We start from the raw sequence: 461,373 nt of genomic DNA, 5'->3' as shown, positions 1-461,373 counted from the left end.
AGCAGGATGAACAAGAATGACATCACCAGCAACACAAGTCCCATTGACCACAGCGTATTATTTTCAACGCTTCCGTATGTGGTATGGCCCATATTCAGCGTAATAATGGTTGTCAATGTTCCTGCGGTGTCAAGCAGACTTTCAGGCAAAACTCTTGTATTTCCAATCACCATTTGAACAGCCAGAGCTTCACCAAACGCACGCGCCATACCTAGGACAACGGCAGTCATTAATGTCGGAAAAGCTGCAGGGATGAGTACTTTTCTAATGGTCTGCCATCTTGTCGCACCGAGAGCGTAAGAACCTTCTCTTAAGCTTTTCGGAAGTGATGCCATCGCATCAGCTGAGATAGATGTGATCGTCGGCAGAATCATAATGGAAAGCACAATCGTACCCGCCAATAAACTGTGTCCTGTTCCGCTCGTTTTGAACTGAGCAATAAAAGGCACCAATACTGTAAGACCTATGAATCCATAAACAACAGATGGGATGCCGACCAATAATTCGATCACCGGCTGCAGCACTTTCTTTCCCCAATTCGGCGCAATTTCCGTCATAAAGATCGCACCTGCTATGCCGAGCGGGGCAGCAATGAGAGCGGAGAGAATCGTTACTGCAAATGAGCCAAAGATAAATGGCAGCACTCCGTATTTCGGATCAGAATCTGTAGGGTTCCAATTCAGACTGGTTAAGAATTCAATTGGGCTTACACCATTTACTAGAAAAGATTGCAGCCCCTTAATGCCGAGGAAAATGGTGATTGCCACAGATGCCGCTATCATTATAAGCGCGCAGGCTGTCACGATCATTCTTCCCCGAACTTCATCCAATTGCCGGTTTTGCCTTGAGCTGATTAAACGTTCGCTCACAGACATATTTTCTCTATTGTTTATCATCGTTTTACACTCCTATGAATGTGTTAAGAGGAGAAACGGAAGTCTCCGCACTCCTCTTTTTATTTAGATCAGCTTTGCTTCCCTTTGGCATCGCGAGTCACTTTCATGTCAGTAACCGGAATGTACCCTTGGTCAGTTACAATGCTTTTTTGAATGTCTTCACTTTTTAGATAATCAAGAAATTCTTTCGCTAGATCTTTCGCTTCACCTTTTGTATAAGAATGCTGATAAGCCCAGATCGGATACTCGCCAGTTGTAACGTTTTTCGCTTCTGGCTTCACTCCGTCAATGGATAAAGCTGTTACTTTGTCATCTGTTAAATATGAGAATGCAAGATATCCAATTGCTCCCGGAGTGTCAGCAATGATTTTTTTCACAGTGTTGGAAGAATCCTCAGTAATGCCTTCTGCCGGTTCTTCTCCGTCAAGCGCGTATTTTACAAATGTCGCACGTGTACCTGAAGAATCAGGACGGTTTACAAGCGTAATTTTTTGGTCCTTGCCGCCAAGCTCTTTCCAGTTTTTGATTTTGCCAGTAAAGATTTTTTTCAATTCATCTTTTGAGATATCTTTTACACCTGTATCAGGGTTTACAGCCGCTGCCATACCGACTACTGCAACTTGATGATCGACAAGCGCTTTTGCGTCGATGCCTTCTTTTTCTTCAGCAAAAACATCTGAATTTCCGATTTGCACAGCCCCTTCAGAGACCTGAGAAAGCCCTGTTCCAGAACCCCCTGCTTGTACCTGTATATCAGCATCAGGGTTTTCTTCCATAAATTTTTCTGCAGCAGCAAGTACTAATGGCTGCATGGCCGATGAACCAGAAATGGTTAAAGAACCTGATGCCTTTTCTTCTCCTTTTGCAGAGCCGCTATTTGATTTTTCACTATCTCCTGCGTTTCCGCATGCAGCTGCAACCATCATAAAAGCAGCCATTAGAAGCATAAGCACCAATTTGTTTTTTTTCATTTCCTGAATTCCCCCTGCGTATAATGTGTAATTTGTCCTACACGTTTAGAGTAAAGGTTCTATGTAAAATAGGTTTAAATCGAATGTTAAGGTTTTGTAAATCCGTGCATTTTTTTGTATAAAAAAAACGCCCACATGATGTGGACGTTTCTGTTTAGTTAGCAGAAGACGAGGTGTTTTCTGCTTTTTCTTCGATTTTGTCTTTATTCTTTTGCTGAGTATCTTCTTTGTCCTGCTTCGATTTCAGCTCAAAATATTTATCCAATACTTCTCTGCCGATTTCGTTGGTAATGGTATATTTAGCGCTGTAATCTACATAAGCCCAAGGAACTACAACAGAGATGGCAACCTCAGGGTTATCAGCAGGCGCATAAGCAACAAGTGTTGTATTATAAGTACCTTCACCTGTTTTTGATTTATTTGGTCCGTCATAGAACGATTGCGCTGTTCCTGTTTTAGCAGCAGGTTTATAAGATGCTGAAGCAAATTGACTTGCCGCCGTTCCTTTAGTCGCGACTCGTCTAAACCCGGCTTGAACTTCTTTAATGTACTCGCCTTTCATATCAACTTTATTCAGCACTTCAGGCTGAACAGATTGTACAACTGCCCCGATTCCTTTTTCAGCGTCAGGTTCCCTTACTTCTTTTACAAGCTGAGGTTTCAAGCGATAACCACCATTTGCGATCGTTGATACATATTGTGCCAGTTCGAGCGGTGTATACGTATCATATTGGCCGATAGCGTAGTCTAGCAAGAATCCCGTCAATCTGCTTGTTCCTTTATAGCCTGTCATTTCATTTGGAAGGTCAATCCCAGTTTTGACACCAAGTCCAAATTGACTGAAATAATTCCGGAATGTATCAAAAGCCGTCGTATCAATTGGTAAAGCTTGATGCGGTTTATATTCACCTTTTCCAAGTGCAATTGCAGTTTTAAACATGAATACGTTTGAAGACTGCTCTAAGGCTCTTTGAATATTAACAGGTCCTAAAGTAGTCCACGATTTTTTGCCGTTTTTATCCTGACCAATATATAATGGTTCATCCTGAAAGACTGTATTCAGATTGATGGCACCGGTTTGAAGACCTGTCAGTACAGTTGCGCCTTTGACAGCTGACCCCATAGCATAAGATGACGTCATATTTCCCAGTGCGTAATCGTCAATTTTATATTTTCCATTTTCTGTTTTAATCTGCTTACCCGCCATCGTCAGCACTTCACCGTTTCTCGGATCCATCATGACGACAAATGCCCGGTCTAACAATTCAGTACTTGGTCTTGCTTTAGCAGATTTGAGATTTTTTTCGATAATTTTTTCAACTGATTTTTGCAAGTCAATGTCAATCGTAAGCACGAGATCTTTACCGGCTTTCCCTTCAGAAACGGTCTTCGTTCCCGTTACATTGCCGTTTGAATCTGTGATATTTTCCACCTTAGCTTTTTGGCCCTGCAAAAGGCTTTCGTATTGATATTCCAGATAACTTTTTCCAACCCTGTCGTTTCTGCTGTAGCCAAGCGATAAATAATGGTCGAGCAGATTTGACGGTAATCCTTCATCAGAGCTGGAAACACTTCCGAGCACTGAGCGGAGAAGATTTTTGTACGGATATTCACGTTCCCAGTCTGACGTGACGTCAACACCCGGCAGTTCATCTAAATGTTCACTTACAACTGCCATTTCTTTCGCTGATACATCTTCATTTTTGATGTATTGCGGTGTTAACGCATATCCAGAGTCCATCTGTCTTTTAATGGCGAGAATCTGCATGTCTTTATCAGTCAATTCATTCAGCTGTTTATCGGTAATCCGTTTCAGCTGTAGCTGATATAAATCATCATCTGATAATTTTTTATTTTCTACCTGCTGTCTTTCCTTAGAAGTAATCAGCTTTTTCGCTTCTTTTGGTCTTGTCAAAATCCAATAATCTTTTTTATCCCGTTCTGTTACTTTTTTTGTATCGACTTTAATCATGTCCGCCAGCTTCTTTGCGATTTTCAAACGCTGTTCTTGCGTTGTAGATTTAGATCTCGTGTATGTAATCGCATTTAAAGCCTTATTTGTCACAATGGCATTAAAATTTCGATCATAGATTTTCCCGCGCGGCACCGCCGAGCTGACTTCACTTTGTTCCTGCTGATTGGCTTGATTTTTGTAATCATCGCCTTGAACGATCTGTTTAATGCCAAGCTCCACAATAATCCAAGTGAAAATGACAAAAGCAGCCAAAAATAAAATATTCAGCCGGATCGGAAGCGACTTCTTTTTCTCTTTATGATTTTGCTTTTTTTGTTTATTTCTCCTCATAACATCACCTTTTCTATTTACAGAAAGAAAAGACACTCAAGTAAGAGTGCCATTTTTCATTTTAAAGGTTTTTTCGACTTTTTTCTACAGATAACCCCTTTTTGCCAAAAAATTATCTTTGGCCCTTTAAAAGGTTCGGTTCAGTCACCCGGCCCTGGCCGTCTTCTTCCATAGTTTCATTTTCCTCATCTTTCTCTTTAAAACGAATATCCTTGACAAAGTAATAAATCAGCGGATGTCCGATGCCCAAGATAGCAAGCGACAACGGTATACCTATATCTTCTTTTAAAAGGGCCACGATAAGAAGAAAGCATAAAATCGAAACAATTCTGCCGGCGTTTAGAAAAAGTTCTCTCAGCACGATATATTCAATTCTCGCTTTTCTGGCATGCCTGGCCCGGCCTATGACATCATATGTAAGCGATACATAAGGCACGAGCAGGAGAGGATAGCCGATCGCTATAAACACACCGTACGTCAATAATGTCGTAAAACTCATATGAAAGAGTATCAGAAACAACGCACCATACAGAATAAGACCGCCAAGCAAAATTGATTTTTTACGGGCCTTTTTCTTGATTAGCCTTGATGCAAAATAATAGGCAAAAAAGGAAACAGCTGAGTTGACGAGACCAAAGGTTCCGAGAGCCAGTTCGCTGTTTGTCTCAATAAACACAAAAACACTGATTAGAAAGACGAAAATCCCTTCTCTCAAGCCCTGAAAAAAATGCGCATTTGTAATCCGCCGCCAATTCATATTCGTGTGGCGTTCTCCAAATACCTTACTCAGCATAAAATGGCCCTTTGATTCTCTCCGTTTTAGGAAGAAGCTCATCACGACAGCCAGTGCAAATAAACTGAGGGAGAGACTGAAAATGACAGTGTAACCCGTATTATTTTCAAGTCTTGAGATGACAAATCCTGCAACAATCGGACCAATCATTCCTGCGGATGAGGACAGGATGCCCATAAAGCCGTTGAAAAAATCCCGCGTATCAGGCTCTGTTATTTCAAAGGTGAGCACATTAAACGCGAGCCAGTAAAATCCATAGCCTACTCCGAGCACCGCTCCGATGAGAACAAGACGTGATGCAGCCGTTTCCCCAGCCAGCAGCACACTTAAATAAAATGCTGCTAAAAAAATCACTCCGAATCTGAGAATGAAAACCCTGTCTATTTTTTTGGCTAACCGGCCAGCTAAATAAAATGTTATCGGCTGCATCGTCACAATCGATAAGTTGTATATCGCCAAGTCAATAAATTTCCCTGACTGCTTCCAGAGATACACATTCACAAATGTATTGGACAGCGCAATTCCTAACGAGTAAAGACCGCCAACGGTCAGCAGAAGGAGTAATCCTTTATTTACATCTACATCGCCAATTACCTTTTTTAGTTTGATCATTACTGACTCCCCTTTACTACCCCTTAGTCTGTCTCACTGAAACGGAGATATGTAAAGAGAAGACATAAAAAAACAAGGCCCTTTTATGAGGACCTTGTTTTGCGTTATTATTTTGCTTCGCTGTAAAGACGAGCAACTTCGTCCCAGTTTACCACATTCCAGAAAGCTGAAATGTAATCAGGACGGCGGTTTTGATAGTTCAGGTAGTAAGCATGCTCCCAAACATCAAGACCTAGGATAGGCGTTTTGCCTTCAGAAAGCGGAGAATCTTGGTTTGGCGTGCTTGTGATTTCAAGTTTGCCGTTGTTTACAACAAGCCATGCCCAGCCTGAACCGAAACGTCCAGCTGCTGCTGCAGCGAATTGTTCTTTGAATTTGTCAAAGCTTCCAAATACACTGTTGATCTCTTCAGCAAGCTCGCCAGTTGGCTCGCCACCGCCGTTTGGAGATAAAAGTGTCCAGAATAATTTGTGGTTCGCATGTCCGCCACCATTGTTGCGGACTGCTGTGCGGATGTTTTCAGGAACAGAATCTAAATCTGCAACAAGCTCTTCAACTGATTTGTTTGCAAGAGCAGTGTTTCCTTCAACCGCTTTGTTTAAATTTGTAACGTATGTGTTATGGTGCTTCGTATGGTGAATATTCATAGTTTCCTTGTCGATATGCGGTTCTAAAGCATCGTACGCATAAGGTAGTTCTGGAAGTTCGTAAGCCATGATAATTCCTCCTTAATATATATGTACTGAAATGCCGCTTTACAGCGAGCCTTTCTTCATTCAATGTAACAAAAGAACGCCATGTAATCAATGAAAAAGCTCACAATTTGGCTATTTCAGCAGACATATTTCACTTTAACCGTTACTTTGCCCCCATAAACCTCCTGTCTGGCATTATTACAGGACAGTCCATAAAAAATATCCGATCATTAGAAGCTGAATAATTCCCTTTGCAATGACCCCCGTTAAAAAGCCGATCAATGAGCCTAGCCCAATTTTAAACGCTGATTTTACATCTTTTTGATGTACGATAAGCTCTGCACAAACAGCCCCGATAAACGGCCCTAATATGATTCCTGCAACCGGAATCACAAATGGTCCGATTAACAAACCGATCGTACTCCCCCAAATAGCAGCTCTGCTTCCGCCGAACCTTTTTACACCAAGCAGGTTGGAAACATAATCTGCAGCGAATAATACTGCGGCGAATACAGCTTCAACCAGCCAGAACATATAGGAATACGGACTGAAAGAAAACAAAAATCCGTATAATACAAAACCGGCTACAATAAATACAACACTTGGAATAACAGGGTACACAAGCCCGATAAAAGCAATGATAAATAGTGCCGCGATCAACAGCCAATACAAAATATCCATAGTATCCATCCTCCTCAATATGCTTACATCTCTGATCTTACACTTCTGCCAATGCAGGTCTTCCTTGTATTCAAACGCAGGCAGCGATACAATAAGCAACATATATTGTATAGCTAGGAAGTGAAGACAGTGAATGTATTTCAGCTTTTCATCAAAAGTACATACTCTCCACGGGATATTGCAAAAACAAGATTTCAAGGAATCGGAAAAGCGATTCTTTATGTGTTTTTGCTCTCTGTCCTTTTTGCGATCCCCACTGCTTATTATGTAAGCTCAGGGACCGTCCAATCTATGAACGGCTTTAAATCCGTTTTAAACAAAGATTTCCCTGATTTCACAATTTCAAACGGCAAACTTCAAACAGATGAAAAAAAAGCCACAGAATCAAAGGCAAACGGCTTTGTCATTGTGTTTGATCCGACAGATGCATATGGCACAGAACAAATCGAAGCAAAGCAAAACGCAATAGGTATACTTCAGGATAAGTTTGTTTTGGCCATTGACGGACAGGCCCAAGAGATGGCTTACTCAATGATGCCGTCAGATTTAACAAAAAAAGATATCACTGCAGGGTTGAACCAAAATAAAGCGATGATTGTGACTGTTCTTTCAGTACTCATTTTTCTCGTGACAGCGGCGGGAAAATTTATTGAGGTATCTTTCTTGGCGCTTATCGGGCTAATCATAAAGAACGCTCAGCAAAAGCAGCTGTCCTACCAGCAGCTATGGAAGCTTTCTGCTTACTCCATCACCCTTTCAACGATATTTTTTACGATTATGCGTGCGTTAGAAATAACGGTGCCAAGTGAATTTTTAGTCAACTGGTTTGTTAACTTTGTCATCCTGTTTCTCGTTTTAAAAGAGCTCCCGTCCAAAAAAGCTGCTGCTTAATCCGGAGACTGCCTTTGCAGTCTCTTTACTTTTGTCATGAATCAACACGGACAAGCATACAATGTTATCAAAATGTTGTATGTGGGAGGCAAAGTCAATGAAACGTCTCACTTTTGTATTCGGCATTCTCTTTATCCTTTTTATCCTTTTTTATGATCTTAAAATTGGAACGATCCCCATTCAGAACCTCCCTGTCTATAAAGCATCGGCAAAAACAGCTGTACAGGAAACAGCATATAAAACGGTAACGGTAAAATCGGGTGACACGGTCATGTCAATTGTCGGAACTGCAAGTTCCCCTGACGATATTATAAAGGATTTTGAAGCGCTCAACCCAAATGTAAAAGCCAATACGATTCAGGCAGGAACAGCATACAAATTCCCGGTCTACCCATAATTAACGTTAATTTCTTGTCAGTTCGGCGAATACACTGTTACAATATAATTTGTAAAATACATTGACATACACCATACTAGGTTTATTCTATCTAGAAGCGGCAACTACAATTAAGGAGCGATTGACAAGTGAGTGAAATCACCCATCGTACAAAAACGCGTCCCGTTAAAGTGGGACCTTTAACAATAGGCGGTAACAATGAAGTCGTTATCCAAAGCATGACAACAACCAAAACACATGATGTAGAAGCAACGGTTGCGGAAATTAACCGGCTGGCTGAAGCCGGATGCCAAATCGTGCGGGTGGCTTGTCCGGATGAACGGGCGGCAAACGCCATTGCGGATATTAAAAAACGCATCTCCATTCCGCTCGTCGTTGACATTCATTTTGATTATAAGCTTGCGTTAAAAGCCATTGAAGGCGGCGCAGATAAAATACGAATCAACCCAGGCAACATCGGCCGCCGTGAAAAAGTCGAAGCGGTCGTTAAAGCGGCGAAAGAAAAAGGGATTCCAATCCGAATTGGTGTAAACGCAGGTTCATTGGAAAAACGGATTTTAGAAAAATACGGATATCCGACAGCAGACGGCATGGTAGAAAGTGCTCTTCATCACATTAAGATTCTTGAAGATCTAGATTTTCACGATATTATCGTCAGCATGAAGGCTTCTGACGTAAACCTTGCCATCGAGGCTTACGAAAAAGCGTCAAAAGCATTTGATTACCCGCTTCACCTCGGAATCACCGAGTCAGGAACGCTGTTTGCCGGTACAGTAAAAAGCGCAGCAGGACTTGGCGCGATTTTAAGCAAGGGCATCGGTAACACCCTGCGTATCTCATTAAGCGCAGACCCGGTTGAAGAGGTTAAAGTAGCGAGAGAGCTATTGAAATCCTTTGGTTTGGCCTCTAACGCTGCAACCCTCATCTCTTGCCCGACTTGCGGCCGTATCGAGATTGATTTGATCAGCATCGCCAACGAAGTGGAAGAATACATTTCTAAAGTGAAAGCGCCGATTAAAGTTGCCGTTCTCGGATGTGCGGTAAACGGCCCAGGTGAAGCAAGAGAAGCTGATATCGGCATCGCTGGAGCACGCGGCGAAGGCCTTCTGTTCCGAAAAGGTAAAATTGTCCGTAAGGTTCCAGAAGAAACAATGGTTGAAGAACTGAAAAAAGAAATCGACATCCTTGCTGAAGAACACTACGCTAAGCTTGAAGCTGAAAAAGCGAACTTAAATGAAGAAACACAAAAAGCTTGACGGGAACCCGTCAAGCTTTTTTGTATTAGAAAAATGGAATAATAAATATTCCAAGCACTAATGAGACAACACCAATCCCCATAGCCCATGCGCCCAGGCTTTGGGCTCCTCTTCTTCTTGCGATATAGCCGACAATAATACCGGCAGCTCCCAACAAAACAGGAAGAACAAACAATGAAATAATGGACAAGGCTAAAGCAATATACCCTATTCCCCGTCCTTCATTGACATTGCTGCCGCTGCGGTCATTCCCTTGGTCATCGCTTCGGTCAGAAGCACGGAAAGGCTCTGCAATTTCAGCAGCTGTTTCCTCAAAAAAACCATCATTGTCGCGGGTAATATTTGTTCCTTCAGAACCATGATCTACATAGTAACTGTTGTTATCACGTTTTTCGTAATCGTTTGCCACCTTCAATTCCCCCTTCTGTTTTATAAAGGAGCTTTTATAGTTTGATCCATTTTTCCCGATTCATGTTTGCTAAACTTTTCTGGTAATGCTAATTGTTTATGTTACACTTGAAAGGATGAAACTGAAGGAGTGTGGGCATGTTACGTTTAGGAATAGATATTGACGGCACAATCACGGCTCAGGATACATTCGTCCCTTATTTAAACCGCTCGTTTAATATTTCCATTTCATTAAACGATATGACGGATTATGATTTAACAAAACTGTTACGTATTACACAGGACGAATTTTGGGATTGGATGAATCAAAATGAAGCGACGATATATAAAGAAGCACTTCTTGCGCAGCATGCAAAACAGTCCCTTGACCTCCTCAAAGAGGAGCACCGGCTGATTTATATTACGGCGAGAAGGACTCATTTAAGCGATATTACGTACGAATGGTTTGACAGACAAAATCTCCATTATGACCACATAGAGCTTGTGGGCGGGCATCATAAAGTCGAAGCGGTCAAAAAACATGACATCGACTTGTTTTTTGAGGATCATCATGGAAACGCAATGATGATTGCAAAAGAAGCTGGTATACCGGTGATTTTATTCAATTCGCCTTATAACCAGCTTCCGATTGATTCAAACATCATTAGAGTTAACAACTGGCTCGAAGCGGTTCAATGGATAAATGAAAATAAACATTCTTTCATACGTGTGAAAAATTAAAAAAGGAGCCTGATCAGGCTCCTTTTTCTCTATCCTTTCACTCTCATGCAGAGGGTTGATCTTGCTTTTCCTGTTCACAGCTTGGGCATGTCCCGTAAATCTCAAATTTATGCCCGCTGATCTGATAGCCATCTAAGTCATCATAGAGCTTATCCATCGGACAAGACTCAATCTCCTTTGTTTTGCCGCAAGCCAGGCAAATAAAGTGATGGTGATGATGAGTAAATGAGCATTTAAATCGGAACAGCTTTTCACCGGAAAGTTCAGTCGTTTCCAAAATACCTAGCTCTTCATACAAAGATAGGTTTCTGTAAATCGTATCAAAGCTTAACCCGGGATAATCATCATTTAGTGCAGAAAGTACATTTTTAGCGGTCAGATACCTGTCCGAATCAGCAAAAAGCTGAAGCATATCTTCCCGTTTGCTTGTATATTTATATCCGTTTTCTTTCAGTAAGTTCAGCGCTTCTTGTACGTTCATGAAGGGCCCCCCTTTTCGCTTTGCTTAAGAACGAACGTATCTTAAATATCAAAAAGAAAATGGCAGCTGTCTGACCAGCAAGCCATTTTCTTAACTACTGATAAAATTATACCCATAAAATGAGTAAAAGTAAATGAAAGCCTAGTGGATTGCGGTTTTGAATTTGCCGCCTCTTGTTTCATGAGTATTCATAATGGTAATAAAGGCATTATCATCGACTTCAAACACAATGGATTTAAGCTTAGTCACTTCCAGCCTTGTGACAACTGCATAAATCACATCTTTTTCCTCGTCAGTATAGCCGCCTTTTCCCTTCAGCTTCGTTGTTCCGCGTCCGAGACGGTGTAATATTGCGTCGGAAATCTCATCATACTGGTCCGAGACAATAATCACAGCTTTTGTTTCATCAAGCCCTTGGATGACCGCATCAATGGTTTTCATGGCAATGTAGTAAGTCATGAAAGAATACATAGCTTGCTCGGGACCGAACACAAAACCGGCCCAAATAAAGATAAATACATTGATAAGCATCACAAATTCACCAACTGAAAACGGCAATTTTTTCGTTAACAGTATACCAAGAATTTCTGTGCCGTCCATTGAACCTCCGTTACGAATCACCAGACCCACACCAAAGCCGAGCAATAGACCTCCGAATACTGTAGCCAGAATAGGCTGTGTCGTAATGGCTTCTACGTGGTGAAGCGAGGATTCGATTAAGGCAAGGCCGACGATCCCGATAACAGTAGAAACGAGGAAGGTCTTACCGATATATTTATATCCGAAGATCATAAAAGGAATGTTTAAGATGACAACAAAAACAGCGAAATTCAGAAAGGGGTTTGACATAAAGAGGTGGTCTAAAATAAGTGATACACCGATAATGCCGCCATCAATAAAATCATTGGGGACTAAAAATAATTCAATACTCACCGCCGCAGACGCAGCTCCGATCAGAATCATGATGACCCTGAATATAAAGTGGGTAAATGATTCTCTTTTGTGTTGTTTTGTTGGGGTCATAAAATCTCCTTTCCTGCAATAACTATTTTAAATAGACTATGACTCTATTTTACCATGAAATGCTGACACATTTTATTGATTTGCCCATACATTATGTCTGAGAGGTGGAATGTTCGATGATATTATTTCAAAGAATTATTTTGCAGAGGCTCAATCAAGCCACTGCTGAAGATTTATTGAAGTACTCCAAGCAATACGGAATCAGTCTGACAAAACCGCAAGCAATTGAAGTAGCAAACCTGTTATACGGGAAAAATGTGAATATTTTTAATGAGCAGGAACGTACGCGGCTGCTGAAACAAGTAGAATCCATTACTTCAAAAGAAACAGCCCAAACCGTTCATGAACTTTTCAAGCAATTCTCAAGCTGAAAAAAAGCGGGGGATTGAATCCCCCGCTTTTTTATTGCTGTAAAATCTTTTCGAGTAATGTGTTGTCAAATTGCTTTTCTTTCAGCATTTGAATCTCAAAACGGTACGGCGGTTTTTTGTTCTTTTTATCTTCACCGACATACGGCGTTTCAAGGATTTTCGGAATGTCTTTTAACTGCTCATGATGAACGACATATTGCAATGCGTCAAACCCGATTTCCCCGAAGCCAATATTTTCATGACGGTCTTTTCTCGCGCCTTTAATATTTTTGCTGTCATTGATATGGAGCACTTTGATTCTGTCAATACCAACAATTTTATCGAACTCATTCAGCACTCCGTCAAAATCTTCGACAATATTGTAGCCGGCATCATGTGTATGGCATGTATCAAAGCATACAGACAAATGCTCATTGTGTGTAACGCCATCAATAATTTGCGCAAGCTCTTCAAAGCTTCTGCCGCATTCAGACCCTTTGCCAGCCATTGTTTCTAATGCAATCTGCACATTTTGATTCGGATCAATGACTTCATTTAAGCCTTCAATAATTTTCTTAATGCCTTCCTCGGCTCCCGCGCCAACATGAGCACCCGGGTGAAGGACGATTTGCTTCGCGCCGATAGCAGCTGTCCGCTCAATTTCAGAGCGGAGAAAATCAACACCAAGCTCAAAAGTAGCCGGATTGACCGTATTGCCAATATTAATAATATAAGGCGCGTGTACGATAATCTCGTCGATGCCGTTTTCCTGCATGTGAGCGCGGCCGGCTTCTATATTTAAGTCTTCAATTTTTTTTCGGCGCGTATTTTGCGGCGCGCCTGTATAAATCATAAATGTGTTCGCCCCGTAAGAGACTGCTTCCTGACTCGCAGCTAGAAGCATATGTTTTCCGCTCATAGAGACGTGTGAACCTATTCTCAACAACCGGTTCCCCTACTTTCTTTTTTTAGATTGATTTCTTCGCTGTTTTTTCTTAATTTTCTCCATCTCGTAGCTCATTTTCTTTTTATATCCGGGCTTAACCTTCTTCGGCTTTTTCACGAGACGATGGGCGATTTCATCTGCTTCGTTCGGCGTCTTTTTACGCTTTTGGCGGCGCTGACGGTCATCGCCTTTTTTCCATTCACCTTTTTCAATCTCCAGGTAATCAAACTCAATGCCCATTTTCTCAAGCTTCACCAATGCATCCTCATCAGAAAGCTCATAAATTGTCATGGCCTGTCCTGAATAACCCGCGCGCGCTGTTCTGCCCACACGGTGAACATAAAAATCAAGATCATCCGGCAGCTCATAGTTGATGACATGGCTGACACCTTTAATATCAATGCCTCTTGCGGCGAGGTCAGTTGCAATTACATAAGTGAATTCCAAATCATTAATCTGCTTCATGACTTTTTTACGCTCACGAGGCGTTAAGCCGCCGTGCAGAAGTCCGATTTTCATCCCTTTGTCCATCAAATATTTGGCGATATGGTCGGCATTGTTTTTCGTATTAGCAAACACAATACCTAAGTAAGGGGTCAGATTAGACATTATGTCAAAAAGAAGCTTGTCCTTATCACGGTGCTTTGAAGGAATAAGAATATGCTCAATTTTCGCAGCAGTGACCTGTTTAGGCTCCACGTGGGCGTATTTCGGGTTTTCCATGTATTTTTTCAAAAACGGTTTCAGCTTTTCCGGAATCGTTGCAGAGAACACAAGCATCTGCAGATCCTCTGGCATACGTGAACCAATGTAATCAACGTCTGCAAGGAACCCCATATCGAGCATTAAATCGGCTTCATCAATAACAAGAGACTCAGCTTTATGAACACTTAATGCCTGTTCTTTGATTAAATCTGCAATCCGTCTCGGCGTTCCGACGACTAGATGCGGCTGCGTTTTCAGTTTATCAATGGCTTTCTGCTTATCTGTGCCTCCGATAAAACATTTGGAACGGATCGAATCACCTTCAGCACCCTGAGTGATTTTCAGCGCTTCCTGATAAATCTGGTTGGCAAGCTCGCGCGTAGGAGCCGTGATGACAACCTGAACGACATCCTTAGCAGGATCAATTTTATTTAACAAAGGAAGTAAGTAAGCGTGAGTCTTTCCGGTTCCAGTCTGAGACTGTCCGATGACGCTTTCTTTTTTTAATACAGCAGGAATCAGCCTTTTTTGAATATCAGTCGGTTCATAAAAACCAAGGCGATGTACTGCATCTATAATAAACGGTTTCAATTCATACACATCAAATTTAGTTTCTTTCATTTTTCCCAGCTCCTTAAAGCGGCACATTATGTGTCCATCATCACATTATACCCGATTTCCCTTAAAAACACCACGTTTGGAAGGCGTTTGTTTTATTCAGATAAGGAAAGCAAATACCGAAACCCATGCATATTGTAATAGCAGAGAGAGCTGAAAGGAGGTACAAGTATGTTTTCACAGCAGCAGCCAATGAGAAACTATCCGCAGCCCGGTCCGCCCCGCCCTATGCAAAACCAGCGCATGATGGGAAAAACAGCGCCTGAAATGCGAAGACCTTCATTTGGTCCGCCGCAGCAAAGTTTTCAGCAATCAGGGCAGCAATTTCTTCCTCAGCCAAACGCCGGGGCAAGAAATGGGGCGGGCACAGGCTTAAAAGGGATGCTGTCCAAATTTTTACCCGGCACAGGAGGCACAGGGGCGCCCGGAGCAGCCGCAGGCGGAGGAGCAGGTCTGCAGGGCATTCAAAATCTCGCCAACCCGGCATCGTTATCCAGTATGCTCGGCAATGTGCAAAAAGTGCTCGGCATGGCGCAGCAAGTCACCCCTATGATTCAGCAGTACGGACCCTTAGTCCGCAACCTGCCGGCAATGATAAAGCTTTACAGTCAATTAAGCAAAAACGATGATACAGAGGGCACTGAAGAAGAAGAAACGAAGACAGAATCAGAAGATAATACAGAAACAGAAAAGAAAGCTGCGTCAAACGAATCTGGTGAAAAGGAAAAATCAAAAGCAAGCAGACCATCATCTGCAAAAAAAACAGCAGCACCGGACTTAAAGGAACAAAAATCAAAAACATCTGTCTCACAGAAAAAGGAAACACCCTCTCCTTCCTCGAAAAAAACATCCGGCAGTTCTAAGCCGAGATTATATATTTAACATTCTTTGATATCTGGAGTGAGATTGGCTATAATGGAGATCAGAAGATTGCAAGATTAGAGCCGTTTGATTACGGCTTTTTATATTGCCTTTACTCACTTCTGTATTGGAGGACAACCGAAAATGGACGTAATTAAAATTTCGCCGCGCGGCTATTGCTATGGTGTTGTTGACGCTATGGTAATCGCTAAAAACGCGGCACTGGATAAAAGCTTGCCAAGACCCATTTATATACTCGGGATGATTGTTCATAATAAACACGTCACTGATGCGTTTGAGGAAGATGGCATTTATACATTGGACGGCGCTAATCGACTGGACATCCTGAAGCAGGTTGAAAAAGGAACTGTCATTTTCACAGCGCACGGCGTTTCTCCCGAGGTTAGAAGAATCGCCGAAGAAAAAGGATTAGTCGCTATAGACGCTACATGCCCGGATGTAACGAAAACCCACAACTTAATCTTAGAAATGAAAGAAAAAGGATATCACGTGATCTATGTCGGCAAAAAAGGCCATCCGGAGCCGGAAGGAGCGGTTGGCGTTGCGCCTGATATCGTTCACTTGGTTGAAACACCGGAAGATGTCAAAAATCTCGATATCCAAGCTGAAAAATTGATTGTAACAAACCAAACGACAATGTCTCAATGGGATGTTCACGATATCATGGAGCTTGTGAAGGAAAAATATCCTCACGTTGAATATCACCAAGAGATTTGCCTGGCTACTCAGGTGCGGCAGGAGGCTGTATCGGAGCAGGCGAAAAAAGCGGACCTAACGATCGTTGTCGGCGACCCAAAAAGCAATAATTCAAACCGGCTCGCCCAAGTGTCTGAGGAAATAGCCGGGACAAAAGCGTACCGAATCGGCGATCTCAGCGAATTAAAACTGGAATGGCTTAAAGGCGTAAATACCGTCGCCGTTACTGCCGGAGCTTCAACACCGACGCCGATCACCAAAGAAGTGATTCGCTTTTTAGAACAGTTCGATCATGAAGACCCATCAACTTGGACAATCGAACACAATGTTCCGCTCAAAAAAATCCTTCCAAAAGTGAAAGCAAAAAACTGAGGCCCTCACAGCCTCAGTTTTTTTTATAGAAAAGTAAATGGATTTGTATCCGTTTCGGAAATAAAGATATTGACGTCTGCTTTTTTATCCTTACACATTGACGTCAGTTTTTTTACGACGCCTTCTTTCATGATTTTTTCAGCGTAATGGCCTGGATCAATAACATTCAGACCAAGCATCATCGCATCATGGGCAACATGGAAATATAGATCGCCCGTGACGTAAACATCTGCGCCTTTCCGTTTTGCCTGATGGATATACTTGTTCCCGTCTCCTCCGAGAACAGCTACTTTCTTCACCATGCTGTCAGCCTGTCCCACCATTCTGACGCCGTTCACTTGAAGCTTGTCTTTTACAAACAAAGCAAATTCCTGAAGCGTCATTTCATTTTTAAGTGTTCCGACACGGCCTAGCCCTTTTTCGGCTGGTGACTGCTCGACAGGATAAATATCATAAGCGACTTCTTCATACGGATGGCTTTTTATCATTGCGTTTATAACGGCTTTTTCTATGCTTTGAGGAAACACAGTCTCCAGTCTGACTTCATGTACGAGCTCAAGCTCTCCAACCTCTCCGATAAAAGGCTGTGCGCCGTCCAATGGCTTAAAGCTGCCAATGCCCTCAGATGAAAACGCACAATGGCTGTACTCACCGATATGGCCTGCCCCCGCATTTCCCAGAGCGCCTCTGACCTGTTCTTCATATTCTTTCGGCACGTATACGACGAGTTTTTTGAGAGGGTCAGTATAAGTAGGCACCAATACTTCAGTTCCACTCAGCTCCAAGGCCTCAGCAAGCAAATCGTTTACACCGCCGTCCGCAACATCTAGGTTAGTATGAGCCGCATACACGGCGATGTCATGCTTCAAACACTTTTCAATCAGCCTTCCGCCGGGCTGATCAGTTGAAATATGCTTTAGCGGCCGGAAAATAGGAGGATGGTGTGCAATGATTAAATCAACATCCTTTTCAATCGCTTCATCGACGACGCTTTCCAATACATCCAGCGTAACCATCACATTTTTAACTGGTTTATTTAAACTGCCGATTTGCAGACCGATTTTATCACCCTCAACTGCATAGGCTTTTGGAGAAAATTGTTCAAACAGCTGAATGACTTGCTGTCCGTTTACCTTTTTAGCCATGATCGATAACCTCCTTTAATAGCTCCATTCGATCGGTTAGTTCGTTCAATTTCTTTTTGTTATCTTCAGATGTCGCAGCACGGCTGATCTGTTCATATATGTTTTGAGTATGCTGGAGCTCTTGTGTCCATTTTTTCAAAAATACAGCATTCATTTCTTTTGCCAAAAATGGGCCTACGAGCATTCCTGCCGGCAAAGAAATTCCTGCATAAGCTGCATCTCTGTCTCCCGCTTCGGCGACAAGCACCTCATAGCACTTTCCGTCTTCCTCAAGAATCACTTCATCAATAAGTGCGTACCCTTCTTTATACAGCCATTCTCTAATATGAACGGCATGAATATTCGGCTGTAAAATAAGCCGTTCTTTACCTGTCAGTTTTTCTTTGCCTGCTTCTAAAATATGAGCGATCAGTGACCCGCCCATTCCGGCAATTGTTATGGCGTCAGCTTCACCTTTCTGAAGCACTTCAAGGCCGTCTCCTTGTCTTACCGTTATGTGTGCGCTTAAGCCCGATTTGTCGACCTGCCGTTTGGCAGACAAGAATGGACCGTCTGTTATTTCTCCAGCAATAGCTTTGCTCGCTTTATGATTCAGCACCGCATAACAAGGAAGGTAAGCATGGTCAGAACCAATATCCGCTACTACCGCTCCATCCGGTATGTACTCCGCTACTGTTTGTAATCGTTTTGATAATTTTAATTCGTTCACTTGTCATCACAACTTTTCTCAATCATTTTTTCCTTTTCTATCATATAAAAAATCAGCCCGGAATCCAAGCTGAGCGAATGATTTTCAGTTTATTTCTTTGCAGGAACAAAATCAGTATGGAATAGGACAAAAATAAAAGGCTGTCGAGAACATCTCGGCGGCCTGAGAACGTATAAGGAGAAAGATACATCCTTTATTTAATTTTAGACACCCATTCTGCCATGTCATCAAGCTTATCAGCCGGAACAAGACCGGAAGGCATTCCATTACCGCCCTTTTCAATCTTTGTTTTGATTTCAGCGACATCCTTCTTATCCCCTACACCTTTTAAACTCGGACCAGAAACTCCTTCATAATTTTCCCCGTGACACGTAATACAATTTGCCTTGTAAATGTCTTCCGGTGAAGCGTTTGCATCATCTTTTTCAGCAGACTTGCTTTCTCCTCCGCTCGCAATCTCGCGAGAGTCATCAAGCCCCTTTACTGATAAAAAGAAAGTCAGACCAATACCTAAAACAGCGATCAGTAAAAATGGAATAAGCGGATTCCATTTCATTTCCCTTCCCCCTTTATGATCCTTCCCCCTATGTAAACACTTCTAATTCTAACTTATTTTTACAAAAAGTAAATGGATTGGCATACAAAAGTTTTTTATTCACACTTTATACAAAATTAAATCAAAACATGCCTATTTCTCTAACATTCCTTTTATTCTATTGTATAATGTATTGTATACGCTTACAATAGAAAATATGGATTGGTATATTGAAATTTTTCATCGCAATGTTCATTTGCAAATGACATCATTTTTCAGTAAAATAAAGACATATTATCCATATATCTTTTTTAAAAAAGAAGAACGGATCTGCAAGACCCGTTCCATCTTATTCTAGAAAATCTTTCAAACGTTTACTTCTGCTAGGATGTCTTAGTTTCCGCAGCGCTTTCGCTTCGATTTGTCGAATACGCTCTCTCGTAACTCCAAATACCTTGCCGACCTCTTCCAATGTTCTTGTACGTCCGTCATCAAGACCAAATCGAAGCCGCAATACATTTTCTTCACGATCTGTTAACGTATCAAGCACGTCTTCAAGCTGCTCTTTCAATAACTCGTATGCCGCATGATCTGAAGGTGAAGTAGCCTCTTGATCTTCGATGAAATCACCAAGATGGGAATCATCCTCTTCACCGATCGGTGTTTCAAGAGACACTGGCTCTTGTGCTATTTTTAAGATTTCACGTACTTTTTCAGGTGTTAGATCCATGTCTTCCGCAATTTCTTCAGGTGTTGGCTCTCTGCCTAAGTCTTGCAATAGCTGACGCTGTACGCGGATTAATTTATTAATGGTTTCAACCATATGAACGGGGATCCGGATCGTTCTCGCCTGATCGGCAATGGCGCGTGTAATCGCCTGTCTGATCCACCACGTAGCATACGTACTGAATTTATAACCCTTACGATAATCAAATTTCTCAACGGCTTTCATCAGACCCATGTTACCTTCTTGGATCAGATCAAGGAACAGCATTCCGCGTCCGACGTACCGTTTGGCGATGCTGACAACAAGCCGCAGGTTCGCTTCAGCCAATCTGCGTTTGGATTCTTCATCACCTTCTTCAATTTTTTGCGCATAGGCGATTTCTTCCTTTGCAGAAAGAAGGTTAACCCGGCCGATTTCCTTTAAATACATACGTACTGGGTCGTTGATCTTGACACCAGGCGGTACACTTAGGTCATTAAGGTCAAATTCTTCTTCGGCTTTGGCAAGCTGCTGAATATTAGGATCTTCTGTTTCTTCATTCTCACTAATTAATTCAACACCTTGTTCACCTAAAAATTCATAATACTCATCCATTTGGTCTGACTCAATCTCAAAGCTGGACATACGCTCAGCAATTTCTTCATATGTCAAAACGCCACGTTTTTTACCAGACTCCGTTAATTGTTCTTTCACTTGGTCGAATGTTAATTCTGTTTCGTGGGTTTGTTTATCAGCCATTATGGATCCCTCCTTCCAAAGCTTGCAACGAATTCTAAAAGCGGTATGATTCTTATTCGGTCCATTCAGGCGTTTTCTATGTGAACTGCCTTTAACAATGTGCGAATAATGAAATGACAATTCATGATGAGGTCAAGCGATCTATTTGCTCCTCCGCAAGGAATCATTGCCAATGAAAGCTCCTCATCAGTTGTCCCTGTTATTTTAAAGATCGGTTCAATGTAACGATTTCTTGAGCCAGAGATGCGGCTCTCAAAAAATCTTTTTGCCTTTCGGCTTCGGCTCTTTCCGCCTCTTTTTCTTTTATCATTGACCATTTTCTGTGATTCAACACTTTTTTCACATAATCTGATAACTCGGCCTCGCTGAGTTCTTGATTAATCTGAAGCATTAAAATATCAGACAATACCTGACTTATATGATCATCCGTCACCCTGGCCATAAGATGCTGAGGCGTCAGCTCGGCACCCTCTTCATATAAAGCGTACAGATAGGCGGCCAAAGCGCGGTGTTCATCAATATTAAATTCAAACCCGACCCGGTCAATGACTTTTTTTATGACGCCCCTGTCACGAAGCATATGCGCCAGTAAAAGCCTTTCTGCATTTTCATACGCCGGGCGCAGCCGTTTTTGCCTTGCCTTAGTTGTCAAATGCGCTCTTCTTGTTTTCGTTTCACCGCTGCTGTCAACAGGTTTGTTTTGCCTGCCAAATACAGTCAGCTGCTCAGTTAATGACTCCTGGGAAATCGAAAATTCGGAAGCAAGCTGTTTCACGTAGACTTCCTGTTCAAGTGATCCTGACAGCGCGCTGATTTCTTTAAGCACTTCTTTAATGTAGGCTAATCGATCGCCTTCATCGGACAGGTTCTTTCCTTTCCGGAAATATTGCATTTTAAACGCCATCACCGTAACGCTTGCATCGACAATGTCGTTTTTGAATTTTTCTCCGCCGTACTGTTTAATGTAATCGTCAGGGTCCAATCCGTCAGGGATCATAGCGACTCTGACTTTACAATCTTTTTTCTGAAGAAGCTCTGCAGCTTTCAAGGTGGCTTCATATCCGGCTTTATCAGAGTCATAGCAAAGAATGATCTCCTCCACGTTTCTTCTCAGAATCTTTACATGATCATCTGTCAGAGACGTACCCATCGTCGCTACACTCTCTTTTACGCCTGAGTTTACCGCTGATATGACATCGGCGAACCCCTCGAATAAGACAGCTCTTTCCTGCTTTCTGATATGAAGGCGGGCCTTGTGAAAATGATAAAGCAGCTTGCTTTTATGAAAAAGCGGCGTTTCCGGGCTGTTCATATATTTTGGCTGCTGGCTGCCAAGCGCTCGGCCTGAGAAAGCCACAACAGCTCCATGATGGTCATGGATCGGAAACATGATCCGGTTTCTGAAACGGTCAAAATATCCGCTTCCGTCTTCGCGTCTAATGAGCAGCCCCGCTTTTTCCATTTGAGTTTCACTGAAGCCTCTCTTGGCGAGAAATTTCGTTATGAAGTCCCAAGAATCAAGTGCATAGCCAATCTGAAATTCATCAATCAGCTCTTTCGTAAACCCTCTTGCAAGCAAATAATCCAGCGCATCCTGGCCTTCTTTTGTATTTATTAACAAATGATGGTAAAATTTCTTCAGAAGCTCATGAGCCTCCGCCATTTTTTGTTCTCCGGTGGATTCTGGCCGGACTGCGGTGTGAACCGTTATATCATCTGGAAAATCAATGTGGTATTTGTCCGCAAGGTGGGAAACCGATTCAGCAAACGAATAACCCTCCATCTGCCTCAAAAAGGAGAAGACATTGCCACCCGCTCCGCAGCCGAAGCAATGAAAAATCTGTTTGTCTGGCGATACGGAAAACGAAGGTGTGCTTTCTCCATGAAAAGGACAGAGTCCAAAGTAGTTTCGGCCTTGCTTCTTTAATTGAACATAATCACCTATGACTTCAACGATATCTGCCGACTTTTGCACCTTGTCTACAATTTCATCTGGTATCCGATTTCCCATCTTATAACACTCCGTCGTACATTATTCGATGTTTTAGTGCAAAATCCCTTCATCGTTCGACAGGATTTTTTGCAGCAGCGTAACAAATCGTTCTCGATCTTCATGATTCAATTTTTTAGGCCCTTTGGCATAAATGCCTTTTCTCCTTTGTTTGCCGGAAACATGACGGCCTTCAAGGGCAAAATCAATCGTATCTTCCTTGTAAAGACGTCCTCTCTCCGACATGACAGTGACGTTCCTGTTCAGAAGCAGGGACGCTAAACCAATATCCTGCGTCACCACGACATCTCCCGGTTTTACATGATTTGCGATATATAAATCAGCAGCTTCTTTATGAGGATCAACATACTTCCATTTTTCTTCCTGACTTCTGGAAAGCTGGTAATGTTCAAATGAAGCGACAAAAAGAACTTGAACTTCATAATCGGATGCTGTTTGTAAAATTTCGTCTTTTACGGGACAAGCATCAGCATCGACAAAAATCGTCTTTTCTTTTTCATTAAGAAGAGTAATTCTCCATCCCTCCATTAAACTCCTGCATAAAAGCAAGCAAAATCGCACACCCTGCAAAAATGCGGGTGTATTTGAATTTGTCGAAAAATTTCCGGGAGAAATTCTTGACATCTTACCCATAATAGTTTATTCGTATCACACGAACCTTAAACCTAAAATTAATCATTTTATCACAATTTTTTATTATAATACAAACTTCACAAAGATGCTATTGTTTTTCATTATTCCCTTTTGGCAAAGTCAAAAACCCAGGATAGAGCGTCCTGAGTTACATGTTTTTCGTTTTGAGATGATGGATAATATTTGCTGTTTCTTCTACTGCTTTATTTGAAACATCTACAACCTGGCAGCCGATTCGATCCACGATCTTTTCGAAATATTCCAATTCCTCTTTAATTCTGTTGATATTTGCATAAATGGCCTTGTCATTGAGGCCAAGTGATTTTAACCGTTCTTTTCTGATATGATTTAGTTTATCCGGACTGATCTTCAGGCCGATGCATTTTTTCGGGTCAACATTAAAGAGCTCTTCCGGCGGGTCAACCTCCGGAACAATCGGGACATTCGCAACCTTCAGCCGCTTGTGGGCAAGATATTGAGATAACGGTGTTTTAGAGGTTCTCGATACACCGATCAAAACGATATCAGCTTTTAAAATGCCTCGTGGGTCACGCCCATCATCATATTTAACAGCAAACTCAATCGCTTCGACCTTTTTGAAATAATCTTCATCAAGCTGGCGGACCCGTCCCGGTTCATACTTCGCCGTTAAACCGTAGGCTGTTTCCATTTTATCAATTAACGGGCCGATAATATCATAATATAAGACATTTGCTTTTTCCGCTTCGGCAATCAAATATTCTCTTATTTCCGGCACCACAAGTGTAAAACAGATAATGCCTCCATCTGCTTTTGCAAGCGAAATCACTTCATTGATAGTGCCAATGTCTTCAACATAAGGAATTCTTCTTACATGTGTATCGTCTGCTGATCCGTTAAATTGGCTTAATGCAGCTTTGACTACCAATTCAGCCGTTTCACCGACGGAATCCGATACGACATAGATGATGCGGTTATTCATATTATCCCCCCGTTAGTCTGCGCTCTTATAGGATTTCATTTTCTGATAAACTGACAAGTATTTTGGTCATATTCGTTTTCGTCACTCTGCCGATCACTTCATATCCTTTATCGGTATCTTTGATGACAGGCAGCGCATCAATTTGTTTTTCAATTAAGTGCTTTGCAATGTCCATCACATAATCCTCGCGTCTGCACACGGTAATATTCGGCATTCTAGTCATTATAATGTGCACAGGGACAGAAGTAAGCTCCTGCTGGCCGATGCTGGCTCGTAGTAAATCCTTTCGTGAAAGCACTCCGACTAAAACAGCATCACGGTCCACTACAAACAGAGTACCTACATCTTCTAAAAACATGGTGCAAATCGCATCATATACAGAAACGTTTTCGTGAATAACGACGGGGATAGATTGAAAGTCTTTCACCTGAAGCTTTTTCAGTTTATCTGCCAGCAGCTGCGTACCGGTTTTTCCAGTATAGAAATAACCGACTCTCGGGCGCGCCTCAAGGAAACCTGACATGGTGAGTATGGCTAAATCAGGACGCAGTGTTGCTCTCGTTAAATTCAGCTGTTCGGCAATATGCTCCCCTGTAATCGGTCCGTTTTCTTTTACAATCTGCAAAATATGTTCTTGCCGTTTATTTAGTTCGATCGTACTCACCACCTTTTCACTTCATATCTATGTAAAGAGAATAATAAACCATATTATAACGTAAATGCTCTGTAATCAAACAAAAAAACGTTCAAATGGGGAAAAGACGATTACCGATCACACAGCAACCGCCTTTTCTCTCTTTATTTTACAATAAGGGCATTCATATTAGCAAAGGACTTGATCTGATCCGCCAAGTTTACCATTTGCGCTAATCGGTTTGCCTTTAATGCCTCGTTATCAGCAATAACCATCGTATGGTCGAAATAAGCATCGATCGGTTCCTTCAAGGCTGCAAGTGAAGAAAGTGCCGCCTCATAATCTTTTTTGCTGAAGCTTTCCTGCAGATTTTGTTTAGCAGTTTGATAAGCTTCGTACAGCTTCGCTTCGTATTCATTTTCGAACAATTCAGGCTGAATATCCCCGCGAACTCCTTTTTTGCTGATAGAGATCACTCGGCCTAAAGCTTCAGCTGTTTCTTTAAAGCCCGGGGCACCCAGTTTTTGCTCCAGCACTTGCGCTTTGTGGAGTGCTGAATACGGTTCAAGCTCAGAGCTTTCCAGCACGGCATCTATTACATCATGTCTGATCTGCTCCGCATTTAAGACGTATTTTAGACGCTGAGTGAAGAAATCTAACAGTTCGGTTTCTTTTTCCGTTTGTACGAAAGTCAGCAGCTCTTCAAACGAAATGCCCCAGTTCCGGTCAAGCAGAATCGCAACAATACCGCTCGCTTGGCGGCGCAAGCCGTAAGGATCCTGTGAACCAGTCGGAATGACGCCAATAGAGAAGAAGGATGCGATTGTATCCAGCTTATCCGCCATTGCCACGACTGCCCCAGTGAAAGTGGATGGTGTTTCTCCGCCTGCGGATCTAGGCATATAGTGTTCGTTGACAGCCACAGCTACAGCATCATGTTCGCCAAGCATTCTCGCATACTTTTCACCCATAATTCCTTGAAGCTCAGGGAACTCATATATCATATGTGTCACAAGGTCGAACTTAGAAATTTCAGCAGCACGTTTCACGTGTTTTAATGTATCTTCATCACCTTGAAGACGGACAGCAAGCTTCTCTGCGATCGCTGTTACTCTTCTTACCTTATCAGCGAGAGAGCCAAGCTCTTCATGGAACACAATGTTTTCAAGCTTCTTCACATTTTCATCAATGTTCAGCTTCTGATCTTCCTTGTAGAAGAAGGAAGCATCGGATAAACGTGCACGCAGCACTTTCTCATTGCCTCGCGCGACATTTTCGATTGCGTGGCTGTTTCCGTTACGGACTGTGATAAAGTAAGGAAGCAAATCTCCGTTCTTGTCTTTAACAGGGAAATAGCGCTGATGCTCTTTCATTGTCGTTACAAGCACTTCCTCAGGAATGGACAGGAACTCAGATTCAAATGAGCCGTAAAGAGCCGTCGGATACTCTACTAAATGATTGACTTCATCAAGGAGGTCCTCGTCAACCGGAATACTCCATTTGTTTTCTTCGGCCATTGCTTCCAGCTGCGATTGAATCATCTGTTTGCGAACATTTGGATCAGCAATCACATGCTGCTCTTTCAGCTGTTCTTCATAACTTGAAGGCGATTCAATAGACACTTCATGACCCAGGAAACGGTGCCCCTGTGTCGTCCGGCCTGACTCAACATTTGTGATTGCAAACGGAATGACATCCTGGCCAAATAAAGCGACAATCCATTTAATCGGACGGATATAACGCAGATCTTCATTTCCCCATCTCATGTTTTTCGGGAAATGAAGGCTTGTAATTAAGCTGTTCAGTTCAGGCAGAAGTGTTTTGGTTTCTTGGCCTGCTTGGAATTTTTGCACAAAAACATATTCTGTGCCTTTTATTTCTTTCATGTACAAGTCTTCCACGCTGGCACCTTGCCCTTTTGAAAACCCAATCGCCGCTTTTGTCCAGTTGCCGTCAGCATCAAGGGCGATTTTTTTTGCAGGCCCTTTTGCTTCTTCTTTTATATCATCCTGCTTTTCTGCTACACCCTTTACGAAAACAGCAAGGCGTCTCGGTGTATTAAAAAGCTTCACTTCACCGTGTGCGATATTTTTTTCTGCAAGCCAGCCTGTCAGCTTTTCGCCAAGCTGAACCATGCTTTCATTCAAAAAGCGCGCCGGCATTTCCTCTAATCCGATCTCTAAAAGTAAATCCTGTTTACTCATGAGAAGAACCCTCCCCTTTAAGCATTGGGAACCCTAGTTTTTCTCGTTCCTCATAATAGGTTTTTGCGACTTTTCTTGCTAAATTCCGCACTCTTCCGATATAGCCTGTCCGCTCTGTAACAGAGATTGCCCCTTTGGCATCAAGAAGGTTGAATGTGTGCGAGCATTTAAGCACGTAGTCATATGCAGGATGCACAAGACCGTTATCCATTTGCTTGATCGCTTCTTTTTCATACGTGCTGAATAATTGGAACAGCATATCAACATCAGATGTTTCAAATGTATAAACGGAATGCTCGTACTCAGCCATCATAAATAAATCTTTCACGGTAAACCCTGACGTCCACTCAAGATCAAATACATTTTCTTTATCTTGAATATAAGAGGCCAGACGCTCAATTCCGTATGTAATTTCAACGGAAACAGGTTTACACTCGAGTCCTCCAACCTGCTGGAAATACGTGAATTGTGTAATTTCCATTCCGTCAAGCCACACTTCCCAGCCAAGACCCGCACAGCCTAAAGACGGATTTTCCCAGTTGTCTTCTACGAAACGGATGTCATGCTCAAGCGGATCAATTCCGAGAGCGCGCAAAGAGTCTAAATACAGCTCTTGAATGTTATCAGGTGACGGTTTAATGATGACCTGGAATTGATGATGCTGATAAAGTCTGTTCGGGTTTTCTCCATATCGGCCGTCAGCTGGGCGTCTTGACGGCTCAACGTAAGCCACTTTCCACGGCTCAGGACCGATACTGCGCAAAAATGTATACGGGCTCATCGTGCCGGCCCCTTTTTCTACATCGTATGCCTGCATGAGCACACAGCCTTCATTGGACCAATGCTTCTGCAGGGTTAGAATCATGTCTTGAATATTCATTTCAAGCACCTCCACTTTTCTTTCATAAAATTGCTGCGGCAGCAACCAAAAAACTCCCGTCTCTATGCTTGCCAGCCGCAAACATAGGGACGAGAGTTCTCCCGCGGTTCCACCCTAGTTGCTGAGAACAAAATCCCAGCCTCTTTTTTAAAATTGCTCAAGAATGCCTTTCGTTGCGTGCTCATCCTTAGCTTACACCGTCCTAAGGTCGCTTTTATGAGGTATACGCAAGTACTTCTTTCTCTCACTGCAACATATTTTATAATAAATGATCATATAAAAAGATGGGCCAGATGTCAACTTTTGTTTTCACCCATAAGATGTTTCATGCTTTCCATTTGATCTAAAAAGCGCTTCGATTTCAGATAAACTCCTGAATATTCTTCGTAGTACAAGTCAATAACTTGCTTTACTTCATCTTTCGTTTCCTGCTTTAAGGACACATTGCCAATCCTTGAAAGATCAAAGTAATAAAACAATCTCAATAGCCTTGCCGTTTGCGGTTTAATCGGCACCTTGTAAGGGTCTTTGTCAAAGCAACGGTGGCAAATAAAACCGTTATCGCGAACAGAAAAATGGAAGGTCCCATCCTGGCTTTTACAATGCACACAGTGATTAAGCTCAGGATACAGTCCCATCACAGCAAGCATCTTCATTTGAACAATGAAGGTGATAACATCCGGGTCAGTTCCTTCATCAAGCTGTTTAAAGGATTCTAAAATAAATTCAAACAAATAGGGATTTGGTTTTTTTTCTTCTGTGCCTTTGTCAACAAGCTCGGCAATAAAAGCTGCATATGCAGTTAAAAACAAATCCTCTCTGATGCCTCTCATGCTGAGAATCATTTCACCCTGCTGAAGGGTTCCGAGGCCTGTTGTTTTCTGCATTAAGAATGAACCATACAAAAAGGGCTGGCTGACTGCTGATAAACGGCTGTTCGGTTTTTTGGCTCCTCTGGCCATAACACCTATTTTTCCGTGCTCTCTTGTCAGTAAAGTAACTATTTTATTCGTCTCTCCGTAATCATTGGTACGAAGAACGATTCCTTCACATTTTGTCAGCATTTCCGCACCTTCCTAAAACAGGAGCGGTCAAGAGGTCTATAAAATTGGAAAATCAAATCGGGCTAGCTCATCTTCTAGTTCTTCGGGTCTTTCCATGTTCTCTTTTTCCAGTTCTTTAAAAAGAAGATACGTATCAACATTTCCTGTTTGAGAAAATACGTTCCAGGTAAAATTCAACACAAGAAACCCACCTTTCTGTAGTTAAACTAGCTTACCTAAACTCCAAATTCTTACCTTTATCTTGACCAGATGTCCTCCATTTCATGTTAAACAAAATTTGCTAAGTTATCCCTGTTCATGTGAGATAATGACACAGCAAGAGATTAATATTCATCCTCTTTAAAGCCGAAGTCGCGAAGCTGGGACATTTTGTTACGCCAGTCTTTCTGCACCTTTACCCATAATTCAAGATAGACGCGAGAACCTAAGAGGGCCTCAATATCCGCTCTCGCTCTTTTTCCGACTTCTTTCAGCAGGCTTCCTTTTTTACCGATGACAATGCCTTTTTGAGAATCCCGTTCGACTACAATTGTTGCCGCCACGTGCACGGATCCGTTGTCCTGTCCTTTAATCGATTCGATGCTTACCGCAATGCTGTGCGGGATTTCTTCCCTTGTCAGATGCAGCACCTTTTCCCTGATCAACTCAGAAATAATAAAGCGCTCCGGATGATCGGTCACCTGATCACTTGGATAAAACTGCGGTCCTTCAGGCAAATAGGCTTCAATCTGCGCCAGCAAGGTTTCAATATTATTTCCCTCTAATGCAGAGATCGGAACAATTTCCTTAAAAGGATATCGCCCGCGGTATTCGTCAATTAGCAGAAGCAATTGATCAGGATGGATTTTGTCAATTTTGTTTACGATTAAGAAAACAGGTGTCGAGGTATTCTGCAATTTCTCAATAATGAACTCGTCGCCCTTGCCGTAACCTTCCTCAGCATTGATCATAAATAAGATCAAATCGACTTCTTTCAATGTATTTTGCGCCACTTTCATCATAAAGTCCCCAAGCTTATGCTTAGGCTTATGAATTCCTGGTGTGTCAATAAAAATTGTTTGTGATGTGCCTGTCGTTAAAACCCCTTGCACCTTATTTCTCGTTGTTTGGGGTTTATCACTCATGATGGCGATTTTTTGGCCGATCACTCTGTTCAAAAAAGTAGACTTACCTACATTTGGTCTTCCGATAATGGATACAAATCCTGATTTAAAGCTTTCGTTCGTCATGTAAATCCTCCGATGAAAATGCGCCTGGCAATAATTCTTCTGCAGTCATTTCTTTTATTTGTCCTTGTAAATTGGTCAGCACGACAACAACGTCCTTTGTGCAGAGCTCAGAAATCACCTGTCTGCAGGCTCCGCACGGTGATACTGGTCCCGGGGTGTCAGCAGCTACTGCCAGCATCTGAAACTCAGTATCGCCTTCAGAAACAGCTTTAAACAAAGCGGTACGCTCAGCGCAGTTGCACATGCTGTATGCCGCATTCTCTATATTGCAGCCTCTGTACACTTTTCCATCTTTGGTAAGAAGAGCGGCTCCTACTTTAAACTTGGAATACGGTGCATATGCCATGTCACGCGCTTTTAAAGCTTCTGTTATCAATTCCTGTCTGTTCATGTGTACATGTTCCTCTCTTACCTATAATGGTACCGCTATCACTTTATATTTTACATAATAGCGCTCCTTTTTTCACGCCCATTTCTAAAAATGTAAAATAAATGTAAGAATTTTCAGCCATTACAGCTTTGGCAAAAAAATAAGTAAACCAATAATACACGAAATCACGGCAAAAACGCAAACAGCCCCGGCAGCAGCGTCCTTAGCCGCCTTCGCAAGCGGGTGATGTTTATCTGTTACTAAATCAACCGTGTGTTCAATAGCTGTATTTAAAAGCTCTAGCGAAAGCATTCCGCCGATCAAAAGAAAAATAATAGCCCACTCTGTCAAGCTGAGATTAACGAGAAAACCGCAAATGATAACGGCGCAGGCAGCCGCGGCATGAAATTGAAAATTCCGCTCCGTCCGCGCCGTTTTCCATATGCCCCGTCCTGCGTGCACGAAGCTCATTAGGAATCGCTTCAGCTCATTTCTATGATCTCTTGAGTCCATAGGCGTCCAGCAAATCCTTTTGCTTAGTAAACATCTCCTCTTCTTCCTCTTTCGTCATATGGTCATATCCTAAAAGATGCAGGAATCCATGTACCGCTAGAAAGCCAAGCTCTCTCTTGAAAGAATGGTTATATTCTTCAGCCTGCTCTCTTGTACGATCTGCACTGATGATAATGTCACCTAAAACCGGCGGCATTTCAGCACCGACAATTTCAACTTCATCTTCTCCCTCTTCTTCAAGAGCAAATGAAATGACGTCTGTCGGCGTATCCTTTCCCCGATACTCTTTATTGATCTGCTGAATGTCTTCATTGGTAACGATCGTGACAGAAACCTCAGCCTGATCCTGAACTCCTTCGCGCTCAGCAGCAAATTGAAGCAGATTTTCTACTTCTTTAAGCATCTCTTCAGAGACACTTCCGGTTTCATCTATGATATCAATCAGTAAACTCATCTATTTCACCTTCTTAGTAGCCTCCGGATATTCAATCCGGGAGTGGAAAATTCCTTTTAATGTTGCACAAAGCGTTTTTGCAATTGTATCAAGCTCTTTAAATGTCAAATCGCATTCACTAAACTGTCCGTCCTGAAGCTTATCGGATATGATGCCCCGGACAAGCTTTTCAATTCGCTCAGGATTTGGATTATGCATCGATCTGACAGCCGCTTCGACACTGTCTGCCACTGAGATAATCGCGGCTTCTTTTGACTGCGGCTTCGGCCCCGGGTAACGGAATTCTTCCTCTGTAATCTGATCGCCTTTTTCCTTCGCTTTATAATAAAAGAATTTCAAAAGAGAAGTCCCGTGGTGCTGCTCAGCAATATCCACAAGCTCCTTTGGAAATTTATAGCTCCTCAGCATATTCGCCCCGTCAGTGGTATGCGAAATAATGATATTTTTACTGAGCTGCGGAGAAAGCTTATCATGCGGATTGTCAATATTCATTTGATTTTCGATAAAATACTGCGGCCGCTTTGTTTTCCCAAGGTCGTGGTAATACGCACCGACTCTTGCAAGCAAACCATTTGCCCCTACCGCCTCGCAGGCGGCCTCTGACAAATTAGCGACCATGACGCTGTGGTGATATGTACCTGGTGTTTCTGTCAGTATTTTTCGAAGCAGCGGATGGTTAGGGTTGGACAGCTCAATCAGCCTCATTGTGGACAAAATGCCGAAACCTGTCTCAAAAAACGGCATAAGCCCGATAATTAATACAGAGGAAGCAAAGCCCGACACAACTCCCATCAGCATGAGCGTCCCGATTTCCAGACCTGACAGCGCGGTGTTTTGAATCAATAATAGAGATAGAACCACAATCATATTGATAAACGCCACAAAAAGTCCGGTCTGCAATATTTTTGATCTGCCATTGTGTTTTCCTAAAAACAATACACCAGAAATACCGCTGATCAAATAATAAATACCAATGACATAATTAAATGTTCCGGTCACACCTTGATTAAACATCATACTTCCGCAAATCGCAAGAATGATACTTCCTAAAATGGCGATTCGCTCATTCATCAGCAGCTTAATTAAGATCGCGCCGGCCGCAATGGGGACAAGATAGCCAATATTGTTATATTCAATCTTTTGAAATAAACTGACAACCTCCATAATAACAAGTAAAAGCGTTGTAATAATGGAGAATAATAAGATCGACTTTTGTTTGAATTTCAGATTTTGATTCTGTTTTTCGAAATAGTAAACAAGTGTAGCTATGAAAAGCCCAATCATAATCAATAGACCGCTGATCGGCTTGAACAAATTGGAGTTATTTAATAATCCGGTCAGCTCGAGTTTTCTGTATACTTCCCGATCAATGAGGTCATTTTCTTCCACGAGCACCTGCCCCTGTTTGATCTGAACCTGCTGAACATTGTCTGACGCTTCCTGGCGCTTTGCCTCTGTTGCTTTCGGATCAAAGACGTAATTCGGAATGATGGCGTAACGCCCGATTTCCGTGGCGGCTCCCAAATATTTGGACGGAATAGAATTACTCTTCAGTTCTTTTTCCACTTTATCTTTTGCTTCAGATAATTTATCCGACGGGATTTCACTGCTCATCACTGAGTTTACTGCTGTTATGACAGTATCTCTGACAAATGAAAAATCTTCATGGTCCGCCTTCAGCAAAGTCTTGATGGCTTCCTCTGATATAGAATCATTCACATCTGACGTCAGCTTATTCTTCACCGACTTAATCATTGATTTTTCTGATGGTGAACTGCTGTCTTCTTCTGCTGAATTTTTCACTTCACTAATACTGTCAAATATCGATGACACAAGATCAATTCGATTGTCTGTATAATCCTTCTTTAAGGTATATTGATCTTCGACCGCATCCTCAGCAGCTTGCTTTTTTTCCTCTGTCGCTTTTTGATCTTCCACGGTTGCCGGAGCATAAATGGTCTTGTCGCTGACTGAAAACAGGTCTAAATCAAGCGATTCCGGCTTCACATGTACAAAAAGCAATGCGAACATAATCGCAGCCAGCAGAAGATACAGCAGTACATGCATGGAGCGTGCATTTTTAAAGCCGCGCCACTTTGTTGAGCCGCTTTTGGTCTTCCCCTTCTTTTTCAACACAAGAACCTCCTCTAGAAAATCAAGCTGATAAGCAAAAATGACCCGATAACGCGCGATCGGGTCATTCAGGATTAATTTTGCTTATCGTATGCTTCAATAATTTTCGCAACAAGCGGATGTCTGACCACGTCTGTCTGGTCCAGTTCAATCACAGAAATGCCGTCGATTTCTTTCAGCATCTCTCTCGCTACTGCAAGTCCCGATTTGACGCCTTTCGGCAGATCAATTTGGCTAACGTCACCTGTAATGATCATTTTAGAGCCAAAACCCAGTCTCGTCAAAAACATTTTCATTTGGGCAGGCGTAGTGTTCTGTGCTTCATCAAGTATAACATAGGCATCATCAAGCGTCCGGCCTCTCATATAAGCGAGCGGAGCGATTTCAATAACTCCTCTTTCCAGCAGACGTTCTGTATGATCTGTTCCAAGCACATCATGAAGAGCGTCATACAGCGGGCGCAAATAAGGATCTACTTTCTCTTTCAGGTCACCTGGTAAAAAACCGAGGCTTTCACCGGCTTCTACGGCAGGTCTTGTTAAAATGATTTTTTTAATATGTCCGTTTTTCAATGCGTGGACTGCTTTTACGACAGCAAGATACGTTTTTCCGGTTCCAGCCGGGCCAATACCGAATACAAGATCATTTCGTTTCATGGCTGCTACGTATTCCCGCTGTCCCATGGTTTTCACACGGATCGATTTGCCTTTTGCGTTTTTTGTAATTTCTTCTTCATACATGCTTTCAAAATATTCAAGCTCATTCTTTTTTGCCATTTTGATGGCGTAAATCACATCACGTTCAGAGATCTCTATCCCCTTGCGAATTAATGCGAGAAGTGATTCCAGCAGCCTGTCGGCAATCTGAAACGATTCTTCACCGCCTGAAATATAAATCGTTTCGCCTCGCGTAATGATATTTACATCCAGATCTTTCTCCATCAGTGTCAAAAAAGAATCTTGATTCCCGAACAGTGAAAGCGCCTCGTCCGGGCTTTTCAGTTTTTGATTAATCGCAAGTAAATGTTCTGTCATTCTTCAGTCTCCCTGACAATAGGTGTGGTTTGAACGATATCTTCTATAACTTGGTAGAGAATAATCAACTTTACTTTACCATTCTCGACTGTCTGGTGCAAAACTTTTTCACTTTTCACCTCGCCGTCCTCGCCTATTTTATTCTCTACATCCTGTTTACCCATTTTGATTCCTTCTTGAACTGCTTCTTCTTCCGTATATTTTCGCAAAGCCTCTTCACTTTCTCTCGTTTGCTCTCTGATATAAGAAACAGGGAGCTCCAAACCGAGAAAATGAAGCGAATGCTTCTCTTGTTCTGTTTTTGGATGTTTTAATTCCTCTTTTTTAAACGTCATTCCCCAGATCGGGAAAGCCCATGAGCCAAAAGAAAGCTTGTGCTTTGTCCTTACTTTGCCCGTATAGACGTTAAATAATGTTTCAAGTGGCACTGTTACTTCAGATCTGTACCAGGTCTCACCGTAAATTTCAGCTTTAGAGGCGACTTCCTGCTGCTCATCTTCGCTTCCGATTAAGCCGGAGACAAGCATTTGTCCCTTTTCCACATGATCATGAATTGCGGCCATGGGCTGTCCTTTCTGCACAAACATTCTTGTAATGGTTGCTTTCTTTTTGGCGACAATGTGGCGCGGACTGGCATACTTTTCTTTTTCCGGCTCATTTTTCTCCACAACTTTCATATGGATGGTCGTGCCTTTCAAATCGACTCCGACCCAAGTGATATTGTCTATTCCGTTGGTTAACGATTTTTGTATTTTTTCGGGAGACTGCATTAAAAACTGCAATCGCCCTTTTTGGACGCCTATTCCCTTCAGATGCTGCATCATTTGGTGCTCCGTTTCAGGCTTTGCGCCAGTCACTTCAATTTTCCACACCATATTGGAGAGCAAAAATAAAAGGATAAAAAAAAGCGCAAAACCAATGGTAAATCCTAAATTCAGCTTGGATTTCAGCAATAAGAACGGGAATCCTTTTCGATTGATAAAACGGGCTTTACAGTCAAATTCTCTCCTGACACGCCGAAAGGCATGTACATCCTGAAGCTGTATATATAACAAGACGGCTTCTTTCTTTTTTTTCAGATGAAAGATCGGAATCCCTCTTCTTGTGCATTCATTAAGGAGCCGTTCAATGCCTCGTCCCGTCACTTCAAGCTGGACCTTACCCTCAAAAAAAGACAGCCATTTATTTTTCACAACATTTCCCCCTCGGCTTTATGACTCAACATATCGAACGACATCAATCGTACCCTCCAAAAGTATTTCTTCCGGAAGAATCGCTTTGATCACAAAGTTTTCTCCTGATATGATGCACTGGCCCTGCTTCAGCATCAGCCTCACTTCATTCTCACTGAACAGCAGAAGGCCTCTGTGGTTTTCTATGTAGATATGAAGTCTGCCGACCATTGTTATCCGCGGCAGATCCATCATAACGTCCGGGGGAATTTCCAATGCTCTTGTCAGCCAAGCTTTTAAACGATTCTTTCTATGCCCCATACAAAAAGAACCCCCTTTCATCTCATATGTATGATTTGAAAGAGGGTTCTAACACTTAATTTTTGCGGGCTGCACGCATTGTGTGATGAGGTTTTTTTGCCCTTGGCGGACCGAATACTTCGCCTAAGACAATGCCTTGCACCACAGTGTCTTTATTGACCTGTAGCAGTTTTTGCTTGGTGTACACCGCTTTATTTTTGGCGGCAGTAAGATCCCGCTCAAGCCCTTTCAGGTTTCTTTCTGTTTCCTTTCGTCTTTCTTCAGCTTCTTGTCTCATCTGTTCCAAGCGGTTTGGAATAGGAGCAGGCGTTTCTTTAGCTGATTGTTTATTCTGAACAGAAGCAGGTTTCATGGTCTGCGGCTTTTTTCTTTTTTGATTTTGATTGTTTTTTTCTTCTTCTTTTTTCACTTTGCCGAAAATCGTGGAAATAATTCCGATAATCACTGCAATAACAAGCGGATTCGTCAGTATATCTTCCATCAATATTCTCCCTTCTGCATAGAGAGATTATGATTTGCGGTCTTCATCCGATTGGTCTTTCGTTAATTTACCGAATGAATCACGCATATCTGTGTCTGCATCAATGTTTTTAATATTCATGTAGTCCATGACGCCGATATTTCCTTCGCGAAGCGCTTCGGCCATCGCAAGCGGCACTTCCGCTTCGGCTTCAACCACTTTAGCTCGCATTTCTTCTACACGTGCGCGCATTTCCTGTTCTTGAGCAACAGCCATTGCACGACGTTCTTCGGCTTTGGCCTGAGCAATATTTTTATCGGCCTCTGCCTGATCCGTCTGCAAGATCGCCCCGATGTTTTTACCAATGTCAACATCAGCAATATCAATCGAAAGAATTTCAAAGGCTGTGCCTGAATCCAGGCCTTTACCGAGAACTGTTTGAGAAATCATATCAGGGTTCTCCAGCACTTTTTTGTGGTTTTCGGATGAACCGATTGTAGAGACGATCCCTTCGCCTACACGGGCTACAATCGTTTCCTCACCAGCACCCCCGACGAGGCGGTCAATATTGGCTCTTACTGTAATTCTCGCTTTCGCCTTCACTTCAATTCCGTCCATGGCAACACCCGCAATAAATGGTGTTTCAATGACCTTCGGATTAACGCTCATTTGCACGGCTTCCAATACATCACGGCCGGCAAGGTCGATGGCAGCACAGCGTTCAAATGTAAGCTCAATATTGGCGCGCTGAGCTGCAATAAGTGCGTTAACGACTCTATCTACATTCCCTCCGGCAAGATAGTGGCTTTCAAGCTGGTTTGTTCCAACGTCGAGTCCCGCTTTATGCGCTTTAATTAACGGATTAACTACCCGGTTCGGTATGACGCGGCGAAGCCTCATCCCTACTAAAGTGAAAATGCTGATTTTAACTCCGGCTGCTAAAGCTGAAATCCAGAGCATAACTGGTACAAATGTAAAAAATACAGCTAAAACAATGATCCCTACTACAACAATAGCCAGTATCATTAATGTTGATGGGTCCATGCTACTTCTCCTCGTTTCTGTTTAAATTTCTCTCACGACAATGCGCGAGCCTTCCACTTTGATTACTTTTACTTTTTTATCTTTCGCTGTAAATGATCCTTCTGATACCACATCAAGACGTTCGTCATCAATAATGACGGTTCCCGCGGGACGCAACGGCGTAAAGGTCACGCCCTCCTTGCCAATTAAGTCCGTGCGCGTTTGATTTGATACATAACCGCTCTCTGTATTTGTAGAATCATTTAATATAAGTTTCTTAAAGAATTTCATACGCTTTCCCAACACCCTTGTCAGTAAAATGAAAGCTGTAATGGAAACAGCTGAGGCGATCAAGAGAGAAACCGCCATGACTGTGAAGCTTCCCGCGGCCAAAAATAAGCTCGCAACAATTGCTCCCAAGCCAAGTAAACCAATAATTCCTCCGGGGAGGAATATCTCCATCAGGATCAGAATCACCCCTGCTATAAAGAGGAGAACCGTTTCATATCCGGCAAGACCCGCTGCAAGATGTCCGTAAAAAAACAGGATCAAAGCAATAAATCCGGCTGTTCCAGGCAGACCGACACCTGGAGAAAAAAGCTCAACAGTAAGGCCTAAGAAGGCAATTGTCAATAAAATAGGAACAACAATCGGACTGGTCAGCCACCTCACTGCCTTCTCTGCAAAGCTTTCCTCGGCATAGCTGATATGTGCATTTTCGTATCCAAGCTTCTTCACAAGCGCGGAAAGATTGTTAACGGTTCCTTCCGAATAGCCTACGTCAACAGCTTTTTCTGCATTCAGCGTAAGCAGATCTCCCTTCGGCGCGCCCGCTTCTTTTGCATCTACATCAGGGTCTGCCATGGCACGCGCATATTTTGGATCACGGTTGTTTTTTGCTGCGGCATCTTCCAGCTCCGCAAGCCAAAATGATTCAGCTTTTTTGTCAGCAGCATTACCTTTACCGTCAATGATCGCCGCGGCTCCCATTTTTCCTCCTGGTGCCATATAAATGGCGTCAGCCTGTAACGCGATATATGCACCAGCAGACAATGCCCGTTTGTTTACATAAGCAGTTATCGGAATATCCGTTTCGTTGATCGTGTCCGCTATATCAATAGCTGATTTCACCAGTCCTCCCGGCGTGTTAATATCAAGAATAATATGGTTTGCATGCGCAGCCTCTGCATCTTGTAGCGAACGCGACAAAAAGGAGGCGAGACCCTGTTCGACATTTTTTTCAACGGGAATGACGTAGACGGTTTGTTTTTCTGCTTTTGTGTGCAGCTGAACTCCTAATAATGATAGTAGAAATATGCTCAAAAGAGCCGCTCGGAATCCTTTTGTTTGAAGCAAGGGCGATGTATCCCTCCTTCCTCGTATAATAAGTGCCTTCTCTTCATACGTAACAAATGTATCAAAGGTTTCATTTTTTTATGTATAAAAAAAGACATCTCTCTTAGAAAGATGTCCTTTTCTTCGCCATTTAAGACAGTTGACTGCTAACAAGTTTATTAATTAAACTTCCGTCAGCTTTACCTTTTACTTTAGGCATAATTGCCCCCATCACTTTGCCCATGTCCGCTTTTGAGCTCGCACCGACCTCAGCGATGGTTTCATTTACGATTGTACGCAGCTCTTCTTCTGATAGCTGCTGTGGTAAATAAACTTCTAAAATGTCCAGCTCTTTTTGAACTTTATCTACTAAATCTAAACGATTAGCGTTTGAAAATTCCTGGAGGGAGTCTTTACGTTGCTTAAGTTCACGAGAAAGGACAGTGAGTTCCTCATCCTCGGTCAAACTGTCTTTCTTAAGCTTAATTGCTTCGTTTTGAAGTGAAGCCTTAACCATTCGAACGACAGTCAGTTTGTCTTTCTCACGGCTTTTCATATATAGCTTCATATCTTGGTTAAGTCGCTCAAGAAGACTCATAAATCCACCCTCTTTTAGAATTTGCGTTTTCTAGCAGCTTCAGACTTTTTCTTGCGCTTTACGCTAGGTTTTTCATAAAATTCACGCTTTCTTGCTTCTTGCAAAGTACCTGTCTTTGATACACTGCGTTTGAAGCGACGAAGAGCATCTTCAAGCGATTCGTTTTTTCTAACGACCGTTTTTGACATTCTCTTTCCCTCCCTCCGAATACACCAATCGACTACCTTTAAGTTACACATATAAACATGTACTTTGACATTATAATATAAGCCTTCAGTCAGGTCAACTAAGTGCGTTCACTTTTCCGTCATGAGCGGGACTGCCTGTCTATATAATGATAGAAAGGGGTTGGTGAATAAAATGTTGCTTCTGATTAGTTTTACTGCTCTTATCTTATTCTTTCTCGCAGGGATGAACATGCTTCGGAAAGGTTTAATTTCGCTGACGTATTCAAAAATTGAAGAGCAGCTGCTGATTTTTACGGATCATCCGTTAAAGGCATTTCTTATCAGTATTGTTTTTACAGGATTTCTCCAAAGCAGCTCCGCCTTTATGGTAATTGTCATCGGATTTGTGAGTGCGGGCGCCCTTTCTTTCAAACGGACAATACCGATGATTCTTGGAACAAATATCGGGTCTACCTTTACAACCGAATTTCTTGCAATCAAAATGGATGTGTTGATTTGGATTCTTTTGATTGTCGGTTTGCTGTTTTTTCTGACTGGCAGGTATCCGTTCAAACAGCTGGGGACAAGCTTCCTCGGACTGGGGATTATCTTTTTTTGCATCACAGGCTTCAGCCGCCTTGCAGAACCGCTTACTCAGCTGAAAACGGGAGCAGGCATACTTCATCATGTGAACGACTCAAACTGGGCTGCTTTGTTTATCGGCATGGTGTTAACTGCTATCATCCACTCAAGTTCTGTCTGCATCGGCATTTTAATGAGCTTTATGAATGAAGGCGTTATCGGACTGACACAGGCAATGAGCGTTGTGCTTGGGTCAAACATCGGGACATGCATTACAGCTGTCATGGCTGCTGTATCCGGCGGATATGCGGCAAAACAGACAGCGTGCGCCCATGTTTTGTTTAACGTGATCGGCGTAGCAATTGTATACCCGTTTTTGGCGGCAGCGACCGGCTTTGTTGAACAGCTCTCGGCTGACCCTGCCCAAAGAATTGCCCATTTCAGTCTGCTATTTAATGTTGTATCAGCTCTCTTATTTTTGCCGCTTACCAACTTGTTTTACAGCCTTATCAAATGGCTTATCCCAGTTAAAAACTGAACATAAAAAACCGGCACATTTAGATGCACCGGTTTTTTTAGGTTAAGAAGACATACGCATTTGTTCTGTTATGTCATCCTCAACAACACGGACAAACTGTCCTTCGTTGTATGGATAGCCTGCTTTTAGTATTTTTACTTTCACGATTTTGCCGATCATGTCTTCCGTGCCCTTGAAAACAACTTTCATGTAGTTGTCTGTGTAGCCGACATACATGTTTTCTTCATCTGATTCTTTAAATGCTTCCTCAGGGATAATTTCGAGGACTTCATTTTCATAATCAGAGGCATATTCCTTCGCAAGCTGGTCAGAAAGTGCAATCAAGCGGTGTACACGTTCATTTTTGACGTTTTCATCCACTTGGTCTTCCATCCGCGCAGCTGGCGTTCCCGTACGTTTGCTGTAAGGAAACACATGAAGTTCAGAGAATCTGTTTTCTTTAATAAAGTTATAGGTTTCCATAAATTCTTCTTCTGTTTCGCCAGGGAAGCCTACAATGACATCGGAGGTTACGGCTAAGCCCGGAAGTGCTTTTTTCAGTTTATTTAAACGGTCAGCGAAAAATTCCATCGTGTATTTGCGTCTCATCCGTTTAAGCACTGTGTTTGACCCGGATTGAATCGGAATGTGCAAATGGCGCACAATCTTATCTGAACGGTCTAAAACTTCAATTACTTCGTCTGTGATCTGGCTTGCCTCGATGGACGAAATTCTGATCCGTTTCACGCCTTGAACACGGGCGTCAAGTTCTCTCAAAAGCTTGGCAAAGTTGTAATCTTTCATATCTTCACCGTAGCCGCCTGTATGAATACCAGTAAGTACGATTTCTTTATAACCCGCATCAACAAGCTGCTGTGCTTGTTTAATGACTTCCTCCGGGTCACGTGAACGGAGAAGTCCGCGCGCCCACGGAATGATACAGAACGTGCAGAAGTTATTGCAGCCTTCCTGTATTTTTAATGACGCTCTTGTCCGGTCTGTGAAAGCAGGTACATCAAGCTCTTCATATACTCTAGCTTTCATAATGTTGCTGACGCCATTGATCGGCTGACGCTCTTCACGATATTGATCGATGTAGCCGAGCATTTTTTCACGATCCTGAGTTCCGACTACAATGTCAACGCCCGGGATTGCCATAATCTCCGCTGGCGAGGTTTGCGCATAACAGCCTGTGACGCAGATGACGCCGTCAGGATTTTGACGAATGGCGCGTCTGATCACTTGGCGGCTTTTTTTATCTCCCGTATTTGTTACTGTACATGTATTAATGACATATACGTCAGCTGTTTGTTCAAAGTCTCTTCTTTCATAGCCCGCATCTTTGAAAAGCTGCCAGATTGCTTCTGTTTCATAATGATTGACTTTGCAGCCAAGCGTATGGAACGCAACAGTTGCCATTATTAATCACCTCTTAATAACTCTGTATGATAAGAAATCGCGCTCAGCGCGTATAGCGGAGCGGTTTCTGTTCTTAAAATTCTCGGTCCGAGGCCGCACGGAACAGCGTTTTTCGCCGTGAGCCGCTCAACCTCCGCTTCTGTTAAACCGCCTTCGGGACCGAATACGATCAAAAGGGATGATCCTTTCGGAAGGCTGCTTACAACTGCGCTGAACGAGCTTGTTTCTCCTTGCTTCGATGACTCTTCGTATGCAACGACACATTTATCGAAATTGTGCACCTTGTCAAGAAGCTGCTGAAAGGAATGGATATCCAGCACTTGCGGCACTTCGTTTCGGTACGATTGCTCCGCCGCTTCCTTCGCAATTTTTGTCCATCTTTCCCGCTTTTTCTTCGCTTTCTTGTCATCCAGCTTGACAACAGAACGTGCGGCTTGCAGAGGAATAAAGGCATGAGCTCCCAGCTCAGTCCCCTTTTGGATAATCCATTCCAGTTTATCCCCTTTCGGGAGGCCGCTTGCAATATAAACCTTTATCGGAAGCTCTCTGTTTTCATTCGTCCATTCTATCATAAGACAGGACACTTTTTCTTTGGAAACAGATTGAAGTTCACATTTTGCTTCGAAGCCATCCTGAGAGCAGCAGATAATTTGGTCTCCCTCGTTCATTCTCATGACATTGACAATATGATGAACATCTTCTCCGGTAATTGAAATAGCCGGCGCTTCCTCCATTTGCTGCTTCGTGAGCTCGATAAAATATCGTTGCATACGCTGTGACACCTACTAACTGTTATTTTTTCGCAATAATGCTGACCCAATCTTCCATTGAGAGGATTTCCACAATGGTAAAACCAGCCTGTTCCAATGCTTCTTTTACCTCTTGCTTTTTTTGGCCGATAATTCCTGAAGTAATAAAGTGCCCGCCGTCTTTCAGCAGATGATAGGCCTGTGAAGTAAAACGAAGGATAACTTCAGCCAAAATGTTGGCAACGATCACATCATGTTCTCCTGAAATCCCGTCTAACAAATTATTTTGTTTGACTTGAGCTATATCGCTAACCTTGTTTAACTTCAAATTGAGACGTGCGCTTTCTACAGCAACGGGATCAAGATCATAGGCATGAACCGATTCAGCCTCAAGCATTGCAGCCGCAATACTTAAAATTCCGGAGCCTGTGCCTACATCAATCACTTTATCACCCTTTTGCACAAAGCGTTCAAGCGCCTGAATACAAAGTACGGTTGTCGGGTGTGTGCCTGTTCCGAATGCCATTCCCGGGTCCATTTCAATAATCAGCTCATCCGTATGTACCGGCGTATATTCCTCCCACGTTGGTACAATCGTAAACTTTTCAGAAATTTTCACAGGATGGTAATACTTTTTCCAGGCAGTCGCCCATTCCTCTTCGTTCACTTCGGAAATGGTGATATGGTTTCTGCCCAAATCAATATCATAAAGAAGCAGATTATTAATTGTTTCTTTAATGCCATCTACCGTTTCTCCAAGAAAGCTGTTGACCGGCAGATACGCTTTGACAATGACACCCTCGTTCGGATAATCATTGGGGTCGAGCTGGTAGATTTCCCCGTATACATTCTCACGTTCTTTAATTAAATCAAGCGGGTCCTCTATCACAACCCCACTCGCACCAGCTTCATGCAAAATATTTGAGATAGGTTCGACCGCTTCATGTGTTGTGTGAATGCTTAATTCGGACCATTTCAAAACTACCAACTCCTCATCCAATAATTAATCGCCTTTAAACGCGCGTTTTACCTTATCAAAGAAACTCATTTCCTGTTCATCAGGCAGGTTTCCGCTGACTTCGGCAAATTCACGGATAATATCTTTTTGTTTATCTGTCAAGTTTGTCGGCGTGACAACGCGGACGACGATATGCTGGTCACCCTGTCCATAGCCTCTGACATTTTGAACGCCTTTGCCTCTTAATCTGAACTTTGTTCCTGTTTGTGTACCGGCAGGGATTTTCAATTTCACTTTCCCGTGAAGCGTCGGAACTTCCACTTCATCTCCAAGAGCGGCTTGAGCAAACGTTAACGGCATTTCACAGTAAATATCATCTCCGTCGCGCTCAAAGAATTCGTGGGCGCGCACGTGGAATACGACAAATAAATCCCCTGCAGGGCCGCCGTTTACGCCTGGTTCACCCTGTCCTGAGAGACGCAGCTGCTGCCCGTCATCTACACCGGCAGGAATTGTGACGTTGATTTTTTTGCGTTTTTTGATTTTTCCTTTGCCGCCGCAATCCGCACATTTGTTTTTAATGATTTTACCCGTACCTTCGCAGTGGTGGCACACTCGTCTGTTGACAACTTTTCCAAACGGCGTGTTTTGCTCCACATTTAGCTGGCCGGAGCCTCCGCAGTGCGAGCACGTTTCCGGTTTTGTACCAGGTTTTGCCCCTGAGCCTTTACATGTATCGCACGTTTCCTCACGCGGAATCTCGATGGTCGTTTCTTTTCCGAAAACGGCGTCCTCAAATGACAGAGTCATCGTATATTGCAAATCCGCCCCTTGACGCGGTGCATTTGGATCTCTTCGTCTAGTGCCGCCGCCGAAAATACTTGAGAAAATATCATCGAAACCAAAACCGCCGAAGTCGCCGCCGCCAAAACCGCCGCCGCCGAAGCCTTGGTTAGGATCAGTATGGCCAAATTGGTCGTAATGAGACCGTTTTTGATCATCAGACAGCGTTTCGTATGCTTCTTTGACTTCTTTAAACTTTTCATCTGATCCGGCTTCTTTGTTAATGTCAGGATGATATTTTTTCGACAGCTTTCGATAAGCCTTTTTTATTTCATCCTTTGAAGCGCTCTTACTTACACCCAGCACTTCATAGTAATCACGCTTACTCATCTACTTCACTCTCCCGAATTTCTCACATAAATTAGATTGTATCATTTTGAATTATGATTTTTCAATTCCTTTTATCCCGGGCAAGAAAAAAAGTCAAAGCCAAGAGATGCCTGACTTTGACTTTCTAACCATTGAATCAGATTATGAAATGTGTTCTTTTTGCCAGTCCCAGAAGCGGGACTGACCCTAAAAAGAACTTATTTTTTGTTTTGATCGTCGTTTACTTCTTCGTATTCAGCGTCGACAACGTTGTCATCCGCTTTGCCTTCAGCGTTTTCTCCGCCTTGAGCTTGCTGTGCCTTAGCAGCTTCTTCATAAAGCTTCATAGAAAGCTCTTGAACGATTGTTTGAAGCTCATCTTTTTTCGCTTTGATCTCTTCAAATTCGTTTTTCTCAATTGCTGCTTTTAAAGCATCTTTGGCATCGTTGGCTTTTTTCACTTGTTCTTCGTCCACTTTGCCTTCTAGATCTTTTAATGTTTTCTCAGTTTGGAAAACAAGCTGATCTGCTTCGTTGCGGACTTCGATTTCTTCTTTTTTCTTCGCATCAGCGTCAGCATTTTCTTCCGCCTCTTTTACCATGCGTTCGATCTCATCATCAGAAAGACCTGAAGAAGATTTGATTGTGATATTTTGTTCTTTTCCTGTGCCTAAGTCTTTTGCTCTTACGTTTACGATACCGTTTTTGTCAATATCGAAGGAAACTTCGATTTGAGGCACGCCGCGCGGTGCTGGCGGGATATCAGTAAGCTGGAAGCGGCCGAGTGTTTTGTTGTCGGCAGACATTGGGCGCTCACCTTGAAGAACATGGATATCAACAGCTGTTTGGTTATCAGCAGCAGTTGAGAACACTTGTGATTTGCTTGTCGGAATTGTTGTGTTGCGGTCGATCAGTTTTGTGAATACGCCGCCCATTGTTTCAATACCGAGAGAAAGCGGTGTAACGTCAAGAAGAACTACGTCTTTTACATCACCAGTGATAACGCCGCCCTGAATTGCAGCACCAAGCGCTACAACTTCATCCGGGTTTACGCCTTTATGTGCTTCTTTTCCAGTTTCTTTTTTGATTGCTTCTTGTACGGCAGGGATACGAGTTGATCCGCCGACAAGGATGACTTTGTCGATTTCGCTTGCAGAAAGTCCTGCATCTTGAAGCGCTTGACGGACAGGGCCCATTGTGCGCTCTACTAAATGAGAAGAAAGCTCTTCGAATTTAGCGCGAGTTAATGTCAGTTCAAGGTGAAGCGGTCCTGCTTCTCCAGCTGTGATAAACGGTAAAGAAATTTGCGTAGAAGATACGCCGGAAAGATCTTTTTTCGCTTTTTCAGCTGCGTCTTTCAAACGCTGTAGCGCCATTTTATCTTTAGACAGATCAATGCCGTTTTCTTTTTTGAATTCAGATACAAGGTGATCGATGATGACTTGGTCAAAATCGTCCCCGCCTAGACGATTGTCGCCGGCAGTTGAACGAACTTCAAACACACCGTCGCCCAGCTCAAGGATGGAAACGTCGAATGTACCGCCGCCAAGGTCGTATACTAGGATCGTTTGATCTTCATCTGTTTTATCAAGTCCGTATGCAAGCGCTGCTGCAGTCGGCTCGTTGATGATACGTTCTACTTCAAGACCTGCGATTTTACCAGCGTCTTTTGTCGCTTGACGCTCAGCATCGTTAAAGTATGCAGGAACTGTGATAACTGCTTTTGATACTGTTTCGCCAAGATAGCTTTCAGCGTATGATTTAAGGTGTTGAAGGATGATAGCAGACACTTCTTGAGGAGTGTAATCTTTTCCTTCAATCTCAACTTTATAATCTGTACCCATATGGCGTTTAACAGACATAATGGTGTTAGGGTTTGTAATAGATTGGCGTTTAGCCACTTCCCCTACTTGGCGTTCGCCGTTTTTGAACGCAACAACAGATGGAGTTGTGCGGTTCCCTTCAGCGTTAGCAATGACTTTAGGCTCGCCGCCTTCAAGCACTGCCACACATGAGTTTGTTGTACCTAAGTCGATTCCGATAACTTTACTCACTTGAATAACCTCCTGCTATGTAATTATTGATTCACTTTTACCATGGAAGGGCGAATGACGCGATCCTTCAGCTTGTAGCCTTTTTGCATTTCCTCAACGACAATGTTGGAGCCGTAGTTTTCATCCTCAGCCTGCATAACGGCTTGGTGAAGGTTCGGATCAAATTCCTGTCCTACAGCTTCGATTGCTTCTACACCTTCTTTTTTCAAGGCTTCAACGAGCTGGCGGTGGACCATTTCCATTCCTTGGAGCAAACTTTTCGTCTGTTCATTGTCGGCTTCAACATGAAGCGCTCTTTCAAAGCTGTCAAGAGCTGGCAGCAATTCAGTAACGATGTTTTGAGAACGGTATTTCTGGGACGCTTCCATTTCTAAACGGCTGCGTCGTTTATAGTTTTCAAAGTCTGCTTGAACACGCAAAAGTTTGTTTTCCTTTTCCTCAAGCAAACCTTGCAATTCGTTAATTTGATTTTGAAGAAGTTCGCTTTCGTTTGTTTCTTCCTGCTGTTCTTCAGCGGCAGCTTGTTCTTCGATTACTTCTTGTTCTTCTGTTTCGTTTTGTTCCGCGGTTTGTTTTTCTTCTGACATTGTGTTCACCTCCCTCAAAAGTGTAAGGAGAAGGGCGGGTGATGCCCTTCGATAAAATTTGCCAATTTTCCCTTATTCATCATACAAACTTGTTAATGCTTTTGACAAGTCTGAAGTCACATGCTGAAGCAGACTGACGACCCTTGAATAATTCATGCGGGTTGGTCCAATGATCGCAATTGAGCCTATTTGCTTCTTATCTACTGAATATGAGGCAGTAATCAGGCTGCAGTTTTCCATCTCTTCATAGTCGTTTTCTTTTCCGATCTTAATCGAAATGCCCGTATCTGAAGATTGGACAAGCTTCAACACGTCCTGCTCCTTTTCAATCAGAGAAAGCAACGACCGCACTCTCCCGATATCATGGAACTCCGGCTGGTTCAGCATATTGATTTTCCCGCCGAAAAACAATTTTTCAACGTGACTTGTCGAATGAAATGTTGAACGCAGCGCTTCAAGTATGTTGTCATAGTTCTTAATGTGCTGCCTTAAGTACATGACAACTTCTTTAAAAATGCGTTCATTCAGTTCATCCATCGGAACACCGGTTAAACGGTCGTTCAGTATATTTACCAGCTTTTCAATATCAGACAGATCCATTTTGGTTGGAAAATTAATCGTTTTGTTTTCCACATGCCCCGTATTGGTAACGAGAATGGCTACCGCTTTATCGGGCTGAATCGGTATGATTTGAATCTGTTTAAGATAATTCTCGCTCAGGGTCGGCCCGAGCACGATAGACGTATAATTCGTAAGATCGGACAAAATTTGTGCTGATTTTTGAACTGTCTTTTCCAGCTCGAATATTTTTTCTTTGAAGATCGAGTGGATTTGGTCTAGGTCGGTTTTTGTCAGTTTGACGGGCGACAGCAAATGATCAACATAGTACCGGTACCCTTTTTCCGACGGAACACGTCCTGAGGAAGAGTGGGTTTTCTCAATGAAGCCCAGTTCTTCCAAGTCAGCCATCTCGTTTCTTATTGTTGCAGAGCTAAATGTGATTTCATCTTTTTTCGAAAGAGTTCTTGATCCGACGGGCTGCGCCGATTTAATAAAATCGTTGATTATGACCTGAAGGATCAGCAGCTGACGATTGGTTAACATCATCATCACCTCTGTTAGCACTCTCAACAAGCGAGTGCTAAATCTATAACAAAAGTATCAAACCACAAGAAAAATGTCAATTATAACTCACCCAAAAAAGCGCCAAAAACTTCATTACCCAATAATTTTCCCTGATGAGACAAACAAACGGCTGACTCCGTGTTGAGAATCAGTCCCTTTTCAGAAAGCTCTTTTAAAATGCCGGGAAAAAGTTTATCAAGAGAACGGCCGTATTTCTCCGCAAACCGTTTTTTGCTGACTCCGGATGTTTTTCTTAACCCTAAAAACATCTCTTCTTCAATTTGTTCTTCCATCGTCACTTCATGTGTATCCCGATAAGGAAAACCTTTTTCAGCTATCAGGTCAATGTAATGTTTGACAGGTCCGACGTTTACTGTTCGAATTCCCCCGATATACCCGTGGGCTCCTGCTCCGAAGCCGAAATATTCCTCGTTGCTCCAGTACGTCAGGTTGTGCTTAGATTCCATGCCTTGTTTCGCAAAATTGCTGATTTCATATTGGTGAATACCGGCCTTTTCCATCCGGCTCATCACCGTTTCGTACATCTCGGCTTCCTGTTCCTGCGCCGGCAGATGAAGCCGCCCTTTTTGCATCAAATTATAAAATACCGTTTTCGGTTCTACAATGAGAGAGTAAACGGAATAATGCTCTGCGTTCAGGGATAAAGCAGTTTTTAAAGAGTGGTCAAGGTGTTTAAGCGTTTGTCCGGGAAGACCGAACATCAAATCGAGACTGATATTTTCAAAACCAATTTCCCTTGCACGTTCAAAAGAGGCAAATACGTCTTTTTGTTTATGCACCCGTCCGATTTTTTCTAGAAGGTCGTCTTCGAATGTTTGCACACCGAAGCTTAAACGATTAACGCCCGCTTCCTTGAGTATTTTCAGTTTTTCTGCCGATAGGTCGTCCGGGTTCGCTTCAACAGCGAACTCTATTAAGGCGCCTGAAGGCTTCAGCACACGGCTGACCATGTCCATTAATTTTTCGAGCTGGTCTTCAGAGAGGGATGTCGGCGTGCCTCCTCCGATAAAAATCGTATGCAGATCAGGCTGCCCCGTTTTTTCTATCGTATTTATCATTTCCTTCTCGAGTGCGTTTAAATACTCGCCGACAGGCTGGCTTTGAATAAAATATTTATTGAAATCGCAGTAGTGGCAAATATGCTCACAAAATGGAATATGGATATAAGCTGATTTCAATGTATTCACCTTCTTTAAAGAAAGAAGCCGCAGTACAGGACTGCGGCGGCTTCTATTATTTTTTCGGATTGTCATCCATTTTCAGGACCGCCATAAATGCTTCTTGCGGCACTTCAACTGAGCCGACCTGCTTCATTCGGCGTTTTCCTTCTTTTTGTTTTTCAAGAAGCTTCCGTTTCCGCGAGATGTCTCCGCCGTAACATTTAGCCAATACGTTTTTACGCATCGCTTTAATGGTAGAGCGGGCCACGATTTTCTGGCCGATCGCCGCTTGAATCGGTACTTCAAAGTGCTGGCGCGGAATGAGCTCTTTCAGTTTTTCTACAATTACTTTTCCGCGTTCGTACGCGTAATCGCGATGCACGATAAATGAAAGGGCGTCGATTTTTTCTCCGTTCAGCATAATGTCCATCTTGACAAGTTTAGACGGTTTGTAGCCGATCAGTTCGTAATCAAAGGAAGCGTAGCCTTTTGTGCTTGATTTCAGCTGATCAAAAAACTCATAGACGATTTCCGCTAACGGCATGTCATAGACAATGCTGACGCGATTTGCATCTAAATATTGCATGTCGATAAAATTGCCGCGTTTTCCTTGGCAAAGCTCCATCACCGCACCGACATAATCGTTCGGCACCATCATTGTCGCTTTAACATACGGCTCCTCGATCCTTTCGATCTTTTGTGGGTCAGGCATATTGGACGGGTTGTCGACAACAACCTTTTCCCCGTCTGTCATATACACATCATATATAACACTCGGCGCTGTAGTGATCAGGTCAATTTTAAACTCCCGCTCAATCCGCTCCTGAATGATTTCCATGTGAAGCATACCTAAAAATCCGCAGCGGAAACCGAATCCGAGCGCTTGGGATGTCTCTGCTTCATATTGAAGCGATGAGTCATTCAGCTCAAGCTTTTCAAGAGCTTCCCTTAAATCGTTGTATTTGGCCGTATCGATCGGATATAAACCGCAGTACACCATCGGGTTCAGCTTGCGATATCCAGGCAATGCTTCGGCAGCTTGATTGGACGCGCTTGTGATCGTGTCACCGACGCGTGTGTCACCGACATTTTTGATCGCAGCAGTTAAAAAGCCTACATCGCCGACCGTCAGTTCATCTGTCGGAGTTGCTTTCGGCGTGAACACACCGACTTCTGTCACTTCAAACTCTTTGCCGGTTGCCATCATTTTGATTTTTTGCCCCGGCTTTACCGTTCCTTCTACGACTCTGATATAAGCCACGACACCGCGGTAAGCGTCATAAAGCGAGTCAAAGATCAGCGCTTTAAGCGGCGCCTCTGGATCTCCGGTCGGAGCAGGCACCTTTTCCACGATCTGCTCTAAAATCTCCTCAATCCCGATCCCGGCTTTTGCTGAAGCGAGCACAGCTTCCGATGCGTCAAGGCCGATGACGTCCTCCACCTCTTGGCGAACACGTTCCGGCTCTGCGCTTGGCAGATCGATTTTATTAATGACTGGAAGAATTTCAAGGTCATTATCAAGCGCCAGGTAAACGTTCGCAAGCGTCTGCGCTTCAATTCCTTGCGCCGCGTCCACGACAAGTATCGCTCCTTCGCAGGCAGCAAGACTTCGGGATACTTCATATGTGAAATCGACGTGTCCCGGTGTGTCAATCAGGTGGAAAATATATTCCTCTCCGTCTTTTGCTTTGTATTTAAGCTGAACAGAGTTTAATTTAATGGTAATGCCCCGTTCGCGTTCAAGATCCATAGAATCAAGCAATTGTTCTTTCATTTCTCGTTGAGTGATTGCCGACGTTTTTTCTAAAATACGATCCGCTAAGGTCGATTTTCCGTGGTCAATATGGGCGATGATGGAGAAATTCCGAATTCTCGACTGCCTCTCTAAACGCTTTTCTTTATCTGTCACAATCTATCACTCCTACTATTAAACGCAAAATACACTAGCTTAGATTATATCAATAGGATTGTAAAGATTCAATGTAAAACAAGAAAGAGAAAAGTTCCCTCTCATACTGGGGCTGCTTTTCTCTTTCAAGCATTTATTTTCTCATATCCCGTATCCATTCATACATCGATTGAGCTGTGTTGGTCACTGTGTCAGAAAGCGTTTTTCCTGCTTTAGAGAAAAGGTTAAACGTTTCCACCTGTTCAAGCTCTTTTTGTTTCTCTTCTAAATCTTTCGAGGTTACTGTTTCCCCTAAAACGGTTGCTTCTTTTTCATTATTTTCTCCGTCTGTGAGCGTAAACGCGCCTTTCAGTGAAGGATCATGATAGCCTTTCATGCTCAGCATGCCGTTATTTGCCTGCTGCATGCCGAACAGGACGCCTATAAACATCATCGTCACAAGAAGCAAGCATTTGCCAAGATATGCAATCAACTCGACCACCTATTTCTATTGTTTTTTCGTCTCGCCGCTTTCGGCGTTAACTTTTTCAGCATCCCAGTACATTTCGCTGAATACGTCAGCAGTTGCGTTAGCCGCCCGCTGCAGCTCTTCGAGATTGTTATCCACTCCGCCAAATTCAAGCAAAAGCGCTCTGTCGTTTAAGTCTTGGTTGTAAACTCCGTTATCTCCTGGTGAGCCTTTAGAGAAGACCCCTGTGCTGAGTCCCGGGTATTTTTTCTCCATCAGCTTGTGAAGCTCGCTTGCAATTTTGTAGTTTTCTTCGAAATTCTTGCTTTTTTTGCCGACCACAAATGCGACCCGGGCATAGCTTTTCCCTTTAATGGTTGCCGTCGTATTTTTCTTGCGCCTGGAGTCTCTATGGATGTCAATGATATATTGCAGATTTTTGTTTGAAGCAAGGGCTTCTTGTACGACCGGCCTTGATTCATCGTAAGATCTGGCATAATTCAACCCTTTTTTGCTCAGTTTTGCCTGTATATCCGTTTTATTAACTGTGGCTCCGATACCTTGAGATTCCAGCGCTTTCCCGAACATGTCTCCCACGAGGGTGACGTTTGCTTTAGAATGACGCGCCATATCGGGATCGGTCTCACCTTTTAATAGCGGGAGATAAGATTCCGTATTATGCGTGTGATAGATAAAGACAACCTTCTTATCGCCGGTTGTTTGTTTTGGCGGGTCTTTTTGCGTATTGTCTGTTTGCGTCTGCTGTTTTTCAATCTCCGCCAAATTCGCTTCTCTTTCTTCCTGCATCACCTTTGAAGGCGGCGGGGATTCCGACGGCATGTTTGTATAATCGGTTCCTTGTCCCGCTAAAAGAATCTCTGTGTCAAATTGCGCAAACCCAGGCAGCTCGCGTCCAAGAAAACTTCGCGGATCCTCGAGATTAATACTTGTCGCCAGCTTTAAAGAAAGACGTGATAGATGAAATGAGCTGTCGGTTTGAGAAAGGTCAGAAGCGAAATAATGGTTTTCCATCCGCAGCAAGTGTGCAAATACGTCACCCGGCAGTTCGTCGGCAATCCCGTAAAAAGAGTTAGACGATGGCCTGAGTTCCGGCCGGAGAGACGTCAGCACACCGGATAAAACAAAAATCACTAATAGGCTTGCGATAAATAGAAAGATCGCCTTTATCGCTTTCCCGCCATTCACCGCAACAACAATTTGTCTGTTTCTGCGTTTATTTCTCATTGAATCCCTCCAGCGCTTGTCTAGTAATTACTCTATGAACAAGCTAGAGGAAGTAGAACCGTTTAGTGATTATAGGAGCCTTTGTTTTCCTGAGACACCTTTTCATGAAGCGCTGTATTTAATCCGTTTGCCAGCACATTTGCCATATCGTCAATAAATGAATCGACTTCCTTCGGCGTGACCATCAAATTATGGCCCAGAGGTGCCAGCACCTCATGAATGAGCTGCCGCTTTTCGTTGTCTTCAAGAGTCCCCACTATGCCGAGAAACGATTGACGCTGTTTTGGGTCGGGAAGGTCCTCTTCAGTAAGCACTTTCTTTTTCCCAAACGTCATCCCCGCCGGAACAAGCGATCTCGACGGACTGTTATCTCTCATTTCTCTGCCAAAATGCTTTAATATGTAGTCAACCGTGTCGCTGGCAATTGTTACCGCGTCAACGACCGTCGGTACACCAATTGCAATGACAGGTACGCCTAGGGTGTCCTTGCTCAAGTCTTTACGTTTATTTCCGACGCCTGATCCCGGGTGTATTCCTGTATCTGATATTTGAATGGTTGTGTTGACCCTTTCTACCGCCCGCGCCGCAAGTGCATCAATGGCAATCACGAAATCGGGTTTCGACTGCTCGATGACCCCTTTAATAATATCGCTTGTTTCGATGCCTGTAATTCCCATGACACCAGGAGCAAATGCGCTGACAGGCCTGTAGCCCTCCTGCACATTTTCAGGCTGGAGTTTAAATAAATGTCTTGTCACTAATAGATTTTCTACAGCCATCGGACCGAGCGCATCAGGTGTCACGTTCCAGTTGCCGAGGCCGACAATTAAACAGCTCGCATCCTTTGAGATCTTAAGGCTTTCCAGAAAGGCTGAGAATTCTTCCGCAAATACAGCAGAAACTTTCTCTTGCATTTCCGAATCATTTTCTCTGATCCCCTGGGCCTCAATCGTTAAATAACGTCCTTCTTTTTTTCCGGAAAGCTCTGCGCCTTCCTTCGTGATATCAACAGTGCGGATTTTTATTCCGCCATGATCGCGTTCTTTTTCAATAAAACCTTTTATCTCTTTTGCAGGCACAGCCTGACGATTAGCCATGGCTTCCTTCGTTTCAACCGCTAAATCCGTACGTATCAAATACTGATTTACATCCAGCTCACTCTTTTTCATACAGGGCCTCCTTCGAATATTCACTAACCATATTGTTTCCATTTATAAAATGAATCATGCTTAAAAGCATTCCTTCAATGAAAAATACTTTACATTTATATTGCAATCTAAAGGTGTGTTTGATAGAATACAATTTGTTCTATTGTGAAGAAGATTTAACCTTAAGACACTGTGCTACAGGTTGTATCTTAGGAGGTGAAACACATGCCAAACATTAAATCAGCGATTAAACGTACAAAAACTAATAACGAACGCCGCGCTCATAACGCGACAATCAAATCTGCTATGCGTACTGCAATCAAACAAGTTGAAGCTTCTGTTGCAAACAACGAAGCTGACAAAGCGAAAACTGCTCTTACTGAAGCAGCTAAACGTATTGATAAAGCAGTGAAAACAGGTCTTGTACACAAAAATGCCGCAGCTCGATACAAATCAAGACTAGCGAAAAAAGTGAACGGACTTTCTGCATAAAACAAAAACGATCCTCATAATTGAGGATCGTTTTTTTCATTTCTTTTTAACAGCTGCAAGAGAAAAAGCTCTAGTAAAAGCTGCTTGTCCTTTTTCCCGGTTTTCATCTCATAGTCCATCACGGCAAGCTGTTCAATAATAGACCGGAGCTCAGCTTCTGAAAAAAGCCTCGCTTGATCCATTGCCAGCTTTACCCGGAATGGATGCACCTTTAAGTTAGAAGCAATCTGTTTTTGGCCGTACCCTTGTTCCGCGAAATATTTCGTCTGCAGGATCAGCCGGAACTGGTTCGATATGAGAGCCATAATTTTGATCGGCTCTTCATTTTGTTTGAGCAAATCATAAAAAATTTGCAGACTCTCAGTCCGTTTTCGGTTGACGATTTTATTAATCAGTTCAAAGATATTTTGTTCCAGACTTCTCGCCACAAGCGTCTTTACATCATCCAGCGTGATTTCTTCACGGTCTCCAATAAACGTGCAGAGTTTCTGAATCTCCTGAAAAAGTGATGACAGATGCCCGTTTACAAGCAAAACCAAATGCTCTGCCGCCTCAGTGCTGATTGTTTTCTGCTCGGTTCTCGCCAGATTGATCGTAAAGTCTGTCGTTTCCTTCGCGTTTAATTCCTTTGCCTCCATCATGAACGCCTGCTTTTTTAGTGCTTTGGTCAGTTTTTTCCGTTCATCCAGTTTTTCATAAGGCGCAAGCAGAACAAAGACCGTGTATGGCGCCGGTGATTGTATATAAGATTCAAGCGCGCTGATGTTGTGCTCAACTTTTTCTTTCTTTTTTTCACCCGTTAAAAAATATGGATTTTTCACAATGACAAGGCGCCGCTCCCCCATAAATGGGAACGTTTCAGCGTCGGCAATCGCCTGTTCCAGCGGGTCTTCCTCCAAATCAAAAACAGACAGGTTGAAATCTTTCGTCTCTTGATCAATCACCGTCTGTCTGATCCTGCTGACAGTTTCTTGGAGCAGATACGTCTCTTTTCCGTATAAACAATAAACCGGATGGACATCGCCTTTTTTCAGGCTTTTCCACACATCAAATACCATTGTTGTACGACTTCCTCTCTTTCATCATCCTCTTCTATCCTAAATTGAGTTTGCAAAATAGTAAAGAGGAAGCCTGACAGCGGCTTCCCCATTTATATTAAACGCCTGTTCGCAAGCCCCCGGGACAGCTTGTAAAAAGGCGATAATCACCAGAACAGAAAACGTTACCTTAGCTTCTAGATTTTTCAAATCGATTCCATTATACTTAAGTCAGTCAGGGGGGATGAAATTGAATGATTTTGAAAAAAACGTTCAAAGCAAACGAAATGATGCTGTAGATTCAGCGGTTGGTTTTGTTGTGTCCTTCGGATTTTTCGCCTTATTGTTTGTCATGGCAACGGTTATTCACCTGGTTGGTTCATAACACGACTGCCCGGGCTGCTGATTTCTCGGCAGTCTTTTTTAATTCTCCTCTGTCATATCTGATGTATCATATGGAGGATAGACAGAAAAGGTTCCTGATCCGTTTTTGTACGTGTATTGGATCGTGCCGCTTTGATCAGTGCGCAGCACACGGATGGGTCGGCTCTTTAACAATTGAAGAACTTCTTGATGCGGATGATGGTACCTATTGTTTTCTCCCGCTGAGATGATCGCCGTTTTCGGCTGAAGCTGTTTGATGAATTCTTCACCGGTAGAGCCCTTGCTTCCATGATGCCCCACCTTTAACACATCCGCTCTTATATTTGGGAAGACACTAATAATCTCCTGTTCCCCCTCTTTTTCCAGATCACCCGTCAGGAGCCAGCTGAGACTGCCTGTTTTCATCCATAGAACGAGAGAAGAATTATTTTTACTTGCCGGATCAGGCGTTTCCGGTGACAGCACATGAAACTGCAAGTCCTTTATTTGCAATACATCACCCCGTTTCACCTCTTCAATTGCCACACCCTCCTGTTTGGCAGTCCGCAGCACTTTCTCATCATGAGGTTCAGAAACAAACCCTTTCGGAATGACGAGACGCTTTACTTTATGATGCTTTAGCAAAACCTCTGCCTCTCCGATATGATCTTGATCTGCGTGCGTCAGTATCAGCGCATCAAGCTGCTTGATGCCCTTTGCCGTTAAAAAAGGGATCAGCACCTTTTCCCCCAGTGAAAAAGGATGCTGTTTTTCCCGCCAAGGCTCTGACGAATAAGACAAAGTGCCTCCTGTATCAATTAAAACACGGCCTTTCTGATAGGGTGCACTGACAAACATACTGTCACCTTGTCCGATATCAATCATATCTACTTCTCCATCGGAACTAACATAAGGGAAAATAAAGAGCAGGGTAAGCGTTGCACAAAAAAGGCCTGCGGATACGGTCAGCCGGAGATATGAGCGTTTCTCGGTACTCATAAGCAATATGATGACAGTGAGCGTGAATAAGAGAAGAAGTGCGGGTGCAGGACGTGAGATGATGATTGTGAATATTTCTATATCTGCGATTTTAGTGATCAGTCTGTTGGTCCAGGTCATCATTACATCAAACCAATAGAACAGAAATTGACCGACGGATGCTGAAAAAAATAATAGAATCACTCCTATAACAGCAGCCGGTAAAATACAGAATGTATAAAAAGGCACCAACACCATATTCATCGGAATGCTCATAATAGAAAACTGCTGAAAATGATACAGAAGAATGGGTAGTGAGCCTAGCTGGGCAATAACAGATACCATCGTCAGCTGTCCCAGACCCGTTTTGCTATGCTGAAAAATAGATGATGAGAGAATTAAAGAAAAACTGACCGCAAATGAAAGCTGAAATCCAGCTTCAAAAAGGTAGTAGGGATTAAAAAGCAAGAGGAGGATATAAGAAAGACAGATTACCCCTGCAGAATTCACTCGCTGCTGAAAAAGGCTTCCCGCTAAGTAGATGCCCGACATCAGAGCGGCTCGGAGAACAGAAGGCGCTGCGCCTGTCAAAATAACATAGATCGGCAGAAACAAAAGGAGTAGGATTGACGCATTTTCTCTTGTTATACCCAAACGGATCATTGCGTAAAATAGGCCAGCTGTCAAAATTCCGACATGGAGGCCTGAGATGGCTAATAGATGGACAACACCTAGATTTTGGTAAGCGTTAAGCACATCGTCATCCAAATAAGACCTCTCACCTACTGTAAGCGCCTGTACGATTCCTGCTGAATCTGACGGAAGCTTGGTGTTCGTGAATGATACGATGTATTTTCTCAAACTGAGAAGCTTATACCGGACACCTGAAGACTGACTGCAATTTCTAATAGATGTGACAGAGTAGCTCCAATGAATATGCTGCCGGTAAAGATACTGGTGATAATCAAATGTTCCCGGCACTGTTGCTTGTTTGGGCTTCTCCAAAGTACCAGTCAATTCGCATGCCATACCCGGCTCTAGATGTGACAGTTTGTCTTTCTCAGCTAAAGACTGAATCCGATAAGAGGCAGCCCATTTTTCGCCATCAGGCGTCTTGATCAGCAAAGACATCCGATCTCCGTCAATTTTAGGAATACTATGAACGACCGCCTTGAAGTGATAGCTGCCCTGCTTGTACGAAGAAGTATTTTGAAAATCTGTAATCTTAAACAGGGCAAAATTGAGCACAAAAGAGAATAAACATACAAAAATGAGTGGAGCTTGTCTTGTTTTGACTGACACAATAAGAAGAAAGAGGAAGAAGAGAAAGACAGCGGAGAAATAAGAGGCGGCAGCAATTCCAGCCGTTGCTGAAGCTGCCGCCAAAGGCAATAGTAGACGCGAATGTCGCATCAATCACACATAACTCGTAAAAAGTTTATTAGCCTGTTCATGTATTTTCTTCAAATCTTCCTCTGCGAGACCGGCATCCGCTAATTTCTCTAAAAGTCCCGCTACAAATGAAAGCTTTTCTCTGTTTTTCAGATCAACGATCATCTCATCAAGTTCAACCTGTTCAACCGTAACGCCAGACTGCTCAAATAGCTCCTGGGCATACGGATGTGTTTTATAATCCTCAGCGTAATATACTGTTTTGATACCGGCTTGAATGATAGACTTACAGCACTGAATACACGGATAGTGCGTAACATATATCTCCGCTCCATCTGTCGGCACTCCAAATTTAGAGCATTGAAGAATCGCATTCATTTCCGCGTGAATCGTTCTCGCGCAATGATCGTCTATCATTAAGCATCCTTCGTCCGCGCAATGTACGCCGCCTGCGATTGATCCGTTATATCCTCCTGCAATCATACGTTTATCTCTGACAATGGTAGCGCCGACAGACAATCTCGGGCAGGTGCTGCGCAGTGCCAGTAAATGGCTTTGCGCCATAAAATATTGATTCCATGAAATTCGTTCCACGTTGTTCCCTCCAAATGTTGTGTTGCCTGTTCTTTAGTTTACCTATCATCATACATGACCGTCAATTCACTTTACTGTAATGGAAGACTTTATTTTTTCAAATGATTTTTCGCCAATTCCCGAAACCTTTGTGATATCTTCAATTGCCTGGAAACGCCCGTTCTCTTCCCGATATGCAATAATCGCTTCGGCTTTTGAAGGCCCTACTCCTGAAATGTTTTGTAAATCCTCTAATGTTGCTGTATTGATATTGACCAAGGCCTCTTTCCCCGTGCTGCTTTGTACAGCACCTCCGGCCGCTTGCTGCGGCTCCTCTTCTCCCTCACTCGGTATATACACCACTGTACCGTCCTGCAAAAGTTCCGCCAAATTCACTTGCGTTTCATCTGCTTTTTCGCCGATGCCGCCTGCTTTCTCAATAGCCTGCGACACTCTGTCCCCTGCATGCATTTCATAAACGCCGGGATGCTTAACAGCACCTTTTATGTCAATTACAATATTTTCTTCCGCTTTGTCTTTTGTCACTTCCTGCTTGACCTCAGCATTATCCTTTTCACTAGATATCACTTGTTTTACAGGCTCTTTGTTATGCCCGATGAAAAAAAAGAGACAAAGAACCGCAATGAGAACAGCAGCAAAGGCCACTGACATGATGATCATTTTATGTTGATTCAACCAATTCAACTGGCATGCGCCCCGCTTTCGTCATATTTTGTTTCTTTATCACATATGGTTTAGAGGATAATAGCTCAAAGGAGGGGAAATCATTGAAGATTGGCTTTATCGGCACTGGAAATATGGGTACGATCCTTATAGAATCATTTATTGAATCACAAGCAGCCGATCCCTCAAGCATCACAATCACAAACCGCACAATTGAAAAAGCGTTGAAGATAAAAAACCGCTACAACAGCTTAAACGTAACAGAGAGCCTTGAAAATCTTGTTGCAGAAAATGAGATGATTTTCATCTGTGTAAAGCCGCTTGATATATATCCATTATTGTCAAGGGCAGTTCCTTATCTAAGAAAGGATCACATTCTCATTTCCATTACAAGCCCGCTTCAGACTGATCAGCTGGAACAGTATGTGCCATGTCAGGTGGCACGAGTAATCCCGAGTATTACAAACCGGGCGCTTGCTGGCGTTTCTCTCGTCACCTTTGGCAAAAGCTGCGGGGAGGCAGCAAAAACAAAATTAAACGAGCTGATGAAGCACATTTCGAATCCGCTGCAAATTGAAAGTGACATCACAAGAGTAGCGTCAGATATCGTAAGCTGCGGACCCGCTTTTATGAGCTATCTGGTACAGCGGTTTATAGATGCAGCCGTTACGGAAACGTCAGTGTCTAAACAGGACGCTATTCACATGTGTAAAGAGATGCTTGTCGGGCTGGGAAAGCTGTTAGAAACCGAATTGTATACTCTTCCTGCATTACAGGAAAAGGTTTGCGTAAAAGGCGGTGTGACAGGAGAAGGCATAAAAGCCCTCGAAAGCGGTGTACAGGATATGTTTCATCGGGTGTTTCAAAATACGCATTTGAAGTATGAAGAGGATATTTCCGCGGTGAAGAAGCAGTTTCATGTGTAAACGAGTATGCCATAGTCTTTTGTTGTATGCAAAATGGTAAAAAAGCATTTTAAAAACCATCGTCTTAGTAAACGATGGTTTTTGATTTCTGTGCTTTAAAGAACAGGCGTTCAGAGTGTGGTGACGGGGCTGAATCGGTAAAATCAGCGGTGACCTTATGAAACTGAAAACCGCAGCCTGCCAGCATTTCTTCGTATTCATCCACTCGGAACGTTCTTTGCTCATGTGTCTCGTCGAAGCGGTCGTACGCCTCTCCGTTCCAAACAAAAAACGTCATATCATGAATGGCGGAAAGCTCTTCACTACCGGCAAAGCTTTGCCAAATATAGCTGATATCTTCGTCCTGATCAGCAAACGTGCTGCCAGGAAAAACCTCGGTTATTTTATACGGTGAATGAACATCAAACAGCAATATGCCGTCCGGCTTCAGCACCTGAAATACACTTTTAAAGGTATTCATCACGTCATTTTTCGTTTTTAAATAATTCAAGGAGTCACAGCAGATCGCAACCGCATCAAACTGGCCTTCAAAGCCGGTAATCTCTCTCATGTCCTGCTGAAGGAAAAGAATCGGCTGTTTAGCTGGTACTTTTTGCTGGGCGTATGAGAGCATTTCCTCACTGAGATCAATCCCAGTGACTTCAAAGCCTTTTTCGGCAAGCCGGATTGAAATTTCTCCGGTGCCGCATGCCAAATCGAGAATACGGCCTTTTTCCGGCAGAGATGCTTCAATCCACTCTGTCCATTTGTCGTAAGGTGCGTGAGACATTAACTCGTCATACACGCTTGCAAAGCCTTGGTAAATCATTGGTTCATTCCAAGTTCCAGGTCTGCGAGCGGAGCATCTCCCCACAGTTTTTCTAGGTTGTAATAGCTTCTTTCGTCCTTGTGAAACACATGGGCAATCACATCCCCAAGGTCAACTAATACCCATCTTGCCTCATCGAAGCCTTCCATCTTTTTGACTTCAATGCCGTTTTCTTCTGCCTGGTCCTTGATTTCACGCGCAATGGCCTGAACTTGTTTGTCTGAATTACCGTGGCAGATCAGAAAATAATCAGCAACCAGAGAAATTCCTTCCATATCCAGTGCTAAAATATCCTCTGCCCGCTTATCGTCGCAAGCCGCAGCTGCAATATTTAAAATGGACTTTTGATTCATTCACATATTCCTCCTGTTCATTTGCCAGACACAAGCCAGTTATAAGTTAAACATGTATCTGGAAAAACCTGTTGATTTTTTTTCATTAGAAAAATCATTGTATTTTTGATCGACTGAATCAACGCTTGATTCAAATCCGTTTCGGCTAGTTCGCGCACCTCATCAACACCGGGAAATTTACGGCCTGGTTCAATATAATCGGCAACGTAAATGACTTTTTCTAAAAGCGTCATGCCCGGACGCCCAGAGGTATGGTATCTGATCGCGTCAAGAACATCTTCGTCATGAATTCCCGCTTCCCTCTGGACTAGGTAAGCGCCGACCGGAGCATGCCACAGCTCCGGGTTGTGATCTAACAGATGCGCGGGCATGTTTTCTCTGGCAATAATTTGTTTCATTTCTTCTTTTGGACGGAATTTGGCGTAATCATGAAAGATAGCCGCCGTTTCCGCTTTTTTGGAGTCGGCGCCAAAGCGCTCCGCAAGTTCAATCGCCGTGTTCATTACGCCAATTGTATGGATATATCGATGCTCGGTCAATTGCTGCTTGACGCAGGCAAGTGCCTCCTCACGATTCATATAAACCATTCTCCTCTACATACTTCTTCACTTTATCAGGGATTAAGTAGTCAGTGGGCTTCTTGCTTTTAAACCGTTCCCTTATCATAGTCGATGATACCTCAAACTCCGGAACGTCTGCAAAGAGAAGCGGATAAGGGGTTTCAACATGAAAACCGGGGCGCTTTACTCCGATAAATTGAATAAGGTTCAGCAGCTCGTCCAGCTTATACCATTTCGGCAGGTATTCAATCATGTCAGCACCGATGATAAAGAATAGCTGATCATTCGGATATCGCTGCTTTAGTAGAGAAACGGTATCAAAGGTATATGACGGGCCTTCTCTTTCCATTTCAGCCAGCTGCAGCTTAAAGGATGGATTAGACTGAATAGCAAGCTTCAGCATTTCCACCCGATGAGTGCTGTCTGTATAGTCTTCATCCTGTTTATGGGGAGGAATTTGATTGGGCATAAACCAAATTTCGTCGAGCTCCGCCTGATACAGCACCTCATTCGCCATTAAAAGGTGACCGTTATGCGGAGGATCAAACGTGCCTCCGAAAATTCCGATTTTCTTCATTTCAACCACCTTAAGGAAGCTCGATCTGTTTATTTTCCTTTGATTCCTTATATAAAACAATCGTATTGCCAATCGTCTGAACCAACTGTGCGCGGCTTCCATTAACAAGAGTTTCCGCAACATCATTTTTATCGTCTTCGCAGTTTTGAAGAACGCTGATTTTAATCAGCTCTCTCGCTTCAAGCGCTTCAGAAATTTGTTTAATCATGTTGTCATTGACTCCGCCCTTTCCTACTTGAAAAATCGGGCTTAAATGGTGCGCTTTTGAACGCAAAAAACGTTTTTGTTTTCCTGTTAGCATTATTTTCCTCCTAATTTCCCTACTACAATAGATCTCATTTTTTCAACATCAGGTTCATGTCCCGTCCACAAGCGGAAAGACAATGCCGCCTGCTCAACAAACATGCCGACTCCATCCAGTGTTTTCAGACCTTTTTGCTTTGCTTCTTTTAATAGTGAAGTCTGAATCGGATTATACACGATATCGCAAACAACCGCACTGCTTGCAGCACGCTGCAGCGAAAGCGGAATATCTTCCACGTTTGGATACATACCTACAGATGTTGTATGGATAATTACATCATACTGCTCAAGCCGTTCTTCTGCTTCTTTTATGCTTAACACTTCTACATTGCGGAACGAGGGAGCAGATTCTGTGAGCTGTTTGGCTTTTTGTATCGTTCGATTGCAAATATCAAACTTTTCCGGATTGTCACGGACGATCGTCGTAAAAATCGCTCTCGCTGCCCCGCCCGCGCCGATCATTAAGAAAGACAGCTCGGAGATTGGTTTGTCCAAAATTCTCATTAAAGATTTCACAAAGCCTTCTCCGTCTGTATTATATCCGACAAGCTTGTCTCCTTCTCTTCTGACAGTGTTAACGGCACCAAGCACTTTTGCGCTCTCATCAATATGATCGAGATGATCCATGATGGAAACCTTGTGCGGAACAGTCACATTGATGCCTTGTACGCCAAGAGCTCTTATTCCTTTTACCGCATCTTCAAGACTATCCTCTTCCACCTTAAATGCATGGTAGTGTCCGTCCAAGCCAAGATCCTTCAAAGCCGCGTTATGGATATCCGGCGACATGGAATGCGCAATCGGATTTCCGATAACCCCGTACAGCTTCTTCATACCCCTCTCCCCTTTTTGTTAAATTAATGAGCGCCGAACAAATACGTGAACGCCTTTTGGCGCATAAGCCGTTATCTTTTTATCCGCGTCATGCACCGTTACCCAGCCTAACCCAGAAAAAACGATATCTGTCTTTTGCTCTTTCATCGTAAACGTATGGGCAACCAGTTCTGGAAACTCATCCATATCATCTTTTCCCGGCGGTGTGAGCAATTCTCCTGCGTGCTTTTCATAAAGCGCGTCAGCATTTTCCAGTTTCGTTCTGTGAATCATTAATTCATTCGGCATATAGCAGACAAAGGCAGCTCTTTCACCTGAAACATAATCAAACCTTGCCAGTCCCCCGAAATACAGCGTTTGCTGATCGTTTAGCTGGAATGTGCGCGGCTTCAGTTCCTTTTTGGGCGAAAGTACTTTTAAATCCCTTTTGTTTACATAGTGCGCCATTTGATGGTGATTGATGATTCCAGGTGTATCATAAAGCGCTGAGCCGTCATCTAACGGAATTTCAATCGCATCAAGAGTTGTGCCCGGGAATTGCGATGTTGTGATGATGTTGTCTTCACCGGACACTTCTTTGATAATCCGGTTAATGAACGTTGATTTCCCTACATTGGTACAGCCGACAACGTAAACATCCTTGCCGTTACGGTAATGCTCAATCGCATCAATGACTTCTCTGATTCCCTGGCCGCGTCCCGCACTGACCAAAAATACGTCAATCGGTTTTAAGCCAAGCTCTTTCGCTTCGCGCTTCATCCACTGGATCAGCCGTTCTCTTTTGAGCGATTTAGGCAGAATATCCGCCTTGTTTCCGACTAACAATATAGGATTTCCTCCGACTAAGCGCTGCAATCCATTAATCCAGCTGCCGTTAAAATCGAAAATATCAACAATTTTAACGACGAGAGAATCGGTTTCTCCAATTCCATGAAGGATGTTTAAAAAGTCATCATCCGTTAAGGAAACGTCTTGTATTTCATTGTAGTTTTTCAGTCTGAAGCAGCGCTGGCAAATTACACTTTCTTTAGAAAGCGAAGCCGGCGGCGCGTATCCCAGACCGTTTTTGTCCTCGGTTTGAATTGAGACTCCGCAACCGATACAAACAACCTTTTCCATTCTTATTCCTCCCACTGAATGTGCCCTTTTCGTTTGAGAGCACTCAGTATTCTGCGTTCGACCTGGCGGTTAAAACGCGTAATAAAGCCGTCTGAGGAAGCCACAGGCACGACCAGGATCGTATGGTAGCCGTTACGGTTCCCGCCGAGTACATCAGTCAGCAGCTGATCTCCGATGACAACACAGTCCTCTTTTTTCAGCTCCATATTGCGCACTGCTCTATTAAAGGCTTTGCCCATCGGTTTTCTTGCTTTATAGATGAATGGTATACCGAGCGGTTCCGAGAAAAGTTTTACTCTTCGCTCATTATTATTAGAGACAATCGTCACTTTAATGCCGTGCTCTTTCATTTCTTCAAACCACTCGATCAATCGCGGCGTCGCGTTTGGTCTGTCCCATTCAACAAGCGTATTATCCAGATCAGTGATAATTCCTTTTACATTTCGTTCTTTTAATTTTTCAGGTGTAATATGAAAAATATTTTTTACAAACTCGTCAGGTAAAAAAAACTTTTTTAACAAAACCCGCACCCTTCCCTTTTCTTTCTCTTAAAATTAATGTCGAAAAAAATCGAACTTGCGCTTAAAGAAAAACTGAGCAAAAAAATTTCGACAAAAATTGGGTTTCTTCACCAGGTGTGGATAAATTTACACACACTATCCACTCTTATTACATCACTCTTTAGACAAATTATAAACATGATACTCACAAGTTATCCACTTTTTGGTGTGGATAACAGAACGATTGTTCTTATATGCAATTCATGGTAGATTAAAGATAATCTTCAGCTTCAGATGAACGCAACCTATAAATGTATGTCACAAAGTCATGAATGATTCCAACTATGAAGGAGGTGTCTCTCCCATTAATTGGGTTCCTAGCATGAGAAAATTGTCTGATGAACTATTAATAGAATCCTATTTCAAAGCCACCGAAATGAATTTAAACCGCGACTTTATCGAGTTAATCGAAAACGAAATAAAAAGAAGATCGCTCGGACATATTATTTCCGTATCTTCTTAATAGGAATTTGTCTATTTTTTCCGGGCGTATTTCCTTTTTTTACTCAGATGACTGATATTATATCACTTCAGTTACGCGCTTTACTACTGTTTTCAGCAAAAAACACCCCTAAAAAGAGGTGTTTTCAGGGCTGGATTTTATGTGAACTAATACACTCCGCCCACAATCAGGAGAACAACAATCAAAACAACGATAAAAGCGTATCCGTATGCTCTGCTTGTCCATATGGCCAGCCGCCGAATGGATACGTGTATAAATACCCGCTGTACATGTGAAGCGCGCCTCCTTAAAAATGTTTCTATAACAGCCTATGTAGGAGAAATAAAACGGCTTAGGCCTTTGTCCGGATCAGCGCTTCAGGACCTGCCCATCTTGTATCCCTTCATAAACAACCCTTGCCCCTTTTGGTGTCATATGATTGCCTGAAGGATCTATCAAGCCGGATTGGATAAGCGCTTCATCAGTAGCTTCTCCGCCGTCTGCTTCAATAAAATGCTTCCAATTGTCTACGAGAGGCACATTCATATGTTTCGCGACATCTCTTGTAATATCATTGTATGAGTTATGCCACTTTCTCGCCCCGCCTTTTGATTCAAAAGCAGCCGCTTTATATCTGGAATAGTAAAAGAGGTGATGCTTTCCGTTTCCTTCAATAATAGGAATACACGTCATTAAAACAGGCTTGATGCCGTGTTTTCTGCTTTCTTTTATAAAGTAAACCAGATTCTCTCTGAAACGCAGCTTTGACACTCTCGGCTTTCCTTCAGCCAGAATCGCGGCGTCATTAGTGCCAAACATAATAAAAAGATGCTTAGGTTTTTGATCGAGTACATCTGTTTGAAACCGTAAACGGGCATCTTCTGTCGTTTGTCCTCCAATTCCTGCATTGAGGATATCAAGATTCCCGCGTTCAGCCGTTTTTAATATATTGACCCACTGCTGCGCTTTTGGATAGTCACGATAATCCCAATTAGAGCCGCGTGTATTGCTGTCACCAAATGCTACCACGTCTTCGTATCCCCTTCCTTCGCATCCTGCTGTAACGAACAGCACTAGGAAAAGGATGAACATATACTTCATCTTTACACCCCCAAAAGCTTCACCTTTATGTTATACCTCTGCTCTGTTTCATTCAACGCAGAGTTTTTTCGTTATAGCGTTCTCTCTATTGTTAACGTGTCCCTCTCGACTAAAATCATTCTGTTTCCATTAAGGGGTGAGATATCTATTTCAGTTCCCGTCTTTTTCTGCGAAAAAACACTTCAGAGAGTTGATTGCAATAACCTGCTTCAGAGGAAACAGGCTACTGATTACCTCTGCATTTATTTTAATTTCGCTTTAAGCTTGGCCTTTGTTTTCGGTCCGTAGATACCATCAGCTTTTAATCCATTCATCAGCTGAAAACGTTTCACGGCATTTGCTGTCTTCGGTCCATAAATGCCGTCAATACCATTATTCTTCGCCCCTTTATCGGGGTAAAAATGAAGTGCTGCTAAAGCCTTTTGCAGCTGAAGAACTTTTGTGCCTTTTCTATAAGGCGCAGTAAGTTTTATTACTCCTGAAGGCAGAGGATAAGATTTGGGTGATTCTTTAGATGGCGTATCAGAGGAAGAAATTCCGTTTTTGAATGCACTCCATTGATTTAAGAGTTTGCGGGGACATTCTTTTCCGGACCATTTTTTGTGGGGAACAACACGATCCAGCGAAATATTGTGATCCTTCATCAATTTTTTGATCAGCCACTGCGCATTAGCTACTGCTTTGTCAAAATCGCCGTCTGCATTTTCGCAGATTTCAATCCCGATTGATTTGCGATTCCCTGTACCATCGGTGCCGTCGCCAGCATGCCACCCGTTTTCAGTAAGAGGCAGATGCTGATAGATGTCTGAATCGTCTACTGTAAAATGCCAGCTGACAGATGTACTTGGGTTTTTTACATAATCAGCGTGCATTTTTGCATCGGCACCTTTGGCGGTATTTGCTGTATTGTGCACCGTAATGTAGGCAGGTGTCATCGCATAGCCGGGACGGTTATCGTTTGATTTTGGTATAAAATCTTTTTTTATCGCTACCATTTCTATCCCTCCCTACTATTAAAGAATGCAGCAACGAGTGAAATGGACAGCCTATTTTACTAGCTAAAAAAGATTTGTATTTCCCCCCACTCGTATGACAGTTGAACCTCCGAAATGGTACAAGTTATACTAACGTAGATGCCGGAGATTCTGCCTCCTGACATCGCCACAAGTGTTGGGAGTGGATAATTGATATGTTAAAAAAGACTTTAGGTATAATCTTGATCATCGCCGTTATTGCAGTCGGGTTTTATCAGAAAGAGGCTTGGCTTGATGCTATAAAAGCAGGCGGCTTGATTTCCGTTTTATGTAGTATGCTTCTGATTGCAGCCGACGTCTTTTTCCCGATTGTGCCGTTTGCAATTATTGCAGCTTTAAATGGCGCTGTGTTCGGAATTGCAAATGGCGTTTGGATTACTCTGGCCGGTTCAATGCTCGGTACAATATTGCTATTTTTTCTCGCGAGGTACAGCTTTCGTGATTGGGCTAGGAAAAAAATAAAAGCTTACCCTGCTATAAAAGGATACGAGGCTTCCTTCGATAAAAATGCGTTTACCGCTGTTTTATTGGGAAGACTTATCCCTGTTATTCCTTCTCTTGTCATGAATGTTGTATGCGGACTAAGCAGTGTTCGTTGGCATGTTTTTTTCGTCGCCTCTTTAATAGGAAAAATCCCAAATATTTTAGTTGTTACAATTGCCGGCGCCAATTTCTCCAGCAACAAATTACTATCCTTCAGTATTTACGGGGCCTACGTTCTGATCCTGATGCTGATCATATATAAAAAGTTTCCTCATCTTGTGAAAGTGTCAAAAAAATAAGGGCGGCCCGCTTTGCCCCCTTACTTTTTTTCTGTTGCATGTCCTCCAAATTCATTACGGAGCGCAGCAACGACCTTTCCTGTAAACGTATCGTCTGTTAACGAACGGTATCTCATCAAGAGCGACATCGCGATCACCGGGGTGGCTGTCTGCAAATCTAGTGCCGTTTCCACTGTCCATTTCCCTTCCCCTGAGGAATGCATGACGCCTTTGATCTGTTCCAGCTTCGCGTCTTTAGAAAAAGCTCGCTCAGTCAGCCTCATAAGCCACGACCTTATGACAGATCCATGATTCCATACCCTTGCAACTTTCTCGTAGTCAAACTCAAACGGGCTTTTTTCCAGCACTTCAAATCCTTCGCCAATAGCAGCCATCATTCCGTACTCAATGCCATTATGAATCATTTTCAAAAAGTGCCCGCTGCCCGCTTCTCCGGCATATAAATATCCATTTTCAACAGCAGTATCCCGAAACAGCGGCTCGGCAATTTCCCATGCTTCCGGGTCTCCCCCCACCATAAAACAGGCTCCGTGCCGTGCACCTTCCATTCCGCCCGACGTCCCCGCATCGAGATAATAGATACCCGCTTCTTTCATTTGATTATAGCGACGAATCGATTCTTTATAATGAGAATTTCCGGCTTCGATGATAATATCACCTGTGCTTAATAAAGGTGTCACATCACGCAAAACAGTATCGACCACGCCATGGGGCACCATAACCCATAGTATTCGCGGCATGTCTAATGAAGAAATCAACTCTTTTATACTCGTTGTCCCCTCAGCCCCATAAGATATCAGTTCATCAACAGCGGCTTGGTTCACGTCATAACCGATTGCTTGATGATTGCGGTCGATCAATTGCTTTCCTATGTTGATGCCCATTTTCCCTAAGCCGATCAATCCTATTTTCATGTGAGTTCCTCCTGGTTGTCTAAACTCTAAAGCCCTTACTCTTTATGTTCCCTGTGAACTGCTTTGTGATACGTCATGTTTTCTCAAACAAAAAAACAAAAGCGGTCCGTGATCAACCAGAGTGATTTCTTTTCCCGTGTCATATCGTTTCTGTATGATCTTTATCAGAAAGAGGGTGTGATAATCATTTGGCGCCTTCATGAATTACAGCAGAAATCGTGGAAACATCCTTGATTTCCTCTCTATTTAAGTTAAAATATGGGAAGAGAATTCAATTTATTTCTAGCTAAGAAGGTGACAACTTGCAGGATCAAACACAAACAATCATTGGAATTAAGAAAACCGCGAAATGTTTATTATACGTTACACTTGCAATGATCGGTCTTCTCATTGGTTATTTCTTTCATCAGCTTGCGAAATGGGCATTATCCCTGCCGTGGATTCCATTAGAAGGCCCTCTTCGGCTTGTTGCCTCTTTTCACGGATCACCGGTGAAGTTTATCACCGCGCTGCTTGGCCTGATTGCCGGTATATGGTTCGCTCATTCAATCATCAAAATGCTATTAACTGTACACATTACAGACGACTCCGTGAAATTAATGAAAGGCAAGCATGTTCAAACGATCAACTCGGAAGACATTGCTCTGGTATTTATTGATCATAAACGGCTTGTCCTCTTAGGAACAGACGGATATGAACTGGCACGTGAAGAAATAGATGAAAAACCTAAAATCATTGAGCAGGCCTTTAAAAAACACCATTACATATGGTCGGCAGAAGGTGACCCGTTTAAAGATAAATTTCGACGATGGGTACCTGAATCACCCGATCTCTCTCCAAGCGCTCATGCTATATTGAAGGCTCGTCAGAAAGCACTGAAAAAAGAGGAAACAGACGACATTGAAGATTTTCGTCTTGAACTTGCAAAGATCGGGATCGTTGTACGTGAAGAAGGCCCACGCCAGTATTGGCGAGAAGCAGAAACGTATCCTCCTCAGGAAAATCAGCCTAGCGGCAACATAGGATCATAGCAAAAGAGGCTCAATTCTGAGCCTCTTCTTTTATTACTGAACAATAAACAACACTTTGGTGCCATCTGGATAACCGCTCATTTGATTTCCTACCCATGAACCGGCGCCGCGATTATCAGAAGGCGTTACATAGCGGACATCGGCTCCGGCGCCTCCTTCTTCACAAACTGCCATCGGCCATTCATCCCGATCGTAGCCAGGCTTCGTCGGAATTCCTTTTAATGATTCCTCCCGCCTTTTGTCCGCTCCATCACGATCAATTGTACAAATATCAGAATGTCCTTCGGCAATCGCATCTCTTATATGATCCCCGGTTTCCGGATAACGAGACAACGGAAAATATAAAACTTTGTCATATAAAGCAGCCCCCTTGACCTGTTGCGGAGCCGTCATATCCTTTCCCAATAAACAAAGAAAAACTGCTGCCGCCAGAAGAAGCATTGCCAGCCATTTTTTCATCCTCATCCCCCCATACAGTTTCGTTCATTTAAATGTATGGGGGCAGCCTAAAGATTATTTTAAAAAACAAAACCTAAGCTCCCCATTGAGAAATTTCCCGGTACAGACACAGACAGCCTTCCGATCACATACATTGACATATAGGCTTTTGCCTACATAATCATGTGGAGGTGACGATGGTGACAGGTGTTTTCGCAGCGCTCGGTTTTGTAGTTAAAGAGCTTGTCTTTTTAGTATCTTACGTGAAAAACAATGCCTTTCCACAACCGCTCTCAAGCAGCGACGAAAAAAAATACTTAGAGCTCATGGCTAAAGGGGATGAACATGCCAGAAACATGCTGATTGAGCATAATCTTCGCTTGGTCGCCCATATTGTAAAAAAGTTTGAAAATACAGGTGAAGACGCAGAGGACTTAATCTCCATCGGAACAATCGGGCTGATCAAAGGGATTGAAAGCTATTCCGCCGGAAAAGGGACAAAACTGGCGACGTATGCTGCGCGATGTATTGAAAATGAAATCCTCATGCATTTACGCGCATTGAAAAAAACAAAAAAAGACGTGTCCCTTCATGATCCGATCGGGCAGGATAAAGAAGGGAATGAAATAAGCCTGATCGATGTCCTGAAATCAGAAAATGAAGACGTGATTGATACAATCCAGCTCAATATGGAGCTTGAAAAAGTGAAGCAATACATTGACATTTTAGATGACCGTGAAAAGGAAGTAATTGTCGGGCGGTTTGGGCTTGATTTGAAGAAGGAAAAAACGCAGCGTGAAATTGCCAAAGAACTCGGTATTTCGCGCAGCTATGTATCGCGGATTGAAAAGCGGGCGCTGATGAAGATGTTCCATGAGTTCTATCGGGCGGAGAAGGAAAAGCGGAAGAAAGCGAAGGGGAAATAATGCAGAAGAAGCCGGATCTAATATGCCGGCTTCTCTCATTCATGTACATGCTTCTTTTAAAACTCTCGAAACTAATGGAGACAGAATATACGATAGAGGTATGAAAATGCTTCCAACTAACCGCTTGTCTCACTCTCTCAACTCGTCAGCACTGATAAGCTCAATGATCATTTCCGTAAAGACGATGAGGATCGTAGCAGATGACTTGACTTTTAAGTCCTTTGCTTGCATCCTCTCTCAAGCGATTCAAAGCCATAGTTTGAAACCATCGGATCTGTTCTAGGATGAGTAGACTGGATCAATTTTCAACAGAGGATTTTATAAACTTCATGAAAATTGCTTCTGTAGTAAACGACCATATGAAAGACTCAACTCGAAAAAGTTTCCGTTAATTTCATATACCTTACAAAATCAATCACTAAAAGATAAGTAATAGTGTTATGGGAACTTTATCTGAAAGCAACTAAAAAGAACCCATTTTGAAAAAAATCAATCAAAATGGGTTCTTTATTATTTTTTAAGCTCTGTTTAATATAATGTTTCAATTGCCTCACGCGTAAACGGAATTAATTCTTCTGTTCGTCCATCTCGGATTTTGTTTGCCCAGTCAGGGTCAGCCAATAATGCGCGACCCACAGCTATCAGATCAAATTCTTCACGTTCTAACCTCTCGATCAAATTGCCCATTTTGTTGGCTTTACCAGTGGCCTCTTCTCCAGTAGCGAAGAAATCCAAGAAATCAGCGCCATCAAGACCGACAGATCCAACTGTAATTGTTGGTTTTCCTGTTAACTTTTTAATCCATCCTGATAGATTCAGTTCAGATCCTTCAAATGCAGGTTCCCAAAAACGACGAATAGATGCATGAAAGATGTCAACGCCTGCATCAACTAATGTCGTTAAGAAACGTTTTAGTTCTTCTGGAGTTTCTACTAATTTTGCTGTATAGAAATCATACTTCCACTGTGAGATTCGCAAAGAGATTGGAAAATCTGGTCCAACAACACGTCGGCAAGCTGCGATGACCTCACTCGCAAAGCGTGTGCGCTTAACTATGTCGCCACCATATTCATCAGTACGTGTGTTTGTTTTTTCCCAAAAGAACTGATCAATTAAAAATCCATGGGCTGCCATAATCTCAATGCCATCAAAACCAACCTTTTTAGCATTGGCTGCTGCCTGTGCAAAAGCTTCAACTAATTCCAAAATTTCTTGTTTTGAGTAATCATTAGCGTTGCCTCGTGCACCCATGTGCCACAATTGAGAGAAAATGATTCCACCGGCCTCGTGTACCCCATCAACTACTTTTGACCAACCGTTTAGCGCCTCTTCTCCGTATAAGTGTGGTACGTCCTCCTGCCATGCTGGCACCTCTGATGCAACATCAGGATGGTTGATAAACGTACCCTCTGTCACAATAAGTCCAACACCATTTTCAGCTCTACGACGATAATACGCAGCGACATCCACCCCTGGTACTCCATTTGGAGAAAAGTTTCGCGTCATAGGTGCCATCAAAATACGATTAGATAGTTTCAGATTTCCCATTTCGAATGGTTTAAAAAGAACTTCAACTGACTGAAAATTATTCATAAAAACCTCCAAGTTTTATACTTTAAGACTTATTCATTATGCATTAACTCCATGATCAAGAGCAGATCCGACTTTCAAGGCAGTTGCTACTATAATTGATTCAGCAACTTCTTCTTTGGAATCTATGTTTTTTAACTTGTTTAACATCGTCTTGACTAATAATTCTTCCCTCTAATTCCTTTTATCCGTACCTACCGTTTGGTACAATTTTATGTTAGCAGATTAGGCGGACAAGCTGTTAAGAAATGTTTCAATTTCTTCTTGTGTTTTCCGAGCCTTGCTAACAAACCGCCCTGCTTCTTCTCCGTTATGATAAGCGATAAAACTCGGAATACCAAATACATTCAGTTCGATGCACAAATCAATAAAGTCATCCCGGTCTACATAAATAAACTGATATTCAGAATAATTTGCTTCAATGTCCGGCAAAATTGGCTCGATCACCCGACAGTCTGGGCACCAGTCCGCTGAAAACATAAAGACAACGCGCTCTGTTTTTTTTAACTTCTCAAATTGATCAATTGATTCTAATTTTTTCATCATGATTCCCTCCATTTTTTCATATACATAATCTTTGAATTCTTTAGCACCTATAGGATGCTTGATATCATCTATATTATCCATTTGAACTTCTCGCATCCATCCTTAATCATAAGGGGATTCATTTACATATTCAGGACTATCCTCTAATACGGTGTTTACTTTTAGAATTTAAAGGATGAGATAAGGAGTAGTTTTAATGGACTCCACAACACCACAGCTATTGTTTATCGTTAATGAATTCCCTTCCTCGGGGGATCTAAGAATACAATTTCATCAAATTGTTGTTTGAGCATTATATCTGTAATCCCTAAACGTACTCGATCTTCAATTGCCCATATAGGGTCCTTGGAATAATACAGTTCTGTTGGTGTAATCACTTAACCTCCTTCTATCAATAACTAAACTCCTGTACCTACCAGTCGGTACAATATTATATTAGCATGCTTTTTTAGCTTTTTGCAACCCTGTATCTTTTTATAATATTCACCATTTTCATTCACAAAACACAATAGATGTACAGATTCGTTGTTACTACCAACCATCAATTATCTATCTTATTTAAAATAGAGTACAACAGAGTAGCTTAAGAAAAAAATCACTGTATTTCAGTGATTAATAAATGCATCATTCCAGAAGGGGCCATGACTATTACATCATCATTTAATTTGTGACCAATTAGACTTTTTCCGATTGGAGACTCATCGGATATATAGTTTTCAGATAAATGTGATTCTGCGGGACTAACAAGTTTAAGATGCATCTCATATTTTCCTGTCTTTTCTTTAACAGTGACAATGGATCCGATCCCTACTTCTCGTATATTTGCATTTTTAATTATTTTTGCTTGCTTTATAATGTATTCCAAATCATTTATTTTCTTTTTAAGTGTAGCAAATTCATCTACTGAAATTTGATACTCAGGATCTTCATTAAAATCACAAAAATTTCTGCTCTCTTGAACTTTTTCACTAACTTCTTTCCATCTTTTTTCCTTTAAATAAAGTAATTCTTTCTTCAACGCATTATAACCAGCTTCCGTAAGTAACTTCTTGTCCATCAATCATTCACCCTCCTTTACCGAAACTACTTTTCTCAGCTTTGTTGGTTCTGTTACATCTTGCATAAAGAATGCACCAAACACTAATGTGATAATCAGTAACGGCAGGGAAACCCGGAAAATCCATTGCCATGTTAAAGTTTTTAAGATTAAGCCTGATACTGTTAGTCCAACAGCTGGTTTGACCTTAATTACAAGCTTCATAATTCCCATGGAACTTCCGCACTTATGCAGTGGAATAATAACAAGAATGGTGTTAAAAATAAGGGATGAAGGCAAAGCTGTTCCTATTCAACTAAAGGATTGCTTTAATTAAAGAACAAAGATTAAACAGGTAAAAATGGAAAGAGAATCCGTCAAGTTCTCTTAAAAACGAAAAATACATGCCATTACTGTGTTAAAAAACAAAATGAGTACATCGGTTTAATGTTTATAACGGATAAGAGAAATCATTGCCAAAACTCCTATAACAGGACCGATCGCAAGGATTGAGAATGCCCATTTCCACCCTACAATAACTTCAAAGACCGGAATCAAATAAATAGAAAAGACTGTCATAAGAAAACCTATAGCCATTTGAAATGTCAAGGCAGTTCCTACACATTCTGATTTTGTGAAATCTGCAACCATTGCTGAAAATTGTGCCGAATCTGCAACAACTGATATCCCCCAAATGATTGCTACAATAACGGTAATCCATATAGAAAGACCAAAGGTAAGTCCGATACATATAGAAGATACAGCACTAACAATCATGGCAATCATAGAAAGTCGTGCTTTTCCAATTTTATCAGCATATAATCCACCTATTATTGAACCTATAGCCCCCGAAATTCCAATTGTTAAAAATGCGAACAGTGTACTGGCCTCTTGTGAAGCTGTCCCCTCTAAGGATGCTTTAAAACTGGCTGTTAAGAAATAGGGAAGCCATGTCCACATAGCATACAATTCCCACATATGACCGAAATAGCCATAGTTAGCTAACATTACAGGTCGATCTTTTAAGATATATTTGAGTGTATGCATCGACACAGTAGCCACTTCTTCTTTAGACTCCGGAGCATCCGGAAGACCCCAATGCATAATACCAGCTGCGACCAATGCTAATAAAGAGCTGACCAGCATTAATATCTTCCAGCTGACATTCGGAATAAATAAATTAAAAAGATGTGGCAATGAAGAACCTAATGTCAGAGCTGCAATTAGAATTCCAATACCAAATCCTCGTCTATCTTGAAACCAAGTAGAGAGTAGTTTCACGGCAGTAGGATAAACACCTGCCATAGTAATTCCTGTTAGAAAACGTAAACTTAATCCCACTACCATTCCAGTGCTTAAAGTAAATAAACTATTGATGACAGCTCCGAATATGCAGGCAATAGCAAATATTTTTCTTGGGTTATAACGGTCTGCCAAACCTAGAATAGCAAAACAAATGGCTCCAATAATGAACCCAACCTGTACGGATGTGGTCATCCATGACCCTTCTGTTGCACTCATTCCCCATTGACGTTCTAATTGGGGAAGAACGGCTGAAGCGCTAAACCATAAACTGAGGGCAAATAGTTCAGCCAATGCAATCAAAAATAGAGCTCTCCATCTATTAATACTGTTCACTTCAGACATAATGGGGTTTTTTCCTCCTCTCGCGTTTCCAATTCCACCTGCAACGTATGAGAACGTAGACATTACGCATGGAATATGTCGCGTATATCTACGTTCTTTTTAAAATTGGTTATACAAAGTAAAGTAAGATCGACCCTGTCATAAAGCTTTTTACTTATTACGTTTAAAAGTTGAATTTACTTGAACATTTCTTTCTAATGAATTTTTCACAGGCGAAATTTCCATTGCTTTTGAAACTAATTCTTCAAGTTGTTTATCGTCTGCATCACTATCTATTGTGAATTGAACATCAATTTCGTTAAAACCTGGATTCCCTTCTTTTAAGCCCAAAAATACATTTAAATCTAATTGTCCTGAAGCGTTAACTTCTAGTGAATTTACCTTAATCCCCATTAAACTAGCTGTTGCAATAAATCCAATTGATAAACAACCACCCAATCCACTTAATAAAAGTTCAACTGGATTTGGACCCTTATTAGATCCTGATAACCAATCTGGCTCATCAATCAGAACGGGTTTGTGATCACCTACTTGCGCTTCAGCGTAAAATCCATCTTTCCATTTTACCGAAGAAGACCATCCTGCCATTCCTTCCTCAGGATTTTTCTTGTAATTTTCTACTAAGTTTTCAATAACTTTTGTATCGACTCCATTAATTTTTGTCATTTTTATATCTCCTTCATTTTGTTTTTTTATAAGGATTATCTCTTTCCACTTTCGTTATCTAATAAAAGTTTTTAGGGGGAATGACACAGCTGCCATCAGTACATCCCCCTCCATAAGACTTATTCATCATAAGCAACTAATGCATTAACTCCATGAGAAAGAGCAGATCCTGCTTTCAAGGCAGTTGCTACCATAATTGATTCAGCAACTTCTTCTCTCGTTGCTTTCACTTTTTTGGCTGCTTTAGTGTGGATATCAATACAGTAAGGACACCCTGTTGTATGCGCCACTGCTATAGCAATCAACTCTTTTTCCTTCACACTAAGTAATCCCGCCTTCATCGCTTGTTGGTCAAATGTCATAAACGCTTTAAAGGCATCTCCATCTAACTGAGAAAACTCTTTTAGCCGGTTGATATAAGGAGCTCTATATAATTCATCATCAGCTGTTCCATCATAAGCGTTTAAAGCATTGACCCATGAGCAAGAGCAGACCCTGCTTTCAATGCTGTTGCTACCATAATTGATTCAGCCATTTCCTCCCTGGAAGCTCTATGTTTTTTAACTTGTTTAACATGAAAATCAATACAATGGGGACATCCAGTCGTATGAGCAACAGCAACTGCAATTAATTCCTTTAATTTAGCTGTTAACTTTCCTTCAGATAACGCTTTTCTGTCAAAAGCTACAAATGTTTTAAAGCTTTCAGGTGAAAGTGTACTAAATTCACCTAAACGGTTAAAATGTGATTTTTTGTATAAACTATCGTTCTGATTCATAATTTTCCCCTCTAACTTTTTTATCTCACACCTGACTGTACCTACTATTCGGTACAGTTAGGTGTGATGATATATTACCAAAATAGATCAGTGCTGTTTCTTATGAATCCTCAAGGTTTTCAATATAATGTTGGACGCTTTGAGCTGCTATTGATCCGTCACCCGTAGCTGTGACAATTTGGCGCAGGGTTTTATCACGGATATCTCCAGCTGCATAAATACCAGGAATCTTTGTAGCCATTGCTTCATCCGTCACTACATAACCTTCTTCATTAGTTATGTCTAAGTTTTTGAATGCACCATTTAATGGAAGTGTCCCCACGTAAATAAATACACCATTTGCAGGGAATTGAGATTGTTCCCCTGTTTTTGTATCTTTTAACGTTACTGTATTCACTGTTCCATTTCCTGCATTTATACTTGTAACTTCTTTATTCCAAATGAATTCAATCTTTTCATTGCTAAATGCTCTTTCTTGGAGTATTTTTTGCGCACGCAACTGATCTCGACGGTGAATAATGGTGACTTTTGAAGCGAAACGTGTAAGATACACAGCTTCTTCTACAGCTGAGTCTCCTCCACCCACAACAACAAGTTCACGTCCTTTAAAGAAGGCTCCATCACACACGGCACAATATGAAACTCCTAGACCACCAAGCTCATTCTCCCCTGGAACTCCAAGCTTTTTATGGTCTGCCCCAGTAGCGATGATAACAGATTTTGCATAAAATTCTTTCTTTGTAGTTACTACTTTTTTTAAACGGCCTTCATCTATAATTTCTTTTATATCTCCATATTCATACAAAGCACCAAACTTTTTAGCGTGCTCAAACATTTTATTAGAGAGGTCTGGACCTAAAATATGATCAAAACCAGGATAATTCTCTACATCCTGCGTATTAGCCATTTGTCCACCAGGTATTCCACGTTCAATAAGCAATGTGTTCAAATTAGCACGTGAAGTGTAAACTGCTGCTGTCATTCCCGCGGGACCTGCCCCAACTATGATGACATCATAAATTTCCATTTCCTCCAATATGATCTCCCTCCTTTAAAAGAATACATTAATGCACATTTGATTAAAGGGACTTAATTTTTGAAACTTCTTCTTTTAATTGCGCAATACCAACAATACCAGCAAAAGGTTTTTCGAATTTATTATTAGAATAGAAGCGTGTATTAGGGATACTCATTACACCAAATTCTGCAGCAAGCTCCGGATTCTCATCCACATCAACTTTAACAACTTGTACTTTATCACCAAACTCTTTGTCAAACTCCTCTAATGTCTCAGCAAAAACCCGGCATGGTCCACACCAAGATGCTGAGAAGTTTAGTAAAACCACTTTATCTGTATTTAAGTTCTTTTCTAAATTACCATCTGTTACTTTGATTATAGTCATTTTGTTTTCCCTCCTAAGTTGTAAAAAGCTTTTTTAATAATTAATTGAATCGATTAAAGAGTAGACACTTTACCTTTGACTTCTATTTCTACGCCTGCTTTTTTGACCATGTTACCTACTATACATGCTCTATCAGCTGCTTCATTCACTCTTTCCATTGACTGTACTTCTTTTTCTGTTGCATCAGCAGATAAAACAACACGAGGATAATGGATAATATCAAAACTACTGTCAGAAGCAACCATCTCAGAATCAACCTCAATACTCACTACTGGCAGTTTTCTTGATTCAACCATCGACACTAATGTTGCTACATAACAAGCTTGTACTGATGACACAAGGATTTCTTTAGGCGATGCTCCTTCCCCATTACCTCCATACTCTGTTCCTATAGCAATGAGTGTATCAATATATTGAGATTTGATGATGCCGTTTCCTTCTACTCCTCCTTTCCAAACAGCATTCAGTTTTACATTCACATTAGACATATGAAACACTCCTCTAGTTTTTGGTTGCCATACTTTTTTAACATTGTTAAAACATCATGTTGTATATATTTTACTTACTCTTTCTAGTCTTTTTTCTAATTGTTCAAAATGAACAAAGCGTGCTTCTCTCAAATATTCAGTTCCTTCAATGAATAAAAGGAGTGCAGGAACCGTAAGAATTGAAAACCTTGAGGCTATCTCCTCTACGTTGTAAGCATTGATATACCCTAATTTGATATGTGGAAATTTATCAAGTAATTCTCTGAGTTGAGGCAAGACTGCATGGCATACTCCACAATCCGGCCTTGAAATATACAAAAAACTAAATTTATTTTGATGGATAAAGTTATCTATTGAATCTAAAGATGTTAATTCAACTGTTTCTACCATTAGTTCTCTCCCTCCTAATACTAGTCTTTAATAGGATTAAACTTAAAATTGCCATTACTAAAGAGATCAGATCAGTTTTAGAAGAGAAGTTAGAGTTTAAAAACAAACTCATCTAAGAGAAATTTGTTGCTCCCACTTATTTTTTACTTGTAGGAATTCCGCAGCTTCCATCAGTACAAAGTGTGTCATCCTCACTATTCACTGATAGATTCTTAAGTTTCAGTAACGGATTTTCTTCTTCCCATACCTTGTTGAGTGCCTCTAAGAAAGCCTCTGCTGGTTGTGCCCCAGAAACGGCGTATTTCTGATTTATAATTAAAAAGGGAACTCCAGAGATACCATAACGCTTAGCTTCTATTTGATCTGATCTTACCTCATCTGCATAAAGAGACTTGTCATTTAGGACCTTCAGAGCCTCTTGTCTATCTAAACCAGAAGCTTCTGCTAAATCTGCAAGCGTTTCATGATCACCTACATCCTTAGAATCAGTAAAGTGTGCATAAAGCAGAGTTTCCGAGATATCAGCTTCTTTTCCTTTTGTTTTTGCCCATTTTGTTAAGCGATGGGAATCAAACGTATTAGTTGGTTTCAAACCTTCTAAATTAAATGTTAATCCAACCTTTTTTGCACTTTGAGTTAAGTTTTCAAGGAACTGTTTTGTTTGTTCGGAATCCCCAAATTTAGGGAGTAATTTTTCATAATAACTTTGCCCGTTATATACTGGCGCACTAGGATCTAATTCAAAGCTTTTATATTCAACTTTAACTTCATCTCTAAAAGGGAATTGTTTCAATGCTTTTTCTAAATTTTGTTTACCTATATAACAAAAGGGACATGCTACATCAGACCAAACTTCAATTTTCATATGAACACTCCTTTAATTAAATTATTTAAATTTGACTTACGTAATTATCGTATTCCTCCGCATTTAGAAGTTCTTTTATCTCCTCTGTGTTAGAAGCTTTTACTTTCAGTAACCACCCTTTATCATAAGGTGATTCATTCACAAATTCTGGACTATCTTCTAATTCTGTATTCACTTCTATAATCTGTCCGTTAATCGGAGAAAAAAGCTCCGATGTAGTTTTAACTGATTCAATACTCCCAAAGCTAGTATCTTTCACTGTTAAAGTTCCCATTTCTGGGAGTTATAGGAACACAATTTCTCCAAGCGTTGATTGAGCATAATCAGTAATTCCTAAGGTAACAATATTGTTGTCAACCTTTCCCCATAAATGTTCTTTAGAATAAAACATATCTGTTGTACTCCTTCAGTCAGTTATAAGCAAGTTACTGTACCTACTATTCGGTACAGTAACTTGCGAAAAATACTCTTATAATTATTCTTTTTTCTTATTGTGACTTAAAGATGCCTGAACATGAACATTTCTTTGGATTGTATTTTTTACAGGTGAAAGTTTCATGGCCTGTGCAACAAGTTCTTCAATCTGATGTTCATCCGCATCACTATCGACATTAAAATGCGCATTGATTTCATCAAAACCAGGATTTCCTTCCTTTAATCCTAAAAAGACATTCAAATCTAGTTGTCCTGAAACCTCTACTTCTAACGAGTTTATCTTGATTCCCATTCCACTAGCATTTGCAATAAACCCCACTGACAGGCAAGAACCTAGTGCGCTTAATAAATATTCCACTGGGTTTGCTCCCTTATTGGAACCTGCTAACCATTTTGGCTCATCAACATGAATAGGAGCATGATCACCTACTTTTGCCTCCACATGGAAACCGTTATCCCATTTTACAGAAGATGACCAACTTCCAGTACCTTCAGCAGGATTTTTTTTGTATTGCTCCACTAAACCTTCAATAATACTCATATCAACACCATTTAATTTTGCCATTGTTTATCTCTCCTTCGTACAGGATTGTACCTACCAGTCGGTACAAAAAGAGCTTAACATAAGAAAGACAATATTGCAAGAAAAAAAACAGTTGACTATTCTAGATTAAATTGTTTTCGAATTACTTCTATAATGTCACTTAAAAAGTTGACGTTTTGTTGGTTTTTCATTAGCAAAATTCCTCCTTCAATCATAGCTACAATTGCTTGAGCATCTTTTTTTGTATCAAAGGAATCTAACAGGCCTTGTTCAACCATTTCATTTAATGTAATCTCTATAGCCCCTATCCAACATTCAAATAAATGTTGAATTTTTACACGAAACGTTTCATCATGCTCACTCATTTCAATGGCTAAGTTTCCTATCGGACAACCTGATTTATTCTTCACTTCAGTATGAAAAGTAAGTGTTCTGTCCAGCATCATATTTAACTTATTTACTGGAGTATTATCTGACTGAAGAATATCTGATATTAACTCTGTTTGCCATTCATGGACTATAGATTCCACTACTGCTAATCCTAAATCATATTTAGAAGAGAAGTAATGATAAAATTGGCCTTTTCCAATCTCTGCAGCCATAAGAATATCATTTATAGAGGTTGCTTGATATCCCTTAGAATAAATAATCTCTCTTGCAGCTGATATTATTTCATGCTTTTTAGACAAATTTCTCACACCTTAATCGCAAAGTTTAGTTTATATATTATATGATTCCATTAGGTTTTGCCAAGTAATTTATGAATGGTTCATATTTCTATTATCCAGTATAATCATCAGAACATTGCTTTCAAGTAACGAACAGTTAAGAAATAACTTAAATTATAAATGCGCAGAACAAGCAGGAAAAGTTTTAACGGCTCCCTTTTCCTTTTGACTCAATTGTCAATGTTGAACCAATCCAATACATAAAGAAAAAACTCAATTGAGAGGGTTTAATAATTCTTATGTTTGATTCCGGTCAGAAAGTTGATGATATGCTGCACTTTCTTCTATAGTAAAAGTTGCAACGAAACCTAAGCTTAAAGTAACTGCAGTAAGAATAATGATTACGCCTTTTTTAAAATTCATACAGGCATTCTCCCCTCTGAATTTGTTTTTGCGTTTCAAGCATTTTTTGATGATAAATATAGGATGTTTCAAACTCCTTTGATTTTGCAAAAACTTCAGCCGTATCAATTGCGATATCTTCCACATACGCATAATTCTTATTTCTTTCTAAGTAATCAATCGTTTTTTTGATTCCCGCTTGATCTACTGCATTAATATAAAGTGCTTCCAAGTACTTTTGCAGGGACACAAAAAGTTTGTCACCTTGGGATATTGCAGCGGATAAACCCTTTTTACTCATTTTTATTGCTTCACTTGTTTTCCCTTGCTTAAAAAGAAATTTAGCGTATGTAAACAGTGAATGTGGTAAATTGCTCAACTTAGCACTTTCTGATACCTTGGCAGCCTCATTTAAGAAATGATCTGCTTTATCATTTATTCCTAAATCTGCGTAATTCTTTCCGAGATTGTAGTAAGCCGAGCTAAGTAGCCTTTCATTGCGCTCTAATTGTTTGGACAACTCTAAGGCTTTTTCAAGGTGCGGCAAGCTTTTCTCGAAATGTTTAAAATCAACGTAATTTCCAGATATCACGAAATGACATTGTATTTTTTGCACTTTATCAAGTTCATATTGATTATAATGGAGAAATAACTGATGAAATATTACAGGCTGCTTTGGAGATTATAACGGAGCAATTAAAAGAAAGACGGAAATCAGATAAATAAACGCAGTTTGTTTATTATTATTTATTTCTGTTTATTATGTTTAATTCTGTTTACTAATAAGATTTAGATCCTCATTTATAAAGTGATTTTTGAATCCCTTACAAACCCTTACGTGGCAAGGGTTTTTGTTGTTTTTCTCATTTATATTTTCATTTATGTTTCTTTTACATTTTCATATATAAAAAAGAGCGTTTGTTGTGAAAAAAACTGCTAAGTATCGAATTGGAAAAAGAGGGCTTCTTGTTAAAAACCTTGCAAGGTTGTAAATGAAAAAAATACGGTTTTCTCGTCAACGCCAACGCTTTCTGCGACCTCTACAAAAGTCTTAGACATGGATTGCTCTTGGATGGATTTTAAAAGCCTTTTGGTCATCTACGTTTTTCATCAATGGATATTAAGCGTTCCCAGATTCACGACACTTGTATCGTCTGCGGTTCAATTGTAAGCCCACTCGCTTTAAACGAATGGGCAAATCAATAATTGGTTTCTTTCTTGAACTGTGTTTGTACAACTTGTCAAAACCACATTCAGGACAACGTTCAGGTGGATCGACTGCTTCAACTTTAAACATCATATCTGTGTTATTTTCTTGTGGTGATTCAATTGGAATTAGATCTGAAATACATAGTAGGCCTCTCATGTTTTTATCCTTTAAACAGAGGGTAGGAAATATCCCTGCTTCGTTACTGTATAGGAACTAATATTTCACACAAATGATTATCAATCATTTGTGAAGTATATCTTTCTATAATTGGTTGTTCTCTTATTGATAGATTATTTCTTTCTATCTCAGTAAAAATACTGCCCCAAAATTCACTGACTGCCTCTTTTATATGGTCAAGCAAGAAAACAGCGTATTTCCCACCAGAAAATTCACCAACATGAGCTGGTTTTTCCACATTAAGATCTTTATTTATAACAACGCAAACATCATAACGACATTCTTCTTTAGGAGTAATCTCTGGGTTATCTTGTGGTATGCCTAAAATTGTAGAATGATCAAATACACCATTCGATTTTGCCCACTTTTTAAAATTCTCCATTAATTCTTTGTTTTGCTTTTCACCATACTCCCCAACATTTCGGAAGTAAGCAATCCTTGATTCAGGTAATTCTTCAATAGTTATTTTCATATTTTAATCCTCCTTTCTTAGATAAGGTAATTCGATTTAAAATGTTTTTCAAGTTATTTTTTAGAATATTCTGATTATTGCAGTTTAATTAATCCATTATTCCACTTTACTATATTTTAAGCACATCTGTTAAATAAAAGTAAGCTACATAAACTTTACTCAATGATTTATACAGTCATTAGGCGTAAAGATGCGACTTACTGTCGGGAAGCTGGTACAGGAACCCAGTGACTAACCGCTACCCGTTTTTTCCCCGTATGTGTATCGTAGATATGACGCTCTATTTTTCCAATATTGCCGCCGTACACATGAATTCCTACACACGGATCATTGGAGGCACACTCCACTTTGTGAAGGTCTTGGTCAGTGGAGCAACAGACGACAACCTCCCCTTGCAGAATATAACGGTCATTACATGCTATCAGTTCCTCATGCTTATTAGAAGGCGGTGCATACTGTATTTCGTGTTCTGTTCCTTGCACTACTCCAATTACGCCCCACGTTCCATGATCATGGACAGGAGTGGATTGCCCAACATCCCAAACCGCAACCGCGATAGAAAAACTCTCATCGTCAGCAATATACAACGGATACAGAGCGTATTTTGGGTTCGGTTGCCGATACTGTGAAGGGAGAATATTATCAGCCTGTAACAGATGTCTCATCCTCTCCGCAATCTTGCCAGTCAAAACCTCTTCAGTCCCGCCGTCATGAACAATTCGATCCACATCCTTAATAAAAGACTCAATTTCAGGATTTTTCATTAACAAACACCACCTAAACTAAATTTTATATACCCTACCCCTGTATTGTATATGAATTTCATGCTGAGTTTCAAGGATAAATTCCCTTCCTTATCCAATTCAAGGTAATAGATTTTATTCGAAAAAGTACTTTTGTTAAATGCGTATATAAAGATGTGCTTCTGGTCTTCAACAATTAAGATAGGAGATTGATTATTAAGATTCTGTTTAAACACTTTTCATTATCAATTATTGTCATTAATTACTTAGCAGCTCTTCAATAAACACCACACTTATCTTAGATGCATTTTCCCGTGAAAAAAGTCTTAGTTTCCCCTATAATATTTAATAAATCCAATTTTTAGATTGTCGTCTTTAAGGAGGTTTTCATCTTGAGGTATACAAACAGTCATTTAGAGGATGGATTGAAAACTTATACAGGAAGATTGATATGACAGAGCCTGAACAAATTAATTTTGAACGGATTGCCGAGGCTTTAGATATCAGGCTTTAAACCTGTTACAAGCTTCGCGCTTAAACACAGTGGAATTTATAATACATGCTTAGACAGCCGAAAAAGCCGAGTTGAACAATGGTATGATTTCGCTCATGAATTTTGCCATATATATAGACATGAAGGCGATAAAAAAACAATGCCTGCAACTTGGACTGATTATTTAGAGTGGCAGTCCAATTATTTTACATATCACTTTTGCATTCCAACTTTCATGTTGCGTAATATTAATCTTTCGTACATACAATCACATGCAATTGAAAATGGGCTTGGCTTTTTAGTTTGAACATATATTACAGGAAGCTGACCCAACATTTATTTAATCAATCAGTGACGGAAAATCTGTGCACCCCCCTTTTGAATAAGGAGAAACTAGTTACTGATTAGTAACTAGTTTTTATCTTAAAAGATTTAAATGTTTGGTTTCACCATATCTTCTGGCTTAACCATTTCATCAAATTGTTCTTCCGTTAATAGTTCGAGTTGGACAGCAGCCTCTTTTAACGTTAAGCCTTCTTTATGAGCAAACTTAGCAATTTTCGCAGCTTTTTCATATCCGATATAAGGATTCAATGCTGTGACAAGCATCAAAGATCCGGAAAGATTTTCTTTAATGGTTTTCGTATTAGGTTCAATACCAACCGCACAATGATCATGGAAAGATTTTATTCCATCACTCAGTAATTGCACGGATTGGAGGAAGTTATAGATAATAACTGGTTTAAATACATTTAGTTCAAAGTTGCCCTGACTTGAAGCAAATCCAATAGTTGCGTCATTCCCCATAATTTGAGCCGCAATCATGGTAAGGGCTTCACATTGAGTAGGGTTAACTTTACCGGGCATAATGGAGCTGCCAGGCTCATTTTCCGGGATTGAAATTTCCCCGATACCACAGCGAGGACCGCTTGCAAGCCATCTAACATCGTTCGCAATTTTCATTAAGTCAGCAGCTAATGCCTTCATAGCACCATGTACATACGTTATTTCATCATGACTGGTTAAGGCATGAAACTTATTAGGTGAACTTTTAAACTGTTGGCCTGTAAACTTCGAGATTTCCTCTGAGACAACTTCTCCAAACTGTGGATGTGCATTAATACCTGTCCCCACTGCCGTACCCCCGATAGCAAGTTCACGCATTTTTTCAGTTGCTTCCAATATCATTTCTTTCGAACGATCAATCATATACACCCAACCGCTAATTTCTTGTCCAAGGGTTAAAGGTGTAGCATCTTGAAGATGTGTACGACCTATTTTAACAATGTCATTGAATTTTTTTGCTTTTTCATCTAATGTGTTCCGAAGTTGATCAAGTGCAGGAACTAATTGTTCATAGATGGCTAATACACCTGCAACATGCATCGCTGTTGGGAAAGTGTCATTCGAACTTTGACTGCGGTTGACATCATCATTTGGATGTATGGTTTGTATAGAGCCTTTTTCTTTTAATAAAGCTGTTGAAAGGTTTGCTATAACTTCATTAACATTCATATTGCTTTGTGTACCGCTCCCCGTCTGCCAAACAACGAGTGGAAAATTGTCATCATATTTGCCTTCAAGAATTTCATCACAAACTGCTGTAATAACCTCTGTTTTTTCACTATCCAAATTACCTAGACGATTATTAGCAATAGCTGTACTGCGCTTCAATATAGCAAAAGCTTTAACAATACGGATAGGCATTTTTTCAGAACCTATCTTGAAGTTCTCTTTACTACGTTGTGTTTGCGCTCCCCAAAACTTATCAGCAGGCACCTTTATTTCTCCAAAAGTATCTTTTTCAATTCGATAGTTCATTAAAATAATCCTCCTTCTGAATACACAATTAGTTTAAAATTCATATAAAAATTCATATATTTTTTCGATAAATTTATCATAACACTAATAAATTATGATGTATAATGCATAATAAATATGATTTTAATTCATTTATGTAATGATTTATAAAAAGGTGGATGTTTTAATGGAATGGGAACAATTAGAGTACTTTCAAACTCTTGCTCGTATACAGCATGTAACTAAAGCTGCTGAAACGTTATCAATAACACAGCCAGCACTTTCTCGGTCTATTGTTAGATTAGAAAATTACTTAGGGGTTCCGCTTTTTGATAGACAAGGCCGGTCCATTACATTAAATAAATATGGGGAAAGATTCCTCAAGAGGGTCGATTCCATCATGAAAGAATTTACTGAAGGAAGGGAAGAAATTCAATCCCTTTTACAACCAGATCAAGGTGAAGTGTCTTTAGGCTTTTTACACACACTGGGTACAACCATCGTTCCAAATTTAATTGGAGCATTTAAAGATCAATACCCAAATGTTCATTTCCAACTAAACCAGTCTCACTCTAATCAGCTTTTAGATAAACTAAAATCAGGTGAACTAGATCTCTGCCTGCTTGCTTCTTTTCCAGTCGAATCAAATATAATGTGGAAACCCTTATGGAAGGAGGAGCTCTTTTTATTCTTGCCCAAACATCATGTGTTAGCTACTCGTCAGGAGATTACTTTAAACGAAATTGCTACTGAGCCTTTTGTTTTAATGAAAGAAGGTTTTGCTCTTCGAGTAACTATAGATCATATATTTGAACAGGTTAATATTACCCCAAACATTGTATTTGAAGGCGAAGAAGCTGCTACAATCGCAGGTTTTGTTGCAGCAGGTCTGGGCGTTTCAATTCTTCCTGATTTTAAAGGCTTAGACCAAACAAATATCGCAAAGGTTCGCATTAGTTGGCCAAGGTTCGAGCGCGCAGTTGGTATTTCCTGGATTGGAGGGAAGTATCTATCACCTGTCGCTGAAAACTTCAAGCAATATATCATCAATCAGTTTCCTCAAATAGATTCGATATAGTATTAAGTTACTGTTGCTGATGCCAAGTCATGATGCTCCTAGATGGATTTAATAGCTCTAAAAAAACACAAAGAAGATACCAAAATGGCTTTTTGGTATCTCTTTATTAGTTCGTTGCCCTCAATAAAGTGGAAGTATATTGTCAGTTACAGAAGCTTTCAAGCATCTGAAGTTATCCAATACATACTCATTGCATCATTTTATATTTATTTTGGGCACAAAATGGGCACGATTTTTTCCTTCCTTTAGTCCCTAACTTGATCTCCAACTATTATGAAACCAATATTTGAAGCTCTGTCTGTATCTACAAAGTGAGTAAATATTTAAGATGCTATTTTAATCCATACTGCCAATGAAAAGTTCAGTCATTGCAGGTTATTTACTTATTTGTTTTCACCCACCATTAAGATTTAGCCAGACGTTCAAGCAGCATCATCCCTTAGGTAATGCTATGTAATAACTGATTATCCTAATGAGGAGATTTTCAGGGAGTATGAAAAAAACACTGAAAAAACCGATAGTTTAAAAACCATGAATTTTATATAACCAGTAGCCCTCAACATAGTAAATCCATATCATTGGTTATAGAAGCTTGTTTTCATTACACTCTTTATACTCATTTGCCATTAATTCTATACGTTTATATCAATTATGGTTAAAAAATGGTGAGCAAAAAACACCCTCTAGTGTTTGAACTCGCCAAATAGTCCGAGTTATAAGTAAATGTTTCAACTATTGAAAAGTGAATTCCACAAAATATTCCGAAGACCCTAATATTTAATTAAAGTCTTGCATTAACGTATCAACCACTTCTTTTACAGTTCTGATTTCTTTAATTGGCGTAATTCCAGTACCTATAGAAATATAGCCATCGTCTGTATTGCCTTCTAGCATGCCGATACGCATTCCAATTGATCCACGCATCATTTTTGCTATTTCTTCACGACTAACACCTTGTTTATCCATTTCTACTAGTTTATTCGCAAATTTAGTAGGTAAAGAACGATAGTATGCTGGTAAAGTACGGAACATTAGTAAATCTTCTGCTGTAGCATCTACAATCATTTGTTTTACGTTTTCTGCTGCTGGATTTTCTTTTGTTGGAATAAAGACACTACCAGCAAACACACCTTCAGCGCCTAAAGCAAATGCAGCACGCACTCCTCTAACATCTCCAATACCACCAGCTGCCATTACAGGGGTATTTATAGCATCTACAATCATTGGAACAATCGAAAATGTTCCAATAACTCGTTCAGGAACCGTACCACCTTCATCAAATCCAGTCGCTACATAAACATCTATTCCAAATTCTTCTGCAGCTTTTGCATTTTCAATAGTAGGAGTAAGTGGTCTATAAACAATTTTAATATCGTTTTCTTTTAATGGTTTAAAGATTCTTTCATCCAGTATATCGTTCACAAGAACCACAGGAACTTTCTCGTCAATAATCGTTTCTAAAATTGGCCATGTGTAAGCTAAATCACGATTTACGATTACAGGTACTCCAAATGGCTTATTCGTTAATGATTTTGTTTTTTGTATTTCAGTTCTCATTCTTTCCGCACTTATTTCGGGTGAACGAGTTATCTCAACCTGACCGGCATTTGGACCTAGAAATCCTAATCCACCAGCATTGCTTACCGCCGCAACAAATTCGGCATTAGTAACCCAAGACATCGGGCCCTGTATAATCGGCTTTTCTATATTTAATATTTTGCATATTCTATTATTCATTATTGAATCCTCCTGCTCAGATTATTTTCAACCTTCAGTTGGTTTAAAGAAATACTTAGTCTGCTAAATAATTTCAGTTTGGCTTACTTATTAGTACAATATTTTGGGTAGAGTATCTTACAGGTTACTGAATATTTGTTTAGGGTGCTAAATATATATTTGAGAGAAAACTTAGGATAAGTTTTTCTCCATACGCTTTATTAAATCCCTTAATATTAAGCGTTCTTCGGCTGAAATTGACTGTAGTAATTTTTCTTGATGTTCATTCCATTTCATTCTAACAGGTTCTTCTAAATCTTTGCCTTTGTCCGTTAGATAAATTCGCATAACCCTTGCATCTTCTTTATCACGTTTACGGTATATGAAACCATTCTGCTCTAGCGATTTAACCATATTTGTTACTGTAGGCGGTTCGCATTTTAAATGTTCACATAGCTGCATTTGTGTTATTCCATCACCCAACCACAAACGCGAGAGTAAATTATCTTGGCCGACATAAAGATTGAGTTCTCTAAGGCTTTCACTATAATTCCGACGCATTTGGGAAGAAACTTTATCCAAGGACATACGAATATCACAGTCCACACTAACCTTCAAAGATGAACCTCCTCTGCCGAAAAATATTTAGCGGGCTAAATATATCATGGTTGTGTTTTAGTTGTCAACGTTTCTACATTGATTGCTCTTCTTCAGCTAACCTGCTCCGTTTGTGACATAAGAACGGTATATCTTTCTTTTAGATTTAAAACAATGCGATTGTTGAACAAAAAATATAAGGAGTGAAACATATTATTCATGTATAACATGTTTCACTCCTTATTTTATATGACTTTTTACAATTTAGGTCTTGATAAACAAAGAGACGAATAATGATAAGGCAAAAATTAAAAGATTTCAATATGGTTTTGTACCTTCATTAAATCGAGTCCCTCAACATAGTAAATCCATATCATTGGTTATGGAAGCTTATTTTCATTACATTCCTTATATTCATTTGCCCTTATTTCCATACGTTTATATGAATTAGGGTTAAAAAGTGGTGAGCACAAACAATAAACGTCCGTCTACCCTTTTATGACCGGCAGGAATTTTCTACTTGCCGTCGAAAGTAATTGTCGAAAAGTAATCTAGGAGGATAGGGGGGTTCTGAGGGGACTCAAATATTCTGATGATGGAAACCAATTTAATGGAGCAACTCCACATGTTAAAAAGATTACAAAAAAGTTTTTTCCTTTTCCGATTTCATTAAGTCGTATTTCTTGTATTCGTAGAAAGACAAATAAAAATGGATCCCCAGCTTATGGGTAGCATAAGTGAGCGGCTTTAACTCATAAATGGTATTCTCACAACGATCAGAGCAAATGATCTTCTTGAACCGTTTGACCTTCTTAGTGTATTGGAGGCGTGATCCTTGGTATTTACGGGCGCCCACCATATTAAAACCTTGCTGTTGAAAGTATCGGATTGTCTTTGGCTCTGCTGAATCCGCCTTTATTAATTCCTTAGTCTCTGCAAATTCCTTGAGTTCTTCGGCCGTTTTATCTTCCGTTAGTTCATTTTTGTATACTCCCAGTAGATATAGAGATATTTCTTTTCATGTTCCACAGCAACCCTAACGACGGCGTTATACGACTCAACAAAACCAAAGTCCATGCCAACCCGTTTAAGAGGGCGGTTAATATCAGCGCTAACCTTCAAAACCTCTTCATTCGGTCGCTCTTCGAATTGTGGCAGTACCCGAATTCCATTCATGCCAAAATGACCTTTCCGCGCAATTCGGTAAAGGTCTGGATCGTATGTCTTCAATTCTTCAAGTTGCTGGACATAGCTTTCTGGCAGGAAAAGATTATCATCTGCCGTTGAGTGATGATAATAGGTGTCGTTGCTAACGATTATCCGATTTCCATAAAGTTCCTTTTCATCCAGTACAAAGCGCTTCTCCCCCTATCATCCTTGAAGAAATGCTTAAAAGTCCAATTGTCCTCTCCAACTGGATTTGTTGATAGTATCAAGTAGAGCGGCAAAGTCGGGTGACGAAGACGTCCTAGAAGCTCCTTGAATCCCTCATATTTCACTTCTGAACATTCCTCAATCCAGATGAGTGAAATATTATTTATAGATTTCAGTTTGGCTGGCTTATCCATCCCTTTAAAGATAATCCGGCTACCATTTGAAAACCGAATCTGCATCGGAGAAGATACACACCTAACGATATGATCTAATTTCAGATCACTTACAATTACATTAAAAAGAGAAAATGTTGAGTCCCTATGTGTGTCGTACACTTCTCTGATAACAAGTGCAGTACGCTTTTCTTTGAGCAATTTCAGAACAATCTTGAGCGCCACATGATAGCTTTTGGATGATCCATAACCTCCTACTAAGAATTGAAACTTTTGATTCCAGTCAAAAAGAAATTCTTTAAAATGAGGATTTACTTGTTTATTCACTGTCATCACCTTTGTTTACAATGGTGATCTCAAAAGGTTTATCTTCTTCTGTATGTTCTTCAATCTCTAATTTCTTCTTGTCTATACTTAAACGCATATGCTCCAATTTAAGGCGTCGTTCGTCTTCCGAATGAGCTAACTCATCAAACTGTTTTATTAGGTTCCTGAGCTCTGCCATGGCCCGAGATTGGGCATTCAAGAACGTAGCATGACGATCCCAAGAAAATTGGAATTCGTATTCTTCCTCTTCGGCTTCATTTGTCTCAGATAGGACTGACTTTTTCTTTTTCAGTTCCTTAATCATTTCTGCCTTATCAGAAACAAACATGATTTTTTGTGCCCTTATAATTGCAGCATATTGGATCTGTATCTGATCCCATATCATATCGACAGGCGAGCGCTCCTGAATCTCTTCCATGATAGAGAGTGTGTCTTTAGGTAAGAATTTAGAGAAGAAACCATGAGTCACAGCGTTTTGATTTCTTAGTGGAGCGGCACCGCCTCTGTTTCCTAACGCATTTTTGTTGCCGGGCTGTCCACCCTTTTTTGAGTCCACACTTTTTTCAGAGGGTGCACCCTTTTTTCTTTCCCAACCATGCCTCTGCTTCCACGATTTAATAGTGTTCACTGACACCCCGTATTTTTCGGCAAGGTCCTTATATTTCAAGCCTTTGACGTAATCCTTATACGCCTGAATGTGCTTTTCAGCCATCTACATTCACCACCGCCCCCTTCTGATTCGTGTTTGTTTTGGAGATATTCCCTCTAAACCAACACCGTACTTAAGCCGTTAACCGCCAATTGTCTATTCTGAGACTTACCGGAAGCAGTTTACAGAGAATATAAAAAAGCATCATACGTGTTAATTTTGTATGATGCATGAATGCGACCGTGTTGTGCCCTCATTTCGGGGTGCAGGCATTCGAGATGCTCTATATTTAAACTAAATTCACAAAATATTAACAAAAAATACCTTGGATATTTTTGTATATCGTGTGATAATACACTTGTATTAAAAAAACAAAGGGAGTGTTTAAAATGAAATTGAAAAAAGTTTTAACTGGTACTGCATTGTCACTTGCTTTGCTTGTTTCTGCCGCTCCTGCCTTTGCCGCAAGCCCTACTGATACTCATTCTGAAGAAAGTCAAACAAAGGAAGTATCTGCATTAGGTACCCTAGTTGTTCGTGGACTTCCTTCTGATCCAGACCCTGGACAAACAATCACTATCAACGGAACAACATATTATTTAGACAGTGTTACTTTTTATCCTGATGGATCTTATATCGCCTACTATTCAAGTTAACTATGAGGAGGTTTATAGCCTCCTTTTTCTTATAGTTCTACTACCTGTTTGATAGTCATTGACTTGACGACACATTAGAAGTTCAACTTGTAATGGCACCCACCATAAAACTCCCTTTCATTGCTTACCTGACTTTGTAACCTATTTCATGATCAACCCGCGCAAAGCTACCCTTTACAGTTTGAATCACCGTTTTACCGTGCTCAGGAACATCTAAGACATGTGCTGTACCCTGATTCCCATCTAAAACAATAATTTTAACCTTCCCTGGGTTAATCTTCTGCTGAATAGTGAAGTCTTTTTTTATGTTTATTTCTCTTGGATTGTACACTCAAAGCACCCCCTGTGTATGATAGAAGTACCAGTTCATATCAAGAACACTGAGGCTAAGCGCTTCGGTGTTTTTTATTTTTAGGCAGAAACCTCTTTTATCATGACTTCCACTCTCGGCTCTTCGCTATAAAACTTGCTGACTTTCAAATCCACCACCTGACTATCATCTTTGTATATCAGATGATTCAAAGCATCTTTCACGCCCTTTACATAATTATCAACGTCGGGCTTTGTAGTCGGCCGCAGAAGACCCTTTTCAGCTTTTTCTTTCTTCTTTGATGAGTTTGAAACTGATTTTGGCATTGGTCTATACACTTTGACATCCATTGAGACAGGACCAGTAATAATTGTTTCTGGGCGATGCTGAGATGCAACTAATGCTACATACTGTTTAAAATACTTTGATTTCGCTGGATCTCGCATATGCACCTTCCCATTTCGTATTGATCCACGCGGCCGTCCTTGTGCGACTGGCTCACCATAAACAGTGAACTTAATGCAATCCAACTGTTCTTTACCTCCTGTCAAGCTGTTCCCATAGCTGAATTTCTTTTTCTATTCTCGGTGCGGAGAGTAAAATTGCCAGCAGAGACACGACTGCTTTAAGCACTCAGCATCCGCTCCATTTGCTTTATTTTTTCCTCAAGTAAACGGATTGTTGGTGTAAGATCTTTACCTTCAGTTGGATTTGAAGATCCAAATATATAAAGTCCGCCAGTTGCTTTTATATTCATTTTCTCCTTCATGCCCAATCACCTAACCTATGATTTAATTGCATTCGATCGCCTTTAATAATCACTATGTAATCACGACACATCTGGTGAATTCGTTAACCAAGAGCCTCGTCAATGTCCAAAAGCCCATCGATTGTTAACTCCGAAGAAATCAGCAAAGGCATATGATTCAAGTATCGATAATTTAAGACTGATTGGATTTGTTCAACCTGCCAATCGGTTGCCCTTGGTTGACCGTTTATTGGTTTGAATAAGTCATCAATGAATAGAACTTCGACCTTTCTCATGGCATCGAGTTTCGCTTCTAAGTTATCAAAGTTAGCTTTCAAATCACCCATGCCCTCTACGTAAGGGAAATACATGCAGTGTACTGATTTTTTCTTGATCAGATTATTCATAATCGCCGTGAGCAAATGAGTTTTACCGCTACCTGGCTGTCCAAGTAATGCGATACTGTTTTGCCGTTCTCCTTTGATTTTTTGAAAATCTTTATAGTATTCCACTGCACATTCATAAGCATCTTTGATCATGTCTGGCTTACCGCCTGTAATGAAGTTACCAAAGAGAAGCTTTTCAAATTCTTCTGTAATGCCACTAGCTGCCATGAGTCTGGCAATTTTCTTTCGTCTCACATATTCACACTGTTTTGAATAAGTATCTTTCCATTCACTAGCTTTGTCCGGCGTGCAAACCTTACCTAACAGACAATCATCTTCCGTTACCATGTCGTCTGGAACCGTAAGGTCTAACTGATCATCCAAATGCCAAGGAGTGTCCTTATGTACCCGATAAACGACGATTCCACGATCCTTACAATAAGGACAATCAAATTCAGCCTTTTCTCCGGATGCGGCCTGTTTTGTTCCCGAAAAGCGGGCTGACTTTTCCCGAAGTTCCTGCATGATCGTTTGAAATGCGGTGTCTATACTGACTGCTTTGTTTATAGCCATATTGTTTCTCCTTTCTCTTTTGAGTGAATGGATTTGATAAGATGGCTTGAACATATGACAAACTTGCTGATTTCCCCTTTAGCTGAAACGCTGTCTTGATAGCCTCCATCACTTTTTCTTCACCATAATCGTCGACCATGTAGCTGATCCGCTGTGCCTCAATCGGGCCGACTGACCGAGCAATTTTGTTTTCATATAGCTCAAAGGCATTTTTCATTTCGTCATCGAGTTCCTGTGTTCAATCTCAGCTGCAATATAATCACTGACGATGCAAAAAAAGTATTAAACGAGCCTGAAACATTCCTTGCAGCTAAAGACGGTGAAGTAACTGATGAAATTTCACAGGCTGCTTTAGAGATTATAACGGAGCAATTAAAGGAAAGACGGAAATCAGATAAATAAACGCCGTTAGTTTATTTTTATTTATTTCTGTTTATTATGTTGAATTCTGTTTATTAATAAGATTTAGATTCCCATTTATATTTCAATCATATCCTCATTTATAATGTAATTTTCGAACCCCTTGGAAACCCTTACAAGACAAGGGTTTTTGTTGTTTTTCTCATTCTTATTTTCATTATTTATCAAGACCTAAATCAAAAAAAGTCATAAAAAATAAAGAGTGATACATATTTTACATGACTACTTTGCATCACTCCTTTAGTTCAATAATCATGCCCGATTGTGAAGAACGTTATTGAACTAAAACCCCCGATAGTTGGATGAGAAAAAGCAAAAGAACTTGCTATTCCTCAAATACATCCACAAAATTTTCAATGTTAGTTTGTTTTTCATACACACTAATAATAAAAGTAAAACCTTATTAAAACTTTACAAGACAAACTGAATCGACTATAGTCTAATTAGACTAAAATATTGATGTAAAGAAGTGAAAAATGAGATGATAAAGTCTTTTTTAATGTTGGGGCAGTCGAATATGGCAGGCCGTGGATTTTTGAATGAAGTAGATCCTATCTATAATGAAAAAATAAAAATGCTGCGCAATGGACAGTGGCAGATGATGACAGAGCCGATTAATTACGACCGTCCGGTTTCCGGCGTTGGCCTGGCGGCATCTTTTGCAGATGCATGGTCAAAAGCTCATCCCGATGAAGAAATTGGCTTGATCCCTTGTGCGGAAGGTGGCAGTTCATTGAATGACTGGCATCCGGAAGGCGTCCTTTTTCAGCATGCTTTGTCCGAAGCCCGCTTCGCCCTCCGGTCCAGTCAAATTTGTGGAATCCTTTGGCACCAGGGTGAGAGTGACAGTTATCGTTCGCTACATGAAACATATTACGAGAAATTAACCCTTATCATCGAGACGCTAAGAAACGAGTTGAAACTTGATGAGGTACCGTTGATTATTGGAGGGCTCGGTGACTTTCTTGGGAAGACCGGTTTTGGGCAGCACGCGACTGAGTTTCGACAGGTTAATAAACAATTGCTGCGTTTCGCTAATGAACAACAGAATTGTTATTTTGTTACTGCAGCAGGTTTGACTGCGAATCCTGATGGCATTCATTTAGACGCAGCTTCACAACGCAAATTCGGTTACCGCTATTTCGAGGCTTTTTCGAAAAAGTACCATATCCTGAAACCCCTTTCGGGAGAGGAGCAATCACTGAAAGTGAATGGTGACTATTCTAAAACAGAACAGATTTACCTTCATAGTATGGATTTGGCTTCGGGTAAAATCACGTACGCGGAATTTGAGGCGCGGATGGCAGAGGTGATGAAACCATAATTCCCTTACTTATCCTTGGCTTGCTTATCCAAAATCCCGGAGCTCACGGATATGAACTTCTGGCCTTAATGGAAAAACGTCATTACAAATACATTGTTAACTTCACGAAAGGTTCATTTTATTACAATCTGCAGCAGCTTGAAGAAAAGTGTTTTATTGAACAGATTCAGCAGAAACCCTCAACCAGTGGGCGTGAAATCCGTAACTTTAAAGTCACAGAATCAGGAAGGGCAGAATTCGAAAAATTAATGATCAAATACGGCACCAAATCGGAATATGTGAACCTGCAATTTTATGGGGCGTTACTCTTTGCCGATGAATTCGACAAAAATAAATTACTGGATCTGATCCAATCACAAATCGATCAGACTAAAACTCGAATCGAGCTCCTTGATGAATACCTGTCCATCACTCAAGAAATTCCCGGCACAATCAATTACTTTCGCCGTATGAACGAAAATTCCCGTTCACATCACTTGGTTAATTTAGAGTGGTTCGAAAAATTGAAAGCAGAAATAGAGTGAACGATTGCATAATAAAAAAATGCAATGTTAAATTTAGTTACCTAAATATAAAACCTGTGTCGTAGATATCTAGTAACATCATTGATACAGGTTTTATACTCCTTCTTTAATTAAACCAGTAATAGGATTGTCAACACTTGCCCCCCAACAAGAGCAAGTGAATCTGCTGCGTGTTCTTCTTTTTCAATCCTTCGTATTAATAACCACTTTTTACACCTATTTAGTATTCAAGTATCAACTGATTTTTCTCCTTCTTCCGCTAAACTGCTGCTTTAGTCGAATAAGTAAAAGTGATCTCCCTTAAGGAAGAATCACTTCCTCTAATTGAACAAGCAGTGAAGGTGAACATCGTTCTCGACATAAACTAAAATTTTTTATATACCTCTGCGTAAGCAAATTTCAATTGATCCCTAAGTTGCTTGTTATTATCTTCTAATTTCTTAATCTTACGTTTCAGTGGTCCATCATCAGTATTTGTATCCCAACCAAGTAACATCTATATCTCTGCCCACATTCTCAAAAATGAGAAATGTATGAAAATTACATATACCCCAAAAATTAAAAACTGAGCGGCAGTTCTTCAAGTACTCTCATCAAAAAAATCCCTTTCCATTTAATTTGTTCCTTTTCACCTTTTATCTGTATATTTGGACAGCGGCGTAATAAAGTGGAAATAGCAATCTTTGATTCTAAGCGGGCAAGCTGTGCACCAAGACAAAAGTGGCTGCCATGGCCAAAAGCAATATGGCGGTTGTTCTTTCTTTCTATATCAAATATGTCGGCATTTGGAAATATCTTTTCATCACGGTTTGCTGATGCTAAGGAAATGATGATCACATCTTTCCGTTTAATCTCCTGCCCATGCAGTTTAAACGGTTCAGCTGTCCAGCGAATAGTCGTTAACTCAACAGGGCTGTGGAACCGCAATGCTTCTTCTATCGCTGAATTCATCAAGTCCCGCTGCTGCCGAAGCTTTTCTAGTTGATCATCGTGACACATCAGAGCATATGTCATATTGGTGATTAAGTTTACGGTTGTTTCATGACCTGCAACGATAAGCAGCATAATCATCGAGTACAGTTCTTCTGTACTTAATTGTGTGCCTTCACTTTCCACTTGAATTAAGGCACTGATTAAATCTCCTGCCGGTTCGTTCCTTTTTTTACGAACTAAGTATTCCAGATATTCAACAAATTCCCCTACCCTTTGGTCATTCTCCTGAAGTTTTTTAGGGGCATCTGAAAAATCAATAATTGCTTGCGACCAAACTCTGAATTTTTGACGATCTTCTAGGGGAATGCCCAACATTTCACTTATCACGATAATCGGCAAAGGAAACGCATAATCATCTACTAGATTTATGAATTTGTTGGGCTGTACTTTATCTAATAAAGAGTCTGCTATATGTTGGATTTTGTCTTCCAACTGCAAAATCATCCGATGAGTAAATGCCTTCTGAACAAGAGTTCGCAAGCGATTGTGATCGGGGGGATCTGAATTAAGCATATGCTTTGTTAAAGGTTCTTCATTCTTCAATAGAATAGGACGTGTTTCTTCTTTTGCAGTAATTACATTCTCATAGTTTTTCTTTAATTTTTCATTCTTTAATAAATGCACTGCATCATCATATCTTGTTATGAGCCAGCCATCCCCCAGAGTTCCTAAAGCTAATGGGTAGAGAGGGTGTGATTCTCGCAATTCTTTGTAAAAATCATACGCTTCATCTTTAAATGCCCTGGAAGACAATTGACTTTCCGTCAAAATAGTTACATTCTTTTTATGTTTTGAAGACATTCATTCAACCTCCATCTTCATTAAAGGTTATGATATCTCTAAATATAAAATCAGTACGATTTGTAAAACTTTCTATTGATCTGAATGCCTTCATTTCATGAAGGCTTCGATCAATCAATCTCATCCATAATTAAAAAATAGAAATACTTAAGTCATTATCTACCATAAAAAAGATTCCTAATTATATGTTTTAAAAAGGTTTTCTTTTAAATCCCCAATTACAAATTTCATAATCAAAACGCCTGATACGGGATTCACTAAATTCTTCAAAGCCGTTCTCTTTGTAAAATGATCTGTTTAGATCAGTATTGGTGAATTCTGTTTGCTAAAAAACAGAAATGCTTATTAAAATATGCTTTTGTTAGTACTTTATGCATTTCAAAAATAAATGAACGACCTTTTTTCTCCACGTTTTACGAGTAGATAAAAGGATATTGATTGAAAGAATCATGGAATAGCTTTGCCACTTTGCTTCATTCATCAGCTCTTGCTTGCCGATAAAGAAACATTGATACACCTCCTTTCCCAATAAACATGTTTTGACTCATGAACACATGTTCATTATAATGAGAAGAAAATTTGAGTATCAATCTGCAATTTAGCTGTATATGTTCATTAATGAACACTACATGATGAATTGTATATTAACGGAGGACGCTATGGGGGACAGACGATCAATCAAGACAAAAAGTGCTATAAAACATGCCTTTTTAAAGTTGCTTCAGGAAAAAGAAATCAACAAAATAACTGTTTCCGATTTATCTAAAAAAGCCGATATAGGCCGAGGCACCTTTTATCTTCACTACAAAGATGTGTTTGACTTGTATGAGCAGATCGAAGACGAGATATTTGAACAGCTAGGAAGCTTTTATGATTCATCATTTCCAAGTGAGGATCCACTAAGCATGCTGACCTTTATAGAAAAAACTACAGAATACATATATCAAAACGTCGAAATTTTTACATTGTTAACAAAACCAAAAATGAATGTCCTTTCAACCAACAAACTGAAAGAGTTTTTTAAAAGGAAAGTAATTGAGGAATTGAGCATGATACGACAATCAGCAAATTCAATTACGGAAACTGAGAAATTCGAAACAACATTTATCGTTTCAGGTGTAGTAGGAATTATAGAGGAATGGATTAACAATGGGATGATAAAAACACCTACTTGTATCTCTAATATCATTCATCAATTGTTATTAAAATTTGAAGATTAATATGAAAAGAAGGAGACTTCTTGTAAATCCAATAGATTTTTCACGGAGAAGCCTGTTTTATTCCACATGCATATAACCTTATGAATTTGGTCTCCTGGGGGAAGAAGAATTGTTTGCTGAAATGCTCGAGTACCTGCGGATATGCTGGTGTACCGAATGTGCATGACCTGTTTCTTTCAACTGCTGTATAACATAAAACGTCCTCCTTTTTAAACACATAAAAAACGGACACCAAACAACGTATTCTGTAAGTTAAGTATCCGCAGGCTTTCCGTCTTTGACTCTGATTAGATAGAAAATAACCTCAATGTAATATGGTTCGCAAAACTATGAATATTATACAATTCAATTAATCACTTTTTATAAAAAAGCATATCTCTCCCAAATTCCTTTATCATTTTTTTCAATCAATTGAAAATTTATGATAAAAATACTTTTTTTTCTTGTCGGTTACGTTATAATACTTGAGTAACAGATAAAAGGGAGGAAAAAACATGAAGAAAGTTTTATTGACAATACTTACTTTCAGTCTACTTATTTCTTTATTTGCTATTGGTGGGGGTAATGAAGTCAAAGCAAAAGGAGTAGAAAGTGCGCATCTCCAAAAATCATCAATTAACGGCTTAAATAAAATTGTTGATAAAAATGGCAAAAAGCTTATAACTGAGGAAGAGTTATTAGAATTATTCAGTTCAAGCGATTTTAGTCCAAATTCCACGAACCAAGTAAGTTATTTCTATACTAATATTGATAACAAAACCACTATTCTAAAGTTAAATTTAGTTGTACATAACAACAAATTAACCTCAGTTTCTTTAACAGATACAGAAGAAAAATCATCATCAATTACAACAGCAGTAACCAATCAAGAAAAGGCCTCACCTCAGTTTCAAATCCTTAAAAAGCTGCCAAAACCTAAACCGAAGCCTAAACCGAAAAAACCTAAAATCACTAAAGATGTTCCTTATAAAAAGAATGGTGGCACGATTAAAAAAGATTTTATAAGTGAACATGCGTATAAAAGACACAAGTATGACGCAAGTCGAAAATCTACAAGTAATAGAACTCAATATGGAAAAGATGTAGATGTTGCTGAACTGAGAAGATTAACAATGACACAGCCTGATCAAGCTTGGTCATCTCGTGATAAAGGCGGTCCATGGCGGACTTTCTATAAAAAGCAATTTAATAAAAATATCAGCACAAAAGATACCTCTACGACTCATCATCGTGTCATTATCAATACAGCTGACAGTAGTAAAAATACACAATTTCCGTTATCCTTTAAGAACTAATACATTTTTTGCAGGGAGCTAGCCATGATTGAAAAATACACAACTGAAGTTTCTTTAGACTTTTTTAATGGTGATGAAACAGATTTAAAGGATACAATTGAAGAGATTAGACTTTTTGCAAAGACATATGAGAACGATAAAGTAACCGTCCTAAGTGTTACTGAAAACGAATCTTCAAAGGGAAAAAACTACAAAGTTCTTTTACAGCACGAAAGAGATACAGATAATCTAGGACGTAAATATGAATATGATGAAGAAAAACTATTCGGTTTTTTTGAAGATGAAGAATAGTTATTACCCCGTTAGCTGATACAAAGAACCCACATTTTAGTGGGTTTTTTCAAATCTATCTGATGATTAATCCGCGCAAAGCTGCCCTTTACAGTTTGGTTCACTGTTCTGCCATGCTCAGGAGCTTCTAAGACATGCGCAGTACACCGTTTGAACATATATTACAGGAAGCTGACCCAGCATTTATTTAATCAATCAGTGAGAGAAAATCTATGCTCCCCCCTTTTGTAATTAATAATGAAATCCTCATCATGCATTTACGCGAAATGAAAAAATGATTTAAGATACCGTTCCTTTTGCAACATATGAGAGTAGGGATGATTAAACCAATCAGTAAAAATCTCTTTCTGTAGAATTCTACACCCTTCCTTTAAAATACTTTATTTTTATAAATACGTATCGATAGAAGCCAAGAACAAACATATAAAATCATAACCGAAAACAGAATTAAGAAATAAACATTAAGATTTTGTAATGATAATAATATTCGAACACATTCTCTGATTATATCATTCAAATTTCGGAACAAGGTATTAACTAATACCATATAAATACCAAGTAAGATAAGTGAGCCTTTGAACAAATATTGGCTGTTAAACTGATAACTAAATGGAAAGATAAATGAAGCAGATACCATCACAAGGCATACGATAAACATTAGATCTATCCATGTTGTTAGTTCTCCATGAATGATCAAGTTCCCTATGAAAATTGTAAAAACTATAATCAAAGTAAAAATAAGTACCCCAATGTACTTTGAACTAACAATTTCCCTTCGTGTATAAGGCAATGAATTCAGCAGAGTATTTATTCGGGCTTTTTCATCCATTGAAAAAGCGGTCATTATTATGACAATACTAAATAAAAAACCTGACCAGATATATGATATATTTAACGTTAAATAAACAAATAAAGCAGGCAGTAATATCATAAGAGATTTCTTTTGTAAAATGATATCTTTTCTTATTAAGTGAAACACCTTACTTAGCCCCTTTCTTTGTATAGAACATCAGCTCTTCAATCGTTGGTTTTTCGATCAAAACTAAGTCACCAAACACATCTTCTATACGTGCTTTATTGGCTGCTAATGCCTCAAAACCAGCATTAGATTTCCGAATGGAGATGAACTCCTGTTCTGTATCTCGATCTAATAGCTCCATGCCTCCTTTTACAATGGCGTACTCTTCTTGAATTTGATACGATTTCTTTGTGAAAATATGCTCGCCATTATGAATAAAAGTAATATAATCTGCAATACGGTCTAAATCTGTTGTTATATGAGTAGAAAAGAAGATCGTTTTCTTTCCATCTTGCATTATATTATGTAGTATATCTAGAAACTCCCTGCGAAATATTGGGTCTAACCCCGATGTAGGTTCATCCATAATAATTAACTCTGCATGATGTGATAAGGCTATTGATAAAGAAGCTTTCATCATCATTCCTTTAGAAAATGATTTGATTTTTTTATTTAACGGCAGTTCAAATTTTTCAACATAGTAATTAAAAAGGCTATCATCCCAATTCATATAGCAGGGCCTTATCATCTTCTTCATTTCTGCAAATGTTAAGTGTGAGTAGAACATATTTTCATCAAAGACAAAGCCAATCCGTCGCTTTATCTCTTTTTCATGTTTTTTATGATCTAGCCCAAATATTGATATCGACCCGCTATCTGGTTGCAATAAGTTCATCATAAGTTTAATCGTTGTAGATTTTCCAACACCATTACCACCAATAAACCCAGTTATAAATCCTTTTTTAACTGTCATTGAAATATCTTTTAGTTGAAAATCACCAAATGATTTATACACATGTTTTAATTCAATAACATTTTCCACTATTCTTCCTCCCTATATAATAGTGTAAGTATGTCCTTTAATTCTGTAAGTGAGATGCCAATTTCTTTACTGTTTTGAATTGCCGTCAACAATTGCTCTTCAATTACCTTCATTTTTCTCTCTTTCATCATCTCACTATCCTGCTCCGATACAAAAGAACCTTTCCCAACAACCGAATATATGAATCCGTTCTTCTCCAGTTCCTCATAGGCACGTTTTGTTGTAATAACACTTATATCCAAATCCTTCGCTAACTGTCGCATTGAAGGTAAGGATTGCCCTGCATGTAATTCATTGGTCAAAATATGTTTTTTAATTTGAGTATAAATTTGCTCATAAATAGGTTCTTTTGAATGATTGGAAATGATAATTTGCATATAAAACCCCACTGTCATATTGTATATATACTTTATATACAATATACCTAAATTAATATCAGATTACAACTCTTTTTTAATCCAATCTTTCAAGTTTATCGTTTGGTTAAGTATAGGGCTATAATGCTTCATCACTTGTAAGGTGCAGGAATCATTGCCAAGACAACAGAGGGATAGTTGAGAAGGTTTATTTCTTCACAATTTATAATTAAATTGCTAATTATGTATACACTCCAAATCAGAAAGAAACACATATTACATAAGAATTAGGATAAAATTTTTAATAATGTACAACATTAATGTAGTTCCCATGAGCAAAAGTTTTCTTTAAGGAGTGTAACAGCCTGAGATATAAACAAAAATAAGCCCCCTACCTAGAACATAATATCCAAGTAGAGGTGCATATAAAAATGAGCAGGTATATAATTGTGTGCCGACGTATTATCTCCAGGTTATTTCAAGAGAGACTCAAATCCCGATTTCGTTTTCGTTCCATAAATGCCGTCTATATCGGTATTGTTCGCTCCTTTATCTTGTTTGCTGCTTGGGCTTAATGGTCTTTTTTCTTGGCCGCACTTGTTTGGCTTGAGCCTGATTTCCCGTCCGACGCCTTCCATTCTGCTTCTATGGCAGCCTTAACTCTGGCAAGATCCGATGTGGACAATACTTGCCTAATAATGATCTCTATTTCAATTTAGACTAAAGTATCATTTTAAAATTCATTTCAACTAGCATCCCTTTCAAAGGAACTCGACCCGCATATCATGTACTATCCTTTTTTACTGGAGGTGGACATATGGGATACTCAAATGGTTGTGGTAGCTCCTTCGCATTAATCGTGGTGCTATTCATCTTACTAATCATTGTTGGAGCAGCTTTCTTCGGAGGCTATCCAGAAGGCGTTCCTATTTAACCGATATGCAGGAAGTACCACCCTGTTCTGTTTGACGCCATAAGAAACTTTTATGGCGTTTAAATTTGTTTTTTAGACAAAAAATTCATTTTTTCTTATTTAGACGTAAATCTATGTCGAAAACTATCGTTTGGCATATCTTATACTATCCTCACTAAAGGAGGTGGCAATATGTCTAATGGTTACGGTAGTTCCTTCGCGTTAATCGTGGTGTTATTCATCTTGTTAATCATTGTCGGAGCAGCTTTCTTTAGATATTAAGTTAAATCTAGACTAACTCCTCCGTAGCAGCACCTCCCTGTTCGGCTAAACGCCATAAGAAATCTTTATGGCGTTTTGTAATGTGATTAACTCCTTATCCTGATGTTTTTGTACCAGGGAAATATAAATTACAAATCTTCATCTTTCTGAAACTCTATGAGCTTTTTTAAAACGTCCACAGTTTTACCTTACATCATTCATATTGATCCAGAGCCATTTTATACGCTCAGCTGAAGTTATATAGTGCAGCAATATAAAACAAGAACATCGGGTTCCAAAACAATACCTATATTCTTACATTGACAAGGGTATGCTGCCTCCTTAAAATGAAAATGATTATCAACGTCAATTAGGGGGAAATACAGATGCTTAGCGGGAAGATTCGTTTGAAAATTAAATTTACTTTCGTATCGATACTCATCTTTTCTATTTTATTAGCAGGATGTACAAATGCAGGACCAACAGAGAAGAAAGCTCCTCACAATATGGTCACAATTGCTTGGCCTAGAGATATAGGAGAAATAAACCCACATGTCTATAATCCTTCCCAATTGTTTACGCAGTCAATGGTGTACGAGCCTTTGGTCTCTTATGAAGCGGGCGGAAAGCTTAAACCGCATTTGGCTGAGTCTTGGGATATATCTCATGACGGCAAAGTGTATACGTTTCATTTGCGTAAGAATGTAACATTTTCTGATGGGACAACATTTAATGCAAAAATCGTGAAAAAGAATTTTGACTCCATTTTAAAACATCCTGAGTTACATAGCTGGTTAGGATTTATTACAAAAATAGCTCAAACAAAAGTGATCGATAATCATACATTTCAATTGACACTGAATGAATCATATTATCCAACCATTCAGGAGCTTGCAGTTGTACGGCCTGTTCGGTTTTTAGGAGAGGCTGGGTTCCCTAAGGATGGCGATACATCAAAAGGTGTAGCAAAACCGGTCGGGACGGGCCCATGGGTATTGGAAGAGCATAAAACCGATGAATATGCGATTTTTAAACGCAATGAAAATTATTGGGGTGAAAAGCCTAAAGTCGAGAAAATCAAGGTGAAAGTCATCCCAGATGCAGAAACAAGAGTACTTGCATTTGAAAAAGGTGAACTGGACTTAATTTACGGTGAAGGCGTCATCAGTTTGGATGCATATAAGCAGCTGCAATCGACAGGTCAATATGAAACAAGCCTTTCCGAACCGGTGGCGACGAGACAGCTTGTCATGAATACAAAAAAAGAACAGCTTTCTGATGAACGTGTTCGCCAAGCCCTGCACTATGGTTTTAATAAAGACGCCATGGTGGAAGGCATTACCTCCGGATTAGAAGAAAAAGCAGATTATATTTTGCCGACAACCTTACCATACACGTCTGATATTGATGTAAAGCCAGTGAAATATGATGCGGAAAAAGCGGGAGCGTTATTAGATGCAGCAGGTTGGAAGCTTCCGAATGGCAAGACGGTGCGAGAGAAAGACGGAAAGCCTCTTGAATTTAGTTTAATGTATGATTCAGCGGAATCCATTCAAAAAGCAATGGCAGAAACGCTGCAAGCAGAGTGGGCAGCGATCGGGGTGAAGTTGAATCTTGAAGGAGTAGAATTGGCGACTCAGGTTAAACGATTCAAAGCGAATGAATTTGATATGAACTTCTTTAGCAACTATGGCGCACCTTATGACCCGCATACATTTGTAAACATTGTCGCGTCAAAAGGATTTGGATTTAATGAAGCGATTTCGGCATATCCAAACAAGGATGAGCTATTGAAGCAGATGGCAAAAGTTCCTGAAACAACTGATAAAAAAGAGCGTCAACATCTTTACTCATCTATTTTAACATCCCTTCAAGATCAGGGAGCCATCGTTCCGATCTCTTATATAAAAAAGACAGCGATCTACCAAAAGAATATTACAGACTTTACTTTCCCTGCCAACCGTGATGAACATCCATTTACAGGTATTCGCATTAAGCAGTAGGAGGCTTTTATGGGCATCTATATATTGAAACGAATCATGTCCATCATACCAGTGTTTCTTTTAGCTACACTTCTGACAACTGGAATGATTCAACTCTCACCGGTTGATCCGGCTGAAGCGTATGTAGCCGCAGCGCATATCCAGCCAACCGATGACATACTAGAGCAAAAAAGACATGAGTTTGGCATAGATCAACCATTCTTTATTCAATATGTAAACTCTATTTTGAAGAAATGCCAATTCGATTTCGGCATTTCTTATGTTACGAATAAGCCGGTTTGGGACGAGGTTACACTCCGAATGCCAGCAACGATCGAACTTGCGCTTGGTAGTTTATTGATCGCGGTGGTTGTCAGTGTGCCTCTCGGCTTCTTTGCGGGAATGAAAAGAAATCGCGCAATTGATCATATCAGTCGCTTCATTTCCTTTTTCGGGGCATCCATTCCGACTTTTTGGTTAGGGTATATGTTGGTTTTTTTCTTTTCAGTTCAATTAGATCTTTTTCCAGTAGAAGGAATTGGGACATGGCAGCACCTCGTACTGCCGTCATTGACGCTGGCGCTTCCTTTAATTGCAATGTATACAAGGCTTTTGCGCGCCAGTGTTATCGAAAACCTGCAAGAACCATATGTACAATACGCAAAAATCAGAGGCTTGAAGAATAAAAGCATTATGGCTAAGCATGTATTGAAAATGGCCATTTCTCCGATGATTACAGGCCTAGGAATGAATCTTGGCAAACTTCTCACCGGAACCATTATTGTTGAAGTGGTTTTTTCTTGGCCTGGCTTTGGCCGTTATTTTATTGAGGCCATTTTCAATCGTGACATCCCTGTCATTCAATGCTATGTGTTCATAGCCGCCACATTTTTTATATTGAGTAGCTTAATCGTTGATCTCATTCAAATGTTTATTGATCCGCGCATTTCCAGGAAAGAAGGGCAGTATCGATGATCACAAGCATACGCATGATATGTAAAAGTCAAAAAGTGATAACGGCATGTATCATCATATTATCAATTCTATTTCTCATCGCTGTATTCGCCCCTTGGATTGCGCCGAATAACCCTGTTGCTGTTCATTTGGCATATAAGCTGCACCCTCCATCCTTGGAGTTTCCTTTAGGAACTGATCATTTAGGAAGATGCAACTTATCCCGCCTTTTGTACGGAACACGAATTTCTTTGGGATTTGCAGTGCTCATTTTTATTTCCTCACTTGTGATCGGTCTCATCGTCGGTACGATTTCGGGATATAAAGGCGGATGGATTGATCATCTGTTAATGAGATGTTGTGATGGTGTGATGGCCTTTCCGAACTTAATTTTAGTTCTTGGTCTAGTGGGCATATTCGGACCTGGACTTCCTCAAGTCATTCTTGCCCTCATGCTTGTGCAATGGGTCTATTATGCGAGAATCTTTAGAGGAATGGTGCTTAGTCTGAAAGAGGAGAACTTTATAAAAGCCGCACAAATCAATGGGTCATCACAATGGAAGATTCTGAAAAAACATATCATACCTAATGTGCTCCCTCCCCTCGTTGTCATGGGTACATTGGAAATGGGCTGGGCCATTATGGACATATCCGCTATGTCGTTTCTTGGTTTAGGCGTCCAGCCACCGGCTGCGGAATGGGGAGCGATGATTCATGAAGGTAAATCGTATATCCGGACGAACCCTGAGTTGATGATTTATCCAGGGATGATGATCATGATTGTGGTTATAACGTTCAATTTATTGGGCGAGAGCTTATCAGAAAGATACGGAGTCAAACGTCGATGATAAAAAGGAATGAGGAAGTTGGGAACAGAACAATCACCGGTGCTGCAAGTTAGAGATTTGCATGTACAGGCCAAAACGCACAAAGGAGTTTCTACTCTTGTGCAAGACGTCAATTTCGAACTGAAGCGCGGTCAAGTCCTTGGCCTGATTGGTGAGAGCGGATGTGGAAAAACAGTAACAGGCATGTCCATTCTTCAGATGCTTGATCAGAAAACAACCAAGGTGAAAGGAAGCATTTCACTCCTAGGCCGAGAATTAAACGGATTGGCAGATAAAGAAATGTGCAAAATACGCGGCAAAGAAATTGCCTATATTATGCAAAATCCGATGAACGCTTTTACCCCCGTTTTTACGATTGGTCATCAAATGATTGAAACGATTCGCTCTCATACGTCTTTTAACAAAAAGCAGGCAAAGGAGCTTGCAATCGAAGCGTTGCATAATGTGAGCTTATCCAATCCTATTAAACTTTTAAAATCTTACCCTTTTCAATTAAGTGGCGGAATGCTTCAACGGGTGATGATTGCAACCGCTGTATGCTTACATCCAAGCATTCTCATTGCGGATGAGCCCACAACCGCACTAGACGTAAATAATCAGATGACCGTGCTGAAACATTTAGACGCCATGCGCTCTGAATGTGGAACGGCGATTTTGCTTATATCTCATGATATGGGCGTCATTGCTGAAATGGCGGATGAAGTCGCTGTGATGCAGAAAGGAAGAATCGCAGAAAAAGCAGATGTGTTTCAGCTGTTTGATGCACCAAAGCATGAATATACAAAGAAGCTATTAGGGGCACGTTTGACATTGCCAATTGATGAACGTGCCATTGGGTCAATTTGACGAAAGAGCGGCATTTTAATGAGGTGAACAAGTGAGTTTATTACAAGTGAAAGAAGTCTCTCATCGTTATGCGGAGCGTTCATTATTCAAATGGAAATTTCAATCTAAACAAGTCCTATCCGATGTCAGCTTTTCGATTGAGAAGGGTACATGCTTAGGCTTGATTGGGCCAAGTGGAGCCGGTAAGAGTACATTGGGAAAAGTGTTGCTTGGTTTAGAACGGCCGCAATCAGGTCAAATCCTTTTTCAAGGCCATGATATGTATAGCGTAAATAAATCGATCCGGCGAAAAATCCGCCGTGACCTTCAAGCTGTCTTTCAAGATTCATACTCGTCCGTCAACCCGCGAATGACGGCGGAACAGATTATTGCAGAACCATTAGAAAACTATGAAACCCTCACTGCGGCGGAACAAAGACGAACCATTATCGAGTTGTTGGAAAGAGTAGGCCTAAGTGAAAATGATTTAACAAAATATCCGCACCAATTCAGCGGCGGGCAATTGCAGCGGATCAATATCGCCAGAGCAATTTCGCTCAAACCGAAACTGATCGTTTTAGACGAATCAGTCAGCAGTCTGGACATGGTTACCCAAACACTTATACTCGATTTGTTAAAAGAGCTCAAAGAAGAATTTGGGTTATCGTATTTTTTTATTACGCATGATTTGAAAGCCGCTTATCAATTGAGTGACACATTAGGTGTACTAGATAACGGAAAATTAGTTGAGCTATACGAGTCCAAACTTCAGTTCTTTACATCAGACCATCCAGCAGTAAAAGAAATGAGAAGCTCCATACTTGCAGAACATCCGCGCTTTCGTTCGATAGGAAGAGGAATGACGCTACAATAAGAAAATCGCGTGTAGATATATAGCATTCCCGGTTACATCGTTCATGATATTTGCTTTAACAAGTACGGCATGTCTCTTGTTGTTCAAAGCATGGAGTGCTGATTTCAATAGAACGGTCGCACCGTTAACTGCTTTCAACTCACGGCTACACATGCCATATTTTAACGAATGTTCCTGCTTTAAATAGGACATTGAAAAAGAACCGTTGTCTTTAAACCATTGGTTCTTTTTCTCTAACTGTTTTTGCTTTCGTTATTGTGTTCGCATAACATACACTCACAGAACTTTGAAATAATACCAGAGAAAATAAAGCCACTACCAAGTGCTTCTTCATCTTTAGTCATTTCATTTTTTCCTCATACTCTCCCTTACTCTTCACCCTATCTCCAAAAAGCTTTTACCCAACCGTCAAGTTAATATTGATCGTATCTTAACTTTGTTAATGAGCCGTCAATCCCCGTTGCGAAGAGAAAGAAACGGATAAAAACGAAAGAGGGCAAAAAAGCTGCTGACGAGGAGTCAGCAGCTAAAAGTATTTAAACATTCAATCTCCATAAGGGACTAAGCTTGTTTTTCCCCATTCTCCACAGTGAAAAAATAACCGTTTGTGTAATAGAAATGCATGGTATGTTCCTCTTCATTTAATGCGCCATCATATCATGAGCAATATCGTGTCCGTCCATTTCTGACGGGTAGTAGGTAGGCCAGTTTTTCACTTCATCAAGTAAAGCTTCACGGTCCTCACCCCAATACAGATGGTAATGGCTAGCTTTAGTCGGGTAGATACTATGATCGCTAAACTGAATATACTGAGGAAGTCCTTCAGCTTTTTTAGCTAGTTTGAATATGTATCTTACCCCTCTATTGCCCGCATCATATGTTAGAATTTCGTACCCGTCATACGTATACTTACCTGAATATTCTTTTCCATTTTTGAAGAACGTTACAGTATCTTTTTGGATTACAATACGGTCAACATCTGTTTTATACCCTTTTTTATAATACTCTTTATATTCTTCAGCTGTCTTGTCACCTTCATGTTTTGATTTATATGAAAATACTTCGTCCAGAGTGCCATCTTGCAGATATGGATATACAGATTGCCAGTCTCCTTCCCAATCAGAAAGTGAACGATCCTTTACTTGGCTGTTTTTAAAATAGCCGTCATGAATTTTTTCTGTCTCTTCATCATGTGCATGACTATGGCTATGATCGTGATCATGATCATGAGATTCTGATGTTTGCTCTTGCGTGTTAGAAGAGTTTTCTTCAACTGCTGAGGATGATGTTGTTGTTTTATTAGACTCACCTTTAGATGAACCTGAAGTCTGACATCCTGCCAATATTAGTAATAAACCAATCATAAATATCCCTAATCTCTTTGCAAATAAAATTTTCATTACAACACTCCTTTTCCCAAACCGAAATAATTACGATTTGTATTATACAATTATCTTGTTCAAAAATCAAAGGGAAAATGCTCCTAATCTCGCTTGAATGTTGCCGGGAGCAGATGGCGATTTCATTAGAATCCTACTTCGTTAATCAGATATTCTTTTAAAATACGAAAATCTATGAGAGTCCATGAGGAGAGATTTGTTGTGAAGTATACCTTTTTAGGAAGAACAGGATTGCGGGTCAGCCGTTTATGTTTAGGTGGGTCGATACAGATGAAAAGACCGCGTTCCGTATTATGGATGAAGCGCTCGATAGCGGCATTCCACTAATGCAGGTGCGGAAGACATAATAATAGCAAAAACCATACCAATATTGTTGGTATGGTTTCTCTTGAAGAGACTCTATTGTACGAATTATATAGCTAGTTGCATTTGTAACCGACAGGGCCGTCTGAGCCTGTGTAGACATATGTGTCAGAAACATATCCAATGTTCACGACACCACGTGAATCTTTCCACTGGATTTGATCCCAAATATTACTCGTTCCATACTTTCCGGTAACAGTCGTCCCATAAGCGTAACAATAGTAAGGAACACGTGAACCGCTAGGAATGGAAAGCATAATAGGATAGTTTGTACCTGGACCGCTGCGCATATTTACAGGCGCACCGCTGCTTGTTGAGACAGTAAAGTACTGAACGGCAAGTGCTTGACTGGAAAAAATGAATAATGATGCGATCATCACGGTTAACATACTCAGCATTTTCAGTTTAGTCAATGTCATCCCTCTTTCTTCAATTTCTTCATTTTAAGAACGATACATATGCTACCAGCTGCATTTAGGAACTACCGGGCCGTCTGATCCTGTATACATATATGTATCAGAGACAAATCCAGGAACGATCTCCCCGCTGGCAAGCGTCCGTTCTGTGTAGTTCCAAATATTACTCGTTCCATACTTTCCAGTTACAGTTGTACCGGTTTTGTAGCAGTAGATCGGGATGCGGGTTCCGCTCGGAATAGTCGTTACAATCCCCCAACTTGTACCTGGGCCGCTGCGCATATTTACGGGAGCACCGCTGCTTGTTGAGACAGTGTAATACTGAACTGCTTGTGCATGACTAGAAAAAATGAAGAATGACGCCATCATAACGGTTAATAAACTTGCCATTTTTAACTTTCTCAACTTATACTCCTCCTCATAATAAATGTCCTGCGTCTGGTTTTCTTACATTCAGTTCAGGAATGATTCGGCAGACCATCTTCGCTCCTTTCGTTTACATATATTGATCATATTACCATCAAACAGGTATATGAGAAGTGCCATTATTACTGAATTTTCCGACAGAAGAGAGGATAAAATTTGGGAATATAGGGATGACAATGCAAGCAAAAATAATGCATGAAAGATATGTCACACACCAATTAAAAGCTTGATTACTCATCAAAATTTTTGATGATCCCTCGGTCAGTTTCAATCATAAGTGGTGCATCTATACTGTATTTATCCGAGAATATCCACCTTCTTCCGACAGGACCTAATAAAATATAGACTCCTTCTTTATACTCCCCCATGAAATGTAAATGGTTTTTTGAGAAAGGTTCATCATTTCTTTGCCGGATTCCCAACTTTAAAAGGTAGTCAAAACATTCTTTAATATGATTCGTAGATAAACCAATCTCGCTTATCCCTATTACATTGTCGGGCGTGAATTCTTTTGACCTCGTTTCCGGAGAGGTTTCTAATCGAGAAATAAACTCAACAATATTACCTGCTGGATCTTCAAAATATATGGATCTTGCCTTTGCATTTGCAAAATATACTTCATCATCACCATTTTCTTCAAGTAAATTAACCTTCTTTTTCAGCCATTCTTTTGCTTCTGCGAAAATATTCGAATGGATATTAAACGCAAAATGATAGTAATATTGATTCACTTCGTCTTGATGCAAGGTTAAAATGCTTTCTCCCACTTGAAATATGGCTAATGTATCAGTTAACGCCAGCCTTTTAAATTGAAGGATATCTTTATAAAAGCTTACAGTTTGATTAAAATGAGAAACAAATATTTCAAGATTTTTTATTTTCATTATTCACACCCCCTCTCTTAATATATCTAAAATGAGAAACAAATTCTTTCTACATTTAGCTTATTTAATCTACATCATTAGACCGAAAAATAAAAAACTACATAAATTTGTTTTTCATTATTATTCATTAGCTTTAAGGATGGATGAAATGAATCACCTTGGTTTTTCATTTCAAAAATCTGTAACAGCTGAAGTAAGGTCATCATCAATCTATGCCTAGGCATAGGCTTCAGGATTGTCATCTGATTCCTGAACTCGTCACCCGTGTCATGTCTAAAACTGGATAGGTATACCGTTTAGTATATAAGAACAGATATACTCACCTCACTACGCAATTGTTTTCAAAGTCTATCTATTGTGTTAGTGAGACCTTGCTGCCGTCTTCAATATCTTCAAACACAATTTTCAGTGGAAAGGATCATAATATTATCACCCCTATAAAGAGCCTCCTATTTTATGACTTCTATAAACATAATAAAAAAACCGCTCTTAAAAAACGGTTTTAGAGTATAGGAAGGAACTGATTCTAAGATGAAATCGAAAGAGATTTATTCACTGCTTCTCGAGCATGGATTAAGGTTGTATCAAATATTGGCACTTTGAAATCTTCAGCTTTTACTAGTAATCCAATTTCAGTACATCCGAGAATTATTCCCTCCGCTCCTCTATTCATCAAATTATTTATGATGGTGTGATAAATGTTTTTCGATGACTGTTTAATTTCACCCAAACATAGTTCTTGATAGATAATATTATTTATTAATTCTCTTTCATTATCATTAGGCACAATAATATTAATGCCATGAGTCTCAATACGAGTTTTATAAAAATTTTGCTCCATTGTATATTTGGTACCTAGTAATCCTGCTGAACGAATATCTTGTCTGTTCATTTGATCAGCAGTTGCATCGGCAATATGTAAAATAGGTATTGTGATCATTGCTTGGATATAACTAATTACTTTGTGCATAGTGTTTGTGCATATTACAATAAAATCTGCTCCGGCTTTTTCTAATGATCTTGCTGCTTCCCCCAAGGTTTTACCAGCTTTATTCCAAGCTCCTTCTGATTGAAAGTGTTCAATCTCTTTAAAATTAACACTGTACAAAAGACACTTTGCCGAATGTAACCCCCCTAACTTCTTTTTTATTTCCTCATTGATAATTCGATAGTACTCAGCCGACGACTCCCAACTCATTCCGCCAATAAGACCAATCGTTTTCATAGCCCACCTCGATTTAAAATTCGAAATATTATTAGTATTTTAATATATAAGTCATTTTAATACCAGGACTGCTATTATCAAGTATAAAATGATTGATTGGTCTTCCAGGCCCGTAGCTACGGTGGAAATATAATTAAAATGATAGAAAACTATGCCCCTTTCTTGTCATGTGTATCGAAATCCTAAAATAATAGCGGATTTTTTATAATATGAGTTTCTTGTCTAGGACAACCTTTTTTCTTCATCATAACTTATATTGTAAGACAAGATTTTTTGAGAGGGTGATTTTGATGAGCTGCAACAACGGTGGGTTTAGAAGTGTGGACGAATTCATGTTCGGCTCTCGTCGCGGGAACAACGGTACCAATAGCTTCAATGGCTTCAATGGTTTTAATGGGGGTAACGGAAGTAACGGAGGTAATGGAGGTAACGGAGGCAACAATGTAGAAACAATTGTTTCTCCCACAAGAAATGTTGTAAATACGACAACCAATGAACGTACTGTTAGACGTGTTCAGCCTACTCATATTGTTAATGTTAATAGAAATGTTACAAGAGTAGAAAATTATTATCCAGTGACACAATCTGTAGAGAATGAAAATATCGTTGAGGAATATGATTGTGGAAGTGACTTAAGAAATCCATGCTGTAAACCAGTAAAAAGATGCAATAGGTAATCATTCAGTAAAGATTCATTTTAGGCATCCTTATGGATGCCTTTTTTATTACCCTATCCTTTCCAATTATAAGATTTCGGCTTTAAAATAAGAGAAATGAGTTGTTTCTTTAAAGATAGACATTTAACAAAACGCTCCTATAAAAAATAGGGACTTGGAGCGAGTCCCTGAAAATGATAAAAAAAGAGAGGTTTTCTACCTCATTTCTTTGTGAACTTGTTTTTTTGCAAATGATCTTCTATCACTTGTAAAGCCTGTTTCTCGTCAAAGCCATTAGCTCTTATCCTAATGTGGGTATTAGGTTTAATTCCTAGTGACATCACATCAATGAGGGACTTGGGTGTATTTTTCAGATCGACAGCTTGCCCTTGATATTCAAGATATATACTGGAGCTAAATTGACAAGCCGCACGTACTAACAAGGCCGCTGCACGTGCGAAGCCTGTACTCGCGATCATTGTATACTGTTTTTCTATCATTCTCCCTGCTCCTTAGGCCTGAGAATTCCTTGAAGAATTGGAATAGGCCAGTTTTTATCATAAGCCCTCTATCCTTTCTCTCAATCCGAAACATAGTATCTTGTTGATTGATTTCCAGCAATATCGTTTTCGAGCACAATTAATGATGACCAACTATTCGGTGAGGTACATATGGTTTTCTAGAAACCTAACTTCTTGAGGCGTCAATTTAACTGCAAGAGCATCTACGGCATCTTGGAGTTGTGACATTTTCGTAGCACCGATAATAGGAGCTGTTACAGGCTCTTTCTGCAGCAGCCAGGCAAACGCGATATGAATACGGGGAACACCGCGTTTTTCCGCGATTTCCCCTGCTCTTTTATGATAAATGTTAACAAAGAAGGAATTGTTTCATTCATTCTAGCCTTACTTGCACTTATCCATGAAAACTTTCCATTTTGGGTCTGCTTTTGAGTTTGTCCTCATTTTCGCGCAGTTTCCCATCATAATCCTCAATTTTTTTATTTAATCTTTTTATTGTTTCATCAATTTCTCTCCGCTTTTCTATCAATCGCTGTCTTTCGTCCGCCAGGATATTTTTGCGGGCTTCTACTGTTCGGTCTCCTTCAGTAAATAACGTTGTATATTCAATTAACGCGTCTATCGTTAGTCCAGCATTTCGCATGCATTTGATGAATTCAACCCATTTGATATCTTCTTCACCATAATCGCGGATGCCGCTTTCTTTTCGTTTTACCGGCGGGATCAATCCAACACGTTCATAATAGCGGAGCGTTGCGGCTGTTAGGCCAAACTGCTTTGCCACTTGCGTAATATTCATATTTTTCACCTCTTTATCCTGTTGTTTTTGAAGATAACACTTAAAGTTCACTTTAAGTCAAGAAGAAACAAATTGAAACTGCTGACGTATTTCTCAATCTCATTCTTCAGGAGATGTCGAGAATATTCCGCCGCACGTAAAACATTGGCATGGTGTAACTAAAGACAGTGGGTGTGTGCATATAGCCATTACTTCTGGAGAGGCGGACCTGTTCATGATGAATGGTATGATACATGATAAAACGAACACATCGAGTCAATTGATTCGATGCGTTCGTTTTATATGATCGATCATACAGAATTTAATACTTAATTGTTTACTCTTATACTTTTATAAAAATATGTTTCTTAAAAAACTCTTGCCTTAAAGTGGACTTCAAGGTTTAAAGTGATGTTGAACACACCTGACAAACATCAAGTGACATGTTCTTATCTGGAAACTGACTATATGAAAGGAAGGTCTGTATGTGTAATCATCATAAAACTCGTGTATTAAGCGTACCAAATGCTAAAGCGAAATTTGAACAGACTACAATTGAAAGAAGAGAATTACGGGCGCACGACGTCTTAATCGACATTAAATTCAGCGGTATTTGCCATTCCGATATCCACAGTGCGTTCGATGAATGGGGCGGAGGAATTTTTCCGATGGTTCCCGGTCACGAAATCGCCGGAGTTGTGGAGGCTGTCGGAGCAGAAGTCACAAAATTCGCTGTCGGAGATCGCGTTGGCGTCGGCTGTTTTGTTGACTCCTGCGGAGAATGCGAATACTGCCTCAGTGGTGAGGAACAGTTCTGCACGAAAGGTGTTGTCCAAACTTATAATTCACTGGACTATGATGGAAATCCGACGTATGGCGGGTACAGCCAAAAAATCGTTGTCACTGACAGGTTCGTTGTTCGGATACCGGACAGTTTGGAGCTGGATGTTGCCAGCCCTCTACTGTGTGCAGGGATTACAACATACTCCCCTCTAAAACACTGGAACGTCGGCCCAGGCAAAAAGGTTGCGATTGTAGGAGTCGGCGGGCTTGGTCATTTGGCGATTCAATTTGCGCATGCTTTGGGTGCAGAGGTAACCGTCCTGAGCCGCTCTATGAATAAGAAAGAGGAAGCCCTTGAACTAGGGGCTGACCATTACTATGCAACCAGTAATCAAGCTACATTTACTGAATTGGCCGGGCGTTTTGACGTAATCTTAAATACAGTATCCGCGAACCTTGATGTAGATGCCTATTTATCAATGCTTCGGATAGACGGAACCCTTGTGAATGTAGGGGCACCGGCCGAGCCGGACAAATATAGTGTATTCTCTTTAATCATGGGCCGCCGCAGCCTAGCGGGTTCTCTTGTCGGCGGAATTCCAGAAACACAAGAGATGCTTGATTTCGCTGCTCAGCATGGCATTGCACCTAAAATTGAGGTGATTCGTGCCGATCAAGTGGATGAAGCATATGAGCGTGTTCTTCGCAGTGATGTACGCTACCGATTCGTTATTGATATGTCTACATTATAAATCGGAATAGTTGTAAAAGGTGGGGGTAGCCATACTATTTTTTGTTTATTGCACTCCGCTCCACAGGACGTGAAAGTCATACCAAAAAGTCTACTTATAAAAAAAGAAACAGGTTGAGAAGATGCTTTCCTTCTGCTTCGTTTTGGCGGCAATTTTACCAAATTGTGATAAATGATATAAAACCATAAAACCTATAAAGCAACGCCTTCGCAGGACTTCTGCGAAGAACATCTGACAAGCAAATATTTTGAAGGAAGATGTACCTGCCTGTTATTCTATGGTATATAAGATTTTATAGGAGGTATAAATATGAGCAAAAAAATCGCTGTTCTCGTTACAGACCAATTCGAAGATATTGAATATACAAGTCCGGTAAAGGCATACGAAGAAGCTGGGCATAGCGTCGTAGCCATTGATTTGGAAGCGGGCAAGGAAGTTACCGGTAAACATGGCGAGAGAGTGAAGATCGACAAAGCGATCTCCGATGTAGATGCTAGTGAATTCGATGCCCTATTGATTCCTGGAGGATTTTCCCCAGATTTGCTTCGCGGAGATGACCGCCCAGGTGAGTTTGCGAAAGCATTCGTAGAAAATGAGAAACCTGTTTTCGCTATTTGCCACGGCCCGCAGGTACTCATTGATACGGATCTTCTGAAAGGCAAAGACATCACTGGCTACCGCAGCATCCGCAAAGACTTGATCAATGCTGGTGCAAACTACAAAGACCAAGAAGTAGTCGTTAGCCACAACATTGTAACAAGCAGAACACCTGATGATTTGGAAGCATTTAACCGCGAATCATTGAAACTGTTGAAATAACACAAAGGCACAGACGGTTTGAGTCTGTGCCTTTTTTATAGAGAAGATGTATTAGGTCTTCTCTAATCACAAGTCCTTTGATTCAAGTATCATCTTTTCAATTCTTTATCTTCTGACATCCAAGCTTCCCGCGTTGACATTCTGGAAGGCTGCTGTTGCATCCCAAACGTTCAAGCCAAATTGGCCTTCTGAGAATGCAGAATCCTCAGCATCTATCACCAGACGGTCATCCAAATATATTTTAAAGTGAGTGCCTTGAGCCACAGTTTTCAGATGATACTTTTTATTTATATCTATCGGTGTTTTGTATTCAGCAATAACAGTGGCAATACCGTCCTCAAATTTAAAAAATTTCACAAGATCATGTTTCGCATCCACATTGGCTAGATAACCATTTTGTGCATCTTTGTCTGAACGAAACACAAGAGCTCCTGCCCCTTTTCCGTTCCCATCTTTAATTGTAATGTCAGATTCATAGGTGGAATCTGCTCCGGATGCTGAAGACATAATGAAGGAATCGCCGTCTGATCGTCCTTGTTTTCCATCAATTGTGTCAGCCCACGTACCGTTTACAGTTGTCCAGCCAGTCAAATTAGATATAAACGGTGACGCTCCCCATACTTTATTTAAAGGATGAATCGTTAGGGAGTTTACCTTAACACGGCCATTAACAGCATATAATTCAAGACCTTTGCTTGATCGATCCGGAAGAATGATGTCAGTCAACACCTGCTGCCCGTCATTGCCAAATACTTCGACTGAAGAGCGGTCAACAAAAATACGCATTTTTATCTTTCCATTTACCGGCTTCAGCGGAGCTGCTTGTTTCCCAGTGTTAAAGGTTGGATTGAAGGTGACGTTTCCGGATTGGCTTCGGTCAACGAACAGTTTGCCGCTCTTTTGATGGTAGCCGACTTTTGTATATTGATGTCTCCCTGTTCGAACCTTAAAACCAAATTCAGAAGCCGAACCTGGATTCACTTGAAACTCTGCATTCATTTCATAAGCATCTCCAGATAGGCCCGCCAATACATTACTGCTCTCTGGCGATATGCTCTTATTTTTCCACTCATGTGAGGCCCCGCGGATGGATTGCAGCTCTGTTACTGGTGTTTGAATGACTCTGACCCCTTTAGAGAACGCTTTCAATTTTACTTCTCTTGGAATAGTCATTGCACTTCTCCATGGAGATGTAGGAACATCGTTGGCATATTGCCAATTGCTCATCCACCCTAGCCAAAGCCGCCGTCCGTCTGAAGATGGTGTATCAGACCAAGAAACAGCTGCATAAAAGTCTTTACCGTAGTCGGTCCATAATATTTTGTCTGGGGGGTTTTCGTTCTTAAAAGTTGTTCCATCGAAACTCCCTACAAAATATTGCATGCCTGATCCTCCTGAAACCGCACCGTTTCCGACACTGACTTGCATCACCCATTTCTTTTGTTTCGGATTGCCGTCTACAGGAAGCTCAAATAGATCCGGGCATTCCCATACGCCTCCATGACTACCTTGTCCTTGCCCAAACTCACTTGCATATGTCCACTGCTTCAAGTTTTTCGATGTATAAATGAGAATTCGGTCACCAGCTGCCAGCACCATCACCCACTTTTTATCTTTTTCGTACCAAAACACTTTCGGATCGCGAAAGTCTTTTTTTCCCGGGTTAGGAATGACCGGATTACCTGAGTATTTCGTCCACGTTCTTCCTTTATCATTACTATAGGCAATGCTTTGCACTTGGCCATCTTCGTGATCCTGCGTATATATAGAGACAAGCGGCTTCTCCTTTCCGGTTTGAAAACCGCTTGTATTATTCCAATCGACCACTGCGCTCCCGGAAAAAATCGTGCCTTTTTCATCTGGTGACAGCGCTATAGGGAGATGCTTCCAATGAACTAAATCCTTGCTTACTGCATGGCCCCAATGCATCGGCCCCCATTGCAGACCATATGGATGATGCTGATAAAACAAATGATACTCCCCTGCATAATAAACCATTCCGTTTGGATCATTCATCCAGTTTGCCTCTGGTGTAAAGTGATATTGAGGACGGTAATCCTCATCATAGTAGCTTGAATCGGCTGCACTTACTGGTAGTGCCATAGTAAACAGCATGGTGAACAGGATCACGACTTGAATAAGCTTCTTTTTCATTCTGATTCTCTCCTCTCTAACATTTGAACACATTCAAGAGAGACAACTGCACGAGTGGATCCGTGATAAAAGCTGTATTGAATGATGAAGAGGTTATGAGAAAGACTGCTGCAGGTTCTCCCCTTTTTACCTGTTAAGCGCTTATGCCAGAAATCCAGCCCAATAGCCAAGAATACCGATCACAAATATGCCAACTATAATAAGGAGCGGATTTACTCCTTTTCGCAGCATCCATGCCACTAATAAAGTCAATCCTAAAGGCAGCACCCCCGGCATAATGCTGTCTAAAATATTTTGCACAGTTTGAACGTCAACTTTTCCGTTATCATCTTTAATTCTTGAAACAACGATTGGGATGTTGATGGTGGTCCACTTGGAGACCAAAGCTCCCATCACAAATAACCCGAGGATGGATGCACCTTCTGTCAGTTTTTGAATACGATTCCCTGCTAAATCCTGCAAAATCTCCATCCCTTTTACATAGCCGTACTTTAAACCGTAATATTTTGTGGTTAATCTGATGGCATTCAACAGGAAAAAGAACAGCAGAGGACCGGCAATGTTTCCGCCTAAAGCAAGAGAAGCCCCTAAAGCAGCCAATACGGGACGTACGGTTCCCCAGAAAATAGGGTCACCCACACCCGCTATCGGACCCATTAAACCGATTTTCATCCCGCTTATTGCTTTCCCGTCAATTCCTTTATTGTTCGCCATTTCTTCTTCCATGGCAGCTGTCACCCCAAATATGGGTGCGGACAGCCACGGATGTGTATTAAACCATTCCAAGTGCCGCTGCAATGCTGCGTTTCTTTTCGCTCCCGGACCGTACAATTTTTTGATCGCCGGTATCATCACATAGCAATATCCCATTGCCTGCACACGTTCAAAGTTAAATGAGCCGAGCAAGAAATTCGAACGGATAAACATACTGAAAATGTCTTTTTTCGTTAATCTTTTTTCTTTCTCCATTTTTCATCCCCCCTCGTTCTTTATGCATCTAGATCATCATCATCATAGACAGCGGCATTGCTGCCGTCTGTGGCTGCGGCGACTGCTCCGTGTGCGCTATGTTTTTGCATAACCTGCTGATATAAAAGCGCCAGACAAAGGCCGAGAGCGCCAAACCCTACTAAATTGAAATCGGTAAACGCTGCCAACAAAAAACCAATATAGAAAAACGGCTTCAGATAAGGGATATTCATCATATTGATCACCATGGCATACCCCACAACAACAATGATGCCTCCGCCTATTTGCAACCCTTTGGTAATGACTTCCGGAATATTTCCCAAGAACGCCTGAACAGCGCTCACACTGATTAAGGCCACAATCAAAGTCGGTATCATGACACGCAGCGCTTGAAACACCATAGCGGTAATATGCATAATTTCAATTCCTTTGATATTTCCCTCCCTCGCATATTTATCAGCACGGTGAATGAAAAAGACAGTAATTGTTCGGACAAAAATAGTAAGCGCTTGACCTGCAGCTGCCAAAGCAACAGCGACGGCAATGCCTTCACCAATGCCTTGATCAGCGGTAATCACCAAAATGGTTGAAATCACAGAGGCAATAGCTGTATCCGGTGCCATGGCAAGGCCGACATTCATCCAGCCCAGCGCCATCAGCTCCAGCGTTCCTCCTAAGATAATTCCTGTTTTCAGATCACCCAGCACCAGGCCAACCAACGTGCAGGCAATCAGCGGACGGTGTGTTTGTCCTTCATCCAATACACTTGCTATACCTGTAATGGCTGCAATGATTAACAACAAAATAATTTGTATTGACGTCATCATCTCATCCCCTTGATGATTTTGTTACATTTCTTAAAATCTCCAAAAAGTCTTCGCTGGCATCAGAAGGCACCTGCCTCAATTCCAGTGTGACGCCTAATTCATTTAATAATTCAAACGCCTCTATATCCTTTTCCGTTACGCTGACTGATTTGGTGATTTGCCGGCGATTATTCTCAAAACGCATACCTCCGACATTTACGGTTTTGATAGGGACGCCTGCTTCTATGAGAGATACAACATCGGATGGGTTTTCAAACAAGAGCATCGCCGTTACCCCTTCGTAGCGCGGACTATGAAACGCCTTTGCCATTTTAGAAACTGATACGGCACTCGCCTTTACATTGGAAGGAGCAACCGAAAGGATCAGGGTTTTTCTCATTTCATCCTGCGCAACGTCATCTGACACCACGATGATTCGGTCTGCTGCATGGACTTTAATCCATCTTGTCAGGATTTGTCCGTGAATAAAGCGGTCATCAATTCTTGCCAATGTAATGTTCATCATAGTTCATCCTCTCTTTTTTCTTCGCTGACTGTTTTCACTTTTTCTAAATGTTCACTGCAAACTTGGAAGCTTTGCTGGCTCATTTTTTTTAAGTGATTCAGCAATTCTTTGAGTTTCATGTGTTCTCTTAGGCTTAATACCTCCAGTACGATCGGCAGGTTTATGCCGGCAGCCATATCCATCCTTTGATCCTTAGCGATAAAGGAAGCCGCTGCGTTATACGGTGTACCTCCAAAAATATCAACTAAAAACAGCACCTCATTTTCTTTCGGAATATCCTGAAGCGTCTGATGATATTTTTCTTGCAGCGTTTGGATGCCCTCTCCTTTAAAAAACGGCACCGCTATCAAATGATTTTCTTCCCCGAATATCATGCCTGAAGACTCTTTTAATGCTATGGGAAAGTCCCCATGTCCGCTAATAATGACTGAAATCATAACTCGTTTGCTCCTTTCCTTTTTCCTACACCCATTTATAATGCAAGTATCGTGCCAAAGAAGCTGTGTTAAGCGTTTTCATTTGTTTTACAGCACATAAAGAAAGCTGATTGAAACACTTGTGGATACAAAAATAAACCTGTATTAAAATGGCGTTCCATTTAATACAGGTTTACGTAAAAAAATCGCTTTTAACACATATGGCCATGTACTTCTTCAGCAAAAATGGCGGCTATATATAATTTTTCATCATCGCTTATGTTCAGCCCTAATTTTTCTTCATAAGGGATTAATGTTCGCTCTGTTACCTCAAAAATCTCTTTCAGCTGATCGGTTATTTCGTCTTCTTCGGAAAAGGCAATCGGATTCTGTTTAATCACCCTTTCAAAGGCAAAAGCCGTATGCATAATCACTTTAATCATCACTGTGTTATTAAAAATGATGCCTAGCTCGTCTTGAATGGTTTGAAGCCACTCTAATAAGATATCTATAATGTGATGGGGGTTCAAAAAAACCAGATACTTTTTCAAACTATCCTCGCAAAGCTCCCGTACAATGATGTTTGTTCCCGATAATCCATTACTCATCGGGATGGTGCCTTTTGTGATCGCCTGTTGGATCATCTTCTCTCCTTCACCTTCAATTAAGACCTCCAAGGATACATGCGGAGCATTGATTTTAGGATCTTTTGTTCCTACTGTCGCAAGGATCTCATACTCTTTTTCGATTTCTTTAATGCTGTTTGCCAATTTAATCGATGATACGGTCAATATGTGGATAGGTGCATCAGAGGCCTTGTTTACGATTGTTGTTAAGATGTCTTCCAGCTTTTTCGCCGTTCCGCTGCCTGTTGTGCAGATCGAAACCAACGCCCTCTTTTTGCCTGGTGAGGCGGCAGGCTGCCGATCCCATAACTCAATAAAATCCTTTGTGACCGAATCATATATGGCATGTAAATGTAAATTCAGATAGTTCACCTTTCTGACGGCGTCCAGCACCATTGAGGTCGTGACATTGCTGATTGTTTTAATTTTGATGCCTGTTTTTTCTTCAAGCTTGCTTTCCAGCATTGCAAGTGACCCCATGTCAACAAGCATTAAAACACCTTCACCTTCATCTACCTGCTTCATTTTCTCCGCTAAGCGTTCCATGATTTCCGCAGGTGAAACAGAAAGAGGCATATCGACGGCCGCAATTGGGGTGCTCCCTAAAAGCTCCGTCGCTACTTCAACCATTGAACTCGCCATGCTATTTCCATGTGCGGCAACCACTATTCCCACTCTTTTGTTTTCTTTTAACGTTTTGATGGAATGAATCAGCATCGTTAAGTAGATGACTTCTATTTCCGGGACGGTTACTCTGAAGTGTTCCTGAATTTTGTCTTTAAATATGAGCGCCACCTCATACTCTTTCACATGTGTATCACGGATTTCATCTGTTTCCTGCGCATTTAAAACATCAATTTGCTTACCGCGTTTTAAAAATGAATCGATATGCATACTTAAGAAATAAATAAATTTACGGTCAAATGTGCAATGCAATTCATCTTCAGCTACTTCTTTTAATTGCTTCGTCATTTGAATCACGTCGTCCTCAACAAATGTCAGCAGATTGTCATTTCGAAAAGCCCTTTGGTTAAAAAAGCTTCTGACATGCAAATGAATATCCGTTAAAATATATTGGTTTATTTCCTTTTTGGACAAACCTTCTTTGTTTAACACTTCGACCTTTTTTTCTATCAAATGATACAAATTAAATGATAGATCATCATCAATTTTTGTTGTTTCATCTTCTACTATCGGGGATATGATGGTAGTGATATTGACATATTCAGAAATCGTTCTGCTTCTTTTCATGTTTTTGCTGCTTGACATCCAATCTTGCTTGATTTCATCCGGGAGATCCCGGACGGTCAGTTCAACAACTTCATCTCTGTCAAGATTATGTAAAAATCCATGTGCACAAACTAATTGTACATTTGATTTCAGCTGTCCCACATTCCCAAATTTCGCAGAATGAATCAATGCATTATATACATCGATATGCACACTTAGATTCTTCTTAATACGCTCTGCTTCTTTTCCCAATAAAAACGTTGTCAGATCAACTCTTTCTTTAAGAGATCGTTCTTCCAGCGATGGAATATGAATCGTCATTGGAATTCTTCGCAAAAATGTTTTTAATAAGGCAGAATTAGGATTTTCGGTAGTTGCACAAATAAATAATACTTTCGATGTTCGTTTATGCTCAGTTTCTCCAAGGCGGTTATAAGAACCGCTGTCAATGAAATAAAACAGCATTTCTTGTCCCTCAGGCGGAAGACGATGGATTTCATCCATAAACAGAATGCCCCCGTCGGCCTGCTCAACTAAACCGGCTTTATCTTCGCTGGCGCCAGTATATGCTCCTTTCTTATGACCAAATAATTGAGAGAGTAATAATTGAGGGTTGTTATAGTAATCTGCACAATTAAATGTGATGAACGGAGAACCCGGCTTCAAAATGTCAGAATAAGTCGCAAACTGATAAATTCGGTTCGCAAAAAGGGATTTACCGGAGCCTGTTGGCCCTAAGAGGAGCATGTGCAGACCGTGTGGAGGATAAAAGACAGCTGCTTTTGCTTGAGAAATTGCTTTCTTCAAACTCCCTTTTGCTCCAATCATAAGTTCTAAAGGATTCATAGAAATGTTTTGATGTATCTTTTTTGGGTTTTCAGAAAACTGCTTCAGCTCTTTAACTTCCATTATCTCTGTATCCCATTTTTTGTTGAATGCTTTTTCCACTACTTCCACCGGGATGTAGCGCACGGGAAACGTTTTAATCTTTATCACCTTTTTGGACCGCACGAGATTGTTTAATTCAAAACTGACATTGGACCGGTCTATCTTTAATTGCTGCGCAATTTCCTTTGCTGAATTTCCCTGCACGTTTAGAAGATGATGTACGTCAGTCTTATGAAAATTTTGCAGCAGCTGGCGGTATATTTTATCAATCCTTTTCATCTATATCATCCTTTGTCCTTATTAGTCAAAATGGAAAAAACGGACATCAGTTTTTATGCCTTGTACTGAGGGAATCTTATCTCATTTAAGACCTTGCATTCACATGGATCCTTTCTTTTTGAATATTCCGTTAAATGTTTTTATATGCAGGAAACAATCAGCATCCTGTCTCACCAGATTGCACCAATTAAAAATAATTACGAACAGACGCCCTTTCTATTTTTGGTGTTTTTGATCTATGATTTACTCAGGTTGTCCCCCTTCAAAAGTAATAATTCGTAAACAGTTTATCACTCTTCAGGAACATATCGATGACAAAATTCCGATACTGCGGAAAATGCATCTTATAGATCAGGACAAACAACCCAAGAACTCAATCTCTTATCATGTCTGAATGTTAACTAGTTATCTTCTTCTCACATTATTATTTTAATAAAAATAGTGGAATATATATGAGAGCGGTAGAAGAGCGATAGAAAAGAAACCCTTTACACCTCCTGATGGATATGACACCTTATAAAAATAGAGAGAAAGATAATAAATTAGTTACATTTAATTAAAAAAATCAATAAAATTTAATATAATTTAAGTTTTCCTGTTATAATGATAGATAAAAAATTTAGGAAGCTATGTACCTAAACAACCAAGATAACTTATATTTTTTATTGGAGGAAAACATAAAGTGACGGACGATTCCACTATGGACCATTCTCTGCACAAACGAAAATTGTCCAGAGGCCTTAAAAACAGGCACATACAACTCATAGCGATTGGGGGGGCAATCGGAACTGGTTTATTCCTAGGATCAGGGAAATCAATACATTTTTCAGGCCCCTCTATTTTATTTGCTTACATGATTACGGGTGTATTTCTCTTTTTCATTATGCGTTCACTGGGAGAGCTGCTCCTATCTAACGCGGGATATCACTCTTTTGTTGATTTTGTAAGAGATTATTTAGGAAATATGGCAGCATTTATTACTGGCTGGACATACTGGTTTTGCTGGATCTCACTTGCTATGGCTGATTTAACAGCTGTCGGACTTTATACCCAATATTGGTTTCCTGATGTACCCCAATGGATGCCAGGGTTCATTGCGCTTGTGATGTTGCTCATTATGAATCTCGCGACTGTCAAACTTTTTGGAGAATTGGAGTTCTGGTTTGCGTTAATCAAAATCATCGCAATACTGGCACTGATTGTTATCGGTATTGTCTTGATCATAAAAGGATTTTCCACACAGTCAAGCACAGCCGCCTTCACGAATCTTTGGAGTCACGGCGGCATGTTTCCAAATGGTTTACATGGATTTATTCTCTCATTCCAGATGGTCGTGTTTGCGTTTACGGGCATTGAACTTGTGGGGCTTACTGCAGGCGAAGCAGAAAACCCAGAAAAAGTAATTCCTAAAGCCATTAACAATATACCTATTCGGATTTTACTTTTTTATATTGGCGCTCTTCTTGTGATTATGAGTATTTATCCATGGAATATCATCAATCCTGCTGAAAGCCCATTTGTTCAAGTATTCTCAGCGGTCGGTATCATAGCAGCCGCCAGCATCATTAATTTTGTTGTACTGACATCTGCTGCTTCAGCTGGCAATAGTGCTCTATTTAGTACAAGCCGGATGGTATACTCGCTTGCCAAGGATCATCATGCACCTGAACCATTGCAAAAGCTGACTGCCTCAAATGTACCAAGCAATGCCTTATTCTTTTCAGCCATTGCCATTCTGATTGGTGTTATTCTGAACTATATAATGCCAGAGCAAGTCTTTACGCTTATCACAAGTGTTTCTACTATCTGCTTCATCTTTATTTGGGGCATTATTGTGATTTGCCATTTGAAATATCGGAAAACAAGACCAGATGTCGCAAAGGTGAATACATTTAAAATGCCGCTTTTTCCATTATCCAATTACGTAACACTGGCTTTTCTAGTGTTCATACTGGTGGTGCTGGCACTCGCGAAAGATACGCGTGTTTCTCTATTTGTCACTCCTGTTTGGTTTCTCTTATTGATGATTGCGTATAAAGTTCGTAATACTAAGTGAAAATCACAAAAAAAGACAAGGGAGTTATGATCCCTTGTCTTTTTTGTGTGCTGCGAGGCACTAATAAAGCTTATTGTCCTTATAGAAATCAATGTATCAGGTAAACTGCAGAAACTAAAGGGCCTTCTATATATTTTCTGCTAACAATAAGATATTGCTTGTTTTATGATCCCGCTCAGTTAGTGACATGATGTTTTTCCATACGGATATCTACCAATACACTTTTGAGGAACATAAAATACTTACCTTCATCATTTAATCCTTATTTATTCATAGACTCCGTATAAATGGCCGCTCATCAACTCAAACCAGTTTTGATACCGAAACCCACTAGCATGATCCCCGTTATTTTTTGAAAAGCTTTCTGGAACTTGGGATTTTTCATCCATTTTTTTGCGTAATCAATTATATAAACGAGAAAGAGGAACCATAACACCGCTAATAGGGTGAGAATCGAAGCTAATATAATAAGCTGCTGGTTTACATTTCCCTTCAGATTGATGAACTGGGGCATGATCGTGACATAGACCAAAACCGTTTTGGGATTGAGAATGTTGCTAAGAGACCCTTGCATAAAGGAAGATTTATAGTATCGTTTCGGAGAAATTGCTGCGGTTTTTGCTTGGGCTTGCATGTCGTCTAAAGAGAACATATTCTTTGCAAAAAAACTTTTTATCCCTAAATAAATTAAGTATGCTGCTCCCAAATATTTGATCGTTGTGAAAAGAATCACCGACTTGGCTATAACCATTGATAAACCTAGAATGGCAATAACCGTCCAAAAAGAAAGTCCCGTTGCCAATCCAAGAATATTATAACGGCCAGCCTTTGCGCCATACCTAAGGGTATTTTTCATAACAAGCATCGTATCTGCTCCTGGAATGATAACCATCATAGCAGCTATTGGTATGTATGCGAGTAAGCTGTGCATGTTCTTTCCCCCTTTAAATGAATCCCCCCATATATAGTGACTACAAAAGTAACTCCTTATAAAAAGTGTATCAATACGTTTGGAAAAAATCAATATGGTTTGTTAAAATAGCGATTACAAAGGCAGCGACTGCTTTTTATATTGGAGGATGTATGAAGGAGAATATATTAGACATTTTAAAAAACCTCAATTTTACCGAATATGAATCAAAAGCTTATCTGGCCTTATTGCAAGAATCGCCTTTAACAGGCTATGCGGTAGCCAAAAATTCGGGCGTGCCTCGTTCAAAAATATATGAAGTCTTGGAAAGCCTTGTCTTAAGGGGAGATATTTTTGTAAGTCACGGAAATACGCCCCAGTATGTCCCCGTGCCCGCTAAAGAACTGGTTAAAAACCGCCGGCTTAAAGCGGAAGAGAATTTTGACCAGGCTGAAAAATACTTTGAAAAATTTGAGCAGACCGCAAATGACCGGGAGAATATCTGGAATATCACCGGCCGCAATGAAATTCTTGAAAAGGTGAAGGCCTGTATATCATCAGCAAAAAAAAGAATCCTCTTAGAAATATGGAAAGAGGATTTTAAAGAAGTGGAATCAGAACTTAAACAGGCGGCAAATAAAGGTGTCATCGTCACCATTATTGCGTACGGAGAGATCGCATCTGATTTTGCTAATGTTTATCTTCATGATATGAGCAGTGAAATTACAGAAGAGTATGACGGACGGTGGCTTGTATATAGCGGAGATGATTCAGAAGTTGTAGCAGGTATTGTCTCTCTGGGGAACGATAGCCGCGCTGCATGGACAATGCATGTAGGGTTAGTCATGCCTATTACAGAAGTAATCATTCATGATCTGTATCTCATGGAAATTATGAAGAAGCATAGAGGGCTTTTAGAAGATAGTTTTGGAAAAAACCTCATCCAGTTACGCCGCAAATTTTCAATCCACTCAGATTTTAAAAAACATTACTTGGAATAGAACACATGATGCTTCCTGTATATTATGTAACCAAAAAACATGGCTCGTCTCCACAAGCCATGTTTTTTTATGCACTCACCAATTAAAAGGATCTTTTCCGTTTATTTTTAAGCAATTGATCCTCCCCTCCCGCTCCTGATCATTTTTTTAAAAAATGATATCTGCGCAAACTATTTTTTAAACTGCCTCGTCTATCCTAGGTAACATCCAACGATATACGTATATTCAAAAAGGAGCCCTTTATTGCAATGAAGAAAAAACAAACAATAAAAGCGTTGCTTGTCACGTGTATAACTGACCATAAGCAGGATTTCTACAGGTTAGCCTTCAGTTATGTGAAAAATCAAGATGACGCGTTAGATATTATTCAGGAATCTATAAAAAAAGCGCTCAGCTCAGTTGAAACGGTCAGAAACCCTGAGACGATAAAAAGCTGGTTTTATAAAATTTTAGTTCGTACAGCTATTGATTTTTTGCGAAAACAAAAAAAGGTAAAGGTGATGGATGACGAAACGATAGAGTTTTTAAGCTCCGGAAAGGAAGATCACTATAAGGACACTGATCTTCATGAAGCGCTCGACGAATTGCCATCCCACTATAAGACAATTATTATTTTGCGTTTTTTTGAAGACCTCAAACTAGAAGAAATTGCGGAAATTACAGGGGAAAACTTGAATACCGTCAAAACGCGCCTTTACAGAGCATTGAAGCTGATGCGCATTCAGTTGACGAAGGAGGATCTTTCTTAATGGATAAGAGATTACAGCAATTAAAAGAAGAATATAAAAATGTTCAGATTCCTAAAGAACTGGATATCATTGTCGAAAAAGCCCTTCAGCAAAAACCAAAAAAGAAAAGAATCGTCATGTGGCCGACATCAGCAGCTGTCGCGGCAGCTATTTTATTCACTGCACTTGTCAACATCAACCCAGATGCAGCTCAAGCTATGTCAAAAATCCCTGTCATCGGCAAGATCGTCAAAGCCATCACTTTTATTGAGATCAAAGAAGAGAAAGATCAATCAAGCATCGATGTCAAAACGCCTGCTCTCTCGGGACTTTCTAATAAAGAGCTTGAAAACAGCATCAACCAGAAATATTTGAAAGAAAGCAAGAAGCTATACAAAGAATTTATACAGTCCACATCCAAAAACAAAAAAGGACATCTCAGCATCTATAGTGATTACGAGACAGTAACAGATACGCCAGATTTAATTTCTATTCGGCGTGATATTGAAAAAACACAAGCATCATCTTACACACAAAGCCGTTATATCACAATTGACAAAAAGAACGATATCTTACTTACCTTAAAAAGCTTATTTAAAGATGACCGCTATATCAAAGTCATCAGCCAAAACATCAAAGAACAAATGAAACAGCAAATGAAGGAAGATCCAAATAAAATCTATTGGGTCACTGACGAGATTGCAGAACCATTCAAACACATTCAGCCTGATCAAACGTTTTATATTACAGAAGACCATAAACTTGTGATTTCATTTGATGAATATGAAGTTGCACCCGGCTATATGGGCGTTACAGAGTTTAAAATTCCGACCAGTGTCATCTCAAATCTGCTCATGGGAGAACGTTATGTTCGATAACAGAAAAACATCCATGTCATCCTCTGGCATGGGAGTTTTCCCTTTCGCAAAGGGACCTGACAACTATCAAGAAGGCGTAATCTCGCAGCCAAAGCAACAAGAATATCTGCACATTATTGGAGGAATACCATGTATCACAAGACACAACATCACCGCTACATCACTGGACTCGATGGCCTTCGGGCCTTTGCCGTCCTGGCAGTTATCGCTTATCATCTAAACTTTAAATGGGGCAACGGAGGCTTCATTGGAGTTGATATCTTTTTTGTATTATCAGGCTATTTAATTACTTCTATCATATTACCGGCACATGGAAATGATATCAGCCTTGATTTTCGGGACTTTTGGGTGCGCCGAATGCGGCGGCTTCTGCCAGCGGCATATTTTATGATCATTTCTGCTGTTATTTGGGTCGTCGTGTGCAACCGGGAACTATTGCACACTGTACGCGGAGATGCCATCTCTTCTCTCTTTTACATGAGTAATTGGTGGTTTATTTTTCATAAACTCTCGTATTTTGATAGCTTCGGCTCCCCGTCACCGCTTAAAAATCTTTGGTCGTTGGCCATTGAAGAGCAATTTTATATGATATGGCCGATGTTCTTGGTTGCTGGGATGTACATATTTAAAAACCGTGCTAAACTGGCGGCGGCGGTGTCATTGCTTGCGCTCTGTTCAGCCGTGATGATGAGCGTATTGTATGAACCCGGCGGAGATCCGAGTCGTGTGTACTACGGCACAGATACTCGTTCGTTTGAACTTCTCATAGGGTGTGCTATGGCTCTAATATGGCCGATGAAAAGACTGTCTTCAAACAGGCTGTCAAACAAACTGAAGCGCCTTTTGCATGTCACTGAACTTTCGGCGTTTTGTGTTTTAGTATTGTGTGTCTATTTTACAGATGAATACGAACCTTTTCTTTACAGAGGCGGAATGTTTTTAATAAGCACTACCGCAGCAGTCCTTATTGCATGTGTATCCCACCCGAGCAGCTTTTTGGGCATTCTGCTTTCATGGAGGCCTCTTCGTTGGCTTGGAACAAGGTCTTACGGTATTTACCTTTGGCACTACCCTGTTATTGTGTTAAGCACGCCAGTTCAAGAAATCGGAAACCCTGTTTTATGGCATATCGTGCTAAAGATCATCGCTACATTTATACTCGCCGAGCTTTCCTATCATTTTATCGAGAAGCCTATACGGACACAGGGATTTAGATCATTTTTTCGCCGTATTTTTATCCATAGAATCAGAGAATGGAAAACGACATCTGTCGTCAGCAAAATGTCAATTGGTCTCATCATTCTCGCTACACTTATTTTTGCGGGAGGGCTGTCTGGGCTAGCTGGGGAGCAAAAGCACCCCACCAAATGGACGTATAGCTCACAAGAAACAAACGGTGATACCAGCCAGGCTTCTGAGGATAGAAAGAAAGCTGAAGCCAATGAAGACAGTGAAAACAATCCCGAACAAAAGACAACAGACTCCAATCAAGATCAAAAGCAAAACAAAGATAATGAACAAGAGACTAGTAAAAATAAACACAAGCAATCTCAGCAGCAGAAAGAGCCGGCAGCTACTGATAAAGAAGTATTAGCTATAGGGGATTCCGTCATGCTTGATATCGCCTCCAGCCTTCGCCAGTCACTTTCACATGTCACAATTGATGGGAAGGTGGGAAGACAAATGTCTCAGGCTTTAGAATTGACACGGGAATACAAGTCTTTTAATCAGCCGAAGAAAGCTGTCATCATTGAGCTGGGAACCAACGGCTACTTTACAAACAGCCAAATCGATCAATTGCTTACATCTTTCTCAAAAGCTCATATCTATCTTGTCAATACACGTGTGCCCCGGCAATGGGAAAGCAAAGTGAATGAATCTTTACGGCAGCAGGCTGACGCGCGTGACAATATTACGTTGGTTGACTGGCATGCAGAAGCTCTCCAGCATCCGGAGTATTTCACCCCTGACGGCGTACACTTGGTTCCTCAGGGGGCTAAAGCTTTAACCGCTCTTATCGTTCAGGCAATTAAATAGATTAGCAAAAAAGAGGTCCTGCTGAGGACCTCTTTTTTGCTATAGATCAATTCCAGTTACAGGCCCATCGCATGCACAAATTGCTTTTAAAAAAGGATTGCCTGTCACATTGATGACATGGACCAGGCATAAAACCTAATCTATTGGAAATTTATATTCTGCATTCTAAAATTATTCCTTCCGTTTCGTTCTCAATTTCACTTAATATGATAATAATATTCGATCCGTTAGTCATACTGTCACCCCTTTCGTTTATGATTCATTAATATTACAATATATTTCACTTTATGTAAATAATTAGGTTTAAAAACCTCGCAATCTCTCTTCCTAACTTGAGAAATGGCTGGCTTATATATGGTTCTAATAATCTTTAATTCTAGCTGTGAAGACCTTATGTTTACCTATCGTTTCCGTGAGGGTAAGCAAATATAGAATGGAGGGGGGATCATAGTGTCAGCTAATGCAGAAAATGAAATGAAAAAGCAAATAAATCGGTATGAGCCATTTTTCAAAAAACGATATAAAGTTCTCTATACAGTAAACGATTTTATCATTGGCGCTTTATTTTTCATCGGTAGCTTTTTCTTCTTTTACGATGAATTAATGTCTGCAGGAATATGGCTGTTTGCAGTTGGCAGCTTCCTGCTTTTAATCAGACCGACGATTCGACTGGTTCATGATTTTCATTACAGAAAGCATCTCGAGCGTCAATATCAACAAGGAGTGTCCTCTGACTAGTTTGAAGAAGCGAACAGTCTGAAACCTGTGGGGCATTCAAGTGCCGGGTCTCAATCGGACAGTCTAACTCAAACGGCAGGATGATGGCAAAACGCTTGATTAAGTCAATAAAAAATCAAAGTCCAATACACAAATATATAACTTTATAACTATTTATATATAAAATAATACAAAAAAACCTAAAGTTTTATATCTTTCGGACGATAATAATAATAAGGCCGGCGCGATACTCCCTATAACATCCTTTTCAGTAGATTTCAATATCGTGCCGGTTTTTTTTCACATGCTAAAGTAATCCCGCCATCTCTGGCGGGATTTATTTTTACCTACATTCCTGTCCATACATCTTTTACATATCGTTTTTGATCTTGCAGCGTCTTCAGCCATTCTGCTGACGCTTCCTGACTTGCTCCTTTGTCACCTTCATAAGCCGCACGCAGAGTGTTCTCTACTTCAGGAGCCATATGCGCACCATCGCCGCATACATAAACGTGCGCACCTTTTTCGATCAGTGAAATTAATTTCTTTGCATCTTGTTTTAGCAAGTGCTGAACATATACTTTTGGCTCGTCTTCCATTCGTGAATAGCATCGATGGACTGTTACCAAACCGTCGTTTTCCGCCTGGTCAAGCTCTTCTTTATAAAGATCGTCATGATCAGGACGGCGGCACCCAAAGTATAAATGAGCTTCGCCAAGCGCACTTCCTTCCTTCTTCAGAACGGACCTGGCCTGGATGAAACCTCTGAATGGCGCAATTCCTGTGCCCGGTCCCACCATAATAAGAGGGGTTTCGGGATCATCAGGCAGCTGGAATCCAGATTGCGGCGTCCGAATGAAACAGGCAATCGTATCACCTTGACGGAGTCCGGCTAAATAATTGGATGCAACGCCTTTGTATTCTCCGCGTCCACTCCAAGCTGTCGCCTTTACAACTCCTACCGTCATACTGACCTTATTTGCTTTGACCTTCGGTGAGCTTGAAATTGAATAATATCTCGGCTTTAGTGATGGCAAAAGCTCTAAAAACCGTTCAAACGGCATTTCACAGGCCGGATAGTCCTCTAACAGATCCAGCATGGTCACACGTTTGGTCAGAACCTGTTCCTTGTACATTTCATCACTTGATATAAGCAATTCCAGCTCTTTTTTATGAGGCGGGCATACTGTATATGAAGCCAGCTCACGAAGCTGAAGCCTTGAAGCAGAATCCTGCAGCTCTACGTAGGATGATAATAACTCCGTCACTCTGATTGGCCGATCCAGCGGAAGGTGAGCCATATGCGGGCTTCCGTTCATTTTTATCACAGCGTGCGGCTGCAAATCGAATCGATTGAGAACCCGTTGAACCAGCTCTTGGCTGTTTTTCGGCAATATTCCGATGTGATCGCCTTCTTTATACGTTTTTGAGTCAGGGAGCTCCAATTCTATATGACGAGTTGAACGCAAACTACTTTCTGCCTGAAGCTCACGGTTTTCAAGAACGATACCTTCAAACGCGCCATACGCTTTAGCAAGCGGTGTCTCTGTTGCTTCACTGAGAAACGTAATGGATAGTGAAGGCTTCGCTTCTTTCTCGGTTATTTCGTTCACATGAAAGGCTTCCATTGTTTCCTTCCAAAAGCGGTTCTCCCAAGACTCGCGATGGCTTTCAAAGTCGTCAGCCGCATCTCCTTCCCCAATGGATGTCAAACGTGATGCTCCTTTTGATGCCATCATGTCATCGATAAGGCGAGGAATTCGCTGATACGTGCTGGCCCAGCTTCGGTTTCCGCAGCCGAATACCGCATAGGAAACATCCTTTAATTGACCTTCCTCCAACTCTCCCAGCCACTCGACAAAGCCAGCAGCATTATCAGGCGGCGCTCCATTATATGAGGCAGTCACAATGATAACAGCACCTTGGTCAGGGAGTTTTCCGATGTAATCATCAAGAGGTGCCGTTTCCGCTGTAAAGCCGAGCCGGCGCCCGTAAGCAGCCAGTTCACCTGCCATGCCTTCTGCTGTGCCGAGATTTGAACCGTAAAGAACGAGTAAAGGTGTGCCGTGTTTAGGTTTTGTCTCGTTTTCCTTCGTTTCGTGCGCGGTGCCAGTCTGTTCTTTTTTCTGAACATTCATTTGGACCGTTTTCCTTGGTTTCACTGTAATTTTAAAATCATCCGGTTTAATTGTTAATGCCTCTTTGATTTTGAGCTCATAACCGGTGTGATTTATCAATTCAAAGTGCTTTAACACAAGGCCGAGAACCATTGTCGCTTCTTGAAGCGCAAACTGCATCCCGATGCACGCGCGCTGGCCGTTTCCAAACGGTTTATACGCATGGTGAGGAATATTCTCAGGCTTCTCAAACCGTTCCGGACGAAAATCTTCTGCATCTTCACCCCAAGCGTTTTGGTCTCTGTGAAGTTTTGGGATCAAGACGGAGACGGGCTGTCCTTTACTGATAGGATATTCACCGCCTAAAACTGTATCCTCCTTGGCATAAAGAGAAAATGCGGGCGCTGTCGGATACAGCCTAAGCGTTTCATTGAGTACCATCCGGACATATTTCAGCTGCTGAATGTGTTTATATTCAGGCGTGTCTTCCGTTAACACGCGATCGGCTTCCTCTTGAGCTTTTTTAAGTTTTTCCGGATGTTTAAGCAGACAGTAAATCGCAAAGGAAAGCAAGCCGCTCGTTGTTTCATGGCCTGCGATTAAAAACGTGATGATTTGATATCTGATGTTTTCATCATCCAGTGTCTCACCCGTTACAGGATCTTTCGCATAAAGCATGAGCGATAACAGATCCCTAATATTTTGATCCGGATATGCTTTTCGCTCTGCTATTATTCTGTCGACCAGCGAATTCATCACTTCGATATCCTTTTGGAACTGCTGTCTCGTTTTGACCATCATCTTATCCTGCAGGCCCAGTCTTTTTGTTTGGTTCATTCCCTCTTTTAAAGCCCGGAGCATGCTGGTGATAAACGGATGCTGCGTATCACGGTAAAAGCTGTTAAACCGATAGTTAAATCCGCATAACCCGATGGTATCAAGCGTCAGGCGGGTCATATCGTCCGCCACGTCAATTTCTTCATTCGGATTCAGCCGGCTCCATTTTTGAATCAGCTGTGTCGCGATATCCAGCATCATAGAATGATAGCCTTTCATTGCTTTTTGACTGAAGCTCGGCAGTAGAATACGATGGGCTTTCTGCCAATTCGGCTCGTGCGTCCAGCTTGTAAACAATCCGTCTCCTCCGAACTCACGCACTTTCAGCAAGCCTTTTCCAAGGTTTTTGTCAAAGCGGCTCTCGTCACACACTTCAGCAACGAGTTCATGGCCTGATACGAAAACGCCGGATACACCTGGAAAATCAAAACGGAAAATCGGCCCTAACTCATCAGCAATCCGCCATAAGGATTGAGAAAGCTGTTCCTTTTCCAAATGCGGGAGATTTTTTAAAGGTCCGTATGTTTTCGGCTGAGGTATTGCACTTGCCTGTTTCATAAACATCTTCCTTTCTTTATTCTTCTGAAGTCAATGAATGAAGTTTAATCGCGTCCCAGCAGCACTGCTCCAATTCAGAAATCAAATCAGCATTCATCTCTATATCACCTTGTTGCATTAGCTGGTACAGCTTGAGAAATGCGCCTAATACAATCGCAATTAATACATTGGAGGGCAAGGAGCGGATCACTCCTTCTGTTTTTCCCTTGTTAAAGAAATCGTCAAGCATTTGAGTCAGGTTTTCTATCATTTTTTTGCTTGTTTCATTCAAATAGTGAGCATCCTTTTTCGTCTCAAGGAAAAAAAGCGCGTAGTCGCTCTCCTTCGTAAATTGAACGAGACAGCAAAATATGTGGCGAAAGCCCTCTCTGACAGGCATTTCTGAATAATTCCGCTTTACCTTTTCTGAAAAGCGCTGAATGCTTTCTTGAAACAAAACATTGACGAGTGTTTCTTTGCTGTCAAAGTAGCGGTAAATCGTGCCTGTACCAACTTCAGCTCTTTTTGCTATCATGGGGATGGTGGTGGCATCAAATCCTCTTTCCGTAAAAAGCGATAGCGATGCCTTCATGATCAAATCGTATTTACTGATAAGTGCGGATGCCATGTAAACTTAAAACCTCCGTTTCTTTTAGGAATGAATATTCATTCCGCTTGTTCATAAATGATATCCACTCTGCTACGAATCACCTCTTACCCATACTTATGTTTATAGTTTATATGAAAAAAACTTTTTTTAATATAAATGCTATGCAAAATATATAAAATTAAGAAAATATACCCAATTCCCTAGATGTCAGAAGTCTGGATATATTTCCCGAGAAATTTTTTATTTAACAGCAATTATACAAAGACACGAATCACGTTCGATGACAGAAATGTCTCTAAAATGCTGATCTTGCAGCAATTGAATATATTTTTTCTCGCTTTTTTCTGCATTGTTATCAATACTGATGTAAAATCGGCCGTCAATTTGAAGCACTCGATAAATCTCTCTTAATGCGAGCCTGACATCAGTACAAGTCTGAACCGTATGTAACGAAAACACTTTATTGAAGGTACGGTCTTCAAAGGGGATCCTTTCCGGATGGCCATAGAGAATGTCCCCCTGATCTGTTTTCGTTTGCTTTCGGATTGCACGGGACATCTGTCTTACTTTTCGCTTAGAAGAGTCGATGCTTTTGATGCTTCCCTTTTCAAGTTTTTCCGTTATTTTCTTAAAGGCAGAGCCGTTTCCGGTTCCAATTTCTAAAATTCTGTCATTTTCTTGTATGTCTATAGAATCAATCATCATATGCTCAATTGTTTTCGTTTGCTTATATTTCCTAGAAAATAATTTCAATAGGTTGGATCGTTTATAAAGTTTGTTTTCTAGCATCTTAAACACCTGCTTTTGGTTTCCTATGTTTATTTATTATATTGAAAAAATAAACATCGCTTCATTTCTTATACAGAATGAAGATATCAACTAGACGGCAATGTGTTTAGAAATGTTTCAACAGAACTGAACATTTTCATTTTTTCCCGCAAAAAAGGCAGAAAACAAAATGTTTTCTGCCCGCTTTTTAATGCCAATGATATGGGAACATATACAGCCTTTGCTGCTGGGTCGCAGCCAGTCTCTGCTGACGGAATGGATTGCCATAGCCGTGTTTGAAGGAATGCGGCATGGATGCATAACCATGGCCTATCGACGGCAGCCTTTTTTGTTGAAAGTTCATCATGCCATCACCTGCCCTTACATAAAGTGCTCTGCTTTTTTATGATATGCAGGACAGCATTTCCTTGACAGCTTCATTCGCTACACTTGGTCCTTCTCCATCGTATAATGCATCAATAGTTCCATTTTAAGCATATGTCATCTCTCCCTTCCTGTTTTTTATTTGCTCTTAGCGCCAGTTTGTCAAATAAAGATGTTTCAGCTGAGATTCTTTCATTTCATCATAAATCTGCTCGATCTGCTGTTCTCGTTCGAACTCTTCCGGGCTTTTAAACCGTTTGTTGATCGTTAAAGTCAAAAAGAATAGGTTAATCGTCATATCGCTCACCCCCTTTCAAAGTCCGCTCCAAGCGAAATAACCCGCGGCATCTCCCTGCTGCGGGCACATAAAAAACCGCAGACAAAAGAAGACACCCATCCTCTACTGCCTGCGGGGAGTTGCGTATGTCCGACGATTCCGATTTTAATGCGTGCGATAAGCATCGGTTAAGGAAGGACACGAACTCTTCCACAGGCTGAATAAACCATTATACATTCCTTGTACATTACGTGAGCCACTAACTGGTCTGCGTCGTTGTCGCATTGTCATTTTGATTCAGCCTCCTTTGCTTTTTTTCTTACTTTGTAAGTATATCCACCAAATTCCATTTTGTAAACATCTTTTTCTAAAAATGGACGTAAATTGTGTGATTTATCGATTGTCTTTGTCCCTTGTTTATGAGACCTGCTTCATTTCTTTGCTTAAGCGGTCTTTCTTGTGAAATGCAATAAAATAGATGAATCCGACAAACACGGCTCCTCCAATAACATTGCCGATAAAAGCCGGTATGAGGTTACCGATAAACTGCCCCCACGTAAACGAGCCTGCAAAAATGGCAGCCGGAATCACAAACATGTTGGCGACAACGTGCTGAAATCCGATTGCAACAAAGGCCATGACAGGGAACCAGATGCCAAAAATTTTCCCTGCCCCATCTTGAGCACCGAAGGAAAGCCAAACTGCAAGACAGACCAGCCAGTTACAGCCGATGCCGGAAACGAGAACCTTGCCAAAGCTCATATCAAGCTTTCCTTGCGCGACAGCAATCGTCTTTTCCAAATATGGCCCCGTTTCGGTTAAGCCGACAAGATGACCGAAAAAGTAAGCAACAAACAAAGCGCCGATTAAATTCATAATGGTGACGATCACCCAATTAACCGCCAAATCCTTTAGTGATATTTTTCTGGAAAATAACGCCATTGCCACTGACATCATATTACCTGTAATCAGTTCAGCCCCTGCAAGAACCACAAGTATCAGTCCTACAGGAAATACCGCAGCACCGATAAAACTGGACAGGCTTCCCCATTCTTTTGGAAGATCGCCGATCACCCTGATATCAAGCAAATAGCCGAATGCGATAAAGGCACCGCCTAAAAACCCTAGCACCAAGAGAGACAGCAGCGGAAGCTTTACCTTTTTCATCCCTGCTTCAATTGCTGCTTCTGCTATTTCATCCGGTTTCCGAAAACCCATACTACATACGCCTCCATTGTTTCTTCATTTTTACAGTTATAAAAGAAAAGCAACAAAAAAGGCAGCACTCAAATAACCTGTATCACTCAGGTGTTTGAATGCTGCCTAACTTGTTGCATACCCATACAACAACATCAAGCAGAATTAAGATGTTGGTAGAGAATATATACAGTTCGTGCATATATTCCATTGCTTTTGTCCTTCTATAACTGCAGTAAATCCATCATAACAAATGTGACAATTTTGTGTCAACGGCAAATATGCTAGTTATAAAGGACTTCTTTTTGGTCATCAATTTTTCGATCAAAGACAAATACAGATACGGCGATATTTTCTTCAATTTTGATGTCAGAAAACAAATGAACAAGCTTAGCCCCGATCAGTTCCTCCATTCCTTCCGGCGTTTTTTTAGAGTAAAGGTCTTGAATCAGGCTTGTCCGGGCCGCATGCACCATCTCTCTTCCCTCAGGCGTGCGGGCGATAAACTGCTCGCTCGCGCTTAAATTGCCGTAGAGCGTTGACACAGCCATATTATCTACAAATACCGTGTGAATCCGTTCAGGCCCTTTTCCGAACAATTCTTTGCGAAGTTTTCGAATAATATCATTGAACTCATGAATTTTCTTTGACATGCTCATTACCCCTTCCGATTTTGCCTTCATAAAAGGCCGTTCCCGGTTCCCCTCAGGACATTTCACTTGGTTAAAATTTTCCTGTCATATTGTATTATAATAAATATCACTTTATAATAAAAGCAGTGTTGATGGATTTGTAATAGGATCTTGTTATGAGTCTATCGGTTTATAAAAATCAAGGATTGGTCTGTTAGTAAGACTTGCTAGTGAACTATTCCGCCATGTGTGTTTACACCTTCTGTGAATGAAAGACAGGTGTATCTATACATGGCTTTTTTTGACTTCTTGATAGAAAGATGGAGGGGAATATGAATATGATGGACGATAAGTCGATCAGTGTCCGCGTTGACGGAACAGAAATTCAAGCACGAGCAGGGGCTACAATTTTAGATATTTTAAATGAAAATGGGATTGAGTATCCGCAAATCTGCCATGTCCCAGAGGTTGACCCGATTCAAACATGCGATACATGCATTGTAGAGGCAGACGGCAAGCTGGTTCGTTCATGCTCTACGGCCGCTGAAAACGGTATGTCAATTGATCTTTCGGGAAATCGCGTGAAAGAGGCGCAAACCGAAGCAATGGACCGGCTGCTTGAAAACCATTTGCTGTATTGTACGGTATGCGATAATAACAATGGGAACTGCACGCTGCATAATACAGCGGAAATGATGGGGATCGAGCATCAAAAATACCCTTATACGCCAAAAGAAGATCCGTCTTGCGCGGTTGATATGTCTCACCCGTTTTACCGCTATGATCCAAACCAATGCATCGCCTGCGGCCAGTGTGTTGAGGTGTGTCAGAACCTTCAAGTCAATGAAACGCTCTCTATCGACTGGGAACGCGATCGTCCGCGGGTTATTTGGGATGAAGGAGTTCCCATCAATGAATCATCTTGTGTCAGCTGCGGCCAATGTGTCACGGTTTGTCCGTGTAATGCACTGATGGAAAAATCAATGCTTGGCCAGGCTGGCTTTATGACAGGTATCAAACAGGATGTCATGGAACCAATGATTGACCTTGTCAAAAATGTTGAACCGGGGTACGGCAGCATTTTCGCTATTTCTGAAGTTGAAGCGGCTATGCGTGAAACAAGAACGAAAAAAACGAAAACGGTATGTACATTCTGCGGCGTCGGCTGCTCCTTTGAAGTATGGACAAAAGGACGGGATATCTTAAAGGTCCAGCCTGTTTCCGACGCTCCGGTTAACGCGATTTCTACATGTGTCAAAGGAAAATTCGGCTGGGATTTCGTCAATTCTGAAGAGCGGATTACAAAGCCTTTAATCCGTAAAAACGGGGCTTTTGTTGAATCATCTTGGGAAGAAGCCCTCGATCTAGTCGCAAGCAGATTAGGTGCAATTAAAGAGACATACGGCAAAGGCTCTGTCGGATTCATTTCTTCTTCTAAAATTACGAATGAAGAAAACTATGTCATCCAAAAATTAGCGCGTCAGGTATTTGAAACAAATAACGTCGATAACTGCTCTCGCTACTGTCAGTCTCCTGCAACAGACGGGTTGTTCCGTACTGTCGGCATGGGCGGTGACGCAGGCACGATTAAAGACATTGCCAAGGCCGGTCTCGTCATCATTGTCGGCGCCAATCCGGCTGAAGGACATCCGGTGCTTGCTACACGAGTAAAACGTGCACACAAACTTCACGGACAAAAATTGATCGTTGCCGACCTGCGGAAAAATGAGATGGCTGAGCGGTCTGATCTGTTCATTAGCCCTAAACAAGGTACAGACCAAGTATGGCTGATGGCCGTTACAAAATATATGATCGACCAAGGCTGGCATGATCAAGCGTTTATTGATGAGAACGTGAACTACTTTGAAGACTATAAAGAAACACTTAAAACCTATACCCTTGATTATGCAGAACGCATCACAGGCCTCTCAAAAGAGTACATCATTCAAATTGCCGAGATGATTCGTGATGCTGACGGCACTTGTGTTCTTTGGGGAATGGGTGTTACTCAAAATACAGGCGGCTCCGATACGTCAGCAGCGATTTCGAACTTGCTTCTGGCAACAGGCAACTACCGCCGTCCGGGTGCCGGCGCTTATCCTCTGCGCGGCCACAATAATGTTCAAGGCGCTTGCGACATGGGAACATTGCCAGGCTGGCTTCCGGGATATCAGCATATTACGGATGACGAAGCACGTGCCAAATTTGAGAACGCTTATGGTGTGGCGATTGACGGAAAACCAGGTTTAGACAATATCCAAATGCTTCATTCCATTGAAGAAGGTAAGATGAAGGCCATGTACCTTGTTGGGGAAGATATGGCACTGGTCGATTCGAATGCGAACCATGTGCATGATATTTTATCAAGCCTTGATTTCTTCGTGGTTCAGGATATTTTCCTGTCGAGAACGGCGCAATATGCCGATGTCGTCTTGCCTGCCGCTCCATCTCTTGAGAAGGATGGAACGTTTACCAATACAGAGCGCCGTGTGCAGCGATTGTATCAAGCACTTCCGACACTTGGAGACGCGAAACCGGACTGGTGGATTATTCAAGAAGTGGCAAACCGCTTAGGAGCCGGCTGGAACTACAGCCATCCAAGCGACATTTTCTCTGAAATGGCCAGCCTTTCTCCTCTGTTTGGAAAAGCCAGCTATGAGGTGCTTGAAGGCTGGAACAGCTTCCTATGGGGCAGCTTCAAAGGTGAAAGCACGCCGCTTCTGTATGAAGACGGATTTAATTTCCCAGACAAAAAAGCCCGTTTTGCACTGTCTGATTGGACTGAACCTGCCGCTTTCCCTGAAGAATATGATCTTCACATCAATAACGGCCGGATGCTTGAGCATTTCCATGAAGGAAATATGACAAATAAATCGAAAGGCATTCAATCCAAAGTGCCGAATGTATTCGTCGAAATATCGCCAGAGCTTGCACAGGAGCGCGGCATTTGTGACGGTTCACTGGTTCGCCTCGTTTCTCCGTTCGGAGCTGTTAAATTAAATGCGCTCATTACTGACCGTGTGCGAAAAAATGAACTCTACCTGCCGATGAACTCGACAGACAAGGATTCAGCGATTAACTTCCTGACTGGGCCTGCGGCAGATAAACGCACGAACACGCCTGCTTACAAACAGACGAAGGTTCGCATGGAGGTGCTTGGAGGCTGTGAAAGCGCACCGCTCCCTAAAACAAACCCGCGTAACAAGAAACGGAATCCGCAAAACGGCGTCGAGGCAGAAAGAAAATGGAATCGTCCTGGTTATGTCCATTTGACTGATTAATTGAAAGGGGGAAACGAAAATGGCCACTCCGATTACAACAATCAAAAAAGAAACAAAAACAGCGGAGCAAATCAAGCTTGAGAAAATTGAGGAGCTGAAGGAGCTGTTGACGGAAAATGAGGATGCCGTCTCGAAAACGATGACGTTAATGAGTGAACTTAATGAGCTTGGTATCTTTGATGCAGCGGCAAGCATGCTGAGGGCGAAAGAAGACATCGCCAAAATCGCGCTTGGCCAGGTATCTCGCGAGCCGGTCACAAACCTCATCAACACGATGATGGCGGCTGGAGGCGCTTTGACAAAGGCTGATCCTGCGTTTACAGGCAAGCTATTAGAAAGCGTGATGGCGGGAACCGAACAGGCGCAAAGCTTTTTAAAAGAAGACAAGAAGGTCGGCATTCTCGATCTCTTAAAAGCGATGAACGACCCTGATATCAACAGAGCAGTCGGCTTCGGTCTTCAGTTTTTAAAAGGCATGGGAAAAGAGCTGCGGGAAGAATAACAAAAAACAGCCATCAGTTGATGGCTGTTTTTTTACTCGTCGGCTTCTTCCAAGCGCTTCTTATATACGAGTGAACGGTCGGCGCAAAAGAAAGCGCCGGCTAAAAACACGCAATCCGTCATAAACATAACCGATTTCTGGCCTAACGTTAAGCCCTGATCAGGAAGAACCGCGCCTATATATAAAAAAGTGCTGACTGCAAGCAAGGTAAAAGCGAAATGCTTGTAGTCTTCTTTTAATGATTTCATTCTATTCTTCTTCATAAAAGAATCACCTGCCAGATTCATAGTATACGACTATTATAATATAATCTGGCAGCTTACAGAGAAAGTAAATCTATCCATTTGTTATAAAAATGTTAAGAGCCTGCTCGATATCTTCCAGCAAATCCTCTCCATCTTCTATTCCCACAGAGATTCTGATCAAGCCGTCCGTAATGCCGAGTTCAAGCCGGCGCTCTCTCGGAATAGAGGCATGTGTCATCCTAGCCGGAACAGAAATTAAGCTTTCTACAGCGCCCAGACTTTCCGCAATTGTAAACAGCTTAAGTTTGCCTAAAAAGGCATCCACTCGCTCTTCACTGCCAATATCAAAGGAGATCATGCCTCCAAAGCCTGATCCTTGAGATGTCGCAAGCTCATGCCCCGGATGGTTTGGAGATCCAGGGTAATATAACGTTTGAACAGCAGGATGTTGCTCAAGAAAGCTTGCAATTTTCCGGGCGTTTTGATCAATTGCTTCCATTCTGAGCCCCAGTGTTTTGATTCCTCTCATTAACAGCCAAGAATCCTGAGGGCCAAGCACGCCGCCTGTTGAATTTTGCACAAAATGCAGCTCTTCTCCTAGCTCTTTCGAAGCTGTAATAACTAAACCGCCGACAACATCACTGTGTCCGCCGAGGTATTTAGTCGCACTGTGAAGCACGATATCAGCGCCTAAAGTAAGCGGCTGCTGAAAATACGGGGTGTTAAAGGTGTTGTCTACGATTAGAAGAACACCCGCTTTTTTCGCAATATCTGCCATCAGTGATAAATCGGTGATTTTGAGAAGCGGATTTGTCGGTGTCTCAATATAAATGGCCTTTGTGTTGGGACGAATCGCTTTTTCCACTTCTTCTCTGCTGCTTGTATCCACAAAAGTTGATTCAATGCCGAGACGGTTAAGCACCTTTGTCATTACACGATATGTGCCGCCGTACACGTCATCAGTCAATACAACATGGTCTCCGCTGTTAAACAGCATCATAACAGCTGTGATTGCAGCCATTCCTGAGCTGAACGCATAACCTGCTTCCCCGGCTTCGAGCTCTGTCACAAGCGTTTCCAGTGCAGTTCTTGTCGGGTTGGCCGTTCTTGAATATTCATAGCCCGTATGCTGGCCTGCTTTCGGCTGCTTGTACGTGCTCACTTGATATATCGGTACGGAAACAGCTCCTGTTTTCTCATCACCTGTAATCCCGCCATGTACCATCATTGTTTTTTTCTTCATATCAGATGCCTCCTTCGTATATATGTTTGCTGATATACCGATCACTGCTGTCTGGGAATACTGTGACAATATTTGTTCCGGCAGACGATTTTTTCGCTTCCTCCAATGCCGCATAAAGCGCTGCACCTGAAGAGCTTCCAATCAGCAGGCCTTCTTTTTCAGCCGCTTCTTTTACAAGCCTAAAGGCATTCTTATCTGTTACCGTATATATTGCATCAAAATGGCTTTCATCCATATAGTCAGGAATAAACTCCATGCCGATCCCTTCTGTTTTATGAGCATGAGGCTCTCCGCCGTTTAATATGGAGCCTTCCGGTTCGACAATCACTGTTTTGACTGCGGGATGTTTTTCTTTTAAGAAGGATGCTGTTCCCGCGAATGTGCCTCCTGATCCTGCACCTGCGACAAACGTATGAATATTGCCGTCAAGCGCTTTCCATATTTCAGGACCAAGCGTCTTATAGTAAGTCGATGGATTTACTTGGTTTTTAAATTGCAAAACACAATAGGAATTTTCAATTTCTGTCTCCAGCTGTATCGCTTTTTGAATTGCTCCCTGCATTCCGTCTTTACGCGGCGTATGGACGATTGACGCTCCCAGCGCCTGCATAATCTGCTGCTTTTCTTTGCTGAAATGTTCTGGGACACAGAAAATGGCCTTTAAGCCATGTTTTCTGGCGTTAAGGGCAAGTCCGATACCTGTATTGCCGGCCGTTGCCTCTATAATAACTCCCCCGGGCTTTACTCTGCCTGATTCCAGGGCGTCACGGATCAGCATGTCTCCCAGTCTGTCTTTTATGCTTCCGCCAGGGTTCATCATTTCCAGCTTGGCATATACAGCCACTCCTTCAGGAATATCAAAATTCTTCAAGCGGAGAAGCGGTGTATTCCCAATCAGCTCAGTAATGTCCGTAATAACTGTCATATATGTCCTCCTCCTTGATAGAGGTTGTTTTAGAGAAAACGGAGGAGAACACTCCCCCCGTTTTAATGAATTCGTTTGATCACTTTTAACACAAGCTCTGTTGAGTTAACAGCGGCCTGCTCTAAAAATTGGTCAAATGAAACATGTGATTCTTTTCCTGCGATATCAGATAATGCTCTGATCACAACAAACGGCGTTTTAAACTGGTGGCACACTTGAGCGACTGCCGCTGCCTCCATTTCAACCGCATACAGATCAGAAAATCTCGCACGCACCTCTTCGACCCGCTTCGGATCATTCATAAAGGAATCGCCTGTTGCGATTGTTCCCTTTGCAACTTGAATGCCATCAAGCTCAGAAATCGCTTCTTCAGTAATGCTGATCAGCTTTTCATCTGCGGCGTAAGCAGCCGGAAGGCCTGGCACCTGTCCGTATTCATAGTCAAAGGCCGTTACATCTACATCATGATGGCGAACGTCAGTAGAAATGACGACGTCTCCCACATTCAGTGTATGATGAAATCCGCCAGCTGAGCCTGTGTTAATCACATAATCAGGCTTGTAGCGATCAAGCAGAAGTGTCGTGCTAATCGCAGCATTCACTTTTCCGATTCCTGATTTTAAAAGAATGACTTCAGTTCCTTCATATTGGCCTGTTGTAAATTCACAGTGCGCGATCGTTTCTGTTTTGACATTTTCCAGTTTGTTTCTTAGGATGGTTACTTCTTCTTCCATTGCTCCGATGACTGCTAGTTTCATCTATACACATTCCCTTCACTTTACCGTTTGATCGCCTCCATTATCCACACGAAATCGTTTTGCTGAATGAATTGGACTGCAAAACCTTCAGCTGTAAACATCTCTTTCATCGTTTCCAATGTGGGATAATGCTCCGTCTTTAAATCATTCGCCAGCTGATAAAAGCCCTGAGAACGCGCTTTATCAATAGCTTGATTATACGCTTCCTCATGTTCAAAGACAGTATCGGCAAACACTATTTTATCATGCATATGAAGGTATTTGCCATATTGCTTTATTGCGGCTCGTTTTTCTTCGTCAGTTAAATGATGAAAAGCATATGAACTGACAATCGTGTCAGCCTGAAATGGCGGTTCAGGGAATGTCAGGAAGTCTCCGTCGACAATTTCTGCCCTGCTGCGGAGCTTGTCAGATGCTAACTTGCGCATCGCTGGAGATGGCTCGACACCAAATACAGATTTTTCCGCTTCAAGCAGTTTCGCTGTCAAGTTGCCGGTCCCTGGTCCAAATTCTAACACACGCATTCCTGACCGGCTGACAATGGCATCCAAAATGTCATTATAGCCTCTGAACGCCTCTTTATACTGAATATCTAAACCTTGAACTGTTTGATCATAAGTTGCGGCCCAATCCTCAAAGAGAGGGATAAATTCACGCCCCATAGTTGTCACACTCCATATTTTATAATTCCTATAAGTATACTATGAATTAATGATGGAACAGTTCCTATCTTACCACATCTTTTTGAAAGTAGGTACTAAAACACTTTGTGTTTTTTATCCAGTCATATATTGCGTGTATAGCATAAAAAGGCTTATACTTCATATGACTTGTAAAGGCGGAGGGGTCAAAAGATGAATTTTCAATTGGAACTGATTAAAGACAAAGTAGAATTTTTCGAAGCGGCATCACTGCAAGAGCTTGAAAAGAAAATCAACACACAAATTGAAAACAATAAAGCAATCATGCTGCGTGTGAAATCTGTCTCGCATCAAACTGCTGTGGCAGACGGAAAATTTTTTTACAGCGCCGTTGTTCATTTCGCAGCTGAGGTGTAAAACAAAAGCAGCCGAAAGATTCGGCTGCTTTTGTTTATTTTAATTTTTCTACTTTCGTGGGCTTCCAGCCTTTTCCGTCAACCCATGTAATCGTTACCTGGTATTTCTCTCCGCTCGTTTTATCTAAAATCTTACCTTTGGCATCCTGAGGGCTGCCGTTATTTCCGAGCCAGAGTACGGTCATGTTATCTGTTGAAACACCGGTTGCATATGATATGGCTTTCAGCATTTCGGCCCAGTCTTGTGAGCTTGAATCATAAGTGGCGGCATGCTCACCCTTTTGCTCAGTTCCGACTGCTTTCCAGTCAGGATTTTCATACGTTTTTTCCACATCACTTGATGAGCCGCCTTCTGTGACTTTTGCGTCTTTAAGCGGGTCATCTGAATCTGAGCTTGAGTCTGAATCTGAATCAGAGTCATCACTTTTAGAAGAATCATCTTTTTTGGAATCTGAATCAGAGTCAGAAGATTTCTCAGAATCCTTTTCGCTTTTGTCAGATGTATCTTTCTTACTGTCTTTTATATCCTCATCCGATTTCTTTTCCGTCTTTCCTGAAGCCGGAGATTCCTGTTTTTGCGCCGTTTCAGAATCCTTGCTGACATCTTTGCTAGAAGGACTGTTAATGAACAGATTGGCTGCTACTACAACAATTAGAATAGATACGATTGCGATTAAGATGTTAAGCACTAAATTAGCTTTCCTGCGCTTATCACGGTTTTCATAACGAGATTGATTATTGCTCAATAATTCTGCACTCCTTTATCCCTCTTGGCTCAGCATATATTTTATCATGTGCTGAGAAGTTGTTCTATTTCTGATTGATTTCAATTTCGTGTACTTTTTTAACAATATCATAAAACACCGAATTTGTCAGAGCCTTATCCCCCGGCGTATCCATGTGTAAAACGACAAGCGCGTATTTCGGCTTATCCGCGGGAAAATACCCGGCAAACCATTTTTCATAAAGCGTTTCTTTATCTTTAGAAAGCTTTCCTGTCTGGGCGGTGCCTGACTTCCCTGCTACAGTATACGAAAGATCCTGAAACCTTCTGCCCGTTCCGGCAGGAGATTCCACCACCCGCCGCAGCATTTTTTGAAGCTGCTGCGCCGTATATTTGTCTATCGTTTCTCCTTTGAGCTTCTGATCTTTAAACTTCACAAGCGTCGTACCATTTTTGTATTCAATCTGCTCTGCGATTTTGATCTGCCGCTTTTCTCCGCCGCGGGCGATTGTCGCCATCATATTAGCTACCTCGAGCGGCGTTACCTTTACATTTTTCTGCCCGATCGCTGTTTGCGCAATTGCTTTTTTGACTGATTTGTCTTTTTCATCCCCCCAAATCACGCCGCTTTTTTCATTATAGAATTGGCGGAAATCTGACTCGTGGTACAGTTTCCCTTCCCAGCCTGCCCGATCTGTAAGGGACAGCTTTTCTGACATGTCTTCAATGACGGAATGGTCTTTCTTCATTAATTGTTCGGCAAGACTTGTAAACGTGTAATTGCAGCTTTGCGCGAAACTTTCTTCAAAGGACAGGGTTCCTTTATCGTCCCCCGGTTCGCCGTACAGGTTTAAATTGCAATTAAAGGTTTGACTCGGCTTTACCGCGTTTTGCTCAATCGCAGCTGCCGCTATCACAGTTTTAAAAACGGAGCCGGGATAGATTGGCGTCAGCATGTAATTTTGAAGCGTGTTTTGCCTGGACACATCGGCATCCGGTTTGCTTACGATGCCCAATACACTGCTCTTTTCGATGTCCAGCAGCACCGCTCCTCCTTTTTTCAGCCCCTGATCATCTAGTATGCCTTCTATCGCTTTTTGAATGCTGTGATCAATTGTTGTTTTGACTTGCAGCGGATAAAATGAGTTGGCCTCAGCAGTATATTTGACGTCCATGCCGAACAAAGGGTTTCCTTTTCCGTCCACATGATACAAAAGCTTCGTGTCCTGTTCCGGAAGCAAAAACTCATCAAATGTCCGCTCTAAACCAGTTGTGCCGATTTTCGTTTTAATCGGCAGGTTTTCCTTATCAGGATACTTACTGCGGAGAAGCGCCGGATCTTGATTGGTTGTGCCTATCGTATGCGAGGCAAGACTGGGCTTGTCTTCATTCTCCATATATACGCCGTAAATGCCAGGATATTTCAAAGAATTGATTTTTGTAATAGATTCCTTCGAAAGTGTTTTGATTTTCTTTTGATGTAAAATGACTGGTTTTTTCGATTTTGCAAGAGTCTGATGCAAATCACCTTCAGACATGCCGAGAATCTCTGCGACTTTTTTAATCGGCCAATCCTGTGTTAACAGAAAAGGGAACAAGACAACCGCAGGCTCGCTTGTGCCAGTCAGTGCCTGGCCGTTTCGATCTAAAAACGATCCTCTGCCGTCAGAAATGAGTACTTCCTCCGTTCGCTGATTAACACTTTCCTGTATTAAATTAATTTTCTTTTTAGAAAATGATTCTGTGAAAAACAGCTGAATTTCCGCCAGCCTCAGCAGAAGCAGAAAAAACACGATTAAAAAAGCCAGAACAGCCAGCTTCATTCGTTTCGATATCTTCATAAAAAAACACCTCACCCACATTGTGGACGAGGTGTTTCTTTGTTAAACGGATATTATGAAATTTTCACAATTTTCACGAGCATTTCTCCGCCCGGTGTCTGAACTGTGACTTCATCATCTACTTTTTTGCCAAGCAGGCTTTTAGCAATCGGCGAATCGTTTGAAATTTTTCCTTCAAACGGATCAGCTTCTGCGCTTCCGACGATTGTATAAGATTCTTCATCGCCATCAGGCAGTTCGACGAAAGTGACGGTTTTCCCTAAACCGACAACGTTAGAGCCGCCGTCATCTTCAATGATTTTCGCATTGCGGATCATATTCTCAAGAGTCGTTACACGGCCCTCTACGAATGCCTGCTCTTCTTTCGCTGAGTCGTATTCAGAGTTTTCGGAAAGATCCCCGAAACTTCTCGCGATTTTGATGCGCTCTACTACTTCTTTTCGTTTAACCGTTTTCAAATATTCTAATTCTTGTTCAAGTTTTTGTTTTCCTTCTACAGTCATAGGAAAAACTTTCTCTTGTGCCATGTCCCTTCACTCCTTCTGGTTGTCCCTCAACATCTTCGATTATGTATGAGAGCATAAACTAAAAATACAAGAATGAGAACACAGGGCAGTCCTCGTTCTTCTCTCCCATATTGGTACTGTTTATCTTAAACTGAATCTTGTGGTTCTGCAAATATTTCGCGTTTATAAACAGGGAAAGAAGGGAATTTTACATCCCCTTCCTGCCTATACATAATATGGTCAGAGTTATTTATGTCTATGCTATGGTATTACAAAATCGCGTTTTGTTCAAGAATGGTTTGAATTTTTGTGACCATCAGATCAATTGCAACGTGATTTTGTCCGCCTTCCGGGATAATAATATCAGCGTACCGCTTTGTCGGCTCAACGAATTGATTGTGCATCGGGCGGACAACAGACACATATTGTTCAATGACAGAATCAATAGAGCGCCCGCGCTCATTAATATCTCTCATAATCCGTCTGATGATGCGCAAGTCAGCGTCTGTGTCTACATAAAGCTTGATATCCATCAGGTCGCGCAGCCTTTTATCTTCAAGAACAAGAATGCCTTCAAGAATAATCACGTCTTTCGGCTCTACGTGAACCGTTTCTTCCGACCGTGTGTGGAGCTTATAATCGTAAATCGGCTTTTCAATCGGACGGTAATTCAATAGATCTTGAATATGCTCGATTAAATAGTCATTATCAAACGCAAGCGGATGATCATAGTTTGTATTCAGCCTTTCTTCAAATGGAAGATGGCTTTGGTCTTTATAATAGAGGTCTTGCTGGATCATTAAAATCGAGTGTCCTTTGAATTGTTCATAAATTGAACGTGTGACACTCGTTTTTCCTGAACCGGAACCTCCTGCGATTCCAATGACTACTGGACTCTTACCCATGGGTGATTACTTCCCCTTTCTCATCATGTTGCTCGGATAAATCTTTTTGTCTAATTTGAATTTGACAATTTGCAGGGGATGGCGGGCAGCGTCTAGCTCATTTCCGTCTTCGTCCCAAATGGTTTCAATCGTATGTGTAAAGTTTTCGATTTCCGGACCGAAAAATTCCACTTCGTCACCTTTTTTGAAGAAATTGCGCTGCTGAAGAGTGACCATTTGTGTATCCTCATCATAATTCAGCACTAAGCCGACAAAATCAAATGTTGTTTTTTTGCCGTGCTCGCCGAACATTTGCTCTTCATAGCCTGGCGTTCCTTCGAAGAAGGCTGTCGCAGTGTCACGGTTGGCGCATTTATCAAGCTCTTCCAGCCATTCTTTTTGAATCACAAAGTTATCGGGATCAGCGCAATAAGCGTCAATTACTTTACGATATACGCTGACAACTGTCGCTACGTAGTGAATGGATTTCATCCGTCCTTCAATCTTTAAGCTGTCGATGCCCATTTCAATCATTTTCGGAATCGACTCAATCAGCTTCAAGTCTTTCGGACTCATTGCAAACGGAGCATCTTCTTCACTGTATAAAGCAACGGCATTGGCCCCGTCGGTTTGATATAAATCATAATCCCAGCGGCATGACTGGCAGCAGCCTCCGCGGTTGGAATCGCGGGCTGTCATGTGATTGCTCAGGACACAGCGGCCGGAGTATGCAATACACATCGCACCGTGGATAAAGGATTCAATTTCGATATCTACTTTTTCTTTCATTTCTCTGATTTCGAGCGCGCTTGTCTCACGGGCCAGCACCACACGGTCAAGCCCTTCTTCCTTCCAGAACTGAACAGCCTTCCAGTTGGAGAGAGATTGCTGCGTGCTCAAATGAACCTCAACGTGAGGCGCTACTCTGCGGCAGGTTTCGATAATAAGCGGATCGGCCACAATGATGCCGGCAACGTTGGCGTCGCCGAGAGCTTTTAAATATTCTTCAAGCCCATCAATATTCTCGTTATGAGCAAAAATATTTGTTGTGACGTAAATTTTCGCGCCGTATTTTTTCGCAAATTCCACGCCCTCTGCGATTTCTTCAATCGTAAAGTTATCCGCATTCGAACGAAGCCCGTATTCCTGCCCTCCGATAAAGACGGCGTCCGCTCCGTAATGTACAGCAATTTTCAGTTTTTCAAGATTCCCCGCAGGCGCGAGAAGCTCTGGCTTTTTCGTAATCACACGCTTACCATCAACTATTTTAGAAATCTTATCATTTACGGCAGTCATAGCGTAACCTCCTTTTCATTAATAAACCGTTTCTTTAAAGAAGAAGCCGGTATCTATTTTTCTGTTTACTGGCTGAATGTTTTCAATGCGTTCGATCCAGTCTTCTTTTTTCGCTTCATATTCGTCACGGTTTTCCGCACACAGATCAATCGCTTCTTTGTACATGCTGGTGACTTCCACTAAGTATTCAGATGATTTCAGAACACCGTCGATTTTGAACGAATCGACTCCCGCATCTATTAGATCTTCAAGTTCATCAATGATACACACATCGTTCGGGCTCATGATATGTGTGCCGTTCTCATCTTCGAAAATCGGATATTTGTTATGGCGCTCCTTATCATGCAGGAACATGCCGGATTCTTTTTTCTTTCTTTCAATGTCCATGACTTTGCCCTGGTATTCGAAATAGTTTCCGATCAAGGAACGTTTCGATTGGAACATGCAGGTCATTCCATGCACCTGAACTTCAATTTCAACTTCTGCGTTTTCTTTGATCTCGACAATGCTGTCCATATTTAATTCTCTGGCAAGCACAGATCGAGCCGCGCCTTTACGTCCCCAGTAGTTGCATGTGTAATAGTTGGTTCCTGTCGTTTCTGTGCTCCAATGAAGCTTCAGATCCGGCGCTGATTCACGCGCAGCCATAAGAACGGCAGGGTCGCCGAATACAGCTGCATCAACGCCCGTTTCCGCTAAGAAAGCAAGATAATCGCCAAGTTCTCCCACTTTATCGTTATGAAAAATTCCGTTTACGGCAACGTATACTTTTGCTCCTTCGTTATGGGCAATGTCTACAGCTTTCCTTACCTCTTCACGAGAAAATTCCCCCGCTAATCTCAGACCGTATCTCTGTTCCCCAACTAAAAACGCAGTTGCCCCCGCCTGAATCAACGGCAAAATGTCTGCCGTACTTGTCGGTGTGACTAAGAGCTCTGGTTTTTTCATGACGTTCACCTCTTCTTTTTACTAATCGCAAGCCCGTCCCCAACAGGGATAATCGCAGTTTGATAATCCGGATGATTCATCAGCCAATGATTATACTCATCGATTTTCGATACCAGCCTGCGCCTTCTTTTTGATTCTATTTTGCTGTAATCCTCTGCCACCAGACCTTTAAACAGCACATTGTCTGTTAAAATCACCCCGTCTGGCGAAAGCATCGGTTCATATAAGTGAAAAAAGTTTTGATATTGACCTTTAGCAGCATCAATGAAAATCACATCATATGGCGCTGTGACATGAACGGCTTCTGCTAATTCAAGCGCGTCCCCGTAAAACACATGGATTCGGTCATCAAGCTGAAAATCCTTTATGTTGTGAACAGCTTCCTCATGGCGTGTCTCATTGCGTTCAATCGTATATATTTCTGCAGACGGCAGTGCCAGCGCCATTCGAATGGCCGAGTAACCGATAGCCGTTCCGATCTCCAGTATTTTCTTCGCCTGTTTGACTGACAAGATTTGGAGCAGCACTTCTATACCCGCTTTTTCCATAATCGGAACATGATGTTCTTCCGCATATGCTTCCAGCTTCCTCACGTTATCCGGCTGAGGCTTCAATAATGCTTCTATATAGTCATTTATTTGTTCATAGCGGTCTGTCACAACAAACAGCCTCCCGTTCTAAAAAGGAGTGCCCCAGTCTTTGACACAGGACACTCTCTGAGCACAACTTGTATACGTTAGTAAACAACCCGATATATTTTATCATAAAACCTTACGAAATGCGAATAAAAGGAGAGCTTTTGCTCTCCTTTTATTTCTGATTTTTTGCCGAAATATATTTTTCTTTTGCTTTATTATGTTCTTTTAATGTTTTCGTAAATACGACCTCACCGTTTGATTTTGCTAAAAAGTACAGATAGTCCGTTTTATCCGGATGAAGCGCCGCTTCCCAAGAAGACATTCCGGCATTGGCAATCGGACCTGGCGGCAGACCGGTGTTTTTGTACGTATTGTACGGCGAATCGATTTCAAGGTCCTTATAAAGCACCCGGTCTTTATGTTTGCCAGCCGCATACAAGACGGTCGGATCTGTCTGAAGCGGCATTTTCTTTTTCAGCCTGTTATAAAAGACGCTGGATATTTTATGGCGATCGGCTTTTTCAGTCGCTTCCTCTTCGATCAAAGAAGCCATCGTCAGCAGCTTATGCACAGAAAGCTTTTCTTTCTTCATTTCTGTTTTGTATGTCTTCACATAAGAATCTGTCTGTTTCATCATCTCAGTTATGATGTCCTCAAGCGACGTATCCGGATCGTGGAATGGATATGTAGCCGGGAATAGGTATCCTTCCAGCGGATGCTTTATATTTTTCTGAAAAACATCGTTTGTAACGGTGCCCGGAAATTCCTTTTTCAGCTGATTGATAAACGTTCTATCGTCCAGCTTTGCCATGACCTGTTTTGTTGAGTATTTCGTTTCCTCAGCAATGGCTGTGGCGATTTGTGTCAGCTGTTTCCCCTCAGGCACTGTAATTTGAAAGGCGTAGCTTGTAGCCCCGTTTGTCAGCTTCTTGATAATGGCATCCAGATCCATTCCTTTGTTCAGATGATAGTACCCGGCTTGGAATCCCGAAGCTTTTTTATATTTCACATAGTACTGAAATGCCTTTTCACTTTTTATGACATTGTTTTCCTTCAAAATCGATGCGATCGCAGATACAGATGATCCGCTCGGAATGTTAATATTAACTGTCGTTTTATTGTTTTTTTCAACAGGTTCCAGAAGTGATTTCCCATATAAAAATGCTCCGCCTATGATGAGAAGCAGCACAATAACGGAAGACAGTACAATTCTTTTTTTATTTAGAAATGATTTTTTTTGCTGATTAATATACATAAGGTCTCCTCCCATCAGCTTTTATACTACATGATTCATGCTGTTTCGGCAATTTATTACAAAAAAACGTCTCTTGATAAGCAGAAAAAAAGCCGGAGCAGTATAGGCTCCGGCTTTTGCGCGGTTTTACTCTTCGTCTTCTTCCGCTAAAAACGTGTTTAATGTCTCTTCGATCATATCCCATTCTTCATCGGTTTCGATCGGGAATAGTTCGCCGTCTTCACCATCTTCGTTTGGCGTAAAGCTGGAAGCAAGAATTTCTACTTCTTCGTCATTCTTTGTTTCAATTGGGTAGTACAAAACATAAGATTTGCCAAACTCTTCGTTTTCAAATGTAAACAGCACTTCGCAAAGCTGTTCATTTCCTTGATCGTCAACAATTGTAATATTTTTTTCGCCGTGTTCCATTATATTCACCTCTGGCTTTAATTTAAACTGTCAAGATATCCTTGCAGAATCATAACAGCCGCCATTTTATCAATGACTTTTTTTCGTTTCTGCCTGCTGACATCAGCGGCAATCAGCATTTTTTCAGCCGCCATTGTGGTAAGACGCTCGTCCCACAGCACAACAGGTACATTGTACGTGGTTTCAAGCACTTTCGCAAATGCTTGGCTGGCTTCGCCTCTCGGGCCGACAGTTCCATTCATGTTTTTAGGAAAGCCGAGCACGATCTTATCTATAGTATAGTCTTTTGTCAGTTCAGATAAACGAGTTAATCCGTAATCGCCCTCTGCTTCATTTATCTTTATGGTCTCAATGCCTTGAGCAGTCCAGCCCATTTCGTCGCTCAGAGCAACACCGAGTGTTTTGGTTCCTAAATCGAGCCCTAATATTCTCATTGTTTATTTACGCCTCTTTATGCTGTTCTAAATAAGACTTCACCAATTCCTCGATTAATTCGTCTCTTTCAAGTTTGCGAATTAAATTGCGAGCGTCACGATGCCTAGGAATATAAGCGGGATCACCTGACAGCAAGTATCCGACAATCTGATTGATTGGATTGTAGCCCTTTTCCTGAAGCGCGTCATACACTGTAATCAGCACCTCATTTACGTTAGTTTCGGCAGAATCATCGGAGAAATTAAATTTCATCGTTTTATCAAACGAGCTCACCGTTTTGCACCTCTTTCCCAAATTCGCAGGCAAAGTTCAGCCTGGGGTCCTTATCTTACCATCATTCTACACTACATGGGCAAATTATAAAACGGATTTCACCCAATCTTCTACAGAAGCCAAGGCCTCTTCTAATTTTTCCGGCTGCTTTCCGCCTGCCTGTGCCATGTCCGGACGGCCTCCGCCGCCTCCGCCGCAAACTTCCGCGGCTTGTTTAACAAGCTTGCCGGCATGAAGGCCTTTTTCAATCAGATCCTTAGTAACACCGGCAGAAATATTGACTTTATCATTTTGCACAGCGCCAAGCACGATGACCGCAGAGCCGATTTTTGCTTTCAGTTCATCAACCATTGTACGGAGATGGTTCATATCTTTGGCGTTTACCTTTTCCGCAAGCACGCTGACACCATCAACTTCTTTTACTTTTGATAGTATGGCGCCTGCTTCAACGTTGCCGAGTTTCGCCAGAAGAGATTCATTTTCTCTTTGCGCTTCCTTCAGCTCAGCCTGCAGCGCAGCAACGCGTTTCGGCACTTCTTTGATATTTGTTTTCAGTTCGTCGGCAGTCTGCTTCAAAACGGAGATCTGGCTGTTCATTTCTACGTAAGCGCCTTGTCCTGTTACAGCTTCAATCCGTCTAGTGCCAGCTCCGATTCCAGACTCAGATACGATTTTAAATAAGCCGATTTCCGCTGTGTTGCTGACATGGCATCCGCCGCAAAGCTCAAGGCTGTAATCTCCGACTTGAACAACCCTTACAATATCACCGTATTTTTCTCCGAACAGAGCCATAGCTCCCATTTCTTTTGCTTCAGCGATCGGTTTCAAATCTATGCTGACCGGAATGCTTGCCCAAATCTTTTCGTTTACAATAACTTCAATTCGTTCGAGCTCTTCTTTTGTCACTTGCCCGAAGTGTGAGAAGTCGAAACGAAGGCGGTTTTCAGTTACAAGAGAGCCTGCCTGATTGACATGCGTTCCGAGAACATCTTTCAATGCCTGGTGCAATAAGTGCGTTGCCGTATGGTTTTTAATGACGCCGCTTCTCATATGATCTTCAACCTCAGCTGTTACATGCATGCCTTTTTGAACGATTCCGCTCTCGACAACACCTTCATGCACATGCTGGCCGTTCGGCGCTTTTTGCACATCTTTCACTTTTACCACTGCCTGCTCGCTGCGTAAAAAGCCTTTGTCGCCGATTTGACCGCCGCTTTCCGCATAGAAAGGTGTTTCGTCAAGAATGATCTGTACAGTTTCGCCTTCATGTGCTTCTTCAATTAACTGGCCGTCCCGCAGAAGCACAATCACATTGGCATCAGCCTTTGTTTGGGAGTAGCCGACAAATGTGCTTTCTTCTGTTACGTCGCGTAATGCGCCGCCCTGCACCTGCATGCTGCCGACATCCTGACGTGCATTTCTGGCCCGCTCGCGCTGCTGGTTCATTTCTTCTTCAAAACCTTTATGGTCAACTGTCATGTTCTCGTCTTCCGCATATTCTTCAGTCAGTTCAACTGGGAATCCGTACGTGTCGTAAAGTTTAAACACATCCGCACCTGAAATGACGCTGCTGCCCTTATCTTTTTCCTTTTTGATCATTTCTGACAAGATGGCAAGCCCTTCATTCAGTGTTTCGTGGAAGCGTTCTTCCTCTGTTTTAATGACTTTTGAGATGAATTCTTCCTTCTCTTTGACTTCAGGGTAGAAAGCAGCCATGATCTCAGCAACAACCGGAACAAGATCGTACATGAACGGACGGTTGATATTGATCGTTTTGGCATAACGCACAGCGCGGCGCAATAAACGTCTTAATACATAGCCGCGTCCTTCATTAGACGGAAGCGCCCCGTCACTGACAGCAAAAGCAACCGTTCTGATGTGGTCGGCGATGACTTTAAATGCAGTGTCTTTTACATTGTCTTGGCCGTATGCTTCACCAGAAATCGTTTCTGTCGCTTTGATGATTGGGACAAACAAATCAGTATCGAAGTTTGTCGGGACATTCTGGATGACAGATACCATTCTTTCAAGTCCCATGCCTGTATCAATGTTTTTCTTTGGAAGCGGCGTATAGGTGCCGTCCGGGTTATGGTTGAACTCAGAGAATACAAGGTTCCATACTTCAAGGTAACGGTCATTTTCTCCCCCAGGATAAAGCTCTGGATCATCTGGATCGTTGCCGTACGCTTCACCGCGGTCGTAGAAAATTTCTGTGTTCGGTCCGCTCGGCCCTTCGCCGATGTCCCAGAAGTTCCCTTCCAGGCGAATAATTCTTTCTTCCGGGATACCGATTTTTTTCGCCCAAAATTCATATGCTTCTTCATCTTCCGGATGAACCGTCACAGAAAGAAGCTCTTCATCAAAACCAATCCACTTGTCACTCGTTAAAAACTCCCAAGCCCATGTGATCGCTTCTTCTTTAAAGTAATCGCCGATGGAAAAGTTTCCAAGCATTTCAAAGAATGTGTGATGGCGCGCGGTTTTACCCACATTTTCAATATCGTTTGTTCTGATTGCTTTTTGAGCGTTTACGATTCTCGGATTTTCCGGCACAACGCGGCCGTCAAAATATTTTTTCAGCGTCGCAACACCGCTGTTGATCCAAAGCAGTGAAGGATCTTCATGCGGCACTAATGACGCGCTCGGCTCTACAGCATGTCCTTTTTCTTTAAAGAAATCCAAAAACATTTGACGCACTTCAGCAGAAGTTAAGTGTTTCATTGTATTTCCTCCTCTATAAAAATCGAAATTCTCTTCAGTGACAGCAAAAAAGCCCTCCCCCTATGCAAACCACACGTTTACACAGGGACGAGAGCTGTCTCGCGGTACCACCCTGATTACGGGCCTTATGATTCGCCCGTCACCTTTCATCCCATAACGCAGGATGTGCGGCAGCGATTAACTGCACTCAGGATTAGCTTCCTCCGATCTTCTGATAAAGCTCCTTTCAGCTTACGGAGCTTCTCTCTTTAACAGGGCTTCGGCGTACTCAGATCCGTCACTCGAGATTCGTATGTATTCTACGAGAAATTATAGACAAGCGGCACGCCAATGTCAATGCTCCGTCCGCATCCGCAGAAAATGGATCATCATCACCTTTAAAACAGCCGTAGCAGGCACTGCCAGAATCATGCCGACAATCCCCGCCAGCTCTCCTCCGGCAAGAAGCGCAAGCATAATCACTACAGGGTGCATCTTGAGGCTTCTGCCGACAATGAACGGACTGAGGACATTCCCTTCCAAAAATTGAAGCACGAACACCGTAATGACAACGACAAGGACGGCCTTCACAGAAATCGTCATCGCAATTAAAAGCGCAGGAACAGCGCCGATAAAGGGCCCGAAGTACGGGATGACATTCGTAATACCCGAGATAAGACCCAGTATCAGCGGATATGGAAGGCCAAATATCCAAAATGTGATACCGGCTACGGCTCCGAGAATCAAGCAGACGAGCAGCTGGCCGCGAATGTAATCACCGAGAGAATCATCTACATCTAGCAAAAAAGCGCTGCCCCGCTTCCTCCACGACTTCGGCGTCAAATACCACACCGTTTTTTTCATCAATTCGATGTCCTTGACCATATAAAACACGAGAAAAGGAATCGTTGCCGCAATTAAGAAATAGTCGAGCACTTTACGGATTCCGCTGATTGCCCCTTCGATTGTGCCGGCGAAAAACGCCTCTGTCTGCCTAATCATTTTGTCTATGCGCTGATGCATGCCGTCCGGCCAGTCATCTGTATGGTTATGCACATGGAGAAGGAGCCCATTGTACGTCTCGGCAAACATAGGTATATTTTCTGACAGATCCGTCAGCTGCACGATTAGAACAGGCACACCTTTATATAATGCCCAGCCCAGTCCGCCAAAAAAAAGGACGTAAATCACCAAAATGCTTAAAGTCCTTGGCAGACCTTTGTCATGAAGCCACTCAGTGACCGGCAGTAATAAATAAGAAATAAAAATAGAAATGATCAAGGGAATAAAGATTGATTTTATGACGAGCCACAGGGGAGACCATAACATATCAAGCATACAAAAGACATAGACTGTTAACAGGACCAATAAACAAATGGCCACCCATAACAAAAGCTGCACCGGTTTCTGGAGCATCTGCTTTCACCTCTCCTATATCTTTTGAGGATTATAAGGAATTATTCTTTTATGTTTCCCCTTCACGACGGCTTACATAAAAAGGATACTCTAAAGAGAGTATCCTTCATTCCTTAAAACATTTTCATCATTTTTTTTCTCATCCGCTTCATGCTTCGATTATTATTCAGCATGTCAGATTGAGTCGCCATTCGGTACACGAGAGCCCCAGCTCCCATCGCCAAAAGAGAAGTCATTGTCCGATTCATCCTGCGCATCTCCTTTCGATATTAAAAATTGATGCTGCGTTCATCCTCAGAAAACAAATCATCCAGGCTGCTTAGCGTTCCGTCTTCTTCCACTTGATGAGTTTCAATCTTCCCTTTGACCACTGTCAGCTCAATGAAACAGCCCCAGCAATAATATTGGTTCACGCCGATTTTCCCGATGTCCTTACTTTTGCAGTTCGGGCATATAAGCATACTCACACCTCTATCCGTTCAGAACGATCTCGTCTTTCCGCACCTCTACAAGCGAATCTGCTCTTTGGATGTGGCGTTTACATCCCGCCAAGTCAGAAAAGAAACCGTCCGAGAGTTCATATGCTACGATTATGCCCCTGTCCAAACAAAAGTATACATCTTCCAGCATCCCCAAAATATCACCCTCTTGCGATTTCACGAGCTTCATTTTCATCTGCTCATATGTGAAGCATGATTTCGGAAGAGGCAGAAGCTGCTCTGCATTGACTGCAGCCAATATCCGGTCATGAAGAATGCAACTGATATCACATGCACGTAAAAGCGCATGATGGTTATGAAAAAGACGTTTTTGTTCAAGAATAAATCCGAGACAATTTCCTTCAAGAGAAAAACAAATATCAGAAATCGTCCCAAGATAAACAGAAGTTTGTTCTGAATATACAGGAAATCCTTCTACCTCATGGCATGTTCTCAAAGTGTGATCAACCACCTTTTGTTGAACAGGCTTAGGTTTTGCTTTTCACCTTTGACACATACGATGAAATCACTTCCACCCCCAATGAAAAAAGCCCCCGCAAACACGGGAGCCCCTTTTACAGCTGTTCTTCTTTCATAAAATCGAATGGCGTAATGCCTTCCATTCCGATATTTGCGTCGTGCACGCTGAACGGGAGCTCTTTTTGCAAAGCTGCAAGCTTAGCATCCATTTCAGCCACCTGCGCTGACAGCCTGTTTTTTAGTGAGGTCTGTCTGACAGTCGCGTCATTATTTTTCACGCCCCACTCCAGCGCTTCCTCTTCCCCGCATAAAATGAGAAATTTCTTCGCCCTCGTGATAGCGGTATATAGAAGGTTTCTTCTGAGCATTCTATAGTAGCCCTTCACTACAGGAAGAACCACGATCGGAAATTCACTGCCCTGCGATTTATGAATAGAGCAGCAATACGCATGAGTAAACTGACTGAAGTCTTTTTTCGTAAACGTCATTTCATTGCCGTCAAAAGAGACAACAGCCATGTCTTCTTTTTCTGTGTTTTCCTTCGCATAGAAAATGGAAGTGATTTCTCCAATGTCGCCGTTAAACACATTGTTTTCCGGCTGATTGACAAGCTGCAAAATTTTATCCCCGGTTCTATAGACAACGTCGCCGAACTTAATTTCCCTCCGCTTTTCTTTTGGAGGGTTTAAAATATCCTGCAGCATCACATTCAGTTCATTGATTCCAGCTTTCCCTCTGTACATCGGGGCGAGGACCTGAATATCTTTTGCCGTATATCCTTTTTTCAATGCATTCGCGACAACCTTCTCAACCACTTCTTTAATTTGCGAACCACCGCAGCGAATAAAGGAACGATCCTTTGTCGGAGCAGTCAGGTTATTTGGAAGCAGCCCGTTTTTCATCTCGTGGGCAAGCTCGACAATGGACGATCCTTCCGCTTGTCGATAGATGTCTGTCAGTCTTACAGTCGGAATCACCTGGGATGCCAAAAGGTCTCTGAGCACTTGACCTGGTCCGACGGAAGGCAGCTGGTCTTCGTCTCCGACAATGATAATTTGAATATGGTCAGGGATCGCTTTAAACAAATGATTCGCAAGCCATATATCGAGCATACTCGCTTCATCGATAATCAAAAGCTTCCCCTCAATTGGCTGGTCCTCTGTATGAGTAAATCCTTCCGCACCGTTCCAGCCGAGCAGCCGATGTATCGTAACAGCCGGAAGACCAGTTGACTCACTCATTCGTTTCGCCGCTCTGCCTGTAGGCGCGGCCAGCACAATCGGAAAGGCTTCATCTTTTTTATAATCCGACGGATCAAGTGAAACACCGTGAAGTTCTCCATACAATTCCACAATGCCTCTGATTACCGTTGTTTTTCCTGTACCCGGTCCTCCCGTTAAAAGAAGCATCGGTGACGACAGCGCTTTTTGTATCGCTTCCTTCTGACTCGGCGCGTACTGAACATTCATACGCTCTTCCAATTCTCCCAAAGCCATCAGAAATTCTGATTCTGGAAACTGGTCGTCATATTCAGTTTGGCTTGCGATCTGTTTCACACGCTTTGCCACATTTTGTTCAGCGAAAAACAGCGACGGAAAGTAACATCGTTCATCTTCTATAACAATATCCTTATTTTCTCCAAGCGCAATAATCGCGTTAGCGGCATCCATTTCTGCAATGCGCTGCCCATCTGCCGCTGACTGGTTTAACAGCGTTTGGGTTTCAATAATCAGCTGTTTCGTTTCTATGTACGTATGCCCTTCTGACAGGCATGTCGTTTCTAGCGTGTATAAAATAGCCGCTTTTACCCGCTCAGGATGATTCCCTGAGAGCCCCATTCTTCCGCCGAGCTCATCTGCTTTTCCAAACCCGATGCCTTCCACGTCTCTCACAAGCTGATAAGGGTTCTCCTGAATTTTTTCCAGCGTCTCGGATTCATAGGCCTGGTAGATTTTCATAGACAGCTGAGGGCCGAAGCCAAATTGATTCAGCGAAATCATAATTTGCTCCAGTCCCTGATGCCGCTGCAGGGCACCGGCAAGGGTGTCAGCTTTCTTTTTTGACAGTCTCGGAACATCATAAAGGACTGAAGAATCAGCCAAAATTTTATTAATCGCTCTGTCACCCAGCTTTTTCACAATCTCTTCAGCGGTTTTTTTACCGATTCCTTCAAACAAATCGCTCGACAAATACTGAATGACGCCTTCTTTTGTTGTTGGGATCTCCTTTTTGAAGTGCTCAGCTTGAAATTGCAGTCCGAACTTTGGGTGAGTAACGGTTTTTCCGTAAAACGTGTAGGTCTCTTCTTCTTGAAGCGCAGGGAAGTAGCCCGTCACGGATACGACTTTATCTTCAATAGCTTCGGAGGTCTCTGTGACTTTCACTTTCAGAACCGTATATAAATTGGCGTCATTATGATAAATGACGGTGTTTACTGTCCCTTTTAAAAAGGGCTCCTCCTCCATTTTCAGCTGATCCGGGTGCTGCTGCACGAGCCGTCCCTCCTCCTGAGCTTTTTATGATGGGTCGATTAGGTTTTTTGCATGAAGCGCCAGCATATGATCCGGCTGGATTTCGATTGCCTTGTCCAGCATTTCAAGCGCTTTTTCACGATTTTCTTTATAAGCATAAGCGACACCGGAATTATAAAACGCATCCGCGTGCCCCGGGTCTTGCTCTGTTACAGCTTCGAACTGGCTGAGTGCTTCGTCCAGCATGCCTTCGTTCGCCAAGCACATCCCGAATTGGAAACGCGCTTCTGTATCGTCTTCATTCAGCTCGACCGCTCTTTGTAAATATGGCAGAGCGAGCTTAGGCTGCTCAAGCTTTACGAGAACCGTTCCGAGCATGTAGAAAAGATCACCGTTCTCCATTCCGGCACGCAGCGCTTTTTCAAACATGTCTTTTGCTTCTTTGTACATTTCTTTTACCACATAGACATTTCCTGCTCCATAATAAGCAGTGGCGGCGCTGCTGTCTAATTCAAGCGCTTTATCATAAAACGCTAAAGCCCGTTCCAGTTCATTTACGGATGAAAGCAGGTTCGCAAAGTTAATATACGGAATTGCGTCTTCTTTGTTTTCTTCAATCGCTTTTGTAAAAGCCTCTGCCGCTTTTTCGTAATCGCCTTCCTGCATTGCCGCTATACCGGCTTCATTGTAATCCACAGTCATCTTCCTTTCATTAAAAAACCCCAACTCGCTGTTGAGGTTTTTTTCATTTTATACATACCACAATTTTGTGCCATCTTTATATACGTCATCAATGGTTCCGCCGCCAAGGCATTCTTCGCCACCATAGAAGACAACGGCTTGTCCCGGTGTGACAGCACGAACCTGCTCATCGAAAATAACCTCCGCTTCGCCTTCTCCAGTCATTCGAACTGTAACTTTATGGTCTTCTTGACGGTAACGGAATTTGGCTGTGCAGGAAATTTCTTTGCCATCCATTATATCCGAACGAACCCAGCTGATATTAGTCGCTGTGATTTTATCGGAGTAGAGGAGCGGGTTATGGAACCCTTGGTCGACGTAAAGGATGTTCTTTTCAAGATCTTTACCGACCGCAAACCAAGGCTCGCCGCTTCCGCCGATTCCAAGGCCGTGACGCTGACCGATCGTGTAGTACATTAATCCGTCGTGGCGTCCTTTTACTTCACCGTCCATCGTCATCATATCACCCGGCTGCGCAGGGAGATATTGACTGAGGAATGTTTTGAAATTGCGTTCGCCGATAAAACAGATGCCCGTACTGTCTTTTTTCGCCGCCGTTGCCAGATCTGCTTCTTTGGCAATTTCACGCACACGGCTCTTTTGAAGCTCGCCGATCGGGAACATCACTTTGCTTAGCGTATCTTCTGTCAGCTGATTCAAGAAGTACGTTTGATCTTTGTTTTCATCAATGCCGCGCAGCATTCTGACTTTGCCGCCGCTTCTGTCGACCCTTGCATAGTGGCCAGTCGCTAAATAGTCGGCGCCAAGTGACAGTGCATGCTCCAAAAATGCCTTGAATTTAATTTCTTTGTTGCACAGCACATCCGGGTTTGGTGTTCTGCCTGCTTTATATTCATCGAGGAAGTATTGAAATACCTTCTCGTAATATTGCTTTTCAAAATTAACGGCATAGTACGGAATTCCGATTTGATTGCAGACGCGGATCACATCTTCATAATCCTCTGTCGCCGTGCAGAAACCATTTTCGTCCGTATCATCCCAGTTTTTCATAAAGATTCCGATCACGTCATAGCCCTGTTCTTTTAACAGCAGAGCCGCCACAGATGAGTCTACTCCGCCGGACATGCCGACAACGACTCTTGTATCCTCCGGCCGTTTTTCCATTTCATTCACTCCAATAATTAAGTCCGCCTTATTGTGTTAGCCGCTTTACAACAGCAGCCACATGTTTGGCAGCGGTTTTCACTTGCTCAGCCGTATTGCCGAGACCGAAGCTGATTCGAATTGAGGACGTCAGCCGGTCGCTCTCTTCACCGAACATGGCAGTCAGAACATGTGACGGCAGGACTGAACCAGCAGTGCACGCTGATCCGCTGGAGACCGCGACTCCCGCCATATCAAGATTTACCAGCAGTGCCTCCACAGATACACCGGGAAAATAAAGGTTCATGACATGCGGAAGGCTATGCTCTTGATCTCCATTGATCTCGAATGCCACACCGGCATCCTTAAGCGTGCCGGCTATGATTGTTTTAAACGATTGATACTTCTCGTTTTTTTCGTCCCGATCTTCGCCCGACAGCTTGACCGCTTCTTTCAGCCCGACAATTCCCGGAACATTTTCTGTTCCGGCACGGCGTTTTCTTTCTTGCTCTCCTCCGAATAACAGCGGAGAAAGCTTTACATCCTTACTTGCATATAAAAAGCCTGTCCCTTTTGGCCCGTTGAGCTTGTGCCCAGAAACAGACAGAAGGTCAATATGGCTGCTTTTCACATCAATTGAAAAAAACCCGAATGCCTGAACAGCATCGGTATGAAAATAAGCCGTGTGTTCCTTCAGCATCTGGCCGATTTCATCGATCGGCTGCACAGTTCCGACTTCGTTATTTCCATACATCACCGTCACAAGGATTGTATCATCACGGAGTGCTTCTTTCACCTGATTTGCACTGACTCTGCCGTTTTCATCAACATCCAGATACGTCACTTCAAATCCGTCTTCCTCCAGTTTTTCACATGTGTGAAGCACGGCGTGATGCTCAATTTTTGTCGTGATGATATGTTTTCCCTGATTTTTTCTGGCAAGCGCAGTTCCCATTATCGCTAAGTTGTCAGCTTCCGTTCCCCCGCTAGTGAAAATAATTTCCTGTTCTGCCGCACCAATTTCAGCTGCAATGTGCGCTCTTGCTTCGTCCACCCATTTCCGTGATTCCCTTCCAAATGAATGAATGCTGGATGGATTGCCGAAATTTCCGGAGAAATGCGGTATCATTTTCTCCAACACGCGATCATCCATCGGAGACGTTGCGGCGTGATCCAAATAAATCCGTTCCATTTTGTTTTACACCTCTGATCTAAATATAGAACATATAAGCTTCTTGCTCTCCATCTGTGTAGCTGGCAAGGTCCTCTAATGTTGTGCTGTCTAACACTTCTTTGACAGCGTCCCGTATGCGGATCCACAGCTCCCGCTTGGCAGGCTCCTCGTCTTCGAGCACTTCCACAGGGCTGATCGGGCCTTCAAGCACGCGGATGATGTCTCCAGCTGTAATGGCATCCGGCTCACTTCCTAATACGTATCCGCCATAAGCGCCTCTGATGCTTTTGACTAAGCCAGCATTTCGGAGCGGTGATACCAGCTGCTCTAAGTAATGCTCTGACAGATTATTCGTCTGTGCGATGCTTTTTAATGAAGTCGGGCCTTCGCCATGCTTTTTCGCGAGCTCGATCATAATGGTGAGACCGTATCTTCCTTTAGTTGATATTTTCAACATGAACACCTCTGTTATTTCATGATTTTCCACATATATAATGGTAATTTCTATATAATTCGTCCGTTTATTAAATAATAGACCAACTGCTATTATAGCATACCTTGTTCGAATTTTCATGGAAGCCGGCGGAACGCGGCTTCCCCCTTTTCTAATTTCCGGTTTTCCGTTACCCTGTAATTAAGTAAGGAGAGATGATGATGAAGCCATTGGCATATCGGATGCGTCCGACGAAAATAGAGGATGTTATCGGCCAGCAGCATCTGGTGGCTGAAGATAAAATTATCGGCAGAATGGTTCAGGCAAAACATTTGTCATCGATGATTTTGTACGGGCCGCCCGGAATTGGAAAAACCTCAATCGCAACCGCAATCGCCGGTTCAACAAGTATTGCTTTCCGCAAGCTGAATGCCGTTATTAACAATAAAAAGGATATGGAGATCGTAGCTCAAGAAGCCAAAATGTCTGGCCAGGTCATTTTGATTTTGGATGAAGTCCACAGACTTGATAAAGGAAAACAGGATTTTCTATTGCCTTATTTAGAAAATGGCATGATTATTTTAATCGGCGCCACTACAGCTAACCCATATCACGCCATAAATCCGGCCATCAGAAGCCGCACGCAGATTTTTGAGCTTGAGCCATTAACACCCGAATTGATTAAACAGGCTTTGGATCGGGCTCTTCATGATGAGCACCGGGGGCTTGGCACATACTCCGTTTCTATTGATGATCAGGCGATGGAGCATTTTGCCCAAGGATGCGGGGGCGATGTCCGTTCCGCTTTAAATGCGCTTGAGCTTGCTGTATTGTCAACAAAGGAGTCTGCGGACGGCGTGATTCACATTACATTAGAGACTGCGGAAGAATGCCTGCAGAAAAAGAGTTTTTCTCACGATAAAGACGGTGATGCACATTATGACGTATTGTCCGCCTTTCAAAAATCGATCCGAGGCTCTGATGCCAACGCCGCTCTTCATTATTTGGCTAGATTAATTGAAGCGGGAGACTTGGAAAGCATCGCGAGAAGACTGTTGGTTATCGCCTATGAAGATATCGGCTTAGCCAGCCCGCAAGCAGGGCCGAGGGTGCTGCACGCAGTTCAGACCGCCGAACGGATTGGGTTCCCTGAAGCGCGCATACCGCTGGCCAATGCGGTCATTGAGCTCTGCCTCTCGCCGAAATCCAATTCAGCTATTTTAGCTATCGATGAAGCGCTCGCGGACATCAGAGCAGGAAAAATCGGCGATGTCCCAAAACATTTAAAAGACGCGCATTATAAAGGGGCACAGGAACTAGGAAGAGGCATCGACTATAAATACCCTCATAATTATGAAAATGGATGGGTTGAACAGCAGTACCTCCCTGATCCTTTAAAGAACAAGCAATATTACAAACCGAAGCAGACTGGTAAATTTGAATCTGCGTTAAAGCAGGTGTACGATAAATTAGTAAAAAGAAAATAAAAAAAAACAGCCTTGAATATGCTTCAAGGCTGTTTTTCATTCCATTATTTATCCTTCACGCGTTTGATTTCAATCTCTTTCAAAAGATCCATGACAACATGTCCGCCCATAATCAATCCCGCAACAGACGGCACAAAAGCATTAGAGGACGGCGGCATTTTGGCTTTGCGAATTTTCGCATCGTCATTTCCGACTTCTTTTCTGACATCTTCCCGGATCACAATCGGGCTTTCATCAGAGAAAATGACTTGAACGCCCTTTTTGATGCCTTCTTTACGGAGTCTCGTACGAACAACCTTTGCGATCGGGTCCGTATGCGTTTTAGAAATATCAGCGATTTGGAAACGTGTCGGGTCTGTCTTGTTCGCAGCACCCATGCTGGAGATCAGCGGAATATCACGTTTCAGACATTCTTTCATTAAATGGATTTTGTAATGAATGGTGTCTGACGCATCAATCACATAGTCAAGGTTATACTCAAAGAATTGCTCATACGTTTCTTCCGTATAGAACATTTTTAATGAAATCACTTCACACTCAGGGTTAATGTCCGCAATCCGCGCTTTCATTAAATCCACTTTCGGCTGACCGACAGTAGAAAGAAGAGCATGAAGCTGACGGTTTACGTTTGTAATGTCCACATCATCCTTATCAACAAGCAGGATGCGCCCGACGCCTGAACGTGCAAGCGCCTCCGCTGCGAACGATCCGACGCCCCCAACTCCGAGCACAGCAACTGTGCTGTTTTTCAGCGTTTCAAGGCCTTCTTTTCCAATAGCTAATTCATTGCGTGAAAACTGGTGTAACAAGAACCTCACTCCACATTCGTAATCTGGTTTCATATGATAAATGGCTGTTACACAAACAGCCGTTTTTTCTGCGCATAAAAAATAAAGTCCCAATTGTGCCGTTGCAGCTTTCCTTTGTTTTGAACCCGCTCTCAGCAGGTGGGTGCCCTCTTTTAAATCTTGTAAGTCCTCTTTACCGAATGAAAAGAGGCATGTACGCCATTTAAAAATGCGGGCTCCCAAATCAAAAAAATGTTCGGTCAAAACTAGGTGTACAACTAACACATCAGGACTTTATTTAACTTGTCAAAATCATATCACAGACGATTTTGATTTTCAAGAATCGAACTGCACATTCAGTTCTTTACTTTTGATTTGATAGAAAGATGAAGCTCATCAAGCTGTGCGTCGCTTACCTCTCCCGGCGCATCTGTCATCAGACAGCTTGCACTTGCCGTTTTCGGGAAGGCGATGGTATCTCTCAAATTCGTCCGGCCGGCAAGAAGCATAACGAGACGGTCTAAGCCAAGCGCAATTCCGCCGTGCGGAGGAGCGCCGTATTCAAATGCCTCAAGAAGGAATCCAAACTGTTCGGCTGCTTCTTCTTTTGTGAAGCCAAGCAGTGTAAACATTTTTTCCTGAATATCCTTTTCAAAAATACGGATCGATCCTCCGCCAAGCTCATAGCCGTTTAAGACGAGGTCATAGGCTTGCGCTTTCATGTCCTCAGGCGCTGTTTCAATCAGCTCAAGGTCTTCACGGACAGGCATTGTAAACGGATGGTGCGCTGCGTAAAAACGGCCTTCCTCGGCATCATGCTCTAAAAGCGGCCAGTCAATCACCCATAAGAAATTAAAGAGGTTTTCGTCAATGAGTCCGCGTTCTTTCCCAAGCTTTAAGCGCAGGGCGCCGAGTGATGCGGCAACAACTTCGAATTTATCCGCTCCGAATAGCAGCAAGTCACCCTCAGCGGCTTCAAGCGCTTCAATTAGCTTAGACTGCTTTTCATCATCAAAGAATTTGGCGATTGGGCCTTTCACTCCGTCCGCTTCGACCTTCACCCAAGCAAGTCCTTTCGCTCCGTAATTTGCGGCAAACGCACCTAGAGCATCAATGTCTTTTCTTGAGTAATCGCCGGCTCCGCCTTTTACGTTGATGGCTTTGACTACACCGCCGTTTGCCACAGCTGATGAGAACACCTTAAATTCAGTATCTTTTACAATGTCAGACACATCTGTTAAAAGCATGTCAAAGCGAGTATCCGGTTTATCAGAACCGTATTTGTTCATCGCCTCGTCATACGTCATTCGAGGAAGAGGAAGCTTGAGTTCCACACCTTTCGTTTCCCGCATAATCTTTGCCATCATATCCTCAGCCAATGACATGATGTCTTCCTGGCTCATAAAGGACATTTCAATATCGATTTGCGTAAACTCAGGCTGGCGGTCCGCACGCAGGTCCTCATCGCGGAAGCAGCGGGCAATTTGATAATAGCGTTCCACACCTGAGACCATCAGAAGCTGTTTAAATAGCTGCGGAGATTGAGGCAGCGCATAGAACTCACCTTCATGTACACGGCTCGGCACCAAATAATCACGTGCGCCCTCAGGTGTGCTTTTGGTTAAAATAGGTGTTTCAATATCAAGAAACCCATTTTCATCTAAAAAGCTCCGAGCAGCCCTTGTCACGTTATGGCGCATCTGCATTGTTTGAAACATAGCCGGTCTGCGCAAATCTAAGTAACGGTGTTTTAAACGAACATCCTCTGATACGTCTTCCGCTTGATCAGAAATAGCAAACGGAGGTGTCTTCGCCGCACTCAAAACAGTCACTGCATCAGCGTGAATTTCAATCGCGCCTGTTTTCAAATTCTGATTCACTGTGCCTTCTTCGCGCGCAACCACTTTTCCTTGAATATCTAGAACGTATTCGTTTCTGATGCCTTCCGCAATAGCAAGTGCTTCTTTTGATACATCGGGGTTAAAAACGACTTGAACAATTCCCGTACGGTCACGCAAGTCAATAAAAATCAATCCGCCGAGGTCCCGTCTTTTTTGGACCCAGCCTTTCAGCGTTACAGATTCGCCAATTGCTTTTTCAGTCATTTCGCCGCAATAATATGTTCTTCCAAACAATGCGTTCCACTCCTTATCCCTTTTGGTTTGCTTTCATCACATGTATAAATTCATCAAGAGCCACTTCAATCTGTTCGCCTATTTTTGCATCCTTTACATTGATTTTGTTTTGAGCAAGCTCATCCTCTCCCAAAATCGCAATAAATCTGGCGTTGAGGCGGTCAGCTGTTTTAAACTGGCCTTTCATTTTTTTATTTTCGTAATCAATCTCACTGGAAATGCCGGCTTCTCTCAGTTTGTATACCAGCGAAACGGAATAATCCTTCGCTTTTTCGCCAAGCGTCACGATATAGCAGTCAATTCCCTGGTCAACCGGCAGTTCTCTTTTTTCAGCATCAATTGCGGCAAGCAGGCGTTCAATGCTCATCGCAAATCCGATGCCGGGCGCCTCTGGTCCGCCGATTTGTTCGACCAATCCGTCATAGCGTCCGCCGCCGGCAAGCGTTGTAATCGCGCCAAAGCCCTCCGCATTGCTCATGATTTCAAATGCGGTATGGTTATAATAATCCAGCCCTCTCACAAGGTTAGGATCAATTTCATAAGAAATGCCGAGATCGTTTAAATATTGCTTCACTTTTTCAAAATAAGCGGCTGATTCTTCATTTAAGTAAGTAAGAATAGAAGGTGCCGATTTCATCAGCTCATGATCCCGGTCCTTTTTGCAATCCAAAATTCTGAGCGGGTTGGTGTGCAGGCGTGACTGACAGTCTGAACAAAATTCCTCGATGCGCGGCTCAAAGTGTTTCACGAGCGCTTCTCTGTAGCTTTTGCGGCTGTCCCGATCGCCAAGACTGTTTATCACAAGCTTGACGTTTTTCAAGCCGGCCTTCTGGTAAATACCCATCGCCAGCGCCATTACTTCAGCATCTATTGCAGGGTCTTTCGAACCGATCGCTTCGATGCCAAACTGATAAAACTGGCGGTAACGGCCCGTCTGCGGACGTTCGTAACGGAACATCGGCCCGACATAATACAGCTTTGTCGGCTGAACAGGATTTGCAAATAATTTATTTTCATTAAAAGCGCGAACTGTTGCAGCAGTTCCCTCGGGGCGAAGCGTCAGGCTTCTGCCTTTGCGGTCCTGGAAGGTGTACATTTCTTTTTGCACAATATCCGTAGACTCCCCGACGCCTCTGGCGAACAGTTCTGTATGCTCAAAAATCGGCGTGCGGATTTCTTTATATTGATAAGTTCGGCAAGTGTCTCTCATGATTTGTTCAACATACTGCCAGCGCTCTGATTCTCCAGGCAGAATATCTTGTGTTCCTCTTGGAATGTTATATCCCATGTGTAGACCTCCTATGTATTCCTTATAAAATATACATTTATCGTCAATGATGAAAATGAAAAAAACTCCCGCCCCTACTATACACTTATAGTAGGGACGAGAGTTATACCCGTGGTGCCACCCTAGTTGGAATATTTTCGTATTCCCGCTCGATCCTTTAACGCAGGTTCACGTTCACTGCCTAATGACGGTATCACGCGTTCAGCAGGAAACCTCCGGAGTGTTGTTTCGAGAAAGACGCAATGGGAGCCGCTTTCAGCCTGGGGCGGTTCCTCTCTAGCCATGCAATCTGACCTACTCTTCTCCATTATTGGTTCAACAATTTAATTTATTATGTACTCGATTTCTATTATAATAATGGCATTGCTGTACTCTGTCAAGCTTTATTCCGGTTGTTTTTCTGCTGTGATGCTTCTTTGGACATAAGACCAAATTCAGTTGCCGTTTCAGTGAGATAACCAATTGTATCTGGATCGGCATGATCACTGAAATGCAGGTTTCCTTCGCCGTCGTGAAATGCACGCCCCATTTTTGGATGATATTTCATGATTTGCACACCTTTTTCATTGTATTTATGCCTAGTATAAACAAATCATTTTATTTTTATTTAAAAATCAGAAAGGACTTTACGATATTAAAAAAGAATGCTTTTTTTTAGATCATTAGAAAGGAGGACACAATGAGCAAGAAACACTTTGTTCTTATTGTATGTATTATCGTCGCCGGGGCGCTTTTCCCGCCTTTTTCTGCCGTTACAGCCGCTCAGGGAGAAGCGGTCATCGCAACAGATGAAATGAACGTCAGAAGCGGCCCTGGACTTAGCTACGGCATCATGGCGGAGGTGAAAAAAGGGGAACGCTACCCCATCTTGAAGGAAGACGGAGACTGGGTGCAAATACAGCTTGGTTCCGGAGAAAAAGGGTGGGTTGTCTCCTGGCTTATTACTAAGGAAAAACAGGCAGGCACAAGCTCCACTGACAGCAGTAAAACTGTTACATCAACAGATCCCGATTTACGGATGAGAACAGGCCCTGGCACTTCATACGAAGTCATCGGCAAATTCCCGCAGGGCAGCCAAGCCTCAGTGATTGAAAAGGATTCCGGCTGGGTCAAGATTTCATATCGAAATTCCACCGGATGGGTATCATCCGAATACGTCACATCAGGCAGCGGCAGTTCAGCGTCTGAGGAAAGTGATCAGACAGAATCATCTGGTTCAACAACGGGAACGGTTGGCGTTTCTTCACTGAATGTCAGAGGCTCCGATTCACATGATGCAGCGATTATAACAAAACTATCACGAGGAACGAAACTTACAATCCTCGAAGAGAAAAACGGCTGGCTCCATATTGAAGTGAATGGGCTAAAAGGCTGGGTCGCAAGCCATTACATTGTGACCAGTTCTCACCCGGATGAAAATTCAGCTGATATCAGCAGTTCAGACAGTACCAAAAAAGCCTATATCGTATACGAAGGTACGAATTTAAGAAGCGATGCCTCAACGTCAGCTTCTATCGTTAAACGCACAGCCAAAGGCGATGCGTACACCATTACCGGATCAAAGGGCAGCTGGTATGAAGTAAGACTTGACAATGGGCAGACCGCTTATGTCGCCAACTGGGTTGTGCAGACGTCTAAGAGCGCTGAAGAATCCGGGGAGCCGCCTGTCGCTGATTCCGCTTCCGGAAGCGGGTCGCTGAAAAATAAAGCGATTGTTGTCGATCCGGGGCATGGAGGAAAAGACAGCGGAACAATCGGCTATTCAGGCCAATTCGAGAAAAAACTGACGATCAAAACGGCGCAATTGCTGGCCAGCAAACTTAGATCAGCAGGAGCAGACGTGTATGTGACACGGCAGGATGATACATTTGTCAGCTTACAGTCACGAGTCTCGACGTCTCATTACCGCAACGCAGACGCCTTCATCAGCATTCATTACGACAGCTTTGCGGATACTTCTACAAGGGGCAGCACAGCTTATTACTACAGTCCTGCAAAGGATCAAAAACTGGCAGCAGATGTACACTCTGAAGTGGTTAAGCGATCTTCAATTCCTGACCGCGGGGTACTATTCGGAGATTATTATGTGCTCCGCGAAAACAAACAGCCCGCTATGTTGTACGAGCTAGGATATGTAAGCCATCCGCAGGAAGAAGCCATTGTACATAGCAATTCATACCAAGAAAAAGTAACAGACGGAATTGAGAGCGGATTAGAGAAATATTTTCAATAAAAAAAGCTGCCTTTTGGCAGCTTTTTTTATTTTGAATCCATAATCAATGTAACCGGTCCGGAGTTTGTGAGCTTTACATCCATCATAGCGCCGAATTTTCCGGTTTCTACTTTGATTCCTTTTTCACGAAGCAAGTCATTCCATTTTTCATAAAGGCCCAAAGCCTTATCAGGTTTTGCGGCGTTCATGTAGTTCGGGCGCCGTCCTTTTCTCGTATCTCCGTAAAGCGTAAACTGTGAAACAGACAAAACCTCTCCGCCTGTATCCAGAAGCGACAAATTCATTTTTCCATCATTGTCATCGAAAATGCGAAGATTCACCATTTTTTCCGCTAAGTAAGCGGCATCCTCTTCTGTATCATCGTGAGTAATGCCAACCAGGACCATAATGCCTTGTCCAATTTGGCCGATCACATCTCCATCAACGGTTACGCTTGCTTCTGTTACTCGCTGAACGACTAATTTCATTTTCTGACTCCTTTAATTCATGACGCGGCGCACAGAATAGATATCCCTTATTTGCTTAATGCGCTCGACGACTTTATGCAGATGATTGATGTTCTGGATAAAAATAGCCATATGAATGGTTGCCACTTTGTTACGGTCCGATTTGCCAGAGACAGAAGAAATATTTGTTTTCGTCTCATTCACTGCCTGAAGCACCTCGTTAAGCAATCCGCGGCGATCATACCCAAGAATCTCGATCTCAACATTGTATTCCTTACGTTTTTGCACCTGTGACTCATGTTCCCACTCTACGGGGATCAGCCGCTCCTGCGCTTCATTCGTTTTGACATTCGGGCAGTCGTCGCGATGGACGGAAACCCCTCTGCCTTTTGTAATAAAACCGACAATATGGTCACCAGGCACAGGATTGCAGCATTTCGATAAACGCACAAGAAGATTGTCGATCCCCTTGACGCGAACGCCAGCTTCACGCTTTCTTCCTTGCGGATACGGTTTAGGCTCAGCAGTGACATCCTGAACAATTTTTTCTTGTTCTTCCTGATCACGCTGTTTTCTTTCTTTTTCCGTCAGCCGGTTCGCCACCTGCAGGGCTGTGATGCCATTGTAGCCGACCGCTGCGTACATGTCTTCTTCATTTGAGAAGTTAAATTTATCTGCAACTTTTTGGATGTTCTCCGGTGTCAGGACGTCCTTCACTTCAAAGTCCAGATTTTTAATTTCTTTTTCAACCAATTCACGGCCTTTTTCGACATTTTCTTCGCGCCGCTGTTTCTTAAAGAATTGACGGATCTTATGCTTCGCCTGTGAGGTTTGAGCAAGCTTCACCCAATCCTGACTCGGACCATAGGAATGCTTGGAGGTGAGAATTTCAACGATATCACCTGTCCGGAGCTTATGGTCAAGGGTCACCATTTTTCCGTTGACCTTCGCACCGATTGTTTTATTGCCGATTTCAGAGTGAATCCGGTAAGAGAAATCAATTGGGACAGAACCGGACGGAAGCTCGATGACATCTCCTTTTGGCGTAAAGACGTACACCATATCCGAGAACAAATCGATTTTGAGCGATTCCATAAATTCTTCGGCATCTGTTGATTCATTTTGGAATTCCAAGATTTCGCGGAACCATGAAAGCTTTTTCTCAAATGTCGCGCTTTCACTCGCTGCTTTTCCTTCTTTATAAGCCCAGTGAGCCGCAACCCCGTATTCCGCGATTTCATGCATTTCAAAGGTGCGGATCTGCACTTCCAGCGGGTCGCCTTTAGGCCCTATAACTGTTGTATGAAGCGATTGATACATGTTCGGCTTCGGCATTGCGATATAATCTTTGAACCTGCCGGGCATCGGCTTCCAGCATGTATGAATAATGCCGAGCACCGCGTAGCAGTCCTTTATGCTGTTCACGAGAATCCGGACAGCAAGCAGATCATAAATTTCGTTGAATTGCTTATTTTGCAGCACCATTTTTCTATAGATACTGTAAATATGCTTCGGCCGACCTGAGAAGTCAGCCTTAATGTTGACTTCTTCGACACGTTTTTTCACCTCATTGACAACCTCGTCGACATAAAGCTCGCGTTCTGCGCGTTTTTTCTTCATGAGGTTGACAATTCTGTAATATTGCTGAGGATTCAAATAACGGAGCGCCGTATCTTCCAGTTCCCATTTAATCTTTGAAATCCCGAGGCGATGAGCCAAAGGAGCAAAGATTTCCAGCGTTTCATTAGAAATTCTCCGCTGTTTTTCTTGGGGAAGATGTTTCAGTGTCCGCATATTGTGAAGACGATCCGCCAGCTTGATCAGTATGACCCGGATATCTTGAGCCATAGCGACAAACATTTTGCGATGATTTTCCGCCTGCTGTTCCTCTTGAGATTTATATTTAATTTTACCGAGCTTCGTTACACCGTCCACAAGCATTGCCACTTCCTCGGAGAATGCTTCCTTCAGGTCATCAAGCGTCACATCAGTATCCTCCACTACATCATGCAGAAATCCGCCCGCGATTGTGGATGGATCCATTTCAAGGTCGACGAGAATTCCCGCAACCTGAATCGGATGTATAATGTAAGGCTCACCTGATTTGCGGTATTGCTCGCGGTGAGCATCTTCAGCGTACAGGTATGCTTTTTCGACAAATGCGATATGCTCATCGGATAGATAACTGCGCGCTTTATCAATAACTTGCTCGGCAGTCAATACTTGTTCGTTCGCCATGGAATCACCTTTTTTAAAATGTAAACTGTATTGTAGTTTATTATCAAGAAAAAAACGATAGATGTAAAGAGCAGAAGTTCAAATCACCAAATAATATATCAAATAAATGCAAAACAATAGGAAAAAAGCACCCTGTATCGAGTGCTTTTTCCTTTATGAGGTTATCTTTAGTATTTCATTAATGTTAAGATGTCATAATTATCAAGCTTATTTCTGCCATCAAGGTAAGAAAGCTCGATTAAGAAAGCGATACCAGCTACAATGCCGCCAAGCTCCTCGACAAGTTTGATTGTTGCTTCAATTGTGCCGCCTGTTGCAAGCAGGTCATCTGTAATAAGCACACGCTGGCCCGGTAAAATCGCATCTTTGTGGATCGTTAATACGTCTTTGCCATACTCCAAACCGTAATCCACTTTGATGACCTCACGCGGCAATTTGCCTTCTTTGCGCACCGGTGCGAAACCGACGCCAAGCGCGTAGGCAACCGGACAGCCGATAATAAAGCCGCGTGCCTCTGGACCGACAACCAAATCAATTTGTTTTTCTTTCGCATATTCAACAATTTGATCTGTTGCATAGCGATAGACATCGCCTTTATCCATCAGTGTCGTAATATCTTTAAATTGCACGCCCTCTTTCGGGTAATCCGGTACAATTGTTACGTATTGTTTTAAATCCATCTGTTTTATGTCCTCCTCGTACTTTCATAAGCCTCTGAATCTTGTTTCATCAGCTTATTCAGCCATTCCTTCAGCTCTTCAGCCGCAGAATAATTCAGCTTTTGATCCAGCTCCATCAGCTGCTGTTTTGCTTGATATGTTTGCGAGTCTGTTAAATCGCGTTTTTTCGCTCCACTTATTACAGACAGCACACCATTCTCTATTTTAACAAAACCGAGATCAAAAAACACCTTTGTCATGAAATTGATTGTTTCAACGGACCAGCCTTTATGCCTCGCAAGCTCTGAGCCGTGTTTATTCAAGTCAAAAGTGCCTCTTTTCAGCAAGAATGCATAATACCATTTAAAGTGGTCTCTTGCCGGAAAAGATGATAAAAAGTGTTCCTCATGATTGAGAAAGATGAAGTAAATCCGCTCAGGCGCTTTGCCTTCCAGCAAACGTGCGAGCATGTCCAGCGAAGGCGGAGAATCCAGTAATACAATATATGCATTGTCAAGTTCACATGCCTTCGCTTGGTCTTCAGAACTGATAACGTGCACGTCATGGCGAAAATCTTCAGACTGAAGAAGCGCTTTGGTTTCTTCTTTGAAGGAGACAATGACTCGTTTATCAGACGGAAGGGCGAAAACCGTATTTTTCCACGTGCGTTTTCCTCTTAAGTCAAACAGCTGCCATTCAGCAACAGCCGCATCCTTGATCATCAGCTGCGGTTTTTTTCTGTTATTCCATTCGTTGATCGACATTTCGCCAACAATCGAAATTTTTGAACCGGGCACAATATTTTCCTCAAGCTCGCCTTTATTGAAACCGACGCAGTCAAGCTGGGAGGAATCGTTTCTAATCGTCATTTTGACATGATTTTTATTTGCCCCGATTTTGCGGACATCTTCCAGCACTGCGTTTTCTACCATCACATGCGGTTTCGGGTTCAGCATGCCGAAGGGAGAAAGCAGATTCATCTCTGTGATGCTTTCAACCGTAATGTCCTCCACGCTGCATACGAGGTCTACTTCCTGTACAGGAATAAAATCTTCTTCCGTAAGCGTATGGTCAGCTATCTCATTCAGCCTGTTCCGCAATTCCGGCACATCCTCGGCATTCAGCGTCATGCCAGCCGCCATTGGATGGCCTCCAAAGTGCGGAAGAATATCTCTGCATTCAGAAAGGCTTTCAAACAAATTAAATCCCCTAATGCTTCGTGCCGAACCTTTGGCGATCCCTTTTTCTTCATCAATTCCAAGGACAATGGCCGGGCGGTAAAAACGGTCTACAAGCTTTGAAGCTACAATTCCGACGACTCCGGGATTCCACCCTGCTTTTGCCACGACAATTGCAGTTTGATTAAGCCCTTCTTGTTCAACCATTTCAATCGCTTCATCCGTCATTTTACTGACCATCTTTTGCCGTTCTTTATTAAGCTGATCGATTTCAGCGGCAAGCTCTTCCGCTTCAAACAGATCCTCTGACATCAACAGATGAACAGCAGGATCGGCCTGTTCAATTCTTCCGACTGCATTCAGTCTCGGTGCGAGCTGAAATCCGACGGTTTCTTCGTTCGCTTCTCCGATGTCTCCGCCTGAGAGCTTAATCAGCTCTTTTAAGCCAAGCCGGTTCGTCCGCCGGAGCTTTTCGAGACCTAATGTTGCAATTAATCTGTTTTCATCATGCAGCGGAACTAGATCGGCAATGGTGCCAATTGCCGCCAGGTCAAGAAGTTCATCTGGCCATTCGCCCAATAATGCGTGGGCAAGCTTAAACGCCACTCCCACTCCTGCAAGCTCCTTAAAAGGATAGGTGCAGCCAGGCTGCTTAGGGTGAACGATCGCATGAACATCCGGAAGCTCTGGTCCAGGCTCATGGTGGTCGGTAATGATGACATCTAAGCCAAGTTCCTTTGCTACCTTCGCTTCATGGACAGCGGCAATCCCCGTATCAACCGTAATAATGAGTGAGAAGCCTCGTTCTTTAATCGAACGAAACGCCTGTTCATTGGGGCCGTAGCCTTCTTTAAACCGGTCAGGTATATAAAAATCAACTTGCGCTGACAGCTTTTGCAAAGTGTGCAGCATCACTGACGTACTGGTAACTCCATCGGCATCATAATCGCCATATATCATAATCTGTTCTTGTTGTGAAATCGCCTGTTTTATTCGTTCAACCGCTTCTTTCATCCCCTTCATCTCATAGGGATCATAGAATTCGGCATCCTTTGTATGTAAAAACAGCCTCGCGCTTTCTGCCGTATCAAAGCCTCTTTTTACAAGCAGCGACGCAACAAGAGGTGTTATGTCCAATTGTTCTGTGAGTGATTTGACCTTTTCCTGATCTGGTCTCTGGATTTCCCATCGCATTTTTGACGCTAACATAAATTCACCCCTCAACCACCCTATTATACTAGAGCAGGCTGAGGGGTTTCAAATATAATTCGAAAACTAGTCTTTTTTCTCAATAATGGCGGATGCATCCTGTGTGTCGGCTTGGACATCATTCAAATGAGCATCCTCTTTGTTATGTATCACGTCCTGTGCGGTTTTGTTTTCTTTCCGCAGCGCTTTTATTTCTCTCTTTAATTTCATGACTTGAAAAATCCCGGCAGAAAAAACGATCAGCGCCCCCATCAGTACTGAACCTAAAATGACGAGAATAAGCGGCCACTCTGATCTGCCAAACAGGTAATCAACTTCTACGGATCTTACATTAATGACTGCGAAAACAGCGACAAGCAATGTAAAAATAAGTGCAAATATAATCGTCCATTGTTTGTTCATTCGATTACCCCCAAACTTCACTTATTGAGGTTAGTTTCCCTATTCACCTTGGTTTTAAACATGGCTTGACGTGGGGTCAAGCCCCCAATGCGGTTAATTTTTCACGAATCAGCCTCTTCAGTCCTTCTCTCTCTCCAGAGATGACGAGTGTATCTCCTTCTTCTATCACTGTTTCAGACCCTGGATTCAATTGCTTTTTCTGATTCTTCTTTAATATAGCAATGACAGTCGCTTGATATTCCTGCCGCACGTCCAAATCACCGATGGTCTTGTGAACGGCTGGTGCTCCAGCTTCTGCTTTAAACCATTCTATGATCAAATCGTCAAGAGCTACTTCCACGGTTTCTAACGCTTTCGGTTTATATGCCATCCCGCCCAGAATCGCAGAAATCTGCCTCGCTTCCGCATCATCAAACTGTACGGATGTCACACATTCTTCATGGTCATTTTCGTCAAAATAATACAGCTCTCTTCTGCCGTCGTCATGAATAATAATTGATATTTTATCTTGGTTTCTGGTGACAATCTCAACTTTTTGCCCGATACCCGGCAGCTCCGACTCGCGAACCTTCATAGCCAAACCCTCCCACCATATATGAAAACCTGTCACAAATCCTCTTCACACCATTTATATGTTTAATTGTAAGCGTATGTCATTATAGCAAATGTCTATTTTAAGATCAATCAAACGCCAAAAAATCAGGCTGCCCATAAAGGACAGCCTGACCATTTACACTATTGTTCTGTACCTTTTTTTAATTCTTTCCCTTTCCAAACAAGCCAAATTTGCGCGGCAATGTAGAGGGATGAATAAACACCTGTTAACAGCCCAACCAATAGAGCGATTGAGAAGTTTGTAATAGAAGATGCCCCAAAGATCAGCAGTGTTATGACTACAATTACTACAGTTAATACAGTATTAACTGATCTTGTAAAGGTTTGCTGCAAGCTGAGGTTTACGATATGGCTCAAATCGGCAAACGTTTTCGGCTTGCGCTTTTTCATATGCTCGCGAACCCTGTCAAATGTAACGATTGTATCGTTTATCGAATAACCGACAATTGTCAGGACAGCCGCAATAAAGGTAACATCTACCTCCAGCCTTGAAATGCTGAAAAATGTGACGATAAAGAAAGCATCATAAAGCAGTGAAACAATTGCAGCAATTGCCATTTTGTACTCGAATCGGATGGAAACGTAAATAATGATTCCGATTGAAGCAATGGCTACTGCGTACAATGCATTTCTCGCCAGCTCTTTACCAACAGTAGGTGACACCGTGCTGACATTCGGCTCGGCTCCGTACTTGTCTTTAAAGTAATCTTTTATTTTTGCAATGGTTTCTTTATCAGGCACCCCTACAAAGCGGGCAACACCAATATTGCTTTTTTCCCCTGACAAGACAACCGTGTCAGGTTCCATGCCAAGTGATGCAAAGTCCTTCTCCACCTGCTCTGTCGTCAGCTTATGGTCACTTTGCACTTCAATCCGTGCGCCGCTCGCAAAGTCAATGCCCAAATTCAGCTTAAATACAAGCAGAATAATAATCCCGGCAACGGTAACTGCACTTGAGAAAATAAAGAAAATTTTTCGCTTGCTCGTAAAATCCCATTTTTGGAACGGCGTATACGGTTCTGTATTTTCATCTGTGTCCTGGATGTCCACAATATGTTTCTTTTTGACGCCAAACCAGCCTTTTTTGCGGTCTAACCATCTGCTTTCCACAAGAAGCGAGAGCAGAAATCTTGATAAGAAGACTGCGGTAATAAAGCTTGTCAGTATCGACAGAATCAGCATTGTCGCAAACCCTTTAACAGAGCTTGTCCCAAAGACAAAGAGCACAACCGCTGCAATAATGGTTGTAATATTCGCGTCAAAAATCGTCGCAAATGACCGTCTGTTTCCTGAGCGGAAGGCAGAACGGACTGACTTTCCTAGTTTGAGCTCTTCCTTAATCCGCTCATAGGTGATGATGTTGGCATCTACAGCCATCCCGACGCCTAAAATGAGTGCGGCTATTCCCGGAAGAGTGAGAACAGCGTTCATCCAGTCAAAAATCTGGAGTGTAATGTATACATAAACTGATAGCGTAACCACCGCAATCAATCCTGGCAGGCGGTAATAGAAAAGCATAAATAGGAAAATAATAGCGATCCCGATAATACCTGCAAATACCGTATCATGCAGCGCCTGCTGTCCGAATTGTGCGCCTACTGATGTTGAGTATTTTTCAGTCAGTTTCACAGGCAGCGCCCCGGCATTTAAAATGCTGGCTAAATCTTTCGCTTCCTGGACTTTAAAATGTCCTTCGATTTTTACATCTTTTGTGTTTAATTCCTGGCTTACATTCGGAGCGGAAACATATTTAGGGTTCTCTTTCTGAACTTCTTTTTTAAAGGAGTCGCCTTTTTCGTAATCCAGCCAAATAACAAGCTGGTTGTTCGGCGCCATATTCATGACCTTTTTCGTCACTTCTCCGAATTTATCAGCATCTTTCAATTTGATAGTGACAATCGGTTCATTTGTTGTACTATCATAAGTTTGTTGTGCGCCGTTTTCGACGAGATCCGCACCATTCAGCAATTCTTTATCATTTGCATCTCTGAAAGAAAGCTGAGCCTCAGTCGCCAGAATTTCCCGCGCTCTGTTTTGGTTTGTCACACCAGCGAGCTGAACACGAATCCGGTTATTTCCTTCAATTTGGATGTTCGGTTCACTGACACCGAGGACATTCGCCCTGCGGTTCAAAGCCTCTACTGTGCTGACCAGAACGTCTTTTGTGATTTTGTCACCTTTTTTTACAGGCTGTACGTCATACAGCACCTCAAATCCGCCTTGCAAATCCAATCCTAACGTAATATTGTTTGCGGCAGGCTTTGTAAAGTAGCCCAGACCCGTGCCAATCAATAGAACGAAAAGGAAAAACGCAATCAAGCGTCCTTTTTTCATTATGTATATCCTCCCTTAAACCTATGCAGATCAACTGCTACCTCAGTAGTTCTTCTAATGCTTCCTGACCTTCTTCACTGCCCAGCCAATTAGACGTTTTAAAAGACTCAACAGTTGCATAGTTCATAAATTCTCCAATTTTTACTGATAAAATATCCCTTGTCAGCTCATAGATGTGCAATTCCGATTTCTTTTTCCACTTCTTGTTTTTTAAGTATGACCACAAACTATCGAGTTCAACATCATCATATCCCAGAATCTTAAACTCTTCCAGTTTGCTGTAAAGAAACGGCCTTACGTGGTCTTTATATAGATCGGCTGGATGCTTATCCACGAATTCCACGCTCCTTTTTTATTGTTTTTCAAGAAGACTTGTCATGCTTGGACGATATATACGCATATCTTTATTGTATATGATTCCAGGTAGTTTGAGAAGGCAGGGGGTAAAAATGGCGAAACAGACGTTTTTAAAGGGCACTCTTATCCTTATCGCAGCAGGGATGGTCACAAGAATGCTCGGCTTTGTCAACCGGGTGGTCATCGCCCGTTTCATAGGCGAAGAAGGGGTCGGGCTCTATATGATGGCAGCTCCTACCTTTTTCTTAGCCACTACATTAACTCAATTCGGTCTTCCCGTCGCAATCAGTAAGCTAGTCGCTGAAGCCAGCGCACGCGGAGATCATCAAAAAACGAAAAATATTTTAGTCATGTCTCTTACCATCACTGGGATTCTCAGCCTGATTTTCACACCGTTGTTTTTATTTTTCGCCCCGGTCATGGCGGAAACCATGCTGACAGATCAGAGGACGCTGTATCCCCTCTTGGCCATTACTCCGGTCGTGCCGATTATCGCCATATCCAGTGTGCTGAGAGGGTATTTTCAAGGAAAACAAAATATGAATCCGCTTGCCGTTTCACAAGTCCTAGAACAAGTCATCCGCATTTCTCTCGTGGCTGTATGCACGACGATTTTTCTCCCTTACGGAATTGAATATGCCGCAGCGGGAGCCATGCTTTCTTCAGTTGCTGGAGAGCTGGCGTCACTCGTTTATTTATTCATTTGTTTTAAATTCAAAAAGACAATTAAAATCAGAAAACATTTTTTTCAATCGATTAAAAATGGAAAAGAAACTTTTTCCCAATTAATGAGTGTCTCCCTTCCTACAACCGGCAGCCGTTTTATCGGCAACCTTTCATGGTTTTTTGAACCCATTGTTGTAGCACAAAGCCTTGCAATTGCCGGAGTGGCGACAGTTGCGGCAACAAAGCAATACGGGGAACTGACCGGCTTTGCCATGACGCTGCTGACTCTGCCCAGCTTTATTACATATTCTTTGTCGACCGCGCTTGTTCCTGCGATAAGTGAAGGAATGGAACAGAAAAAACTTCAGGTGGTTGAATATCGATTGGAGCAGGCCATGCGGCTGTGCCTGCTTAGCGGGGGCATTTCAGTTGTGATTTTATATGTGTTTGCGGATGAGCTGATGAGCGTGATGTATGGGTCCTCAGGCGCAGCCGTGTTTATAAAAGTCATGGCTCCGTTTTTTCTGCTTTATTATTTTCAGGGTCCGCTTCAGGCTGTGCTGCAGGCGCTCAATTTAGCAGGGGCTGCAATGATGAACAGCTTGATCGGAGCTCTTGTGAAAACAGGCCTCATTTTCGTCCTTGCCACGAGACCGTCTCTCGGCATCATGGGTGCTGCATTAGCGATTGTATCGGGCATGGTGCTCGTCACCCTTTTGCATGCAGCGACAGTGAGCAAGGTGCTGCCAATCAGCATCAAAATAAAAGAGTACGTGCTCTGCTTCGCGGTTATTTTTATATGCGGGTTCCTCAGCACTGCTGTCAAACAATATGTGCGCTTCGGAGAGTCGGAGGCTGTGAATGTTGCCGGATGGATTGCGATCAGTGCTGTTTTCTATATCATCTTGCTGCTCGTTTTCCGTTTAATCAAAAAAGATGAGCTTCGCCGCATCCCTATTATCGGACGCCTGATCGTCCGATGAAGTCAGGGGCGGTGCCCATCTTTTTCATCAATAAAAAATTCACCGTCAGTAAACGAACAAAATGATATACCTGAAGGACTCGTGTATCCCTGTTTCAATAAATTCTCCTCAAGCCACTTGCTATCTTTGCCGATCCTAGCCAGGTTCTCAGTTTGAATGTCACCGTCAATGATAAGCGGCATCTCCAGCTGTCTATGTTCATCATCTTTCTGTTTTTTTACGACAGTCAATTTGCCTGACGGCTCTAATATAGCAAATGATACATCAGCTACTCTTTCAACATTATTTTCTCTAAGCTGAACCATCAAATCATCAAAATTATAACGCTGTGATTTCATAGCGTCTTCGTCAATTTTTCCGTATTTAATGATGATGGTCGGCTTGCCGTCAAGCAGCTGACGAATACGCCGGTTTTTTAAGGATAGGTATGCAAACGTCACTTGGATCATCATTAGCACAAGCATTGGCAAAATGGTATGAAACAGATGGTCATCTACGTTTTCTATGGCCAGGACGGCAATTTCAGCCATCATGATAAAGACAACAAGATCTAATATACTAAGCTCTCCGATTTCCCGCTTGCCCATGAGACGAAAAATAATCAGGATCACAAAATATAATATGACTGTGCGAAACGTTATAGTAAGAAGCTCTTCCATGATGCACCTCCAACTCATCATAGCATGCAACAAAACAAACGATTTATGTAAGAAAAAGTGATCGTATTTCATAAAGCTTTTACGTCTAATTCACGGATCTAGGGAATACATTTTTACAAAGACGAGCCATCAGCATGTCTGAAGCTTTGTTTAATAAGAACAGAAGCCTTTATAGATAGGCAGGGAGGAGAAATTCATGGAGGAAACGAAACAAGTTGGAAAAGGCATACTCTACGGCTTAATCGCCATATTTTCAGCCATGCTCCTAACGAGTTTAGCCGTTTCACTTTTACTGACAGCAACCTCGCTTGAAGAATCATCATTCAACTGGCTGATCACCGCCGTATCATTCCTTTCTTTGTTTATCGGCGGATTCATATCTGGCGGGAAAGGGAAGGAAAGAGGCTGGCTGATTGGGGCATTGACTGCTTTGAGCTTTTCCTTGATTATTTTACTGTTTCAATATTTAGGATTCGGAAAAACATTTACAGTAGAACAATTGCTCTTCCATCTTGGCTTTTTAGGCGTATGTATGCTTGGCGGCATTTTCGGAGTGAATTTGAGAGGAAGCAGATCTTCCTCATAAAAAAAGAGCGGGAGTTACCCGCTCTTTTTTGTTTGCTATGTATGAACTCCTGCTGTTATTCAGCAGCAGAAGTTTCTCTGATCGCGCGGCGGTCGAAAGTAAGACGTGTGTTATCACCAGTCTTAATGACGACTTTGCTTTCGTCGATAGAGTCAACTGTACCGTGCAATCCACCGATTGTCACGACTGAATCGCCTTTTTTCAGTTCCTCCTGCATTTGACGCACAGCTTTCTGCTGCTTCTGCTGTGGACGGATCAGCAAGAAATAAAGAACCGCAAACATTAAAATAATAGGAACGATTGTACCTAAAGTACCTGTCATCTTTTTCCCCCCTTTCTGAAACAAACTTGCCATTATGGCTTTTTATATTAGAAGCTTTTCGCATTTGGCTTATTATAGCCGTAACGCTCAAAGAACTCTTCTCTGAAATCACCCAGACGATCCTCGCGAATAGCCTGTCTTACCTGCTCCATTAAGTGTAACAGAAAATGAAGGTTATGGTAAGTTGTTAATCGGAGTCCAAACGTTTCATTGCAGCGAATCAAGTGTCTGATATACGCCCGTGTGTAATTTTTGCATGTGTAGCAATCACACTCTTCATCAATCGGACGGAAGTCTCGCTCAAATTTTGCGTTTTTCATATTGAGCCGGCCTTCAGCAGTAAACACCGTGCCGTTCCGTGCAATACGGGTAGGCAGCACACAGTCAAACATGTCTACTCCGCGGATCGCTCCGTCAATCAGAGCATCTGGAGAACCAACTCCCATCAGATACCTCGGCTTATCCTTCGGTAAAAGCGGAGTCGTAAATTCAAGCACCCGGTTCATAACGTCTTTCGGTTCACCCACGGACAATCCACCTATAGCATATCCCGGAAAATCAAGGGAAATCAAGTCTTTCGCGCTTTGTGTACGCAAATCTTCGTATTCTCCCCCTTGAACAATACCAAACAGGCCTTGCTCGTCCTGACGGGCATGGGCATTCAGACAACGTTCGGCCCAGCGGCTTGTCCGCTCAACTGACCGTTTCATGTAATCGTATTCTGCCGGATATGGAGGGCATTCATCAAATGCCATCATAATATCAGAGCCGAGTGCGTTTTGGATCTCCATCGCTTTTTCCGGGGATAAAAACAGCTTATCTCCATTTAGGTGATTGCGAAAGTGAACGCCCTCTTCCTCTATATTACGAAACTTGCTTAATGAAAAGACCTGAAAACCGCCTGAATCTGTTAAAATTGCGCGGTCCCAGTTCATAAATTTATGGAGTCCGCCAGCTTCTTTTACAATATCGTGCCCCGGGCGGAGCCATAAGTGATATGTGTTGCTTAAAATGATGCCAGCGTCCATTGCCTTTAGCTCTTCAGGCGCCATTGTTTTAACTGTCGCCAGTGTGCCGACCGGCATAAAAACAGGCGTTTCAAAGGAGCCGTGGGGAGTATGCACTCTGCCCAGACGCGCCCCTGTTTGTTTGCATTCTTTTATAAATTCATAGCGTATTGGTTGTTCAGCCACTTTTTATGAGGCCTCCTGTTCTCAAGTTATATAATCAGCATTGCGTCGCCGAAGCTGAAGAAACGGTATTCTTCTTCAACCGCATGGTTATACGCACGCAGGACGTTTTCTCTGCCTGCAAGCGCACTGACCAGCATAATCAATGACGATTTCGGCAGATGGAAGTTTGTAATCATTCCGTCAATGCCTTTGAATTCATAGCCTGGATAAATAAAAATAGATGTCCATCCGCTTGATGCTTTAAATCGCCCATCATGTTCACCGGCAATCGTTTCAAGCGTGCGGGTTGAGGTCGTGCCGACAGAAATAATCCGTCCGCCCTTTTCCCTTACGCTGTTTAAAGCCGCGGCCGTTTCTTCTGACATTTGATAGAACTCTGCATGCATATTATGCTCTTCCACTTCATCGGCACTGACCGGACGAAACGTTCCGAGTCCGACATGCAGTGTGATGAACTCAATTTGAACGCCTTTGTCCTTTAGCTGCTGTAAAATGTCTTCCGTGAAATGAAGGCCGGCTGTAGGAGCAGCGGCAGATCCAATTTCTTTTGAAAACACCGTTTGGTAGCGTTCTCTGTCATCAAGCTGTTCCTTAATATATGGCGGAAGCGGCATTTCTCCGAGTGATTCCAGCACCTCATAAAAAATACCGTCATAATGGAACTCAACTTTTCTGCCGCCATGCTCCAGCTCTTCCGTGCAGACAGCTTTTAATCTGCCGTCTCCAAATGTTACAACGGTTCCTTTTTTTACCCTTTTTGCCGGTTTGACGAGTGTTTCCCACCTGTCACCGGCTTCCTGTTTCAGCAAAAGCAGTTCTACTTTTGCCCCTGTATCCTCTTTTGTTCCGAATAACCGGGCAGGCAAAACGCGGGTATTGTTCAGGACGAGACAATCCCCTTCTTTAAAGAAACTGATAATCTGTTTAAACGAGCTGTCTGTCAGCTCTCCTGTATGTTTATCAAGCACCATCAGCCTTGAAGCGTCACGCTGTTCCAATGGCACCTGTGCAATTAAACGTTCCGGAAGTTCAAAATCAAATAAATCAACTTTCATAATTTCACCTTTATTCTAGTCTTTTGTTATTTCATTCTGCCGAAAAAATTAAGCAAGATTGATAATACCACACTTATGATAATACAAGTGACAACCGGGAAGAAAAACGTGACATTTCCTTTTTTCACAAAAATATCTCCCGGCATCTTGCCAACAAAATGCAAAATTGCTCCGATGATAAGCAAAACAGCACCAAGAATCATAATGATCTTAGGAAATTCAGTCATATCGGGGGGCCTCCATTTGAAAATGATGATAAACGGCAGGTGTGACGATCCTCCCCCGCGGCGTTCTCTGGATAAAACCGATTTGCAGAAGATACGGTTCGTACACATCTTCAATCGTATGCGGTTCTTCGCCAATCGTGGCTGAAATCGTATCTAGCCCTACTGGACCGCCGTTAAATTTTTCGATCATTCCCATCAGCAGCTTGTGATCAATGTGATCCAAGCCGAGACGGTCAACTTGAAGCCGCTCCAAAGCGTCCTGAGAAATCTCTTCTGTAATCCGGCTGTCGCCTAACACCTGTGCAAAATCCCGGACCCTTCTCAGCAGGCGGTTCGCCACCCGCGGCGTTCCTCTTGATCTTCTGGCAATCTCAAGCGCTGACGGCTGATCAATTTCAACCTCAAACACATCAGCCGTTCTCGTAACAATATCAGCCAGCTCTTCTTGTGTATAATACTCAAGCCGCGACATAACGCCGAATCGATCTCTTAACGGCGCCGTCAAAAGCCCTACTCTTGTCGTGGCGCCGATCAATGTAAAAGGCGGAAGATCAAGACGGACTGAACGGGCAGAAGGCCCTTTTCCAATGACAATATCAAGACAAAAATCTTCCATTGCCGGATAAAGCACTTCTTCAATCGATCTGTGCAGCCTATGTATCTCATCGATAAATAATACATCCCCCGGCTCGAGCGCCGTTAATATCGCAGCCAAATCACCCGGTCTTTCAATCGCAGGGCCTGAAGTGGTCCGCAACTCCACTCCCATTTCGTTGGCAACGATGGAAGCAAGCGTCGTTTTTCCGAGCCCAGGCGGACCGTACAAAAGAACATGATCAAGCGTTTCCTGTCTCATTTTTGCGGCATCTATAAAAACACGCAAATTCTCTTTTACCTTATGCTGCCCGATATATTGAACCAGGCGCTGAGGCCTCAGGCTTTGCTCTATCACTGATTCATGGTTGTCTGCTTCACTTGAGACGAGCCGTTCATCCATGAACATCACCTTACTTCAATAGTTTTTGTAATGCTTTTTTTACGTATTGGTCTGTTGTCAGACCAATATCCTCTTTTAAGTGAGGAAGTATCTTTTTGATTTCTTTTTCGGCATAACCGAGTACCCTGAGGGCCTCGAGTGCTTCTTCAAGCGCCGTTTCTGCCGTTTGTTTATCAAGTCTTTCTTCATGATTGAACAGGTTCTCAATCATTTCAGGCACGACGTCAGCCAGCTTTCCTTTTAAATCAAGGATAATCTGGCGCGCAGTTTTTTTGCCGACGCCTGGGAACTTGACTAAAAAGGCTTCATCTTCATTTTCAATTGCTTGAATGACCGCTCCCGGGTCACCTGAGCCCAGAATGGCGAGTGCCCCTTTTGGACCGATACCGGTCACATTTAACAGCTTTGTAAAGAGCGCTTTTTCCTCCCTTGTTGAAAAGCCGTATAGTAAAAACGCATCCTCTCTTACATGATGGTACGTAAAAATGGTTTCTTGACTTCTCTCCTTATATATAAACGGATTTGGCGTAAAAATCTGATAGCCGATGCCGCCGTTTTCTATCACGATATATTGGGGAGAAACATAATCAATCGTCCCTTTAACAAATTCGATCACGAACATTCACCTCTTTGACTGTTCTTCATTGTACCATAAAAACAGCCAAAGGCTTAATGAAAAGTTAACATATGTTCGCTTGTCTTTCATTGTTCCACGAAAAAAAAGACATGAGCACATGTCTTCAATCAGCAGTGGTCACCCGCTGTACGTCTTGATATGTTCTATGACATCTTGAAACTCCGCTTTCGTCCGAAACGGAATGCCTTTTTCGAGATTTTTTTGCATATGGCTCTCCAGTCTTTCTAAGTCAATTTGAAAAAAAGATTGAATGGGTTCAGCATCCGACTCCGGCCGTCCATGAAAGGTGGAAATCACTCCGCTGTCAGAAACGCCGATATACCCATTCACCTTGCTGAGCGGAGAAATATCGTCCACCTGCTTCCGAAATAGAACGTACCCATTTTTATGTTCGACAAGCGTCCATCCCGCATAATCCGCCCAAAAGTCATCCATGGAGAGCACCTTTTCACGCTTATGCTCGATGCTGACCTCTCCATCCAAATACACTTTTTCAAGCTGCACATGTACCTGCAGCGGTTCATAGTGCTCCACTTCTGCCCCTAACGCGCTGGGAGCACCCATTACAAAAGCTGCGGCTGAGCAAAATAAACCCAGCAACAGATACGCAGTGCTAAACCGTTTCACCTTTTACACCTCTTTGCACACGTTTATGACTAGTCTGACCAAAGAGGCTACTGCTTAACCGTTTTCTCAAAATTTGTTTGCACATTTTTCCTGACAAGCCGTTCTTCTGGATACATATCGGCGTTTCGTTCCGAAATCGTCAGAAACTGTGTCAGGAAAGCACTGAGAAAATATAATGCCGCAAAAATCCATATCACGCCGCCTGCGCCGAGCGGACCGATAAAAAGGCTCACGATGCCGGGAGCAATAAAGGCGCATAGACCCGATCCCAGATTTAACACGGACATGGCAGCACCTTTGTTATCAGGCGCAAGCGTCGGCAAAAGCGCGCTTAACGGAACATATCCGGCCAGTGCCGCACCGTAGCAGCAGGCAATGATCATCAGCACCCAGTACTGATGGCCGATCAATTGCGGCGTGTAATAAAGCGCCAGTGTAAAAATACCGCAGCCGACACCGCCGAACCACATGACTGTATTTCGCCAGCCCAGTTTGTCTCCGACTGCGCCGAAAATGATGTTAAATACAATGTTGACAAAAAACAGCGTTCCCCAAATTTGCAGCCACTCTGAAACAGAATAGCCGTAACGCGCTAAATATGTCGGAAGAAATATCGCAAATCCGAATTGTCCGAGAGCATTAATTGTCTTGACCACGCCGCCGATGCCGACTTTAGGATTTTCATACATAATTGTAAATGCCTTCGACAGCTCTTTCCATTTCGGCTGATCTTGTTTCTGTACAGGCATAAATTTATCTTTATTAAAAAACAATGCGAGAACTCCGCCTGCTGCCACAAATAAGAGAGCGCTCCAAAGCGTATTGATTTCTCCAATCGCCGGAACCGCATAGCTCGAATAAAACGGCCCAAGCACGTTCAGGCCGCACGTGAACATAAACCAAAACCATCCGACGGCTTTACCAAGGATTTGCTGAGAGGTGCTGTATGATACCCATACTAGAAACGAGTATGCAAACAGCGGGTATCCCAAGCCCCTAAGCGCGTAGCTGCCCAAGAGAGCCGGATAGTACATATGAGGAATCGCCCAGCCGATAAAAGCAACTGAACCGAGGATAAAAGCTAGTAAACCGACCGTCATCGTTTTCCTTGGCCCCCAAGTCTGGACAAAGGTTCCTGATAGCCAAGCCGAAATCGTGACCGCAATGCCATACACCGTAAATAGAGAAGCAGATTGCTGCATACTGAGACCGTGATCAACAAGAAAAGGAGACAGCCATCCTTGCTCAAGTCCGTCTCCAACCATAAAGATGACCACACCAATATAACCCCAAATCATGTGAGAAGGAATCCCAATTTTGTTCAGAGCATTTCCTTTAGCATGTGCTGTATTCATGATTTCCACCGCCTACTTTTTCTAAAGTATCAATGGAATGTATATACCCAAGCTTGCTGTATTGTAATCCTTTCTTTCTGAATATTAAAAAACAATTTTTTCAGCATGTTCAATGGTGACAGGCATGCCTAAAGCGAGCGACTGCTGAGCCGCCCTTGCTATTCGTTCCGCCTGAAAGCCGTCATCGCCAGTGCAGGCAGTCTCTCGATTTGTTTGGATGGCTTCTGCAAACTGAAGAATCTCCTCTACATAGGCTTCTTTATAGCGTTCTGGGAAAAAGTAATGCGGTTTATCCTTCATGACAACGTCAGCGGTCGACACTTCTACCGTCGTCGGCCTGCTATTGTCCGCTGCTGCCGAGCCTTTCGTGCCGAAAACCTCGACACGCTGGTCATATCCGTACACAGCTTGACGGCTGTTGTCTATCACACCCATGGCATCGTTTGCAAATGTCAGGGTAATGACAGCCGTATCAATGTCCCCCAGCTCTGCAAAGGACGGATTCACCAAAGCCGCTCCTTTTGCATATACTTCCGTCACTTCACTTCCCATGATGTATCTGGCCATATCAAAATCATGAATCGACATATCGATAAAGAAGCCGCCTGATGTGCGGACATAATCAACATTCGGCGGTTCAGGGTCCCGTGACGTAATTTTTAATAAATGAGGCGTGCCAATTTCGCCATTTGAGACAATGGTTTTTATTTTCCTAAAATGAGGGTCGAAACGGCGGTTAAACCCGACTTGCAGCTTAACCCCATGTTTCCGGACGGCCGCAAGTGCCTCCTTCGTTTCATCGGGAGAAAAACTGATTGGTTTTTCACAAAAAATATGTTTTTTCGCCTCAGCTGCTTCTCTGATGATTTGCGTATGTGTGTTTGTTGGCGAACAGATAAAAACAGCGTCAATATCAGGATCAAGTAATAAATCTCTATAGTCAGCGGTTATGTATTCAATGTGGTGACTGGCGGCCCAATCCTGTAAACAGCTTGCAGAAATATCAGAAACCGCTTTTATTTTCATATGAGGAATCCGATGTATATTTTGAACATGAAGTTTGCCGATGCGCCCTGCACCGATAATTCCTGTCACCATCTGTTTCGTCATAGCGTGTTCCCCCTTGAAAGTTTACGAAAGCGCTTTATTTCAAATTAATAGTATCCCATTTGTAAGCGCTTTTCAAGGAGTGGAATAAACGTTTTCATGTCTCTTTTATCACAATCAAAGCTTATAGGTAGCCTTCTTTCCCAAGACCAGATACACTATATTTAGGCTCTTTTTCCTGAACAGTTTTGGATTTTCCTATAAACAACTGCATAAAATAGAGCAAAGAAGGTGAATGAAATGCTGACAAAAGCAGAGGCACTGGCCCATTCAGTCATATACCGCCAAAACAGCAGATTTGATAAAGTCAAAGAGAAACCCGAGGAATTGACATTAATCGGCAAGGGACGAAGCGCCTATGTGTTTGCCATAACAGAAGGTGACCGAAAAATGGCGCTGAAGGTATTCTTTCCAGAGTATCAAGCGACAGCCGTCAAAGAAGCAGCGATTTATGAAAAATTAGCCGGATCCGCATTCTACCCTGACATTTATGAAACTGGTGATTCATTTATTTTAATGGAATATATTAAAGGCGATACTTTTTACAACTGCCTGAAAAAAGGCATCGCGATCAGCGACGATATGATTCAGCAGGTAGAGGACGCACTTTCTGACGCCCGTGCAGCCGGTCTCAACCCGTCAGACATTCATTTGCGCAATCTGATTCTGACAGAATCCGGAGCAGTGCGGGTCATTGATGTCGCGAGATTTGAACAGACAAAAACGTGCACACAGTGGGACGATTTAAAAACGGCGTATCATATGCTTTATAAAAAGCCAATTTTCCCGAAAAAAATCCCGGGCTTTTGGCTTGAGCTTATCGCTTTTTTATATAAAAAAGATTGGTTTCAGAAGCACGTAGCACAACGGAAAAGAAAATATTCTTCATAGAAAAGGCAGCCGCTTATGCGGCTGCCTTTATCACTTTATTTTTACTTTCTGAGAGCAGAAATCAATTTCATTTGTTCAGGCGACAGCTTGATGCGATATCCTCTCACACTCAAATAAACCGCTTCTGAGTTCTTTTCGCTGGAATGACAATATGTGTTTTCCATTTCTGTCTCCCCCACCCTTTATCTATTTTCCTTTATCATACCTGCACTTTATTGAGGAAATTTTAAAGAAATGTAAAGATCGTATAAAATCCTTGATATGGGAAAATGAGAGAAAAAAAGGGAGAGAGTCACTTCAAAACACGCAGTAAAGTCCCTCTTGTTATATTCTCATGTCTTCTGTTCTTCGGCGGTGCCGTTTATTGGATGTTTTTTTCACTCAAAAACGTTCCGAAAGGCAGCCTTGTACAATCAGTGGAATCTCCGGACGGAAGCTATACGCTAAACACTTATGTATCCAATAATACCTTAGGCTTAGATGCCGCCAGAGGCGAACTCGTGAATGAAAAAACACTTGTCAAAAAAACAATCTACTGGAATTATCCTGACAGCAGACCAGCTGTTAAGTGGTTGAACAACAATACAGTAAAAATCGGCGGCCAGACTTTACATCTTGATATCGATGAAACTTATGATTGGCGAAAGGATGATCATTGGATTCGTGAGGAGCCGCCGCAAGCATCAGTGAGGTAAGATGATGAATGATCCTTATCGCCTTGCCTTTTATATGCGCAACGGCAGAGCTTGGCTATTTATTTCTCTAGGACTGTTTACAATTGGTGACATGCCTTTTTAAACAGAAGCGCGGCATACTTCATACGGTGCGCTTTTTTTCACCCCATTCTCCCCTCTTATGATCATTACACGTTATATAATGTGACAGATTGATTGTAAAAATAGTTCAATTAACCCAAAATTTTCTTTATAAAATGAAATCGAAACGACATGAGGAGGAAGCTTGATGGCAGATTTTGTTGCTAGTTTAAACGCGGTCTTATGGAGTACACCCGTCATTTATACTTTATTAGGAATTGGTTTGATCTTTTCTATTGTGACCCGTTTTTTACAAGTCAGACACATCAAAGAAATGATTGTGCTGATGTTTCAAGGAAAGAGCTCAGAGGCAGGGGTATCTTCTTTTCAAGCATTATCAATCGCGCTGTCCGGCAGGGTGGGAACCGGAAACATTGCAGGTGTGGCAACAGCAATTGCCTTCGGCGGACCCGGCGCGGTGTTCTGGATGTGGGCCATTGCTTTTATCGGTGCTTCGAGCGCCTTTGTTGAATCTACTCTTGCCCAAATTTATAAAGTGAAACAAGGCGGCCAATATCGAGGCGGACCCGCTTATTATATAGAAAAAGGATTAGGCATTAAGTGGTTTGCTGTTTTATTTGCGGCTGCGGCACTGATTGCAATGGCTCTCCTTATGCCAGGGGTCCAGTCCAACTCCATTGCAGCGGGCGTCCAAAATGCATTCGGCATATCTCCTGCCATTACTGGCTGTTTTCTTGTTCTCTTATTAGGTTTTATCATTTTCGGAGGTGTAAAACGTATTGCCAGTGCAGCACAAATGATTGTCCCGTTTATGGCAGTCGGATACATTCTGCTCTCCCTGATCATCATTGTGATGAATATTTCTGAACTGCCTGCTGTGATTTCTTTGATTTTCAGAAGTGCATTTGCGTTAGATTCCGCATTCGGCGGCCTCATCGGCATGGCCATTTCATGGGGCGTCAAACGAGGCGTTTATTCAAACGAAGCCGGCCAAGGAACAGGCCCTCATCCCGCTGCCGCTGCAGAGGTATCCCATCCAGTAAAGCAGGGATTGGTTCAGGCATTTTCTGTTTATATCGACACTTTATTTGTATGTTCCGCTACAGCATTCATGATTTTATTTACCGGTATGTACAATACACAGGCTGCCGACGGATCATTTATTGTCAATCACCTGAAAGGCGTAGAAGCTGGACCGGGCTTCACTCAGGCCGCCATTGACAGTGTGCTGCCCGGCTTTGGTGCAGGCTTTGTCGCTATTGCTTTGTTCTTCTTCGCTTTTACAACCATTATGGCTTATTACTACATCGCTGAAACAAATATCGCGTATTTAGCGAGAGGCAGAGAAAGCAAGTGGGCTATGCTTGGCTTAAAACTGATCATTTTAGCCGCGACATTCTACGGTGCTGTCAAAACCGCTACACTTGCTTGGGCATTAGGTGACGCGGGACTTGGCATTATGGTTTGGCTGAACGTCATTGCCATTGTTTTGCTCGCCAAGCCGGCGCTTATTGCGTTAAAGGATTATGAGCAACAGAAGAAACAAGGCTTAGACCCAGTCTTTGATCCTAAAGCTCTCGGCATCAAAAACGCTGATTTCTGGGAGAAAGAATACATACACGAAAATGAGCGCGTCTCTTAAGATGAAAAAAGACCGGCCTGAGATCACTTCGCGCCGGTCATTTTTATATTACTGGTAATTTGTATACACTGCCTGAACATCATCATCGTCTTCAAGCGCATCGATCAATTTTTCCAGTTTTTCAACAGCCTCATCATCAGCCTCTGCATATGTTTTCGGAATCATGGTTACTTCAGCTGAATCAACTGGATAATTTGCTTCAAGTGCTGTTTTTACCTCTTCAAAACGTTCAGGCGCTGTTAATACCTCAAAGAATTCATCCTCTGTCTGCAGCTCTTCGCCGCCCGCTTCTATGACATCAAGCATCAAGTCATCCTCTTCTATTTGCCGATGTGTGCGGTCAATTGCAATGTACCCCTTCCGTTCAAACAAAAATGCTACACATCCGCTTTCTCCGAGACTTCCGCCGTTTTTATTGAAAGCTGTCCGCACATTTGTCGCCGTACGGTTTTTATTATCAGTTAAGCACTCCACCATGACGGCAACCCCTAATGGGCCGTAGCCTTCATAGGTGATTTCCTCATAGCTGCTATCGTCCTGGCTTCCTGCGGCTTTTTTAAGGGCACGGTCTATATTATCATTTGGCATATTGGCGCCTTTTGCTTTTTCAATTACAAGCCGCAATGCTGAATTTGCTTCAGGATCGGCTCCGCCTTGCTTCGCAGCCACATAGATTTCTTTAGCAAGCTTCATAAATATTTTACCGCGCTTTGCATCTTGCGCATTTTTTCTTTTTTGTATGTTTTTCCATTTAGAATGGCCAGCCATGCTTTCACCTTCCTTGATATTTCTATGTACACTTTAATGGGTATTGCAATCCGTTGTAAAGAAAAAGACCGCCGGGAATCACTCTCCGGCAGCCTTCTTAGTCCTAGCGTCTGTTCATTTTATGAAGTCTTGTGAACAGTCCTTTATCTGTAGATACTTGAATGTCACGGCCATCCGCATAGTTTCGTGCGGCTTTTGTGACATTTTGCCTGTCAGACTTTGTGAAATCAGCGTGGCTTCTGACTGCGATGACGACTTTGTCATCCGTAACCATGACTTGTGTGTCATTGACGTTTTTGACTTGTTTCACACGATTGGCGATTTTTGCGGCAAGTCTTCTGTTCTCTTGGTTGTCATACCCGTTGTTGTTCGTCCCATTTCGGTTCATGTTTCTGTTATTAGTGTTGTTATATGTTCCGTCTGTTGTCAATGGGACGCGATCATCGGCAGTAACACGGTCGTTTACATTGGTTGTGTTTCGGTCACGGCCGTTCTGGCCGTTCTGGTCTTCCATCAATTCAGAGACCGGGCCGTCGTGATCCATCCCGTCTCCCTGTCTGTCAGCGTCGTTCTCATTTGTATAATATCCGATTGGACGGGTATTACCGTTATTACCGTTATTACGCGTATCATTAAGGGCATCATTATTTGCGCCGCATGCTGTTAATCCGGCTGTCATCAAAATGAGGCCTGCAATTGTTAACTTTCTACCCAATGGAAAAACCCCCCGAGGACTGATTGAGCATGTTGTGCTCGTTTTTATCATGCGCATCAGGGGGATATGTTAAGCGTGTCAGTTATGACCATTCGTCTTGTACAAAACAATAACTAAAAAAAGGAACGATTTACATCGTCCCGAGCAATCATTCACTTTCTTCTTCCGGCCGTCCAAACATCTGATTTGTTGAAGGCTGATTCGGCATGGATGTTCCGGCTCCATACGGATTCGGATTTGCTCCTCCGTAAGGCATATAAGGCGTTCCATATGCGCCTCCCTGATAACCAGGTGCTGAGAAGTATGGCTGCTGATCATCGTCACACCCGCAATCATCATGATCCTTAAATGGCGGCATATAACCATGCGCCATATTTGGCTGATAAGCACCCATCACTTGAGGAGCGCCATAATAAGGACCATATGGCATATGCCCATAAGGAGATCCATAAGCCGGCGATGCATATTGAGGCGCGCCGTGCGAAGGCTGATATCCGTAATGCCCGTGATGGCTGTTTTCATGATGCTGGTTATCATATTTACCCGGATCATATTGCGAAGGTGAAGCAAAACCTGGCTGATAGCCATAAGGCTGATGCATCGGAAATGCATGTGCAGGATAGTATGGGTAGCACAGGCCGGAACCAGGCAGAACCGGTGAGACAGGAACCGGACATGGTACAAAATGGGTTGGATACGGGTAATATGGCTGAACTGCCGGCATATTCGGAACAGTGTGGTGGATGTTTTCTTCTTCCAGACCGCCTACATCTGGCGCTTTAGGCGTATTAGGCATATTCGGATAATTTGCATTTTCCATATTACTCATTGCCTCCTGTTGTGGAAATTGATCTTGCATATGATACATATGATCTATATTTCCGTCATGATGCTTTTTAGGCTCCTCCGGTTTAGGAGGTGACCAAGGCTGAAAAAGCTGATTCATATCATAATAATCGTTTACATCAGCTTCAGGATACACATTATCATGCAAATTCGGCATCGGCGGGACAAAAGGAACTGACTGCTTTTCTTTCGGTTTTGTGTCTTCTACGTCGACAACGGATTTAGGCTTCTCCTTGGAATATGGGTGTTCTTTCTTCTCATTCCCGGATGCCGCCGGACTTTTGCCAGCTTTTATCTCTTTTCTGACCGGAACACCTCCAGACGGCACTTTTATTTTCATCCCAGGCATGATTAAATCTGGATTGCTGAGCTGCGTATTGAGTTTTTTCACTTCCTCAACATCAACTCCGTATTTTTCAGCTATTTTCCAGAGTGAATCGCCTTTTTGAACGATATGGATTTTCAACGTTTTCCCCTCCTATGCAAAACGTGAACAGTTCAGTTGTGTGATTACAATATGTTTCTTCACAACATATGCCTGCTCAAAAGAAGTTATGAGTACAGGAGGGGAAATATTTCTGATTTACGTAGTGGAAAGCATTCGATTCAGTGCAAGAAGGGCATCGTCCTGAATGACTTTCGGCACTTTGATCACGCCTGCTGGTTCTCCTTTTTCGATTTGTTCTAAAGACCAGAGCAAATGCGGGAGGTCAATTCGATTCATCGTCAGACACGGACACATATCCGGATTCAATGATTCGATCTGTTTGTCGGGATACTCTTGAATCAGTCGCTGAACAAGATTCATTTCTGTACCGATTGCCCACTTGCTTCCCGGCTGAGCGTGGCTGATGGTATCAATAATATATTTCGTTGACCCGCTGTCGTCACTTTGCATTACAACTTCATGAGAGCATTCGGGATGAACAATGATCCGGATGTCAGAATCTCGTTCTCTCAAATCATTTATATTTTTCACAGTGAATTTTTCATGAACAGAGCAGTGGCCTTTCCAAAGAATAACCTTGATATCGTTATGTTCTGCTTCGTTCTCCAATTGATCTTGAATCGGGTCCCAGACAGCCATGTCTTCAAGCGGGATACCCAGTTCATAAGCGGTGTTTCTCCCTAAGTGCTGATCAGGCAGAAATAAAATGCGTTTTTTCTGTGTAAACGCCCATTCAAGCACTTTTTTTGCATTCGATGAGGTTACAGTCGCTCCGCCGTGCTTTCCGACAAATGCCTTGATCTCTGCTGTGGAATTCACATAAGTTAATGGTATGATCGTGTCGCCGAATATATGCTGAAGTTTCTCCCACGCCCTGTTCGTCTGCTGCATATCAGCCATATCAGCCATGGAACAGCCCGCTCTCATATCTGGCAGGATGAGCGTTTGGTCCGCACCCGTCAGCATATCAGCGGTCTCTGCCATAAAATGTACGCCGCAAAATACAATATATTCCGCATCCTTATTTTTTTCCGCCATTTGGGCAAGCTGGAGAGAATCGCCCGTTTGGTCAGCAAATTGAATCACTTCATCCTTTTGATAATGATGGCCTGGAATAAGCAACCTGCTCCCGAACTTTTCTTTGATGGCGGCAACACGTCTCTCCATCTCCCCCATTGACAGACCTTTATAATGATCAGGCATCATTTCAAATTGCTTCATTGCATCAAGAATTGACATAATCGCACTCCTCCACTGGCTGATTTGTTAACCCCACATCCATGCTGATATCTAAGCTTTTGACCGAATGAGTCAGAAACCCTAAAGAAATATAATTCACACCCGTTCCTCTAAAAGCGGGCAGAGATTCTAATGTAATGCCTCCGGAAGCTTCGGTTTTAATGTGATCCGGTGTGATATTTGCAAAATGGCGGACAGTATCAGGCGGACAATTGTCAAACATAATGACATCAGCTTCAGCAAGAATGGCTTCTCTGAGCTGCTCCTCAGATTCAATTTCCACTTCAATATTCACCATGTGCCCTGCCGCCTGTCGCGCTTTTTCACACGCCTTTACAATGGAACCGCAAGCTGCAATGTGATTATCTTTGATCATGATTCCGTCGTATAGGCCGAATCGATGGTTATATCCCCCTCCGACCCTGACCGCATATTTTTCAAGCATTCTTAACCCCGGCGTCGTTTTCCTTGTGTCACAAATCTTAATCTGATCATCATCAAGCCGTGCAACAGCCTGTCTTGTCATCGCGGCAATACCCGACAGCCTTTGAATAAGATTTAATACTACCCTCTCTCCAGTAAGAAGAGCAGCCGCCGGCCCGCGTAAGACGGCAATCACATCACCCTTTTGCAAATGATCTCCATCTTTTTTGTGCAAACACGTCTGAACCTTTTCATCTAATAAAGCAAATCCTTCTTTGATCACCGCAGCTCCGGCCAAAATGCCGTCTGACTTTGCAACAATTGAGGCCTCACAGTTCTGTCCTTCAAAGATGGACTGTGATGTAAGATCTCCCGTCCCTATATCCTCATGAAAAAAGTGATTCAGCAATTTTTTCAGCTGTAAAAGATTCATTTTTCCAAATCCCTTCGTTTTTTCGCATTCTTGTTCCCTTTTTTGTATGAACAATTTGGAGTCCTTGCCAGCCTGCATCAGCCTGAGGGATATCAATTCGAAAATGCGCCCCCCTGCTTTCTTCCCGCAATAGAGCAGACGAGGTCATCAGCTTTGCAACCTGCCACAAGTGAGAAAGCTCCAGCTGCGGAATTGTGATATCCTTCACATTTAACGTCTGAGAAGGGAGCCCATATAGCCAATTGCTCATCTCAATCAGTCTGTCTTTTTCTCTTATTATGGACATATCGCTTGTCATTCTGTTTTGCAGTTCAGAAAGCTCAATATTCGGCACCTCATAAACTCCTCTGGCTTCACTGGTGAATTGACTATACCTGTTATCAACCGGTTTTCTCATGATGTGTTCTGCTGCTCGTTTCCCAAACACAAGTGCCTCCAGCAAGGAATTGCTCGCAAGACGATTGGCTCCGTGTAAGCCGGTGCATGCTGTTTCCCCTATCGCGTAAAGCCCGGGCACAGTTGTTTCTCCCCACCGATTGACTGAAACGCCACCCATTAAAAAATGCATTCCCGGCGCAACAGGTATTTTTCTTTTACGAATATCGACTCCTGCCTTTTCGCAAATAGAGGTAATTGTGGGAAAACGTACTTCGAAGTCAGAAATAGCACTGCAATCGATATACACACGTTTTCCTTTTGCTATTTCTTCATGAATGATCCGCGAGACGACGTCCCGTGGTGCTAAATCCTCCAGCGGGTGCCGTCCGGCCATAATGCGGCGGCCGTTTTGGTCTGTTAAAAAACCGCCCTCACCTCTGACTGCCTCAGAAACAAGTCCACACGAGACGCCATTTTTGACAAGCAGTGTAGGGTGAAACTGGGCAAACTCTAAATCAGTTAATTCCGCTCCGGCCCGATAAGCAAGGGAAAGACCGTCACCAGTGACAGATGGATCGTTCGTATGGTGCTGAAACAAGCTTCCGCATCCGCCAGCTGCCAGCACAACCTCATCTGCATGCCGCAAATTGATCCGACCGCGGCTGTCTTTCGTCACGACACCAACACAGCGCCCATTCTTCATCAGCATATCAACCGCTGTTTCATTCTCGATTACTTCGATTTGGCTTTTGATTTGTTTCAGCAAATACTCAATGAGCATGCTGCCTGTAGCGTCTCCGCCTGCATGAAAAATGCGGTTGTTCGTATGGGCTCCTTCCCTGCCGAGGCTGACGTGGCCTTGTTCATTCCGGTCAAATGGAAAGTCATTCTCCAGAAAGTTCTCGATAATGGTTTTTCCTTCAAGTAAAACGTCTGATACGATGTTTAGATCGTTATGTCCGCAGCCTGCATATAGCGTATCCTCCATATGAGACGCAATCGAGTCATCTTTTGCATAAGCCGCAGCAATTCCTCCCTGTGCATGTCTTGAATTGCTGTTTTTTACGCCTTTTTTCGTGATGACAGTCACCTGGTATGATGGCGGAAGTGCAGAAGCCAGGGCAAGTGCTGCCGCTCCTGAACCAATGACCGCAATCGTCTTTATAGACATATGCCACCTCCTGTTGTTTACACCTGTCTTGACACCTATATTTACACAAGGATAAAATAAACTCAAGAGTTTTTTTATGAAGAACATATGGAGGAAAGACCGGATGATTTATTTAGATTATGCAGCAACCACGCCAATTTGCGAGGAAGCTCTGGACGTATTTCAGAAGCTCAGCATTGAAATGTACGGAAATGCCAGCAGTTTGCATGATGCTGGGGGAAAAGCAAAGCATATACTGGAGTACTGCCGGGGGAAAATAGCTGCCATAATCGGCGGAGAAACAGATGGGATATATTTTACAAGCGGCGGTACTGAATCCAATTTTCTTGGCATTCAATCATTGTTAAACGGCCTGCCAAAAACAAAAAGACATTTTATTACGACGGCCATGGAACATCAATCAATCCATAACTGTGCTGCTTTTCTGCATAATCATGGCTTTGACGTGACAATCATTAAGCCTAATGAGTATGGGCTTATTACCGAGGAAATATTGGCAGCCCATATTCGACAGGACACAGGCCTGGTTTCTATTCAGCATGCCAATTCAGAAACAGGAATCATTCAGCCCATTAAAAACCTTTCATCGTTTCTTCACAACAGGAAAATTCTTCTTCATTGTGATGCGGTTCAAACATTCGGCAAACTGCCCATCAATACTGAGGAAATGGGGGTTGATGCTCTCTCTGTCTCCAGTCACAAAATCCACGGCCCTAAAGGAGTCGGAGCCGTCTATATTCGACCGGACGTTAATTGGAAGCCGGTATACCCTGACACCGCTCACGAGAATGGGTTTCGAGCAGGCACGGTAAACGTACCGGGTATCGGAGCCTTTACAGCGGCAGCGGAGCTGATCGCAAGTGAAATGGAAAAACAGATATCCCACAATCAAATGCTGAGACAATACTTTTTAGAACAAATCCGTATTCGGTCTCTGCCTGTAACCCTTGCGGCAGATGGTGCAAACACAGAATGTCTGCCCCATATTATCGGGTGTTTTTTTGGCTCATTTGAAGGACAATATGTTATGTTAGAATGTAATCGGAATAATATTTGCATTTCAACGGGCAGCGCTTGTTCTGCAGGTTATCACGGGCCGTCTGAAACGATGAAAGCGTTAAGAAAAACAGAACAGGAAGCCTTGCAATTTATCCGGATCTCTTTCGGAAGAAACACAACCACTGAACAGCTGGATATGTTATTACATACGTTTACAGCGCTTTTGGAAAAAAGGAAAGGAGAATATCATATTGACCGAAGAATTAAAGCTCATGGGCGCCAATAGGCGTGAGCAGCTTCTTTTGTGGCTGAAGGAATCCCAATTGCCACTGACAGGAGGAGAGCTCGCCAAAAAAGCAAATGTTTCAAGACAGGTGATCGTTCAGGATATCTCGCTTTTAAAAGCGAAAAATGAGCCGATTATCGCCACAAGCCAAGGGTATGTCTATCTGGACGCCGCCGCTCAAAAGCATCAGCAGGCAGAAAGAATCATAGCGTGTTTGCACGGACCTGAACGGACAGAAGAAGAATTGCAGCTCATCGTGGATGAAGGGGTAACTGTAAAAGACGTAAAAATTGAGCACCCTGTATACGGCGATTTAACTGCAGCGATCCAAGTCGGCACGCGAAAAGAAGTCAAACATTTCATCAAAAAGATCAATTCCACAAATGCCGCCTACTTATCACAGCTGACAGATGGTGTGCATCTCCATACACTGACAGCGCCGGATGAACATCGCATCGATCAAGCCTGTCAAGCGCTCGAGGAAGCCGGCATTTTGATTGAAGACTAAAAAAAGCCCTATTAGGGCTTTTTATAATTGATAAGATTGATATGTACCAAGCAGCTTTACTTTGCACCCGAGCGCTTCAAGCTCCTGCATAGCTCCAGGGATTAATACTTCATCAAACGCCTGTTCAATATCAATAATAAAGAAATAATTCCCTAACCCGGTTTTGGTCGGACGGGATTCGATTTTTGACAGGTTTAAGTTTCTCCAAGAAAAAGCAGACAGCACTCTATGCAGCGCTCCGGATTGATCATCCTGGGGAAGCATCACCATCAGTGTTGTTTTTGGTCTTGAATTCAATTTTGAATTCACTTCAAAGGTTATATTTTCATCAGGAGACAGAATGACAAATCGCGTATGATTGTCTCTATAGTCCTGGATATCCCGTTTTACGATTTTTAATCCGTATGTAGAAGCCGCCATTTCATTGGCAATCACCCCGATATTCAGCTCGGGATGGTCACTGACAAACTTTGCCGCCGCTCCAGTTGAATTGGCGTATTCATACGGGACGGAAGAAAAATGCCGATGGAGAAACTTATGGCACTGCGCAATCGCATGTGAGTGCGAATAAATTTTGTTCAGGTCTTTCCACGCATTCTCTCTGGAAGGATGAACGAGTAAGTGCTGATGTATCGGCAATGTCATTTCACCTACGATAGGCAGAGGCTGTTCATGTATTAAATAGTCTATTGTTAAGTTTACTGATCCTTCTAATGCGTTCTCTAAAGGTACAAAAGCGAAATCAACCTCACCTGCAACTGCCGCATCTATACATTCCGGTATTGTGCGGTAAGCAACATGCTCGGCGCCATTTAGAAAACAAGAACTGACTGCTAGATGTGTGAATGTAGCTGCTGGACCTAAGTAACCGACTTTCATGACGATATTCTCTCCCCTTACGCTCCTGAACCTAATATTTCAACCTTTTCTACAAAGTCAAACTTTCTCATCTTGTTCATTAATGTATGAATGTCCTCTTCCATTGCGGATGTACTGATAGACAGCGTTACGTTTGCTCTCCCTTGAAGCGGAATGGTCTGGTGAATGGAAAGAACGTTGCTTCCAGAGTCAGCCACCGCCTGAAGGAGCTGAGATAACGCGCCTGAGCGATCCTCTAAATGAAAGAAAAGTGTGATAATTTGTTCTTTAACCATTGTATAAAAAGGAAAAACGGCATCTCTGTATTTATAAAATGCGCTTCTGCTTAAATCTACCTTTTGAACGGCGTCTGCCACTGATTCTGCTTTTTTTCGATCCAGCAGTTTTTTGACTTCCAATGTTTTTCTCATCGCATCAGGCAACACATCTTCACGGACAAGATAAAACGTCTCCTCTTTCACTTGCATCCCCCCTTTTGAAAATAGAGAGCCTGATATCCAGGCTCTCACCCATTATTAATCAATAAATTCAAATTCAAATTCAAGAAGTCTGATAATGTCTCCGTCTTTGGCCCCGCGTTCTCTGAGTGCTTCATCAACACCCATCCCCCGCATCTGTCTTGCAAATCGTTTAACAGATTCATCACGTGAGAAATCAGTCATCTTGAATAACCGCTCAAGACTGTCTCCTGAAAGCACAAAGACTCCGTCAGGTTCTCGCGTAATGTTGAATGGCACTTCTTCATTCTCCATCGTGTACATGACACGGTTTTGCGTAAGCTCTTCCTCGTCATACAGCGGGAATTCCGGAGTGTTTTCCAGCTGATTGGCGACTTCGTACAAAAGCTCGCGAAGACCTTCTCTTGTCACTGCACTGACTGGGAACACCGGATAATCATCCTTCAGCTTTTCTTTGAAGCCTTCAAGATTTTCCGCCGCCTGCGGCATGTCCATTTTATTCGCGACAATAATTTGCGGGCGCTCCGTGAGACGCAAATTGTACTCGCTCAATTCCTGATTAATCGTCACATAATCCTCATACGGATCGCGGCCTTCCAAACCGGACATATCAATGACATGAACGATAACGCGGGTCCGCTCAATATGGCGCAAAAATTGGTGGCCGAGCCCGACGCCTTGATGAGCCCCTTCAATCAGGCCAGGCAAATCGGCCATAACGAAGCTCCGTCCGTCATCTGTTTCGACCATGCCAAGATTCGGAACAAGTGTCGTAAAGTGATAATCCGCAATTTTCGGTTTGGCAGATGAAACGACGGACAATAAAGTCGATTTCCCTACACTTGGGAATCCGACAAGCCCGACATCTGCAAGTACTTTTAATTCAAGAACAACATAGCGTTCTTTTCCCGGTTCACCGTTTTCTGAGAGCTGAGGTGCAGGGTTTGCCGGTGTGGCAAAGCGTGAGTTTCCTCTTCCGCCTCTTCCGCCCATTGCGATGACTGCCTGCTGTCCATGCTCGGTTAAATCGGCAATGACCTGCTTTGTATCATCGTCTGTCACAACTGTGCCGGGCGGAACTTTAATGACCATATTCTCCGCATTTCGTCCATGCTGGTTTTTTGACATGCCATGCTCGCCGCGAATCGCTTTAAAGTGTTTTTTATATCTAAAATCCATAAGAGTACGGAGACCTTCGTCCACTTCAAAAACGACGTCTCCTCCCTTTCCGCCGTCTCCGCCGGCAGGGCCGCCTTTCGGCACATATTTTTCACGGCGAAACGCAACCATCCCGTTGCCTCCGTCGCCGCCTTTTACATACACTTTCACCTGATCTACAAACATAATGTCCTCCGTTCTAAACCGTTAAAAAACACCGCTAGTTCAACCCAATTTCAATTAGACATTCGTGGCTTGTGATCCCAAAACGCATGATATCAAAGTCCTCATATCCATTTTGCCGAAAATCATCAAAGGCAGATATATTGGCAAAAGTGCCGTGAAAATCAAGGTACAGTATCAGCTGTCTGTCAGGATGATCGGTTTGAAGCGAAACGGTTAAATGATTTTCACTGCCTCTAGTAACTGCTTGTTCAAACAGATGAAACAGCTTTCTCATCAGTTTCGCCAATTTTTGATCATAAGCTGACAAATCCTTAATTTCCCCGAGAACTTCATATTCAAGCGTCATACATTGGGCTTTCCAATTAAACGTAAGAAAATCAAACGCTAAATGCGGTGTTTTCAGGTTTGAGAGCTTTGATTCGTGTTTAGCGTCTATCACCATTTCTTCAATGATTTCAAAGACGCGGTCATACTTCTGCAAGCTTAAGTTTCCTTTAATAAGCTGCAGCTTATTCATCCAATCATGCCGGGAATGGCTGAGAAGATGAATCAGTTCATTTGTTAAAGCTGTATCGCTTATATTTTCTTCTTGATTTTTTGAAACATCCTTCATTTTCGCACTCCCAATCATTTGATTTCTTATTTAGGAGTCTGTATAAGTGTGTATTATGAATTATAACAGAGAAGGCTTTGATAGAAAAACAATTGTTTTTCCCAGAAATATCATGTTCCTTTTTTCTGGCTTCGGTTGATTTTCAGCCAGGCAGAACATTTTATGTATTACTGCTTGGGGAACATATCCAGTGGGTTTGAGACATTCGTTCTCATTCTTGGCGGGGTCTGCTCGCACATACTCTGCATAACATTCTTGATGCTTACTCCGCATATTGCAAAAAAAACTCCAGTCATTATCGACCGGAGTTTTTGAATCATTATTGAGCTACAGGATATACGCTCACTTTTTTGCGGTCACGTCCGAAACGTTCGAATTTAACAGTTCCGTCGATTTTCGCAAAAAGAGTGTCATCTCCGCCGCGGCCCACGTTTTCACCTGGGTAAATTTTTGTTCCGCGTTGACGGTAAAGGATAGAACCGCCTGTTACGAATTGACCGTCAGCACGTTTAGCACCTAAACGTTTAGCCTCAGAGTCACGTCCGTTCTTTGTAGAACCTACTCCTTTTTTAGAAGCGAAAAACTGAAGATCTAATCTAAGCATGTAGCTCACCTCCTATATTATGTTTGTGGTCACACGCAAGTGATCTTTGTAATCCCGTTCGATTGTCTCTAACGAAACAATCATGCCTTCAATCAGCAGCTGAGCTTTTTGGCGCGCCTCCGGATCGAGAGATTCAGGGAATTCAAAGTAAAAATAACCCCCATCTTCTCCTATATCAAGAAGCGGCTCGAAGCCCGCCAACGCGATGACCGCGTTAACGGATCCAAACACAACAGCTGTCACTCCGGCACAGACGAGATCTTGTCCATGTTCAGCAAAATTCGCGTGGCCCGTCATTTCAAAAGACAATACGCTTTTGTCAGCACGGGACCTTCTGATTGTTGCCTGGATCATGGCTTACGCGTTGATTTTTTCGATCGTCACTTTAGTGTAAGGCTGACGATGACCTTGTTTTTTATGAACGTTTTTCTTTGCTTTGTATCTGAAAACAGTGATTTTTTTCGCGCGGCCTTGTTTTTCAACTTTAGCCGTTACTGTTGCGCCTTCAACTGTAGGGTTGCCGACTTTCACATTGTCTCCGCCAACAAACAAAACGTCTTCAAAAGTAACTGTTTCACCTGCTTCAGCAGCAAGTTTCTCGATGTAAACAGTTTGGCCTTCTTCAACTTTAATTTGTTTACCGCCTGTTTTAATGATTGCGTACATTCTCTGCACCTCCTATTAGACTAAGACTCGCCAGATACCAGGGGGCTGTAAAACAACTCTTAACACCTGTACTGAGCGGTTGTAGCATTGGTGCTACATCCATAACATTAAAAAATATATCAAAATACAAGGCGTTTGTCAATCGATTTTAATAAGGCAGCAGCAGTTCCTCCATGGAGGAATTTGTCCGTTTATCAGCAAAGTAGGCATGCAGCACTTCATTCTCATCCAGCTGGCTTAACTTCTCTCCTGACTTTTCTATAATAATGGGATGCTTACAGCCTCGTTTGAATTCCGCCATGACATGATAGACTTTATCCTCAGCATTAACGGTAAGCGGAAGCAATTTTTCAAGCTCACGGTTTTTCCCATAGTATCTTTCCAAGAGAAACCTCACATGGATGTAGTGTCTTTGCCTGTACTCCTCAAACAAAGAAACAGCCAGAAAGACAAACAAAACCCATGCGCTGATTTGCAGAGGAACCGCAAATAAAACCCAGCATGCGAGAAGCAGGCAGCACACAAGTGAAGTCTTTAGATTCAGCCGGTGCGCTTTTTGAAAAGCCAGATGCTTTGAAAAAAATAAAAATAACAGCTTGCCGCCGTCAAGCGGCCAAATCGGCAGCAGATTCACAAATAAAATAGATAGATTATAAAATGTAAACAGTTCAAAGGTCTGCTGATCAATTATTGAGAGGCCTGCAATCATCCAAGCTGCAAGCTGAAGCCAAATGTGCTGAAGAGGTCCGGCAATAATAACCGCAAACTCTTCCTTTAACGGCCGATTTCCGTGCTCTTCCACTTCAACTGTTCCTCCAAATGGCAGCAAAAAAACACGCTTGATTCTCCAAGAAAAAAACACGGCCAGAGCGGCATGCCCCAGCTCATGGATCAGAACAATCACAAGCAAACACAGCAATGCTTTCATATGCCCTGTAATCAGCCCCAGCGCCATGATAATCCAAAGAAAAGGATGAACATGAATTTTCAAGATGAGGTCAAGCCATTTATTCAAATGAGATCACCTGAATCGGATCAATAAATTTGTCGCCGTCTTTCATGGCAAAATAATAGAGCCCTTTGTTATGATCATCGAGTTTAATCGAACCGAGCTTTTTGCCTTTATCTACAAAATCATATAAAGCGACATCCACGTCTTTCAGTTCACCATAAATGCTGTAGGTATTGTCAGCATGCTGCACTTTCACTGTCAGCCCCGTCTCACCGTCTTTACTGACTTCAACAACATAGCCTTCTTTTATACAATCGATTGTATCGCTGCTTGTTTCGACTTTAATGCCTTCCCCGTTGTCCTGAAAATCCTGCTGAACTTTACCAGATGCGGGTGCGACGAGATCCTGACCCACTTCAACCTGCTGTTCCTTATTTTTCTTTTCAGGAGCGAGAAATGCAAGCGGGCTGCCAAATTTCGTTTCAAACCAATGGCTTGCTGAAGCAAATTGAAATTCTGTTTCGAAGGTTTGTGCAACGACCGGCTTGATCTGGCTGACGGGTCCACTATTTGTTTTATAGGCTATGGCAGAAACAAGAACAAGGCAGGCCGATAGAAGACATTTCAGAATCATTGAGTCTGTTTTCACCAAAGGGTGTCTTCCGCTGAAATTCGAATTGCCATCTTCATATACCGGGATAGCCCCATGTTTTTCCTGATCAGATACCATGACCCAAGACGGCGGTTTTTGCTTTTCGGAACCTGTCTGAGTAGGGAAACGTTTTGAGCCGGAAACCTGTTTCCTTCTTTTCTCTAATCGTTTTCTGATTTCATCTGCTCTGTGACTCATTGCCATCATCCTTTGCATTCGTTGGGTTTGTACATCATATGTCTTGTCCACGGCAATTATTCGATTTACCTTCATCACAGAGCAGTCAGAAACAAAAAAACCTGACACAGCATTTGCTTTGTCAGATTCTTCTCTTTTATTCTATGAAATTAAGATCTTACTCCGAAAAATGACTTAATCTTAGCCATCATTCCCTTGTTTTGCTCTTCAAGCACCTGCAAAGGAACAGATTCGCCTAAAATGCGGCGGGCAATATTTCGATATGCGATGGAAGCGCGGTTTTTCGGATCCATTGCAATTGGTTCGCCATGGTTCGATGCCTTAATCACTTCATCATCATCGGCAACGATACCGAGCAAATCAATCGACAAATGCTGAACGATTTCATCGATATCCATCGTGTCACCGTTTTTCATTAGGTGATTTCTGATTCTGTTTACAACGAGCCGCGGCGGTTCAATATTTTCTTCTTTTTCCAATAGCCCTATAATGCGATCAGCATCTCGCACAGCTGAAATTTCAGGCGTTGTGACCACTATCGCCTTGTCAGCCCCGGAAACGGCGTTTTTGTATCCTTGCTCAATTCCTGCGGGGCAGTCTATGATGACATAATCAAATTCTTGCTTGAGCTCTTGGACCATAGTTTTGATTTGTTCAGGAGCAACAGCCGTTTTATCGCTCGTTTGAGCAGCGGGCATTAAATAGAGCAAATCATCAAAACGTTTATCCTTTACGAGCGCCTGATGCATTTTACATCTGCCCTCTACAACGTCTACGAGATCATAAATAATTCTATTTTCAAGACCCATTACTACATCCAGGTTGCGCAGTCCTATATCAGTATCTACTAAACATACACGCTTCCCTAAAATGGCTAAGGCGGTACCGAGGTTAGCAGATGTTGTTGTTTTACCTACTCCGCCTTTTCCCGAAGTTATTACGATAGCCTCACCCAATTCACATTCCTCCCTCAAGCCTTGTTAGATCAGGTCTTAAATGAGCCAAATGTTGAAGGCGTTCAATGACCATATTTCCGTCTGTATCTAAATAAGCACATTCCATTTCGTTCCCTTTTTGAATGTGGTCTGGGGAGCGATTTAACACGTGATTGATTCTTAACTGTGTCGGCAGCATTTCAGAGGCAGCAATAACCGCATGATTATTTCCGTTAAATCCGGCGTGGGCAATCCCTTTCAGCGAACCCAGAACAAAAATGTTTCCGCCGGCTCTGACTGTCCCGCCCGGATTCACATCTCCGATCAGAAGCAAATCGCCCTTCACCTCGAGCACTTGGCCTGAACGGACAATTTTTGAGACAGAAATAATTTCCGCTTCCTCTTTCATACGCTGTGCTTCTTTTTTAGTAATGACTTCACTCTCAATAGAATGAACAAACAAATCTTTTTTTGACGCAATTATTTCGGTCAGCTGTTCCTCTTGCTCCTGATATAAGCATCGATTGCCCAGCTTAATGTGAACGCTGATTTTCTGGCCTTTTCCATCTGTATATTGTTCAATTGACAGCATATTCTGAAGACCATCGAGAAGCTCATCAAAAGAACATGCATCGTCAAGATGCAATGTCAAACCATTCTTTGTTCCTTTTATCGTTACATATTGCTGCTTTTTGGTCTTCACAATATTCACCTCAACAACATACTCATTTCGTCAAAAAAAGATAAAATCCTTTTTACTCATCTCTCAATTCTTTCTTTAGACTCATAAAAAATAATCTAAATGGGAGAACCAGGATGAGTGCGCTTATCATATTTAATAAAACTGTCGGTATAAACCGGTCTAGCACAAAGCCATTAAACGTCATAATGTCTTTGTGAATCAGCGACTGAATACCGAACACATAAAATTCTAGCAGACAAACAGCGAGAACAGCAATCAGGATGACGACAAATGCGTTTGTGTGCAGCACTTTAAACGCTTTTGACGCCAAATAGCTTAGCCCCGCAAAGCCAAACATATAAACACCTAATAGACTTGTATAATTCATATCATATAGAAAGCCGAAAATAAAACCGTAGATCACCGCGTGTTTTTGATTGATAAAAGCCGACATAAAAATCAGCACAAGCATCAGAAAACGCGGGACCAGCACCTGGTCATCCGTAACAAACGGGAAATGCACCAGATCAGTAAAAATGCTTTCCGCCGAAAAAACCAACATCATAACGAAAGGGAGAAGGAAACGTTTCACGATCCTTCCTCCTCTGTATCGACAGTCGGCACATCACGATTAACAACGATCACATTATTTAAATCTGAAAGATCAGCCGCAGGTTTTACATAGGCAACTTTCGTTAATCCATAAGAGTCAGACTCGATCTCAGTCACTTCACCGATTGTCAGCCCTTCCGGAAATACGCCTCCTGTGCCTGACGTTTCAATCAGATCGCCTTTTTTCACGTCTTGTTTATCCTTGCGTTCGATTATGGTCATCTTAAGCCGTTTTTTGTCTTTATCATAGCCTTCGATTAAACCGTAGCCTTTGCTGCCTTTTTTCCCGGAAATGGTTGTTGCGACTCTGTTATTACGGTCAGTATCGCTTAAAAGCTGGACCGTAGACGTAAAGTTATTAAGGCCTGAGCTTTTAATCTTCCCGATTAATGCGCCTTTTTCGTTCGTTACCGCCATATCTTTCGCTACGTTTTGCTGTGTCCCTTTGTTAATGGTCACTTGTTTCGCCCAGTTATCAGGGCTTCTGGCAATGACTGTCGCCAAAATCGGCTTGTAATCTTTTATTGATTTCACATGGCCGAGTTCGTCACGCAGGGATTTGTTTTCGTCTTCAAGTTCTTGGAGCTTGGCTTCATATTTTGTCTGTCCGTCAAGCTTTTCTCTCAGACGCTCGTTTTCTTCGTATGTGTTTTTTAAATCACTAATGTTCTCAAATATCCCTGCAAAAAATTCGGCAGGCGTATGAAAAATGTTTTGAAATACTCCCGTCGTATCACCGATCAGTTTCTCAGGCCAGGTGGTATTACGGCCGTCCTTCAGCGAAAATCCAATCATAGCCACCAATATGATAATACACAGAAGTAATAGCATTAACCGTTTATTCGGCATCGTGTTACACCTCTTCTATTGAACTCCCGATTATCTTGTTTTTCCTTTGAAAAGATGGATGTGCTCCAGTGCTTTTCCTGTCCCGATCGCTACACAATCAAGCGGATCTTCAGCGATAAGGACCGGCATTTTTGTTTCTTCGCTGATGACTTTGTCCAAATTACGAAGAAGCGCTCCGCCACCGGTTAACACAATACCTCTGTCCATGATATCTGCGGCAAGCTCAGGCGGTGTTTTTTCAAGTGTGCTTTTCACTGCCTCTACAATGGTTGACACCGTGTCACGCAAAGCATTAGAAATTTCTTTCCCGGTAATTTCGATCGTTTTCGGCAGACCTGTCAGCAAGTCACGTCCGCGGATTTCCATTTTATCGGATTCTTCTGCGGATTCAGCAGAGCCGATATCCATTTTAATCGCTTCAGCTGTGCGGTCCCCGATCATCAGGTTGTATGTTTTTCTGATGTAGTTGATAATCGCATCGTCCATTTCATCACCGGCAACGCGGATGGATTGAGATGTTACAATACCTCCGAGGGAAATAATTGCAACTTCTGTCGTTCCGCCCCCGATATCAACAACCATGCTTCCAGTCGGTTCCCAAACCGGGAGATTGGCGCCGATAGCCGCAGCAAACGGCTCTTCGATCGGATACGCGTCACGCGCTCCGGCTTGTCTTGTCGCATCGATAACAGCACGCTCTTCAACCGCAGTAATGCCGGATGGCACACAAACCATCACATAAGGTTTTCTGGCAAACATGCCTTTATTTTTAATGGCCTGATTGATGTAATATTTCATCATGGTAGCCGTTGTTTCATAATCAGCGATAACGCCGTCTTTCATCGGGCGAAGAGCCACTACGTTTCCAGGCGTCCGTCCGATCATATTTTTCGCATCATTACCGACAGCAACAATCGATTTCGTATCCGTTTGCAACGCGACGACTGACGGCTCCCTCACAACAATTCCTTTACCTTTTACAAAAACAAGCGTATTCGCAGTTCCAAGATCTATACCAAGGTCTCTTGTACCAATTCCAAACATATGTATGTATCTTCCTTTCTTAAAGCAAAAATACCCTAAAGGGAAAAACTCATAAACTCTATTATAGCTTAATTCGATGAAAAAAAAAGTGTTACAAATATCCTTTTTCCTTTAAACTCACAAATTTTTTGTCGCCAATCACCAAATGGTCAAGCAGCTCGATGCCAATCAGGTTTCCGCATTCAAACAGCCGTCTTGTCACTTCAATATCTTCCCTGCTCGGCGTCGGATCCCCCGAAGGATGATTATGGATACAAATAAAGGAAGCGGCAGATCGTTTGAACGCTTCTTTAAATACCTCCCGGGGGTGGACAATGGATGAATTCAGACTTCCGATAAAAACAGTGCGTTTATGGATGACTTGGTTTTTTGTATTTAAATATAAACAGACAAAATGCTCCTGGGTTAAAAAGCGCATATCCTCCATGACCAGATTTGCGCCGTCTTCCGGGGAGCGGATTACAAAATGTTCTTCATTGGCTAATTTATGAATACGGCTTCCCAGTTCAACTGCTGCCAGTATTTGCACAGCCTTCACAAGACCGATTCCCGGGATGCTGGACAGTTCTTCAACTGAAGCTTCTTTCAGCAGGCGCAGCCCGTCAAACGAACGCAGAAGCCGGTTTGAAAGGTTCATAACAGATTCGTTCTTTGTGCCTGTCCGCAATAAAATAGCCAAAAGTTCGTTGTTTGCTAAGTTCTCGGCTCCGACTTTCAGCAGCCGTTCTCTAGGCTTTTCTTTCTTTGGGAAATCTTTGAGTTTAAATGGCAGATCGTGTATGATCAAGCCCTCCTTTTCTTTCCCTTCCCGTTTATAAAAATCGTCAGGCTTCTACATCAAAATCCTTCAGAACTCTCATTGTTTTTGATATAGGGAGCCCTACGACTGAATAATAATCTCCGTCTATTTTCTTTACAAAAAGTGCGCCTTTTCCTTGGATGCCGTAAGCACCTGCTTTATCCATCGGCTCTTTCGTTTCAATATAAGTCCAAATATCTTCTTCACTGAGGGGCCAAAACACAACTTCTGTCTTATCATAGAACGTTTCGCTGTGATTTGCGGTTTGAATACTGACACCGGTTATCACTGAATGACTACGGCCGGAAAGCCTGCGAAGCATGGCAGCGGCTTCTTCTTGATCTTGCGGTTTGCCGAGGCACACACCGTCAAGACATACCATTGTATCAGCACCGATTACGATTGCGCCCGGATTGAGATCGGCCACAGCCTTAGCTTTTTGTTTTGCCAACCATTGGACGTTTTCTTCAGGTGAAAAGTTTCGATTTAATTTTTCCTCTACTTCACTGACAATAATGGTGTAGGGAATCTGAAGCAGATCGAGGAGTTCTTTTCTTCGCGGAGATTGTGATGCAAGTATAAGCGGCTTAGCCATGTTCGTCATCCTTTCAGGGTTTGCTTAAGAAAAAAAGATACTCATTTATCCTACCAAATCACGAGGCTCGCCACAATTTCAGAAAAATAACTTTTTCATGACAAAATAAAAAAAGCCTGTCACTAAGGACGAAGGCTCAGGCACTTTCTATTATTTAATTACGGCTAAAAGCTGCTGCTGAGCCTTCCATCCGGCTTCAGCACTTGGGTCCTCTAATTCCTTTAACGCCTGCAAAATTGCTTTTTTCTCTCCCGTTTCAGCTGCTTCTGTTTTACCGAGCGAATTTTTTATTTTTTCAACACTCGCTTTTGTAATATCTTCTCCGAGGATCGCCTTCGCTGAGAGCTCCGCTGTTTTCTTGAAAGGACCTGTCATATCGGACTCTATTGATAAGGATAGTTCCTTGCCCCCCCAGGCTTCAAAATCGCTGTCGATTAAAATCTGCCCTACCTGCTGTGATACAGCCTTATCACTTGCCAGGCCCGCGATGACATACGTGTACCCGTCATCCTTTGACAGGGAAACGGCGGAATATCCTTTTTCAGTCAGCTGTTCAGTTAACGTCTCTGCACCCTTTTCATTTGAAAACTTTCCTGCTTGCACTGCATATGTTTTATATGTACCTTCCGTTTGTGCCGCTTGTTTTTCTCCGGCGGTGCTTTGTTTCTCCGCAGCTGTATCTCCTGCTTTTGCCGTCTGGCTGCCTAAAGAGGCATCTAAAGAGGCTGGCGCCGACGCTTCTTTATTGCCTGATATATTTAATGCAAATAACCCTAAGCCGGTGCCTAAAACCGCAGCAAAGGCAATCGTTGCCGCCACTCTTTTTACCGGCTTGGCCGCCCCTGTCTTTCCTTTTGAATAGAGCTTCGATTTTTTCTTTTGATAGGGCGGAACAACTTTGGGATCATCTTTAAACACCTTATCCTCCTCTGAATCCCAGTTAAATTCATCTTCATCAGGATGTTCATGGGATGCTGCAACCTCCTGCTCCGCCTTTCTCTTTTCCTCCCAATTTGAAAATGTCATGTTTTTTTCTTGCTCTGTCTTCGGTGTCTCCTGCTCGTAAACTGTTTCTTCTTTTCCATTAATCGTCACCTTAAGGGCTTTTTCTTCCGCTTTACTGATTTTTTTTTGCTTCCTTTTTTTCAATTCTGCTTCCTCCCTTCATTTGTGTGACCGTTCTTGTGGCTTTTCATGCTACACACTTTAGCACAGGCGAAAAAAAAAAGAACAAGACTTTTGTCGTCTTGTCCAAAAAACGTTCGTCAAATTTTTCATCAGTCACCCTAACGCCATTTTGACATAAAAGGAAATGATAGAGTCACCGTATAAATAAGCGAAAATGCTTCCTGCGGCAATTGCCGGTGCAAAGGGAATCGGCTGTTTTCTGCCCAGCCTTCCGAACAGTACAGCGGCAGTTCCGTACAATGCTCCTATAAGTACGGAAAAGAAAAACGCGGCAGCAAGCATTTTCACACCAAGCACAAGGCCGATGACGGCAAGTAATTTAATATCCCCTCCCCCTATTCCTCCATGAGTGGTGACGGCAATAAAAGCCAGCAAAAGAAAACCGGCAGCCGCACCTATGAAGCCTTCATACCATGAATAAAGCGGAGAAATGATTCTGCCAGCCGCCAGAAAGGGAAGAAAGAATAGCAATATGCGATTTGGAATCAGCATAAAGTGAATATCTGTCACAGAAACAATGATAAGAAGAGAAAGAAACAGCAACGCAACAATCAGTTCCCAAGACAAACCAAAACGAAATCCCGCGGCTGCAAATAAACACGCTGTCGAGAGCTCTGCCGCTGGATACATAAGAGAGAGCTTTTGGCCGCAGCTTTTGCATTTGCCTTTTAGCAGAGCAAAAGATAAAACAGGGATTAATTCTGCCGGGGTTAAGGTTCTCCGGCAAAAAGAACATGCCGAACGAGGGTTTATGATGGACATGTGTAAGGGGATACGGCATCCTGCCGTGTAATAAAATGAACCGAGGATAAGGCCGAGGACAAAAAGAATCGGAATCATAGACAACACACCTTTACTCTCATTAGATTATGCTATGGATTGTAGCACGGTTAGCATATTGAACTATAATAAGCAATTTTAGATTTTGACAGAAAAAATCCCGGCAGAATATCATTATTGATTCTGCCGGGACAAAGTCATTACAGCATTCTTTTTCGAATGTCAGAAATAAAATATAGTGATCCCGTAATGAGCACGATATCATTTGAGCCTTTTTTGTTTTCTATTAATTTGATCACTTGCTCCGGATCTTCACTCCAGCTTTTGCTGCCGATTTCACTAGCTTCATACAGGTCTTTCGCAAGTGAAGCACGCGGAAAATCAAAAGAAGCAAAATGAATCGAGTGCGCGATGGTTTCCAGTTTCTTAATCATGTCATGATACGGCTTGTCCTTTAACGCGCTGAACACCACACAAATGTCGGAATCCGGGAAACGCTGCTTCATTGTTTCAGTCAGCTTATCGATCCCTTCTTCATTATGGGCGCCGTCTAAGTATACCGGCGGATGTTCCTGAACCAACTCTAATCTGCCCGGCCAAGCAGCCTTAACGAGCCCGGTTCTAATAGCAGCATCACTAATTTCAGCAATGTTTTCCCTGTTAAGCCACTCGGCAGCCAAAATGGACAAAGCCGCATTTTGTCTTTGATGCGTGCCGATGAGAGATGTTCGAATATCTTCATAACACTTTTCTCCTGTTTTAAAAGAAAATTGTTCTCCCGCTGGAAGAGCCTCTTCATTATAAATCCTGCATGTATCATGCAATGATTGAAAAGGAGCAGATTTTCGTTCAGCTTCATGTCGGATTACCTGTAAGGCTTCCGGCTGGGTAACGGCTGTCACCATCGGAATGCCATCTTTAATAATCCCGGCTTTTTCTCCTGCGATTTCTGCAATGGTGTTTCCTAAAATGTTCATATGGTCGTGACCGATGCTTGTGATGACAGTTAAAAGCGGTTCGACAACATTAGTAGAATCGTACCTTCCGCCGAGACCTGTTTCAAAAATAACAAAATCTACCTGATGATACGAAGCAAAATATAAAAATGCACAAGCCGTCATAATTTCAAATTCTGTCGGCTGACCGTGTTCAGTTTGGTCAAGCTCTTCAACGATCGGTTTCACCTGATTGACGAGTGTGACCCACTCCTCGTCTGTAATAGGTGTGCCGTTTACGCTGATGCGCTCATTAAATGTAATGATATAAGGCGACGTAAACGTACCGACAGTGTATCCCGCTTCTTGCAGCATAGAACGGATAAAAGCAACAGTTGATCCTTTGCCGTTTGTTCCCGCCACGTGGAGCGCGCGGATTTTCTTTTCAGGATGGTCCAATCGCTCCATCAGCTGCTTCATTCGATCAAGACCGGGCTTCACTCCGAATTTTAGACGGCTGTGAATCCAGCTGCGCGCTTCTTCATATGCAGTAAACAATGATAATCCCCTCTTTTATAGGCCGAGGCGGTTTCTCAAGAAACCGCCTCGGCTTTTCATTAGCCCTTAAGCTCAGCCATTCGTTTTTGAACAGCGTCACGCTTCGCCACGTAATCTTTTTCTTTCTCACGCTCTTCATCAATTACGTGCGCAGGCGCTTTTTTTATAAATCCTTCGTTTCCAAGTTTCTTTTGAACACGTTCGACTTCTTTCGTCAGCTTATCGAATTCTTTTTGCAGTCGGGCGATTTCTTCATCGATATTAATTAAACCTTCAAGCGGAAGTATAACCTCTGCGCCTGTGACAACTGCCGTCATTGCTTTATCAACAGCCTCGATATCTGTACCGATTTTCAGCACGCTCGGATTTGTAAAGCGTTCAACATATGAACGGTTTGCTTCGAGACGGGCTGCGACCTCGTCCGTGCTCGCTTTAATGTACAGTTCAACTTGCTTGCTCATCGGTGTGTTTACTTCGCTGCGGATATTACGCACAGAACGAATCAGTTCAACGAGAAGCTTCATGTCAGCAGCAGCTTCAGTGTCTGTATGCTCAGGCACAACAACAGGCCATGTGCTCACAGTAATGGATTCTCCTTGGTGAGGCAGGTGCTGCCAAATTTCCTCCGTTAAGAATGGCATAAACGGATGAAGCAGGCGCATCGTTTGATCCAGAACATAAGCAAGGATGGAACGGGTTGTTTTCTTAGCCGCTTCATCTTCTCCGTATAGAGGAAGCTTCGCCATTTCAATATACCAATCACAGAAATCGTCCCAAATAAAGTTATATAAATGGCGGCCGACTTCACCAAATTCATATTTATCAGCTAGCTGTGTCACACTTTCGATCGTTTCATTTAAACGCGTTAAAATCCACTTGTCAGCTACTGATTTCTCACCTGAAAGATCAAGCTCATCATATGTCATGCCGTCCATGTTCATTAACGCAAATCGAGAAGCGTTCCAAATTTTATTGGCGAAATTCCAAGTTGATTCCACTTTTTCATAGCTGAAGCGAAGATCTTGACCAGGAGAGCTTCCAGTCGCCAGGAAATAGCGAAGGGAATCGGCTCCGTACTTGTCAATCACGTCCATCGGATCGACACCGTTGCCAAGAGATTTACTCATTTTTCTGCCCTGCTCATCACGGATTAAACCATGGATTAAAACATCTTTAAACGGACGTTCTCCAGTAAATTCAATTCCTTGGAAAATCATGCGTGACACCCAGAAGAAAATGATGTCGTAGCCTGTAACGAGAACGTCAGTCGGATAATAGCGTTTAAAATCTTCAGCTGTCAGATCAGGCCAGCCCATAGTGGAGAACGGCCAGAGCGCAGAACTGAACCAAGTATCCAGCACGTCTGTATCCTGCTCCCAATTTTCGCTGTCATCTGGCGCTTCAAGACCGACATATAACTCGCCGGTTTCTTTATGATACCAGGCAGGAATGCGGTGGCCCCACCATAATTGACGGGAAATACACCAGTCGCGGATATTTTCCATCCAATGCAAATACGTTTTTTCGAAGCGGTCAGGAACAAAGTTGACTTTTTCTTCTTTCTCTTGCAATTCTATTGCTGCATCAGCAAGCGGCTGCATGCGCACAAACCATTGGGTAGAAAGGTAAGGTTCAACAACTGCTCCGCTTCGTTCACTATGCCCGACAGAGTGCAGATGGTCCTCGATTTTGAAGAGAACGCCTGCCTCCTGTAAATCTTTGACGAGCTTTTTGCGGCATTCGAAGCGATCCATGCCTTGATATTGCAGCGCATTTTCATTCATCGTGCCGTCTTCATTCATGACAAGAATGCGCTCTAAGTTATGACGGTTGCCAAGCTCGAAGTCGTTCGGATCATGGGCAGGCGTAATTTTCACTGCACCTGAACCAAATTCCATATCAACGTAGTCATCGCCGACAATCGGTATTTCACGATTTGTGATAGGCAGAATAACCGTTTTCCCGATCAGGTGCTTGTAGCGCTCATCCTCAGGGTGTACCGCAACGGCTGAATCACCAAGCATCGTTTCTGGACGTGTCGTCGCGATTTCAATTGAACCTGATCCGTCAGCAAGCGGATAGCTCATGTGATAGAATGCGCCTTGAACGTCCTTGTAAATGACCTCAATGTCGGATAAAGCTGTTTTTGTTGCAGGGTCCCAGTTTATAATGTATTCGCCTCTGTAGATCAAGCCTTTTTCATAAAGTTTAACGAATACTTCGCGAACCGCTCGGTTTAACCCTTCATCAAGCGTAAAGCGCTCACGGGAATAATCTAGGCCTAGCCCTAATTTCGCCCACTGGCTGCGAATGAAGTCGGCATATTCTTCCTTCCACTTCCACGTTTCTTCAAGGAATTTCTCACGGCCTAAATCGTAGCGGCTTGTGCCTTCTTCACGAAGTTTCGCTTCAACTTTAGCCTGTGTCGCAATACCGGCGTGGTCCATACCCGGAAGCCACAGCACATCATAGCCTTGCATGCGTTTCATTCTTGTTACAATGTCTTGCAGCGTTGTGTCCCACGCGTGGCCAAGGTGAAGCCTTCCTGTTACATTTGGCGGCGGAATAACAACAGAGTACGGCTCTTTCGTCTGGTCACTGCCCGCTTCAAAAAACTTACCTTTTAGCCAAAAATCATATCGGTCTTTTTCAACCGCAGCCGGATCGTATTTTGTCGGCATTGTTTGTTCATTCGTTTCCATCATAACCCTCCAGCATGTGTAAAATGGCTGAGAACGAAAAAAGAGCCCTTCATCCTTGGGAAAAGGACGAAAAGCTCTTTCGCGGTACCACCTTTTTTCATGAACCTTTTCAGTTCATGCGCTTCAACGGATAACGGGGGTCTCCCGAATCTCTCTACTCTTCTTTCAAGAAATTGTGCTCCCGGGCGACCTTCCAATCAAACAACATAAGAAGCCTTTCAGCAAGCGGCTTCTCTCTCTGCATGCGTCTTTCTTGTACTCTTCCCGTTCTAAGCAGGTGTATCTATCAGCTCATTATATTCTTTATTTATGTTCTTTATTATAGTAAAAGTGTTTTTGATTCGTCAATCATCTTTTCCAAAAATACTGCTTCTTATACAAGATGGGCAGGCACCTATTGACTAAGTATACATATGATGCTTGTAAATGCGTAGAGGAGGATGCACCGTGAAGAAACGTTTCAGCTCTTATTCCCTGCCGCCGTGGGTCAGGCAAATTCGGCTTGTATCCGCGCAAGTGATTATTCCGATAACGATTTTCCAGGGTATCAGAACCATTTTCTTTCCGACAACCTTTGATGTCTTGCTGCTCGCACTATTGATTTTTTTAGCCTGTGCGCTTCATTTGGAATGGATATAAACAAACAAGTCCGCGCCAATTAAGACGTGGACTCGTTTTCCGCCTGAAATTTTTTCTCTTGTTCAATTTGATGAATTTTCATCACAAACGGCTCTATATTTTTCATTTGCCAGTATGCCTTTAATAAGTGTGTACATTCATCTTTTTCACGGCACCTTTTCCCGGTCTGATAGCGGTTCAGCACTTTGTACACCGCTGCCGGATAAGCCATGTAACTGAGAAAAAGACTGATTTCAGCCTCATGCAGAGGAAATGCTTTCGTATATGCATAAAACCAATCGACACACTCAGGACAAGCTTTTGGAAAACCGCTGAACATTCGTGTATAAAAGCCGAGCAAGTCGTTTTGCGGCGGCCCCACAGACGCTCTCTCAAAATTCGTAAAATATCCAGTTCCTGCATCATTGTACAGAAAATGGTGAATAGACAGGCTGCCGTGGTTAATGACAACCCTTGAGGTGCCTTTTTCTTTTGCCGCTTCATACCAGTCCTTAATCCGCTCAAGCGCAAAGTTTACAGCGGAAATGGTTTCTGAAAAATAGGTTACAGCCTGCAGTTCAAAGGGAGAAAGGTACCATTCTTTCTCCGCTCTGTCTACAAACTGTTCATAAATGAACTTTTCATTTTCCCACTTTTTTCTCGTTTGTTCATAGTGGCGTTCAATGTCTTCACGCCTGACCTTGATTTCTTGCGCAGTTCTTTCGTGGAGGCGGGCTGTTTCTCTAAATAGATATCCATGTTTCTGATCCCGCTCTTCCTCTTGGTCAAATTGGAGCCAAGGCATTAAGTAATAGGAGTCTCCCGTTTGTATGCCCCCGGAGAAAAACTCCCCCCCATTTGTTCTGTAAATAGGAACAAAGGAATGAAAGCCTTTTTCCTCAATTGCCACCATTTGATCTGTAAAATGTCTGCCGCGAACCGATTTCATTTTTTTCAGCGCAAATACCCCATAATCTGAATACACTTTCCACACACGAGGACTGACCGGCTCAATAAATTGAGCCGTCAGTCCGTATTCCTGAAGAACCGATTGGACATCTTCCATTCCATTCACCACATTTTCCGATCGCTTACGGCTTACGCATGGCTGCTTTTGTATTGAGGGATATAAAGAATCTGCCCTGCTTTCAATTCATCATCCAGCGCCAAAGAATTCATCCTGATCAGCTGCTGGGAGGTAATGTCGTACCGTTCGCATAAACGTTCAATGGTATCTTCCTGCTGAACAATACATATTTTCATTCTAGAAAACTCATCCTCTTCTCTCGTAAAGAGTTTTGTTAAATAAAGAGAATTATGATTTTCCTTTGTTTCAAGTTCCTTCGTTTGAGCAGCAGGAACATCCCTAGCAACAGCATCTGTTTCCTTCCTTTCAGGGTCGGAAGTGTCAGGCAGCTGGTAAGAATGAAAAGACGTCTCTTCCTCAGGTTCTTCAGGTGAAGGTGTTTTTCTCACTTCAATTTCAAAGCTTTCTTCCTTCTGCTCTTCTTCCTCCAGCAGCTTAGGCGCTGAATAGAAGGAATGCTCTTCTGAATCTTGTTCCGGCAGGAAGGTACGATAGGCCAGCGTGAGCTCTTCTTCCTGAGATTCCTCTTCAGCACTTATCTTTTGATTAAAATGCAGGGTTGGAGCTGCTGCTGCTTCCTTTAAAGGTGCAGATGGCACTTTCTCCTGCTCTCTGCTTTCTTCTTCTAAAGAAACAACGTTTTCAGGTACAGTTTCCCGGACTTCCTCCAGTTGTTCTGCATCCTGTCGGAGTGCAGGCTCTATGTGATCCGATAGCTCCGATTCTGTTTCTTGGGATTCTTGACGCCGAGCATGCTCAAGAATAGGAGAATCTGACTTTTCTATTTTTTCTTCTCCACGCTCAGCTTCTGCAGCAGGTGATTTTTCCGTCTCTAAAACAAGCGGATCTGACAGTTCAGCCTGCTCTTCTTCCGTCTCTGCTTTTTCACGGATCTCTCTTCCTGAAGCAGCCTTTGCTGCTTCTATTGTCTCCACTTCCTCACGAAGCCCTGCCTCTGAAAGAATGAGCTCCGGCTGCTTCGCTTCTGCCGCATTTATATCTTCGCTGCCCTCTGGTTCTAAAGGTGATTCTGATCGTACAGTTTCTTTCTCTTGACTCGCATGCTCTTCACGAAGCCCCGCTTTCGAGACAAGGAGCTCTGGCGCCTCGGCTGGCGCTTCATTCGCTTTTATTTCTTCGCTGTCCTTCAAAGCAAATGGCTCTGACCGCTCAGCTTCTTCCTCTTCATTTTCCTGCTCTTCACGAAGCCCCGCTTCCGAGACATGAAGCTCTGGCGCCCCGGCTGGCGCTTCATTCGCTTTTATTTCTTCGCTGTCCTCCAAAGCAAATGGCTCTGACCGCTCAGCTTCTTCCTCTTCATGTTCCTGCTCTTCACGAAGCCTCGCTTCCGAGACATGAAGCTCTGGCACCCCGGCTGGCGCTTCATTCGCTTTTATTTCTTCGCTGTCCTCCAAAGCAGATGGCTTTGATTGCTCAGCTTCTTCCTCTTCATTTTCCTGCTCTTCACGAAACCCCGCTTCCGAGACATGAAGCTCTGGCGCCCCGGCTGGCGCTTCTTCCGTCTTACTATCTTCGCTGTTCTCTGCTTCTAAAGCAAATGGCTCCGCTTCTGAGACTAGAAACTCTGGCGGCTCAGAAAAACCTTCACTAGGAGCTTCGTAGAGAGGAATGTCCTGCTCCCTGTCCGCTGTGTCATCAAGAAGGCCTTCTATTGCTAGATCAGCTTGGATCGTAAGGATGCGCGAGTCTGTTAGTTGATAGTCAAATGCATCAATAAACACAAAAACTTCATGTAAATGACTGACTTTGTTTTTCGGGATGGTAATATCGACAGGGAAACAATGAGTCAGTTCCGCTGTTCCATCCTCTCTCGTTCTGACCTCCTCGACAAACCGCTTATCAGTATAAAACTCCTCAGCATTTTTGCTTTGATCTATGTTGTACTCACCTGTAAGTTCAAGCGATCCTCTGATTGAAACGTAATCATTCACTTCCTGAACCCTAATATCAGGATCTAATGAAATGGAAAGCAGTTCAGAAACTTCCTGTCCTTTTTGGAAACAGATCGTTTCTTCTACAGAAAATTGCAATCGATGATTTTGCGGCAAGTTCATATCCTCCTTTCATCTAATCCTTAAAATTAGATGTCACTAAAGGTGTATGTATGAATTGGAGAAAATATGAATGAGGATGCACAGAAAAAACCGGTACAAGGAAATCCTTGATACCGGTTTTGATAGTACTTATCCGCGGCTGATCTCAGCGAATACGTTCTCAGCTGCCTGAATTGTTTTTTCAATATCCTCATCAGTATGCGCCGTCGAGAGGAAGAGTCCTTCGAATTGAGATGGCGGAAGGAACACACCTTCATTTGCCATTCCTTTATAATACTTGGCAAACAGCTTCAAATCTGATGCTTTGGCTGTTTCATAATTGATGACAGGTTCATTTGTAAAGAAGAAACCAATCATTGAACCTGCGCGGTTAAAGGTATGCGGAATACCGTGCGCCTCTGCCGCTTTTGAAATGCCTTCTTCCAGTCTGTCGCCTTTTTTCATAAAGGTCTTGTATGATTCAGGCGTGAGCTGCTTTAATGTTTCGAGTCCAGCCGTCATTGCAAGCGGGTTGCCTGACAGCGTACCAGCCTGGTAAATCGGACCGCTTGGAGCAATTTGCTCCATAATTTCGGCTTTACCGCCATAAGCGCCGACAGGAAGTCCGCCCCCGATCACTTTCCCTAAGCAAGTCAGATCAGGCGTTACACCGAAATAACCTTGTGCGCAGCTGTAATCGACCCGGAAGCCAGTCATGACTTCATCAAAAATCAGCAGCGTGCCGTACTGTTCAGTAATATCACGCAGCCCTTGCAGGAAGCCTTCTTGCGGCGGAACCACACCCATGTTTCCGGCAACCGGTTCTACGATGACGCCTGCAATATCTTCACCAAACTGTTGGAATGCAAGCTTTACACTTTCTAAATCATTGTACGGAACAGTGATGGTGTTTTTCGCAATGCCTTCAGGTACGCCCGGGCTGTCAGGCAGACCGAGTGTTGCCACTCCTGAACCCGCTTTAATCAGCAGAGAATCTCCGTGTCCATGGTAGCAGCCCTCAAATTTCAAAATCTTATTGCGGCCTGTATATCCTCTTGCCAAACGAAGCGCGCTCATGGTCGCCTCGGTTCCCGAGCTGACCATCCTTACAATTTCTATTGACGGCACTCGGTCAATGACGAGCTTCGCCAATTCATTTTCCGCCTCAGTCGGAGCCCCGAAGCTTGTCCCGTATTCAGCCACTTTTTTAAGGCTCTCTACAACACGGTCATTTGTGTGTCCTAAAATTAAAGGCCCCCATGACAAGACGTAATCAATATACTCATTTCCATCAATATCATAGATTTTAGAGCCTTTTCCGCGCTCCATAAAAATCGGGTCCATATCTACCGATTTAAAGGCGCGAACGGGACTGTTTACACCGCCCGGCATGAGTTTTTGCGCTTCTTTAAAAGCCGTTTTTGATTTTTCATAGCTTCTCATCTGCCTCAACTCCTGTCAACTGAATAAGATTACTCCGCAAGCCATTTTGCTGCGTCTTTTGCATGATACGTGATAATCAGGTCGGCACCCGCACGCTTCATACTTGTCAAAATTTCTAAGACAATCTCTTTTTCCTTGATCCAGCCGTTCTGAGCTGCAGCCTTCACCATAGAGTACTCTCCGCTTACATTATAAGCCACAAGCGGCAATGTGAACTCATTTTTTACATCCCGCATGATATCCATATAAGAAAGTGAAGGTTTCACAATCAGGAAGTCCGCACCTTCCTCAACATCTGATTGTGCTTCACGGAGTGCTTCCAGACGGTTGGCAGGATCCATTTGATACGTTTTGCGGTCGCCAAATTGAGGCGTGCTGTTTGCTGCATCACGGAACGGACCGTAAAACTCACTTGAATATTTCACAGCGTAAGACATGATCGGAATATTGATGAATCCTTCTTTATCTAACGCTTCTCTGATAACCGTCACAAATCCGTCCATCATGTTAGAAGGCGCAATGATATCCGCTCCGGCTTTTGCTTGGCTGACAGCTGTCTGCGCCAATAGCTCCAAGGATTCATCATTCAAGATCTGTCCGTCTTTGACGAGACCGCAATGTCCGTGATCTGTATATTCACAAAGGCATGTATCAGCGACGACAACCAGCTCAGGGAAATGCTTTTTAATTTCCGCAATTGCTTCTTGCACAATCCCATGATCATGGTAGGCTTGCGTTCCGCAATCATCTTTTTCTTCAGGTATGCCGAAAACAATGACGGATTGAATTCCGAGACTGACCAGCTCAGCCACTTCATCCTTTAATAGATCTAAAGATACATGATAAACATCAGGCATTGAGGGAACAGCTTTTTTTCCTTCTAAACCTTCAACGACAAAGATCGGGTAAATAAAATCAGATGGATGCAGACGAGTTTCTTTTACCATCTCTCTCATTGCTTTTGATGACCGCAAACGGCGGTGTCTGTTAAATGATTGACTCATATTCTATCTTCCTTTCTAGACATGCGGCACATTAAATCAAGCATACCGTCAATTGTAAATGTATCAGGCATATACGACGTGATTCCGTACGACAGCAGAGCGTCCCTCGTTAATGGTCCGATGCTGATGCAGGCCGTTTGGTGCGCCGGCCATTTTTTTAATCCTTCTCCCAGAACATGCATAAATGTATGTACAGTTGATGAGCTTGTAAATGTCACAAAATCAAATGAATGCTGATTCGCGGCATTCTTTAATTCCTTGATGCCATCTTCATCAGGAACGGTTTCATATACGACCCATTCCTTCACAACAAAGCCAAGAGGCGTAAGCTCTTTTTTTATCACATCGCGAGATAAATTGCCTTTTATGACCGTAATCCGTTCTGACGGTTCGGCATGCTGCTTAAGAGCGTCCGCCAATCGTTCTGCAATATAGTCATGAGGCATTACATCAACCGATACGTCATACGATTCCAAACGGCGTGCGGTTTTTTCACCAACAGCCGCAATTTTTTTATGACCGGGAACAATTAGCTGATTTTCTTTTAGATAAGAAAAAAAGAAATCCGCTCCATTAACACTCGTAAACACAAGCCAGCCGGGTACGGCAAGATCAATTCGCACCTGTTCCGCCAGATCATTCGTCAGAGCTCGGCGAAACGTGATCAACGAGGTCAGTACCGCTTTTCCGCCAAGCTTCTCCACTTTCTGCTGAAACGATTTTGCCTGCGTCTTATTGCGGGTGACAAGCACTGTTTTCCCTTTCAAAGGAACATCAATTACCATCCTCATCAAGCTCCCGTTTTACGCGATCAATTAAAGCTTTAGCGCCTTTATCAGTCATGAGAGCCGCACAGCGCTTACCGACTTCCACCGGGTCGTTTCCGGTGACGGTTTCTTTGAAAGTCATTTTTCCATCTGGTGAAGCCACAAGCCCTGTCAGTTCAATTTCATCCTGGCCGTTTATCACCGAGTAGCCGGCGATCGGCACCTGACAGCCGCCCTCCATCGCGTTTAAGTAGGCACGCTCTGCCAGTACAGTCCGTTTTGTGTACTCATCCGTAAACTGAGAAAATAACGCTAACAGCTCTTGATCTGATTCTCGGCACTCAATTGCAAGAGCGCCCTGGCCAACAGCTGGAAGACAGCGCTCAGGCTCAAGAAATTCAGTTACGACATCCTGCTTCCAGCCCATTCTGGAAAGCCCTGCCGCAGCTAAAATAATTGCATCGTAATCTTCGTTTTCCAGCTTTTGAAGTCTCGTATCTATATTACCTCTAATCCATTTAATTGTAATGTCAGGGCGCTCAATCAAAAGCTGTGCGCTTCTTCTTAAACTGCTTGTGCCGATAACAGCACCTTCCTTCAATTCAGAAAGCTTTACACGATTCTTTGAAATAAGAGCGTCACGAGGATCTTCCCGTTCAGGAATACAGCCGATCACAAGGCCTTCAGGCAAAACGGCAGGCATATCCTTCATGCTGTGAACCGCCATATCAATGTCTTCGTTTAAAAGCGCTTGTTCGATTTCTTTAACAAACAGCCCTTTTCCTCCCACTTTTGACAGGGTAACATCGACAATCCGGTCACCCTTTGTGACGATTTCTTTTATGTCAAAAGCAAAAGAAGGATTGATTTCCTTCAGTTTGCGGATGACCCATTTTGTTTGGGTCATAGCGAGTTTGCTCCGTCTGGAACCTACTTTTATCGTTCTCATTTTTTCTTTCCTCCCGAATCTGCTTGGGCACATTATTTAACTGAACCAATGGAATTGAGACAGGCTTCCGAGCAGGAAATAATTGATCATCAGCACGAGAAAACAAGCCGTATTCCACAGTGCGGCGACCTTCCCCTGGAGCTCTTTAATCAGCCTGATATAGAGATAGTAGCTGTACAGAAGCAGGACGACAAACGAACCAAGCACTTTGGCGTCGAACCAATACAGCGTTTCAAGTGACACATACGCCCAAATGACGCCGAGAATCAAACTCAGCAAGAGCATCGGGACGCCAATGACATTCAGTACGTACGCCATATAATCAAGCTTAGACAAATCTTCTATTCTCAACAGCCACTTTCCCCATTTTTTCTTTTTTAACAAATGATATTGAAACAAATAGAGCACAGAAAATACAAAGGAAAGGGAAAAAGCGCCGTAAGAAAGAATTGCCATTGTAATATGAATCACTAATAGCTCTGATACGAGCTGACCCGAAAAAGCCGCTGACTGCTGCTCCGTCGGTGAAAATGTATGAATGGCGATCATAGCAAACCCTATTACATTTGTAAAAAACACAATAAAATCAACACGCAGCAGCTTTGTCAGCACAAGTGACAGTGTGACAAGCACCCAAGCATAAAAATAAAGCGCCTCCGTCACATTTAATACCGGAAACCTCCCCGTCACCCACATAAAATAGGCTAAATACACGGTTTGCAGAGTCCAGACAATAGAAAGCAACCAGAAGGCCATTTTCCCAGCCTTCCGGTTGTGTTGAAGAAAATCTATAAAATAAAAGAGTACACTTAATGCGTAAATGACGATTGTCCCTTCATTAAGCCTTGCCATTGCAGTATCAATCATTCAGCTTTCACTCACTTACAAGTGGGGCAAACCCCGCTCTTGATTCAGCCTTCTTATAAGAATGGACCTCTTGGCTGCCTTCAATGCTTTTGATCATTTGCCGGCCCGCAGCTTCTTCAATATCAAAAATCTGCATAAATAAAGCCAGCTTTTCTTCAGAATCAGCCTCTGCCGCAAGTTCTTTCACCTTTAATATTGGGTCGCGCAGCATTTGGTTAATGATACTTTTCGTATGTTTATTCAAAAGTTTTTTCTCTCTTGTCGTCAAATGTGGCAGCTTCCGTTCGATGCTGTCCATCGTTTCAGACTGGATTGCCAGCGCCTTTTCACGCAATGCTGAAATCACAGGCACTACACCGAGTGTGTTCAGCCATTGTTTAAATTCCACAATGGTTTCTTCGATTAACAGTTCAACCTTCTCAGCGGTTTCTCTCCGCTCTTTCAGGTTCGCTTCTACAATCCCTTCAAGATCGTCTATATCATAAAGGAAGACGCCCTCAAGATCGTTCAAAGCGGGATCCAAGTCTCTTGGCACGGCGATGTCCACCATAAATAAAGGACGGCCCTTGCGAAGCTTATTCGCGTTTTCCATCATATCTTTAGACACAACAAAATCACTCGCACCGGTAGAGCTGATTAAAATATCGGCTTCTGCAAGCGCGCTTTCAAGCTGATTTAAGCTTCGCGCTTCACCGGAGAAACGGTCTGCAAGTTCTTTCGCTTTCAAGTATGTTCTGTTAATGACGGTCACTTTTCCGATCCCCTGTCCGTGCAGATTTTCGGCTGCAAGCTCGCCCATCTTTCCCGCACCGAGGATTAATATATGCTTACTTGAAAGGTTTCCGAAGATTTTTTTCGCAAGCTCAACGGCCGCATAGCTAACAGACACTGCATTAGAGCCAATGTCTGTTTCGGCGTGAGTCCGTTTACCCACTGTAACTGCCTGCTTAAACAACTCATTAAAAATCGTGCCAATCGTTTTTTCTTGCTGAGCTGTTTTGAAGCTATCGCGCACCTGGCCGAGAATTTGCGTTTCACCGATCACCATAGAATCCAATCCGCAGGCTACACGGAACAAATGCTCAACAGCCGCATCGCTTTCATAAAATCTTAAAAACGGAGACAGGTCTTCTTTGCTTAAGTGAAACCAGTCAGCTAAAAATTTCTTTATATAATAACGGCCGGTATGGAGCTGGTCGACTACCGCATAAATTTCGGTGCGGTTGCAGGTTGATACGATGATATTTTCGAGAATGCTTTTCTCTGCTTTTAGCTGCACCATCGCTTCTGCAAGCTCATTCGGCTGAAAACTTACTTTTTCACGTATCTCAATAGGGGCGGATTTATAATCTACTCCCACAACAAGTATATGCATAGCTTTTATTACACCCCCAACACCCAAACTTTATTTATAATCATTCTAACATAGAATTCATTATTTATAATAATTATAACATAGTTTCTTTCGCAAAATGTGAACAGATTTCAAAAATCTTGTGCTATATTAGAAAAAGCTTCACGAACAAAATATGTTCCTATTGACAATAACAAAAACAGCAGAAATTTACTAAAAATCAGCTCTAGATAACAAGAAGGTGATATGCATGAAACAAAAATCAATTTTATTTCCTTGTCTGCTGCTCGCCGCTTCCGTATACGCATGGCTTGAAAGCGGCCAAGCCGAACTGTTTTCAGGACAGGATCAATGGCCTGTTCTTCTTATGCTGTTAGGCGCAGCCTTTATATACCAAGGAAAAAAAGAAGCAGTTTCCCCGCATTTCTTTATCGGCTTGCTTCTCTTCGGAATCGGTTTGCACTTTTTCGTTAAGCCAAAGTGGACATGGTGGCCGGATGATTTTGAAATGCTTCTCTTCATGGTCGGCTTCTCGCTGCTCGTTTCAACCGTTCAGAAAACAGAATATGTATATGAAGCTGTTTCGATGATTTGTTTTTCCCTGTTTCTTTACTTTTTCAAACAGATTATGGCTTGGCTTGAGTCTGCGCATATTCCCACGGCCCTGCTGAAAGAGTATTGGCCGTTTGTGTTTATCGGAATCAGTTTATTGTTATTATTGATAAAACGAAAAAAATCTATACGATAAATAAAAAACCGGCAGAGATCAATCTCTACCGGTTTATCATTTTTTTGATCACTCCCCAAGCTTCGTCTTTCCCCTTTTTCGTTTCTGAGGAGTAGAGAATCAGCTCGTCTTCCGGATCAATATTTAATGTCTGTCGGACAACCTTCGCGTGTTTGTCCCATTTTCCTTTCGGAATCTTGTCCGCTTTTGTAGCGATAATAATAACAGGAATGCCGTAATACTTTAAGAATTCATACATTTGCACATCATCATTAGACGGTGCATGCCGCAAATCAACAATCTGCACAACTGCTTTCAATTCCTCGCGTGTCGTGATGTAGGTTTCAATCATTCTGCCCCAAGCTTCACGCTCGGATTTTGACACTTTGGCAAAACCGTAACCCGGTACATCAACAAAATGCAATTCGTCATTAATAATGTAGAAATTTAATGTTTGTGTTTTTCCCGGTTTTGATGATGTTCTCGCAAGATTTTTACGATTAATCAATGAATTGATAAAAGATGACTTTCCTACGTTCGATCTTCCGGCCAATGCAATCTCCGGAAGCCCCCCTTCAGGGTACTGTTCAGGTTTAACTGCACTGATTACGATTTCTGACTTTGTGACTTTCATTTCTTCTCTCCTACTAGGGCATGTTCCAGAACTTCGTCTAAGTGGGATGCCAATATAAATGTGAGCCCCTCTCTGACGCTTTCTGGAATATCCTCTATATCTTTTTCATTATCTTTTGGTGCAATAATCGTCGTCAATCCCGCTCTATGTGCCCCGAGCGCTTTTTCTTTCAGTCCGCCGATCGGCAGCACGCGCCCGCGAAGTGTAATTTCGCCAGTCATTCCGACTTTACGCGATACCGCCCGTCCTGTTAAAGCAGAAACAAGCGCAGTCGCCATTGTTATACCGGCAGACGGACCATCTTTAGGCACCGCACCCTCAGGAACATGTATATGAATATCATACTTCTCATGAAAGTCAGGTTCAATGCCAAGTTCTTCTGTTTTTGAACGCACGTAGCTGAAAGCCGCCTGAGCAGACTCTCTCATGACATCGCCAAGCTTACCCGTCAGGATCAGTTTGCCTTTCCCTGGAGAAAGCGATACTTCGATCGACAGTGTATCTCCGCCGACAGTTGTATAAGCCAGCCCCGTGACTACGCCCACCTGATCTTCCGTTTCTGCTTGTCCGTATCTGAACATTCGTTTTCCGATAAAGTCATGAAGATTTTTCTCCGTAACTGTAATTCGTTTTCTATCTTCAGAAACAATGGCTTTTGCAGCCTTGCGGCAGATGGCAGCAAGCTGGCGCTCGAGATTTCTCACACCTGCTTCTCTCGTATAATAACGGATAATATCAAGAATGGCCTGATCACGCAGCTGCAGGTTGCTCTTTTTGAGCCCATGCTCCTTGATCTGCTTCGGAAGAAGGTGATCTTTTACAATTTCAAGTTTTTCCACTTCCGTGTAGCCCGCAATATTAATGATTTCCATTCTGTCTCTAAGCGGTCCCGGGATTGTCGCCAAATTGTTAGCCGTAGCGATAAAGAGCACTTTTGACAGATCAAAGGTCTCCTCAATGTAGTGGTCGCTGAAGGTGCTGTTTTGCTCTGGATCAAGCACTTCAAGCATTGCGGATGACGGATCGCCTCTGAAATCAGAAGACATTTTATCAATTTCATCCAGTAAGAATACCGGATTCAGCTTGCCGGCTTTTTTCATGCCTTGAATAATACGTCCCGGCATTGCCCCGACATATGTCCGTCTGTGCCCGCGAATTTCTGATTCGTCGCGCACCCCGCCAAGTGAAATTCTGACAAATTTCCGATCCATACTTTTAGCAATCGATTTGGCTAAGGACGTTTTTCCGACCCCCGGAGGTCCTGCCAAACAGAGAATCGGGCCTTTTAAGGATTTTGTCAGCTTTTGAACCGCCAAATACTCTAAAATACGCTCTTTCACTTTTTCAAGTCCATGATGTTCTTTGTCCAAAAGATGTTCAGCCTCTTTTAAATCAAGCTTATCTTCTGTCTCATCCGTCCATGGGAGAGCGACCAGCCAGTCAATATAATTGCGGATAACAGAACTTTCGGCAGAACTGGACGGAATTTTTTCATATCTGTTTAATTCCTTAAGAGCCGTTTCCTTCACATGGTCAGGCATACCCGCTTCTTCGATTTTTTCGGTCAGCGATTGAACTTCACCTGTTTTGCCTTCTTTATCGCCTAGCTCTTTTTGGATCGCCTTCATCTGTTCGCGCAAATAATATTCCTTTTGCGTACGCTCCATTGAACGTTTGACACGCTGGCCGATTTTTTTCTCGATCTCAAGCACTTCTTTTTCATTGTTGATAAAATCAATGACCTTATTCAGTCTGTCTTTGACATCGGCCGTTTCTAAAATATCCTGCTTATCCTTTAGTTTAAGAGGCAGGTGAGAAGCAACAATGTCTGCCATTCTGCCCGGCTCTTCGATATCAGTAACCGCGGCGTACGTTTCGGCTGAGATTTTTTTCGAAATTTTTATGTACTGATCAAAGTGGTCCAACAAAGTCCGCATCAGCGCTTCGTCTTCTGTATCTTTTGAATCATCTTCTTGGATCAGCTGAATGTCTACCGACGTATAATCCTCATGCTCATTGTAATCAATGATCTGGGCGCGCTGTATACCTTCCACCAGCACACGGATTGTACCGTTTGGAAGCTTCAGCATTTGTTTAATTTTCGTATAGGTGCCGACAGTAAAAATTTCGTCTTCACCCGGTTCGTCTATCGAAATATCCTGCTGAGTGGCTAAAAATATCATATGATCATGCATCATTGCCTGTTCAAGGGCCTGAACCGACTTGTCACGTCCTACATCTAAGTGCAAAACCATTGTCGGGTACACTAATAAACCTCTTAAAGGGAGGAGCGGGATGCTGCGTTTTAATTCTTCTGCCATGTGACTGACACCTCCGTGACTTTAGTATGAACCATTATAATACAACTTTTTCATCCTTGTACAATAAACGGCATGGTTCAGCTTTTCTATAACACAGTCTCCTCGTAGTATACCCTTTCTTTCTCATCTGAAAAAGGAAAAGATGTCCTTCATAAAAAAAACCCTATTTTAAAAATAGGGTCAGACTGATTCTTTATTCATTTGCATGTTTAACGGTTTTTGTTCAGTAGGCGGATTCACTAAAATTTCATCAAGCACTTCCTGGAACGTTTTCACCGCCACAATTTTGATTCCTTCAATCTGTTTTAAAATTGATTGCTGATTTTCATACGGGATAATGACTTTTTTGGCACCGGATTGTTTTGCGGCTTTAATTTTCGGGATCACGCCTCCAATCGGTTTTACAAGTCCGTTTAGACTGATCTCGCCTGTCATAGCTACCTTGTTGTCAATCGGAATTTTATGAACGGCTGAAAAAATTCCTGCAGCCATGGCAATACCTGCTGACGGCCCGTCAATCGGAATGCCGCCCGGAAAATTAATGTGGATATCGTAGTCAGAAGGCTTCATTCCCATTGTACGCAATACGGTTAGCACATTTTCAACCGAGCCCTTTGCCATGCTTTTCCGACGAATTGATTTTGATTGGCTGCCGATGCTTTCTTCTTCTGCTATTCCGGTAATGTTAATTGACCCTTTATCCTGAGCCGGTGTTACGTTCACTTCGATTTCCAGCAGCGAACCGCTGTTAGGGCCATACACTGCGAGTCCATTTACAATGCCGATTTGCGGTGCAGAGCCAATTTTCTGCTCGTGCTTAGGGGTAAGCTGACTGGAATGAATCACCCATTCTATATCCTCAATGGTGATGTCCTTCCGGTCCTCGGTCACCGCCATTCCCGCCGCGATTTGAATCATATTAACGGCTTCCCGGCCGTTCCGTGTATAGCTGGTCAACAAATCAAGTCCCTCTTCAGAAATATTCTTTTCAATCTTATCCACGGCTGTTTTGGCAACTGATTTCAGCTCATCTTTCTCAAGCTCGCGGAAAAACACTTCTAGACAGCGGGATCGAATTGCCGGAGGGATTTCATTTGGCATTCTAGTTGTCGCACCGATCAAACGAAAATCAGCTGGAAGCCCATTTTGAAAAATATCGTGAATATGGTTCGGTATTTGTGTATTTTCTTCGCTGTAATAAGCACTGTCTAAAAAGACTTTCCGGTCCTCAAGCACCTTCAGCATTTTATTCATTTGAATAGGGTGCAGCTCCCCAATTTCATCAATAAACAATACACCGCCGTGGGCATGCGTGACAGCCCCCTGCTTCGGCTGCGGAATACCCGCCTGTCCCATCGCTCCGGCCCCTTGGTATATCGGATCATGTACAGATCCAATAAGCGGATCCGCAATTCCTCTTTCATCAAATCGAGCCGTTGTCGCATCGAGTTCCACAAAAACAGCCTGCTCTTTAAAAGGTGATTGCTTATGTTTTTTGGCTTCCTCTAACACAAGCCGTGCAGCAGCTGTTTTTCCGACTCCCGGCGGTCCATAGACAATGACGTGCTGGGGGTTCGGTCCGCACAACGCCGCTTTTAACGCTTTAATCCCGTCTTCCTGGCCGACGATATCTTGAAAGCTTTTGGGGCGCACCTTTTCAGATAACGGTTCGGACAAGCTGATAGCCCTCATTTTGCGAAGCTGCTCCATTTCCTTCTTTGATTCCTTATCTATCGTGACTTTTTGTGTCCTCTGATTTTTAAGCAAATTCCAAAAATACAAACCAATGATGATCCCAAAAAACAGCTGAATAAATAATGCGATCCCTGTCCAACTCATGGTGGTCCCTCCTGAAAAACAATTTATGTATCCAATTCATTCCTCTGATTGCTAGTATCTCCCACAGAAGAGGGGAATAAACGTTTTCCGGAAGAGTTTACACAACAAAAAAACCTCCTGAATGTTACCACTCAGGAGGTTTTTTTTCATTTTTAAGCAGACGTTTTATCTTGGCTAACCTCAGTACCGTCCTTTAACAAAAGGCGAGGCGGCTCTCCATGCGTTACAGTCGCTCCAGTAATCACACATTTTTCAATGTCATCACGGGAAGGCAGGTCAAACATCACATCAAGCATAATGCCTTCAATGATAGAACGGAGTCCACGTGCTCCAGTCTTACGCTCAATTGCTTTTTTGGCAATTTCAGACAGCGCTTCTTCTTCAAACTCAAGCTCAACATTATCCAGCTCAAGCATTTTCTTAAACTGCTTCACAAGAGCGTTTTTCGGTTTTGTTAAGATCGCAACCAATGCTTCTTCATCAAGCTTTTCAAGGCTTGCAATAACAGGAAGACGTCCAATGAACTCCGGAATTAATCCGAAACGGAGCAAGTCTTCTGGAAGCACTTTTGAAAGAAGGTCTTCTTTCTCCAGATCTGCAACCTTATTATCAGAACCAAAGCCAATCACTTTTTGTCCTAAACGGCGTTTGATGATTTGTTCGATACCATCGAAGGCACCGCCGCAAATGAACAAAATGTTTGTTGTGTCAATTTGAATAAACTCTTGATGAGGGTGCTTACGTCCGCCTTGAGGCGGGACACTCGCCACAGTTCCTTCAAGAATTTTCAGCAACGCCTGCTGCACACCTTCACCTGACACATCACGTGTGATAGACGGGTTTTCAGACTTTCTTGCCACTTTATCGATTTCATCAATATAAATAATGCCTTTTTCCGCTTTTTCCACGTCGTAGTCAGCAGCTTGGATGAGTTTCAAGAGAATATTCTCTACATCTTCACCCACATATCCAGCTTCTGTCAGGGACGTAGCGTCAGCAATCGCAAACGGCACATTTAAAATACGGGCTAACGTTTGCGCAAGAAGGGTTTTACCGCTTCCTGTCGGGCCGATTAATGAAATGTTACTTTTCGAAAGCTCGACATCGTCCACTTTGCTGTTGGAGTTAATACGCTTATAGTGGTTATACACAGCAACAGCTAGTGATTTCTTCGCTTGATCCTGGCCGATGACATATTCATTCAGAATTTCACGGATTTCCTGCGGCTTCGGCACATCTTTAAATTCTACTTCTTCTTCTGTTCCGAGTTCTTCCTCCACAATTTCAGTGCAGAGTTCGATACATTCGTCACATATATATACACCAGGTCCAGCTACAAGCTTACGAACCTGATCTTGTGTTTTTCCACAGAACGAGCATTTTAATTGTCCTTTTTCCTCGTTGAATTTAAACATTCTTTCACCCCTTAATCTTGTCTCACTTTTTCTTTTACCGGCAGAGCAAAAGAAAATGATTCTTGAAACGAACGAGTATGTATTGCATTTTACCATACTTTCCAAAAAGACGGTAACATTGTGTTTCTGACTTGCACATTCTATATGTATGACAAAAAACAGCCCTGCATTAACTATCTTGCCCCAAGAAAAAGAGATATATCATAATTGTACAAAACAAGGCACGAATGATTCGCGCCCTGTTTTATTATTACTATTATTATGCACCATATTAACGGTTTTCTACAAGAAAATCAATTGCTTTGCGAACTTTTAAATCTTCTTTCATCGCGTCAGTAGAACCGATGGCTTGTTTGATATTTTCAACAGGCATGTTGTATGCTTCAGCCATTTTAGAAAGCTCAGCATCAACTTCCTCATCTGTTACTTCAAGGTTTTCCGCTTTCGCAATTGCCTCAAGAGTCAGGTTAGATTTAACGCGTTTTGCAGCATCTTCTTTCATTTGCTCTTTTAACGCAGCTTCATCTTGGCCTGAGAATTGAGTGTAAAGCTCAAGGTTCATGCCTTGCATTTGAAGACGCTGTTCGAATTCTTTCAGCATGCGGTCAAGCTCAGTATCGATCATCGCTTGAGGAACATCGATTTCAGCGTTTTCAGAAGCTTTCAGAACAAGTTCTTCACGCAATTTAGCGTCAGCTTCGTTTTCTTTTGCTTCTTCTAAACTTTTCTTCGTTTTTTCAGTCAATTCAGCAAGTGTTTCCACTTCTTCATCGATATCTTTTGCGAATTCATCGTCAAGCTCAGGAAGCTCTTTCGCTTTGATTTCGTGAATTTTCACTTTGAAGACAGCTGGTTTGCCGGCAAGATCTTCAGCGTGGTACTCTTCAGGGAATGTTACTTCAACATCCTTCTCAGCACCTGCTTCAAGGCCAACTAACTGATCTTCGAAGCCAGGAATGAATGAACCAGAACCCACTTCAAGTGAATAGTTTTCAGCTTTTCCGCCTTCGAATGCTTCGCCGTCAACGAATCCTTCGAAGTCAAGAACAACAGTGTTTCCTTCTTCAACAGCGCCTTCTTCTTTTACAACAAGCTCAGCTTGACGCTCTTGAAGCGCTTTTAGTTCGTTTTGAACATCTTCGTCCGTTACAGCTGTGTCGTCTTTTTCGATGCCTAAGCCTTTGTATTCGCCAAGCTTCACTTCAGGTTTCACTGTTACTTTTGCAGTGAAGATTAAGCTTTCGCCTTTTTCGATCTTTTCAACATCGATTTCAGGACGGTCTACAGGCTCGATTCCAGCTTCTTCAACCGCTTTAGGGTATTCTACAGGAAGAAGAATATCCAAAGCATCTTGGTAAAGAGCTTCTACGCCAAAGCGCTGTTCGAATAAACCGCGAGGAATTTTCCCTTTACGGAATCCAGGAATTGAAACTTGCTTAACTACTTTTTTAAATGCATCATCAAGTGCCGTTTTAAATGTTTCAGCATCAACTTCAACAGTTAAAACGCCTTCGTTGCCTTCTTGTTTTTCCCATTTTACAGACATGTGTTTCCCTCCAAAAATCTATTCAGGTTGTGTCGGTCTTCCATTCTAAAGCAATCATTCGGCTTCGTCCAACAAAAACGAAGCTGCCAAAGATCAGAATCATTATGTATCCATTTTAATAATGAACTGTAAAGCCTGTCCAACCGTATTTCTAATAACCCGTTATACACAAATACAACCATTATATTATAACATAACACATACCGCTTTCAACTATATGGCGTGATTTACAAATAAGAAATTTCTTCAATATCTTTAATCATTGTGCACGCTTCATCAAGTTCTCTGTCGGTAAACTCATACATCATATGCAGCTCTTCGCTTTCAATCTCAATCCCATGCATTTCATAGCCGACTTTATGCAGGGCTGCCGCCCAAAGATCAGCAGACAGCAATTTAGGCTGAAATGGATATAAAACGTACAAATGTCTTCTCCACAGTTCTTCTACCGCTGCATACAGGGTTGGATTTTCATTCCCAAGCGTTTCATCCAGCACCCGGAGAACGCGGTGCAAAATCGGGGAGGCATCAGGCGGGACAGTCTCGCTCGGCTCGATTGTCATAGAGTCTCCGAATTTTGTAATGTGGACCGGTTTGCTGTAGTCGTGTTCCGCCATTAACATCACGATCATCGTCTTGATAATCGGGTGGGCAGCGGGATCTTCAAGGATTGTTTTTAACAGCCCCGTATACTTCGCTACATTGCGGTCTTTCAATGAATGGATCAAATTCATTTGTTCCTCTGGGCTGGCTAACACTTTGTCCGTGTCGATCACATCTTCATACTCTTCGGCCCAAGCCTCGTCCTCTCGCTCTGGATCGGTCATTTTACGGCTGAAATCAAGCAGTTTATAAAATTGCTCGGCGCTTTCCGCAGGCAGCTGATTTTCCTCAAGGACGGCTTCAATCGTGCGTTTTACTTCTTCGTATTTCTTAAGCTGTATTAAGATCGTCATGTACACTTGTAAGACCGTAAAATACTGGCCATATCCTTCTTTCAGCATCTTTTCGCATACACGTTTTGCCTCTTCCAATTCGCCCAGCTCCAAAAAGCAAATGGCCATGCCCAAGTGAAGATCTGATTCAGTATCATCATATTTCATTGCTTCTGAAAACAGTTCCAGCGCCTCTTGATACTTTTTCTCCTTCAGCGAGGACATTCCTTTTTCCACCAGACGGTCTTTCAGATGAGGAAAAGGAATAATTTTTGCGTTTTTCTTGTCATGCGTCATACCTATATTCCTTTCAGGCATTTATTTTGTTCAAGTGTATCAACACCCGTACACAAAAACAAGAAAGGAAAGGTTCTGCCAGGCAAAAAAAAACTGCCGGACAAATTGCCGGGCAGCTTTTTTAAGCTTGAAGCCAAGAGCTTCTCTGCGACTCAAATTGCTTGATTTCATCTTCAAGTAAGAGCGTTAATGAAATTTCATCATAGCCGTTGATCAGCATTTCTTTCCAATGCGGATCGACTTCGAATGAGATCTGGTTGCCTTCACTGTCGTGAATAAGCTGATTCTCAAGATCGACTGTCATTTGCAGTGACTGATTTTCGTATTGTCCGACAAGCTTTTTCCAATTGTCATACGGCATGCGAATCGGCAGCATACCGTTTTTAAAGCAGTTTTGGTGGAAAATATCAGCAAATGACGGTGCAATAATGATTTTAAAGCCATAATCATCAAGCGCCCACGGAGCGTGTTCACGCGATGACCCGCAGCCGAAGTTTTCTCCCGCTATTAAAATGGATGCCCCTTCATAAGCCGGCTGGTTTAGTTCAAATTCCGGGTTCGGTTCACCATTCGCATCGTATCTCCAGTCAAAGAATGCAAAACGGCCGTAGCCCGTTCTTTCAATTCTCTTCAGAAATTGTTTCGGTATGATCTGATCTGTATCAACATTAATACGATTCAATACGGCCGCTTTTCCCGTATGTGTTTTCAAAGGTTCCATCTCGTGCACTCCTTACACAACTGTTTTTTCCTGATAAAACTTCCTGACATCCACGAAATGGCCGTGAATGGCTGCCATCGCAGCCATCGCAGGGCTGACGAGATGTGTTTTCGCGCCTTTTCCTTGTCTGCCCTCAAAGTTGCGGTTAGAGGTTGACGCACAGCGCTCTCCTTCAGGAACAACATCATTATTCATGCTCAAACACATGCTGCAGCCTGATTCTCTCCATTCAAATCCAGCGTCTAAGAAGATCTGATGAAGCCCTTCCTTTTCAGCCTGAAGTTTTATGCTCTGAGATCCAGGCACGACGATTGCTCTAACACTTTCAGCTACCTTTTTTCCTTTGATCATATCGGCAGCCTGGCGGAGGTCAGTCATGCGTGAATTAGTACAGGAACCGATAAATACGTGCTCCACTTTGATATCTTCAATTTTCTGATGAGGTGTCAGCCCCATATATTCATAAGCGCGAATCGCTTCTTTTTTGTCATCTTCCGCTGAAAAGCTTTCCGGTGCCGGAACTTCAGAATCGACAGGAAGAACCATTCCCGGGTTGATACCCCATGTCACCATAGGAGAAATGTCATTGCCGTCAAGCACTATTGATTTATCGTAAACAGCGCCTGGATCAGTGCGCAGCGCTTTCCATTCTTCTACGGCTTTATCAAATTCTTCTCCTTTTGGCGTATACTTGCGATTTTTGCAATATTCAAATGTCACTTCGTCAGGCGCAATCAAACCTGCTCTTGCTCCGGCTTCAATTGACATGTTGCAAACGGTCATCCGCTCATCCATCGTCATGTTTCTGAATACTTCCCCAGTGTATTCAATGACGTAACCGGTGCCGAATTTCACGCCGTATTTACCGATAACAGCAAGAATGACATCCTTTGCGGTTACCCCTTTTTGCAGTGTCCCGTCTACACGCACCTCAAGCGTTTTCGGACGCTGCTGCCACAGTGTCTGTGTAGAAAGAACATGTTCAACCTCACTCGTTCCGATTCCAAATGCCAGGGCGCCGAATGCACCGTGAGTCGAAGTATGACTGTCGCCGCATACGATCGTTTTTCCCGGAAGCGTTAAGCCAAGCTCAGGCCCGACTACATGGACAATCCCCTGATCTACACTGTGAAGATCGGCAAGGCGTACGCCAAACTCTTCGCAGTTCCGCTCAAGCGCTGTCACTTGTCGTTTCGCAACTTCATCCGTTATCTCAAAGCGATTGACGGTTGGAATGTTGTGGTCCATCGTCGCGAAAGTATTTTGCGGTTTTCTGACCTTTCTTCCCTTTTGTCTCAACCCTTCAAATGCCTGAGGGGATGTCACCTCATGGATGAGATGCAAATCAATATAGAGAAGATCCGGTTTTCCCTCACCATGTTTTACAATATGCTGATCCCAAATCTTTTCGATGATCGTTCGAGGCATCATCTTTATTTCCTCCCTCTACCTATGAACTAAGACCGCTTACACCATAAGCTGTCACACGTTAGAAATTGTATTTTCACTCATCAATGCTGTCTTAACTTCCTCTGTAATGGCCTGAGTACTGCTGTATTCTTCACCTCTTGCCAAGTCTCTTGTTCTTTTTCCAGAGGTAAGAACCTGGTTGACCGCATCTTCTACATCTTTCGCTTCTTCTTCAAGCCCGAAAGATGTTCTCAAAAGCATTGCCGCTGACAATATAGCCGCAAATGGATTTGCCATTCCTTTCCCTGCTATGTCAGGTGCAGAGCCATGTACAGGCTCGAACAAATGGAGTCCTGAGCTTGATAGGCTCGCTGACGGAAGCATTCCGAGAGAACCTGTTAGCATGGACGCTTCGTCACTTAAAATGTCACCAAACATATTTTCAGTCACCACGACATCAAATTGATTCGGTGCATAAATCAGCTGCATTGCCGCGTTATCAACGAGCATATGCTCAAGTTTCACATCAGGATAGTCTTTTGCGACGTCTTCAGCCACTTCGCGCCACAGCCTGCTTGATTCAAGAACGTTCGCTTTATCAACAGAGGTAACCTTGCCTTTTCTGGCAGCCGCCATTTTAAAGCCCTCTCTAATCACGCGTTCAATTTCTTCCCTCTTATAAAACAGTGTGTCTACCGCTTCTTGCTCACCTTCACTGTTTACATAGCGTTTGCTCGGCTGGCCGAAATACAAACCGCCTGTCAGTTCACGAACGATAACGAAATCAACGTTATCAATATATTCTTTTTTCAAAGGCGAAGCGTCAGAAAGGCTTTCAAACACTTTCACAGGCCGCAAATTCGCAAACAGGTCAAGCTGTTTTCTAATGCCGAGCAGCCCTTTTTCTGGCCTCAGTTCCGAAGGGTTTTGATCCCATTTCGGGCCGCCGACAGCACCGAGCAAAATAGCATCAGCCTTTTTACAAATCGCAATGGTTTCCTCTGGGAGAGGGTTGTTGTGTTCGTCAATTGCCGCTCCTCCAATAAGGCCGTATTCAAATTCAAATTCATGGCTGAAGCGTTCGGCAACACTTTTCAGCACGTCTGTCGCTGATTCTAATACTTCAGGGCCGATCCCGTCTCCGGGCAATAGAGCAATCCGTTTCTTCAAGTTAACCGTTCTCCTTTCTATTATGATCCGACAGCTGTATGGTTTTGCAGTCCGTTCATATTAGACTGGAAAACCAATTGACGGTTGACTGCGTTCAGATAGGCTTTCGCCGAAGCTTCTAATACGTCTTGCGCTATGCCCCGCCCTGCGGATTCTTTTCCGTTTACTACTACTCTTACATAAACCTGGGCAAATGCGTCTTCGCCCTTTCTATTAGACTGAATGCGGTAGTCTAAGAGCTCCACATCTTTATCGATACAGCGTTCAAGGGTATTGTATATCGCTTCCACGCTACCGGCTCCTGTAGCCGCTTCCTGAATAAGCTGGGCGTTTTCTTGATTTTTCAAAGAAACCGTAGCTGTAGGGACCTGAGATGTTCCATAATGGACTTGCAGAGAAAGAAATTCATACCCAATCTTGCGGTCTGTTACTTTTTCTTCTAAAATAAGAGAGACAAGATCCTCATCCGTGATTTCTTTTTTCTTCTCAGTCAACTCTTTAAACATCGTAAAGAACTTATTAATCTCTTCACTATCAAATTGGAATCCCAATGCTGTCAGCCGGTCTTTAAATGCATGGCGTCCTGAATGCTTGCCTAGGACAAGCGCATCTGCCGTTACACCGACAAGCTCTGGTGAAATAATTTCGTATGTTGATTTTTCTTTTAAGAAGCCGTCCTGGTGGATGCCTGATTCATGAGCAAATGCATTGTCGCCCACTACCGCTTTATTTCGCGGAACAACCATACCTGTGAACTTACTTACTAAATCACTAGTGCGTTTTATTTCATTTAGCGTAATGCCTGTTTCGACTTGATAGAAATCTTTTCTGGTATGAAGGGCAACTGCGATTTCCTCTAATGCAGCGTTTCCGGCTCTTTCACCAATTCCGTTAATCGCACATTCAATTTGATCAGCGCCATTTTCGATCGCTGAGAGAGAATTGGCGACTGCCATTCCCAAATCATCGTGGCAGTGAGCTGACAGCTTTGCTTGATGTATGTTTGGAACGTTCTCTTTCATATATTTAAAGATATTCCCGTATTCAGCCGGAGCCAAATAGCCGACTGTATCCGGAAGGTTGATGACAGTAGCCCCTGCGTCAATCACTTTTTCTACGATTTCTGCTAAAAACGGCAGTTCAGTTCGGCAGGCATCCTCAGCAGACCATTGAACAATCGGGAAACGCTCTTTTGCGTATTTCACCATTTCAACCGCTCTTTCAATGACCTGTTCACGCGTCATTTTCAGCTTGTGTTTTAAATGAATGTCCGATGTGGCAATGAAGACGTGAATTCTTGGCTGAGCACCGTCTTTTAACGCTTCCCATGCAGCATCAATATCACCTTTTACACAGCGGGCAAGACCTGTCACAGAACAATTTTTAATGGTTTTTGCGATTTCCTGCACAGCTAAAAAGTCACCTCGGGACGAAGCGGGAAATCCCGCTTCAATGATATCTGCCCCGAGTCTTTCGAGCTGCTTTGCTATGGCAAGTTTCTCCTGTGTATTTAAGTTCACACCAGGGGACTGTTCACCATCACGAAGCGTCGTATCGAAAAAATTAATTTTGCGCAACGGAGACCACCGCTTCCTTCTTCTTGCCTTGTTTGACAAACGGCATCATTTCACGAAGCTTTCTTCCCACCACTTCGATTTGATGTTCGTTTTCGCTCGTATTGATTGCGTTGAAACGAGGACGGTTTACTTGGTTTTCTACGATCCACTCTTTTGCAAATGTTCCGTCTTGGATGTCTTTTAAGACTTCTTTCATTGATTCTTTTACTTTTGCGTCTACAACACGCGGCCCGGATACGAAGTCTCCCCATTGAGCAGTATCAGAAATAGAGTATCTCATGCCTGCCAATCCTTCTTCATACATCAGGTCAACGATTAATTTCAGCTCATGAAGACATTCAAAATATGCGAGTTCCGGCTGATAACCAGCTTCAGTTAATGTTTCAAAACCAGCTTTTACCAGGGACGTTAATCCTCCGCAAAGTACAGCTTGCTCACCGAACAGATCCGTTTCTGTTTCTTCTTTAAATGTCGTTTCCAAAACGCCTGCTCTTGCTCCGCCAATTCCTTTTGCATATGCCAAAGCTTTATCTTTCGCTTCACCTGTCACATCCTGATAGATCGCGAACAACGCCGGTACGCCTGCTCCCTGCTCATATGTTCTTCTAACCAAATGTCCAGGACCTTTAGGCGCTACCAAGAATACGTCAACATCTGCCGGAGGAACAATTTGGTGGAAATGAACGTTAAATCCGTGAGCGAAGACCAATGATTTGCCTGCAGTCAGCTCATCTTTGATTTCATCTTCATATACTTTTTGCTGCTGTTCATCCGGAAGAAGAACCATAATGATTTCAGCTTGAGCCGCAGCTTCTTTTACTGTAAATACTCGATGTCCGTCTTCTTGCGCCTGAGTGAAAGATTTTCCTTGTCTGACACCGACAATCACGTCAATTCCGCTTTCTTTCAGGTTCAGCGCATGTGCATGCCCTTGTGAGCCATAGCCGATAATCGCTACTGTTTTCCCAGCCAATACGTTCTCTTTGATATCACCGTTATAATATACTTTTACCATTTCAATCTCTCCCTTGTTATGTTTTATACAATAGATATTGTTTTATTGGATGACGCCTTTTGCTGAGTGCCCCTCGCAAAAGCCGTTGTACCTGTTCTCGCAATTTCTTTGATTCCATAAGGCTTTAGTAATTCAATCAGCGCTTCAATTTTGTTCGATTCGCCAGTCACCTGTACAACGATGCTGTCTCTGCTGACGTCAACGACAGAAGCTCTGAACGGCTCTATCATTCCGTTAATCTCTGTCCTCGTTGACGGTGCGGAAACGACCTTGATTAAGGCCAGCTCCCTTTGGACAATTGATTGATTTGTGATGTCAGTGACTTTCAGCACATCAATTTGTTTGTTAAGCTGTTTTGTCAGTTGTTCAACATCATTTTCTCCTTCAACGTGAACGACAAAGGTGATTCTGGAAACGCCAGTTGTTTCTGTGTGTCCAACTGTAATGCTTTCAATGTTGTAGTGTCTTTTTGTAAATAGACCGGTGATCCGGTTTAACACGCCGGAGCGGTTCACCACAGTCAATGTGATAATTCTTTTCAAGGTTTCACCCCCACCATTTCATGCAGCCCTTTCCCCGGAGCCACCATCGGGAATACTTTTTCTTCACTGGCAACCCGAACGTCAATGACAACCGGTTCTTTTGATGTTAATGCCTCTTCCAGCTTTTCCTTCGCTTCTGCATCAGAGGAGATTCTGATGCCTTTAATGCCGTATGCTTCTGACAATTTGACAAAGTCAGGCTGTGAAGCGAATTTAGATTCTGAATAACGCTCTTCATAGAAAATTTCCTGCCACTGTCTTACCATTCCGAGACAAGCGTTATTCAAGATCACAACTTTAACCGGCAGATTCAATTCGCGAATAACATCAAGTTCCTGAAGCGTCATTTGAAAACCGCCGTCTCCAAGCACCGCCACCACGGTTGCATCTTTATCGGCCAGCTGTGCGCCAATCGCTGCCGGAAGGCCGAAACCCATCGTTCCAAGACCGCCTGATGTCACCCATTTATCTGCCTTTTTGAACGGATAAAATTGTGCTGACCACATTTGATGCTGGCCGACATCCGTTGCGACAATGGCTTCGCCCTTTGTAAATTGATGAATGTACTTAATCAGTTTCTGAGGTTTAAAGCCTTCTTCTTCGTTGTCTACATACCAGAGCGGATACTCTTCTTTCCACTCGGCAAGCTGTTTTTTCCATTCGCTTGAATCGCCTTGTTTGCCGTTTTGTTTGATCAGCTCTTGCAGGACAACTTTGCTGTCGCCGACAACCGGAATCTGTGTTTTCATGATTTTTCCGATTTCAGCCGGATCAATATCAATGTGGGCAATCTTTGCGTTTCTCGCAAAATGCTTCAGGTTTCCGGTGACGCGGTCATCAAAACGGGCGCCGATACTGATTAATAGATCACAGTCATGAAGGGCCATGTTCGCTGTATAAGTGCCGTGCATACCCGCCATTCCTAAGAAAAGCGGATGGTCTGCCGGGAACCCCCCGAGCCCTAAAAGCGTGTGTACGACCGGAATTTGCTGCTGCTCGGCATAATTTTTTAATTCTTCTGACGCTTTTCCGTGCAATACGCCCGCGCCCGCTAGGATAACCGGTTTCTTTGCGCTGCTTACGGCTTCCACAAGCTTGCGGATCTGCAAATAATTCGGCTCCGTTGTCGGCTGATATCCCGGGAGATTCATCTCGTGATCATAGCTGAATTCCCCTTCAATTGTTGCAACATCTTTCGGAATATCGATTAGTACAGGCCCCGGTCTTCCCGTTGTCGCAATATGGAATGCTTCTTTAATGATGCGCGGCAGATCTTCCGGATGGCGGACCTGATAGCTGTGTTTTGTAACCGGCATTGTAATTCCTAAAATGTCCGCTTCCTGAAAAGCGTCGGTGCCGATAACGGAGGTTGCCACCTGTCCTGTAAAGACGACTAAAGGCAGTGAATCAATCATAGCATCCGCAAGTCCAGTAACAAGGTTTGTCGCTCCCGGACCTGATGTCGCAATAACGACTCCTGGTTTTCCAGAAACTCTCGCGTATCCTTCCGCTGCATGAATAGCGCCTTGCTCGTGTCGGGGAAGGATATGTACCATTCCCGAATTGTACAGCTTATCGTAGATCGGAAGTACAGCTCCGCCCGGATAACCGAATATCATTTCTACTTTTTCTTTCTTTAATGATTCAATCAGCATTAACGCTCCGCTCATCGTCTGTGTACATTTGGCAGATGCTGAATCCACCTGTACATTAGTCCCCATTTTTAGTTCCTCCTTTTGGATTTTCATCCTCTAAAGATCATCAATTATTAGCTTTATAGCTGATTATTCAATAAAAAAAGCCCTTCCGCCCACAATCAGCCGCGCAGTGAATGCGATAGCCAAAAGGGGCGAAAAGGCTCTTCTTTCCGCGGTACCACCCTTGTTTACGGCCTTTGATACGGCCGTCTCATGGATATTCCTATCCGTTTTAATAACGAGTAAACATCATCGTTCACCCGGCCAAGTCCTACTGTGATTTCAGACTGGCACTCTGAGGCGAGTTCACCTTGTAAAGCTTCGCCGGTTCTCAGCTAATCCGGTTCTCTGTGGAAAGCTTTTTCAAGGCTACTTATCCTCATCTGCGCTTTTCATATTCAGTCTCTTGAACATCTATTCTGCCGTCCAATAAGATCATTTTTTTAGTATCCTATTGCAATCATTTGTGCTTGTGAAACTTGCGTTTATCTTTTGTTGAACTCATATTACGCCGCTTTGGACGCAGTGTCAACAGCATTTTTTAAAATTATTAGACAATTTAGATTAATCAAACTATACTGTATACGCTTTCATTATTGGTATATAAGGAATTTCAAAAGATAAAAGTTTTTGTAATTTTTTTATTAATCTATCAAGTTTACACTCGAATTTTTCAATTTCATATAAACATGTCACATAATATGACGTGTTTTTGTTTCGAGGAGACGTATATACGGAAGATCTTCTGGCAAAAAACAATTTCAGTTCGGATAGGCTCTTTCATTATTTTTCGTCATACACTGGTGTTATCTTGCAAAGAAAAGGTGATACGATGAATAAATCATTTGCAGACATCCAAGGATTTCCCGGGGGTTTTCCAAGCTTTCCCCAGCCATTTTATCCGGCAGCCCCTGGCTTTTATCAGCAAGGCCACCAGCCATATGGAGGCTTTGGATACGGACAGCCGTTCAGCCAGGCATACAGCCCGCTTAGCACCCCCTCTGCTATGTACTCTTCATTTCCATATGCTTCAGGATTTTACGGGCAGCAATTTTCAGGTGCCGGCTATAGCGGCCATGGCGGCGGTTTTAGTATCCCGGCGACGCACGCCGGAGGGTTCAGCGGAGCATCTGGTGTACACGGAGGATTTCGATATTAAATATCATCAGGTGCCGAACATCTATGTTCGGCACTTATTAATTTATTCATCTTTAAATAAAGCTAATAGAATGTGAGGTTTCCTATCTTACTATTTGGAAGCAAAAAGGATATATTTTAAGATAAAGGATAAGTATGTTCACAGTGACGGTTTTTGAGGAGGAATTCATTTTGCATATTAAAGTAGATGATTTGACCGGACATCAAGTGATCGAATTAGTAAGTGAGCATTTACATAGCATGACTCTCATGTCTCCGGCTGAAAGTATTCATGCCCTGGACATAGAAAAGCTGAAAAAACCTGAGATTACATTTTGGAGCGCATGGGACGACAATAAATTAGCCGGCTGCGGAGCACTAAAAGAACTGGACCGCCGGCACGGAGAAATTAAGTCGATGCGAACCTCTTCTTCCCATTTAAGAAAGGGCGTCGCCAGCAAAGTTCTTCAGCACATTATAGAAGAAGCCAAGCGGCGCGGCTATCAGCGCTTGAGTTTAGAAACGGGGTCGATGACTTCTTTCGAGCCGGCAAGAAAACTTTATGAAAGCTTCGGATTCCGGTATTGCCAGCCGTTTGCAGACTATACGGAAGATCCGAGCAGCGTGTTTATGACAAAGGAATTATGAAATATAGAGGATAGATAAGTGCAGGACTATGTTTCTGTCTTATCTGTCTTTTTTTGTGGTTACAATTCATCTTCTGCTATCTAGGCAGCATCTTACATTTATAGACAACTTTCTCGATTGCTTATCACACAAAAAAACCATCCAGCATTGTACTGGATGATTGAATTATTATTTATATTTATTCACTTCATACATCAAAATATTTTTAAACACAACATAATCCTTTTTACTTTCAAAAGGCCCTTTGTTGTTGTCATGCTCATCAATTTCATAAAAGCCCGGTCCCTCTCCAGCATCACGCTGCTTATACCATTTGAGGAAACCGTTCACTTCTTTCATGGACAGCTGATATTCTTTTTGCAAACCGTTTACCATTGTAATAACAAGGAGGGCGTCTCCGTCTTCTGCTGAATTATCCTCAGAAGGTGTTGTTGATTCTTTATCCTTATCTCCCGGAGTTTCCTCTGAATCGGATGGTATATTTAAATCTTTTAACGAAATAGATATAACCGATTTAATTTTAGAATTTGCATATCCACCAAAACTGGAATTTTCTTCTCTTCCACCAATTACGTAAAGTGTATCATCAATAATGACAGAAGAATGCACCATTCTGTATAAAGCTTTCGGATTTGTCACGGCTGTAACTGATTGACTTTTAGGATCGTACACCTTAATTCGGTTTACACCTCCAGTCATCAGAATTTTTCCTTTGTAAGCAAGAGCAGAATAATACCCTGCTGTGAATCCGGTACCATTTTTTACCCACGTATCTTTTTCTGGATCATAAACATAAACGATTTGGGGATTATAATGCGTTCCGCCAAGTAAATATAGTTTATTATCAATTACTGCTGTAGAAGCTCCAGTTACCTCATAATTTTTCAATATCTGTTTTTTCTCCCATTTCTTCGTTTCGAGATCATAACTGTAAGTGGTTCCATCAAACCTATTTTCGAAGCCTACCACGTAAATTTTCTTTCCTATAACTTCAGCGTATATTTGATAGGCTGGAACCTTTCTTTCAAAAGGAAGATCATCTAATTTTTCCCACGTGTCTTTTTTTGGATCATATACTTCTATTGTGTTGACAGCTCCATCGTTTGACATTCCGCCCAAGACATAAATTTTCCCATCTACAGTAACTGATGCAGCTCCCCCCCTCGCTGTGGGCATGTCGGCTTTTCTTGTCCATTCATTTGTTTTAGGATCATAGACAAACGTTTGATTCCCATAAGTACCTGGTTTTACAGTTCCGCCACCTATCACATATATCTTTCCATCAACTACACCGCTGCTTGCGCCGACACGCGGCTCAGGCAAATCTGCTCTTTCTTTCCATTCAACTGTTTCCGCGCGAACGGTTTGGAGCGATTGAAACAGCGTAATCACGAATAAGAAAAAAACAATGAACCATTTTTTCAAAAGAAAACACTCCTTTATTTAATTGTTTCACATAACAAATATCGGCAAGACTACGATTTTTTTATATCTTTTCCTGTATATTCATTTTTCAGGAAATTATAATACGAGTTTTCTCTAAAAAAACTCGGATGTTTTCAATCTTGTTTATTTTTAAGAACAGCGGGAATTACAAACGACATGAACGATATAATGCAAATTCATAAAGGAGGAGATTAATATGACAAAAAGTGTAGTTGGTGTATACGAAACTCCACAAGAGACCATTGCAGTGATTGAAGGCTTACTAACAAAGGGGTATGATTCTGACGATATTTCTGTTGTCACAAATCGCCGGGATACCGATTATCTCGAATCTCGTACAGGGACAGAAGTAAATCAAGCCCTTGAAGCAAATGATAGTGATTCTGAATCCTTTTTCGATAAACTGAAAGATTATTTCACAATGGATGATACAGGCGCACACAGCAAAGCATTATCAGATCTGGATATCTCAAATGATGAAATAGACAAGTATCAAGAGGATCTGGATGACGGAAAGCTTCTCGTAGCCGTTGATACAGACGCAGACTTAGATACGCCTATTGATAATGGCAATGCCCTTTCAGGCGGCTTTGCAAATGCAAATGAGACAGTGGATTATACAACAAAAGAAGAAAAGACCCTGCCGCTTCGAGAAGAACAGCTGAAAGTGGATAAAGAAGATATCCAAATCGGTGAAGTGGAAATCGGAAAAGAAGTCAAAACAGAACAAAGAGATATAGACATTCCGGTAAGACATGATGAAATTTACGTTGAACGCCGTCCGGTGGATGAAAACACGGCAGACGCTTCTCCCGTAAATGACTCAGAAACGGTCAGAGTTCCTATCGTTGAGGAAAAGCTTGAAGTGACCAAAAAACCCGTTGTTACGGATGAAGTGGTTATCGGGAAACGGACTGTCGAAGAAAATGAGCATATTTCTGAAACTGTAAAAAAAGAAGAACCTCGTCTGAATAAAGAAGGAAATGTCCGCGACCTGGATGATGATACGTTAAATAACAAATAAGCATCATAAACAAAAACCTCAAATCCTTAAAGGATTTGAGGTTTTTTCTTGGTACGTCCCAGGAGAGATTCGAACTCCCGACCGACGGCTTAGAAGGCCGTTGCTCTATCCAGCTGAGCTACTGGGACACGTTTTGTTTTTTTGTTTTCGCTTTAACTATCAGCGACAAGATTTATTATATATGGGTTGCAATGATAAGTCAACGGTTTTTTAGAATTTTTTTCATGAGGAAGAAAATTTTCTTCCTCATGTGATATTTCATAGGGTTACACGGTGTTGCAAATCAATGATTTCATCGCCTGCTTGGTTATAAAAACGCACTGTTGCTGTATCATTTTCTAAAGACAGTATAGCATAGCTTTCTGTGCTGCGCACCCTTGGAAGGCGGATGCTGCCTGGATTAATCATCAGTTTTCCGCGCAGCATTTCGCTTCCTGCGATGTGTGAATGCCCGAAGCAAATGATTTCCGCTCCAAGCTCCTCTGCACGATAGTATACGTTTAGCAAGGTCTGTTTAATACCATGAAGGTGTCCATGCGTAACCAATATTTTTTTAGAACCGGCCGTCAGCAGGAGCTCGTCCTTAAAATCGCCGATAAAATCACAATTGCCTTTTACAACGGAATAAGGCTCTAACGCCGGATGGCCGGTTTCAAGCTCAGAGTCTCCGCAATGAATCATGAGATCAACATCCGCTTCATGACGTTTCGCGATGGTTTGGAGTTCTTCTTCAAGTCCATGGCTGTCACTGATAATCAGCACGTTCATATATACGCTCCCCCTTATGCCTCCAAGAGCTTCGACAGCTTTTTAAGTGCGTCAGCCCTGTGGCTGATTTTATTTTTTTCATCACTTGTCAGCTCTGCCATTGTCTTATCTTTATCTTTGACGATAAAGATGGGGTCATAGCCAAAGCCGTATTCTCCTTTCGGCTCCTCGGCAATATACCCTTCAACATGCCCCTCAACAGTTTTTGTTTCCTCTCCCGGAATACTCACGGCAAGCGCGCAGCGAAAACGGGCCGTACGCTGCTCTTTTTCGATGCCTTTCAGCTCGCTCAGCACTTTATCGATATTCGCCTGGTCATCTTTCTGTTCCCCTGCATAGCGTGCTGAATAGACGCCGGGGCGGCCTCCTAAATTATCAACGGACAAACCCGAGTCGTCTGCAATGACCATTTTGTTCACTGCTTTTGCCACCGCTTCCGCTTTTAGAATCGCATTTTCTTCAAACGTATGGCCTGTTTCTTCTATCTCTTCTGCAAATCCGATTTCAGCTAATGATTTTACCTCGTACCCTCTCGGCTCAAGGATTTCTTTAAACTCCTTCACTTTTCCCGGATTGTGAGTCGCAATAATTGCTTCTTTCATGATGATCAAGCCTTTCTGTCATTATTTCAGTTCTGGAAGAGAATCGCCCAGTACTTCTTTTTGCTTGTCAATCAGTTCCTGAATGCCTTTTTCTGCAAGACTGAGAAGGCCATTCAGATCCTCACGTGAAAAGGTTGCCTCTTCCCCTGTTCCCTGAAGCTCCACAAAGCGGCCGCTGCCTGTCATGATGACATTCATATCAACTTCAGCAGCAGAATCTTCTTCATAATTTAAATCTAACAAAATTCCCTGCTCTTTATCAATTCCGACAGAAATCGCTGCCAGGAAATCAGTGAGCGGGTTTGTTTTAATCGTTCCCGCTTTGAGCAGCTTGCCAATTGCAATCGCCATGGCAAGATATGCTCCGGTAATGGAAGCCGTTCTTGTTCCTCCGTCCGCCTGAATGACGTCACAGTCAATCCAAATCGTACGTTCACCCAGTTTCTCTAAATCAACGACTGCCCGAAGCGCGCGGCCGATCAAACGCTGAATTTCCATCGTTCTGCCGGAAATTTTCCCTTTGGAAGATTCTCTGATCGTTCTTTGATTTGTAGCCCGCGGCAGCATGCTGTACTCAGCTGTAATCCACCCTTTGCCTCCGCCCCGCAAAAACGGTGGTACGCGGTCCTCTACAGATGCGTTGCAGATTACTTTTGTATTTCCCGCTGTTATTAGAACAGACCCTTCCGGATGGCTGATAAAGTCCAAATCAAATGTAATTGGACGCAGCTCATCATGTTGTCTTCCGTCATGTCTCATGTTTTACCTCCGATTGTATGTACATAAACCATTTTTGTCCCGGAATTGAATAAAGAAAGAGGCAGCCGGAACGCTAACCTCTTTCTTTCTAGTATATCAAAAATCCCAATTTAAAAACTACCCGTATTCACTTGAGACGGTCTGGATACCGCTTCTGAAAGTTTTTCGCCTTTTTCGTTCACGAGTTCGGCTTTCCCGTTCACTTTAACGGATACGCTTTTTACATCCGGCTGCTCTGTTAAAGTCAGCACAATGCTGTTGAGCACTTCTGAAGAAATCATTTTCGTCTTTTCATCGGCGCTTCCGAAAATGGATTGATTAAAATCTAGCGTTACACGTCCATCTTTGATTTTCGGCTTACTGACCAGCTTCACATCTTCGCTGAAATCCGTCAACAGGCCGCTCGCCTTGCTCGGGCCCTCAGCCAGTTCATTAATAGCCGCTGTAATGTCGTCTGTTTTAGAATTGTCAATTCGTTTTGTTACCGGCACGTAATATTCACTGTCATCGTTTTCCGCTAAATAATAGACTGTCAGCGGATGTGTAGCTGTGAGATCATTGACGCCGGCAGTTTCCAAATTAATCCCGTCCTTACGGCTTAAATCGTCTGAGATCGGCGTGCCGCCTACAGGCATCTCCTTCAGTTCATGGCCGTTGATTCTCAGCTTCACTTTATCAATTGAACTGAATTGAGTCAGCGTCCACGTCACCGATTGGACGATTTTCTGTTCATCTTCCTTCTTATAGTTTTTAAATTCTTTCGAGAAGTCCGCTATAGCAGTGCCATCTTTTTTGATGTCTACGTTAACAGTTGTGTCAGCCGGCAAAACGGCTCTGAAGCCATTCGGCAGAATCTCTGACACAGGCCCGCCCTGCACAAGGTATTCAAGCGCCTGCTTAGCCGTTCCTTCACTTTTCGGAAGAGGCATCGTTTGCGCAACGACATAACCGTTTTTATCAATGAGATAAAGCTCCCTCATCACTGTAGAAGAGTCCTGATTCGCTTTTTCGGTATCACTTTTTTCATTTTTTGTTTTTTCGGCTGCTGTTGTATTTGAATCGGTCCCCGCTTCATCATTTACGTATGTAACGTCTTGAGGCGGATCGATTTCCTCGGCTGTCTTATCGGATTGAAATAAACCGCACCCGGATAAAAGCAAGGCAGAGGTGAGACAAGTGGCACCAATGACTGCAGGTCCTTTTTTCAGCATACTTTTCCCTCCTAAGGCTGTTTGTACTACTATGTATACGAGCCTCAGCGGGAAATAGACCGATGAATTCCATTAAAAACACAAAAAACCCGCAACACGCCGTTGCGGGGCAAAACTATCTTCTGATTGGTTCTCGCAAAGAGATGCATTCTACGTGACCTACTTCATGGCCAAACCAGTCATCTGCTATTTTCGCAAACTGATCCCGTTCTCCTGTAGTCAGGAATTGATGATTCGGGGTAAACGAAGATTGATTCAGCAGTCCTTTATACGATAGAATCGTACTTACTTCCCGGGCTGTTTCATCGCCTGACGAAATAATATTTACATGCTCTCCCATATATCTTTGAATCGCGTCTTTTAAAATAGGGTAATGGGTGCAGCCTAAAATCAGCGAGTCAATCGATGTATCTTTTAACGGAGATAGTGATGTTTTGACAATCTCGTCTGCTGTTTTGTCCAGAAACTTTCCGCTTTCCACAAACGGCACAAGCAGCGGACAGGCAAGATTTTCAACCTTCAGTTCAGCATTTAATGCCAGAAGGGCTTCTTCATAAGCATTGCTCTTAATGGTATTTTCTGTGCCGATCACACCGATATGCTGATTTCCCGTCACTTTTATCGCTGCCCGCGCACCAGGCTGGATCACCCCGACCACCGGAATATCGACGTCGCGCTGGATGTCTTCCAGTGCAATTGCTGTCGCGGTGTTGCAGGCGATCACCAGCATCTTAATGTGGTGGTTTTTCAACAAATAATTTGTCAGCTCCCACGTGTATTGAAGCACTTCTTCTTCAGGACGCGGCCCGTACGGACACCGTTTCGTATCCCCTACGTAGATTATATTTTCTTTTGGTAGCTGTCTCATGATTTCCTTTGCAACGGTTAACCCGCCAACCCCGGAATCAATGACTCCTATTGGTTGTTCCAACAAAATCGCCTCATTTTCTCTTCATTTCTTGCTGCAGTTTCATCAATGATTTTTCGAAGATGGCTATTTCTTCATCTGTAAACGTTTCGAACATATCACGCAGGTATTCCTGCCTTTTTGTAATGACTTCTTGGATAATGCGTTCTCCTTCTGGCAGAAGGTGTATCCTGACGACACGTCTGTCCGCCGGGTCCTTTACCCGCTCGACAAGCTCATTTTTTTGCATACGGTCGATGAGATCCGTCGTCGTGCTGCATGCCAGATACATTTTCCCCGATAGTTCGCCGATTGTCATGTCTCCTAATTCATAAAGCCATTGCAGACCGACAAATTGCGGCGGCGTAATTGCGTATTGGTTTAGGATTTCTCTTCCTTTTTGTTTAATGATCGCGGCAATGTGGCGGAGCGACTTTTCAATGTCCGCAACATGCTCCAAAGGTTTTGATGTCATTTGTCCATCCCTCACTCAAGGATCTCTTACGCACAAAAGCGTTCCGTGTCTATTTTCCTTCTTTTCTATAGAAAATGCAAGACTCGCGGGACGAGAAATAGAGGGACATTAGGCAAATGAAAGCAAATTGAAATCTCGTTTTATATCGTATCATCCTGGTTTAAAATAGGAATTCGGAACTTTTCAGACAAACAGCAATAACCGGCTCCCTCCTGAAAAGAAGGAATACCGGCAAGGATTAAAGCTCTAGCTCACCCATTCTAAGAAGCTCAACAACGGCTTGCGAACGCCCTTTCACACCCAATTTCTGCATGGCATTTGAAATATGGTTTCGAACGGTTTTCTCACTGATAAATAGCTCGCTTGCAATCTCCTTTGTTGTCTTATCTTGAACGAGCAATTCGAACACTTCTCTTTCTCTTTTCGTTAGCAGCGGCTTCGATTGAAATTCTTTCTCCTTCAAGTATTGTAACCCTCCTTGCTAAGGTGAGAGCGAATCTGAAACGAATGGGTTTTGATATAGTCAAGATATCATATGTCAGGAGGGCTCAGGAGGTGACGTTTACAGAAGAATTAGTTTATGGTGTATGGAGAAGCTTTTCTTTCTCCTCATTCGTCCAGCTGACAGCCTTTCCGCTTTCCTTTGACACTTGAACCATGACAACAGCTCCGGTGAAGCAGGGCTCCCCTACGCTATTTTCTCCGAGGTAATGCAAAGTGAGGGATGAACTGCCTACAGCGCTTGTTTTCACATAAATACGCAAGTCTTCATAAGGCATGACTTGGCGCAGATAATCACATTGCTGACTGGCGACGACGGTCATGGTTTGCTTATTTTGTTTCATCATATTCAAATGTTTAAAATAAGATATCCTCGCTTCTTCAAAATAGATGAAAGGGATTACATTATTCATATGTCCAAACATATCTGTCTCAGAAAATCGTACAGAAACTTCATTAAAAAAAGAAAAGGATTCTTTCCATTTTTGAAACGGCATGTCAATATAAGCAGGAAGCTTCATTTCACTCATCTCCTTATTGTTAAAAAAACCTCTCCCATGCGGAAGAGGTTTTTTCTTCTTATACTCTGTCGCTTCCGAAGAAATTGCGGAATGCTTGTAAGTTTGTATCCCTGTTTAAGGCAGCGATAGAAGTGGTCAGCGGAATGCCTTTCGGGCAGGATTGAACGCAGTTTTGCGAGTTACCGCAATCTGCAAGGCCCCCTTCTTCCATCAGTGCTTCCAGCCGGTCAGATTTGTTCATGGCACCTGTCGGATGGGCGTTAAACAAACGGACCTGAGACATCGGAGCAGGCCCCATGAATTTCGATTTGCTGTTTACATTCGGGCAGGCTTCCAGGCAGACACCGCACGTCATGCATTTTGATAATTCATATGCCCACTGGCGGCGTTTTTCCGGCATTCTCGGTCCCGGTCCTAAATCGTACGTGCCGTCGATCGGTATCCACGCTTTTACTTTTTTCAGCGAATTAAACATTCTGCTGCGGTCAACCTGCAAATCACGCACGACCGGGAATGTTTTCATCGGTTTTAAGCGGATCGGCTGTTCAAGCTGGTCAACAAGCGCCGTACACGACTGGCGGGGCTTTCCGTTTATGACCATTGAACATGCGCCGCATACTTCTTCAAGACAGTTCATATCCCAAGTAACAGGAGTCGTCTTTTCACCTTTCACGTTAACCGGATTCCGGCGGATTTCCATTAGAGCGGAAATAACGTTCAGATTCGGGCGGTATGGAATCTCAAATTCTTCATCGTAAGGCGTGCTGTCGGGTGTATCTTGACGTGTGATAATAAATCGTATGGTCTTTTTCTCACTCATGATTATTTCGCCACCTTCTTCTTCGAGTAATCCCGTTTCCGAGGCGTTATCAGTGATACATCGACATCCTGATACTCAAACTCCGGCGCTTCATACGGGCTTACATGTTTAGCCATTGTTGTTTTGAGCCATTCATCGTCATTACGCTCAGGGAAATCCGGTTTATAATGGGCGCCCCTGCTTTCATTACGGTTGTAAGCACCCAGTGTAATTACCCTGGCAAGCTGAAGCATGTTTGAAAGCTGGCGTGTAAACATAGCTCCCTGGTTGCTCCATTTTGTCGTGTCATTGATGTTAATCTTTTTAAACCGCTCCATTAGCTCCTGAATTTTGTCATCTGTTTTCAACAGCTTGTCATTATGGCGGACAACCGTCACATTCGCCGTCATCCATTCCCCGAGCTCTCTATGGAGGACGTACGCATTTTCGTTTCCGTCCATATTCATAATCTCAGCCCATTTATCTTCTTCTTTTTTCACGTGGGCATCGAATATCGCTGAAGACATATCCTCTGCGGAAGATTCTAAGCCGTTTACATATTTAACAGCATTCGGTCCGGCTACCATTCCTCCGTAAATCGCGGAGAGCAGGGAGTTTGCTCCCAAGCGGTTGCCGCCGTGCATGGAGTAATCACATTCTCCAGCGGCAAACAGTCCCGGAATATTTGTCATTTGATCGTAGTCCACCCATAAGCCGCCCATTGAATAATGAACCGCAGGGAAGATTTTCATCGGAAGTTTGCGCGGGTCGTCTCCCATAAACTTCTCATAAATTTCAATGATGCCGCCGAGCTTAATGTCAAGCTCTTTTGGATCTTTATGAGACAGATCGAGATATACCATATTCTCGCCGTTGATGCCGAGTTTCTGATTCACACACACATCAAATATTTCGCGTGTCGCAATATCACGCGGCACCAAGTTTCCATACGCAGGATATTTCTCCTCAAGGAAATACCACGGTTTACCGTCTTTGTATGTCCATACACGTCCGCCTTCACCGCGTGCAGATTCACTCATCAGCCTTAATTTATCATCCCCCGGTATGGCTGTCGGGTGGATCTGAATGAATTCTCCATTTGCATAATACGCTCCCTGCTGATAAACGATCGATGCAGCAGACCCTGTATTAATCATGGAGTTTGTGGATTTACCGAAAATGATTCCCGGTCCGCCCGTCGCCATAATCACAGCGTCTGAACGGAAGGATTCAATTTGCATGTTTGTCAGGTTTTGCGCGACAATTCCGCGGCATGTTCTGTCATCATCTAATACAGCGCCAAGGAATTCCCAGCCTTCGTATTTTGTGACCAGACCTGCAACCTCGTATCTGCGCACTTGCTCGTCCAGAGCATAAAGCAGCTGCTGGCCAGTCGTCGCACCTGCATAAGCTGTTCTGTGGTGCTGTGTACCCCCAAATCGGCGGAAATCAAGCAGCCCCTCAGGCGTCCGGTTAAACATGACGCCCATCCGGTCTAATAAGTGGATGATTGACGGCGCCGCTTCACACATCGCCTTAACCGGCGGCTGATTGGCAAGAAAGTCTCCCCCGTATACAGTATCGTCAAAATGTTCCCACGGAGAGTCACCTTCCCCTTTTGTATTGACCGCTCCGTTGATGCCGCCTTGGGCACAAACCGAATGAGAACGTTTCACAGGAACGATGGAAAACAGCTTAACCGCCATTCCTGATTCCGCTGCTTTAATTGTCGCCATGAGGCCGGCAAGACCCCCGCCGACTACGATAATGCTTGATTGACTCATGATAGCCCCTCTCCCTCTAGTAATCTAGTACTCTCTTATACAAATGCAAAAATCGCTTTTAAGCCTACGTAAGACAGTGCAACAAAAATAATCAGCGTAACGTATGTCGAAATTCTTTGAGAACGAGGCGTTACCGTGATGCCCCATGTAACAGCGAAAGACCATAAACCGTTCGAGAAGTGGAAAATGGTTGATAGTACACCTACAATGTAAAAGCCCAGCATAGCCGGTGAGCTCAAGATATTCGCCATCATGTCGAAATTAACCTCAGCGCCCATCTGTGCAGCAATGCGTGTTTCCCACACATGCCAGCTCACAAAAATGAGGGTGATGATACCCGTTACACGCTGCAGGACAAAGAGCCAGTTTCGCATATAGCTATATTGGCCTGCGTTATTTTTCGCAGTAAACGCTATGTACACACCATAAACTGCATGATAAATTAAAGGTAAGAAGATAATAAAGATTTCCAGAGCATACCTGAAAGGCAGACTATCCATAAAATGAGCAGCATTATTGAATGCTTCCGCGCCCCTTGCGGCAAACTGGTTGACGACCAAATGCTGAATCAAAAAGATGCCGACCGGTATGACGCCAAGCAAGGAATGCAATCTTCGAAAATAAAACTCTCTGTTCCCAGACATTACTTTACCCCCTGTTTGATAAGTGCGAAATGTGCTAAATCTCTTCCCCCACTTCTTTCAATTGTAAGCACTTTATTAAGATTTATTGACAATTTCATTTTACTCCTACCACAAAAGGGCGTCAAGAAAACGCGTACATAAATTCTAATTTTCCGAATTGATTAGTTGATTCAAAAATTTTATTTTATCAATATATAATTCTTTCTTAATTTTTCATGATAAATACAGGATCATTCTGTAATCCTCCCCCCTGTTTGGGCTATAATATACGGAGGAGAGAGGGGAGACAGATATGAAGTCTAAATATGAAGCATCAATACATAATCTAAAAGAAATTGAAATGAACGCCTATGCCTATGAACTGATACGAGAGATTGTTCTCCCAGACATGCTTGGCCAAGATTACTCTTCCATGATGTATTGGGCAGGGAAACATCTCGCCCGAAAGTTTCCTCTTGAATCATGGGAGGAATTTCCGGCTTTCTTTGAAGAAGCAGGCTGGGGAACCCTCACAAACGTTAGCGCAAAGAAACAGGAGCTAGAATTCGAGCTTGAAGGACAGATCATTTCCAATCGGCTCAAATATCAGAAAGAACCTTGCTTTCAGCTGGAAGCTGGCTTCATCGCCGAGCAAATTCAATTGATGAATGATCAGATTGCCGAATCATACGAACAAGTAAAAAAGAGAGCCGATAAAGTGGTTCTGACTGTTAAATGGGATATGAAAGACCCTGTTTAATGAAAAAGGCGGTGACTGCATGAGTCCCGCCTTTTTGGTTGTCATGACACAGCTGAAGGGTGTTTCGAGAGTTCAAACGCATCGTGCAGTGCTTCCACCGCTTTTACCATGTCATTTTCGCTCACTACTGTTGAAACTTTGATTTCAGATGTGCTGACCATTTTGATTAATATGTTTTTTTCCGCCAGTACAGCAAACATTTCAGCCGCTACACCGGGATTTGATACCATGCCTGATCCAACAATGGATACTTTGGCCAATTTGCTTTCTGTCTCAATTTTTTCGAATTCAAGCGCGTCTTTGTACTCTTCAAGTACGGCAACAGCCTGATCCGCGTCTTCTGATTTAACAGAGAAGGAAATACCGGTCTCATGGTCTCCCGCCTGCGTTTGGATAATGATATCCACATTAATGTTTCGTTTTGCAAGAGTTGTAAAAATGGTAGACAAAGTGGTCAGGCCGCTTGTCAGCCCGTAGATGGTTACCCTTGTGATTTGATCTTCGAACGCGATGCCTCTGACGATAAGGTTCTGCTCCATGGATGATTCCTCCTCAATTAATGTTCCCGCTTCTGTTTCTGTACTTGAACGCACTTCTAACGGCACTTGGTAATTTTTCGCGAATTCAACAGCTCTTGGATGAAGAACACCAGCGCCTAAATTGGCAAGCTCCAGCATTTCATCGTAAGAGATGCCGGCAAGCTTTCTCGCTGATTTCACGTAGCGCGGATCGGTTGTAAACACGCCGGGCACGTCCGTATAAATATCACATTTGTCCGCTTTTAATGCGGCAGCCAAAGCCACTGCTGTTGTGTCTGAACCGCCCCTGCCCAATGTCGTGATTTCACTGTCGTCTGTCATGCCTTGAAATCCTGCCACAACAACTACTTTTCCCTTTTGAAGCTGGCTTTCTAAGGCAGACGTGTTTATATCCGTAATTCTGGCATTGCCATGGACGTCCTCGGTGCGGATTCCCGCCTGCCATCCTGTATAGGAAACGGCGTCATAGCCTTTTTCCTGCAGCGCCATGGAAAGCAGGGAAATGGTGACCTGCTCGCCTGTTGCCAGCAGCATATCCATTTCACGTTTGCTCGGCTGATCAGTGATGTCTTTTGCAAGGCTGACCAATGCGTCAGTGGATTTCCCCATAGCTGATACGACAACGACGACTTGATGGCCTTTCTGTTTTTCCGCAATGACGCGATTTGCTGCATTTTGAATTTTTTCGACTGAGCCGACGGAAGTACCTCCGAATTTTTGTACAATGAGACCCATGTTAACCACCCTTTACATTTTGGTTCGTGCGGGTGAGGAGAAAGAGCGCTTTGTCCACAATAAAAAAAGCAATGAGAGGAATTGCTCTCATTGCTTATCAATTAATCATCAAGATGATTATGAACAACGAGATAGCCCTCCAAGAAAATGATTTCTTGACAGCCTTACATTTATTCAATGCACGGCCAGCAAATAATACCGATGGGGTTTTATTTGCTTCGGCGACGCTCCCCTTTCAGCCTTTTTCTCAGAATCCATCTTTCTCCAAAGGCTTACTCTTGAAGTTCGCACCTCTATCTTCACCATATTACACGATCTAATTATGAAATTAGTTCACATTTTATCAGAACTTTTTCAAAAGGACAACATTATTTTTGCAATTTGTCATAAAGCAGCTGTGCCGGCGCTTCGGGAACCCCTGCTTTTTTGATGTCCTCAAGGCTTGCTTCCTTCATTTTTTTGACGGAACCGAAATGCTTTAACAGCATTTTCTTTCTTTTTTCTCCGATACCCGGTATGTCGTCCAAAACAGATTGAAATGCGCTTTTCCCGCGGATCTGTCTGTGGAAGCTGATCGCAAATCGGTGCACCTCATCCTGAATGCGCTGAAGCAGGTAAAATTCCTGGCTGTTTCGTTCAAGGTAAACCGCCTCAAGCGGATCACCGATTAATAAGTTGGAGGTTCTGTGTTTATCATCCTTTGCCAAGCCGGCAATCGGGATGTCCAGGCCGAGTTCGTTTTCAACGACGTCACGGGCCGCGTTGATCTGGCCTTTCCCTCCGTCTATAATGATCAGATCAGGCAGCGGCAGGTTTTCACGAAGCACTCTCGTATATCTTCGTCTGACAACCTCTCTCATTGAGCCGTAATCATCTGGCCCTGTGACAGTTTTGATTTTGTACTTGCGGTATTCCTTTTTGTATGGTTTGCCATCGATGAACACAATCATCGCCGAAACCGGGTTAGTCCCTTGTATATTCGAGTTATCGAACGCTTCGATTCTGTGCGGGGTATAAATATTTAAGGCGTCTCCGAGTTTCTGCACAGCACCGAATGAACGCTCCTCGTCACGTTCGATTAAAGAGAATTTTTCTTTAAGCGCGATTTTTGCGTTTTTATGTGCCAGCATAAGCAATTCTTTCTTCGCCCCTTTTTTCGGCTGATGGACGTTTGTTTCCAACAGCTGCTCAATCATCGATTGATCAACGCTGTCCGGCACTAAAATTTCCTTCGGCAGAAAATGGTTGTTTTTTGAATAGAACTGCCCGATGAAGGTAAGGAACTCTTCATCTGCTTCCTGATAAAGCGGAAACATGCTGACGTCACGTTCAATAAGCTTTCCTTGCCGTACGAAAAAGACCTGTACGCACATCCAGCCTTTATCATAAGCGTAAGCGAATACGTCACGGTCGACTAAGTCGTTCATGGTCATTTTTTGTTTTTCCATCGTTGAATCGATATGAGCGATTTGGTCACGAAGTTCCTTTGCCCGTTCAAACTCAAGGTTCTCAGCCGCCTCAAGCATTTTCTCTTCAAGCTCTTTTTTGACGTCGTTATAGCCGCCCCTTAAGAAACGGGTTATGCTCTCTACCAGTTCTCTGTTTGTCTCTTCTGAAATGTCCTTTACACACGGAGCGAGACATTGTCCGAGGTGATAATAAAGGCACACTCTGTCCGGGAGCTTGGAGCATTTTCTGAGAGGGTAGAGACGGTCGAGCAGCTTTTTTGTCTCCCTTGCGGCCTGCACATTCGGATACGGTCCGAAATAGCGCCCTTTGTCTTTTTTGACGTTGCGGGTGACAATCAGCCTTGGGTGGCGTTCATGGGTGAGTTTTATAAAAGGATAGGTTTTATCGTCTTTCAGCATGACGTTATATTTCGGATCATGCTTTTTAATCAAGTTCATTTCTAAAATAAGCGCTTCAAGATTGGAGGACGTCACGATATATTCAAAATCCTCAATTTCCGTCACAAGCCTCTGTGTTTTTGCGTCATGAGAGCCGGTAAAGTAGGAGCGCACTCTGTTTTTCAGCACTTTTGCTTTTCCTACGTAGATCACTGTCTGCTGACGGTCCTTCATTAAGTAACACCCTGGCTGATCGGGAAGGAGGGCGAGTTTTTCTTTCAGTTGTTTGTTCATATGTTACCCTTCCTTATATTTAGTCCTTTGCTTCCAGTTTAACACGAACAGGTGTTTTTCTCCATGATTCACAATTGGCGAATAAAAAAAGCGATCCCTCAATTGGAATCGCTCTGGCATGTAAGCAGCCGAAAATTAAAGATGTTTGTTTACAAGCTCTTGAAGCGCTTCTTTCGGTTTGAAGCCGACAGATGTTTCAACAACTTCTCCGTCTTTTAAGACAAGAAGTGTCGGGATGCTCATAACGCCGTATTTGCCGGCTGTCTCTTGGTTCTCATCTACATCGATTTTCACGATTTTTAGTTTGTCGCCCATTTCTTGATCCAATTCTTCAAGAACAGGTGCAATCATTTTACAAGGTCCGCACCAAGGGGCCCAGAAATCAGCCAGTACGACGCCTTCGCTTGTTTCAGCTGAGAAAGATTGATCAGTTGCTTTTACGATAGCCATTATTGAATTCCTCCAATTGTGAAATGATGATTTTTAGTATAGCATCTCCCATTCGTTCACGCTATTTAAATGCTTATAAATTATTTTTTCCTGATCACAATCGGTTTACTCATAGAATGGGGCATTTCGAAATTAAAACACGAATCTGATAATCGCTCCGATCACCACAATTGCGCCGATGATCATTAAAATTGTACGAAGCATAGGACAACATCCCTTCTATAACTGTCATATACTTTACCATGCCCTTTCGGAGCTATTTCAAAACAAAAAAGAGCTCCGTCCTCTAATGGATCGGCGCTCCTTTTTTTGGTTAAGAATCAGTCCGTAATGTGAGTAAGACAACTGCCATTGGCGGCAGCTTTGCTTTCAATTTGTTTTTATTTACAGAATAACGGCTGAACGATTCAGGTTTTACGTGCTCCGGGTCATCAAACGTGTTATGGGCGTTCATCTTCTCCGCATTCAGGATAACGCCGGAATGATCCACAGTCTTGTGAAGACCTCTCAGCTCAATCTCCACCTCTGCTTTATTTTGATGATCAATGTTACAGATGCTGACGTTTATATCGCCTTCCGCATTTCTTGATGCCGACACACTGATTTGAGGCAGCGTTTCTCCCTTCCATTCATAGTCAGCGGACGTTGTTTCAGTATCTAAAAGAGAGGCATCCTGATGTACCTTAAACATATCAAACACATGGTATGTCGGCGTTAATAGCATTCGTTCCCCCTCAGTCAGAATCATAGCTTGAAGAACATTTACCGTCTGCGCGATGTTGGTCATTTGCACCCGGCGGCAATGCTGATGGAAAATGTGAAAGTGAGAAGCTGCGACCAGCGCGTCACGAATCGTGTTTTGCTGATATAAAAAGCCTGGGTTCGTGCCTGGCTCAGGATCAAACCATGTGCCCCATTCGTCAATAATCAGTCCGACCCGCTGCTCCGGATCGTACCGATCCATAATTGTGCCGTGTTTTTGAATCAACTCATCAATGTATTTGGCCTTTTTCATTGTAATGAACCATTCGTCCTCTGTAAATTCTGTGGCCGATCCTTTGCCCTTCCAGAAATCTCCCGGAATCGTGTAGTAGTGGAGACTTAGCCCGTCCATCAGGCCAGCGGCTTTTTTCATGAGTACGTCCGTCCAATTAAAATCATCAACGTTTGCACCGCCGGCAATTTTATAAATTTCATTGCCGCTGTAATTGCGGACATACGTTTGAAAACGGCGGTATAGATCGGCATAGTACTCTGGGTGCATGTTGCCGCCGCAGCCCCAATTTTCATTGCCCACTCCAAAATATTTCAACTTCCAAGGCTCTTCTTTTCCGTTTTGTTTTCTCCAATCTGACATTGGCGTGCCTTCTTTAAAGGTCATATATTCGATCCATTCCGCCATTTCCTGAACTGTTCCGCTCCCTACATTGCCGCAAATGTAAGGTTCGCATTCAAGCAGCTCGCACAGCATCATAAATTCATGTGTCCCGAATTCATTTGATTCAACTGTGCCGCCCCAGTGAGTGTTGAGCATCGTCTTCCGGTCACCCACACCGTTGGCCCAATGATATTCATCCGCAAAGCAGCCGCCCGGCCATCGGAGGACAGGAATACGCAGCTGTTTCAGCGCTTCTAACACATCTTTTCTTATACCGTTTATATGAGGAATGCTTGATTCCGTTCCGACCCAAATCCCTTCATAAATCCCTCTTCCTAAATGCTCAGCAAAATGACCGTATATATTTTTGTTGATCGTTCCTTTTACAATATCCGTTTGAATCACTGCTGTATGTTCAGACATGCTTGATCATTCCTTTCATACAAATATGAAAAGCACCACAGTCAAATATAGGATTTGTGTTTGGACTGAGGAGTCAGCATGAATGTAAGCGCTTTTAAAGTAACCTTATTATATATGTCCGTACATGTCAATGACTTTTTTTATTAATAACGATTTGTACGTATGTATTCAAAAACCCCGAACTTCTGCAGTCCGGGGCTTCCCTTTATGAGTGAATATTCAGCTGTTTGAATTCTTCCGTCAGTAATGGGACGACTTCAAATAAATCGCCTACGATACCGTAATCAGCTATTTTAAAAATATCGGCTTCTGGATCTTTATTGATGGCGACAATCACCTTGCTGTTGGACATACCCGCCAAATGCTGGATAGCGCCTGAAATTCCGCAGGCGATATACAAATCGGGAGTGACAACTTTTCCGGTCTGTCCGATTTGGAGAGCATAGTCACAATAATCAGCGTCACACGCCCCGCGTGAAGCGCCGACTGCTGCGCCCAGCACCTCGGCAAGCTCCTGCAACGGCTGAAAGCCTTCCTTGCTTTTTACTCCGCGGCCGCCCGCCACAATGATTTTCGCTTCAGAGAGATCAACGCCGTCCGCTGTTTTTTTGACGATCTCTTGTATGACGGTACGGAGATCTGTAAGGGAAACTTCGATGCTTTCCATGCTGCCTACCCGGCTGGTGTCTTTTTCTAACGCTTGAATGTTGTTGGGGCGAATCGTCACAAGCGTCATCAGATCCGTTGAAATGACGCGTTCAAATGCCTTCCCTGAGTAAACCGGTCTTGTAAAAACGACGTTTTCTCCGGTAACGCTTACATCTGTAGCGTCAGAAATCAATCCTGTTTGGAGCCGGGCTGCAAGCTTCGGCGACAGATCCTTCCCCATTGCAGTGTGTCCGCATACGACCGCATCAGGTGTTTCTTTTTCAATAATGGTTCGCATCACTTGGCTGTATCCGTCTGCCGTATATGCCTTAAGCTTTGGGTCCTCAGCTGTGAGAACTTTGTCTGCACCGTAGTGGATAAGCTCCTCTGCATGCTGTGATACGTTTTCTCCTATAAGAACACCGATTACTTCTCCATCATCTGAAATGGTTCTTCCAGCGGAGATTGCTTCAAAGGTGACATTTCGCAGTTCTCCGTCACGTATTTCTCCGAGTACGATCACTTTTTTTCCCATTCTAACATCCCCCTGTTTCTTTGAATGTGCAAGCGCTAAATGACTTTCGCCTCGCTGCGGAGCAATGATACGAGCTCTTTTGCCTGTTCGGCAGGCTCACCCTGCAGAAGCTTCCCGGCTTCTTTTTTCGGCGGCAGAAAACGTTCAATTGTTTTCATTTTTGGTTCAGCATCTTCTTCATCCAAGTCCAGATCATCCAGCTCAAGCTCTTCAAGCGGTTTTTTCTTGGCTTTCATAATTCCCGGAAGCGATGGGTAGCGAGGTTCATTTAAGCCTTGCTGAGCTGTGACAAGCAAAGGGAGAGTCGTTTTGATTTTTTCAACATCCCCTTCAACGTCCCTTTCTGCTTCTACGTCACTTCCATTGATATCGAGTTTAGTAATCGTCGTGATGCACGGAATGTCTAGAAGCTCAGCCAGACGTGGCGCCACTTGTCCTGAGCCTCCATCGATCGCGACATTTCCGCCGAGAATGAGGTCAAACTCCTGATCCTTCATATAGTGGTATAAAACTTGAGAGATGGAATACTGGTCGGGTTCTTCGAGATCATCTTCTATGTTGATTAAAACGGCTTGGTCACATCCCATGGCAAGCGCTGTACGCAGCTCCTTTTCCGCTTCTTCGCCGCCGACAGTAACAACAGTGATGGTGCCGCCGTGTTTTTCCTTCAGCTGAATAGCTTCTTCAATCGCGTACTCATCGTACGGATTGATAATCCATTCAGCCCCGTCATCCTGAATCTTTCCCGCGTCAATGACGATTTTTTCTTCTGTGTCAAACGTCCGTTTCATCAGTACAAATAGATTCATGATCATATCCCCTTTTATTCGCCTTTGAACTGAGGCTTTCTTTTTTCGAGAAATGCCTGAATGCCTTCCTTGGCGTCCTCCGACTCAAACGCTTCTCCAAACCGCTTTGCTTCAAGCTTTAAGCTGCCTTCATAGGAATACACCTTGTTTGTATAGAGAAGCTCAAGCAGAGACGCCATCGTTTGCGGGCTTTTTTCTGCAAATTTGGCGGCAAGCGTTTTCGCTTTTTCAAGCACTTCTGCTTCATCTTTTGCTCCAATTGTCACAAGTCCGAGGTCAAGCGCTTCTTTTCCCGATATCGGTTCTCCTGATCCAATGAGTTCCAATGCTTTTGCTGTACCAATGTATCGCGGGAGCCGCTGTGTTCCGGCAAAACCGGGAATAATGCCGAGGTTAAGCTCCGGAAGCCCCAGCTTGGCATCTTCTGCCGCGATTCTGATATGGCAGGACATTGCAAGTTCCAGCCCGCCGCCGAGGGCAGCTCCGTGAATCGCCGCGATAATTGGTTTGGGAAAGCTCTCAACCCTCTCCATCAGCTGCTGCCCTCGTTCAGCCAGCAGTGAGGAATCCTCACTGTTTCTCAGTGATGTAAATTCTTTGATATCAGCGCCGGCGGAGAAAAACCTTCCTTCCCCGTGTATAATAATGCACCGCACGCCGGCATCTGTCTCACACTGATCAAGACAGGAGGACAGCTCTTCTAATATCCGGCTGGAAAGCGCGTTTGCCGGCGGATTGTGAATCGTCATAACTGCAACAAATTGATCAACTGCGAGTGATATTGCATTCATAGGACAGAACTCCTTTACTTATTGTGAATTCCGGATACCAGTAATTCTAAAACACTGTCTGACAAAGCAGCCAGATCATACTTTTGATCATTCATCACCCAGGTCGTCACGGTTTCGTCAATCGTTCCAAAAATCATCTGCCGGGCGAGACGGACATCAAGGCCTTCTTTTAACTCGCCTGATTTTATTCCTTCCTTCAGAATGCTGTCTAAAATATTTAAGTAGCCTTTTAATATTTCATTAATTTTCTGCCGGAGCTCCAAATTGGATTGGCGGAGCTCAAGCTGAGTGACAATAGCGAGGTTATGGTCGCCCGCCAAAAGTGAGAAGTGTTTTGAAATCACGAGCGCCAATTTCTCTTTTGCTGTTGCCTTTTCTTTTATGTCCTCTTCCATCCGCTCAATGAATTGGCCCATTTTTTCTTTAAACAGAGAAATTAAAATGTCTTCTTTATTTTTAAAATAAAGATAGATGGTGCCGTCCGCTACTCCGGCTTGTTTGGCGATTTTAGATACCTGTGACTGGTGGTAGCCGTTTTCCGCAATGACTTCAACTGCTGCATCAATGATCTGCATATACTTTGGCCGTTTTTGCTTCAATTTTCATCGTTCCTTCCTATATAAATGAATGACTATTCATTCATAATTTTATGATAAGAAGGATTTTCCGCTTTGTCAAGTTTATTCATTAATGTTCTCTTTTTCATGGCTCTATTTATTACTTGATATGATGATTTTCGGTTTCTTCTTCAAGTAAACGCCTTCTTAAAATTTTCCCAACCGCTGTTTTCGGGAGCTCTTTTCTGAATTCATAGGCTTTCGGCACTTTATAGGGTGCAAGACGGGCTCTGGCGAAAGCGTCCAGCTCTGCTGCATCGGCTTGTGCGCCTTTCTTTAACACGACAAACGCTTTTACCGTTTCCCCTCTGTACGAATCAGGCACGCCTGCAACGACAATTTCCTGAATCGCTTCATGTTCGTACAGCGCTTCTTCTACTTCACGCGGGTAAATATTGTAGCCGCCTGCGATAATAATGTCCTTCTTCCGGTCGGCTATATAGAAAAATCCTTCTTCATCCATATAGCCCATGTCCCCAGTGAAGAGCCATCCGTCCCTTAAGACTGCAGCCGTTTCCTCCGGCTTGTTCCAGTATCCCTTCATGACCTGCGGGCCTTTTACGATGATCTCACCATGCTCATACGGAGCGGCAAAATGGCCAGTCTCCTCAGAGTAAATGGCTGCGTCTGTATTCGGCCAGGGACAGCCGATACTGCCGGGTTTGTTTTTCCCCCAGATAAAATTAGCGTGTGTCACCGGAGATGCCTCGGATAAACCATATCCCTCCACAAGATTTCCGCCAGTCACCTTTTCAAATTGCTGCTTCACCTCAACAGGGAGAGCGGCTGATCCGCTGAGGCAGCTTTTAATAGATGACAGATCGTATTGCTGTAATTGAGGATGATGCAAGAGGCCAATATAAATCGTCGGCGCGCCTGGGAACAGTGTCGGTTTTTGTTTATCGATAATTTTGAGCGTGTGCAGCGGATCAAACTTGGGAAGCAGGATCATTTCAAATCCTTGTTTAATCGAATAATTCATCACGGCTGTCAGCCCATAGACATGAAAAAACGGGACTATGCCAAGCACTTTTTCATCGCCTTCCTTTACGTTGTACATCCATGCCGCACACATTTCGGTATTGGCTAAAATATTTCTGTGCGTAAGCATGACTCCTTTTGGCGCTCCCGTCGTTCCTCCGGTGTATTGCAGAACAGCGATATCATGCTCGGGGTCAATGTCCGGAATTGTGATTAGCTCTGTTTTTTCCCGCTTCATGCTCGAAGCAAAGGTATGAATATTGTCGTTTTCATCAAAGTCAATGTGCACTTTTTGTTTTTGCGTAAGCGGATAGAGAATATTTTTTGGAAACGGCAAATAGTCTTTTATACTCGTCACCAAAATCTGATCTACAATTGATAACGTTTTCATTTTTATTGCCTTCGGGAAGAGCAAATCTAAGGTGATGATCACGCTGGCCTCTGCGTCTCTCAGCTGATATTCGAGCTCATGCTCGGTGTAGAGCGGGTTTGTCTGCACTACGATACCGCCGGCAAACAGCACCCCATAATAGGAAATGATGGATTGCGGACAGTTGGGCAGCATGACAGCCACTCTGTCTCCTTTTTGCAGGCCATTTTGCTGCAGAAAAGCTGCGAGTTTAAGAGCATCCGTCAAAATGTCATGAAAGGTGAGTTTTTTTCCGAAAAAAGATACGGCTGTTTTGTCAGGAAATCGTGCGGCGGAGTCTGTCAGGATGGATTGCAGGGTTTGGGTCGGCAACGGAAGCTCATGCGGGATATCTTCGGGATACTCGGCTAGCCACGGCTTTTGAGACTGCATAAAACCTCCCCTTTCGGTTTTAGAGTTCACCCTATTATTATAGCAGATGGACGGCAAAAAAAAGAAAAAGAAAGGAAAATCTTTCTTTTTCTCAAAATATGAACAGATATATAAGACCAATCAACAAAAAGATTCCCGCCGCGGCGAGCAGTATTTTTGCAAGCTTTTCCATCTATTCTCCGTCCCCTTATATTCCGGCTGCCACAACAAATGAAAGCCCGACAGAAATGACAAATGAGATAAAGCCGACAGCCCGGTTATCGTTTTCAATTTCTTGATCAATTTTAAACCGCGGTGTCAAAAACTCAAAAATGAAGTAGCTGATCAAAAGCATAACAAACCCGTATACACCCCAGCCGATCATTTGCAGCAGAGAATTGTGCTGAGAGATAGAGTGCTGGAACACATTTGCTATCCCTAAAATTTTCCCGCCGGTCGCCATTGCCACAGCGAGATTACCATTTTGAATCTCTTCCCAGTTTTTATAAGCTGTCACCAGCTCAAACACAGTCAAAAAGAGGACGAGGCAGAGAACCGCGACACTGTAATACGCCGCGATTTCCACAAGCTCGTTTTCCCAAAAATCACTCATGGCCATACTCCCTTTTATTTTAGTTCAACAATTGTAACGCCTGATCCTCCCTCACCAGCTTCACCGAAACGGGAGCTTTTAACGCTGCGATGATTTTTCAGGAGATCCTGCACGCCTTTTCTTAAAGCACCGGTACCTTTGCCATGGATAATGGACACTCTTGGATATCCCGCTAACACCGCGTCATCCAAGTATTTTTCAACACGGCTGAGGGCATTTTCATAGCGCTCGCCGCGAAGATCAAGTTCAAGCGATACGTGGTAATCTTTGCCCTTAACCGCTGTAATGTGTTTTTCTTTTTTTGGTTCCGGAGCCGATTTGATAAACTCCAGGTCTTTTTCTTTCACTTTCATTTTCAAAATGCCGATTTGAACATTCCATTCATTGCCGCCGGTTTTTTCAAGCAATGTACCTTTCTGCCCGAACGTAAGGACTTTTACTTCATCCCCAGGCTTCAAGACGCGTTTCTGCGTTTTCGGTTTTTCCGGTTTTTTGGACTTTTCAAAGGTCGGCATAGCGTCTTCTAATCGTTTCTTCGCGTTGATTAGTTCGTGATCCTTGAAGGATTTGTGTTCTTCTTTAATCGAGCGTAATTCGTGAATGATGTCTTCAGCTTCTTTTGTGGCCGCTTTAACTTTTTCAGCCGCTTGAAGTTCGGCCTCTTCCATCAATTTGTCTTTTTTGCTGTTGAGTTCGATGATTTGCTGCTGCAGCTCTTTATGCAGCTTTTCGGCCTCTTTTCTGATCGACTCTGTTTCAGAAAGCTCTTCTTCCGCCCGTTTTTTGCTTTGTTCAAGAGACGCAATCATCGTATCGACCTCATTATGCTCGGCCGTCATTTCTGATTTCGCCTGCCCGATAATATGGTCCGGAAGCCCGAGCCGTTTAGAAATTTCAAAGGCGTTGCTTCGTCCCGGTACACCGATTAAGAGCTTGTAGGTTGGTGAAAGAGTCTCAATGTCAAATTCGACACTGGCGTTCATGACGCCTTCTCTGTTATAGCCATACGCCTTTAGCTCCGGATAATGCGTCGTCGCTAACACTCTGGCATTGGTGCGGTGGACTTCATCTAAGATGCTCATGGCGAGTGCCGCGCCTTCTTGCGGATCTGTACCCGCGCCCAGTTCATCAAAGAGCACAAGGCTGTTTTCGTTGACTTGCTTTAAAATGCCGACAATGTTCACCATATGGGAAGAAAATGTACTTAAGCTTTGCTCGATCGACTGTTCATCGCCGATATCAGCGAACACATGCTCAAATACAGCGGCTTCCGATCCTTCATCTGCCGGAATATGAAGGCCCGATTGCGCCATTAAGGTCAACAGCCCCAGTGTTTTTAAGGTTACTGTTTTCCCCCCGGTATTCGGCCCTGTAATCACGATCGTTGAAAAATCGCCGCCCAGCTCGATATCATTGGCGACCACTTGATCAGGCGGAAGCAACGGATGGCGCGCTTTTTTCAGACGGATAAAGCCGCTGTCATTCATGGTCGGTTTTGTTGCTTTGACCGCTTTTGCGTACCTCGCTTTTGCAAAAATGAAGTCTAGCGTCTGCAGGACTTGCAAATCTTGAAAAAGCTCCTCTGTGTGCTCTGCCGTATGCTCTGTCAGCACGCGTAAAATCCGTTCAATTTCTTGTTTTTCTTTCACTTTCGCCTGCTGAAGCGAGTTGTTCATATCTACAATCGCCTGCGGTTCAATGAACAGGGTAGCGCCAGAAGAGGAGGTGTCATGCACAATGCCTCCGTAGCTTGATCTGTACTCTTGTTTGACTGGGATAACAAAACGGTCATTTCGGATGGTAACAATCGTATCAGACAGCATTTTCGAAGCGGAAGAGGAGCGCAGAATGGATTCTAAACGGTCTCTGATTCTCGATTCGAGCGTTCTGAGCTGCGTGCGGATACCTCTTAACGTTTCTGACGCGTGGTCAAGCACTTCGCCGTGATCATCTATGCAGGAATTGATTTCTCGTTCTAAATCGGGCAGTGTAATGAGCTGTTCAGTATATTGCTGCATCAGCGGAATGTCGACTCCGTCTTCAGCCATTTGTCCGAGAAAATGTTTCATTTGTTTGACTGCGTAAAGCAGCCCTGATATTTCAGTGAATTCCGAGGGACTGAGAACGCTGCCGATTTCTGCCCGTCTTAATGCCCCTCTGATATCGGTAAGGCCGCCAAACGGCGCCTGGCCTCGCAGCCGGATGATCGCAGAGGCTTCATCTACCTCATCCAGCTGTTTTTTGATTTCGTCAATCGAAGCAGAAGGCTTTAGCTGGAGAAGCATTTCTTTTCCGAGCGAAGAAGCGGCGTGCTCGATTACCTGTTCTTTCACTTTATGGAATTCAAGAGATGATAATACTTTTTGCTGCACGGTTGTGTGAGCCTCCTTACTTAATCGTTGCGCTTCAGGAATGCCTGTACGTCTTCAAGCGACCGGGCATTCAGGACGTTTTTCGTTTCCGTCCAGCCTTTGCGCGCGGCAGTGACGCCGGTTTTCATATCGTTTAACATCTCGATGTTATGGGCATCGGTATTAATGACCAATGTAACCCCTTGTTCATTTGCTTTGATTAAATGCTCTGTCCGCAGGTCAAGACGCGCAGGGTTAGAGTTGAGTTCAAGCGCCGTATTTGTTTTCTTCGCGAGCTCAATCAGTTTGTCGATATCGATTTCGTAACCGGCACGTCTGCCGATGAGGCGCCCGGTCGGATGGGCGATAATGTCGACATGCTTGTTGGTCAGTGCCGTCTCAAGCCGCTTCATAATGACGTGCTCCGGCTGATTAAAGCTTGAATGGATTGATGCAATGACAAGATCCATTTCCGCCAACACATCGTCATCATAATCAAGTGTGCCGTCAGGAAGAATATCCATCTCAACGCCTTTAAAAATACGGAAGTTCTCAAACTCAGCATTCAGCGCGTCAATTTCTTTCGCCTGCTGCTTGAGCCTTTCAGCAGTCAGCCCGTTGGCGACCTTTAAATATTGGGAGTGATCAGTGATGGCCATGTACTGATAGCCTTTTTTTATGCATGCTTCAGCCATTTCCCTGATCGAAAAGGCACCATCGCTCCATGTGGAGTGCATGTGGAGATCGCCTTTGATTTGCTCGTGCTCTATGAGTTCAATGCTGTCATTGTAGGATTCCACCTCTTGTCCGCTTTCACGGAGTTCCGGCGGAATCAGGGGCAAGCCGAAGTGTGCGTAAAATTCCCGTTCGTTCGGGAAGGTTTTGATTTCTCCTGTTTCAACCGTCTCGACACCGTACTCACTGATCCGTTCGCCGCGTTCTTTTGCTATTTGCCGCAATTTGATATTGTGGTCCTTCGATCCCGTAAAATGATGAAGAGTTGTCGGGAATTGTTCTTCCGTCACGAGACGGAAATCGACACTGGTTTCATATTCAAAGGAAAGAATGACGGATACCTTCGTGTCCCCGCTGGCAATGACGCTTTTGATGTTTGGCAGCGCAAGCAGCTGCTCTCTTACTTCAGCGGGATGATCCGTCGCAATAATATAATCCAGATCTTTGACGGTTTCGCGTGCTCTTCGGAGACTTCCGGCACGGGAATATTTGATGATGTCTGTCAATCGAGAAAGATGCTCTTCAATTTCCCGCGCGACCCGGAGCGCATAGCCAATCGGAAAACGTTCAGGCTGTTTTCCGGCTTCCCCGAGCGCCTGCAATATTTTTTCTTCTGATTTCTTGCCGAATCCCGCAAGCCCTTGGACTTTCTGCTGTTCGCAGGCTTCCTTCAATGATTCTGCATCATGTACGCCGAGCTCTTTATACAGCTTTGCGATTTTTTTGCCGCCGAGCCCCGGCAGCTTCAATAAAGGCACCAGTCCTTCCGGCACATCCTGCTGCAGAGATTCAAGCGTACTTGACTTTCCTTCATCTATATATTCTTTTATGACGCTGTACGTGCCTTTCCCGATACCGGACAGCGACATCATGTCGTCCATTTCTGATAAACTGCGGTCGTCCTGTTCCAGGGCTGCCGCTGCTTTTCGGAATGCCGAAACTTTAAACGGGTTGTCCCCTTTCAGTTCCATGTAGACTGCAATGGTTTCCAGCAGCCGGATAATATCTTTTTTATGCATAGAATAACCCCCAGACCTTCACATATGTTTCCATCATACTTGAAAAAAACTTCTCCGGACAAGAGAAGTTTTTTATCCTCCGTATTGCGTCCAGAGCTCCTGTAAAAGCCCTGACAAATACGGTGTATGGTTAATCATGACATTTGCGAGAGACGATTGCCCCATCATTTGCTGTAAGCCGTCTATCGGAAGTACGGAAGCAACATACAGCAGCACAAATGTAAATAAATAGACTTCCAGAAAACCGAGAACAGCGCCGAGCATTTGGTTGATTTGTTTAATCACAGGAATGCTCGCTACAATACTTAGGAATGAGCCGATGATTCTCAGTAAGATTTTAGCGATCATAAACAGAACGACAAATGCAATCGCATTATAATAGGCTGCTTCCAAATTTCCCGAGAAAAAAGAAAACGCCGGCTGTCCCGCTGAAAAATCGGGCGCGGGAATCCACTTCAAATGCGGCGCTACATTCTTATAGAATAAAGACGCAAACGCGATCGAAAGAATAAAGCTCGTCAAGCGGATAAACTGGAGGATAAAACCGCGTTTTAATCCCAGTAAAGTCCCCATCAGGAGCAAGATTAAGATGATGATATCTAGCATAGTTGTTCAATCCTTTTCTTTAAGCTGACGCTCCAGTTTTTCATATTCCTCTTTTAATTTCACATAGTCATGCACCACATTTACCGCTGTCAGCACTGCAAGTTTATTTATATCAAGATATGGATTTTTTTGATTGATTTCTCTCATTTTATCATCAACAATTCCGGCCACATATCTCATATGGGCTCTGCTTTCTTCACCGATAATAGTAAAGTGCTGGCCGTAAATGTCAACGGTTGTTTTCGTTTTTTCGCCGTCAGACAACGTTTCTCCTCCATTCCGTGAGAATCCTAGTTCCTATCATAACACGTTTATTAAATGAATGGAAAGACGAGCCTCCCGCTGTTATGATACACTGGTAGATACAGCGAAACGTGTAAAAAAAGGAGATTATTACGTGTCCCATTCTGTGATAAAAGTACCAATGTCTGCTATTGACCAAATGAAAACAGCGTATAACAGTTCACTTACTGCATCTGTGCCGCAGGGTGCCATTTTTCAGGCAAAACCGGCAGGCTGTACCATTACAGCTTATAAGTCAGGTAAGGTATTGTTTCAGGGAAAAAACGCAGAGACAGAATCTGCCCGCTGGGGAACTGCTGAGCCGCAGGAAAAGATGAAAACAGCAAAAAAGCCGGCTGATTCACGCTACGCCCCTCCCACAGACATCGCAGGAATGTCTGTCATCGGTTCTGACGAGGTCGGAACCGGAGATTACTTTGGACCAATGACGGTTGTGTGCGCATACGTTGACAAAACAAAGCTTCCTTTAATGAAGGAACTCGGTGTAAAGGATTCTAAACACTTAAAGGATCCGCAAATCATTGAGATCGCCCGAAGCCTGATCAAAACCATTCCGTACAGCCTGCTCGTTTTAAAAAACGAAAAGTACAACAGCATGCAGGAAAGAGGCATGAGTCAGGGAAAAATGAAAGCTCTCTTGCATAATCAAGCCATAACCCATCTTTTACGAAAAATGGACGGAGTAAAGCCTGAGGCGATCCTGATCGACCAATTCGCCGAGCCCGGCGTCTACTACAACCATTTAAAGGGAAGAGATATTGTACAGGAGCGCACCTATTTCAGCACAAAAGCTGAAGGCATTCACCTGTCAGTCGCTGCTGCATCGATTATTGCGAGATATTCCTTTTTAATGGAAATGGATAAGCTTTCGCGCGAGGCGGGGATGACACTGCCGAAAGGGGCCGGCCCTCATGTAGATGAAGCGGCCGCCAAACTGATCATCAAAAAAGGGGCACCCGCTCTCCGAACCTTTACAAAGCTTCATTTTGCCAATACCCAGAAAGCGCAGCGCCTGGCAGATAAAAAACGTTCATAGAAAAAAGCTTGCAGATGTTCTCTGCAAGCTTTTTTATTAGCCTCTCAATACGGCCTGATAAGTGTTTTCCAACGCTTTCAGGACTTTGTCGTGCGCTTTTGTCACTTCTTCTTCAGTCAGCGTTTGCTCTGGATTTACATATTGGAGTGAGAAAGCGACTGACTTTTTGCCTTCCTCCATATGCTCGCCTTCGTAGACGTCAAAGACGGTTACTTCTTTCAGAAGCTTCCCGCCCGCCTCTTTGATGACGCTCTCGAGCTGGCCGCTTGTCACTGATTGATCTGTCACAAGCGCGATATCACGTGTCACAGACGGATATTTCGGAATCGCCGTGTACACGAGCGGCGCCGTGTCTGCTGTAAGCAGCGTGTGAAGATCAAGTTCGAAAACGTACGTTTCTTTAATATCCAGTTCTTTTTCCAGTGAAGGATGGACTTGGCCAATAAAGCCGATAAGAGAACCGTTTAAAAGAATATTCGCAGTTCTGCCCGGGTGCAGCTGTTTTCTTTCTGATTGCACAAATTCAATGCTGTCCAGAACGTTCAGTTTATCTAACAGCCCTTCTACAATTCCTTTTGCGACAAAGAAATCGACTGGTTTTTTCTCGCCCTGCCACAGATGCTTGCGCCATAAACCGGTTACCGCACCTGCCACGCGCTCCGTTTCAACAGGTTTCGTATCCTCTTCCTTCGTCAGGAAAACGGAACCGACTTCGTACAATGCAACCGAATCAGTTTGTCTTGCCAGGTTGTAAGAAACGGATTCAAGCAGATTCGGAACAAGGCTGTGTCTGAGAATGCTTCTTTCTTCACTCATTGGAAGCGCAAGGACAGTGTTAAACGATTTTTCAATCGCAAATGCCGCCGCTTTTTTCTCGTTTGTTAATGAGTAGGTAATCGCTTGTGATAAGCCGGCCCCTTCTAGGAAACGTCTAACTTTACGGCGTTTTACCTGGTAAGGCGTCAATCCGCCTGTAGTTCCCGCTGTTTCAGGAAGTGTGGACGGAATGTTGTCGTAGCCGTACAATCTTGCCGCTTCTTCAACCAAATCCTCTTCGATTCGAATGTCACCTCGGCGTGATGGAACAGTCACAACGAGCAAGTCATTTGCTTCTCCGACAGTAAAGCCAAGACGCTTATAAATGCTGATCAGTTCTTCTTTGCTGATCGTCATGCCGAGAACGCTGTTCACCTTGTCAGCCGATACATGAATGTTGTTTGCTTCGATTGTGAGATGGTCTTCTTCAACGGTTCCGGCAAGCACTTCACCGCCGGCATACAGGTGGATCAGCTGTGCCGCGCGTTCTGCCGCAAGACGCACACGCGCAGGATCAATGCCTTTTTCGAATCTTGCACTCGATTCACTTCTCAAACCAAGATCTTTTGAAGCCTTGCGAACCGTCTGCCCGTTAAAGAACGCAGCTTCAAGCAAAATCGTTGTTGTGTCTTCCCGAACTTCTGATTCTGCTCCTCCCATGACACCAGCAACAGCTTGTGCTTTAGACCCGTTTGTAATGACAAGGTGATCGGCAGACAGTTTTCGTTCTTGATCGTCAAGTGTTAAAATCGTTTCATTTTCAACAGCTTTTCTGACGACGACTTCCTTAGAGCCGAATCTGTCATAATCAAACGCGTGAAGCGGCTGTCCATACTCCAATAAAACAAAATTTGTGATATCAACGACGTTGTTATGCGGGCGAATGCCTGCATTCATCAGCTTTGTCTGCATCCAAAGCGGTGACGGAGCAATTTTTACGTTTTTAATGATTTTTGCTGCATACAGCGGATTTGCTTCCCGGTCTTCAACTTTGACAGAAATGTAGTCTGACGCTTGTTCTGAAGCGACTGGGTAATCCGTTTGCGGAAGCTTTACCTCTGTGTCTAAAATCGCCGCAACCTCATAAGCAACTCCAAGCATGTTCATCGCATCGGCGCGGTTCGGTGTTAAACCGAGCTCTAAGACAGCATCATCAAGCTGTAAAGCCGCTAACGCATCACTTCCTGTTTCAACATCATTTGGGAAAACGAATATGCCTTCCGCATATTCCTTCGCCACAAGCTTGCTCTCAATACCGAGCTCTTGTAAGGAACAGATCATGCCGTTTGATTCTTCGCCGCGAAGCTTGGCTTTTTTGATTTTGAAATTGCCCGGAAGCACCGCTCCGACTGTAGCGACTGCAACTTTTTGCCCTTTATCCACGTTTGGCGCGCCGCAAATGATCTGTACGGGTGCCTCCGCTCCGATATCTACAAGGCACTTATTCAGCTTATCGGCGTTTGGATGCTGCTCTCGCTCCAGCACATGGCCGATGACAACGCCTTTAATGCCTTCCCCTTTATACTCAATTCCTTCAACTTCAATACCGGCTCTTGTTATTTTCTCAGCAAGAACAGCCGGATCCATGCCTTTTAAATCAACATAATCCTCTAACCATTTATAAGAAACAAACATTCTAGCATCCTCCTCTTACGCCTGTTTAAACTGCGAAATAAATCTGACATCGTTTGTGTAGAAGTGGCGGATATCATCGATGCCGTATTTCAGCATCGCGATGCGCTCAACACCCATTCCGAACGCAAAGCCCTGATATTCCTTCGGATCAAAGCCGGCCATTTCCAGCACATTCGGGTGAACCATGCCGGCACCGAGGATTTCAATCCAGCCTGTTCCTTTACATACAGAGCAGCCGTTTCCTCCGCACTTAAAGCACGTTACGTCTACTTCTACTGAAGGCTCGGTAAATGGGAAGAAGCTTGGGCGCAGTCTGATTTCACGGTCTTGCCCGAACATTTTTTTCGCAACGAGTTCAAGGGTTCCTTTTAAATCACTCATGCTGATGTTTTTATCAACAACAAGCCCTTCAATCTGCATAAATTGGTGAGAGTGCGTCGCGTCATCATTATCGCGGCGGTATACTTTTCCAGGGCAAATGATTTTAACAGGCCCCTTGCCTTTGTGCTTTTCCATCGTCCGTGTCTGAACAGGAGAGGTTTGCGTTCTCATCAGCATTTCCTCTGTGATGTAAAAGCTGTCCTGCATATCGCGGGCAGGGTGTTCTTTCGGCAGGTTAAGCGCTTCGAAGTTGTAGTAATCCGTCTCGACCTCAGGGCCTTCTTCAACGGTATAGCCCATGCCGATAAATAGATCTTCAATTTCTTCAATGACAACAGTGAGCGGATGGCGTCCGCCGATTGCGACAGGATTACCCGGGAGTGTGACGTCAATTGTCTGTCCCGCTAGCTTCTGTTTCATTTCTTCTTCCTCAAGCTTTTCGTTTTTAGCTGCAATCGCATTGGCGATTCGTTCTCTTACCTCATTGGCAAGAGCGCCCATTTTCGGACGCTCCTCCGCAGAAAGCTTGCCCATTCCGCGCAGCACTTCTGTGATCGGTCCTTTTTTTCCGAGATATTGAACCCGAATATCATTGACAACCTTCAATGAGCTTGCCGCTTCTACTTGATCTAAAGCTTCTTGTTCCAGCTGTTTTAGCTTTTCTTCCATTTTGCATCCTCCTTTTATGTAAACAAACCGTTATATGTCTTTGGAAAACAAAAAAACCCGCCCCTTGTAGGACAAGGGACGAGTTGTGGCCGCGGTACCACCCTTATTTCAGACAGACTGATGCTGTCGTCAGCTTCATTGACATAACGGAATCAGATTCCGGTTCACCTTTACGCGCAAGGTGCGCGGTCCCGGTGACAACTCGAGAGGCGAAACCAATTTCCGGCTGCATTAAAAATGCTCTCAGTCTGCGGCATTTTCTCCCTGGAAGGCAGTTGATCAGAAATCGAGATCCTCTGTCACGGTTTTTCAAATATTATGTTCTATTATAGTGAAATACTCCGCTCGGCGCAACACTATCCTCGCAAGTGGTACACCAGGATAGCCGCCGCAATTGCAACGTTCAGTGATTCAGCCTGCCCGTACAGCGGGACGTACAGGTTCAAATCTGTTTTTTCCAGCAATCCTGCATCCACCCCCGCCCCTTCATTGCCGACGATTAAAGCAAATGAACCGGATGGTGAAATGTCCTGGTAAGGCGCCCCGTTTTGCAGTGCTGTGCCGTACACTTTTACGCCCTCTTCTTTTAATTCATCCACGTATGATTGTATATTTCTTCTCACAACAGGAATGTGAAAATGGGAGCCTTGCGCGGACCGCAGCGTTTTTCCGTTAAACGCATCCGCCGTGCCGTCACCGAGCACGACCGCATCCAAACCGGCTGCGTCCGCCGTGCGAATCATCGTGCCGAGATTCCCCGGATCTTGAACAGCGTCAATCAGCAGCACCCGGTTAGGCGACGCGAGCTTTTCTTCCGGCATATGGCAAACAGCGGCGATCCGCTGCGGTGTTTCCGTTTCTGTTACAGCTGAAAACGCGTCTTCGCTCAGCACGTAGCACTGAATGCCTATATCCAGGTTCGGCGGGATGTCCGCTTCATCCTTGACAAGGATTTCTTTCACCGCACCCGGGCTCTTTAAGGCTTCTTCAACAAGGTGTTCTCCTTCAATCAAATAGGTATTCGTTTTTGTTCGTTCTTTTTTTGTATGAAGTTTTTTCCAATCCTTCACTTTTTGGTTTTTTGCCGATTCTATTTGTTTCACTGTCTGTGTGGCTCTCCTTTTTTTAACATGATGTTATTATATCGCAAGAACAGCACATAATAAACCGGGTGCGGGGTTAGAATATACGTATTACATTTTAGAAAAAAAGGAGCGCTTCATATGGATCTTAATTTACGTCATGCCGTCATTGCCAATGTAACGGGCAATGATCAGGAGCAGCTTGAGCACACAATAGTGGACGCGATTCAAAGTGGTGAAGAAAAAATGCTTCCGGGACTCGGCGTTTTGTTTGAAGTCATTTGGCAGCACGCATCCGAGAGTGAGAAACAAGAAATGTTAAAGACGCTGGAAGGCGGATTAAAACCTGCCCAATAGCCATCAAAACCGGGTGACAGCGCCCGGTTTTTTTCTTATATAATAAAAACATGAGGGGGATCGCCGCCATGTTTTTACAACCGCTGTTAGCGAAAAAAATCATTGCCGAAGTGAAAAAAATGTACAAACGTGAAGTCATTATTGTCAGCACAGACGGCCTCATTATGGCAAGCACAAATGATGAGCGAGTCGGGCTATTTCATGAAGGAGCGCTCATCTGCGCGAAAGAGAAACGCAATGTGATCATTACAAAAGAAGATGAAAAGAGACTCAAAGGGGTAAAGGCGGGGTTGAACCTCCCCGTATTTTCTGAGCGTGATGTCATCGCCGTGTTCGGACTGACGGGAGAGCCTGCTGAGATTCAGCCGTATGGAGAGCTGCTCAGGAAAATGACAGAGCTGTTCATTAAAGAATCGTGGCATTTGGAGCAGACCCAGTGGCGCGAGAGAATGCTGGAATCCTTTATGATCGACTGGCTGCAATTAAAAGAATGGTCTCCGGGTTTTCTCGAAAAGGCGCAGATTCTTGGCGTTGACCTTACCTCCCTCCGCCAGGTGATCCTCATTCAAGGGCACGAATGGTCTCCCGGCGATATTGGTCAAATGGCACGCGCTTGGAAGTCAGTGTTTCCATCCGATCTATTCATCAGATGGGGAAATGAACGTATTCTGATTAATCACGAAGTGCCGAACCATGAACAAAAGGAGCAGCTTTTGCGGCAAATTCAGCTTATTTGTTCATTGGCTGAACGCCTCGGAAACAGCCGAGCAGCTGCCGGCGTTGGGAGGGCTGTCAGCGGCTCCGGCCTGCCGCAGTCATATGAACAGGCTGAAAAAGCGCTGGCCGTCAGCCTTAAACGCAAAACCGCAGTATGTGAGGAAGATCTTAAGCTTGACATGTGCCTGACTGAGATCAGCCCGGGCACACGACACGAATTTCCGCAAAGAGTGCTCCAGGAAGCGCTCCGAAACGAAGAGCTTATGAATACGATACGAACTCTCTTCCATCACGATTTGTCCCTGAAAAAAACGGCTGAAGAGATGCATATACATATCAACACGCTCCGCTATCGCATGTCAAAGGCTGAACAGCTGACGGGTTTAAGCTTTCAGCGTACAGAGGACATCGTCACGATGTACGTCGCGCTTTATTTTTTAGATCAAGATACAAAATAGAGAGAGTTTTAGTTTCATATTTTGTATATTTCCCCATAGAAGGCTTCTCTTTTTTTCTTTTACAATAGATTGAAAGCGTTTTTTGACAGGGGGATGGGTGAACATGATCACCAAAGACGTAAAAGAACAGCTGATCCAAATCGTCGGACCGGAAAACTACGATGACTCGAAAGCCGGCCGTCTCGTGTATTCATATGATGCGACACCGCAATTTCAGTCTATGCCGGATGCTGTGATTGCGCCGAGAGATACACATGAAGTATCACGTATTTTGAACATTTGCAGTGAGCATCGTGTACCGATTGTTCCAAGAGGATCGGGGACAAACCTGTGCGGGGGCACGTGCCCCACTGAAGGCGGGCTTGTTCTTCTCTTTAAGCATATGAATCAGATTCTTGAGATTGATGAAGAAAATTTGACGGCCACAGTCCAGCCTGGCGTGATTACCTTGGATATGATCCGTGCGGTTGAAAGCAAGGGATTGTTCTATCCGCCTGATCCGAGCTCTATGAAAATATCAACCATCGGAGGAAATATCAATGAAAATTCCGGCGGTCTTCGCGGCTTAAAATACGGCGTCACCCGCGACTACGTCATGGGGCTGGAGGTTGTTTTGGCAAACGGAGATATGATCCGCACCGGGGGAAAGCTTGCAAAGGATGTAGCCGGGTATGATCTCACGCGCCTTTTTGTCGGCTCAGAAGGGACACTCGGCATTGTGACAGAAGCGATTCTCAAACTCGTGCCAAAGCCAGAAACAAAGAAGACGCTGCTCGCCCTTTATGAAAATATTGATGCCGCTGCTCAAACGGTGTCAGCCATTATTGCCGAAAAAATCATACCGGCTACGCTTGAGTTTCTCGATCAGCCTACCCTTTTGGTGATTGAGGATTATGCCAAGATCGGCCTGCCGACAAATGCGAAGGCGGTTCTTTTGATCGAACAAGACGGGACAGCTGAAACCGTGGCTCGTGACATGGAAAACATCGAGGCAATTTGCAAAAAAGGCGCTGCCGTCTCCGTTCAAACTGCACAAACAGATGAGGAAGCATTCGCCCTCACTGAAGCCCGGCGTTCAGCGCTTTCTGCACTTGCCCGCTTAAAGCCGACCACCATTTTGGAGGATGCGACTGTACCGCGGTCAGAAATCGCGAATATGGTAAAAGCCATTAATGACATTGCCGCAAAATACGATATTTCGATCTGCACGTTTGGCCATGCCGGGGATGGAAACCTTCATCCGACATGCACGACAGATATAAGAAATAAGGATGAAATGGAGCGAGTCGAACAGGCTTTTGCCGAGATTTTTGAAAAAGCGATTGAGCTTGGCGGCACGATTACCGGAGAGCACGGAGTCGGGGCCATGAAAGCGCCTTACTTGGAAATGAAGCTGAAAAAAGAAGGCATCGCCGCGATGAAAGCAATAAAAGCGGCATTTGACCCCAAAAATATCTTAAATCCGGGCAAAGTGTTTGCGAAAGATGCCAGAAAACGTGTGGTGACGGAAAGATGACAACAGAAAAAGAGATGAAACAGATCCAACATGAGTTTAAAGAGCGTATGGATGAAAGCGAACTTTTGAATTGTATGCGCTGCGGTTTCTGTCTGCCTTCTTGCCCGACCTATATCGAATCCGGTTTTCAGGAATCTCACTCGCCGCGCGGGCGAATCGCCTTAATGAAAGCAGTCGCCGACGGTGTGATTGAACCCGATGAAGATGTCGAGCGTTCACTGTCTCTTTGCCTCGGCTGCCGCGCATGTGAACCGGTATGCCCATCAGGCGTTAAATACGGACAGCTGCTGGAGGAAGCAAGAGATATTATCCACCAAAATAAAAAACACTCGCTCAGCACACGTTTTATGAGAAAAGCGGCTTTTCAGGAGCTCTTTCCGCATCAAAACCGGATGCGTTCGGCTGTGAGCCTCATCGGTTTATACCAGCGGTCAGGGCTGCAGACAGCTGTGCGAAAAACCGGCATGCTCCGCATTCTGCCTGAGCATTTGCGCACGATGGAAGCCGTTCTTCCGGATGTGCCTAAACGTGAAGAAATGAAGCAACGGCCGCGTTTATTGCCGGCGGCCGGCCCAGCTAAAAAAAGGGTTGCCTTTTTTTCAGGCTGTTTAATGGATACGATGTTTTTGCCGACAAACAATGCCACGCTGAAACTGCTGCAGCTGGCAGGCTGTGAAATTGTCATCCCGCCTGAGCAGGCATGCTGCGGCGCACTGCATGGACACAGCGGTGAAAAAAATGCAGGACAGGAGCTTGCGAAACAAAACATAGCCGCGTTTGAAGCGCTAGACGTAGATGCTGTCATTACAAACGCGGGCGGTTGCGGAGCCTTTCTCACTGAATACGGCCATTTGCTGAAGGATGACCCCGAATGGGCGGAGCGGGCTGTTTCATTTGTGCAGAAGCTAAAAGATTTTTCATCCGTTTTGATTGAGCTTGATTTTCACCAAAAAGACTTGCGGCTTGATACACCGAAGCTGATTACCTATCAAGATTCGTGCCACTTGAGAAATGTAATGCATACATCTTTGGAGCCCCGAAAGCTTCTTCAAAGCATCAAGGGAGCTGAATTCAGAGAAATGGATAAAGCGGACAGCTGCTGCGGATCAGCGGGAATTTACAATATTGTCGAAGCAGACATGTCAATGAAAATACTGGATAGTAAAATGGCTGCTGTCAAAGCAACTGAAGCAGCGGTCATTGTAACCGCCAATCCAGGCTGTCTTTTACAGATGAAGCTCGGCATTGAACGAGAGGGATTAAGCGGCAGGGTTCGAGCTGTTCACCTTGCTGATTTGCTATTGGAAGCCGCCGGGCCGCTAACATCATAAGAAAGCCCAAAACAGTGTCTGTTTTGGGCTTTGTGCTTTATTCCATCGGACTGCAAATTTCAATATAATGTCCGTCGGGATCGGCGATATAAGCGACCGTCTGTCCCCATGGCTTCACTTTAGGCTCCCCGATAATGGTTACACCGTGTTCTCTTACTTTTTTGATGACCGCTTCTACATTTTCAGTGACAAACCCGATTTCAAATGTTTGTGAAGAAACGGGTGTTTCCGGTATCTCTAACGGCGTAATTTCCTTGACACTTTCTCGTGTATTGAGCGCCAAAATGGTCGAGCCGGTATCAAACTCTACATATGTGCCGTGTTCTGCGCGGATCGGCAGCCCCAAAATATGCTGATAAAAATGAATCGAGCGCTGGCTGTCCGATACATACAGGATGATATACTTCATTGATAAATTCATATCTTTTCCCCCTTAAGGTTTCCATTTTTCCTTCTATCCCGGTATAGAGGCTTCCATTCTTAAGCTAGGATCTCTCCACATCTGCGCCCATTTTTTCACTGCCGCCACGATAATGATGAAGCCTAACAGCGTCATGATGATAGATAAAACGCCATTCAGGACACTGTACCCCGCAGCGTCTGGATTAAGATACACATAGCGCACCATCCAATAGCCAGCGTAATTCACAGTCACATATAAATAGGCGAGCGGAATGAGGCAGGTTAGGATATAACGGCGTTTGTCGGCGATTTTCAGCACAATGGTTGCACCGATAATCAGACCCACTGAAGCCATCAGCTGATTGGAGACGCCAAACAGCGCCCAAATGGATCCGATATCTCCTGAGTAAAGCAAATAGCCCCACATAAAGCAGGCAAGCGCACTGGCAAATACAGCTCCGGGAATCCAGTCCGTTTTCTTCAGCGGCTTATACACCACTCCGAAGAAGTCCTGAATCAAATAGCGTGCCACACGCGTGCCGGCGTCGATCGCCGTTAAAATAAACACTGCTTCAAACATAATGACAAATTGGAAAAAGTATGAGGCCAGATGACTGAAAAACGGAATTCCGGTAAAAATATAAGTCATTCCCACAGCAAGCGTGACGGCGCCTCCTGTTCTGCCTTCTAAGTCCAAACCGATGTCCCTGCTCAATTCAGGCAAATGCACAACATCCATGCCGAGCGTACGGAAAACCTCAGGCGTGCTGTTGATCGCAAAGTAATCTGCAGGCTGCAATGCAGTCGCCGCAATCAGCGCCATAATGCCGACAAGGCACTCAACAAGCATTGCACCGAAAGCAACCGGCTTCATATCACTCCATTTATTAAGCATTTTCGGCGTGGTGCCGGAACCGACAAAGGCATGAAACCCCGAGATCGCGCCGCAGGCTATCGTAATCGAGATGAACGGCCAGACAGGACCCGCAAGCACCGGCCCGCCTCCTTTTACAAATTCCGTAAAAGCCGGAAAAGGAATGGACGGATTCACAACAAACACACCCGCAATTAAAGCGATAAACACACCGATTTTCATAAAACTGCTTAAATAATCGCGCGGTGCGAGCAACAGCCAGACCGGCAGCGCCGCTGCAAAAAATGCGTAAATCGGCAACGCAATTGCGAGCGTTTTCGTATCAAGGGTTAACAGATCACCAAATGCGGTAGTCTGCACCCAAGGGCCGATAAACACTCCAGCCATTAAAAATATAAAACCAATAGAAGACGCCAGCTTTAAATTCCCTGTTTTCTTATACAACAAGCCGACGCCCATCGCAATCGGTATCGTAATCCCTACAGCAAAAGTCCCCCACGGATTCCGTTCAAGCGCATGCAGCACAACCATCGACAGGCCCGCCATCGTAATGGTAATAATAAACAGCATAGACAGGCCCGTACAAAAACCGGCAACAGGACCAAGCTCATCCTTCGCCACTTCTGACAGTGACTTTCCGTTTTTACGCATTGACGCGAACAGCACAACAATATCATGAACGGCTCCCCCTATCACCGCCCCGATTAACAGCCATAATAATCCCGGCAAATAACCGAACTGCGCCGCGAGAATCGGTCCGACCAGCGGCCCGGCCGCCGCAATGGCCGCAAAATGGTGACCGAATGAAACCCATTTATTCGTAGGCACATAGTCTTTTCCATCCTCAAGCGCATGTGCAGGCGTTGGCTTTTCATCATTCACTTTGAGAACCTTCACCATCATAAATGTTCCGTATAAACGATAGGCGATAGCCAATATACACATTGACGCTATCACAATTGTAACCGCATTCATTTCTCCCCAACCCCTTTGCTGTTTTTCATAAATATATCATAATTTCATGGTGAAAAGCGGTCATTTTTTCCTATTCAAAAAAGCCGGCTGATCATATGCCGGCTTACAAGTCAATTCAGTTCAAAATTACTGGATGTGGTGCGAACTTTTAGTTGGTTAGAGGTTCTGCTATCGCCTTTATATCCGGTTACCGATGGTTTGATTTTTCTTGATACATCACTTGATCTAAATGGACTGACGCATCACCTGGGAAGGTACTGAATCATATTTACTAACAAAAATAAAAGACCGGAGACAGACCTCCGGCTAATGTTGCCCATTAAGATTGTTTTTGCAGACGGATCACATTCCATGAAAGCGGCGTGAAATGTGCAGTTAAGCCGTTCTCGCTGACGGAAGACGTTCCGTTGGAATGCGGGGTGACATTTTTTCTGTTATGCAGGTTTGTCGCTTTGATATCCTGATGCTCGAGTACGATGTGCTCTGCGATTTGATACGATTCAAAGCCTCTGAGGGAAATCTCAGTTTCCATCTGATCTTCAGCTTTGTTTACTGCAAAAATGGTGAGTGTTTCTTCCTCTTCGGAGTACACAACAGCAGCGTCAACATACGGCACATCAGTAAAATCAGCGCAGTCATACTTCGGTGAAGAAATAAGCGGTTTCAGTGACTCTCCTCGGCCGTAGACAGAAGCATGCATGTACGGATAAAAAATCGGCTGTCTCCATGCTTCTCCGCCTTTTTCCGTCATGATCGGCGCGATGACATTCACAAGCTGTGCAAGACACGCGATTTTCACACGGTCTGCGTGCTGCAGCATCGTAATGAGCAATGAGCCCACCAATAAGGCATCTTCAAAATTATAAATGTCCTCTAAAATCGGACGCGCAGTAATCCACGGCTCGACTTTTTTATCAGCTTCATTTGAGTGATACCATACGTTCCATTCGTCCAGAGAGAGATTGATTGTTTTCTTGCTGCGTGTTTTTGCTTTTACATAGTCACAGGTTGCAGCGACAGATTTAATAAAATGATCAAGATCCATAGAACGGGCCAGATAGTTTGGCAGATTGTTATCCCGGTTTCCATAATACGTATGGAGAGAGATATAGTCTACATGCTCATACGTATGCTCCAGCACCTTCGCTTCCCAATCGATAAACGTCGGCATGCCGCTGTTTGAGCTGCCGCAGGCAACGAGTTCAATTGACGGGTCAACCCATTTCATGACCTTGGCAGTCTCCGCCGCTAGCCGTCCGTATTCGTCAGCGGTTTTATGCCCGATCTGCCACGGGCCGTCCATTTCGTTGCCTAAGCACCACGTTTTGATGCCGTACGGCTGTTCATAGCCATGCGATCTTCTCAAATCACTCCAGTAAGAGCCTTTCGGATGGTTGCAGTATTCTACGAGATTGCGGGCAGCATCTATCCCTCGCGTGCCGAGGTTAACAGCCATATTGACTTCTGTGTTCACCTTTTTTGCCCAAGTTAAAAATTCATTCGTTCCCACTTCATTGGTTTCTGTCGTTTGCCATGCCAAGTCAAGGCGTCTCGGGCGGTTCTCAACAGGTCCGACGCCATCCTCCCAATTATACCCTGATAAAAAGTTTCCGCCCGGATAGCGGATGATCGGAACCTGCAATTCCTTGATCAACGCCTGAACATCCTTACGAAACCCGTTTTCATCAGCCTGAGGATGATCAGGTTCATATATACCTTCGTATACAGCACGCCCCATGTGCTCGATGAAAGACCCATAAATCCGTTTGTCGACTTCACCAATTTTATATTCTTTGTCCACAATCACTTTCGCTTTTTTCATTGCACGTTTCCTCCTTCATTATCCTTTGACTCCGCCTACTGTCAGGCCGGAGATAAAGTACTTTTGGAAAAACAAGAAAATGATAATCACCGGCAAAATGGCAAATACTGAGCCGGATATGAGCATGTCGTAGTTGTTTCCGTAAGGGCTAAGCAAGCTGGAAAGCCCGATTGGAAGCGTAAACATTTCTTTCGACCGAAGCACAATCAAAGGCCATAAGAAGTTGTTCCAGCTGTTTAAAGACTGGAGAATGATCATCGCTCCGAATGCCGGTTTCATCAGAGGCGCCATAATCCTGAAAAAGATGCCAAATTCCGTGCATCCGTCCATCCTTGCTGAATCCAGCAGGTCTTTTGGAAGACCGAGTGCATATTGCCGGAAAAAGAAAACAGCTACCGGCGAAACGATAAACGGCAAAATGACACCCGTATACGAATCGATCAAATGCAGCCCGACTGTAAGCTTAAACAACGGGAGCATCATCACCTCCAGCGGGACCATCATAATAATCAGCACAAGAACAAAAATAATATTTCTTCCTTTAAATTCATAAACCGCCAGTCCGTACCCGATCATCGAAGAGAAAAACAAGGTTAGCACTGTCGTTAATAGACCAAGCACAAGGCTGTTAAAAAACCATTTAAAATAAATGCTGCCGCCGTTAAACAAAAATGTATAGTTATCAAGACTCATCACTTTTGGATCAATGTCAACATTCAGCCCCACCCGTAAAAGCTCAGATGATGGCTTTAATGATCCTAAAAGCAGACAGAAAATCGGGAAAATATACAACAGGCTCAGCATGATAAAAAATAGAGTAAGCGCGATTCTGTACACCCGAAACTGAGGACTGTGCCGCAACATTTACCCCTCCCCCTTAAACGAGCCTGACAGTTTTAATGAAATCAGGCTGACAACAAGTATGACAATCAAAAGCACAATGCCAATGGCCGCCCCGTATCCCATTTCATTGTAAGCAAGGCCCTGCTGATACAAATATCCGACAAGCGTCAGGCCGATATTACCCGGGGAATTATTTTGCCAAAGGACGTAGCTTTCCTCAAACATCCTGAACCCGCCAATGATACTGATGGTTAAAACATAGACGGATACAGGCTTCAGAAACGGCAGCGTAATGTGCATAAATTTTTTCATCGTATTTGCTCCGTCAATATCAGCGGCTTCGTACAGCTCTTTCGGCACATTTTGCAGTCCGGCCAAAAAGTAAAGGATGTTGATCCCCATCCATCTCCACGAAGCAAGCAGCACCATCAAAAACATGCCGGTATGTTCATTGTTCATCCAGTTCTGCGGTGAAAAGCCGAGTTTGAGTAAGATGGAATTGGCCAGAGACGTTTCCATTTCTCCGAAGATCAGACGAAAAATAATCCCTGCCACAATGGTGGAAGTCAATGCCGGAATGAATAGTGCTGATTTGAATATATTTCTAAACTTGACCAGCTTTGAATTCAGGAATATGGCCAGAAGCAATGGAACTGGAATCAGCACAATCAGCGTCCAAAATGTATACTCCAGCGTATTAAAAAGGGCGGTATAAAACGTCGGGTTGTTAAGCGCGGTGTAATTGGATAACCCGACAAACGTCACCTCTCCAGGCAATATTCTTTGAAAGCTCATGATGAAGACACTAATGATGGGGTATAGAAAAAAAACAAGAAAGGATAATACAAATGGCGCTGTAAACAGATATGGCGCCGCTTTTTTCGAATAAAAAATACCTCGCCAGCCTGATTCTTTCGCAGCCGAAGGAACGGGATGAGCCGTTCCCGTTTTCACAGGTTTCATGAGAACCTCCCCGCTTTCACTTTTTGAATGGGATTCTATTTCTGTTTCAGTTCACCTGCCGCTCTGTCCAAGGCTTGTTTTGGCGTCTTTTGCTGAGATTTGAGCGCGTCGAATAATACGCTTCTGTTGACAAGGTCTGAAGCCTTGGCAAAATCCTCATGTAAATAAATCGGATTGATTTCATCCTTGATATCGAGCAGCACAGAAAAAATGCCTGTTCCGTTTTGGAAGTAATCCGTGTATTTGTTTTTCTCTTTTAATTCCTTGGAGCTCCAGACATCCCAGCGCAGCGGATCGAACCCGAGCACACTCCAAAGCTTTTTGTTTCCTTCTTCAGAACCCTTCGCAAAGGCGAGAAACTCTTTCGCTAATTCGACATGTTTGGCCTGCTTTGGCACAACGGTGGCTGTGCCGCCCAAACCTGCTGAACGATCGCCTCCTTCTTCCCATGCCGGAAGCGGCCGAATGGCAATCTTCCCTTTCAGATCAGGCATATAATCTATGAATCTTCCCATATACCAAATCGGCATCAGAACAGAAGCCGCTCCGCCTTGGTTCATAAAACCATAATATTCTTCACTGTGATGCCCGCCGCCCGGTGCGGCGATCATTGTTTTATCATTAATCATGTCTTTTAAATACTGAAGCGTTTTTACATTGGTGTCATTATTCAGGATCAGCTTTCCGTTTTTATCAAAATACCCTGAGTTTTGCTGTGAAATCATTGATAAAAACGTTGCTGAATCATTTGTTTCCACCGTTCCCATCGGCTTTCCGGTCGCTTTGCGCACTTTCTGTCCGGCTTTGCGGTAATCATCCCATGTTTTAATATCATCCGGGTTGATGCCGGCCTTTTTCATAATATCCATGTTATAGAACATCACCGTCGTTCCTACATGAGTATCCAGCCCGTATAGCTTGCCGTTTTTGCTGTACAGCGTAAGACGCGCCTCTACGAATTTATCCCTGTCCTTTTCAATAAGCGGGGACAAATCGGCAAGCGGGACATCGGAGCCCTTCAGAAAGTTTGAAAACCGGGCCAATTCGACATCTGCAATGTCAGGCACGCCTTCCCCGGCGATTAAGGAAATCGACAGATTATCGTGCATTTGGCCATACGGATAAACGACCGTATTCAGTTTAATTTGACGGTCAGGATATTTCTTATTCCACTCTTTCACCATTTCCACATAAAACTGCTCATGAAGTCCGTTAAATGTCCAAAAAGTCAGCTCCGTTTCACCCGGTTTACCGGATGACCGTTCCGCTGAACACCCAGCGATGAATAATGTCAAAACCATCATGAGCGCAAGAAAACAGGCAGTCATCTTTTTCATCTACGTTACCCCTTCCATTCGAGGTGCGGGCTATTCATAAAGACCATGATTGACAAGCGTTTTGTTTTCATTGATGAGTCTTAATCCGGTGCAGCGGTCTCTTAAGGTGTGCGCGTGTCTGAAGGCATTCTTGACGGAATCCTGCCCGACACCGATTTCGTCAAAATACGCAGGACCTCCTGCAGATTTCAGCCAGCCGGCCAGCTTTTTTCCTTCCGGCAGCGTTTCATAAGCCGATTGAATGACTTCCCTTTGACGTGGAGAAAATTCATTCAGCCCTTCAGCCTGGATCAGCTTTCTGTACGTGTCAGTCAATAAAACGGCCGCACAGCCCACTTTTGCCCCATGGAGAATCTGAGGCCGTTTTTTCTCCATTAATTCCATCTCAATCCAATGGGAAATATGATGCTCCCCTCCAGATGCAGGACGGGAATGGTCCAAAGCCAGCATGACAAGTCCCGATACAATTAAGGACTCCATCAGAACCCGAATGCCCGTTTCCGTTTTCATTGCAATGTCTTCAGCGTGTTCGATACAGGCATCAAGTGCTTCTTGTACGAGCTTTGCGCCTATTGGTGAATAAGGCTCACCAGCGAGCTGATGAGAAATGTTCCAATCAGCCAAAGACGTCATTTTGCCTAGCATATCCCCAAATCCGGCCGCCACCATAGGTTGCGGCGCCGCTTTTAAGATATCAAGATCAGCGAACAGCGCGGACGGGGCCTTCGTTTGAATGGTTCTTTTCGTACCGTATAAAATAATGGGCGCACCAGCTGATGTAAATCCGTCAACGGATGGGGCGGTTGGATAAGAAATAAACGGCAGCCCCCTCTGGAAGGCGGCAAAACGCACGATATCATGGATAGTCCCCGAACCGACTGCAATCATGATATCTGTTGATTTTTTCGTGTGGACCAGCACATGAATGAGTGATCGTTCATCTGCCGCCACATCTCCTGCTTCATTTTCCGGAATAATCAGGCACTCCGCCTGAAGCCCTTCCTTTATCAAGCGGTCTTCTAACTCGATCCCCGCTATGCGGTGCGTATTCCGATCACAGACAAGGACGATATGCTGATCATTCCTTCTTTTTACATAATCCAACAACCGATCGGCTGCTTGTTTTTCAAGAACAATTTCTTCTACTCCTAGAGGACATGTCATCTCCCCCGCGTGTTCAAAAGCACGCTGAACGTCAGCTGCGATATGATTCATAACAGAATCCCCTCCTCAGCCAGTTTGGTTATATCCTTAATGGACTCCAGTACATAATCCGGCGTATATAAACGCTGTTCTCCCGGTTTCGCAGAACCAGTCAGCACTAAAGCGCTCTTCATGCCATACAGCTTTCCCATTGCGATATCAGATTCAATGCTGTCTCCTATAATCATACATTCATGCGCGGAAAGCCCCAGCGCAGTACAGGCAGCCTCTGCCATCAGCCATGATGGCTTTCCGACGACAAGCTCCGTCTTCGCCTGAGCAGAAGCTTCTATCGCCCCGATCATTCCGGCAACGTCGATGGCATTTCCGTCCTCATTTGGAAAATAGCGATCTTTGTTCGTGGCAATTATACGAGCGCCTGCGGTGGCCGCTTTAAAGGCTTGATTCAAGTCTTCGTAGGTGAGTGTTTCATGAAGTGAGATGACAAGCCAATCTGCCTCCTTCGGTTCATCCGCTGTCTGGACACCCGCCAGCCTCAGTTCGTCTATCAAGCCTTGTTCTCCAAGCACCCATACCTTTGAAAAACGATAGTTTCTTTTTAAAAAGGCTGCTGTCACACTTGATGACAAGACAATTTCGCTTATATCTGCATCTATACCGGCACCAAGCAGTTGTTTTCTGCACATGGCACGGGAGATATTTCCCCGGTTGCTCAAAAAGACAATTTTCTTTCCCATATTTCGAAGTGTACTGATGGCTTCTCTTGCTCCATCGATCAGTTCGTTTCCTCTGAATACGGTACCGTCCAAGTCAATCAGAAAACCGGCCGGTGACAATGCGGGATTATGACTGGCCATAATACGCATTTGCTCCGTGTTTTCGATAGAAGTGCTTTTCGTGGAGAACAGTATTGATCGGGCTGAGATTCTTGTTCAGCATCATAGAGTGATATGCCATTTCCGCAACCGTTTCTAACACCACCGCGTTGTGAATGGCGTTTAAGGCGTCTGTGCCCCAGCAGAACGGGCCGTGGTTATTAACGAGAACGCCCGGCACCTGCTCGTATTTATGATGCTGAAAGGTCTCCGCGATCACTTTGCCTGTATTCAGTTCGTAGTCATGGATAATTTCTTCATCGTACATTTCTCTTGTACACGGAATCGCACTGTCGAAATAATCGGCATGTGTCGTGCCTAAAGGGGGTATGTCCCTTCCGGCTTGCGCCCAGCTTGTCGCCCATTGAGAATGGGTATGAACAATCCCGCCGATATTCGGAAACGCGTGATACAAATAAACATGAGTGGGTGTATCAGAAGAAGGTTTGAGCGAGCCTTCTACGACCTCACCTTCCAAATTCAAAACAACCAAGTCATCAGCTGTCAGCTCGCTGTATTCGACTCCGCTCGGTTTAATGACGATTAACTCTTTTTCACGGTCAATACCGCTTACATTTCCCCACGTAAAGGTCACCAGCTGATGCTCTTGAAGCTTCAGGTTGGCAGCCAGCACCTCTTTTTTTAACGTTTCAAGCATGCTCATCACCCTTTATGAATTCTTTTGTGCGGCAGATGAAAATTGAAGATTTTTTATCGTTTTCAGACGCTTCATGACATGATTCTCTTTTCCGAAATATTGAACCAGCTCTTTATATTCAGCGTATAGCTTTTCATATACGGCGGCATGTTCAGCATTTGGCGTATAGGATATATCTTTCAGTTTCCCCATGTGCGCCGCTGCCTCTGTGACATCATCATAGCCGCCGTTTTCTTTACCGGCCGCAAGCGCGCCGAAAATGGCAGAGCCTAAGGCTGGGGCTTGCGGTGAACCTGAGATTTTAATATCCATGTTTGTGACATCCGCATAAATCTGCATGACAAACGGGTTTTTCTCAGCAATACCGCCAGCTGCGTACAGCTCTTCAATTGGCACACCGCTTTCTCTAAATGTTTCAATAATCATCCTTGTGCCGTATGCTGTTCCTTCAACTAACGCTCGGTAAAGCTCTTCAGGTTTTGTCAGCAGCGTCATGCCAAGCAGCATCCCTGTTAGATCAACATCAACTAGAGTTGAACGGTTTCCATTCCACCAATCCAGGGCAAGCAGGCCGCTTTCACCCGGCGCTTGCAGATTTGCTTTCTCGCTCAGCAGCTCGTGAATACTGATGTTTTTTTTCTCAGCTTCGTCTTTATATGCTTGCGGGACACACGTTTTTATAAACCAGTCAAAATGATCGCCCACACAGGACTGTCCGGCTTCATACCCCGCAAATCCCGGCAGAATGCCGTTGTCCACGACCCCGCACATGCCGGGCACAATGTTTACCTCGTCTCCTAAGAGAACGTGGCATGTTGAGGTTCCCATAATCATCAGCATTTTTCCTGGTTCTGTGATACCGACAGCAGGAACAGACACATGAGCGTCAACATTCGCAACAGCAACCGCTGTTCCCGGAAGAAGACCAGTCAGCTGTGCCATTTTTTCCGTCAGCCCGCCTGCTTTTTCCCCTACTGAGTGAATCGATCCCGCTAACTTGTCTTTTGTAATCGTTTTCATTGCAGGGTGAAGTTTTTCAAAGAAATCCTCTGAAGGATATCCCGCTTCTTCACTCCAAATCGCTTTATAACCGGCTGTGCAGTTGCTTCGCTTCAGCGAGCCGCACAGCTGATACACGATCCAGTCAGCTGCTTCGATCATCCGATCAGCTGCTTCATAAATGTGCGGCGCTTCTTCGGCAATCTGCATCACCTTCGGAATCATCCATTCTGATGAAATCTTTCCTCCGTAGCGCTGTAAAAAAGCTTCTCCTTCTTCTTCGGCGATTTGGTTGAGCCGATCAGCATGCTTTTGGGCGGCATGATGCTTCCAAAGCTTCACATAGCTGTGCGGCTCCTCTTCAAATTCCGGCAGCATACATAATGGCTGCCCTTCACTGTCGACAGGCAAGATCGTACATGCCGTAAAATCAATTCCGACCCCGATGATCTCTTGTGGATCAACACCAGTCTGTTCAAGTAATGACGGAATCGTTGTTTCCAAGACTTCCAGGTAATCTGCCGGATGCTGAAGCGCCCAGTCCCGCGGCAGCTTTTGACCCGTTTTGGGAAGTACGGTATCAATGACAGCGTGTGGATATTCTTTGACAGCAGCGGCCAGCTCTTCTCCAGTTTTGACGTGAACGAGAACCGCTCTTCCTGATAATGTTCCGAAATCAACACCTATTGTGTAAGCCAAGTGACATCCCCCTCTCTACTTTTGAAGCCTGTAAAGCGCCTCATTCCATTTCAATTCATGTTTCAGCTTGTGAATCGATGTATCACGAGAAATCAAGATACTTTCGACCCCCGCCATTTCCGCCCAATCCATCAATTGCTCCGCTGTCAATTCGTAAGACAAGCAGGTATGGTGTGCGCCGCCGGCTAAAATCCATGCCTCCGCCGCTGTTTTTAATGAAGGCTCAGGCTTCCAGAGAACGCGGGCGACAGGCAGATTCGGCATATCTTTCTCAATTTCCTGTCCGTTTACCTCATTGAGCACGAGACGGAAACGCCCTCCGATATCAACCAGACTCGCTTGAATGGCTGATCCGCTGATGCCATTGAATACAAACCGCGCCGGGTCATCCTTGCCTCCGATAGACAGCGGATGAACTTCAATTTTCGGCTGATCCAAAGCAACTGTCGGGCACACCTCCAGCATGTGTGAGCCAAGAATCATTTCATTTCCAGGTTCAAAATGGTACGTATAGTCCTCCATGAAGGACGTTCTTTTACCTTCAGCCATGATTTTCATCATCCGGACGAGTGCAGCCGTCTTCCAATCACCTTCTCCGGCGAATCCGTAGCCTTTTTCCATAAGCCTCTGAACAGCCAGCCCAGGCAGCTGTTTCATTCCGTGCAGCACTTCAAATGAAGTCGTAAAAGCCGTGTATCCGCCTTGTTCAAGAAAAGCGGTTAGGCCAAGTTCAATTTTCGCCTGTTCTTTAATGGACGCTACCTTTGCTTCGTCTCGTTTCGTTTCCTCGCTGATGACATAAAGCTTGTCATACTCTGCATAGAGTGTTTCGACCTCATCGTCCGTAATTCCATTCATCACTTCGACAAGATCCCCGATGCCATAGCCGTCAACCTGCCAGCCGAATTGAATATGCGCTCCCACCTTGTCGCCGTCCGTTACTGCAACGTGACGCATGTTATCTCCGAATCTGGCAACCTTGATATGTCTGCTTTCATTTAGCGCAGCCGCCGTATTCATCCACTGAGAAATTTCTTTCTTCACCTCTTCATCATCCCAATAGCCTGCGACAACTTTACGGCTCAGTCCCATACGAGAATTGATGTACCCGTACTCGCGATCGCCATGTGCGGATTGGTTGCTGTTCATAAAATCCATGTCAATCGTATTCCACGGAATATCCCGATTGTATTGAGTGTGCAGATGCATAAGCGGTTTTTGGTAAGAGGAAAGGCCTTCTATCCACATTTTTGCGGGAGAAAATGTGTGCATCCATGTAATGATTCCGGCGCATGTTTCACTGTACTCCGCTTCTCTTAACAGCTGTCTGATGGTTTCCGAGGAAGTGACAACAAATTTATGCTTAATTTTATATCTGGAAGAAATGCCGCTAAGCCCCTCACAAATGCTTTTTGCATGCTGGTCGACCAGCTGCAGCGTTTCTTCTCCATATAGATGCTGACTTCCTGTTACAAACCAGAATTCATAATCTCTTGTCTGAAGCATGTTAACTGCCCCTTTCTTATAAAATAAAACGCTTCCAATTCTAAATTGATATAGATACGTACTAATAAACAAAAACTAGTGGATTATCATTAATTTGTACGAACAACTTCATTATAGTAATTCAGTAGGATACTGTCAATCTTTTCTTTTAAAAAAAGCCAGGTGTTCACCCGGCTTATCAGTTTAATAGGATGGCCAGCCCGAACTCCAATTCAAATCATTGATTAGTAGCTTGGGAACTCCGTTATCTTTCGCGTCATAGGCATGGCGCACAAGTATGTTTCCATTTACAATATCCTGACCTCCAGGCCCTTTCCATTGATCATTGCCGGAATCTAAGATGGTGCCCCCTCCTTCGAGCATACTTTTTCCGCTTTTATCAAGATAAGGCCCTGTTATGCTTTTAGATCTCCCATAAGCAATTTTGTACGTACTATTTACCCCGTCACAGCATTTATCAAATGAAACCATTAAATAGTAGTAACCATTTTGATACGTGAGGGTAGGAGCCTCCAGCGCTCCGTTATTACTCGGTCTCGAAGCAATGGAATAAAGCGATCCGGTAGGCTTCATCGTGTTTTTATCCAGCTTGGTCAGCTTGATTCCGCTCCAAAATGAGCCGAACGCAAGCCACGGGTTGCCATCCTTATCAAAGGTGAGCTCCGGGTCGATGGCGTTATAATTATTGGAGCTCGTCGACCGGATCACCAGGCCTTCGTCTTTCCAGCTTCCCGAGCTGATGCTTGTTGAAGAAGCAAGGCCTATGGCAGAGATATTTTTTCCGAAAGAAGAAACTGAATAATACAGCCAGTACTTTCCGTTATAATATTGAATGTCCGGCGCCCACTGGTTTTGGCCGTAATTCGGCACATAAGCGGACCACCATGATAAAGGTGTGCTGAAAATCGATTTTTGCACGGTCCAGTTTTTAGCATCCGAAGATTTGAGAACCCGCAGCCCTCTTTCTTCCGTAAGACCTGTTCCAAACGCGTACCACGAGCTTCCCTCTTTGATCATCGTTGGATCATGAAGCAGTTCATTAGACGCTCCCCAGAATGCAGCGGATGCCGGAGAAGCGGAAGTCAATAACAAACCCGCTGTTAGAGCAGCACTCGAAAAGTGAAAGAACCGTTTCCATGCTTTTTTCTTTTTCAATTTTGTCAAACCTCCTTTATTTTAGAAAGCGCTTACAAAGCCTGAAATTGAATCCTCCTTTCCTTACAAATGGGCGGCATATCGTACGTGATCAGATCCAGGAAATTTTCGGTATCTTCTTTCATTTTAGTCACTCCGTCATAATTTGTACAGACAAAAAAATAGAATCCGCCTCACAAGGCGGATTCTTCCGTATCTTTATTGGTACGTAATATCGTCAACCGTTTGCCGGTCTAACTTCTTAATGACTTCGGTGATTAATTTTACCGCGTTTTCATAATCGTCACGATGTAGCATGGCAGCGTGCGTATGAATGTATCGTGTTGCAATGGTAATGGACAGCGCAGGAACACCGTTTGCCGTCAAATGAATGGACCCGGAATCAGTTCCTCCGCCGGCGATCGCATCAAATTGATATGGAATGCCTGCTTCTTCTGCTGTATTGACAACTAAGTCACGAAGTCCTTTGTGGGAGACCATAGATGCATCGTACAGAATAATCTGTGGTCCTTCTCCCATTTTGCTTTGCGCTTCCTTCTCAGAAATCCCTGGCGTATCTCCGGCTATCCCTACATCAACACCGAAAGCAATATCAGGCTGTATCGTGTGCGCAGAGGTCTTCGCTCCTCTTAGGCCAACTTCTTCCTGTACAGTTCCAACGCCATACACAACATTTGGATGATCTGTGTTTTTTAAATTTCTCAAAACATCAATGGCGATCGCACAGCCGATACGGTTGTCCCATGCCTTTGCTAAAAGAAATTTTTCATTGTTCATAACCGTAAATTCAAAATGCGGAACGATCATATCGCCTGGGAGTACGCCCCATTCCAATGCTTCCTCACGGCTTGAAGCCCCGATATCAACGAACATCTCTTTGATGTCTACCGGTTTTTTTCTCGCTTCAGCAGATAAAATGTGCGGAGGCTTAGATCCGATAACACCTGTGACCTCTCCCTTTTTCGTCACGATGGTGACACGCTGAGCCAGCATGACTTGAGACCACCAGCCGCCGACAGTTTGAAAACGGATAAAGCCTTTATCGGTGATTTGTGTCACCATAAAACCGACTTCATCCAAATGCCCGGCAATCATAATTTTCGGACCGTTTTCCACGCCTGTTTTTTTCGCAATTAAACTGCCAAGCCGGTCAGTTGTCACTTCATCAGCAAATGGTTCTATGTATGATTTCATCACTTGCCTTACTTCTCTTTCATTTCCCGGAATACCTTTTGCATCAGTTAATTCCTTCAGCATGGTTAATGTTTCATCCAATTTAGCCACGATTCCAAAAACCTCCCTCATATGTCCTGCATTATTATTATACAAAACCTTACGGTAACCATACGACTATTTCACTTAAAAAGCGGGTATATCTTTTTTAACAAACTTCTTTTAGAAAAAGTGAAACCTTTTTCTATGCACTTCGTATTACATCAGATCATCACAATGAGGGAGGTGCCTTCACACAATGTTTATCATGGTTCTCCGGATACTATTGCTTGCTTTATTTGCTTATTGTATTTATGCCTTGGTCAAATATGTCGCCAATCCAAAGAGAAGACTGAAGCTGGCCCAATCAAAAGAACTTTTTTATATTATCGATGAACAGAACAATACCCGAAAGAACTTTCAATTGACGTATAAAGGCGTGCTTTTTGAAGGAGAAAAGCATATTCCTTCCAAGGATCATCCGCTGTTCATCCACACCATCTTCGTATGGACAGAGTCTCCTGAAAAGCTGAAAAACTTTTCTGCAAAAGATTTTGAGAACATTGAAGAAAAAGTACTGGAACGATATCCGGATTGCAAAATTGACTGGGATCAGCCCATAAAACTTGCAAAAAAAGCAGAAGAGCGCTAAACGCTTTTCTGCTTTTTTATAAATCAAACGGACTGTAATAGATACCGATCAACACCGCTTCAATTACCAAAAGAAACGGCACACCGTATTGAAATGATGTGTGCTTCGTTTTATGTCTGAAGGTCTGCATGCCGAGCCAGACACCAAGCGCTCCAAACACAATGGCAATCAGCCACAGCCGATCTTCAGAAATTCTCCATTTGTGGTGCTGCGCTCTTCGTTTATCTGCGCCCATCACCCAAAAACCGCACAGATTGATCAGAACTAGATATACAGCAATTATCATGTTGCCTCATCCTTTATATAAAAAAGCCGCTCTTAGAGAGCGGCTCTATATCATTATTTGTTTAATTGAGCTTTAGCAGCATCAGCAAGCTGATTGAATGCAGTAAGATCGTTTACAGCAAGATCAGCAAGCATTTTACGGTTTACTTCGATACCAGAAAGCTTAAGACCGTGCATTAAACGGCTGTAAGAAAGACCGTTCATGCGAGCAGCTGCGTTGATACGAGTGATCCAAAGCTTACGGAAATCACGTTTTTTCTGACGACGGTCACGGAAAGCATAGTTTCCAGATTTCATGACCTGCTGGTTAGCTACTTTGTATAATGTATGTTTTGAACCGAAATAACCTTTTGCTAATTTAAGAACCTTTTTACGACGCTTACGTGTAACAGTTCCGCCTTTTACTCTTGGCATTAAATTTCCCTCCTAATTGTTCCTTGTCCGATTACTTGATGTTAGCAAGCATTTGTTTGATACGTTTGAAGTCTCCTGCGCTTACAACAGCACTCTTGCGAAGCTTACGCTTTTGCTTTTGAGATTTGTTGGCGAATAAGTGACTTGTGTATGCATGAGAACGTTTTAACTTCCCAGAACCTGTCTTTTTAAAACGTTTAGCAGATCCGCGGTGAGTTTTCATTTTTGGCATGGGATTTCCTCCTTATTGCTTTTCGTTTTTCGGCGCGAGCATGAGGAACATGCTGCGGCCGTCCATTTTTGGTTTTGTTTCGACTGTCGCAACCTCAGCACATGCTTCAGAAAAACGGTCTAATACACGCTGGCCGATTTCTTTATGTGTAATTGCGCGTCCTTTAAAGCGGATAGAAGCTTTCACTTTATCGCCTTTTTCAAGGAATTTAATCGCATTGCGCAACTTCGTGTTAAAGTCGTGCTCATCGATTGTAGGACTTAATCTAACTTCTTTTAAGTTAATGATTTTTTGATTTTTGCGTGCTTCTTTGTCCTTTTTCTGCTGCTCGAATCTGAACTTTCCGTAGTCCATGATACGGCAGACAGGCGGTTTTGCATTTGCTGCAACTAACACAAGGTCAAGATTTGCGCGGCCGGCTATTTCAAGTGCTTCCTGACGGGACTTGATTCCAAGCTGGTCGCCATTTTGTCCGATTAAGCGGACCTCACGTGCACGGATACCCTCATTAACCAATTGATCTTTGCTAATAATGAGCCACCTCCATAGTTTCTTCGAATTGATTCACACTCTTTTGACTGCATTCTGCAGGCAAACAAAAAGTGCGGGCATTATAAAACACCCACACTACGAACATCTGTATCAATAAAAATGTACGGTCAACCTGCCAACTACATGAATGTGTCAATCAGGTGAGAAGCGGGTGCTTCTGCTTGTGATTTATATTCAATTCAATAACTATTCTACACAATGCCGGATGTTTAGTCAAGGATGACTTACCCGGAACAACTTCCTCATTGTAACACGGGTTATTTATGAGTGCAAGAGAGAAAAAGAAAATCTTTTATTCTTATCCAGCATGCATGTGTTCTGAACCCTCCAGACAATCATGAAGGATTTTGTTAAACAGCATTGGCTGAGCCATACGAAGATCCAATATACTCCCCCCATCCTTCTCCTTATTGCACAGTTTATCAAAAACCACATATAGGAAAAAATGCTAAACAAAGTGAACCTCATACTAAAAAAGCCGATATAAGAACCAGAAGGGAGTCCGACACATGAACAAACCGATTCAGCTTACTCTATTTTTGACATTGATAGTAACCGGCTGCTCCAATAGCAACAGCATATCTTCAGAGCCAAAAGAAGAGACTGTTATCACAGCCGCAGCGTTTCATGAAAACAAGCTGGAGAAAGAGCTGAAAAACCTAAAACCCGTTTCATTGAAAATGGTGAATCCGCTCGCAACTGAATTAGGAAAGCTGAAGGCGAAGCAAGAAGCCGAGAAACAAAGACAAATCACTGCAGCGAAAAAACGAGAAAAAGAGCAGCGAGCGAAACGAAAAAAACAACAGGAGGAAGAAGCGGAAAGGCAACGATTGGCACAGGCAGCAGCAGAAAGACAAGCTGAGCTTGAAAGGCAGCGTCAGGCAGCAATCCAAAAACAGCAGGAAGCAAATGCCGAAAAAGAACGGCAAGCGCAGGAACAGCGTCAGCAGAATGAGGCATCCTCATCTAACAGCCAAAATGCGCCATCTTCCCCGAGCCAGACAGATGATGCCATTCAACAGCCGGCTTCTGAGCTCCCTGATGACGACGGCTATGGTTATGAAGAACGAAAAAAGTGGCATGACGATCAAGTGGAATGGGGCATTAAACAAGGATATATCGATCCGGAAGACGCACCATAAAATAGAAAAAGCCAAGGCTGTCAGCCTTGGCTTAACCTCCAATCAGCTGTATAAACACAGGAATGACCAGAACCGTTACGACCCCGACAACGACAACAGCAATACTTGCCATCGCGGCTTCGACTTCACCCATCTCGATCCCGACGGCTACACCGAGTGCGTGTCCGGACGTTCCGAGAGCCAACCCTTTTGAAATGGGATTCTTCACTTTAAATACCTTTAAAAACAAAGCGCCGAGCGCATACACAATGACGGCGTTAAAGATGACCGCAAAAGCTGTGATATCGCTGATGCCGCCAATATCTTTTGATAAAGGAAGCGCAATCGCCGTTGTTGCCGCCTGCGGAAGCATACTTTTCATAACAGCCTCATCAAGGTGAATCCCTTTTGCAAGCAAATAGACAATCGTGACAGAGCAGATAGAGCCTGCGATAATGGAGGACATAATTTGCCACCAGTATTTTTTCAGTTTATCTCTTTGTTTGTACAATGGAATGGCAAAGGCAATCGTCGCAGGTTCCAGGAAAAACTTAATGATTTCTCCCCCGTTATTATAGTCAGCGTAAGAGAAACCGCCGATTTTCAAGAATGCAATTCCAAGCACCATCGCAACAAACACTGGAGTGAAAAGGAAGAACCCTTTTGTTTTTTTAAATAAAAAGGTGCCGATGCCGAAAGCGGCCAGTGATACGACAATTCCGAAATAAGGACTCATTGTGCTTTCCATTTCATGAACCTCCTGTTTCTTTTAATGATGAACAAGTTCGTTTTTCTTCTGCGGCGGCTGCACTGTTTTTGCTTTTATGTCATCGGCAGTCTTGCGTTTTCCGCTCAATGTAAGAATAAGCTGAGAAAACAATCCTGTTGCCCCCAATAAAATAATCGTTGCGAGAAGAATGACAAGGACGATTTGCAGGCCGTATTGCTGCATCACACCAAGAGAATTCATAACAGATATACCTGATGGAACAAATAAAAATCCGATCAATGAGGTTAAAGACGTTCCGAGCGTTTCTACTTGTTCCAGTTTAATTACTTTCAAACATAATAGGAGAAATAATAAGACCAATCCTACAACTGACGCCGGTATAGGAATTGGGACAAAAGCGGCAATCATATTGGAAACCATCATAATGACGGCAAAAATAAATGCTTGTGTTAAAAATCCGTACACTTTTTTAGCACTCATTTTCTTCACCTCTTTCTCTTTTGTACCCTCATTATAAATAAGAATTTCTATCTATTAAGCGCTTACATGATAACTTGCCGAATATTTAAGGTGAGTTGCAGCATAAAAAGGATGAAATACAAAAAGCCGCCCCGTCAAATATGGAGCAGCTTTTTTAATTCCTTGGCATATGTCCGGCTGACCGGTATTTTCGATCCGTCTTTCATGATCAGGTTATAGGTGGAATTAAACCAAGGCTGTATCTCTTTGATGTACTCAGTATTAACGACAAAGCTTCGATGGACGCGGAGAAAATCAGGTTCCGGAAGCTTTTTTTCAATGACAACGAGCGTATCATTGACTGAATAAGAAGCATCAAAGGTTTTTACATTGACATGGCCATCTTCGGTTCCCGCAAAGATTATATCCTTCGTATCCACAATCACAATCGATTCACCGACAGATAAGGCTAATTTATGCTGGCTGGCATGGCCGGTCTGTTCTGGTTCAGCAATCTCCCGCTTTACCTTTTTATACTTTTTCATTGTTTGCCGAACCCTTTCTTCATCGAAAGGTTTGGTTAAGTAATCGAGAGCGTCCACTTCAAAAGCTTTAAGTGCATACTGGTCATAGGCCGTCGCGAACACAACCGCCGGAGGATGCTTCATATTCTTCAATCGTTTTGCGATATCAAAGCCATTCTCACCGGATAAATCAACGTCTAAAAACAGCAAATCAGGCTTTTGATCCATCATTTGGTCAAACGCTGATTCAATATTTTCTGCTTCATTGATTTCTAATTCCTCATTTGTCCTTTTGAGTAAATAGGCCAGTTCATCTCTTGCCAGAATCTCATCATCAACTATTAACACCCTGAGCATGTTCTTCTCCCTCTTTCATTTGTTGCATAGGCACTTGAAAGGAAACCTCTGTCCCTTTATGTACCTCACTCTTGATATGTAATGCAGCCTGCTGGCCGAATAAACCAATCAGCCGCTGATTCAGATTATAAAGCGCAGTCCCTGTTCCTTCCTTAGAAGGCAGCGGTTTATTCCCCAGTTCCGGCAAGACGTCCGGCGGAATTCCACGACCATTATCCGTGACCTTCATATAGACGGATGACTCATCAGATAAGACACAAACCGTTACCTTGCACATGTCTTGTTTTTTGGGAAATGCATGCCGCAATGCGTTTTCAACAAGCACCTGTAAGACAAACGGAGGAATCTCAATTGGCTCCAGTCTGCTGTCAATATCAAGCTCAATCTCATATTTCCCGGGAAAACGCGCCTGTTCTAATGACAGATAGGCTTGAAGATGATTCAGCTCCTTTGAAAGCGGGATCAGCAGCTGTCTTGCTCCTTGGAGATTAGAACGAAAGTACACACTAAGCTGCAGCAAAAGCTTACGGGTTTTTTCAACATCTGTCCGGCATAAAGCAGAAATCGTATTGATGGCATTAAATAAAAAATGCGGGTTAACCTGTGCTTGAAGCGCTTTGATTTCCGCATCCTTCAGAAGCTTGCTTTGCAGCTCAGCCTCACCGAGCTCAAGCTGTGTCGAAAACAGCATGGCAAGCCCCTCGGCAAGCTCCTCCTCTACCTGACTGAGACCGGCCGGGCTTTTAAAATACATTTTTAACGTTCCGATTGTGTTCCCGTTTGATGTCAAAGGCAGTACAATCGCCGCGTGCAAAGGGCATTCCGGATGGGTGCATTCAATCTCTTCCTGTGAAGTAGCCTTCATGATGCGCCCTGTTTTAATTACCTTTTTAGACAGACCTGTGATCAAGCTTTTAGATGGGATATGATGGTCCATTCCCGCTCCGACATGCGCAAGTATTTTCTCATTATCCGTCAGAGATACCGCATCCGTTCCGGTCATCTTATGGATGATGGACGCTACACTTTTACAAGAGCTTTCATTTAACCCTTGACGGAAAAAAGGAAGCGTCTGATCGGCAATGGTCAGCACCCTGTGCGTTTCAAGCGCTCTTGCCTGTTCTTCCTTGCGAATAATGGCTTGAATAATCGACAGGAAAATAAAGCTGCCTGTTCCGTTAATGAGGATCATCGGAATCCCGATCATGCTGACAAGCTCCCAAGCGTCATTGAACGGCTTTGCCATCAGCAAAATAATGACCATTTGCAAGGACTCCATACCGATTCCGACGAGAGCTGCGATACGCGGTGTCGGCATTCGATAACGCTTCGTAAAATACCGGCCGATCCATCCCGCTAGAATTCCGGCTAAAACAGATGAGACCGCACAGCTTAAAGCCGTGCTGCCGCCGAGCGAAAACCGATGAAGGCCTGCTAATAAACCGATTCCCGCTCCAACAAACGGCCCGCCCAAAAGCCCTCCTATTTCAACGCCTAAAATACGGGTATTCGCAATAGAGCCAGACGGATCTATTGTAAACACCCAATCATTGTTCACAATCATATGCTTTTGAATTTCGATGCCGGTGTAATTGCTGATGATGCTGAAAAGAGAAAAAATAGAAATCAGTGCAGCCTTTCCTTTGTAGCCCTCCGGATTTTGAAGAGCCTGTCTGAAAAGTTTAGTGTGAGCCAGAATAAATCCCAATATAACAATAATTCCTACCCTTTCCAGCATCATAATCATTAATTGAATCATTTATGTCACCTGTTCTTTCCCATTTCATTTTATCATTTTTCGGCAAATCGTTTCATGGCTGACTGTTTTTTTAAAATCGTCTGAAAACATATTTCACAAGGCTTTTATCTATTGTAGAATAAACATGAGCATTTTGGCAGAAAGAATTGAATCTGAAGCAGAGGAGAAGATCATGAAAGCCGTATTTTTTGATTTAGATGATACACTACTTTGGGATGAGAAAAGCGTCAGAACAACATTTGCAGAAACATGTTTACAGGCCGAGAAAAAATATGGTCTTGACCCGCAGGAATTTGAAGAAGCTGTTCGGGAAGCGGCGAGAGAATTGTACATGTCTTACAAGACATATCCTTATACGGTGATGATCGGCATTAACCCATTTGAAGGGCTCTGGTCGAATTTCTCTGAGCCAATCAGTGAAGGGTTTCAGAAGCTGAATAAGATTGTGCCGGAGTACAGACGAAACGCATGGACAAACGGCCTGAAAGCGCTGGGTGTCGACGATCCGGCATATGGTGAATATTTGGGAGAGTTTTTTGCAGCGGAGCGCCGAAAACGCCCGTTTGTATACGATGAAACTTTCGATGTGCTTGATCAATTAAAAGGAAAATATGAGTTGCTGCTTTTGACTAACGGCGATCCGAGTCTGCAAAAGGAGAAGCTCGCCGGCGTGCCTGAGCTCGCCCCTTATTTCAATGAAATTGTCATCTCAGGCGCCTTTGGCAAAGGGAAACCCGACGCTTCTATTTTCGAGCATTGCCTTCAGCTGATGAATATCCAAAAGGAGGATGCCGTCATGGTCGGCGATAACCTGAATACAGACATTTTAGGCGCTTCCAGAGCCGGTATCAAAACCGTATGGATCAATCGGACGGATAAGAAAAATGAAACAGAAGTGACGCCTGATTACATCATCAGGAGCCTTCATGATTTGTTTCCTATTTTAGAACATAAATAAAAAAGCATGATCTCTTTCATGAGATCATGCTTTTTTTATTATTTCTTCGCTTCAGCTACAGCCTTTTTCACAAAATCATCAAGTGAAATGGTTTCAGACTTCTGCTCTCCGTATTTACGGACGTTTACCGCTCCGTTTTCTGCTTCTTGGTCACCGACCACCAGCATGTACGGTATTTTTTGCATTTGCGCTTCGCGGATTTTGTAGCCGATTTTTTCATCACGGCTGTCGACTTCTACACGCAGGCCTTCACGCTGCAGGCGCTCTTGTACTTGCTTCGCATAATCCAAATGCACAGCCGGAGAAACCGGGATGACCTGGAACTGAACCGGTGCAAGCCATGTTGGAAGTGCGCCTTTATGCTCTTCGATAAGGAATGCAACAAAGCGTTCCATTGTTGATACTACACCTCTGTGAATAACAACCGGTCGATGCTGCTTGCCGTCTTCTCCGATATATGTCAGATCGAAGCGTTCAGGCAGCAAGAAGTCCAACTGAACAGTAGACAATGTTTCTTCCTTGCCGATCGCTGTTTTCACCTGAACATCAAGTTTAGGGCCGTAGAATGCAGCTTCGCCTTCTGCTTCGTAATAGTCATGGCCAATTTCGTCCATTGCCGCTTTCAGCATAGATTGCGCTTTGTTCCACATTTCATCGTCATCAAAATATTTTTCTGTGTCTTCCGGGTCACGATAAGACAGACGGAAAGTGTAATCGTGCAAGCCGAAATCTTCATATACGTCCTGAATCAAACGAACAGTTCGGATAAACTCATCCTTAATCTGATCCGGACGGACAAAGATGTGAGCATCATTCAGTGTCATGCCGCGCACCCGCTGAAGACCTGACAGCGCACCTGACATTTCGTAGCGGTGCATTGTGCCAAGTTCAGCGATACGAATCGGAAGCTCACGGTAGCTGTGAATATCGTTTTTATAAATCATCATATGGTGCGGGCAGTTCATCGGACGGAGCACAAGTGTTTCATTGTCCATTTCCATCGGAGGGAACATGCCTTCTTGATAATGATCCCAGTGTCCTGATGTTTCATACAGCTCTTTGCTTCCAAGCACTGGGGTATAAACGTGTTCATAGCCGAGGCTGATTTCTTTATCGACAATATAGCGCTCGATCGTGCGGCGGATTGTCGCGCCTTTTGGCAGCCAAAGCGGCAGGCCTTGTCCGACTTTTTGAGAATTCGCAAACAGCTTTAATTCTTTGCCAAGCTTTCTGTGGTCTCGCTCTTTTGCTTCTTCAAGCATGCGAAGATGCTCGTCAAGATCAGCTTTTTTGAAGAAAGCTGTTCCGTATACACGCTGAAGCATTTGATTATTGCTGTCACCGCGCCAATATGCACCTGCAAGGCTTAACAGCTTAAATTCTTTGATTTTTCCTGTTGACGGAACGTGTACGCCGCGGCACAGGTCAAAGAATTCGCCCTGCTCATAAATCGATACGGTTTCTCCCTCAGGAATCGCATCCAGCAGTTCAAGCTTCAGATCATCGCCGATTTCCGCAAAGCGGGCTTTCGCTTCTTCACGGCTGACTTCTTTTCGAACGATCGGAAGGTTCGCATTGACGATTTTTTTCATTTCTTTCTCGATTTTCGGCAGATCCTCCGGTGTAATCGCTTCTTCCATTTCTACATCATAGTAAAAACCGTTTTCGATAACAGGACCGACACCGAATTTCACATCTTTGTAAATGCGTTTAATCGCTTGCGCCAGTAAGTGAGCCGTACTGTGGCGCATAATCTCAAGACCCTCTTCTGATCCTTCAGTAATGATTTCCACAGTGCCGTCTTCGTTGATCGGCGTTTTCAAATCGATTTCTTTTCCGTTCAGTTTTCCGGCTAATGATTTCTTTTTTAATCCCGGACTGATGGATGCCGCGATATCTTCTGTTGTTGTTCCTTTCGCAAACTCCTTGACTGCTCCATCAGGAAATGTGATTTTTACCATATCTGACATCTTTGTCACTCCTTTTTTTGCATATAAAAACCCCGCCCCCTATGAAAGGGACGAGGTTGAATAAACGGAATCGTGGTTCCACCCTTTTTTCCGCACCCCATACATCGGCACCTGCGGCTCTAAACTCTGTAACGGGAGTTCCCGTCAGCCATTACTGTTCCTGCTAAAGGTGTTCACAGCTGAGGTTCAAAGGCGGTAAAGCGAATGGTCCTTAGCTGGGAAGCTTGCAGCCGTGACTTCCCTCTCTTCAAGCCGGTATCATTCCTTCATGTCCTTATCAGTACGTGTGTCAATCTTAATCTCCTATGTATTATAAATTGTTCGTTCTAAAAAATCAACACGATTGTATTTCCTTTTGTATTTCCTTTTTTTAAGCGGCAGCCTTATGATTACAGGCTGCCGGCACTTATCCCTCCGAGTGCTTGACCGGTGTTTCAGCGTTTGAAAACGCCTGAAGCGGAAGCATTTGCACACGCTCTTGAAATACGTTTTGAATCGTCCTTACCATCATATGCTCCGGCTGGTCTGTATAGAGAACCACCTCATCAGGTGCGATGGAGATCAGCGGCGCAAGCAAATGGGAGTCAATGTACATGGGGTGATCCCGGACAAATCGCCTGTCTATGTATTTCATTTTTTCCCGTTCCGGCACATAGCGCATCTCCCACAGTGTAAACGAACCGTCATGGACAATGTGCACCTTTTTGATTCGCGGAGGCTTAGCCATTACGTAGTCTCTGAGTGTCTGAATAAAGTTTTGGTACTCCTGCTCCATCTTATATTCGTCTATTGCCGCTTCCACAGTTTCTCTAAGCTGTTCGTAGTACTTTCCGAGGCGAAAGATTTGAAAGGAACGAATTGAAAATACTTCGTCCTCTAAACAAATCGTTCGGAGCTCATCTAAAATATACTGCTTGCGCGGCGGCTTCATCGGTTCAAACGGAAGAACATCAGCTTCCCCCTCTATAATACTGTGTGCGAGCTGAAGGATTTGCTGCTGCTCATCCTGGTCCGTGAAACAATACGTCTCTTCAATTAACGACAGCATATGCTCGTCTTCTTTGCATTCTAAAAAAAACTTGACCAGAATCGGCTCCATAAAACGCTGAATAGAGAAAGCCGGCTCAGCTTTTTCAATCTCGATTTTTCGTATACTTTCACGGACAATGATGTTTTCCCGATCGTCCGAATGCTGAATGAGATGTAAAAAAGCGGCTGTATCATGGTCATCTTCAAAGATTATTTCAAGCATGTTTGTCCCCCCTTACGGCATCTGTTACAAGTATATGGGGGATGTTTTTAAAATAGACGTAAAGGTCACAGGCAAATCTTAATTTGATTCTTGAAACAAGTTTTGCATTTTCTTTCTGAAGATAAGTGGCAGCGCCATAAAAATGATATAAAATCCGAGGACGAGAAAGAAGGCGGGCAAATTGCCCGTGAAAAAGCTTGCTCCCAGCACGTTCAGCGCAACGGTCCCAGGGATGATTCCCGCAGCGGTCGCCGCAAAATAGGGCAGCGCCTTGACATTAGAAAGCCCTGCCGCATAGCTGACGAAGTCAAAATTAATCGGAAGGATCCGCAGAAGAAAGATATAGAAAAAACCGTTTTCCTCCATCTGTTTCTGGATATTTTCCAGCCTTTCATGATGGCTGTTAGTTTTTGCAGCAAACAGGCCCGCTGCAAAAAATGAGACAGCCGAAGCGCACATCGACCCGAATAGTGTGTAAAGCGTGCCGAGAATCGGGCCAAAGGCGAGACCGCCCGCAATAGAAATAACTGATACCGGAAATAATACAAGCGGCCTGACGATCGATATCCCGATAAAGATAAGCGGCGCAAAGATGCCAAACGATAAAACCCATATTCGGATTTCCTTCGGAGATAGATTTAAATACCTTTTATTGGCCCAAAAAATCAAGCCTGCTCCCGCAAGCACTGCCAGCCATTTAACAGCCGTTTTACGTTTCATACCCTCTCAGTTCCTTCCCCTTTGAACCGCAGCGGTTATTAATGGCGGCGGTTTTCTCCGTCAAGACGGATCGGAGCAGCCAGATATAAAATCCGCTCCATTAATCTTGCAGCTTTCACTTCTTCTTTTTCTCCCCTTTGCGAATACGTAAAATGATGTTTCAGCTCATCAGGCGAGAAATTAGAAGAGAAGAAAGTCGGCAGCTGCTGAGACATTCTGTGCTGAAGCACTGTCCCGATGACTTCATCCCTGACCCAGCTCGTCATCGATTCCGCTCCGATGTCGTCGAGCATCAGTACAGGCGTTGTTTTTACCATGTTCAGCTTTTCTTCCAATGAATGATCTTGAAGCGAGTTTTTCAGCTCTCTGACAAATTCGGGCACATAGACGATCATGGAGGAATACTCTTTTTCCGCCAGCTCATTGGCAATAGCGGCGAGCATAAAGGTTTTTCCTACGCCAAACTTGCCGTACAAATACAATCCTTTCCCTTTTCCCGTCTCATTATAGCTTTTCAGAAAATCCGTGACATGCTGGAACATTGCAAGCCTGCTCGGGTCATTAATATCGACCTGCTGGAACGTCGCTCCGAGAAGATCCTGCTGAATATACATGCTTTTCATGAGAGACTTCTGTTTTTTCTGCTGATCGAGCTTTCGTTTGACTGGACATTCGTAATACTCGATATCAATAGAGCGGCCGGTCATCACAAGCTTCGGATGGTAGCCCTCCAACAGATTATTGCTGTTTTCGTCTTCTGAACAGTAAGAGCAGTGCTTGCTCTGTCCAATATATTCATAAAGCTTATTTAAGCTTCTTTCAATCATTTTTTGATCGATGACGTCTTCATTTTCCTTCAAAAATGCCTGAACATCTTGATCCTTCATCACTTTTTCCTTCATTTGTTCAAGACGCTTTTGGAAATCCGGTCTGCCGGTTACGCCCTGCAGGGAACGGCTGATTGGTTCCATATATTACTTCACCCCGCATCTCTGCTCTTAATAGGCAGAGTATTTTTTCAGTTTTTTCATTTCTTCCATCATCTTTTTCTTCTGTTCTTCCAAGTCCTGTTCATGTAGCATCTGCTGTCCGGTTTCAGAATCGGACGCCGATTTCTTTTCTTTCATCCAGTCAGGAAGTTTTTCTTCGCGAATCACTTTTTGATTTCGTTTAGAAGCTTGGCTCGTTTTACCTTCAGCCCATTCAAGATACTGGCGGTTTTCTTCTATGGCAAGCTTCATCGCTTCTCTGACCGTTTTGACTTTTTTGCGCGCCCAATGGGAGGCAATTTTTTGTATATAGTTTTTCGACAGCTTCATGTCGGTTTTCAGCATGACATAATAAATTAACACATTTGTGACGCCTGGCTCCAGCTTCTGTTCAAACATAATCTCTTCTATAATTTTCAAATCTGCTTTTGACGGTTCGGTTCCGTCCGCGATATCCTGAAGAAGCTTTTTCGGTGAGATGACCTCGAGCAATGCGATCAGCTCACTATCCAGCGAATCCTCTTCTGCCGGTTTTGCGCCTTCACGCAGATGTACCGGCTGTGTTTTCTCCACTAAATCCGGCAGCTGTCCGTTCCTCTCGATTTGGTACCAGTCGCTTGCCGCTTTTCTTAAAGCTTCGGTGGTAATCACTTCATGCTCATCGATCGCGCTCATGACGACGTTTTGCATCTGCAAAGGATCAATGCCGTACAAATAAGAAAGCTTTTTAATCGTTTCCCGCACCTGCTGTGTCATTGCTTTTCTCGGAATCATCGTCTCCGAAAGCCCCGCTAAAAACAAATCAAAATCGAACACATCCTCTGTAACGGTATAGGACGGAGCCTGTCCGACAGTTGTATACTCTCTTCCCGTCGCCAGTCTCACCGTTTCCTCCATGTCGGATGTAAGCTTCCATTCACTCGGCTGCAGCGATTCAAACGCATGGTTAAACGGCCTTGTAATTTCTTTGGCGTCTTCTGAAATCGCCGGATGCGTAAAAAATTGTTTTAACTGCTGATATTTTGTTTTTCCGACTCTGTTATATAAAAAAACGTTCAGCATGCCGTCTTCGAAAAATTCATTCGGCCGCAGCGGCGGCAGCAGTTCATATATAAAGAGGCGCTCCTGCCGCTCGGATTCTTTCATATATACTTTCAGCAATCCGATGCCCTCGAGCTTTCCCTGTTCCTGATGGATCGTTTTCAAATTGGACTGAGTCATTCCCATCAGCTGTCTATGTGTGGATTCTCCGCCCCACAGTCGGTTTTGTTCAAGTTCTCCCCACAATGTCATATAAAGAGAGAATGCAACAGGGCCGATTAAGGGCTGGTACAGTTGTGTAATAATTTGTCTGTCAATATCCTGCAGCATTGATTTGCTTTTCACCACATAAGGGTCTACAGGCAGTACATCTTTCCAATAGTCAGCCATACATTCTCAAACCTTCCGCTTATGTTTCTACCCTCATTTTACACCGTTTCGAATATCTATCAAATGCCAATTTTGCACATGAGAAAAGAGCTAGAAGAATCCTTTTAGCTCTTTAACGCTCTTTCTTTATTAAATCTTTTAATTCATCGATAAAGACATTAATATCTTTAAACTGCCGATAGACGGACGCGAACCGCACGTATGCGACTTCATCAACCTTAGCCAGGCGGTCCATGACCATCTCTCCGACGAACTCGCTTTTCACTTCGGAACAGCCTTGATTGCGCAGTTCTTTTTCAATGTCAAAACACATATCTTCCAGCGTCTTGAGTGAAACAGGCCTTTTTTCACATGCTTTAATAAGGCCGCGCAGCATTTTTTCCCTGCTGAATTCCTCTCGCACGCCTTCTTTTTTTACAACGATGAGCGGGGTTTCCTCCACTTTCTCAAAGGTAGTAAAGCGGTAATGGCAGGCTTCGCATTCACGTCTTCTGCGAATGGATTTTCCGTCATCCACAGGCCGTGAATCGAGGACTCGTGTTCCGTTATGCTGGCATGAAGGACATTTCAATAAAATCAGCTCCCAACTATTTCGTTCCCTGCAATGTATATTCGGCAGCCTCCGGCTATAAAAAGTGATGTGACAGGCATCTGTCGGGAGAGCCGTTGTTTAGGCTGTATCTAACAGCATCAGGCGGTTTATGACATATCTCTTTCTTATTTTACAAAAAAAACGGAAAAAGAAAAAGCTGGCCGCCCCTGTTTGTTCATAAAAATAAAAGGAGCATAAGCTAAAAAGCGCGTAACGGCTTTCTAGCTCCAGCTCCCTTTGTGTTCGTGTTTACTTTATAGTACTTTCGCTTGCGCCTGTTTAATCTGCACAGGCCCCATTCCTCTTGGTATTTCAATGTTTTCTCTTGTATCAGCATGTAATGCCTCTGCAATGTAGTCAGCAGCGACATTAGGATCTAAGTCTCCACAAGTATAAACATCAATGCTTGCATATCCGTGCTCAGGAAAACTGTGAATCGTTAAATGTGATTCAGAAATGATAACGACTCCGCTTACGCCTTGCGGTGCAAATTTGTGAAATGCAACCTCGCGCACCTCAGCTCCTGATTTTAAAGCAGCATTTACAAACGTTTTTTCAATAAAATCCATGTCATTCAGCTTATCAAAATCGCATCCCCATAGCTCGGAGATAACGTGACGCCCCATTGTTTCCATAGTCATGGACCCCCCTTAACAAGAATTAAAAAGTGAAGTTCCAACAACTGGGTCGGCTATTTACCACGGGGGAAAGTTAGTCCGGAGAGGTCCTAACCCTTTAAGTAATCCCGAAACAGTCTCAAGCAAGAAGTTCACGAAAAATAGTATACTGTGTTTAAGTCTAATTTGCAAGAAGCGTTTTTTCAGAAATTTGCTGTTAAGGGTTTTTTCTTAAATTGTGTCCATGACCTTATTCTATACAACAGATGGATGTTTCATTCGTGCCGCCACATGGCGGATGAGATCAACTACTCTGCATGAGTAGCCCCATTCATTGTCATACCATGCGAGAACCTTTACTTTCCTGTCTTCCATCACCATTGTCGTAAGCCCGTCAATAACCGCCGAATGCGGATTCGTATTATAATCTGTCGACACGAGCGGTTCATCCGAATAATCAAGCACTCCGTACATTGACGTTTTGGCAGCCTTCCTGAATGCTTCGTTTACCTTTTCTGCCGTTACATCCGTTTTCAAGTCGACAACAAGATCAACTAATGAAACGTTCGGAACAGGCACACGCAAAGCGAGACCGTGAAGCTTTCCTTTCAGATGAGGCAGCACAAGCGAAAGCGCCTTTGCCGCGCCTGTTGTCGTCGGGATGATGGATTCACCGCATGCCCGGGCGCGGCGCAAATCTTTGTGCGGATTATCAATATTTTTTTGATCGTTCGTATAAGCGTGTACTGTCGTCATTAGACCGCTCTCAATGCCAAATTCATCATCAAGCACTTTCACAACCGGTGCAAGGCAATTTGTCGTGCATGACGCGTTTGAAATAATCACGTGGCGTTCAGCATCGAATTGGTCTTCATTAACACCCATCACAATGGTAACGTCTTCATTTTTCCCCGGAGCGGTCAGAATGACTTTTTTCGCGCCTGCGTCAATATGTCCCATCGCTTTTTCTTTTGAATTAAACTTCCCTGTTGCTTCAACGACAATGTCAATATCATATTCCCGCCAAGGCAGCTGTTTAGGATCACGGCTGTTTAACAAGAGTACTTTTTTTCCATTCACAATCAGACTGTCTTCTCCAGCCTCAACTTCTTTTTCGTACCGTCCGTGATTTGTGTCATACTTTATTAAATGAGCCAGCGTTTCAGCTGAATAGCTGGCGTTAATAGCCACTACTTGAATTTGATCGTCTAACATTGCTTTTCTAAAGACCATTCTTCCGATTCTTCCAAACCCGTTTATCGCTACTTTTACCTTCATGTTGGTCACCCCTCATCAATTATGCCACTCTAATTTGTTGTCATCTAAAATTAGTATAACACATTAAAAAGAATTCGCCAGTACATATTGATAAAAATCAACGATTATAACGCTAATTTATGATGTATCGTACGTTTTCTTGCACAAAATATGAGGATGAAGAATAAAAAAAGCAGCCAGCGCTGCGCACTGCCTGCTTTATTTTCTTATGATTCCTGTTTCAATTTATCATTGAGCACACTTTCTTCTAATACCGAGAAAGTATCGCCGTATACCTTGTTTATATGATTCGCTCCCCAAGCACAGAGCATATCTAATATGCCTTCTAAGCTGCGGCCGTATTCGCTAAGTTCGTATTCCACCTTAGGAGGAACCTGATTGTACACGATCCGGTTAATGACACCGTCCGCTTCCAGCTCACGCAGCTGCTGGGTCAGCATTTTTTGAGTAATATTCGGCATTAACCGTTTTAACTCACTTGTTCGTTTTTTTCCGTGCGTCAGGTGGCATAAAATCACGCATTTCCATTTCCCGCCGATTACTTCAAGAGTCGCTTCAACTGAAATGTTATATTTTTTCCTCTCCATGCGGTTCACTCTCCTTACAGGCACCAAAAAGTGACTATAGCACTTAAAAGTACGTACTTTTCTTTTTTGATGATATCTTTCATACTCACATTTGCCGGCTGATTTGAATCTGCTCTTTATATTTATATAGCTTGCTCGGCAGAATTTCAATCATACAACACATAACAGCAAAGGAGGAACATGAATGACTTCAGCCAATAAAAGCAGCATTCCTGCACTTCTGGCTCTCGCCATTAGTGCATTCGCGATAGGGACAACCGAATTTATCAGCGTCGGCCTTTTGCCGTTAATTTCTGATGATTTACACATTCCTGTAACAACAGCAGGATTGACCGTCTCCCTATACGCACTTGGCGTTACGTTCGGCGCGCCTATTTTAACTTCATTGACCTCAAGCATGTCACGAAAGACGCTATTGCTTTGGATCATGATCATATTTATCGCCGGAAATACGATGGCCGCGTCAGCCTCCAGCATCGGGGTTCTATTAGCAGCACGTGTAATATCCGCTTTTTCACACGGTGTGTTTATGTCGATCGGCTCGACAATCGCAGCCGATCTTGTCCCTGAAAATAAAAGGGCGAGTGCGATCTCCATTATGTTTACGGGACTTACCGTCGCAACCGTAACCGGCGTTCCTTTCGGCACGTTTATCGGCCAGCAGCTCGGCTGGCGGTTTGCCTTTATGGTTATTATTGCCGTCGGCATTATCGCTGTCATTGCAAATGGCATTCTTGTCCCTTCCAATTTACGAAAAGGGACGAAAACAACGATGCGGGATCAATTCAAGCTTGTGACAAATGGCCGTTTACTGCTTTTATTTGTCATAACAGCATTAGGATACGGAGGGACATTTGTTGTGTTCACTTATCTGTCTCCCCTGCTTCAGGAAGTGACAGGCTTTAAGGCCGGCACTGTAGCCATTATCCTGCTCGTATACGGAATTGCCATTGCCATCGGCAATATGATTGGCGGAAAGCTGTCCAATCGAAATCCGATCGGCGCGCTGTTTTATATGTTTATCATTCAGGCGCTCGTCCTGTTTACGTTAACATTTACGGCTCCTTATAAAATCGCTGGCCTCATTACGATTCTCTTTATGGGCTTATTGGCCTTTATGAATGTGCCCGGCCTTCAAGTATATGTCGTCATGCTGGCTGAACGTTTTGTACCGAGCGCAGTAGAAGTGGCATCCGCGATTAATATTGCAGCATTTAACGCAGGAATTGCCCTAGGATCATTTTTGGGAGGCTTGATTACTGATTCCATCGGACTGATTCATACCGCATGGATTGGAGCTTTAATGGTAGCAGGAGCCGTTATCTTAACAGGCTGGAGCCGCCTTCTGGAAAAACAGGATCGGCAGGCAGCCTAACATTTCAATAAGGAGGAAACAAACATGACAACACATTTACAAGCAACAGCAACACTTCATAACGGGGTGAAAATGCCGTGGTTCGGCCTCGGTGTATTCCAAGTGGAAGAAGGGTCAGAACTCGTCAATGCCGTGAAAACCGCCGTTGTTCACGGTTACCGCAGTATTGATACTGCCGCTATCTATGGAAATGAAGCGGGAGTCGGGGAAGGTCTCCGTCAAGGAATTGAAGCAGCCGGCATCACCAGAGAGGATTTATTTGTCACATCAAAAGTGTGGAATGCAGATTTAGGGTATGAGGAAACATTGGCTGCATTTGAAACAAGCCTGTCCAAACTCGGTTTGGACTATTTAGATCTATACCTCATTCACTGGCCTGTGGAAGGCAAATACAAAGAAGCTTGGAGAGCGCTTGAAACCTTGTATAAAGAAGGCCGTGTCAAAGCGATCGGTGTGAGCAATTTCCAAATCCATCACCTGGAGGATCTGCTGAAGGATGCTGAAATGAAGCCTATGATCAACCAAGTGGAATTCCACCCGCGTCTCACGCAAAAAGAGCTGATGGCTTATTGCAAAAAGCAAGGCATACAAATGGAAGCATGGTCACCTTTAATGCAGGGGCAATTGCTTGATCATCCCGAACTGACAGACATCGCGCAAGCTTATAACAAATCCGTCGCGCAAATCATTTTACGCTGGGATTTACAGCACGGCGTCATCACCATTCCTAAATCAACAAAGGAACATCGAATTAAAGCGAACGCGAACATATTTGATTTTGAATTATCACAGGAAGACATGAACCGAATTGATGCGTTGAATGAAAATCTGCGCGTCGGTCCTGATCCGGACAATTTCGATTTTTAATCACAAAAACACCGTTCATCAATGAACGGTGTTTTGTTATGCCCAGCAGCTGAGAATTTCCTCAAGTTGCTGTTTTGTCTCTTCGAGTGTGCCGCTGTTGTCTATTACGTTATCCGCTCTTGACACTTTTTCCTCTAATGGCATTTGGGAGCGGATCCGGCTAAGCGCTTCTTCTTCCGTCAATTGGTTGCGCTTGATCAGACGCTCAAGCTGAAGCTCTTTTGTCACACTGACCACAATAATTTTATCAACTAAAGACTCCAATTTGCTTTCGAACAATAGCGGGATATCTAATACCACAAATGTCTCCTGATTTGCGATGGACTCATCACGCCGCTTGAGCATTTCCTCTCTGACCGCAGGATGAACAATTGAATTCAAAGCAAGACGCTTCTGTTCATTTGTAAAGACCAGCGCTCCAAGCTTTCTTCTGTCTATATCACCATTTTCGAGCAGAATGTCTTCACCAAATTCGTCAATGATCTGCAGGTAGGCCGGCATCCCTTTTTCTACCGCTTGTTTTGCAATAATATCCGCATCTATGACAGTGATTCCTTTATCTATCAGCATATTGGCAACCGTACTTTTGCCGCTTGCTATTCCTCCCGTTAAACCAATGACTAAGGTCAAGAGATCCACTCCTTTTTACAATTTCCAGAGCCCGATCGTGATCAGCAAAAGGCCCGGCAAAAATGCCATTTTATCAATCCATCTCCATTTAGACAGAATATGTCCGGCATTAATGCCGACTGTCACAAACAGCGAACTCATAATCGCGACGGTTATGCTCATCGCAATGGGAGAAAAACCGAGAATGGCCGCTCCCATTCCTGCTCCGAAGGCATCAATCGACAGGGCGAATCCCAATAACACCGCTTCAATTCCGGTAATCACACCAGATTTGTCGATATCCGCACTCATCGGTTTTCTCAAAATATGGATCACAATGCCCAATGACCGAACCTCTAAATTAAGCAGTGTTTTTTCATGCAATAGGTAGTCTTTGTCTTTTGCCGGCCTGAAAAATTGGTATAAAACCCATACGCCGATTCCAACCAATATTAACCCGCCAAGCTTCTCAGTCACATATACGGGAAAAAACTTGGTGAGAAAGCTTCCGATCAGCATGGAAATAAACATAACAGTGCCGGAACAGAAGGCAATGACGATAATGGCCTTTAGCGGTATCTTCATTTTTCGCAATCCATACGTAAATCCGACTGAAAAACTGTCCAAGCTGACAGCTAACGCCAGCAGCAGTATAGAAACCATTTGCATATTCGTTTCTTCCTTTCTGTTGGTGCTCTTGTATCAGATGTTAAATGCCCGGAGATTCATCACAATCATGTATATGGAAAAGTGATAAATCCGTGTTTCCGAAAAACGGCACTTCCTCTATAACAGAGCTACTGATATATGCACCGACAGCTTGGACGATGAAGCATTATTCTATTTTTTCTGGCACTTGGCGCAAAAATGCGTGCCTCTGCCTCCGACGACAATTTTTGTAATCATTGTTCCGCAATTTTTGCAGGGCTCATCTTTTTTTCCGTACACAAAATGCTGCAGCTGAAACATTCCGATTTCTCCTTGGGAATTGATATACGACCGGACAGTGCTTCCGCCGGCATCAATCGCTTCCTGAAGGGTATTTTTAATTTCAGCATGAAGTTTTTTGATTTTTTGATCTGACAGCTGATTTGCTTTTGTCTCGGGATGAACGCCCGCTCTGAACAGAGCCTCGTCCACATAAATGTTTCCGAGTCCGACGACCGTTTTCTGATCCAGAAGAGCGGTTTTGACAGCTCGGTTTGTTTTCTCCAGCCGCGCTTTCAAATACGCACTCGTAAATTCTTCTGCATCCGGTTCGGGTCCGAGCTGAGAAAGCGGCAGCTCCCCTGCTTCCTCTCCCGGTTTAAATAAATGCATGGTTCCGAATTTCCGAACATCCCTGTAACGCAGCTGGGTTCCGTCCGTCATCGTAAAAATGACATGCACGTGTTTATCGTCCGGCTCCTCCTCTTGGTGAAGGCCGTACTTTCCTTCCATACGAAGGTGGGAGACCATGACATAATGATCCAAGTTAAACAGTAAAAACTTTCCCCGTCTTCCGATGGACTGGATGGTTTCTCCTGCTAAGTTTCGCGCAAATTCCTCCGGTTCGGCAGGCCGTTTGATGATATTCGGCCATCTGATCTCTACCGATTTAATTGTTTTTCCTCTTACAAGCCCGGTCAGAGTGCGCCGGACGGTTTCAACCTCTGGTAATTCCGGCACATCCATCACTTCCTTTATCTCTGTTTATTTCGCATCGTACCAGGATGGGCCTGAAGCAAAGTCCACCTTTAACGGCACATCTAATGCAAGCGCATGCTCCATCACTTCTGGAACAAGCTTTTCAAGTATTTCAATTTCTTCCTTCGGCGCTTCAAAAATCAGTTCATCGTGCACTTGAAGCAGCAACCTTGTCTTCAGCTGCTTTTCTTTCAGCTTGGCTGCCATATCAATCATGGCTTTTTTAATAATATCCGCGGCACTTCCTTGAATTGGTGTATTCATTGCCGTCCGCTCCGTAAAGCTGCGGATATTAAAGTTTCGGCTCGTCAGTTCAGGGATATAGCGGCGGCGATGCAGCAGCGTGGTTACGTAGCCTTTTTGCTTCGCGTCCTGCACTGAGTCCTCCATATACGCTTTGACACCCTTGAAGCTTTCCAAATATCGGTCGATGAATGCCCCGGCTTCTTTCCTCGTAATGCCGAGATTCTGTGAAAGCCCGTAATCACTGATGCCGTATACGATCCCGAAGTTGACCGCTTTCGCCTGGCGTCTCATCGCCGATGTCACTTCATCCTTAGCGACATGGAATACATCCATTGCTGTTTTTGTGTGAATATCCATATCGTTTGTAAAGGCTTCGATCAAATTTTCATCCTTTGAAATGTGGGCAAGCACCCGCAGCTCGATTTGCGAGTAATCAGCCGCAAAAATGAGCCAGTCTTTTTCAGACGGAACAAAGGCCTGGCGGATCTTGCGCCCTTCCTCAAGCCTGATCGGTATGTTTTGCAGGTTTGGATCAGTCGAGCTGAGGCGCCCTGTTTGCGTTAAGGCTTGGTTAAAGCGTGTATGCACCTTGTGTGTATCTTTTTTTGTCACCTTTAAAAGCCCTTCGATGTATGTCGATTGCAGCTTGCCGATTTGTCTGTACTGCAAAATATAGGCGACAATATCATGTTTGTCAGCCAGCTTTTCAAGCACATCAGCAGATGTTGAATAGCCTGTTTTCGTTTTCTTCACAACTGGCAGGCCGATCTTTTCAAACAATATGACACCGAGCTGTTTAGGAGAATTGATATTAAACGGTTCGCCCGCAATCTCATGAATTTTTTCTTCATATTCCTTCAGCTTGGCGCTCAGTTCTTCTCCCATTCGTTTTAAGCGGTCAACATCAACCTTAACGCCTGTTGATTCCATTTCTCCGAGAATAAGCGCCAGCGGCATTTCCAGCTCCTCAAACAGCTCAAGCTGATCGTTGTTCTCCAGCTCCTGAACGAGCTTTTCCCGGAGGCTTTGAATGGCTAAAGCCTTTCTGACGAGATGCTCAGACAGTTCGCCTTCTGCCGGCACGGCGCGTTTTGCTCCCTTGCCGTAAACTGATTCATCACTTGAAACGATATGCAAACCGTAATCCTTAGCCACACTGGCAACGTCGTCATACGAATTGCCCGGATTAATGATATAAGCGGCAAGAACCGTATCAAACTCCGCACCTTTCAGCTCAATGCCCTGCCAGCGCAAAGCCACGACAGCCCGCTTGCTGTCAAAGACCCATTTTTTCTGATCGTCATTTTCCACCCATTCTTTAAACACATCAGACTCGACAGCAACGTCTTTTGGAATAAAGTAGGCTCCCGTTTCGTTCACTATCGAAAATCCGAGAATTGGCGCTTCATGATAATTATCGCCAATCTGTTCAACGACAAATGAAGATGGAGAAACCAATATATCGCTAGTCACGTCGGTGACTGTTTTAACATCAATTTCTTCTAAGGACTGATCCTGCTCCGCCTCTACACCGTCTTCCCCGAGCCGTTCAAGAAGCGTATTGAACCCAAGGTCCTTAAAGATGGCAATCACCTGTTCACGATTAAAGCCTTGATATTCCAGGCCCGAAACGGATACCTCAATCGGCGCATCGGTCATAATCGTCGCCAATTCCTTGCTCATCAAGGCCTGATCCTTAAATTCTTCAAGCTTTTCCTTGAGTTTTTTTCCGCTTACCTCATCAATTGATTCGAGCAGCTTTTCAACAGAATAGAATTGCTTTAACAGCTTAATCGCGGTTTTCTCCCCGACACCCGGCACACCCGGGATGTTGTCAGAGGAATCCCCCATTAAACCCTTCATATCAATAATTTGGTCAGGCGTGAGTCCGTATTTCTCCTGGACGTGCTCTGGTGTGTAAAACTCAACATCGGTAATTCCTTTTCTCGTAATGGCAACTGTCGTCTGATCTGTTGCCAGCTGTGTTAAATCCTTATCTCCCGAGAAAACCTTTACCTCAAAGCCTTCCTTTTCAGCCGATTTCGCGAGTGTGCCGATTATGTCGTCAGCTTCGTATTGTTCCAGTTCGTAGCGGCTGATTTGATAGGCATCAAGCAGCTCGCGGATAAACGGCATTTGTTCTGAAAGCTCAGGCGGGGTTTTCTGTCTTCCGCCTTTATACTCTTTAAATGTGCCGTGGCGAAACGTCGTTTTCCCGGCATCAAACGCAACCAGCATATGCGTCGGCTTTTCATCCTCAAGCATTTTCATCAAAATCATCGCAAAACCGTAAACCGCATTTGTATGAATTCCTTTATCATTGCTTAACAGCGGCAATGCAAAAAACGCCCGGTAAGCCAGACTGTTTCCGTCTACAAGCACTAATTTTTTTCGTTCCGTCATTCAATATCCTCCTAAGAAGCAACAGCTCCTGCTTCCATTCATCTCATAATAATAGTCTATAGCTTCTCTTATTTTAACAAAGTTCAATTTGAAAGGAAAATACACGAACCGATGAGAACACACAAAAAAGGACGGGAACACAAAAAGGTTCCCGCCGTCAAAATTGGCTCCTTGGATGAAGGGGTTCTACTACATCCTACCAGCATAGGTTTAACAGTGCATAAAGATATTGTTAAAGCTTTGTAAACATTAGACAGGCTTTTCAGCAGCCCGCTTCAGCGTCACAGTAAACACAGTACCGCGGCCCGGCTCGCTAGTCACATCGATTTTCCCTTCATGAGCCTCTATTAAATGCTTTACAATCGCAAGACCGAGACCGGTCCCTCCTGAGTTTCTGCTTCTGTCTTTATCAACGCGGTAAAACCGTTCAAAGATGCGGGGGATTTCTTCTTTCTGGATGCCGATCCCGGTATCGGAAACTTCAATCTGAATCTCTGTTTCACCCGGCTTGACATTGATAGCTACCGATCCCTTCTCCGGTGTATAGGTTAATGCATTGTTTACGAGATTCAAAAACACTTGTTTTAGCCGGTACGGGTCGCCCGCTACATAGAGAGGGTCTTTCGGAACGTTCAGCTGTAAAGAGATACCTTTCTCCGTCGCTTTATGCTTAAGCAGCGTCTCAATATCAGCCAGCATTTTCGCTGCATCGAACGTTTCGATGCTGAGCGTAAAGTTTTGCTGCTCAATCTTAGAAAGATCTAGCAAATCCTGCACCAATGATTGAAGCCTTTTGCTTTCCTTTAAAATAATCGAGAGAAATTCTGAAAGCGCCTCTTTATCCTCCATCGCCCCGTCTAATAGCGTTTCCGTAAACCCTTTGATCGATGTAATCGGTGTTTTCAGCTCATGAGAAACGTTGGCCACAAAATCTTTTCTCATCTGCTCTAATTTTTTCGTTTCCGTCATGTCATGAAAAACGAGCACGATCCCTTTCCATTCATCATCCGGCCCCATAATAGGAACGCCGTCCACTTCAAAATAACGCCTTTCAATTTTGATCGGAAGTCTTAATAGCTTGCATTTCTTCGTCTCAGTCATAAAAATGTCTTCGACAAGCTGGATCACTTCTTCATGTTCAAATGCATCATGATAAAGACGGCGCAGCATCTGATTCGGATTGACATGAAACTGCTTCGCGTAAGACCTGTTGACGAGATTGATAAAACCTCTTCCATCAATCATAATCAGCCCGGAGCCGATGTTTTCAATCACAGTCAGCAGACGGTCGCGCTGCATTTCCTGCGTCCTCGTCATTTCCATCAGATCAACGGCAAGGCTGTTCATGGCACGGCCAAGCTTGTCGGAACGCCTGATATAACCGCCGTATGTACGGGCATCGTAATTCCCCTTGGACAGCTCTGTTGCCATGTTTGTGGCTGCTTCAATAGATCTTTTGTAGCGAGAGGTCATATTAGAATAAAAGAAAACAATAATTATAAAAGCGGTACAAAGACTGGCTGTCAGCATGCCCCACATCTCGCCATTCAGACCTGAGCTTTCTTCACGGGAAGTAAGCAGCACATACCCCGTTTTTTCGCCTTTGCTCCTAAGCGAAAGCCCATAATAAAGCATATTCTCCTCTTTCGCGAGAACTCCCTCATGACCGGAGACAAGCGCCTGCACCTGCGAAGAATCCGCCGCGCTGCCGTCAGACCCGTACAGCACCTTTCCTTCTGTATCGATAACGGAGGCTTCTACATCAAGCGCACTGCCTGCATCTTTAATGACTTTCTCATTTGCCTGGTCATTCAGATTGCCGGCATCAAGCAGCGAAGCCATGTATTTGGCTTCCTTTTCAATGTGTTCCTCCGATTTTTTTTGATCAGAAGATTCAAAGAGCTGCTGTAAAAACAGCCCGAGTACACTAAACACCACAATCATACAGACAACGAGCACAGAAAAAAGGCGCACACGATATTTAATCATTCATTTTTGGCTCCTCCAATTTATACCCCAATCCCCTAATGGTTTTAATATAGATCGGTTTTTTTGTATTCGTTTCAATTTTGTCTCGAAGATGGCTGATATGCACATCAACAATTCTCGTATCTCCGGCAAAATCGTAATTCCAGACAGCGCTCAGAAGCAAATCTCTCGTCAGCACTCTGCCTTTATGTCTGCCTAAATACAAAAGCAGCTCAAATTCTTTCGGTGTCAGCTCAAGCTGATTTTCTTTAAAATAAGCTTCATAGTGATCGGGCAGGATCTTCAAATCGCCGATAACAATCTGCCCTTCGGTTTCCTCGTTTTTCATGTCATTAGAGGGTGCAGCCATTTCAGAACGCCTTAAAATAGCTTTTACTCTTGCATTGACTTCTCGAGGACTGAAAGGCTTGGTCATATAATCATCAGCACCAAGCTCAAGCCCTAGTACTTTGTCAAATTCTTCATCCTTCGCAGTCAGCATTAAAATAGGAAACATGAGTTTTTGCTGTCTCAGCTGCTTGCATACTTCAATTCCATCCAGCTTTGGAAGCATCACATCAAGCACAATCAAATCAGGATTTTCTGTTTCCGCCCTTTTGAGTGCTTCTTCTCCATCCGAAGCAGTAATAACCTCATAGCCTGATCGCTCCAAATTGTACTGCAAAAGTGTAACGATAGATTCTTCATCATCCACAACTAAAATTTTCTTGTTCATGCTGTGCCTCCAGTATCTTAATTCCCCGACATCCTATTTCTCTATTTTATGTCATCTTACCATGTTTCATGATTTTATTTTATCGAAAGCCGGACATTCCGACAATTCGCCTTTTACATCATTTTAAAAGAAAAATACAAGAGGCAGCTGAGGAATAAAGGGAAGCGCTTTCATTTGTAATAAAAAGAGAAAGGCTTCGATTAAACCAGCCTTTCTCTTTTTATTTTAGGATAATACTTTCATTACATTTTTGACAGATTCAACTGATTTATTCAGCTGTTCTTTTTCGTACTCTGTCAATTCAAGCTCAATGATTTGTTCAAGTCCGTTTCCGCCGACAATTGTCGGAACACCAAGGTAGATGCCTTCATAGCCGTATTCCCCTTCAAGATAAGCAATTGTAGGAAGGACGCGGCGCTGATCTTTTAAGATCGCTTCGATCATTTCTGTCAGAGAAGCCGCAGGCGCATAGTACGCGCTTCCGTTTCCTAAAAGATTCACGATCTCGCCGCCGCCTTTTCTTGTGCGCTCCACAATGGCGTCAATCCGGTCTTTTGGAATAAGGGTTTCAAGCGGGATACCGCCAGCATAAGAATAACGTACAAGCGGCACCATATCGTCACCGTGTCCGCCGAGAACAAAACCGGTCACATCTTTCACTGACAAGTTTAATTCCTCCGCCACAAACGTTCTGAATCTTGCCGTATCAAGCACACCTGATTGGCCGATTACGCGCTCTTTCGGGAAGCCAGACTCTTTATATACTGCGTATGTCATTGCATCAACAGGGTTTGTCAAAACCACAATGATAGAGTCAGGAGAATATTTCACGATTTCTCGTGTAACGCTTCTCATAATTTTTTCGTTTGTAGAGACTAGATCATCCCTGCTCATTCCAGGTTTTCTTGCGATACCGGCTGTAATGACAACAATGTCAGAACCCGCGGTATCCTCATAATTAGATGTACCCGTAATTTTCGCGTCAAAGCCTTGAACCGGGCTGGCTTCCAGCATATCAAGGGCTTTTCCTTTCGTTGGGTTCTCCAATTGCGGGATATCAACGAGAACAACGTCCGCCAGCTCTTTTTGAGCGGTTAAGAAAGCTGTTGTCGCTCCGGTAAAACCTGCTCCGATAACAGAAACTTTTTTACGAGTATTTCCCATGTCTCTCTTCTCCTTTATGGCTAATTTTAGGCTTTTTCCTAGCTTAGTCCATGTTTTTAATTAATTCTTCTCCGAACTCTGAACATTTAACTTCAGTCGCGCCGTCCATTAATCTGGCAAAATCGTAAGTTACGACTTTAGAAGCGATTGTTTTTTCCATAGATGTAATGATTAAATCAGCCGCTTCATTCCATCCTAAATGCTCAAGAAGCAGCACACCTGAAAGAATAACTGAAGATGGGTTTACCTTATCAAGTCCGGCGTATTTAGGAGCCGTTCCATGTGTCGCCTCGAAAATCGCATGTCCTGTTTCGTAGTTGATGTTCGCACCAGGAGCAATACCGATTCCGCCTACTTGCGCCGCAAGAGCGTCAGAAATATAGTCTCCGTTAAGATTCATTGTTGCAACAACATCAAATTCGCTTGGACGTGTCAGGATCTGCTGAAGGAAAATATCAGCAATGCTGTCTTTGATAATGATTTTGCCTGCTGCTTCTGCTTCACTTTGCGCTTTATTAGCGGCGTCTTTTCCGTCTTTTTCAGCAATGCGGTCATATTCAGCCCATGTGAAGACTTTTTCGCCGTATTCTCTCTCTGCAAGCTCATAGCCCCAGTTTTTGAAGGCGCCTTCCGTGAACTTCATGATGTTTCCTTTGTGTACAAGCGTTACAGACTTGCGGCCGTGCTCAATCGCATAATCAATTGCCGCTCTGACCAGACGGCTTGTTCCTTCTTCAGAAACAGGCTTAATACCGATACCTGACGTTTCAGGGAAACGAATTTTGTTGACATTCAATTCATTTTGCAGGAAACTGATGAGCTTTTGCACTTCTTCAGAGCCTTTTGCGTACTCGATGCCTGCGTAAATATCTTCTGTATTTTCACGGAAGATGACCATGTCAGTATCTTCAGGGCGTTTTACCGGGGACGGGACTCCAGTAAAATATCTTACAGGTCTCAGGCAAACGAATAGGTCAAGCTCTTGTCTTAGCGCTACGTTCAATGAACGGATACCGCCGCCGACAGGTGTCGTTAACGGGCCTTTAATCGCGATGAAATATTCGCGGATGACATCTAATGTTTCAGCAGGAAGCCACTCACCTGTTTTATTATAAGCCTTTTCTCCGGCATAAACTTCTTTCCACGTGATTTTCTTTTCACCTTTATATGCTTTTTCTACTGCGGCTTCCAAAACTTTTGAAGCCGCATTCCAAATATCAGGACCGGTTCCGTCTCCTTCAATAAACGGGATAATCGGGTTGTTTGGTACGTTTAATACTCCATTAGAGACTGTAATTTTTTCACCTTGTGCCACAATAAAAACCTCCCAGTATGTAATTCATATTTAGAAAACATTTTATTTTTCTTATATAGAAAACAAAATGATTTTTCTTAACATTCTAAAGTGTAAACCATCTTTGATGTTCTGAACAAGAGGCTAACTTCATTACCATAAGCCAGCCTCCCATGGTTCTTTAGGCTCTTTCTTCAATCGGAACAAAAGTTTGTTTGTCAGGGCCTGTGTAATCTGCACGCGGGCGGATCAGGCGGTTATTGTCATATTGCTCAAGGATATGAGCGAGCCAGCCGGACATTCTGCTCACAGCAAAAATCGGTGTAAACAGGTCATGGTCAATTCCGAGGCTGTGATAAACAGAAGCGGAATAAAAATCAACGTTAGGCGGAAGCTTTTTTTCTGATGTCACGATTTCTTCGATGCGAATCGACATGTCATACCATTTGCTTTCGCCAGTCAGGTTGGTCAGGCGTTTACTCATTTCTTTTAAATGTTTGGCGCGTGGATCGCCATGCTTATAAACGCGATGTCCGAAGCCCATTATTTTTTCTTTCTTTTCCATCTTGGCGCGAACGAAAGGCTCGACATTCTCCACTTCGCCAATCTCTGTCAGCATTTTCATGACGCCTTCGTTTGCTCCGCCGTGAAGCGGGCCCTTCAGTGCGCCGATTGCGGCAGTAATGCCTGAATAGATATCAGAAAGTGTTGCGACGCAGACCCTTGCTGTGAACGTTGACGCGTTCAGCTCGTGATCGGCATGTAAAATCAGCGCTTTGTTGAAAGCCTCAACCTCAATTGGCGAAGGCTCTTCACCGTTTAATGTGTAGAGAAAATTCTCGGCAATGCCGTAGTCTTCTCTTGGTTCAACAGGCTCAAGACCTTTGCGGATTCTGGAAAACGCTGCAACCAAACCAGGCACCTTTGCCTGAAGGCGGATCGCCTTTCTGTAGTTGGCTTCCGGGTTCATGGTATCAGCCTCGCTGTCAAGCAGGCCTAGTAAAGAAATCGCTGTCCGAAGAGCAGCCATGGGATGAACATTTTCGAGGGAATAAGATTTGAAGTGCTCAATAATTTCTTGCGGAACGGCAGCTTCTTTTGCTAACTGCTGTTTTAACTCATCAAGCTCTTTTTTGTTTGGCAGCCTTAAGTGCCAAAGTAAGTAAATGATTTCTTCAAAACTCGCATTCTCTGTCAAATCATCGATATCATACCCCACATATGTAAGGGTATCATCAATAATCGAACTAACAGATGATGTTGTTGCTACAACCCCTTCAAGACCGCGTGTCGCTGTCATATATAACATCTCCTTTTCAATAAATTTCCCCTTTAAGAGTGTTGTAAAAACATGAGGCTAACTTAAAAAGCATGTTGTAAGTATTTCTCCCCCCAAAAGAAAATGCTTACATTTTACAGCCTGCTGGTGCTGAAACCCTTTGCTTATGAAAGAACATAACAAATTCTTATAAGCTTTTTTAAGTTTGTGCCTATTCCTATTATAAACAATAATCAGACATTTGTTAAATGTTTACCTATAATTTTTTTTTTCATTTTATGATTTTCCCGAAAAAACGCCTTTATTTGCGGGTTTTCGGCATAAAAAAAAGCGGCAGCAAGCCGCTTTTTTCATGAAGTGAACAGTTTTACGAGCTGCATCGCAATATAAGCAATCCCCGCTCCGATCAGCGGACCCACTGCGACTCCGCCAAAAAGCGCGACTGCAAGTATGGTTCCGATGACAAGAGCAGTGGTGATGTGAGGGTCATTTTCCAGCAGGGTCAAGCCATTTTTGGCAATCAGCGCAACGGCAATTCCCGCCCCCAATGCAATCCATGCATAAGAAGAACGCATTGCCTCACCAAGCTGTTTAAATCCAATCTCTCCTGTGGCGATTGGTACAAGAACAGCTATTGTGATAACGGTCACGCCCCAGTTGATGCCTTTTGACTGGATAGTCGGAAAAAATTTTTGGTCAAGTCCCACGATTTTGATGATCAAAAGGACGGATACAGCAAAAAGCAGCGATTGATTTTTTGCGATAAGTGCAATAGCCAAGAGTAATATTAAAAATAAATTCGCTTGTGTAAACATGCGTCATCCCTCCTTTAAAATGAATGTATTCATATTCAGCCGGACCGTGAATAAACATAACAATAGGACATGCTGACGAGAGGAGGATCGTTTTTGTGAATCAATCCTATATCACTATTTTTTTCAGAACCCTCTTTGTCGTGTCGCTTACCGCCGGATCGGCAGCTGCTGTTTATTATTCATTTCCGTTAACATATCCGTTCCTCATTGCCCTTATTCTTTCAACAGCCATTCACCCTGTTGTAGACTACTTGGACAAGGTGACCGGATTCCCGCGAACATTAAATGTCATCGGCGTGCTTGCCTTTTTTCTGCTGGCAGCGTTCGGTGTGCTGACCATTGTGGTAGCAGAAATTGTTACAGGAACCGCGTATCTTGCAAAAACCCTTCCGCCTCATATCAGCACGTTTATCTCTTATTGTGAAAAGCTGTTTACCGCTCATATCCAGCCGCTCTATCACGAACTGACAGTTTTATTTCATGAATTGGAGACCAACCAGCAGGCTTCCATCGTCACGCACATTCAGGCACTTGGAGACTCCGCTGCCAAAAATGCTGGACTTCTGCTGTCTCACATTCTGGAAATGATTCCGAAATTTTTCGCGCTGCTTCCGAATACCGCGGCTGTTTTGATATTTTCACTTCTTGCTACATTTTTCATGACAAAGGATTGGCACAAACTGAAAGCGAAGCTCGTATCAGTGCTGCCCGATCGAATAACAGAAAACGGAAAGGCGATCAGCAGCGAGTTAAAAAAAGCAATGACCGGTTTTATTAAAGCGCAGGCTGTTCTTGTACTCCTTACAATGATTATTGTATTCTTTGGTCTTTCTCTCTTAAAGGTTGAACATGCAGCAACGATTGCTTTTTTAATCGGACTAGTCGATCTTCTCCCGTATTTAGGAGCAGGATCCGTTTTTGTGCCGTGGATTTTGTATTTATCAATTACAGGCCAGCTTCCCCAAGCAATTGGAATTGGTGTTCTGTACCTTGTTGTACTTGTTCAGCGTCAGCTGACAGAGCCGAAAATATTAAGCAAATCAATCGGAATAGACCCGTTGGCAACACTCATTGCCCTCTTCGCCGGATTTAAATTGTTCGGATTTTTAGGGCTGATTGCCGGTCCTGCTGTTCTCGTTGTCATCCAGGCTTTTATTACAACAGGTGCCTTAAAAGAAATATGGTCCTACATCACGATCCAGCAAAAATAAAACAGCAGCCCATGATGCAGGCTGCCGTTTTTCATTTTATAATGATCCGCTTATTCTTCGACATGCCTCTCAGCCATTTGAACAGGATCGGCTTACACCAGCTGCGGGTGAACGGGATAAGCAGGCATGCGCCGGCCAGGTCTGATAAAAAGCCTGGAAGCATCAGCAAAAGGCCGCCAATAAAGATGCACAGGCCGTCAGCAATCGCTTCACCAGGCATCTTGCCATATTGAAGGTCACGCTGAACCTTGAAGTAAACTTCAGTTCCTTGTTTTTTGGCAGCTGCTGCCCCAATGATCCCGGTCAGAATCATCAAAAGGACCGTCGGAAGAATGCCAATCAGCTTGCCCGAAAATAGAAATATGCCGATTTCAATTGCCGGAAACACAATAAAAAGCAAAAATAAAAACCTCATCTCCAGCCCCCCACATGTGTAAAACGCCTTCATTCAAAAATAGTGCCAAATAGAGAAAAAGGAAGGGAATACGCTCCCTTCCCTTTTCAGATGTGATTAAAGTACACTCGCACGGCCTTGGTAGACTGCTCCTCTAGAAGCGTCAACCGTAATATCCTGGCCTTCTGTCAAAATGGATGTCGCATTTTCCAAACCAACAATAACCGGAATGCCGAGGCTTAATCCGACTACTGCAGCATGGCTTGTCAAGCCGCCCTCTTCTGTAATTAGAGCAGACGCTTTTTCAAGAGACGCGATCATGTCACGGTCAGTGCTAGTTGTAACCAAAACCGCGCCGTCAGTCATTTTTTGTTCGGCTTCTTTCGCGTTTTGCGCAATGACAACCGGACCATAAGCTGATTTGCGTCCGATACCTTGGCCTTTAGCGATGATATTGCCGACAGTATGAACTTTCATCAAATTCGTTGTTCCTGACTCACCGACAGTGCCTGCTGTAATGACGATCAGATCACCATTTTTCACAATTCCGCTGTGTAATGATTTTTGCACAGCATCTTCCAGCATCTCATCAGTTGAGCTTGCATTTTGACCGCTTTCTGCGAAAACGCCGGATACAAGAGCGAGCTTTCTGGAAACAGACTCATTTACAGTCACAGCGACAATCGGTGCCTGCGGGCGGTATTTAGCAATCATACGCGCTGTATGGCCGCTTTCAGTCGGAGTCACAATCGCAGTAGCATTCAAGTTAATGGCTGTATGTGCAACAGATTGGCCAATTGCATCAGTAATCGTCATGCCTACTTGGTCTCTGCGTTTTGAAAGAATCTCTTTGTAATTCAGCGCCTCTTCAGAACGTGATGCGATATTGTGCATCGTTTGAACCGCTTCAACCGGATAGTTTCCGGCAGCTGTTTCACCAGAAAGCATGATTGCATCTGTGCCGTCGAAAATTGCGTTTGCGACGTCACTCGCTTCCGCACGAGTCGGACGCGGGTTGCGCTGCATGCTATCAAGCATTTGTGTGGCTGTAATAACCGGTTTGCCCAGTGCGTTGCATTTTTTGATCAGTTCTTTTTGCACGAGCGGCACTTCTTCAGCAGGAATCTCCACACCTAAGTCTCCGCGCGCAACCATTAAGCCGTCAGACACTTCGAGAATAGAATCGATGTTGTCTACGCCCTCTTGGTTTTCAATTTTAGGGATAATTTGAATATCCTGAGCGTTATGCTCCTCAAGAAGTTCACGGATTTCAAGCACGTCAGTAGAACGGCGTACAAAAGACGCAGCGATGAAATCTACCCCTTGCTCAATACCGAAAACGATGTCTCTCGCGTCTTTCTCAGTAATACCAGGAAGATTGACGCTGACACCCGGTACGTTAACGCCTTTTTTGTTTTTCAGTGTTCCGTTGTTTAGTACTTTTGTTTTGATTTCGCGTTTAGCGGCATTCACTTCAAGTACCTCAAGACCGATAAGTCCGTCATCTAAAAGAATCGTTGAGCCTTTTTCAACGTCCTCTACTAAACCTTCATACGTCACTGAAATTTTATCAGTTGTTCCAATTACCTCGTCCATTGAAACGATAAGCTCTTTGCCTGTTTCAAGCTCAATAGCGCCGTTTTCCATTGTATGTGTACGGATTTCAGGGCCTTTTGTATCAAGCAGGATTCCAACGTTTTTGCCGAGTTTTTTGCTCGCTTCGCGGATATTTTTAATACGTGCTCCGTGCTCCTCAAAATCTCCGTGAGAAAAATTCAAACGAGCCACATTCATTCCTGACTCCATTAATTTCGTAAGCATTTCAATACTTTCACTTGCCGGACCGATGGTACAAACAATTTTTGTTTTTCTCAATTCGTTCACTTCCTTCTAAAATCTTCAGCCTTCTGCTGCAGTCTTAAATAGACAGTTCTTTTGAAAGCTGATACATGTTTTGCTCAACTGTGTGTTTTTTATCCAGTATTTCTATAATATCATGGTCTACAAGCTTATTGTTTTGTATACCTACACAGCGTCCGCCTTTTCCTTCAAGCAGCAGTTCAACCGCATACGCGCCAAGTCGGCTTGCCAGAACACGGTCAGCAGCACTTGGAGAACCGCCGCGCTGGATATGGCCTAATACCGATACCCTAGTTTCAAGATTTGTTTCTTCTTCAATGCGTTTCCCGAATTCAACACCGCTGCCTACCCCTTCGGCAACGATAATAATACTGTGTTTCTTCCCGCGCTCATGACCGCGTTTTAGTCGGGCAATGATTTCGTGCATGTCGTAATCAGCCTCAGGAATCAAGATTGATTCCGCACCGCCTGCAAGTCCGGCCCATAATGCAATATCACCGGCGTGGCGGCCCATTACTTCGATCACATATGTACGTTCATGTGAAGTCGCTGTATCGCGAATCTTATCAATTGCGTCAATTACTGTATTTAAAGCTGTGTCGAAACCGATTGTAAAATCAGTACCCGGAATGTCATTATCAATTGTACCCGGTACACCTACACATGGAAACCCGTGCTCTGTTAATTTTTTCGCACCCATGTATGAGCCGTCTCCACCGATAACGACAAGCCCTTCGATACCAAGCTTCTTCAAGTTTTCTATCCCTTTTTCACGGCCTTCAACCGTTTTGAATTCAGGACATCTTGCTGTATAAAGCTTTGTTCCTCCGCGATGAATAATATCACCTACAGAACCGAGCTCTAGCTTTTCAATCTTTCCGTTGATCAATCCTGAGTATCCGTTATAAATGCCGTAAACTTCAACGTCATGATAAATCGCTTTTCTGACAACTGCGCGAACTGCTGCATTCATTCCCGGGGAATCCCCGCCGCTCGTTAATACCCCTATACGTTTCATTCTCCATTCACCTCAGCAAACATATATGATTAAAACATAACATGATCATTGCCCTAAAAACAATGAAAAGGGATCTCCATCCTCCCTATGAAACCTTACCTATTATACAATTAAATAAATTGTTTTTAAATAAAATTTAAGGAATGTCACAAAAAATAAACGTGAGCCAAAGGCTTCACGTTTATTTAGTTTACCCCGATATATTGATCTTCAATCGATACTTTCCCAATTGCTTTGTATTTTTCATAGCGCTGCTGAATTAATTCTTCTTCATTCAGCTTCAGCAAAGTCTTTAACGATTGTTTAAGGGTTTCATCCATGTAGCTTGCCTGCAGCTTAATATCGTGGTGCGCTCCGCCTTTTACTTCTTTTATCATATGATCTATAATTCCTAATTCCTTTAAGTCTGGCGCAGTGATTTTCATGGTTTCCGCTGCTTTTTTGGCAAGACTGGAGTCCTTCCATAGGAGTGCCGCAGCACCTTCAGGAGAAATAACAGAATAAGTAGAGTTTTCTAGCATATGCAAGTGGTTGCCCACACCTAAACCCAGAGCTCCGCCGCTTCCGCCTTCGCCGATGACGATACAAATAACAGGCACTCTCAGGCCGGCCATTTCAAAGAGGTTTTTGGCAATTGCTTCGCTTTGTCCTCTTTCTTCAGCTGCTCGTCCAGGGTATGCCCCCTTCGTGTCAATAAAACAGATAATCGGTCTGTTAAATTTATCAGCCTGTTTCATCAGACGAAGCGCTTTACGATAGCCCTCAGGATGAGGCATTCCAAAGTTGCGGACAAGGTTTTCCTTCGTGTCTTTCCCGCGCTGATGACCGATAACTGTCACAGGCAGGCCGTGAAACTTGGCAATACCGCCGACAATGGCTTCATCGTCTCCGTACGCTCTGTCTCCATGACATTCAAAAAAGTCTGTAAACAGGTATTGAATATAATCAAGTGTTGTCGGACGGTCCGGCAGACGTGCGATTTGAACCCGGTCCCAAGGCTTCAGATTTTTATAAATATCATCCTGAAGCTTAGCTAGACGGTCTTCGAGCCGTTCGATTTCTGCACTCAGATCCATTTCCGAATCCTGGGTGAATTTCTTCAATTCGGCGATTTTGGTTTGCAACTCAATCACCGGTTTTTCAAATTCTAATCTTGCAGCCACTCAATGTCACCTCCTGTTTGATGCATATCCAGCAGATTTTCTAACGTTTTTTTCATGTCGTCGCGGTGAATAACCGCATCAAGCTGTCCATGTTTTAATAAGAATTCCGCTGTTTGGAAGTCCTCCGGCAGTTTTTCGCCTATTGTCTGTTCGATAATCCTTCTTCCGGCAAAACCGATCAGCGCGCCAGGCTCCGCGAAATTATAATCGCCAAGAGAAGCAAAGCTTGCAGATACCCCGCCGGTAGTCGGGTGCGTCATGACTGAGATAATGAGACCCTGTTCCTCACTGAATAATTTTAAGGCAGAGCTTGTCTTTGCCATTTGCATAAGGCTTAATATGCCTTCCTGCATCCTTGCACCGCCGGAAGCAGTAAAAATAATAAACGGAACTTTATCCGCTTTTGCTTTTTCAATCGCAAGCGTGATTTTTTCGCCGACGACAGAGCCCATGCTGCCCATTCGGAATGTAGAATCCATTACCGCGACAACAGCAGGAAATCCCCCGATCGTGCCCTTGCCTGTTACAACAGCCTCGTTTAAGGATGTTTTCTCGCGATCCTTTTCAAGCTTTTCCAGATATCCCGGGAAACCGAGCGGGTTTTCCGATAACATCCCCTGATTGAATTCTTCAAAGGACTTTTCATCCATCAAGCTTTCGATACGCTGTTTTGCGTTCATCGGGAAATGATAATCGCAGTTCATGCATACCCGCATATTTTTATCCAACTCTTTAGTGAGCATGATTTTTTTACACTTAGGACATTTTGTCATAATGCCTTCCGGAACATCGTGCTTCGCTTGTTCTGACGGTACGGAAGCATACTTTTTCTTTTTAGTGAATATATCCTTTAACAAATGATTACCTCCCTTTTGTGAAGGGTTCTCTTCACCGCATGCCATCCAGACAGATAGACTTGCTAATAACTTTACCGAAACTATTGTACTTTTTTTGTCAAACGCTGTCATCCTCAATTCGACAACTTTCTATCCGCAGAGGTATGCGAACAGCTCATGATAAACCTAAGAAGTCGTTGAAACAGCAAGGTTGGTAACGTATTCAAAACTCATGTTAAACTCGGCTGAATTTTTTTTAAGACCTGACCCCAAAAAAATTTCAGCCGCAAGTTTAACTTGAGAACAGCGCGCCGGTCTCCGCCAACGCGCTGCCATTTTTGGAATGAATTAAAATTATTCGCCAATAATCGTAAGTTTCCTGGTTTTTTCTGCAACTTCTTCAGGATCTACAGTAATTCTTGCCACTCCTGTTTCCATCGCCGCTTTTGCCACAGCCTTAGCCACAGCAGGCGCAACACGTTTATCAAACGGTGCAGGGATGACGTACTCAGGGCTAAGCTCATCTTCTGATACGAGTGAAGCAATGGCTTCAACCGCTGCAATCTTCATTTCTTCGTTAATGTGAGTTGCGCGCACGTCAAGTGCTCCGCGGAAAATGCCCGGGAAGGCAAGCACATTGTTTACTTGGTTCGGGAAATCTGAACGGCCTGTTCCGATAACGCTCGCACCAGCTTCACGCGCATCTTCCGGCATAATTTCCGGATTCGGGTTTGCCATTGCGAAAATGATCGGATCTTTCGCCATGCTTTGTACCATTTCTTTTGTTAGTGCGCCTTCGACAGACACACCGATAAATACGTCAGCACCAGCGATCACATCTTTCAAAGAGCCGTCTTTACGGTCTTGGTTTGTGAATTTCGCCACTTCGTTTTTAACATCGTTCATACCGTTCGGACGCCCTTCATAAATGGCTCCTTTTGAATCGCACATCACGATGTCGCGCACGCCGAAATGGTAAAGAAGCTTGATGATCGCAATACCTGCAGCACCGGCTCCGTTAGCCACAACTTTAATGGAAGACATGGATTTTCCAGACAATTTCAGCGCGTTTACAAGGCCCGCTACTGTTACAATCGCTGTGCCGTGCTGATCATCATGGAAAACCGGGATGTTCGTTTCTTTTTTCAGACGCTCTTCAATGATGAAGCAGTTTGGCGCCGCAATATCTTCAAGGTTGACACCGCCAAATGTCGGTTCAAGCAATTTAACGGTTTCAACGATTTTATCAACATCATTTGTGCCCAAAGCAATTGGGAACGCGTCTACGCCGGCAAAGCTTTTGAAAAGAACGGCTTTACCTTCCATTACAGGGAGTGCGGCTTCAGGGCCGATATTTCCAAGGCCGAGCACAGCTGTACCGTCTGTCACAACTGCTACCATGTTCCCCTTCATTGTATAATCATATACTTTGTTAATGTCTTCATGAATATCCTTACATGGTTCTGCTACACCCGGGGAATAAGCAAGGCTTAAATCTTTCGCATTTTTAACCTCTACTTTAGATTTGGATTCGAGTTTTCCCTGGTTCACTTTATGCAGATGTAATGCTTCTTCTCTTAATGACATTCTCCTAAACACTCCTTAATGAAATTTTTTGATTCGTATGCTGCTGCATTGATTGCTGCATTCTGCGGAGTTGATCTATCAGAATATTTAAACAGAGTAACATAATTGCTCCAATTGTATAACAAAAAGAGAATGGTTACCACTGTTTTAAAACGACGTTTTTTTGACCTAACAGCTCTTTTAAGCGGTATAACACCTGGTGATCCGCCTCGATATGGAACTCCTCAGGAAGCTTTATCGTCTGTTTTTGCCTTTCATAATAGAGATAAACGCCGGTTTCCCCCTTATGCTCCAGCAAAATGCGCTTTATCTTTGTCAGGATCTCCTGACTTTGCTGACTGCTTTCTATTTTAATATAAACCGATGGCGCTTTTTCAGCATTCATATTTTCCAGCAATTCCGCTCTGGACATAATAAACTGGGCTTTTTCCTGCCTGATTTCACATTTCCCTGCTGTGAACAATAGAGCGCCCTCTCTTAAAACGGGAGAAAGCTGTCTGAATTGTTCAGGGAACACAACGGCTTCCATCTCACCGGTCTCATCGCTTAACGTTAAAAACGCCATGTTTTGACCTGTTTTTGTCCGAATCGTTTTGATTTTCGTCAGCAGGACACCGAGTGAAACCTGCTTTTTAACAGTCTGCTGAGCCTGCTGAATGGATACCGCTCCGTGCGCTGTCAGCTGGTTTCGGAAGGCAGAGAGCGGATGATTTGAAAAATAAATACCGAGCGTTTCTTTTTCAAATGCAAGAATATCCACAAGCGGGAGCTCCTCGGTCTCCACATACTTCGGTTTAATGGAAAACGATTCATCTAAAAACAATCCCATTTGGTCATCGTCCGCGGCGAAAAGCTCGGCATGCTCTAACGCAACGTCAATCGATGCGAGCAGTGTGGCCCGGTTTTGAGCGAATTCATCCATTGCACCAGAAAATATGAGCGCTTCAAGCGTTTTGCGGTTTACGCTTTTTGACGGCACACGAAAGCAGAAGTCGAAAAGATCTTCGAATGGTTTCTCTTTTCTGGCTTTATATATATCTTTGACTGCTGAGACGCCTACACTTTTTATCGCACGGAGGCTGTACCTGACAGCTCCGTCTTCAACTGTAAACGGATAACTGCTTTTGTTCACTGACGGAGGAAGGATACGAATCCCGCTCCCCTTCGCTTCGTATAGATATTGAGCTATTTTATCCTCATTGCCAATGACGCTTGTAAGCAATCCGCACATAAAATATAAAGGATAATGAGCCTTCAAATAAGCAAGCTGGCAGCCGATCATGCTGTATGCCACCGCATGGCTTCTGTTGAAGCCATAGTTTGCGAATTTGACGATTAAATCGTAGACTTCATTTGCAGTGTCTACAGAATACTCCTTTTTTAAGCACCCTTCAACAAAATGGCTTCGCTCTCGGTCAAGAATGTCTTTCTTTTTTTTGCTGACTGCACGTCTGAGCAGGTCCGCCTCTCCTAAAGAAAATCCTGCCATACGTGACGCAATCACCATAATTTGCTCTTGATAAACGATGACGCCATACGTATCTTCCAATATCTCTCTTAAATCTTCGTGGGGATAATGGACCGGCACGCGCCCATGCTTACGGTCGATAAATAACGGAATGTTTTCCATCGGGCCGGGCCGGTACAGCGCGTTTACCGCGACAATATCTTCTAATCCTGAGGGCTTAAGCCTTTTCAGAACGCTTCTCATTCCTGAGGATTCAAGCTGAAAAATCCCTGTCGTATCCCCTTTTGACAGCAGAGAGAATGTTTTTTCGTCTTGATAAGAAATACTCGAAAGATCTATTTTCATATTTTTTTCTTTTTCAATCATTGACGTGATGGACTCGATGAGTGTCAGGTTGCGCAAGCCTAAGAAATCCATTTTCAAAAGGCCCAGATCTTCGAGGTGATCCATCGCGTATTGCGTTAAATAGATCCCTTCATGTCCTTCCTGAAGCGGGACAACATCTGTTAACGGTTCCTCACTCAAGACAACGCCGGCCGCGTGGGTTGACGTATGCCTTGGAAGACCTTCTATTTTTCTGGCAATCGTAAAGACTTGCTGAAGCAGACTTGACTCACTGAGACGCTTATTCAGCTCCGGTGATTGTTTTCTCGCATCATCCAAGGTCATGCCCGGCCTTGAAGGAATGAGCTTCGCAAGCTGATCCGCTTCCTTCGGGCTTACACCGAATACCCTTCCGACGTCCCGAAGCGCTGCTTTTGCCGCCAGCGTCCCGAAGGTAATAATTTGGGCGACGTGCATGGCGCCATATTTCTGCTGGACGTATTGAATGACCTCGTCCCTTCTCGTATCCGGAAAGTCGATATCAATATCCGGCATACTGATTCGCTCCGGGTTTAAAAACCTCTCAAATAACAGGTGATGCTTGATCGGGTCAACGTCCGTGATATAGAGAACATAAGCCACGAGCGATCCCGCCGCAGAACCCCTTCCCGGTCCTGTCACAATCCCTTTTTCGTGGGCGTGCTTCATAAAATCCCATACGATCAGAAAATAATCGCTGAACTTCATTCGCTTGATGACATCAAGCTCATATTGAAGTCGTCGAATATACCGTTCGTCAGGTGTATCAAAGCGGCTGCGGAGCCCTGTCATACAAACATCCGTCAAATAATCATCCGCGGACGTACCATCTGGAGTCGGAAATGACGGCAGGCGGGTCTGTCCGAGGCTGACGTCAACCCGGCATTGTTCTGCAATCTCAACAGATGCTTGCAATGCCTCAGGATGCTCTTGATATAGAACACGCATTTCATCAATGGATTTCAAATCGAGATCCGGCATCTCTTCGTTTGATGCCTCAGTAAGTTTTTCACCTGACTTTATCGCTTTCAAACAGCGATAGGCAGCCTGATCTTCTTTCCTAATGTAATGAACATCGCCTGTCGCCGTGACCGGAATACCCGTTTCTTCAGACAGCCGGAGGATTTGCTCAGATAAGAATTTATTTTCTTTAAACGGCTGAAAGGATAAATAAAAAGCGCCTTTTCCGAATATAGACTGAAAATGAAGTGCTGCTTGAGCGGCTTGGTCAAACAGACCTCCTTCAAGCAGCATTTCAATATAGCCCTTCTCGCCGGGGGTAATTGCGATAATACCTTCGCGATAGCTGTTAAGCCATTTTGGCTTCAGGCCGTTTTTTGATTTCGATTGCAGGACGCTGCTGATCTTCAGCAGGTTTTGATAGCCTGTATTTGATTTTGCCAGCAGGACGAGCGGGTAGGCTTCGAGCTCGTCATCATCTGTGAAAACAGAAGCCGTCAAGCCGATAATCGGGTTAATCCCCCTCGCCTTGCATGCTTTATAAAATTGAATAGCTCCGTACATGACATGATCATCTGTCAGCGCCAAAGACCCATATCCGAGCCTGTCAGCTTCACTGACGAGCTCTTCCACAGACGCGGCGCTGTTCAGCAGGCTGTACCCGCTATGCACTTGCAGGTGAACAAAAGACATGCTATCACCTCTTTCTCCATTACGATCCATTTCTTTCTTCATTATAAGTCGGGTTTTCAAAAGAAACAAATGTTCTTTTTCGAGTCCTCATCATACTTGTCCCGAAAGCTCAATATGATATAAAAGGTGAGGTGATTAAGATGGATCAGGAAGCTGGCTTTATGGTGAATTTTATCAACAGTTATTTTATTGCATTAGGGGTGCTGATCGGAGGCGCACTCATCGGAGGCCTTGGAGCATATTTGGCAGGCGAAGCCCCGCTTACGGTTATTTCAAAGCTTGCGAACAGATTAAAAATTTGGGCGCTGGTCGCCGCTATCGGAGGTACATTTGATGCGGTATACAGCTTTGAACGGGGTATTCTTGAAGGCAATACGAGAGATTTATTCAAGCAGATTCTTCTGATTATCTCGGCCATGGGCGGGGCGCAAAGCGGCTGGCTTATTATTTCATGGCTGACGCAGGAGCATATTTCTTCATGAGGGTGCCGCAGCATTACAAAAAACCGGGATGGCAGCGTTTTTTTGCTGGTATGATGTGCGGAGCCGTGATCAGCTGGTTTTTTTTCCTGTTTACATACGGAACATTCCAAGAGGAGCAGGTTTCCCTCATCGAAAAACAAAAAGAGCACGTCAAAGACTTGAACAACCAAATTTCCATCTATCAGGAAGACCTCCACAAACTAAATGAAGACAATAAAAGAAAACTGCTTATTCAAAGCGTCGATGTGAAATTATTAAATGGAGAAAAATACAAAATCTCGCAGCCGGATAAAACAAAATTCGAGGAGCATGTGAAGGATGATATTTCAGAGGTCATTACAAAGGATATAGAAAGCGTCTATAAAACGAAGGAGCTTTTAAAACGGACAATTGAAAATAAAGTCTATACGATCAATGAAAAAAAATATGAGGCAGCTGTCAAGGAATTAATTATTTACACAAGGCTTTCTGTAGAAATTGAAATATCATTCGCGACGTAAATATGGAATTTTCTTAAATTTTTCAAACTCCTGTCGCTTTTTCCCATTCTTTTTTATAAACTATAAATGAGGCTTAATAGCGAAAGGAGGAGGAAGGGAAATGGAGGTTTACAGTGACCGTCAATTAGCAAAAGATCAAGCAGCCCGACTCAGACAAGGTTTTTCTGCATATGCCGAAACAAACTCACTCGCTTCCCTCATCAAAAAAGAACTTCAATCTCATAATCTCCAAGTCTACGAGGACCTTACTGAGTTCGGCTGCTGGTTCATCCCCGTCACAGATGAACACTAAGAGAGAGGGTCTCCCCTCTACTTGTGTTCTTTACATAACGTCTCCAGATCAGCTAAAATCTGTTCCGCTTCATCCCAGCTGTAAATGGAGGCGCCTGAAGCCAGAGGATGCCCTCCGCCGTTATATTTCCGGGCGAGTCCGTTAATGACAGGCCCCTTTGAACGGAATCTGACTCTGATTTGATCGTCTTCTTCTACGAAAAACACCCATGCGCGAATGCCCGAGATATTTCCAAGCGTCCCGACAAGCTGCGACGCTTCAGCAGCTGTTGTGTTGAACATTTCCAGAGTGTCCTTTTTGATGAAAACAGAAGCAGCGCCATTTTCAGACAAAGACACATTTTGAAAGATATAGCCGTTAAGCTTCACCACATTCAGTTTTGTTTCATACAAATGATTAAACAGCTCTGAAGAAGAGAACGGATACTTAATAAGCTCGCCTGCATATTGTAATGTTTTTTCCGTTGTATTTGGAAATAAGAAGCGTCCGGTATCACTGACAATGCCGGCATAGATCAGCTTTGCGGCTTTTGTATTCAGCTTCCAGCCGTGCTCTTTTCCTTCTAAATACAGCTCGTAAATCATTTCACTTACTGAGCTTGCATTCGTATCGACCCACAGAAGATCGCCGTAAGGATCTTCGTTCGGATGGTGGTCGATTTTCATTAGTTTGGCGCCTGATAAATAACGCTGATCGTCGATTCTTTCCTGATTTGCCGTATCGCAGACGATCACAAGGGCGCCTTTATATGTTTCATCGTCCACCTCATCGAGGGTATATAAGAAAGAGAGGGACGGTTCTGGCGTGCCGACCGCAAAAATATTTTTTTCAGGATACGTTTCACGCAGGATTTCCGTAAGTCCGCACTGAGATCCGTAGGCATCCGGGTCAGGGCGCACATGTCTATGTAAGATAATCGTGTCATATAATGATATGGTTCTGATCAATTCTGTTTTCATTTGATACTCCTTTATTGTTTTTTTTCATTAAATCACATTCTCTGCCGACGGAAAAGAAAAATAACGTCAAAACCAAGCCCGTTTTTGTATAGAATGGGTTTGTAAACTTTTACGATGGAGGATTTCATTTATGCTGGTTCTTGTTTTTTTGATTGGGCTTTCAGCCTGCTTTTATGTGTACTATAAAGTAAAAGGCGTACGGACAAAGCAATCTTTGGAAAAAGAAATCTTTTCAGCAAAATCCAGCATGGCATTAGGATCGCTGGTGCTGTTTTACGGACTCAATCAAATGATATTATTCCATTCAGTTTTAACGTTAGTAATCGGCGGGATCTTTATCGTCATCGGAGCCGGAAGCGCATGGGCAGGTTATAAAGCCTACAGCCATTACAATCCCCTTCACGCCAAAGAAGCTGAAAGAGATCACGCGTAAGGGGCGCCTGAGACGTCCCTTAGCTTCTTTCCATCAGCTGAACCATCAGCATTGCTTTAGACACGATGTGGCCTTGGCTGTGCACTTCAACTTCCATTTTTCCGAACTTTCTTCCAGCCTCTAAAATGCGCGGCTTGACTTCGATGACCGACTCCATCTGCACAGGCTTCAAAAAGAAAATGGTGATGCTTTCTATCACTAGTTCGCCGCGTTTTTTCGAGCGCAAAAACCGATTGGCCGCTTGCGTCAAAATGGTCGTAAACACGCCATAAGAAATCGTCCCCAGCTGATTTGTCATTTGCGGTGTTACTTCATACTGATAAACCGTCTGATCCTGTTTATCATCATCCTCATCTTTAAATCCTCTTGAGACAATATCATCAAGCTTTTCCCCGACTTGAGGCTGCTTTTGAATCATTTGAAGAGCTTTCAGCACGTCTTGGCGGCTGATCATGCCAATCAGCTTTTGATGTCCGTCAGTGACGGGGAGCACTTCGATCCCTTCCCATACCATCATTTGCGCCGCTGAGGCGACAGACGTTTTTCCAATAACCGTAACCGGATTTTTTGTCATGACTTTTTCAATGGGCGCATTCCGGTCGTGACCTGCAATATCTTTCGAAGTCAAGATCCCGTGGATTTTCATTTGTTCGTCGACAACCGGGAACCGCCCATGGCCCGTTTCAAAATTTTTCTCGTACCATTTTTCAAGTTTATCCTTAGGTGAAAGATATATCGTACGGTCAGCGGGCGTTAAAATGTCCTCCACCAGAACGATTTCTTTTTTGATCAGCTGGTCATAAATCGCCCGGTTAATCATAGCGGCGACTGTAAAGGTGTCATAGCTCGTGGATAAAATCGGCAGCTCAAGCTCGTCTGCCAGCTGCACGATGCTGTCATCTGTGTTAAATCCGCCCGTTACGAGTACAGCGGCGCCTGCCTCAAGTGCCTGTCTGTGTGCATTGATTCGATTTCCGACAATCAAAAGATTCCCGGCTGCCGTATACCGCATCATCGCGTCCAGCTCCATTGCGCCTATGACAAATTTATTCAATGTCTTATGGAGCCCCGCCCGGCCTCCGAGCACTTGTCCGTCTATGACGTTTACAACCTCAGCATATGTAAGCTTTTCGATATTTTCTTTTTTCTTTTGTTCAATTCTGATTGTTCCGACACGTTCAATCGTACTGACAAAGCCTTTATTCTCTGCTTCCTTGATCGCTCTGTACGCCGTGCCTTCGCTTACTTTCATTTCCTTTGCGATTCTCCGCACAGAGATTTTTTCACCGACAGGCAGCGAATCAATATATGTTAAAATTTGTTCATGCTTAGTTGCCAAACCTTTCACCTCTAAGGGACAGTCTTCTGCTTTTATTATAAGGGCTCGGATGATTGATTCGCAATGAGGCAGGAAAATAAAAAGCATCTCCTGATTTTCAGGAGATGCTTTCAGCGTTTAAAGCTCAATCGTTTCACCGACGGCCATGACTTTTCCGACTCCGCCCGGCAGGCTGTCTGCAAATGCTTCCGGGTCTTGCTCGATGACCGGGAATGTATTGTAATGAACCGGTACAACTTGTTTTGCCCGCAGCCATTCTGCAGCTAGCTTGGCGTCTTCAGGCCCCATCGTAAAGTTGTCGCCAATCGGCAAGAAGGCAAGATCAATATGGTTCAGTTCCCCGATCAGCTTCATGTCAGAGAAAAGAGCCGTATCGCCGGCGTGGAAGATCGTTTTGCCCTCAACAGTCAGCAGAATGCCGGATGGCATGCCTGTGTAGGTGATCGTTTTATTTTCTTCGTCAGTGATGGCAGATCCATGAAAGGCCTGTGTAAGCTTCACTTTCCCAAAATCAAACTGATGGGAGCCGCCGATGTGCATGGGGTGAACATTTAACCCTTTCCATCCCAAATATACAGCCAGCTCATTCGGTGCCACAACCAGTGCGTTATTTTGCTTTGCGATTTGCTCAGTGTCGCCCACGTGGTCATTGTGGCCGTGAGTCAATAAGATAGCGTCCGCTTTTGCATCCTCAGGTTTTAAATCGGTTAACGAATTTCCTGTCAAAAACGGGTCAAATAAAATATGATGATTATTCGTTTCTACTGCAACTACAGAATGTCCGTGATACGTTACTTTCATTTCCTTCACCTCGTCACTTTGTATTTGGTGATTTCATTTTCCCTTTTTAAGATGCTGAAAAACTTATGTGGATTGATTCTTATTAATGACATTGAGGCCCCCGGTTGCTTCAATCACAGTTCCTGTCACCAGGTCTGAGTTCTCTTCGCACAAAAAGGCAATGATTCTGGCGATATCTTCACCGGTGCCGGATCTTCCTATCGGCGTTTTTTCTTTGCCGATACGCTGTCTGGCTTCCTCTATTGACGCTTCCTTCATGTCGCCGACAATGTCGCCCGGGCAAACCATATTAGCGGTTATGCCCGATTCAGCTTCTTCGATCGCAATTGTTTTTGTTAAAGAAGCCAACCCCACTTTTGCGGCGCCGAAAGCGGAGCGGTGAAGCCAGCCGGGTGCGTGTGCCGCGCCTTGAAATCCGTACGTGATGATACGCCCGAATTGCTGTTTTCTCATGACCGGAATAACTGCTTTGAATAAATGAAAGACAGCGCTTAAATTTCCTTCCAGCATACCGTACCATTCGTCATCGGTATAATCGGCTAACTTTTTTCGTTCAAATATGTATGGCCCCGCGTTGTTAATCAAAAAGTCGATTCTCCCGAAACGGTCCAAGGCAGCGTCTGCTATGCGCAGCAAATCCTCTTTTTTGGTGACATCACCTTTTACAAATTGCAGCCGGTCAAGATAGTCAGGACAGGCTTCCTTCAGGCGGCTGACAGCCTCTTCATCCTGCCTGTAATTCACTGTTACTGAATACCCCTTTGCAAGCAATGTTTCAGTCACTTTGCGGCCTAATCCCTTCGAACCGGCAGTAATTAAAGCATGTCGCACATCAATACCTCCCAAAGCAACGTCGCCGCTTTTCAATAAAGTGTTTCTTCTTCTACTTTACTATAAAAGGCCGTCAATATCACTTTTTACACTTTGCCATACAAAAAAAGCTGTCTTTAACAGACAGCTTATTCCGCAGAAGATGAAGGCTCTTGATCCGGGATATCCACATAACCGCTTTGATATGCTTCGGAAATGAGCCTTGTTGTCTCCTGGCTTTCTTGTTCATCATAAATATAGCGTTCCGGTTCTTTTTTCATCCTTCTGCCTCCCATCATTATAGAGGTAGGTTGGCTGTTATGACGGGATTTTATAAAGGAAATTTTAACAAACTCCGGCTGCCACGCAAGCTTTCGCTTTTACAAGTGCCTGCTCTACTTGTTTGAAGCCCGTGCCTCCTGCGCTCATTCTTTTTTCGACCGCATGATAAGGGTCCAAAACATTGTATATATCATCCTCGAAGAGATCGCTCGCCTTCTGAAAATCGTCAAACGGCATGTCACTTAAATAGATACCTTTTTCGATGCATGTGTACACAAGCTTTCCAACCACTTCGTGCGCTTCTCTGAATGGCATTCCTTTCTTCGCTAAATAATCAGCCAGTTCGGTCGCATTTGAAAAGTCTTGTTTTGTCGCTTGCTTCATGATGTCTTTGTTAACAGTCATTGTTTGAATCATGCCTGTGAAGATTTGCAGGCTGCCTTCGACCGTTTTCACCGTGTCAAACATGCCTTCTTTATCTTCCTGCAGGTCTTTGTTATAAGCGAGCGGAAGGCCTTTCATGATCGTAAACAGCCCCATCATGTCACCGTATACGCGCCCCGTTTTGCCCCGAATCAGCTCAGCCATATCCGGGTTTTTCTTCTGCGGCATCATGCTGCTTCCTGTTGCGTACGTATCGTCTAGCTCGATGAATTTAAACTCCTGGGAGCACCACAGAATGATTTCTTCAGAGAAACGGGAAAGGTGCATCATCAGCATGCTGCTGTTGCTTAAAAATTCCAAAATGAAATCTCTGTCGCTGACGCCGTCGAGGCTGTTTTCATAAATGGAATCAAAGCCGAGCAGCTCTGCTGAATACTCACGATCGATCGGGAAGGTGGTACCCGCGAGCGCTCCGCAGCCGAGCGGAGATTTGTTGATCCGCTTCATTGAATCCTGAAAACGTTCCTTGTCGCGCTCCAGCATCCAGAAATACGCAAGCAGATGGTGAGCGAATGAAATCGGCTGGGCGCGCTGAAGATGAGTGTAGCCCGGCAGAATGGTTTCAACATTTGCTTCTGCTTTATCAATGAGCGCGCCTTGGAATGCCTCTATCAGCTCGATAATATGGGCGACATGGTTTTTCAGGTACAAATGCATGTCAGTTGCCACCTGGTCATTCCGGCTTCTTCCGGTATGCAGCTTGCCGCCGAGAGGGCCGATTTCGTCAATGAGCATTTTCTCAATGTTTAAATGAATATCTTCATAATCAACTGAGAACTCTAATGCCCCGTCTTCTGCTTTTTGCAAAAGGATTTTCAGTCCCTCACGGATTTTCATCTCTTCTTCTTCTGTCAGGATACCGCATTTTTTCAGCATGGCAGCATGTGCGAGAGACCCTGTAATGTCTTCAGTGACTAAATGTTGGTCAAATGATATGGACGCGCCGAATTCGTCGACCCATTTTTCAGGTGTTTTTTGGAATCGGCCTCCCCAAAGCTTCTTCATGCTTTAATCTGCTCCTTCTTTTTCACGATGCTGTTCACTTTTGTCGGAAGTCCCCAAAGCTCGATAAATCCGATTGCCGCATGGTGGTCAAACGCATCGTCTTTTGTATATGTTGCAAGTTTTTCATCATATAGAGAGTATTCTGATTTACGCCCCTCTACAATGGCATGGCCTTTAAACAGCTTCACGCGAACGATGCCTGTAACGTGTTTTTGCGTTTCTTTTAAGAAAGCGTGCAGCGCGTCTTTTAAAGGCGAGAACCATAAGCCGTTGTAAATGATTTCTGACAGCTTTTGTTCGATCGCCGGTTTAAAGTGCGCGACCTCTTTCACTAATGTCAAATCTTCCAGTTCCTTGTGTGCTTTGATAAGTGTTATCGCACCCGGGCATTCGTATACTTCACGGGATTTAATGCCGACAAGGCGGTTTTCCACGTGATCGATACGTCCGACACCATGCGCACCTGCAATTTCGTTCAGTTTTAAGATTAATTCAGAAAGGGAGTAAGAGACGCCGTCGATGGATACAGGCACACCTTGTTCAAATGCGATTTCAATGACTTCCGGTGTATCCGGTGTTTTTTCCAGCGGCGCTGTAAGGTCGTATGCTCCTTCTGGCGGAGCGGCCCACGGATCTTCTAAAATGCCGCACTCATTTGCGCGTCCCCAAAGATTTTGGTCAATGGAATACGGGCTGTCAAGATTGATCGGAATCGGAATGCCGCGGCTTGCCGCATATTCGATTTCTTCTTCACGAGACCATTGCCATTCCCGAACTGGGGCGATGACTTCAAGGTCAGGATTCAAAGATTTAATTGATACCTCAAAACGCACCTGGTCATTTCCTTTTCCTGTGCATCCGTGCGCAATCGCCTGTGCCTCTTCTTTTTCTGCGATCTCGACTAATTTTTTTGCAATAAGCGGACGAGACAATGCGGACACGAGCGGATATTTTCCTTCATACATCGTGTGAGCCTGCAAAGATAACAGCGCGTAATCCTGGGCGAATTCTTCTTTTGCATCAATCACGTAAGAATTTGTTGCGCCGACTTCCAACGCTTTTTGCTGAACAAACGCCAAATCCTTGCCTTCGCCGACGTCCAGGCAGCAGGCGATAACATTATACCCTTGCTCTTGGAGCCATTTTATCGCGACGGAAGTATCGAGACCCCCTGAGTATGCTAATACGACTTTTTTCTGTTCTGCCATAATAAATATCTCCTCTCAACCCTGTTTCTTTTGTATAAAAATAAATTATATTTAATAAAAATACATTTTGTATGTATACACTTTAACAAGTAAGCTCCTTTTTTTCAAGCCTTTTATTAAAAAAACTTCACCCATTTTTCAGGTGAAGTTTCGTAGTATTTATTCATTTACTTGTCTTTTCTGATTTCTCTGACCACATGGGCGAGCTCCGGAATAATCAGCTTATTCATCGCCAGCTTTACCGCACCGCTGGAGCCTGGCGTTGAAAAAATGGCTGTGTGTTGGATAACGCCGGCAGTGGCTCTCGACATGATCGCGGCGGAGCCGATATCCTCTGTATAACTGAGCATCCTGAATACTTCTCCAAAGCCGGGCAGCTCTTTCGAAAACAGCGGCGTAATGGCTTCAATGGTGACGTCCCGATTTGCTATGCCTGTCCCTCCGTTTAAGAGAACCGCGTCCGTCTGATCATCCATGCAGCCCGCTAAGACAGCTTGCTGCAGGGCATCCTTTTCGTCTTTTACAATTTCATATGCAGCAATCTGATGGCCGGCTTCTTCTAAAAATGAGATCATCAGCCTGCCGCTTTTATCCGTTTCTTCCGTTCTCGTATCACTGACCGTAATCACTTTGCACCGGACAATATCGGGTGCCTCTTGTTTATGCTCTTGAACACTCATTGGCTCACCTCTTTGTATTTTTGTCTACCTTTATCATGCTTCAACAAAAAAGCACATTCAAGAGAATGTGCGCTTTTTTGCATTATTTAGCTAAACGAACAACGTCACGTGCAATCATGACTTCTTCATCAGTCGGAATGATCATAACTTTTACTGGAGAATGAGGGTAGCTGATGAACGCTTCCTCACCGCGTACGTTATTAAGCGCAGGATCCCAGTATACGCCCATAAATTCCAGACCGCGAAGAACGCGTTCTCTGACTTCTACGCTGTTTTCACCGATACCGGCAGTAAAGATGATCGCATCAACACCGCTCATTCTGGCAGCGTAAGAACCGATGTATTTGTGGATACGGCTCGCGAAGACTTCAAGCGCAGTTTCCGCGCGCTCATTACCTTGTTTCGTTGCTTCAACGATGTCACGAAGATCGCTTGAGAAACCGGAGATGCCAAGCAGTCCGCTTTTTTTGTTTAATGTATTCAGTACTTCGTCAGCGGTTTGGCCCGTTTTCTCCATAATGTATGGGATCAGGGCAGGGTCGATGTTTCCAGAGCGTGTACCCATTGCCACACCCGCAAGCGGCGTGAAGCCCATAGATGTATCAATTGATTTTCCGCCTTCAACAGCCGCAATACTTGCACCGTTGCCAAGGTGGCAGGAAATCAGGCGTAAATCTTTTAACGGACGGCCGAGAAGCTCTGCCGCACGCTCCGTCACATATTTATGTGAAGTGCCGTGGAAGCCGTATTTACGGATACCGAATTTTTCATAGTATTCGTATGGCAGGCTGTACAGGTAAGACTGCTCAGGCATTGTTTGGTGGAATGCCGTATCAAAAACAGCAACCGCAGGAACATTTGGAAGCACTTCTTTGAAGGCTTTAATTCCAACGATATTTGCCGGGTTGTGCAGCGGCGCCAATTCAGAAATATCTTCAATCTCCTGAATTGTTTCGTCAGTTAATAAAACGGAATCACTGAATTTTTCTCCGCCGTGTACCACGCGGTGTCCAATTCCGTCAATTTCATTTAAATCTTTGATAATGCCGAATTCTGTCAGCTTATTCAGCAGCATTTTAACCGCTACCGCATGATCAGGTATATCAGTTACTTCTGTATTTTTTTCGCCGTTTACAGAAATCGTGAACACACTGTCGGCGATACCGATTCGTTCAACTAAGCCCTTCGTTAAAACTTTTTCTGAAGGCATTTCGAAAAGCTGAAATTTCAAAGACGAGCTTCCTGCGTTAATTGCAATAATTTTGGACATGATTGACGCTCCTTTTTACTCTGTATCAACATCTTCGTTTTTCGTACTTTTTTCCCGGTGAAATCATCAATTTCTCCCGAAAAATATCTGACTTTTCCATTTAAACATTGTCATGTCGGCTTTTCAAGTCAACTTGCGTATTGATAACGCTTACAAAAAGAAGTCGTTATTTTCAGACACATTACCTATACGCAAAACATTGATTAACGCTTTCATCCTGCAGTTTCTCCTTTCGTATTTTGTGTGTTGAAACCCTATTCAATTCGTCTATCTTTCCCCTGATGTTCATACAAAAAAACAGCTTAAGCTTCCTCAGACGGAGCTCAAACTGTTTTCATTTTTCTATTTTTCCTTTGTAAACCACGCATCTATTTGTGCCATCATGTCGAGCATCGCCTTCTGGTTGGAGAAGGACGGCAGATTCGCAAGCAAAATTTGGTTCGGCGCTTTCGTCTCTTCACCTGTTTTCTGAAGCACAAGAATACTTTTGGCATGGGCTTCGTCTTTAAAAATTGATTTTGGCAGCTGCAATAGTGCATTAATATGAACCTTGTCCTTGAAAAACTGCTTCAGCTTGTCGCTTTGAGAGCTTTCAAACAAATGATTCGGAATCATAAAGAACAGGTAGCCGCCGGGTTTCGTATGCTTGACGCTTTGCTCAATAAACAAATGATGAGCGAAGGAATGGCCTTCATCCGCTTTCAGTTCAAAGGCTTTTGCCCCCTCTTCATTCGGATAATAGCCAACCGGCAGATCGCATATCACTGTGTCAACCGGATCGATAAACAGCGGCTCGAGGCTGTCCTGATGGAACAGTTCCAGCTCTTTTTTCAGAAGGTTCGCCTGGCCATAGGCAATTTTCAAAAGCACGTCATCTATTTCTACGCCATAGCTTTTCGCCGTATTCTCTGACAGCTGGTTTAACACGGTGAACAGAAGATTTCCCGTTCCAACAGCCGGATCAAGAAGTGTAACATCCTTTTTCCCTGCCATAAACTTATTTACCAAGTAACTGATAAACAGTCCGATAGTGTCTGGCGTCATTTGTCTGTTTGGATGGGATATATCCTTTAATCCCTTTAAGACGGCAAGCTGGAATACTTTTCGCACCCACTCGTGCTCATATGTGTCAAATTTGGCTTTTTCAAGCAGCGCTTTAAGCTTTTCAGCCTTCTCATTCGGCAGCTTCAGCTGATCCGCTTTTTGAAGAAAATACATTTCTCCTGCTTCGGCAAGCGCTTCTATATATGAAATCTGCAATTCATTTTTTATGATAATCGCTGCATCATCCAGCAGCTCGTATACCGCACCTACATGATCGTTTTGCATAATGTGTTCCTCCTTGCCATGAAAAAAGCTCCGGCGGCAGCCTGGAGCTTTTTTCACCTGCTTACTTCAATAATGCCTTGGCAGCCTCAATCGGCTCTTCATAATTCGGGTGGTTCGTTGCTTCGCTTACATATTCAGCGTAAACGACTTTTCCGTTCTCATCAAGCACAAATACGGAACGCGCAAGCAGACGAAGTTCTTTTATATACACACCGAACGCTTCGCCAAATGACATGTCTTTGTGGTCTGACAGAGTTTCTACTTTGTCAATTCCGTTTGCTCCGCACCAGCGCGCCTGTGCAAATGGAAGGTCTGCACTGATTGTATAAACATTGACTTCCCCAAGCTTTGCAGCCTCTTCGTTAAAGCGGCGGGTTTGCGCATCGCAAACGCCTGTGTCAATTGAAGGGATAACAGAAATAATCGTTACTTTTCCTTTCATGTCAGCTAACGATTTTTCTTCAAGGCTGTTAGTCAGCACTGTGAAATCAGGGGCTTGATCTCCTACTTTCACTTCTTGTCCGACAAGCGTAACCGGACCGCCTTTGAATGTAATTTCAGCCATTATAATTCCTCCCTTTTGTATGTATGTCTCTATCATAGTAAAGTTTCTTGCAAACTGCAAAGTATATGCCAAAAAAAAGTTAACTGCGGCCGCCGCAGTTAACCCTTCTTTAATAATTCATATTGTTCATTTGATTTTGGCCTTGGTTTTGATTCTTGTTATTTTTCTTAAACATTTGCTGTATGCGCTCCAGTGTTTGAGGGGCTGCGTCCAGAATTTTCTCAATCAAATGAGTATTTTCATCTAAATGAAGCATTCTGATGCCAGTCGAACCGACAATTAAAAACGCGATCGGTGTAATAGACACACCGCCCCCGCTTCCGCCTCCGAAGGGTAGTTTCTGCTCTCTTGTTTCATCGTCTTCCGATTTTTTCACAGCCGGTTTGCCGCCAAACTCGCTGCCGCCTGCGGCGAATCCGAACCCAACTTTAGAAACGGTTAAAATCACGCTTCCATCCGGTGTTTCAACCGGATCTCCGATGATTGTGTTAACATCAATCATTTCCTTCAAGTTTTCCATTGCTGTTTTCATTAAACCTTGGATGGGATGGTCTGCCATATACGCTTCCTCCTTAAACTGATGAATCTTTCTTTGAAGTCATTCGAGCTGACGGATTCTTCTTTAATACAGAAAGCTCCCGTCCGTACTTAACGAATTTGAAAGCTGCAAGCATAGCATGTCCAAAGCGAAAAAAGAATATACACTGAAAATGGGTCTTGGAAACAGGGACTTGAAACGATGGAATCACGTCATAAACAGGCTTATTCACAAAGTCTAAATGGTCATGAAGCATAGCTGCAATACCGCCTTTGACTCCCCATACGGCACCTGTTAACACACCTGTCACCGCGGCGTCATGAACCCCGACGACTGTGACCCATTCGAGTTTTGTGATATGCAAATGCGCCATAAAAGAAGCGCTGATTTTTTTTAACTTAGTGACATGATGCAGGAACACTTCAATTTTATTGATGCTCTGCTGCACATCATCAAACGTGATTTTTTTCTTACTGCTGCTTTTTTTCACTTTCGATTTTGTGTTCTGTCTGATATCGACTGTTCCGTCATCTTTGTTCACCTTAATCGCCGGAATTGTTTTTTTAATCCGAACCAGGCCAAACAGCGCAGTAATTTTCAAGGTCATTTTGTCATTATCATCAGCATGAAGATACTCCGCGGCAACATAAATTTTCATTCTGAGAAGCAGCACGATACCTATAAGAATAAGAATGGCTGACAGCACATATACCATATTCTTCACTTCCTCTAGGAAGCATTATCGCCCATTCAGCAAAAAATAAACCCGGACGGGGTCCGGGTTTATCTGTTATTTACGATATAATTTTTCGTGCACCACAGTTGTATCAGCAATATAATCATGAATCCCCTGTTTTTTAGGAGAAAAAGCGATGACGATATACAAGATCCAAATTTTATCAATATACCGCCCGACCACTTCACGGAAAATCACAGTGCTCCATGTCAGCTTATGGCCCTGTTTGACAGAAATTACTTTGAGGCCGAACACCATTTTTCCGAGCGTTTGCCTGAAGTATTTGGTCATCAGCGCAAAATATGCCAGATAAACGAAAAGCGTTGTAATACTGTAGCCTGAGATGGTAAACATGCCGGACGTTTTCGGCAGATCCAGTAAAGTAAAGATGGGAGAAACGATTAAATGGTTTAACCCCCACACAACGAGCCAATCAAGCAGGAAAGCCCAAAAACGGACCCAAAAGCCCGCATATGCGTGTGTGAGCTGTTCCGCTTGATCCGGGCCTGCAATGTCGCTGCGCTCTAACTCTTCATATGTCGCATCCATTATTGATCCCTCCTACTTCGCATAGAGATACATCATTCTCGGCGAACCGGATTGTGAAAGAACTTCTCTCATATTCAGAAAATCAATTTCACTTTTAAACATCTTGTTCGCTCCCATGGAAAACAGAGAGCCTAATCCGAAGCTTTCCTCGTAAGAGACGACAGAAGCGTTTTTCAAGTTTTTATGGTCCTTTTTCATGGCCGCAATTGTATCATCATAAAATCCAAGTTCATCCACAAGGTTCAGTTTTTTCGCCTGCCGCCCGTCATACACGCGGCCGTCCGCGATTTTCTTTACCTGTGCTTTCGATAGGCCGCGGCCTTCTGAAATGACATCGACAAAGCCTTCATAAGAGTTATCAACCATAGATTGCATGATATTTTTTTCTTCTTTTGTCATCTCACGGGAAGGAGACATAATATCCTTGTGAGCCCCGCTTTTAATGGTCTCAAAAGAGATGCCGAGCTTATCAGCCAGCTTTGAGTAATTCACGCTTTCCATGATAACCCCAAGAGATCCTGTCAGGGTTTCCGGTGTCGCAAAAATTTTATCCGCAGCTGTTGAGATATAATACCCGCCGGAAGCTGCCATCGATCCCATTGACACATAGATTGGTTTTTTTGTTTCTTTTTTTACTTCTTCCAGTTTTTTATGTATTTCGGCACTTTCATACACTCCGCCTCCCGGAGAGTTTACCTTGAGTACGATCCCTTTAACCGCATCATCTTCTTTTGCCTGCTCAAGGTTTTTCAAGAATGTTCGGTGGTTATACCCTTCTGAACCGAGCAGACTGCTTGAATCACCATTATCCTGAATGGTGCCGCTGACCTCCAAAACAGCGATTTTGCTGGAAAGGCTTCCGTTTTCAAGCGTCACTTCCTGGGATTCATCTGTCAGTGACGTAAGGTCTGTTTGAGCACCCTTAACACTTTCAAAGAAACTCATTGAGATACTGACGATGATGGACACGCCAAAAATTCCAAGGGCGATCACTAATGCGATCCATCTTTTTGCATTCATTTTTTCTCCTCCTTTTCCCCAAACTCTCTCATTATACGATTGAAATGAAAAAATGTTTCATTAATGAGAAAGCTCCGGCTTAACGGGCTGCCGGCAAACATGGTACACTTATGACCAAAGGTATTTTATCACAAATACTGGATGGCAGAAAAACTTAAATATGACAGCAAAGGGGAAATGGGATATGACCGATCATCGCCGTAATGTTTATTTTTTTCACAAACAGGACCAGGAAACAAACAAACAAGTCAGTTCCTTAACACAATTGGCTGAAGAGAACGGATTTACTGTTGTCAATCAGCCTTCTGACGCCAATATTATTGCCAGTGTAGGCGGAGACGGTACATTTTTGCAGGCGGTCAGAAAGACGGATTTCCGTGACGACTGCTTATACGTCGGCATCACCAAAAAGGGGAAAGCTCATTTATACTGTGATTTTAACAGTGATGAGCATGAAAAAATGGTGGATGCGATGACATTTGAACAAATTGAGGTCAGAAAATACCCGCTGATTGAAGTGACAGTGGATCACACCAGTCCTTTTCATTGTTTAAACGAAGTTTCCATTCGATCGAGCATTATTAAAACCTTTGTGATGGATGTGCTGATTGACGATCTGCACTTCGAAACGTTCAGAGGAGACGGAATGATTATTTCCACGCCTACAGGCAGCACAGCTTATAATAAGTCTGTGGCCGGAGCCGTCGTTGATCCGCTGCTTCCCTGCATGCAGGTGACGGAGCTTGCTTCACTGAACAATAATACCTACCGCACTCTAGGCTCTCCGTTCGTCCTCAGCTCTGAGCGAAAGCTGACGCTTCGTGTGGTGCAAGCCGGAAATGAACACCCGATTATCGGTTTGGACAATGAAGCACTCAGCACAAGAAACGTGAAAACGATTGAAATCAAGCTGTCTGATAAAAAAATAAAAACAGTGAAACTAAAGGACAATTCTTTTTGGGAGAAAGTAAAACGGACATTTTTATAGAAAATGAAAAGGACAGGCTATTCCCCTGTCCTTTTTTATTGGTGATTCTCATATACAATCTGACCGTTGATAACGGTTTTTTCTATCTTTAAAAGATGAAGCTGTTTCGGGTCAGTGGTAAACGGATCTTCGCTGAGAATGGTAAAATCCGCGTCATACCCTTCAGCTATTTTCCCCCGTGTCTGCTCTTTGTATATGATCTCAGCACTTCCTGCTGTATAAAGCCTGATAGCTTCATATACTGTTAAACACTCGCTTTCGTTATAGGTCGGGCCGTTCTGTTCGCGGCTGCTTGTCCGGAGCACCGCAGACTGAATGCCGAGAAGCGGCTCAACAGGCTCAATTGGAGCATCAGAACCCCCCGCACATAAAATGCCTTTAGAGATCAGTGTTTTCCAAGCGAAGGCTGTTTTCATCCGGGCTTCTCCAAGACGGTCAATCACCCACGGAAAATCACTGGCGACGAAATGAGGCTGAAGATCAAGAGCGATCGGCATCCTTGCTGCTTTTTCAATCAACTCATCATTCAGCACCTGAGCATGAATCAGACGATCATGCCGGCCTCTTTTTGGCGGATGCTGCTCGACAGCCTGCAGCACTTTTTCAAAGGCAAGGTCGCCGATGGCATGAACGGCAACCTCCATTCCTTTCTCTCTCGCTTTTTGAACGAGGCGGCTGAGTGTTTCATCATCATGAACTTGAACACCGTTTGTGGAAGGATCGTCATGATACGGCTCTTTTAACAAAGCTGTTCTCCCGCCAAGCGCTCCATCAGAAAATATTTTCATGGCACCGAATTCAACGTACGGGCCAGACGGCTTCTTCATTTGCTCCCACCGATCAACCGCTGCATGATGAACGAGCAAATGACAGCGAAACGGATACTTCCCGCTTGCCGCGGCCGTCTCATAAGCTTTCATCGGAACGGACACATCGCCGTAATAGGACAAATCTTCCGAATGGCCGCCTGTCAGGCCTTTTGTCCAGCAATCCTGAATGGCTGCTGTAAGCGCCTGATCAACATAGTGCTGAGATACAGGCGGAACGGCTTGCAGGATCAGATCCTGTGCCTTATCAAACAGAAGCCCCGTCGGCTCGCCGTCTGCATCTCTTTCAATCACGCCGCCATCGGGATCAGGAGTGGCTTTTGAAATCCCTGCGGCTTGCAGCGCCGCAGAATTAACCGCTATTGCATGCCTGCATACCCGCTTGAGCAAGACGGGCCTGTCTGGGAATAAAGGATCAAGGTCATGCTTCGTCAAATAAGCCGGCTTCTCGAATTGATTTTCATTCCAACCCTCTCCAATGAGCCAATCGTCTTCAGACAGGCTCTCTTCTCTTGCCTTCGCAGCCTGCAGCACAGCTTCTTTAGATGTATAAGAAGATAAATCAAGCTGGAGCTGTTTTTCTCCATGCCCGATCAGATGCAAATGGCTGTCCACAAACCCCGGAAACATGACTGCTCCATTCAAACTGATGTCTTGTGTTTCCGGTGAACTGTATTTATTCTTCAGACTCTCATAGCTGCCGGTGCCTTTTATGACACCATCCTCTACATAAACAGCCTCCGTTTGGTGGCCTTCTTCGAGCATCGTATAAATGAAACCGCCGTGCCATATCGCCTTCATTCACGTTCACTCTCTTTCTTTACGCCTTTTTATTGGCTTTGAGCTGTTCTTCACGTTTTCTTAATTCCACTCGTCTGATTTTGGCAGAAGCCGTTTTCGGCAGGCTTTCCACAAATTCAATCTCTCTTGGATATTTGTATGGAGCAGTAATGGTTTTCACATGATTTTGCAAAACTTTGACAAGCTCATCACTGCGTTTTCCGTGATCTTGGAGGACAACGTATGCTTTAACGATGGAGCCCCTGATTTCATCCGGGCTTGCGACGACAGCACATTCTTTGACTTCAGGGTGCTTCACGAGCGCATCTTCCACTTCGAATGGCCCGATCGTGTAGCCAGAGCTGATAATGATATCGTCATTTCGGCTTTCAAACCAGAAGTAACCATCCTCATCTTTTCTTGCTCTGTCTCCTGTTAGGAAATAATCGCCGCGAATTTGTGTTTTCATTCTTTCCGGATCTTTAAAATATTCTTTAAAGAGCGCCGGGGTGCTGAGGTGAACAGCGATATCGCCAACCTCACCCGTTTTGCAGATTTCACCGTCTTCATTGATGATCTCCACCTGATTTCCCGGTGTCGGTTTTCCCATGCTTCCCGGTTTAATATCCATATCCTTTAAGACACCGACTAAAAGCGTGCTTTCTGTTTGGCCGTATCCGTCCCGCACCTTAATGCCGAAGTGCTTTTGAAACACATCAATGACTTCACGGTTGAGCGGCTCGCCTGCGGAAACGGCACTGTGCAGGGCAGAAAGATCATAGCGGTCCAAGCCTTCAACCTTCGCCATTAAGCGGTATTCCGTCGGCGTACAGCAGAAGACATTGATTTTGTAGCGGTTTAAAAGTTCTAAATATTTTTCGGCTTTGAATCTGCCTTGATACACAAAACCTGTTGCTCCGCTTCCGAGTACCGCCAACAACGGACTCCATACCCATTTTTGCCAGCCTGGCGCAGCAGTCGCCCATACGGTATCCTGTTCAGAAATATCAAGCCAAGCGCCGGCTGATGTTTTTAAATGAGCAAATGCCCATCCATGTGTATGTACAACACCTTTCGGCTGTCCCGTTGTTCCGGAAGTATAAGACAAGAACGCCATATCTTCTCTTGTTGTATCAGCAGTTTGAAAACGGCTTCCATCCGCATCAATCGTTAATAAATTTTTCCATCCTGCATCATTTTCGCCAACAGACAGCTTAACCAGGCGGTCTGCAGTACTGACATCACGAAAAGCGCCAATAAATTCTGAATACACGATTGCACCTTTTACCTCAGCGTGTTCAATCCGATACTCAAGATCTTTCGCGCGAAGCATTTCCGAACAAGGAATAACGACCATCCCCGATTTCAGGATAGCCAGATAAACGGCATAGGCTTCGAGCACACGCGGCACCATTACAATCAGCTTGTCTCCTTTTTTAAATCCAAGATCCGCCAGAGCCGCACCGATTTTATTTGTTTCTTCCATAAGCTTTTCATACGACCATGCGTTTTGTTTGCCTGATTCATCCTCCCATAATAGGGCGGTTTTTTGTCCAGTTGCACTGAACTTTTCGATTTCATTCACTAAATTGTATTCCATTGGGGCAATTAAATCTTCTCGTTTCAACACGAACAACTCCTCACTTTCTCCACCCATTATACATAAATACGTGCCGTTTCCGTAAGGATATGCCTAAAAACAAGCTCCATAAACATAGTTTTTATAGGCCGCTGGTCCTTTTTTATAAAAAAACGAAAAAGAGTGGGGAAAAGCCCCACTCTTAAGCCATTATGTGAAATTGTCAATTAGAATTGTCCTCCGCCCATGTTTTGTTGAGCAAAAGATACAAGACGTTTTGTGATCTCTCCTCCAACAGAACCGTTAGCGCGAGAAGTTGTTTCTGCTCCAAGGTTTACACCGAATTCAGAAGCGATTTCTAATTTCATTTGGTCGATGGCTTGAGCAGCTCCTGGTACTAGGAGTTGGTTACTGCTGTTACCGTTTTGACTGTTTTGTGCCATGTGTCTCACCTCCTTGTGAGTATAGAATGTGTCAAAACACATGGCTTCATACAGAAAATCTTTGGTAATTGTATACAGGAGCTGGCTTTTAGTTAAAAGAGTTCTGCGAATGTATCGTTTGCTTCTTGTTCGCTATATAATGTCATCGTTTCAATGTGATCAACCGCCTCTTGAATCAACGGTTCAAAATCCACAAAGCTCTCAAAGTGTTCGATTTTTTCTTTTTTCGGGCGTGTTTTCGGGCTTGGCGGCGTAAAGATCGTGCAGCAATCTTCAAATGGCTGGATGCTTGTTTCGTATGTGCCGATTTCCCGTGATTTCTCGATGATTTCTGTTTTATCCATGGCGATTAACGGACGCAGAATAGGTGTAGACGTTACCGCATTAATCGCGTACATGCTTTCAAGCGTCTGGCTCGCTACCTGCCCGAGGCTTTCCCCCGTAATAATCGCGAGCCCGTTTCTTTTTTCTCTGATTCTGTCGGCAATTTGAAGCATTAAGCGGCGGGTTGCCGTCATCGTATAGTTTTCAGGAATTTGTTTTTGGATCAGCTCTTGCGTCTTTGTAAACGGGACGATATGAAGCGTCATGCTCCCCCCGAAGCGAGACAGACACTTCGCTAAGTCCATCACTTTTTGTTTCGCACGTTCGCTTGTGTATGGCGGGCTGAAGAAATGGACAGCTTCTACTGAGAGTCCTCTTTTCATAGCGTAAAAACCGGCTACCGGGCTGTCAAAGCCGCCGGAAAGCATCAGCATTGCTTTCCCCGCTGAACCGACCGGAAGACCGCCGGCGCCTTTTTCATTGCGAATCGTCAAAAAGGTTGCTTCCTCCCTGATTTCAATTCTGAGCGGAATGTCTGGATTGCGGACATCAACTGTCAGACCTTCTGTATTTCGCAAAATATGGCCGCCGATTTCCGCGTTCATTTCATTTGTATCTAATTCAAACTGTTTATGCGCTCTCTTTGTCGCGACTTTAAACGTATCTCCAGGCTGATATTGATCCTTGATCGCCTGCAGGGCAGTTGTCTTAATATCATCAAGACGGCTCTCACACTTAATAGCCAGGCTAAAGCTTTGAATGCCAAACACCTGTTTCAAGTGAGGAAAAAGAACCTCAGGGTCCACTCCATTTAATGTAATCGTCATACGATCCCGATTAGAAAAGTATTTTAATGTTGGATAGTCTTTCAGGACAAGCCTGACGTTTTGCTTTAAACGTTCAATAAAGCTTTTTCTGTTTTTTCCTTTGGTTGATATCTCCCCAAAACGAATTAATATATGATCGTAATTCATGTTCTACCTCATCATTTTTTTTAGTTTTTTGATGCCAGGCACAAGCGCGTTCATAAATGGCTCTGTCACATCGCTTGTCTGGCTGTAGTTTAAGCTGATTCTGATGCTGCTTCCGGCGATCTGCTCTCCCTTGCCCATCTGTAACAGGACTTTGCTCGGTTTATGTTCCTTTGCCGAGCAGGCTGATGTTGTTGAAACGAATATATCCTTTTCCTCCAGCATGTGCAAAAGCACCTCCGCTTTTATGCCCGGCACAGAAAAATTAATGATATGCGGGGCACTATTGCTTTGAGGAGTATTTAAGACAACACCGTCTGAATCACTCAGCTTTTTCATAAACAATTCCTTTGCAGCCACCATTCTTTCAAGGTGATGATGATAATCATCAGCCGCAAGATTGATGGCTTTGGCCAGTGAAACCGCACCTGCTGTATGCTCGGTTCCTGCACGTATGCCTTTTTGCTGAGTGCCGCCTGTTATCAGCGGGATAAGACGCGTTCCTTCCTTTACAAAAAGTGCACCTGTCCCCTTCAGTCCGTGGAATTTATGGCCGGATATTGAACAAAGATCAATGCCGGCATTCTCGATCGCCAAGGGAACTTTAAAGATGCCTTGCACATAATCAACGTGAAACAGAATGTTCGGATACTGCTTCAGTACTTCCCCGGCCTCTTCAATGGGCTGCACGGAGCCAACTTCATTGTTTACATGCATCATGCTGACAAGCACGGTATCCGGCCGAATCGCATCTTTCAGCTCCTTAATCGAAACAAATCCATCTTCATTTACTGAAAGATAAGTTACTTCAAACCCGAATAGCTCTGTCAGCTGCTCCAAAGATTCAGTAACGGACGGATGTTCAATAGAAGTGGCAATGATATGTTTGCCTGTTTTTATCTTTGACAAAGCGGCTCCTTTTAAAGCCACATTATTAGCTTCTGTAGCACCTGACGTAAATACAATATCATAATTCTTTAGGCCCAAGGCTCTTTTTATTTGATTTTTGGCTGCCTGAAGCAGCTGTTCTGTTTCGGCTCCATACCGGTGCAAAGATGAAGGATTGCCAAAATATCGGCTGCTAGTCTGTTCATAAACGTTCAAGACTTCATGATAAGGTTTGGTCGTTGAACTATTATCTAAATATATCATCTTTTTTTACTCCTTTATGAAAGCGGTACAAGGTATGATATTTATGTTACCATAACAAAATTTAATAGAAAATTACAAAAAGCTAGTATTGACTTCTAAATTTTTTACCATATAATAAGATTTGTTCGTTTCGTCATATTATCTGACAATTAATTGACAGAATATTTTAACATAATTATTAGGAGGATTTTCATGAAACACTCACTGCCTGTCAAAGATACCATTATTATTGGTTTCATGCTATTTGCGCTATTCTTTGGAGCAGGAAATATGATTTATCCGCCGGAACTTGGACAAGCAGCCGGACACAATGTCTGGAAAGCCATCGGCGGATTTTTACTGACCGGGGTAGGCCTGCCTCTTCTCGGAATTATTGCTATTGCATTAACCGGCAAGGATGCTAAAGGACTTGCTGATAAAGCTCACCCTGCATTCGGTACAGTATTTACTGTTGTGCTTTATTTATCAATCGGACCATTATTCGCCATCCCAAGAACAGGAACCGTTTCTTATGAAATTGGTGCAGTTCCGTTTCTGACTGGCGTTCCTGAAAGACTGTCTTTATTAATTTTTACAATTATCTTTTTCGGCATTACTTACTATTTAGCACTAAACCCAACAAAAGTCGTGGATCGAATTGGAAAAATTCTCACGCCTATTAAATTTACAATTATCTTAGTGATTGTTCTCAAAGCGATTATCACGCCAATGGGCGGTTTGGGCGCAGTTACAGAAGCATATACAGGTACACCGGTATTTAAAGGGTTTTTGGAAGGCTACAAAACAATGGACGCGCTTGCTTCCATCGTATTTGGTGTTGTCGTTGTAAATGCTGTGAAAAGCAGAGGCGTTACACAATCAAAAGCTCTTGCCGCAGCCTGTATTAAAGCCGGAATAATTGCTGCATTAGGGCTGACATTCATTTATGTTTCTCTGGCTTACCTAGGTGCAACAAGCACAAACGCAATCGGACCTGTCGGTGAAGGAGCTAAAATACTATCAGCGTCATCCCATTATTTATTCGGTTCATTGGGAAATATCGTACTTGGGTCAGCTATCACAGTCGCGTGTTTAACTACAAGCGTTGGGCTTGTCACTTCCTGCGGCACGTATTTTTCAAAGCTCATCCCTGCACTATCATATAAAGTTGTCGTTACCATTGTCACTTTATTCAGCCTGATTATCTCTAATTTCGGTCTTGCTCAAATTATCGCTTTTTCAGTTCCTATTTTATCAGCTATTTATCCGCTTGCCATTGTCATTATCGTTCTTTCATTTATTGATAAGCTCTTTAAAGAAAGACGTGAAGTTTACATTGCATGCTTAATCGGCACAGGATTATTCAGTATTTTAGACGGTATTAAAGCAGCCGGCTTTTCGCTCGGAGCTCTAAATACGTTTTTAAATGAGAATCTCCCGCTATACAGCCTTGGTATTGGGTGGGTAATTCCTGGAATTATCGGAGCAATTATCGGCTATATTCTTACCTTTTTCATCGGTACACCCAAACAACAGCTTAAAGAAATAAGTTAATATCATGGTCGTCTGCGTTACTGCGCAGGCGTTTTTTTAATAAAAAAGAGCCCGCTCATCAACTGCGGGCTCTTTTTACGATCTGAATGTTAAGCGGATAAATCAGCTTTTATTTTTTTTACAGCGCCTGGCGCAGCTTTCTCTACAGCTGCAGCCGCAATTTCATAGGACTGTTCATAATCATAAGCGTAAAACCGTCTTTCCGCTTCTTTCAGCTGTTCAGATAAAATATGGTTCTGGCTTCTGAATCGGTTTCCGAACTGAATGATTTTTTCAATCAGCATAACCTGCTCTACCAATTCCTCTGATTCCCGGCTTGCCCTGTTCACGATATCTTCCGCTTCTTGCAGATGGGCTCCGGCTTCTTCCATATTTAAAGGAATTTCGTTTAATTGATTGACCGTCTCTTGAATGTGATGATGCGCGTTTTCCAGCATCTCTTGAATATGGCTCGGGATGCCCGGGATGTTGCTTATCTTCAGCAGTCTTGCAGTTTCAGAAATGGTTTTTTTCAGATTGCTGAGCGTCTCTCTCGCCTGCAGTTCTTCTTTTCTAAGAGCCTGCAGCTTTTCACGATAATCCGCATGGTCTTTTTTCACTTCTTCAATTTGCTTCTCAATTGATGCGACCTCTTCAACTAAAAGAGAGTAGGCGACATGCTCTGCATCCAGCTTATCTTTTACTGACGCAAGCAGCTTGCCGACTTCATCAATGCGCTTTTCAAAGGCCTGCTGTTTGCCTAGCTCACCTGCTGTCAGTCTGTAGCTTTCCTTCACCAGTTCAGTTTCCGCCTTTGTCTGCTCCTTCTCTTCTTTCAGCTTATCGTAAGCAATGATCAGCTCAGGCATTTTGCTTAACACAGATTGGCCTGCTTCAACTTCACCCTCGAGCTGCTGGTAAACAGATTGAATATTTTCGTCTATGAGCTGCAGTATGGCAGAGGCTTCATCAATATCCAGCTCAGTCATCAAAACATGTTCTGCCCGTTTCAGCTGATTTGACAGGTTTTCCAGTTCCTTATCAATCTGGATATGCTCAAGCTTATACCCTTTCTCTTTCATTTCGCGATATCCGTCTTTGAGCTTTGCAATCTGGCCCGGCAACGTCTGCTTGCAGTCGGCTAACAGTTTCGGCACATCATCTATGTACGACTGAAGCCTTTCAAGATTGCGATCCTGCTCAAGGAGAACTTTTCTTGCAGTAATGTAGTTCCCGCCCTCTGTCTCTTCTTCAAACTGTTTGATCCCGCTCCAGATCTCGTCAAGATCTGCTTCAAGGCTGTCATAAAGCTCTCCGTAAAGGTGGCTGTATGCCAGCAAGTTTTTTCGGGACTTTGAGTAGCGTTCTCTTACCTGTTCAATCTCTTCGCGGCTCTTTTCTTCACTTGTGACGAGATTGCTGATTTCCCGGAGTATCTTTTCAATGTTCGATTCCGCCGCTGTCAGGAGATCGTCGATATGAACGAGCACTTGATTGGCTTTTTTAAACCGGTATTTGTCCGCGCATTCTTCGGCATCATAAAGGAGCTCTTCAACTTTCGGCATATGGGCAGTGACAATCTCATCCCATTCTTCACGCCATTTCTCAAAGAACTCTTCTGTCTGCCCCGTCATTTTCAGATGTTTAATTTTGGACATTTCTTCCACTATCGATCGATTGAGAATTTCAATCTTCCAAGATTCCAAACGATCAATTTCCGTGTAGATTTTTTTCCTGAAAAAGTAGCCCGCTGCAAACAGCGCGAGCAGTACAATTAATAATCCAATGACAAACTCCATAATGAGCCCCCTTGCTGTTAACCTTAATCTGTCAGGGTGTTTTATTTATTCAGAAAGATTTCAGGATATGTATTGAGAAAAACTGTCGTTTTCATTGTTATTATGATACCATGTAACCAACATTTTTTGAGCAGAAATCAAAAACTTTTTGTGCAAAATCGGCAGGATTTTACTATTTTTTCACGGGGTGACACCAATGCTAAAGCGAGACGGACATATTCACACACCATTTTGCCCTCACGGAACAACAGACACACTCAGGCAATATGCGGAGGAAGCGATAAAAAAAGGCTTTCAATCGATTACGTTTACAGAGCACGCTCCTTTGCCTCCCTCTTTTACCGACCCGACACCGCAAAAAGACAGCGCGATGGCGCAAGCCTCTTTGGAACACTATATTAATGAAATTTCCGGTTTAAAAAGAGAATATCGCGGACAGCTTGACATACGGACCGGGCTCGAGGTCGACTATATCGCTGAATACGAAGGTGAAATCAAATCGTTTCTGGATGCATACGGCCCATTTTTAGATGACAGCATCTTATCCGTTCATTTTTTGCGCACGGGCTCGTCCTATCTGTGCCTCGACTATGATGAGCATACATTTAAAGAGCTGATCTCAGAGTGCGGAAGCATCGAAGCTGTATATGAACTGTATTACCGCAGCATTTATTCTTCTATTGTAGCATCTCTCGGCACCTATAAGCCAAAAAGAGTCGGTCACATCACACTCGTCAAAAAATTCATCAGGCTATTTCCTTATAAAATGTCCGATCATATTCGCAGACTTGTTTCTGAGTGCCTGAACGCTGTCGAGGAAAATGGAATGGAGCTTGACTTTAATACATCAGGTCTGAGAAAAACATACGCGGGGGATATTTATCTGGAGGACTGGATGATTGAGGCGGCGAAGCAAAAAAATATCCCGCTTGTGTTCGGGTCTGATGCCCATCAAGCGGGTGATGTCGGATACGCATATGTGAAGTTTACTGAACTGCGCTAATTTGTGACCGCATGTCTCCTGTCCGGAATACGCTTCTGATCCAAATCTTGATTTCTTCAAAATACATTTTATAAAAGTACGGCTCGTGCGGCTGCATATAGAGCACTTCTGAAATGTATTGAGGCTGGAGATAGGGCATCATCAAGAGAGATTTTAATTGAAGAATAAAATGAGGCAGCGGCAGCGTTAAATGTTCTCGCTGTTTTTCTCCTTCCTCAATAATCAGCTGGAAGATATACTTTTCCTTCATCAGGTACGTCGACATAATCTCTCTTATTAAAGTCGAATCAATGGTGACTTCCCGGTAGACAAACCGAGTTAATTGACGATTGTTATGCTGATAGGATAAAATATCGAAAACCAATTGGAGAAGCTGTTCCTGCGTGCTTTGAAAAGAGATGTTGCCTGCCGCTGTTTCAAGTGTTTTATTGTAGCCTTCGTAAAACTCTGAAACTAAGTGTTCCATCAAGCCTCCTTTGCCTTTAAAATAGTAGGAGATGTGCGCAACATTTACATCAGCTGACTTTGCGATTTCACGGACAGATGTGCCAGAAAATCCTTTTTGGTTAAAGAGCATGACAGCAGATTCAATAATTTTGTCTTTGGTGCTTACTTTCATACCGGCTCACTCCTTCCTCTTGTTACAAATTCAAGGAGAAGACCGGCTGTTCCTGTAAGAACTTATCGACAAATGCCGGCAGAAAAGCCGGGATTTTGTTTTATATTATAGAAAAAGTGAGGGTTTCCCATGTTTCATGTCGAACAACAATCCGGAGATAAAGAAAAAGACTATCAGCTTCTTCTAAAACAGCTCGAAGCCATAACAGAAGATGAAACAGATCAAATTGCAAACTACGCAAATGCGTCAGCACTGCTTTATCATTCATTGCCTGAGGTCAACTGGGCCGGTTTCTATTTTGCTAAGGAAGGGGAAGGACAGCTTGTGTTAGGGCCGTTTCAAGGTCTGCCGGCATGTGTCCGTATTCCTTTCGGTAAAGGCGTTTGCGGAACAGCATACGCAAACGGAAAAGTGGAGCGAGTTGCAGATGTAAACGCATTTCCGGGACATATTGCCTGTGATGCAGCATCTCAATCAGAAATTGTGCTTCCGATTCATGTAGACGGGAACCTAGTCGGCGTCTTGGACATAGACAGCCCTGTCAAGAACCGATTTGATGAGATCGATGAAAAGTATCTTTCACAATTTGTAAAAACCCTTGAAAAAGCTTTAGCGTAAAGCATACAACAAAAGCCCAAAACATGTAGCGTTTTGGGCTTTTTTCATTTTTTTATCGACTCGTGAATCATCAAACGGTTTTTCCCGCTGCGTTTTGCGGTGTAAAGCGCTTCGTCGGCCTCGTGAACAAGTTCCTTCAAGGACTTTTTCGATGCTGAATCCCAGCAAGAGATCCCGCATGAAATTGTCACCTCAGGCTTTGTGCTTTTTCTCACTGCACAAACAAGCCTTTCGGTAATCCGTTTCCCGACGGCTACTGTCACATTCGGAAGGTAAACCGCCAGCTCCTCGCCCCCCCAGCGGGCGCCAACATCATGTTTTCGGATATTGCTTTTGATGACGGAAGCGACCTGTATTAAAATCTCGTCCCCTGTCTGATGTCCGTACGTATCATTTACATTTTTAAAATTATCAATATCAACAAGAATAAACACGCCTTTTTGATGAATTTTCATGCTGTATTGGATTTTTTCATCTAAATAGACTCTTGAATACAGCTCTGTCAGCTGATCCGTTTTCACAAGATGCTCAAGGCGGTCGCGAAGCATCGAATTGGTCACAGCCAGCGTGGCGTGATGAATCAGCGCTTGGAACAGCTTGTACATTTCAAAGGTAAAAGCGTACATTTCCTTTTTCAGCAAAACGGCAAATCCCAGGAGCCGGTCATTCTCAATCATCGGAACAGCCATAAGCGAACCGTATCCGGCTTTTCCGAAAACAGACTGTCCATTTCCGATAAAAACACCCTTTTCTCCTTCGTACAGTTTTTCCTTTATTTCATTATATATATCAGACGACTTCGTTTCTTTAAAAAATGCTGTGCTCCCGGGAAGCAGTGTCTGCTGTTCAAAATGGTCAATATGGAAAAAACCCACTTCTTCAGCATGAAATGATTCAGCCATTCTCACAGCAAGATCGTTCATCGTATCCGTCAGCGTCAGCCGCTGGTTAAGACGGCGCGTTGTTTCATTAATTAATTCCAAGTTTGCAATACTTGTTTTGGATTGTTCATAGAGCTGGGCATTTTCAAACGCCTTTCCCGCCGCATTTGCTATCAGTGACATTTCATCAAGGTACGCGTCGGTAAGAGGGCTGTCTCCCGCCCCATCTGCCATCAGAACGCCGTACGTTCCCTGCTGCCCTTTAATTGGAATGTAAGCGGTCGTTTCATTTTTCCGCAAAATGTCCCCGGATAGATAGACTTTAAGCGCAAAGGAATCGGCATCCTCCCCTTCCATATACAGCTCTGTTGCAGGAACACCTAAACATTGGTCCTGATCATGGGAAATAAACAGAGAAAATTGAAACAGGGGAAACGTGGTGTGTAAGCTTTCAAGAAGCTTCTTCAGCACTTCCGTCTGATCGAGCAGCGAATGGAACAGTTCGGTCATCTTGTATATCTTTTTTTGATAGACTGTTTTGATATAAAGTCTTTCCTGTTTCATTGACTGATTCAAAAAAGAAGAAATCAAATCCGGAAGCTCTTCCGGAAACACTCCGTCCTGCCTGCATGTTAAATGAAAGCTCCTGCCGGAGACATGATCTTCAATAACAAAAAATGAGGCATTTATTTTCAATGCGGAAAAATGCACTTCCTCCTGTGCCATTTGTGCCATGTGATCAGATGGAGAAGGTAAAAGGGATACGCAAAGTGATGGAAAATATGTTTGAATAGCCGAAGTCAGCCATAAAAAAGAGTCGGTGAATGAGACCTTTTCAGATTTGGCTAATAAAAAATCGAGCATATGATAACGAAAGGCGGGTAATTGATCTTTTGTTTCTTCTATCATGTTTTATCACCTAAAAAGTTTACCACTAATTTTTGTTTATTATATCACAACAGCGAAGCAATAATGAACGAATGGTTGACTTCAAAACAAATAAATTATATAATGACCTTTGTGTGAAATATTGCAGCCTTTTTGTTCAGCTTCTATGTTTTCATTTTGTTCCTTATCAATAAGGTGTATCGTGTAACTCTCTGCTGCTGGAGCGAGGATACATGAAAACAAAATGTGCATGGTCGAATAGAACAGACGGTTTTTATTTTCCACAAAATAAAACCAAAGGAGGAGTCACATTATGGCTCGCTATACAGGTCCATCTTGGAAACTGTCCCGCCGTCTAGGAATCTCTCTTAGCGGAACAGGAAAAGAATTAGAAAAACGCCCTTACGCTCCAGGTCCACACGGCCCAGGACAACGTAAAAAATTATCAGAATACGGTTTGCAATTGCAAGAAAAGCAAAAGCTTCGTCACATGTACGGTGTAAACGAACGTCAATTCCGCACACTGTTTGACAAAGCTGGCAAACTAGCTGGTAAACACGGTGAAAACTTCATGATTCTTTTAGATTCCCGTCTTGATAACGTTGTGTACAAGCTAGGTTTAGCGCGTACTCGCCGTCAAGCTCGCCAATTGGTTAACCACGGTCACATTACTGTAGACGGAAGCCGCGTTGACATCCCGTCTTACCAAGTAAAAGCTGGTCAAACAATCGGTGTTCGCGAAAAATCAAGAAACCTTTCAATCATCAAAGAATCAGTTGAAGTAAACAACTTCGTTCCTGAATACCTTACTTTCGATGCTGAAAAGCTTGAAGGTACATTCACTCGTCTTCCAGAGCGTTCTGAACTTGCTCCGGAAATTAACGAAGCGCTTATCGTTGAGTTCTACTCTCGTTAATCGTTTAAAAACCCCCTGCCGCTATGCGGTCGGGGGTTTTTTTTCGTCTGCTTCTTCTACCGTTTCCTGCTGGACAACACTTTCTTTGGCCTGCTGCTCCCAATAATCCCGCTGCATTCTTTCTTTGGCGATCGTACACATGAGATTCACGGTGAGCTCTCCCTCCTATTGAAAAGGTGGTGAATGGTCGTGTTTGCCCTATCTAATATACTCTTTCCCTCAAATTCCTATGCACTAAACCAAAAACATCCTTTGCCAATTAAGCAAAGGATGTTTTTTTCTTATTTATACGTGACAAGGAAGTATTTTTTCTTCCCGCGGCGAAGCACAGTAAACTGATCTTCAATGCGGTCTTCAGCAGATAAGATATAGTCAATTTCTGTCTGGCGTTCACCGTTAATGTAAACGGCTCCGTTTTTAATATCTTCACGGGCTTGGCGTTTAGACGGTGACAGTTTCGATTCAACCAGCACATCTACGAGTGACAGTTCTTCAGCGCTGTCTTTTTCTAGAGAAGGCACATCTTTAAAACCGATTTTTACGTCTTGGGCAGAAAGCTCTTTAATATTGCCGCTGAACAATGCTTGGGAAATATTAATCGCTTGCTCCAGTGCCTCGCGTCCGTGAACGAGCGCTGTCACTTCTTCTGCCAGGCGTTTTTGCGCTTCACGCTTTTCAGGCGCTGTTTCAGTTTTTTCAGCGTATTCTTCGATTTCTTCTTTTGAAAGGAACGTAAAATATTTTAAGTATTTCACAACATCACGGTCATCTGTATTGATCCAGAATTGGTAGAATTCATATGGAGACGTTTTTTCTTTATCTAGCCAAATTGCGCCGCCTTCGGTTTTTCCGAATTTTGTGCCGTCCGCTTTCGTTACAAGCGGAATGGTAAGACCAAACGCTTTTGCTCCTTCTTCTTCAGATTTTCTGATCAGCTCAAGGCCAGCTGTGATGTTGCCCCATTGATCGCTTCCGCCGATTTGCAGCTTACAGTTTTTCTCTCTGTACAGGTTTAAGAAATCATAAGATTGAAGAATCATGTAGCTGAATTCTGTGTAAGAGATGCCGGATTCGATTCTGGAGCTGACTGTATCTTTTGCCAGCATGTAATTGATGCCGAAGTTTTTGCCGACGTCACGAAGGAAGTCGATCACATTCATGTTTCCGATCCAGTCGTAGTTGTTTGCCATAACAGCCGGGTTTTCTGCTGAATCAAAATCAAGAAATCTTGAAAGCTGATGTTTGATTTTTTGCGACCATTCGACAACGATATCAGCCGTGTTTAACGTACGCTCTGCTTTTTTTCCGCTCGGATCGCCGATTAAACCCGTCGCGCCGCCCACAAGCGCAATCGGATGGTGCCCCGCAAGCTGAAAACGGCGGAGTGTTAAAATGGGCAGCAGGTGCCCGATATGCAAGCTGTCCGCTGTCGGATCAAAGCCTGAGTACAGGCGGATTTTTTCTTCGTTCAGCTGTTTGTTCAGTCCTTCTTCATCCGTCATTTGCTGAATCAATCCGCGGAAGGATAAGTCTTCAAGTAAGTTTGTCATGAGATAAGGCTCCTTTTTTAATAAAATAAAAACGCCCCTTCGTGTAAACGAAGGGACGATTGATTATCGCGGTACCACCCTACTAATAAGAGCATACATACAGCTTTTTGCTCTTATCACTTTGCCTGATAACGGATCAGGTCCGTTCTTTCACTACTGAAAGCCTGAGCGGCTTTGTTTGCAAAAGCGGTTCATGAGTGTATTCGATATATCCGTCTGTGCTGATTTTCACCGGCCATCAGCTCTCTGGAACGTAAGGATATTCTACTTGTCTCAATCTTTACCTTTTCATATGAAGCTATATCATTTTTAACATAAATAAAATCCCGTGTCAACGGCGCCTTTTAATCCTCCATCGTTGACAGGTCTCCGGCCGGAAGATTCAGCTCCCATGCCTTCAGCACACGTCTCATGATCTTACCGCTCCGTGTTTTTGGAAGCTTATCCTTAAATTCAATTTCACGCGGAGCAGCATGGGCTGCAAGACCTTGTTTGACAAATTGACGGATTTCTTCCTTCAGTTTATCAGACGGCTCAAACCCTTCTCTGAGAGCGATAAAGGCTTTAATGATCTCCCCGCGCACCGGATCAGGTTTACCAATGACCCCCGCCTCCGCAATTGCCGGATGTTCGACAAGCTTGCTTTCCACTTCAAATGGCCCAACGCGCTCACCGGAGGTCATGATGACATCGTCCACTCTGCCTTGGAACCAAAAGTACCCTTCATCATCCATGTAGGCAGAATCGCCCGACACATACCATCCGCCCGGCATAAAATAAGATTCGTATTTTTCAGGGTTGTTCCAAATCGTGTGCATCATAGATGGCCAGCCCTTTTTAATGGCGAGGTTCCCCATTCGATACGGCGGAAGCTCGTTCCCCTGATTATCAACGATTGCTGCTTCTACACCGGGAATCGGTTTTCCCATCGAGCCTGGTTTTATATCCAGGCAAGGATAGTTGCAGATTAGCTGTCCGCCCGTTTCTGTCATCCACCATGTATCATGAATCCGTTGGTTAAAGACTTTATGCCCCCATCTGATCACTTCCGGATTTAAAGGTTCACCGACACTCAGCACATGGCGGAGTGAAGTCAGATCATATTTGGCAGCCATATCATCTCCGGCTCCCATCAGCATTCGAAAGGCAGTCGGCGCGCTGTACCAGACGTTTACACCAAGCTGCTCAATCGTGCCATACCAGCTTTCCGGGCTGAATCGTCCGCCGACAATTACATTTGTCGCTCCGTTCAGCCACGGCGCAAAAATCCCGTACACCGTTCCAGTCACCCAGCCTGGGTCGGCCGTGCACCAATAAATGTCCTCTTCCTTTAAATCAAGGACCCATTTTCCTGTCTGATACTGCTGAACCATTGCCTCATGGACATGAAGCACACCCTTTGGCGTACCCGTAGATCCTGATGTATAGTGAAGCAAATAGCCGTCTTTTTTGTCCATCCATTCAATGTCCAGTCTTGTGCTCTCATGTTTAGCCGCTTCATCATAATGAATGATGTTTGTTCCGCTCTTTTCAGCCTGGCCGCCGACTATGAATATACGCTGTAAATCAGGGAGCTTGTCAACCGGAATCCTTTCCAAAAGCTCAGGCGTCGTGACAACAACCTTTGCCTCGCTGTTTTGAAGCCGGTCCTTAACAGCCCCCTCCATAAACGCTTCAAATAACGGCCCGGCGATTGCGCCGATTTTGATGGCACCTAGCATAATAAAATAAAGCTCGGGTGATCTCGGCATAAAAATAAAAACGCGGTCCCCTTTTTCCACATTTCCATACCGTCTCAGCACATTCCCGGCTCTGTTTGTTTCTTCTTTCATTTCTTTAAATGTGTATTTTTCATCCCGTTTTGCGTCCTTATAATAAAGCGCAACTTTGTTTTTTCGAAAAGATTCGGCATGACGGTCTATCGTTTCATAAGCCGCATTCAATTTCCCTGTCTTATGCCAAGAGAAATGTTTCTCTGCTTCGGACCAATCAAATTGCCGATACGTTTCTTCATAGTTTTTTAAATTATGATCCCCCTCTATTGCTGGCAACGCTTTCAAATTCATGTCCAAACATCCCCCTTTGCTGAAGTTGTCACATTTATTATAGTATATATTCATATTCTTCTCAATTTTTAAAATATAAACCATGTTGAAAACGCTTTATAATTTGTTATTCTTAAAGGAGGCATGTATTTTTTATAGAAATTGATGGGACGGTGAATCAGTGGAACATCATAAAACATATCACTCTGCAAACATCAAAACAGCAACCGGCTCCTTACTGATAGAAGGCCCTGTCTCTCCAGAGGAATTGGCAGGTTATGAGTTTCATAAGGATTTGACCGCATTTCGGCCGCCCCGGGAACAGCATGAAGCATTAGTCGATATTGCTGGCCTTCCTGAGGGACGCATTATCATTGCCAGAGACGGCCAAACCATTGTCGGCTATGTGACGTATTTATACCCTGATCCGCTCGAAAGGTGGTCAGAAGGAAATATGGAGGATTTGCTTGAGCTCGGAGCCATTGAGGTGGCGCCGGCATACCGGGGATGTTCTGTCGGAAAAACGCTTCTGACCGTCAGCATGATGGACGAACAAATGGAGAACTACATTGTGATGACGACAGAGTACTACTGGCATTGGGATTTAAAAGGGATGAAAAAAGATGTGTGGGAGTACAGAAAGATCATGGAGAAAATGATGAACGCAGGCGGATTGGTCTGGTTTGCAACCGACGAGCCCGAAATCAGCTCCCATCCTGCGAACTGCCTGATGGCGCGCATCGGAAAAAACGTCAGCCAGGAATCAATTGAACAATTTGACAGGCTCCGTTTTTATCATCGTTATATGTATTAACTGACACAGACAAAGGGGAAAAGATAATGATTGTTGAGCAAATCATGAAAAAGGATGTCATCACATTAACGAAAACGGATACGCTTGAAACGGCAATACACAAGCTGAAAGAATTTCATATCAGGCATTTGCCTGTTATTAACGAAGACCGCCATGTAATTGGGATGATTACAGACAGAGATATGAAACAGGCCAGCCCCAGCATTTTTGAAGAAAGCAAACGCAGCCGTTTTCTCACACGAAGCGTTGAATCAATTATGAAAAAAGACGTAGTATGCGCCCATCCGCTTGATTTTGTTGAAGAAATATCAGCAGTCTTCTACGAGCATGGCATTGGCTGCCTTCCTGTCGTGCAGCATCAAAAATTAATCGGCATTCTGACAAAAACCGATTTGCTGCGGACTTTTGTAAAGCTGACAGGCGCTGACCAGCCCGGATCGCAGATTGAGATAAAAGTAAATGACATCACAAAGAGCCTCGCCGATATCAGCAGCCTCTGCCAAAGACTTCAGGTAAAAATACTGAGCGTTCTTGTCTATCCTCATGACGATTCCGGCGCAAAGGTGCTTGTATTCCGTGTCAAGACGATGAATCCGCTGCCGTTTTTGCAGGAATTGCAAAAAAACGGGCATCTCATCGTATGGCCGTCAGAGCATAGGGATCAGCTATGAGGGACAGTGTGTTCATTTATTCTCCCTCTTATCAGACCTATATGTTTCACCAGGAGCACCCCTTTAACCAGCAGCGTGTTCTCCTGACATATGATTTGCTCAAATCAATGGATGCCTTTGACGAGGGAGATATCGTCAGTCCGCGGCTTGCGGCGGAAGATGAGCTGGCTCTCGTTCATACGGACGATTATATCCAGGCAGTAAAGCTTGCCGGCGCCGGAAAACTTCCAGCCGAAGAAGGGGAAAGCTATGGGCTCGGTACGGAAGACACACCTGTCTTTGCGGGCATGCACGAAGCGGCCTCACTATTAGTCGGCGGCACCTTAACGGCTGCGGATTATGTCATGTCAGGGCAAGCACTGCATGCTGCCAACCTTGGGGGAGGCTTGCACCATGGGTTTCGTGGAAGGGCTTCAGGATTTTGCATATACAACGACAGCGCTGTAGCGATTCAATATATTCAGAAAAAATATCAAGCCAGGGTGCTGTATATTGATACGGACGCCCATCACGGAGACGGTGTGCAATTTGCATTTTATGATAACCCCAACGTATGCACCCTGTCCATTCATGAAACAGGACGGTATTTATTCCCCGGAACCGGTCAGATTCAGGAAAAAGGCAGCGGAAAAGGCTACGGATATTCCTTTAATATCCCGCTTGATGCTTTTACGGAGGATGATTCATTTATTGAGGCCTACCAGACAGCAGCTTCAGAAATCGCCGCTTATTTTCAGCCGGATGTGATTATCAGCCAAAATGGCGCTGATGCCCATTACTACGATCCGCTGACTCATTTGTCGGCAACGATTTCCATTTACAATGAAATTCCGCGGCTTGCTCACGCACTAGCGCATCAATATTGCGGCGGAAGATGGATCGCCGTCGGAGGAGGCGGATATGATATTTGGCGAGTGGTGCCCCGTGCCTGGGCCCGAGTATGGCTTGAAATGAAAGGAATCGATCCGGGACATGACATACCACCTGAATGGATCGCAAAATGGCAAAAGCAATGCCCAGTCACCCTTCCGTCCAGCTGGAGCGATCCCGCCGATTTATATCCGCCGATTCCACGCAAGCCAGAAATTACAGAAAAAAATGCCCAAACCGTCAGCAAAGCGTTATATGCGATACGATCAGAGCGCCAGGAAAAAACAAAATAAAAAACGACCTTCACGAAGAGGTCGTTTTTTATTTTTTGATGACGATTTCCACACGCCGGTTTTCCTTCATATGTTCATTTGTTTTGTTATCCTTTACAGGCTTTGTATCCGCATATCCAACAGCGATAAACCGTTTTGACGGGAGTTTCTCTTTTGATGTGAAGTATTGAATGACCCCGCTTGCCCGTGCTGCGGATAGCTCCCAGTTGGACGGATACCTGTACGTTGAGATATTTCGGCTGTCTGTATGGCCCTCCACCTGAATATCATTTGGAATTGTCTGAAGAAGAACTGCAATTTGGTGAAGAAGCGTTTCGGCATTATTCAATACGTCAGCCTCACCCGAATCAAATAGCACCGCTTCCTGAAGAACGAGCACGACCCCGCGTTCATCCCGCTTTGCTGTCATTTTTGACTTTAGCTGATGCTTTTGAATGTATGCATTTACTTTTTGCAGCAGTTGATCCTGCTGATTCTCTTGCTTTTTCGCATCGGCTGACGGCGTTTCTTTTTGATCGATGGCTGTTTGGTCTGGCTGAAGCCCGCTGCCATCCTTTTGGATCGAGTTCACCGCTGCTTTAAATTTTTGCAGATCAATCTGCGACATCGAAAAAAGTAAAATAAAGAACACAAGAATCAGCGTAATCAGATCTGTAAAGGTTACCATCCAGCCGGAGGATGACTGATTGTTTTTCCTGTTTCCATTCCTTCGTTCAAAGCGCTTTCTTCTAAGCTTCATGTACAGATCCCTTTTTTGTCTTGACTTGATTAGGCTTCTTCCGCCATTCTTCCCGAGAGCTAAAAACGACGAGCTGGCTTTCCAGATTGCGCGGATTTTTTCCGGATTGTATCCCGATAATGCCTTCCACCATTACCTGTTTGATGAAGATTTCACTTTCTGTTTTTTCTTCAAGCTTGGCCGCAATCGGATTAAATACCATGTTTGCCAGCAATGAACCGTATAAGGTCGTCAAAAGTGCAACGGCCATATTGGGTCCAAGCATATCAGGGTCATTTAAATTTTTGAGCATCAGCACCAGCCCGACTAGTGTCCCGATCATGCCCCATGCCGGAGCGAATTCTCCCGCTTTTTCAAAAACGCGGCGCCCTTTGCGGTGCCGTTCCTCCATTGCTGCAATTTCTGAATCCATGACAAGCCGAATCGTTTCTTCATCCCAGCCATCAACCGCCAGAAGCAGCCCTTTTTTCAAGAATGGGTCTCTGATTTCTCTAGTCTGGTCATCCAATGACAAAAGCCCATGTTTTCGCGCATGGTCGGAAAGGGAAACGAAGGTTTTCACAAGGTCCTTTACATTGTCTTCCTGGCGGATAAATGCCTGCTTTAACACAGTTGGCGTTTTTTTCAGCTCCCTCGGCGGAAAACTGATAAAAACAGCGGCGCAAAGCCCTCCTGTTACGATAAAGAAAGAAGTCAGATCTAGAAAAGAGCGGAAACCGCTTACTCCCGATCCGGAAATAATTCCAATTACAATAATAATCGTTCCTAACACAAAACCAACAGGTGTAAGATAATCAAAACGTTTCATCATTTCTCCTCACTCATACGAAAAAAGCAAGAATTCACCTTAGAGGTGAAGCTTGCTTTCTTGTTTTTCTTATGACTTGGTTGACTGTCTTAACTCTATACGATGCGGCAATTCGACAATATGCTCTTCCACCGGCTCTTTATTCATGAGCTTTGTCAGCAGTCTCATCGCAACCGCGCCAATATCATATGTCGGCTGAACTACTGTTGAAAGCTGCGGTCGAACCATCAAGCTTAATCTCGTATTATCAAAGCCGATAATGTCGAGATCCTCAGGAATGGACAAGCCTTGATCCTGTGCGGCATGTATAATGCCGAGCGCCATTTCATCAGTTGCAGAAAGAATCGCTGTCGGCTTTTTGTCCAGGCTCATGAGATGCTGAAGCGCCTCAAGTCCGGAATCATACGTGTAATCACCTTCAGCAACAAATTGTTCATGAAACGGAAGATTCGCCTCTTCAAGCGCCCGTTTGTAGCCTTGCAGTTTCTTTGAGCGGTTGATCGGTTCTGTCATCGGGCCAGAAACAAATGCAATATCAGTGTGCCCCTTATCAACCAAAAGCTTCACCGCGTCATAAATCGCCTGCTCGTAATCAATGGCGACTGATGGTGTTTCACCTTGCTCCTCAACAGAAGCGGCAAGCACAATCGGCACTGGGGAACGCTTAAATTCCGCTACATGCTCGTCCGTAATGTTTCCGCCCATAAATACAATGCCGTCGACCTGTTTGCCGAGCATTGTGTTTAATAAGTGCAGCTCTTTCTCCAAGTTTTGGTCAGAGTTGCTCAAAATAATGTTATATTTATACATTGTCGCGATATCTTCAATTCCTCGCGCAAGCTCTGAATAGAAAATGCTTGAGATATCAGGAATGATGACACCTACAGTTGTTGTTTTTTTGCTTGCAAGCCCTCTTGCCACCGCGTTTGGACGGTAGCCGAGACGGTCAATGGCTTCCAAGACTTTTTTTCTCGTTGTCGGTTTTACATTCGGGTTACCGTTCACGACACGGGAAACGGTCGCCATGCTTACATTAGCTTCTCTCGCTACATCGTAGATCGTAATATTGCTCATCCTAAAACCACTCCTTTTACTGGATACACTTATCCTTATCTATAGCATAAACACTTTATGTAGAGAAATGTCATAATGTCCGAATTTATGTCGTTTATGATTTGTAAGCGTAAGTCAGTAGTCTACATTATTTTTCATTATTCATCAAATTTAATTACTTCTCATGAAATTATACACGTTTTTATAGATGATGAAAACGTATACTTGAGTTTTATAATTAAATAAACGAGAAAGCGCAAAAAAAGGCCGCATATGCGGCCTTTTGTATTGATCTCATTCCATTAGGCGTTGACTTTCACCATCGGTTTCAGTTCATTCAGCCATTTTTCAAATTCAGGGATTGCCATTTGCTGAGCAGAGTCAGAAAGTGCGACTGATGGATCAGGGTGAACCTCTGCCATAACGCCGTCAGCACCGATCGCTAAAGCGGCTTTAGCTGTCGGAAGAAGGAGGTCACGGCGGCCTGTTGAATGTGTCACATCAACAAAGACCGGCAAATGTGTTTCCTGTTTCAGAATTGGCACAGCTGAAATATCGAGCGTATTTCTCGTCGCTGTTTCGTATGTTCTGATACCGCGCTCACAAAGAATAATTTGATCATTGCCTTGTGCCATAATGTATTCAGCTGCATTGATGAATTCCGAGATCGTTGCAGCAAGTCCGCGTTTCAGCAGGACAGGTTTTTTCACGGAACCTGCAGCTTTGAGCAATTCAAAGTTCTGCATATTACGCGCACCGATCTGAATTACATCAATATAATCAAGCGCTTCTTCAATATGAGCCGGAGTTACGATTTCGCTGATAACAGCCAGATCAAATTCGTCCGCTACACGTTTTAAGATTTGAAGTCCTTCTACACCGAGGCCCTGGAAATCGTATGGGCTCGTACGAGGCTTAAAAGCTCCTCCGCGAAGAATTTTAATCCCTTGTTTTTTAGCAGCCGCAGCCACTTCTGCTACCTGCTCATAGCTCTCAACCGCACATGGTCCGACGATAAATCTTTGTTGGCCATCTCCGACTTTTTCACCTTTGATATCAACGATTGTATCTTCAGGTTTTTTCTTGCGGGAAACAAGCAACGCTTTGCTGTGGTCTTCCTCCTGAAGCTCTAAACCTGCTTTAAAGATTTCTTTAAAAATGTGCTGGATCGTAGAATTTTCGAACGGTCCGTCATTGTTTTCAATGATTTTATTTAACATTGTACGTTCTCTGACAGGATCAAAGCGATTAACACCCTGCGCTTCTTTCGCTTTACCGATCTCTTTCACAACATTTCCGCGCTGGTTGATTAATTTTAAAATTTGCAAGTTTAATTCGTCTGCCTGCTGCCTTAGAAGCTCTAACTCTGTGTTGCTCATTTTTTTCATCCTTTCCCTGCACATTCATTTTTTATTTTGTAGTTAACATGCATCTTACTATAAGTAATACCAAATGGAAATACTGAAATACAAAATTTTTAAAAAAGTCTACTTTATTACCCAAACGCTTTTAAGTGATAAAGTAATGTATGATGCTATCGTACATGATGTGACGAAAATGATCAATAGTTTTTTCAAAAAAAAAGCGCCAGATCATATCTGGACGCTTTTTTTCTAGGACAGATGCTGCTCAATCGCCGCTTCTGTAATTTGTGAATGTGAGGTATGCCACTTTACTTCACCGTTTTGGATCACGAAAACTTGAGGGCTTTCGTGCTTGACTCCGTATGTTTCTGCGATGAAATTTGACAGAGGCCGTGCCTCTTGTACTTGCAGATAGTAAGCCGGCACTTCTTCATGCTGATTTGCAAAGGCATCAAATTCGTGAAATGCGGCTTGGCTGATCGGGCATGTTAAGCTGTGCTTAAAAAACAAGAAAGTGCCTTCCTTTTCTGCAATATGTTTAAACTCTTCCTCAGATTGGATTAGCTGTTTTGCCATTAGTCAAGTCTGCTCCTTCCGGGCTCAGCGGTTGATGTGCTCGGCCTGTTTTTGTGCATCTTTCAGCTCGTCTTTTACGTCTTCTTTCGTTTGGAGGACTTGATCTTTTGCTTCGTCAGCCGCCTGCTTTGCTTCGTTTTTCATATCTTGCATAGCAGCTGATGACTCGGTATTGGCAGAATTTGAACGGTCTCTTAAATCTTTGACCTTGTTCATGATTTGCCCTGACTGATCTGCAACAAGCTGCGTGATGTTAGATGTTTTGTCTTTTGCAATGCTGACATATTGAGTGCCTTTTTCTTTTGCGTCTGCCGTCATTTTATCTGTTTTATCCCGCAGAGCGACAGCTTGATTTCCGAGATCGTCGCGAAGTTCTTTCCCAGATTTAGGTGCTAGGAAAAGCGCAGTGGTGGCTCCGATGATTCCTCCGATTAAAGTACCGATTAAAAAATCTTTACTATTAATTCCATCTTTGCTCATCATTATTCCTCCTCAAAGTGTTTTTCTCTCTTAAAGAGCTGATTTTTTCTTTTGCTTCCACTTCTCCCAAATTTCCATCGCTGCTTGGCTCCAGGTAACAACCTGATTGATTTTATCTTGGTTTTCTCTCACTGATGCCGATACAGAACCTGCCGCCTGCTTCATTGATGTATTGAACTGCTGTACAGAGGTTCCCACCCCTTGAACAGCATGAACGACCGTGTTCAGCTTTTCTGATTTTTCCTGAATGTCTTCAGCCAAGCGGTTGGTCTTATGTAAAAGCTCGGCAGTTTCAGTGGTAATGCCTTTCATTTGTCCCTCCAGCCCTTCTAGCGTGGATGCGACATGTTTTAATGTCAGCTGCAGTGACTTTAATGTTTTAGACAAATAGATCACTAAGACAAGAAATGCTACAGCGATTAATGCAACGCTTAAATAAAGAATGATTATCATCTTAGGCCTCCTTGCTGCAGGATATACTGCTGTTTACCCGTTATGTAAAATCATAAACATATGTGTTGGGCTGTATACATATTATTCTCCATTCCAGTTGAAAATCCTTTAAGAGGATTTCTCTTCAGATAAATAAAAAGCAGTGAGATCACTGCTTTTTATTATGCCATGACGTTTTCGTAGGCTCTCATATATTTTTGAATATCTCCTGCTCCCATAAAGATAAGAACGGCTTTATCATGAGCTTTTAAAACAGATGTGTCATCTTCTTCAATCAGCTTGGCATTATTAATTTTTCCCTGCAGGTCGCCGATCGTCAGCTTCCCTGCGTTTTCCCGGGCTGACCCGAAGATATCGCATAAATACACACAGTCTGCCGCACTCAGGCTATCTGCAAATTCATCAAGGAATTGCTGTGTCCGCGTAAATGTATGAGGCTGGAATACCGCAACAATTTCACGATCAGGATATTTCTGTCTTGCCGCCTCAATCGTCACTTTTATTTCTGTCGGATGGTGAGCGTAGTCATCAATTAACACTTGGTTTCCGAGCTGTTTCTCATTGAATCTGCGTTTCACGCCGCCAAATGATTTGAGGCCATGCTTAATAACACTGGCGTCAATTTCTTCATAATGGCACAACGCGATGACCGCCAATGAGTTCAATACATTATGATGGCCGTACGCAGGAATATAAAATGTGTCATAGAATGTATTGCGGACAAAGACATCGAAAGTTGTCCCTTCTGTACTTTTTACGATGTTTCTCGCTTGAAAATCATTTTCTTCTCCCGTGCCGTAATAAACGACAGGCACGTTCGCATGTATTTTCGGCAGATACTCATCGTCACCGCAGGCAATAATGCCTTTGTTAACTTGAAGAGCCATCTCCTGAAAAGCGTCAAACACATCGTCAATATTTGAGAAGTAATCAGGATGATCAAAATCAATATTCGTCATAATTGCATAGTCAGGCTGATAGCTTAAGAAATGACGGCGGTATTCACACGCTTCAAATACGAAGTATTCGCTGTTTTCATTTCCTGCGCCTGTTCCGTCCCCGATTAAGAAAGACGTTGGCTTTGCGTTTTGGATGACGTGAGCCAGCAGCCCCGTAGTTGACGTTTTGCCGTGCGCACCAGTAACCGCGACACTGGTGAACTTTTTCATATAGTCACCTAAAAACTTATGATAACGAATCACCGGAATTCCGTCAGACAGCGCTTTTTCAATCTCAGGATGCGTGTCTGGGAATGCGTTTCCAGCGATAACTGTCATGCCGGGTTTGATGTTATCCGCGCTAAAAGGAAGAACGGTGATGTTTCTCTTTTCAAGCGCCGTTTGTGTAAAAATGAATTTTTCGATATCCGATCCTTGGACAGTATATCCATTATCATGAAGTATTTGGGCAAGCGGACTCATACCCGTCCCTTTTATTCCAACAAAATGATAAACAGTCATAATTGTACCTCCAACAAACGTCTATCTGTTCCCCAGTATATGACGTTCATTTCAATTTGCGACCGCGGCGGCTGAAAAGCCGCCTGCGGCGTATCCTTATATTTTTTGTTATGTTCAGTATCCGGTTATTTCTTTCCGATTAAACCTGAATATCACAATTTCTATGCCCATCTGCTGTAAAGCGGCATAGGTGTTTAATGATCTATCCATTATCATACCATGTTTGCTGTGAAAATGAACCTATATTATTCGTTTATTAAATCACTTGCAGTGATCAGCACCTCTCGAGGCTTGCTTCCTTTCGCTTCGGAGATCATACCTTCTGCTTCCATCATATCAATCAGCCTTGCAGCCCGATTATATCCGATTCTGAATCTTCTTTGCAGGCTTGACGTGCTTGCACTCTTTTGCTCAACAACAAATTCACACGCCTCATAAAACAGTTCATCCTCTTCCTTTAAGGCAGAGCCTTGTCTGACCAATTCTTCTTGTTCAAACAAATAAGCTGGCGGCAGCTGGTTTCTGACATGGGAAACAACACGGTCAATTTCTCGGTCCGATACAAAGTTGCCTTGAAGACGGACCGGTTTTCCAGAACCGTTCTCTAAAAAGAGCATGTCTCCTTTACCGAGAAGTTTTTCCGCACCAGCCATGTCAATGATTGTTCGGGAATCAACCTGGCTGGAGACAGAAAACGCAATTCTCGTCGGGATATTCGCTTTTATCAGACCGGTAATGACATCGACTGACGGACGCTGAGTCGCGACAAGCAAATGGATTCCGCAGGCTCTTGCTTTTTGAGCAATCCGGGCAATGCTTTCTTCTACATCATTTGGAGCTACCATCATCAAATCTGCAAGCTCGTCAATGACCACAACTAAATACGGCAGTTTTTCGCCCGTTTGGTGATCGGAGGTTAATTGATTAAAACGGTCAATATCGCGAACACCGGAATGGGCAAACAGTTCATAGCGCCGCTCCATTTCCTCAACAACCCATTTTAAAGCAGCTGTGGCCGCTTTGGCGTCTGTAATGACAGGGCTGACGAGGTGAGGAATCTTGTTGTAAGGCGCAAGCTCCACCATTTTCGGATCAATCAGCAGCACCTTCACTTCACTCGGATCAGCTTTATAAAGCAGACTCACTAAAATGGTATTGATGCACACGCTTTTTCCCGATCCTGTAGCTCCGGCGATAAGACCGTGCGGCATTTTTTTCAGATCAATGACAACAGGATTCCCCGAAATATCCAATCCGAGTGCTGACGTAAGCGGTGATGTGCTCGTCCTGAAAGCGGAACTGCGAATCATCTGGCGCAAATCAACCACCTTGCTCGTACGGTTCGGCACTTCAATTCCGATCGTGTTTTTCCCCGGAATCGGCGCCTCAATTCGAATATCTTTTGCGGACAGGCTGAGTTTAATGTCATCAGACAGATTGGTGATTTTATTTACCTTTACACCCGGTTCAGGGTGTACTTCAAATCTTGTGACTGACGGCCCTTGCGTTACATGAACCACATTGGCCCGAACGTTAAAGTTTTTCAAAGTTAAATCAAGGAGCTGACGCTGCTCTTCTATCCACGCAGCATCGTCCTGAACTTGTGCTGGCGGCACATCAAGCAGTGAGACATTCGGGAACACATAGCTTCCGCGGCGCTCCCCTGCTTTTTGCTGTTTATGCGTATCGCTTTTCAGCATCATAACATTAAAAGGAACAGACGGTCCCTTCTGAAGTGCCGGACTTCGTTTAGGATTGTCACCAGACTTCTTGGCTCTGTTCTGCTGTTCTGCTGTAGCCGTGCGTCTTTCTGCCGCAGGGCTATCATCCGCCGCAGAATAGGATGGAGAACCCTCTTCTGTGCTATGTTCCGGTTGTGAATCAACTTCTATCTGGGCCACGGATGCTCCAGGCCGGTTGTTTTCCTCTATCATTTGAGCTGATGCAGCTTCCGGAATGCTTTCTTCGTGAACAGCTTTATCGCTGGCTGACTGTTCCTCTGCTTCTTGCAGGGCTTCTGGCACAGCCTCTTCCTCGTATCGTTCATTATGCACGAGAGGCTTTTCATGCTCATGGATTTCCATTTGTTCTGCTGGGGCTGAGAAGGTTTCAGCAGTTTCTGGATGAACGTTTCCTTCGTTGGCTGACGGCTCTTCCGCCTCAGTTCCAGCACCTGTCACAGTCTCTTCCCCATACCGCTCATCGGGTAAGAAATGTTCTTCCTTTTCAGGCTCTTGGATCTCTGTTTCTTTAGTTGAGACGGTGTCAGCAGTTTCTAGCTCAGCTTCTTCATGGGCATTTACAGCGTTGGCTGACAGGGTTTCTGCCTCCATTCCGGCACCTGTCACAGTCTCTTCCCAAGATGTTTCTTCGTGCAAGAAAGATTCTTCCTGCTGATCATTCATTTGCTCTGTTTCTTCTGACGGCATCTCAGCAGCTTTTGGAGCCATTTTTTCTCCAGCGGTTACTTTTTTGTCTGACAGCTCCTCTGCTGAGTGCTTTGCCATTGTTTCATTCGTACTTTTTTGGACGCCAGAAGGCTCTTCATCCAATCGGTCATGTGAAAAGAGGGGTTCCTTCTGTTGCTGCGGCGGCTGGTCCGGCATCGAATAGCTGCGTTCGCGTTCGATTTCTTCTGAAAGCAGTGTTACCTTCTCTTCTACAGGTTCCGGCTTTTTTTGCTCACCTTTTTTTTCCGCAGATTGTTTCGGCATGTCCTTTTTCACAGATGGTTTTTGATTAAATCCATATACAGGCGAAGGGATATTTGTCGGTTTAAACGGTTTCTTGGCCGGCTCTGATTTTTCATATGTACGGTGCTCTTTTTCATTATTTGTGCGGTCTCTGTGCTGAGCAGCTCCCGAACGAGGCGCGGCTTGCGGTTCCTCCGATGGCGGGCGGCGCCTTCTCAAATCATTTTTTTGGTATCCGTCAGGCACAACCGGAAAACGGAACTTGCCTTTAGGATATTCGTAATATATTTTAGGATCTTCCAATCGTTTTAATTGTCCTTCGGAGTGATGCGATTCTTGCTGTTTCGGAACTTGAGCGGGTTTTGTCTCCCGTTCAGCATCCTCTTCACTCTCTCCTAAAAACAAATCAAAAAATTTATGAAGCCAACTCATAAGTCATCTCTAACTCCCTTATAGTTTTCTGGGACGATTTTTAGTATACCACTGCTTGTCGGCCCAGAAAAGATTAAGCTTTCAGCAAAACAAAGCCGCTAAACAAGAGCTTAGCGGCTTTTTTTACATGATTCGATTTTTTCGGCGTATTTATGGGAGTCTAAAACTGAAATGCGTCTCCAGCCTCATGGTCTCCTTCTAATACAAGAATTCCTTTTTCAGCAGGAGCGTCAGGCAATGCAAGCTCTTTTGCGGAGCAGATCATTCCGCTGGACGGTACGCCTCGAAGCTCAGCATCCTTGATGACAAGCCCGCTCGGCATCACAGCGCCGACTTTGGCAACAACAACTTTTTGGCCTTGGTCAACATTAGGCGCGCCGCAAACGATCTGAAGTGTTTCGTCCCCTACATTGACTTTACAAACGCTTAGTTTATCAGCATTCGGATGTTTTTCTTTTGATTCAACATATCCAACGACAAACTTTGGCGATAAATCAACGACTAATGTTTCTTCAATGCCGTTTCTGTTTAACGTTTCATTCACATCTTGAACGAATGTTTCTGAAAGGGCAACAGGGCCGTTTTCATCAATGGTTAAGTATGAAGACGCGTTAAAGATGTTAAAACCCGTCGTTTCATTTGTTTCGCTATTGATAATTTTGACGACGTCGCCGTATTTTTCATAGCCTACTTGCTCGCGCGTTACGTCTTTTAGAGAGATCAGAAGTGTATCTCCCACACCTTCTTTATTATAAAAAGCGTTCATAAGTAAAAAATCCTTTCTAATCCTTTTTCGGACGGCTTTTTGCCAAGATAAACACCGGCTCCAGCTTTCCTTCATTGTATAGGAAAGAAAGCGCCGTAATCGGAACGGTGCCGCCTGCAAAGAAGCTCATCGACATTTGTCCTAAAATATCATACCCTGATTCATTCCGAATGTCAGCAAGTATCAGAACGTCCTGATGCGGAACAGAGATCGCTAGCTCACCTTTAGCGTTTTGTTTATACTCATTTAAAATCGCTTCGTTCAGAATCCGGCTGGCGTCGTAACCGTCGTTTGCTCTGAAGAAGTAAAAGAGATTGCCGGCAACAGTATCCTCTTTGACAACCGTCGGCAGGGAGCGGAGGTTAAACGCAGCCGTTTCTCTAATACGCTCCTTCGTCCAGTTTTCTTTCTCCAGCATGCGCTGATCAATTAAACGATAGGTTTTGCCCAGATCAAGCGCGTAATAAATTCTTGTTTCTGCGGTATGCTCGTCATAAATAAGCGGAATCTCTTCGCTGGACTTGTCCGGAAAAGAGGTTGAGCGGATGACCGGATAAATACGGCTTTCCTTCCCGGTTATTTCCTGCGACTTTCCTTCCATAGCTGCCATGGCTTCTGATACATAATAAACGATCTCGTCAATGGCTTCGTCTTTTTTCAGTTCCCATTTTGCAATAATCGGCGGCAGGTCAAGCGTAATTCCTTTTTTAGTTGTTTCATCCTCAACACGGAGGGTGTCTTTTTCTCTGTCAAATAAAAAGGAGCGATTCTCGTGCTGAAGGCGCTGTTTCAATATGTCTGACAGCTTCCTTGAGGTCATTTTCAAACCGGATATCCTCCTTTACGCTTTTGCAAGAGAATCAGTTAAAAACTGTTCAATTTCTTCTTTTGTTTTACGGTCTTTGCTCACAAAACGATTCACTTCTTTTCCTTCATTAAACACAACAAAGCTTGGAATGCCGTAAATCTCCCACTCTGCGCATGTATCAATAAATTTGTCGCGGTCTACATAGTAGTAAGTGAATTCAGGAAAATCTGCTTCCAATTCCGGTAGAAAAGGCTCTACAAAACGGCAGTCCGGGCACCAGTCGGCAGAAAACATAAATACTGCCCAATCATCCTTTACGGCTTTTTCCAGTTCTTGCGTTGTCTCGATTTTTTTCATCACATATCCCTCCAGTTGTTTATGTTCTTACATGTTAATTTATCGATACTCGTCCATTTGGATCATACCAAACTGCTTGCGGCAAAACCACTTATATGCAACGAATGAATATGTAAGATAAGCTTTCCCATTATCATTATCATATTTTATTTGCATTATCAAGCACGTTTCGTTTAACATTTTGTACATGAGGGTAAAATTGACAAATGGACATACATAAGGAGGGATCCCGTTTGGAGTTTATCGTCTATTTAGCCGGGGAAATCCACAGCAATTGGCGTGAGGAAATCAAGGAGAAAACGAAATCACTGAAGCTTCCGATTACGTTTGTCGGCCCGATGGAGCACCACGACCGTTCGGACAATATCGGAGAAGAAATTATGGGCGCTCAGCCAAACGCAGTCTATAAGGACGACAAGGCTTCTGATATCAATAACTTCAGAACGGCTGTCTTGATGAATAAAGCAGACTTTGTGATTGCCTTGTTTGGCGAAAAGTACAAACAATGGAACACAGCAATGGATGCTTCCTATGCTATCGCAAAAGGTAAACCCCTGATCATCATTCGTCCTGAATCGCTCCATCACCCATTAAAAGAGCTTTCAAACAAAGCGAATATTACCGTTGAAACGGTGAACCAAGCGATTAAAGCACTTTCGTATGTATTTGAAACAAAATAAGAAAAAAGCTTGTCGACATGGCTTACAAGCCTTGCTCAACAAGCTTTTTCTTCAGGTTTTACATATTTTCTTTAATTGCTTCCACCGTCTGCTTGTTACAGGCAGTTACGAGCTTTATCAGCATTTCTTTTGCCGCAGCGTAATCATCAATATGGATAATAGACGCATTTGTATGAATGTAGCGGGAGCAGATTCCGATAACTGCCGACGGAACGCCGCTGTTTGAAATATGCACTCTGCCTGCATCTGTACCGCCGCCGGAAACAAAGTATTGATATGGAATCTGATGCGTTTCAGCCATATCCAAAACAAATTCTCTCATTCCTCGGTGCATAACGGTTGTTCTGTCAAGGATGCGCAGCAAAAAGCCCTTCCCAAGCTGCCCAAACTGCTGTTTATCGCCGCTCATGTCGTTTGCCGGACTGGCGTCAAGCGCGAAGAACAAATCCGGTTTGATCATATGAGACGCTGTCTGCGCGCCTCTTAAGCCGACTTCTTCCTGAACGGTTGCGCCAGCGTAAAGCGTATTCGGCAGTTCTTTCCCTTGCAATTCCTTCAGCAATTCAATGCTCAATCCGCAGCCGTACCGGTTATCCCACGCTTTTGATAATATTTTCTTTTCATTGGCCATAATGGTAAACGGGCATACAGGGACTACCTGCTGGCCCGGTTTAATACCGATTTTGATGGCGTCTTCCTTATCATCTGCTCCGATATCAATCATCATATTTTTGATATCCATCGGACGGTTTCGCTGAGCATCTGTTAACAGATGCGGCGGTATGCTTGAAATAACCCCCGGAACAGGGCCGTTATCTGTTTGTATTTCCACTCTTTGCGCCAGCAGTACCTGACTCCACCAGCCGCCGAGCGTTTGGAACCTCAGTAATCCGTTATCTGTAATGGATGTCACCATAAATCCGACTTCATCCATATGTCCAGCCACCATGATTTTCGGCGCGTCCTCTCCGCCTTTTCTGACTCCGAAAACACTTCCCAGTCTGTCCTGAACGATATCATCGGCATATTTGGCAAGCTCCTGCTTCATAAACGCACGGACCTGATGCTCATTGCCCGGCGCTCCGGGAAGCTGCGTCAGTGTTTGGAAAAGCGCTTTCGTTTCTTGATTCATGTTTTCCCCTCATTTCTATGTAGTTCTTTTATTTTATTAGAAAAAATTCTGTTTTCCAAGCACTCTGATTGAATCTGCTCAATGAGCCGCGTATCGCTTAACAGGATTTGGCGGTTTCTGTATAATGAAAGTACGATCAATCAGGAGGTGCTTTATTTTGAAATTGCGTCATCTTCTTTTAGGAGCAGGACTTGGCATTTGTACGGCTGTTGTTGTGAAACAATATGTGATGAAGCCTTATATTTCTTCAGAAAGAGCGCTTCATATCGTAAAATCCGCTTTTAAACAGCGTGGGCCGATTGATGGATCATGGATCTACACTCAGCCGGAGCCCTACAATGTGAATGGGGAAACCGTGCAGGTGTACAAGACCGGTGTTACACGGTCAGCTTTTGGAGAACTAGAGCAATATGAAGTGATGGTGGATGCGAAAACGGGGAGAATTGTAGATGTCATTGATACAATCGCGTCTTAACACCGGACAAGCGTAAAAGAGAGGAGCCGCTGCCCATGCAGCGGCTCTTTATATTATATCGCTCGAATCGGTTTGTATACCGGATACCACATCGCGTCCTGCACAGCCTGAACGATGTCCTCAGGCTCTTCAGTGGCCACGCCTTCCTTAATGGCGGTTTTAGCAACTTCAACTGCAACCGTTGCCGATACAGTCCGTAAATCTTCCACCTTCGGAAGCATCGGTGCGCCAGGCACTCCAACATTGACCATACTTGCGATCGCACGGGCACACGCTTCAAACATGCTGTCTGTAATCAATTTTGATTTGGTGACAATTGTACCAAGCCCAAGCCCCGGGAAGACAAGTGCGTTGTTGGCCTGCCCGATATGATACGTCACGCCGTTATAATCCACAGGCGGGAACGGACTGCCTGTCGTGATAAGCGCACGGCCTTCCGTCCATTCAATTAAATCTTGCGGTTTTGCTTCAGAAAGAGTCGTCGGATTCGACATTGGCAAAATCGCCGGCCGTTTTACGTGTGAAGCCATTTCTTTTACAATTTCTTCAGTAAATGCACCGGAAACTGTTGATGTACCGATGAGAATCGTCGGTTTCGCCTGACGGACCACCTCAAGGAGATCAATACCTCCGCCTTCTCCGTTGCGCTGATAATCTTTCACCTCATCAGCCTGACGGGCATAAGACTTTTGAAAATCAAGAAGCTGATCCATATCATCTGTTAACAGCCCGTTCCGGTCTATGCACCAAAAGCGCTGGTATGATTCTTCCTCACTAAGCCCCTCGCGCACCAATGCTTCACGCAGCTGTTCAGCAATTCCGATTCCGGCCGTACCCGCTCCGAATATCACGACTCTGTGATCCTTCAGCGGCACTTTTGATGCTTTTGCACAGGATAAAACTGCCGCAAGTGAGACAGCGCCTGTCCCTTGGATATCATCATTAAACGTACATACTTTATCTTTATAGCGTTTCAGGATGCTGCGCGCATTTTTCGCTCCGAAATCCTCCCAGTGAAGCAATGCATTCGGGAATGTCTCTCTCGCAAGTGAGACATATTCATCAATAAATTGGTCATAGCGTTCACCGCGCACTCTGGAATGCTGGTTGCCGACATAAAGCGGGTCGTTCAGGAGGCTCTCTTGATTTGTGCCCGCATCCAAAACGACAGCCAGCACTCTGCTCGGATCAATTCCCGCAGCTGCCGTGTATACCGCAAGCTTGCCAATTGATATCGCGATACCGCCGACTCCCCAGTCTCCGATTCCTAAAATCCCTTCAGCATCGGTTGCGACAATTAGATCGATGGAATCACTTTTGTCTTTAAACTGTTTAAATGCCTCTCTCATGCCTTCCGGGTCATCGATGGACAGATAGAGACCTCTCGGCTTCCTGTATTCATGGCTGTATCTCTGAATGGCCGTACCTACTGTCGGCGTGTATACAATCGGGAGCATTTCCCCTAAGTGGTCATTTAACAAACGGTAAAACAGCGTTTCATTTCGATCGTGCAGCGCTGTCAAATATACGTTTTTACTTAAATCATCAGGCTGTGAGGAAAACTGTTCGTACGCTCTTTTTGCCTGTTCATCAATGGTCAATACCTTCGGCGGCAAAAAGCCATTCAATCCGAGCGCTTTTCTTTCCTCCTTTGTAAAAGCTACTCCTTTGTTCAAAAAAGGAACAGAGAGGACTTCAAGGCCTCTTAATGTTGTCTGAATTTCTCCTTCGTTCGTTACTTCGAATTGTTTCACCCTGCCTCTTCCTTTCTGAGCATAATTAGTACTAGGTTTGCTTTATTAGCCGGAAATCATGCAGGGTAAACATGAAAATATGCTATTGTTTCTTTCGTTTGAGTGATTCTGTAATCCTTTCGTCCCCATCCCATTTCAGTGCGCGATATTCGGCATCATGATAAAAAATAAACCATGCGTCTTTTTCCGCTGCATACGCCTGCCACTTTTGCTTTTGCGGTATAGAGGTCATCGGATAATCATCATAAGCCAGCACCCATAATGGATTGCGGTGGGCGTGTGTCGGCATCAAATCCGCCATATGTACCGCGGTTTCACCCGCATCCTCACATACAAGAACACAGTGGCCGTCACTGTGGCCCCCGGTATGATGCAGTGTAACTCCCTCTGTTATGGTGCAGGTGTTTTCAAAGGTTTTCACTTGGCCGGCAACAGCCTCCCAGTTTTCTTTCCAGTAGGTATTTTTCGATCTGATATTCGGATGGCGCATTTCATACCATTCAACAGATGAAGCATAAATAACGGCATTGGGAAAAACCGAAACCAGTTTATCGCCTTCGTATTCCGTCAATCCGCACGCATGATCAAAATGAAGGTGTGTCATGGCGATCACGTGAATATCTTCAACTGTTAATCCGAGCGCTGCTAATGATGTTTTCACATTGGATTCTTGAGTCACACCGTAGTTTCTTTTTTGTTTTTCAGTCAGCTTGCCGGACCCGATACCGGCATCGACGATCACGTTTTTCCCGTCCTTTTGAATAAGAATCGGATCTGTCCTTAGTTCAATCTGGTTTTTTTCATTGACTGGATATTTTTTTGCCCATAACGGCTTTGGAACAACACCGAACATGGCTCCTCCGTCCATGTGAGTCACCCCTCCGTCAAGCCATGTTAACGTCGTTTTTCCAATTTTCATCGTTTCCATCTTCATCCCCCCTGTCATCATCGTAGCAAACAGCGCATAAAAAAAACAGACTCCTGCGTCAGAGTCTGTTTTACGCTCTCCATTCAACTTCAGCCCGATAAATCGGCTGGCCGAGTGCTGAGAATTTTTCTTCATATTCTGTCATGATGTTATCTTCCATATCGCTGTTATGCAGATCAAGACTGACATATGTCAGCAGCAATCCGTATTCCGAGAAGCTTTTCAGCGAATACTCAAACAGACCGCGGTTGTCTGTTTTAAAATGAATTGCTCCGCCTTTCCCCATCACTTCTTCATATTTCTTGATAAAATGGGAATACGTGAGACGGCGTTTTTCGTGGCGTTTTTTCGGCCAAGGATCAGAAAAGTTCAAGTACACCCGTTTGACTTCACCCGGCTCAAACACGTCTGTCAGCGTGTCCGCGTCTATATTCAAAAGCTTCACATTCGGCGCTTCGCTATCTTTTACTTTCTGGACAGCAGTTACAATGACGCTTTTAAATAACTCAATGCCAATATAATTAATGTCGGGATTTTGTTTGGCCATTCCGGAAATAAATTGCCCTTTTCCTGTACCGACCTCGATATGGATCGGATTGTCGTTGCCAAACACTGTATTCCATTTTCCTTTATAATCAGCAGGATTGCTGATGGCAATATCTGCGTTTTCAGCCAAAAAGTCATCAGCCCAAGGCTTGTGGCGCATTCTCATATGATTGACACCTCTATCTATTATTTCGACTAACAACATACCATGAATTAAAAAGACCCGCAAGCTTGTTTTTTTAGGTGTGCCTTCACATAAAAAAAGAGGTTCCCGTCTGTCGGAACACTCGTGTCTCATGCATAAAACCATCCTGTTTTGAACAATTTAACCCGTAAGATACTGAAGGGATGTGTACCGTTTTATGGGTTTAAATTACGAGAATCAAGTTGATCTATTGAAGGACATTTTGACTGACCATCAATTAGACTGCTGCGGAACCGTCGCAGAGTACGAACAGCTTGAACGTGTGATTAAATCGCTGATGGCAAACACCGAGATCGATTCACACTTAAAAAACGTGCTGGAAGATGTGTACCGATACAGCCAATCAGGAATATCGTCCAAATCCATCGACTCACACATACAAGAGCATCAGAACAGCTTGTCTCAATGGGTAGAGGAAATGGATTCATATTCCTGATTATTGAACAATCCGCTTCATCAGCATATGCAGTTCTTCCATTGCATCATGGAATTCTTTATCGTTTCCTTTGGATTTATGCCAGGCAATGTAAGTGATTGTTTCAGATAGCACATACCATGCCATTCTTAACCGAAGGCTTTCCGTTAACTCGATGCCGTACATGCCCAGCCAGCTCTCCCAAGCTGGCTTTTCAACGTAGTGGTACAGCAATGGCCCTAGATCCATCGCCGGGTCAGCGATCATGGCGCCGTCCCAGTCAATTAAATACAGCTGGTTGTCTTCAGACAATAGCCAGTTATTATGATTGACATCACAATGGCAAACGACTTTCTCACCGAAATGCACTTCATGCAGATGATCTTCTAAATACGTAATCCCTTCTTGAATCAGCGGCGAAGTTTGCTGCACAGCAAATACAGCCTGTTTAAGCTGAGACAGCAGAGCCCCTGGATTCAGCGGTTCCTTTCCAAGTCTCTTCAGCATGTCCAGCAAGGCCTTTGATGTGTGTATTTTACGAAGCAATTCAGCAACGGACCGTCCGCTCATGTCTTTCGGCTTCAGCTCTCTGCCGGTCATCCAGTGCTGGGCCGTAATGACGTCCCCATTCTCCATCCGTTTTGTCCAAACCAGCTTAGGAACAATGCCTTCGGCGGATAAAACAGCTAAAAAAGGTGAGCTATTACGTTTTAAAAAAAGCTGCTGCCCGTTATGTTTCGCATAATATGCATCTCCTGTAGCTCCTCCGGCGGGGAAGATCTCCCAATCGCTACCTAGTAATTGTCCCAACCAGTTCATATCAATGTTCAACCCATCATTTCTTAAAATATTTTAGAATAAGGCCTATTCGTCTTCAGTGTATCCAGCGAATGCCTTTTTCGTACGAATCGTATGAAAAATAAAAAAGACAGCTATTGAGAGTCTCATATGCTAATCAATAGCCGTCTTTTAAATTTTAGCGCTATAGCACAAACTTCGTCAAGCAAAACTCGTAAGATCTCATGCTAAATATAAGATAACCGTTCCGATGCCGTTTACAGCAACCGCTTTCTTGATTTCTCCCGGATCAGCGCAAAACCCGTCAGTATCACATAGAAGCCGGTAAGCCTTATCTTTCGGCAGCTGCCATGTAACAGAATCAGGACTGGCATGATGGATGACAATGATTTCTTCCCATTCGTCGATTGCGCCGAGGCCAAACAGCCGGTATACAATAAGGTGCTCTTTGAGAGCCAGGCATTCAAGGCTGCGCTGAATATCGGCTGATGTCGTAAGCCGGAATGCCGGATGCGCTTTTCTGAGCGAAATCAGCCTGCGGACATAATCAGCATCTTGCTTGAATGTTTCACGCCGCGACCAGTCCAGCTGGTTGATGCTGTCACTGGATTGATAGCTGTTTTCCACCCCCTGCTTCGTCCGGAAAAATTCCTGTCCGCTGTGAATAAACGGAACTCCCTGGGCCAGCAGAATGATTGCAGTCGCCAGCTTTTGCCGGCTTCTCTTTCGGCTGTCACTTTCTTGTGGAAGCGCGAGGCTCATTTTATCCCAAAATGTGTGGTTGTCATGCGACTCGACATAATTGATAGATTGGCTCGGCGCAGACACAAACGGAGCTGTCTCTTTCCATCCGGAAGATCCGGCAATCCCATGCATGACTGTTTCCGCTTTTTCGCCGTTCCCAAGGGCAAAACCCGCCGCCGCGACTTGAAAGGTATTCCCTTTAACAGCGTCACGAAACGAATCATTGAAAAAACCGACGCCCGGCATTTTTGAGGCATTCGCCAATGTCGCTTTCTGATCAGGCGGCAGCGGTGTTGCCAAATCCCAGCCTTCCCCAAAGAGAAGGATTCCGGGCTTTACCTCAGATGCTTTTTCTTTTATATGAAGAACCGTTTCGATATCTAAGATGCCGAGCAGATCAAAGCGGAAGCCGTCGACATCGTATTCCTTGAGCCAATACATGACGCAATCCGTAATGAATTTTCTCGCCATCCGCCTTTCTGAGGCGATGTCATTCCCGACGCCGGTGCCATTTGAAGGCATCCCGAATTGATCATGCCGGAAGAAATAACCGGGCACCGTTTTTTCAAAGGGCGAGTGCTCTCTTTGATATACATGGTTATAAACAACATCCAGGATGACACGCAGGCCATGCCGATGCAGGGTGTGAACCATTTGTTTTACTTCTTTGTTTCTTGTCTGAGGGTCGTGAGGATTGGAGGCATAGCTTCCCTCCGGGGCGAAAAAATGAAGCGGATTATAGCCCCAATTGTAGGCGGCAAGCGGGGTTTCTTCATCAACTCCGGCATAATCGTTTACCGGCAAAAGCTCGATATGCGTAACGCCAAGCTCTTTTAAATAAGAAAGTCCTGTAGAACTGCCATTTTTCGTTTGAGTGCCAGTTTCAGCAAGCGCCGCATACTTCCCCTTGTTCTTCATACCGCTGTTTTCATGAATGGAGAAGTCACGGATGTGCATCTCATAAATAATGGCATCAACGGGGTCTGAAAATGGTGTAAGCGAAGGAGCCGAGTTTGCTTGATCTGGGCGCAGCACGACCCCCTTCTCTCCGTTGACCGTCACAGCCTTTGCATACGGATCCACCGTTTCTGTCCATTCTAAATTGTTGCAGATCCGGTACACATACTCATAACCGTGCAGATCTCCAGCCACTGTAACGGCGTATACTCCATTTTCCATTCTTGTCATTTGGAGCGTATGCCCGCTTTTTTCGGGATGTGACAGCTTGACGGCAGCTGACGTCGCAGCAGGCGCCCATACTTTAAATTCAGTATAATCCGAAGTGTAAACAGCTCCGAGCTCTCCGTCATAATAAAATGCAGCATCAAACGGATCCGTCCTGATCACTGCCCCGATTTGGAGATCCGTTACTCCGCCGCCGGATGCTTTGACATAATGCGTTTTCCCGAAAGTGACCGGATGCTCAGCTACACATACATACTTGTATTTCCCTTCTATTTTCCATTCCTGACTGACTGTCAGAGGAATTTCCCCTGTATCTGTCTCTAGCTGAAAAGGCGGCGTAAAGGTATCTTTTTGATCAGCAGGGATCAGAACCGTAATGATATTCATTTCATCGGCATACGCTTCAAAGCGGCGTTGGATACTGACCATCAGAATCTCTCTCCTCCAAAAACGTTTATGTTTTGATTCGTAACGGTGAGGGACTCGATGCCAGACGGAATGGGGTTGTACCCATGATTTCTCCGTCAGCATGGAACGGAATTTTGTCCTTCGTGTAAAACGTAATGTCTTTCGCTTTAAACATCGTCACGCCGTCCATTTTGGTGTGTTTTCCAAATGTCATCAAGCATAAAAACCAATACTTTTTCAAAAACGGCAGATTCTCAACAATGATGATATCAAATGCCTGTTCGCGAGGATTCGCAAGCGGGGCCGCCTTCATGCCGCCTCCGTAAAACGGATGATTGGAGACGACCGCAAACCAGACATGATGAAATTCCTGTGTCTCTCCTTCAATTGTACAAGCCAACGAAAACGGCTTAAAGGTAGCCGACGCGTACAAATGGGATAGCGGATAGACAAGAAAGCGGAGGCGCAGAAAATGGATCGCCCGTTTTAATGGAAATTCTAATGCCTTTTTATTGACGTATGCGTCAAAGCCGATTCCGATATGATTCAAAAAATAAAGAACCTGCGATTTATCCTGAAGCAAATTAACGCTTCCTAAATGAAACGTTCGCGTTAACGGACGCTTCAGCTGTCTGATTTCCTGAATCAGGTCTATTTTCTTAATGGAGAATCCTCTGGAAAAATCATTGTACGCGCCAGCGGGCACAAAACTCAGTTCGATATCATCAACATCTTTCAGTCCGTTGACGACTTCGTGCATCGTTCCGTCTCCGCCGATAACAATCAGGCGTTTCAGCTTATATTCCTGCATCGTTGAAATTTGCCGGGCGAGAACCTCGGCGTGTCCCGGATGCTCAGTTAAAAATGAGCGGTGCTCAATCTTTCGTTTCAGTAATTCCTTTTGTATCGACTTCCAAACACGCAGGCCTTTTCGGTGCCCTGCTGCCGGATTAATAATAAAAAACCATTGGCTCATCTTTCTCACCTGCTTATGTTATGAGAAAACCGCTCAAATCGTTCTGCTTTACTCCAGCCACTCTTGTCTGCGATAGGAGTCTGACAGGCAATAAGACAACAAAGCCTTTGCAGCTTTTAATTGATGATGTTTTATCGGAGCTGTGTTTTTCTTCTGCTTCTCCATCCATTCCGCCAAGCCCCGTTTGTCCACTATTTCCAGACCGTACGGCGGTTCGGGGTAATCGATGTATGACGTTCTGCTCAGGAGTAATTTCGATACCGGAATATCAGCGCCTTTTTCCTTTACGATCTTCGACACAACAGATCCCGTCCGAAACAGACTCAACGCCGGATTTAATACCGATTCAGTCTGAGAGCCTGTTTTCTTCTCCCAAAAACGATGTTTAGATCCTATGTACACACTGTCTTCCTCTGCATCTATAAAAGAAACGCAGTAAATGTCAAGAGGTGAAATGATCACTATGCTTAATTCTACTGCCGCCTGCTGAATTTTGAGCACAGGCTTATACATAATAAAATAAGAATCTGGAAGCTGCTGGGCCAGAAAAAGCAAAATGCGGTCCTGCTTCACCTGGTTTGACAGATTTGACATCTCGGAAAGCGTAGAGCTTGCCCATTTGAGCTGAAATTCATATAAATGTCTTTTATAAAAGGAAGCAAGCGCCATCCTGCTTTTCGGCAGCCTTACATTTAGATCGTCTTCTTCCTCAAACCATTGGTGTCTCTCTTCTTGTATATCGGCTTCTATCTCTTCTTTTTTTCTTTTCAATGAAAATTTCTTACGTTTCTGCACCGGTTCCGGCTGTTCAGCATTGGCTTGTCTTTCTTCATGCTGGCGCTCCGCTGCTTCTAATAGTGAAAGCCAGCGCTCTTTTTTCAGCCGTATAAACTGATTCATATAATGGTACGGATCAAGTTCGTATCTCGATATATAATCATATATTTTGATGATTTGTGCCATTTTGTTTCTCCACTCCGCATGAATTAAGTTAAAGGAAATTTGAATTTTTCCTCATATTTTGGTGATTGATTTAAGTGTATCTGAAATAGTGAAAATCGTTCAATAGCCGTTGAAACTTCACCGCTTTTAAACGGGACATGCGCCGGAAATCCCTTTTGGCCTGTCCATTTTCTTGCCAGCGTCATATGGGGATGATACGCTCTCTTTTCCACTTTAAAGCCTGCTTGAAGAACAGCTTGTTTTGTATGCTCCCTCAGTGTTTCGAGCGCTGTATTCTTCTTCGGCTCCAAATGCAATACGCGCGGCTGCCTTCGGTCTCCGAACACATTTATTTTGTCAAATACAATTGTAAACGGATTGGCATCTAAAGCGATCTCGGCAAGCGAGCCTTCAAGCTGATTGATTTGCGCTTCATCCGCCGCACCGAGAAAAATTAACGTGATATGGTAGTCAAGCGGGTGCACCCATTTTTGAAATGTGAGCGCTGGCTCGTTTTTCGCAGCCTGGTAAATCGGATTTGCAATTTCCGGCGGAATGGGCACGCCGATGAAATAATGAGGCCGGATATCTGACATCCGTCTGACACTCCCTTCTTTGACTGCTATTATTTTATCAATAAAGAGGCTGCGCGAATAGAGGAACCGCATATGAAAACACTCTCGCGCAAACGTTTATTATGTTAGGATATTATATGACACTTGTTTTATTCAGAAAGGAATGACAATGTTGAAAATCGTTGAAAACACTTCTGATCTTATAGGAGATACTCCGCTTGTGAGATTGAATCGGCTTCAGCCGGAAAACGCAGCACAAGTCTATTTAAAACTTGAATTTTTCAATCCAAGCGGCAGTGTGAAAGACAGAGCCGCTTACAATATGATCATAGAAGCAGAACAAAACGGCTTACTCAAGCCTGGCTCAGTTATCATTGAGCCGACCAGCGGAAATACCGGAATCGGACTCGCCATGAATGCGGCGGCCCGCGGCTATAAAGCGATTTTAGTAATGCCGGATACAATGACGAAGGAGCGGATCAACCTCCTCAAAGCCTATGGTGCAGAGGTTGTGTTAACTCCCGGATCGGAACGAATGCCCGGCAGCATAAAAAAAGCGAAAGAGCTCGCCGAACAAATTCCGAACAGCTTCATTCCAATGCAGTTTGATAATACTGCTAATCCTGACGCGCATCGAAAAACAACTGCTCTTGAAATTGCCCGGGCAATAAAAGAAATCGGAAAACCGCTAGGCGCTTTTGTAGCTTCTTCAGGTACTGGCGGAACCATTACAGGAACCGGTGAAGCGTTAAAAGAACTGTTTCCGGATATTTTGGTTCATGTTGTCGAGCCTGCGGGGTCCCCGGTATTATCTGGCGGAAAACCGGGTGCGCATAAGCTGGTTGGGACAAGCCCAGGCTTCATTCCTCCCGTTTTAAATCAAGATGTGTATGATGAAATTATCAAAATCACTGATGAGGATGCGTATACGACAACCAGACGCCTTGCTGCGGAGGAAGGAATTCTCGTCGGGCCTTCTTCAGGCGCTGCCTGCTTCGCAGCGATTGAAGCAGCCAAACGTCTCTCTCCTGATCAAGTTGTTGTCTGTATGACAGCTGATACCGGAGAACGCTATTTATCAACTGATTTATGGTCATTTGTGTAAAAAAAGGACTGGCTTCAGAAGAAGCCGGTCCTTTTATTTTGCAAGTTCGTAGATGGCCTGCGCATATAAAGCAGTCGCTCTGAGGAGGTCATCAATTTCAATATATTCGTCCTTTTGATGCGCACTGTCGGGACGTCCGGGGAACAGCGGTCCGAATGCAACGCCGGCCTCCAAAGATCTCGCGTAAGTTCCCCCGCCGATTGAAATTAAATCAGCTTTTTTGCCCAATTGGCCTTCATATACCTTTTGCAGCGTTTTGACTAGCGGATGGTCTGCTGATACATGATGGGGCTTGCTGTCTTTAAATTCTCCAAGCTCAAATTCACTTGCGCTTTCAAATGCATCGCGGATCATTTTGCTTTCTGCTGTTACAGGATAGCGGATATTGATTCCGAGCTCGCCTCCTTGCCCTTCTGTATAGCGCAGTGTTCCGACATTTAATGTCAGCTCTCCGCTAATGTCATCCTCACAGGCGATATTCAGTTTCTTTCCTCTTGTATCATCTGAGAATTTATCTGTCACAACTTGAACAAAACGCTGTCCTGCTTCATCCAGCTCAGTTTGGCTCAAAAATTCTGCCAGTTTGATGCCGGCATTCACTCCATTGTTTGGTTCCATCGCATGGCAGGAAAGTCCGTGCATGCGCAATATCAGCTGACCGTTCTCAATCTCAGCTGCACCTTTTTGATCCGTCGTGCGGAGCTTGTCTTGAAATGAGGCAAGAACCTCTTCTATATTTGATCCTTCGAGAACGGCTTCCGCAGCGTCTGGCACCATGTTTAAGCGAAGACCTGATGTAAACGAGGCAAGAACTGTTTCTGAAGCGGCTTTATTTGTATGGTGGTGCGGGATGAGAAGTGAAGCATCAATAATCCCTTTTTCCGCGTTAATAATCGGGAAGTCAGCATCTGGCGCAAAACCGAGAGTCGGCATTTCTTCGTGCTTGAAATAATGCTCCACACATCTCCAATCACTTTCTTCATCTGTTCCGATAATGATTCTGACACGTTTGGACAGCGGCAGATTCATGTCTTTGACGATTTTCAGCGCGTAGAACGCAGCCATCGTCGGACCTTTGTCGTCAATGGCGCCCCTTGCATAAATCCGTCCGTTCCGGATGTCCGCTGAAAACGGGTCACTTGTCCATCCGTCTCCGGGCGGTACAACATCAACATGGCATAGAACGCCGACAATGTCTTCACCCTCACCCCATTCGATATGACCGGCGAACCCGTCAAGATTTTTTGTGGTAAATCCTTCTTTTTCTCCAAGCTCAAGCAAAGAGGTCAAGCTGGCATTTACCCCTTCTCCAAATGGTTTGCCGGGCCCGGCTGTTGTCTCGTCCATTACACTGTTGATTCTCAAGAATTCCTGCGTATCGCGAATCAAAACATCTTTTTTTCTGATCACTTCGACTTCCCAGTTCATAACGATCCCCTTTCTGCAATAAATCACTTGCAAAAACTAAATAAAACGAATAATATTAATGGTGTTTTGTTAAAACGTTCGTAATTGGAGGATACTATGTTTCATCTAAAAGAGCAGCAAACATCGATCAAACAAGAAATCATAGCTGGACTGACGACTTTTTTCACAATGGTCTATATTGTAGTGGTGAATCCGGTTATTTTAGCTAATGCCGGAGTTCCTTTCGGCCAGGTCTTTACCGCAACGATTATCGCCTCCATTGTCGGAACGCTGTGGATGGCCCTGGCTGCAAATTATCCGATTGCCATTGCGCCCGGCATGGGCTTAAACGCTTACTTAGCCTATCACGTTGTAGGCGCAAGCGGCGGCGGCATCACGTACGCAACAGCTTTCAGCGCAGTATTCACAGCAGGGGTTCTCTTCATTATTCTATCGTTAACGCCTTTAAGAAAACAACTGATAGAAGCGATTCCAAACAATTTAAAATACGGCATCACAACAGGGATCGGGCTTTTTATTGCGTTTATCGGTTTACGGCAGGCGGGAATTATTACAGCTGATAAATCAAATTTGGTCACACTCGGCAACCTTCATTCGCCAGCGGTTATCTTAACGCTGATCGGCTTATTGATCAGTGTGATCTTGATGGTGCTGAATGTAAGCGGAGCGTTATTTATCGGAATGGCGGCTACCGCTTTGATTGCGTTTTTTACCGGCCAGCTGCATTTCCCTAAAGGCTTTATGTCTTTTCCGCATTTGCCTGAGGGATTGATTATTTCAAATCCGTTCTCCGCTTTTGGCGATGTGATCCATCACGGCCTGTACGCTGTCGTGTTTTCATTTCTGCTGGTAACGATTTTTGATACGACCGGTACAATGATCGGTGTGGCCGAGCAGGCCGGATTGATGAAAAACAACAAGCTCCCGAACGCGCGAAAAGCGCTGCTGGCTGATTCAACGGCGACCACAGTCGGTGCTGTTTTCGGCACAAGTCCGACAACCGCGTTTATCGAATCTTCAGCTGGCGTCGCAGCCGGGGGAAGAACAGGTCTTACGTCTTTCACTGTCGCGGTATTGTTTGCAGCTTCGATGTTTTTCAGTCCGCTTGTCAGCGCCTTATCCGGCATATCCGCCATCACCTCACCGGCTTTGATTATTGTCGGCAGCCTGATGATGGGTTCAGTGTCGAATATTAACTGGAAGGAGATGGACGAGGCATTTCCGGCATTTCTCGTTGTTCTGACCATGCCTCTTACATCAAGCATTTCCACAGGAATTGCCCTTGGCTTTATTTCGTATCCGATTGTGAAAGCAGCACGGGGAAAATGGAGAGACATTCATCCGCTCGTCCTTGTTTTTGCCGTTCTGTTTTTCATCCAGCTATTTATTCTATAACATACAGAAAACCCAAACGGCATCCGTTTGGGTTTTTATTTCATCAAAAAAGAGATAACGGCCGCTAAAAAGCAGCAGGAAACACAAGCATAGTGCAGCGTGTTCACACAGCTTTTTCTGGCCCGGTAATATTCGTCACTTTCCTTATCAGCTCCAATTAAGATCGGCGCATCCATCACTTTGTCAAAAATTAGCGAAAGCACGTAACGGCAAACACCTGTATAAACCAGCAGCGCCATCACCTTAAGAAAGATGGGGGAAACGACTGTTAAAATTGTAAAAGCCGACAAAAGCATATACAGATGCCTCGCATACTCCCCATTCCTTAGCATGACTTTAAAAAACAGTTCTTTATAGATTGTATACGTTGTCCGTTTCTTAAATATCCTTTTTGAATTCCGGAATAATAGTGGTTTTCTCCTCATCCTGTCCTTTACTCTCGGCATTCTCACATCCTGGCTTGTCATCATTACAAGACCTGCAAGAGTGAGCCTGATTTTTCTCTCCTCAAGCACCTCAGCCTCAAAAGCCGAAAACGAAGCTGTCTTTTTCAAACTGCGTATGTAAGCAAAAATAAAAAACATAACACCGACAAGCGAAAGCAAGTGCCACTCAGTAAAGGTAATCATGAGAAACGAACACGCAAAGAGCACAGCCTTGAGAAAAAAGTCCGTGATCTGCCTCCAAATGGATCTTGGTTTTCTGATCCTTTCCTGCTTCAAGAATAAAAAAACCGTATGAAGACCGTATGCATAGATCAATAGAGAAGCGCTTTCTGAAATCGTGACGCGAACAGAATCAATGATGAAGGGAAGTAAAAGAAAAAAGAGCAGGAGCCATTTGGCGAGCGTGAACAATAAGGAATACACCAATGCGTATTGTTTCATCTGGCGTATGATCGCTTTCTTTTGCAGTAAAAACACTTGGTCCGCTTCCAGTAAAAACGTATGTATGGAGCCTGTACAAACAATCAGTATACCGACAGCGTATAACCATCTCCATTCGACCCTCTCAGACCACTCGTAAAGAAGACCGCTTCCGTTCGCCCACTCCACATACTGATAAATCACAAAAGCAAGCGCCGGCAGGACAATGTAGAGCGCAACCGTCCAATCAATGACAGCATGCAGCACCTTAAACTGATATCGATAAAAATCCAGCCATCTTCGAATAAAGAGAGACCGCCCCTTCATGCCTTTCCTCCTTGAATCGCCGTATAAAAACAGTCAAGCAATGACTGCCCGTCTAACCCTGTCTGCGCTTGAATATCCTTTAAAGTTCCATGAAGAAACAAAGAACCTTTATCAATCATGTAAAACCTGTCGCAGATTTTTTCAGCGGTATCAAGTACGTGTGTGCACATGAGAATGCCAGCTCCCCTTTCTTTCTCAGCCTTCAGCATGTCCACAAAGCGTTTTGTCGAAATCGGGTCAAGGCCGATAAACGGTTCATCAATCACATACATATCAGGCTTAGAAAGAAAGGCCTGAATCAGCATCAGCTTTTGCTGCATGCCCTTTGAAAATGTCACCGGCAGCTCATGCTTGACATGATCAAGCGAAAAGGTTTCAAGAAGACTTTGAGACCGATATTCGAATTCACTCTGATCAATGCCGTGCAAAGTGCTGATCAGATCGAGATGCTCCCACAGCGTTAATTCCTCATAAAAGGACGGGTGCTCCGGAATATAAGCAAACGAGCAATCATTCCAAGCAATCGTCCCTTTAAAGTCTTGCGAGAGGCCGAGTATCGCCTTGATGGCTGTACTTTTCCCAGCTCCGTTCGCTCCAATTAATCCGACAAGCTCCCCTTCTCTGACTTCCAATAAAACATCGGTGAGCACTTTTTTTCGGCTTGTATACCCTGCTTGCTCTATCGATGCTTCCAACAACATTCTCACTCTCACTCACCCCCTAAGTCACATACGAAACAGAATAAAAAAAGTTTCTTTAACCATAATAATATTGTGCTGCAGTACATAGTAATCCAACAAGGATGGCGGGTAAACTCAAATTGGAAAAAATTTATCATACTTATTCCTAGATTCACTGCGGCGAAATCGTGTATAATGAAGGCGAATTATTTAAACATTACAGATGTCTGCCTTAGTTGCTATTCGTACGCAGTTGATTTCGTGAGTTGTGGTTAGTCAAGTCCATCCGATCTTATGATAGGGAGTGGTTTTTTGAAACCTTCAACAAACCGTATGCTAACTCGAATTAAATCAGTTTACATGTTTATCCAAGAAAAAGGTCTTGTGACAACACAGGAACTGGTTGACGAATTCGGCATTACACCTAGAACGATTCAAAGAGACTTAAATGTGTTAGCATATAATGATCTTGTTCATAGTCCAAGCCGTGGCAAATGGGAGACAACGAGAAAGAAAGTAAAGATTACCTCATAACATTAAAAATTACATAGGGCCGCCCTGTGAGCGGCCTGATAGATACAGGGCGAGGACGTTCTCGGCCTTGTTTTTGTATGCTTATATATAATAAAAAATCCCGCATGTGAGATGCGGGATTTTTTCATGCTTGCGGCTCGTTCAGCCTTTCTAGTTCTTCTTCTGTAAGCTCACGATATTCTCCCGGCGCCAGAGCAGGATCCAAGGATACGCGTCCCATTGAGAGCCGCTTCAGATAAATGACTTCATTGCCGACAGCATTTGCCATCTGTTTGACTTGATGAAATTTTCCTTCTGTTATGGTCAGATATATCACGGTATGCTCTTTGTCGTTTGCCTTTATTTCTGCTTGTGCCGGTTTTGTTTTGTAGCCGCCTTCAATATATACCCCATTCTCTAAGCTGGTGATATCTTCTGGCGAAATTTGCGACTTTAAGTGGACTTCATACGTTTTCGGAACATGCTTTTTCGGCGATAGCAGCCTGTGAGCGAGCTGACCGTCATTTGTCAGCAAAAGAAATCCTTCTGTATCCTTATCAAGCCGGCCGGCAGGAAACGGCTCAAATCTAAGTTCATCCGGCGTCAGCAAATCGACCACTGTCTTTTGCCGGCTGTCTTCAGTCGCTGACAGCACGCCCTGCGGTTTATTCATCATGATATAAATAAACTCGCGGTAATCAATCGGCTCGCCATAAACGGTCACCTCCTGTGCATCAGGGTCCACGTGTGCCTTGACATCTTTTGCCGGCTTTCCGTCGACCATGACGGCTCCCGCTTTTACAATCAATTTGACCTCTTTTCTCGAGCCATACCCGCTGTTGGCAAGCAGCTTATCTAGTCTCATGCCAATCTCTCCTTTCTATAAAAGAAAGCCCGCATCAAGCGAGCCCTCTCGTTTCAACATATTCTGTTACTCAGCAGCATGTCTGCCTTTCTTTAAGAACCCCGGTAAACGGCGGCCGAATATTTTCTGTAAAAAACCTAAACGATAAGCGCAATACAGGTAGACAGCTCCGCCTATCACAGCCGCAATCAGCACGACGATCGCAGCGTGCAGCTGGCCATCCTCGAAGGAGATGAAAAAGCTTAACACCCACTGGACGACTTTAACGGCTATCCCCATCACTGCTGACAAGAGCAGCATCAGAAGGCCCCGCTTCACTAATATTTTGTACGAATAGCCGGCATGCCGTTTGATCATGGTAAATCCGTATATCAGTGAGGCAGTATACCCGAGTGCCGTAGCTAAAATAGCGCCGTCAGCCTGCATCAGCTTAATCAGCGGGACATTCAGCACAAGTTTGATCACGACACCGATCACCAGACTGACAACCGCAAATTTTTGCTTATTGATGCCCTGCAATATGGCGGCGTTGACAGTAAACAAAGAGAACAAGATCGCAACCGGCGAATACCAAAACAGGATGTCTTTCCCCAATTCAGGATGAAGGCTCTCTGATCCGTAAAAGAACGTATACACAGGACCTGCTAATACCGATATACCGACAACAGCAGGAATAATTAAAAACAGGATCGTCTGCATCGACTGGTTGATCTGCTGATTTAACAGCTTGTAGTTTCTGCTTGTAAACGATTCTGTGATCGTCGGAATTAAGGTCAGTCCGAATGCCGTCGCAAGAGAAACCGGGATCATCACGAGCTTCTGCACGTAAAGTGTCAGAATGGCCATCATGTCCTGACTGATCGCTTGTTGTCCCGCTTCAATCATCGCTTTGTTAAACGTATTTGTATCAATATAGTTATACAAAGGGATGGCTAGTCCGACAAACACGTAGGGAGCGGCATAGCTGAAGAGCTCGAAAAACATTTTCTTGTAGCTTAAATCTGCTGTAGGCCCCGTATTCGGCATCATCGCCAGCAGATTGCCTTTTCGCTTGTTCCAATAAATATACAATACGATCAGCCCGCCGAAGGCACCGATCAGCGCTGCGAAGGTTGCATAACCGACAGCGATCACAAGGCCGCCGTTTAAGACTTTCAAAATCAAGAAGGTAGCACTCAATAGGAAGATAATACGGACAATCTGCTCAACAACTTGAGAGACAGCCGTCGGTCCCATCATTTGATGACCTTGGAAAAAACCACGCACAAGACTCATAATCGGCACAACTAAAAGCGCTAAGCTGACCATGCGGATGACATATACGACATGATCAATCGTCAAACCGTTATTATCTTTGCCTCCTAGCGATATTTCCGCAAAAAACGGAGCAGATAAATATAATATGAAAAAGGCAATCATTCCCGTTACAAGCATAACCGACATGCCCGCCTTCAGCATTTTTCTGCTTGTTTCATAATCCCCTTTGGAATTATATTTGGAAACAAATTTAGAAACGGCGGCTGGAAAGCCCATTGTGGCAATGTTCAAAAATAAAGTATATTGATTGTATCCGTATTGAAATAACGCACCGCCTGTCGCTCCGACCATGATGCTGAAAGGAATTAAATAAACCATTCCCAGTATCCGTGAAATATATGTACCGAGCGTTAACACAAACGTGCCTCTTAACAGTTTGCTTGACATGTTTCCTCATCACCATTTTCTACGAAGATTCAACTTTTCTATTTTACCACAAATGGGCATATAGACGGTAATAAATACAAAAGCAATCTCAGGGAAGAATACAAGTTTGCGGCAAAATACGTTTAAGCAGAACCTGTCTTTCGCTATAATAGTACTGCGGACAGCGTTCCGCACACGAAATGTAAAAAGAAAGTTGATGATAAAGATGAAGCAGTATGACGTAATTGTAATCGGCGGAGGCCCTTCAGGTCTGATGGCTGCCATTGCAGCCGGGGAACAGGGCGCTGACGTTTTGTTAATAGATAAAGGAAACAAGTTAGGCCGCAAACTTGCCATATCCGGTGGCGGCCGCTGCAATGTGACGAACCGCCTTCCTGTCGAAGAAATTATTAAGCACATCCCCGGCAACGGCCGTTTTTTATACAGTGCGTTTTCCGAATTTAATAATGAAGATATTATCAAGTTTTTTGAAAATCTCGGGATCAAACTGAAGGAAGAGGATCACGGCCGGATGTTTCCGGTGACAGACAAAGCGCAAAGTGTTGTCGACGCGCTGTTAAACAGGCTGAAACAGCTGCGTGTGACGATTAGAACGAACGAAAAAATCAAATCTGTTACATATGAAGATGGACATGCGGCAGGCATTGTGACGAATAATGGCGAAGTGATTCATAGTCAGGCAGTCATTATCGCGGTTGGCGGAAAAAGCGTTCCCCATACCGGCAGCACGGGTGACGGCTATGAATGGGCCGAAGCCGCAGGCCACACAATAACAGAGCTGTTCCCGACAGAGGTGCCCGTCACATCTGCCGAGCCGTTTATTAAGAAAAAAACATTGCAGGGTTTATCGCTCAGAGATGTCGCCGTCAGTGTGTTAAACAAAAAAGGCAAAGCCATTGTCACACATAAGATGGACATGCTGTTTACTCATTTCGGCCTCTCAGGCCCCGCCATACTCAGGTGCAGCCAGTTTATCGTGAAAGAGCTAAAAAAACAGCCTGAAGTGCCCGTCAGAATTGATTTGTTTCCGGATATCAATGAAGAAACGTTATTCCAAAAGATGCACAAGGAGCTGAAGGATGCGCCGAAAAAAGCGTTAAAAAATGTGCTGAAGCCTTGGATGCAGGAGCGCTACCTCCTTTTCCTGCTCGAAAAAAACGGCATTTCGCCAAACATATCATTTTCTGAGCTGCCGAAGGAGCCTTTCAGACAATTTGTCAAAGACTGCAAGCAATTTACCGTTCTCGCAAACGGCACGCTGTCACTTGACAAAGCGTTTGTCACAGGAGGCGGTGTATCGGTGAAGGAGATTGACCCGAAAAAGATGGCGTCTAAAAAAATGGACGGCCTGTATTTTTGCGGCGAAATCTTAGATATTCACGGTTATACAGGCGGATACAATATTACATCTGCGCTCGTCACAGGCAGACTTGCCGGACTGAATGCCGGACGATTTTCCCTTACTTAAACACGAGATTTCCCAAACACTTACAGCATGCCGGACATTTGAAAATTTCCCGCAAAAATGATAGGGTGAGATTTGTTTTGTTTCACCTGATTGCGGGGTAATTTACAGGAAGGAATGATCTGCCATCGTACGACCATACTAAGCCTGCGAGGAAGATATAGGCGTACACAAAAAAGTCAGAGGGTGAGAATGTTTGAAGAATATTTCTAGTGTATTTTGGATTGTGATTGTCATCACAGCCGCTGCCGTTTTGTGGGGCGTTATTTCTCCGGACAGCCTGCAAAACGTGTCTCAATCGGCACAATCGTTTATAACAGATTCATTTGGTTGGTATTATCTATTAGTTGTCTCTTTGTTTGTCGGGTTCTGTCTCTTTTTAATTGTCAGCCCGATTGGAAAAATTAAACTGGGGAAACCGGATGAAAAACCGGAATTCGGGTTATTATCTTGGTTTGCCATGCTGTTCAGTGCAGGCATGGGAATCGGCTTAGTATTCTATGGTGCGGCTGAACCGATCAGCCATTACGCAATTAGCTCTCCATCAGGTGAAACAGAAACCCCCCAAGCCTTCAGAGATGCGCTCCGGTACACGTTTTTCCACTGGGGACTGCACGCTTGGGCCATTTATGCCGTCGTGGCATTATGTATCGCATATTTTCAATTCCGCAAAGACGCGCCTGGATTAATCAGCAGCACACTGACTCCGATTCTCGGCGATAAAGTAAACGGCCCGATCGGTAAACTGATTGACTGTATCGCTGTTTTCGCTACAGTTGTCGGCGTTGCAACGAGTCTGGGGATCGGCGCAACTCAAATTAACGGCGGATTGAATTACCTATTCGGAATTCCGAATCATTTTATCGTTCAATTGATTTTGATTGTTATTGTAACAGTGCTCTTTTTACTATCGGCTTGGAGCGGGCTCGGAAAAGGCATTAAGTATTTAAGCAACACCAATATGGTGCTAGCCGGATTGCTGATGCTGTTTATGCTGGTTGTCGGACCTACCGTTTTGATCATGAACTCACTTACAGATTCAATTGGGCAGTATATTCAAAACATTGTTCAAATGAGCTTCAGACTGGCGCCGAACGATCCCGGCAAACGTGAATGGATCAACGGCTGGACGATTTTCTATTGGGCATGGTGGATTTCCTGGTCTCCATTTGTCGGCATTTTCATCGCTCGTGTATCCCGAGGCCGGACAATCCGTGAATTTTTGATCGGCGTCCTGGTGGCACCATGTATTTTGGCTTTCCTATGGTTCTCCATTTTCGGTGTTTCCGCGATGGACCTTCAGCAAAAAGGTATTTTTAATGTGGCGAAGCTGTCTTCTGAAACGATGCTGTTCGGAACACTGGATCACTATCCGCTGACAATGATCACGTCTATCCTGGCATTGATCCTGATCGCCGTGTTCTTTATTACATCAGCTGATTCAGCGACATTTGTGCTGGGTATGCAGACGACATACGGTTCATTAAACCCGGCTAACTCAGTCAAATTCAGCTGGGGTATCATTCAGTCTGCTATGGCAGCTGCGCTCTTGTATTCCGGCGGACTTGCTGCTTTGCAAAACACAGCGATTTTGGCGGCACTGCCGTTTTCAATTGTTATCCTGCTCATGATTGCTGCTCTTTATAAAGCATTGGCAAGAGAACGAAGAGAAATCAGAGCAGCAGAAAAATTCCAGAAACCGAGAAGCCCAAGAGTGAAAAAGGCTTAACCATAAAAAAGATCTTCCCGCAGTACGCGGAAAGATCTTTTTTATTTTCGATATAGAATGAGTGCGGAAAAACAGTAGAGCTGCTCGCCTTCAGGGTCGCACGCCGCTGAAACCGTATATTTGATATCAACCAGCTGCTCTTCCGATATTCCTTTTAAAAACGAATTGATCTCCGTTTGCAAATCTTTTTCATGCTCTTCATCAAACACTGCCACCTTCAGCATTTATCCGCTCTCCTTTCTCTATCACCCTATTCCGTTTGGAATCAATATATGATAGAGAAATGTTTATCTCGTCTCCGGATGCAAAGCTTCTGGTGTAGGATGTTTCTTTGCCGGCTCATGGTCCTGCTGCTCCAGCTTCACCAAGACGGCATAAGCAATCCTCATGTGGCAGTAGCTGATGAGACTGACGCTGAAAAAAGGGACAATTCCCGGCAGATAGGCAAGCAGGAAAAAGAGCGCAACAGTCAGCGCAAGCATGACGAGCGTATATTGTAAGTACGCCACACTCAGCAAGAGGGAAAACTTAAAATACAGGCGCTTCTTCCACTCAAAGTGGACGAGCAGCGGAAACACATATAAAAGCATTGATACAAACAGAAAGCCGAATATCATAATGGCAAAGCGCAGGATATGCAATAAGAAGTGGCTCGGGTAAATAAAGGCCAAATCGATATAAATGATCAAACCGATTAACACCAATACAGCACCGATCAAATTGGAACGGAGAAACTCAGCTTTGTATTCCCGCCAAAATGTCGGCAGCACCGGAATGTGATCCTGACCCTGAATCCATTTTCGCATGACAGCGAACAAAGCAGCAGTCGCGGGCATGACACCGAACACTCCGAGACCGATGATGGTAAAAAGCAGCCAAAGCAAATTGGTATACGCAAACCTCATGATCCACTCGCAAAAACGCAGCACCCGTGCCATTGATCCGTCATGCTCCACGAAAGCCCCTCCTTTTCGCTTTTATACATTTTGCATGTGGAAAAGCTGTTTAATATCAATTGGTTTCTTTTCAACAACGGAGCGCCATATTCCCTCACCGACCGCGATAGAATAGGCTCCGGCTTCGGCTCCGGCCAAAATGTCATACTGGCGCAGCGGATCTTTGCCTATAAATAGATCAGCGAGCAAAAGCGGATCTCCTCCGCCGTGCCCTCCCTCATTTTTGACGACTTGAATGGTTTGCTTCGATTCAAAAAGCGGATAATACTCAATTGTCTGCTCGGGAAAAGCAAACGGGATTCTGGAAGGCTCATGGAATTCATTTGATTCAATACGTCCTTTTGTGCCGTTTATCGTAAGGCGATAGCCTTCGTATGGAGCGGAAAATATGATCGAGTAGCTTAACAGCGCACCGCCGTCATATTTGACAGCCGCCACATAGGTATCCTCAATGTCGATCTCATCGTCAAAAATGCACGCGTCAGGGCGATATGCGGTGTATAAGCTTGATTGGTCTGCATCCGCCTTGAGATGATCATCCTTTACAGAAGCTTTAGAAGCACGGGGATGCCATCTTGCATAGTAATGGCATTTCTCTTTGACCCGGCATGTGCCGCAAAAACGCCCATCTTCTTCCGGCAGCGGATTCCACTCACTGTCCGGCCCGTAGTAATTCAACTCGCCGTAAGCAAATACCTCCGCCGGGTTTTGGCCGAGCCACCAATTCACCAGATCGAAATGATGAGTGGATTTATGGACAGAAAGACCGCCGGAAAATTGCCTGGATCGGTTCCAGCGTTTAAAATAGCTGGCGCCGTGATAGGTATCAATATACCAATTCAAATCCACAGAGGTGACCCTTCCTATTTTTCCTTCTAAAATCATCTCTTTGATTTTCCGGTGATACGGGCTGTAGCGATAATTAAACGCGACAGTAACCTTCCCTTTGCTTTTCGCTTCTGCCTCAAGCACCCGCTTTGCATCCTGCACCGTCGTTACCATCGGTTTTTCCGTTATGACATCCGTATCCCACTGAAGGCTTCTCAATATATAGGTGACATGGGTGTCATCCCTTCCTGTCACAATCACAATGTCTGGCTTCGAAACGCTCATCATACTGTCAAAATCTTCTTCTTTATACTCCGGTACGTGTGCAAGCTCCGGAAATGCCTCTTTGCAGACAGCGAATCGTTTCGGATCGGCATCCAGTAATCCCGTAATTTCATAAATGGTTGAAAACTGTTTGAGCAGCGGTTTGATAAACATGCTGAGGGCTCTGCTGCTTACTCCGCAAATGACGATGCTTTTCAATGGTCCCCACCCCTATCGGACTTCTGTTAATTGGGAAATCACCTGCAGCGCTTCCTCTGTTTTTTCGGAGTATACAGGGATAAACGCCGCCATATTTCGATTCAGCCGAAAAGAATAGCCGTTCAGCTGTTTTTCCCCTTTCTCAATCCGAACGGCATAGACTGTTTTTTCTCCCGTTTTTTGATTTACGGCTGTATAAGGAGATGTTTTTTCCACTGGCAATTCGTCTAACGGCTGAAAATTTTCCGGATCATCGTAGGTTGCAAACAAGTCTTCAGGCACGATAAAGACGTCACCCTCGTGAGCCGTAACTTCAGTCAGCAGCTTTTCCGGCAAAGCAGGAAAGATATCCACCTTCCCGGTCCCCTGCCCAGCTGCCTCTTTTATTTTTTCTTGTACGCCTGCCTGGAGATCAGAAAAGAGGATGACATGCAATCCGTCCGGCCTGCTTGAGCATGATGCCAAAAAGAGCACTGAGACGATCACACAGAAAGCCGTACGTAAACCTGTCGTCATTTTTCTACTGTCCTAAAAAGAGTCTCCGTCTCTGTCATGGCCAAAATAAACGCACCGGCACCGTGCAGATCGTTTGTGCTTCTTTCGCGGCTGACATAATAGTCATAGAAACCGGCAGACGTTCCGACACATATATCTTTGACGAGAAACGCACCGTCTTCTGTTGTTTCGGTTTTATGCTGAACCAAGCCTTGATACGCCTTTAACAGTGTTGTTTCGTAAGCTCTGTCAAGATATCCTTTATTGATTCCTTTTGCGATTGCGTACATGTACAGGCAGGATCCTGAGCTTTCCAGCCAGTTATCGGACCTGTCGCCCTTATCAACGATTTGGTACCATAACCCCGTCTCCTTGTCTTGATAGCGGCAAATGCTTTCAATCATGTCCTGAAGCGTTTTTTCCCATACGCGACGGTTTGGATGCTTCTTCGGCAGCTCTTCAATCATGTCAGCGAGAGACATGACGTACCAGCCGATAGAACGCGCCCAGAATTCTGGCGAACAGCCTGTTTCTTCATTCGCCCAAGGCATTTTTTTCGCTTCATCCCAGGCGTGATAATAGAGTCCTGTTTTTGAGTCCTTCGTATGCTTCCTCATCAGTGATTCCTGCAGCACGACCTGATCAAACAGCTCTGGCTCCTGCTTCAGGTTGGCATATTTCAGCGCAAACGGCCCGCCCATATATAAGCCGTCAAGCCACATCTGATAAGGATAGCCGTCTTTATGCCAGAACCCCTGCTCAGACGTCCGGTTCAGCGTTCCATATAGTCCTCGCAGCCTTTTTGCGGCATTTACATACCGCTCATCACTCGTATGTTCGTATAATGGAAAAAGAATAAGACCAGCTTGAATGGCGTCCAGCTCATCTCTTCTGAATAATAGATTGCCATAATCATCAATTAAGAGATCTGCATAAGCTTTCGCATACTCAAAATATCGCTTTTGTCCGGTTGCTTCCCACAGCCGCAATACACCGCATAAGAAAACACCTTGATGGTAGTGCCAGCGGTTTGCAGGCGGCAGCTCCTCCACTGTGTACGTGTTTATAATGGTTTTTGCCAATGCCTCCGCGTACGTAAGAGGCGATTTTACAGCGATTGATCGATCCATTGATCCCATCCCTTTCTTAATAGATTCCTTCCTCGCCGAATTTCTTTGCCAAACGATTCGCAAGCATGACCAAAATCAGCCCGACTGCCGCTTTAAATACGCCGACCGCTGTACTGTAGCTGAATTGGCCCTGTTTCAGCCCTGCAGTATAAACGTACGTATCAAAAATTTCCGCGACTTCTCTGTTTGTGGCGTTTAACAGCAAATATACATGCTCAAAGCCAAGCTCCAGCGTGTCCCCGATTTTCAAAATCAGCAAAACGACAATGACGCTTTTGATAGCCGGCAGCGTAATATGCCACATTTGCCGCAGCCGTCCCGCTCCGTCCATTTTTGCCGCTTCATAAAGCTGGGGATCAACCGCTGTCATTGCAGCCAAGTAGATGATTGTTGACCAGCCCGCTTCTCTCCAGATGACCTGCAGAATATACAGCGGACGGAACCATTCTTCATTCAGCAGAAAATTGATTTTTTCGCCGCCAAAAAACGTAATCAGTTCATTAATCAGGCCTCCGTCTACTGTCAAAAGCACAAATGACAGTGATACAACAATGACCCAGGACATAAAGTGCGGAATATAAATCAGCGTCTGAACGAATTTTTTAAAGAGTGCGATCCGCACTTCGTTTAGAAGAAGCGCTAATAAAATCGGCACCGGAAAAAAGATGACCAGGTTCAAGGCAAAGAGCACGAGCGTATTTTTTAACAGGACAAAAAAGGTAGGCTCAGTAAACAGCCTGATAAAATGCTTCAGCCCGACCCACTCACTGCCCCAAATGCCGAGAAACGGCTGGTAATCCTGAAACGCAATCACGATTCCCCACATTGGAACATACTTAAAAAGCAAAAAATAAATACATCCCGGCAAAATCATAAAGTACAAATACTTCTGCTGCATCAGCTTATTTAGTAAGCGCTTTCTTTTTTCTTTTTTAAACATGACTGCGTCAACAGCCGGCGCTTGCGCTTCTGCTGTTTTCATCTTTTCAAAGCCTCCTTTCAGGGGTTCTTGTTTTCACTGTAGCGCAGCCTGAAAAGTCCGTCTACAATCATATGATCACATTCTGCCTGAGCCCTTTGTCATCAAGGGTTCCGCCTCTCTACCTGTAAAAAAGACACCGATATTAGAAAATGATTATTGACAATATCTATCAATCTTTGGATTAATTGTATTAAGGTGTTATGAAATGGGGGGTTTTATGAAAAGAAGTCAATACAAGTTTTATTACAAACTCATCACGTTTTTTTGTTTACTCAGCACCATTCCCGTCATTTTGGTCGGTTTGTTTTCGTACGAGCACTCTCAGAAAACGGCCATCTCCAACGTTTCGGAGGAAAAACTCGACACACTCCAGCAGACCCAGCTAAGCATCGAGCACATCCTAAAAACCGTCGATCATTCTTTAACCCACTATGTGAGTTCGCCGCCTCTCCTCCGCACACTGTCCGAGCCTTTGCACTCTGACCAATTTCAAATTTATGACCAAGTAAACCAAGAGCTCAACTATTTGCAAAGCTTTGATACCGATTTGTCCAACATGACGCTTGTCAGCTATATGAAAAACTGGTACATGAACAATTCCGGTTTATACCGCATGAATACGGACTCCCTTCATGAAGCAGCCGAAGCCTATTCGAAAAACAAAGCGAGCCGGTCCTATTGGACGCTGGAAAAAAACAACCGTTTGATCTCCACAAAGGAAGGCGCTTCAGAAAGCTGCCGGTATAATATCAATTTGATTAAGCAGCTCCCGCTGAACAGCACAAACACGAAGGGACTGGCAGCCGCAAGCATCCCAAGCTGTTCGCTCGTTAAAAATATGCCTGATTATTCAAGCGCAAACAGCGTGTTTATCATTGATGAAAAAGGCCGTATCATCCTTCACAACAACATGTCTGATATAGGCGATTCTCTTCAGAACGACGACTTTGTCAACAAAATGCTGGCGCAAAGCTCCAAAAGCGGACAGTTTGAAACAGTCATTGACCGCATTCAATATAAAGTGACCTATCAAAAATCAGACTATAACACATGGACTTATTTTTCTCTCGTTTCCCTGCCAGAACTAAAAAAAGAAGCCAAGTCAATCGGCTGGATCACCTTTACGGTATGCTCCGTTTTGTTAGCGCTTTCAATATTGTTTTCTTGGCTGGGCTCCCGGCATTTTTATAAGCCGATCCGGCTGCTTTATGACTCATTTGCGCGGCACGGCGCCTTCCCAGAAAAACAGGTTCATCAAAATGAGTTTGAATTAATCGAGCAAAGCTTTAAGCAGCTCAAAAACAGAAATGACGACCTTGAAGAAACGATGAGACAGCAGGCCACTCATCTTCAGCAATATTTTATGGTCAGGCTTATGCTTGGAAAGCTGACGGATGAGGAGGTCAATAACCGCTTTGAAAGCCTCGGCTTAAAACAAAATTGGCGTCACCTCGCCTTGCTGGTGCTCCAAATTGACACACTGAATCAGACACCGTATGAGAAAAAAGATATGGATCTTCTGTTGTTTGCCGTCAACAGCCTGATTGAGCGGAACATCCCGGCGGAAAAACGTCTCGCACCAGCGGTAGTTGATAAACAGCAGGCAACCATATTGATGAATGAAAGCGGGACAAAAGAGGAATTTATAGCCGAGCTGAATGATACTGCCCGGATGATTCAGGATACAGTTGAAGCTGAGCTGCACCTGTCTGTCAGCATCGGCGTCAGCCAGCCGTTTGGTGCATTAGCTATGGCAAAAAACGCCTATGCGGAAGGCTCAGAAGCGTTAAAATACCGGCTGAAAGCAGAAAACAAATCGATTATCTTTTATGAAGATCTGGATCAGAAAAAAACGTTCAAAACCCACTTTCCGAAGCAGCTTCAGCATGAGCTGTTCGATGCTGTAAAAGCCGGTGACAAGGAGAAAGCAGACAAATGCCTGCACGCGATTTTGCAGTCGATTTTTACACACAACACCAATCCGTACCAATTTCAGATCGCAATCGCCCGTTTTCTGAACCATGTCATTGAGCTGATGCATGTGCTCGGAATTGAACTATTTGAGCTTGAAGAAAACAAAATGCTGTATGACCAAATTTTTGAGCTGAAGACATTCGAGGATACCGAAAACTGGCTGAAGCAAGAGTTCATTGATCCGATGACAGACAAAGTAAATGCCCGGGCCGATGCACAGTACAAAAATATTTCCGACAACATTATCCATATCATCCACCATGAGTTTGAATCCGATTTAACGCTGGACGAAATTGCCCGCAGGCTGCACTACAACCCGAACTACTTAAGCAGCATTTTCAAAAAAGAAATGGGCATTTCATTCAGCGAGTATGTCTCGAATTACCGTCACCATATGGCAAAAAGCTGGCTGGCTGAATCCGACATGGCGGTGAAAGACATAGCGGAAAAGCTCAAATACAAAAACTCGCAAAACTTTATCAGATCCTTTAAGAAGCTGGAAGGCATCACACCCGGCAACTACCGCCAGCAAAAAAGAAGCATATAAAAACCCAAAACCGCTTGCACGTTTTGGGTTTTTCACTATTACTTTGTTTTTTTAAACGCTTCCTCGTATTCCTGAATAATCTGCTTTCCTCCGCTTGATTCCCATTTTTCAACTTCTTTATCAAACTGGCTTTCTGTGATTTCTCCAATCATATATTTATAGGTGGCATCGTCTATCATTTTTTTCAGTTCATCTCCGCGTTCTGACTCCGCGGCGGAATACAAGCTCTCTGCCGGATTGGAGACGATGATGTTTTCATTGTCTTCCGTCAGCTCCTCGTACGCTGTCCGCAGCGGATCACCGGTGTTTTTTAAGTAAGCTTTATCAATGGCGATTAAGGCGGACAGCGGCTGAATATCAGTCTGCCAATCTTTTACCTGGCTTTCTTTTCTTGTGAATGTTTTGCCTTTTCCTTTATTGTAATGGACCCCGTCAATGCCGTAAGTCATCAGACTGTAGACATCCTCTTCGGCTATTCGGTCGAAGAACGCTAAAATCCGTTTCAGCTCGGCTTCTGATTTCACACTCGTTTTCGGGAAAGCAAATACACCGTTATGCCCTCCTGACGCCCATACACGCTCTTTTCCGTCAGGGCCTTTTATGCGGTTAATGATCTCCAGCTCCATTGATTTATCAGAGGCATTGTCACGCAAATTAACAGCGTCCACCATATTCCCGATATAGATGCCGGCCTTTCCTTGAGAAAACAGCTCCTGCTGCTGGGTTTTGCTTGTGACTGGAAAGTCTTTATTCATGTAGCCGTTATCACGCAGTTTTTTCATGTAATCCATTGTGTCTTTGTATTCTTCCGTCATGAAATCAGGCGTAAATTTTCCATTTGATTCCTTCCAGTCTGTCGGCATGCCTTCATATGAGCCAAGCGTCTTAAAAGCGCCGTAAATTAGATCATTTCGGTCAGTCAATCCGAATGTATCATCTTTTCCATCCTTGTCCGGGTCTTTCTCTGTAAACGCTTTGGCAACCTCATAAAGATCATCCAGCGTTTCCGGCGTTTTCAAATTCAAATTGTCCAGCCAGTCCTTCCGTATGACGATGCCTTGTCTCGAGAGGGGACGCTCTCTGTATATCCCGTAAAGCTTGCCATCGATTGTGACATTTTTATTAATGAGTTTATTCATCTTGTTTAAATTCGGATAATCTTTGATATAATCGCCTATTTCCCAGAACATTCCCGATCTGAAGGCATTCATGACAGACGAATTTTTAATGTCTTGAATTGTCACGATTTGCGGGAGATTGCCTGCTGCAAGCGCAGCATTCAGTCTGTCTTCTTTCACCGCATCAGGAACCCACGTGATGTCCAGTTCCGTATTTGTCAGCTTCTCAATTTCTTTAATGGCCCTGTCTTTCGGCGGCTGCTGGTGATACAAAATCGCCATCATAGACAGCTTTACCTTTGAATCCGAGTCCGTCTTGCCTTCAGCTGATGATTGATCAGCCCCTTTACAGCCCGCCAGCACTCCTCCGAGAGCAAACACAAGTACAAACAAAAGCACCCTCCATTTGTTTCCCATCATACCCCTCCGTTTCATATTTTTTATCCTTTGACAGAACCCAGTAAAGCGCCTTTTGCAAAATGCTTTTGAATGAATGGATAGACCAGCAGAACCGGAATGGTCGCTACCACTATCACTGCCATTTTGATCGTTTGCTCAGGCGGCGGGCTGCCCGAGCCCATTTCCGACATATCCCCTTGTACCCCGCTTGATACAATAACGATTTGGCGCAAAAGCACCTGAATCGGCCACTTAGCTGAATCATTTAAGTACAAGATCGCCGTCATATACGTATTCCAGTACGTCACCGCATAAAACAGTGAAATCGTTGCGATTGCAGGAAGAGACAGCGGCAGCACAATTTTGAAGAAAATGCCCAAGTCATTGCAGCCGTCAATTTTTGCGGACTCTTCCAGGCTCTCCGGGATGTTTTGAAAGAAGTTTTTCAGAATGATCAAGTTAAAGGCATTAATCGCTGTCGGCAAAATAAGGGCCCAGTAAGAATCAAGCAATCCAAGCGATTTGACCACCAGGAAAGTCGGAATCATTCCGCCGCTGAAGAGCATCGTAAATACGACGAGAAACATGAGCGGCTGCCGCCCAATTAAGTCGCGGCGGGATAAACCGTAAGCCATCAGTGAAGAAAGAAACATGCTGACCGCCGTGCCTACAACTGTCACAAACACAGAAACGAGCAAGCTTTTATAAATGATATCTGTCGAAAAAATGTAACGATAAGCATCGAGCGAAAAAGTGGTCGGTATTAAAATGAACTTTTTTGAAACCACTTCCTCTACTGTGGCAAAGGATGCCGCAATGACATGAATAAACGGAAGTACGCATATTAAAGCGAACATCAGCAAAAATCCGTAAATTAAAATATCAAACAGGCGATTTTTCAGTGAATGTGCAATCGTTCCCACCTCCTTTGTAAGCGTTGTCATTTTGTTAAAACGAGCTGCAGCGTGTGACGATATCGTGTCTAAAATGTAGCAAATGTGTGATTGCCATGTCTATAATCATTTGAACACTGTCCCTTGCCCAGCGGCATCGGAATTGGCTTGTAACCGATCATAAAAGAAAAAGAGCATCATCTTAGAAAATGATTATGCTCTGTTATTGCCGTTCTCTCCTTCCTCTTTCAGAAGCTCGGCCGTATTGATTTGAGGTGTAAACCCAAGCTCCTGAACCGCGGATTCTATTGACCACGGCCTGCCGGGATTGTCAGAGACGGCGTAATAAGTGCCGTAACGGATATTCGTTTCAATGGCTGCTTTAAAAATCGACAGCAGGTCTGGATGGGAAAGAAGCGTTTTTTTCGTCCGGTCTTTCTCATGCAGTGTATCCATTTCATCTGTAACGACAGTTCCGATTCGAAGGTTGATAACAGAAAGCTTATTTTCCAGATAAAACAGGTGGCCGATATGTTCCGAGGTCAGCTTTAGGACGCCGTAGAGATTCTTTGACAGCGGATAGTCGTCGGTTGTGATTTCCCGCCCTAAGAGTGAATGCCCGTCCTTTTCGTACACATCTGTCACATGATTGCTGCTGGCGAAAACAACCTTTGAAATGCCAAGCTCTGCTGCCGCTCGGCACAAATAGTAGCTTGCTCTATAAAAAATATCCGTCATTTTTTCAAATTCAGCTACATCCATGACATTATATTTGATTTTGACAGCGAGTAAATTCACGATCACATCTGTATCTCTCGGAATCTTCTTCAATAGATCTTCATAGTTTGACGCGTCTGCCTGAATAGCGTGTGTTATGCCATCGTAACGGTCTTTATCCAGCACCGTCACCTCGTACTCAGACATAAGCCCTTCAGCCAATATCCGCCCAATCACACCATTTCCGCCAGCGATCAGCACTTTTCTCATATGTTCACTCCCCTTTTTTATAGATTGCCCATTTTCCCAGGGGATGACACTTTTTCAGCATTCACATGGCTTCCTTTAGCCTTTATTAAAAAGTAACTGGCAGCTCCATAAGCGCTCTAAAACCAATTAGCTTCCGGTACCGCACTTCAGAAACAGCGAGCTGCAGGCTTGGCATGCGCTGCAGAAGAGTGTTGATTGCAATTTGTGCTTCTAACCGTGCCAGCGAAGAACCTATACAAATATGGTGGCCCTGCCCGAATGAAAGATGGGGATTAGGGCTTCTGGTGATATCGAACTCATTGGCATGCGCGAATACTTTTGGATCTCGATTGGCAGCCCCCAGCAGAACATAGACATGCTCCCCTTGACGAATCGTTACGCCATTCATTTCAATCTCTTCTGACGCAACACGGGCTGTCATTTGTGTGGGGCTTTCATAGCGTAAGCATTCCTCAACTGCAGTATGAATCAGAGCTGGGTTTTCTTTGAGCTGCAAAAGCTGTTCTCGATGCTGCAGCAGACAAAGAATTGAGTTGCTGATGAGATTCACTGTTGTTTCGTGTCCGGCGATCACCAGCAATATACACGTTGATGCCACTTCCTCTTCCGTCAGCTTATCAGCCTGTTCTTCCTTCAGCAGCATGCTGATCACATCATGCTGCGGATTTTGTTTCCGTTTTTGAATGAGCTCTCTAAAATACTCCTTCATCTTTGCTGTAATCTGATTGCCGTCTGTTAACACCTTTCTTGATCGGGTTAGATCAATTGTTTGAACGAGGCTTGACGCCCACTCTTTACATTGATCCCTTTCTTCTGCCGGCACACCTATGATCTTAGCAATAATGCAGCTTGCCAAAGGAAAAGCAAAGTCAGAAATCAGCTCCATCTTTTTTTCACCTTGCACTTGATCAAGCAAATGATGGACAGTTTCATTTATAAATGGGCGATAGCACTCTGTCATTCTCGGAGTAAATACCCCGCTGACCGGTAGACGCAGACGCCTATGATCAGGCTGATTCTGAAACAGCATCATCTGCTTCTGGACATGATTTAGATCCTTATATTTCATAGACGTCTCGGGCAGCGGGACACGTGTTTTGAATCTGGTATCTTTCAGAATTGCTGCCGCTTCCTCATATCCCGTGACATACCAGCCTGGATACTTTAAAACATTCCCTTTATATAAAGGGTGTGCAGAACGTAATGTATCGTAAAAAGGATAAGGGTTTTTAAAAAACGCAGAAGGTGAAATTGGAATTGTCATATGCTCCCTCTCATGATTCTGACATCATCATTTTGAATCCATAAAAATAAAAGCAATCGACATGACACCGATTGCTTCTATTCTTGCTTTCAGCTATTAGCACTTAAACTGGCTTTCATTTCTTCGACCGATTCTACTTCAAATCCTAAATCACTCAGCATTTTATGATCCTCCGTCTCCTCCTGTCCGGAAGTCGTTAAATAATCTCCGACAAAGATGGAGTTGGCGGCATACAGCCCCAATGGCTGCAATGAGCGGAGATTGACCTCTCTTCCACCAGAAATGCGGATTTCTTTTGACGGATTGATATAACGGAACAGCGCCAGCACTTTTAAACAATACAGCGGGTTTAATTCATTTACGCCTTCTAATGGTGTGCCGTCAATCGCATGCAAAAAATTCACTGGAATGGAATCGGCGTCAAGGGCCTTCAAGCTTTGTGCGATATCGACGACATCCTGTTTCGTTTCCTTCATCCCAATAATGGCGCCTGAACATGGAGACATGCCGGAGGTTTTTGCAATCTCAACCGTATTGACCCTGTCCTCGTACGTATGTGACGTGGTAATGTTTGAATGATTTCTCTGAGATGTATTGACATTATGATTATAGCGGTCTACTCCGGCTGCTTTCAGCCGTTTCGCCTGCTCCGGCTTTAACAGCCCGAGACACGCACAAACTTTCAGCCCATACGTCTCTTTTATTTCCTGTACTGCTTCTACGACCTGATCGACCTCTCTGTTGGACGGCCCCCTGCCGCTTGCCACGATACAGTATGTACCTATGTTCAAATTATGCGCCCGCTTTGCGCCTTCCAGAAGGGTTTCCTTTTTCACCATCCGGTAAGTCTCAATCGGCGCTTTCGAAATCGCAGACTGAGAACAATAGCCGCAATTCTCCGGACAGAGCCCTGATTTTGCATTCATAATCATATTGAGCTTCACTTTTTTGCCATAAAATCGTTTTCTGATGTGAAAAGCTCCATGCATCAAAAGCAAGATGTCTTCATCTGGACAGTTTAAAATAGAAAGCGCCTCTTCGTTGGTCACCTCTGCTCCGCCCAGCACCCTGTTTGCTAGTTCCATCCATTGATTCATTCTCCTACCCCCACTTGATTCATCAGTAATGATAGATCGATATGGTCTTTTACCATATGAAGAACCGTTTCTTTCGTCACGTTGGCAAGCTTAGGCGTTACCCCTAAAATCGGCACACCGCATAAGCGCTCAATCATCTCAGGATTGGTTTTTTCATCATGATCAGGAGAATCACTGATCCCATTGATGACAATTCCTGCGATTGGAAGACTCATCCTTTTCGCATATTGGACAGTTAAAAAGGTATGATTAATTGTTCCGAGATGAGAACGCGCCACAATGACCAGGGGGAGCTGCAACGCTTTTATGACATGACTGACTAAAAAATCCTCTCCCAATGGCACAGAAATTCCGCCCGCACCTTCTACGATGAAGCATTCATGTTTTTCTCTTATCCGCTCCCAATGGCGTAAGACTTCTTGCATTTTGACAGCCTTTCCCTCCAGCTTTCCTGCAACGTATGGAGCTAGCGGCTCTTTGAATGCAAAAGGCGTAATCTCTTCATGTGAGAGACTCGTTTGCGACATCTCTTTCAGCAGGCTTGTGTCACTATTCGGATGTTGACGAGAAACCCCGCTTAAAAATGGTTTAAATACTCCGACATCCATCTTATTTTCTCGCAATAAAGCTGCAAGACCGCTGGATATCACCGTTTTCCCCACTTCTGTATCTGTTCCTGTTACAAAAAAACCTTTCATGGAATGATGTTCAGCTCCTTTCCAATTGAACGAAATGCTTCCAGCAAATGATCAATATCCCTTATACTGTGCCCAGCTGTGATGGTTAATCGGATACGGCTCTCTCCTGGCGCTACGGTCGGCGGCCGAATGGCAGGGGCGTAGATTCCCTTGTCCTGCAATTTTTCAGCAAATGTGACCGTTTTTCGGGTATCGCCGATGACCACCGGAATAATCGGTGTATGATGCCCCTTCACCGTATAGCCCATGTGCTTCAGATTCGTTTTAATCATCTGGATATAAGAAAATAAAAGCTCCCGTTTATCCTTGCTGACTTCAATGATGTCTAACGCCTCATGGGCAGCTGCACAGCTTGCCGGCGGAATAGCGGTTTGAAAGATAAACGTTCTGGCATGGTTCAGCAGAAAGTCGATGATTACAGCTGAACCGGCAGCAAAACCTCCTTCCACTCCGGCAGCTTTGCTTAGCGTGCCGATGACAATGTCAGGACACACACCGAAATGGTCACTCGTCCCTCCTCCTGATTCACCCAAAACACCTGTTGCATGCGCATCATCAACAATGACATAAGCATGATAGCGTTTAGCAAGGGCGATGATCTGATGAAGAGGGGCAATCGTGCCATCCATGCTGAATACCCCGTCTGTGACGATAAAACGGCGCTGGTACCGCTGTGTTTCTCTCAGCTTTTCTTCAAGATCCGCCATATCGATATGACGATACATACACGTATCAGCCTTAGACAGGCGGCAGCCATCGATAATACTTGCATGATTTAACTGATCACTTAAAATGACATCGCCTTTTTCAGGTAACGAAGAGAGAACACCGACATTGGCTAAATAGCCGCTTGAAAACAGTAAAGCCGCTTCTGTCCGTTTAAAACCGGCAATCTTTTTTTCGAGTTTTTCATGCCAGATCGAATTGCCTGTCGTTAAACGCGAGCCGCTGCTTCCTGCTCCAAATTGCTGCAGTGCTGCTTGGGCTGCAGAGATCAAACGGTTATGGTTTGCCAGACCTAAATAATTGTTTGACGACCAGACCGTTTGATTTTTGCCATTCATCGTTACCTCTGGAATTGGAGGCCCGTTCATTGTTCTGAGTGTACGGTATACGCCGGCTCCCTTCGCTTTGTCTAACCGGCTGCTTAACCAGCTGTCAATGCTCAAGGCTGGTTACCTCTTGGATCGCTTCTTTCATAATAGACACCATTGCTTCTAGCTCTTCAGCTGTACTGGCAAGCGGAGGCAGAAATGCAATCACATCGCCGAGCGGTCTCGTCAGCATCCCCAGCTCTCTCATTTTTAAAGAAACTTTGTACCCCACACGCCGATCAGCAGGATAAGGCTGTTTAGTTTCCTTTGATTGAACAAGCTCTGCACCGCACATAAAGCCGAGCTGCCGAATATCCCCAACGTGAGGAAGAGCATGCAAGTCTTGAAGAAGCAAATGGAGCTTTTCACTTTTTAGCGCGACTTGTTCAACGATGTTTTCAGATTCAAATAATCTCAGGTTTTCAAGAGCAACCGCACAGCCAAGCTGATTTCCTGTATAGGAGTGACCGTGGAAAAAGGTTTTTTGTTCTTTGTAATCATCGTAGAATGCATGGTAGATGTCTTCGGTGGCAAAGGTGACAGCTATCGGCAAATAGCCTCCTGTAATGCCTTTTCCGGCAGCCATTAGATCAGGCTGAACATTTTCGTGCTCACATGCAAACATTTTCCCCGTCCGGCCAAAACCAGTGGCAACTTCATCAACAATCATTAAGACATCGTAAGCTGTACAAAGCTGGCGCACCCCTGACAAGTATCCTTCCGGCATCACAATCATTCCGGATGCTCCTTGAACCATTGATTCAATAGAAAGCGCTGCAATTTCGTGATGATGTTCCTTTAGCAGCTGTTCAAGCGCATAGAGACACTCATCACGGCTCTGCACAGGATCACCGCTTTCAGAGCGGTATACATAAGGGATCGGAGCTTTATAACTGTCAAACATTAACGGGCCATAGACGTGGTGGAACAGTTCAATAGAACCAACACTGACGGCACCAATCGTATCGCCGTGATATCCATTTTTCATTGCGATAAATTTTTGTTTTTCAGGCTTCCCGATGTTCTTCCAATATTGAAACGCCATTTTAAGAGCAATTTCCATCGCTTCTGCACCGCTGTCTGAATAAAAAACACGCGTCAGCTTCTCCGGACTGATCTCAATTAATGTCTCGGCAAGTTCGGTCGCCGGAACGTTTGTCATACCCAATAATGTGGAGTGAGCAATTTTTCCAAGCTGTTTTATGATGGCCTCATCTAATTCCTTTTTGCGGTGCCCGTGCACATTAAGCCAAACGGAAGAAAAGCCGTCATAATATTCCTTGCCGTTTATGTCTTTTACTTTGATTCCGTTGCCGCTCTCTATGATCAAGGGATGTTCATCATAATCTTTCATTTGAGTAAAAGGCAGCCAAAGATGCTTTTTACTTTTTTCTATCAAATTTTGAGTCATCATCTTCCTCCCACTCTATCAAAATAGGCTGCTTCTCGAGATCATTTATGTATGTGTTTACATTTACAGAGCCGTCAGCAAAAAAGATTCGGCAGCCCTCTTCAATCCCGTATTCTTTCATTGCTGTAATACGCTGATAGCCCAATTTTTTACCCGCGACGTAGCCTGTTATGTAATCAGGGTCATCTGACCAGCATAATTCTGCAACGGTTGCCGGATGCTCACTCACCTTTGAAGCAAGTGCAAGAGCCTCTTTTATTCTTGAATTGGACGGCATGTTATTGCGGAGCGCCCAATTTTCAAAATTGGCGTCCGGCCAATCCAGTCTGGACACCCGCACACCTTTTTCGTGTGTTTGATCAATTCGTTTGCCAGTGTGAATATCAAACACCACCGCTCCCCTGATACCTGACCATTCAGAAATTTGTTGATATGCTTTTTCAATCACTTTTCTTGAAACACCCGCTCTCTCCAATAAGAATCGGGCAAGACTTTGTCCCTCTTCTGGGGATTCTACTTTATTTGTCTTCATTGCTAATGGATGAATCATCTTTACCGGCTCATGAACCTCTTCAAATTGAATTTGCATAAAATCCGGTTTTCCTCTTGAGTGGGATAATCCTTTTTCTAGTAAGGCATTCACCGTACGTTTCATATTATCGAACGTGATAAGCCGTTCTCCGCCGGATATATGCTTTCCACCATCTTCGTGAGACCCATTCATAGAAGCTCTCATTCTGACACTGTAAAATGTTTCTTCTTGCATACCTTCTCGCCCTTTCAGCTTTGATTACAGAAGAAAGTAGACTATTTGTTAACCATTTATAAATTAAGGTTAACAAATAGAATACTATTATGTATATACAATTCTGTCAATATCAGAACGCCATTAAAAATCTATTTATCATGTATATTCCTGATACCTGTATTAATCCACTAGAAAAAGAAGAGACGGGCAAACGCTCGCCTCCTCACCTGTATAGAATCATTTCAGACAAACACTCAAAGCCTGCCCTTTTTCACTGTCACAGCCACTTTTTCAAAAACCGAAGGGCTTCATGTCTCATCATAGCTGTCTCAAAATGCCCTGAAGCGGAGCGCACCATACGGTAACGATCAGAAGCCCCTTTCTCAGCATACAAAGCTGTTAATTCAATTTCGATTTTGTTCACACCCTCAACCGGTGTTAACCGATCATGTATGCCGACAAGACTAAGGTGCGGGCGTGGTGCGATCAGGCTTTGGATATCTGATGCAGAAAAGTGCTTGGCAAGCGCCGGAACGTAATAATATAAGCCATGCCGGTCAAGGTTCTGTGTTTCAATCAGTACATGATGGTCAACCTGACTGCATAAATCCACACATGCCTTAACCCGTTCATCAAGCGCCGCTGTCCACCAAGCCATCAAGCCCCCCATAGACATGCCGATCGTTCCGATTCTGTCAGGCTGAATATCAGGACGGCTCTGCACATAATCAATGGCTCTTATACTGTCGTAAATCATCATGCCCCACATCACCCTGCCTGTGAGAAGCATCTCTTTAAAAATCTCGCTTTCTGTTTTTCCCCGTCTGTCTCCAAATCCCCAATGGTCGATTGCCAATACCGCATATCCGAGAGAAGTCAGCTCCCGAGCAAACGAGGGCGCCTTCAAATAATCTGCTCCCTCAAGCAGTTCACTTTTTCCCCGGTCATACTGCCCTCCATGTGAATGCTGAAAGAATATAACCGGGCACCGTCCTTTTGCCGCTTTCGGCTTCACAAAATATGCAGGCACCTTTTCAAGCCCATTTATATCAAGCAACAGTGTTTCAATCATATATCCCTCTTTTTCCTCAATACGCAGCGTTTCCGCACCCGTATCCTTCCAATCAGGCAAATCACCAAGCAATCGAAACAACAGCTCTCTTCTTTCGTTACTCATCCCATCACCCTCCCTCTTCGCTTATCTTCAATGTACGAGACAGATTTGTTTTTCCCTTTATTTTTTCACACAGCATAGAGAAACAAAAATCGTAGTTTACTAAACTTTTACTAAATATAACGAAATATTCTGAAATTCATTATTGTAACCGCTTACTTTTATATGATAGTATCAATTTATCAAAAACGCATGAGTAAAATATGTCTTTCGTTTTAGTAAATCTCATCACATGAAAGGGAGCAACCATGGTTCGGATAAAAGATATCGCCTTAAAAGCCAACGTTTCAAGTGCTACTGTTTCGAGAATTTTAAATGAAGATCATTCGCTTTCTGTTGCGGGTGAAACGAGGCAAAGAGTAATCAGTATCGCTGAAGAGCTAGGCTATCAAACTGTCGCTAAACGCCGAAAAGCCCGCGGACAAAAACAGCGCGCTCAGCCGCTTATCGGGGTGCTGAGCTGCTTATCTCCCGATGAAGAACGGCAGGATCCTTATTTTTCTTCTATTCACAAAGGGATTGAAAAAGAATGCTTCGAACAGGAAATTTTCATTACAAACTCCATCCATCTCGGTTCCTTCCAGGAGCATATGTTTCGGGAATTAGACGGTATCATTGTGATCGGCCGTGTCCATGATGAAGCCGTTCAACATATCAGCGGCCGATTGGAGCATGCCGTGTTTATCAATCATTCTCCAGATCCGCAGATATACGACTCGATTGGGATTGATTTTGAAGCCGCCGCACGCCAGGCAATTGATCACCTTTTCGATTTAGGTTACAAACGACTAGGCTATATCGGCGGGCAGGAGAAGGAGCATACACTGAGGGACGGCCAAAGCATTCGCAGAACAATTGAAGACAAACGCCAGACTGCCTTTTTGCAGTCTGCCAATCCTCAGCCTGAACACGTCTTGGTCGGCGATTACAGCATGCGCGAGGGCTATCGTCTGATGAAAAAAGCCATTACTCAAGGCAATCTGCCGGAAGCCTTTTTTATCGCAAGTGATTCTATGGCTATCGGGGCATTAAAAGCACTTCGGGAAGCCGATCTGCATGTGCCGCGGGACACAGCCATTGTCAGCTTTAACGGCATTGAAGAAGCCGAGTTTGCCAGCACACCTTTAACCACGGTGAAAGTGTATACAGAGGAAATGGGCCGCACAGGCGTAAAACAGCTTCTCGACCGCTTTAACGGACGAACAATTCCTCATCAAGTCACCCTGCCGACAACACTGATCATCAGGCAAAGCTGCGGATACACAGCTAAGGAGGTGACGCAAGAAAAACGTTCATCAAGATCATAAGGAGGAAAAGATGAAACACATATTTGTTTTATTTCTCTCTCTTATTCTGCTGATTTTGCCGGGCTGCTCATCTGAAGAAAGCGCTGCAGATACGGGCAGAAAGACGTTAACCATTTATTCTACGATGTCAACGGACAGTGAAAGAAACACATTCAGAAAACTAGCCGCAGCGTTCGAAAAGGAAAGCGGCATTCGCGTCAGCATTCATTTCCCAGGCAATGACTATGAAAATATGATGCGTGTCAGAATGGCCGCCAATGATCTGCCTGACCTCTTTGATACTCATGGCTGGGGGAAAATCAGGTACGGGGAGTATACAGCCGATCTCCGGGATATGGACTGGACTCAGAAACTTGACCCGAATTTAAACAGCATCCTTAAAAACAAGAGTGGAAAGGTATACGCATATCCGATCAATCAGGCAAAGGACGGCCTGGCATACAACCGCAATATATTAGACCGTTTCGGCATTGATCCGCCGGAAACGATGGATGACTTTATAAAAGCATTGAGAACGATTAAAGAAAAAAGCAATGGAGAAATCGTTCCTTTCTGGTTCGCCGGATATGACAAAAGCTCTTTCGCCCAATATTATGACCAATTCGCAACACCTCTTCTCATCACAGACCCTGCCCATAATGAAAAGAAACAGCTCATTGACGGCACCTTCAATTGGAGCAAATTTACTTATCTATCAGATACCCTCAAACAAATGCAGAAAGAAAAACTCATCAATATCGATGCCGTAACAGCAAAAAAATCACAGCTCATTGAGTTAATGGCTCAAAATAAAATCGCTTTTACCATGCAGGGCGGCACTCTTGGTCAGGACGTCGCCCAAATTAATCCAAATGTAAAGGTTGGGATTATCCCGACACCAGCTATACACTCCGGTGATGACCCGATATGGATTGGCGGCGAGCGCTATACACTGGCAGCATGGAAAGACTCGCCTCATTTAAAGGAAGCAAAGCAATTTATCGCCTTTATGGCTCGTCCCGCCCATGCGAAAGAAATAGCTGAAGCCACCTCGCTTCCTTCAGGGCTGACCAATGTAAAAGCTGACATTTTCTATGCCAAAGACTATCAGCATTATCAGCATATGAAAGTCGAACCTTACTTCGACCGATTGTATCTGCCGAACGGGATGTGGGATGTGATGGGAACGGTCGGCCAGGAGCTTGTGGCAGACATTTTGACACCCAACGAGATTTCTAAAAAGCTGGGAAGAGAATATAAACGACTCCGGGAGCAATCTGAAACACAGGGAGCTGAAAACAATGAGTGAGATCGCCAGAGACGCACATGTGAAACAGGTCAAGCCGAATAAACAGTCCTCACTTTGGTGGATGTATATTCCGGCTCTGCTCTCCGTTTTGATCTTCATGATTTATCCGTTTATAAAAGGCGCTTTTATCACCTTCACAAACTGGAACGGATTTTCTCAGGTTTATCAGTGGGTCGGTTTCGCTCAGTATGAAAGGCTGTTTGCTGATCCGGACACATGGCATATCTTAAAAAACACGTTGCTATACGGACTCGGCAGTACCTTTTTTCAAAACGTTATTGGTCTTCTGTACGCCCTGCTGCTAAATCAAAGCATAAAAATGAAAGCGATAACAAGAACCATTGTGTATTTGCCGGTTATGATCAGTCCGCTCATTATGGGCTACATTTGGTACTTTTTCTTTTCTTATGACGGAGGCGCGCTTAATGACCTGCTTGGCGTTTTCGGCATCAGCCCGATCAACGCGCTTGCCAGTCCGTCTTCGAACCCATGGATCATCGTCATGATTAACACGTACCAATATGTCGGCATCGCCATGATTGTCTATTTGGCAGGCCTGCAAAGCATTCCAAAAGATTACTACGAAGCAGCGGAAATGGATGGCGCAACACGGGGCCAGCAGTTTTTCGGCATCACCCTGCCCCTGTTAATGCCATCGATTACGATCAATATGGTCATTAACATTATTGGGGGCTTAAAGCTGTTTGACGTGATCATCGCGCTTACTGCAGGCGGACCAGGAAACGCGTCGCAATCGATGTCAACATTTATGTATGACCTGTATTTTAAACGGCAGGATGCCGGTTACGCTGCGACACAAGGCATATTTATGGCATTTGTCATTTTGATCATCAGCTTTTGTGCGCTTGCGTACTTTAAAAGAAAGGAGACGGAAATGTCATGAGAGCCGTCCGCTCAAACAAACTGCGGTTGATTACACTTCTCGCTGCCATTGTAGCCTGTGCGCATTTCATTCCTTTTTATATTCTGCTGACCACTTCATTGAAAGCAAAAGGAGACTACAGTTCCAAATGGCTGTTTCCAGCTGATATTTCCTTTCAAAATTTTTCTGAGGCATGGGAGCGTGCTTCACTAGGCAACTCGTTTATCAACACAATCATCATCACAGGCGTTTCGGCATTGTTATTAATCATATTCGGCTCACTGGCCGCCTACCCTCTTGCCAGGCGGGAAACCAAACTGAATAAAGCCGTTTTCGCGCTGCTGATTTCAATTATGATCATCCCTCCGTTAACGTCCATGGTGCCTTTATACAGAATGGTCGTGGACGCCGGTATGGTCAATACACACGTAGTCGCCATTTTGATCAATACAGCGGCGTATATGCCGTTAACCGTGTTTTTGTATTCCGGCTTTATCCGTTCGACCATTCCAAAAGAGCTTGAAGAAGCAGCAAGAATGGATGGAGCGGGAATGCTGAAAATCTTTTTTATGATCGTGTTTCCTTTGCTGAAGCCGATCACTGCCACCATCTGTATTATTTCCTGTGTCTTTATATGGAATGACTATCAATTTGCGATTTTCTTTTTACAGGATCAGAAGGTGCAGACACTTACTGTCGCAATGGCCGGGTTTTTCGGAGAAAACGCCAACAATCTGCATTTGGTCGCCGCAGCTGCCATCATGGCGATGCTGCCGATGGTCATTCTGTTTCTGGCGCTGCAAAAATACTTTATTGCCGGACTGTCATCAGGAGCGGTAAAAGGATAATGAATTAAAGGAGGAACCGACATGAAAAAAATCACATTTATCGGTGCAGGGAGCACAATTTTCGCAAAAAATGTTTTAGGAGACTGCTTGTTAACGGAGGCGTTAAATGGATTTGAATTTGCGCTTTACGACATTGATCCAAAACGCTTGCAGGAATCTCAGCTTATGCTCGAAAATTTGAGAGACCGCTATAATCCGAGCGTCGTTATCAACAGCTATGATGACAGAAAACTGGCTTTGCAGCATGCGGGCTATGTGATTAATGCCATTCAGGTCGGAGGCTATAAACCAAGCACAGTCATCGATTTTGAGATTCCTAAACGATACGGATTACGGCAGACAATTGCCGACACGGTGGGCATCGGCGGGATATTTAGATCACTCAGGACAATCCCAGTGTTATTTGATATCGCAAGAGATATTGAGGAAATGTGCCCCGACGCCTGGTTTTTAAACTATACAAACCCAATGGCCTCCCTGACTGGCGCTATGCTTCACTATACGGATGTGAAAACGATCGGGCTGTGCCACAGCGTCCAAGTGTGTACAAGAGATTTATTTAAATCTCTCGGTATGGAGCACGCTGGGATTGAAGAACGAATCGCAGGCATCAATCATATGGCATGGCTGTTGGAAGTGAAAAAGGACGGCGCTGATTTATATCCCGAAATCAAAAAGAGAGCGAGAGAAAAGCAAAAAACAAAGCATCAAGATATGGTGCGGTTTGAATTGATGGATAAGTTCGGTTATTACGTCACGGAATCATCAGAGCACAACGCAGAATACCATCCTTATTTTATTAAGCGAAACTATCCTGAATTAATCAACGAGCTGCAGATCCCGCTAGACGAATATCCAAGAAGATGCGTGAAACAGATAGAAGATTGGGAAAAAATGAGGGATGACATTGTTAACAATAAAAACCTCACCCATAAACGTTCAAAAGAATATGGCTCAAGAATAATAGAAGCGATGGAAACGAATCAGCCATTTACCTTCGGAGGAAACGTGTTAAATACCGGGCTTATCACAAACCTTCCTTCCAAAGCGGTCGTCGAAGTGACATGCGTTGCCGACAGAAAAAAGATAACCCCGTGCTTTGCAGGAGAACTGCCTGAGCAGCTCGCAGCGTTAAACAGAACGAATATCAACACACAGCTGATGACCATTGAAGCTGCTGTTACACGGAAAAAAGAAGCTGTCTACCAGGCAGCTATGCTTGACCCGCATACAAGTGCAGAGCTGTCCATCAATGACATTATTTCGATGTGTGATGATTTATTTGAAGCGCACGGCGATTGGCTTCCAGCATACAAATAAAAAAACTAGGGGTGATCTCTCCCCTAGTTTTTCGGTTTCGTTTCGCCTTCCCAGGCCATCATGCCGCCTTCTACGTTGACTGTTTTAAAGCCTTGCTCATCCAAATACTTGCAGACATTCATGCTGCGCATTCCTGAGCGGCAGATAAAAGTGTACTCTTTGTCTTTATCGAGGGTGTCCATTTTTTCAGGAATATCTCCCATGCGAATATGAACCGCTTGCGGGATCATGCCTTCCGCAACCTCTTCATCTTCTCTGACATCAATCAAATACAATTCTTCATCCGCCTCGATTTTTTCTTTCAAAGCAGCTGTGCTGATTTCTTTTATTTCCAAAGAAAACACTCCTATTCACCAATAATCATGTTCAGTATATCAAACTCAGCCGGACGATTGCTATTCAGAGAACTGATGAAAAAAATCCCCTTTTTGACAAAGGGGATTTTTCCAAGATTAGTTTGCCACAATATTGACAAGCTTGCCAGGCACCGCGATAATTTTTCGAATGGTTTTGCCTTCAAGCTGCTCTTTGACCTTTTCATCTGCTTGAGCAAGCTGTTCCAGCTGTTCCTTCGTCGCATCTGCAGGAACCTGTAGTTTCGCTTTCACTTTTCCGTTCAGCTGAACAACAATTTCAACTTCGTCGTCAACAAGTTTAGATTCATCATATACAGGCCAAGCCTCATATGCAATCGTACCGCTATGGCCCAATTTCTCCCACAGCTCTTCCGCGAGGTGAGGCGCGATAGGAGATAGGAGCTTCACAAAGCCTTCCATATATTCCTTCGGCAGCTCTGACGCTTTATAGGCCTCGTTGATAAAGACCATCAGCTGAGAAATACCTGTGTTAAAACGCAGGCCCTCATAGTGATCTGTCACTTTCATGACTGTTTCATGATAGACGCGCTCCAATGTTTCACCGGCACCTTCAACGATTTTGCCATTTAGCTCTCCGCTGTCTTCAACAAACAGACGCCATACGCGGTCAAGGAAGCGGCGTGCACCGTCTAAGCCTGATTCAGACCAGGCAATTGAAGCATCAAGCGGTCCCATGAACATTTCGTACAATCTCAGCGTATCAGCGCCGTGAGATGCAACGATTTCATCAGGGTTGACAACGTTCCCTTTTGATTTACTCATTTTCTCGTTGTTTTCACCGAGAATCATTCCTTGGTTATACAGCTTTTGGAACGGTTCTTTCGTCGGCACTACACCGATATCGTATAGGAATTTGTGCCAGAAACGGGCATACAGAAGGTGAAGCACAGCATGCTCCGCGCCGCCGATATACATATCAACCGGAAGCCATTTTTCCATTTTCTCAGGTGATGCCAGCTGATCTGGATTGTGCGGATCAATGTAGCGCAAGAAATACCAGCAGCTTCCCGCCCATTGCGGCATTGTATTCGTTTCTCTTCTTCCTTTTTTCCCTGTTTCAGGGTCTGTGACTTCAACCCACTCTTTAATGTTCGCAAGCGGTGATTCGCCGGTGCCGCTCGGTTTGATTTCGTTTGTTTTCGGCAGAATCAGCGGCAGTTCTTCCTCCGGCACAGCTGTTGACGTTCCGTCCTCCCAATGAATGATCGGAATCGGCTCGCCCCAGTAGCGCTGGCGGCTGAAGAGCCAGTCGCGCAGACGGTAAGTGACTTTCTTTTCGCCGTTTTTCGTTTCTTCCAGCCAAGCAATCATTTTTTCAATCGCTTCCTGTTTAGTAAGTCCATTCAGAAAATCAGAGTTCACATGCTCGCCGTCGCCTGTGTACGCTTCTTCTTCAACATTTCCGCCTTTCACGACTTCCTTGACTGGCAGGCCGAATGTGTTGGCGAATTCAAAATCACGCTCATCGTGACCGGGAACAGCCATGACTGCACCAGTTCCGTATGAAGCAAGAACGTAATCTGCGATCCAGATCGGCAGTTTTTCACCGTTTACAGGATTGATCGCATAAGCTCCGGTGAAGACGCCTGTCTTTGTTTTCGCGAGATCCGTGCGCTCAAGGTCACTCTTTGATTGAATTTCTTTGATATAAGCTTCGACAGCTTCTTTTTGCTCAGCAGCTGTGATTTTTTCTACCAAAGCATGCTCCGGAGCAAGGACAGTGTATGTAGCGCCGAACAATGTATCAGGTCTTGTTGTAAACACCGTAAATGATTCATCATGTCCATCTATGCCAAAATGAACGTGCGCACCTTCAGAACGGCCGATCCAGTTGCGCTGCATGTCTTTAATGCTTTCCGGCCAATCAAGCTCTTCCAAGTCATCAAGAAGCCTGTCCGCATAAGCTGTGATTTTCAGCATCCACTGCTTCATCGGGCGTCTTTCGACCGGGTGGCCGCCGCGTTCACTCTTTCCGTCAATGACTTCTTCGTTGGCTAGAACCGTACCGAGTGCGGGGCACCAGTTAACCGGCACCTCATCAACGTAAGCAAGACCCTTTTCGTATAGTTTTAAGAAAATCCATTGTGTCCATTTATAGTATTCAGGATCTGTCGTGTTGATTTCACGATCCCAATCATATGAAAAACCGAGCGCCTGGATTTGGCGGCGGAAATTATCGATATTCTGCTTCGTAAACACTGCCGGATCATTCCCGGTGTCGAGGGCGTATTGCTCAGCCGGCAGACCGAATGCGTCCCAGCCCATCGGATGAAGGACGTCATACCCCTGCATGCGCTTCATGCGGGAGAGGATATCCGTCGCTGTATAGCCCTCAGGGTGTCCGACGTGAAGACCCGCTCCAGACGGATAAGGAAACATGTCCAGCGCGTAAAATTTTTGTTTCTCATTATGATCAAGAGTGGCAAATGTTTTGTTATCCAGCCAATAATTTTGCCATTTCTTTTCTATCTCTTTGTGCTGAAAACTCAAAGTAAAAACCTCCTTCTGATTGAATACGGCGTTTTATGTTCAAGTATTGACGGGACAGGGAGGATTATATTCAGAATATTCCCAAACTAAAAAAAACTCCCTCATCCCTAAAAGGGACGAGAGACTTTCGTTTTCCCGCGGTACCACCCTCGTTAGCGCGGCAGACGCCGCACTCACTTGATACTTTTAACGCAGTTATGCGTCAGCGGCTTTTCACCGCTGCAACTCTGAGGTGAGTTCGGAAACAAACTTGATTGACTTTCACCAGCCGTCAACTCTCTGAAACAATATCTGCTTCTTACTGCTCCTCTTCATTGTTCTTTTCGCAACCGTAATCTTAACTGTATTTTATAGAATTCTGTTCATAAGTGCAAGCAGGTTTGTATACAATGGGAATGTACCCTGAACGGGCGAAGATTGAGGACAATTATTCTGGTGGAGTTTTGGTTTGACGTTTCGACTCGGCCGGTTCGCCGCCGCTGTTCATTTCTCTTACAAAATCAAAGCTTCTGAGAACAGCTTCACCGCCGTAGCCTGAGATTATGGATAAGATGACAAGTTGAATTCCTGAATCGGGGTCAGCGGATAGTACAAGTAAAATGGAAGCCGTCATGCCGATAAACCAATCTTCCAAAAATCCAAGATAGATAAACCGCTTTGTCATCCTGGGTTTCTCCAGTCTGCCTCTCTTTTTCACATGACCGAGAATCCCCATGATTCCTCCAATTACACAAGCAATTAATACCTGATGCAGCATCTTCATCATCACCTTCCTAAAGCCCTTATTTCGTAAAGCGACTTCAGGCCATCCAGCCCCCTTAAACGATTCCGATGATTTTCGATATCTACATACTGGCAAATCTGAAAAAAGCTTGTTTCTTCCATTATATGTGAACACATGATCGGTAAGCTTGATGCATTAGATTCATTTTTCACCCAGTGACATTTACCTAGTCACCTATTTAGCATGTAGAAACCTTTCCGTTCATATGTTCAAACTCTGTTCTTATTTTTAGTGTATACGAGGACAAGCCCGAATGACAAACAACAAACTGCGCTTGCTTGAATCAGAACATGTGTTGTGCTACGGTTACTGTAGAATTCATTAAAAAAAGGGGAATATCAGGCTTTCGCACAGCAAGCTGGCGGCCTAAGGGGGAATTTTATGGGTAGTTTTCAATCATTCGGAATAAAAGGACAGCTGGACGTCATCAAAAAAGCGCTTGATCACGCGCGAGTCGGTGTAGTGATTACAGATCCTGCACTTGAAGATAATCCGATTGTCTATGTAAACCAAGGCTTTGTTCAAATGACCGGCTATGAGGCCGAGGAAATTTTAGGAAAGAACTGCCGCTTCTTACAGGGGAAAGATACAGACGCTGGTGAAGTGGACAACATCAGAGCCGGTTTACAAAATAAAGAGCCCGTTACAGTTCAGATTCAAAACTACAAAAAAGACGGAACGATGTTCTGGAATGAGTTAAATATTGATCCGCTGGAAATAGAAGACAAAACCTATTTTGTCGGAATCCAAAAAGACATTACCAAGCAAAAAGAGTATGAACAGCTTCTCGAGGATTCCCTCACAGAAATTACTGCACTTTCTACTCCTATTGTGCCGATTCGCAACGGCATTTCGGCTCTTCCGCTAGTCGGCAACCTGACAGAGGAGCGATTTAATTCCATCGTCAGCACATTGACGAATATTTTATCAACATCCAAAGATGATTATTTGATTATTGATTTATCAGGATTGGCCCAAGTAAATGAACAAACCGCCGACCAGATTTTCAAGCTGAGCCATTTGCTGAAATTGACCGGAACAGAATTAATCATTACCGGCATTAAGCCCGAATTGGCCATGAAGATGAATAAACTGGATGCTAATTTCTCATCGCTGAAAACATATTCTAATGTAAAGGATGCCGTTAACGTGCTTCCGATTATGTAAAAAGATCCCGCTCATCCGGCGGGATCTTTCTTATGAAGAAACTGAAGCTTGCTTATTCGCTTTATCAGCTGATTTTAATCGTTTGTCGTATAAAATCGTCGTGACTATGCTGATCATAAGCAAAACCAAAAGAGATAAAACGAGAGCGTGAATGCCGGAATGATCGACGAGCACGCCTCCGAACAAAGGCCCTATCATTCTGCCACCTGTCGCAGCGCTGTTCACAAACCCTTGATAAAACCCTTCTTTCCCTTTAGGCGCAAGCTTGTTGGCAATCGTTGGCACTGCAGGCCAAACAAGCATTTCCCCGATGGTCAAGATCACCATGGCAGCCAAAAACATTGGAAATTGCTTCGCAGTCAGCAGCATGCTGTAAGACACAATAAAAATGACAAAACCAATGATCATTTGCGCTTTTAGCGATTCAGCCCATTTTTTCACAAAAAAGCTGACAAGCGGCTGTCCAACCACAATTAAAATTCCGTTAATCGTCCACAGCACACTATATAAAGAAAGAGACATTCCGATACTTTGCGTGTACGAGGCAATGGTGGTAGACCATTGAGAATATGCCAGCCATCCGAGCACATACCCGCTGCTCAATATGACCAGAGCCGTAAATTTCGCTTTGCTGCTTACAGCGTCATAATCAAGCACAGACGTTTGAGACACATCCTTCGTCTGAATGTTTCGAAATCCGAAATATACGATAAAGAAAAAAACCACATACAACGCGGCATTCGCCAAAAATACGTATGAAAACGAGAAAG

General features: G+C 43.4%; 454 protein-coding genes, 1 tRNA gene, 1 other RNA gene, 17 pseudogenes, 1 riboswitch and 7 other annotated features (2 of these 481 cut by a window edge). Of the genes and pseudogenes, 101 read left to right on the top strand and 372 right to left on the bottom strand.

Annotation, left to right across the window (positions count from 1 at the left end; genetic code table 11):
• The 6 genes from pstC to LJF29_RS02685 form a co-directional block, all read right to left on the bottom strand.
• A protein-coding gene (gene pstC, locus LJF29_RS02710) for a phosphate ABC transporter permease subunit PstC (RefSeq protein ID WP_229146844.1) crosses the window boundary here: on the bottom strand, nt 1–896 show its 5' portion. It extends 34 nt beyond the left edge of the window; the window shows 896 of its 930 coding nt (coding positions 1–896); the start codon lies at nt 894–896; its stop codon lies beyond the left edge, outside the window.
• 68 nt (nt 897–964) lie between these two features.
• On the bottom strand, nt 965–1,867 hold the full coding sequence (locus tag LJF29_RS02705) for a phosphate ABC transporter substrate-binding protein (RefSeq protein WP_010334949.1): 903 nt from the start codon (nt 1,865–1,867) through the stop codon (nt 965–967).
• Between the two features lie 154 nt (nt 1,868–2,021).
• Nucleotides 2,022–4,172 (bottom strand): penicillin-binding protein 2A, encoded by a 2,151-nt coding sequence (gene pbpA / locus LJF29_RS02700; protein ID WP_168748250.1) that lies wholly within the window; start codon nt 4,170–4,172, stop codon nt 2,022–2,024.
• 112 nt (nt 4,173–4,284) lie between these two features.
• A complete protein-coding gene (locus LJF29_RS02695; RefSeq protein ID WP_229146843.1) occupies nt 4,285–5,577 on the bottom strand; it encodes an MFS transporter in 1,293 nt (430 codons plus the stop codon).
• A gap of 107 nt (nt 5,578–5,684) precedes the next feature.
• On the bottom strand, nt 5,685–6,293 hold the full coding sequence (gene sodA / locus LJF29_RS02690; protein ID WP_010334952.1) for a superoxide dismutase SodA: 609 nt from the start codon (nt 6,291–6,293) through the stop codon (nt 5,685–5,687).
• Between the two features lie 177 nt (nt 6,294–6,470).
• Nucleotides 6,471–6,953, bottom strand: coding sequence for a DUF456 domain-containing protein (locus LJF29_RS02685; RefSeq protein ID WP_229146842.1), 483 nt, complete (start codon nt 6,951–6,953; stop codon nt 6,471–6,473).
• Nucleotides 6,954–7,082: 129 nt separating this feature from the next.
• Between LJF29_RS02685 and LJF29_RS02680 the strand changes: the two genes are divergently transcribed.
• From LJF29_RS02680 to ispG, 3 genes are all read left to right on the top strand, one after another.
• A complete protein-coding gene (locus LJF29_RS02680) occupies nt 7,083–7,844 on the top strand; it encodes a DUF1189 domain-containing protein (RefSeq protein ID WP_229146841.1) in 762 nt (253 codons plus the stop codon).
• A gap of 97 nt (nt 7,845–7,941) precedes the next feature.
• A complete protein-coding gene (locus tag LJF29_RS02675) occupies nt 7,942–8,241 on the top strand; it encodes a LysM peptidoglycan-binding domain-containing protein (protein WP_229146840.1) in 300 nt (99 codons plus the stop codon).
• A 137-nt stretch (nt 8,242–8,378) separates the two neighbouring features.
• Nucleotides 8,379–9,497 carry a flavodoxin-dependent (E)-4-hydroxy-3-methylbut-2-enyl-diphosphate synthase gene (gene ispG / locus LJF29_RS02670; protein WP_229147570.1) on the top strand — a complete coding sequence of 373 codons (1,119 nt, stop codon included), beginning with the start codon at nt 8,379–8,381 and terminating at the stop codon, nt 9,495–9,497.
• Nucleotides 9,498–9,522: 25 nt separating this feature from the next.
• Here ispG and LJF29_RS02665 read toward each other — a convergent pair whose 3' ends face one another.
• Complete coding sequence (locus LJF29_RS02665) at nt 9,523–9,912, bottom strand: DUF308 domain-containing protein (RefSeq protein ID WP_081720839.1); 390 nt, start codon at nt 9,910–9,912, stop codon at nt 9,523–9,525.
• A gap of 131 nt (nt 9,913–10,043) precedes the next feature.
• On the opposite strand from LJF29_RS02665, the gene LJF29_RS02660 reads away from it, so the two are divergent.
• A complete protein-coding gene (locus tag LJF29_RS02660) occupies nt 10,044–10,625 on the top strand; it encodes a hypothetical protein (RefSeq protein WP_229146839.1) in 582 nt (193 codons plus the stop codon).
• A 43-nt stretch (nt 10,626–10,668) separates the two neighbouring features.
• Here LJF29_RS02660 and LJF29_RS02655 read toward each other — a convergent pair whose 3' ends face one another.
• Both LJF29_RS02655 and LJF29_RS02650 read right to left on the bottom strand, forming a co-directional pair.
• The gene (locus tag LJF29_RS02655; RefSeq protein WP_010334964.1) at nt 10,669–11,106 is read right to left on the bottom strand and encodes a Fur family transcriptional regulator; all 438 of its coding nucleotides are present in this window, start codon (nt 11,104–11,106) and stop codon (nt 10,669–10,671) included.
• 141 nt (nt 11,107–11,247) lie between these two features.
• Nucleotides 11,248–12,129 (bottom strand): YitT family protein, encoded by an 882-nt coding sequence (locus LJF29_RS02650; RefSeq protein WP_010334965.1) that lies wholly within the window; start codon nt 12,127–12,129, stop codon nt 11,248–11,250.
• A 116-nt stretch (nt 12,130–12,245) separates the two neighbouring features.
• Between LJF29_RS02650 and LJF29_RS02645 the strand changes: the two genes are divergently transcribed.
• Nucleotides 12,246–12,500, top strand: coding sequence for a DUF2624 domain-containing protein (locus tag LJF29_RS02645; RefSeq protein WP_168748255.1), 255 nt, complete (start codon nt 12,246–12,248; stop codon nt 12,498–12,500).
• A gap of 31 nt (nt 12,501–12,531) precedes the next feature.
• Here the strand turns inward: LJF29_RS02645 and LJF29_RS02640 are convergent, their stop codons facing one another.
• Nucleotides 12,532–13,425 (bottom strand): deoxyribonuclease IV, encoded by an 894-nt coding sequence (locus LJF29_RS02640; protein ID WP_024122077.1) that lies wholly within the window; start codon nt 13,423–13,425, stop codon nt 12,532–12,534.
• 9 nt (nt 13,426–13,434) lie between these two features.
• Nucleotides 13,435–14,751 carry a DEAD-box ATP-dependent RNA helicase CshB gene (cshB, locus tag LJF29_RS02635; RefSeq protein ID WP_229146838.1) on the bottom strand — a complete coding sequence of 439 codons (1,317 nt, stop codon included), beginning with the start codon at nt 14,749–14,751 and terminating at the stop codon, nt 13,435–13,437.
• A 168-nt stretch (nt 14,752–14,919) separates the two neighbouring features.
• Between cshB and LJF29_RS02630 the strand changes: the two genes are divergently transcribed.
• Complete coding sequence (locus tag LJF29_RS02630; RefSeq protein ID WP_229146836.1) at nt 14,920–15,630, top strand: YqfQ family protein; 711 nt, start codon at nt 14,920–14,922, stop codon at nt 15,628–15,630.
• 123 nt (nt 15,631–15,753) lie between these two features.
• Nucleotides 15,754–16,698: a 4-hydroxy-3-methylbut-2-enyl diphosphate reductase gene (locus tag LJF29_RS02625; RefSeq protein WP_010334969.1), complete on the top strand. Its 945-nt coding sequence runs from the start codon at nt 15,754–15,756 to the stop codon at nt 16,696–16,698.
• Nucleotides 16,699–16,721: 23 nt separating this feature from the next.
• Here the strand turns inward: LJF29_RS02625 and LJF29_RS02620 are convergent, their stop codons facing one another.
• The 25 genes from LJF29_RS02620 to rpsU all read right to left on the bottom strand — a co-directional run bounded on the left by LJF29_RS02620 (nt 16,722) and on the right by rpsU (nt 39,769).
• Nucleotides 16,722–17,843: a Nif3-like dinuclear metal center hexameric protein gene (locus LJF29_RS02620; RefSeq protein WP_229146835.1), complete on the bottom strand. Its 1,122-nt coding sequence runs from the start codon at nt 17,841–17,843 to the stop codon at nt 16,722–16,724.
• Entirely contained in the window at nt 17,836–18,504 is a 669-nt protein-coding gene (trmK, locus tag LJF29_RS02615; RefSeq protein WP_229147569.1) for a tRNA (adenine(22)-N(1))-methyltransferase TrmK, read from the bottom strand. Before trmK ends, LJF29_RS02620 begins: the two co-directional genes overlap by 8 nt.
• Nucleotides 18,505–18,745: 241 nt before the next feature.
• Nucleotides 18,746–19,108: a cytochrome c550 gene (cccA, locus tag LJF29_RS02610; protein ID WP_010334972.1), complete on the bottom strand. Its 363-nt coding sequence runs from the start codon at nt 19,106–19,108 to the stop codon at nt 18,746–18,748.
• 328 nt (nt 19,109–19,436) lie between these two features.
• Nucleotides 19,437–20,552 (bottom strand): RNA polymerase sigma factor RpoD, encoded by a 1,116-nt coding sequence (gene rpoD / locus LJF29_RS02605; RefSeq protein WP_003226225.1) that lies wholly within the window; start codon nt 20,550–20,552, stop codon nt 19,437–19,439.
• A gap of 199 nt (nt 20,553–20,751) precedes the next feature.
• A complete protein-coding gene (gene dnaG / locus LJF29_RS02600) occupies nt 20,752–22,563 on the bottom strand; it encodes a DNA primase (RefSeq protein WP_229146830.1) in 1,812 nt (603 codons plus the stop codon).
• 33 nt (nt 22,564–22,596) lie between these two features.
• Nucleotides 22,597–23,091, bottom strand: coding sequence for a YaiI/YqxD family protein (locus LJF29_RS02595; protein ID WP_168748261.1), 495 nt, complete (start codon nt 23,089–23,091; stop codon nt 22,597–22,599).
• Between the two features lie 253 nt (nt 23,092–23,344).
• Nucleotides 23,345–24,157, bottom strand: coding sequence for a pyruvate, water dikinase regulatory protein (locus LJF29_RS02590; RefSeq protein WP_003237056.1), 813 nt, complete (start codon nt 24,155–24,157; stop codon nt 23,345–23,347).
• Between the two features lie 25 nt (nt 24,158–24,182).
• A complete protein-coding gene (gene ccpN / locus LJF29_RS02585) occupies nt 24,183–24,821 on the bottom strand; it encodes a transcriptional regulator CcpN (RefSeq protein ID WP_024122084.1) in 639 nt (212 codons plus the stop codon).
• 134 nt (nt 24,822–24,955) lie between these two features.
• Nucleotides 24,956–26,995: a glycine--tRNA ligase subunit beta gene (gene glyS / locus LJF29_RS02580; RefSeq protein ID WP_229146825.1), complete on the bottom strand. Its 2,040-nt coding sequence runs from the start codon at nt 26,993–26,995 to the stop codon at nt 24,956–24,958.
• Nucleotides 26,988–27,875, bottom strand: a complete 888-nt coding sequence (gene glyQ, locus LJF29_RS02575; protein ID WP_010334976.1) for a glycine--tRNA ligase subunit alpha — start codon at nt 27,873–27,875, stop codon at nt 26,988–26,990. Before glyQ ends, glyS begins: the two co-directional genes overlap by 8 nt.
• A 296-nt stretch (nt 27,876–28,171) precedes the next feature.
• Nucleotides 28,172–28,939: a DNA repair protein RecO gene (gene recO, locus LJF29_RS02570; protein WP_010334977.1), complete on the bottom strand. Its 768-nt coding sequence runs from the start codon at nt 28,937–28,939 to the stop codon at nt 28,172–28,174.
• A 36-nt stretch (nt 28,940–28,975) separates the two neighbouring features.
• Entirely contained in the window at nt 28,976–29,119 is a 144-nt protein-coding gene (locus LJF29_RS02565; RefSeq protein WP_024122087.1) for a YqzL family protein, read from the bottom strand.
• Between the two features lie 143 nt (nt 29,120–29,262).
• Complete coding sequence (gene era / locus LJF29_RS02560; protein WP_010334979.1) at nt 29,263–30,168, bottom strand: GTPase Era; 906 nt, start codon at nt 30,166–30,168, stop codon at nt 29,263–29,265.
• A complete protein-coding gene (locus LJF29_RS02555; protein WP_010334980.1) occupies nt 30,149–30,559 on the bottom strand; it encodes a cytidine deaminase in 411 nt (136 codons plus the stop codon). Before LJF29_RS02555 ends, era begins: the two co-directional genes overlap by 20 nt.
• 120 nt (nt 30,560–30,679) lie before the next feature.
• Entirely contained in the window at nt 30,680–31,051 is a 372-nt protein-coding gene (locus LJF29_RS02550) for a diacylglycerol kinase family protein (RefSeq protein ID WP_229146823.1), read from the bottom strand.
• Complete coding sequence (ybeY, locus tag LJF29_RS02545; RefSeq protein WP_229146821.1) at nt 31,032–31,505, bottom strand: rRNA maturation RNase YbeY; 474 nt, start codon at nt 31,503–31,505, stop codon at nt 31,032–31,034. Before ybeY ends, LJF29_RS02550 begins: the two co-directional genes overlap by 20 nt.
• Nucleotides 31,506–33,641, bottom strand: coding sequence for a cyclic-di-AMP phosphodiesterase PgpH (gene pgpH / locus LJF29_RS02540; protein WP_229146819.1), 2,136 nt, complete (start codon nt 33,639–33,641; stop codon nt 31,506–31,508). It abuts the gene before it with no gap.
• Between the two features lie 71 nt (nt 33,642–33,712).
• Nucleotides 33,713–34,672: a PhoH family protein gene (locus LJF29_RS02535; RefSeq protein ID WP_229146815.1), complete on the bottom strand. Its 960-nt coding sequence runs from the start codon at nt 34,670–34,672 to the stop codon at nt 33,713–33,715.
• Entirely contained in the window at nt 34,669–35,865 is a 1,197-nt protein-coding gene (gene yqfD, locus LJF29_RS02530) for a sporulation protein YqfD (protein ID WP_229146814.1), read from the bottom strand. The genes LJF29_RS02535 and yqfD overlap by 4 nt, the downstream gene beginning before the upstream one ends.
• A gap of 18 nt (nt 35,866–35,883) precedes the next feature.
• Nucleotides 35,884–36,165 carry a sporulation protein YqfC gene (yqfC, locus tag LJF29_RS02525; protein WP_010334985.1) on the bottom strand — a complete coding sequence of 94 codons (282 nt, stop codon included), beginning with the start codon at nt 36,163–36,165 and terminating at the stop codon, nt 35,884–35,886.
• 55 nt (nt 36,166–36,220) lie between these two features.
• Nucleotides 36,221–36,646, bottom strand: coding sequence for a hypothetical protein (locus tag LJF29_RS02520; RefSeq protein WP_168748266.1), 426 nt, complete (start codon nt 36,644–36,646; stop codon nt 36,221–36,223).
• Between the two features lie 27 nt (nt 36,647–36,673).
• Complete coding sequence (gene floA, locus LJF29_RS02515; protein WP_010334987.1) at nt 36,674–37,669, bottom strand: flotillin-like protein FloA; 996 nt, start codon at nt 37,667–37,669, stop codon at nt 36,674–36,676.
• 21 nt (nt 37,670–37,690) lie between these two features.
• The gene (locus LJF29_RS02510) at nt 37,691–39,004 is read right to left on the bottom strand and encodes an NfeD family protein (RefSeq protein WP_229146813.1); all 1,314 of its coding nucleotides are present in this window, start codon (nt 39,002–39,004) and stop codon (nt 37,691–37,693) included.
• 130 nt (nt 39,005–39,134) lie between these two features.
• Nucleotides 39,135–39,581 carry a GatB/YqeY domain-containing protein gene (locus LJF29_RS02505; protein WP_010334989.1) on the bottom strand — a complete coding sequence of 149 codons (447 nt, stop codon included), beginning with the start codon at nt 39,579–39,581 and terminating at the stop codon, nt 39,135–39,137.
• Nucleotides 39,582–39,595: 14 nt separating this feature from the next.
• Nucleotides 39,596–39,769, bottom strand: a complete 174-nt coding sequence (gene rpsU / locus LJF29_RS02500) for a 30S ribosomal protein S21 (protein ID WP_003152957.1) — start codon at nt 39,767–39,769, stop codon at nt 39,596–39,598.
• A gap of 172 nt (nt 39,770–39,941) precedes the next feature.
• Here rpsU and LJF29_RS02495 point away from each other — a divergent pair, with 172 nt between their 5' ends.
• Nucleotides 39,942–40,868 carry a Na/Pi symporter gene (locus LJF29_RS02495; RefSeq protein ID WP_229146811.1) on the top strand — a complete coding sequence of 309 codons (927 nt, stop codon included), beginning with the start codon at nt 39,942–39,944 and terminating at the stop codon, nt 40,866–40,868.
• A 42-nt stretch (nt 40,869–40,910) separates the two neighbouring features.
• Here LJF29_RS02495 and mtaB read toward each other — a convergent pair whose 3' ends face one another.
• The 12 genes from mtaB to gpr form a co-directional block, all read right to left on the bottom strand.
• Nucleotides 40,911–42,266, bottom strand: a complete 1,356-nt coding sequence (mtaB, locus tag LJF29_RS02490; protein ID WP_010334991.1) for a tRNA (N(6)-L-threonylcarbamoyladenosine(37)-C(2))-methylthiotransferase MtaB — start codon at nt 42,264–42,266, stop codon at nt 40,911–40,913.
• Nucleotides 42,267–42,268: 2 nt separating this feature from the next.
• Entirely contained in the window at nt 42,269–43,036 is a 768-nt protein-coding gene (locus LJF29_RS02485) for a 16S rRNA (uracil(1498)-N(3))-methyltransferase (protein WP_229146809.1), read from the bottom strand.
• A 22-nt stretch (nt 43,037–43,058) separates the two neighbouring features.
• Nucleotides 43,059–43,994, bottom strand: a complete 936-nt coding sequence (prmA, locus tag LJF29_RS02480; protein ID WP_168748270.1) for a 50S ribosomal protein L11 methyltransferase — start codon at nt 43,992–43,994, stop codon at nt 43,059–43,061.
• Between the two features lie 24 nt (nt 43,995–44,018).
• Nucleotides 44,019–45,146, bottom strand: coding sequence for a molecular chaperone DnaJ (gene dnaJ, locus LJF29_RS02475; protein WP_010334994.1), 1,128 nt, complete (start codon nt 45,144–45,146; stop codon nt 44,019–44,021).
• 197 nt (nt 45,147–45,343) lie between these two features.
• Nucleotides 45,344–47,179: a molecular chaperone DnaK gene (dnaK, locus tag LJF29_RS02470; RefSeq protein WP_010334995.1), complete on the bottom strand. Its 1,836-nt coding sequence runs from the start codon at nt 47,177–47,179 to the stop codon at nt 45,344–45,346.
• A 23-nt stretch (nt 47,180–47,202) separates the two neighbouring features.
• On the bottom strand, nt 47,203–47,766 hold the full coding sequence (gene grpE / locus LJF29_RS02465; RefSeq protein WP_010334996.1) for a nucleotide exchange factor GrpE: 564 nt from the start codon (nt 47,764–47,766) through the stop codon (nt 47,203–47,205).
• A 72-nt stretch (nt 47,767–47,838) separates the two neighbouring features.
• A complete protein-coding gene (hrcA, locus tag LJF29_RS02460) occupies nt 47,839–48,870 on the bottom strand; it encodes a heat-inducible transcriptional repressor HrcA (RefSeq protein WP_010334997.1) in 1,032 nt (343 codons plus the stop codon).
• An 80-nt stretch (nt 48,871–48,950) separates the two neighbouring features.
• Entirely contained in the window at nt 48,951–50,090 is a 1,140-nt protein-coding gene (hemW, locus tag LJF29_RS02455; RefSeq protein WP_229146808.1) for a radical SAM family heme chaperone HemW, read from the bottom strand.
• A 55-nt stretch (nt 50,091–50,145) separates the two neighbouring features.
• A complete protein-coding gene (gene lepA / locus LJF29_RS02450) occupies nt 50,146–51,981 on the bottom strand; it encodes a translation elongation factor 4 (RefSeq protein WP_229146806.1) in 1,836 nt (611 codons plus the stop codon).
• A gap of 133 nt (nt 51,982–52,114) precedes the next feature.
• Nucleotides 52,115–52,453 carry a YqxA family protein gene (locus LJF29_RS02445; RefSeq protein WP_229146802.1) on the bottom strand — a complete coding sequence of 113 codons (339 nt, stop codon included), beginning with the start codon at nt 52,451–52,453 and terminating at the stop codon, nt 52,115–52,117.
• A 15-nt stretch (nt 52,454–52,468) separates the two neighbouring features.
• Nucleotides 52,469–53,674, bottom strand: a complete 1,206-nt coding sequence (gene spoIIP, locus LJF29_RS02440; RefSeq protein ID WP_229146801.1) for a spore autolysin SpoIIP — start codon at nt 53,672–53,674, stop codon at nt 52,469–52,471.
• A gap of 62 nt (nt 53,675–53,736) precedes the next feature.
• Nucleotides 53,737–54,843, bottom strand: coding sequence for a GPR endopeptidase (gene gpr, locus LJF29_RS02435; protein WP_010335002.1), 1,107 nt, complete (start codon nt 54,841–54,843; stop codon nt 53,737–53,739).
• Between the two features lie 204 nt (nt 54,844–55,047).
• Between gpr and rpsT the strand changes: the two genes are divergently transcribed.
• Complete coding sequence (gene rpsT, locus LJF29_RS02430; protein WP_010335003.1) at nt 55,048–55,314, top strand: 30S ribosomal protein S20; 267 nt, start codon at nt 55,048–55,050, stop codon at nt 55,312–55,314.
• A gap of 14 nt (nt 55,315–55,328) precedes the next feature.
• Here the strand turns inward: rpsT and holA are convergent, their stop codons facing one another.
• Nucleotides 55,329–56,372, bottom strand: a complete 1,044-nt coding sequence (holA, locus tag LJF29_RS02425) for a DNA polymerase III subunit delta (protein ID WP_229146797.1) — start codon at nt 56,370–56,372, stop codon at nt 55,329–55,331.
• Between the two features lie 39 nt (nt 56,373–56,411).
• A complete protein-coding gene (locus LJF29_RS02420; protein WP_003229985.1) occupies nt 56,412–56,561 on the bottom strand; it encodes a hypothetical protein in 150 nt (49 codons plus the stop codon).
• 40 nt (nt 56,562–56,601) lie between these two features.
• Here LJF29_RS02420 and LJF29_RS02415 point away from each other — a divergent pair, with 40 nt between their 5' ends.
• Nucleotides 56,602–56,736 (top strand): YqzM family protein, encoded by a 135-nt coding sequence (locus LJF29_RS02415; protein ID WP_010335005.1) that lies wholly within the window; start codon nt 56,602–56,604, stop codon nt 56,734–56,736.
• A 38-nt stretch (nt 56,737–56,774) separates the two neighbouring features.
• Here the strand turns inward: LJF29_RS02415 and LJF29_RS02410 are convergent, their stop codons facing one another.
• The 3 genes from LJF29_RS02410 to LJF29_RS02400 all read right to left on the bottom strand — a co-directional run bounded on the left by LJF29_RS02410 (nt 56,775) and on the right by LJF29_RS02400 (nt 60,362).
• Nucleotides 56,775–59,105, bottom strand: a complete 2,331-nt coding sequence (locus LJF29_RS02410; RefSeq protein ID WP_229147568.1) for a DNA internalization-related competence protein ComEC/Rec2 — start codon at nt 59,103–59,105, stop codon at nt 56,775–56,777.
• 3 nt (nt 59,106–59,108) lie between these two features.
• Nucleotides 59,109–59,678: a ComE operon protein 2 gene (locus LJF29_RS02405; protein ID WP_010335007.1), complete on the bottom strand. Its 570-nt coding sequence runs from the start codon at nt 59,676–59,678 to the stop codon at nt 59,109–59,111.
• 66 nt (nt 59,679–59,744) lie between these two features.
• Nucleotides 59,745–60,362 (bottom strand): helix-hairpin-helix domain-containing protein, encoded by a 618-nt coding sequence (locus LJF29_RS02400; RefSeq protein ID WP_010335008.1) that lies wholly within the window; start codon nt 60,360–60,362, stop codon nt 59,745–59,747.
• 83 nt (nt 60,363–60,445) lie between these two features.
• Here LJF29_RS02400 and comER point away from each other — a divergent pair, with 83 nt between their 5' ends.
• The gene (gene comER, locus LJF29_RS02395; protein WP_229146795.1) at nt 60,446–61,267 is read left to right on the top strand and encodes a late competence protein ComER; all 822 of its coding nucleotides are present in this window, start codon (nt 60,446–60,448) and stop codon (nt 61,265–61,267) included.
• Nucleotides 61,268–61,331: 64 nt separating this feature from the next.
• Here the strand turns inward: comER and LJF29_RS02390 are convergent, their stop codons facing one another.
• The 8 genes from LJF29_RS02390 to LJF29_RS02355 are packed head-to-tail and all read right to left on the bottom strand — an operon-like array spanning nt 61,332 to nt 66,342.
• Nucleotides 61,332–62,075 (bottom strand): class I SAM-dependent DNA methyltransferase, encoded by a 744-nt coding sequence (locus LJF29_RS02390; RefSeq protein ID WP_229146794.1) that lies wholly within the window; start codon nt 62,073–62,075, stop codon nt 61,332–61,334.
• A complete protein-coding gene (rsfS, locus tag LJF29_RS02385; RefSeq protein ID WP_168748278.1) occupies nt 62,072–62,428 on the bottom strand; it encodes a ribosome silencing factor in 357 nt (118 codons plus the stop codon). The genes LJF29_RS02390 and rsfS overlap by 4 nt, the downstream gene beginning before the upstream one ends.
• 17 nt (nt 62,429–62,445) lie before the next feature.
• On the bottom strand, nt 62,446–63,006 hold the full coding sequence (gene yqeK / locus LJF29_RS02380) for a bis(5'-nucleosyl)-tetraphosphatase (symmetrical) YqeK (protein WP_168748279.1): 561 nt from the start codon (nt 63,004–63,006) through the stop codon (nt 62,446–62,448).
• A complete protein-coding gene (locus LJF29_RS02375) occupies nt 62,996–63,565 on the bottom strand; it encodes a nicotinate-nucleotide adenylyltransferase (RefSeq protein WP_010335014.1) in 570 nt (189 codons plus the stop codon). The genes yqeK and LJF29_RS02375 overlap by 11 nt, the downstream gene beginning before the upstream one ends.
• Before the next feature lie 10 nt (nt 63,566–63,575).
• Entirely contained in the window at nt 63,576–63,866 is a 291-nt protein-coding gene (yhbY, locus tag LJF29_RS02370; protein WP_229146792.1) for a ribosome assembly RNA-binding protein YhbY, read from the bottom strand.
• Entirely contained in the window at nt 63,866–64,702 is an 837-nt protein-coding gene (gene aroE, locus LJF29_RS02365; RefSeq protein WP_229146782.1) for a shikimate dehydrogenase, read from the bottom strand. The genes yhbY and aroE overlap by 1 nt, the downstream gene beginning before the upstream one ends.
• A gap of 18 nt (nt 64,703–64,720) precedes the next feature.
• Nucleotides 64,721–65,821 carry a ribosome biogenesis GTPase YqeH gene (gene yqeH, locus LJF29_RS02360; RefSeq protein WP_229146780.1) on the bottom strand — a complete coding sequence of 367 codons (1,101 nt, stop codon included), beginning with the start codon at nt 65,819–65,821 and terminating at the stop codon, nt 64,721–64,723.
• A gap of 2 nt (nt 65,822–65,823) precedes the next feature.
• Nucleotides 65,824–66,342, bottom strand: a complete 519-nt coding sequence (locus LJF29_RS02355) for a YqeG family HAD IIIA-type phosphatase (RefSeq protein WP_003226126.1) — start codon at nt 66,340–66,342, stop codon at nt 65,824–65,826.
• A gap of 361 nt (nt 66,343–66,703) precedes the next feature.
• On the opposite strand from LJF29_RS02355, the gene LJF29_RS02350 reads away from it, so the two are divergent.
• Nucleotides 66,704–66,844, top strand: a complete 141-nt coding sequence (locus tag LJF29_RS02350) for a sporulation histidine kinase inhibitor Sda (RefSeq protein ID WP_003226124.1) — start codon at nt 66,704–66,706, stop codon at nt 66,842–66,844.
• 348 nt (nt 66,845–67,192) lie between these two features.
• On the opposite strand, the gene LJF29_RS02345 is transcribed toward LJF29_RS02350, so the two are convergent.
• Nucleotides 67,193–67,924, bottom strand: a complete 732-nt coding sequence (locus tag LJF29_RS02345; protein ID WP_229146778.1) for an SGNH/GDSL hydrolase family protein — start codon at nt 67,922–67,924, stop codon at nt 67,193–67,195.
• Nucleotides 67,925–68,166: 242 nt separating this feature from the next.
• Entirely contained in the window at nt 68,167–68,919 is a 753-nt protein-coding gene (locus tag LJF29_RS02340) for an N-acetylmuramoyl-L-alanine amidase (protein WP_168748283.1), read from the bottom strand.
• Between the two features lie 194 nt (nt 68,920–69,113).
• Between LJF29_RS02340 and LJF29_RS02335 the strand changes: the two genes are divergently transcribed.
• A complete protein-coding gene (locus tag LJF29_RS02335) occupies nt 69,114–69,740 on the top strand; it encodes a TVP38/TMEM64 family protein (RefSeq protein WP_229146777.1) in 627 nt (208 codons plus the stop codon).
• 20 nt (nt 69,741–69,760) lie between these two features.
• On the opposite strand, the gene gnd is transcribed toward LJF29_RS02335, so the two are convergent.
• Nucleotides 69,761–70,654 carry a phosphogluconate dehydrogenase (NAD(+)-dependent, decarboxylating) gene (gene gnd, locus LJF29_RS02330; protein ID WP_229146776.1) on the bottom strand — a complete coding sequence of 298 codons (894 nt, stop codon included), beginning with the start codon at nt 70,652–70,654 and terminating at the stop codon, nt 69,761–69,763.
• Nucleotides 70,655–70,956: 302 nt separating this feature from the next.
• Here gnd and LJF29_RS02325 point away from each other — a divergent pair, with 302 nt between their 5' ends.
• Nucleotides 70,957–71,685 (top strand): DUF308 domain-containing protein, encoded by a 729-nt coding sequence (locus LJF29_RS02325; RefSeq protein ID WP_229146774.1) that lies wholly within the window; start codon nt 70,957–70,959, stop codon nt 71,683–71,685.
• A 33-nt stretch (nt 71,686–71,718) separates the two neighbouring features.
• On the opposite strand, the gene LJF29_RS02320 is transcribed toward LJF29_RS02325, so the two are convergent.
• Nucleotides 71,719–72,144, bottom strand: coding sequence for a NucA/NucB deoxyribonuclease domain-containing protein (locus LJF29_RS02320; RefSeq protein ID WP_229146767.1), 426 nt, complete (start codon nt 72,142–72,144; stop codon nt 71,719–71,721).
• Nucleotides 72,145–72,320: 176 nt separating this feature from the next.
• Between LJF29_RS02320 and sigK the strand changes: the two genes are divergently transcribed.
• Entirely contained in the window at nt 72,321–73,049 is a 729-nt protein-coding gene (gene sigK, locus LJF29_RS02315; protein ID WP_174754429.1) for an RNA polymerase sporulation sigma factor SigK, read from the top strand.
• Nucleotides 73,050–73,577: 528 nt separating this feature from the next.
• Here sigK and LJF29_RS02305 read toward each other — a convergent pair.
• The 18 genes and pseudogenes from LJF29_RS02305 to LJF29_RS02230 form a co-directional block, all read right to left on the bottom strand.
• Entirely contained in the window at nt 73,578–74,642 is a 1,065-nt protein-coding gene (locus LJF29_RS02305; protein ID WP_229146766.1) for an NADH:flavin oxidoreductase, read from the bottom strand.
• Nucleotides 74,643–74,864: 222 nt separating this feature from the next.
• A complete protein-coding gene (locus LJF29_RS02300) occupies nt 74,865–75,182 on the bottom strand; it encodes a thioredoxin family protein (protein WP_151174376.1) in 318 nt (105 codons plus the stop codon).
• A gap of 598 nt (nt 75,183–75,780) precedes the next feature.
• On the bottom strand, nt 75,781–76,242 hold the full coding sequence (locus LJF29_RS02295; protein WP_229146765.1) for a GreA/GreB family elongation factor: 462 nt from the start codon (nt 76,240–76,242) through the stop codon (nt 75,781–75,783).
• 39 nt (nt 76,243–76,281) lie between these two features.
• Nucleotides 76,282–76,533: pseudogene (locus LJF29_RS02290) on the bottom strand (MFS transporter); the annotation flags it as partial.
• Nucleotides 76,534–76,665: 132 nt separating this feature from the next.
• Nucleotides 76,666–77,868: an MFS transporter gene (locus LJF29_RS02285; protein ID WP_010788740.1), complete on the bottom strand. Its 1,203-nt coding sequence runs from the start codon at nt 77,866–77,868 to the stop codon at nt 76,666–76,668.
• A gap of 150 nt (nt 77,869–78,018) precedes the next feature.
• Nucleotides 78,019–78,534, bottom strand: coding sequence for an OsmC family protein (locus LJF29_RS02280; RefSeq protein ID WP_010788739.1), 516 nt, complete (start codon nt 78,532–78,534; stop codon nt 78,019–78,021).
• Between the two features lie 119 nt (nt 78,535–78,653).
• Nucleotides 78,654–78,854, bottom strand: coding sequence for a carboxymuconolactone decarboxylase family protein (locus LJF29_RS21210; protein WP_324255105.1), 201 nt, complete (start codon nt 78,852–78,854; stop codon nt 78,654–78,656).
• Between the two features lie 143 nt (nt 78,855–78,997).
• Entirely contained in the window at nt 78,998–79,312 is a 315-nt protein-coding gene (locus LJF29_RS21205; RefSeq protein WP_324255104.1) for a carboxymuconolactone decarboxylase family protein, read from the bottom strand.
• Between the two features lie 100 nt (nt 79,313–79,412).
• A complete protein-coding gene (gene trxB, locus LJF29_RS02270) occupies nt 79,413–80,348 on the bottom strand; it encodes a thioredoxin-disulfide reductase (protein WP_151174379.1) in 936 nt (311 codons plus the stop codon).
• 43 nt (nt 80,349–80,391) lie between these two features.
• Nucleotides 80,392–80,733 (bottom strand): annotated as a pseudogene (locus LJF29_RS02265) (thioredoxin family protein); the annotation flags it as partial.
• Between the two features lie 35 nt (nt 80,734–80,768).
• Nucleotides 80,769–81,203: an OsmC family protein gene (locus LJF29_RS02260; protein ID WP_229146763.1), complete on the bottom strand. Its 435-nt coding sequence runs from the start codon at nt 81,201–81,203 to the stop codon at nt 80,769–80,771.
• A gap of 54 nt (nt 81,204–81,257) precedes the next feature.
• The gene (locus tag LJF29_RS02255; RefSeq protein ID WP_127696734.1) at nt 81,258–81,593 is read right to left on the bottom strand and encodes a thioredoxin family protein; all 336 of its coding nucleotides are present in this window, start codon (nt 81,591–81,593) and stop codon (nt 81,258–81,260) included.
• A 136-nt stretch (nt 81,594–81,729) separates the two neighbouring features.
• Nucleotides 81,730–82,458, bottom strand: a complete 729-nt coding sequence (locus tag LJF29_RS02250) for a DsbA family oxidoreductase (RefSeq protein ID WP_229146762.1) — start codon at nt 82,456–82,458, stop codon at nt 81,730–81,732.
• A 25-nt stretch (nt 82,459–82,483) separates the two neighbouring features.
• A pseudogene (gene gcvH / locus LJF29_RS02245) lies at nt 82,484–82,849 on the bottom strand (glycine cleavage system protein GcvH).
• Between the two features lie 84 nt (nt 82,850–82,933).
• Nucleotides 82,934–83,458, bottom strand: coding sequence for an OsmC family protein (locus LJF29_RS02240; protein ID WP_010788731.1), 525 nt, complete (start codon nt 83,456–83,458; stop codon nt 82,934–82,936).
• Between the two features lie 95 nt (nt 83,459–83,553).
• Entirely contained in the window at nt 83,554–84,126 is a 573-nt protein-coding gene (locus LJF29_RS02235; RefSeq protein WP_010788730.1) for a TetR/AcrR family transcriptional regulator, read from the bottom strand.
• 276 nt (nt 84,127–84,402) lie between these two features.
• Nucleotides 84,403–84,528, bottom strand: a complete 126-nt coding sequence (locus tag LJF29_RS21160) for a hypothetical protein (RefSeq protein WP_262927560.1) — start codon at nt 84,526–84,528, stop codon at nt 84,403–84,405.
• A pseudogene (locus LJF29_RS02230) lies at nt 84,518–85,147 on the bottom strand (aspartate phosphatase); the annotation flags it as partial. The pseudogene LJF29_RS02230 and the gene LJF29_RS21160, both read right to left, overlap by 11 nt.
• Here LJF29_RS02230 and LJF29_RS02225 point away from each other — a divergent pair.
• Nucleotides 85,147–85,233, top strand: a pseudogene (locus LJF29_RS02225) (transcriptional regulator); the annotation flags it as partial. The pseudogenes LJF29_RS02230 and LJF29_RS02225 overlap by 1 nt on opposite strands.
• Nucleotides 85,234–85,509: 276 nt before the next feature.
• Here the strand turns inward: LJF29_RS02225 and LJF29_RS02220 are convergent.
• From LJF29_RS02220 to LJF29_RS02210, 3 genes and pseudogenes are all read right to left on the bottom strand, one after another.
• A pseudogene (locus tag LJF29_RS02220) lies at nt 85,510–85,873 on the bottom strand (transposase family protein); the annotation flags it as partial.
• 43 nt (nt 85,874–85,916) lie between these two features.
• Nucleotides 85,917–86,366: an AraC family transcriptional regulator gene (locus tag LJF29_RS02215; RefSeq protein WP_229146758.1), complete on the bottom strand. Its 450-nt coding sequence runs from the start codon at nt 86,364–86,366 to the stop codon at nt 85,917–85,919.
• A 197-nt stretch (nt 86,367–86,563) separates the two neighbouring features.
• Nucleotides 86,564–87,130 carry a cysteine dioxygenase family protein gene (locus LJF29_RS02210; protein ID WP_014114530.1) on the bottom strand — a complete coding sequence of 189 codons (567 nt, stop codon included), beginning with the start codon at nt 87,128–87,130 and terminating at the stop codon, nt 86,564–86,566.
• A 371-nt stretch (nt 87,131–87,501) separates the two neighbouring features.
• Here LJF29_RS02210 and LJF29_RS02205 point away from each other — a divergent pair.
• Nucleotides 87,502–88,010 (top strand): annotated as a pseudogene (locus tag LJF29_RS02205) (ImmA/IrrE family metallo-endopeptidase).
• 24 nt (nt 88,011–88,034) lie between these two features.
• Here LJF29_RS02205 and fumC read toward each other — a convergent pair.
• Complete coding sequence (fumC, locus tag LJF29_RS02200) at nt 88,035–89,423, bottom strand: class II fumarate hydratase (RefSeq protein WP_229146756.1); 1,389 nt, start codon at nt 89,421–89,423, stop codon at nt 88,035–88,037.
• A 166-nt stretch (nt 89,424–89,589) separates the two neighbouring features.
• Here fumC and LJF29_RS02195 point away from each other — a divergent pair, with 166 nt between their 5' ends.
• Nucleotides 89,590–90,480: a LysR family transcriptional regulator gene (locus LJF29_RS02195; protein WP_229146755.1), complete on the top strand. Its 891-nt coding sequence runs from the start codon at nt 89,590–89,592 to the stop codon at nt 90,478–90,480.
• Nucleotides 90,481–91,257: 777 nt separating this feature from the next.
• Here LJF29_RS02195 and LJF29_RS02190 read toward each other — a convergent pair.
• From LJF29_RS02190 to terS, 4 genes and pseudogenes are all read right to left on the bottom strand, one after another.
• Nucleotides 91,258–92,217 carry an NAD(P)H-dependent flavin oxidoreductase gene (locus LJF29_RS02190; RefSeq protein WP_010335037.1) on the bottom strand — a complete coding sequence of 320 codons (960 nt, stop codon included), beginning with the start codon at nt 92,215–92,217 and terminating at the stop codon, nt 91,258–91,260.
• A 171-nt stretch (nt 92,218–92,388) separates the two neighbouring features.
• Nucleotides 92,389–92,814, bottom strand: coding sequence for a MarR family winged helix-turn-helix transcriptional regulator (locus tag LJF29_RS02185; RefSeq protein ID WP_010335038.1), 426 nt, complete (start codon nt 92,812–92,814; stop codon nt 92,389–92,391).
• Nucleotides 92,815–93,430: 616 nt separating this feature from the next.
• Nucleotides 93,431–94,667: pseudogene (locus tag LJF29_RS02180) on the bottom strand (PBSX family phage terminase large subunit).
• The gene (gene terS / locus LJF29_RS02175; RefSeq protein WP_229146754.1) at nt 94,660–95,379 is read right to left on the bottom strand and encodes a phage terminase small subunit; all 720 of its coding nucleotides are present in this window, start codon (nt 95,377–95,379) and stop codon (nt 94,660–94,662) included. The pseudogene LJF29_RS02180 and the gene terS overlap by 8 nt, the downstream one beginning before the upstream one ends.
• 326 nt (nt 95,380–95,705) lie before the next feature.
• Between terS and LJF29_RS02170 the strand changes: the two genes are divergently transcribed.
• On the top strand, nt 95,706–95,972 hold the full coding sequence (locus LJF29_RS02170; protein ID WP_105953550.1) for a transcriptional regulator: 267 nt from the start codon (nt 95,706–95,708) through the stop codon (nt 95,970–95,972).
• A 124-nt stretch (nt 95,973–96,096) separates the two neighbouring features.
• On the opposite strand, the gene LJF29_RS02165 is transcribed toward LJF29_RS02170, so the two are convergent.
• The 5 genes and pseudogenes from LJF29_RS02165 to LJF29_RS02145 form a co-directional block, all read right to left on the bottom strand.
• Complete coding sequence (locus LJF29_RS02165; protein WP_229146752.1) at nt 96,097–96,303, bottom strand: XtrA/YqaO family protein; 207 nt, start codon at nt 96,301–96,303, stop codon at nt 96,097–96,099.
• 80 nt (nt 96,304–96,383) lie between these two features.
• On the bottom strand, nt 96,384–96,812 hold the full coding sequence (locus tag LJF29_RS02160) for a RusA family crossover junction endodeoxyribonuclease (RefSeq protein WP_088679335.1): 429 nt from the start codon (nt 96,810–96,812) through the stop codon (nt 96,384–96,386).
• 95 nt (nt 96,813–96,907) lie between these two features.
• Entirely contained in the window at nt 96,908–97,057 is a 150-nt protein-coding gene (locus tag LJF29_RS02155; protein ID WP_229146751.1) for a hypothetical protein, read from the bottom strand.
• Nucleotides 97,048–97,989: pseudogene (locus LJF29_RS02150) on the bottom strand (ATP-binding protein). The gene LJF29_RS02155 and the pseudogene LJF29_RS02150 overlap by 10 nt, the downstream one beginning before the upstream one ends.
• Nucleotides 97,871–98,224 (bottom strand): annotated as a pseudogene (locus tag LJF29_RS02145) (DnaD domain-containing protein); the annotation flags it as partial. The pseudogenes LJF29_RS02145 and LJF29_RS02150, both read right to left, overlap by 119 nt.
• A 20-nt stretch (nt 98,225–98,244) precedes the next feature.
• On the opposite strand from LJF29_RS02145, the pseudogene LJF29_RS02140 reads away from it, so the two are divergent.
• The 3 genes and pseudogenes from LJF29_RS02140 to LJF29_RS02130 form a co-directional block, all read left to right on the top strand.
• Nucleotides 98,245–98,391, top strand: a pseudogene (locus tag LJF29_RS02140) (transcriptional regulator); the annotation flags it as partial.
• 499 nt (nt 98,392–98,890) lie between these two features.
• Entirely contained in the window at nt 98,891–99,733 is an 843-nt protein-coding gene (locus LJF29_RS02135; protein ID WP_229147567.1) for a sialate O-acetylesterase, read from the top strand.
• A complete protein-coding gene (locus LJF29_RS02130; protein ID WP_003237203.1) occupies nt 99,730–100,257 on the top strand; it encodes a PadR family transcriptional regulator in 528 nt (175 codons plus the stop codon). Before LJF29_RS02135 ends, LJF29_RS02130 begins: the two co-directional genes overlap by 4 nt.
• Before the next feature lie 364 nt (nt 100,258–100,621).
• Here LJF29_RS02130 and LJF29_RS02125 read toward each other — a convergent pair.
• Both LJF29_RS02125 and LJF29_RS02120 read right to left on the bottom strand, forming a co-directional pair.
• Nucleotides 100,622–100,714: pseudogene (locus LJF29_RS02125) on the bottom strand (DUF6262 family protein); the annotation flags it as partial.
• A 101-nt stretch (nt 100,715–100,815) separates the two neighbouring features.
• Nucleotides 100,816–102,051 carry a cytochrome P450 family protein gene (locus LJF29_RS02120; protein WP_229146747.1) on the bottom strand — a complete coding sequence of 412 codons (1,236 nt, stop codon included), beginning with the start codon at nt 102,049–102,051 and terminating at the stop codon, nt 100,816–100,818.
• Nucleotides 102,052–102,710: 659 nt separating this feature from the next.
• Here LJF29_RS02120 and LJF29_RS02115 point away from each other — a divergent pair.
• From LJF29_RS02115 to LJF29_RS02105, 3 genes are all read left to right on the top strand, one after another.
• On the top strand, nt 102,711–103,271 hold the full coding sequence (locus tag LJF29_RS02115) for a TetR/AcrR family transcriptional regulator (protein WP_095713391.1): 561 nt from the start codon (nt 102,711–102,713) through the stop codon (nt 103,269–103,271).
• Between the two features lie 494 nt (nt 103,272–103,765).
• Nucleotides 103,766–104,566: a Hook-associated protein 2 gene (locus LJF29_RS02110; RefSeq protein WP_229146746.1), complete on the top strand. Its 801-nt coding sequence runs from the start codon at nt 103,766–103,768 to the stop codon at nt 104,564–104,566.
• A gap of 24 nt (nt 104,567–104,590) precedes the next feature.
• Entirely contained in the window at nt 104,591–104,857 is a 267-nt protein-coding gene (locus LJF29_RS02105; RefSeq protein WP_010789291.1) for a hypothetical protein, read from the top strand.
• 11 nt (nt 104,858–104,868) lie between these two features.
• On the opposite strand, the pseudogene LJF29_RS02100 reads toward LJF29_RS02105, so the two are convergent.
• Nucleotides 104,869–105,000: pseudogene (locus LJF29_RS02100) on the bottom strand (XtrA/YqaO family protein); the annotation flags it as partial.
• Here LJF29_RS02100 and LJF29_RS21200 point away from each other — a divergent pair.
• Nucleotides 104,996–105,088: pseudogene (locus LJF29_RS21200) on the top strand (ImmA/IrrE family metallo-endopeptidase); the annotation flags it as partial. The pseudogenes LJF29_RS02100 and LJF29_RS21200 overlap by 5 nt on opposite strands.
• A 139-nt stretch (nt 105,089–105,227) precedes the next feature.
• Here LJF29_RS21200 and LJF29_RS02095 read toward each other — a convergent pair.
• From LJF29_RS02095 to LJF29_RS02080, 4 genes are all read right to left on the bottom strand, one after another.
• Nucleotides 105,228–105,836 (bottom strand): ABC-2 transporter permease, encoded by a 609-nt coding sequence (locus LJF29_RS02095; protein WP_324255103.1) that lies wholly within the window; start codon nt 105,834–105,836, stop codon nt 105,228–105,230.
• 1 nt (nt 105,837) lies between these two features.
• The gene (locus LJF29_RS02090) at nt 105,838–106,698 is read right to left on the bottom strand and encodes an ABC transporter ATP-binding protein (RefSeq protein ID WP_229146744.1); all 861 of its coding nucleotides are present in this window, start codon (nt 106,696–106,698) and stop codon (nt 105,838–105,840) included.
• Nucleotides 106,698–107,075, bottom strand: coding sequence for a GntR family transcriptional regulator (locus tag LJF29_RS02085; protein WP_229146743.1), 378 nt, complete (start codon nt 107,073–107,075; stop codon nt 106,698–106,700). Before LJF29_RS02085 ends, LJF29_RS02090 begins: the two co-directional genes overlap by 1 nt.
• 452 nt (nt 107,076–107,527) lie before the next feature.
• Nucleotides 107,528–107,692, bottom strand: a complete 165-nt coding sequence (locus tag LJF29_RS02080; RefSeq protein ID WP_229146737.1) for a hypothetical protein — start codon at nt 107,690–107,692, stop codon at nt 107,528–107,530.
• Nucleotides 107,693–107,871: 179 nt separating this feature from the next.
• Between LJF29_RS02080 and LJF29_RS02075 the strand changes: the two genes are divergently transcribed.
• From LJF29_RS02075 to nikE, 7 genes are all read left to right on the top strand, one after another.
• Nucleotides 107,872–107,988 (top strand): YjcZ family sporulation protein, encoded by a 117-nt coding sequence (locus LJF29_RS02075; protein WP_010335054.1) that lies wholly within the window; start codon nt 107,872–107,874, stop codon nt 107,986–107,988.
• Nucleotides 107,989–108,159: 171 nt separating this feature from the next.
• The gene (locus LJF29_RS02070; protein WP_024122253.1) at nt 108,160–108,249 is read left to right on the top strand and encodes a YjcZ family sporulation protein; all 90 of its coding nucleotides are present in this window, start codon (nt 108,160–108,162) and stop codon (nt 108,247–108,249) included.
• 365 nt (nt 108,250–108,614) lie between these two features.
• Nucleotides 108,615–110,231 carry a nickel ABC transporter substrate-binding protein gene (nikA, locus tag LJF29_RS02065; protein ID WP_229146735.1) on the top strand — a complete coding sequence of 539 codons (1,617 nt, stop codon included), beginning with the start codon at nt 108,615–108,617 and terminating at the stop codon, nt 110,229–110,231.
• Between the two features lie 9 nt (nt 110,232–110,240).
• Entirely contained in the window at nt 110,241–111,185 is a 945-nt protein-coding gene (gene nikB, locus LJF29_RS02060; RefSeq protein WP_229146734.1) for a nickel ABC transporter permease subunit NikB, read from the top strand.
• Nucleotides 111,182–112,012 (top strand): nickel ABC transporter permease subunit NikC, encoded by an 831-nt coding sequence (nikC, locus tag LJF29_RS02055; protein ID WP_229146733.1) that lies wholly within the window; start codon nt 111,182–111,184, stop codon nt 112,010–112,012. The genes nikB and nikC overlap by 4 nt, the downstream gene beginning before the upstream one ends.
• Before the next feature lie 18 nt (nt 112,013–112,030).
• Nucleotides 112,031–112,858, top strand: a complete 828-nt coding sequence (gene nikD, locus LJF29_RS02050) for a nickel import ATP-binding protein NikD (RefSeq protein WP_229146732.1) — start codon at nt 112,031–112,033, stop codon at nt 112,856–112,858.
• 31 nt (nt 112,859–112,889) lie between these two features.
• A complete protein-coding gene (nikE, locus tag LJF29_RS02045) occupies nt 112,890–113,711 on the top strand; it encodes a nickel import ATP-binding protein NikE (RefSeq protein ID WP_229146731.1) in 822 nt (273 codons plus the stop codon).
• A 641-nt stretch (nt 113,712–114,352) separates the two neighbouring features.
• Here nikE and LJF29_RS02040 read toward each other — a convergent pair.
• Complete coding sequence (locus LJF29_RS02040; protein WP_229146729.1) at nt 114,353–115,111, bottom strand: metal-binding protein ZinT; 759 nt, start codon at nt 115,109–115,111, stop codon at nt 114,353–114,355.
• 201 nt (nt 115,112–115,312) lie between these two features.
• Here LJF29_RS02040 and LJF29_RS02035 point away from each other — a divergent pair.
• Nucleotides 115,313–115,431 (top strand): annotated as a pseudogene (locus LJF29_RS02035) (aldo/keto reductase); the annotation flags it as partial.
• Nucleotides 115,432–115,530: 99 nt separating this feature from the next.
• Here LJF29_RS02035 and LJF29_RS02030 read toward each other — a convergent pair.
• The 4 genes from LJF29_RS02030 to LJF29_RS02015 all read right to left on the bottom strand — a co-directional run bounded on the left by LJF29_RS02030 (nt 115,531) and on the right by LJF29_RS02015 (nt 118,425).
• The gene (locus LJF29_RS02030; protein ID WP_004398671.1) at nt 115,531–115,887 is read right to left on the bottom strand and encodes an SH3 domain-containing protein; all 357 of its coding nucleotides are present in this window, start codon (nt 115,885–115,887) and stop codon (nt 115,531–115,533) included.
• A gap of 48 nt (nt 115,888–115,935) precedes the next feature.
• On the bottom strand, nt 115,936–116,295 hold the full coding sequence (locus LJF29_RS02025) for an SH3 domain-containing protein (protein ID WP_010335061.1): 360 nt from the start codon (nt 116,293–116,295) through the stop codon (nt 115,936–115,938).
• A 251-nt stretch (nt 116,296–116,546) separates the two neighbouring features.
• Complete coding sequence (locus LJF29_RS02020; protein ID WP_229146728.1) at nt 116,547–117,200, bottom strand: VOC family protein; 654 nt, start codon at nt 117,198–117,200, stop codon at nt 116,547–116,549.
• A gap of 526 nt (nt 117,201–117,726) precedes the next feature.
• The gene (locus LJF29_RS02015; RefSeq protein WP_229146726.1) at nt 117,727–118,425 is read right to left on the bottom strand and encodes an aspartate/glutamate racemase family protein; all 699 of its coding nucleotides are present in this window, start codon (nt 118,423–118,425) and stop codon (nt 117,727–117,729) included.
• 320 nt (nt 118,426–118,745) lie between these two features.
• Here LJF29_RS02015 and LJF29_RS02010 point away from each other — a divergent pair, with 320 nt between their 5' ends.
• Nucleotides 118,746–119,102 carry a CotD family spore coat protein gene (locus LJF29_RS02010; RefSeq protein ID WP_229146713.1) on the top strand — a complete coding sequence of 119 codons (357 nt, stop codon included), beginning with the start codon at nt 118,746–118,748 and terminating at the stop codon, nt 119,100–119,102.
• A gap of 200 nt (nt 119,103–119,302) precedes the next feature.
• Here the strand turns inward: LJF29_RS02010 and LJF29_RS02005 are convergent, their stop codons facing one another.
• From LJF29_RS02005 to LJF29_RS01995, 3 genes and pseudogenes are all read right to left on the bottom strand, one after another.
• On the bottom strand, nt 119,303–119,581 hold the full coding sequence (locus tag LJF29_RS02005) for an HPr family phosphocarrier protein (protein ID WP_010335065.1): 279 nt from the start codon (nt 119,579–119,581) through the stop codon (nt 119,303–119,305).
• A gap of 139 nt (nt 119,582–119,720) precedes the next feature.
• Nucleotides 119,721–119,941: pseudogene (locus LJF29_RS02000) on the bottom strand (aldo/keto reductase); the annotation flags it as partial.
• A 55-nt stretch (nt 119,942–119,996) separates the two neighbouring features.
• Nucleotides 119,997–120,401: a MerR family transcriptional regulator gene (locus tag LJF29_RS01995; protein WP_010335066.1), complete on the bottom strand. Its 405-nt coding sequence runs from the start codon at nt 120,399–120,401 to the stop codon at nt 119,997–119,999.
• Nucleotides 120,402–120,865: 464 nt separating this feature from the next.
• Here LJF29_RS01995 and LJF29_RS01990 point away from each other — a divergent pair, with 464 nt between their 5' ends.
• Nucleotides 120,866–121,915, top strand: coding sequence for an NAD(P)-dependent alcohol dehydrogenase (locus LJF29_RS01990; RefSeq protein WP_229146712.1), 1,050 nt, complete (start codon nt 120,866–120,868; stop codon nt 121,913–121,915).
• Between the two features lie 309 nt (nt 121,916–122,224).
• On the top strand, nt 122,225–122,734 hold the full coding sequence (yraA, locus tag LJF29_RS01985; protein WP_229146711.1) for a cysteine protease YraA: 510 nt from the start codon (nt 122,225–122,227) through the stop codon (nt 122,732–122,734).
• 105 nt (nt 122,735–122,839) lie between these two features.
• Here yraA and LJF29_RS01980 read toward each other — a convergent pair whose 3' ends face one another.
• The 6 genes from LJF29_RS01980 to LJF29_RS01955 form a co-directional block, all read right to left on the bottom strand.
• The gene (locus tag LJF29_RS01980; RefSeq protein ID WP_229146709.1) at nt 122,840–124,888 is read right to left on the bottom strand and encodes a glycoside hydrolase family 32 protein; all 2,049 of its coding nucleotides are present in this window, start codon (nt 124,886–124,888) and stop codon (nt 122,840–122,842) included.
• 141 nt (nt 124,889–125,029) lie between these two features.
• Complete coding sequence (gene levG, locus LJF29_RS01975) at nt 125,030–125,857, bottom strand: PTS fructose transporter subunit IID (protein WP_024122268.1); 828 nt, start codon at nt 125,855–125,857, stop codon at nt 125,030–125,032.
• Nucleotides 125,858–125,877: 20 nt separating this feature from the next.
• Complete coding sequence (gene levF, locus LJF29_RS01970; protein WP_229146705.1) at nt 125,878–126,681, bottom strand: PTS fructose transporter subunit IIC; 804 nt, start codon at nt 126,679–126,681, stop codon at nt 125,878–125,880.
• A gap of 4 nt (nt 126,682–126,685) precedes the next feature.
• The gene (locus LJF29_RS01965) at nt 126,686–127,186 is read right to left on the bottom strand and encodes a mannose/fructose/sorbose PTS transporter subunit IIB (protein WP_229146703.1); all 501 of its coding nucleotides are present in this window, start codon (nt 127,184–127,186) and stop codon (nt 126,686–126,688) included.
• Nucleotides 127,186–127,626, bottom strand: coding sequence for a PTS fructose transporter subunit IIA (gene levD / locus LJF29_RS01960; protein WP_010335074.1), 441 nt, complete (start codon nt 127,624–127,626; stop codon nt 127,186–127,188). The genes LJF29_RS01965 and levD overlap by 1 nt, the downstream gene beginning before the upstream one ends.
• 191 nt (nt 127,627–127,817) lie before the next feature.
• Nucleotides 127,818–130,628 (bottom strand): sigma 54-interacting transcriptional regulator, encoded by a 2,811-nt coding sequence (locus tag LJF29_RS01955; RefSeq protein WP_229146702.1) that lies wholly within the window; start codon nt 130,626–130,628, stop codon nt 127,818–127,820.
• A gap of 682 nt (nt 130,629–131,310) precedes the next feature.
• Between LJF29_RS01955 and LJF29_RS01950 the strand changes: the two genes are divergently transcribed.
• A complete protein-coding gene (locus tag LJF29_RS01950; RefSeq protein ID WP_229146701.1) occupies nt 131,311–132,684 on the top strand; it encodes an amino acid permease in 1,374 nt (457 codons plus the stop codon).
• 298 nt (nt 132,685–132,982) lie between these two features.
• Here LJF29_RS01950 and LJF29_RS01945 read toward each other — a convergent pair whose 3' ends face one another.
• On the bottom strand, nt 132,983–133,615 hold the full coding sequence (locus LJF29_RS01945; RefSeq protein ID WP_010335077.1) for a LysE family transporter: 633 nt from the start codon (nt 133,613–133,615) through the stop codon (nt 132,983–132,985).
• A 152-nt stretch (nt 133,616–133,767) separates the two neighbouring features.
• Here LJF29_RS01945 and LJF29_RS01940 point away from each other — a divergent pair, with 152 nt between their 5' ends.
• The 5 genes from LJF29_RS01940 to LJF29_RS01920 all read left to right on the top strand — a co-directional run bounded on the left by LJF29_RS01940 (nt 133,768) and on the right by LJF29_RS01920 (nt 138,976).
• Nucleotides 133,768–134,595 carry a TrmB family transcriptional regulator gene (locus LJF29_RS01940; RefSeq protein ID WP_010335078.1) on the top strand — a complete coding sequence of 276 codons (828 nt, stop codon included), beginning with the start codon at nt 133,768–133,770 and terminating at the stop codon, nt 134,593–134,595.
• Between the two features lie 248 nt (nt 134,596–134,843).
• The gene (gene sigV / locus LJF29_RS01935; protein WP_229146699.1) at nt 134,844–135,344 is read left to right on the top strand and encodes an RNA polymerase sigma factor SigV; all 501 of its coding nucleotides are present in this window, start codon (nt 134,844–134,846) and stop codon (nt 135,342–135,344) included.
• Nucleotides 135,344–136,201, top strand: coding sequence for an anti-sigma-V factor RsiV (rsiV, locus tag LJF29_RS01930; protein WP_229146698.1), 858 nt, complete (start codon nt 135,344–135,346; stop codon nt 136,199–136,201). The genes sigV and rsiV overlap by 1 nt, the downstream gene beginning before the upstream one ends.
• Before the next feature lie 129 nt (nt 136,202–136,330).
• Nucleotides 136,331–138,238 (top strand): acyltransferase family protein, encoded by a 1,908-nt coding sequence (locus tag LJF29_RS01925; RefSeq protein ID WP_229146697.1) that lies wholly within the window; start codon nt 136,331–136,333, stop codon nt 138,236–138,238.
• A 474-nt stretch (nt 138,239–138,712) separates the two neighbouring features.
• Nucleotides 138,713–138,976 carry a YrhK family protein gene (locus tag LJF29_RS01920; protein WP_032731316.1) on the top strand — a complete coding sequence of 88 codons (264 nt, stop codon included), beginning with the start codon at nt 138,713–138,715 and terminating at the stop codon, nt 138,974–138,976.
• Nucleotides 138,977–139,302: 326 nt separating this feature from the next.
• Here LJF29_RS01920 and cypB read toward each other — a convergent pair whose 3' ends face one another.
• The 7 genes from cypB to LJF29_RS01885 all read right to left on the bottom strand — a co-directional run bounded on the left by cypB (nt 139,303) and on the right by LJF29_RS01885 (nt 146,335).
• On the bottom strand, nt 139,303–142,467 hold the full coding sequence (gene cypB, locus LJF29_RS01915) for a bifunctional cytochrome P450/NADPH--P450 reductase CypB (protein WP_229146695.1): 3,165 nt from the start codon (nt 142,465–142,467) through the stop codon (nt 139,303–139,305).
• Nucleotides 142,468–142,483: 16 nt separating this feature from the next.
• Nucleotides 142,484–143,074: a TetR/AcrR family transcriptional regulator gene (locus LJF29_RS01910; RefSeq protein ID WP_168748327.1), complete on the bottom strand. Its 591-nt coding sequence runs from the start codon at nt 143,072–143,074 to the stop codon at nt 142,484–142,486.
• A 222-nt stretch (nt 143,075–143,296) separates the two neighbouring features.
• The gene (locus tag LJF29_RS01905) at nt 143,297–143,845 is read right to left on the bottom strand and encodes a class I SAM-dependent methyltransferase (RefSeq protein ID WP_229146694.1); all 549 of its coding nucleotides are present in this window, start codon (nt 143,843–143,845) and stop codon (nt 143,297–143,299) included.
• 187 nt (nt 143,846–144,032) lie between these two features.
• Entirely contained in the window at nt 144,033–144,191 is a 159-nt protein-coding gene (locus LJF29_RS01900; protein ID WP_229146692.1) for a hypothetical protein, read from the bottom strand.
• Between the two features lie 165 nt (nt 144,192–144,356).
• The gene (locus LJF29_RS01895) at nt 144,357–144,506 is read right to left on the bottom strand and encodes a YrzI family small protein (RefSeq protein WP_003237348.1); all 150 of its coding nucleotides are present in this window, start codon (nt 144,504–144,506) and stop codon (nt 144,357–144,359) included.
• 396 nt (nt 144,507–144,902) lie between these two features.
• Nucleotides 144,903–145,703 carry a formate/nitrite transporter family protein gene (locus LJF29_RS01890; protein ID WP_229146690.1) on the bottom strand — a complete coding sequence of 267 codons (801 nt, stop codon included), beginning with the start codon at nt 145,701–145,703 and terminating at the stop codon, nt 144,903–144,905.
• 263 nt (nt 145,704–145,966) lie between these two features.
• On the bottom strand, nt 145,967–146,335 hold the full coding sequence (locus LJF29_RS01885) for a DUF2294 domain-containing protein (RefSeq protein WP_010335088.1): 369 nt from the start codon (nt 146,333–146,335) through the stop codon (nt 145,967–145,969).
• A gap of 317 nt (nt 146,336–146,652) precedes the next feature.
• On the opposite strand from LJF29_RS01885, the gene fdhF reads away from it, so the two are divergent.
• Both fdhF and LJF29_RS01875 read left to right on the top strand, forming a co-directional pair.
• Nucleotides 146,653–149,595 (top strand): formate dehydrogenase subunit alpha, encoded by a 2,943-nt coding sequence (fdhF, locus tag LJF29_RS01880; RefSeq protein WP_229147565.1) that lies wholly within the window; start codon nt 146,653–146,655, stop codon nt 149,593–149,595.
• A gap of 19 nt (nt 149,596–149,614) precedes the next feature.
• A complete protein-coding gene (locus LJF29_RS01875; protein WP_010335090.1) occupies nt 149,615–150,097 on the top strand; it encodes a DUF1641 domain-containing protein in 483 nt (160 codons plus the stop codon).
• A gap of 32 nt (nt 150,098–150,129) precedes the next feature.
• On the opposite strand, the gene LJF29_RS01870 is transcribed toward LJF29_RS01875, so the two are convergent.
• The 5 genes from LJF29_RS01870 to LJF29_RS01850 form a co-directional block, all read right to left on the bottom strand.
• Nucleotides 150,130–150,360 (bottom strand): YrhC family protein, encoded by a 231-nt coding sequence (locus LJF29_RS01870; protein WP_010335091.1) that lies wholly within the window; start codon nt 150,358–150,360, stop codon nt 150,130–150,132.
• A gap of 73 nt (nt 150,361–150,433) precedes the next feature.
• Nucleotides 150,434–151,585 carry a bifunctional cystathionine gamma-lyase/homocysteine desulfhydrase gene (locus LJF29_RS01865; protein ID WP_229146688.1) on the bottom strand — a complete coding sequence of 384 codons (1,152 nt, stop codon included), beginning with the start codon at nt 151,583–151,585 and terminating at the stop codon, nt 150,434–150,436.
• Between the two features lies 1 nt (nt 151,586).
• The gene (locus LJF29_RS01860; RefSeq protein ID WP_229146686.1) at nt 151,587–152,510 is read right to left on the bottom strand and encodes an O-acetylserine dependent cystathionine beta-synthase; all 924 of its coding nucleotides are present in this window, start codon (nt 152,508–152,510) and stop codon (nt 151,587–151,589) included.
• 62 nt (nt 152,511–152,572) lie between these two features.
• Nucleotides 152,573–153,268 (bottom strand): 5'-methylthioadenosine/S-adenosylhomocysteine nucleosidase, encoded by a 696-nt coding sequence (gene mtnN / locus LJF29_RS01855; protein WP_229146684.1) that lies wholly within the window; start codon nt 153,266–153,268, stop codon nt 152,573–152,575.
• Between the two features lie 20 nt (nt 153,269–153,288).
• Nucleotides 153,289–153,930, bottom strand: a complete 642-nt coding sequence (locus LJF29_RS01850; RefSeq protein WP_229146683.1) for a class I SAM-dependent methyltransferase — start codon at nt 153,928–153,930, stop codon at nt 153,289–153,291.
• 192 nt (nt 153,931–154,122) lie between these two features.
• Here LJF29_RS01850 and LJF29_RS01845 point away from each other — a divergent pair, with 192 nt between their 5' ends.
• The gene (locus LJF29_RS01845; protein WP_010335096.1) at nt 154,123–154,326 is read left to right on the top strand and encodes a YrzA family protein; all 204 of its coding nucleotides are present in this window, start codon (nt 154,123–154,125) and stop codon (nt 154,324–154,326) included.
• A gap of 34 nt (nt 154,327–154,360) precedes the next feature.
• Here the strand turns inward: LJF29_RS01845 and LJF29_RS01840 are convergent, their stop codons facing one another.
• From LJF29_RS01840 to cymR, 21 genes are all read right to left on the bottom strand, one after another.
• Nucleotides 154,361–155,071 carry a YrrS family protein gene (locus LJF29_RS01840; RefSeq protein WP_229146681.1) on the bottom strand — a complete coding sequence of 237 codons (711 nt, stop codon included), beginning with the start codon at nt 155,069–155,071 and terminating at the stop codon, nt 154,361–154,363.
• 64 nt (nt 155,072–155,135) lie between these two features.
• Nucleotides 155,136–156,890: a peptidoglycan D,D-transpeptidase FtsI family protein gene (locus LJF29_RS01835; protein ID WP_229146680.1), complete on the bottom strand. Its 1,755-nt coding sequence runs from the start codon at nt 156,888–156,890 to the stop codon at nt 155,136–155,138.
• A 53-nt stretch (nt 156,891–156,943) separates the two neighbouring features.
• Nucleotides 156,944–157,417: a transcription elongation factor GreA gene (greA, locus tag LJF29_RS01830; protein WP_010335099.1), complete on the bottom strand. Its 474-nt coding sequence runs from the start codon at nt 157,415–157,417 to the stop codon at nt 156,944–156,946.
• A 248-nt stretch (nt 157,418–157,665) separates the two neighbouring features.
• Nucleotides 157,666–158,301, bottom strand: a complete 636-nt coding sequence (udk, locus tag LJF29_RS01825) for a uridine kinase (RefSeq protein ID WP_010335100.1) — start codon at nt 158,299–158,301, stop codon at nt 157,666–157,668.
• A 6-nt stretch (nt 158,302–158,307) separates the two neighbouring features.
• A complete protein-coding gene (locus tag LJF29_RS01820; RefSeq protein ID WP_095714641.1) occupies nt 158,308–159,576 on the bottom strand; it encodes a peptidase U32 family protein in 1,269 nt (422 codons plus the stop codon).
• A gap of 18 nt (nt 159,577–159,594) precedes the next feature.
• Complete coding sequence (locus tag LJF29_RS01815) at nt 159,595–160,524, bottom strand: peptidase U32 family protein (protein WP_229146679.1); 930 nt, start codon at nt 160,522–160,524, stop codon at nt 159,595–159,597.
• Nucleotides 160,525–160,529: 5 nt separating this feature from the next.
• Nucleotides 160,530–161,183, bottom strand: coding sequence for an O-methyltransferase (locus LJF29_RS01810; protein ID WP_168748337.1), 654 nt, complete (start codon nt 161,181–161,183; stop codon nt 160,530–160,532).
• Nucleotides 161,184–161,334: 151 nt separating this feature from the next.
• Nucleotides 161,335–162,417, bottom strand: a complete 1,083-nt coding sequence (gene mltG, locus LJF29_RS01805) for an endolytic transglycosylase MltG (protein WP_229146677.1) — start codon at nt 162,415–162,417, stop codon at nt 161,335–161,337.
• Nucleotides 162,418–162,543: 126 nt separating this feature from the next.
• On the bottom strand, nt 162,544–162,825 hold the full coding sequence (locus tag LJF29_RS01800; protein WP_010335105.1) for a DUF1292 domain-containing protein: 282 nt from the start codon (nt 162,823–162,825) through the stop codon (nt 162,544–162,546).
• A 17-nt stretch (nt 162,826–162,842) separates the two neighbouring features.
• Nucleotides 162,843–163,259 carry a Holliday junction resolvase RuvX gene (gene ruvX / locus LJF29_RS01795; protein ID WP_229146671.1) on the bottom strand — a complete coding sequence of 139 codons (417 nt, stop codon included), beginning with the start codon at nt 163,257–163,259 and terminating at the stop codon, nt 162,843–162,845.
• Between the two features lie 7 nt (nt 163,260–163,266).
• Nucleotides 163,267–163,533 carry an IreB family regulatory phosphoprotein gene (locus LJF29_RS01790; RefSeq protein ID WP_003225903.1) on the bottom strand — a complete coding sequence of 89 codons (267 nt, stop codon included), beginning with the start codon at nt 163,531–163,533 and terminating at the stop codon, nt 163,267–163,269.
• Nucleotides 163,534–163,617: 84 nt separating this feature from the next.
• The gene (gene alaS, locus LJF29_RS01785) at nt 163,618–166,254 is read right to left on the bottom strand and encodes an alanine--tRNA ligase (protein ID WP_229146670.1); all 2,637 of its coding nucleotides are present in this window, start codon (nt 166,252–166,254) and stop codon (nt 163,618–163,620) included.
• A 333-nt stretch (nt 166,255–166,587) separates the two neighbouring features.
• Nucleotides 166,588–167,649, bottom strand: coding sequence for an AI-2E family transporter (locus tag LJF29_RS01780; RefSeq protein ID WP_229146669.1), 1,062 nt, complete (start codon nt 167,647–167,649; stop codon nt 166,588–166,590).
• Nucleotides 167,650–167,762: 113 nt separating this feature from the next.
• A complete protein-coding gene (locus LJF29_RS01775; RefSeq protein WP_010335109.1) occupies nt 167,763–167,897 on the bottom strand; it encodes a YrzQ family protein in 135 nt (44 codons plus the stop codon).
• 21 nt (nt 167,898–167,918) lie between these two features.
• Nucleotides 167,919–168,110, bottom strand: coding sequence for a hypothetical protein (locus LJF29_RS01770; protein ID WP_010335110.1), 192 nt, complete (start codon nt 168,108–168,110; stop codon nt 167,919–167,921).
• Nucleotides 168,111–168,120: 10 nt separating this feature from the next.
• Complete coding sequence (locus LJF29_RS01765; RefSeq protein WP_010335111.1) at nt 168,121–168,585, bottom strand: PRC-barrel domain-containing protein; 465 nt, start codon at nt 168,583–168,585, stop codon at nt 168,121–168,123.
• A 118-nt stretch (nt 168,586–168,703) separates the two neighbouring features.
• Nucleotides 168,704–171,100: an ATP-dependent RecD-like DNA helicase gene (locus LJF29_RS01760; RefSeq protein ID WP_229146661.1), complete on the bottom strand. Its 2,397-nt coding sequence runs from the start codon at nt 171,098–171,100 to the stop codon at nt 168,704–168,706.
• Between the two features lie 24 nt (nt 171,101–171,124).
• Complete coding sequence (locus LJF29_RS01755; RefSeq protein ID WP_229147564.1) at nt 171,125–171,745, bottom strand: tetratricopeptide repeat protein; 621 nt, start codon at nt 171,743–171,745, stop codon at nt 171,125–171,127.
• 84 nt (nt 171,746–171,829) lie between these two features.
• Nucleotides 171,830–172,945, bottom strand: coding sequence for a tRNA 2-thiouridine(34) synthase MnmA (mnmA, locus tag LJF29_RS01750; protein ID WP_229146660.1), 1,116 nt, complete (start codon nt 172,943–172,945; stop codon nt 171,830–171,832).
• Between the two features lie 28 nt (nt 172,946–172,973).
• Entirely contained in the window at nt 172,974–174,116 is a 1,143-nt protein-coding gene (locus LJF29_RS01745; protein WP_229146655.1) for a cysteine desulfurase family protein, read from the bottom strand.
• Nucleotides 174,117–174,135: 19 nt separating this feature from the next.
• The gene (cymR, locus tag LJF29_RS01740) at nt 174,136–174,552 is read right to left on the bottom strand and encodes a cysteine metabolism transcriptional regulator CymR (RefSeq protein ID WP_003225879.1); all 417 of its coding nucleotides are present in this window, start codon (nt 174,550–174,552) and stop codon (nt 174,136–174,138) included.
• A 200-nt stretch (nt 174,553–174,752) separates the two neighbouring features.
• Between cymR and LJF29_RS01735 the strand changes: the two genes are divergently transcribed.
• A complete protein-coding gene (locus LJF29_RS01735; RefSeq protein WP_229146654.1) occupies nt 174,753–176,018 on the top strand; it encodes a replication-associated recombination protein A in 1,266 nt (421 codons plus the stop codon).
• Nucleotides 176,019–176,062: 44 nt separating this feature from the next.
• On the opposite strand, the gene LJF29_RS01730 is transcribed toward LJF29_RS01735, so the two are convergent.
• The 5 genes from LJF29_RS01730 to LJF29_RS01710 all read right to left on the bottom strand — a co-directional run bounded on the left by LJF29_RS01730 (nt 176,063) and on the right by LJF29_RS01710 (nt 180,776).
• Nucleotides 176,063–176,827, bottom strand: a complete 765-nt coding sequence (locus tag LJF29_RS01730) for a tRNA threonylcarbamoyladenosine dehydratase (protein ID WP_229146653.1) — start codon at nt 176,825–176,827, stop codon at nt 176,063–176,065.
• 82 nt (nt 176,828–176,909) lie between these two features.
• A non-coding RNA gene (gene ssrS / locus LJF29_RS01725) (6S RNA) lies at nt 176,910–177,102 on the bottom strand.
• Nucleotides 177,103–177,162: 60 nt separating this feature from the next.
• Entirely contained in the window at nt 177,163–178,941 is a 1,779-nt protein-coding gene (gene aspS, locus LJF29_RS01720) for an aspartate--tRNA ligase (RefSeq protein WP_229146651.1), read from the bottom strand.
• Between the two features lie 13 nt (nt 178,942–178,954).
• Complete coding sequence (gene hisS, locus LJF29_RS01715; protein ID WP_229146650.1) at nt 178,955–180,229, bottom strand: histidine--tRNA ligase; 1,275 nt, start codon at nt 180,227–180,229, stop codon at nt 178,955–178,957.
• Nucleotides 180,230–180,318: 89 nt separating this feature from the next.
• Nucleotides 180,319–180,549: a binding site (T-box leader), on the bottom strand.
• A 56-nt stretch (nt 180,550–180,605) separates the two neighbouring features.
• Nucleotides 180,606–180,776 (bottom strand): YrzK family protein, encoded by a 171-nt coding sequence (locus tag LJF29_RS01710; RefSeq protein ID WP_010335119.1) that lies wholly within the window; start codon nt 180,774–180,776, stop codon nt 180,606–180,608.
• Nucleotides 180,777–180,908: 132 nt separating this feature from the next.
• Between LJF29_RS01710 and LJF29_RS01705 the strand changes: the two genes are divergently transcribed.
• On the top strand, nt 180,909–182,462 hold the full coding sequence (locus LJF29_RS01705) for an SH3 domain-containing protein (RefSeq protein ID WP_229146649.1): 1,554 nt from the start codon (nt 180,909–180,911) through the stop codon (nt 182,460–182,462).
• 26 nt (nt 182,463–182,488) lie between these two features.
• Here LJF29_RS01705 and dtd read toward each other — a convergent pair whose 3' ends face one another.
• The 8 genes from dtd to LJF29_RS01665 all read right to left on the bottom strand — a co-directional run bounded on the left by dtd (nt 182,489) and on the right by LJF29_RS01665 (nt 191,877).
• Nucleotides 182,489–182,929: a D-aminoacyl-tRNA deacylase gene (dtd, locus tag LJF29_RS01700; RefSeq protein WP_229146639.1), complete on the bottom strand. Its 441-nt coding sequence runs from the start codon at nt 182,927–182,929 to the stop codon at nt 182,489–182,491.
• Between the two features lie 12 nt (nt 182,930–182,941).
• Complete coding sequence (relA, locus tag LJF29_RS01695; RefSeq protein WP_010335122.1) at nt 182,942–185,146, bottom strand: GTP diphosphokinase; 2,205 nt, start codon at nt 185,144–185,146, stop codon at nt 182,942–182,944.
• A 167-nt stretch (nt 185,147–185,313) separates the two neighbouring features.
• Nucleotides 185,314–185,826: an adenine phosphoribosyltransferase gene (locus LJF29_RS01690; protein ID WP_010335123.1), complete on the bottom strand. Its 513-nt coding sequence runs from the start codon at nt 185,824–185,826 to the stop codon at nt 185,314–185,316.
• Nucleotides 185,827–185,831: 5 nt separating this feature from the next.
• Nucleotides 185,832–188,192, bottom strand: coding sequence for a single-stranded-DNA-specific exonuclease RecJ (gene recJ, locus LJF29_RS01685; RefSeq protein ID WP_229146637.1), 2,361 nt, complete (start codon nt 188,190–188,192; stop codon nt 185,832–185,834).
• A gap of 66 nt (nt 188,193–188,258) precedes the next feature.
• Nucleotides 188,259–188,594 (bottom strand): LapA family protein, encoded by a 336-nt coding sequence (locus LJF29_RS01680; protein ID WP_010335125.1) that lies wholly within the window; start codon nt 188,592–188,594, stop codon nt 188,259–188,261.
• A gap of 76 nt (nt 188,595–188,670) precedes the next feature.
• Nucleotides 188,671–189,168, bottom strand: coding sequence for a cation:proton antiporter regulatory subunit (locus tag LJF29_RS01675; protein WP_229146630.1), 498 nt, complete (start codon nt 189,166–189,168; stop codon nt 188,671–188,673).
• Nucleotides 189,169–189,329: 161 nt separating this feature from the next.
• A complete protein-coding gene (gene secDF / locus LJF29_RS01670) occupies nt 189,330–191,543 on the bottom strand; it encodes a protein translocase subunit SecDF (protein ID WP_229146629.1) in 2,214 nt (737 codons plus the stop codon).
• Between the two features lie 37 nt (nt 191,544–191,580).
• Complete coding sequence (locus LJF29_RS01665) at nt 191,581–191,877, bottom strand: post-transcriptional regulator (RefSeq protein ID WP_010335127.1); 297 nt, start codon at nt 191,875–191,877, stop codon at nt 191,581–191,583.
• 115 nt (nt 191,878–191,992) lie between these two features.
• On the opposite strand from LJF29_RS01665, the gene spoVB reads away from it, so the two are divergent.
• On the top strand, nt 191,993–193,549 hold the full coding sequence (gene spoVB, locus LJF29_RS01660) for a stage V sporulation protein B (protein ID WP_229146624.1): 1,557 nt from the start codon (nt 191,993–191,995) through the stop codon (nt 193,547–193,549).
• Between the two features lie 2 nt (nt 193,550–193,551).
• Here the strand turns inward: spoVB and LJF29_RS01655 are convergent, their stop codons facing one another.
• Nucleotides 193,552–194,208, bottom strand: a complete 657-nt coding sequence (locus tag LJF29_RS01655) for a DUF421 domain-containing protein (RefSeq protein ID WP_010335128.1) — start codon at nt 194,206–194,208, stop codon at nt 193,552–193,554.
• Nucleotides 194,209–194,404: 196 nt separating this feature from the next.
• Between LJF29_RS01655 and LJF29_RS01650 the strand changes: the two genes are divergently transcribed.
• Nucleotides 194,405–194,794, top strand: a complete 390-nt coding sequence (locus LJF29_RS01650; RefSeq protein WP_229146619.1) for a TIGR04086 family membrane protein — start codon at nt 194,405–194,407, stop codon at nt 194,792–194,794.
• 55 nt (nt 194,795–194,849) lie between these two features.
• Here the strand turns inward: LJF29_RS01650 and yajC are convergent, their stop codons facing one another.
• The 9 genes from yajC to iolG all read right to left on the bottom strand — a co-directional run bounded on the left by yajC (nt 194,850) and on the right by iolG (nt 202,317).
• Nucleotides 194,850–195,116 (bottom strand): preprotein translocase subunit YajC, encoded by a 267-nt coding sequence (gene yajC, locus LJF29_RS01645; protein ID WP_010335130.1) that lies wholly within the window; start codon nt 195,114–195,116, stop codon nt 194,850–194,852.
• Between the two features lie 47 nt (nt 195,117–195,163).
• On the bottom strand, nt 195,164–196,309 hold the full coding sequence (tgt, locus tag LJF29_RS01640; RefSeq protein ID WP_168748352.1) for a tRNA guanosine(34) transglycosylase Tgt: 1,146 nt from the start codon (nt 196,307–196,309) through the stop codon (nt 195,164–195,166).
• A gap of 26 nt (nt 196,310–196,335) precedes the next feature.
• Nucleotides 196,336–197,364, bottom strand: coding sequence for a tRNA preQ1(34) S-adenosylmethionine ribosyltransferase-isomerase QueA (queA, locus tag LJF29_RS01635; protein WP_010335133.1), 1,029 nt, complete (start codon nt 197,362–197,364; stop codon nt 196,336–196,338).
• Between the two features lie 26 nt (nt 197,365–197,390).
• Nucleotides 197,391–197,591, bottom strand: a complete 201-nt coding sequence (locus LJF29_RS01630) for a DUF2905 domain-containing protein (RefSeq protein WP_229146618.1) — start codon at nt 197,589–197,591, stop codon at nt 197,391–197,393.
• Nucleotides 197,584–198,588, bottom strand: a complete 1,005-nt coding sequence (gene ruvB, locus LJF29_RS01625; RefSeq protein ID WP_010335135.1) for a Holliday junction branch migration DNA helicase RuvB — start codon at nt 198,586–198,588, stop codon at nt 197,584–197,586. Before ruvB ends, LJF29_RS01630 begins: the two co-directional genes overlap by 8 nt.
• A gap of 10 nt (nt 198,589–198,598) precedes the next feature.
• A complete protein-coding gene (ruvA, locus tag LJF29_RS01620) occupies nt 198,599–199,204 on the bottom strand; it encodes a Holliday junction branch migration protein RuvA (RefSeq protein WP_229146617.1) in 606 nt (201 codons plus the stop codon).
• Between the two features lie 138 nt (nt 199,205–199,342).
• Entirely contained in the window at nt 199,343–199,852 is a 510-nt protein-coding gene (locus LJF29_RS01615; protein ID WP_168748355.1) for an intercompartmental signaling factor BofC, read from the bottom strand.
• Nucleotides 199,853–199,899: 47 nt separating this feature from the next.
• Entirely contained in the window at nt 199,900–201,207 is a 1,308-nt protein-coding gene (locus tag LJF29_RS01610) for an MFS transporter (RefSeq protein WP_010335138.1), read from the bottom strand.
• Nucleotides 201,208–201,291: 84 nt separating this feature from the next.
• Nucleotides 201,292–202,317, bottom strand: coding sequence for an inositol 2-dehydrogenase (gene iolG / locus LJF29_RS01605; protein WP_229146616.1), 1,026 nt, complete (start codon nt 202,315–202,317; stop codon nt 201,292–201,294).
• Nucleotides 202,318–202,554: 237 nt separating this feature from the next.
• Here iolG and LJF29_RS01600 point away from each other — a divergent pair, with 237 nt between their 5' ends.
• Nucleotides 202,555–203,205 carry a phosphotransferase gene (locus LJF29_RS01600; protein ID WP_010335140.1) on the top strand — a complete coding sequence of 217 codons (651 nt, stop codon included), beginning with the start codon at nt 202,555–202,557 and terminating at the stop codon, nt 203,203–203,205.
• Nucleotides 203,206–203,246: 41 nt separating this feature from the next.
• Here LJF29_RS01600 and LJF29_RS01595 read toward each other — a convergent pair whose 3' ends face one another.
• A complete protein-coding gene (locus tag LJF29_RS01595) occupies nt 203,247–203,369 on the bottom strand; it encodes a hypothetical protein (protein ID WP_010335141.1) in 123 nt (40 codons plus the stop codon).
• A 204-nt stretch (nt 203,370–203,573) separates the two neighbouring features.
• Between LJF29_RS01595 and LJF29_RS01590 the strand changes: the two genes are divergently transcribed.
• Both LJF29_RS01590 and LJF29_RS01585 read left to right on the top strand, forming a co-directional pair.
• The gene (locus LJF29_RS01590) at nt 203,574–203,900 is read left to right on the top strand and encodes a DUF5412 family protein (RefSeq protein WP_229146615.1); all 327 of its coding nucleotides are present in this window, start codon (nt 203,574–203,576) and stop codon (nt 203,898–203,900) included.
• Between the two features lie 268 nt (nt 203,901–204,168).
• A complete protein-coding gene (locus LJF29_RS01585) occupies nt 204,169–205,623 on the top strand; it encodes an alanine/glycine:cation symporter family protein (RefSeq protein WP_229146614.1) in 1,455 nt (484 codons plus the stop codon).
• A gap of 48 nt (nt 205,624–205,671) precedes the next feature.
• On the opposite strand, the gene LJF29_RS01580 is transcribed toward LJF29_RS01585, so the two are convergent.
• The 6 genes from LJF29_RS01580 to nadB form a co-directional block, all read right to left on the bottom strand.
• Entirely contained in the window at nt 205,672–206,391 is a 720-nt protein-coding gene (locus LJF29_RS01580; RefSeq protein ID WP_229146613.1) for a YebC/PmpR family DNA-binding transcriptional regulator, read from the bottom strand.
• Nucleotides 206,392–206,494: 103 nt separating this feature from the next.
• Entirely contained in the window at nt 206,495–207,106 is a 612-nt protein-coding gene (locus LJF29_RS01575) for a YhcN/YlaJ family sporulation lipoprotein (RefSeq protein ID WP_010335145.1), read from the bottom strand.
• A 148-nt stretch (nt 207,107–207,254) separates the two neighbouring features.
• Nucleotides 207,255–208,418, bottom strand: a complete 1,164-nt coding sequence (gene safA / locus LJF29_RS01570; protein WP_010335146.1) for a spore coat assembly protein SafA — start codon at nt 208,416–208,418, stop codon at nt 207,255–207,257.
• Between the two features lie 117 nt (nt 208,419–208,535).
• Nucleotides 208,536–209,639: a quinolinate synthase NadA gene (gene nadA, locus LJF29_RS01565; protein ID WP_229146612.1), complete on the bottom strand. Its 1,104-nt coding sequence runs from the start codon at nt 209,637–209,639 to the stop codon at nt 208,536–208,538.
• Nucleotides 209,626–210,495: a carboxylating nicotinate-nucleotide diphosphorylase gene (gene nadC, locus LJF29_RS01560; protein ID WP_229146610.1), complete on the bottom strand. Its 870-nt coding sequence runs from the start codon at nt 210,493–210,495 to the stop codon at nt 209,626–209,628. Before nadC ends, nadA begins: the two co-directional genes overlap by 14 nt.
• On the bottom strand, nt 210,449–212,044 hold the full coding sequence (gene nadB, locus LJF29_RS01555; RefSeq protein ID WP_229146608.1) for an L-aspartate oxidase: 1,596 nt from the start codon (nt 212,042–212,044) through the stop codon (nt 210,449–210,451). The genes nadC and nadB overlap by 47 nt, the downstream gene beginning before the upstream one ends.
• 103 nt (nt 212,045–212,147) lie before the next feature.
• Here nadB and LJF29_RS01550 point away from each other — a divergent pair, with 103 nt between their 5' ends.
• Both LJF29_RS01550 and LJF29_RS01545 read left to right on the top strand, forming a co-directional pair.
• Entirely contained in the window at nt 212,148–213,329 is a 1,182-nt protein-coding gene (locus tag LJF29_RS01550; protein ID WP_229146607.1) for an IscS subfamily cysteine desulfurase, read from the top strand.
• Nucleotides 213,295–213,837: a transcription repressor NadR gene (locus LJF29_RS01545; protein ID WP_229146606.1), complete on the top strand. Its 543-nt coding sequence runs from the start codon at nt 213,295–213,297 to the stop codon at nt 213,835–213,837. Before LJF29_RS01550 ends, LJF29_RS01545 begins: the two co-directional genes overlap by 35 nt.
• A 21-nt stretch (nt 213,838–213,858) precedes the next feature.
• On the opposite strand, the gene pheA is transcribed toward LJF29_RS01545, so the two are convergent.
• The 4 genes from pheA to LJF29_RS01525 are packed head-to-tail and all read right to left on the bottom strand — an operon-like array spanning nt 213,859 to nt 217,131.
• The gene (gene pheA / locus LJF29_RS01540) at nt 213,859–214,716 is read right to left on the bottom strand and encodes a prephenate dehydratase (protein WP_010335152.1); all 858 of its coding nucleotides are present in this window, start codon (nt 214,714–214,716) and stop codon (nt 213,859–213,861) included.
• A gap of 17 nt (nt 214,717–214,733) precedes the next feature.
• Complete coding sequence (gene thrR / locus LJF29_RS01535) at nt 214,734–215,177, bottom strand: transcriptional regulator ThrR (RefSeq protein WP_010335153.1); 444 nt, start codon at nt 215,175–215,177, stop codon at nt 214,734–214,736.
• A gap of 54 nt (nt 215,178–215,231) precedes the next feature.
• A complete protein-coding gene (obgE, locus tag LJF29_RS01530; RefSeq protein ID WP_229146605.1) occupies nt 215,232–216,518 on the bottom strand; it encodes a GTPase ObgE in 1,287 nt (428 codons plus the stop codon).
• A gap of 34 nt (nt 216,519–216,552) precedes the next feature.
• A complete protein-coding gene (locus LJF29_RS01525) occupies nt 216,553–217,131 on the bottom strand; it encodes a sporulation initiation phosphotransferase B (RefSeq protein WP_168748364.1) in 579 nt (192 codons plus the stop codon).
• A gap of 77 nt (nt 217,132–217,208) precedes the next feature.
• Between LJF29_RS01525 and LJF29_RS01520 the strand changes: the two genes are divergently transcribed.
• On the top strand, nt 217,209–217,331 hold the full coding sequence (locus LJF29_RS01520) for a hypothetical protein (protein WP_125825434.1): 123 nt from the start codon (nt 217,209–217,211) through the stop codon (nt 217,329–217,331).
• Between the two features lie 119 nt (nt 217,332–217,450).
• Here LJF29_RS01520 and rpmA read toward each other — a convergent pair whose 3' ends face one another.
• From rpmA to valS, 16 genes are all read right to left on the bottom strand, one after another.
• A complete protein-coding gene (gene rpmA, locus LJF29_RS01515; RefSeq protein WP_003222623.1) occupies nt 217,451–217,735 on the bottom strand; it encodes a 50S ribosomal protein L27 in 285 nt (94 codons plus the stop codon).
• A gap of 12 nt (nt 217,736–217,747) precedes the next feature.
• A complete protein-coding gene (locus LJF29_RS01510) occupies nt 217,748–218,089 on the bottom strand; it encodes a ribosomal-processing cysteine protease Prp (RefSeq protein ID WP_026014751.1) in 342 nt (113 codons plus the stop codon).
• Between the two features lie 3 nt (nt 218,090–218,092).
• Nucleotides 218,093–218,401: a 50S ribosomal protein L21 gene (rplU, locus tag LJF29_RS01505; protein WP_003222620.1), complete on the bottom strand. Its 309-nt coding sequence runs from the start codon at nt 218,399–218,401 to the stop codon at nt 218,093–218,095.
• Nucleotides 218,402–218,414: 13 nt separating this feature from the next.
• Nucleotides 218,415–218,492: a sequence feature (ribosomal protein L21 leader region), on the bottom strand.
• A gap of 57 nt (nt 218,493–218,549) precedes the next feature.
• A complete protein-coding gene (locus LJF29_RS01500) occupies nt 218,550–219,416 on the bottom strand; it encodes a M50 family metallopeptidase (protein ID WP_229146603.1) in 867 nt (288 codons plus the stop codon).
• Nucleotides 219,409–220,203 (bottom strand): M23 family metallopeptidase, encoded by a 795-nt coding sequence (locus LJF29_RS01495; protein ID WP_229146601.1) that lies wholly within the window; start codon nt 220,201–220,203, stop codon nt 219,409–219,411. Before LJF29_RS01495 ends, LJF29_RS01500 begins: the two co-directional genes overlap by 8 nt.
• A 149-nt stretch (nt 220,204–220,352) precedes the next feature.
• Nucleotides 220,353–221,159 carry a septum site-determining protein MinD gene (minD, locus tag LJF29_RS01490; RefSeq protein ID WP_229146600.1) on the bottom strand — a complete coding sequence of 269 codons (807 nt, stop codon included), beginning with the start codon at nt 221,157–221,159 and terminating at the stop codon, nt 220,353–220,355.
• A gap of 1 nt (nt 221,160) precedes the next feature.
• Nucleotides 221,161–221,841 (bottom strand): septum site-determining protein MinC, encoded by a 681-nt coding sequence (gene minC / locus LJF29_RS01485; protein ID WP_168748367.1) that lies wholly within the window; start codon nt 221,839–221,841, stop codon nt 221,161–221,163.
• A 52-nt stretch (nt 221,842–221,893) separates the two neighbouring features.
• Nucleotides 221,894–222,412 carry a rod shape-determining protein MreD gene (gene mreD / locus LJF29_RS01480; protein WP_010335162.1) on the bottom strand — a complete coding sequence of 173 codons (519 nt, stop codon included), beginning with the start codon at nt 222,410–222,412 and terminating at the stop codon, nt 221,894–221,896.
• Nucleotides 222,409–223,281, bottom strand: a complete 873-nt coding sequence (gene mreC / locus LJF29_RS01475; RefSeq protein ID WP_010335163.1) for a rod shape-determining protein MreC — start codon at nt 223,279–223,281, stop codon at nt 222,409–222,411. The genes mreD and mreC overlap by 4 nt, the downstream gene beginning before the upstream one ends.
• 30 nt (nt 223,282–223,311) lie before the next feature.
• Nucleotides 223,312–224,325: a cell shape-determining protein MreB gene (gene mreB, locus LJF29_RS01470; RefSeq protein ID WP_010335164.1), complete on the bottom strand. Its 1,014-nt coding sequence runs from the start codon at nt 224,323–224,325 to the stop codon at nt 223,312–223,314.
• A 91-nt stretch (nt 224,326–224,416) separates the two neighbouring features.
• The gene (gene radC, locus LJF29_RS01465; RefSeq protein ID WP_168748368.1) at nt 224,417–225,112 is read right to left on the bottom strand and encodes a RadC family protein; all 696 of its coding nucleotides are present in this window, start codon (nt 225,110–225,112) and stop codon (nt 224,417–224,419) included.
• Nucleotides 225,113–225,149: 37 nt separating this feature from the next.
• Nucleotides 225,150–225,719, bottom strand: coding sequence for a Maf family nucleotide pyrophosphatase (locus LJF29_RS01460; protein WP_229146599.1), 570 nt, complete (start codon nt 225,717–225,719; stop codon nt 225,150–225,152).
• 150 nt (nt 225,720–225,869) lie between these two features.
• Nucleotides 225,870–226,868, bottom strand: a complete 999-nt coding sequence (locus tag LJF29_RS01455) for an SPOR domain-containing protein (RefSeq protein WP_229146597.1) — start codon at nt 226,866–226,868, stop codon at nt 225,870–225,872.
• 132 nt (nt 226,869–227,000) lie between these two features.
• Nucleotides 227,001–227,747: a prepilin peptidase gene (locus tag LJF29_RS01450; protein ID WP_229146596.1), complete on the bottom strand. Its 747-nt coding sequence runs from the start codon at nt 227,745–227,747 to the stop codon at nt 227,001–227,003.
• Between the two features lie 140 nt (nt 227,748–227,887).
• Nucleotides 227,888–229,180 (bottom strand): bifunctional folylpolyglutamate synthase/dihydrofolate synthase, encoded by a 1,293-nt coding sequence (locus LJF29_RS01445; protein ID WP_229146594.1) that lies wholly within the window; start codon nt 229,178–229,180, stop codon nt 227,888–227,890.
• Nucleotides 229,181–229,239: 59 nt separating this feature from the next.
• Nucleotides 229,240–231,882, bottom strand: a complete 2,643-nt coding sequence (valS, locus tag LJF29_RS01440) for a valine--tRNA ligase (protein ID WP_010335170.1) — start codon at nt 231,880–231,882, stop codon at nt 229,240–229,242.
• A gap of 59 nt (nt 231,883–231,941) precedes the next feature.
• Nucleotides 231,942–232,163 (bottom strand) — a binding site (T-box leader).
• Between the two features lie 166 nt (nt 232,164–232,329).
• On the opposite strand from valS, the gene LJF29_RS01435 reads away from it, so the two are divergent.
• Nucleotides 232,330–232,521, top strand: a complete 192-nt coding sequence (locus LJF29_RS01435; protein ID WP_010335171.1) for a hypothetical protein — start codon at nt 232,330–232,332, stop codon at nt 232,519–232,521.
• Between the two features lie 19 nt (nt 232,522–232,540).
• Here the strand turns inward: LJF29_RS01435 and cotN are convergent, their stop codons facing one another.
• From cotN to hemA, 8 genes are all read right to left on the bottom strand, one after another.
• Nucleotides 232,541–233,566 carry a spore coat protein CotN gene (cotN, locus tag LJF29_RS01430; protein WP_229146593.1) on the bottom strand — a complete coding sequence of 342 codons (1,026 nt, stop codon included), beginning with the start codon at nt 233,564–233,566 and terminating at the stop codon, nt 232,541–232,543.
• Between the two features lie 32 nt (nt 233,567–233,598).
• Nucleotides 233,599–235,656, bottom strand: coding sequence for a LysM peptidoglycan-binding domain-containing protein (locus LJF29_RS01425; protein WP_229146592.1), 2,058 nt, complete (start codon nt 235,654–235,656; stop codon nt 233,599–233,601).
• A 135-nt stretch (nt 235,657–235,791) separates the two neighbouring features.
• Entirely contained in the window at nt 235,792–237,084 is a 1,293-nt protein-coding gene (gene hemL / locus LJF29_RS01420; protein WP_010335174.1) for a glutamate-1-semialdehyde 2,1-aminomutase, read from the bottom strand.
• A 29-nt stretch (nt 237,085–237,113) separates the two neighbouring features.
• A complete protein-coding gene (hemB, locus tag LJF29_RS01415) occupies nt 237,114–238,088 on the bottom strand; it encodes a porphobilinogen synthase (RefSeq protein WP_010335175.1) in 975 nt (324 codons plus the stop codon).
• A complete protein-coding gene (hemD, locus tag LJF29_RS01410; protein ID WP_229146589.1) occupies nt 238,085–238,873 on the bottom strand; it encodes a uroporphyrinogen-III synthase in 789 nt (262 codons plus the stop codon). Before hemD ends, hemB begins: the two co-directional genes overlap by 4 nt.
• On the bottom strand, nt 238,863–239,804 hold the full coding sequence (hemC, locus tag LJF29_RS01405; protein WP_229146588.1) for a hydroxymethylbilane synthase: 942 nt from the start codon (nt 239,802–239,804) through the stop codon (nt 238,863–238,865). Before hemC ends, hemD begins: the two co-directional genes overlap by 11 nt.
• Before the next feature lie 36 nt (nt 239,805–239,840).
• On the bottom strand, nt 239,841–240,671 hold the full coding sequence (locus LJF29_RS01400; protein ID WP_010335178.1) for a cytochrome c biogenesis protein: 831 nt from the start codon (nt 240,669–240,671) through the stop codon (nt 239,841–239,843).
• Nucleotides 240,672–240,678: 7 nt separating this feature from the next.
• Nucleotides 240,679–242,046, bottom strand: coding sequence for a glutamyl-tRNA reductase (hemA, locus tag LJF29_RS01395; RefSeq protein WP_229146587.1), 1,368 nt, complete (start codon nt 242,044–242,046; stop codon nt 240,679–240,681).
• A 229-nt stretch (nt 242,047–242,275) separates the two neighbouring features.
• On the opposite strand from hemA, the gene LJF29_RS01390 reads away from it, so the two are divergent.
• Nucleotides 242,276–242,773, top strand: a complete 498-nt coding sequence (locus LJF29_RS01390; protein WP_229146585.1) for a hypothetical protein — start codon at nt 242,276–242,278, stop codon at nt 242,771–242,773.
• 25 nt (nt 242,774–242,798) lie between these two features.
• Here the strand turns inward: LJF29_RS01390 and yihA are convergent, their stop codons facing one another.
• The 13 genes from yihA to ilvB all read right to left on the bottom strand — a co-directional run bounded on the left by yihA (nt 242,799) and on the right by ilvB (nt 259,895).
• Complete coding sequence (gene yihA / locus LJF29_RS01385; protein WP_010335181.1) at nt 242,799–243,386, bottom strand: ribosome biogenesis GTP-binding protein YihA/YsxC; 588 nt, start codon at nt 243,384–243,386, stop codon at nt 242,799–242,801.
• Complete coding sequence (gene lon, locus LJF29_RS01380; RefSeq protein WP_168748380.1) at nt 243,383–245,707, bottom strand: endopeptidase La; 2,325 nt, start codon at nt 245,705–245,707, stop codon at nt 243,383–243,385. The genes yihA and lon overlap by 4 nt, the downstream gene beginning before the upstream one ends.
• A 180-nt stretch (nt 245,708–245,887) precedes the next feature.
• Nucleotides 245,888–247,546: an ATP-dependent protease LonB gene (gene lonB / locus LJF29_RS01375; RefSeq protein ID WP_010335183.1), complete on the bottom strand. Its 1,659-nt coding sequence runs from the start codon at nt 247,544–247,546 to the stop codon at nt 245,888–245,890.
• 152 nt (nt 247,547–247,698) lie between these two features.
• Complete coding sequence (gene clpX / locus LJF29_RS01370; RefSeq protein WP_010335184.1) at nt 247,699–248,961, bottom strand: ATP-dependent protease ATP-binding subunit ClpX; 1,263 nt, start codon at nt 248,959–248,961, stop codon at nt 247,699–247,701.
• A gap of 271 nt (nt 248,962–249,232) precedes the next feature.
• Nucleotides 249,233–250,507 carry a trigger factor gene (gene tig / locus LJF29_RS01365; protein ID WP_229146581.1) on the bottom strand — a complete coding sequence of 425 codons (1,275 nt, stop codon included), beginning with the start codon at nt 250,505–250,507 and terminating at the stop codon, nt 249,233–249,235.
• A 227-nt stretch (nt 250,508–250,734) separates the two neighbouring features.
• On the bottom strand, nt 250,735–251,739 hold the full coding sequence (gene ddcA, locus LJF29_RS01360; RefSeq protein WP_229146580.1) for a DNA damage checkpoint antagonist DdcA: 1,005 nt from the start codon (nt 251,737–251,739) through the stop codon (nt 250,735–250,737).
• A gap of 121 nt (nt 251,740–251,860) precedes the next feature.
• Nucleotides 251,861–252,460: a 3-isopropylmalate dehydratase small subunit gene (leuD, locus tag LJF29_RS01355; protein WP_010335187.1), complete on the bottom strand. Its 600-nt coding sequence runs from the start codon at nt 252,458–252,460 to the stop codon at nt 251,861–251,863.
• 12 nt (nt 252,461–252,472) lie between these two features.
• On the bottom strand, nt 252,473–253,891 hold the full coding sequence (gene leuC, locus LJF29_RS01350; RefSeq protein WP_010335188.1) for a 3-isopropylmalate dehydratase large subunit: 1,419 nt from the start codon (nt 253,889–253,891) through the stop codon (nt 252,473–252,475).
• Nucleotides 253,892–253,942: 51 nt separating this feature from the next.
• On the bottom strand, nt 253,943–255,040 hold the full coding sequence (gene leuB / locus LJF29_RS01345; RefSeq protein ID WP_229146578.1) for a 3-isopropylmalate dehydrogenase: 1,098 nt from the start codon (nt 255,038–255,040) through the stop codon (nt 253,943–253,945).
• A gap of 20 nt (nt 255,041–255,060) precedes the next feature.
• Complete coding sequence (locus tag LJF29_RS01340) at nt 255,061–256,617, bottom strand: 2-isopropylmalate synthase (protein WP_010335190.1); 1,557 nt, start codon at nt 256,615–256,617, stop codon at nt 255,061–255,063.
• Complete coding sequence (ilvC, locus tag LJF29_RS01335; RefSeq protein ID WP_229146577.1) at nt 256,604–257,632, bottom strand: ketol-acid reductoisomerase; 1,029 nt, start codon at nt 257,630–257,632, stop codon at nt 256,604–256,606. The genes LJF29_RS01340 and ilvC overlap by 14 nt, the downstream gene beginning before the upstream one ends.
• A gap of 23 nt (nt 257,633–257,655) precedes the next feature.
• Nucleotides 257,656–258,174: an acetolactate synthase small subunit gene (gene ilvN, locus LJF29_RS01330; protein WP_010335192.1), complete on the bottom strand. Its 519-nt coding sequence runs from the start codon at nt 258,172–258,174 to the stop codon at nt 257,656–257,658.
• Nucleotides 258,171–259,895 (bottom strand): acetolactate synthase large subunit, encoded by a 1,725-nt coding sequence (gene ilvB, locus LJF29_RS01325; RefSeq protein WP_229146575.1) that lies wholly within the window; start codon nt 259,893–259,895, stop codon nt 258,171–258,173. Before ilvB ends, ilvN begins: the two co-directional genes overlap by 4 nt.
• 121 nt (nt 259,896–260,016) lie before the next feature.
• Nucleotides 260,017–260,266: a binding site (T-box leader), on the bottom strand.
• 437 nt (nt 260,267–260,703) lie between these two features.
• On the opposite strand from ilvB, the gene cotQ reads away from it, so the two are divergent.
• Nucleotides 260,704–261,030 carry an inner spore coat protein CotQ gene (gene cotQ, locus LJF29_RS01320; protein WP_229146574.1) on the top strand — a complete coding sequence of 109 codons (327 nt, stop codon included), beginning with the start codon at nt 260,704–260,706 and terminating at the stop codon, nt 261,028–261,030.
• Nucleotides 261,031–261,200: 170 nt separating this feature from the next.
• On the top strand, nt 261,201–261,656 hold the full coding sequence (locus tag LJF29_RS01315) for a GNAT family N-acetyltransferase (protein ID WP_229146573.1): 456 nt from the start codon (nt 261,201–261,203) through the stop codon (nt 261,654–261,656).
• A 168-nt stretch (nt 261,657–261,824) separates the two neighbouring features.
• Here the strand turns inward: LJF29_RS01315 and LJF29_RS01310 are convergent, their stop codons facing one another.
• Nucleotides 261,825–263,081, bottom strand: coding sequence for a Kelch repeat-containing protein (locus tag LJF29_RS01310; RefSeq protein ID WP_229146571.1), 1,257 nt, complete (start codon nt 263,079–263,081; stop codon nt 261,825–261,827).
• Between the two features lie 217 nt (nt 263,082–263,298).
• Here LJF29_RS01310 and LJF29_RS01305 point away from each other — a divergent pair, with 217 nt between their 5' ends.
• Complete coding sequence (locus LJF29_RS01305; protein WP_229146570.1) at nt 263,299–264,126, top strand: YsnF/AvaK domain-containing protein; 828 nt, start codon at nt 263,299–263,301, stop codon at nt 264,124–264,126.
• Between the two features lie 54 nt (nt 264,127–264,180).
• On the opposite strand, the gene LJF29_RS01300 is transcribed toward LJF29_RS01305, so the two are convergent.
• The 12 genes from LJF29_RS01300 to sdhC all read right to left on the bottom strand — a co-directional run bounded on the left by LJF29_RS01300 (nt 264,181) and on the right by sdhC (nt 273,097).
• Nucleotides 264,181–264,254 (bottom strand) — tRNA-Arg (locus LJF29_RS01300).
• 130 nt (nt 264,255–264,384) lie between these two features.
• A complete protein-coding gene (locus LJF29_RS01295; protein WP_010335197.1) occupies nt 264,385–264,894 on the bottom strand; it encodes a YfcE family phosphodiesterase in 510 nt (169 codons plus the stop codon).
• A 14-nt stretch (nt 264,895–264,908) separates the two neighbouring features.
• The gene (locus LJF29_RS01290) at nt 264,909–265,505 is read right to left on the bottom strand and encodes an XTP/dITP diphosphatase (RefSeq protein WP_229146568.1); all 597 of its coding nucleotides are present in this window, start codon (nt 265,503–265,505) and stop codon (nt 264,909–264,911) included.
• A 12-nt stretch (nt 265,506–265,517) separates the two neighbouring features.
• Nucleotides 265,518–266,255 carry a ribonuclease PH gene (rph, locus tag LJF29_RS01285; RefSeq protein ID WP_010335199.1) on the bottom strand — a complete coding sequence of 246 codons (738 nt, stop codon included), beginning with the start codon at nt 266,253–266,255 and terminating at the stop codon, nt 265,518–265,520.
• Nucleotides 266,256–266,365: 110 nt separating this feature from the next.
• Nucleotides 266,366–267,466, bottom strand: coding sequence for a spore germination protein GerM (gene gerM / locus LJF29_RS01280; protein ID WP_029441379.1), 1,101 nt, complete (start codon nt 267,464–267,466; stop codon nt 266,366–266,368).
• 115 nt (nt 267,467–267,581) lie between these two features.
• Nucleotides 267,582–268,400: a glutamate racemase gene (gene racE / locus LJF29_RS01275; protein ID WP_168748468.1), complete on the bottom strand. Its 819-nt coding sequence runs from the start codon at nt 268,398–268,400 to the stop codon at nt 267,582–267,584.
• A 7-nt stretch (nt 268,401–268,407) separates the two neighbouring features.
• Nucleotides 268,408–268,848 carry a MarR family winged helix-turn-helix transcriptional regulator gene (locus tag LJF29_RS01270; protein WP_010335201.1) on the bottom strand — a complete coding sequence of 147 codons (441 nt, stop codon included), beginning with the start codon at nt 268,846–268,848 and terminating at the stop codon, nt 268,408–268,410.
• A 238-nt stretch (nt 268,849–269,086) separates the two neighbouring features.
• Nucleotides 269,087–269,311 (bottom strand): spore germination transcription factor GerE, encoded by a 225-nt coding sequence (gerE, locus tag LJF29_RS01265; protein WP_003184172.1) that lies wholly within the window; start codon nt 269,309–269,311, stop codon nt 269,087–269,089.
• A gap of 115 nt (nt 269,312–269,426) precedes the next feature.
• Nucleotides 269,427–269,870 (bottom strand): acyl-CoA thioesterase, encoded by a 444-nt coding sequence (locus tag LJF29_RS01260; RefSeq protein WP_229146566.1) that lies wholly within the window; start codon nt 269,868–269,870, stop codon nt 269,427–269,429.
• Nucleotides 269,871–269,928: 58 nt separating this feature from the next.
• Complete coding sequence (gene sdhB / locus LJF29_RS01255) at nt 269,929–270,690, bottom strand: succinate dehydrogenase iron-sulfur subunit (protein ID WP_010335203.1); 762 nt, start codon at nt 270,688–270,690, stop codon at nt 269,929–269,931.
• A gap of 2 nt (nt 270,691–270,692) precedes the next feature.
• Nucleotides 270,693–272,453 carry a succinate dehydrogenase flavoprotein subunit gene (gene sdhA, locus LJF29_RS01250; RefSeq protein WP_229146565.1) on the bottom strand — a complete coding sequence of 587 codons (1,761 nt, stop codon included), beginning with the start codon at nt 272,451–272,453 and terminating at the stop codon, nt 270,693–270,695.
• A 35-nt stretch (nt 272,454–272,488) separates the two neighbouring features.
• A complete protein-coding gene (gene sdhC / locus LJF29_RS01245; protein WP_003237652.1) occupies nt 272,489–273,097 on the bottom strand; it encodes a succinate dehydrogenase cytochrome B558 in 609 nt (202 codons plus the stop codon).
• A 292-nt stretch (nt 273,098–273,389) separates the two neighbouring features.
• On the opposite strand from sdhC, the gene LJF29_RS01240 reads away from it, so the two are divergent.
• The gene (locus LJF29_RS01240) at nt 273,390–273,836 is read left to right on the top strand and encodes a YslB family protein (protein WP_010335208.1); all 447 of its coding nucleotides are present in this window, start codon (nt 273,390–273,392) and stop codon (nt 273,834–273,836) included.
• A 41-nt stretch (nt 273,837–273,877) separates the two neighbouring features.
• Here the strand turns inward: LJF29_RS01240 and LJF29_RS01235 are convergent, their stop codons facing one another.
• The 14 genes from LJF29_RS01235 to zapA form a co-directional block, all read right to left on the bottom strand.
• Complete coding sequence (locus LJF29_RS01235; protein WP_095714268.1) at nt 273,878–275,110, bottom strand: aspartate kinase; 1,233 nt, start codon at nt 275,108–275,110, stop codon at nt 273,878–273,880.
• A 124-nt stretch (nt 275,111–275,234) separates the two neighbouring features.
• A riboswitch (Lysine riboswitch) is annotated at nt 275,235–275,414 on the bottom strand.
• Nucleotides 275,415–275,478: 64 nt separating this feature from the next.
• Nucleotides 275,479–277,251 (bottom strand): excinuclease ABC subunit UvrC, encoded by a 1,773-nt coding sequence (gene uvrC, locus LJF29_RS01225; RefSeq protein ID WP_010335210.1) that lies wholly within the window; start codon nt 277,249–277,251, stop codon nt 275,479–275,481.
• Between the two features lie 135 nt (nt 277,252–277,386).
• On the bottom strand, nt 277,387–277,701 hold the full coding sequence (trxA, locus tag LJF29_RS01220) for a thioredoxin (RefSeq protein ID WP_003222500.1): 315 nt from the start codon (nt 277,699–277,701) through the stop codon (nt 277,387–277,389).
• Between the two features lie 313 nt (nt 277,702–278,014).
• Nucleotides 278,015–279,502, bottom strand: a complete 1,488-nt coding sequence (locus LJF29_RS01215; RefSeq protein ID WP_229146563.1) for an alpha-N-arabinofuranosidase — start codon at nt 279,500–279,502, stop codon at nt 278,015–278,017.
• Between the two features lie 205 nt (nt 279,503–279,707).
• Nucleotides 279,708–280,685 carry an electron transfer flavoprotein subunit alpha/FixB family protein gene (locus LJF29_RS01210; RefSeq protein WP_229146562.1) on the bottom strand — a complete coding sequence of 326 codons (978 nt, stop codon included), beginning with the start codon at nt 280,683–280,685 and terminating at the stop codon, nt 279,708–279,710.
• Between the two features lie 35 nt (nt 280,686–280,720).
• Entirely contained in the window at nt 280,721–281,494 is a 774-nt protein-coding gene (gene etfB / locus LJF29_RS01205) for an electron transfer flavoprotein subunit beta (protein ID WP_168748476.1), read from the bottom strand.
• Nucleotides 281,495–281,508: 14 nt separating this feature from the next.
• The gene (locus tag LJF29_RS01200) at nt 281,509–282,285 is read right to left on the bottom strand and encodes an enoyl-CoA hydratase (RefSeq protein ID WP_229146560.1); all 777 of its coding nucleotides are present in this window, start codon (nt 282,283–282,285) and stop codon (nt 281,509–281,511) included.
• Nucleotides 282,286–282,299: 14 nt separating this feature from the next.
• Nucleotides 282,300–282,884 carry a fatty acid metabolism transcriptional regulator FadR gene (fadR, locus tag LJF29_RS01195; RefSeq protein WP_229146559.1) on the bottom strand — a complete coding sequence of 195 codons (585 nt, stop codon included), beginning with the start codon at nt 282,882–282,884 and terminating at the stop codon, nt 282,300–282,302.
• 118 nt (nt 282,885–283,002) lie between these two features.
• Nucleotides 283,003–284,685 carry an AMP-binding protein gene (locus LJF29_RS01190; protein ID WP_229146558.1) on the bottom strand — a complete coding sequence of 561 codons (1,683 nt, stop codon included), beginning with the start codon at nt 284,683–284,685 and terminating at the stop codon, nt 283,003–283,005.
• Between the two features lie 187 nt (nt 284,686–284,872).
• A complete protein-coding gene (locus LJF29_RS01185; protein ID WP_010335217.1) occupies nt 284,873–285,277 on the bottom strand; it encodes a DUF350 domain-containing protein in 405 nt (134 codons plus the stop codon).
• A gap of 14 nt (nt 285,278–285,291) precedes the next feature.
• Entirely contained in the window at nt 285,292–287,649 is a 2,358-nt protein-coding gene (locus LJF29_RS01180) for an endonuclease MutS2 (RefSeq protein ID WP_229146556.1), read from the bottom strand.
• A gap of 20 nt (nt 287,650–287,669) precedes the next feature.
• The gene (gene polX / locus LJF29_RS01175) at nt 287,670–289,382 is read right to left on the bottom strand and encodes a DNA polymerase/3'-5' exonuclease PolX (protein WP_229146555.1); all 1,713 of its coding nucleotides are present in this window, start codon (nt 289,380–289,382) and stop codon (nt 287,670–287,672) included.
• Nucleotides 289,383–289,454: 72 nt separating this feature from the next.
• Nucleotides 289,455–289,988, bottom strand: a complete 534-nt coding sequence (locus tag LJF29_RS01170) for a CvpA family protein (RefSeq protein ID WP_229146553.1) — start codon at nt 289,986–289,988, stop codon at nt 289,455–289,457.
• A gap of 6 nt (nt 289,989–289,994) precedes the next feature.
• Nucleotides 289,995–290,252 (bottom strand): cell division protein ZapA, encoded by a 258-nt coding sequence (gene zapA, locus LJF29_RS01165; RefSeq protein ID WP_010335221.1) that lies wholly within the window; start codon nt 290,250–290,252, stop codon nt 289,995–289,997.
• Between the two features lie 133 nt (nt 290,253–290,385).
• Here zapA and rnhC point away from each other — a divergent pair, with 133 nt between their 5' ends.
• A complete protein-coding gene (gene rnhC / locus LJF29_RS01160) occupies nt 290,386–291,327 on the top strand; it encodes a ribonuclease HIII (protein ID WP_229146551.1) in 942 nt (313 codons plus the stop codon).
• A 36-nt stretch (nt 291,328–291,363) separates the two neighbouring features.
• Here rnhC and pheT read toward each other — a convergent pair whose 3' ends face one another.
• Complete coding sequence (pheT, locus tag LJF29_RS01155) at nt 291,364–293,778, bottom strand: phenylalanine--tRNA ligase subunit beta (RefSeq protein ID WP_229146550.1); 2,415 nt, start codon at nt 293,776–293,778, stop codon at nt 291,364–291,366.
• Nucleotides 293,779–293,793: 15 nt separating this feature from the next.
• Nucleotides 293,794–294,828 (bottom strand): phenylalanine--tRNA ligase subunit alpha, encoded by a 1,035-nt coding sequence (pheS, locus tag LJF29_RS01150; protein ID WP_059335559.1) that lies wholly within the window; start codon nt 294,826–294,828, stop codon nt 293,794–293,796.
• Nucleotides 294,829–294,911: 83 nt separating this feature from the next.
• Here pheS and LJF29_RS01145 point away from each other — a divergent pair, with 83 nt between their 5' ends.
• Nucleotides 294,912–295,160, top strand: coding sequence for a hypothetical protein (locus LJF29_RS01145; protein ID WP_229146548.1), 249 nt, complete (start codon nt 294,912–294,914; stop codon nt 295,158–295,160).
• 24 nt (nt 295,161–295,184) lie between these two features.
• Here LJF29_RS01145 and LJF29_RS01140 read toward each other — a convergent pair whose 3' ends face one another.
• Nucleotides 295,185–295,931, bottom strand: a complete 747-nt coding sequence (locus tag LJF29_RS01140; RefSeq protein ID WP_229146546.1) for a TrmH family RNA methyltransferase — start codon at nt 295,929–295,931, stop codon at nt 295,185–295,187.
• Nucleotides 295,932–296,051: 120 nt separating this feature from the next.
• On the opposite strand from LJF29_RS01140, the gene sspI reads away from it, so the two are divergent.
• The 4 genes from sspI to LJF29_RS01120 all read left to right on the top strand — a co-directional run bounded on the left by sspI (nt 296,052) and on the right by LJF29_RS01120 (nt 300,289).
• Entirely contained in the window at nt 296,052–296,267 is a 216-nt protein-coding gene (gene sspI / locus LJF29_RS01135) for a small acid-soluble spore protein SspI (protein WP_010335228.1), read from the top strand.
• Nucleotides 296,268–296,335: 68 nt separating this feature from the next.
• A complete protein-coding gene (locus tag LJF29_RS01130; protein WP_229146545.1) occupies nt 296,336–297,442 on the top strand; it encodes a CdaR family transcriptional regulator in 1,107 nt (368 codons plus the stop codon).
• A gap of 103 nt (nt 297,443–297,545) precedes the next feature.
• Entirely contained in the window at nt 297,546–298,958 is a 1,413-nt protein-coding gene (glcD, locus tag LJF29_RS01125; protein ID WP_168748485.1) for a glycolate oxidase subunit GlcD, read from the top strand.
• The gene (locus LJF29_RS01120; RefSeq protein ID WP_229146543.1) at nt 298,955–300,289 is read left to right on the top strand and encodes a (Fe-S)-binding protein; all 1,335 of its coding nucleotides are present in this window, start codon (nt 298,955–298,957) and stop codon (nt 300,287–300,289) included. Before glcD ends, LJF29_RS01120 begins: the two co-directional genes overlap by 4 nt.
• Nucleotides 300,290–300,326: 37 nt before the next feature.
• Here LJF29_RS01120 and LJF29_RS01115 read toward each other — a convergent pair whose 3' ends face one another.
• From LJF29_RS01115 to LJF29_RS01055, 13 genes are all read right to left on the bottom strand, one after another.
• Complete coding sequence (locus LJF29_RS01115) at nt 300,327–300,710, bottom strand: VOC family protein (protein ID WP_229146542.1); 384 nt, start codon at nt 300,708–300,710, stop codon at nt 300,327–300,329.
• 33 nt (nt 300,711–300,743) lie between these two features.
• Complete coding sequence (gene cstA / locus LJF29_RS01110) at nt 300,744–302,540, bottom strand: carbon starvation protein A (RefSeq protein WP_229146541.1); 1,797 nt, start codon at nt 302,538–302,540, stop codon at nt 300,744–300,746.
• A 319-nt stretch (nt 302,541–302,859) separates the two neighbouring features.
• Complete coding sequence (gene abfA, locus LJF29_RS01105; RefSeq protein WP_229146537.1) at nt 302,860–304,362, bottom strand: alpha-N-arabinofuranosidase; 1,503 nt, start codon at nt 304,360–304,362, stop codon at nt 302,860–302,862.
• Between the two features lie 18 nt (nt 304,363–304,380).
• Nucleotides 304,381–305,226 (bottom strand): arabinose ABC transporter permease AraQ, encoded by an 846-nt coding sequence (araQ, locus tag LJF29_RS01100; RefSeq protein ID WP_026014752.1) that lies wholly within the window; start codon nt 305,224–305,226, stop codon nt 304,381–304,383.
• Nucleotides 305,227–306,168 (bottom strand): carbohydrate ABC transporter permease, encoded by a 942-nt coding sequence (locus LJF29_RS01095; RefSeq protein ID WP_010335239.1) that lies wholly within the window; start codon nt 306,166–306,168, stop codon nt 305,227–305,229.
• 35 nt (nt 306,169–306,203) lie between these two features.
• Complete coding sequence (locus tag LJF29_RS01090; protein WP_168748489.1) at nt 306,204–307,505, bottom strand: ABC transporter substrate-binding protein; 1,302 nt, start codon at nt 307,503–307,505, stop codon at nt 306,204–306,206.
• 30 nt (nt 307,506–307,535) lie between these two features.
• Complete coding sequence (egsA, locus tag LJF29_RS01085; RefSeq protein WP_229146536.1) at nt 307,536–308,720, bottom strand: sn-glycerol-1-phosphate dehydrogenase; 1,185 nt, start codon at nt 308,718–308,720, stop codon at nt 307,536–307,538.
• Nucleotides 308,717–309,535, bottom strand: coding sequence for an HAD-IIA family hydrolase (locus LJF29_RS01080; RefSeq protein WP_229146535.1), 819 nt, complete (start codon nt 309,533–309,535; stop codon nt 308,717–308,719). The genes egsA and LJF29_RS01080 overlap by 4 nt, the downstream gene beginning before the upstream one ends.
• The gene (gene araD, locus LJF29_RS01075; protein WP_010335243.1) at nt 309,513–310,202 is read right to left on the bottom strand and encodes an L-ribulose-5-phosphate 4-epimerase; all 690 of its coding nucleotides are present in this window, start codon (nt 310,200–310,202) and stop codon (nt 309,513–309,515) included. Before araD ends, LJF29_RS01080 begins: the two co-directional genes overlap by 23 nt.
• A gap of 12 nt (nt 310,203–310,214) precedes the next feature.
• Entirely contained in the window at nt 310,215–311,900 is a 1,686-nt protein-coding gene (gene araB / locus LJF29_RS01070; protein ID WP_229146533.1) for a ribulokinase, read from the bottom strand.
• 15 nt (nt 311,901–311,915) lie between these two features.
• The gene (gene araA / locus LJF29_RS01065; protein ID WP_229146531.1) at nt 311,916–313,406 is read right to left on the bottom strand and encodes an L-arabinose isomerase; all 1,491 of its coding nucleotides are present in this window, start codon (nt 313,404–313,406) and stop codon (nt 311,916–311,918) included.
• Between the two features lie 183 nt (nt 313,407–313,589).
• Nucleotides 313,590–314,561: an arabinan endo-1,5-alpha-L-arabinosidase AbnA gene (abnA, locus tag LJF29_RS01060; RefSeq protein ID WP_229146530.1), complete on the bottom strand. Its 972-nt coding sequence runs from the start codon at nt 314,559–314,561 to the stop codon at nt 313,590–313,592.
• A 198-nt stretch (nt 314,562–314,759) separates the two neighbouring features.
• The gene (locus tag LJF29_RS01055) at nt 314,760–315,845 is read right to left on the bottom strand and encodes a M42 family metallopeptidase (protein WP_229146528.1); all 1,086 of its coding nucleotides are present in this window, start codon (nt 315,843–315,845) and stop codon (nt 314,760–314,762) included.
• A 187-nt stretch (nt 315,846–316,032) separates the two neighbouring features.
• Here LJF29_RS01055 and ysdB point away from each other — a divergent pair, with 187 nt between their 5' ends.
• Nucleotides 316,033–316,425: a sigma W pathway protein YsdB gene (ysdB, locus tag LJF29_RS01050; protein ID WP_010335249.1), complete on the top strand. Its 393-nt coding sequence runs from the start codon at nt 316,033–316,035 to the stop codon at nt 316,423–316,425.
• A 16-nt stretch (nt 316,426–316,441) separates the two neighbouring features.
• Here ysdB and LJF29_RS01045 read toward each other — a convergent pair whose 3' ends face one another.
• Genes LJF29_RS01045 through infC form a run of 4 tightly spaced genes read right to left on the bottom strand, consistent with a single transcriptional unit; the run spans nt 316,442 to nt 317,890 of the window.
• A complete protein-coding gene (locus LJF29_RS01045) occupies nt 316,442–316,711 on the bottom strand; it encodes a DUF1294 domain-containing protein (protein WP_010335250.1) in 270 nt (89 codons plus the stop codon).
• 53 nt (nt 316,712–316,764) lie between these two features.
• A complete protein-coding gene (gene rplT, locus LJF29_RS01040) occupies nt 316,765–317,124 on the bottom strand; it encodes a 50S ribosomal protein L20 (RefSeq protein WP_003222420.1) in 360 nt (119 codons plus the stop codon).
• A 31-nt stretch (nt 317,125–317,155) separates the two neighbouring features.
• Nucleotides 317,156–317,356: a 50S ribosomal protein L35 gene (gene rpmI, locus LJF29_RS01035; RefSeq protein WP_003222418.1), complete on the bottom strand. Its 201-nt coding sequence runs from the start codon at nt 317,354–317,356 to the stop codon at nt 317,156–317,158.
• A gap of 12 nt (nt 317,357–317,368) precedes the next feature.
• Nucleotides 317,369–317,890 (bottom strand): translation initiation factor IF-3, encoded by a 522-nt coding sequence (infC, locus tag LJF29_RS01030; protein WP_071543361.1) that lies wholly within the window; start codon nt 317,888–317,890, stop codon nt 317,369–317,371.
• A gap of 56 nt (nt 317,891–317,946) precedes the next feature.
• Nucleotides 317,947–318,077: a sequence feature (ribosomal protein L20 leader region), on the bottom strand.
• A gap of 340 nt (nt 318,078–318,417) precedes the next feature.
• Between infC and LJF29_RS01025 the strand changes: the two genes are divergently transcribed.
• Nucleotides 318,418–319,050 carry a hypothetical protein gene (locus LJF29_RS01025; RefSeq protein ID WP_229146527.1) on the top strand — a complete coding sequence of 211 codons (633 nt, stop codon included), beginning with the start codon at nt 318,418–318,420 and terminating at the stop codon, nt 319,048–319,050.
• Nucleotides 319,051–319,081: 31 nt separating this feature from the next.
• On the opposite strand, the gene lrgB is transcribed toward LJF29_RS01025, so the two are convergent.
• From lrgB to lytS, 4 genes are all read right to left on the bottom strand, one after another.
• Nucleotides 319,082–319,777 carry an antiholin-like protein LrgB gene (gene lrgB / locus LJF29_RS01020; protein WP_229146525.1) on the bottom strand — a complete coding sequence of 232 codons (696 nt, stop codon included), beginning with the start codon at nt 319,775–319,777 and terminating at the stop codon, nt 319,082–319,084.
• 21 nt (nt 319,778–319,798) lie between these two features.
• Nucleotides 319,799–320,239, bottom strand: coding sequence for an antiholin-like murein hydrolase modulator LrgA (gene lrgA / locus LJF29_RS01015; RefSeq protein WP_010335253.1), 441 nt, complete (start codon nt 320,237–320,239; stop codon nt 319,799–319,801).
• A gap of 134 nt (nt 320,240–320,373) precedes the next feature.
• A complete protein-coding gene (locus LJF29_RS01010) occupies nt 320,374–321,099 on the bottom strand; it encodes a LytR/AlgR family response regulator transcription factor (RefSeq protein WP_229146524.1) in 726 nt (241 codons plus the stop codon).
• Nucleotides 321,077–322,858 (bottom strand): two-component system sensor histidine kinase LytS, encoded by a 1,782-nt coding sequence (lytS, locus tag LJF29_RS01005; RefSeq protein ID WP_010335255.1) that lies wholly within the window; start codon nt 322,856–322,858, stop codon nt 321,077–321,079. The genes LJF29_RS01010 and lytS overlap by 23 nt, the downstream gene beginning before the upstream one ends.
• Before the next feature lie 172 nt (nt 322,859–323,030).
• Between lytS and LJF29_RS01000 the strand changes: the two genes are divergently transcribed.
• A complete protein-coding gene (locus LJF29_RS01000) occupies nt 323,031–323,816 on the top strand; it encodes an HAD family hydrolase (protein WP_229146522.1) in 786 nt (261 codons plus the stop codon).
• Between the two features lie 38 nt (nt 323,817–323,854).
• On the opposite strand, the gene thrS is transcribed toward LJF29_RS01000, so the two are convergent.
• The 9 genes from thrS to LJF29_RS00955 form a co-directional block, all read right to left on the bottom strand.
• Entirely contained in the window at nt 323,855–325,786 is a 1,932-nt protein-coding gene (gene thrS, locus LJF29_RS00995; protein WP_010335257.1) for a threonine--tRNA ligase, read from the bottom strand.
• 406 nt (nt 325,787–326,192) lie between these two features.
• Nucleotides 326,193–327,038 (bottom strand): putative sporulation protein YtxC, encoded by an 846-nt coding sequence (gene ytxC / locus LJF29_RS00990; RefSeq protein WP_010335258.1) that lies wholly within the window; start codon nt 327,036–327,038, stop codon nt 326,193–326,195.
• A 78-nt stretch (nt 327,039–327,116) separates the two neighbouring features.
• Nucleotides 327,117–327,758, bottom strand: a complete 642-nt coding sequence (locus tag LJF29_RS00985; protein ID WP_229146521.1) for a TVP38/TMEM64 family protein — start codon at nt 327,756–327,758, stop codon at nt 327,117–327,119.
• A gap of 38 nt (nt 327,759–327,796) precedes the next feature.
• Nucleotides 327,797–328,729, bottom strand: coding sequence for a primosomal protein DnaI (dnaI, locus tag LJF29_RS00980; RefSeq protein WP_024122442.1), 933 nt, complete (start codon nt 328,727–328,729; stop codon nt 327,797–327,799).
• 27 nt (nt 328,730–328,756) lie between these two features.
• Entirely contained in the window at nt 328,757–330,178 is a 1,422-nt protein-coding gene (gene dnaB / locus LJF29_RS00975) for a replication initiation membrane attachment protein DnaB (protein WP_029441385.1), read from the bottom strand.
• Nucleotides 330,179–330,290: 112 nt separating this feature from the next.
• Nucleotides 330,291–330,749: a transcriptional regulator NrdR gene (gene nrdR / locus LJF29_RS00970; protein ID WP_010335260.1), complete on the bottom strand. Its 459-nt coding sequence runs from the start codon at nt 330,747–330,749 to the stop codon at nt 330,291–330,293.
• A gap of 275 nt (nt 330,750–331,024) precedes the next feature.
• Entirely contained in the window at nt 331,025–331,405 is a 381-nt protein-coding gene (gene speD / locus LJF29_RS00965; protein WP_003223584.1) for an adenosylmethionine decarboxylase, read from the bottom strand.
• 237 nt (nt 331,406–331,642) lie between these two features.
• The gene (locus LJF29_RS00960) at nt 331,643–332,665 is read right to left on the bottom strand and encodes a glyceraldehyde-3-phosphate dehydrogenase (protein ID WP_229146518.1); all 1,023 of its coding nucleotides are present in this window, start codon (nt 332,663–332,665) and stop codon (nt 331,643–331,645) included.
• Nucleotides 332,666–332,871: 206 nt separating this feature from the next.
• On the bottom strand, nt 332,872–333,252 hold the full coding sequence (locus LJF29_RS00955) for a winged helix-turn-helix transcriptional regulator (protein WP_029441386.1): 381 nt from the start codon (nt 333,250–333,252) through the stop codon (nt 332,872–332,874).
• Between the two features lie 184 nt (nt 333,253–333,436).
• Between LJF29_RS00955 and LJF29_RS00950 the strand changes: the two genes are divergently transcribed.
• Complete coding sequence (locus LJF29_RS00950) at nt 333,437–334,627, top strand: MFS transporter (protein WP_229146517.1); 1,191 nt, start codon at nt 333,437–333,439, stop codon at nt 334,625–334,627.
• A 24-nt stretch (nt 334,628–334,651) separates the two neighbouring features.
• A complete protein-coding gene (locus LJF29_RS00945) occupies nt 334,652–335,494 on the top strand; it encodes an aldo/keto reductase (RefSeq protein WP_229146515.1) in 843 nt (280 codons plus the stop codon).
• A 36-nt stretch (nt 335,495–335,530) separates the two neighbouring features.
• On the opposite strand, the gene coaE is transcribed toward LJF29_RS00945, so the two are convergent.
• From coaE to LJF29_RS00895, 10 genes and pseudogenes are all read right to left on the bottom strand, one after another.
• A complete protein-coding gene (coaE, locus tag LJF29_RS00940; RefSeq protein WP_229146514.1) occupies nt 335,531–336,124 on the bottom strand; it encodes a dephospho-CoA kinase in 594 nt (197 codons plus the stop codon).
• Between the two features lie 15 nt (nt 336,125–336,139).
• Nucleotides 336,140–336,790, bottom strand: a pseudogene (gene ytaF / locus LJF29_RS00935) (sporulation membrane protein YtaF); the annotation flags it as partial.
• A 153-nt stretch (nt 336,791–336,943) separates the two neighbouring features.
• Nucleotides 336,944–337,771: a DNA-formamidopyrimidine glycosylase gene (gene mutM, locus LJF29_RS00930; RefSeq protein ID WP_010335266.1), complete on the bottom strand. Its 828-nt coding sequence runs from the start codon at nt 337,769–337,771 to the stop codon at nt 336,944–336,946.
• Nucleotides 337,772–337,795: 24 nt separating this feature from the next.
• On the bottom strand, nt 337,796–340,438 hold the full coding sequence (gene polA, locus LJF29_RS00925; RefSeq protein ID WP_229146511.1) for a DNA polymerase I: 2,643 nt from the start codon (nt 340,436–340,438) through the stop codon (nt 337,796–337,798).
• Nucleotides 340,439–340,687: 249 nt separating this feature from the next.
• Complete coding sequence (gene pnpS, locus LJF29_RS00920; RefSeq protein ID WP_229146509.1) at nt 340,688–342,427, bottom strand: two-component system histidine kinase PnpS; 1,740 nt, start codon at nt 342,425–342,427, stop codon at nt 340,688–340,690.
• Entirely contained in the window at nt 342,420–343,142 is a 723-nt protein-coding gene (phoP, locus tag LJF29_RS00915; RefSeq protein ID WP_010335269.1) for a two-component system response regulator PhoP, read from the bottom strand. Before phoP ends, pnpS begins: the two co-directional genes overlap by 8 nt.
• A 225-nt stretch (nt 343,143–343,367) precedes the next feature.
• A complete protein-coding gene (gene mdh, locus LJF29_RS00910; protein ID WP_010335270.1) occupies nt 343,368–344,306 on the bottom strand; it encodes a malate dehydrogenase in 939 nt (312 codons plus the stop codon).
• A gap of 43 nt (nt 344,307–344,349) precedes the next feature.
• Nucleotides 344,350–345,621, bottom strand: a complete 1,272-nt coding sequence (gene icd / locus LJF29_RS00905) for an NADP-dependent isocitrate dehydrogenase (RefSeq protein ID WP_010335271.1) — start codon at nt 345,619–345,621, stop codon at nt 344,350–344,352.
• A gap of 160 nt (nt 345,622–345,781) precedes the next feature.
• Nucleotides 345,782–346,900 (bottom strand): citrate synthase, encoded by a 1,119-nt coding sequence (citZ, locus tag LJF29_RS00900; protein WP_010335272.1) that lies wholly within the window; start codon nt 346,898–346,900, stop codon nt 345,782–345,784.
• Nucleotides 346,901–347,229: 329 nt separating this feature from the next.
• Entirely contained in the window at nt 347,230–347,694 is a 465-nt protein-coding gene (locus LJF29_RS00895; protein WP_010335274.1) for a DUF441 domain-containing protein, read from the bottom strand.
• Nucleotides 347,695–347,789: 95 nt separating this feature from the next.
• Here LJF29_RS00895 and ytvI point away from each other — a divergent pair, with 95 nt between their 5' ends.
• A complete protein-coding gene (gene ytvI, locus LJF29_RS00890; RefSeq protein WP_229146508.1) occupies nt 347,790–348,905 on the top strand; it encodes a sporulation integral membrane protein YtvI in 1,116 nt (371 codons plus the stop codon).
• A 31-nt stretch (nt 348,906–348,936) separates the two neighbouring features.
• On the opposite strand, the gene LJF29_RS00885 is transcribed toward ytvI, so the two are convergent.
• From LJF29_RS00885 to dnaE, 7 genes are all read right to left on the bottom strand, one after another.
• Entirely contained in the window at nt 348,937–349,320 is a 384-nt protein-coding gene (locus LJF29_RS00885; RefSeq protein WP_024122457.1) for an FxsA family protein, read from the bottom strand.
• A gap of 96 nt (nt 349,321–349,416) precedes the next feature.
• The gene (gene pyk, locus LJF29_RS00880) at nt 349,417–351,174 is read right to left on the bottom strand and encodes a pyruvate kinase (RefSeq protein ID WP_010335277.1); all 1,758 of its coding nucleotides are present in this window, start codon (nt 351,172–351,174) and stop codon (nt 349,417–349,419) included.
• A gap of 43 nt (nt 351,175–351,217) precedes the next feature.
• A complete protein-coding gene (gene pfkA / locus LJF29_RS00875) occupies nt 351,218–352,177 on the bottom strand; it encodes a 6-phosphofructokinase (RefSeq protein ID WP_010335278.1) in 960 nt (319 codons plus the stop codon).
• Nucleotides 352,178–352,362: 185 nt separating this feature from the next.
• Entirely contained in the window at nt 352,363–353,340 is a 978-nt protein-coding gene (accA, locus tag LJF29_RS00870) for an acetyl-CoA carboxylase carboxyl transferase subunit alpha (protein ID WP_229146507.1), read from the bottom strand.
• Nucleotides 353,325–354,197 carry an acetyl-CoA carboxylase, carboxyltransferase subunit beta gene (gene accD / locus LJF29_RS00865; RefSeq protein ID WP_010335280.1) on the bottom strand — a complete coding sequence of 291 codons (873 nt, stop codon included), beginning with the start codon at nt 354,195–354,197 and terminating at the stop codon, nt 353,325–353,327. The genes accA and accD overlap by 16 nt, the downstream gene beginning before the upstream one ends.
• Before the next feature lie 333 nt (nt 354,198–354,530).
• Entirely contained in the window at nt 354,531–355,763 is a 1,233-nt protein-coding gene (gene maeB / locus LJF29_RS00860) for an NADP-dependent malic enzyme (protein WP_168748510.1), read from the bottom strand.
• A gap of 136 nt (nt 355,764–355,899) precedes the next feature.
• Nucleotides 355,900–359,247: a DNA polymerase III subunit alpha gene (dnaE, locus tag LJF29_RS00855; RefSeq protein ID WP_229146505.1), complete on the bottom strand. Its 3,348-nt coding sequence runs from the start codon at nt 359,245–359,247 to the stop codon at nt 355,900–355,902.
• Nucleotides 359,248–359,387: 140 nt separating this feature from the next.
• Between dnaE and ytrH the strand changes: the two genes are divergently transcribed.
• From ytrH to LJF29_RS00840, 3 genes are all read left to right on the top strand, one after another.
• A complete protein-coding gene (gene ytrH, locus LJF29_RS00850) occupies nt 359,388–359,729 on the top strand; it encodes a sporulation membrane protein YtrH (RefSeq protein WP_010335282.1) in 342 nt (113 codons plus the stop codon).
• Nucleotides 359,726–360,229 carry a sporulation membrane protein YtrI gene (ytrI, locus tag LJF29_RS00845; protein WP_010335283.1) on the top strand — a complete coding sequence of 168 codons (504 nt, stop codon included), beginning with the start codon at nt 359,726–359,728 and terminating at the stop codon, nt 360,227–360,229. Before ytrH ends, ytrI begins: the two co-directional genes overlap by 4 nt.
• A 100-nt stretch (nt 360,230–360,329) precedes the next feature.
• The gene (locus LJF29_RS00840; RefSeq protein WP_010335284.1) at nt 360,330–360,521 is read left to right on the top strand and encodes a hypothetical protein; all 192 of its coding nucleotides are present in this window, start codon (nt 360,330–360,332) and stop codon (nt 360,519–360,521) included.
• Between the two features lie 17 nt (nt 360,522–360,538).
• Here the strand turns inward: LJF29_RS00840 and nrnA are convergent, their stop codons facing one another.
• Nucleotides 360,539–361,480, bottom strand: a complete 942-nt coding sequence (nrnA, locus tag LJF29_RS00835; RefSeq protein WP_229146504.1) for a bifunctional oligoribonuclease/PAP phosphatase NrnA — start codon at nt 361,478–361,480, stop codon at nt 360,539–360,541.
• 130 nt (nt 361,481–361,610) lie between these two features.
• Here nrnA and LJF29_RS00830 point away from each other — a divergent pair, with 130 nt between their 5' ends.
• Nucleotides 361,611–361,913: a YtpI family protein gene (locus LJF29_RS00830; protein ID WP_010335286.1), complete on the top strand. Its 303-nt coding sequence runs from the start codon at nt 361,611–361,613 to the stop codon at nt 361,911–361,913.
• A gap of 19 nt (nt 361,914–361,932) precedes the next feature.
• On the opposite strand, the gene LJF29_RS00825 is transcribed toward LJF29_RS00830, so the two are convergent.
• From LJF29_RS00825 to sppA, 14 genes are all read right to left on the bottom strand, one after another.
• Nucleotides 361,933–363,252, bottom strand: a complete 1,320-nt coding sequence (locus tag LJF29_RS00825) for a CBS domain-containing protein (protein ID WP_010335287.1) — start codon at nt 363,250–363,252, stop codon at nt 361,933–361,935.
• A gap of 117 nt (nt 363,253–363,369) precedes the next feature.
• Nucleotides 363,370–364,053 (bottom strand): metal-dependent hydrolase, encoded by a 684-nt coding sequence (locus tag LJF29_RS00820; RefSeq protein ID WP_010335288.1) that lies wholly within the window; start codon nt 364,051–364,053, stop codon nt 363,370–363,372.
• A gap of 63 nt (nt 364,054–364,116) precedes the next feature.
• Entirely contained in the window at nt 364,117–364,884 is a 768-nt protein-coding gene (locus LJF29_RS00815; protein ID WP_010335289.1) for an SDR family oxidoreductase, read from the bottom strand.
• A gap of 128 nt (nt 364,885–365,012) precedes the next feature.
• The gene (locus tag LJF29_RS21155; protein WP_010335290.1) at nt 365,013–365,144 is read right to left on the bottom strand and encodes a hypothetical protein; all 132 of its coding nucleotides are present in this window, start codon (nt 365,142–365,144) and stop codon (nt 365,013–365,015) included.
• A gap of 64 nt (nt 365,145–365,208) precedes the next feature.
• Nucleotides 365,209–366,594: an argininosuccinate lyase gene (gene argH, locus LJF29_RS00810; RefSeq protein ID WP_229146503.1), complete on the bottom strand. Its 1,386-nt coding sequence runs from the start codon at nt 366,592–366,594 to the stop codon at nt 365,209–365,211.
• The gene (locus LJF29_RS00805; RefSeq protein WP_010335293.1) at nt 366,591–367,802 is read right to left on the bottom strand and encodes an argininosuccinate synthase; all 1,212 of its coding nucleotides are present in this window, start codon (nt 367,800–367,802) and stop codon (nt 366,591–366,593) included. Before LJF29_RS00805 ends, argH begins: the two co-directional genes overlap by 4 nt.
• 167 nt (nt 367,803–367,969) lie before the next feature.
• Nucleotides 367,970–368,482, bottom strand: coding sequence for a MogA/MoaB family molybdenum cofactor biosynthesis protein (locus LJF29_RS00800; RefSeq protein WP_229146502.1), 513 nt, complete (start codon nt 368,480–368,482; stop codon nt 367,970–367,972).
• Between the two features lie 82 nt (nt 368,483–368,564).
• A complete protein-coding gene (locus LJF29_RS00795; protein WP_010335295.1) occupies nt 368,565–369,752 on the bottom strand; it encodes an acetate kinase in 1,188 nt (395 codons plus the stop codon).
• A gap of 342 nt (nt 369,753–370,094) precedes the next feature.
• Nucleotides 370,095–371,081: a class I SAM-dependent methyltransferase gene (locus LJF29_RS00790; RefSeq protein ID WP_229146500.1), complete on the bottom strand. Its 987-nt coding sequence runs from the start codon at nt 371,079–371,081 to the stop codon at nt 370,095–370,097.
• Between the two features lie 61 nt (nt 371,082–371,142).
• Complete coding sequence (gene tpx, locus LJF29_RS00785; RefSeq protein ID WP_229146499.1) at nt 371,143–371,646, bottom strand: thiol peroxidase; 504 nt, start codon at nt 371,644–371,646, stop codon at nt 371,143–371,145.
• A gap of 109 nt (nt 371,647–371,755) precedes the next feature.
• Complete coding sequence (gene ytfJ / locus LJF29_RS00780) at nt 371,756–372,205, bottom strand: GerW family sporulation protein (protein WP_010335299.1); 450 nt, start codon at nt 372,203–372,205, stop codon at nt 371,756–371,758.
• A 13-nt stretch (nt 372,206–372,218) separates the two neighbouring features.
• On the bottom strand, nt 372,219–372,899 hold the full coding sequence (locus LJF29_RS00775) for a DUF2953 domain-containing protein (protein ID WP_229146497.1): 681 nt from the start codon (nt 372,897–372,899) through the stop codon (nt 372,219–372,221).
• 75 nt (nt 372,900–372,974) lie between these two features.
• On the bottom strand, nt 372,975–373,469 hold the full coding sequence (locus tag LJF29_RS00770) for an RDD family protein (protein WP_229146496.1): 495 nt from the start codon (nt 373,467–373,469) through the stop codon (nt 372,975–372,977).
• Nucleotides 373,470–373,481: 12 nt separating this feature from the next.
• Nucleotides 373,482–374,489 (bottom strand): signal peptide peptidase SppA, encoded by a 1,008-nt coding sequence (gene sppA, locus LJF29_RS00765; protein WP_229146495.1) that lies wholly within the window; start codon nt 374,487–374,489, stop codon nt 373,482–373,484.
• A 184-nt stretch (nt 374,490–374,673) separates the two neighbouring features.
• Here sppA and LJF29_RS00760 point away from each other — a divergent pair, with 184 nt between their 5' ends.
• Entirely contained in the window at nt 374,674–375,477 is an 804-nt protein-coding gene (locus LJF29_RS00760; RefSeq protein ID WP_229146494.1) for an NAD kinase, read from the top strand.
• 35 nt (nt 375,478–375,512) lie between these two features.
• Here LJF29_RS00760 and LJF29_RS00755 read toward each other — a convergent pair whose 3' ends face one another.
• The 5 genes from LJF29_RS00755 to LJF29_RS00735 form a co-directional block, all read right to left on the bottom strand.
• Nucleotides 375,513–377,105, bottom strand: a complete 1,593-nt coding sequence (locus LJF29_RS00755) for an amidohydrolase (protein ID WP_229146493.1) — start codon at nt 377,103–377,105, stop codon at nt 375,513–375,515.
• A 19-nt stretch (nt 377,106–377,124) separates the two neighbouring features.
• Nucleotides 377,125–378,714, bottom strand: coding sequence for an acyl-CoA synthetase MbcS (gene mbcS / locus LJF29_RS00750; RefSeq protein WP_229146492.1), 1,590 nt, complete (start codon nt 378,712–378,714; stop codon nt 377,125–377,127).
• 176 nt (nt 378,715–378,890) lie between these two features.
• The gene (locus tag LJF29_RS00745) at nt 378,891–379,106 is read right to left on the bottom strand and encodes an alpha/beta-type small acid-soluble spore protein (RefSeq protein ID WP_010335306.1); all 216 of its coding nucleotides are present in this window, start codon (nt 379,104–379,106) and stop codon (nt 378,891–378,893) included.
• Nucleotides 379,107–379,198: 92 nt separating this feature from the next.
• The gene (gene thiI / locus LJF29_RS00740; protein WP_229146491.1) at nt 379,199–380,404 is read right to left on the bottom strand and encodes a tRNA uracil 4-sulfurtransferase ThiI; all 1,206 of its coding nucleotides are present in this window, start codon (nt 380,402–380,404) and stop codon (nt 379,199–379,201) included.
• 3 nt (nt 380,405–380,407) lie between these two features.
• Nucleotides 380,408–381,553: a cysteine desulfurase family protein gene (locus tag LJF29_RS00735; protein WP_229146490.1), complete on the bottom strand. Its 1,146-nt coding sequence runs from the start codon at nt 381,551–381,553 to the stop codon at nt 380,408–380,410.
• Between the two features lie 192 nt (nt 381,554–381,745).
• Between LJF29_RS00735 and brnQ the strand changes: the two genes are divergently transcribed.
• Nucleotides 381,746–383,086, top strand: coding sequence for a branched-chain amino acid transport system II carrier protein (gene brnQ, locus LJF29_RS00730; protein ID WP_010335308.1), 1,341 nt, complete (start codon nt 381,746–381,748; stop codon nt 383,084–383,086).
• 89 nt (nt 383,087–383,175) lie between these two features.
• Here brnQ and ezrA read toward each other — a convergent pair whose 3' ends face one another.
• The gene (gene ezrA, locus LJF29_RS00725; RefSeq protein WP_010335309.1) at nt 383,176–384,864 is read right to left on the bottom strand and encodes a septation ring formation regulator EzrA; all 1,689 of its coding nucleotides are present in this window, start codon (nt 384,862–384,864) and stop codon (nt 383,176–383,178) included.
• A 196-nt stretch (nt 384,865–385,060) separates the two neighbouring features.
• Here ezrA and hisJ point away from each other — a divergent pair, with 196 nt between their 5' ends.
• Complete coding sequence (hisJ, locus tag LJF29_RS00720) at nt 385,061–385,867, top strand: histidinol-phosphatase HisJ (RefSeq protein WP_229146489.1); 807 nt, start codon at nt 385,061–385,063, stop codon at nt 385,865–385,867.
• On the opposite strand, the gene refZ is transcribed toward hisJ, so the two are convergent.
• Nucleotides 385,851–386,486, bottom strand: a complete 636-nt coding sequence (gene refZ / locus LJF29_RS00715; RefSeq protein ID WP_010335311.1) for a transcriptional regulator RefZ — start codon at nt 386,484–386,486, stop codon at nt 385,851–385,853. The genes hisJ and refZ overlap by 17 nt on opposite strands.
• A 129-nt stretch (nt 386,487–386,615) precedes the next feature.
• Here refZ and LJF29_RS00710 point away from each other — a divergent pair, with 129 nt between their 5' ends.
• Entirely contained in the window at nt 386,616–387,104 is a 489-nt protein-coding gene (locus LJF29_RS00710; protein WP_010335312.1) for a GAF domain-containing protein, read from the top strand.
• A gap of 44 nt (nt 387,105–387,148) precedes the next feature.
• Here the strand turns inward: LJF29_RS00710 and LJF29_RS00705 are convergent, their stop codons facing one another.
• On the bottom strand, nt 387,149–388,894 hold the full coding sequence (locus LJF29_RS00705) for a diguanylate cyclase domain-containing protein (RefSeq protein WP_229146488.1): 1,746 nt from the start codon (nt 388,892–388,894) through the stop codon (nt 387,149–387,151).
• Between the two features lie 292 nt (nt 388,895–389,186).
• On the opposite strand from LJF29_RS00705, the gene rpsD reads away from it, so the two are divergent.
• Nucleotides 389,187–389,789, top strand: a complete 603-nt coding sequence (gene rpsD, locus LJF29_RS00700) for a 30S ribosomal protein S4 (RefSeq protein WP_010335313.1) — start codon at nt 389,187–389,189, stop codon at nt 389,787–389,789.
• Between the two features lie 21 nt (nt 389,790–389,810).
• Here rpsD and sr7p read toward each other — a convergent pair whose 3' ends face one another.
• The 3 genes from sr7p to acsA form a co-directional block, all read right to left on the bottom strand.
• The gene (sr7p, locus tag LJF29_RS21150) at nt 389,811–389,939 is read right to left on the bottom strand and encodes a small protein SR7P (RefSeq protein ID WP_267495982.1); all 129 of its coding nucleotides are present in this window, start codon (nt 389,937–389,939) and stop codon (nt 389,811–389,813) included.
• Nucleotides 389,940–390,070: 131 nt separating this feature from the next.
• Entirely contained in the window at nt 390,071–391,339 is a 1,269-nt protein-coding gene (gene tyrS / locus LJF29_RS00695) for a tyrosine--tRNA ligase (RefSeq protein ID WP_229146487.1), read from the bottom strand.
• 48 nt (nt 391,340–391,387) lie between these two features.
• Nucleotides 391,388–391,629: a binding site (T-box leader), on the bottom strand.
• Between the two features lie 54 nt (nt 391,630–391,683).
• Nucleotides 391,684–393,405, bottom strand: a complete 1,722-nt coding sequence (gene acsA / locus LJF29_RS00690) for an acetate--CoA ligase (RefSeq protein WP_229146486.1) — start codon at nt 393,403–393,405, stop codon at nt 391,684–391,686.
• A 160-nt stretch (nt 393,406–393,565) separates the two neighbouring features.
• Here acsA and acuA point away from each other — a divergent pair, with 160 nt between their 5' ends.
• Genes acuA through LJF29_RS00675 form a run of 3 tightly spaced genes read left to right on the top strand, consistent with a single transcriptional unit; the run spans nt 393,566 to nt 396,032 of the window.
• Nucleotides 393,566–394,198, top strand: coding sequence for an acetoin utilization protein acetyltransferase AcuA (gene acuA / locus LJF29_RS00685; protein WP_168748530.1), 633 nt, complete (start codon nt 393,566–393,568; stop codon nt 394,196–394,198).
• A 26-nt stretch (nt 394,199–394,224) separates the two neighbouring features.
• Complete coding sequence (locus tag LJF29_RS00680; RefSeq protein WP_168748531.1) at nt 394,225–394,869, top strand: acetoin utilization AcuB family protein; 645 nt, start codon at nt 394,225–394,227, stop codon at nt 394,867–394,869.
• Entirely contained in the window at nt 394,866–396,032 is a 1,167-nt protein-coding gene (locus LJF29_RS00675) for an acetoin utilization protein AcuC (RefSeq protein WP_168748532.1), read from the top strand. Before LJF29_RS00680 ends, LJF29_RS00675 begins: the two co-directional genes overlap by 4 nt.
• A 28-nt stretch (nt 396,033–396,060) precedes the next feature.
• Here LJF29_RS00675 and motS read toward each other — a convergent pair whose 3' ends face one another.
• From motS to LJF29_RS00610, 13 genes are all read right to left on the bottom strand, one after another.
• The gene (gene motS, locus LJF29_RS00670; RefSeq protein WP_229146485.1) at nt 396,061–396,771 is read right to left on the bottom strand and encodes a flagellar motor protein MotS; all 711 of its coding nucleotides are present in this window, start codon (nt 396,769–396,771) and stop codon (nt 396,061–396,063) included.
• A complete protein-coding gene (gene motP / locus LJF29_RS00665) occupies nt 396,761–397,579 on the bottom strand; it encodes a flagellar motor protein MotP (RefSeq protein WP_229146484.1) in 819 nt (272 codons plus the stop codon). Before motP ends, motS begins: the two co-directional genes overlap by 11 nt.
• A 69-nt stretch (nt 397,580–397,648) precedes the next feature.
• Nucleotides 397,649–398,653, bottom strand: a complete 1,005-nt coding sequence (gene ccpA, locus LJF29_RS00660) for a catabolite control protein A (RefSeq protein WP_010335322.1) — start codon at nt 398,651–398,653, stop codon at nt 397,649–397,651.
• Nucleotides 398,654–398,934: 281 nt separating this feature from the next.
• Nucleotides 398,935–400,011 carry a bifunctional 3-deoxy-7-phosphoheptulonate synthase/chorismate mutase gene (locus LJF29_RS00655; protein ID WP_024122514.1) on the bottom strand — a complete coding sequence of 359 codons (1,077 nt, stop codon included), beginning with the start codon at nt 400,009–400,011 and terminating at the stop codon, nt 398,935–398,937.
• A 234-nt stretch (nt 400,012–400,245) separates the two neighbouring features.
• The gene (gene ytxJ / locus LJF29_RS00650; RefSeq protein ID WP_229146483.1) at nt 400,246–400,572 is read right to left on the bottom strand and encodes a bacillithiol system redox-active protein YtxJ; all 327 of its coding nucleotides are present in this window, start codon (nt 400,570–400,572) and stop codon (nt 400,246–400,248) included.
• 24 nt (nt 400,573–400,596) lie between these two features.
• Nucleotides 400,597–401,052, bottom strand: coding sequence for a YtxH domain-containing protein (locus LJF29_RS00645; RefSeq protein WP_010331507.1), 456 nt, complete (start codon nt 401,050–401,052; stop codon nt 400,597–400,599).
• 30 nt (nt 401,053–401,082) lie between these two features.
• On the bottom strand, nt 401,083–401,505 hold the full coding sequence (locus LJF29_RS00640) for a DUF948 domain-containing protein (RefSeq protein ID WP_148962358.1): 423 nt from the start codon (nt 401,503–401,505) through the stop codon (nt 401,083–401,085).
• 161 nt (nt 401,506–401,666) lie between these two features.
• Nucleotides 401,667–402,965, bottom strand: coding sequence for a UDP-N-acetylmuramate--L-alanine ligase (gene murC / locus LJF29_RS00635; protein ID WP_010331509.1), 1,299 nt, complete (start codon nt 402,963–402,965; stop codon nt 401,667–401,669).
• A gap of 245 nt (nt 402,966–403,210) precedes the next feature.
• On the bottom strand, nt 403,211–406,090 hold the full coding sequence (locus tag LJF29_RS00630; RefSeq protein WP_229146482.1) for a DNA translocase FtsK: 2,880 nt from the start codon (nt 406,088–406,090) through the stop codon (nt 403,211–403,213).
• 160 nt (nt 406,091–406,250) lie between these two features.
• Nucleotides 406,251–406,856 (bottom strand): YtpR family tRNA-binding protein, encoded by a 606-nt coding sequence (gene ytpR / locus LJF29_RS00625; protein ID WP_010331511.1) that lies wholly within the window; start codon nt 406,854–406,856, stop codon nt 406,251–406,253.
• A gap of 16 nt (nt 406,857–406,872) precedes the next feature.
• Nucleotides 406,873–407,682 carry a DUF1444 domain-containing protein gene (locus LJF29_RS00620; protein ID WP_026014592.1) on the bottom strand — a complete coding sequence of 270 codons (810 nt, stop codon included), beginning with the start codon at nt 407,680–407,682 and terminating at the stop codon, nt 406,873–406,875.
• A 15-nt stretch (nt 407,683–407,697) separates the two neighbouring features.
• Nucleotides 407,698–408,021 carry a thioredoxin family protein gene (locus LJF29_RS00615; RefSeq protein WP_010331513.1) on the bottom strand — a complete coding sequence of 108 codons (324 nt, stop codon included), beginning with the start codon at nt 408,019–408,021 and terminating at the stop codon, nt 407,698–407,700.
• A gap of 39 nt (nt 408,022–408,060) precedes the next feature.
• Nucleotides 408,061–408,177: a hypothetical protein gene (locus tag LJF29_RS00610; protein ID WP_125825412.1), complete on the bottom strand. Its 117-nt coding sequence runs from the start codon at nt 408,175–408,177 to the stop codon at nt 408,061–408,063.
• A 77-nt stretch (nt 408,178–408,254) separates the two neighbouring features.
• Here LJF29_RS00610 and LJF29_RS00605 point away from each other — a divergent pair, with 77 nt between their 5' ends.
• Nucleotides 408,255–408,701 (top strand): YtoQ family protein, encoded by a 447-nt coding sequence (locus LJF29_RS00605; RefSeq protein WP_010331514.1) that lies wholly within the window; start codon nt 408,255–408,257, stop codon nt 408,699–408,701.
• Between the two features lie 58 nt (nt 408,702–408,759).
• Here the strand turns inward: LJF29_RS00605 and LJF29_RS00600 are convergent, their stop codons facing one another.
• Nucleotides 408,760–409,833 carry a M42 family metallopeptidase gene (locus LJF29_RS00600; RefSeq protein WP_229146481.1) on the bottom strand — a complete coding sequence of 358 codons (1,074 nt, stop codon included), beginning with the start codon at nt 409,831–409,833 and terminating at the stop codon, nt 408,760–408,762.
• A 157-nt stretch (nt 409,834–409,990) separates the two neighbouring features.
• On the opposite strand from LJF29_RS00600, the gene LJF29_RS00595 reads away from it, so the two are divergent.
• Nucleotides 409,991–410,308 carry a PepSY domain-containing protein gene (locus LJF29_RS00595; protein WP_229146480.1) on the top strand — a complete coding sequence of 106 codons (318 nt, stop codon included), beginning with the start codon at nt 409,991–409,993 and terminating at the stop codon, nt 410,306–410,308.
• Between the two features lie 53 nt (nt 410,309–410,361).
• On the opposite strand, the gene LJF29_RS00590 is transcribed toward LJF29_RS00595, so the two are convergent.
• From LJF29_RS00590 to trmB, 3 genes are all read right to left on the bottom strand, one after another.
• Nucleotides 410,362–412,062: an NAD-dependent malic enzyme gene (locus LJF29_RS00590; RefSeq protein ID WP_229146479.1), complete on the bottom strand. Its 1,701-nt coding sequence runs from the start codon at nt 412,060–412,062 to the stop codon at nt 410,362–410,364.
• A gap of 82 nt (nt 412,063–412,144) precedes the next feature.
• Nucleotides 412,145–412,990 carry a YtnP family quorum-quenching lactonase gene (locus LJF29_RS00585; protein WP_229146478.1) on the bottom strand — a complete coding sequence of 282 codons (846 nt, stop codon included), beginning with the start codon at nt 412,988–412,990 and terminating at the stop codon, nt 412,145–412,147.
• 70 nt (nt 412,991–413,060) lie between these two features.
• Nucleotides 413,061–413,702 (bottom strand): tRNA (guanosine(46)-N7)-methyltransferase TrmB, encoded by a 642-nt coding sequence (gene trmB, locus LJF29_RS00580; protein WP_032731296.1) that lies wholly within the window; start codon nt 413,700–413,702, stop codon nt 413,061–413,063.
• Between the two features lie 196 nt (nt 413,703–413,898).
• On the opposite strand from trmB, the gene LJF29_RS00575 reads away from it, so the two are divergent.
• On the top strand, nt 413,899–414,177 hold the full coding sequence (locus tag LJF29_RS00575) for a YtzH-like family protein (RefSeq protein WP_010331520.1): 279 nt from the start codon (nt 413,899–413,901) through the stop codon (nt 414,175–414,177).
• Here LJF29_RS00575 and LJF29_RS00570 read toward each other — a convergent pair whose 3' ends face one another.
• The 5 genes from LJF29_RS00570 to thpR form a co-directional block, all read right to left on the bottom strand.
• Complete coding sequence (locus LJF29_RS00570; RefSeq protein ID WP_168748543.1) at nt 414,178–414,975, bottom strand: phosphotransferase family protein; 798 nt, start codon at nt 414,973–414,975, stop codon at nt 414,178–414,180. It lies immediately after the preceding gene.
• 201 nt (nt 414,976–415,176) lie between these two features.
• The gene (pulA, locus tag LJF29_RS00565) at nt 415,177–417,312 is read right to left on the bottom strand and encodes a type I pullulanase (protein WP_229146477.1); all 2,136 of its coding nucleotides are present in this window, start codon (nt 417,310–417,312) and stop codon (nt 415,177–415,179) included.
• Between the two features lie 25 nt (nt 417,313–417,337).
• Nucleotides 417,338–418,267, bottom strand: coding sequence for a YegS/Rv2252/BmrU family lipid kinase (locus LJF29_RS00560; protein WP_229146476.1), 930 nt, complete (start codon nt 418,265–418,267; stop codon nt 417,338–417,340).
• Between the two features lie 48 nt (nt 418,268–418,315).
• Nucleotides 418,316–419,230: a hypothetical protein gene (locus LJF29_RS00555; protein ID WP_229146475.1), complete on the bottom strand. Its 915-nt coding sequence runs from the start codon at nt 419,228–419,230 to the stop codon at nt 418,316–418,318.
• A 23-nt stretch (nt 419,231–419,253) separates the two neighbouring features.
• The gene (gene thpR / locus LJF29_RS00550) at nt 419,254–419,805 is read right to left on the bottom strand and encodes an RNA 2',3'-cyclic phosphodiesterase (RefSeq protein WP_229146474.1); all 552 of its coding nucleotides are present in this window, start codon (nt 419,803–419,805) and stop codon (nt 419,254–419,256) included.
• 148 nt (nt 419,806–419,953) lie between these two features.
• On the opposite strand from thpR, the gene cysK reads away from it, so the two are divergent.
• Nucleotides 419,954–420,889 carry a cysteine synthase A gene (cysK, locus tag LJF29_RS00545; RefSeq protein WP_029441392.1) on the top strand — a complete coding sequence of 312 codons (936 nt, stop codon included), beginning with the start codon at nt 419,954–419,956 and terminating at the stop codon, nt 420,887–420,889.
• Between the two features lie 33 nt (nt 420,890–420,922).
• Here the strand turns inward: cysK and pepV are convergent, their stop codons facing one another.
• A complete protein-coding gene (pepV, locus tag LJF29_RS00540) occupies nt 420,923–422,317 on the bottom strand; it encodes a dipeptidase PepV (protein WP_229146473.1) in 1,395 nt (464 codons plus the stop codon).
• A gap of 96 nt (nt 422,318–422,413) precedes the next feature.
• Between pepV and pbuO the strand changes: the two genes are divergently transcribed.
• On the top strand, nt 422,414–423,712 hold the full coding sequence (gene pbuO, locus LJF29_RS00535; protein ID WP_229146472.1) for an NCS2 family permease: 1,299 nt from the start codon (nt 422,414–422,416) through the stop codon (nt 423,710–423,712).
• A gap of 35 nt (nt 423,713–423,747) precedes the next feature.
• Here pbuO and LJF29_RS00530 read toward each other — a convergent pair whose 3' ends face one another.
• Both LJF29_RS00530 and LJF29_RS00525 read right to left on the bottom strand, forming a co-directional pair.
• Entirely contained in the window at nt 423,748–424,905 is a 1,158-nt protein-coding gene (locus tag LJF29_RS00530) for an ABC transporter permease (RefSeq protein WP_229146471.1), read from the bottom strand.
• The gene (locus LJF29_RS00525; RefSeq protein WP_168748550.1) at nt 424,902–425,612 is read right to left on the bottom strand and encodes an ABC transporter ATP-binding protein; all 711 of its coding nucleotides are present in this window, start codon (nt 425,610–425,612) and stop codon (nt 424,902–424,904) included. The genes LJF29_RS00530 and LJF29_RS00525 overlap by 4 nt, the downstream gene beginning before the upstream one ends.
• Nucleotides 425,613–425,897: 285 nt before the next feature.
• Between LJF29_RS00525 and LJF29_RS00520 the strand changes: the two genes are divergently transcribed.
• Nucleotides 425,898–426,119: a DeoR family transcriptional regulator gene (locus LJF29_RS00520; RefSeq protein ID WP_003152337.1), complete on the top strand. Its 222-nt coding sequence runs from the start codon at nt 425,898–425,900 to the stop codon at nt 426,117–426,119.
• 124 nt (nt 426,120–426,243) lie between these two features.
• On the opposite strand, the gene LJF29_RS00515 is transcribed toward LJF29_RS00520, so the two are convergent.
• Both LJF29_RS00515 and LJF29_RS00510 read right to left on the bottom strand, forming a co-directional pair.
• The gene (locus tag LJF29_RS00515) at nt 426,244–426,963 is read right to left on the bottom strand and encodes a pseudouridine synthase (RefSeq protein WP_229146470.1); all 720 of its coding nucleotides are present in this window, start codon (nt 426,961–426,963) and stop codon (nt 426,244–426,246) included.
• A 66-nt stretch (nt 426,964–427,029) separates the two neighbouring features.
• Nucleotides 427,030–428,667, bottom strand: a complete 1,638-nt coding sequence (locus LJF29_RS00510; RefSeq protein WP_229146469.1) for a putative polysaccharide biosynthesis protein — start codon at nt 428,665–428,667, stop codon at nt 427,030–427,032.
• 205 nt (nt 428,668–428,872) lie between these two features.
• On the opposite strand from LJF29_RS00510, the gene LJF29_RS00505 reads away from it, so the two are divergent.
• Nucleotides 428,873–430,135, top strand: a complete 1,263-nt coding sequence (locus tag LJF29_RS00505; protein WP_010331531.1) for an NAD(P)/FAD-dependent oxidoreductase — start codon at nt 428,873–428,875, stop codon at nt 430,133–430,135.
• 193 nt (nt 430,136–430,328) lie between these two features.
• Nucleotides 430,329–431,861, top strand: a complete 1,533-nt coding sequence (gene opuD, locus LJF29_RS00500; protein ID WP_229146468.1) for a glycine betaine transporter OpuD — start codon at nt 430,329–430,331, stop codon at nt 431,859–431,861.
• Nucleotides 431,862–431,902: 41 nt separating this feature from the next.
• Here the strand turns inward: opuD and LJF29_RS00495 are convergent, their stop codons facing one another.
• From LJF29_RS00495 to rmgP, 6 genes are all read right to left on the bottom strand, one after another.
• Complete coding sequence (locus LJF29_RS00495; protein ID WP_003325003.1) at nt 431,903–432,085, bottom strand: sporulation protein Cse60; 183 nt, start codon at nt 432,083–432,085, stop codon at nt 431,903–431,905.
• 63 nt (nt 432,086–432,148) lie between these two features.
• Complete coding sequence (locus LJF29_RS00490) at nt 432,149–432,817, bottom strand: YesL family protein (protein ID WP_229146467.1); 669 nt, start codon at nt 432,815–432,817, stop codon at nt 432,149–432,151.
• A gap of 21 nt (nt 432,818–432,838) precedes the next feature.
• Nucleotides 432,839–434,128 (bottom strand): Gfo/Idh/MocA family protein, encoded by a 1,290-nt coding sequence (locus LJF29_RS00485; RefSeq protein WP_010331534.1) that lies wholly within the window; start codon nt 434,126–434,128, stop codon nt 432,839–432,841.
• A gap of 12 nt (nt 434,129–434,140) precedes the next feature.
• Nucleotides 434,141–434,644 (bottom strand): lipoprotein YteS, encoded by a 504-nt coding sequence (locus LJF29_RS00480; RefSeq protein WP_229146466.1) that lies wholly within the window; start codon nt 434,642–434,644, stop codon nt 434,141–434,143.
• Nucleotides 434,641–435,762 carry a glycoside hydrolase family 88 protein gene (locus tag LJF29_RS00475; RefSeq protein WP_229146465.1) on the bottom strand — a complete coding sequence of 374 codons (1,122 nt, stop codon included), beginning with the start codon at nt 435,760–435,762 and terminating at the stop codon, nt 434,641–434,643. Before LJF29_RS00475 ends, LJF29_RS00480 begins: the two co-directional genes overlap by 4 nt.
• Before the next feature lie 7 nt (nt 435,763–435,769).
• Nucleotides 435,770–436,735, bottom strand: coding sequence for a polygalacturonan/rhamnogalacturonan ABC transporter permease (gene rmgP / locus LJF29_RS00470; protein WP_229146464.1), 966 nt, complete (start codon nt 436,733–436,735; stop codon nt 435,770–435,772).
• Between the two features lie 205 nt (nt 436,736–436,940).
• Here rmgP and LJF29_RS00465 point away from each other — a divergent pair, with 205 nt between their 5' ends.
• A complete protein-coding gene (locus LJF29_RS00465) occupies nt 436,941–439,256 on the top strand; it encodes a helix-turn-helix domain-containing protein (RefSeq protein WP_229146463.1) in 2,316 nt (771 codons plus the stop codon).
• Nucleotides 439,257–439,294: 38 nt separating this feature from the next.
• On the opposite strand, the gene LJF29_RS00460 is transcribed toward LJF29_RS00465, so the two are convergent.
• The 10 genes from LJF29_RS00460 to LJF29_RS00415 form a co-directional block, all read right to left on the bottom strand.
• Nucleotides 439,295–440,791 carry an extracellular solute-binding protein gene (locus LJF29_RS00460; protein WP_229146462.1) on the bottom strand — a complete coding sequence of 499 codons (1,497 nt, stop codon included), beginning with the start codon at nt 440,789–440,791 and terminating at the stop codon, nt 439,295–439,297.
• Nucleotides 440,792–440,814: 23 nt separating this feature from the next.
• Nucleotides 440,815–441,675 (bottom strand): carbohydrate ABC transporter permease, encoded by an 861-nt coding sequence (locus LJF29_RS00455; RefSeq protein WP_026014595.1) that lies wholly within the window; start codon nt 441,673–441,675, stop codon nt 440,815–440,817.
• Nucleotides 441,676–441,879: 204 nt separating this feature from the next.
• Complete coding sequence (locus tag LJF29_RS00450; RefSeq protein WP_229146461.1) at nt 441,880–442,653, bottom strand: NAD-dependent epimerase/dehydratase family protein; 774 nt, start codon at nt 442,651–442,653, stop codon at nt 441,880–441,882.
• An 85-nt stretch (nt 442,654–442,738) separates the two neighbouring features.
• On the bottom strand, nt 442,739–443,917 hold the full coding sequence (locus tag LJF29_RS00445) for a cytochrome P450 (protein WP_229146460.1): 1,179 nt from the start codon (nt 443,915–443,917) through the stop codon (nt 442,739–442,741).
• A gap of 89 nt (nt 443,918–444,006) precedes the next feature.
• Entirely contained in the window at nt 444,007–445,014 is a 1,008-nt protein-coding gene (gene bioB / locus LJF29_RS00440) for a biotin synthase BioB (RefSeq protein WP_229146459.1), read from the bottom strand.
• Complete coding sequence (gene bioD / locus LJF29_RS00435; protein ID WP_229146458.1) at nt 445,011–445,712, bottom strand: dethiobiotin synthase; 702 nt, start codon at nt 445,710–445,712, stop codon at nt 445,011–445,013. The genes bioB and bioD overlap by 4 nt, the downstream gene beginning before the upstream one ends.
• Complete coding sequence (gene bioF, locus LJF29_RS00430) at nt 445,709–446,881, bottom strand: 8-amino-7-oxononanoate synthase (protein WP_229146457.1); 1,173 nt, start codon at nt 446,879–446,881, stop codon at nt 445,709–445,711. Before bioF ends, bioD begins: the two co-directional genes overlap by 4 nt.
• A complete protein-coding gene (bioA, locus tag LJF29_RS00425) occupies nt 446,871–448,217 on the bottom strand; it encodes an adenosylmethionine--8-amino-7-oxononanoate transaminase (protein ID WP_229146456.1) in 1,347 nt (448 codons plus the stop codon). The genes bioF and bioA overlap by 11 nt, the downstream gene beginning before the upstream one ends.
• Nucleotides 448,189–448,983 (bottom strand): 6-carboxyhexanoate--CoA ligase, encoded by a 795-nt coding sequence (bioW, locus tag LJF29_RS00420; protein WP_229146455.1) that lies wholly within the window; start codon nt 448,981–448,983, stop codon nt 448,189–448,191. The genes bioA and bioW overlap by 29 nt, the downstream gene beginning before the upstream one ends.
• Nucleotides 448,984–449,242: 259 nt before the next feature.
• Nucleotides 449,243–450,142 carry a dienelactone hydrolase family protein gene (locus LJF29_RS00415; RefSeq protein ID WP_229146454.1) on the bottom strand — a complete coding sequence of 300 codons (900 nt, stop codon included), beginning with the start codon at nt 450,140–450,142 and terminating at the stop codon, nt 449,243–449,245.
• A 245-nt stretch (nt 450,143–450,387) separates the two neighbouring features.
• Between LJF29_RS00415 and LJF29_RS00410 the strand changes: the two genes are divergently transcribed.
• Genes LJF29_RS00410 through melA form a run of 5 tightly spaced genes read left to right on the top strand, consistent with a single transcriptional unit; the run spans nt 450,388 to nt 455,785 of the window.
• Complete coding sequence (locus tag LJF29_RS00410; protein WP_229146453.1) at nt 450,388–451,446, top strand: LacI family DNA-binding transcriptional regulator; 1,059 nt, start codon at nt 450,388–450,390, stop codon at nt 451,444–451,446.
• Nucleotides 451,447–451,456: 10 nt separating this feature from the next.
• Nucleotides 451,457–452,734 (top strand): ABC transporter substrate-binding protein, encoded by a 1,278-nt coding sequence (locus LJF29_RS00405; protein WP_229146452.1) that lies wholly within the window; start codon nt 451,457–451,459, stop codon nt 452,732–452,734.
• On the top strand, nt 452,727–453,638 hold the full coding sequence (locus LJF29_RS00400; RefSeq protein ID WP_010331551.1) for a carbohydrate ABC transporter permease: 912 nt from the start codon (nt 452,727–452,729) through the stop codon (nt 453,636–453,638). The genes LJF29_RS00405 and LJF29_RS00400 overlap by 8 nt, the downstream gene beginning before the upstream one ends.
• Complete coding sequence (locus tag LJF29_RS00395; protein ID WP_229146451.1) at nt 453,635–454,465, top strand: carbohydrate ABC transporter permease; 831 nt, start codon at nt 453,635–453,637, stop codon at nt 454,463–454,465. The genes LJF29_RS00400 and LJF29_RS00395 overlap by 4 nt, the downstream gene beginning before the upstream one ends.
• Nucleotides 454,466–454,486: 21 nt before the next feature.
• Complete coding sequence (melA, locus tag LJF29_RS00390) at nt 454,487–455,785, top strand: alpha-galactosidase MelA (RefSeq protein WP_229146450.1); 1,299 nt, start codon at nt 454,487–454,489, stop codon at nt 455,783–455,785.
• Nucleotides 455,786–455,808: 23 nt separating this feature from the next.
• Here the strand turns inward: melA and LJF29_RS00385 are convergent, their stop codons facing one another.
• From LJF29_RS00385 to LJF29_RS00375, 3 genes are all read right to left on the bottom strand, one after another.
• A complete protein-coding gene (locus tag LJF29_RS00385) occupies nt 455,809–456,120 on the bottom strand; it encodes a rhodanese-like domain-containing protein (RefSeq protein ID WP_229146448.1) in 312 nt (103 codons plus the stop codon).
• A 117-nt stretch (nt 456,121–456,237) separates the two neighbouring features.
• Nucleotides 456,238–458,652 (bottom strand): leucine--tRNA ligase, encoded by a 2,415-nt coding sequence (gene leuS, locus LJF29_RS00380; RefSeq protein ID WP_229146442.1) that lies wholly within the window; start codon nt 458,650–458,652, stop codon nt 456,238–456,240.
• A 109-nt stretch (nt 458,653–458,761) separates the two neighbouring features.
• Nucleotides 458,762–458,976: a binding site (T-box leader), on the bottom strand.
• A 103-nt stretch (nt 458,977–459,079) separates the two neighbouring features.
• Nucleotides 459,080–459,415 (bottom strand): DUF4257 domain-containing protein, encoded by a 336-nt coding sequence (locus LJF29_RS00375; RefSeq protein ID WP_003223352.1) that lies wholly within the window; start codon nt 459,413–459,415, stop codon nt 459,080–459,082.
• 402 nt (nt 459,416–459,817) lie between these two features.
• On the opposite strand from LJF29_RS00375, the gene LJF29_RS00370 reads away from it, so the two are divergent.
• Entirely contained in the window at nt 459,818–460,603 is a 786-nt protein-coding gene (locus LJF29_RS00370) for a blue-light photoreceptor (RefSeq protein WP_010331556.1), read from the top strand.
• A 30-nt stretch (nt 460,604–460,633) separates the two neighbouring features.
• Here LJF29_RS00370 and LJF29_RS00365 read toward each other — a convergent pair whose 3' ends face one another.
• Nucleotides 460,634–461,373, bottom strand: the 3' portion of a protein-coding gene (locus tag LJF29_RS00365; protein ID WP_095714560.1) for an MDR family MFS transporter. It continues 454 nt past the right edge of the window; 740 of the gene's 1,194 nt are visible here — the last part of the coding sequence; its start codon lies beyond the right edge, outside the window; it ends in the stop codon at nt 460,634–460,636.

Origin of the sequence: Bacillus sp. LBG-1-113, from assembly GCF_020708615.1 — a bacterium.
Taxonomy (GTDB): Bacteria; Bacillota; Bacilli; order Bacillales; family Bacillaceae; genus Bacillus; species Bacillus mojavensis.
This window is presented reverse-complemented; position numbering and strand designations above follow the sequence as displayed.

Coding starts and splice junctions, on each gene's coding strand:
- LJF29_RS01215 (WP_229146563.1), bottom strand. CDS start 279,502: ATGTCTGAACATACAGCAGTGATTCAAACGGATATTGTAAAAGGAACG.
- LJF29_RS00680 (WP_168748531.1), top strand. CDS start 394,225: ATGATTGTTGAGCAAATCATGAAAAAGGATGTCATCACATTAACGAAA.
- LJF29_RS01450 (WP_229146596.1), bottom strand. CDS start 227,747: ATGATTCCGATTCTTTTTGTCCTCGGCCTTATCCTCGGTTCATTTTAT.
- LJF29_RS02505 (WP_010334989.1), bottom strand. CDS start 39,581: ATGAGTCTTCTTGAGCGACTTAACCAAGATATGAAGCTATATATGAAA.
- LJF29_RS01995 (WP_010335066.1), bottom strand. CDS start 120,401: ATGAATATTACGCAAGTGGCAAAGCAGTTTGGCCTAACAGCCGCAACG.
- obgE (WP_229146605.1), bottom strand. CDS start 216,518: ATGTTTGTAGATCAGGTGAAAGTGTATGTAAAAGGCGGCGACGGAGGC.
- LJF29_RS01860 (WP_229146686.1), bottom strand. CDS start 152,510: ATGACAGTTATTACGGACATTACTGAGCTGATTGGGAATACACCGCTT.
- LJF29_RS01525 (WP_168748364.1), bottom strand. CDS start 217,131: ATGAAGGATGTTTCAAAAAATCAAGAAGAAAATATAAGCGATACAGCT.
- LJF29_RS02620 (WP_229146835.1), bottom strand. CDS start 17,843: ATGGCTAAAAAGGTAAACGGACAGCAAGTCATTCAGCTGTTTGAACAA.
- lon (WP_168748380.1), bottom strand. CDS start 245,707: ATGGCAGAAGAATTAAAACGCAGCATCCCGCTCCTCCCTTTAAGAGGT.
- LJF29_RS00465 (WP_229146463.1), top strand. CDS start 436,941: ATGGGGGGTTTTATGAAAAGAAGTCAATACAAGTTTTATTACAAACTC.
- pnpS (WP_229146509.1), bottom strand. CDS start 342,427: ATGATTAAATATCGTGTGCGCCTTTTTTCTGTGCTCGTTGTCTGTATG.
- grpE (WP_010334996.1), bottom strand. CDS start 47,766: ATGTCAGAAGAAAAACAAACCGCGGAACAAAACGAAACAGAAGAACAA.
- tyrS (WP_229146487.1), bottom strand. CDS start 391,339: ATGACAAACTTACTTGAAGACTTATCCTTCCGCGGATTGATTCAGCAA.
- LJF29_RS01745 (WP_229146655.1), bottom strand. CDS start 174,116: ATGGAACGGATTTATTTGGATCACGCCGCAACGTCTCCGATGGATGAT.
- LJF29_RS00775 (WP_229146497.1), bottom strand. CDS start 372,899: ATGGTATATGTGCTGTCAGCCATTCTTATTCTTATAGGTATCGTGCTG.
- rsfS (WP_168748278.1), bottom strand. CDS start 62,428: ATGAATCAAAAGTCCATTTTAAATATTGCAGCTGCGGCTTGCGACGAT.
- yajC (WP_010335130.1), bottom strand. CDS start 195,116: ATGACAGGTACTTTAGGTACAATCGTTCCTATTATTTTAATGTTTGCG.
- etfB (WP_168748476.1), bottom strand. CDS start 281,494: ATGAATCTATTTGTACTGATGAAACGGACGTTTGACACAGAAGAAAAA.
- LJF29_RS01920 (WP_032731316.1), top strand. CDS start 138,713: ATGAAAAAGCAAATAAATCGGTATGAGCCATTTTTCAAAAAACGATAT.
- bioB (WP_229146459.1), bottom strand. CDS start 445,014: ATGAATCAATGGATGGAACTAGCAAACAGGGTGCTGGGCGGAGCAGAG.
- levD (WP_010335074.1), bottom strand. CDS start 127,626: ATGATTTCAGTCATTATTAGCGGACATGGGGACTTTCCCATAGCATTA.
- ytrI (WP_010335283.1), top strand. CDS start 359,726: ATGAGGGTGCCGCAGCATTACAAAAAACCGGGATGGCAGCGTTTTTTT.
- argH (WP_229146503.1), bottom strand. CDS start 366,594: ATGAAGAAGCTTTGGGGAGGCCGATTCCAAAAAACACCTGAAAAATGG.
- LJF29_RS21205 (WP_324255104.1), bottom strand. CDS start 79,312: ATGAATCAGAACGATAGTTTATACAAAAAATCACATTTTAACCGTTTA.
- LJF29_RS00630 (WP_229146482.1), bottom strand. CDS start 406,090: ATGAGTTGGCTTCATAAATTTTTTGATTTGTTTTTAGGAGAGAGTGAA.
- LJF29_RS01835 (WP_229146680.1), bottom strand. CDS start 156,890: ATGAAGATATCGAAACGAATGAAGCTGGCTGTTCTGGCTTTTTTAATC.
- LJF29_RS00510 (WP_229146469.1), bottom strand. CDS start 428,667: ATGTCAAGCAAACTGTTAAGAGGCACGTTTGTGTTAACGCTCGGTACA.
- LJF29_RS00790 (WP_229146500.1), bottom strand. CDS start 371,081: ATGCAAAACGATCATGTAGGTGCGGTATACGAGCTGCTGGATGATGCA.
- ruvX (WP_229146671.1), bottom strand. CDS start 163,259: ATGAGAATATTAGGGCTCGATTTAGGAACCAAAACACTCGGTGTTGCT.
- spoIIP (WP_229146801.1), bottom strand. CDS start 53,674: ATGAGAAATAAACGCAGAAACAGACAAATTGTTGTTGCGGTGAATGGC.
- ezrA (WP_010335309.1), bottom strand. CDS start 384,864: ATGGAGTTTGTCATTGGATTATTAATTGTACTGCTCGCGCTGTTTGCA.
- pulA (WP_229146477.1), bottom strand. CDS start 417,312: ATGGTCAGTATCCAACGCCGCTTTGAAGCGTATGCCGATGAAATGAAT.
- LJF29_RS01235 (WP_095714268.1), bottom strand. CDS start 275,110: ATGGGTCTCATTGTACAAAAATTCGGAGGTACTTCCGTCGGCTCAGTC.
- bioA (WP_229146456.1), bottom strand. CDS start 448,217: ATGACTCAAAATTTGATAGAAAAAAGTAAAAAGCATCTTTGGCTGCCT.
- LJF29_RS01305 (WP_229146570.1), top strand. CDS start 263,299: ATGACAAAAAGTGTAGTTGGTGTATACGAAACTCCACAAGAGACCATT.
- ytpR (WP_010331511.1), bottom strand. CDS start 406,856: ATGAACGCTTTTTATAATAAAGAAGGTGTGGGAGATACACTTCTGATC.
- maeB (WP_168748510.1), bottom strand. CDS start 355,763: ATGTCATTAAGAGAAGAAGCATTACATCTGCATAAAGTGAACCAGGGA.
- leuC (WP_010335188.1), bottom strand. CDS start 253,891: ATGATGCCTCGAACGATCATCGAAAAGATTTGGGATCAGCATATTGTA.
- LJF29_RS01495 (WP_229146601.1), bottom strand. CDS start 220,203: ATGAGTCACAGAGCAGATGAAATCAGAAAACGATTAGAGAAAAGAAGG.
- LJF29_RS00560 (WP_229146476.1), bottom strand. CDS start 418,267: ATGAGCCAATGGTTTTTTATTATTAATCCGGCAGCAGGGCACCGAAAA.
- tig (WP_229146581.1), bottom strand. CDS start 250,507: ATGTCTGTAAAATGGGAAAAACAAGAAGGCAACGAAGGCGTTTTAACT.
- LJF29_RS02685 (WP_229146842.1), bottom strand. CDS start 6,953: ATGGATATTTTGTATTGGCTGTTGATCGCGGCACTATTTATCATTGCT.
- LJF29_RS00395 (WP_229146451.1), top strand. CDS start 453,635: ATGAGAGCCGTCCGCTCAAACAAACTGCGGTTGATTACACTTCTCGCT.
- pheT (WP_229146550.1), bottom strand. CDS start 293,778: ATGTTTGTTTCTTATAAATGGTTAGAGGATTATGTTGATTTAAAAGGC.
- LJF29_RS01000 (WP_229146522.1), top strand. CDS start 323,031: ATGAAAGCCGTATTTTTTGATTTAGATGATACACTACTTTGGGATGAG.
- LJF29_RS01185 (WP_010335217.1), bottom strand. CDS start 285,277: ATGAGTGATTTTTGGGAAAACGAGCTTGTGGAAATCGCGGCGTATTAC.
- LJF29_RS00805 (WP_010335293.1), bottom strand. CDS start 367,802: ATGGCAGAACAGAAAAAAGTCGTATTAGCATACTCAGGGGGTCTCGAT.
- LJF29_RS01990 (WP_229146712.1), top strand. CDS start 120,866: ATGTGTAATCATCATAAAACTCGTGTATTAAGCGTACCAAATGCTAAA.
- LJF29_RS02005 (WP_010335065.1), bottom strand. CDS start 119,581: ATGATAGAAAAACAGTATACAATGATCGCGAGTACAGGCTTCGCACGT.
- LJF29_RS01210 (WP_229146562.1), bottom strand. CDS start 280,685: ATGGGAAAAAAAGTGATCGTACTCGGAGAAATACGTGACGGAGAACTG.
- LJF29_RS02080 (WP_229146737.1), bottom strand. CDS start 107,692: ATGGAAGGCGTCGGACGGGAAATCAGGCTCAAGCCAAACAAGTGCGGC.
- LJF29_RS00770 (WP_229146496.1), bottom strand. CDS start 373,469: ATGGATGCGACATATGAAGAGTTAGAGCGCAGCGACATTGCAGGCCCG.
- mtaB (WP_010334991.1), bottom strand. CDS start 42,266: ATGGCAACTGTTGCGTTCCATACGCTTGGCTGCAAAGTCAATCATTAT.
- ytrH (WP_010335282.1), top strand. CDS start 359,388: ATGGATCAGGAAGCTGGCTTTATGGTGAATTTTATCAACAGTTATTTT.
- LJF29_RS00600 (WP_229146481.1), bottom strand. CDS start 409,833: ATGAATCAAGAAACGAAAGCGCTTTTCCAAACACTGACGCAGCTTCCC.
- LJF29_RS01600 (WP_010335140.1), top strand. CDS start 202,555: ATGCTGACAAAAGCAGAGGCACTGGCCCATTCAGTCATATACCGCCAA.
- alaS (WP_229146670.1), bottom strand. CDS start 166,254: ATGAAACACTTAACTTCTGCTGAAGTGCGTCAAATGTTTTTGGATTTC.
- greA (WP_010335099.1), bottom strand. CDS start 157,417: ATGGCACAAGAGAAAGTTTTTCCTATGACTGTAGAAGGAAAACAAAAA.
- LJF29_RS01595 (WP_010335141.1), bottom strand. CDS start 203,369: ATGGAAAACACATATTGTCATTCCAGCGAAAAGAACTCAGAAGCGGTT.
- LJF29_RS01885 (WP_010335088.1), bottom strand. CDS start 146,335: ATGTCAAAGAAAATTCATGAGTTCAATGATATTATTCGAAAACTTCGC.
- araQ (WP_026014752.1), bottom strand. CDS start 305,226: ATGTTGCGGCACAGTCCTCAGTTTCGGGTGTACAGAATCGCGCTTACT.
- sdhC (WP_003237652.1), bottom strand. CDS start 273,097: ATGTCTGGGAACAGAGAGTTTTATTTTCGAAGATTGCATTCCTTGCTT.
- LJF29_RS01115 (WP_229146542.1), bottom strand. CDS start 300,710: ATGAATTTATCAATGAAGTATATCATCCTGTATGTATCGGACAGCCAG.
- LJF29_RS02375 (WP_010335014.1), bottom strand. CDS start 63,565: ATGAAGAAAATCGGAATTTTCGGAGGCACGTTTGATCCTCCGCATAAC.
- LJF29_RS01705 (WP_229146649.1), top strand. CDS start 180,909: ATGAGCAAGAAACACTTTGTTCTTATTGTATGTATTATCGTCGCCGGG.
- LJF29_RS00575 (WP_010331520.1), top strand. CDS start 413,899: ATGGGTTTAAATTACGAGAATCAAGTTGATCTATTGAAGGACATTTTG.
- LJF29_RS01845 (WP_010335096.1), top strand. CDS start 154,123: ATGAATTTTCAATTGGAACTGATTAAAGACAAAGTAGAATTTTTCGAA.
- hemA (WP_229146587.1), bottom strand. CDS start 242,046: ATGCATATACTTGTTGTGGGAGTAGATTATAAATCCGCCCCTATTGAG.
- LJF29_RS00405 (WP_229146452.1), top strand. CDS start 451,457: ATGAAACACATATTTGTTTTATTTCTCTCTCTTATTCTGCTGATTTTG.
- LJF29_RS01865 (WP_229146688.1), bottom strand. CDS start 151,585: ATGAAGAAAAAAACAATGATGGTACATGGCGGGATTACAGGTGATGAG.
- sdhA (WP_229146565.1), bottom strand. CDS start 272,453: ATGAGTCAATCAAGCATTATCGTAGTCGGCGGGGGTCTTGCCGGCCTC.
- trxA (WP_003222500.1), bottom strand. CDS start 277,701: ATGGCTATCGTAAAAGCAACTGATCAATCTTTCTCAGCTGAAACAAGC.
- glyS (WP_229146825.1), bottom strand. CDS start 26,995: ATGAGTAAACAGGATTTACTTTTAGAGATCGGATTAGAGGAAATGCCG.
- LJF29_RS00895 (WP_010335274.1), bottom strand. CDS start 347,694: ATGTTTACACAAGCGAATTTATTTTTAATATTACTCTTGGCTATTGCA.
- nikB (WP_229146734.1), top strand. CDS start 110,241: ATGGGCATCTATATATTGAAACGAATCATGTCCATCATACCAGTGTTT.
- dnaE (WP_229146505.1), bottom strand. CDS start 359,247: ATGTCTTTTGTTCACCTGCAAGTGCATAGCGGGTACAGCCTGCTGAAC.
- pepV (WP_229146473.1), bottom strand. CDS start 422,317: ATGAACTGGGAAGTCGAAGTGATCAGAAAAAAAGATGTTTTGATTCGC.
- LJF29_RS02210 (WP_014114530.1), bottom strand. CDS start 87,130: ATGAAAAATCCTGAAATTGAGTCTTTTATTAAGGATGTGGATCGAATT.
- uvrC (WP_010335210.1), bottom strand. CDS start 277,251: ATGAACAAACAACTGAAAGAAAAACTCGCCCTCCTTCCCGATCAGCCA.
- LJF29_RS02390 (WP_229146794.1), bottom strand. CDS start 62,075: ATGATTTACCAAGGCTTTGCAAGCGTGTATGACGAGTTAATGTCTCAC.
- LJF29_RS00985 (WP_229146521.1), bottom strand. CDS start 327,758: ATGAAACGTAAAACGGCTGTTAAATGGCTGGCAGTGCTTGCGGGAGCA.
- LJF29_RS01675 (WP_229146630.1), bottom strand. CDS start 189,168: ATGAAGGTTCGCGAGTCGGAGCTGCCGGGTATCGGGCAAAAAGTTGAG.
- sdhB (WP_010335203.1), bottom strand. CDS start 270,690: ATGAGTGAGAAAAAGACCATACGATTTATTATCACACGTCAAGATACA.
- dnaG (WP_229146830.1), bottom strand. CDS start 22,563: ATGGGAAATCGGATACCAGATGAAATTGTAGACAAGGTGCAAAAGTCG.
- LJF29_RS00645 (WP_010331507.1), bottom strand. CDS start 401,052: ATGAGCAAAGATGGAATTAATAGTAAAGATTTTTTAATCGGTACTTTA.
- rpsU (WP_003152957.1), bottom strand. CDS start 39,769: ATGTCAAAAACGGTCGTTAGAAAAAACGAATCGCTTGAAGATGCTCTT.
- secDF (WP_229146629.1), bottom strand. CDS start 191,543: ATGAAAAAAGGACGCTTGATTGCGTTTTTCCTTTTCGTTCTATTGATT.
- thpR (WP_229146474.1), bottom strand. CDS start 419,805: ATGTCAGATATCCGGCCTCATTATTTCATCGGCGTGCCCATTCCGCCG.
- LJF29_RS02630 (WP_229146836.1), top strand. CDS start 14,920: ATGTTTTCACAGCAGCAGCCAATGAGAAACTATCCGCAGCCCGGTCCG.
- LJF29_RS01800 (WP_010335105.1), bottom strand. CDS start 162,825: ATGGAACACGGCGAAAAAAATATTACAATTGTTGACGATCAAGGAAAT.
- abfA (WP_229146537.1), bottom strand. CDS start 304,362: ATGAAAAAAGCGAAAGTGATTGTGGACAAAGAATATAAAATTGGTGAA.
- fdhF (WP_229147565.1), top strand. CDS start 146,653: ATGATGGACGATAAGTCGATCAGTGTCCGCGTTGACGGAACAGAAATT.
- sodA (WP_010334952.1), bottom strand. CDS start 6,293: ATGGCTTACGAACTTCCAGAACTACCTTATGCGTACGATGCTTTAGAA.
- rpsD (WP_010335313.1), top strand. CDS start 389,187: ATGGCTCGCTATACAGGTCCATCTTGGAAACTGTCCCGCCGTCTAGGA.
- LJF29_RS00610 (WP_125825412.1), bottom strand. CDS start 408,177: ATGCAAATAAAATATGATAATGATAATGGGAAAGCTTATCTTACATAT.
- cysK (WP_029441392.1), top strand. CDS start 419,954: ATGTTGAAAATCGTTGAAAACACTTCTGATCTTATAGGAGATACTCCG.
- LJF29_RS02345 (WP_229146778.1), bottom strand. CDS start 67,924: ATGAAGTATATGTTCATCCTTTTCCTAGTGCTGTTCGTTACAGCAGGA.
- LJF29_RS00570 (WP_168748543.1), bottom strand. CDS start 414,975: ATGAACTGGTTGGGACAATTACTAGGTAGCGATTGGGAGATCTTCCCC.
- terS (WP_229146754.1), bottom strand. CDS start 95,379: ATGGCTGAAAAGCACATTCAGGCGTATAAGGATTACGTCAAAGGCTTG.
- mtnN (WP_229146684.1), bottom strand. CDS start 153,268: ATGAAACTAGCAGTCATCGGAGCAATGGAAGAAGAAGTAACCATCCTA.
- dnaI (WP_024122442.1), bottom strand. CDS start 328,729: ATGGAACCAATCAGCCGTTCCCTGCAGGGCGTAACCGGCAGACCGGAT.
- mreB (WP_010335164.1), bottom strand. CDS start 224,325: ATGTTTGGAATTGGTACAAGAGACCTTGGTATAGATCTTGGAACTGCG.
- cstA (WP_229146541.1), bottom strand. CDS start 302,540: ATGAATGCGGTTACAATTGTGATAGCGTCAATGTGTATATTGGCTATC.
- polA (WP_229146511.1), bottom strand. CDS start 340,438: ATGACGGAACGAAAAAAATTAGTGCTTGTAGACGGAAACAGTCTGGCT.
- nadB (WP_229146608.1), bottom strand. CDS start 212,044: ATGTCTATAAAGACGATTGCGGTCATTGGTTCAGGAGCGGCAGCACTT.
- LJF29_RS02695 (WP_229146843.1), bottom strand. CDS start 5,577: ATGATCAAACTAAAAAAGGTAATTGGCGATGTAGATGTAAATAAAGGA.
- cypB (WP_229146695.1), bottom strand. CDS start 142,467: ATGAAACAGGCAAGTGCAATACCTCAGCCGAAAACATACGGACCTTTA.
- LJF29_RS01655 (WP_010335128.1), bottom strand. CDS start 194,208: ATGGAAGAGCTTCTTACTATAACGTTTCGCACAGTCATATTATATTTT.
- LJF29_RS01710 (WP_010335119.1), bottom strand. CDS start 180,776: ATGAAATATCATCCAAAAATGGGGCGTGCATTTCACGACGGCGAAGGA.
- polX (WP_229146555.1), bottom strand. CDS start 289,382: ATGCATAAAAAAGATATTATCCGGCTGCTGGAAACCATTGCAGTCTAC.
- LJF29_RS01400 (WP_010335178.1), bottom strand. CDS start 240,671: ATGATTGATACTGCAATGGCAAGGCTTAATGAAGGGACAATCGTCATT.
- LJF29_RS01870 (WP_010335091.1), bottom strand. CDS start 150,360: ATGAAGAAGAATAGAATGAAATCATTAAAAGAAGACTACAAGCATTTC.
- LJF29_RS02705 (WP_010334949.1), bottom strand. CDS start 1,867: ATGAAAAAAAACAAATTGGTGCTTATGCTTCTAATGGCTGCTTTTATG.
- LJF29_RS00675 (WP_168748532.1), top strand. CDS start 394,866: ATGAGGGACAGTGTGTTCATTTATTCTCCCTCTTATCAGACCTATATG.
- LJF29_RS02215 (WP_229146758.1), bottom strand. CDS start 86,366: ATGAAAATAACTATTGAAGAATTACCTGAATCAAGGATTGCTTACTTC.
- murC (WP_010331509.1), bottom strand. CDS start 402,965: ATGACTGTTTATCATTTTGTTGGAATAAAAGGGACGGGTATGAGTCCG.
- yihA (WP_010335181.1), bottom strand. CDS start 243,386: ATGAAAGTCACAAAGTCAGAAATCGTAATCAGTGCAGTTAAACCTGAA.
- LJF29_RS02260 (WP_229146763.1), bottom strand. CDS start 81,203: ATGTCTAATGTGAATGTAAAACTGAATGCTGTTTGGAAAGGAGGAGTA.
- lytS (WP_010335255.1), bottom strand. CDS start 322,858: ATGATTCAATTAATGATTATGATGCTGGAAAGGGTAGGAATTATTGTT.
- hisS (WP_229146650.1), bottom strand. CDS start 180,229: ATGGGATATAACATTCCAAGAGGAACACAAGATATTCTGCCTGGAGAA.
- LJF29_RS01925 (WP_229146697.1), top strand. CDS start 136,331: ATGTATCACAAGACACAACATCACCGCTACATCACTGGACTCGATGGC.
- ytxC (WP_010335258.1), bottom strand. CDS start 327,038: ATGCTTGAAATAATCTTTGAAGATGACCATGATACAGCCGCTTTTTTA.
- rsiV (WP_229146698.1), top strand. CDS start 135,344: ATGGATAAGAGATTACAGCAATTAAAAGAAGAATATAAAAATGTTCAG.
- LJF29_RS01550 (WP_229146607.1), top strand. CDS start 212,148: ATGATTTATTTAGATTATGCAGCAACCACGCCAATTTGCGAGGAAGCT.
- LJF29_RS00555 (WP_229146475.1), bottom strand. CDS start 419,230: ATGGCACAAATCATCAAAATATATGATTATATATCGAGATACGAACTT.
- LJF29_RS02495 (WP_229146811.1), top strand. CDS start 39,942: ATGTTGCTTCTGATTAGTTTTACTGCTCTTATCTTATTCTTTCTCGCA.
- melA (WP_229146450.1), top strand. CDS start 454,487: ATGAAAAAAATCACATTTATCGGTGCAGGGAGCACAATTTTCGCAAAA.
- pbuO (WP_229146472.1), top strand. CDS start 422,414: ATGTTTCATCTAAAAGAGCAGCAAACATCGATCAAACAAGAAATCATA.
- dnaB (WP_029441385.1), bottom strand. CDS start 330,178: ATGGCTGACTATTGGAAAGATGTACTGCCTGTAGACCCTTATGTGGTG.
- LJF29_RS02675 (WP_229146840.1), top strand. CDS start 7,942: ATGAAACGTCTCACTTTTGTATTCGGCATTCTCTTTATCCTTTTTATC.
- LJF29_RS01010 (WP_229146524.1), bottom strand. CDS start 321,099: ATGCTCAGGGTGTTAATAGTTGATGATGAGATTCTGGCAAGAGATGAA.
- LJF29_RS00515 (WP_229146470.1), bottom strand. CDS start 426,963: ATGAGACTAGATAAGCTGCTTGCCAACAGCGGGTATGGCTCGAGAAAA.
- LJF29_RS02285 (WP_010788740.1), bottom strand. CDS start 77,868: ATGTCTGAAGTGAACAGTATTAATAGATGGAGAGCTCTATTTTTGATT.
- LJF29_RS00410 (WP_229146453.1), top strand. CDS start 450,388: ATGGTTCGGATAAAAGATATCGCCTTAAAAGCCAACGTTTCAAGTGCT.
- LJF29_RS01780 (WP_229146669.1), bottom strand. CDS start 167,649: ATGCTCCAGAAACCGGTGCAGCTTTTGTTATGGGTGGCCATTTGTTTA.
- rplU (WP_003222620.1), bottom strand. CDS start 218,401: ATGTACGCAATCATTAAAACAGGCGGTAAACAAATTAAAGTTGAAGAA.
- pfkA (WP_010335278.1), bottom strand. CDS start 352,177: ATGAAACGTATAGGGGTATTAACGAGCGGCGGGGATTCCCCGGGAATG.
- mdh (WP_010335270.1), bottom strand. CDS start 344,306: ATGGGAAATACTCGTAAAAAAGTTTCTGTTATCGGAGCAGGTTTTACC.
- LJF29_RS00955 (WP_029441386.1), bottom strand. CDS start 333,252: ATGGAGAGGAAAAAATATAACATTTCAGTTGAAGCGACTCTTGAAGTA.
- nadC (WP_229146610.1), bottom strand. CDS start 210,495: ATGAATCTTTTACAGCTGAAAAAATTGCTGAATCACTTTTTTCATGAG.
- LJF29_RS01905 (WP_229146694.1), bottom strand. CDS start 143,845: ATGCTAGAAAACAAACTTTATAAACGATCCAACCTATTGAAATTATTT.
- ysdB (WP_010335249.1), top strand. CDS start 316,033: ATGTTTATCATGGTTCTCCGGATACTATTGCTTGCTTTATTTGCTTAT.
- LJF29_RS00445 (WP_229146460.1), bottom strand. CDS start 443,917: ATGACAATTCCAATTTCACCTTCTGCGTTTTTTAAAAACCCTTATCCT.
- pbpA (WP_168748250.1), bottom strand. CDS start 4,172: ATGAGGAGAAATAAACAAAAAAAGCAAAATCATAAAGAGAAAAAGAAG.
- LJF29_RS02105 (WP_010789291.1), top strand. CDS start 104,591: ATGATTGAAAAATACACAACTGAAGTTTCTTTAGACTTTTTTAATGGT.
- ilvC (WP_229146577.1), bottom strand. CDS start 257,632: ATGGTAAAAGTATATTATAACGGTGATATCAAAGAGAACGTATTGGCT.
- gerM (WP_029441379.1), bottom strand. CDS start 267,466: ATGCTGAAAAAAGGACCTGCAGTCATTGGTGCCACTTGTCTCACCTCT.
- leuD (WP_010335187.1), bottom strand. CDS start 252,460: ATGGAACCTTTGAAAACACATACGGGAAAAGCGGCCGTATTGAATCGT.
- LJF29_RS02320 (WP_229146767.1), bottom strand. CDS start 72,144: ATGAAAAAATGGCTGGCAATGCTTCTTCTGGCGGCAGCAGTTTTTCTT.
- LJF29_RS00710 (WP_010335312.1), top strand. CDS start 386,616: ATGTTTCATGTCGAACAACAATCCGGAGATAAAGAAAAAGACTATCAG.
- LJF29_RS01610 (WP_010335138.1), bottom strand. CDS start 201,207: ATGAATACAGCACATGCTAAAGGAAATGCTCTGAACAAAATTGGGATT.
- LJF29_RS02595 (WP_168748261.1), bottom strand. CDS start 23,091: ATGGAGGGATGGAGAATTACTCTTCTTAATGAAAAAGAAAAGACGATT.
- sigK (WP_174754429.1), top strand. CDS start 72,321: ATGGTGACAGGTGTTTTCGCAGCGCTCGGTTTTGTAGTTAAAGAGCTT.
- LJF29_RS01260 (WP_229146566.1), bottom strand. CDS start 269,870: ATGAAGCTTCCTGCTTATATTGACATGCCGTTTCAAAAATGGAAAGAA.
- LJF29_RS01980 (WP_229146709.1), bottom strand. CDS start 124,888: ATGAAAAAGAAGCTTATTCAAGTCGTGATCCTGTTCACCATGCTGTTT.
- LJF29_RS01295 (WP_010335197.1), bottom strand. CDS start 264,894: ATGAACGTGCTGATTATCAGTGACAGCCATGGACTTGAAGAAGAACTC.
- LJF29_RS00505 (WP_010331531.1), top strand. CDS start 428,873: ATGAAGCAGTATGACGTAATTGTAATCGGCGGAGGCCCTTCAGGTCTG.
- LJF29_RS02255 (WP_127696734.1), bottom strand. CDS start 81,593: ATGGTAGAAACAGTTGAATTAACATCTTTAGATTCAATAGATAACTTT.
- LJF29_RS02300 (WP_151174376.1), bottom strand. CDS start 75,182: ATGAAAAAATTAGAATCAATTGATCAATTTGAGAAGTTAAAAAAAACA.
- lonB (WP_010335183.1), bottom strand. CDS start 247,546: ATGAGTTGGACAGGGATCGCATTATTTATTCAGCTGTTTTTTGGGATC.
- ybeY (WP_229146821.1), bottom strand. CDS start 31,505: ATGAGTTTACTGATTGATATCATAGATGAAACCGGAAGTGTCTCTGAA.
- LJF29_RS21155 (WP_010335290.1), bottom strand. CDS start 365,144: ATGAAAAAAGAACCGGAACGCTATATTTATGATGAACAAGAAAGCCAG.
- mnmA (WP_229146660.1), bottom strand. CDS start 172,945: ATGGAAAAACGGCCGGAGGATACAAGAGTCGTTGTCGGCATGTCCGGC.
- LJF29_RS01775 (WP_010335109.1), bottom strand. CDS start 167,897: ATGAATCGGACAATGACTTCTCTTTTGGCGATGGGAGCTGGGGCTCTC.
- LJF29_RS02295 (WP_229146765.1), bottom strand. CDS start 76,242: ATGGACAAGAAGTTACTTACGGAAGCTGGTTATAATGCGTTGAAGAAA.
- LJF29_RS01820 (WP_095714641.1), bottom strand. CDS start 159,576: ATGACTGCCGTAAATGATAAGATTTCTAAAATAGTTGATGGTAAGCGT.
- clpX (WP_010335184.1), bottom strand. CDS start 248,961: ATGTTTAAATTCAACGAGGAAAAAGGACAATTAAAATGCTCGTTCTGT.
- LJF29_RS02625 (WP_010334969.1), top strand. CDS start 15,754: ATGGACGTAATTAAAATTTCGCCGCGCGGCTATTGCTATGGTGTTGTT.
- iolG (WP_229146616.1), bottom strand. CDS start 202,317: ATGACGAAACAGATGGTGACAGGAATTATCGGTGCAGGGCGCATCGGC.
- queA (WP_010335133.1), bottom strand. CDS start 197,364: ATGAAAGTTGATTTATTTGATTTTGAACTTCCGGAACGTTTAATTGCA.
- motS (WP_229146485.1), bottom strand. CDS start 396,771: ATGAAGCTTAGAAGAAAGCGCTTTGAACGAAGGAATGGAAACAGGAAA.
- ytfJ (WP_010335299.1), bottom strand. CDS start 372,205: ATGGCAGACCATCCCATCCAAGGTTTAATGAAAACAGCAATGGAAAAC.
- LJF29_RS00415 (WP_229146454.1), bottom strand. CDS start 450,142: ATGAGTAACGAAAGAAGAGAGCTGTTGTTTCGATTGCTTGGTGATTTG.
- LJF29_RS02040 (WP_229146729.1), bottom strand. CDS start 115,111: ATGAAAATTTTATTTGCAAAGAGATTAGGGATATTTATGATTGGTTTA.
- LJF29_RS01850 (WP_229146683.1), bottom strand. CDS start 153,930: ATGGGGCGTGAATTTATCCCTCTCTTTGAGGATTGGGCCGCAACTTAT.
- gnd (WP_229146776.1), bottom strand. CDS start 70,654: ATGAAAATAGGATTGATCGGCTTAGGGAAAATGGGCATCAACATAGGA.
- bioD (WP_229146458.1), bottom strand. CDS start 445,712: ATGAAAGGTTTTTTTGTAACAGGAACAGATACAGAAGTGGGGAAAACG.
- LJF29_RS00370 (WP_010331556.1), top strand. CDS start 459,818: ATGGGTAGTTTTCAATCATTCGGAATAAAAGGACAGCTGGACGTCATC.
- LJF29_RS02085 (WP_229146743.1), bottom strand. CDS start 107,075: ATGCAAATTATCATTTCCAATCATTCAAAAGAACCTATTTATGAGCAA.
- LJF29_RS02190 (WP_010335037.1), bottom strand. CDS start 92,217: ATGAATAATAGAATATGCAAAATATTAAATATAGAAAAGCCGATTATA.
- cccA (WP_010334972.1), bottom strand. CDS start 19,108: ATGAAATGGAATCCGCTTATTCCATTTTTACTGATCGCTGTTTTAGGT.
- LJF29_RS00745 (WP_010335306.1), bottom strand. CDS start 379,106: ATGGCACAAAACAGTCAAAACGGTAACAGCAGTAACCAACTCCTAGTA.
- rpoD (WP_003226225.1), bottom strand. CDS start 20,552: ATGGCTGATAAACAAACCCACGAAACAGAATTAACATTCGACCAAGTG.
- LJF29_RS01735 (WP_229146654.1), top strand. CDS start 174,753: ATGAAGCCATTGGCATATCGGATGCGTCCGACGAAAATAGAGGATGTT.
- thiI (WP_229146491.1), bottom strand. CDS start 380,404: ATGAATTACGATCATATATTAATTCGTTTTGGGGAGATATCAACCAAA.
- relA (WP_010335122.1), bottom strand. CDS start 185,146: ATGGCGAACGAACAAGTATTGACTGCCGAGCAAGTTATTGATAAAGCG.
- LJF29_RS02195 (WP_229146755.1), top strand. CDS start 89,590: ATGGAATGGGAACAATTAGAGTACTTTCAAACTCTTGCTCGTATACAG.
- dtd (WP_229146639.1), bottom strand. CDS start 182,929: ATGAAATTAGTCGTTCAGCGAGTAACAGAAGCAAGCGTAACCGTTGAT.
- LJF29_RS00615 (WP_010331513.1), bottom strand. CDS start 408,021: ATGAAAAAAATCGAGACAACGCAAGAACTGGAAAAAGCCGTAAAGGAT.
- rpmA (WP_003222623.1), bottom strand. CDS start 217,735: ATGCTTAGATTAGATCTTCAGTTTTTCGCTTCTAAAAAAGGAGTAGGT.
- levF (WP_229146705.1), bottom strand. CDS start 126,681: ATGACGTCAATACAAATTATTTTGTTGTTAATCATTGCAGCCATTACA.
- LJF29_RS01580 (WP_229146613.1), bottom strand. CDS start 206,391: ATGGCTGGCCATTCTAAATGGAAAAACATACAAAAAAGAAAAAATGCG.
- LJF29_RS02240 (WP_010788731.1), bottom strand. CDS start 83,458: ATGGCAAAATTAAATGGTGTTGATATGAGTATTATTGAAGGTTTAGTG.
- ruvB (WP_010335135.1), bottom strand. CDS start 198,588: ATGGATGAACGGCTCGTCTCAAGTGAAGCAGACAACCATGAATCAGTG.
- nrnA (WP_229146504.1), bottom strand. CDS start 361,480: ATGAAAACAGAATTGATCAGAACCATATCATTATATGACACGATTATC.
- rpmI (WP_003222418.1), bottom strand. CDS start 317,356: ATGCCAAAAATGAAAACTCACCGCGGATCTGCTAAACGTTTTAAAAAG.
- LJF29_RS02645 (WP_168748255.1), top strand. CDS start 12,246: ATGATATTATTTCAAAGAATTATTTTGCAGAGGCTCAATCAAGCCACT.
- sspI (WP_010335228.1), top strand. CDS start 296,052: ATGGATCTTAATTTACGTCATGCCGTCATTGCCAATGTAACGGGCAAT.
- LJF29_RS02020 (WP_229146728.1), bottom strand. CDS start 117,200: ATGAAAATAAAAAATCTTGAAATATTTGTTTCTCATTTTAATCAAACT.
- LJF29_RS01090 (WP_168748489.1), bottom strand. CDS start 307,505: ATGAAAAAGATGACTGCCTGTTTTCTTGCGCTCATGATGGTTTTGACA.
- LJF29_RS00705 (WP_229146488.1), bottom strand. CDS start 388,894: ATGATAGAAGAAACAAAAGATCAATTACCCGCCTTTCGTTATCATATG.
- LJF29_RS02650 (WP_010334965.1), bottom strand. CDS start 12,129: ATGACCCCAACAAAACAACACAAAAGAGAATCATTTACCCACTTTATA.
- LJF29_RS02410 (WP_229147568.1), bottom strand. CDS start 59,105: ATGCGACATTCGCGTCTACTATTGCCTTTGGCGGCAGCTTCAGCAACG.
- ytxJ (WP_229146483.1), bottom strand. CDS start 400,572: ATGGCAAAACAGCTAATCCAATCTGAGGAAGAGTTTAAACATATTGCA.
- LJF29_RS01170 (WP_229146553.1), bottom strand. CDS start 289,988: ATGCTAGATATCATCATCTTAATCTTGCTCCTGATGGGGACTTTACTG.
- araD (WP_010335243.1), bottom strand. CDS start 310,202: ATGCTTGAAACGTTAAAAAAAGAGGTGCTGGCTGCCAACCTGAAGCTT.
- hisJ (WP_229146489.1), top strand. CDS start 385,061: ATGCTAAAGCGAGACGGACATATTCACACACCATTTTGCCCTCACGGA.
- citZ (WP_010335272.1), bottom strand. CDS start 346,900: ATGACAGCGACACGCGGTCTTGAAGGGGTTGTAGCAACAACATCATCT.
- LJF29_RS00945 (WP_229146515.1), top strand. CDS start 334,652: ATGACAACACATTTACAAGCAACAGCAACACTTCATAACGGGGTGAAA.
- aroE (WP_229146782.1), bottom strand. CDS start 64,702: ATGAAGAAGCTGTACGGGGTTATCGGAAATCCGATTGCGCATTCCATG.
- LJF29_RS00400 (WP_010331551.1), top strand. CDS start 452,727: ATGAGTGAGATCGCCAGAGACGCACATGTGAAACAGGTCAAGCCGAAT.
- LJF29_RS00735 (WP_229146490.1), bottom strand. CDS start 381,553: ATGATATATTTAGATAATAGTTCAACGACCAAACCTTATCATGAAGTC.
- hemD (WP_229146589.1), bottom strand. CDS start 238,873: ATGGTAATTGATGTTCCTTTGAAAGGGAAAACAGTGCTTGTCACCCGC.
- pheS (WP_059335559.1), bottom strand. CDS start 294,828: ATGGAAGAAAAGCTAAAACAGCTGGAACAAGAAGCTTTAGATCAAGTA.
- recO (WP_010334977.1), bottom strand. CDS start 28,939: ATGCTGACAAAATGTGAAGGAATCGTTCTTCGTACCAATGATTACGGA.
- trmB (WP_032731296.1), bottom strand. CDS start 413,702: ATGAGAATGCGCCACAAGCCTTGGGCTGATGACTTTTTGGCTGAAAAC.
- LJF29_RS01270 (WP_010335201.1), bottom strand. CDS start 268,848: ATGACATCAAAACCTTTGGAGCATGTTGCGGACATTGAAAAGTCGCTC.
- LJF29_RS01770 (WP_010335110.1), bottom strand. CDS start 168,110: ATGCTTATATGCCCGAACTGCAAAAGTAAGGACATCGGGAAAATCGGC.
- LJF29_RS02015 (WP_229146726.1), bottom strand. CDS start 118,425: ATGAAAACGATTGGTCTTATTGGCGGAATGAGTTGGGAGTCGTCGGCT.
- LJF29_RS01190 (WP_229146558.1), bottom strand. CDS start 284,685: ATGCAGTCTCAAAAGCCGTGGCTAGCCGAGTATCCCGAAGATATCCCG.
- LJF29_RS01510 (WP_026014751.1), bottom strand. CDS start 218,089: ATGATCCAGGCAACAATCAGAAGGTCCCGTGCTGACAAAAGCGTATTG.
- LJF29_RS02110 (WP_229146746.1), top strand. CDS start 103,766: ATGAAGAAAGTTTTATTGACAATACTTACTTTCAGTCTACTTATTTCT.
- LJF29_RS02550 (WP_229146823.1), bottom strand. CDS start 31,051: ATGGACTCAAGAGATCATAGAAATGAGCTGAAGCGATTCCTAATGAGC.
- LJF29_RS02660 (WP_229146839.1), top strand. CDS start 10,044: ATGTTACGTTTAGGAATAGATATTGACGGCACAATCACGGCTCAGGAT.
- LJF29_RS00530 (WP_229146471.1), bottom strand. CDS start 424,905: ATGAAGGGGCGGTCTCTCTTTATTCGAAGATGGCTGGATTTTTATCGA.
- LJF29_RS01895 (WP_003237348.1), bottom strand. CDS start 144,506: ATGACGATTAACCTATTCTTTTTGACTTTAACGATCAACAAACGGTTT.
- LJF29_RS02305 (WP_229146766.1), bottom strand. CDS start 74,642: ATGAATAATTTTCAGTCAGTTGAAGTTCTTTTTAAACCATTCGAAATG.
- LJF29_RS01890 (WP_229146690.1), bottom strand. CDS start 145,703: ATGGGTTTTCGGAAACCGGATGAAATAGCAGAAGCAGCAATTGAAGCA.
- fumC (WP_229146756.1), bottom strand. CDS start 89,423: ATGAACTATCGAATTGAAAAAGATACTTTTGGAGAAATAAAGGTGCCT.
- gpr (WP_010335002.1), bottom strand. CDS start 54,843: ATGAAAAAGAGTGAGCTGGATGTAAATCAGTATTTGATACGTACGGAT.
- LJF29_RS01585 (WP_229146614.1), top strand. CDS start 204,169: ATGGCAGATTTTGTTGCTAGTTTAAACGCGGTCTTATGGAGTACACCC.
- LJF29_RS01200 (WP_229146560.1), bottom strand. CDS start 282,285: ATGAATGCAATATCACTCGCAGTTGATCAATTTGTTGCAGTTATGACG.
- LJF29_RS00820 (WP_010335288.1), bottom strand. CDS start 364,053: ATGAAAGTAACGTATCACGGACATTCTGTAGTTGCAGTAGAAACGAAT.
- nikC (WP_229146733.1), top strand. CDS start 111,182: ATGATCACAAGCATACGCATGATATGTAAAAGTCAAAAAGTGATAACG.
- dnaJ (WP_010334994.1), bottom strand. CDS start 45,146: ATGAGTAAGCGTGATTACTATGAAGTGCTGGGTGTAAGTAAGAGCGCT.
- LJF29_RS00655 (WP_024122514.1), bottom strand. CDS start 400,011: ATGAGCAACACAGAGTTAGAGCTTCTAAGGCAGCAGGCAGACGAATTA.
- sppA (WP_229146495.1), bottom strand. CDS start 374,489: ATGAATGCAAAAAGATGGATCGCATTAGTGATCGCCCTTGGAATTTTT.
- LJF29_RS02485 (WP_229146809.1), bottom strand. CDS start 43,036: ATGCAACGATATTTTATCGAGCTCACGAAGCAGCAAATGGAGGAAGCG.
- sigV (WP_229146699.1), top strand. CDS start 134,844: ATGAAGAAAAAACAAACAATAAAAGCGTTGCTTGTCACGTGTATAACT.
- era (WP_010334979.1), bottom strand. CDS start 30,168: ATGACGAACGAAAGCTTTAAATCAGGATTTGTATCCATTATCGGAAGA.
- glcD (WP_168748485.1), top strand. CDS start 297,546: ATGATCACCAAAGACGTAAAAGAACAGCTGATCCAAATCGTCGGACCG.
- floA (WP_010334987.1), bottom strand. CDS start 37,669: ATGGACCCATCAACATTAATGATACTGGCTATTGTTGTAGTAGGGATC.
- LJF29_RS01900 (WP_229146692.1), bottom strand. CDS start 144,191: ATGATGAACTTTCAACAAAAAAGGCTGCCGTCGATAGGCCATGGTTAT.
- LJF29_RS01240 (WP_010335208.1), top strand. CDS start 273,390: ATGAAGTCTAAATATGAAGCATCAATACATAATCTAAAAGAAATTGAA.
- ddcA (WP_229146580.1), bottom strand. CDS start 251,739: ATGACGCATGACAAGAAAAACGCAAAAATTATTCCTTTTCCTCATCTG.
- LJF29_RS00795 (WP_010335295.1), bottom strand. CDS start 369,752: ATGTCCAAAATTATTGCAATTAACGCAGGAAGCTCGTCTTTGAAATTT.
- brnQ (WP_010335308.1), top strand. CDS start 381,746: ATGAAACACTCACTGCCTGTCAAAGATACCATTATTATTGGTTTCATG.
- udk (WP_010335100.1), bottom strand. CDS start 158,301: ATGGGTAAGAGTCCAGTAGTCATTGGAATCGCAGGAGGTTCCGGTTCA.
- tpx (WP_229146499.1), bottom strand. CDS start 371,646: ATGGCTGAAATTACATTCAAAGGCGGTCCGGTTACGCTTGTCGGACAA.
- ccpA (WP_010335322.1), bottom strand. CDS start 398,653: ATGAGCAATATTACGATCTACGATGTAGCGAGAGAAGCTAATGTAAGC.
- LJF29_RS02335 (WP_229146777.1), top strand. CDS start 69,114: ATGTTAAAAAAGACTTTAGGTATAATCTTGATCATCGCCGTTATTGCA.
- LJF29_RS00375 (WP_003223352.1), bottom strand. CDS start 459,415: ATGAAGATGCTGCATCAGGTATTAATTGCTTGTGTAATTGGAGGAATC.
- cotN (WP_229146593.1), bottom strand. CDS start 233,566: ATGGAAGATGTCCAATCGGTTCTTCAGGAATACGGACTGACGGCTCAA.
- LJF29_RS01955 (WP_229146702.1), bottom strand. CDS start 130,628: ATGAAAAGGATTGATAAAATATACCGCCAGCTGCTGCAAAATTTTCAT.
- LJF29_RS21160 (WP_262927560.1), bottom strand. CDS start 84,528: ATGAATTTTAAAAAAGGCGTAATCATTATTCTTACTGCAGTTACTTTA.
- yqfC (WP_010334985.1), bottom strand. CDS start 36,165: ATGGGGCATAGAAAGAATCGTTTAAAAGCTTGGCTGACAAGAGCATTG.
- mreC (WP_010335163.1), bottom strand. CDS start 223,281: ATGCCGAATAAACGGTTAATGCTATTACTTCTGTGTATTATCATATTG.
- LJF29_RS01940 (WP_010335078.1), top strand. CDS start 133,768: ATGAAGGAGAATATATTAGACATTTTAAAAAACCTCAATTTTACCGAA.
- glyQ (WP_010334976.1), bottom strand. CDS start 27,875: ATGAATATTCAAGACATGATTCTAACCCTGCAGAAGCATTGGTCCAAT.
- acsA (WP_229146486.1), bottom strand. CDS start 393,405: ATGAATTTGAAAGCGTTGCCAGCAATAGAGGGGGATCATAATTTAAAA.
- LJF29_RS02170 (WP_105953550.1), top strand. CDS start 95,706: ATGAAATTGAAAAAAGTTTTAACTGGTACTGCATTGTCACTTGCTTTG.
- rpsT (WP_010335003.1), top strand. CDS start 55,048: ATGCCAAACATTAAATCAGCGATTAAACGTACAAAAACTAATAACGAA.
- LJF29_RS01875 (WP_010335090.1), top strand. CDS start 149,615: ATGGCCACTCCGATTACAACAATCAAAAAAGAAACAAAAACAGCGGAG.
- LJF29_RS02340 (WP_168748283.1), bottom strand. CDS start 68,919: ATGGTAGCGATAAAAAAAGATTTTATACCAAAATCAAACGATAACCGT.
- LJF29_RS02655 (WP_010334964.1), bottom strand. CDS start 11,106: ATGAACGTACAAGAAGCGCTGAACTTACTGAAAGAAAACGGATATAAA.
- LJF29_RS01095 (WP_010335239.1), bottom strand. CDS start 306,168: ATGAAACCTGTGAAAACGGGAACGGCTCATCCCGTTCCTTCGGCTGCG.
- LJF29_RS02590 (WP_003237056.1), bottom strand. CDS start 24,157: ATGAATAACCGCATCATCTATGTCGTATCGGATTCCGTCGGTGAAACG.
- LJF29_RS02350 (WP_003226124.1), top strand. CDS start 66,704: ATGAGAAAATTGTCTGATGAACTATTAATAGAATCCTATTTCAAAGCC.
- LJF29_RS00885 (WP_024122457.1), bottom strand. CDS start 349,320: ATGAGGTTTTTATTTTTGCTTTTTATTGTGTTTCCGGCAATTGAAATC.
- phoP (WP_010335269.1), bottom strand. CDS start 343,142: ATGAACAAGAAAATTTTAGTTGTGGATGATGAAGAATCTATCGTTACA.
- LJF29_RS02120 (WP_229146747.1), bottom strand. CDS start 102,051: ATGTCTTCAAAACATAAAAAGAATGTAACTATTTTGACGGAAAGTCAA.
- LJF29_RS01460 (WP_229146599.1), bottom strand. CDS start 225,719: ATGGCTAAGCCGCTTATACTTGCATCACAATCTCCGCGAAGAAAAGAA.
- ilvB (WP_229146575.1), bottom strand. CDS start 259,895: ATGGGGACTAATGTACAGGTGGATTCAGCATCTGCCAAATGTACACAG.
- LJF29_RS01130 (WP_229146545.1), top strand. CDS start 296,336: ATGTTTTTACAACCGCTGTTAGCGAAAAAAATCATTGCCGAAGTGAAA.
- LJF29_RS00840 (WP_010335284.1), top strand. CDS start 360,330: ATGGAGGTTTACAGTGACCGTCAATTAGCAAAAGATCAAGCAGCCCGA.
- motP (WP_229146484.1), bottom strand. CDS start 397,579: ATGAAACGTTTTGATTATCTTACACCTGTTGGTTTTGTGTTAGGAACG.
- LJF29_RS01650 (WP_229146619.1), top strand. CDS start 194,405: ATGGAGGAAACGAAACAAGTTGGAAAAGGCATACTCTACGGCTTAATC.
- LJF29_RS02250 (WP_229146762.1), bottom strand. CDS start 82,458: ATGAAAATTGAAGTTTGGTCTGATGTAGCATGTCCCTTTTGTTATATA.
- LJF29_RS01815 (WP_229146679.1), bottom strand. CDS start 160,524: ATGAAAAAACCAGAGCTCTTAGTCACACCGACAAGTACGGCAGACATT.
- LJF29_RS00950 (WP_229146517.1), top strand. CDS start 333,437: ATGACTTCAGCCAATAAAAGCAGCATTCCTGCACTTCTGGCTCTCGCC.
- LJF29_RS01965 (WP_229146703.1), bottom strand. CDS start 127,186: ATGAACATTACATTGGCAAGAATTGATGACCGCTTTATTCACGGACAA.
- hemB (WP_010335175.1), bottom strand. CDS start 238,088: ATGAGTCAATCATTTAACAGACACCGCCGTTTGCGGTCATCAAAAGCA.
- bioW (WP_229146455.1), bottom strand. CDS start 448,983: ATGCAAGAAGAAACATTTTACAGTGTCAGAATGAGAGCTTCTATGAAT.
- LJF29_RS01590 (WP_229146615.1), top strand. CDS start 203,574: ATGTTTTTTTCACTCAAAAACGTTCCGAAAGGCAGCCTTGTACAATCA.
- rplT (WP_003222420.1), bottom strand. CDS start 317,124: ATGCCAAGAGTAAAAGGCGGAACTGTTACACGTAAGCGTCGTAAAAAG.
- LJF29_RS02535 (WP_229146815.1), bottom strand. CDS start 34,672: ATGACAGAACATTTACTTGCGATTAATCAAAAACTGAAAAGCCCGGAC.
- lrgA (WP_010335253.1), bottom strand. CDS start 320,239: ATGAGTGCTAAAAAAGTGTACGGATTTTTAACACAAGCATTTATTTTT.
- LJF29_RS01045 (WP_010335250.1), bottom strand. CDS start 316,711: ATGATAATTGCTGTATATCTAGTTCTGATCAATCTGTGCGGTTTTTGG.
- levG (WP_024122268.1), bottom strand. CDS start 125,857: ATGGAGAAAGAAAAAAGATTAACGAAAAAAGACATTTTCAGTATGTTT.
- speD (WP_003223584.1), bottom strand. CDS start 331,405: ATGGAAACAATGGGGCGTCACGTTATCTCCGAGCTATGGGGATGCGAT.
- LJF29_RS01080 (WP_229146535.1), bottom strand. CDS start 309,535: ATGCGTATTATGGCCAGTCATAATCCCGCATTGTCACCGGCCGGTTTT.
- hemL (WP_010335174.1), bottom strand. CDS start 237,084: ATGAGAAGCTATGAAAAATCAAAAACGGCTTTTAAAGAAGCGCAAAAA.
- LJF29_RS02070 (WP_024122253.1), top strand. CDS start 108,160: ATGTCTAATGGTTACGGTAGTTCCTTCGCGTTAATCGTGGTGTTATTC.
- LJF29_RS01025 (WP_229146527.1), top strand. CDS start 318,418: ATGAACAAACCGATTCAGCTTACTCTATTTTTGACATTGATAGTAACC.
- valS (WP_010335170.1), bottom strand. CDS start 231,882: ATGGAAACGAATGAACAAACAATGCCGACAAAATACGATCCGGCTGCG.
- thrS (WP_010335257.1), bottom strand. CDS start 325,786: ATGTCAGATATGGTAAAAATCACATTTCCTGATGGAGCAGTCAAGGAG.
- LJF29_RS00585 (WP_229146478.1), bottom strand. CDS start 412,990: ATGGAAACGATGAAAATTGGAAAAACGACGTTAACATGGCTTGACGGA.
- LJF29_RS00460 (WP_229146462.1), bottom strand. CDS start 440,791: ATGGGAAACAAATGGAGGGTGCTTTTGTTTGTACTTGTGTTTGCTCTC.
- refZ (WP_010335311.1), bottom strand. CDS start 386,486: ATGAAAGTAAGCACCAAAGACAAAATTATTGAATCTGCTGTCATGCTC.
- LJF29_RS00960 (WP_229146518.1), bottom strand. CDS start 332,665: ATGAAGGTAAAAGTAGCGATAAACGGGTTTGGAAGAATCGGAAGAATG.
- LJF29_RS02115 (WP_095713391.1), top strand. CDS start 102,711: ATGGGGGACAGACGATCAATCAAGACAAAAAGTGCTATAAAACATGCC.
- LJF29_RS01120 (WP_229146543.1), top strand. CDS start 298,955: ATGACAACAGAAAAAGAGATGAAACAGATCCAACATGAGTTTAAAGAG.
- hemC (WP_229146588.1), bottom strand. CDS start 239,804: ATGAGAACGATAAAAGTAGGTTCCAGACGGAGCAAACTCGCTATGACC.
- mltG (WP_229146677.1), bottom strand. CDS start 162,417: ATGTATATTAATCAGCAAAAAAAATCATTTCTAAATAAAAAAAGAATT.
- hrcA (WP_010334997.1), bottom strand. CDS start 48,870: ATGTTAACCAATCGTCAGCTGCTGATCCTTCAGGTCATAATCAACGAT.
- yraA (WP_229146711.1), top strand. CDS start 122,225: ATGAGCAAAAAAATCGCTGTTCTCGTTACAGACCAATTCGAAGATATT.
- LJF29_RS01390 (WP_229146585.1), top strand. CDS start 242,276: ATGAAACAAAAATCAATTTTATTTCCTTGTCTGCTGCTCGCCGCTTCC.
- LJF29_RS01945 (WP_010335077.1), bottom strand. CDS start 133,615: ATGCACAGCTTACTCGCATACATACCAATAGCTGCTATGATGGTTATC.
- LJF29_RS00760 (WP_229146494.1), top strand. CDS start 374,674: ATGACCGATCATCGCCGTAATGTTTATTTTTTTCACAAACAGGACCAG.
- pheA (WP_010335152.1), bottom strand. CDS start 214,716: ATGAAAGTCGGTTACTTAGGTCCAGCAGCTACATTCACACATCTAGCA.
- LJF29_RS00450 (WP_229146461.1), bottom strand. CDS start 442,653: ATGAGAAAAGTGCTGATCGCTGGCGGAAATGGTGTGATTGGGCGGATA.
- LJF29_RS00475 (WP_229146465.1), bottom strand. CDS start 435,762: ATGGGATCAATGGATCGATCAATCGCTGTAAAATCGCCTCTTACGTAC.
- LJF29_RS02135 (WP_229147567.1), top strand. CDS start 98,891: ATGATAAAGTCTTTTTTAATGTTGGGGCAGTCGAATATGGCAGGCCGT.
- LJF29_RS01680 (WP_010335125.1), bottom strand. CDS start 188,594: ATGAACAAACAATGGACGATTATATTTGCACTTATTTTTACATTGCTT.
- yhbY (WP_229146792.1), bottom strand. CDS start 63,866: ATGCTAACAGGAAAACAAAAACGTTTTTTGCGTTCAAAAGCGCACCAT.
- araA (WP_229146531.1), bottom strand. CDS start 313,406: ATGCTTCAGACAAGAGATTATGAATTCTGGTTTGTAACAGGAAGTCAG.
- LJF29_RS00800 (WP_229146502.1), bottom strand. CDS start 368,482: ATGAGTGTTCAAGAGCATAAACAAGAGGCACCCGATATTGTCCGGTGC.
- egsA (WP_229146536.1), bottom strand. CDS start 308,720: ATGAATCATATCGCAGCTGACGTTCAGCGTGCTTTTGAACACGCGGGG.
- LJF29_RS01690 (WP_010335123.1), bottom strand. CDS start 185,826: ATGGATTTAAAACAATACGTAACAATTGTACCGGATTACCCGAAAGAG.
- spoVB (WP_229146624.1), top strand. CDS start 191,993: ATGGCGAAACAGACGTTTTTAAAGGGCACTCTTATCCTTATCGCAGCA.
- yqeK (WP_168748279.1), bottom strand. CDS start 63,006: ATGAATCGTGAGGAGGCACTTGCCTGCGTCAAGCAGCAATTGACCGAG.
- LJF29_RS01910 (WP_168748327.1), bottom strand. CDS start 143,074: ATGGCATCCGCACTTATCAGTAAATACGATTTGATCATGAAGGCATCG.
- lrgB (WP_229146525.1), bottom strand. CDS start 319,777: ATGGAAAGCACAATGAGTCCTTATTTCGGAATTGTCGTATCACTGGCC.
- yqeH (WP_229146780.1), bottom strand. CDS start 65,821: ATGGAAAAGGTTGTTTGTATCGGTTGCGGAGTCTCAATTCAAACCGAG.
- LJF29_RS00495 (WP_003325003.1), bottom strand. CDS start 432,085: ATGCTGAAGGTGGCAGTGTTTGATGAAGAGCATGAAAAAGATTTGCAA.
- rmgP (WP_229146464.1), bottom strand. CDS start 436,735: ATGAAAACAGCAGAAGCGCAAGCGCCGGCTGTTGACGCAGTCATGTTT.
- LJF29_RS01630 (WP_229146618.1), bottom strand. CDS start 197,591: ATGACTGAATTTCCTAAGATCATTATGATTCTTGGTGCTGTTTTGCTT.
- nadA (WP_229146612.1), bottom strand. CDS start 209,639: ATGTCAATTCTTGATGCAATGAAGCAATTTGAAATGATGCCTGATCAT.
- LJF29_RS02075 (WP_010335054.1), top strand. CDS start 107,872: ATGGGATACTCAAATGGTTGTGGTAGCTCCTTCGCATTAATCGTGGTG.
- nikA (WP_229146735.1), top strand. CDS start 108,615: ATGCTTAGCGGGAAGATTCGTTTGAAAATTAAATTTACTTTCGTATCG.
- LJF29_RS00480 (WP_229146466.1), bottom strand. CDS start 434,644: ATGACGACAGGTTTACGTACGGCTTTCTGTGTGATCGTCTCAGTGCTC.
- cshB (WP_229146838.1), bottom strand. CDS start 14,751: ATGAAAGAAACTAAATTTGATGTGTATGAATTGAAACCGTTTATTATA.
- LJF29_RS02280 (WP_010788739.1), bottom strand. CDS start 78,534: ATGACAAAAATTAATGGAGTCGATACAAAAGTTATTGAAAACTTAGTA.
- LJF29_RS01755 (WP_229147564.1), bottom strand. CDS start 171,745: ATGCAGGAAGGCGATTACGAAAAAGCGGCAGAGGCTTTTACAAAAGCG.
- LJF29_RS02520 (WP_168748266.1), bottom strand. CDS start 36,646: ATGGAAGATATACTGACGAATCCGCTTGTTATTGCAGTGATTATCGGA.
- LJF29_RS00755 (WP_229146493.1), bottom strand. CDS start 377,105: ATGAAGGCGATATGGCACGGCGGTTTCATTTATACGATGCTCGAAGAA.
- LJF29_RS00830 (WP_010335286.1), top strand. CDS start 361,611: ATGCTGGTTCTTGTTTTTTTGATTGGGCTTTCAGCCTGCTTTTATGTG.
- holA (WP_229146797.1), bottom strand. CDS start 56,372: ATGGTATTTGATGTGTGGAAAAGCCTGAAAAAAGGCGATGTCCATCCG.
- recJ (WP_229146637.1), bottom strand. CDS start 188,192: ATGTTAGCGTCAAAAATGCGATGGGAAATCCAGAGACCAGATCAGGAA.
- LJF29_RS02555 (WP_010334980.1), bottom strand. CDS start 30,559: ATGAACAGACAGGAATTGATAACAGAAGCTTTAAAAGCGCGTGACATG.
- cotQ (WP_229146574.1), top strand. CDS start 260,704: ATGAATAAATCATTTGCAGACATCCAAGGATTTCCCGGGGGTTTTCCA.
- rph (WP_010335199.1), bottom strand. CDS start 266,255: ATGAGACATGACGGAAGACAACATGATGAGCTGCGTCCAATTACATTT.
- LJF29_RS00640 (WP_148962358.1), bottom strand. CDS start 401,505: ATGATAATCATTCTTTATTTAAGCGTTGCATTAATCGCTGTAGCATTT.